This window comes from Sulfitobacter sp. W002, assembly GCF_025142135.1.
Classification (GTDB): Bacteria; Pseudomonadota; Alphaproteobacteria; order Rhodobacterales; family Rhodobacteraceae; genus Sulfitobacter; species Sulfitobacter profundi.
Window position 1 is genome coordinate 2,106,467 of the sequence record NZ_CP081126.1, and the last position, 454,683, is coordinate 2,561,149.

General features: G+C 62.2%; 435 protein-coding genes, 6 tRNA genes, 2 pseudogenes and 1 riboswitch (2 of these 444 only partly in view). Of the genes and pseudogenes, 202 read left to right on the top strand and 241 right to left on the bottom strand.

The genetic code is table 11. The features are described from left to right. The 6 genes in view from K3758_RS10365 to K3758_RS10390 are tightly spaced (at most 56 nt apart) and all read left to right on the top strand, a layout consistent with a single transcriptional unit that may run on beyond the window. On the top strand, positions 1–471 hold the 3' portion of the coding sequence (locus tag K3758_RS10365; protein WP_259944512.1) for a DMT family transporter. The gene continues 462 nt to the left of window position 1, outside the view; only the last 471 of its 933 coding nucleotides appear in the window; the start codon falls outside the window, past its left edge; it ends in the stop codon at positions 469–471. 12 nt (positions 472–483) lie between these two features. Further along, complete coding sequence (locus tag K3758_RS10370) at positions 484–1,344, top strand: ATPase (protein WP_259944513.1); 861 nt, start codon at positions 484–486, stop codon at positions 1,342–1,344. A 56-nt stretch (positions 1,345–1,400) separates the two neighbouring features. Beyond that, positions 1,401–2,318 (top strand): homoserine O-succinyltransferase, encoded by a 918-nt coding sequence (metA, locus tag K3758_RS10375; protein ID WP_259944514.1) that lies wholly within the window; start codon positions 1,401–1,403, stop codon positions 2,316–2,318. Next, positions 2,302–3,282 carry an alpha/beta fold hydrolase gene (locus K3758_RS10380; RefSeq protein WP_259944515.1) on the top strand — a complete coding sequence of 327 codons (981 nt, stop codon included), beginning with the start codon at positions 2,302–2,304 and terminating at the stop codon, positions 3,280–3,282. The genes metA and K3758_RS10380 overlap by 17 nt, the downstream gene beginning before the upstream one ends. A 49-nt stretch (positions 3,283–3,331) precedes the next feature. After that, complete coding sequence (gene ppk2 / locus K3758_RS10385) at positions 3,332–4,201, top strand: polyphosphate kinase 2 (RefSeq protein WP_259944518.1); 870 nt, start codon at positions 3,332–3,334, stop codon at positions 4,199–4,201. Next, complete coding sequence (locus tag K3758_RS10390; RefSeq protein WP_067629863.1) at positions 4,194–4,811, top strand: TetR/AcrR family transcriptional regulator; 618 nt, start codon at positions 4,194–4,196, stop codon at positions 4,809–4,811. The genes ppk2 and K3758_RS10390 overlap by 8 nt, the downstream gene beginning before the upstream one ends. 13 nt (positions 4,812–4,824) lie before the next feature. Here the strand turns inward: K3758_RS10390 and K3758_RS10395 are convergent, their stop codons facing one another. Further along, positions 4,825–5,820: an LLM class flavin-dependent oxidoreductase gene (locus K3758_RS10395; protein ID WP_259944525.1), complete on the bottom strand. Its 996-nt coding sequence runs from the start codon at positions 5,818–5,820 to the stop codon at positions 4,825–4,827. A 238-nt stretch (positions 5,821–6,058) separates the two neighbouring features. Here K3758_RS10395 and K3758_RS10400 point away from each other — a divergent pair, with 238 nt between their 5' ends. Further along, positions 6,059–6,748, top strand: coding sequence for a hypothetical protein (locus K3758_RS10400; RefSeq protein ID WP_259944527.1), 690 nt, complete (start codon positions 6,059–6,061; stop codon positions 6,746–6,748). A gap of 148 nt (positions 6,749–6,896) precedes the next feature. Here K3758_RS10400 and rpsI read toward each other — a convergent pair whose 3' ends face one another. The 3 genes from rpsI to K3758_RS10415 form a co-directional block, all read right to left on the bottom strand. Further along, complete coding sequence (gene rpsI / locus K3758_RS10405; protein ID WP_067629875.1) at positions 6,897–7,397, bottom strand: 30S ribosomal protein S9; 501 nt, start codon at positions 7,395–7,397, stop codon at positions 6,897–6,899. 2 nt (positions 7,398–7,399) lie between these two features. After that, the gene (rplM, locus tag K3758_RS10410; RefSeq protein WP_067629878.1) at positions 7,400–7,861 is read right to left on the bottom strand and encodes a 50S ribosomal protein L13; all 462 of its coding nucleotides are present in this window, start codon (positions 7,859–7,861) and stop codon (positions 7,400–7,402) included. 160 nt (positions 7,862–8,021) lie between these two features. Then, entirely contained in the window at positions 8,022–9,437 is a 1,416-nt protein-coding gene (locus tag K3758_RS10415; RefSeq protein ID WP_259944529.1) for a PLP-dependent aminotransferase family protein, read from the bottom strand. Between the two features lie 110 nt (positions 9,438–9,547). On the opposite strand from K3758_RS10415, the gene K3758_RS10420 reads away from it, so the two are divergent. Continuing rightward, positions 9,548–9,778 carry a DUF1127 domain-containing protein gene (locus tag K3758_RS10420; protein ID WP_259944532.1) on the top strand — a complete coding sequence of 77 codons (231 nt, stop codon included), beginning with the start codon at positions 9,548–9,550 and terminating at the stop codon, positions 9,776–9,778. A gap of 240 nt (positions 9,779–10,018) precedes the next feature. On the opposite strand, the gene K3758_RS10425 is transcribed toward K3758_RS10420, so the two are convergent. Beyond that, positions 10,019–10,444 (bottom strand): PaaI family thioesterase, encoded by a 426-nt coding sequence (locus tag K3758_RS10425; RefSeq protein ID WP_259944534.1) that lies wholly within the window; start codon positions 10,442–10,444, stop codon positions 10,019–10,021. A 58-nt stretch (positions 10,445–10,502) separates the two neighbouring features. On the opposite strand from K3758_RS10425, the gene K3758_RS10430 reads away from it, so the two are divergent. From K3758_RS10430 to gluQRS, 4 genes are all read left to right on the top strand, one after another. Continuing rightward, complete coding sequence (locus K3758_RS10430; protein WP_259944537.1) at positions 10,503–11,288, top strand: enoyl-CoA hydratase; 786 nt, start codon at positions 10,503–10,505, stop codon at positions 11,286–11,288. A 277-nt stretch (positions 11,289–11,565) separates the two neighbouring features. Then, on the top strand, positions 11,566–12,906 hold the full coding sequence (gene trmFO / locus K3758_RS10435; RefSeq protein WP_259944539.1) for a methylenetetrahydrofolate--tRNA-(uracil(54)-C(5))-methyltransferase (FADH(2)-oxidizing) TrmFO: 1,341 nt from the start codon (positions 11,566–11,568) through the stop codon (positions 12,904–12,906). A gap of 53 nt (positions 12,907–12,959) precedes the next feature. Continuing rightward, on the top strand, positions 12,960–13,574 hold the full coding sequence (locus K3758_RS10440) for a class I SAM-dependent methyltransferase (protein ID WP_259944542.1): 615 nt from the start codon (positions 12,960–12,962) through the stop codon (positions 13,572–13,574). Continuing rightward, the gene (gene gluQRS / locus K3758_RS10445) at positions 13,571–14,428 is read left to right on the top strand and encodes a tRNA glutamyl-Q(34) synthetase GluQRS (RefSeq protein WP_259944543.1); all 858 of its coding nucleotides are present in this window, start codon (positions 13,571–13,573) and stop codon (positions 14,426–14,428) included. Before K3758_RS10440 ends, gluQRS begins: the two co-directional genes overlap by 4 nt. 9 nt (positions 14,429–14,437) lie before the next feature. Here the strand turns inward: gluQRS and hisI are convergent, their stop codons facing one another. Continuing rightward, complete coding sequence (gene hisI / locus K3758_RS10450) at positions 14,438–14,797, bottom strand: phosphoribosyl-AMP cyclohydrolase (RefSeq protein WP_259944544.1); 360 nt, start codon at positions 14,795–14,797, stop codon at positions 14,438–14,440. Between the two features lie 75 nt (positions 14,798–14,872). Here hisI and K3758_RS10455 point away from each other — a divergent pair, with 75 nt between their 5' ends. Further along, a complete protein-coding gene (locus K3758_RS10455; protein ID WP_132443293.1) occupies positions 14,873–15,334 on the top strand; it encodes an iron-sulfur cluster assembly scaffold protein in 462 nt (153 codons plus the stop codon). A gap of 192 nt (positions 15,335–15,526) precedes the next feature. Here the strand turns inward: K3758_RS10455 and K3758_RS10460 are convergent, their stop codons facing one another. The 5 genes from K3758_RS10460 to K3758_RS10480 all read right to left on the bottom strand — a co-directional run bounded on the left by K3758_RS10460 (position 15,527) and on the right by K3758_RS10480 (position 21,128). Continuing rightward, positions 15,527–15,655, bottom strand: coding sequence for a hypothetical protein (locus tag K3758_RS10460; RefSeq protein WP_259944545.1), 129 nt, complete (start codon positions 15,653–15,655; stop codon positions 15,527–15,529). Positions 15,656–15,754: 99 nt separating this feature from the next. Then, positions 15,755–17,845 carry an ATP-dependent DNA helicase RecG gene (gene recG, locus K3758_RS10465; RefSeq protein WP_259944546.1) on the bottom strand — a complete coding sequence of 697 codons (2,091 nt, stop codon included), beginning with the start codon at positions 17,843–17,845 and terminating at the stop codon, positions 15,755–15,757. Beyond that, positions 17,842–19,962 (bottom strand): NAD-dependent DNA ligase LigA, encoded by a 2,121-nt coding sequence (ligA, locus tag K3758_RS10470; RefSeq protein WP_259944547.1) that lies wholly within the window; start codon positions 19,960–19,962, stop codon positions 17,842–17,844. The genes recG and ligA overlap by 4 nt, the downstream gene beginning before the upstream one ends. 86 nt (positions 19,963–20,048) lie before the next feature. Further along, a complete protein-coding gene (gene ctrA / locus K3758_RS10475; RefSeq protein WP_259944548.1) occupies positions 20,049–20,756 on the bottom strand; it encodes a response regulator transcription factor CtrA in 708 nt (235 codons plus the stop codon). A 93-nt stretch (positions 20,757–20,849) separates the two neighbouring features. Beyond that, on the bottom strand, positions 20,850–21,128 hold the full coding sequence (locus K3758_RS10480; RefSeq protein ID WP_067939991.1) for a DUF1153 domain-containing protein: 279 nt from the start codon (positions 21,126–21,128) through the stop codon (positions 20,850–20,852). 120 nt (positions 21,129–21,248) lie between these two features. On the opposite strand from K3758_RS10480, the gene mnmA reads away from it, so the two are divergent. Beyond that, positions 21,249–22,391, top strand: coding sequence for a tRNA 2-thiouridine(34) synthase MnmA (gene mnmA, locus K3758_RS10485; RefSeq protein ID WP_259944553.1), 1,143 nt, complete (start codon positions 21,249–21,251; stop codon positions 22,389–22,391). Positions 22,392–22,397: 6 nt separating this feature from the next. Here the strand turns inward: mnmA and lpxB are convergent, their stop codons facing one another. The 13 genes from lpxB to pyrH form a co-directional block, all read right to left on the bottom strand. Beyond that, positions 22,398–23,549, bottom strand: coding sequence for a lipid-A-disaccharide synthase (gene lpxB, locus K3758_RS10490; protein WP_259944555.1), 1,152 nt, complete (start codon positions 23,547–23,549; stop codon positions 22,398–22,400). Further along, positions 23,546–24,346, bottom strand: a complete 801-nt coding sequence (locus tag K3758_RS10495) for an LpxI family protein (RefSeq protein ID WP_259944557.1) — start codon at positions 24,344–24,346, stop codon at positions 23,546–23,548. The genes lpxB and K3758_RS10495 overlap by 4 nt, the downstream gene beginning before the upstream one ends. Continuing rightward, a complete protein-coding gene (gene lpxA / locus K3758_RS10500) occupies positions 24,343–25,125 on the bottom strand; it encodes an acyl-ACP--UDP-N-acetylglucosamine O-acyltransferase (protein WP_259944559.1) in 783 nt (260 codons plus the stop codon). Before lpxA ends, K3758_RS10495 begins: the two co-directional genes overlap by 4 nt. Next, entirely contained in the window at positions 25,122–25,592 is a 471-nt protein-coding gene (fabZ, locus tag K3758_RS10505) for a 3-hydroxyacyl-ACP dehydratase FabZ (RefSeq protein WP_067628883.1), read from the bottom strand. The genes lpxA and fabZ overlap by 4 nt, the downstream gene beginning before the upstream one ends. An 82-nt stretch (positions 25,593–25,674) precedes the next feature. After that, entirely contained in the window at positions 25,675–26,259 is a 585-nt protein-coding gene (locus K3758_RS10510; RefSeq protein WP_259944562.1) for an OmpH family outer membrane protein, read from the bottom strand. 4 nt (positions 26,260–26,263) lie between these two features. After that, entirely contained in the window at positions 26,264–28,597 is a 2,334-nt protein-coding gene (bamA, locus tag K3758_RS10515; protein WP_259944563.1) for an outer membrane protein assembly factor BamA, read from the bottom strand. Between the two features lie 206 nt (positions 28,598–28,803). Further along, complete coding sequence (locus K3758_RS10520) at positions 28,804–28,932, bottom strand: hypothetical protein (protein ID WP_259950145.1); 129 nt, start codon at positions 28,930–28,932, stop codon at positions 28,804–28,806. 140 nt (positions 28,933–29,072) lie between these two features. Continuing rightward, entirely contained in the window at positions 29,073–30,416 is a 1,344-nt protein-coding gene (rseP, locus tag K3758_RS10525) for an RIP metalloprotease RseP (RefSeq protein WP_409202629.1), read from the bottom strand. Between the two features lie 13 nt (positions 30,417–30,429). Beyond that, a complete protein-coding gene (gene dxr / locus K3758_RS10530; protein ID WP_259944565.1) occupies positions 30,430–31,611 on the bottom strand; it encodes a 1-deoxy-D-xylulose-5-phosphate reductoisomerase in 1,182 nt (393 codons plus the stop codon). Between the two features lie 6 nt (positions 31,612–31,617). Beyond that, entirely contained in the window at positions 31,618–32,409 is a 792-nt protein-coding gene (locus K3758_RS10535; RefSeq protein WP_120351213.1) for a phosphatidate cytidylyltransferase, read from the bottom strand. Positions 32,410–32,420: 11 nt separating this feature from the next. Further along, positions 32,421–33,158, bottom strand: coding sequence for a polyprenyl diphosphate synthase (uppS, locus tag K3758_RS10540; RefSeq protein WP_259944567.1), 738 nt, complete (start codon positions 33,156–33,158; stop codon positions 32,421–32,423). Positions 33,159–33,205: 47 nt separating this feature from the next. After that, positions 33,206–33,772 carry a ribosome recycling factor gene (gene frr / locus K3758_RS10545; protein WP_007120421.1) on the bottom strand — a complete coding sequence of 189 codons (567 nt, stop codon included), beginning with the start codon at positions 33,770–33,772 and terminating at the stop codon, positions 33,206–33,208. Between the two features lie 173 nt (positions 33,773–33,945). Next, the gene (gene pyrH / locus K3758_RS10550; RefSeq protein WP_067628872.1) at positions 33,946–34,671 is read right to left on the bottom strand and encodes a UMP kinase; all 726 of its coding nucleotides are present in this window, start codon (positions 34,669–34,671) and stop codon (positions 33,946–33,948) included. Between the two features lie 130 nt (positions 34,672–34,801). Between pyrH and miaA the strand changes: the two genes are divergently transcribed. From miaA to K3758_RS10575, 5 genes are all read left to right on the top strand, one after another. Beyond that, positions 34,802–35,692: a tRNA (adenosine(37)-N6)-dimethylallyltransferase MiaA gene (miaA, locus tag K3758_RS10555; protein ID WP_259944570.1), complete on the top strand. Its 891-nt coding sequence runs from the start codon at positions 34,802–34,804 to the stop codon at positions 35,690–35,692. A 100-nt stretch (positions 35,693–35,792) separates the two neighbouring features. Next, positions 35,793–36,569 (top strand): AraC family transcriptional regulator, encoded by a 777-nt coding sequence (locus K3758_RS10560; protein ID WP_259944572.1) that lies wholly within the window; start codon positions 35,793–35,795, stop codon positions 36,567–36,569. Between the two features lie 310 nt (positions 36,570–36,879). Next, positions 36,880–37,968 (top strand): ABC transporter permease, encoded by a 1,089-nt coding sequence (locus K3758_RS10565; RefSeq protein WP_067628867.1) that lies wholly within the window; start codon positions 36,880–36,882, stop codon positions 37,966–37,968. 12 nt (positions 37,969–37,980) lie between these two features. Continuing rightward, a complete protein-coding gene (locus tag K3758_RS10570; protein WP_259944576.1) occupies positions 37,981–39,447 on the top strand; it encodes an ABC transporter permease in 1,467 nt (488 codons plus the stop codon). 63 nt (positions 39,448–39,510) lie between these two features. Continuing rightward, positions 39,511–41,601, top strand: coding sequence for an ABC transporter ATP-binding protein (locus K3758_RS10575; protein WP_259944579.1), 2,091 nt, complete (start codon positions 39,511–39,513; stop codon positions 41,599–41,601). A 107-nt stretch (positions 41,602–41,708) separates the two neighbouring features. Here K3758_RS10575 and K3758_RS10580 read toward each other — a convergent pair whose 3' ends face one another. Beyond that, positions 41,709–42,236 (bottom strand): hypothetical protein, encoded by a 528-nt coding sequence (locus K3758_RS10580; protein ID WP_259944581.1) that lies wholly within the window; start codon positions 42,234–42,236, stop codon positions 41,709–41,711. Between the two features lie 179 nt (positions 42,237–42,415). Continuing rightward, positions 42,416–42,961: a lytic transglycosylase domain-containing protein gene (locus tag K3758_RS10585; protein WP_120352218.1), complete on the bottom strand. Its 546-nt coding sequence runs from the start codon at positions 42,959–42,961 to the stop codon at positions 42,416–42,418. Between the two features lie 280 nt (positions 42,962–43,241). Here K3758_RS10585 and K3758_RS10590 point away from each other — a divergent pair, with 280 nt between their 5' ends. Beyond that, on the top strand, positions 43,242–43,769 hold the full coding sequence (locus K3758_RS10590; protein WP_259944585.1) for a single-stranded DNA-binding protein: 528 nt from the start codon (positions 43,242–43,244) through the stop codon (positions 43,767–43,769). Between the two features lie 295 nt (positions 43,770–44,064). Here the strand turns inward: K3758_RS10590 and aroB are convergent, their stop codons facing one another. After that, positions 44,065–45,180 (bottom strand): 3-dehydroquinate synthase, encoded by a 1,116-nt coding sequence (gene aroB / locus K3758_RS10595; protein WP_259944586.1) that lies wholly within the window; start codon positions 45,178–45,180, stop codon positions 44,065–44,067. Beyond that, complete coding sequence (locus tag K3758_RS10600; RefSeq protein ID WP_259944588.1) at positions 45,173–45,730, bottom strand: shikimate kinase; 558 nt, start codon at positions 45,728–45,730, stop codon at positions 45,173–45,175. The genes aroB and K3758_RS10600 overlap by 8 nt, the downstream gene beginning before the upstream one ends. A gap of 119 nt (positions 45,731–45,849) precedes the next feature. Between K3758_RS10600 and K3758_RS10605 the strand changes: the two genes are divergently transcribed. From K3758_RS10605 to K3758_RS10615, 3 genes are read left to right on the top strand one after another with little or no spacing between them, the layout of a single operon-like run. Then, complete coding sequence (locus K3758_RS10605) at positions 45,850–45,999, top strand: hypothetical protein (protein ID WP_007120408.1); 150 nt, start codon at positions 45,850–45,852, stop codon at positions 45,997–45,999. Positions 46,000–46,004: 5 nt separating this feature from the next. Next, positions 46,005–47,657, top strand: a complete 1,653-nt coding sequence (locus K3758_RS10610; RefSeq protein WP_311201511.1) for a hypothetical protein — start codon at positions 46,005–46,007, stop codon at positions 47,655–47,657. Then, entirely contained in the window at positions 47,654–48,637 is a 984-nt protein-coding gene (locus K3758_RS10615) for a site-specific tyrosine recombinase XerD (RefSeq protein ID WP_120351225.1), read from the top strand. The genes K3758_RS10610 and K3758_RS10615 overlap by 4 nt, the downstream gene beginning before the upstream one ends. Here the strand turns inward: K3758_RS10615 and K3758_RS10620 are convergent. After that, positions 48,574–49,404, bottom strand: a complete 831-nt coding sequence (locus K3758_RS10620) for a metallophosphoesterase (protein ID WP_259944595.1) — start codon at positions 49,402–49,404, stop codon at positions 48,574–48,576. The two genes, K3758_RS10615 and K3758_RS10620, sit on opposite strands and share 64 nt — an antisense overlap. A gap of 88 nt (positions 49,405–49,492) precedes the next feature. On the opposite strand from K3758_RS10620, the gene K3758_RS10625 reads away from it, so the two are divergent. Further along, positions 49,493–50,800 (top strand): HlyC/CorC family transporter, encoded by a 1,308-nt coding sequence (locus K3758_RS10625; RefSeq protein WP_259944599.1) that lies wholly within the window; start codon positions 49,493–49,495, stop codon positions 50,798–50,800. A gap of 7 nt (positions 50,801–50,807) precedes the next feature. Here the strand turns inward: K3758_RS10625 and K3758_RS10630 are convergent, their stop codons facing one another. Further along, on the bottom strand, positions 50,808–52,103 hold the full coding sequence (locus tag K3758_RS10630) for a DUF2254 domain-containing protein (protein WP_311201512.1): 1,296 nt from the start codon (positions 52,101–52,103) through the stop codon (positions 50,808–50,810). 156 nt (positions 52,104–52,259) lie between these two features. On the opposite strand from K3758_RS10630, the gene K3758_RS10635 reads away from it, so the two are divergent. Continuing rightward, a complete protein-coding gene (locus tag K3758_RS10635; RefSeq protein WP_259944601.1) occupies positions 52,260–52,862 on the top strand; it encodes an NTP transferase domain-containing protein in 603 nt (200 codons plus the stop codon). A 69-nt stretch (positions 52,863–52,931) separates the two neighbouring features. Here K3758_RS10635 and K3758_RS10640 read toward each other — a convergent pair whose 3' ends face one another. Then, complete coding sequence (locus K3758_RS10640) at positions 52,932–55,844, bottom strand: Hint domain-containing protein (RefSeq protein WP_259944604.1); 2,913 nt, start codon at positions 55,842–55,844, stop codon at positions 52,932–52,934. Positions 55,845–57,232: 1,388 nt separating this feature from the next. On the opposite strand from K3758_RS10640, the gene K3758_RS10645 reads away from it, so the two are divergent. The 10 genes from K3758_RS10645 to K3758_RS10690 all read left to right on the top strand — a co-directional run bounded on the left by K3758_RS10645 (position 57,233) and on the right by K3758_RS10690 (position 66,806). Beyond that, positions 57,233–57,505, top strand: coding sequence for a DUF1127 domain-containing protein (locus K3758_RS10645; protein ID WP_067627410.1), 273 nt, complete (start codon positions 57,233–57,235; stop codon positions 57,503–57,505). A gap of 299 nt (positions 57,506–57,804) precedes the next feature. Further along, positions 57,805–58,773: an ABC transporter substrate-binding protein gene (locus K3758_RS10650; protein WP_067627408.1), complete on the top strand. Its 969-nt coding sequence runs from the start codon at positions 57,805–57,807 to the stop codon at positions 58,771–58,773. Between the two features lie 251 nt (positions 58,774–59,024). Beyond that, a complete protein-coding gene (locus K3758_RS10655) occupies positions 59,025–60,050 on the top strand; it encodes a proline/glycine betaine ABC transporter permease (RefSeq protein WP_259944609.1) in 1,026 nt (341 codons plus the stop codon). A gap of 8 nt (positions 60,051–60,058) precedes the next feature. Beyond that, positions 60,059–61,102, top strand: a complete 1,044-nt coding sequence (locus K3758_RS10660; protein ID WP_259944610.1) for a glycine betaine/L-proline ABC transporter ATP-binding protein — start codon at positions 60,059–60,061, stop codon at positions 61,100–61,102. A gap of 304 nt (positions 61,103–61,406) precedes the next feature. Then, the gene (locus tag K3758_RS10665; RefSeq protein WP_259944611.1) at positions 61,407–62,282 is read left to right on the top strand and encodes an STAS domain-containing protein; all 876 of its coding nucleotides are present in this window, start codon (positions 61,407–61,409) and stop codon (positions 62,280–62,282) included. 1 nt (position 62,283) lies between these two features. Next, positions 62,284–62,637: an STAS domain-containing protein gene (locus tag K3758_RS10670; RefSeq protein ID WP_067627401.1), complete on the top strand. Its 354-nt coding sequence runs from the start codon at positions 62,284–62,286 to the stop codon at positions 62,635–62,637. Next, positions 62,609–63,049, top strand: a complete 441-nt coding sequence (locus tag K3758_RS10675; RefSeq protein WP_259944614.1) for an ATP-binding protein — start codon at positions 62,609–62,611, stop codon at positions 63,047–63,049. The genes K3758_RS10670 and K3758_RS10675 overlap by 29 nt, the downstream gene beginning before the upstream one ends. Next, positions 63,046–64,056 carry an ATP-binding protein gene (locus K3758_RS10680; protein WP_259944615.1) on the top strand — a complete coding sequence of 337 codons (1,011 nt, stop codon included), beginning with the start codon at positions 63,046–63,048 and terminating at the stop codon, positions 64,054–64,056. Before K3758_RS10675 ends, K3758_RS10680 begins: the two co-directional genes overlap by 4 nt. After that, entirely contained in the window at positions 64,056–65,192 is a 1,137-nt protein-coding gene (locus K3758_RS10685) for a sensor histidine kinase (RefSeq protein WP_259944617.1), read from the top strand. The genes K3758_RS10680 and K3758_RS10685 overlap by 1 nt, the downstream gene beginning before the upstream one ends. A gap of 174 nt (positions 65,193–65,366) precedes the next feature. After that, complete coding sequence (locus K3758_RS10690) at positions 65,367–66,806, top strand: aldehyde dehydrogenase family protein (RefSeq protein WP_259944618.1); 1,440 nt, start codon at positions 65,367–65,369, stop codon at positions 66,804–66,806. A 65-nt stretch (positions 66,807–66,871) separates the two neighbouring features. On the opposite strand, the gene arsH is transcribed toward K3758_RS10690, so the two are convergent. Genes arsH through K3758_RS10705 form a run of 3 tightly spaced genes read right to left on the bottom strand, consistent with a single transcriptional unit; the run spans position 66,872 to position 69,039 of the window. Further along, positions 66,872–67,582, bottom strand: coding sequence for an arsenical resistance protein ArsH (gene arsH / locus K3758_RS10695; RefSeq protein WP_259944619.1), 711 nt, complete (start codon positions 67,580–67,582; stop codon positions 66,872–66,874). A 39-nt stretch (positions 67,583–67,621) separates the two neighbouring features. Next, positions 67,622–68,680 carry an ACR3 family arsenite efflux transporter gene (gene arsB / locus K3758_RS10700; RefSeq protein WP_259944620.1) on the bottom strand — a complete coding sequence of 353 codons (1,059 nt, stop codon included), beginning with the start codon at positions 68,678–68,680 and terminating at the stop codon, positions 67,622–67,624. A gap of 29 nt (positions 68,681–68,709) precedes the next feature. Further along, positions 68,710–69,039 carry a helix-turn-helix transcriptional regulator gene (locus K3758_RS10705; protein WP_259944621.1) on the bottom strand — a complete coding sequence of 110 codons (330 nt, stop codon included), beginning with the start codon at positions 69,037–69,039 and terminating at the stop codon, positions 68,710–68,712. A 119-nt stretch (positions 69,040–69,158) separates the two neighbouring features. On the opposite strand from K3758_RS10705, the gene K3758_RS10710 reads away from it, so the two are divergent. Further along, positions 69,159–69,773: a hypothetical protein gene (locus K3758_RS10710; RefSeq protein ID WP_259944623.1), complete on the top strand. Its 615-nt coding sequence runs from the start codon at positions 69,159–69,161 to the stop codon at positions 69,771–69,773. A gap of 12 nt (positions 69,774–69,785) precedes the next feature. Here K3758_RS10710 and K3758_RS10715 read toward each other — a convergent pair whose 3' ends face one another. After that, positions 69,786–70,358: a TetR/AcrR family transcriptional regulator gene (locus tag K3758_RS10715; RefSeq protein ID WP_259944624.1), complete on the bottom strand. Its 573-nt coding sequence runs from the start codon at positions 70,356–70,358 to the stop codon at positions 69,786–69,788. A gap of 99 nt (positions 70,359–70,457) precedes the next feature. Between K3758_RS10715 and K3758_RS10720 the strand changes: the two genes are divergently transcribed. Both K3758_RS10720 and K3758_RS10725 read left to right on the top strand, forming a co-directional pair. After that, entirely contained in the window at positions 70,458–71,024 is a 567-nt protein-coding gene (locus tag K3758_RS10720; protein WP_120351239.1) for a carboxymuconolactone decarboxylase family protein, read from the top strand. A 153-nt stretch (positions 71,025–71,177) separates the two neighbouring features. Next, on the top strand, positions 71,178–71,624 hold the full coding sequence (locus K3758_RS10725) for a hypothetical protein (RefSeq protein ID WP_259944628.1): 447 nt from the start codon (positions 71,178–71,180) through the stop codon (positions 71,622–71,624). 38 nt (positions 71,625–71,662) lie between these two features. Here K3758_RS10725 and K3758_RS10730 read toward each other — a convergent pair whose 3' ends face one another. Beyond that, entirely contained in the window at positions 71,663–72,208 is a 546-nt protein-coding gene (locus tag K3758_RS10730) for a YaeQ family protein (RefSeq protein ID WP_120351240.1), read from the bottom strand. A gap of 272 nt (positions 72,209–72,480) precedes the next feature. Here K3758_RS10730 and K3758_RS10735 point away from each other — a divergent pair, with 272 nt between their 5' ends. Further along, a complete protein-coding gene (locus tag K3758_RS10735) occupies positions 72,481–73,485 on the top strand; it encodes a glycoside hydrolase family 113 (RefSeq protein WP_409202603.1) in 1,005 nt (334 codons plus the stop codon). 52 nt (positions 73,486–73,537) lie between these two features. Here K3758_RS10735 and K3758_RS10740 read toward each other — a convergent pair whose 3' ends face one another. The 8 genes from K3758_RS10740 to K3758_RS10775 form a co-directional block, all read right to left on the bottom strand. Further along, complete coding sequence (locus tag K3758_RS10740) at positions 73,538–74,524, bottom strand: YeiH family protein (protein WP_259944634.1); 987 nt, start codon at positions 74,522–74,524, stop codon at positions 73,538–73,540. Between the two features lie 20 nt (positions 74,525–74,544). Continuing rightward, positions 74,545–75,822 (bottom strand): histidinol dehydrogenase, encoded by a 1,278-nt coding sequence (gene hisD, locus K3758_RS10745; protein ID WP_259944635.1) that lies wholly within the window; start codon positions 75,820–75,822, stop codon positions 74,545–74,547. 4 nt (positions 75,823–75,826) lie between these two features. Continuing rightward, positions 75,827–76,528: an aspartate/glutamate racemase family protein gene (locus tag K3758_RS10750; RefSeq protein ID WP_259944636.1), complete on the bottom strand. Its 702-nt coding sequence runs from the start codon at positions 76,526–76,528 to the stop codon at positions 75,827–75,829. Next, entirely contained in the window at positions 76,525–77,718 is a 1,194-nt protein-coding gene (locus K3758_RS10755) for a DegT/DnrJ/EryC1/StrS aminotransferase family protein (protein ID WP_259944637.1), read from the bottom strand. Before K3758_RS10755 ends, K3758_RS10750 begins: the two co-directional genes overlap by 4 nt. 15 nt (positions 77,719–77,733) lie before the next feature. Further along, the gene (locus K3758_RS10760) at positions 77,734–78,747 is read right to left on the bottom strand and encodes a D-cysteine desulfhydrase (RefSeq protein WP_259944638.1); all 1,014 of its coding nucleotides are present in this window, start codon (positions 78,745–78,747) and stop codon (positions 77,734–77,736) included. Positions 78,748–78,863: 116 nt separating this feature from the next. Continuing rightward, positions 78,864–81,302: an FAD-dependent oxidoreductase gene (locus K3758_RS10765; protein ID WP_259944639.1), complete on the bottom strand. Its 2,439-nt coding sequence runs from the start codon at positions 81,300–81,302 to the stop codon at positions 78,864–78,866. A 138-nt stretch (positions 81,303–81,440) separates the two neighbouring features. Continuing rightward, on the bottom strand, positions 81,441–82,415 hold the full coding sequence (locus tag K3758_RS10770; protein ID WP_259944640.1) for a LysR family transcriptional regulator: 975 nt from the start codon (positions 82,413–82,415) through the stop codon (positions 81,441–81,443). A gap of 261 nt (positions 82,416–82,676) precedes the next feature. Beyond that, positions 82,677–82,760, bottom strand: a tRNA-Leu gene (locus tag K3758_RS10775). Between the two features lie 127 nt (positions 82,761–82,887). On the opposite strand from K3758_RS10775, the gene K3758_RS10780 reads away from it, so the two are divergent. From K3758_RS10780 to K3758_RS10795, 4 genes are all read left to right on the top strand, one after another. After that, complete coding sequence (locus tag K3758_RS10780; protein WP_067941874.1) at positions 82,888–83,466, top strand: YqaA family protein; 579 nt, start codon at positions 82,888–82,890, stop codon at positions 83,464–83,466. Further along, positions 83,463–83,930, top strand: coding sequence for a disulfide bond formation protein B (locus tag K3758_RS10785; RefSeq protein ID WP_259944642.1), 468 nt, complete (start codon positions 83,463–83,465; stop codon positions 83,928–83,930). Before K3758_RS10780 ends, K3758_RS10785 begins: the two co-directional genes overlap by 4 nt. Before the next feature lie 131 nt (positions 83,931–84,061). Further along, entirely contained in the window at positions 84,062–84,985 is a 924-nt protein-coding gene (gene rocF, locus K3758_RS10790) for an arginase (protein WP_132444560.1), read from the top strand. 15 nt (positions 84,986–85,000) lie between these two features. Then, positions 85,001–86,050, top strand: a complete 1,050-nt coding sequence (locus tag K3758_RS10795; RefSeq protein WP_259944645.1) for an ornithine cyclodeaminase — start codon at positions 85,001–85,003, stop codon at positions 86,048–86,050. 32 nt (positions 86,051–86,082) lie between these two features. Here the strand turns inward: K3758_RS10795 and K3758_RS10800 are convergent, their stop codons facing one another. Further along, positions 86,083–87,249 (bottom strand): FAD-dependent monooxygenase, encoded by a 1,167-nt coding sequence (locus tag K3758_RS10800; RefSeq protein WP_259944647.1) that lies wholly within the window; start codon positions 87,247–87,249, stop codon positions 86,083–86,085. Between the two features lie 136 nt (positions 87,250–87,385). Continuing rightward, positions 87,386–87,808, bottom strand: coding sequence for an RNA polymerase-binding protein DksA (gene dksA, locus K3758_RS10805; protein ID WP_259944649.1), 423 nt, complete (start codon positions 87,806–87,808; stop codon positions 87,386–87,388). Positions 87,809–87,976: 168 nt separating this feature from the next. On the opposite strand from dksA, the gene K3758_RS10810 reads away from it, so the two are divergent. From K3758_RS10810 to K3758_RS10835, 6 genes are all read left to right on the top strand, one after another. After that, positions 87,977–88,816 (top strand): MoxR family ATPase, encoded by an 840-nt coding sequence (locus K3758_RS10810; protein WP_067630343.1) that lies wholly within the window; start codon positions 87,977–87,979, stop codon positions 88,814–88,816. Positions 88,817–89,024: 208 nt separating this feature from the next. Next, the gene (locus K3758_RS10815; protein WP_259944653.1) at positions 89,025–90,395 is read left to right on the top strand and encodes a DUF2927 domain-containing protein; all 1,371 of its coding nucleotides are present in this window, start codon (positions 89,025–89,027) and stop codon (positions 90,393–90,395) included. A gap of 27 nt (positions 90,396–90,422) precedes the next feature. After that, the gene (locus K3758_RS10820) at positions 90,423–90,593 is read left to right on the top strand and encodes an apolipoprotein acyltransferase (RefSeq protein WP_067630337.1); all 171 of its coding nucleotides are present in this window, start codon (positions 90,423–90,425) and stop codon (positions 90,591–90,593) included. Further along, complete coding sequence (locus K3758_RS10825) at positions 90,593–91,783, top strand: VWA domain-containing protein (protein ID WP_259944658.1); 1,191 nt, start codon at positions 90,593–90,595, stop codon at positions 91,781–91,783. Before K3758_RS10820 ends, K3758_RS10825 begins: the two co-directional genes overlap by 1 nt. A gap of 74 nt (positions 91,784–91,857) precedes the next feature. After that, positions 91,858–92,289 carry an OsmC family protein gene (locus K3758_RS10830; RefSeq protein WP_067630331.1) on the top strand — a complete coding sequence of 144 codons (432 nt, stop codon included), beginning with the start codon at positions 91,858–91,860 and terminating at the stop codon, positions 92,287–92,289. A gap of 73 nt (positions 92,290–92,362) precedes the next feature. Next, on the top strand, positions 92,363–93,046 hold the full coding sequence (locus K3758_RS10835; RefSeq protein WP_259944662.1) for a M48 family metalloprotease: 684 nt from the start codon (positions 92,363–92,365) through the stop codon (positions 93,044–93,046). On the opposite strand, the gene K3758_RS10840 is transcribed toward K3758_RS10835, so the two are convergent. The 4 genes from K3758_RS10840 to K3758_RS10855 form a co-directional block, all read right to left on the bottom strand. Next, positions 93,043–93,594, bottom strand: a complete 552-nt coding sequence (locus tag K3758_RS10840) for an RSP_2648 family PIN domain-containing protein (RefSeq protein WP_209218093.1) — start codon at positions 93,592–93,594, stop codon at positions 93,043–93,045. The genes K3758_RS10835 and K3758_RS10840 overlap by 4 nt on opposite strands. Next, entirely contained in the window at positions 93,594–94,820 is a 1,227-nt protein-coding gene (locus K3758_RS10845) for an RSP_2647 family RNA methyltransferase (RefSeq protein ID WP_259944668.1), read from the bottom strand. Before K3758_RS10845 ends, K3758_RS10840 begins: the two co-directional genes overlap by 1 nt. Before the next feature lie 62 nt (positions 94,821–94,882). Continuing rightward, complete coding sequence (locus K3758_RS10850) at positions 94,883–95,149, bottom strand: hypothetical protein (RefSeq protein WP_259944669.1); 267 nt, start codon at positions 95,147–95,149, stop codon at positions 94,883–94,885. Continuing rightward, positions 95,146–97,947: a glutamine-synthetase adenylyltransferase gene (locus K3758_RS10855; protein WP_259944671.1), complete on the bottom strand. Its 2,802-nt coding sequence runs from the start codon at positions 97,945–97,947 to the stop codon at positions 95,146–95,148. Before K3758_RS10855 ends, K3758_RS10850 begins: the two co-directional genes overlap by 4 nt. A gap of 115 nt (positions 97,948–98,062) precedes the next feature. Between K3758_RS10855 and K3758_RS10860 the strand changes: the two genes are divergently transcribed. The 6 genes from K3758_RS10860 to ilvN all read left to right on the top strand — a co-directional run bounded on the left by K3758_RS10860 (position 98,063) and on the right by ilvN (position 103,252). Beyond that, the gene (locus K3758_RS10860; RefSeq protein ID WP_259944673.1) at positions 98,063–98,536 is read left to right on the top strand and encodes a YbaK/EbsC family protein; all 474 of its coding nucleotides are present in this window, start codon (positions 98,063–98,065) and stop codon (positions 98,534–98,536) included. A gap of 133 nt (positions 98,537–98,669) precedes the next feature. After that, entirely contained in the window at positions 98,670–99,077 is a 408-nt protein-coding gene (locus K3758_RS10865) for a DUF2852 domain-containing protein (protein WP_259944675.1), read from the top strand. Positions 99,078–99,136: 59 nt separating this feature from the next. After that, positions 99,137–99,574, top strand: coding sequence for an RDD family protein (locus tag K3758_RS10870; protein ID WP_259944678.1), 438 nt, complete (start codon positions 99,137–99,139; stop codon positions 99,572–99,574). A gap of 72 nt (positions 99,575–99,646) precedes the next feature. Next, positions 99,647–100,465, top strand: a complete 819-nt coding sequence (locus K3758_RS10875) for an arginyltransferase (protein ID WP_259944680.1) — start codon at positions 99,647–99,649, stop codon at positions 100,463–100,465. Positions 100,466–100,865: 400 nt separating this feature from the next. Then, positions 100,866–102,620 (top strand): acetolactate synthase 3 large subunit, encoded by a 1,755-nt coding sequence (locus tag K3758_RS10880; protein ID WP_259944683.1) that lies wholly within the window; start codon positions 100,866–100,868, stop codon positions 102,618–102,620. A 71-nt stretch (positions 102,621–102,691) separates the two neighbouring features. Then, complete coding sequence (gene ilvN / locus K3758_RS10885) at positions 102,692–103,252, top strand: acetolactate synthase small subunit (RefSeq protein WP_067626213.1); 561 nt, start codon at positions 102,692–102,694, stop codon at positions 103,250–103,252. Positions 103,253–103,264: 12 nt separating this feature from the next. Here ilvN and K3758_RS10890 read toward each other — a convergent pair whose 3' ends face one another. Next, positions 103,265–103,621, bottom strand: coding sequence for a hypothetical protein (locus tag K3758_RS10890; RefSeq protein ID WP_259944689.1), 357 nt, complete (start codon positions 103,619–103,621; stop codon positions 103,265–103,267). A gap of 216 nt (positions 103,622–103,837) precedes the next feature. On the opposite strand from K3758_RS10890, the gene K3758_RS10895 reads away from it, so the two are divergent. Then, the gene (locus K3758_RS10895; RefSeq protein ID WP_259944691.1) at positions 103,838–104,635 is read left to right on the top strand and encodes a helix-turn-helix domain-containing protein; all 798 of its coding nucleotides are present in this window, start codon (positions 103,838–103,840) and stop codon (positions 104,633–104,635) included. Between the two features lie 6 nt (positions 104,636–104,641). Here the strand turns inward: K3758_RS10895 and K3758_RS10900 are convergent, their stop codons facing one another. The 5 genes from K3758_RS10900 to K3758_RS10920 form a co-directional block, all read right to left on the bottom strand. Then, positions 104,642–106,051 (bottom strand): amidase, encoded by a 1,410-nt coding sequence (locus K3758_RS10900; RefSeq protein WP_259950061.1) that lies wholly within the window; start codon positions 106,049–106,051, stop codon positions 104,642–104,644. A 49-nt stretch (positions 106,052–106,100) separates the two neighbouring features. Next, on the bottom strand, positions 106,101–107,225 hold the full coding sequence (gene prfB, locus K3758_RS10905; protein WP_120351278.1) for a peptide chain release factor 2: 1,125 nt from the start codon (positions 107,223–107,225) through the stop codon (positions 106,101–106,103). 120 nt (positions 107,226–107,345) lie between these two features. Next, complete coding sequence (locus K3758_RS10910) at positions 107,346–109,910, bottom strand: penicillin-binding protein 1A (protein WP_259944694.1); 2,565 nt, start codon at positions 109,908–109,910, stop codon at positions 107,346–107,348. A gap of 128 nt (positions 109,911–110,038) precedes the next feature. Further along, complete coding sequence (locus K3758_RS10915) at positions 110,039–111,259, bottom strand: N-acetylmuramoyl-L-alanine amidase (RefSeq protein ID WP_259944697.1); 1,221 nt, start codon at positions 111,257–111,259, stop codon at positions 110,039–110,041. Between the two features lie 59 nt (positions 111,260–111,318). Beyond that, positions 111,319–112,461, bottom strand: a complete 1,143-nt coding sequence (locus tag K3758_RS10920) for a pyridoxal phosphate-dependent aminotransferase (protein ID WP_259944701.1) — start codon at positions 112,459–112,461, stop codon at positions 111,319–111,321. A gap of 96 nt (positions 112,462–112,557) precedes the next feature. Here K3758_RS10920 and K3758_RS10925 point away from each other — a divergent pair, with 96 nt between their 5' ends. Next, positions 112,558–113,307 carry a DsbA family protein gene (locus tag K3758_RS10925; protein WP_067626227.1) on the top strand — a complete coding sequence of 250 codons (750 nt, stop codon included), beginning with the start codon at positions 112,558–112,560 and terminating at the stop codon, positions 113,305–113,307. 20 nt (positions 113,308–113,327) lie between these two features. After that, a complete protein-coding gene (locus K3758_RS10930; RefSeq protein ID WP_259944704.1) occupies positions 113,328–113,804 on the top strand; it encodes a disulfide bond formation protein DsbA in 477 nt (158 codons plus the stop codon). A gap of 154 nt (positions 113,805–113,958) precedes the next feature. Here the strand turns inward: K3758_RS10930 and ispG are convergent, their stop codons facing one another. The 3 genes from ispG to hemA form a co-directional block, all read right to left on the bottom strand. After that, positions 113,959–115,083 (bottom strand): flavodoxin-dependent (E)-4-hydroxy-3-methylbut-2-enyl-diphosphate synthase, encoded by a 1,125-nt coding sequence (gene ispG, locus K3758_RS10935; protein ID WP_259944706.1) that lies wholly within the window; start codon positions 115,081–115,083, stop codon positions 113,959–113,961. 87 nt (positions 115,084–115,170) lie between these two features. Beyond that, a complete protein-coding gene (locus tag K3758_RS10940; protein WP_259944708.1) occupies positions 115,171–116,460 on the bottom strand; it encodes a RodZ domain-containing protein in 1,290 nt (429 codons plus the stop codon). Between the two features lie 120 nt (positions 116,461–116,580). After that, on the bottom strand, positions 116,581–117,804 hold the full coding sequence (gene hemA / locus K3758_RS10945) for a 5-aminolevulinate synthase (protein WP_120351283.1): 1,224 nt from the start codon (positions 117,802–117,804) through the stop codon (positions 116,581–116,583). Between the two features lie 222 nt (positions 117,805–118,026). On the opposite strand from hemA, the gene K3758_RS10950 reads away from it, so the two are divergent. Then, positions 118,027–119,103, top strand: a complete 1,077-nt coding sequence (locus K3758_RS10950; RefSeq protein ID WP_259944710.1) for a sensor histidine kinase — start codon at positions 118,027–118,029, stop codon at positions 119,101–119,103. 81 nt (positions 119,104–119,184) lie between these two features. Next, complete coding sequence (locus tag K3758_RS10955) at positions 119,185–120,555, top strand: M20/M25/M40 family metallo-hydrolase (protein WP_259944712.1); 1,371 nt, start codon at positions 119,185–119,187, stop codon at positions 120,553–120,555. A gap of 164 nt (positions 120,556–120,719) precedes the next feature. On the opposite strand, the gene K3758_RS10960 is transcribed toward K3758_RS10955, so the two are convergent. The 9 genes from K3758_RS10960 to tgt all read right to left on the bottom strand — a co-directional run bounded on the left by K3758_RS10960 (position 120,720) and on the right by tgt (position 128,120). Next, positions 120,720–120,796: transfer RNA gene (locus tag K3758_RS10960), tRNA-Asp, on the bottom strand. A 150-nt stretch (positions 120,797–120,946) separates the two neighbouring features. Continuing rightward, a tRNA-Asp gene (locus tag K3758_RS10965) sits at positions 120,947–121,023 on the bottom strand. A 458-nt stretch (positions 121,024–121,481) separates the two neighbouring features. Then, positions 121,482–121,557, bottom strand: a tRNA-Val gene (locus K3758_RS10970). Between the two features lie 41 nt (positions 121,558–121,598). Further along, positions 121,599–122,168: a histidine phosphatase family protein gene (locus tag K3758_RS10975; protein ID WP_259944713.1), complete on the bottom strand. Its 570-nt coding sequence runs from the start codon at positions 122,166–122,168 to the stop codon at positions 121,599–121,601. Continuing rightward, the gene (locus K3758_RS10980) at positions 122,165–122,746 is read right to left on the bottom strand and encodes a histidine phosphatase family protein (protein ID WP_259944716.1); all 582 of its coding nucleotides are present in this window, start codon (positions 122,744–122,746) and stop codon (positions 122,165–122,167) included. The genes K3758_RS10975 and K3758_RS10980 overlap by 4 nt, the downstream gene beginning before the upstream one ends. A gap of 159 nt (positions 122,747–122,905) precedes the next feature. After that, positions 122,906–122,980: transfer RNA gene (locus K3758_RS10985), tRNA-Val, on the bottom strand. Between the two features lie 152 nt (positions 122,981–123,132). Beyond that, the gene (gene lon / locus K3758_RS10990; protein WP_259944719.1) at positions 123,133–125,544 is read right to left on the bottom strand and encodes an endopeptidase La; all 2,412 of its coding nucleotides are present in this window, start codon (positions 125,542–125,544) and stop codon (positions 123,133–123,135) included. Positions 125,545–125,788: 244 nt separating this feature from the next. Next, positions 125,789–126,883, bottom strand: coding sequence for an alkene reductase (locus tag K3758_RS10995; RefSeq protein ID WP_259944722.1), 1,095 nt, complete (start codon positions 126,881–126,883; stop codon positions 125,789–125,791). A gap of 109 nt (positions 126,884–126,992) precedes the next feature. Further along, positions 126,993–128,120 carry a tRNA guanosine(34) transglycosylase Tgt gene (gene tgt / locus K3758_RS11000; protein WP_259944725.1) on the bottom strand — a complete coding sequence of 376 codons (1,128 nt, stop codon included), beginning with the start codon at positions 128,118–128,120 and terminating at the stop codon, positions 126,993–126,995. A gap of 128 nt (positions 128,121–128,248) precedes the next feature. Between tgt and K3758_RS11005 the strand changes: the two are divergent. The 10 genes and pseudogenes from K3758_RS11005 (at position 128,249) to tpiA (ending at position 137,300) form a co-directional block, all read left to right on the top strand. Further along, positions 128,249–129,128, top strand: a pseudogene (locus K3758_RS11005) (SPFH domain-containing protein). Beyond that, positions 129,128–129,403, top strand: coding sequence for an NfeD family protein (locus K3758_RS11010; protein ID WP_259944727.1), 276 nt, complete (start codon positions 129,128–129,130; stop codon positions 129,401–129,403). Before K3758_RS11005 ends, K3758_RS11010 begins: the two are co-directional and overlap by 1 nt. 138 nt (positions 129,404–129,541) lie before the next feature. Beyond that, a complete protein-coding gene (locus tag K3758_RS11015) occupies positions 129,542–131,167 on the top strand; it encodes a mechanosensitive ion channel family protein (RefSeq protein ID WP_259944729.1) in 1,626 nt (541 codons plus the stop codon). Positions 131,168–131,235: 68 nt separating this feature from the next. Beyond that, a complete protein-coding gene (rimK, locus tag K3758_RS11020) occupies positions 131,236–132,618 on the top strand; it encodes a 30S ribosomal protein S6--L-glutamate ligase (protein WP_067626183.1) in 1,383 nt (460 codons plus the stop codon). Between the two features lie 93 nt (positions 132,619–132,711). Continuing rightward, the gene (locus tag K3758_RS11025) at positions 132,712–133,074 is read left to right on the top strand and encodes an SUF system Fe-S cluster assembly protein (protein WP_067626181.1); all 363 of its coding nucleotides are present in this window, start codon (positions 132,712–132,714) and stop codon (positions 133,072–133,074) included. A gap of 187 nt (positions 133,075–133,261) precedes the next feature. Next, complete coding sequence (locus K3758_RS11030) at positions 133,262–134,473, top strand: glycerophosphodiester phosphodiesterase family protein (protein ID WP_259944736.1); 1,212 nt, start codon at positions 133,262–133,264, stop codon at positions 134,471–134,473. Positions 134,474–134,590: 117 nt separating this feature from the next. Beyond that, positions 134,591–135,205 (top strand): hypothetical protein, encoded by a 615-nt coding sequence (locus K3758_RS11035; protein WP_259944738.1) that lies wholly within the window; start codon positions 134,591–134,593, stop codon positions 135,203–135,205. Positions 135,206–135,322: 117 nt separating this feature from the next. Then, on the top strand, positions 135,323–136,036 hold the full coding sequence (locus K3758_RS11040; RefSeq protein ID WP_259944740.1) for a DUF3307 domain-containing protein: 714 nt from the start codon (positions 135,323–135,325) through the stop codon (positions 136,034–136,036). A gap of 54 nt (positions 136,037–136,090) precedes the next feature. Further along, a complete protein-coding gene (locus tag K3758_RS11045) occupies positions 136,091–136,465 on the top strand; it encodes an iron-sulfur cluster assembly accessory protein (RefSeq protein ID WP_259944742.1) in 375 nt (124 codons plus the stop codon). A gap of 85 nt (positions 136,466–136,550) precedes the next feature. Then, entirely contained in the window at positions 136,551–137,300 is a 750-nt protein-coding gene (gene tpiA / locus K3758_RS11050) for a triose-phosphate isomerase (protein ID WP_259944744.1), read from the top strand. A 39-nt stretch (positions 137,301–137,339) separates the two neighbouring features. Here the strand turns inward: tpiA and K3758_RS11055 are convergent, their stop codons facing one another. Further along, positions 137,340–137,801, bottom strand: coding sequence for an Lrp/AsnC family transcriptional regulator (locus K3758_RS11055; protein WP_067265010.1), 462 nt, complete (start codon positions 137,799–137,801; stop codon positions 137,340–137,342). Positions 137,802–137,945: 144 nt separating this feature from the next. Between K3758_RS11055 and cysG the strand changes: the two genes are divergently transcribed. From cysG to K3758_RS11110, 11 genes are all read left to right on the top strand, one after another. Beyond that, entirely contained in the window at positions 137,946–139,340 is a 1,395-nt protein-coding gene (cysG, locus tag K3758_RS11060) for a siroheme synthase CysG (protein ID WP_259944755.1), read from the top strand. Between the two features lies 1 nt (position 139,341). After that, the gene (locus K3758_RS11065) at positions 139,342–139,638 is read left to right on the top strand and encodes a DUF2849 domain-containing protein (RefSeq protein ID WP_120351300.1); all 297 of its coding nucleotides are present in this window, start codon (positions 139,342–139,344) and stop codon (positions 139,636–139,638) included. Continuing rightward, a complete protein-coding gene (locus K3758_RS11070) occupies positions 139,638–141,314 on the top strand; it encodes a nitrite/sulfite reductase (RefSeq protein WP_259944758.1) in 1,677 nt (558 codons plus the stop codon). Before K3758_RS11065 ends, K3758_RS11070 begins: the two co-directional genes overlap by 1 nt. After that, a complete protein-coding gene (locus tag K3758_RS11075) occupies positions 141,304–142,095 on the top strand; it encodes a phosphoadenylyl-sulfate reductase (protein ID WP_067942012.1) in 792 nt (263 codons plus the stop codon). The genes K3758_RS11070 and K3758_RS11075 overlap by 11 nt, the downstream gene beginning before the upstream one ends. Next, a complete protein-coding gene (locus K3758_RS11080) occupies positions 142,092–142,520 on the top strand; it encodes a DUF934 domain-containing protein (protein WP_120351302.1) in 429 nt (142 codons plus the stop codon). Before K3758_RS11075 ends, K3758_RS11080 begins: the two co-directional genes overlap by 4 nt. A gap of 68 nt (positions 142,521–142,588) precedes the next feature. Further along, a complete protein-coding gene (locus K3758_RS11085; protein ID WP_259944764.1) occupies positions 142,589–143,437 on the top strand; it encodes a ferredoxin--NADP reductase in 849 nt (282 codons plus the stop codon). Between the two features lie 189 nt (positions 143,438–143,626). Then, positions 143,627–143,887 (top strand): pilus assembly protein PilZ, encoded by a 261-nt coding sequence (locus K3758_RS11090; RefSeq protein WP_067626161.1) that lies wholly within the window; start codon positions 143,627–143,629, stop codon positions 143,885–143,887. Between the two features lie 65 nt (positions 143,888–143,952). Further along, on the top strand, positions 143,953–144,606 hold the full coding sequence (locus tag K3758_RS11095) for an SDR family oxidoreductase (protein WP_259950070.1): 654 nt from the start codon (positions 143,953–143,955) through the stop codon (positions 144,604–144,606). Between the two features lie 72 nt (positions 144,607–144,678). Beyond that, positions 144,679–145,464 carry a 5'/3'-nucleotidase SurE gene (gene surE / locus K3758_RS11100; protein WP_259944767.1) on the top strand — a complete coding sequence of 262 codons (786 nt, stop codon included), beginning with the start codon at positions 144,679–144,681 and terminating at the stop codon, positions 145,462–145,464. Next, entirely contained in the window at positions 145,461–146,117 is a 657-nt protein-coding gene (locus tag K3758_RS11105) for a protein-L-isoaspartate(D-aspartate) O-methyltransferase (protein WP_007120302.1), read from the top strand. Before surE ends, K3758_RS11105 begins: the two co-directional genes overlap by 4 nt. A 60-nt stretch (positions 146,118–146,177) precedes the next feature. Further along, positions 146,178–147,437, top strand: a complete 1,260-nt coding sequence (locus tag K3758_RS11110; protein ID WP_259944772.1) for a peptidoglycan DD-metalloendopeptidase family protein — start codon at positions 146,178–146,180, stop codon at positions 147,435–147,437. A 62-nt stretch (positions 147,438–147,499) separates the two neighbouring features. On the opposite strand, the gene K3758_RS11115 is transcribed toward K3758_RS11110, so the two are convergent. Genes K3758_RS11115 through K3758_RS11130 form a run of 4 tightly spaced genes read right to left on the bottom strand, consistent with a single transcriptional unit; the run spans position 147,500 to position 150,150 of the window. Further along, positions 147,500–148,348 (bottom strand): ATP-binding protein, encoded by an 849-nt coding sequence (locus K3758_RS11115; protein ID WP_259944774.1) that lies wholly within the window; start codon positions 148,346–148,348, stop codon positions 147,500–147,502. Continuing rightward, positions 148,345–149,202: a twin-arginine translocase subunit TatC gene (gene tatC, locus K3758_RS11120; RefSeq protein WP_067626153.1), complete on the bottom strand. Its 858-nt coding sequence runs from the start codon at positions 149,200–149,202 to the stop codon at positions 148,345–148,347. The genes K3758_RS11115 and tatC overlap by 4 nt, the downstream gene beginning before the upstream one ends. A 5-nt stretch (positions 149,203–149,207) precedes the next feature. Next, the gene (gene tatB, locus K3758_RS11125) at positions 149,208–149,876 is read right to left on the bottom strand and encodes a Sec-independent protein translocase protein TatB (RefSeq protein ID WP_259944777.1); all 669 of its coding nucleotides are present in this window, start codon (positions 149,874–149,876) and stop codon (positions 149,208–149,210) included. Between the two features lie 4 nt (positions 149,877–149,880). Beyond that, on the bottom strand, positions 149,881–150,150 hold the full coding sequence (locus K3758_RS11130; protein WP_259944779.1) for a twin-arginine translocase TatA/TatE family subunit: 270 nt from the start codon (positions 150,148–150,150) through the stop codon (positions 149,881–149,883). 183 nt (positions 150,151–150,333) lie between these two features. Here K3758_RS11130 and K3758_RS11135 point away from each other — a divergent pair, with 183 nt between their 5' ends. Then, positions 150,334–150,996: a YafY family protein gene (locus K3758_RS11135; RefSeq protein WP_259944781.1), complete on the top strand. Its 663-nt coding sequence runs from the start codon at positions 150,334–150,336 to the stop codon at positions 150,994–150,996. A gap of 64 nt (positions 150,997–151,060) precedes the next feature. Here the strand turns inward: K3758_RS11135 and K3758_RS11140 are convergent, their stop codons facing one another. The 5 genes from K3758_RS11140 to K3758_RS11160 form a co-directional block, all read right to left on the bottom strand. Then, entirely contained in the window at positions 151,061–151,417 is a 357-nt protein-coding gene (locus tag K3758_RS11140) for a Lin0512 family protein (protein WP_259944783.1), read from the bottom strand. After that, positions 151,410–151,760 carry a Lin0512 family protein gene (locus K3758_RS11145; RefSeq protein ID WP_259944785.1) on the bottom strand — a complete coding sequence of 117 codons (351 nt, stop codon included), beginning with the start codon at positions 151,758–151,760 and terminating at the stop codon, positions 151,410–151,412. Before K3758_RS11145 ends, K3758_RS11140 begins: the two co-directional genes overlap by 8 nt. Then, the gene (locus K3758_RS11150) at positions 151,757–152,845 is read right to left on the bottom strand and encodes an ABC transporter ATP-binding protein (protein ID WP_259944787.1); all 1,089 of its coding nucleotides are present in this window, start codon (positions 152,843–152,845) and stop codon (positions 151,757–151,759) included. Before K3758_RS11150 ends, K3758_RS11145 begins: the two co-directional genes overlap by 4 nt. Positions 152,846–152,887: 42 nt before the next feature. Then, the gene (locus K3758_RS11155; RefSeq protein WP_259944789.1) at positions 152,888–154,246 is read right to left on the bottom strand and encodes a sodium:proline symporter; all 1,359 of its coding nucleotides are present in this window, start codon (positions 154,244–154,246) and stop codon (positions 152,888–152,890) included. A 142-nt stretch (positions 154,247–154,388) separates the two neighbouring features. Next, entirely contained in the window at positions 154,389–155,168 is a 780-nt protein-coding gene (locus tag K3758_RS11160; protein WP_259944791.1) for an SDR family oxidoreductase, read from the bottom strand. Positions 155,169–155,306: 138 nt separating this feature from the next. Here K3758_RS11160 and K3758_RS11165 point away from each other — a divergent pair, with 138 nt between their 5' ends. Further along, entirely contained in the window at positions 155,307–156,320 is a 1,014-nt protein-coding gene (locus K3758_RS11165; RefSeq protein WP_259944793.1) for a Hint domain-containing protein, read from the top strand. Here the strand turns inward: K3758_RS11165 and K3758_RS11170 are convergent. Next, positions 156,317–156,700: a nuclear transport factor 2 family protein gene (locus K3758_RS11170; RefSeq protein WP_259944795.1), complete on the bottom strand. Its 384-nt coding sequence runs from the start codon at positions 156,698–156,700 to the stop codon at positions 156,317–156,319. The two genes, K3758_RS11165 and K3758_RS11170, sit on opposite strands and share 4 nt — an antisense overlap. A 104-nt stretch (positions 156,701–156,804) precedes the next feature. Here K3758_RS11170 and K3758_RS11175 point away from each other — a divergent pair, with 104 nt between their 5' ends. From K3758_RS11175 to K3758_RS11190, 4 genes are all read left to right on the top strand, one after another. After that, a complete protein-coding gene (locus tag K3758_RS11175; protein ID WP_259950072.1) occupies positions 156,805–158,424 on the top strand; it encodes a peptide chain release factor 3 in 1,620 nt (539 codons plus the stop codon). 78 nt (positions 158,425–158,502) lie between these two features. Further along, complete coding sequence (locus tag K3758_RS11180; protein WP_259944797.1) at positions 158,503–159,438, top strand: glycosyltransferase family 2 protein; 936 nt, start codon at positions 158,503–158,505, stop codon at positions 159,436–159,438. Between the two features lie 149 nt (positions 159,439–159,587). After that, positions 159,588–161,186 carry a DEAD/DEAH box helicase gene (locus K3758_RS11185; RefSeq protein WP_259944799.1) on the top strand — a complete coding sequence of 533 codons (1,599 nt, stop codon included), beginning with the start codon at positions 159,588–159,590 and terminating at the stop codon, positions 161,184–161,186. Between the two features lie 101 nt (positions 161,187–161,287). After that, the gene (locus K3758_RS11190; protein WP_259944801.1) at positions 161,288–161,950 is read left to right on the top strand and encodes a hypothetical protein; all 663 of its coding nucleotides are present in this window, start codon (positions 161,288–161,290) and stop codon (positions 161,948–161,950) included. On the opposite strand, the gene K3758_RS11195 is transcribed toward K3758_RS11190, so the two are convergent. The 34 genes from K3758_RS11195 to K3758_RS11360 form a co-directional block, all read right to left on the bottom strand. Continuing rightward, on the bottom strand, positions 161,934–163,601 hold the full coding sequence (locus K3758_RS11195) for a ribonuclease J (protein ID WP_259944803.1): 1,668 nt from the start codon (positions 163,599–163,601) through the stop codon (positions 161,934–161,936). The genes K3758_RS11190 and K3758_RS11195 overlap by 17 nt on opposite strands. Before the next feature lies 1 nt (position 163,602). Next, on the bottom strand, positions 163,603–164,379 hold the full coding sequence (locus tag K3758_RS11200; RefSeq protein ID WP_259944806.1) for a type III pantothenate kinase: 777 nt from the start codon (positions 164,377–164,379) through the stop codon (positions 163,603–163,605). Between the two features lie 22 nt (positions 164,380–164,401). After that, positions 164,402–165,133 carry a biotin--[acetyl-CoA-carboxylase] ligase gene (locus tag K3758_RS11205; protein ID WP_259944809.1) on the bottom strand — a complete coding sequence of 244 codons (732 nt, stop codon included), beginning with the start codon at positions 165,131–165,133 and terminating at the stop codon, positions 164,402–164,404. Positions 165,134–165,165: 32 nt separating this feature from the next. Then, positions 165,166–166,611 carry an NADH-quinone oxidoreductase subunit NuoN gene (gene nuoN, locus K3758_RS11210; RefSeq protein ID WP_259944811.1) on the bottom strand — a complete coding sequence of 482 codons (1,446 nt, stop codon included), beginning with the start codon at positions 166,609–166,611 and terminating at the stop codon, positions 165,166–165,168. Positions 166,612–166,625: 14 nt separating this feature from the next. Beyond that, complete coding sequence (locus tag K3758_RS11215) at positions 166,626–168,188, bottom strand: NADH-quinone oxidoreductase subunit M (RefSeq protein ID WP_259944814.1); 1,563 nt, start codon at positions 168,186–168,188, stop codon at positions 166,626–166,628. Further along, on the bottom strand, positions 168,188–170,320 hold the full coding sequence (gene nuoL / locus K3758_RS11220; protein WP_259944816.1) for an NADH-quinone oxidoreductase subunit L: 2,133 nt from the start codon (positions 170,318–170,320) through the stop codon (positions 168,188–168,190). Before nuoL ends, K3758_RS11215 begins: the two co-directional genes overlap by 1 nt. 4 nt (positions 170,321–170,324) lie before the next feature. Next, positions 170,325–170,630 carry an NADH-quinone oxidoreductase subunit NuoK gene (gene nuoK, locus K3758_RS11225; protein ID WP_007119508.1) on the bottom strand — a complete coding sequence of 102 codons (306 nt, stop codon included), beginning with the start codon at positions 170,628–170,630 and terminating at the stop codon, positions 170,325–170,327. Between the two features lie 260 nt (positions 170,631–170,890). Next, positions 170,891–171,493 (bottom strand): NADH-quinone oxidoreductase subunit J, encoded by a 603-nt coding sequence (locus K3758_RS11230; RefSeq protein ID WP_067268146.1) that lies wholly within the window; start codon positions 171,491–171,493, stop codon positions 170,891–170,893. Further along, positions 171,490–171,906 carry a carboxymuconolactone decarboxylase family protein gene (locus tag K3758_RS11235; protein ID WP_067630637.1) on the bottom strand — a complete coding sequence of 139 codons (417 nt, stop codon included), beginning with the start codon at positions 171,904–171,906 and terminating at the stop codon, positions 171,490–171,492. Before K3758_RS11235 ends, K3758_RS11230 begins: the two co-directional genes overlap by 4 nt. Continuing rightward, the gene (gene nuoI / locus K3758_RS11240; RefSeq protein ID WP_067630640.1) at positions 171,903–172,397 is read right to left on the bottom strand and encodes an NADH-quinone oxidoreductase subunit NuoI; all 495 of its coding nucleotides are present in this window, start codon (positions 172,395–172,397) and stop codon (positions 171,903–171,905) included. Before nuoI ends, K3758_RS11235 begins: the two co-directional genes overlap by 4 nt. A gap of 1 nt (position 172,398) precedes the next feature. Then, a complete protein-coding gene (nuoH, locus tag K3758_RS11245; protein ID WP_259944838.1) occupies positions 172,399–173,439 on the bottom strand; it encodes an NADH-quinone oxidoreductase subunit NuoH in 1,041 nt (346 codons plus the stop codon). Between the two features lie 6 nt (positions 173,440–173,445). After that, a complete protein-coding gene (locus K3758_RS11250; RefSeq protein ID WP_409202604.1) occupies positions 173,446–173,820 on the bottom strand; it encodes a hypothetical protein in 375 nt (124 codons plus the stop codon). 5 nt (positions 173,821–173,825) lie between these two features. Continuing rightward, positions 173,826–175,841 (bottom strand): NADH-quinone oxidoreductase subunit NuoG, encoded by a 2,016-nt coding sequence (gene nuoG / locus K3758_RS11255; protein WP_259944840.1) that lies wholly within the window; start codon positions 175,839–175,841, stop codon positions 173,826–173,828. A 4-nt stretch (positions 175,842–175,845) separates the two neighbouring features. Continuing rightward, positions 175,846–176,256 (bottom strand): DUF5333 domain-containing protein, encoded by a 411-nt coding sequence (locus K3758_RS11260; RefSeq protein ID WP_067630648.1) that lies wholly within the window; start codon positions 176,254–176,256, stop codon positions 175,846–175,848. A gap of 120 nt (positions 176,257–176,376) precedes the next feature. Next, positions 176,377–176,703: a hypothetical protein gene (locus tag K3758_RS11265; RefSeq protein ID WP_259944843.1), complete on the bottom strand. Its 327-nt coding sequence runs from the start codon at positions 176,701–176,703 to the stop codon at positions 176,377–176,379. Between the two features lie 140 nt (positions 176,704–176,843). Then, positions 176,844–178,139 (bottom strand): NADH-quinone oxidoreductase subunit NuoF, encoded by a 1,296-nt coding sequence (gene nuoF, locus K3758_RS11270; protein WP_209218008.1) that lies wholly within the window; start codon positions 178,137–178,139, stop codon positions 176,844–176,846. 5 nt (positions 178,140–178,144) lie between these two features. Further along, complete coding sequence (locus tag K3758_RS11275; protein WP_067263425.1) at positions 178,145–178,378, bottom strand: DUF5337 domain-containing protein; 234 nt, start codon at positions 178,376–178,378, stop codon at positions 178,145–178,147. A 17-nt stretch (positions 178,379–178,395) separates the two neighbouring features. Beyond that, positions 178,396–179,340 (bottom strand): hypothetical protein, encoded by a 945-nt coding sequence (locus K3758_RS11280; protein ID WP_259944849.1) that lies wholly within the window; start codon positions 179,338–179,340, stop codon positions 178,396–178,398. A 94-nt stretch (positions 179,341–179,434) separates the two neighbouring features. Next, positions 179,435–180,586: an NADH-quinone oxidoreductase subunit E gene (locus K3758_RS11285; RefSeq protein WP_259944852.1), complete on the bottom strand. Its 1,152-nt coding sequence runs from the start codon at positions 180,584–180,586 to the stop codon at positions 179,435–179,437. A 79-nt stretch (positions 180,587–180,665) separates the two neighbouring features. Further along, the gene (locus K3758_RS11290; protein ID WP_067939883.1) at positions 180,666–181,910 is read right to left on the bottom strand and encodes an NADH-quinone oxidoreductase subunit D; all 1,245 of its coding nucleotides are present in this window, start codon (positions 181,908–181,910) and stop codon (positions 180,666–180,668) included. Continuing rightward, positions 181,910–182,083, bottom strand: coding sequence for a hypothetical protein (locus K3758_RS11295; RefSeq protein WP_162931847.1), 174 nt, complete (start codon positions 182,081–182,083; stop codon positions 181,910–181,912). The genes K3758_RS11290 and K3758_RS11295 overlap by 1 nt, the downstream gene beginning before the upstream one ends. Further along, on the bottom strand, positions 182,083–182,712 hold the full coding sequence (locus K3758_RS11300) for an NADH-quinone oxidoreductase subunit C (protein WP_243267143.1): 630 nt from the start codon (positions 182,710–182,712) through the stop codon (positions 182,083–182,085). Before K3758_RS11300 ends, K3758_RS11295 begins: the two co-directional genes overlap by 1 nt. A 100-nt stretch (positions 182,713–182,812) precedes the next feature. Continuing rightward, positions 182,813–183,427: an NADH-quinone oxidoreductase subunit B family protein gene (locus K3758_RS11305; protein ID WP_236627345.1), complete on the bottom strand. Its 615-nt coding sequence runs from the start codon at positions 183,425–183,427 to the stop codon at positions 182,813–182,815. Continuing rightward, a complete protein-coding gene (locus K3758_RS11310) occupies positions 183,418–183,783 on the bottom strand; it encodes an NADH-quinone oxidoreductase subunit A (RefSeq protein WP_067263411.1) in 366 nt (121 codons plus the stop codon). Before K3758_RS11310 ends, K3758_RS11305 begins: the two co-directional genes overlap by 10 nt. Before the next feature lie 162 nt (positions 183,784–183,945). Further along, on the bottom strand, positions 183,946–184,728 hold the full coding sequence (locus tag K3758_RS11315) for a crotonase/enoyl-CoA hydratase family protein (RefSeq protein WP_259944865.1): 783 nt from the start codon (positions 184,726–184,728) through the stop codon (positions 183,946–183,948). 1 nt (position 184,729) lies between these two features. Then, positions 184,730–185,584: a hydroxymethylglutaryl-CoA lyase gene (locus K3758_RS11320; RefSeq protein ID WP_259944868.1), complete on the bottom strand. Its 855-nt coding sequence runs from the start codon at positions 185,582–185,584 to the stop codon at positions 184,730–184,732. A gap of 31 nt (positions 185,585–185,615) precedes the next feature. Further along, positions 185,616–186,284, bottom strand: coding sequence for a glutathione S-transferase family protein (locus K3758_RS11325; RefSeq protein ID WP_259944871.1), 669 nt, complete (start codon positions 186,282–186,284; stop codon positions 185,616–185,618). Further along, the gene (locus K3758_RS11330; protein ID WP_259944874.1) at positions 186,281–188,221 is read right to left on the bottom strand and encodes an acetyl/propionyl/methylcrotonyl-CoA carboxylase subunit alpha; all 1,941 of its coding nucleotides are present in this window, start codon (positions 188,219–188,221) and stop codon (positions 186,281–186,283) included. The genes K3758_RS11325 and K3758_RS11330 overlap by 4 nt, the downstream gene beginning before the upstream one ends. A gap of 78 nt (positions 188,222–188,299) precedes the next feature. Continuing rightward, complete coding sequence (locus K3758_RS11335) at positions 188,300–189,904, bottom strand: carboxyl transferase domain-containing protein (RefSeq protein ID WP_067625712.1); 1,605 nt, start codon at positions 189,902–189,904, stop codon at positions 188,300–188,302. Then, positions 189,901–191,403, bottom strand: coding sequence for an AMP-binding protein (locus K3758_RS11340; protein WP_259944881.1), 1,503 nt, complete (start codon positions 191,401–191,403; stop codon positions 189,901–189,903). Before K3758_RS11340 ends, K3758_RS11335 begins: the two co-directional genes overlap by 4 nt. 1 nt (position 191,404) lies before the next feature. Next, on the bottom strand, positions 191,405–192,121 hold the full coding sequence (locus K3758_RS11345; protein WP_259944884.1) for a flavodoxin family protein: 717 nt from the start codon (positions 192,119–192,121) through the stop codon (positions 191,405–191,407). Next, positions 192,114–192,515, bottom strand: coding sequence for a DUF1622 domain-containing protein (locus K3758_RS11350; protein WP_132444506.1), 402 nt, complete (start codon positions 192,513–192,515; stop codon positions 192,114–192,116). Before K3758_RS11350 ends, K3758_RS11345 begins: the two co-directional genes overlap by 8 nt. 42 nt (positions 192,516–192,557) lie before the next feature. Next, a complete protein-coding gene (locus K3758_RS11355) occupies positions 192,558–193,043 on the bottom strand; it encodes a lysozyme inhibitor LprI family protein (protein ID WP_067625694.1) in 486 nt (161 codons plus the stop codon). Further along, positions 193,043–194,203 (bottom strand): isovaleryl-CoA dehydrogenase, encoded by a 1,161-nt coding sequence (locus K3758_RS11360; protein WP_259944892.1) that lies wholly within the window; start codon positions 194,201–194,203, stop codon positions 193,043–193,045. Before K3758_RS11360 ends, K3758_RS11355 begins: the two co-directional genes overlap by 1 nt. A gap of 144 nt (positions 194,204–194,347) precedes the next feature. Here K3758_RS11360 and K3758_RS11365 point away from each other — a divergent pair, with 144 nt between their 5' ends. Further along, the gene (locus K3758_RS11365) at positions 194,348–194,824 is read left to right on the top strand and encodes a pyridoxamine 5'-phosphate oxidase family protein (protein ID WP_067625736.1); all 477 of its coding nucleotides are present in this window, start codon (positions 194,348–194,350) and stop codon (positions 194,822–194,824) included. Positions 194,825–194,829: 5 nt separating this feature from the next. Here K3758_RS11365 and K3758_RS11370 read toward each other — a convergent pair. Further along, a pseudogene (locus tag K3758_RS11370) lies at positions 194,830–195,020 on the bottom strand (aminotransferase); the annotation flags it as partial. Then, complete coding sequence (locus tag K3758_RS11375) at positions 195,017–195,691, bottom strand: HAD-IIIA family hydrolase (RefSeq protein ID WP_259944896.1); 675 nt, start codon at positions 195,689–195,691, stop codon at positions 195,017–195,019. The gene K3758_RS11375 and the pseudogene K3758_RS11370, both read right to left, overlap by 4 nt. Positions 195,692–195,829: 138 nt before the next feature. On the opposite strand from K3758_RS11375, the gene glmU reads away from it, so the two are divergent. Genes glmU through K3758_RS11390 form a run of 3 tightly spaced genes read left to right on the top strand, consistent with a single transcriptional unit; the run spans position 195,830 to position 199,700 of the window. Continuing rightward, a complete protein-coding gene (gene glmU / locus K3758_RS11380; RefSeq protein ID WP_259944899.1) occupies positions 195,830–197,182 on the top strand; it encodes a bifunctional UDP-N-acetylglucosamine diphosphorylase/glucosamine-1-phosphate N-acetyltransferase GlmU in 1,353 nt (450 codons plus the stop codon). A 2-nt stretch (positions 197,183–197,184) separates the two neighbouring features. Beyond that, positions 197,185–199,005: a glutamine--fructose-6-phosphate transaminase (isomerizing) gene (gene glmS, locus K3758_RS11385; protein ID WP_259944902.1), complete on the top strand. Its 1,821-nt coding sequence runs from the start codon at positions 197,185–197,187 to the stop codon at positions 199,003–199,005. Continuing rightward, a complete protein-coding gene (locus tag K3758_RS11390) occupies positions 199,002–199,700 on the top strand; it encodes a DNA alkylation repair protein (protein WP_259944905.1) in 699 nt (232 codons plus the stop codon). The genes glmS and K3758_RS11390 overlap by 4 nt, the downstream gene beginning before the upstream one ends. A gap of 9 nt (positions 199,701–199,709) precedes the next feature. Here the strand turns inward: K3758_RS11390 and K3758_RS11395 are convergent, their stop codons facing one another. Then, complete coding sequence (locus K3758_RS11395) at positions 199,710–200,249, bottom strand: hypothetical protein (RefSeq protein WP_259944907.1); 540 nt, start codon at positions 200,247–200,249, stop codon at positions 199,710–199,712. An 85-nt stretch (positions 200,250–200,334) separates the two neighbouring features. On the opposite strand from K3758_RS11395, the gene moaA reads away from it, so the two are divergent. The 3 genes from moaA to K3758_RS11410 are packed head-to-tail and all read left to right on the top strand — an operon-like array spanning position 200,335 to position 203,679. After that, entirely contained in the window at positions 200,335–201,342 is a 1,008-nt protein-coding gene (gene moaA / locus K3758_RS11400) for a GTP 3',8-cyclase MoaA (protein ID WP_259944909.1), read from the top strand. A gap of 5 nt (positions 201,343–201,347) precedes the next feature. After that, entirely contained in the window at positions 201,348–202,643 is a 1,296-nt protein-coding gene (locus K3758_RS11405) for a 3-deoxy-D-manno-octulosonic acid transferase (RefSeq protein ID WP_259944910.1), read from the top strand. Beyond that, positions 202,636–203,679 (top strand): glycosyltransferase family 4 protein, encoded by a 1,044-nt coding sequence (locus tag K3758_RS11410; RefSeq protein WP_259944912.1) that lies wholly within the window; start codon positions 202,636–202,638, stop codon positions 203,677–203,679. Before K3758_RS11405 ends, K3758_RS11410 begins: the two co-directional genes overlap by 8 nt. A 61-nt stretch (positions 203,680–203,740) precedes the next feature. Here K3758_RS11410 and K3758_RS11415 read toward each other — a convergent pair whose 3' ends face one another. From K3758_RS11415 to K3758_RS11435, 5 genes are all read right to left on the bottom strand, one after another. Next, a complete protein-coding gene (locus tag K3758_RS11415) occupies positions 203,741–204,904 on the bottom strand; it encodes a M20 aminoacylase family protein (RefSeq protein WP_259944914.1) in 1,164 nt (387 codons plus the stop codon). Between the two features lie 67 nt (positions 204,905–204,971). Beyond that, on the bottom strand, positions 204,972–206,138 hold the full coding sequence (locus K3758_RS11420) for a M20 aminoacylase family protein (protein ID WP_259944916.1): 1,167 nt from the start codon (positions 206,136–206,138) through the stop codon (positions 204,972–204,974). Between the two features lie 26 nt (positions 206,139–206,164). Continuing rightward, positions 206,165–207,511, bottom strand: a complete 1,347-nt coding sequence (locus K3758_RS11425) for an FAD-binding oxidoreductase (protein ID WP_259944918.1) — start codon at positions 207,509–207,511, stop codon at positions 206,165–206,167. A 96-nt stretch (positions 207,512–207,607) separates the two neighbouring features. Continuing rightward, positions 207,608–208,771 carry an acetylornithine deacetylase gene (gene argE / locus K3758_RS11430; RefSeq protein WP_259944920.1) on the bottom strand — a complete coding sequence of 388 codons (1,164 nt, stop codon included), beginning with the start codon at positions 208,769–208,771 and terminating at the stop codon, positions 207,608–207,610. A 10-nt stretch (positions 208,772–208,781) separates the two neighbouring features. Further along, positions 208,782–210,614 carry an ABC transporter ATP-binding protein gene (locus tag K3758_RS11435; protein WP_259944922.1) on the bottom strand — a complete coding sequence of 611 codons (1,833 nt, stop codon included), beginning with the start codon at positions 210,612–210,614 and terminating at the stop codon, positions 208,782–208,784. Positions 210,615–210,927: 313 nt separating this feature from the next. On the opposite strand from K3758_RS11435, the gene K3758_RS11440 reads away from it, so the two are divergent. The 4 genes from K3758_RS11440 (at position 210,928) to K3758_RS11455 (ending at position 216,079) form a co-directional block, all read left to right on the top strand. Next, complete coding sequence (locus K3758_RS11440; protein WP_259944924.1) at positions 210,928–212,649, top strand: peptide ABC transporter substrate-binding protein; 1,722 nt, start codon at positions 210,928–210,930, stop codon at positions 212,647–212,649. A 120-nt stretch (positions 212,650–212,769) separates the two neighbouring features. Next, positions 212,770–213,807, top strand: a complete 1,038-nt coding sequence (locus K3758_RS11445; RefSeq protein ID WP_259944926.1) for an ABC transporter permease — start codon at positions 212,770–212,772, stop codon at positions 213,805–213,807. Further along, positions 213,800–214,798, top strand: a complete 999-nt coding sequence (locus K3758_RS11450; RefSeq protein WP_067936889.1) for an ABC transporter permease — start codon at positions 213,800–213,802, stop codon at positions 214,796–214,798. The genes K3758_RS11445 and K3758_RS11450 overlap by 8 nt, the downstream gene beginning before the upstream one ends. A 207-nt stretch (positions 214,799–215,005) precedes the next feature. After that, positions 215,006–216,079, top strand: a complete 1,074-nt coding sequence (locus K3758_RS11455) for a YeeE/YedE family protein (protein WP_259944954.1) — start codon at positions 215,006–215,008, stop codon at positions 216,077–216,079. Here the strand turns inward: K3758_RS11455 and K3758_RS11460 are convergent. From K3758_RS11460 to K3758_RS11475, 4 genes are all read right to left on the bottom strand, one after another. After that, complete coding sequence (locus K3758_RS11460) at positions 216,015–217,283, bottom strand: DUF3422 family protein (RefSeq protein WP_259944956.1); 1,269 nt, start codon at positions 217,281–217,283, stop codon at positions 216,015–216,017. The two genes, K3758_RS11455 and K3758_RS11460, sit on opposite strands and share 65 nt — an antisense overlap. Before the next feature lie 216 nt (positions 217,284–217,499). Then, positions 217,500–218,933, bottom strand: coding sequence for an NAD(P)(+) transhydrogenase (Re/Si-specific) subunit beta (locus tag K3758_RS11465; protein WP_259944958.1), 1,434 nt, complete (start codon positions 218,931–218,933; stop codon positions 217,500–217,502). A 13-nt stretch (positions 218,934–218,946) separates the two neighbouring features. Next, a complete protein-coding gene (locus tag K3758_RS11470; RefSeq protein ID WP_067630280.1) occupies positions 218,947–220,521 on the bottom strand; it encodes a Re/Si-specific NAD(P)(+) transhydrogenase subunit alpha in 1,575 nt (524 codons plus the stop codon). 241 nt (positions 220,522–220,762) lie between these two features. Further along, positions 220,763–221,479: a porin gene (locus K3758_RS11475; RefSeq protein ID WP_259944962.1), complete on the bottom strand. Its 717-nt coding sequence runs from the start codon at positions 221,477–221,479 to the stop codon at positions 220,763–220,765. 233 nt (positions 221,480–221,712) lie between these two features. On the opposite strand from K3758_RS11475, the gene K3758_RS11480 reads away from it, so the two are divergent. Then, complete coding sequence (locus tag K3758_RS11480; protein ID WP_259944964.1) at positions 221,713–222,465, top strand: SDR family NAD(P)-dependent oxidoreductase; 753 nt, start codon at positions 221,713–221,715, stop codon at positions 222,463–222,465. 44 nt (positions 222,466–222,509) lie between these two features. Next, entirely contained in the window at positions 222,510–223,097 is a 588-nt protein-coding gene (locus K3758_RS11485) for an REP-associated tyrosine transposase (RefSeq protein WP_259944966.1), read from the top strand. Between the two features lie 148 nt (positions 223,098–223,245). Here the strand turns inward: K3758_RS11485 and K3758_RS11490 are convergent, their stop codons facing one another. The 3 genes from K3758_RS11490 to K3758_RS11500 all read right to left on the bottom strand — a co-directional run bounded on the left by K3758_RS11490 (position 223,246) and on the right by K3758_RS11500 (position 226,562). Further along, a complete protein-coding gene (locus K3758_RS11490) occupies positions 223,246–224,028 on the bottom strand; it encodes a gamma-glutamyl-gamma-aminobutyrate hydrolase family protein (RefSeq protein ID WP_259944968.1) in 783 nt (260 codons plus the stop codon). A 58-nt stretch (positions 224,029–224,086) separates the two neighbouring features. Then, positions 224,087–226,246: a malate synthase G gene (locus K3758_RS11495; RefSeq protein WP_259944971.1), complete on the bottom strand. Its 2,160-nt coding sequence runs from the start codon at positions 226,244–226,246 to the stop codon at positions 224,087–224,089. A gap of 91 nt (positions 226,247–226,337) precedes the next feature. Further along, entirely contained in the window at positions 226,338–226,562 is a 225-nt protein-coding gene (locus K3758_RS11500; RefSeq protein WP_259944974.1) for a hypothetical protein, read from the bottom strand. A gap of 103 nt (positions 226,563–226,665) precedes the next feature. Here K3758_RS11500 and pepN point away from each other — a divergent pair, with 103 nt between their 5' ends. Next, positions 226,666–229,224 carry an aminopeptidase N gene (gene pepN / locus K3758_RS11505; RefSeq protein WP_259944977.1) on the top strand — a complete coding sequence of 853 codons (2,559 nt, stop codon included), beginning with the start codon at positions 226,666–226,668 and terminating at the stop codon, positions 229,222–229,224. A gap of 22 nt (positions 229,225–229,246) precedes the next feature. Continuing rightward, positions 229,247–229,678 carry a hypothetical protein gene (locus K3758_RS11510; RefSeq protein WP_259944979.1) on the top strand — a complete coding sequence of 144 codons (432 nt, stop codon included), beginning with the start codon at positions 229,247–229,249 and terminating at the stop codon, positions 229,676–229,678. Position 229,679: 1 nt separating this feature from the next. Here K3758_RS11510 and K3758_RS11515 read toward each other — a convergent pair whose 3' ends face one another. Continuing rightward, on the bottom strand, positions 229,680–230,420 hold the full coding sequence (locus tag K3758_RS11515; RefSeq protein WP_259944981.1) for a lytic transglycosylase: 741 nt from the start codon (positions 230,418–230,420) through the stop codon (positions 229,680–229,682). 253 nt (positions 230,421–230,673) lie between these two features. On the opposite strand from K3758_RS11515, the gene K3758_RS11520 reads away from it, so the two are divergent. From K3758_RS11520 to K3758_RS11535, 4 genes are all read left to right on the top strand, one after another. After that, on the top strand, positions 230,674–231,948 hold the full coding sequence (locus tag K3758_RS11520; protein ID WP_259944984.1) for a hypothetical protein: 1,275 nt from the start codon (positions 230,674–230,676) through the stop codon (positions 231,946–231,948). A 70-nt stretch (positions 231,949–232,018) separates the two neighbouring features. Continuing rightward, positions 232,019–233,533, top strand: coding sequence for an Asp-tRNA(Asn)/Glu-tRNA(Gln) amidotransferase subunit GatB (gatB, locus tag K3758_RS11525; protein WP_120351361.1), 1,515 nt, complete (start codon positions 232,019–232,021; stop codon positions 233,531–233,533). Then, on the top strand, positions 233,530–234,015 hold the full coding sequence (locus K3758_RS11530) for a thioesterase family protein (protein WP_120351362.1): 486 nt from the start codon (positions 233,530–233,532) through the stop codon (positions 234,013–234,015). Before gatB ends, K3758_RS11530 begins: the two co-directional genes overlap by 4 nt. Before the next feature lie 45 nt (positions 234,016–234,060). Further along, positions 234,061–234,585, top strand: a complete 525-nt coding sequence (locus K3758_RS11535) for a DUF4177 domain-containing protein (RefSeq protein ID WP_259944991.1) — start codon at positions 234,061–234,063, stop codon at positions 234,583–234,585. Between the two features lie 9 nt (positions 234,586–234,594). On the opposite strand, the gene K3758_RS11540 is transcribed toward K3758_RS11535, so the two are convergent. Then, positions 234,595–234,852, bottom strand: coding sequence for a BolA family transcriptional regulator (locus K3758_RS11540; RefSeq protein WP_067625489.1), 258 nt, complete (start codon positions 234,850–234,852; stop codon positions 234,595–234,597). Between the two features lie 77 nt (positions 234,853–234,929). Here K3758_RS11540 and K3758_RS11545 point away from each other — a divergent pair, with 77 nt between their 5' ends. Both K3758_RS11545 and cobS read left to right on the top strand, forming a co-directional pair. After that, a complete protein-coding gene (locus K3758_RS11545; protein ID WP_093739503.1) occupies positions 234,930–235,556 on the top strand; it encodes a J domain-containing protein in 627 nt (208 codons plus the stop codon). A 131-nt stretch (positions 235,557–235,687) separates the two neighbouring features. Next, positions 235,688–236,674 (top strand): cobaltochelatase subunit CobS, encoded by a 987-nt coding sequence (gene cobS / locus K3758_RS11550; RefSeq protein WP_067625494.1) that lies wholly within the window; start codon positions 235,688–235,690, stop codon positions 236,672–236,674. Positions 236,675–236,751: 77 nt separating this feature from the next. Here the strand turns inward: cobS and K3758_RS11555 are convergent, their stop codons facing one another. Next, positions 236,752–237,555: a PRC-barrel domain-containing protein gene (locus tag K3758_RS11555; protein ID WP_259945005.1), complete on the bottom strand. Its 804-nt coding sequence runs from the start codon at positions 237,553–237,555 to the stop codon at positions 236,752–236,754. A gap of 215 nt (positions 237,556–237,770) precedes the next feature. Between K3758_RS11555 and cobT the strand changes: the two genes are divergently transcribed. Genes cobT through K3758_RS11570 form a run of 3 tightly spaced genes read left to right on the top strand, consistent with a single transcriptional unit; the run spans position 237,771 to position 241,856 of the window. Continuing rightward, the gene (gene cobT, locus K3758_RS11560) at positions 237,771–239,645 is read left to right on the top strand and encodes a cobaltochelatase subunit CobT (RefSeq protein WP_067626754.1); all 1,875 of its coding nucleotides are present in this window, start codon (positions 237,771–237,773) and stop codon (positions 239,643–239,645) included. Positions 239,646–239,687: 42 nt separating this feature from the next. After that, positions 239,688–241,478 (top strand): aminopeptidase P family protein, encoded by a 1,791-nt coding sequence (locus K3758_RS11565; RefSeq protein ID WP_259945010.1) that lies wholly within the window; start codon positions 239,688–239,690, stop codon positions 241,476–241,478. Between the two features lie 33 nt (positions 241,479–241,511). Beyond that, entirely contained in the window at positions 241,512–241,856 is a 345-nt protein-coding gene (locus K3758_RS11570) for a DUF427 domain-containing protein (RefSeq protein ID WP_259945013.1), read from the top strand. Between the two features lie 7 nt (positions 241,857–241,863). Here K3758_RS11570 and K3758_RS11575 read toward each other — a convergent pair whose 3' ends face one another. From K3758_RS11575 to K3758_RS11650, 16 genes are all read right to left on the bottom strand, one after another. Then, positions 241,864–243,549: a chloride channel protein gene (locus K3758_RS11575; protein ID WP_259945015.1), complete on the bottom strand. Its 1,686-nt coding sequence runs from the start codon at positions 243,547–243,549 to the stop codon at positions 241,864–241,866. A gap of 62 nt (positions 243,550–243,611) precedes the next feature. After that, positions 243,612–245,282, bottom strand: coding sequence for a DNA repair protein RecN (gene recN / locus K3758_RS11580; protein WP_259945017.1), 1,671 nt, complete (start codon positions 245,280–245,282; stop codon positions 243,612–243,614). A gap of 32 nt (positions 245,283–245,314) precedes the next feature. Further along, entirely contained in the window at positions 245,315–246,181 is an 867-nt protein-coding gene (locus K3758_RS11585; RefSeq protein ID WP_259945020.1) for an outer membrane protein assembly factor BamD, read from the bottom strand. A 241-nt stretch (positions 246,182–246,422) separates the two neighbouring features. Next, positions 246,423–247,346 (bottom strand): UDP-3-O-acyl-N-acetylglucosamine deacetylase, encoded by a 924-nt coding sequence (gene lpxC / locus K3758_RS11590; protein ID WP_067626763.1) that lies wholly within the window; start codon positions 247,344–247,346, stop codon positions 246,423–246,425. Between the two features lie 207 nt (positions 247,347–247,553). Next, a complete protein-coding gene (ftsZ, locus tag K3758_RS11595) occupies positions 247,554–249,155 on the bottom strand; it encodes a cell division protein FtsZ (protein ID WP_120351371.1) in 1,602 nt (533 codons plus the stop codon). Positions 249,156–249,328: 173 nt separating this feature from the next. Next, positions 249,329–250,663, bottom strand: a complete 1,335-nt coding sequence (gene ftsA, locus K3758_RS11600) for a cell division protein FtsA (RefSeq protein ID WP_067626767.1) — start codon at positions 250,661–250,663, stop codon at positions 249,329–249,331. Positions 250,664–250,693: 30 nt separating this feature from the next. Beyond that, positions 250,694–251,575, bottom strand: coding sequence for a cell division protein FtsQ/DivIB (locus K3758_RS11605; protein ID WP_259945025.1), 882 nt, complete (start codon positions 251,573–251,575; stop codon positions 250,694–250,696). After that, complete coding sequence (locus K3758_RS11610; RefSeq protein ID WP_259945028.1) at positions 251,563–252,486, bottom strand: D-alanine--D-alanine ligase; 924 nt, start codon at positions 252,484–252,486, stop codon at positions 251,563–251,565. The genes K3758_RS11605 and K3758_RS11610 overlap by 13 nt, the downstream gene beginning before the upstream one ends. A gap of 84 nt (positions 252,487–252,570) precedes the next feature. Then, positions 252,571–253,518 (bottom strand): UDP-N-acetylmuramate dehydrogenase, encoded by a 948-nt coding sequence (gene murB / locus K3758_RS11615; protein WP_409202605.1) that lies wholly within the window; start codon positions 253,516–253,518, stop codon positions 252,571–252,573. A gap of 39 nt (positions 253,519–253,557) precedes the next feature. Next, positions 253,558–253,857 (bottom strand): hypothetical protein, encoded by a 300-nt coding sequence (locus K3758_RS11620; RefSeq protein ID WP_259945032.1) that lies wholly within the window; start codon positions 253,855–253,857, stop codon positions 253,558–253,560. Beyond that, complete coding sequence (locus K3758_RS11625) at positions 253,854–254,120, bottom strand: DUF2484 family protein (protein ID WP_120351374.1); 267 nt, start codon at positions 254,118–254,120, stop codon at positions 253,854–253,856. Before K3758_RS11625 ends, K3758_RS11620 begins: the two co-directional genes overlap by 4 nt. Then, complete coding sequence (locus tag K3758_RS11630) at positions 254,117–254,368, bottom strand: DUF2484 family protein (protein WP_120351375.1); 252 nt, start codon at positions 254,366–254,368, stop codon at positions 254,117–254,119. Before K3758_RS11630 ends, K3758_RS11625 begins: the two co-directional genes overlap by 4 nt. After that, complete coding sequence (gene murC / locus K3758_RS11635; protein ID WP_259945036.1) at positions 254,365–255,783, bottom strand: UDP-N-acetylmuramate--L-alanine ligase; 1,419 nt, start codon at positions 255,781–255,783, stop codon at positions 254,365–254,367. Before murC ends, K3758_RS11630 begins: the two co-directional genes overlap by 4 nt. Next, on the bottom strand, positions 255,780–256,904 hold the full coding sequence (locus K3758_RS11640) for a UDP-N-acetylglucosamine--N-acetylmuramyl-(pentapeptide) pyrophosphoryl-undecaprenol N-acetylglucosamine transferase (protein ID WP_259945038.1): 1,125 nt from the start codon (positions 256,902–256,904) through the stop codon (positions 255,780–255,782). Before K3758_RS11640 ends, murC begins: the two co-directional genes overlap by 4 nt. Then, on the bottom strand, positions 256,904–258,070 hold the full coding sequence (gene ftsW / locus K3758_RS11645; protein ID WP_067626783.1) for a putative lipid II flippase FtsW: 1,167 nt from the start codon (positions 258,068–258,070) through the stop codon (positions 256,904–256,906). Before ftsW ends, K3758_RS11640 begins: the two co-directional genes overlap by 1 nt. A gap of 185 nt (positions 258,071–258,255) precedes the next feature. Next, on the bottom strand, positions 258,256–258,783 hold the full coding sequence (locus tag K3758_RS11650) for a peroxiredoxin-like family protein (RefSeq protein ID WP_259945044.1): 528 nt from the start codon (positions 258,781–258,783) through the stop codon (positions 258,256–258,258). A gap of 111 nt (positions 258,784–258,894) precedes the next feature. Between K3758_RS11650 and K3758_RS11655 the strand changes: the two genes are divergently transcribed. Continuing rightward, positions 258,895–260,070: an NAD(P)/FAD-dependent oxidoreductase gene (locus K3758_RS11655; protein ID WP_259945046.1), complete on the top strand. Its 1,176-nt coding sequence runs from the start codon at positions 258,895–258,897 to the stop codon at positions 260,068–260,070. Between the two features lie 9 nt (positions 260,071–260,079). Here the strand turns inward: K3758_RS11655 and murD are convergent, their stop codons facing one another. Continuing rightward, positions 260,080–261,480, bottom strand: a complete 1,401-nt coding sequence (murD, locus tag K3758_RS11660) for a UDP-N-acetylmuramoyl-L-alanine--D-glutamate ligase (RefSeq protein WP_259945048.1) — start codon at positions 261,478–261,480, stop codon at positions 260,080–260,082. 74 nt (positions 261,481–261,554) lie between these two features. Between murD and K3758_RS11665 the strand changes: the two genes are divergently transcribed. Then, positions 261,555–262,481 (top strand): glutaminase, encoded by a 927-nt coding sequence (locus K3758_RS11665; RefSeq protein WP_259945050.1) that lies wholly within the window; start codon positions 261,555–261,557, stop codon positions 262,479–262,481. A gap of 4 nt (positions 262,482–262,485) precedes the next feature. On the opposite strand, the gene mraY is transcribed toward K3758_RS11665, so the two are convergent. From mraY to mraZ, 7 genes are read right to left on the bottom strand one after another with little or no spacing between them, the layout of a single operon-like run. Continuing rightward, positions 262,486–263,568, bottom strand: a complete 1,083-nt coding sequence (gene mraY, locus K3758_RS11670; protein WP_259945052.1) for a phospho-N-acetylmuramoyl-pentapeptide-transferase — start codon at positions 263,566–263,568, stop codon at positions 262,486–262,488. A gap of 39 nt (positions 263,569–263,607) precedes the next feature. After that, positions 263,608–265,041 carry a UDP-N-acetylmuramoyl-tripeptide--D-alanyl-D-alanine ligase gene (gene murF / locus K3758_RS11675; protein ID WP_259945054.1) on the bottom strand — a complete coding sequence of 478 codons (1,434 nt, stop codon included), beginning with the start codon at positions 265,039–265,041 and terminating at the stop codon, positions 263,608–263,610. After that, on the bottom strand, positions 265,038–266,519 hold the full coding sequence (locus tag K3758_RS11680) for a UDP-N-acetylmuramoyl-L-alanyl-D-glutamate--2,6-diaminopimelate ligase (RefSeq protein ID WP_259945056.1): 1,482 nt from the start codon (positions 266,517–266,519) through the stop codon (positions 265,038–265,040). Before K3758_RS11680 ends, murF begins: the two co-directional genes overlap by 4 nt. A gap of 12 nt (positions 266,520–266,531) precedes the next feature. After that, positions 266,532–268,319 (bottom strand): penicillin-binding protein 2, encoded by a 1,788-nt coding sequence (locus K3758_RS11685; protein ID WP_259945058.1) that lies wholly within the window; start codon positions 268,317–268,319, stop codon positions 266,532–266,534. Next, complete coding sequence (locus tag K3758_RS11690; RefSeq protein ID WP_259945061.1) at positions 268,316–268,702, bottom strand: cell division protein FtsL; 387 nt, start codon at positions 268,700–268,702, stop codon at positions 268,316–268,318. Before K3758_RS11690 ends, K3758_RS11685 begins: the two co-directional genes overlap by 4 nt. A 3-nt stretch (positions 268,703–268,705) precedes the next feature. Next, a complete protein-coding gene (rsmH, locus tag K3758_RS11695) occupies positions 268,706–269,689 on the bottom strand; it encodes a 16S rRNA (cytosine(1402)-N(4))-methyltransferase RsmH (protein WP_259945063.1) in 984 nt (327 codons plus the stop codon). Between the two features lie 4 nt (positions 269,690–269,693). Then, the gene (gene mraZ / locus K3758_RS11700; RefSeq protein WP_259945066.1) at positions 269,694–270,185 is read right to left on the bottom strand and encodes a division/cell wall cluster transcriptional repressor MraZ; all 492 of its coding nucleotides are present in this window, start codon (positions 270,183–270,185) and stop codon (positions 269,694–269,696) included. Positions 270,186–270,961: 776 nt separating this feature from the next. Between mraZ and K3758_RS11705 the strand changes: the two genes are divergently transcribed. Next, a complete protein-coding gene (locus K3758_RS11705) occupies positions 270,962–271,729 on the top strand; it encodes a hypothetical protein (RefSeq protein ID WP_259945068.1) in 768 nt (255 codons plus the stop codon). 18 nt (positions 271,730–271,747) lie between these two features. Here K3758_RS11705 and K3758_RS11710 read toward each other — a convergent pair whose 3' ends face one another. After that, positions 271,748–272,812, bottom strand: coding sequence for an Mrp/NBP35 family ATP-binding protein (locus K3758_RS11710; RefSeq protein WP_259945070.1), 1,065 nt, complete (start codon positions 272,810–272,812; stop codon positions 271,748–271,750). Positions 272,813–273,414: 602 nt separating this feature from the next. On the opposite strand from K3758_RS11710, the gene K3758_RS11715 reads away from it, so the two are divergent. Further along, positions 273,415–273,627: a DUF1127 domain-containing protein gene (locus K3758_RS11715; protein WP_067262642.1), complete on the top strand. Its 213-nt coding sequence runs from the start codon at positions 273,415–273,417 to the stop codon at positions 273,625–273,627. Positions 273,628–273,872: 245 nt separating this feature from the next. Here K3758_RS11715 and K3758_RS11720 read toward each other — a convergent pair whose 3' ends face one another. Next, positions 273,873–276,290, bottom strand: a complete 2,418-nt coding sequence (locus K3758_RS11720; protein WP_259945077.1) for an ATP-dependent helicase — start codon at positions 276,288–276,290, stop codon at positions 273,873–273,875. Between the two features lie 188 nt (positions 276,291–276,478). Between K3758_RS11720 and K3758_RS11725 the strand changes: the two genes are divergently transcribed. The 5 genes from K3758_RS11725 (at position 276,479) to K3758_RS11745 (ending at position 283,053) form a co-directional block, all read left to right on the top strand. Then, positions 276,479–277,252 (top strand): hypothetical protein, encoded by a 774-nt coding sequence (locus K3758_RS11725; RefSeq protein ID WP_259945080.1) that lies wholly within the window; start codon positions 276,479–276,481, stop codon positions 277,250–277,252. A 122-nt stretch (positions 277,253–277,374) separates the two neighbouring features. Further along, on the top strand, positions 277,375–278,523 hold the full coding sequence (locus K3758_RS11730) for an alpha-hydroxy acid oxidase (protein ID WP_259945083.1): 1,149 nt from the start codon (positions 277,375–277,377) through the stop codon (positions 278,521–278,523). A 101-nt stretch (positions 278,524–278,624) separates the two neighbouring features. Next, on the top strand, positions 278,625–282,065 hold the full coding sequence (locus tag K3758_RS11735; protein WP_259945086.1) for a pyruvate carboxylase: 3,441 nt from the start codon (positions 278,625–278,627) through the stop codon (positions 282,063–282,065). 50 nt (positions 282,066–282,115) lie between these two features. Further along, entirely contained in the window at positions 282,116–282,490 is a 375-nt protein-coding gene (locus K3758_RS11740; RefSeq protein ID WP_259945089.1) for a VOC family protein, read from the top strand. Between the two features lie 80 nt (positions 282,491–282,570). Then, positions 282,571–283,053, top strand: a complete 483-nt coding sequence (locus K3758_RS11745) for a DUF2244 domain-containing protein (protein ID WP_259950077.1) — start codon at positions 282,571–282,573, stop codon at positions 283,051–283,053. A 51-nt stretch (positions 283,054–283,104) separates the two neighbouring features. Here the strand turns inward: K3758_RS11745 and K3758_RS11750 are convergent, their stop codons facing one another. Next, a complete protein-coding gene (locus K3758_RS11750; protein WP_067622724.1) occupies positions 283,105–283,563 on the bottom strand; it encodes a GatB/YqeY domain-containing protein in 459 nt (152 codons plus the stop codon). Positions 283,564–283,757: 194 nt separating this feature from the next. Here K3758_RS11750 and carA point away from each other — a divergent pair, with 194 nt between their 5' ends. Both carA and K3758_RS11760 read left to right on the top strand, forming a co-directional pair. Beyond that, positions 283,758–284,918 (top strand): glutamine-hydrolyzing carbamoyl-phosphate synthase small subunit, encoded by a 1,161-nt coding sequence (gene carA / locus K3758_RS11755; RefSeq protein WP_067622721.1) that lies wholly within the window; start codon positions 283,758–283,760, stop codon positions 284,916–284,918. A gap of 93 nt (positions 284,919–285,011) precedes the next feature. Further along, positions 285,012–286,958 carry a glycosyltransferase family 2 protein gene (locus K3758_RS11760; protein ID WP_259945096.1) on the top strand — a complete coding sequence of 649 codons (1,947 nt, stop codon included), beginning with the start codon at positions 285,012–285,014 and terminating at the stop codon, positions 286,956–286,958. On the opposite strand, the gene K3758_RS11765 is transcribed toward K3758_RS11760, so the two are convergent. Next, positions 286,909–287,562, bottom strand: a complete 654-nt coding sequence (locus K3758_RS11765; RefSeq protein WP_067622715.1) for a GntR family transcriptional regulator — start codon at positions 287,560–287,562, stop codon at positions 286,909–286,911. The two genes, K3758_RS11760 and K3758_RS11765, sit on opposite strands and share 50 nt — an antisense overlap. Before the next feature lie 101 nt (positions 287,563–287,663). Here K3758_RS11765 and K3758_RS11770 point away from each other — a divergent pair, with 101 nt between their 5' ends. Both K3758_RS11770 and K3758_RS11775 read left to right on the top strand, forming a co-directional pair. Further along, the gene (locus tag K3758_RS11770) at positions 287,664–288,311 is read left to right on the top strand and encodes a pyrimidine 5'-nucleotidase (RefSeq protein ID WP_259950078.1); all 648 of its coding nucleotides are present in this window, start codon (positions 287,664–287,666) and stop codon (positions 288,309–288,311) included. Further along, positions 288,311–289,510, top strand: coding sequence for a UbiH/UbiF family hydroxylase (locus tag K3758_RS11775; RefSeq protein ID WP_259945100.1), 1,200 nt, complete (start codon positions 288,311–288,313; stop codon positions 289,508–289,510). Before K3758_RS11770 ends, K3758_RS11775 begins: the two co-directional genes overlap by 1 nt. 18 nt (positions 289,511–289,528) lie before the next feature. Here the strand turns inward: K3758_RS11775 and K3758_RS11780 are convergent, their stop codons facing one another. The 3 genes from K3758_RS11780 to K3758_RS11790 all read right to left on the bottom strand — a co-directional run bounded on the left by K3758_RS11780 (position 289,529) and on the right by K3758_RS11790 (position 291,623). After that, positions 289,529–290,653 carry an aminotransferase class V-fold PLP-dependent enzyme gene (locus tag K3758_RS11780; RefSeq protein WP_259945102.1) on the bottom strand — a complete coding sequence of 375 codons (1,125 nt, stop codon included), beginning with the start codon at positions 290,651–290,653 and terminating at the stop codon, positions 289,529–289,531. Positions 290,654–290,715: 62 nt separating this feature from the next. Next, on the bottom strand, positions 290,716–291,171 hold the full coding sequence (locus K3758_RS11785) for an Lrp/AsnC family transcriptional regulator (protein WP_259945104.1): 456 nt from the start codon (positions 291,169–291,171) through the stop codon (positions 290,716–290,718). Further along, the gene (locus K3758_RS11790) at positions 291,168–291,623 is read right to left on the bottom strand and encodes an Lrp/AsnC family transcriptional regulator (RefSeq protein ID WP_259945107.1); all 456 of its coding nucleotides are present in this window, start codon (positions 291,621–291,623) and stop codon (positions 291,168–291,170) included. Before K3758_RS11790 ends, K3758_RS11785 begins: the two co-directional genes overlap by 4 nt. A gap of 134 nt (positions 291,624–291,757) precedes the next feature. Between K3758_RS11790 and ilvC the strand changes: the two genes are divergently transcribed. Beyond that, the gene (ilvC, locus tag K3758_RS11795; protein WP_067622701.1) at positions 291,758–292,780 is read left to right on the top strand and encodes a ketol-acid reductoisomerase; all 1,023 of its coding nucleotides are present in this window, start codon (positions 291,758–291,760) and stop codon (positions 292,778–292,780) included. A 76-nt stretch (positions 292,781–292,856) separates the two neighbouring features. Further along, positions 292,857–293,777, top strand: coding sequence for a DMT family transporter (locus K3758_RS11800; RefSeq protein ID WP_259945112.1), 921 nt, complete (start codon positions 292,857–292,859; stop codon positions 293,775–293,777). Between the two features lie 6 nt (positions 293,778–293,783). On the opposite strand, the gene glmM is transcribed toward K3758_RS11800, so the two are convergent. The 9 genes from glmM to K3758_RS11845 form a co-directional block, all read right to left on the bottom strand. Beyond that, positions 293,784–295,130 carry a phosphoglucosamine mutase gene (glmM, locus tag K3758_RS11805; protein ID WP_259945115.1) on the bottom strand — a complete coding sequence of 449 codons (1,347 nt, stop codon included), beginning with the start codon at positions 295,128–295,130 and terminating at the stop codon, positions 293,784–293,786. After that, entirely contained in the window at positions 295,127–296,140 is a 1,014-nt protein-coding gene (folP, locus tag K3758_RS11810) for a dihydropteroate synthase (protein ID WP_259945118.1), read from the bottom strand. The genes glmM and folP overlap by 4 nt, the downstream gene beginning before the upstream one ends. Next, entirely contained in the window at positions 296,140–297,066 is a 927-nt protein-coding gene (locus tag K3758_RS11815; RefSeq protein WP_259945121.1) for a dihydroneopterin aldolase, read from the bottom strand. The genes folP and K3758_RS11815 overlap by 1 nt, the downstream gene beginning before the upstream one ends. Before the next feature lie 106 nt (positions 297,067–297,172). Beyond that, the gene (locus K3758_RS11820; RefSeq protein ID WP_209217890.1) at positions 297,173–297,814 is read right to left on the bottom strand and encodes a cell wall hydrolase; all 642 of its coding nucleotides are present in this window, start codon (positions 297,812–297,814) and stop codon (positions 297,173–297,175) included. 129 nt (positions 297,815–297,943) lie between these two features. Then, positions 297,944–300,481 carry a pyruvate, phosphate dikinase gene (locus K3758_RS11825; protein WP_259945125.1) on the bottom strand — a complete coding sequence of 846 codons (2,538 nt, stop codon included), beginning with the start codon at positions 300,479–300,481 and terminating at the stop codon, positions 297,944–297,946. Positions 300,482–300,555: 74 nt separating this feature from the next. Beyond that, positions 300,556–302,982, bottom strand: a complete 2,427-nt coding sequence (gene glyS, locus K3758_RS11830) for a glycine--tRNA ligase subunit beta (RefSeq protein WP_259945127.1) — start codon at positions 302,980–302,982, stop codon at positions 300,556–300,558. A gap of 92 nt (positions 302,983–303,074) precedes the next feature. Beyond that, on the bottom strand, positions 303,075–303,890 hold the full coding sequence (locus tag K3758_RS11835; protein ID WP_259945129.1) for a DUF1206 domain-containing protein: 816 nt from the start codon (positions 303,888–303,890) through the stop codon (positions 303,075–303,077). 81 nt (positions 303,891–303,971) lie between these two features. Beyond that, positions 303,972–304,487 (bottom strand): DUF6446 family protein, encoded by a 516-nt coding sequence (locus tag K3758_RS11840; protein ID WP_067627003.1) that lies wholly within the window; start codon positions 304,485–304,487, stop codon positions 303,972–303,974. Continuing rightward, positions 304,484–305,431 carry a glycine--tRNA ligase subunit alpha gene (locus K3758_RS11845; protein WP_259945132.1) on the bottom strand — a complete coding sequence of 316 codons (948 nt, stop codon included), beginning with the start codon at positions 305,429–305,431 and terminating at the stop codon, positions 304,484–304,486. Before K3758_RS11845 ends, K3758_RS11840 begins: the two co-directional genes overlap by 4 nt. 155 nt (positions 305,432–305,586) lie before the next feature. Here K3758_RS11845 and K3758_RS11850 point away from each other — a divergent pair, with 155 nt between their 5' ends. Then, the gene (locus K3758_RS11850; RefSeq protein ID WP_259945134.1) at positions 305,587–307,461 is read left to right on the top strand and encodes a serine protease; all 1,875 of its coding nucleotides are present in this window, start codon (positions 305,587–305,589) and stop codon (positions 307,459–307,461) included. A gap of 65 nt (positions 307,462–307,526) precedes the next feature. On the opposite strand, the gene K3758_RS11855 is transcribed toward K3758_RS11850, so the two are convergent. From K3758_RS11855 to K3758_RS11880, 6 genes are all read right to left on the bottom strand, one after another. After that, the gene (locus K3758_RS11855) at positions 307,527–308,975 is read right to left on the bottom strand and encodes a TrkH family potassium uptake protein (protein WP_259945137.1); all 1,449 of its coding nucleotides are present in this window, start codon (positions 308,973–308,975) and stop codon (positions 307,527–307,529) included. An 81-nt stretch (positions 308,976–309,056) separates the two neighbouring features. Next, positions 309,057–309,305 (bottom strand): hypothetical protein, encoded by a 249-nt coding sequence (locus K3758_RS11860; protein WP_067626996.1) that lies wholly within the window; start codon positions 309,303–309,305, stop codon positions 309,057–309,059. A gap of 213 nt (positions 309,306–309,518) precedes the next feature. Then, the gene (gene folE2, locus K3758_RS11865; protein ID WP_259945140.1) at positions 309,519–310,610 is read right to left on the bottom strand and encodes a GTP cyclohydrolase FolE2; all 1,092 of its coding nucleotides are present in this window, start codon (positions 310,608–310,610) and stop codon (positions 309,519–309,521) included. Positions 310,611–310,687: 77 nt separating this feature from the next. Continuing rightward, the gene (gene metZ / locus K3758_RS11870; protein WP_259945143.1) at positions 310,688–311,878 is read right to left on the bottom strand and encodes an O-succinylhomoserine sulfhydrylase; all 1,191 of its coding nucleotides are present in this window, start codon (positions 311,876–311,878) and stop codon (positions 310,688–310,690) included. A gap of 65 nt (positions 311,879–311,943) precedes the next feature. After that, positions 311,944–312,020: riboswitch (SAM riboswitch) on the bottom strand. Between the two features lie 57 nt (positions 312,021–312,077). Then, positions 312,078–312,683 carry an inner membrane-spanning protein YciB gene (locus K3758_RS11875; RefSeq protein ID WP_120351411.1) on the bottom strand — a complete coding sequence of 202 codons (606 nt, stop codon included), beginning with the start codon at positions 312,681–312,683 and terminating at the stop codon, positions 312,078–312,080. A 10-nt stretch (positions 312,684–312,693) separates the two neighbouring features. Further along, positions 312,694–313,596 carry a DMT family transporter gene (locus K3758_RS11880; RefSeq protein ID WP_259945150.1) on the bottom strand — a complete coding sequence of 301 codons (903 nt, stop codon included), beginning with the start codon at positions 313,594–313,596 and terminating at the stop codon, positions 312,694–312,696. Between the two features lie 63 nt (positions 313,597–313,659). Here K3758_RS11880 and K3758_RS11885 point away from each other — a divergent pair, with 63 nt between their 5' ends. After that, positions 313,660–314,145: an MgtC/SapB family protein gene (locus K3758_RS11885; RefSeq protein ID WP_259945151.1), complete on the top strand. Its 486-nt coding sequence runs from the start codon at positions 313,660–313,662 to the stop codon at positions 314,143–314,145. A 33-nt stretch (positions 314,146–314,178) separates the two neighbouring features. On the opposite strand, the gene ftsY is transcribed toward K3758_RS11885, so the two are convergent. Together ftsY and K3758_RS11895 are read right to left on the bottom strand one after the other, a co-directional pair. Further along, entirely contained in the window at positions 314,179–315,555 is a 1,377-nt protein-coding gene (gene ftsY, locus K3758_RS11890; RefSeq protein ID WP_259945154.1) for a signal recognition particle-docking protein FtsY, read from the bottom strand. 96 nt (positions 315,556–315,651) lie between these two features. After that, complete coding sequence (locus K3758_RS11895) at positions 315,652–317,364, bottom strand: NAD(P)H-dependent oxidoreductase subunit E (protein ID WP_259945157.1); 1,713 nt, start codon at positions 317,362–317,364, stop codon at positions 315,652–315,654. Positions 317,365–317,524: 160 nt separating this feature from the next. Here K3758_RS11895 and K3758_RS11900 point away from each other — a divergent pair, with 160 nt between their 5' ends. Continuing rightward, positions 317,525–318,526, top strand: a complete 1,002-nt coding sequence (locus K3758_RS11900) for an alkane 1-monooxygenase (RefSeq protein WP_259950080.1) — start codon at positions 317,525–317,527, stop codon at positions 318,524–318,526. Between the two features lie 41 nt (positions 318,527–318,567). After that, positions 318,568–318,957 carry a hypothetical protein gene (locus K3758_RS11905; protein ID WP_259945161.1) on the top strand — a complete coding sequence of 130 codons (390 nt, stop codon included), beginning with the start codon at positions 318,568–318,570 and terminating at the stop codon, positions 318,955–318,957. Positions 318,958–318,963: 6 nt separating this feature from the next. Here the strand turns inward: K3758_RS11905 and xseA are convergent, their stop codons facing one another. Beyond that, positions 318,964–320,526 (bottom strand): exodeoxyribonuclease VII large subunit, encoded by a 1,563-nt coding sequence (xseA, locus tag K3758_RS11910; RefSeq protein WP_259945164.1) that lies wholly within the window; start codon positions 320,524–320,526, stop codon positions 318,964–318,966. Positions 320,527–320,596: 70 nt separating this feature from the next. On the opposite strand from xseA, the gene purD reads away from it, so the two are divergent. Then, positions 320,597–321,862 (top strand): phosphoribosylamine--glycine ligase, encoded by a 1,266-nt coding sequence (purD, locus tag K3758_RS11915; protein WP_259945167.1) that lies wholly within the window; start codon positions 320,597–320,599, stop codon positions 321,860–321,862. Positions 321,863–321,892: 30 nt separating this feature from the next. Here the strand turns inward: purD and K3758_RS11920 are convergent, their stop codons facing one another. Together K3758_RS11920 and K3758_RS11925 are read right to left on the bottom strand one after the other, a co-directional pair. Next, positions 321,893–322,588 carry a VCBS repeat-containing protein gene (locus K3758_RS11920; protein WP_259945169.1) on the bottom strand — a complete coding sequence of 232 codons (696 nt, stop codon included), beginning with the start codon at positions 322,586–322,588 and terminating at the stop codon, positions 321,893–321,895. Next, entirely contained in the window at positions 322,588–322,911 is a 324-nt protein-coding gene (locus K3758_RS11925) for a 2Fe-2S iron-sulfur cluster-binding protein (RefSeq protein WP_067625538.1), read from the bottom strand. The genes K3758_RS11920 and K3758_RS11925 overlap by 1 nt, the downstream gene beginning before the upstream one ends. 221 nt (positions 322,912–323,132) lie before the next feature. On the opposite strand from K3758_RS11925, the gene K3758_RS11930 reads away from it, so the two are divergent. Further along, positions 323,133–323,639 (top strand): peptidoglycan-binding domain-containing protein, encoded by a 507-nt coding sequence (locus K3758_RS11930; protein ID WP_311201513.1) that lies wholly within the window; start codon positions 323,133–323,135, stop codon positions 323,637–323,639. Positions 323,640–323,693: 54 nt separating this feature from the next. On the opposite strand, the gene K3758_RS11935 is transcribed toward K3758_RS11930, so the two are convergent. The 6 genes from K3758_RS11935 to rpiA form a co-directional block, all read right to left on the bottom strand. After that, entirely contained in the window at positions 323,694–325,121 is a 1,428-nt protein-coding gene (locus K3758_RS11935; RefSeq protein ID WP_409202630.1) for a DegQ family serine endoprotease, read from the bottom strand. Between the two features lie 254 nt (positions 325,122–325,375). Continuing rightward, the gene (locus tag K3758_RS11940; RefSeq protein ID WP_120351421.1) at positions 325,376–325,570 is read right to left on the bottom strand and encodes a DUF2065 domain-containing protein; all 195 of its coding nucleotides are present in this window, start codon (positions 325,568–325,570) and stop codon (positions 325,376–325,378) included. Continuing rightward, positions 325,567–326,682 carry a protease modulator HflC gene (locus K3758_RS11945; RefSeq protein ID WP_259945182.1) on the bottom strand — a complete coding sequence of 372 codons (1,116 nt, stop codon included), beginning with the start codon at positions 326,680–326,682 and terminating at the stop codon, positions 325,567–325,569. Before K3758_RS11945 ends, K3758_RS11940 begins: the two co-directional genes overlap by 4 nt. After that, positions 326,682–327,914, bottom strand: coding sequence for an FtsH protease activity modulator HflK (gene hflK, locus K3758_RS11950; protein WP_206054295.1), 1,233 nt, complete (start codon positions 327,912–327,914; stop codon positions 326,682–326,684). The genes K3758_RS11945 and hflK overlap by 1 nt, the downstream gene beginning before the upstream one ends. A gap of 68 nt (positions 327,915–327,982) precedes the next feature. Further along, a complete protein-coding gene (gene gorA, locus K3758_RS11955; protein WP_259945191.1) occupies positions 327,983–329,362 on the bottom strand; it encodes a glutathione-disulfide reductase in 1,380 nt (459 codons plus the stop codon). Between the two features lie 89 nt (positions 329,363–329,451). Then, entirely contained in the window at positions 329,452–330,240 is a 789-nt protein-coding gene (rpiA, locus tag K3758_RS11960) for a ribose-5-phosphate isomerase RpiA (RefSeq protein WP_259945194.1), read from the bottom strand. Positions 330,241–330,493: 253 nt separating this feature from the next. On the opposite strand from rpiA, the gene K3758_RS11965 reads away from it, so the two are divergent. Then, the gene (locus K3758_RS11965; RefSeq protein ID WP_259945196.1) at positions 330,494–331,867 is read left to right on the top strand and encodes an L-serine ammonia-lyase; all 1,374 of its coding nucleotides are present in this window, start codon (positions 330,494–330,496) and stop codon (positions 331,865–331,867) included. A gap of 94 nt (positions 331,868–331,961) precedes the next feature. Then, positions 331,962–332,873 carry a pirin family protein gene (locus K3758_RS11970; protein WP_259945200.1) on the top strand — a complete coding sequence of 304 codons (912 nt, stop codon included), beginning with the start codon at positions 331,962–331,964 and terminating at the stop codon, positions 332,871–332,873. 19 nt (positions 332,874–332,892) lie between these two features. On the opposite strand, the gene K3758_RS11975 is transcribed toward K3758_RS11970, so the two are convergent. After that, positions 332,893–333,477, bottom strand: coding sequence for a TetR/AcrR family transcriptional regulator (locus tag K3758_RS11975; RefSeq protein WP_259945202.1), 585 nt, complete (start codon positions 333,475–333,477; stop codon positions 332,893–332,895). A 75-nt stretch (positions 333,478–333,552) separates the two neighbouring features. Here K3758_RS11975 and K3758_RS11980 point away from each other — a divergent pair, with 75 nt between their 5' ends. From K3758_RS11980 to K3758_RS12000, 5 genes are all read left to right on the top strand, one after another. Next, a complete protein-coding gene (locus K3758_RS11980; protein ID WP_259945204.1) occupies positions 333,553–333,921 on the top strand; it encodes a hypothetical protein in 369 nt (122 codons plus the stop codon). A gap of 116 nt (positions 333,922–334,037) precedes the next feature. After that, positions 334,038–335,324, top strand: coding sequence for a homoserine dehydrogenase (locus K3758_RS11985; RefSeq protein ID WP_259945207.1), 1,287 nt, complete (start codon positions 334,038–334,040; stop codon positions 335,322–335,324). 290 nt (positions 335,325–335,614) lie between these two features. Further along, positions 335,615–336,577, top strand: a complete 963-nt coding sequence (gene glpX, locus K3758_RS11990; protein WP_067624535.1) for a class II fructose-bisphosphatase — start codon at positions 335,615–335,617, stop codon at positions 336,575–336,577. A 52-nt stretch (positions 336,578–336,629) separates the two neighbouring features. Continuing rightward, positions 336,630–338,369 (top strand): single-stranded-DNA-specific exonuclease RecJ, encoded by a 1,740-nt coding sequence (gene recJ, locus K3758_RS11995; RefSeq protein ID WP_259945211.1) that lies wholly within the window; start codon positions 336,630–336,632, stop codon positions 338,367–338,369. Between the two features lie 117 nt (positions 338,370–338,486). Next, a tRNA-Glu gene (locus K3758_RS12000) sits at positions 338,487–338,561 on the top strand. Positions 338,562–339,082: 521 nt separating this feature from the next. Here the strand turns inward: K3758_RS12000 and gspD are convergent. Genes gspD through gspG form a run of 5 tightly spaced genes read right to left on the bottom strand, consistent with a single transcriptional unit; the run spans position 339,083 to position 343,260 of the window. Next, positions 339,083–341,032 carry a type II secretion system secretin GspD gene (gspD, locus tag K3758_RS12005; protein ID WP_259945213.1) on the bottom strand — a complete coding sequence of 650 codons (1,950 nt, stop codon included), beginning with the start codon at positions 341,030–341,032 and terminating at the stop codon, positions 339,083–339,085. Beyond that, positions 341,029–341,904 (bottom strand): type II secretion system protein N, encoded by an 876-nt coding sequence (locus tag K3758_RS12010; RefSeq protein ID WP_259945216.1) that lies wholly within the window; start codon positions 341,902–341,904, stop codon positions 341,029–341,031. Before K3758_RS12010 ends, gspD begins: the two co-directional genes overlap by 4 nt. Beyond that, positions 341,901–342,263: a type II secretion system minor pseudopilin GspI gene (gene gspI, locus K3758_RS12015; RefSeq protein ID WP_259945218.1), complete on the bottom strand. Its 363-nt coding sequence runs from the start codon at positions 342,261–342,263 to the stop codon at positions 341,901–341,903. The genes K3758_RS12010 and gspI overlap by 4 nt, the downstream gene beginning before the upstream one ends. Beyond that, positions 342,260–342,766 carry a prepilin-type N-terminal cleavage/methylation domain-containing protein gene (locus K3758_RS12020; RefSeq protein WP_259945220.1) on the bottom strand — a complete coding sequence of 169 codons (507 nt, stop codon included), beginning with the start codon at positions 342,764–342,766 and terminating at the stop codon, positions 342,260–342,262. Before K3758_RS12020 ends, gspI begins: the two co-directional genes overlap by 4 nt. Beyond that, on the bottom strand, positions 342,763–343,260 hold the full coding sequence (gene gspG / locus K3758_RS12025; protein ID WP_259945222.1) for a type II secretion system major pseudopilin GspG: 498 nt from the start codon (positions 343,258–343,260) through the stop codon (positions 342,763–342,765). The genes K3758_RS12020 and gspG overlap by 4 nt, the downstream gene beginning before the upstream one ends. Positions 343,261–343,336: 76 nt before the next feature. Between gspG and gspL the strand changes: the two genes are divergently transcribed. The 4 genes from gspL to gspF are packed head-to-tail and all read left to right on the top strand — an operon-like array spanning position 343,337 to position 347,680. Next, a complete protein-coding gene (gene gspL, locus K3758_RS12030) occupies positions 343,337–344,494 on the top strand; it encodes a type II secretion system protein GspL (RefSeq protein ID WP_259945225.1) in 1,158 nt (385 codons plus the stop codon). After that, positions 344,491–344,943 (top strand): type II secretion system protein M, encoded by a 453-nt coding sequence (locus K3758_RS12035; RefSeq protein ID WP_259945227.1) that lies wholly within the window; start codon positions 344,491–344,493, stop codon positions 344,941–344,943. Before gspL ends, K3758_RS12035 begins: the two co-directional genes overlap by 4 nt. Then, positions 344,943–346,469, top strand: coding sequence for a GspE/PulE family protein (locus K3758_RS12040; protein WP_259945229.1), 1,527 nt, complete (start codon positions 344,943–344,945; stop codon positions 346,467–346,469). The genes K3758_RS12035 and K3758_RS12040 overlap by 1 nt, the downstream gene beginning before the upstream one ends. Next, entirely contained in the window at positions 346,469–347,680 is a 1,212-nt protein-coding gene (gene gspF / locus K3758_RS12045; protein WP_259945231.1) for a type II secretion system inner membrane protein GspF, read from the top strand. The genes K3758_RS12040 and gspF overlap by 1 nt, the downstream gene beginning before the upstream one ends. Here gspF and K3758_RS12050 read toward each other — a convergent pair. Then, positions 347,677–348,294 (bottom strand): type II secretion system protein N, encoded by a 618-nt coding sequence (locus K3758_RS12050; RefSeq protein ID WP_259945233.1) that lies wholly within the window; start codon positions 348,292–348,294, stop codon positions 347,677–347,679. The genes gspF and K3758_RS12050 overlap by 4 nt on opposite strands. 35 nt (positions 348,295–348,329) lie before the next feature. Here K3758_RS12050 and K3758_RS12055 point away from each other — a divergent pair, with 35 nt between their 5' ends. The 3 genes from K3758_RS12055 to K3758_RS12065 are packed head-to-tail and all read left to right on the top strand — an operon-like array spanning position 348,330 to position 350,856. Then, positions 348,330–349,466 carry a hypothetical protein gene (locus K3758_RS12055; protein WP_259945235.1) on the top strand — a complete coding sequence of 379 codons (1,137 nt, stop codon included), beginning with the start codon at positions 348,330–348,332 and terminating at the stop codon, positions 349,464–349,466. Continuing rightward, positions 349,463–349,990 carry a type II secretion system protein GspJ gene (locus K3758_RS12060; protein WP_259945237.1) on the top strand — a complete coding sequence of 176 codons (528 nt, stop codon included), beginning with the start codon at positions 349,463–349,465 and terminating at the stop codon, positions 349,988–349,990. Before K3758_RS12055 ends, K3758_RS12060 begins: the two co-directional genes overlap by 4 nt. Next, a complete protein-coding gene (locus tag K3758_RS12065) occupies positions 349,987–350,856 on the top strand; it encodes a general secretion pathway protein GspK (RefSeq protein ID WP_259945238.1) in 870 nt (289 codons plus the stop codon). Before K3758_RS12060 ends, K3758_RS12065 begins: the two co-directional genes overlap by 4 nt. Before the next feature lie 88 nt (positions 350,857–350,944). Here the strand turns inward: K3758_RS12065 and K3758_RS12070 are convergent, their stop codons facing one another. Together K3758_RS12070 and K3758_RS12075 are read right to left on the bottom strand one after the other, a co-directional pair. Further along, positions 350,945–351,142: a hypothetical protein gene (locus K3758_RS12070; protein WP_259945241.1), complete on the bottom strand. Its 198-nt coding sequence runs from the start codon at positions 351,140–351,142 to the stop codon at positions 350,945–350,947. 24 nt (positions 351,143–351,166) lie between these two features. Further along, positions 351,167–352,792: a DUF4331 domain-containing protein gene (locus K3758_RS12075; RefSeq protein WP_259945244.1), complete on the bottom strand. Its 1,626-nt coding sequence runs from the start codon at positions 352,790–352,792 to the stop codon at positions 351,167–351,169. 182 nt (positions 352,793–352,974) lie between these two features. Here K3758_RS12075 and K3758_RS12080 point away from each other — a divergent pair, with 182 nt between their 5' ends. After that, a complete protein-coding gene (locus tag K3758_RS12080) occupies positions 352,975–353,451 on the top strand; it encodes an A24 family peptidase (protein WP_259945247.1) in 477 nt (158 codons plus the stop codon). A gap of 99 nt (positions 353,452–353,550) precedes the next feature. Here K3758_RS12080 and K3758_RS12085 read toward each other — a convergent pair whose 3' ends face one another. After that, positions 353,551–353,775, bottom strand: a complete 225-nt coding sequence (locus tag K3758_RS12085) for a hypothetical protein (protein WP_259945250.1) — start codon at positions 353,773–353,775, stop codon at positions 353,551–353,553. A gap of 102 nt (positions 353,776–353,877) precedes the next feature. On the opposite strand from K3758_RS12085, the gene K3758_RS12090 reads away from it, so the two are divergent. The 11 genes from K3758_RS12090 (at position 353,878) to K3758_RS12140 (ending at position 363,991) form a co-directional block, all read left to right on the top strand. Beyond that, positions 353,878–354,978, top strand: a complete 1,101-nt coding sequence (locus K3758_RS12090; RefSeq protein ID WP_259945253.1) for an ATP-binding protein — start codon at positions 353,878–353,880, stop codon at positions 354,976–354,978. A gap of 2 nt (positions 354,979–354,980) precedes the next feature. Further along, positions 354,981–355,655 (top strand): response regulator, encoded by a 675-nt coding sequence (locus K3758_RS12095; protein WP_259945256.1) that lies wholly within the window; start codon positions 354,981–354,983, stop codon positions 355,653–355,655. A gap of 174 nt (positions 355,656–355,829) precedes the next feature. Further along, positions 355,830–356,228 carry a hypothetical protein gene (locus K3758_RS12100; protein ID WP_259945259.1) on the top strand — a complete coding sequence of 133 codons (399 nt, stop codon included), beginning with the start codon at positions 355,830–355,832 and terminating at the stop codon, positions 356,226–356,228. Between the two features lie 156 nt (positions 356,229–356,384). Next, positions 356,385–357,740: a patatin-like phospholipase family protein gene (locus K3758_RS12105; RefSeq protein ID WP_259945262.1), complete on the top strand. Its 1,356-nt coding sequence runs from the start codon at positions 356,385–356,387 to the stop codon at positions 357,738–357,740. 380 nt (positions 357,741–358,120) lie between these two features. Beyond that, positions 358,121–358,591, top strand: coding sequence for a hypothetical protein (locus K3758_RS12110; RefSeq protein WP_259945265.1), 471 nt, complete (start codon positions 358,121–358,123; stop codon positions 358,589–358,591). Further along, entirely contained in the window at positions 358,588–359,412 is an 825-nt protein-coding gene (locus tag K3758_RS12115; protein ID WP_259945268.1) for an HTTM domain-containing protein, read from the top strand. The genes K3758_RS12110 and K3758_RS12115 overlap by 4 nt, the downstream gene beginning before the upstream one ends. Next, positions 359,409–359,741 (top strand): DUF393 domain-containing protein, encoded by a 333-nt coding sequence (locus K3758_RS12120; RefSeq protein ID WP_259945270.1) that lies wholly within the window; start codon positions 359,409–359,411, stop codon positions 359,739–359,741. Before K3758_RS12115 ends, K3758_RS12120 begins: the two co-directional genes overlap by 4 nt. Positions 359,742–359,862: 121 nt before the next feature. Next, positions 359,863–360,108 (top strand): hypothetical protein, encoded by a 246-nt coding sequence (locus K3758_RS12125; RefSeq protein ID WP_259945272.1) that lies wholly within the window; start codon positions 359,863–359,865, stop codon positions 360,106–360,108. Between the two features lie 779 nt (positions 360,109–360,887). Continuing rightward, positions 360,888–361,604 carry a sugar transferase gene (locus K3758_RS12130; RefSeq protein ID WP_409202631.1) on the top strand — a complete coding sequence of 239 codons (717 nt, stop codon included), beginning with the start codon at positions 360,888–360,890 and terminating at the stop codon, positions 361,602–361,604. A gap of 71 nt (positions 361,605–361,675) precedes the next feature. Further along, positions 361,676–362,575, top strand: a complete 900-nt coding sequence (locus K3758_RS12135; RefSeq protein ID WP_259945277.1) for a CpsD/CapB family tyrosine-protein kinase — start codon at positions 361,676–361,678, stop codon at positions 362,573–362,575. A 114-nt stretch (positions 362,576–362,689) separates the two neighbouring features. Continuing rightward, positions 362,690–363,991: a Wzz/FepE/Etk N-terminal domain-containing protein gene (locus tag K3758_RS12140; RefSeq protein ID WP_259945279.1), complete on the top strand. Its 1,302-nt coding sequence runs from the start codon at positions 362,690–362,692 to the stop codon at positions 363,989–363,991. 5 nt (positions 363,992–363,996) lie between these two features. Here the strand turns inward: K3758_RS12140 and K3758_RS12145 are convergent, their stop codons facing one another. Next, positions 363,997–365,307, bottom strand: coding sequence for an oligosaccharide flippase family protein (locus K3758_RS12145; RefSeq protein ID WP_259950082.1), 1,311 nt, complete (start codon positions 365,305–365,307; stop codon positions 363,997–363,999). A 159-nt stretch (positions 365,308–365,466) separates the two neighbouring features. Between K3758_RS12145 and K3758_RS12150 the strand changes: the two genes are divergently transcribed. Continuing rightward, on the top strand, positions 365,467–366,672 hold the full coding sequence (locus K3758_RS12150) for a glycosyltransferase (protein ID WP_259945281.1): 1,206 nt from the start codon (positions 365,467–365,469) through the stop codon (positions 366,670–366,672). Here K3758_RS12150 and K3758_RS12155 read toward each other — a convergent pair. The 8 genes from K3758_RS12155 to K3758_RS12190 all read right to left on the bottom strand — a co-directional run bounded on the left by K3758_RS12155 (position 366,669) and on the right by K3758_RS12190 (position 385,474). Further along, a complete protein-coding gene (locus tag K3758_RS12155; protein ID WP_259945283.1) occupies positions 366,669–367,523 on the bottom strand; it encodes a glycosyltransferase family 2 protein in 855 nt (284 codons plus the stop codon). The genes K3758_RS12150 and K3758_RS12155 overlap by 4 nt on opposite strands. Continuing rightward, on the bottom strand, positions 367,514–370,135 hold the full coding sequence (locus K3758_RS12160) for a hypothetical protein (RefSeq protein WP_259945285.1): 2,622 nt from the start codon (positions 370,133–370,135) through the stop codon (positions 367,514–367,516). The genes K3758_RS12155 and K3758_RS12160 overlap by 10 nt, the downstream gene beginning before the upstream one ends. Then, positions 370,132–371,076, bottom strand: a complete 945-nt coding sequence (locus K3758_RS12165) for a hypothetical protein (protein WP_259945287.1) — start codon at positions 371,074–371,076, stop codon at positions 370,132–370,134. Before K3758_RS12165 ends, K3758_RS12160 begins: the two co-directional genes overlap by 4 nt. Before the next feature lie 4 nt (positions 371,077–371,080). Then, entirely contained in the window at positions 371,081–371,791 is a 711-nt protein-coding gene (locus tag K3758_RS12170) for a 4'-phosphopantetheinyl transferase (RefSeq protein WP_259945289.1), read from the bottom strand. Then, complete coding sequence (locus K3758_RS12175) at positions 371,763–376,346, bottom strand: MupA/Atu3671 family FMN-dependent luciferase-like monooxygenase (RefSeq protein WP_259945290.1); 4,584 nt, start codon at positions 376,344–376,346, stop codon at positions 371,763–371,765. The genes K3758_RS12170 and K3758_RS12175 overlap by 29 nt, the downstream gene beginning before the upstream one ends. Then, positions 376,346–377,356, bottom strand: a complete 1,011-nt coding sequence (locus tag K3758_RS12180) for a glycosyltransferase family 2 protein (RefSeq protein WP_311201514.1) — start codon at positions 377,354–377,356, stop codon at positions 376,346–376,348. The genes K3758_RS12175 and K3758_RS12180 overlap by 1 nt, the downstream gene beginning before the upstream one ends. Further along, the gene (locus K3758_RS12185; protein WP_259945292.1) at positions 377,353–383,802 is read right to left on the bottom strand and encodes a type I polyketide synthase; all 6,450 of its coding nucleotides are present in this window, start codon (positions 383,800–383,802) and stop codon (positions 377,353–377,355) included. Before K3758_RS12185 ends, K3758_RS12180 begins: the two co-directional genes overlap by 4 nt. A 169-nt stretch (positions 383,803–383,971) precedes the next feature. After that, positions 383,972–385,474 carry a hypothetical protein gene (locus tag K3758_RS12190; RefSeq protein WP_259945294.1) on the bottom strand — a complete coding sequence of 501 codons (1,503 nt, stop codon included), beginning with the start codon at positions 385,472–385,474 and terminating at the stop codon, positions 383,972–383,974. Positions 385,475–385,624: 150 nt separating this feature from the next. Between K3758_RS12190 and K3758_RS12195 the strand changes: the two genes are divergently transcribed. After that, positions 385,625–386,371 carry a WecB/TagA/CpsF family glycosyltransferase gene (locus tag K3758_RS12195; protein ID WP_259945297.1) on the top strand — a complete coding sequence of 249 codons (747 nt, stop codon included), beginning with the start codon at positions 385,625–385,627 and terminating at the stop codon, positions 386,369–386,371. 3 nt (positions 386,372–386,374) lie between these two features. Here K3758_RS12195 and K3758_RS12200 read toward each other — a convergent pair whose 3' ends face one another. The 4 genes from K3758_RS12200 to K3758_RS12215 are packed head-to-tail and all read right to left on the bottom strand — an operon-like array spanning position 386,375 to position 390,045. Continuing rightward, on the bottom strand, positions 386,375–387,307 hold the full coding sequence (locus K3758_RS12200; RefSeq protein ID WP_259945298.1) for a glycosyltransferase family 2 protein: 933 nt from the start codon (positions 387,305–387,307) through the stop codon (positions 386,375–386,377). Next, positions 387,304–388,395, bottom strand: coding sequence for a glycosyltransferase family 2 protein (locus tag K3758_RS12205; RefSeq protein ID WP_259945300.1), 1,092 nt, complete (start codon positions 388,393–388,395; stop codon positions 387,304–387,306). The genes K3758_RS12200 and K3758_RS12205 overlap by 4 nt, the downstream gene beginning before the upstream one ends. Before the next feature lie 43 nt (positions 388,396–388,438). Beyond that, the gene (locus K3758_RS12210; RefSeq protein WP_259945302.1) at positions 388,439–389,464 is read right to left on the bottom strand and encodes a GGDEF domain-containing protein; all 1,026 of its coding nucleotides are present in this window, start codon (positions 389,462–389,464) and stop codon (positions 388,439–388,441) included. Then, complete coding sequence (locus K3758_RS12215) at positions 389,461–390,045, bottom strand: heme NO-binding domain-containing protein (RefSeq protein WP_259945304.1); 585 nt, start codon at positions 390,043–390,045, stop codon at positions 389,461–389,463. The genes K3758_RS12210 and K3758_RS12215 overlap by 4 nt, the downstream gene beginning before the upstream one ends. Before the next feature lie 206 nt (positions 390,046–390,251). On the opposite strand from K3758_RS12215, the gene K3758_RS12220 reads away from it, so the two are divergent. Genes K3758_RS12220 through K3758_RS12230 form a run of 3 tightly spaced genes read left to right on the top strand, consistent with a single transcriptional unit; the run spans position 390,252 to position 391,620 of the window. After that, entirely contained in the window at positions 390,252–390,398 is a 147-nt protein-coding gene (locus K3758_RS12220) for a hypothetical protein (protein WP_259945307.1), read from the top strand. Between the two features lie 53 nt (positions 390,399–390,451). Beyond that, positions 390,452–391,099, top strand: a complete 648-nt coding sequence (locus K3758_RS12225; protein WP_409202606.1) for a DUF998 domain-containing protein — start codon at positions 390,452–390,454, stop codon at positions 391,097–391,099. Further along, positions 391,099–391,620 carry a DUF421 domain-containing protein gene (locus K3758_RS12230; protein WP_259945309.1) on the top strand — a complete coding sequence of 174 codons (522 nt, stop codon included), beginning with the start codon at positions 391,099–391,101 and terminating at the stop codon, positions 391,618–391,620. The genes K3758_RS12225 and K3758_RS12230 overlap by 1 nt, the downstream gene beginning before the upstream one ends. A 7-nt stretch (positions 391,621–391,627) precedes the next feature. On the opposite strand, the gene K3758_RS12235 is transcribed toward K3758_RS12230, so the two are convergent. Together K3758_RS12235 and K3758_RS12240 are read right to left on the bottom strand one after the other, a co-directional pair. Then, positions 391,628–392,323: an HAD family hydrolase gene (locus tag K3758_RS12235; protein WP_259945311.1), complete on the bottom strand. Its 696-nt coding sequence runs from the start codon at positions 392,321–392,323 to the stop codon at positions 391,628–391,630. Next, a complete protein-coding gene (locus K3758_RS12240; RefSeq protein WP_120351495.1) occupies positions 392,314–392,598 on the bottom strand; it encodes a DUF3572 domain-containing protein in 285 nt (94 codons plus the stop codon). The genes K3758_RS12235 and K3758_RS12240 overlap by 10 nt, the downstream gene beginning before the upstream one ends. Positions 392,599–392,695: 97 nt before the next feature. On the opposite strand from K3758_RS12240, the gene K3758_RS12245 reads away from it, so the two are divergent. After that, positions 392,696–394,102, top strand: a complete 1,407-nt coding sequence (locus K3758_RS12245; protein WP_259945317.1) for a diguanylate cyclase — start codon at positions 392,696–392,698, stop codon at positions 394,100–394,102. A gap of 206 nt (positions 394,103–394,308) precedes the next feature. On the opposite strand, the gene K3758_RS12250 is transcribed toward K3758_RS12245, so the two are convergent. Beyond that, positions 394,309–394,494 (bottom strand): hypothetical protein, encoded by a 186-nt coding sequence (locus K3758_RS12250; RefSeq protein ID WP_259945321.1) that lies wholly within the window; start codon positions 394,492–394,494, stop codon positions 394,309–394,311. A gap of 57 nt (positions 394,495–394,551) precedes the next feature. Here K3758_RS12250 and K3758_RS12255 point away from each other — a divergent pair, with 57 nt between their 5' ends. After that, complete coding sequence (locus K3758_RS12255) at positions 394,552–395,478, top strand: DMT family transporter (RefSeq protein ID WP_259945324.1); 927 nt, start codon at positions 394,552–394,554, stop codon at positions 395,476–395,478. Here the strand turns inward: K3758_RS12255 and K3758_RS12260 are convergent. Then, positions 395,414–396,109 (bottom strand): thiamine diphosphokinase, encoded by a 696-nt coding sequence (locus K3758_RS12260; protein WP_259945327.1) that lies wholly within the window; start codon positions 396,107–396,109, stop codon positions 395,414–395,416. The genes K3758_RS12255 and K3758_RS12260 overlap by 65 nt on opposite strands. Before the next feature lie 53 nt (positions 396,110–396,162). Here K3758_RS12260 and K3758_RS12265 point away from each other — a divergent pair, with 53 nt between their 5' ends. Beyond that, positions 396,163–398,379 carry a hypothetical protein gene (locus K3758_RS12265; RefSeq protein WP_259945329.1) on the top strand — a complete coding sequence of 739 codons (2,217 nt, stop codon included), beginning with the start codon at positions 396,163–396,165 and terminating at the stop codon, positions 398,377–398,379. Between the two features lie 59 nt (positions 398,380–398,438). Here K3758_RS12265 and K3758_RS12270 read toward each other — a convergent pair whose 3' ends face one another. The 5 genes from K3758_RS12270 to nthA form a co-directional block, all read right to left on the bottom strand. Beyond that, positions 398,439–398,666 carry a DUF2842 domain-containing protein gene (locus K3758_RS12270; protein WP_067626583.1) on the bottom strand — a complete coding sequence of 76 codons (228 nt, stop codon included), beginning with the start codon at positions 398,664–398,666 and terminating at the stop codon, positions 398,439–398,441. A gap of 4 nt (positions 398,667–398,670) precedes the next feature. Continuing rightward, positions 398,671–399,966 carry an adenylosuccinate synthase gene (locus K3758_RS12275; protein WP_067938637.1) on the bottom strand — a complete coding sequence of 432 codons (1,296 nt, stop codon included), beginning with the start codon at positions 399,964–399,966 and terminating at the stop codon, positions 398,671–398,673. Between the two features lie 90 nt (positions 399,967–400,056). After that, positions 400,057–400,383 carry a nitrile hydratase accessory protein gene (locus tag K3758_RS12280; RefSeq protein ID WP_259945335.1) on the bottom strand — a complete coding sequence of 109 codons (327 nt, stop codon included), beginning with the start codon at positions 400,381–400,383 and terminating at the stop codon, positions 400,057–400,059. Continuing rightward, a complete protein-coding gene (gene nthB / locus K3758_RS12285; protein ID WP_259945337.1) occupies positions 400,380–401,054 on the bottom strand; it encodes a nitrile hydratase subunit beta in 675 nt (224 codons plus the stop codon). Before nthB ends, K3758_RS12280 begins: the two co-directional genes overlap by 4 nt. Next, on the bottom strand, positions 401,051–401,668 hold the full coding sequence (nthA, locus tag K3758_RS12290; RefSeq protein ID WP_259945340.1) for a nitrile hydratase subunit alpha: 618 nt from the start codon (positions 401,666–401,668) through the stop codon (positions 401,051–401,053). The genes nthB and nthA overlap by 4 nt, the downstream gene beginning before the upstream one ends. A 353-nt stretch (positions 401,669–402,021) precedes the next feature. Between nthA and secG the strand changes: the two genes are divergently transcribed. From secG to K3758_RS12365, 15 genes are all read left to right on the top strand, one after another. Then, positions 402,022–402,387, top strand: coding sequence for a preprotein translocase subunit SecG (gene secG / locus K3758_RS12295; protein WP_067627076.1), 366 nt, complete (start codon positions 402,022–402,024; stop codon positions 402,385–402,387). 179 nt (positions 402,388–402,566) lie between these two features. Next, positions 402,567–404,210: a CTP synthase gene (locus K3758_RS12300; RefSeq protein ID WP_067627074.1), complete on the top strand. Its 1,644-nt coding sequence runs from the start codon at positions 402,567–402,569 to the stop codon at positions 404,208–404,210. Between the two features lie 218 nt (positions 404,211–404,428). After that, complete coding sequence (locus tag K3758_RS12305) at positions 404,429–405,220, top strand: 23S rRNA (adenine(2030)-N(6))-methyltransferase RlmJ (RefSeq protein ID WP_259945344.1); 792 nt, start codon at positions 404,429–404,431, stop codon at positions 405,218–405,220. A gap of 3 nt (positions 405,221–405,223) precedes the next feature. Then, complete coding sequence (locus K3758_RS12310) at positions 405,224–405,517, top strand: DUF1330 domain-containing protein (RefSeq protein ID WP_067627071.1); 294 nt, start codon at positions 405,224–405,226, stop codon at positions 405,515–405,517. A gap of 85 nt (positions 405,518–405,602) precedes the next feature. Beyond that, positions 405,603–406,040, top strand: coding sequence for a TerB family tellurite resistance protein (locus K3758_RS12315; protein ID WP_067627069.1), 438 nt, complete (start codon positions 405,603–405,605; stop codon positions 406,038–406,040). Between the two features lie 64 nt (positions 406,041–406,104). After that, positions 406,105–406,545: a TerB family tellurite resistance protein gene (locus K3758_RS12320; RefSeq protein ID WP_067938626.1), complete on the top strand. Its 441-nt coding sequence runs from the start codon at positions 406,105–406,107 to the stop codon at positions 406,543–406,545. 111 nt (positions 406,546–406,656) lie between these two features. After that, complete coding sequence (locus K3758_RS12325; protein WP_259945350.1) at positions 406,657–407,433, top strand: ABC transporter ATP-binding protein; 777 nt, start codon at positions 406,657–406,659, stop codon at positions 407,431–407,433. Between the two features lie 24 nt (positions 407,434–407,457). Then, entirely contained in the window at positions 407,458–408,195 is a 738-nt protein-coding gene (locus tag K3758_RS12330) for a transporter substrate-binding domain-containing protein (protein WP_259945352.1), read from the top strand. A 109-nt stretch (positions 408,196–408,304) separates the two neighbouring features. Then, a complete protein-coding gene (locus tag K3758_RS12335; RefSeq protein WP_067627062.1) occupies positions 408,305–409,189 on the top strand; it encodes an ABC transporter permease in 885 nt (294 codons plus the stop codon). Continuing rightward, the gene (locus K3758_RS12340; protein WP_259945356.1) at positions 409,186–409,992 is read left to right on the top strand and encodes an ABC transporter permease; all 807 of its coding nucleotides are present in this window, start codon (positions 409,186–409,188) and stop codon (positions 409,990–409,992) included. Before K3758_RS12335 ends, K3758_RS12340 begins: the two co-directional genes overlap by 4 nt. A 100-nt stretch (positions 409,993–410,092) precedes the next feature. Beyond that, positions 410,093–411,427 (top strand): glutamine synthetase family protein, encoded by a 1,335-nt coding sequence (locus tag K3758_RS12345; protein WP_259945358.1) that lies wholly within the window; start codon positions 410,093–410,095, stop codon positions 411,425–411,427. A 10-nt stretch (positions 411,428–411,437) separates the two neighbouring features. Next, positions 411,438–412,127: a type 1 glutamine amidotransferase gene (locus K3758_RS12350; RefSeq protein WP_259945360.1), complete on the top strand. Its 690-nt coding sequence runs from the start codon at positions 411,438–411,440 to the stop codon at positions 412,125–412,127. Then, the gene (locus K3758_RS12355; RefSeq protein ID WP_259945361.1) at positions 412,127–413,488 is read left to right on the top strand and encodes a glutamine synthetase family protein; all 1,362 of its coding nucleotides are present in this window, start codon (positions 412,127–412,129) and stop codon (positions 413,486–413,488) included. The genes K3758_RS12350 and K3758_RS12355 overlap by 1 nt, the downstream gene beginning before the upstream one ends. A gap of 14 nt (positions 413,489–413,502) precedes the next feature. Further along, positions 413,503–414,807, top strand: coding sequence for an FAD-binding oxidoreductase (locus tag K3758_RS12360; protein WP_259945363.1), 1,305 nt, complete (start codon positions 413,503–413,505; stop codon positions 414,805–414,807). A 215-nt stretch (positions 414,808–415,022) separates the two neighbouring features. After that, positions 415,023–416,201, top strand: a complete 1,179-nt coding sequence (locus tag K3758_RS12365) for a DegT/DnrJ/EryC1/StrS aminotransferase family protein (protein WP_259945366.1) — start codon at positions 415,023–415,025, stop codon at positions 416,199–416,201. 46 nt (positions 416,202–416,247) lie between these two features. Here K3758_RS12365 and phaR read toward each other — a convergent pair whose 3' ends face one another. From phaR to K3758_RS12380, 3 genes are all read right to left on the bottom strand, one after another. Then, entirely contained in the window at positions 416,248–416,796 is a 549-nt protein-coding gene (gene phaR, locus K3758_RS12370) for a polyhydroxyalkanoate synthesis repressor PhaR (RefSeq protein WP_259945368.1), read from the bottom strand. Positions 416,797–416,939: 143 nt separating this feature from the next. Beyond that, positions 416,940–417,383: a phasin family protein gene (locus tag K3758_RS12375; RefSeq protein ID WP_067622858.1), complete on the bottom strand. Its 444-nt coding sequence runs from the start codon at positions 417,381–417,383 to the stop codon at positions 416,940–416,942. A gap of 152 nt (positions 417,384–417,535) precedes the next feature. Continuing rightward, entirely contained in the window at positions 417,536–419,341 is a 1,806-nt protein-coding gene (locus tag K3758_RS12380; protein WP_259945376.1) for an alpha/beta hydrolase, read from the bottom strand. Between the two features lie 50 nt (positions 419,342–419,391). On the opposite strand from K3758_RS12380, the gene phaZ reads away from it, so the two are divergent. Continuing rightward, positions 419,392–420,693, top strand: coding sequence for a polyhydroxyalkanoate depolymerase (gene phaZ / locus K3758_RS12385; protein ID WP_259945379.1), 1,302 nt, complete (start codon positions 419,392–419,394; stop codon positions 420,691–420,693). 9 nt (positions 420,694–420,702) lie between these two features. On the opposite strand, the gene K3758_RS12390 is transcribed toward phaZ, so the two are convergent. From K3758_RS12390 to K3758_RS12400, 3 genes are all read right to left on the bottom strand, one after another. Beyond that, positions 420,703–421,413, bottom strand: a complete 711-nt coding sequence (locus K3758_RS12390) for an alpha/beta fold hydrolase (RefSeq protein ID WP_259945381.1) — start codon at positions 421,411–421,413, stop codon at positions 420,703–420,705. A gap of 142 nt (positions 421,414–421,555) precedes the next feature. Then, positions 421,556–422,308 (bottom strand): carboxylesterase, encoded by a 753-nt coding sequence (locus K3758_RS12395; RefSeq protein WP_259945383.1) that lies wholly within the window; start codon positions 422,306–422,308, stop codon positions 421,556–421,558. Positions 422,309–422,359: 51 nt separating this feature from the next. Next, positions 422,360–423,646, bottom strand: coding sequence for an MFS transporter (locus tag K3758_RS12400; RefSeq protein WP_259945386.1), 1,287 nt, complete (start codon positions 423,644–423,646; stop codon positions 422,360–422,362). A gap of 172 nt (positions 423,647–423,818) precedes the next feature. On the opposite strand from K3758_RS12400, the gene thrS reads away from it, so the two are divergent. From thrS to K3758_RS12425, 5 genes are all read left to right on the top strand, one after another. Beyond that, on the top strand, positions 423,819–425,765 hold the full coding sequence (gene thrS / locus K3758_RS12405) for a threonine--tRNA ligase (protein ID WP_259945388.1): 1,947 nt from the start codon (positions 423,819–423,821) through the stop codon (positions 425,763–425,765). Positions 425,766–425,990: 225 nt separating this feature from the next. Continuing rightward, positions 425,991–426,293 (top strand): DUF2282 domain-containing protein, encoded by a 303-nt coding sequence (locus K3758_RS12410; protein WP_259945390.1) that lies wholly within the window; start codon positions 425,991–425,993, stop codon positions 426,291–426,293. A gap of 63 nt (positions 426,294–426,356) precedes the next feature. Beyond that, complete coding sequence (locus tag K3758_RS12415) at positions 426,357–427,202, top strand: DUF692 domain-containing protein (protein WP_259945392.1); 846 nt, start codon at positions 426,357–426,359, stop codon at positions 427,200–427,202. Next, positions 427,199–427,957, top strand: coding sequence for a DNA-binding domain-containing protein (locus K3758_RS12420; RefSeq protein WP_259945395.1), 759 nt, complete (start codon positions 427,199–427,201; stop codon positions 427,955–427,957). The genes K3758_RS12415 and K3758_RS12420 overlap by 4 nt, the downstream gene beginning before the upstream one ends. Then, entirely contained in the window at positions 427,954–428,487 is a 534-nt protein-coding gene (locus K3758_RS12425) for a DoxX family protein (RefSeq protein ID WP_259945396.1), read from the top strand. Before K3758_RS12420 ends, K3758_RS12425 begins: the two co-directional genes overlap by 4 nt. Here K3758_RS12425 and K3758_RS12430 read toward each other — a convergent pair. After that, entirely contained in the window at positions 428,484–428,804 is a 321-nt protein-coding gene (locus K3758_RS12430) for an arsenate reductase family protein (RefSeq protein WP_259950086.1), read from the bottom strand. The genes K3758_RS12425 and K3758_RS12430 overlap by 4 nt on opposite strands. A 168-nt stretch (positions 428,805–428,972) precedes the next feature. Between K3758_RS12430 and K3758_RS12435 the strand changes: the two genes are divergently transcribed. After that, positions 428,973–429,179 (top strand): cold-shock protein, encoded by a 207-nt coding sequence (locus K3758_RS12435; RefSeq protein ID WP_067262111.1) that lies wholly within the window; start codon positions 428,973–428,975, stop codon positions 429,177–429,179. 54 nt (positions 429,180–429,233) lie between these two features. Here K3758_RS12435 and K3758_RS12440 read toward each other — a convergent pair whose 3' ends face one another. The 4 genes from K3758_RS12440 to K3758_RS12455 form a co-directional block, all read right to left on the bottom strand. Next, positions 429,234–429,545: a hypothetical protein gene (locus K3758_RS12440; protein ID WP_259945402.1), complete on the bottom strand. Its 312-nt coding sequence runs from the start codon at positions 429,543–429,545 to the stop codon at positions 429,234–429,236. 83 nt (positions 429,546–429,628) lie between these two features. Continuing rightward, positions 429,629–430,813, bottom strand: coding sequence for a cytochrome P450 (locus K3758_RS12445; protein WP_259945405.1), 1,185 nt, complete (start codon positions 430,811–430,813; stop codon positions 429,629–429,631). A gap of 42 nt (positions 430,814–430,855) precedes the next feature. Next, positions 430,856–431,335 carry a dihydrofolate reductase gene (locus K3758_RS12450; RefSeq protein ID WP_259945407.1) on the bottom strand — a complete coding sequence of 160 codons (480 nt, stop codon included), beginning with the start codon at positions 431,333–431,335 and terminating at the stop codon, positions 430,856–430,858. Then, positions 431,335–432,168, bottom strand: a complete 834-nt coding sequence (locus K3758_RS12455) for a thymidylate synthase (protein WP_259945410.1) — start codon at positions 432,166–432,168, stop codon at positions 431,335–431,337. The genes K3758_RS12450 and K3758_RS12455 overlap by 1 nt, the downstream gene beginning before the upstream one ends. A gap of 258 nt (positions 432,169–432,426) precedes the next feature. Between K3758_RS12455 and K3758_RS12460 the strand changes: the two genes are divergently transcribed. Next, complete coding sequence (locus tag K3758_RS12460; RefSeq protein ID WP_067942520.1) at positions 432,427–432,861, top strand: VOC family protein; 435 nt, start codon at positions 432,427–432,429, stop codon at positions 432,859–432,861. 151 nt (positions 432,862–433,012) lie between these two features. Further along, the gene (locus K3758_RS12465) at positions 433,013–433,759 is read left to right on the top strand and encodes a DUF1194 domain-containing protein (protein ID WP_259945419.1); all 747 of its coding nucleotides are present in this window, start codon (positions 433,013–433,015) and stop codon (positions 433,757–433,759) included. On the opposite strand, the gene K3758_RS12470 is transcribed toward K3758_RS12465, so the two are convergent. The 3 genes from K3758_RS12470 to K3758_RS12480 form a co-directional block, all read right to left on the bottom strand. Continuing rightward, positions 433,753–434,253, bottom strand: coding sequence for a MarR family winged helix-turn-helix transcriptional regulator (locus tag K3758_RS12470; protein ID WP_067942516.1), 501 nt, complete (start codon positions 434,251–434,253; stop codon positions 433,753–433,755). The two genes, K3758_RS12465 and K3758_RS12470, sit on opposite strands and share 7 nt — an antisense overlap. 84 nt (positions 434,254–434,337) lie before the next feature. Next, a complete protein-coding gene (locus tag K3758_RS12475) occupies positions 434,338–434,604 on the bottom strand; it encodes a succinate dehydrogenase assembly factor 2 (protein ID WP_120351522.1) in 267 nt (88 codons plus the stop codon). Beyond that, a complete protein-coding gene (locus tag K3758_RS12480; RefSeq protein ID WP_120351523.1) occupies positions 434,597–434,998 on the bottom strand; it encodes a helix-turn-helix domain-containing protein in 402 nt (133 codons plus the stop codon). Before K3758_RS12480 ends, K3758_RS12475 begins: the two co-directional genes overlap by 8 nt. Positions 434,999–435,083: 85 nt before the next feature. Between K3758_RS12480 and K3758_RS12485 the strand changes: the two genes are divergently transcribed. Then, a complete protein-coding gene (locus K3758_RS12485; protein WP_259945430.1) occupies positions 435,084–436,286 on the top strand; it encodes a pyridoxal phosphate-dependent aminotransferase in 1,203 nt (400 codons plus the stop codon). Between the two features lie 9 nt (positions 436,287–436,295). Beyond that, positions 436,296–436,697, top strand: coding sequence for a hypothetical protein (locus K3758_RS12490; RefSeq protein WP_259945432.1), 402 nt, complete (start codon positions 436,296–436,298; stop codon positions 436,695–436,697). 3 nt (positions 436,698–436,700) lie between these two features. Here the strand turns inward: K3758_RS12490 and K3758_RS12495 are convergent, their stop codons facing one another. Next, positions 436,701–438,056: an MATE family efflux transporter gene (locus tag K3758_RS12495; RefSeq protein WP_259945435.1), complete on the bottom strand. Its 1,356-nt coding sequence runs from the start codon at positions 438,054–438,056 to the stop codon at positions 436,701–436,703. A 148-nt stretch (positions 438,057–438,204) separates the two neighbouring features. Between K3758_RS12495 and K3758_RS12500 the strand changes: the two genes are divergently transcribed. From K3758_RS12500 to K3758_RS12525, 6 genes are all read left to right on the top strand, one after another. Further along, positions 438,205–439,092 (top strand): alpha/beta fold hydrolase, encoded by an 888-nt coding sequence (locus K3758_RS12500; RefSeq protein WP_259945437.1) that lies wholly within the window; start codon positions 438,205–438,207, stop codon positions 439,090–439,092. 47 nt (positions 439,093–439,139) lie between these two features. Further along, complete coding sequence (locus K3758_RS12505; protein WP_259945439.1) at positions 439,140–439,388, top strand: hypothetical protein; 249 nt, start codon at positions 439,140–439,142, stop codon at positions 439,386–439,388. Next, positions 439,385–439,762 (top strand): type II toxin-antitoxin system death-on-curing family toxin, encoded by a 378-nt coding sequence (locus K3758_RS12510; protein WP_259945441.1) that lies wholly within the window; start codon positions 439,385–439,387, stop codon positions 439,760–439,762. Before K3758_RS12505 ends, K3758_RS12510 begins: the two co-directional genes overlap by 4 nt. Positions 439,763–439,858: 96 nt before the next feature. Then, positions 439,859–441,814 (top strand): DNA topoisomerase IV subunit B, encoded by a 1,956-nt coding sequence (gene parE / locus K3758_RS12515; RefSeq protein ID WP_259945443.1) that lies wholly within the window; start codon positions 439,859–439,861, stop codon positions 441,812–441,814. Beyond that, entirely contained in the window at positions 441,811–442,845 is a 1,035-nt protein-coding gene (locus K3758_RS12520) for a hypothetical protein (protein ID WP_259945445.1), read from the top strand. Before parE ends, K3758_RS12520 begins: the two co-directional genes overlap by 4 nt. Before the next feature lie 209 nt (positions 442,846–443,054). Then, the gene (locus K3758_RS12525; RefSeq protein WP_259945448.1) at positions 443,055–443,732 is read left to right on the top strand and encodes a hypothetical protein; all 678 of its coding nucleotides are present in this window, start codon (positions 443,055–443,057) and stop codon (positions 443,730–443,732) included. Between the two features lie 12 nt (positions 443,733–443,744). Here K3758_RS12525 and K3758_RS12530 read toward each other — a convergent pair whose 3' ends face one another. Genes K3758_RS12530 through proS form a run of 4 tightly spaced genes read right to left on the bottom strand, consistent with a single transcriptional unit; the run spans position 443,745 to position 447,626 of the window. Then, positions 443,745–444,428, bottom strand: coding sequence for an ABC transporter ATP-binding protein (locus K3758_RS12530; protein ID WP_067625338.1), 684 nt, complete (start codon positions 444,426–444,428; stop codon positions 443,745–443,747). After that, complete coding sequence (locus K3758_RS12535) at positions 444,421–445,716, bottom strand: lipoprotein-releasing ABC transporter permease subunit (protein ID WP_259945453.1); 1,296 nt, start codon at positions 445,714–445,716, stop codon at positions 444,421–444,423. The genes K3758_RS12530 and K3758_RS12535 overlap by 8 nt, the downstream gene beginning before the upstream one ends. Positions 445,717–445,770: 54 nt before the next feature. After that, positions 445,771–446,277 (bottom strand): DUF2937 family protein, encoded by a 507-nt coding sequence (locus K3758_RS12540; RefSeq protein ID WP_259945455.1) that lies wholly within the window; start codon positions 446,275–446,277, stop codon positions 445,771–445,773. Between the two features lie 8 nt (positions 446,278–446,285). Then, the gene (gene proS / locus K3758_RS12545) at positions 446,286–447,626 is read right to left on the bottom strand and encodes a proline--tRNA ligase (protein ID WP_067625347.1); all 1,341 of its coding nucleotides are present in this window, start codon (positions 447,624–447,626) and stop codon (positions 446,286–446,288) included. A 244-nt stretch (positions 447,627–447,870) separates the two neighbouring features. Between proS and K3758_RS12550 the strand changes: the two genes are divergently transcribed. The 4 genes from K3758_RS12550 (at position 447,871) to K3758_RS12565 (ending at position 453,539) form a co-directional block, all read left to right on the top strand. Continuing rightward, the gene (locus K3758_RS12550) at positions 447,871–448,953 is read left to right on the top strand and encodes an AI-2E family transporter (RefSeq protein WP_067937490.1); all 1,083 of its coding nucleotides are present in this window, start codon (positions 447,871–447,873) and stop codon (positions 448,951–448,953) included. Between the two features lies 1 nt (position 448,954). Continuing rightward, complete coding sequence (locus K3758_RS12555; protein ID WP_120351536.1) at positions 448,955–449,635, top strand: HdaA/DnaA family protein; 681 nt, start codon at positions 448,955–448,957, stop codon at positions 449,633–449,635. 61 nt (positions 449,636–449,696) lie between these two features. Then, positions 449,697–451,871 (top strand): RNA degradosome polyphosphate kinase, encoded by a 2,175-nt coding sequence (locus K3758_RS12560; RefSeq protein WP_259945464.1) that lies wholly within the window; start codon positions 449,697–449,699, stop codon positions 451,869–451,871. A gap of 84 nt (positions 451,872–451,955) precedes the next feature. Next, positions 451,956–453,539, top strand: a complete 1,584-nt coding sequence (locus K3758_RS12565; protein WP_259945466.1) for a Ppx/GppA family phosphatase — start codon at positions 451,956–451,958, stop codon at positions 453,537–453,539. A gap of 6 nt (positions 453,540–453,545) precedes the next feature. On the opposite strand, the gene K3758_RS12570 is transcribed toward K3758_RS12565, so the two are convergent. Both K3758_RS12570 and K3758_RS12575 read right to left on the bottom strand, forming a co-directional pair. Continuing rightward, on the bottom strand, positions 453,546–453,911 hold the full coding sequence (locus tag K3758_RS12570; RefSeq protein WP_259945468.1) for a hypothetical protein: 366 nt from the start codon (positions 453,909–453,911) through the stop codon (positions 453,546–453,548). A gap of 77 nt (positions 453,912–453,988) precedes the next feature. Beyond that, positions 453,989–454,683, bottom strand: partial view of an endonuclease/exonuclease/phosphatase family protein gene (locus K3758_RS12575; protein WP_259945470.1) — the 3' portion only. 307 nt of this gene lie beyond the right edge of the window; 695 of the gene's 1,002 nt are visible here — the last part of the coding sequence; its start codon lies off the right edge, out of view — the gene reads right to left on this strand; it ends in the stop codon at positions 453,989–453,991.

A 454,683-nucleotide genomic window follows, 5' to 3' on the forward strand; every position in this document is an offset into this window, starting at 1 on the left:
GGCAGCCTTGCGCAGCTTGCCGTGCTGGGCGGGGCGATGTCCTATGCCATGGCGGGTGTCTGCGCGCGCAAACTGCTGCCGGGCCAACCGCCGCAACTGGCCGCCGCCGGGATGCTGACAGGGGCCACGCTAATCATGCTGCCACTGGCATGGGCCGTCGAAGGGCCGCTGACGCTCGACCTTGCCCCGGCCACGCTCATGGCAATTGCCTATTACGCGCTGGCTGCCACGGCGCTGGCCTATCTGCTCTACTACCGCGTGCTGGCCATGGCGGGCAGCAGCAACCTTATGCTGGTGACGCTGCTGGTCGCTCCCGTGGCGATCCTGCTGGGCGCATGGCTGCGCGATGAAACTCTGCGCCCTGCCGCCTACAGCGGCTTTGCCCTGCTGGCGCTTGGGCTTTTGGTGCTCGATGGCCGCATCTGGCGTCTTGTTAAACACTGGGGTAGTCAGGGGAAACGAAGCACTTAACCTTGGTGATACATGCTCTACCCCACGGCTGACGACTGGCGCGCGGCGCCGCGCCGCAAAGTTCTGATCTTCGGCATGTCGGGTCTGGGCAAAACCCATCTGTCCAGCCTGCTGCGCGCCAGCGGGGATTGGTTTCACTACTCCATCGACTACCGCATCGGCACCCGCTATCTGGGCGAACTGATCGCCGATAACGCCAAGGCCGAGGCGATGAAGGTGCCGTTCCTGCGTGATCTGCTGCTCAGCGACAGCATCTACATCGGGTCCAACATCACCTTCGACAATCTATCGCCCGTGGCCACGTGGCTCGGCAAACCCGGCGATCCCGCGCGCGGCGGCCTGCCGATGGCGGAATACGCCAAACGCCAAGAAGCCTTCCGCCGGGCCGAGATCAACGCGCTGGAAGACACCGCCTATTTCGCCATCCGCGCCGAGCAGCTCTATGGCTATCCCCATTTCATCTGCGACACCGGCGGGTCGATCTGCGAATGGGTCAACCCCGAAGACTCGAACGACCCGCTTCTGCGCCAATTGGCCGACGAATGCCTGCTGGTCTGGATCAAAGGCGACGAGGCCCATACCGAAGAACTCATCCGCCGCTTCGACAAAGCCCCAAAGCCGATGGCCTACCAGCCCGAATTCCTCGCCCGCGCTTGGGCCGACTATCTCGCCGAAAAGAACATCACCGAGGACGCCGTGAACCCCGATGATTTCATCCGCTGGACCTATGCCGCCGCCCTGTCACACCGCCAACCGCGCTATGAGGCGATGTCGAAATGGGGCGTCACGATCACCCCTGCCGACATCGACACACTAAAAGCTCCCGAAGACTTTACCGATCTTATCGCCCGCCACCTACCCTCGGGCGGTTGAACCCACCACGCCCAAGATTACCTGACTGCTCTGGCTACCCCTGAAAGACCTGTCTCATGCCCATCAAGATCCCCTCCCGCCTGCCCGCCTTTGACGTTCTGCGCAACGAAGGGGTCATGGTGCTGGATGAGGAACTGGCATCGCGACAGGACATTCGCCCGCTGCGCATCGCCCTGCTGAACCTGATGCCCAAGAAAATCCAGACAGAGAACCAGTTTGCCCGCCTGATCGGCGCGACGCCTCTGCAGATTGAACTCAGCCTCATCCGCATGTCCGACCACCAAGCCCGCAACACGGCAGCGGAACATATGGAAAGCTTCTACCGCCCCTTCGAGGAAATGAAGGCCGAAAAATTCGACGGGCTGATCATCACTGGCGCCCCGATTGAGCATCTTGAGTTTAACGAAGTGACCTATTGGGACGAGTTGGGCGAGGTGATGGAATGGACCCAGACCAACATCCACTCCACCTTTGGCGTCTGCTGGGGCGGCATGGCGATGATCAACCATTTCCACGGGGTTAAGAAACACATCCTGCCCGAGAAAGCCTTCGGCTGTTTCCGCCATCGCAACCTTGCGCCCGCCTCGCCCTATCTGCGCGGGTTTTCCGATGATTGCACCGTGCCCGTCTCTCGCTGGACCGAGATGCGCCAAGACGAAGTGAACAGGCACGCGGGCCTCACCACGCTACTGGGTAGCGATGAAGTCGGCCCCTGCCTGATCGAAGACCCCGCGCACCGGGCGCTCTATGTCTTTAACCATTTCGAATACGACCGCGACACGCTGAAACAAGAGTATGACCGCGACGTAGAGAATGGCGTGCCGATCAACGTGCCTTGCAACTACTACCCCGAGGATGACCCATCGCGCACCCCGGTGAACCGCTGGCGCAGCCACGCGCATCTGCTTTATGGCAATTGGATCAACGAGATATACCAGACCACCCCCTTCGATATGAATGAGATTGGCCATTAAACTGCTGCTCGCCCTTCTGCTCGGGCTGGCGCTGCTGGTGGCGCTTGTCCAATGGCGCGCCGCGCGGCACGAGGCGCGGGCCGAGGCCAGCCACCCGCCCGAGGGCGAGATCATCACGGTGGATGGCCTGCCGGTCCATGCCAAGATTATCGGCAGCGGGCCTGATCTGGTGCTGATCCATGGGGCCAGCGGCAACCTGCGTGATTTTACCATGGGGTTCGCGGAACGGCTCAGCGACCGCTACCGCGTCATCATGTTCGATCGCCCCGGCATGGGCTATACCGCCCGCCTGCCCGGCGCCCGCGGCGCGTGGAACCCGCTGGGGGAATCGCCCCAAGAACAGGCCGCGCTGCTGCAAAAGGCCGCCGACCAGCTTGGCGTCGAAAACCCCATCGTTCTGGGCCACTCCTTTGGCGGCGCTGTGGCGCTGGCGTGGGGGCTTCAGCGCCCCAAAGACACCGCCGCGCTGGTGCTTGTCTCTGCGGTGTCAGAGCCTTGGCCCGGTGGGCTGGGCTGGATTTACAACGTCAGCGCCTCGCGGCTTGGCGGTGCGCTTTTTATCCCCGCCGTCACCGCCTTTGTCCCCGAAAGCGTGGTGCAAAGCAGTATTGAGGCGATCTTTGCCCCGCAGCCCGCGCCCGAGGGCTATGCCGAACATATCGGCACCGGGTTGACCCTACGCCGCAGCGCCAGCCGTGCCAATGCCCAGCAGGTGCACCAGCTTCGCCCCCATGTGGTTGAAATGGCAGCGCAATATGACCGACTGACCATGCCGGTTGAGATCATTCATGGCGATGCCGATACCATTGTGCCAATGCATATCCACGCCGAGGAATTGATCAAAGATATCCCCAACGGCGCGCTCACCCGACTGCCCGGCATGGGCCATATGCCCCAACACACCGCCCCGCAAGCCGTGGTCGACACAATCGACCGCGCCGCCACCCGTGCGGGTTTGCGTTAAGCGCCTTAACATCCCATATTGAAACAAGAACAACCCGCAAGGAGCGCCCATGGACCTGCCCTTTGACGGCGCAATCAGCGCCTTTTACGAGAATGACGCCCCCGAGGACATCCGCCAAGCGATCCGCCGCTCCGACAAGGACGATATCCTTTCGCCCAGCTATCCGCATGACGAGCGTCTGTCGCGCAAAACCTATGAGCGCGACTATGAGCGGTTGCAGATCGAAATGGTCAAATTGCAATCTTGGGTGCGCGAAACGGGCCAGCGCGTCGTCATGGTGTTTGAGGGCCGCGACGCCGCCGGAAAAGGCGGCACGATCCGCCGTATGCGCGAGAACCTAAGCCCCCGTTCCGCCCGTGTCGTCGCCCTGTCGAAACCCACTGAGACGGAACAGGGCGAATGGTATTTCCAACGCTACATCAAACACTTGCCCACGGCGGGTGAGATGGTGTTTTATGATCGCTCTTGGTACAATCGCGGGGTGGTGGAAAAGGTTTTCGACTTTTGTACGCCTGAGCAGCGCGCGCATTTCTTTGAACAAGTCACCCCGTTTGAGCAGATGCTCGTCGAAGACGGCATTCACCTGATCAAGTTCTGGCTCAACGTTGGCCGGGCCGAGCAGTTGCGCCGCATGTTGTCGCGCGAATCCGATCCTTTGAAGCAATGGAAACTCAGCCCGATCGACGTCAAAGGTCTTGCCAAATGGGAGGAATATTCAAGCGCCATCGCCGAGACCCTGCTGCGCAGCCATACGGATGAGACGCCTTGGACAGTGATCCGATCCGACGACAAGCGCCGCGCCCGACTGGCCGCGATGCGCCACCTGCTGAACCGCTTCGACTACCCCCAGAAAGACGCCAAAGCGATTGGCAAGATCGACGATGAGATTTGCGGCGGGCCGGACATCTGGGATGCCTAAGCGCGGCTATCATCACGGCAACCTGCGCCAAGCCTTGATCGACGCAGCACTTGAGTTGATCGAGCAGCGCGGCCCCACGGGCTTTACCCTCTCCGAGGCCGCCAAACGCGCGGGCGTCACCCCGGCTGCGGTCTATCGCCACTTCGAAGGCCGCGAAGACCTGATCGCCGAGGCCGCCCATCAAGGCTATGATATCTTTGCCGAATTGATGGAATTTGCTTACGAATCCGGCCAGCCCTCAGCCCTCAAAGCCTTCGAGGCTACGGGCCGCGCCTATCTGGCCTTCGCGCGCAAATACCCCGGCCATTACATCGCCATGTTCGAATCCGGTATCTCGGTCAACCGCACCCCGGAGCTCGCCCATGCCGCCAACCGCGCCAATGGCGTGCTGGAACGCGCGGCATCCGACCTCAGCCAGCATATCCCGGCAGATAAACGCCCGCCGGCTTCGATGTTCTCGGCCCATATCTGGGCGATGAGCCACGGCGTGGTCGAACTTTTCGCCCGCAACTCCCCCGGTCGCGCGTCGCCCTTCCCAGCAGATGACCTGCTGGAAACCGGGATCGGGATTTATCTGCGCGGGCTGGGATTGGTCAGCCCCGACGAGTAAGGTTTAGCGGCCCTTAGGCCGCCACCCTCATGTCTTGCAAGACATCCGCCGCAATCTCAAACGAGCGCAACCGCGCCGCTTGATCGTGGATCTGCCCGGTCAGGATCAACTCATCCGGGCGGTGCTGTGCGATCAGCGCCTCTAGCTGGCGTTTCACGGTCTCGGGGCTGCCCACGGCAGACACCCGCAGCGCATGATCCACCCCCTGCCGCATCCCCGCACCAATCTCGGCATCGATGTCACGCACCGGGCGCGGCAGCTTGCCGGGGCGGCCTGTGCGCAAACGGGCAAAGGCTTGCTGCATGGTGGTGCGCAGATAGGCACCCTCTTCATCGGTATCGGCCGCGAAGACATTCACCGCCAGCATGAACCGCGGCGCGGGACAGGCTTCGGACGGTTTGAAATCACGACGGTAGATCGCCGTGGCCTCCTCCAACGCATCGGGCGCGAAGTGAGAGGCAAAGGCATAAGGCAGCCCAAAATGCGCCGCCAGTTGCGCGCCGTATAGCGAAGAGCCGAGGATCCAGATCGGTACATGCGTCCCCTCACCCGGATGCGCACGGACGGGCGAGCGCGGATCGGCGTCGCCCAGATAGGCCATCAACTCGGCCACATCATCGGGGAAGTGATCGCCGCCACCCATGCCGCGCCGCATGGCACGCATCACCGCCTGATCGCCACCCGGCGCACGGCCCAGCCCCAAATCGATCCGGTCGCCATGGATCGCAGCCAGCGTGCCGAACTGTTCGGCAATCGCCAAAGGCGCGTGATTGGGCAGCATGACCCCGCCTGCACCGATGCGAATATTCTGCGTATGATCCGCCACATGCCCCAGCAAAACCGATGTCGCCGCCGAGGCGATGCCCGGCATGTTGTGATGCTCAGCCATCCAGAAGCGGTGATAACCCTTGGCTTCGGCCAATTGAGCCAATGCAACGGAATTGGCGATGGCGGTGGCGGTGTCTGACCCTTCGGGCACCGGGGCAAGGTCGAGAACTGAATACTGCATGACTGTCTCCTGTGTTGCGCTTGATATAGGCAGGCGCCGCCCCGCCCGGAACCACGGGGGCTGAGAAAAACCAACGACTTGGGCGAAATTTCCGTCGTTCACAATGTTATGTTCTAACGCATGCCAGATATGCGCAAACGGGCCTTGCCGCCCCCCAATGGCGGGCCTATCCGAAGGGCCTTCACAACCTGACCTCGCCAGTCGCAGACAAGCCATGGTCCAACACTAGGCAAATGCCATGAATATCAAACATCTTATCGGGTTCGGCCTTACCGCCGGGCTGCTCTCTTCCGCCGCCTATGCGCAGGACAACATCACCACCGGTTTCGACCCGGTGATCGAAGACCGCGCCATGACCTCCATGATTGGCTGGACCGCAGGCGTCTCTGCCGCCACGCGTTTCAACACGTCGGATGATTTCGATCACCTCGAAAACGAAGTCGAAGGCTTTGTCGAGCTGACCTACGGCGGCTTCCACACCGGCCTCAGCGCAACATCGCTCTACCAAGACCCCACAGATGACGTCGAGTTCGAAGCAAACCTCGGCTATGGCGCGGACTTCGGTCAGGGTCTCAGCTGGGATCTGACCTATGGCTATATCTGGCTGAACGATTCCGAAGACCACAGCGAAGAAATCACCGCGACACTGGGCTTCCCCATCGGTCGTGACGCCTCCGGCGCATTCGCCGTGATCATCGACCCCGACAATGGCGAAAGCGATCAGGAAGTCGCGTTCGAAGCGCCCCTGTCCGAGCGTTGGACCGCCGTTGGCCTCATCGGCAACAGCGACCGCGACGACAACATCTATGCCGAAGCCGGTGCCGTCTATGACTTCGGCGATGGCGTCAGCTTTGAAGCGCTCTACGAAGACACCAACGATGGTGACGGCGTATTGGGCTTCACCGTGAGCTACGAAATCGGCGGCTAAGCCGTCTCAGGATCACGCGATCCTGGATCAGAGGCCGTTGCGGGAAACCGCAGCGGCCTTTTTCATGACCAGCAGCCACACATGCCAGCCCTCAAACGAAAAAGGGCCACCCCTGAGGGCAGCCCTTTCGCAAAGTTGATCGGTAAGCTCAACGCTTGGAGAACTGGAAGCTCCGGCGCGCTTTGGCCTTACCGTATTTCTTCCGCTCGACGACGCGGCTGTCGCGGGTCAGGAAGCCTGCCGCTTTCAGCGCACCGCGCAGGGAGGGATCATAAAGCTGCAGCGCCTTGGAGATGCCGTGCTTGACCGCGCCCGCTTGACCGGACAGACCGCCGCCTTTGACAGTTGCGAATACGTCGAACTGGCCTTCGGTGTTGGTGATGCCGAAAGGCTGCGCGAGGATCAGCTGCTGCACGGGGCGCGCAAAGTATTCGTTCTGCGGCTTGCCGTTGACGATGACCTTGCCGGAGCCGGGCTTGATCCAAACGCGGGCGACCGCGTCTTTACGTTTGCCGGTGGCATAGGCGCGGCCCAGTTCGTCACGAACCGGCTCACGCGGGGTCATTTCGGTTTCGGTGCCCTGCACGCCGCCGATGTTCTCGGTCACGGCTGCTTCGAGACCGTCGAGGGATTTGATTTCGTCAGCCATGCTCATGCACTCCGCGTGTTTTTCTTGTTCAAGGATTTAACATCCAGAACTTCGGGGCTCTGCGCCTCATGGGGGTGATCGCTACCTGCATAGACGCGCAGGTTGGTCATGATCTGGCGGCTCAGGCGGTTGCCGGGCAGCATGCGCTTGACCGCTTGGGTCACAACACGCTCAGGATGCGCGCCCTCAAGGATCTGTGCCTTGGTGCGCGACTTGATGCCACCGGGGTGGCCGGTGTGCCAGTAGAAGTGCTCTTCGCGCTTCTTGCCGGTCATCTGCACCTTGTCGGCGTTGATGACGATCACGTTGTCGCCGCAATCCATATGCGGTGTGAAGGACGGCTTGTGCTTGCCGCGCAGGCGCGTGGCGATGATCGAGGCGAGACGGCCCAGCACGACGCCTTCGGCGTCGATGATGATCCATTTCTTGTCGATATCTGCCGGTGTCGCAGAAAAGGTTTTCATGGATGAATTCCCGTTTAAGGTTGGTCGGAACGAGGAATCCCCGCCCGGTGTCTGATGGAGGGGTTATAACCACCTGCATCGCCGGGTCAAGCGCAGTAATCACGGATTACGTAAGCAAAATCAGATACTTATGATTTAGGTATAATAATACCCCATATTTCTACACGCTGATCTGCTCTGGCGGATTGTCCAAAAGACAGCGCAGCCGCTGCATCGCCGCCTCAAAAGAGCGCAGAGAGACATGGGCGTTCACCGCGATACGCACCGCATGGGGCGCGCGGCCATCGCGCAGGGCGAATTCATCGGCAGAGCGGATCTGCACGCCCTGCGCCTCTGCCGCGCGGCAAAACCCCGCTGCGCGCCAACCCGGCGGCAAGTGCAGCCATAAGAAAGGCACGTCACGCGACCATTGCAATTCATGCCCGCCCAGATGGTTGACCGCGACCTCTACATATTCCGCCAGCCTCTCGCGGATATCTGTGCAAATGCCCTTTAGCCGCGGATCGGTGAGCAGAATCCGCGTCGCCTCGGCCAAGGGGCGGGCAAGGCCGAAGTACCCGTATTCCGCCACCCGCCGCAGGTCCGCCGAGCGTCCCGCCGGAGCCAGCGCAAAGCCGACACGCAGCGCGGGCGTCAACTCTTTCGAGATCGAAGAGACATGCCAGACATGTTCCGGCCAGAGCGAGCGATAGCTCGGCGCGCGGGCAGAGCCCATGCGGTAGCAATCATCCTCCAAAATCTCCAACCCGTGCCGCTTGGCGACCTCCAACAGCGCGCGCCGCCGTTCGAGGCTTGTGTGGCTGCCGGTTGGATTGTGCACTTCAGGTGTGGTGCAAAACACCTGCGCTCCGCTGTCGCGCGCGGCTTTATCCAACGCCTCGGGCAACACGCCGTCTTTGTCCATCGCCACGCCGACCACTTCGGCGCGCAGCACCTCCGCTGCCCGGCGAAACCCGGCGTAGGAGAGGTCTTCGACCAGCATCACCGGCTTTGGCCCCGACAAGATGGCCTGAAGTACCAATACAATCGCACTTTGCCCGCCGTGTGACAGCACAACGTCGCGCTCGCTCAGCGGACCGAGGGACAGATGCGACAGCCAGTCGACCACCGCTTGGCGCACCGGGGCATAGGCATCGCGGGTGGGATAGTTCATCAGGTCTTCGCCCGGCACATCCGCCACCTGCCGCAGGGCGCTACGGATCATTGCCACCTGCCCCATGTCTGGCAAGCGCGGGCTAAAAAGGCTGACCGCATCGGTATCGGAGATCTCTAACTCTTTGATCCAGCTATCTTGTTCGCGATTCCAGACATCTTCGCGAATGGCGGCTTGCGGCGGGGCGACAAAAGTGCCCCGGCCGACCTCGGCCTCCAGCAAACCTTCGTCCGTAAGAATGGTATAGGCCCGCGCCACGGTGCCGGGCGTGATCCCCAACTGCCACGCCAGTTCGCGCACGGGCGGCAGCTTAGCTCCCACGGCCAGCGCACCGGATGTGACCCCCTCGCGGATCGTCAGGGCGACGAGTTTGTACTTCGGTCCCTGCCCTTCGGCGAGGGTTGGCTGCCAAATTGTACCCATTACAATATTCCTGTGGTCAAATTGTATCGCACTTTGTACCCTTGTACCTGTAGACATTCTACACTTTGTGTCAATACAATTTCGCCAATACAAATTCAAGGAGTTCTCCCATGACACAGGCTCGCCCTATCAGCGCCGATGCAATGACATTGATGACATACCGCGCCCTGCCGGTCCCTGCGATGATCGCGCTGCGCTTTGCGGCGGTCGTGACCACATGGGCGGCCCGCCGACGCACCCGCCTCGCGCTTGCAGCGCTAGAGCCGTGGGAGCTTGAAGATGCGGGACTTACACCGGAACAAGCCTCAGCCGAGGCTTCCCGCGTGTTCTGGCAAGCGTGACTTCCCTGTGGCGCTAGCCAGACCTCTTCCTTGGGCCGGGTTTTCCCGGCCCTTTTTTGTAGATAGCCACCAGGTCCGGAATCAAGCCGCAGGCGCCGGGCCATCGCCTGCCCATCCCGGCGGGCTGGCGATTTGGTGAGGCTGGGCGGAAGTCTTAGAAGTCGCATAAGCGCCGCACCATAAAGTGGGACGGATCACCGGTGTGATCGCCACCCCACGGGCAGCCGATGGCCCTTAGCCCTACGCCTTCACCGGCGGAATCGCATAGGTCAGACTCGCCCGCGCCACCGGCTTATCCGACCCTTCCGAATAGATAAGCACATCCGTCACCGACAACTGCCGCCCCAGCTTGAGCAGCTTGGCATGGGCGACCAGCGGCACATCCGCCAGCGGCTTGCGCATGAAATCGATCGAGCAATTCGTCGTCACCGCCAGCGCCTTGGGCCCGATCATCGCAAGCGTCGCAAGATAGGCCGCCACATCCGCCAGCGCGAACATCGACGGGCCCGACACCGTCCCTCCGGGCCGCAGATGGCGGCGGCTGGTCAACAGACGCATGGTGATCTCATTCTCGGCCACGTGATCCACGGCGAAATCATCCGCCACCTGATCAAACACCTCCCGCATGAAGGCTTCCAACGCCTCTGCATCCATCACCACGGCCATACTTGTTCTCCCTGCTTTCCTTGGCGTAACGTTGGCGTGACCAGCTTGGGAGGGCAAGGTGACAATTCTTGACGTTACGGCACAAGGGCCGATCACCCATCTGCGCATGAACGCGCCCGAGCGGCTGAACGCCCTGTCGGACGAAATGCTGGCCACCCTGCACAGCAAACTCGACGCATTGGCCGAAGACCGGCAAACCCGTGTCATTATCCTATCGGGCGCGGGCAAAGCCTTCTGCGCGGGCCACGACCTGCGCCAAATGACCGCCATGCGCCAGGCCGAAGATGGCGGAGCCGCCGCCTTCAAAGACCTCTTCGACCGCTGCGCCGCCCTCATGGCTCGCATCCAAAGCCTGCCCCAGCCCGTCATCGCCCAAGTCCACGGGATCGCCACCGCCGCTGGCTGCCAGCTTGTCGCCACCTGCGACATGGCCATCGCCGCCGAGGACACCCGTTTTGGCGTCAACGGCGTGAACATCGGCCTCTTCTGTTCAACCCCCATGGTCGCCCTGACCCGCAGCATCCCGCGCAAACAGGCGTTTGAGATGCTTACCACCGGGGAATTCATCTCAGCCCCCCGCGCTGCAGAACTGGGCCTGATCAACCGCGCCGTGCCGGGCGACCAACTGGCTGCTGAGACCAACGCCCTCGCCGAAAAGATCGCCGCCAAACTCGGCACCGCCGTCGCCCACGGCAAAGGCGCCTTCTACCAACAGATGCACCTGCCCACCGACCAAGCATACGCCTTCACCGGCGACATCATGGTGCGCAATATGCTTGAGGCAGACACCCGCGAAGGCATCGACGCCTTCTTGGAAAAACGCGCGCCCGACTGGCAGCAGTGATTGTTTCCAAATCCGCGCAACAGTGTTGCCGCGCAGGGGCTGGCAAATCTGGCAAAATCGGGGCACTGTTATATTAGGGTACAGAAACCCTAATGATTTTGGGTCGCCGACGGCGGAAGGTCCCTCCGGGTCAGCCTCTCACTGACCGACCATTCCCGCAGCGGCGACCCCAAAACCATGCCCGGCCAAGCGCGCGTACCGCGATATTTCAGCGCGCATCGGCCCGCCCCCGCTCTTGCCTGTTGCGCGCGAACCCGCCCTGCCCTACATCGCCCCCATGACAGATACATTGCACATCATCGGCGGCGGCATGGCCGGATCAGAGGCTGCTTGGCAAGCGGCGAACGCGGGCGTGGAAGTCGTGATCCACGAGATGCGCCCCAAGGTCGAAACCTTCGCCCACCAAACCGGGCTCTTGGGCGAGATGGTCTGCTCCAACTCCTTCCGCTCGGACGATGACGAGCAAAACGCCGTGGGCCTGCTGCATTGGGAAATGCGCGCCGCCGACGGCCTGATCATGGCCTGCGCCGACAAAAACCGCCTGCCCGCTGGCGGCGCACTGGCAGTAGACCGCGACCCCTTCGCGCAGACCGTCACCGACACGCTGCTCGCACACCCCAACATCTCCGTCGAATACGGCGAGATTTCTGAGCTGCCAAAAGACGGCAAATGGATCATCGCCACGGGCCCGCTGACTTCGGGCGCGCTGGCCGAAGCCATCGCCGCCGAAACAGGTGCCGAAGCGCTCGCCTTTTTCGACGCCATTGCGCCTATCGTCTATTTCGACAGTATCGACATGTCGAAAGCCTGGATGCAGTCGCGCTATGACAAGGGCGAAACCGAAGAAGAGCGCACCGCCTACCTCAACTGTCCAATGGACAAGCAGCAATACGACGATTTCATAGACGCGCTGCTCGAGGCCGACAAAACCGAATTCCGCGAAGGCGAAACGGCGGGCTATTTCGATGGCTGCTTGCCCATTGAAGTCATGGCCGAACGGGGCCGCGAGACCCTGCGTCACGGCCCGATGAAACCGGTTGGCCTGACCAATCCGCACCAGCCCGATATCAAGGCCCATGCCGTTGTGCAGCTGCGCCGGGACAACAAGCTAGGCACGCTTTACAATATCGTCGGCTTCCAGACTAAGATGAAGTACGGCGCGCAAACGAATGTTTTTAAACGCATTCCGGGGCTTGAGAACGCGCGTTTTGCGCGTCTCGGCGGCATACACCGCAACTCGTTCATCAACTCGCCCACGTTGCTTGACGACCAAATGCGCCTGCGCAGCCGCGACAATATCCGCTTTGCCGGGCAGATCACTGGCGTCGAAGGCTATGTCGAAAGCGCCGCGATGGGCCTGCTCGCGGGTCGCATGGCCGCGGCTGAGATCAAGGGCGGCAGCCTGCCAACCCCGCCCGACAGCACCGCCATGGGCGCGCTGATCACCCACATCACCGGCGGGGCGGATGCAAAAACCTTTCAGCCGATGAACGTGAACTTCGGCCTGTTTCCGCCTGTCGAAGGGCTTAAATCGGGCCGTCGCGGCCGCAAGGACCGCTACAAAGCCTATACCGACCGCGCCAAGGCAGATTGGAAGACATGGCTTGATCAAGGTTAACCTGCCCCGGGTTAACACTGGATCCTCCTGCCCATCCCCCATATCCTAGGGGAATGACAAAACATTATTTCGACAAAGCCTACGCGGCGCGGGACACGCAGGTGATCCGCAGCCTCTATGACGAATGGGCGGGCAGCTACGACGAGGATATCAAAGCGCAGGGCTATGCCACGCCCGACCGCGCCGCTGCCACGCTCGCTGAATTTCTGGACAACAAAAACGCCCCGATCTTCGATATCGGCTGCGGCACAGGGCTGTCTGGCGCGGCCCTGAAACAAGCGGGTTTCACCACCATCGACGGCGGCGATGTTTCCGCCGCCATGCTGGCAGAGGCTCGAAATAAAGATATATACCGCAATCTGTTAGAGCTCGAAGTTGACGCCCCTCTCCCCTTCGCGCCCGGCAGCTATGAGGCGATCAGCGCCATCGGCGTGATCGGCCCCGGAGCCGCGCCGATCACATTGTTTGACACGTTGATGCATGGATTAGAAAAGGGCGGTAAGATTCTGTTTTCGCTCAACGAAAAAGCGCTCGAAGATCGCGGCGCCTTGGGCATGATCCATGAGTGGACCGACTGCGGCGCGGCGATCCTGCTCTTTGCAGAGGAAGGCCCGCACCTGCCCGGCATCGACTTGAAGTCTACCGTCTATCTGATTGAAAAGAATTGACACTTACCACCAGATTTGCCCCATCCCCGACCGGTCCGCTGCACCTTGGCCACGCCTATTCGGCACTCTTGGCCCATGATCTGGCCAAGGCAGCGGGGGGAAAGTTTCTGCTGCGGATCGAAGATATCGACCAATCCCGCGCACGACCCAAGTGGGAGGCGCAGATCTACGAAGATCTCGCATGGCTTGGTATTGACTGGCCGCAGCCTGTGATGCGCCAATCCGACAGAATGGCGACCTATCGCGGCGCCCTTGATGACCTCCGGGCGCGCGGCTTGCTCTATGCTTGCACCTGCAACCGCCGCGACATCGCCGCCGCCACCAGCGCCCCGCAGGAGGGCGCAGAGCCCGTCTATGGCCCCGACGGCCTGATTTACCCCGGCACCTGCCGTGACGCTGGCCATCCAAAAGCCTCCGGCGCGCTGCGGCTTGATATGCGTAAAGCCATGGCTTCACTGGGAAATCGCACACTAAGCTTCACCGAAAACGGTCATGGCCCGAAGGCAGAAACCGGCCCGATCACCTTCTCCCCGGATGAGCTTATCGCCACGGTCGGTGATGTGGTCTTGGCCCGGCGCGACATGGGCACGTCCTACCACCTTTCCGTGGTGCTTGACGATGCCGCACAGGGAATCACGCTTGTCCCGCGCGGGGCCGACCTTTTTGCGGCGACCTATATCCATGTTGTGCTGCAGGCTTTGCTCGACCTGCCAACGCCGCATTATCACCATCACCGACTGATCCGGGATGAGGGCGGCAAACGGCTCGCCAAACGCGATGACGCCCGCGCCATCGCGCTCTACCGTGAGAATGGAATGACGCCCGAAGATATTCGTTCTATGGTCGGGCTTTAGCGCGCGGCCTTAATCCACCGGCTTCATAAGTTCGACTTCTTCACCATCCTGAATCCCGGTGTAAAAGCAACTGCGCCGCCCAGTGTGACAGGCGGGACCGGTCTGGTCCACAAGCACCAACAGGCAATCGCGGTCGCAATCGATCCGCATCTCAACCAGTTTTTGCACATGGCCACTGGTTTCGCCCTTTACCCAGAACGCCTGCCGCGAGCGGCTCCAATAGGTGACCTTGCCCGTCTCAAGGCTGCGCGCGATGCTCTCTGCGCTCATCCACGCCAGCATCAGCACCTCATGTGTCTCCGCGTCCTGCGCGATGGCGGGGATCAGGCCCGCTTCGTTGAACTGAAGGCTTGCAGGATCGAAAGTCATCGGGCACCTCGTGGAAATATTTGCATCTGTCTCTGCGGCGCTTATGTAGGGTTTCAGCACGAAAAGGAACAGCCCATGTCGGATGAGACGGACCTCATCAAGCTCTACTCCGCGCGCATCTTGGCGCTTACCGCAGAGATCCCGCATCTGGGCCGGATGGAGGCCCCGCAGGCCAGCGTGAAGCGCCGCTCGCCGCTGTGCGGGTCGACCGTGACGGTTGATGTGCGCGTTGAGGAAGGCCGTCTGGCCGAGATGAAACAGGACGTGAAAGCCTGCGCCTTGGGGCAAGCGGCTGCGGCCGTTGTGGGCGGTGCCGCGCCCGGTGCCTCGCTCACGCAGATCACCACTGCCCGCGATCAACTGCGCGCCATGCTTAAGGGCGAAGGGCCAGTGCCGGACGCTCCCTTTGACGGTTTCGAAGTGCTAACCCCTGCCTCGGCCTATAAAAACCGCCATGCTTCCATCATGCTGAGCATCGAGGCGCTGACAGAGGCGATGCAACAGGCCGAAGCCCCAGCGGAAGCTGGCGAGCGTTAAGCGCAGCCTGCCGCAGCCCACCTCCCCCAATATTTAACAAAAAAAACGCCGCACATCCTGCAAAGGATGGCGGCGTAAGTCGGCGTACCTCATGTGGGACCCGCTTTGCCGAAACCCGACGCGAACAGGCATGTCGGAGCATCAAATTGGGACGGATGCAGCGGCAAAACGGCATGAGAGCCTTGGCAGAACTCAGATAAAGGCGGGTAGATGCAGACCGACCACCAGCATCACGATCAAAGCGGCGGCCCCTGCTGCATCTTGCAGCAACGTGGCCTGTGATCTGAGGGCGATAGATTTCAGGGCAGTGTAAGTCATCATCAGTACCTCCTTATCTTTGTTGCTCCTTTGTTCTCATTTCTACCCGCCGGTGTAAAGAACTTTCTGAGAACATTCGCGAACATAAAGAGGTTGGCGGCACTAACCCACTGTTATCAAACGGATCGCCTCGTCCTGCCGCATGAGCCATAGCAGCAGCCTTACCGCCCTGCCGCGCGGCCCTTCGAGGGTGGGATCATCAACCAAAAGCTTTCGGGCGTCCGATTGCGCCACCGCCATCAGGCCCGCCTGACGCTCCAGATCGGCCACGCGAAAGCGCGGCACGCCCGATTGCGCGGTGCCGATAAGATCGCCCGTGCCGCGCATTTTCAGATCGGTTTCGGCAATGACGAAACCGTCTTCGGATTCGCGCAGCACTTCAAGCCGTTGCCGGCCCGTATCGCTGAGGGGGGCTTGATACATCAAAAGACAGGTCGACGCCCCGGTGCCCCGCCCAACACGGCCGCGCAACTGGTGCAACTGCGCAAGGCCGAAAATCTCGGCCCGTTCCACCACCATGATCGTCGCATTGGGCACGTCCACGCCGACTTCGATCACCGTGGTGGCCACCAGCACCTTGGTTTCTCCCGCTTGGAAGGCACGCATCGCCGCGTCTTTTTCGGCGGGCGGCATCTGCCCATGGACCAAGCCCACAACCCCTTCGCCCAACGCCGCGCGGAGCCGTTTGAACCGGTCTTCCGCCGCCGTCAGATCGCTGACTTCGCTTTCTTCCACCAGCGGGCAAACCCAGTAGCATTGCCGCCCTTCGCTGATGGCGTGACGCATCCGGTCGATGACCTCATCCATCCGTGAGGTCGAGACCAGCGCCGTGCGAATGGGCTGTCGACCGGGCGGCTTTTCGTCGAGGATGGAGGCATCCATATCGCCGTATTGCGCCAGCGCCAGACTGCGCGGGATCGGTGTGGCGGTCATCACCAGCACATCGGCCAGCCGCCCCTTGCGGCCCAATTCCAACCGCTGCCGCACGCCAAAACGGTGCTGTTCGTCGACCACCGCAAGGCGCAAATCGGCAAAGCTCACATCCGCCTGAAACACTGCATGGGTGCCGACGAGGATCTGGATGTCGCCACGTTCCAGCGCCGCGAGTTTGGCCCGCCGCTCGCCTCCCTTGTCGCGCCCGGTGAGGAGTTCCAGCACCACGCCCGCCTGTTCCGCCAGCGGTTGCAGCCCCATAAGGTGCTGACGCGCAAGGATTTCCGTCGGCGCCATCAGCACCGCTTGCCCGCCCGCCTCAACGGCGCGCAAAAGCGCCATGAAGGCGACCAGCGTCTTGCCTGCCCCCACATCGCCCTGCAACAGCCGGTTCATGCGGGTCTCGCGGCCCATGTCGGCGGTGATCTCTTCGACGGCGCGCTGCTGTGCGCCGGTGGGCCGATAGGGCAAGGAAGACAACACCCGTTCTTGCAACCGCCCGTCGCCGCGGTTCGCCCGCCCCATCTTGCGCCGCTCATTCTGCCGCGCCAAGGCGAGGGTCACTTGATGGGCAAAAAGCTCATCATAGGCCAGCCGCTCCCGCGCCGAGGCCGTGGCGGTGAGGTCTTGCGCGTTCTGCGGGTCATGCGCCGCCTCTGCGGCGGCGGCGAAATTGGGCCAAGCGGCCTGCGCCACCTGCCCCGGATCGGCCCATTCCGCCACCTTCGGCAGCCGTTTCAACGCGCCTCGGGTGGCCTTGTACATCACCTTTTGGGTCAGCCCGGAGGTGAGCGGATAGACCGGCTCAAAGTCAGGAATATCGCCCGATTGGTCTTCCGGCACGGCGAAGTCCGGGTGGACCATCTGCGCCATCCCGTCAAAAAACTCCACCCGGCCCGAAACGATGCGGCGGCTGCCTTCGGGCAGTTGCCGCTGCCAATAGTCGCCGCGCGCGTGGAAATAGACCAGTTGGAAACTGGTCTGCGCGTCCTCGACCGTGATGCGGTAAGCGCCGCCTTTGCTGCGTGCCGGACGGTGTGCGCCGATGGTAACGGCCACGGTGAGTGTCGCAGGCAGATGCGCGTCTTTCACACTGTCGCGCAGACGGCGGTCGATACCGGAGTGCGGCAGGGTAAAGATCAGATCGCGCGGCGCTTGGATGCCCATTTGGCCCAGCAATTGCGCTGTCTTTGGCCCCACCCCTTCGAGCGTTTCGAGCCCCGCAAAAAGCGGGAAAAGCTGTTCCGGTCTGCCGCTCATTTGCCTTCGATCAAGGCGAGCCAGCCATCTTCATCCATCGTCTCGACCCCCAGATCGGCGGCCTTCTTGGCCTTGGACCCCGCCCCCGGCCCGGCGACCAAGATATCGGTTTTGCCGCTGACCGAGCCCGAGACCTTGGCCCCCAAACGCTCCGCCCGGGCCTTGGCCTCGGCCCGGCTCATCTTCTCCAAAGTGCCGGTAAAGACGACGGTCTTGCCTGCGACGGGGCTGCCTTCGGTGTCGGGGCGTTCCGCCGGGATCACGGTCAGATGCGCCACCAACCGGTCGATTGAGGCGCGCTCTGCCTCTTGCGCAAAGGCCGAAACCAGCGAACCCGCCATGACGCTGCCGACGCCATCGACGCCAATCAGATCATCCCAAGCGGGGCCGTCGAGCCCGCGCGCCTCGGCCATGGCGGCCTCAAAACTGTCCCAATCGCCGTAGTGCAGCGCGATCAGGCTCGACGCCGCCTCGCCAACATGGCGAATACCTAGGGCAAAAATCAGACGCGCCATCGGTATTTCACGGCGATCTTCGATGGCCTGAAACAGGTTGTCCGCCGATTTCGGCCCCCAGCCTTCGCGGTTTTTCAACTGCTGCACGCCGCTGCCGAAACGCTCTTTCAAGGTGAAAATATCCGCAGGCTCCGCGATCCAACCGTCATGGTAAAACTGTTCGACCTGTTTGGCCCCCAGACCGTCGATATCAAATGCCTTGCGGCTGACGAAATGGATAAGCTTTTCAACGGCCTGCGCCGGGCAGATCAGCCCGCCGGTGCAGCGCCGCACCGCATCGCCCGGCTCCCGGATCGCATCCGAACCGCATTCCGGGCAGGTGGTGGGATAGACAAAGGCTTCGGCATCTGTGGGACGTTTCGACAAATCCACGTCGGCCACTTTGGGGATCACATCGCCCGCGCGGTAAATCTGCACCCAATCGCCCACGCGCACGTCCTTGCCGCCGCGGATTTCGGCGCCCTTGCTGTCGAGGCCTTTGATGTAATCTTCGTTGTGCAGCGTCGCGTTGGAGACGACGACCCCGCCCACAGTAACCGGCTGCAACCGCGCCACGGGCGACAAGGCACCGGTGCGTCCAACTTGAATGTCGATCCCCTCAAGCCGGGTCCACGCCAATTCGGCGGCGAATTTATGGGCCACGGCCCACCGCGGCGTGGTGGAGCGAAAGCCAAGCCGTTCCTGAAGCGCGAGGTCGTCGACCTTGTAGACCACGCCATCGATGTCATAGCCCAGCGTGGCGCGCTGCGCTTCGATCTGTTCGTAATGGGCGACCATATCGCTTGGCCCGTCACAAAGTGCGGTCAGAGGGTTGGTCGAAAACCCCAGTTCCGCCAATCGGTCAATCACGCCCTGCTGCGTTTCGGCCAAGGGTTCCGAGAGCGCACCCCAAGCATAGGCGAAAAACTGCAATGGCCGGGCGCGGGTAATCTCTGCGTCGAGCTGCCGCAGAGAGCCGGCGGCGGCATTGCGCGGGTTGGCAAAGGTCTTGCCGCCCCTTTCGGCCTGTCGCGCGTTCAGTGCCGCGAAATCGGCGTGGCTCATATAGACTTCGCCGCGCACCTCCAGCAGGTCCGGCGCGTTCTTTAACTCTTGCGGGATGTTTTCAATGGTGCGGGCGTTGGCGGTGACATTTTCGCCCACCGCGCCATCGCCCCGCGTGGCGGCCTGCACCAGCACACCCTTTTCATAGCGCAGGGACAGCGACAGCCCGTCAATCTTGGGCTCGGCCGTATAGGCCAGCGGCGCATCCGACCCCAGCCCAAGGTATTTGCGAATCCGGACGTCGAACTCAGTGACTTCCTCGTCGTCAAAGGCATTGGCGAGCGAGAGCATCGGCACCGCATGTCGCACTTTGCCGAACCCTTCGGCGACCGGCGCGCCGACTTGCTCTGACGGGCTGTCAGCGCGCTTGAGGTCGGGGAAGCGCGCTTCGATCGCGGCATTGCGCCGCTTCAGCGCGTCATATTCCGCGTCGGAAATTTCTGGTGCATCTTCCGTATGATAGGCGGTGTTCGCCGCGTTCAGCACCTCGGCCAGCCGGGCCAGTTCCGTCTCTGCCTGCGCTTTGGTCAGCGCTTCAACCTCGATCTGGGATGTCACGATCTGCCCCCGATATTGTCACCTGTGGCTTAGATAGGTGGCGATCAGGGGCAGGTCTAGCGATTTCAGGTCCGGTTGATGGCAGATCAGGCGCTGGCGGCCAGATCCATCTGCGCCGGTTCGGGATCGCGCAGCACATAGCCCCGGCCCCAGACGGTTTCGATATAGCTCTCTCCGCCCGTGGCTTGGCTGAGCTTTTTGCGCAGCTTGCAGATAAAGACATCGATGATCTTCAGTTCAGGCTCATCCATGCCGCCATAGAGGTGGTTGAGAAACATCTCTTTGGTCAGGGTCGTGCCCTTGCGCAGGCTCAGCAGTTCCAGCATCTGATATTCCTTACCGGTCAAATGCACGGGGCTGTCGTTGACACTGACGGTCTTGGCATCAAGGTTCACGGCGACTTGCCCCGTCTCAATTACGGACTGGGAATGGCCCTTGGAACGGCGGATGATGGCGTGGATCCGGGCCACCAATTCTTCGCGGTGGAACGGTTTGGTCAAATAATCGTCGGCACCGAATCCAAATCCCCTGAGTTTGTTTTCCGTGTCATCGGAGCCCGACAGGATCAAGATCGGCGTGTCAATCCGCGCAAGCCGCAGTTGGCGCAGCACATCATGGCCGTTCATATCCGGCAGATCGAGGTCGAGCAGGATCAAATCATAGTCATAGAGCTTGGCCAGATCGATTCCCTCTTCGCCTAGGTCGGTGGCATAGACGTTAAGATTCGCATGGGTCAGCATGAGTTCAATACTGCGAGAGGTCGTCGGGTCATCTTCAACTAACAATACACGCATTCGGTTTCTCCGGCTCATCTAGGACGATTGGCTAATCTTGAGCAAAAAAGGTTAACTACCCGTTACCGATACTAGATAGGCTAGCTTAACAACTTAAAGTTGTCTATACTTTTTCAAGGCAGTGGCCTTCAGCGCGGCCTCCCCATGCTCTGTAACCGCATGTAACCATTCCATAAATTCATCATCACTAATGCCATAACGCTCCAGCGCTTCGGATTGGGTGATCAGCCCATAGACCACCCCCCGCACCACCGCTGCCTTGCGCGAAGCGACCCACCTTCGCGTATCTGCCCCAGGCAAATCTGCGCGTGACATCACGCTCCCGTCAGCGAGGGTAACAGACCGTGGCCCATCGACTTTTTTCAGGTACATCGCATCATCCGCCATTGTTCTGGCGGCCAATAACCCCCATCTGCCTTAACGCGGCGTGAAGCCTGCCCTTGTGACTAGGTAGGATTTTCCTATATTCGCGCACAAACTCCGGAGAGACCCATGGCCCTTGATCAGACACCGCCGCTTAATTCGCTTGGCTTTGCCAAGGCGCCAGCCGATACGCGCGTCGTCGTGGCGATGTCGGGTGGTGTGGACAGTTCCGTCGTGGCGGCCATGCTCAAGGACGAAGGCTATGACGTCGTCGGCGTCACCCTGCAGCTTTACGACCACGGCGCGGCGCTGGCCAAGAAAGGTGCCTGCTGCGCGGGTGTCGACATTCAGGATGCCCGCCGCGTGGCCGAGGAAATGGGCTTTCCACATTACGTGTTGGACTATGAAAACGTCTTCAAGGACGCCGTAATCGACGAGTTCGCCGACAGCTACCTTGGCGGTGCCACGCCCGTGCCCTGCATCCGCTGCAACGAGCGGGTCAAGTTCAAAGACTTGCTGGAAACCGCCAAGGACTTGGAGGCCGACTGCATGGCCACCGGTCACTATATCCAGCGCAAGATGGGCGAAAACGGGCCAGAGCTTCACGCCGCCGCCGATGGCAACCGCGACCAGAGCTATTTCCTGTTCTCCACCACCGAAGAGCAGCTTTCCTATCTGCGCTTCCCGCTGGGCCATCTGCCCAGCAAGGACGACACCCGCAAGCTGGCGGCGAAATACGGGCTGGAAGTCGCGGACAAACCTGACAGTCAGGATATCTGTTTCGTCCCCAATGGCGACTATGCCGCGGTGATCCGCAAACTACGCCCCGAGGCTGCCGATCCGGGCAATATCGTCGATACCGAAGGCAATGTGCTGGCGAAACATGAGGGTGTGATCCACTACACCATCGGTCAGCGTCGCGGCTTGGGCATCGGCGGTCTAGCCGACCCGCTTTATGTGGTGAGGTTGGATGCCGAGCGCAAAGAGGTCGTCGTTGGCCCTAAATCCATGCTCGCCACCCGCAAGATCCCGGTGCGAGAGATCAACTGGTTGGGCGATGAGCCCCTGACCTCGCGCCCGGAGTGGCACGTCGCCGTGCGCGTGCGCTCCACCCGTCCGCCGCGCGATGCGATCCTGCGCCCGATCAGTGCGACCGAGGCCGAGGTTGAACTGCTGACTGCCGAGGAAGGTGTGTCGCCGGGTCAGGCTTGTGTGTTCTATGACCCTGAAAGCACGCGCATCTTTGGCGGCGGCTGGATCCACCGAGGCTAAGCCTCCCTACAGCCGCGCCAAAACCGCGCGCGCGGCCCGTAGGCCCGGCGCCTCGCCACCCTGCCCTAAGCGTTGCATCGTCAACGCCATCGCGTCCTTTTGCGCGCCGGGTGCCCGCAACACCTGCAAAACGCCTTCGGCAATGGGTCCGGGGCGGCAATTTGCGCCGATGAATTCCGGCACCACGCGGGTTTCCGAGACGAGATTAACCAGCGTCACCGTATCCACCCGCAGCATCCGCCCGATAATCTGACGGCTGATCCAATTCATGTCATAGGCGATGACCGTTGGCGTGTTCACCGCGGCCAGTTCCAGAGACACGGTGCCCGAGGCCGCCAGCGCCACATCCGCCGCGCGGAAGGCGGCGCGTTTGGTGGCGGTGAACTCTTCTGACGCCGTATCCCGCGGGTCCAGCACCAGCGGGTTGCCCGCCCAATTGCGCGTCACCTGTTTGACCAATGCCGCCACCGGACTGGCCGCTGGCACCACGACGCGCAAGGCCGGCTCCGCCTCGACCAGCCGCGCGACGACCTGCTGGAACACTGGCGCCAGCCGCGTGACCTCGCCCCGGCGCGAGCCGGGCAACGCCAGCAACAGCGGTGCATCGGCAAGACGGTGCTCGGCGCGGAAGGCCGCAGCGGCGGCGTCATCGGCCACAGGCTCGGCCACCACCGGGTGCCCCACGAAATCACAGGCCATGCCCGCCGCTTCCATATAGGGCGGCTCGAAGGGGAACAGCGCCAACACATGATCGACAGATCGGGCCATCTTCTCTGCCCGGCCGGGGCGCCATGCCCAGACGGTCGGGGCGACGTAATGCACTGTTCGGATGTTAGATTTCTCTTTCACCTTCCGCGCCACGCGCAGGGAAAAATCGGGGCTGTCGATGGTGATGAGCACATCTGGCTTGGTCTCAACCACCGCCTGTGCCGTCTCATTGATCCGGGCCATCAGCGCGCGGTATTTTGGCAGGATTTCGGCCAAGCCCATGACGCTCAGCTCGTCCATGTCGAACCGGCTTTTCAGCCCCTCCGCCATCATCATTGGCCCGCCGATGCCGTCAAAGGTCACTTCAGGACAAAGCTCTTTCAGCCCCGCCATCAGCGCGCCGCCCAACCGGTCGCCCGAAGGTTCGCCTGCCAGAATGAACACTCTCATGTCGCGTCTTCCTCTCGGACCCAAAGCACCAGACCGAGCTCATCGGCCAGCGCCCCGCAGACGTCACGCTCTAGCAAGATCACGCCGCCAGCCTTGACCACCACGCCCACCAGCCCCGCCCCATGCGCGGCGCGCAACGTATCGGGGCCGATGGTGGGCAAATCAATCTCGCGGATTTGGCCAGTTTTCGGACCTTTGCAGAGCACCGCTCGCGCCCCGCGCACCGCTTCCGGCAAAGTCGCGAGCAAATGATCCGTGCCGCCGATTGTTTCGACCCCATACACCTGCTCACGCCCAATCACGCAGGCCTGTCCGATGTCGAGTGTCGCCAAGCCATCCAGCACGGCAGCACCACGCGCGGCATCCCGGCGCATCTGTTCATCGGGCAACTCCCGCGACAGCACTCCGCTGTCGGCCAGCAAGTCGGGCACCAGTTCATCGGCCCCGACCACCCGTAGGCCATGATCTTCGAAAATCGTCTTAATCACCTCAAGCGCGCCATTGTCGCCCGCGGCCAGCGCCTCTTTGAACTGCGGCACCAAAGGTGCTGTGCGGATATCCAGCTTTGCAGGGTCCAGCGTGGGCCTGTCTATTGCCCCGCATAGACACACGTCCCGAATACCCACGCCCAAAAGATGCGCCAGAAGGCTGCCCAAGGTCTCCAAACGAAAGGTCAGATCGGGCTTCAACCCATCAGGCGCGCAGCCCTCATAGGCGCAGACCAAAGGCGGCTCGGCCTGCGCCGCCGCCACCCGTGCGGGCAAGCCGCCGCGTCCGGCGATCAGCGCAAGGCTCATTTCGGCGTCAGGAAATGGCGGCCCGTGTCGGCCATGACAAAATCGACGATCTGGCGGACGTAATCGCTTTGGGTTTCGTCCCCCAAACGCCGCGCCCGGTCCGAGAATGTCCCCTCGCCTTGGGCCAACATCTGAAACGCTGCCCGCAGCGCCGTGATGTCGCTCCGCGCCACGCCCGCGCGTTTCAGCCCGACAAGGTTCAACCCGTCCAGATCACCGCGCGGCGCTTGCACAAGCCCGTAGGGGATCACGTCATTGGTTACCATGGTCACCGCGCCAATGATCGCGCCTTGGCCGATGCGGACCCATTGATGGATGCCCGAAAGCCCGCCAATGATCACGTCATCTTCGAGCACGCAATGCCCCGCGACGGCGGCGTTGTTCACCACAATCACACGGTTGCCGACGATGGCGTCATGGGCGATGTGACAGCCCGCCATGAACAGTCCGTCGTCACCCACGCGCGTCACACCACCACCGCCTTCGGTGCCGCAGTTCATCGTGACATGTTCGCGGATGCGGTTGCGTTCGCCTATGACCAGACGGCTGGCTTCGCCCTTGAACTTCAAATCCTGCGGAATCTCACCGATCACCGCGAAAGGAAAGATCACCGTGCCCGCGCCGACCTCGGTCTGGCCGGTAATGACGACATGGGATTTCAACTCCACATCCGCCTTCAACACGACCTCAGGCCCGACGACGCAAAAGGGGCCGACGCGCGCCGAAGGGTCGATCTGCGCCCCCTCTTCGATCACGGCACTGGGGTGGATATTGCTCATGCTGCGTCCTGTGGCAGGTCCAGCATCGCCATGAACTCGGCCTCGGCGGCCATTTCGCCCTCGACCGTGGCAACACCGCCGAATTTCCAGATTTTCGCACCCGGCTTGCCGCGCAGGGTTGTGAGATCCATCCGCAGCACATCGCCGGGGCCAACCTTGCGGCGGAACTTACATTTGTCGATCGACATGAAATAGATCAGCATGTCGCGGTCCTGCATGCCAAGGGCGGTGCCCACCATCACGCCTGCTGTCTGCGCCATCGCTTCGACAATGGTGACGCCCGGCATGATCGGGGTGCCGGGGAAATGGCCTTGAAAATGCGGCTCGTTCATGGTGACGTTTTTGTAGCCGACAGCACTCTCGGTGCCCTTGATCTCTTCGACCTTGTCGACCAGCAAAAAGGGATAGCGGTGCGGCAGGATGCGCTGGATCAACTGGATATCGGCGCGCAGCAGCTCTTCGGTCATGGACTGTCCTTTGTCTCAGAAGGTTGCTGAATGGCTACCAATTCAGGCGGCTGGGGGCAAGCATCCCCGCGGAGCGCGCGGATCAATCGGCGTCGGTCAGCCCGGTTCCGATCGCCTCATCCAGCAGGGCAATCGCCTCATCCGTGACCTCAATCACCGAGGAAGAAACAAAGACCCGCCGCCGCTCAAGAATGACCGCCGCATCGGAATTGCGCATCAACTGCTCAAGCACCGGGGCCGCGGCAGACAGGAACCGCTCCCGCTCAAGATCCAACGCCTCGCTTAGCGCCCGGTTTTTCGCCGCCTGCTCTGCCCTAGTGCGCTGGACCTTCTCGTCAAAGGCATCGGCCAGCAGCCGGAACTGAGCGGGCTTCATCTGCGACCGTTTTTCGGTGAGTTCGCGTTCTTCCGCCTCTAGCGCCGCCTCAATCTCGCGGTTTTCGGTGGCCAGCTGCTCACTCTCGGCTTCGATCTCGCGGGTGACGCGCTGGCCAAAGGCACTGTCGCGGAACAGACGCTCGGAATCGATGGTCAGCACGGGGCTGATCACACCGCCCCGCGCGGGGGCTGGCGTGTTTGTTTGCGGCTCTGCCACAGGGGCCTGCTGCGCGAGGCCGGGGGTGACCCCGGCCAGCATCATCACCAAGGGGATGAGAGCGCGGCGCATGGGCTTAGAACGTGGTCCGCAGCGTGACCTCAAAGCTTTGCTCTTTGTCAAAGCTCTCTTTCTTCAGCGCGTCGGAGACGTTGAACTGAAGCGGGCCAAGTGGCGTGTCCCAGAAGACCGAGACGCCGATCACGTGACGGAAAGAGCCGCCTTCGCCGACGATGGTGCCGCCCGTGGTGTCAACATCGCTCAGATCCCACAGGTTGCCCACGTCATAGAAGACACCACCGGAGATGCCATATTCCTCGGGCAGCCCCAGCGGGAACTCCGCCTCGAAACGGGCCACGGCAAAGAGGTTGCCGCCAAGCGCGTCATCCACACCGTTGCTTTGATCGCGCGGACCGATGCCGCCCGGCTCAAAGCCGCGCATGATCGACGGGCCAAGGATGAAGCGGTCAACCGCACGGTTGGTGCCGCCGTTCCATGCCAGCGCACCGCCCTCAAGCGTGGCGCGAAGGGTCACTTCCTCGTTAAAGATGCGCTTTTCGCCCGCGATCTTGGCAGTCGTCTTGATAAACTCGTTATCCCCACCAAGCCCGGCAAAGTCCTGACCGAACTCGAACAGAATGCCCTGTGTCGGGTCCAGCCCGGTGCGGCGGGTGTCATAGGTGTAGGTGTAGCCGAGGGAGGAAGAGAACAACGCGCCTTCCGCGATTTCATTCGCGATGGTGGCGCTGTTATCCTCATCATCACGCTCCAGCATCTCGATCCCTTCGAGTGTATAGCGCGTCGACAGGCGGCCATTCTCGCTGACCGGGAAGGTCAGGCTGGGCTGGAACACCAGACGTTCGGTGTCATAGCTGGTGTAAGACGAATTGGTTTCCGCATAATCAAGCTTGAGACCAAGCGCCACGTCACGCCCCAAAAAGCGCGGCTCGACAAAGGTCACGCCATAGCGCGTGGCATCTTCGGCGGTGGAGATCGACAGGTTCAGCCGCTGGCCGCGCCCGAGGAAGTTTTCCTCCTGAAAGCTGACCGCCACCCCAAAACCATCGTTGTTCGAAAAGGAGCCGCCGAAGTTCAGCGAGCCTGTGGGCTTCTCTTCAACGTCCACATCGATCACGACCTGCTCGGGGCTGGAGCCTTGGCGGGCGTTGACCTCTGCCGTTTCGAAATACTGCAGCGCGCGGATACGTTCTGCCGCTTGGCGAATTTCGCGCGGGTTGAACGGGTCACCCTCGACGCTGTCAAACTCGCGGCGGATCACCCGGTCAAGCGTCGTGGTGTTGCCTTCGATGTCAATCCGCTCAACAAAGATACGCTCGCCACGGGACAGCTTGTAGGTCACGTTGAGCGACAGATCACGGTCGTTGCGGTCAATCACCGGCTCGACCCGCAGGAAATCGACGCCATCGCGGATCGCTTGGCGCTCGATCCGGGCGATGTCATTCTCGATCAAAGTGGGCGAGTAGATCACGCCGGGGCGGATTTTGAGCAGGTCACGGTACACGGCGGCGTTCAGCCCCGGCACTTCGGACTCGACCGACACGTTGCCGAAACGGAACTGCTGCCCCTCGGTGATGTTATAGGCCACGAAGACGCCATCGCGCTCTTCGGTCAGCTCGGCGTTGACGGCCTCGGTGCGCATGTCGACATAGCCGCGCGAGAGGTAGAAATCCCGCAGCATCTGCTTGTCGGCCTCAACCCGGCCTTCGACATAGGTGTCCCGTTTGACCAAACGGCGGAACAGACCCGCCTGTTTGGTGTCCAGCACGCGGCGCAGACGCCGGTCGGAATAGACCCGGTTGCCGACAAAGCTCAGACGCTCGATCTCGACGTTGTCGCCTTCGAAAATCTCGAACACCAGATCGACGCGGTTCTGGTCGCGGCGGATGATGCGCGGCTGCACGCGGGCCGACAGACGGCCTTCGTTGCTATAAGCCTCGGCGATGGCGGCGGCGTCTTGCTCGGCTTGGCTGGGGTTGAACACCCGCCGCTCGGTCGAGCCGATGAGTTCGGCCAGCATCTCATCCTTGATGCGGCGGTTGCCTTCAAAGCTGACGCGGTTCAGCGTCGGCAGTTCCACCACCGTGATGACCAGCGTGTTGCCCTGCGGCTCAAGCGAGACGGATTCGAACAGGCCCGAGTTTTGCAGGTTCTGATAGGCGTCGTTCAACTGACCGCCCGACACCGCCTGCCCGCGCCCGATACCGGCCCGGCGCAGAATCGCGCTGTCGCCGATCCGCTCATTGCCGTCGATGACGACTGTGTTGAACTGATATTGCTGCGCCTGCGCTTGGCTGCCCGGCACGAGCCAGGCCACGGACAACATGACACAAAGCGATGCCCCCCGAAGGGTCTTGCCGACATTGCTGCGCTGTGCCCACTCGACGGGCATTCTGCCCTCGTTCCTCAGTCCCATTACACCGACCCGTTTTTTTACGACATTGTTGTCAACCTGACTACGCAGGTTAACGGGGTTTGTCAAAAGCAACGGCTGAGAAAATATACCATATCATGCGGCAAGTTGGGCCAGAATGACATCATGAGCCAAGATCGTGCAGAAGCACCCGATAAGGCACTCTATCACGCACTGGCAGGCATTCAGAGAGAGGCGACAAAGGCCCCGGCAGAAAGCGCCGTGGCAATGGCCGCGGCAAAGAACGCACGGTCCCAATTAAGGTCCAAAAGCAGGCTGAGGCCGCGGTATGATCCTTGTAACACGTGCATCATGGGTTCCTTCTTGCTGAAAGATGACCATAGCCAAGGATTGCGGCACGATTTTGTTCAATTAAGGCCATTTCAAGGCATTACGCCCTGCCCGTAAGGGCAAGGCGCAGGTTGTCTTTCACTCTCAGCGGCGCCGCCCGGCCCTATGGGCAGAACAAGTCGTTCCCAAGCGCAAAGAGCATCAAGGTCAGCACCAAGGCGATGCCCATGGTCATCAAAATTCGCAGCGCGCCATCGCTGGGCGGCTTACCGGTCACGGCCTCATAGGCGTAAAATACCAGATGCCCGCCGTCCAAGGCCGGGATCGGAAAGAGGTTCAGCAGACCGACCGCCGTGCTCAGCACCGCGATGAAATAGATGAAGGACTGCGCCCCTTGGCTCGCCATCGCGCCCGAGGTCTGGGCGATGCCCACCGGGCCGCTCAGGTTGCAGGTGCTGATATTGCCGACGATCATCTCGCGCAGGCCCGAGATCGACCCCGTGATGATGCGCCAAGTGTTGTCTAGGCCCGAGGTAAGCGCCTCCCCCACGCCGGGCGTATCGGTTGCGGGCACAAAGGCCATGCCGCCGACGATGCCGATGCGCAGGTTTTGCTTGAAACTACCATCGGGCTGCGGCTCATCCGTGGCCTTGGGAACGAGGGTGAAAGGCAGGGTCTCGCCGTCGCGCCAGACGGTCAATTCCTGCGGCGCCCCTTCGGAAGCTTCGACCACCTCTTTCAACTCACCAAAGGCCACGATCTCTTGCCCGTTGACGGCTGTAATCACATCCCCGCTGCGCAAACCGGCCTCTTGCGCTGCCGATTGCGGCGCGACGTTGCTGACCAGTGGCGGCATCAGATAGGGGCCAGGCACGGTCAGGTCTGCCCCATCGCGGGTGATGTCATAGCTCAAGACCGCTTCTTGCGGCAGGTTCGTCAAGAAATCGCCATAGCCCCCACCGGCTGCGAGCGAGGGCACCGGCGCGCCTTCGACCGCGCGCAGAATGTCGCCCGGCTCCAACTCATAGGCCGCATTGGGAAGCGCCCGCAGTTCCCCTACGGTGAGCGGATCGCGGGCGGTGCCTGCGGTCATCGCCACGGCGAAAAAGATGAGGATCGACAGGGCAAAGTTGAACACCGGCCCCGCCGCCACGGTCAGCGCGCGGGCATAAAGCGGCGCGCCGTGCATCGTGTGGCGCAGCGCTTCGGGGTCTTCGGCCAGCGCCTCCATCGCGGTTTCGTCCTTGCCGGACGCCGCATTGGAATCGCCCGCGAATTTCACATAGCCGCCAAAGGGCAACAGCGCGAACTGCCAGCGCGTGCCGCGCTTGTCGATGCGCGAAAACAGCACCGGGCCGAAGCCCAGACTGAATACATCCGCTTTAATCCCGGTCCAACGGCCAACGATGTAGTGGCCGTATTCGTGGATCGCCACGATCACCGACAGCGCCACGACAAAGGCCAATATCGTCCAAATCAGCCCGCCGAACTCCGGCAAAAATCCCATGATGTCCAACGTGCTATCCTGCTCTTTTGTGAATTGCGGCTGTCGCGGCCTTACGGGCGAGATGATCGACCTCGGCCACCAGATCAAGTGTCATTTCGTCGCTGCCCCGGCCCAGCGATGCGTCAGCGGCGCGCGCCTCCAACACCTCTTCGACAATCTCGGCCATTTCGGTAAAGCGCAACTGCCCGGCGATGAAGCCATCGAGTGCCACCTCCTTGGCCGCGTTAAAGACTGCGCCCATCAGGCCCCCCGCCGCCATCACCTCCCGCGCGAGGCGCAGCGCGGGCCAGCGGGCGTCGTCAGGGGCGGTGAAATCGAACCGACCGATTTTGGTCAGGTCCAACCGTTCTACCGGCAGGGGCGCGCGTTGCGGATGGTGCAGCGCATAGCCGATCGCGTGGCGCATGTCAGGCGGGCCGACATGGGCCATCAGCCCACCATCGCAGAACCCCACCAGCGCATGGATCATCGACTGCGGATGCACCAGCACCTCGATAGCCTCCGGCAAGACTCCGAAAAACTCACGCGTTTCAATGACTTCCATCGCTTTGTTGAACATCGAGGCCGAGTCGATGGTGATCCGCTGCCCCATGTCCCAATTGGGATGGTTTGAGGCTTGATCGAGCGTCGCATTGGCGAGGTCTTTTAGCGGCCAATCGCGAAACGCGCCGCCGCTGGCAGTGATGATGACGCGCTCAACGGCGGTCATATCCTCGCCCACGAGCGCTTGGAAAACGGCGGAATGTTCGCTGTCGACCGGCAGGATCGTGGCGCCATTGCGCTCGGCTTCGCCCATGATCAGCGCCCCGGCGCAGACCAGCGATTCCTTGTTGGCCAGTGCCAGTGTGCCGCCTTGGCGCAGCGCGGCCAAACCGGGCGCAAGCCCCGCGGCACCGATGATTGCAGACATCGTCCAATCCGCCGGACGCGATGCTGCCTCGGTAATCGCGTCAGACCCTGCCGCCGCCTCAATCCCGCTGCCGCTAAGCGCGTCGCGTAGATCATCCAACAGGTCTTCGCGCGCGGTGACGGCCACCTCGGCGTTCAGCGCTTTCGCATCCGCCGCCAGTTGCGCGATATTGCCCGCCCCGGTCAGCGCCACGACATCATAGGCCTCAGGCGCGCGGCGGATCAGGTCAATCGTGTTTTGACCGATGGACCCGGTCGCCCCCAGTATCGAAATCTTGCGCGGCATAGCGGATCAGTTCACGCCCGGCGGGAAGCCGATCAGCGGCCCGACGATCAGCAAGAACACCGCAGCGCCCAGCATCCCATCAAAGCGGTCCAGCAGACCGCCGTGGCCGGGGATCAGCGCCGAGCTGTCTTTGACGCCCATCTTACGTTTCATTCCCGATTCCGCCATATCGCCCATCTGCGAAGCCATCGACAGCGCGACCGAGATGCCGACGAGTTGCAGCCCAAAGCCGGTGTTGAACGAAAAGATCAGCCCGACAACAGCCGCCCCAACCCAGCCCGACGCGGTGCCGGACCATGTTTTCTTGGGGCTGACCTTGGGCCAGAACTTCGGCCCGCCGATGGCACGACCGGCGAAATAGCCCACCACATCGGTCACCACGACCACCAGCACCAGCCACATCAGCCAGCCAAAGCCCATGTCATCGCGCAACTGGATCAGACCAAAGCCCGCCAGCAGGATCAGCGCGGTAAAACTCATGTATAACGTGCGGTTAGCACTCAACAGCGCGAAGCCCAAAAGCGCGGGCGCCAGCAACAGTGGCAGGCCGAAGCCAACCGGCAAATAGACCGAGGCCAATACCGCCACCCCCGTCACCAGCCCAAGCTGCCAAGATTCCGCCTTCCCCGGCCCGCGCAGCATGCCGACCAGTTCCCAGACCATCATGCCGCAAATCAATGCCACCAGCAGATGAAACACCACACCGCCCAGCCAAATGCCCAGCAATCCAATCAGGATCATGGCGCTGGCAGACAGCATCCGCGCGCGGAGGTCGGACCATTGTTCAGGTGATTTCATCGCAGCTCTCCTCAGGTCTTGACCGCACCGAACCGCCTGTCACGCCCGCCATAGGCGGCGCAGAGCCGGGCGAATTCCTCGCGGGTGAAATCCGGCCACAGCGTGTCGATGAACTCATATTCCGCATAGGCCGACTGCCACAGCAGAAAGTTCGAAATCCGCGCCTCGCCGCTGGTGCGGATCACCAGATCGGGGTCGGGCAGCACATGGGTATCGAGGTAGCGCGGCAGGGTCTCTTCGTCCACGCTGTCGGGGTCAAGTTTGCCGCTGGCGACATCTTGGGCCAAACGATGCGTGGCACGGGCCACCTCATCGCGGCCGCCGTAATTGAGCGCGATCGTCAGATTGATACGGGTGTTATGCGCGGTATGGGCCTCAAGCTCGCCCATCAGTTTGATCAGCTTGTCATCCAGCTTGTCGCGATCCCCGATGAACCGCACCCGCGCGCCATATTCGCTGAGGCTGCGCATTTCCTTGGAAATATAGCGCCGAAACAGCGACATAAGCCCCGCCACTTCAACCTGTGTGCGTTTCCAATTCTCCGTCGAGAAGGCAAAGATCGTCAGGTATTCCACCCCGACATCGGGGCAGGCCTCAACGATTTCGCGCACCCGTTTGGCACCGGCGTGGTGACCAAACAGCCGGGGCCGCCCGCGTTGGGTGGCCCAGCGGCCATTGCCGTCCATGATGATCGCCACATGTCGCGGCCCACCGGGAGCAATCTTAGGTTGAATTTCGGCGGTGCTCATGTGTCGGCCTTTTCTTTCAAGTGCTGTGTCCCTGCCGTTGGGCCGGGTCAGACTTGCATGATTTCGGCCTGTTTCGTCTCAAGCTGGTCATCAATGAGGGTAATGAAGCGGTTGGTCAGGTCTTGCACTTCGCCTTCCCAGATTTTCTGGTCATCCTCGGACATCGCGCCGTCGTTCTTGGCCTTCTTAATCTGGTCCATCCCGTCGCGGCGGATGTTGCGGATCGAAACGCGCGCGTGTTCTGCATACTGCCCGGCAACCTTGGTTAACTGGGTGCGGCGCTCTTCGTTGAGCTCAGGGATCGGCAGCATGATAATGGTGCCATTGAGCTGCGGGTTGATGCCCAGACCGCTTTCGCGGATGGCCTTTTCAACCTTGCCGACCAGACCTTTGTCCCACACGTTGATCGTCACCATGCGCGGCTCTGGCACGTTGACGGTGCCGACTTGGTTCACCGGGGTCATTTGGCCATAAGCCTCAACCATCACCGGCTCCAGCATAGAGGCCGAGCCACGCCCTGTGCGCAGCGATGCGAACTCGGTCCGAAGCGACGCAATTGCGCCGTTCATCCGCCGTTCAAGATCATCGGTATCGAGCATAAATTCGTCTGACATGGCGAGCCTGCTTGTTGTTTCCTTGTGTTACGGCTTTCTAACGGTGGCGCGGCGCTTTCACAACTGCCCATTATTCCGCCACCCTGTGCCAGCTGCGCCCCCTTTGCGAGAGACGCGGCGGCCTCAGGCCAATCGCCTTGCCGTCGGACGATCCCCTGCAATCTGACGCTGGTCTAACCGACGCGCGTATAGGTGCCCTGCCCGGCCAGAATGCCCTGAAACCCGCCCGGCTCATCCAGCGAGAAGACGATGATCGGCAGGTTGTTATCCCGCGCCAAAGCGATGGCAGAGGCATCCATCACGCCAAGCCGCTTTTGCAGCACGTCGTCATAGCTAACCATGTCATAGCGTTTGGCATCGTCGAACTTGGCCGGGTCTTTGTCATAGACGCCATCGACCTTGGTACCCTTAAAGATCGCCTCGCAAGACATCTCATTGGCGCGCAGGGTCGCGGCAGTGTCGGTGGTGAAATAGGGGTTGCCGGTGCCCGCGGCAAAGATGCAGACCCGCTTCTTCTCAAGGTGGCGCACGGCGCGGCGGCGGATGTAAGGCTCGGCCACTTCGTTCATCGTGATGGCGCTGATCACCCGCGTGTGAATGCCCAGACCTTCGAGCGCCGATTGCATCGCCAGCGCGTTCATGACCGTGGCGAGCATGCCCATGTAGTCCGCCGTGGTCCGCTCCATCCCCTGCGCCGAGCCTTGCAGCCCGCGGAAGATATTGCCGCCGCCGATGACCATGCAGATCTCGACGCCAAGGCTGTGCACCGATTGCACCTCACGGGCGATGCGTTCGACGGTTGGCGGGTGCAGGCCATAGCCGAGGTCACCCATCAGCGCCTCCCCGGAAATCTTCAGCATCACGCGGTTAAAGGAGACTTGGGGGGTGTCTTGGGACATCGGGCACACCTTATTATTTCACCAACCGGGGGAGATTTGAGCCATACGGCGGTGAAGGGTTTTCATTTCGCGCCAAAATGTCGCAAATACGTCCAAGGTTCAATGCGGGACGTAAGGAAGACGCAAAGAAATGCCGGATATTCCCAAGGCCCAGTTTGATGCTCTGTTGCAGGGGCTGCCGCCCGAGCGGCCTGTGCTCATCGCCGGGCCGACCGCCAGTGGCAAATCGGCGCTCGCACTTGCGATTGCCGAGGCGCAGGGCGGCGTGATCGTGAACGCCGATGCCAGTCAGGTCTATGCGCCCCTGCGCATCATCAGCGCCCGGCCCTCAGCCGAAGAAGAGGCCCGCGCGCCGCATCTGCTCTATGGTCATCTGGCCGAAGATGCGTCCTATTCCACCGGCCATTGGCTGCGCGAGGTAGCTCCGCTGCTGGGCGGCCATCAGCGGGTGATCATCACCGGCGGCACCGGGCTTTATTTCGCGGCTCTGACGCAGGGGTTGGCTGAGATACCGGAAACCCCGCCAGAGGTCCGCGCCCAAGGCGATGACATGGCGCTCGAAGACCTGCTGGCGCAACTGGATGCCGAGACCGCCGCGGGCATCGACCAGCGCAACCGCGCGCGGGTGCAGCGCGCATGGGAAGTGTGGCAGGCCACCGGGCGCGGCCTGTCGGACTGGCAAGGTGATACCGGCGCGCCGCTTTTGCCGCTCGCGGACTGTATGCCGATCGTTTTCGATGTTGAGCGGGATTGGCTCAACGCCCGGATCGCGCAACGCTTTGACCTGATGCTAGAGCAAGGCGCCTTGGAAGAGGTCGCCGCCCTGCACCCGCGATATGACCCCACGCTGCCCGCCCATCGCGCCATCGGCGTGCCGGAACTGATCCGCCACATTGACGGCGATTGGCCCCTGCACCGCGCCCGCGAAGCCGCCGTGGTCGCCACCCGCCGTTTCGCCAAGCGGCAGCGCACTTGGATGCGTAGCAAAATGGCAGATTGGCATCGGGTGACGCCGCAATAACCGCAGGACGCACACAGTTTCTTGCGTTATTCCAACCATCCGATAGCCTGACGTTGTAGATTGTCCCGACAGGGTTGCCATTTCTCGACGAAAGCGCCGCGTGCCCCAAACGCAGATACAAACCCAGACCTTGGCCCAGCTTTCGGCGGGGCAAGACTGGCGGCTGACCCTCGCCCATGAGCGCGACCACCATCTGCTGATTTGGATCACCCGGGGCCAGGGTCGGTTGCTGCTGGATGGGCAACGCCGGGGCATCAGCCCCCACAACGCGCTCTGGATACCGGCGCGGTCGCTCTTTGCGCTGGAGCTGGGCTATCAATGTCTGGGCCACGCGGTGCTGATCCCCGAAAACAGCGATGTGCATTTGCCCGAAATGCCGCGCCAGTTGCGCATCCGCGACGGTGTGGCCCAATCCGAAATCGCGGCCCTGATCGAACAGACCCAGCGGGAGGTTCAGCAAGGCCGCCCCCTGCAACAAGACGCGCTGAAGGCTCAGGTTGCGCTGATATCGGTATGGCTCCGCCGTCAGATGATGTCGGACGAACATGCCGCCCCCCGGCCCAAGGCCGGCGACAGGCTCAGCGCGCGGTTCTGCGCCCTGATCGCCCAGCGCGCGCCCAAGGGTGGCAGCATGGCCGATCACGCAGCGGAACTGGGCGTCACGCCGACCCATCTGACCCGCGCCGTCAAAGCGGCCACCGGCAAATCCGCCGCCGATCTTTTGACCGAACGCAGTTGCCACGCCGCCCGGCGTTTGTTGGCCGAAACCGATCAAACCGCCGCCGAAATCGCAGCCTCTCTGGGCTTCGGCTCCGCTGCCTATTTCACCCGTTTCATGCAGCAGCACAGCGGTCTTCCCCCCAGCAAGCTGCGCTGATCCGCGCCCGAAATGTCGCTTTCAGACCCTCAAAATGTCGCAAAAACTCCCTCAAACGGCTCAGCCGAATGTTGACGCGCGACCAATTTCTGTGCCTGATGGCTGAACTGCTCTGAAAACAGTCAGATCAACGACCAAGCGCGTGACGCTGGGAAAGACCACCAATGGGTCTTGGGCATCACAGTGCGCACAGGCAGCAACGTCTGCCGCGAACAGAACCGGCGCTGTCATGGCGCCGCACAAATCAAAAAGGCCACAAAGGCCGCATCGTCGGGCCAAGTCACCGCCCGACCCTGCCACAGGGGACCACATGGGACTATTCATTTTGCGCCGGCTGGGTGTGATGTTGCTGACGGCGCTCTGCCTGACGTTCATCGTATTCTGGCTGACCAATCTCTATCCGAACCTCGAAAAGCTCGCCAAAACCCAAGGCAACTTCCGCATGTCCGACGAGGCCGTGGCCAGCTACCTTGAAAGCCGCGGCTATCTGCAACCCACCGTCGACAAATTCGGCGAATGGCTGGGCGTGTTGCCCGGATGGGTCACAGAAGGCGACACGCCCGAAGAGACCTTTGGCCGCTGTTTCGCCCCCGGCACCCCGGTAGAGGCGCGCCCCACCCGCTGCGGCATCCTGCAAGGCGATTGGGGGTTTTCGACCGTCTTCAAAGAACCCGTCGGTGAAACCGTCCTGACGCGGCTGGCACTGACCGGCAAGCTGATGTTCTGGGTGCTGATGCTGATGGTCCCCTCGGCGCTGATCGTCGGTGTGCTGGCGGGCATGCGCGAAGGCTCCAAGCTTGACCGCTCGCTCTCGACCTTCTCCATCGCCACCACGGCCACGCCTGAATATGTCTCGGGCGTGATCTTCATCGCGGTGCTGGCCTCCTCGCGCTTTGGTCTGTCGCCGCTTCTGGCGGAATGGGGCTGGATCGACAGTAAAACCCTGTTTCTCGGCTCCGCGACGTCTGCCATGAAAGACGCCAATTTTTGGAACTTCTTCCTGCCGGTGTTGACCATCTCACTCTACGGCATGGGCTATATCGCCCGGATGACGCGGGCGTCGATGACCGAGGTGATGACCGCGCAGTATATCCGCACCGCGCGGCTCAAGGGGGTGAAATTCTCTGAGATCGTGCTGAAACACGCCCTACGCAACGCGCTGATCGCGCCCTTCACGGTGATCATGCTGCAAATCCCATGGCTGCTGAACGGCGTGGTGATTGTCGAGACCCTGTTCAACTACAAGGGCTTCGGCTGGCTGCTCGTCCAAGCGGCGGCGAACAACGACATCGAACTGCTGCTCGCGGTTTCGGTCGTGTCGGTGATCGTTGTCCTCGTGACGCAGCTGATCTCAGATATCGGCTACGTCTTCCTCAACCCGCGCATTCGCATTTCATAAGGGAGCATGGACATGGAACAACTGACATGGACCGGGTCTCTTGCGGGGCTCAACATCATCTTCCTCGGCCTTTGCGTGATGCTGGCTTTGGCTGTCGCGGCACAGATTGTCGTTTCCTTGCTGCCTGCCAGTGAGGCGCAAGAAATCAACCCCGACGGCACCGTCGCACGTCGTGGCGGTGTGGCGGGCGGGCTGAACCGCGCGGTGATCCTGCTGTTTGCGCTGCTGATCCTTGTGGTGCTGATCTATATCGTCGCCGGTGCCTTCATGGGGCCGCAGGCGGGCATCTTCGGCGGCATGTCGCAGCAGATGCTGCCGGTCTGGATCGCGCTGATCCTGACCTTCGCCGTCTCTATCCATTTCAAACGCCGCCTTGGCCTTTACGGCAAGCTATTCGACAGCACCGTGGGCATGATCGGCTTTGCCATCGTCATGTTCTGGGTCTTCACCGGAGTCTTTGGCGGGTTGTTCGACCTACTGGTGACGCACGACAGCCTCAGCCAAACTTCGGGTATGAAGAACAAGCTGCCCGGCACCCCGCTGCGCAGCCCGGATGAGGGAGAATACCCGTGGTTCCTGTTGGGCGGGGATAATCTTGCCCGCGATGTCTTCTCTCGGCTGATCAAAGGCTCTTGGGTTGTGGTGCAGATCGCACCCTTGGCGACGCTCTTTGCCTTTATGGTAGGGATCACGCTGGGCCTGCCGGCGGGCTACTACGGCGGGCGGCTGGATACGATCCTCAGCTTTCTGGCGAACCTGATCCTCGCGTTTCCGGTGATCTTGCTGTTCTACCTGCTGGTGACACCCGAAATCGTACTCACCGGTATCCCGAACTATATGGCCGTGTTCCTGTTCATCTTCCCGCTGATCTTCCTCGCGGTGCTGCTGAACTCGCGCTACTATACGCAGCCTTCGTTCCGCACGCCGCTGTTGATCGTGGTGCTCGGTATTGTCGGCTGGCTGTACCTGTCGCTGGTGTCTACCGACGGTGCGATCGTGGCCACAGACACCTACCGCATCCCCGGCTTGCCGAGCATGATTGACCTCTTCGATATCGACGCCGGCGTGCTGGTGGTCTTTGTCTCGGTCGTCTTCGTGAATTCGCCCACCGTGTTCCGCATCGTGCGCGGCCTCGCGCTGGACATCAAAACGCGCGACTATGTCGCCGCCGCCCAGACCCGTGGCGAAGGCCCGTGGTACATCATGCTGTGGGAGATCCTGCCCAATGCGCGTGGCCCGCTGATCGTCGATTTCTGCCTGCGCATCGGTTATACCACGATCCTTCTCGGCACTTTGGGGTTCTTCGGCCTCGGGCTGGAAAGTGAAAGCCCGGATTGGGGCAGCACGATCAACGCAGGCCGCCGCCTGCTGTCGCTCTATCCGCACGCGGCCATCGCGCCCGCGCTTGCACTTCTGAGCCTCGTTCTGGGCCTAAACCTGCTGGCCGACGGCCTGCGCGAAGAATCCTTGCGCGACTAAGAAACATCCTCCGGGGGGCGCCCCCTCCCGGACCCTTTTGATCCCCCCGACTGGGAGAGACAAATGCCAAAGACTGATTACGACGGCCCCATTCTTGAGATCAACAACCTGTCGATCTCGTTCTTCACCCGCCTGCGCGAGATCCCCGCCGTGATGGATTTCTCTGTCAGCGTCCAACCGGGCGAAGCTGTGGGGCTGGTGGGCGAAAGCGGCTGCGGCAAATCCACCGTGGCGCTGGGCGTGATGCAGGATCTGGGCCGCAATGGCCGGATTGTCGGCGGCTCCATCAAATTCAAGGGCCGCGACCTGAGCGAGATGAGCCCCGAAGAACTGCGCGACATTCGTGGCAGCGAAATCGCGATGATCTATCAAGAGCCGATGGCAAGCCTGAACCCCGCCATGCGCATCGGCAAACAGTTGATGGAAGTGCCGATGATCCACGCGGGCATGTCCGAGAAAGAAGCCTATGCGCGGGCGCTTCAGGTGGTCACGGATGTGAAACTCCCCGACCCAGAGCGTATCTTGAAAGCCTACCCGCACCAACTCTCGGGCGGGCAGCAGCAGCGCATCGTCATCGCCATGGCGCTGATGTCCGAACCCTCGCTCCTGATCCTCGACGAGCCGACGACCGCGCTTGATGTGACCGTCGAAGCGGCGGTTGTGGAGCTGGTGAAGGACTTGGGCAAGAAATACGGCACCTCGATGCTGTTCATCTCCCACAATCTTGGCTTGGTGCTGGAAACCTGCGACCGCATCTGCGTGATGTATTCCGGCGAAGCGGTCGAGAAAGGCTCCATCCACGATGTCTTCGACGAGATGCAGCACCCCTATACGCAGGCGCTGTTCCGTTCGATCCCCCTGCCCGGCGCCGACAAAAACGCGCGCCCGCTCGTTGCCATCCCCGGCAACTTCCCCCTGCCCCATGAACGCCCGCCCGGTTGCAATTTCGGCCCCCGCTGCGATTATTTCATGCCCGGCCGCTGCGATGCCGCGCCGATCCCGATGGAAAGCGTGCCCGGCAACGACCGGCACGAAACCCGCTGTATTCGCTTCCAAGAGATCGACTGGCAGGCACCGCTGGAACTGGCCGAGGTCAAGGAAAAGGGCGAGGTTGGCGAGGTCGTCCTCAAGATGGACAAGCTCAAGAAATACTATCAAGTCGCGGCCAATGCCATGTTCGGGGGCGGCAATACCAAGGTGGTCAAAGCCAACGAGTCGTTGAGTTTCGAGGCCCATGAGAGCGAAACCCTCGCCATTGTCGGGGAATCGGGCTGCGGCAAATCCACCTTCGCCAAGGTCCTCATGGGGCTTGAGACGGCGACCGAGGGGCACATCTACCTTGACGGCAAAGATATCGGCGGGGTGCCGATCGACGACCGCACGACCAAGAACGTCGCCGATGTTCAGATGGTCTTTCAAAACCCCTTCGACACGCTAAACCCTTCCATGACCGTCGGGCGGCAGATCATCCGCGCGCTGGAAATTTTCCGCATCGGCAAGAATGAGAAAGAGCGCAAGCAGCGGATGCTGGAACTGCTCGATCTGGTCAAACTGCCGCGTGAATTCGCAACCCGCATGCCGCGCCAACTTTCCGGCGGGCAAAAACAGCGGGTCGGCATCGCCCGCGCCTTTGCGGGTGACGCGCGGATCGTGGTGGCGGATGAACCTGTCTCGGCGCTGGATGTGAGCGTACAGGCGGCGGTGACCGACCTGCTGATGGAGATTCAGCGCGAGCAGAAGACGACGCTCTTGTTCATCAGCCATGACCTCTCCATCGTGCGCTATCTCAGCGACCGGGTGATGGTGATGTATCTGGGCCATGTGGTCGAATTGGGCGACACCGATCAAGTCTTCTCGCCGCCCTATCACCCCTATACCGAGGCGCTGCTGAGTGCCGTGCCGATTGCCGACACCAAGGTGAAGAAGAAACACATCGTCCTCGAAGGCGACGTGCCCTCGGCCATGAACCCGCCGCCGGGCTGCCCTTTCCAAACGCGCTGCCGCTGGAAATCACAAGTGCCGGGGGACCTTTGCGAACGCGAGGTCCCGCCGATGGTCACCATGGCGGACGGGCATCAGATCAAATGCCACCTCTCAGCCCAGCAATTCGCCGAGATGGAGCCGGTGATCGAAGTGGGCACGGCAGCGGAATGAAAAAGGCGCGGCTCCGAAGAGCCGCGCCTGCTCCCTCAGGCGGTTTAAGGGGGAAACGGCCTGAGGTAATCGTGAACCGGTTTTAGGGGCCGGATTTAGGGCCGGATTTAGGGGTCGACGGCCGAACCGGCTGTGTTCACGTTGGCCAGACCTTCGGCCACAACATCGGCAAAGGTCGACACGAGCGCCACGTAGAATTCAGTCTCTGACGGCGGCACATTGACATAGCCTTCGGGTGCGATGTCTTCGCCGCTATAGGCCGAAATCTTCACCGGGAAGCTCAGACCAGCGTTGTCACCGGTGGGGCTTGTGATATCAACAACGCCTTCCAACTCGTTGAATTCTTTACTGTCGGGCAACATGGTTGCGCCGTTGAGAGAGATCTTGCGGATATCGATCTTGATCTGCGGATCGGCACCATCGCTGCTCATCGGCACACGCTCTGCCACTTCGGCGCGCAGATCTTCTTCCAGATCAGGATAGAAGTCCATGGCGTTGCTCTCTGCAGCCGCGCTGACAGAGGATTCAACGTCGATTTTCGAGACCATGATCTTATCTTGGGCAAAAGCAGGGCCGCTCAGCGCAATAACGCTTACACCGGCGGCAAGGGCGATATTTTTCATATTCGTCAGCATGTCGTTCTCCTTTGATCTTTTATCTCTGAGGCGAGAATTTCCCGCTGCAAAGTTTCTGATCAAAGAACCCCACGATCGCCCCAGCGGTTCCCTAGGGCGCCGGGCCAAGGGGGCATAGGCACGTGAAAATAGGCGGACAAACGCCCACCGCGCCATACGGACCGATAGATATCAATGACTTAGCTGCCAGTGATCACTTTAACGTAATTCCGCGTTTCTTTATAGGGCGGGACGCCCCCGTATTTCTTAACCGCCCCCGGCCCCGCGTTATAAGCCGCCAGCGCCAGCTCCCAACTGCCGAAAGCGCGGTACTGTATTTTGAGGTAGCGCGCGCCGCCTTCAAGATTCTGCACCGGATCGGTCGGGTCGACGCGCAGCGCCTGCGCGGTCTGGGGCATCAGTTGTGCCAATCCCATCGCCCCCTTGTGCGACAGCGCCTTGGGGTTCCAGCCGCTTTCCTGCTGAACCAGCCGCAGAAACAGATCAACCGGGATACCATGCCGGGTCGCCGCCGCGCGGGCATGGGTCAGAAAGGCCCCTTTGTAGGAACCGTTGTATTTCGGCGCATCCCATTTCGTCGGGGTGACAACCTTGGGCGGTTGCAGCCGAACGGAGGCGGAATATTGCTTGGACGCGCGGTTATCGAGGATGCTTTTCTGAGAAGAAAACAAACCCGCGCGGTTTTTGCTGGCAAACATATCGGCAGCCGCCGGCGCTGCCCCCATCGCGATCATCCCGGCTGCCGTCAAACTCACCGCGGCCAGACCGGCCAAAAGTCCCGTCTTTCGCATATCTGCCCCCTGCCGTTGCATTGCGCGCAGTATACTTAAATGCGCCCCTTCTACCAGCCCCCGAAATCCCGGCCATTTCGCGGGCCGCGGCGATGGGCTGCGGGATGGAAAGCCGGTGTCATCCGGCGAACAAGCACGATATAAACAGCCGAATTGGGCGCGCTCGGATTCGCGCCCGACGCAATGACACAGTAATGATAAACGAGGGGGCAAGATGGCCGGCTCAGTGAACAAAGTGATCCTTATCGGCAACCTCGGGCGCGACCCCGAGGTGAGGTCGTTCCAGAACGGCGGCAAAGTGTGCAACCTGCGCATTGCCACCTCGGAGACATGGAAAGACCGCAACACCGGCGAGCGCCGCGAGAAGACCGAATGGCATTCGGTGGCGATCTTTCAAGAAGGGCTCGTCCGCGTGGCCGAGCAATACCTCAAGAAGGGCTCCAAAGTGTATATCGAGGGCCAGTTGCAGACCCGCAAATGGCAGGACCAATCCGGCGCAGACCGCTATAGCACCGAAGTCGTGCTGCAAGGCTTTGGGGGCACGCTGACCATGCTCGACGGTCCCGGCGGTGGCTCCGGCGGCGGTGGTGGCGGCGGCTACGGTGGTGGCGGCGGTGGCGGCTACGGCGGTGGCGGAAATGACTACGGCGGCGGCTATGACAGCGGCCCGTCCTCTTCGGGCGGCGGCGGCGGTGGCGGCGGTGGCGGCAGCCGCGATCTCGATGACGAGATCCCGTTCTAAACCCTATGCGATTTCGGGCGGGGCGCCGTTGCGCCCTGCCCAAACTCTGCGACCGCGGCCGTGACAGGTCTTTAACCGCGCCGCATTAGACCTCTCCCCATCGCGATACCCGCCGGGCATTCATCAGTTTGGCAACAGGATCAGAGGCGCTCCACGCGGGCGCCATGTCAAGACGTTCAGACATGCAGGGTGACGCCTGTCTCAAAACATCCGACTTGGCGGCGCCGCCCTTTTTATTCGGCAGCACAACACCTTAAAGAACAGAGTTAAACCGCCAGGCCCCGCCCCCCGCGGGTCACTGCCGTGCGCTTAGCGCGTCGCGCAGCAGGGCCAGCACATCGGCATTGTCGACCTCGGCCCCGGCAAAGGCTTGGCCGATGCCGCGTGCCAGAACGAAACGCAACCGGCCATCGACAACCTTTTTGTCCTGCCCCATCAGGCGCAGCAACTCTTCGGCCTCTGGCAGATCGCCGGGGATGTCGCGCAGGTCGGTCTTCATGCCCATCTGCGCCAGATGGGCGCGCAGGCGGCTGGGATCTTCCTGCGGGCATAGGCCCTGCCGCGCGGAAAGCTCAAAGGCCAGCGCACAGCCAATCGCCACCCCTTCGCCATGCAGCAGACGGTCGGAATAGTCGGTCGCCGCCTCAAGCGCATGGCCGAAAGTATGGCCGAGGTTGAGCAACGCGCGGTCGCCCTGCTCGGTCTCGTCGCGTTCCACGATATCGGCCTTCATCTGGACCGAACGGCGCACCGCCTCGATCCGAGCTTCCATATCGCCCGCTGCAAGGGCTGGCCCCTGCGCCTCTAGCCAATCAAAGAAACCCGCATCGCCCAACAGCCCGTATTTCACGACCTCGCCATAACCGGCGAGGAAATCGCGCGGAGGCATGGTCCCCAGCACTTCGGTATCGGCGAGCACGAGGCTGGGTTGATGGAATGCCCCGATCAGGTTCTTGCCTTGGCGCGCGTTGATCCCGGTCTTGCCGCCGACCGAACTGTCGACCTGCGCCAAAAGAGAGGTGGGGATCTGCACGAAACGCACCCCGCGCCGCAATACGGCAGCGGCAAAGCCCACCAGATCACCGATCACCCCGCCGCCAAAGGCCACGACGATATCGCCGCGCTCCACCTGTTCGTCGAGCAGCCAGTCGACCGAGCGCTGAAGATTGGCCCAGTCCTTGGTCCCCTCTCCGGGCGCGAGTTCCAGCGCCGACATCGCGATGCCCTCGGCGGCCAACCCGTCCCGCAGCGCTTGCAAATGCAACGCCGCCACGCGGCTTTCGGTGATGACGGCGACGCGCTTGCGGCGCAGCAGCGGCGCGATCAGCGCGCCCGCATCGGCCAGCAACCCCGGCCCAATGATTACATCATATTCCCGCCCCGGCAGGGCCACGGATACCGTCTCACGCATCCAATTTCTCCAAAACATCCGGCCTTGTCAGCAGCTTATCGATCACCCGATTGGCCATGGCGTCAATCGACAGGCGCGGATCACAGCGCACCGACAGATCCGCCAGTCGGTAAAGCGGCACCCGGTCGCGGTAGAGCGCGGTCAGCGTGGCCTTGGGATCAGCCGTGCGCAGCAGCGGACGGCTGTCCTTATAGCGCACCCGGTTCCACAGCAGATCAAGATCCGCATCCAGCCAGAGCGCCACACCATAAGCCGCGATATTGTCGCGATTCACCTCGGCCAGAAACGCCCCGCCGCCGGTGGACAGGATGCAACGTTCCTCAGCCAGCAGCCGGGCGATGACCTCTGTCTCGCGTTTGCGAAAGAACGGCTCTCCGTCGCGGGTAAAGATCTCGGGCACGCTCAGATTGGCCGCCGCCTCAATCTCGGCATCGCTGTCCAGAAAGGGCGCGCCCAGCTTGGCCGAGACCGCACGCCCCACCGCCGTCTTCCCCGCCCCCATCATGCCAACCAGCGCCACCGTCTTGTTCAGACGGTAACGGGGCGGCATTTCTTCGCCATCGGTTATGCTGTGCTTAATTCCGCTCATTTTTCTCTGAATGACGTGATCTTGCCGGAAAGGCCATATATAGTTTGGCAAAATAGCAGAATTCCGGGCAGGCATTAATCATGGGTAAACTTTTTAAGCTTTTGATATTTCTATTGATTGTCGGCTTCATCGGGCTGGTGGGCTATGCCTACGTCGGGCCCTTCTTTGGCGTGGACTTTTCGCCCGAACAGATTGAGACACGCCAGCCCGTCACGCTGACAGCGGATTGAGCGGGGTGGCAAACGCGCTGTCAAAACGCGGTTTGGCCCTTTGCGCTGCGTTGATCTGCTCGGTCAGCGCCAGTGCCCTGCTGGCCGAATCCGACGAAGACCGCAATCTCGGCCGCGATTCGCGCAAAACCTCAGAGGCCGGGGAACATGAAAAGCCCCCCGCCGCCACTGACCAACCGCTTTCCGTGATCGACTGGCTCGGGGCGCAATCGCCGCCTGAAAACCGCCCCAAACGCCCGCCCAATCCGGGCCGGGTGGCGGAACCGCCTGTCGCCAACAACGCTTTGCCCCCCGAGGTGCAGGTCACCCCACTGGGCGATGGCGCGCCGCGCCGCATCGGGCTGGTGCCCGGTTCGGTCACCGGGCTGCGTGGGGACATCTGGATGGGCAGCGATACCACCGCCCTGATCGAGCGTATTCGCAACCTGCCCGACCTGCATCTGCCCGCCGCGCAGGCCTTGCTCTATACCGTGCTTCTGGCTGAGGCGCAGGCCCCGCAGGGCGAGGCGCGCAATGGCGATCTATTGGCACTGGCGCGGGGCGAAAAACTGATGGAGCTTGGCGCGCTCGATCCGGCGCTGTCGCTGATCGAACAGGCCGGGGTGACCACCTCGACCGCGCATTTCGACCTGTGGATGCAGCTTTCCCTGCTCACCGGCACCGAACACCGCGTCTGCGAGCGGCTGATGAAATCCCCGCATCTGACCCATGACTATGGCACTCGGATCTTCTGCAACGCCCGGGCGGGCAATTGGGAAAACGCGGCCCTGACCTTTGGCTCGGCGCAGGCGCTTGGCCTGTTGCCAGAGGCACAGCTTGAACTCTTTGATCGTTTCCTCAACCCGGATTTCTACGAAGGGGCCGAACCGCTGCGCGTGCCGCGCCAGATGGACCCGATGACCTTCCGCCTGTTCGAAACCATTGGTGAGCCGCTGCCCTCCAACATCCTGCCGCGCCCCTATGCGGTGGCCGATCTGCGCGACATCGCCGGATGGAAAGCCCAGCTTGAGGCCGCCGAACGGCTGACCCGCGCGGGCGCCCTGCCCGACAACCTGCTGCTGGGGCTGTACACAGACCGCCAGCCCGCCGCATCGGGGGGCGTCTGGGACCGTGTCGCGGCGCTGCAACGCTTTGAGACAGCCCTGCGCACCAGCAGCGCAGAGGCGGTGGCCAAGACCCTGCCGCCTGCATGGGAAGCGATGCGGGAGGCCTCTCTCGAAGTGGCCTTTGCCACGCTCTTTGCCGAACCCCTCTCGACCATGCCGCTTGCGGGCCATGCCGCGCGTCTGGCGCGGGATGTGGCGCTGCTGTCGCCCAATTACGAGGCTGCCGCGGCGCGGGTGATCGGCAAGTCTCCCGAAGATGAATTGCTGCGCGCCGTAGCGGTTGGCGATGCCCCCGAAGGCCCCGCCCCGGATGCGCCCTTGGCCGCTGCTGTTCACGATGCTTTCGCCAATCCCACCCCGCGCGCCGACCTGATGGCGCTGGCGCGGGACAAGGAACTGGGCATGGCGATTTTGCGCCTATTGTCGCTCTTGCATGACGGGGCGAGTGGTGACACATCGGCGCTCCGCGACGCCCTAGCCACCCTGCGCGCCCTCGGGTTGGAAGACACCGCCCGACGTGCCGCCTTGCAGATTGTATTGCTCCAGCAATGATGATGTCCCAGACCCCGACCTTTCATTGGATCTCCAGCTTTCTGGAGGCCGCCGCCGCCGAACAGGGTGCCGCCACCAATACGCAGCTGGCCTATGGCCGCGACCTCAAGGATTTCGATTCCTTTCTGGCGCAGCGCAATCACGATTTCCTCACCGCCAGCCGCGGCGAGGTTGAGGATTACCTTGTCTATTGTGATGCGCAGGGGCTGGCCAAATCCACCCGCGCGCGGCGGCTTTCGGCGATCAAACAGCTCTACCGCTTTGCCTTTGAGGAAGGGCTGCGCGAAGACAATCCAGCGGTGCAAATCGCCGGACCGGGGCAAGACAAACGTCTGCCCAAGATTCTCTCTGAGGAAGAGGTCGACCGGCTTTTGGATGCCGCGCGCAACTCAGGCCGGGCGCTGGCGGACCAGCTGCGCAACACCTGCCTGATGGAACTGCTCTATGCCACTGGCATGCGGGTCAGCGAATTGGTCAGCCTGCCGGTCAGCGCCGCGCGCGGCGATCCGCGCCTGCTGCTGATTTCGGGCAAGGGGGGCCGCGAGCGGCTGGTGCCCCTGTCGGAACCTGCGCGCGATGCGCTGGCGGCATGGCTGGTGGTGCGTGACAAGGCGGATGAGGCGGCCCAAGCCAAAGGCAAACCGCCCGCACGGCATCTCTTCCCGTCGCGCGGGGCAACGGGCCATCTGACGCGGCATCGGTTCTATCTGTTGATCAAGGAGTTCGCCGTGACCGGGGGCGTGCCCCCTGAAAAGGTCACGCCGCACACCCTGCGCCATGCCTTCGCAACGCATCTGCTGGCCAACGGCGCAGACCTGCGCGCGATCCAGACCATGCTGGGCCATGCCGATGTCGCCACGACCGAGATCTATACCCATGTGCTAGAAGAGCGCCTGTCGGACCTCGTGCTAGAGCGTCACCCTCTGGCCAAGGACGGCACGCGCAACCCCGGTGGCAGCACGTCTTCCGACGGCCAGTAACCGCTTTGCAGCGCGTCGGCATAGGCGCGCGGCAGACCGGCCTTCGCCATGTCGGCCACGGCCCCTGCCACATCATAGCTAAGCCGGTGAAACCGCACTTCGCCCCCGTCCAACACGGCCACCCGCGTTTGCTGGCCGCCGTCGTGGGGCGGCATGCCGATCACCCCTGCATTGATCCAGCGCCCGCGCGCCGTCTTGCGGATAAAGGGCAGACCGGAATGCCCGGCGATGATGTGATCGACGGGGCCTGTGACCTCCTCCAAGGCGCGCCACTCTTCCTCGAACACCGCCCCTGCACTCTCTGACCAGATGAACCGCGCCACATCGCGCACCCCGCCGTGAAGCACCCCGTAGCGCTGCCCTTGATGCAGAAACACGGCCACATCCGGCAGTGATCCCATCCACGTCTTCGCCTCCGCGTCCAGCGCCTGCGCGGCATGGGCGTACCACGCGCCCGAAAGCATGTCGCAACTGCTGCCCGGCGCGAAACCGCAGCCGCAATCCTCGGCCCCGCTGGCCAGTTGCAACTCGCAATTCCCGGCCACCACAGCACAGCCAAGCGCCCGGATCGCCGCCACGCTTTCGCTTGGTGCCCCGCAGTAGGCGACGATATCCCCGGTGCAGATCATCTGATCCCCGCCGATGCCGCGCGCGGCGGCAAAATCCGCCAGCGCTGCTACCGCCTGAAGGTTGGAATAGGGCCCGCCGAACAACAGCAGCGGCCCGTCCAGAACCCCGAGCTCTGCACAGTTGATTTTCGCCTGCATCACACCACCCTCACCCGTTGCGACCCTTGAATGACGCAGCCCCTGCGCCCATAACATTCGCAACACATAATGGATGGATTTAGACCTCATGGAAACGGGCCCCGCCCTTTTTGACACCGCATTCTGGATCAGTACCGGAATTATCCTGTTTCTCCTCGTCCTGTCGGGCTTCTTTTCGGGGTCCGAAACGGCGCTGACCGCCGCCTCGCGCGGGAAGCTGCGCGCGCAGGCCGACAAAGGGGCAAGCGGGGCGATCCGGGCGCTCAAAATCACCGAGGATAACGAGCGGCTGATCGGCTCGGTCCTGCTGGGCAACAACTTGGTCAACATCCTTGCCGCCTCCATGGCGACGGCGCTGTTCACCCGGCTTTTCGGCGAAAGCGGCGTGGCGCTGGCGACGCTGGTGATGACGCTTCTGGTGCTTGTCTTCTCAGAAGTGCTGCCAAAGACCTATGCCATCACCAATGCCGAAACGGCGGCGGCGCTGGTCTCGCGCCCGATCAGCATCGTGGTGCTTGTCTTCTCGCCCGTGGTGACGGCGGTGCGCTATTTCGTGCGCGGGGTGCTGCGGCTTTTCGGCGTTCAGATTGACCCGGACAGCAACATTCTGGCCGTCCGCGAAGAGATCGCCGGCGCCTTGCAGCTGGGCCATTCCGAAGGCGTGGTCGAAAAGGAAGACCGTGACCGTATCTTGGGCGCGCTCGACCTGCGCGAACGCGCGGTCGAAGAGGTCATGCTGCATCGTTCGGGGATCGAGATGATCGATGCGGATAGCGATCCGACCGACATCATGGAAAAATGCCTGCAATCCAACCACACCCGCCTGCCCGTCTTCCGCGATGATCCGGAAAACATCATCGGCGTGATCCACGCCAAGGACCTGCTGCGCGCCATGTACAAGCTGATCGGAGGTCCCAACGGCAATGCGGCGGCGCTCAAGGGGTTCAACGTGGCCGATGTGGTGATGAAACCCTATTTCGTTCCCGAAACCTCCACCCTCGATGAACAGATGCGCCAGTTTTTGCGCCGCCGCACGCATTTTGCGCTGGTGGTGGATGAATATGGCTCCCTGCAAGGGCTGATCACGCTCGAAGACATCCTCGAAGAGATCGTGGGCGAGATTACAGACGAATTCGACCCCGACGCAGATCACCCGCTCAAACAGTCCGAAGACGGGCATCTGATGGTCGAAGGGGCCATGACGATCCGCGATCTTAACCGCGCCACCGACTGGTCCCTCCCCGATGATGAGGCCAATACCGTGGCCGGGCTGGTGATCCACGAAGCGCAGATGATCCCCACCGTGGGGCAGGTGTTCTCTTTCCACAACTTCCGGTTCGAAGTGATGGAACGGGACGGAAACCGCATCACGCAGTTAAAAATTCGCCCCCTCTGAGCTCCGCTTAGTCCGGTGTCTCAACCGCCGCGCGCACCTCTTTGCATGCGGCGGCCCAGATCCGCGCCCGGTCGGGGCCAAAGGGCACCTCTTCGAAAGCGCGGCGCAGGTGGTTCTCTGCCGCGTCCCGGGCCGAGGCGGCAAGGCCGGGGTCAGGGTGGTGCATCAGCCCGGCAAGCACCTCTTGCAAGGCCATCTGCACCTCAACGACCGAGGCCCCATCCCGGGCCAGCGCGCCAAAGCCGTCTTCGATCAGGGCATCCGACGAGATCGGCGCGATATACAGGTTGGGCAGATTGACCTTGCCGCCCGGCTTCGCCTCGTCCGAATAATAAGACAGGATGCGCCCGATGCGGGTGATGACATCAATCGCCGTGCCACCGTCATTAATCCCCGGCGACAGCGCTTTGGAGGCGACCTCTCCCAGCACCCGCAGGCCAAAGCGCGGGTCTTGGTCAAAGGTGCGCAGATCGCCCAGTTGCACGGTGTCGAAAACCTTTTGCTCAAGGCTGTCCCAGTCATGCTCCGCGTCCTGCGGGTTGCCCTGCTGGGTGACCATAACCAAAGGCTCTCCGACAAAGACGAAATCGCCGATGCGCCGGGTAAGATAGATCGCCACCCCATGGTCGCGCGCCTGCTGGTCCAGCGCCTCGGGGTAAATATGTTTGATATAGCCGCTCTCGGGGGCAAAGATCGGGCGGGCGTTTTCGGGCGGGGGGCCGGTCAGAGGGTGGCCGCCCATGCAGGGGGTCTTTAGCCGCTCCTTGAACAGCGATGTGGTTACGGCTTCGATCTGGCGCGTGGTGTCGATCAGGCTGCCGAAACTTTGCAGATGAAGCACCCAACGGATCAGAAAGATCACGATGATTGCCAGCACCATCACCGTGGTCAGGAACAGCACGAAAGAGCGTTCGTCGACATAGATGCCCAACTCGCGCATGATGATCGCAACCAGCGCATAGACATAGGCCCCGATGAAAACGGCAAGGGTGTTCTGGGTGGTCCGGTCCTGAATGATCAGCCGATGCGCCCGCGGCGTGAATTGGGCCGAGGTAGAGCGGTAGACCGTGACCATGATGGTGATCGAAAAGATCGTAACCGCAAGCATCGCATCCGCGATGATCTGCAAAAGCCGATCCGCCGCCTCGCCCGTCAAACGTGTGGCGACCTCCTTGGGCACCAAGGGTTCAAACAGCTGCGTCATCCCAAGGGCGACAAAGGCCAACAGCCCCATGACGACCACCCGCACCCAAAGTTTACGAGAATATTCGCGGGCTTTGCGAAACAGTGTGTGCGGGATCAAGTCTTTGATGTTCATGAGCCAAGGGTAGCACGAAAAAGCGCCCTGCCAACGGTGGTTTAGCAGGAATTTACATCCCTTGACGGCGTTGAGGTCCGCCCCCTTAGAAGGTGCAAGAAAGCCCTTATCCCCGCGCGCCACGCCCGGTAGTCTGACGTCATGACAAAAGCCTCTCTGCCTGTGATCCTCCTCGCTGCCGGAGCCTCTTCCCGGATGCGGGGGCGCGACAAATTGATGGAAGACGTGGACGGCCAGCCGCTGCTGCGCCGTCAGACGCGGTTGGCGCTAAGCGTCGGCCCCGTGACCGTCGCCCTGCCGCCCGCGCCGCATCCGCGCTACACGGCCTTGACCGGGCTGGATATCACGCCGCTTCCCATTCCCGACGCGGCCGAGGGCATGGGCGCCAGCCTGCGCCGCGCCTTTGCGGACCTGCCCCCGGACACGGCGGCGGCCATGGTGATGTTGGCCGACATGCCAGAGCTTGAGCCCCGCGATCTGGCCCGCCTTACGGCTTCGGTCGATCTTAGCAGTGAGACATTGGTCTGGCGCGCCGCGACAGAGGATGGCAGGCCGGGGCATCCGATCATCTTTGCCGCCGCGCTGTTTGACCAACTCAAACGGCTGAGTGGCGATGATGGGGGCCGCGCGGTGGTGCGCGGCGCAGGGGCGCGGGTGCAGATGGTGCCCCTGCCCGGTCAACGCGCGCGGCTCGACCTCGACACGCCCGAAGATTGGGCCGCGTGGCGAAAGCCGCAGGAATAACCCCACAAAAGAAAACGGGGCGGTCACCCGCCCCGTTTCCAAGTTGCATCGCGTCCCGACCTTACGGGATTATTTCACCAGCAAGCTGGCCTCGTGCTTTTTCAGCGACCGGCGGGCGGCGGTGTAGCCTTCGATGCCGTCCTTTGTCGCAAGCTCGGGGAAGAGTTCGAGAATCTCGTTGCGTTGCTCTTCGCCAATACCGGCCAGCGACATGTCACCAGGCTGGAAGCTCTCGGTCCATGTGCCATCCGACAAGATCACCTCATGGCGGTCAAACATCACGTGGATGTAGGTGGTGCCAGAGACCTCGACCACGTCGATGCCCTCCATGCCGGTCAGGTGTTTCGCCGCAACCAGCACTTCACGCTCTTCGAAGTAGAGCGCCGTTTTCTCGTTGGCGACCAAGACGCGGTGGTTGGGGCTGACCATCATGTCACGCTCGGGCAGATCGTTGCCAAGCGCGCCCTTGCGGATCAGCACCGGCTTGAGATGGGCGGCCATTTCGAACTCGGCGCCGGTCATCTCACGTGCGCCGACCCAACGAATTGTCTGGATGCCGTTGTCGCGGGTGATGACCCGGTCACCGACCTCAAGCGCCTCGACACGGACCTCGCCTTTTGGCGTGGCGATCTTGGTGCCCGGTGTGAAACAGGGGATCACATTCTCGATCTCGACAAAGTTCAGACGCCCGGCATCGCTGCCATCCTCGTTGAAGTAGTCGACGAAACCGTCTTCGCGGTCGTCCGATGTATAGGTGATCTCGAAGCTACCACCCTCAGGGGCCGAGCCGCGCAGGTCGAGCGTGTCAAAGTCCACGCCAGCGCTGCCACCGTCGACATCATCGCCAGCATTCACGTTGACGAAGCTGTCCTGATCGGCACCGCCGGTCATCACGTCGACACCCGCACCACCGTCGAGCAGATCGTCGCCCTGACCGCCTTGCAGCGTGTCGTCGCCTTCGCCGCCCATCAGCGTGTCATTCTCGCCGCCGCCGTCGAGCAGGTCATTGCCTTCGCCGCCGACCAGCAGGTCATCGTCACGGTTGCCGCGCAGCGTGTCATCGCCGGTGCCGCCGTCAAGCTCATCATTGCCCTGACCGCCCGAGATGCTGTCGTCGCCCTGACCGCCAAGCAGCGTGTCGTTGCCGGTGTTGCCTTCAATGATGTCATCGTCGATCTGACCGTCGATATAGTCATCGCCCGAGCCGCCGCGCAGCATGTCGGCGTCATCGGCGCCATAGATCACGTCATTGCCCGAGCCACCGTCGACCGTATCCATCCCGTTGTCCGTGACACGGTCGGGGGTGAAGGGGTTGGACGCATCCTCTTCGTCGGGGATGTCGAGCACATCAAGGCCGAGGTCGGGATCATTGCCGGCAAAGATCGTGTCATTGCCAGCGCCGCCAAGGATGCTGTCGTTGCCCTCGCCGCCGACGATACGGTCGTCGCCATCGCCGCCATCAACCATATCGTTGTCGATGCCCGCGTCGATCACATCATCGCCGGTGCCGCCGGTGATGGTATCACGGTCGTCGCCGGTCGAGATGGTGTCATTGCCCGCGCCGCCATCGACGGAGTCGCGGTCGTTCTCGGGATCGGCATCGGGGTCAAAGCTCAAGCTGTCGCTGTCGCTTTCCGGGTAGCCCAGATCAGGCGCGATATCATCGTTGCCGGTGGTGATCATGTCGTCACCCTCACCGCCCTCAACCACGTCAGAGCCGGCACCGGCCTCGACAATGTCATCGCCGTCGCCCGCCAAAATGGTGTCGTCACCGTCGCCAGCGCGGACATAGTCGTCATCGCCTTCGGCACCGGGCAGGATTGCATCGTCGTTGTCGATCATGTCGCCATCGGGGTCGCCGGTATAGGCGGTGTCGATCATGTCATCGCCTGCGGTGCCGTCGACATAGCCGTCGCGGGTCGGATCGCCGTCACCCACGGTGACAGTCACCGAGCCTTCGTCGGTCAGACCATCGGGGTCGGACACGGTGTAGGTGATCGTCGCGTCGCCGGTGAAACCGTCATTGGCGACAAAGGTGATGGTGCCATCGTCGTTTATGGTCACGGTGCCATCGTCGCTGGAGGCATCTGCAACGCTCAAAGTGTCGCCATCCACATCGGTGTCGTTGTCCAGAACCGGGATCACGACCGCTTCGGTGCCGGTGGTGCTGGCCGTGTCGTCATTGGCCTCGGGCGCATCGTTTACCGGGTTCACGGTGACATTCACGGTGCCAGTGTCGGTGCCGCCATTGCCGTCATCCACGGTGTAGGTGATGGTCGTGTCGCCGTTGAAATCCGCGTCCGGCGTGAAGGTCAGCGTGCCATCGTCGTTGATCACAACAGGCCCGGCCGGGCAGGTTGCCATCGTGACGGTCAGCGTGTCGCCATCGCTGTCGCTGTCATTGCCCAGCACGTCGACGGTGCCTGAGGTGTCTTCGTCGATCTCAAGCACATCGTCTTCGGCCACGGGCGCGTCATTGCCGCCGCCCTCTGGCTTGTCGTCGTCGAAGATCACGTTGTCGATCGCGCCGGAGCCTTCGAAGCGCACTTCAAAGCGCGACACGCCGTCGATGTTGAACTGAACGAAACGCTCGCCGCCATCGCCGGTGGGCTGAACGTAGTGGTTCTGGATCACGTCGCCATTGTCATCGTAAAAGATGACACGGGTGCCCTCGCCGCCGGTCTCTTCGATGTCTTTGAAGGTCACGCCCTTCATGCGCACCATGTCATCGAAATCAAAGAACAGGCTGCCGCCGCCGGCGTTGTCGTCCGGGTCGCTCTGGTCGCCGTCTTCAGAGACGATCAGCAGACCTTCAAGCGTGTCGGAGGCCAGATCGCTGTCGCCACCCGTGGGGTTGGCGCTGTCAAAGATCATCGCATCGCCAGAGCCGCCGCTGGCCGAAACCGTAACGCCCAGGTCCGCATATTCGTCGTCAATGATGGTGCCTGCGCTGAACGCGTTGAAATCAAGTGTTCTAATCATTGTGAATTCTCCTGAGCGGTGTTGCACGCGGCGCGCAACGCGGCCGTCTTGGAAGTGGATGCTGTTTCAATCTGATGAATGGAGCGCCGAACGGCAGAGCGGTCGAACCGGGCATTTCTTGCCCCGCAGAAGGCCAGTGGCAGGGCCTGTCGCTTATGTATCATATCGTCTCTCCCTCCGTTCACACGCGCCCCGCTGGCTGAAATCCAGATCGGGCGACACGCATCCTTGCGCCAACGAAGGGGAAGAGCCCGAACAAGGCCCACACCCGAGAAGAACCCCTCCCCGGTATATTGTGTTTACGGTCGCAAATTTTGCGGCGTACCCACATTTCCCGCATCCTTGATGCGCTTAATGCGGCCGCCCCCGTGACCTACAGACTTCTGTGCCCCCCAGTTGGGCATCTATAGGAATAGCCCTCCTATACGAATGGACAAAGGAAAAAATGTTCGAAAATTGCCGGAACCAAATGAAGTTTTGCCGCAATTCAGGTGGTTTAGCCGATCTCACGGGGGCGATTGTTTCCCCGCCATCCTTCGGCGAAATCTCAATTTGCCATAGGATTAAGGAAAATTAACACCAAAATGCGACCGCGCCCTTTGAACCTTACTCACGACTGTTTCGCGCAGAGAGACAATAGTGCCGCAAACGCGCCGCATCTGTGCCGCCTTGTTTTCGTCATTCTTTTCGATTGCTTGTTCACAAGCTGGAACCAATGGCCCAAAAACCTGCGGAACTGGTGACAAAGCCACAGGTAGAGCGCCTTATTCCCGCCGAATCAATCGCGCTTCGGCGCGGGGCTTTGAGGGCTCATACAGCGCGTTTCGCCGAAAACACATCGAAACCGCGCCCGCGCGGCAGCGCGGGCCTGAAAGAAGCGGCCTGTCGCCGGTTTGCGACAGCATCAATTGCGCAAAAGCGACCGAAGGTCTCAAACGTATATCTCACCATCCCATCACATCCCGCCGAACAGCCGCGCCAAAATGCGCCAAACCCGCCCCTCAAAACGACATTCTAAAGCCCACAAACGACACCGCGCCGATGGCGCGCAAACCCCAGCCATAGTGCACTCTGCGCCCCGCGCCTGCGGCAGGGTGTCGCACCTCCATTTCACCCTATTGCAATGGCCGCTCGGGTAGACCAAATGCGCCGCATGTTGATGTATGCCGTTCATAAGAGGCGCCCGCGCAAACCGGGCACGCTGCTGAACCGCCGATAACCCCGGTCGGACAGGCCGATCCGCCTGTTCGGACCATCGGGGTTCCAACTGACTTTCCGGATCACACTCGGGATGAGACCCACACAACCGACCCGGCCCGGCCTTTTGGCACTGACCGTCGTCTTTGGCGGATCCTTCCTTTTACGACCTTTCTGATATGGAGCATGCCATGCATTTCCGCCTGCTGAAGAACACCAACCAGATCGCCGGGATGCCCGGAACCGCCTTTAACGGCACCATCGGTCAAGTCGCCAACGCCGAGGGTCTGGCCCTTGTCGCCATGCTGCGGCGTGCCCTGCGCGACACCGCGCGCCGTTGGGAGCGCAACCGCACGCTGTCGACGCTGAACGCGATGGATGACCGTCTGCTGCAGGATATTGGCCTGAACCGCAAAGACATCCCCCAGCATATCCGCGACATGGAAAGTTTTTCCCGCCGCTGAACAGCCCCACCCGCGCCCCGCTTGAAGGGTCGCGGCGGGCCTTAATTATATGGCGTCCTGCAGGGGGGCGCCGGTCATAATCGCACCGCGCCACACCCGGCGCGGTGCCCGAACTTGCGTCATCCTCTCGGCAATCGTGTTGCACAGGGGCGCGCGATTTGTTTTCTTATCTCCAGCAAACCCGGCCATCGAAAGCTGCCGCGCCCTATCGCGCGACCGGCTTCTTCTTGATGCAACGGGACAAAGATCAGCGGTGCGCGGCTGCGTGTCACTGCGGATACAATAGAGGAGATATCACTATGAAACGCTATTTGCTTGGCACGGCCTTTGCCGTTGCAACCCCGATGGCCGCCGCCGCTCAGGACTGCGGCGAAGTCTCGATCGCGGAAATGAACTGGGCGTCGGCACAGATCGTCACCGCCGTGACCGAATTCCTGCTGGTCCAAGGCTATTCCTGCGATGTGACCGTGGTACCGTCGGACACCACGCCCGCCGTGACATCGCTGTCGGAAAACAACGAGCCGGATATCGTGCCGGAAATGTGGCCCAACTCTGCCGGTGATGCTTACAAAAAGCTCAAAGAGAACGGCAAGATTGTTGAGCTGACTTCCGTGCTTGATCCCGGTGGTGTCGAAGGCTGGTGGGTGCCGACCTATCTTGTGGATGAGCATCCCGAGCTTGCCACCATCGAAGGCATTTTGGAAAACCCCGAACTGGTCGGCGGCATGTTCAACAACTGTCCCGATGGCTGGGGCTGCCGCATCGTGAGCGACAACCTCGCCCGCGCCTATGACCTCGAAGGCAATGGCATCGAAGTCTTTGACCACGGCTCGGGTGAGACGATGGTGACCTCGATGGCGTCGGCCTATGAAAGCAAAGAGCCATGGTTCGGCTACTATTGGGCCCCAACCACGCCGCTGGGCAAATACGACATGACCAGCGTCGATCTGGGCGAATTTGACGAGGCCGCGCACAGCGCCAACCAGAACGCCGACAACCCAGAGCCCAAGCCTTCGGCTTTCCCGACGGCACCGGTTCTGACCGTGATGACCAAGGATTTCCACGACAACAATCCTGAAATCGCGGAATTCATCGGCAACGTATCTTTCAAGACCGAAGAGATGAGCAAGCTGCTGGCATGGCAGGGCGAAAGCAACGCTTCGAATGAAGAAGCAGCTGTTTACTACCTGCAGAACAACAAGGACGTCTGGGCCGAATGGCTGAGCGACGACGCCCGTGGCAACCTGTCGAAGCTGCTTGACCAGTAAGACAGACTGACAAAACGGCGGGCGGGGAACTCATCTGGGTTTCCCGCCCGTTTGTTTCAGGATCGGCGGCAAGACTTACGTCTTTTCACACCGACTGCGCCTTGGCCCCCGGCCTATCGCGCAGTTTCTTTGCAAGGACATAGGTTTGATTTGCCGCCTCTGCATGGGGCAGCCGACGCCGCGCAGACCGCGCGGCGCACCGGCCCCCTCCCCAAAAGTAAACGGTCTGATGCAGACCGGGAAAGCGACAGATGGCGACTTACGATAATTTCTTTGACTCGCTCGGCCTGCGCGGCTGGTGCGGCGATGACCAAGGCGGTGGGCTTAGCTCCATGGCCGATCTCATGGGGCAAGCGGGCGGTGATACCGACACGACGCTCTGGGACACGCCCTTCCCTTCGCTGGATGCGCTGCACGACAGCTGCGATGCCATCCCGCAGTCGCGTGACCTGACCCAAGGGCTGGAGCAAGGCTTCCTCGCCATCAAGGACAATCTTAAAGTTGTTGTCGACCCGCTGACCCAACCGCTAAGCTGGGCGCTGGAGAACGCGCTGTGGATCATGCAGGCAGTGCCGTGGTTCGTGATGATCCCGCTTTTGATGGCGATCACCTATGCCGTGGGCCGCTCGCTGAAACTGGTGGGTCTGGTGGCGCTGGTCTTTGGCTTCCTCGCCTTTATCGACTTTTACGAACACACCATGCAGACGCTGGCGATCATCTTTGTCTGCGCCTTTATATGTGTGCTTTTGGGCGTGCCGATTGGCATCGCCATGTCACGCAGTGACCGGGTGCAGCGCACGATGATCCCGGTGCTGGACATGCTGCAAACCCTGCCGCCCTTCGTCTACCTGATCCCGCTGATCTTCCTCTTTTCGGTGACCGAGCCCAAGCTCTACGGCATCGCGATCATCCTTTACGCCATCGTGCCGGTGGTGCGTCTGACCGACCTTGGCATCCGTCTGGTCGACAAAGACGTGATTGAGGCCGCCGACGCCTTTGGCATGACCAACCGTCAAAAGCTTTACAAGGTGCAGATCCCGCTGGCCCTGCCCAACATCATGGCCGGTGTGAACCAGACCATTATGATGAGCCTTGCCATGGTCGTTATCGCCTCGCTGGTTTCGGCCCCCGGTCTGGGCGTGCTGGTGCTGCGCGGCATTCGGAGCCTTGAATTGGGCGTGGGCCTCCTGTCGGGTCTGGGGATCGTGCTGCTTGCGATCATCCTCGACCGGGTCACCAAAGCCGCGCTTGCGCGGATCAACGCGGCGCAGAAGTGAGGCCAGACATGACAGACGATATCAAGATTTCCGTCCGCAACCTCTATAAGATCTTCGGCGATGACCCACAGGGCGCGCTGGAGAAGGTGCGCGGCGGCATGAGCAAGGCCGACCTTCAGGCCGAGACCGGCCATGTGCTGGGTCTTAACAACATCAACGTGGACATGCCTGCGGGCAAGACCACGGTGATCATGGGGCTGTCGGGTTCGGGCAAATCAACGCTGATCCGGCACCTCAACCGCCTCATTGACCCCACCTCAGGCGAGGTGATCATGAACGGCGAGAACATCCTCGACTACAACGAGCGTCGCCTGCGCGAGATGCGCAAGCACAAGATGTCGATGGTGTTCCAAAAGTTCGCCCTGCTGCCGCATCGCACGGTGTTGGAAAACACCGGGCTCAGCTGGGAGATCGAAGGCAAAAACCGCAGCAAATACGCGGCTGAGGCCACCAAATGGCTGAACCGCGTCGGGCTAGAGGGTCAAGGAGAGCAGTATCCCGCGCAGCTATCAGGCGGGATGCAGCAGCGTGTTGGCATCGCCCGCGCGCTCACGTCGAACTCTGACGTGATGCTGATGGACGAGGCGTTCTCGGCGCTCGACCCGCTGATCCGCACCGACATGCAAGATCTGCTGATCGAATTGCAAGAAGAACTGCATAAGACCGTGATCTTCATCACCCACGATCTGGATGAGGCGCTGAAACTGGCGGACCATCTGGTGATCCTCAAAGACGGGTTCATCGTCCAACAGGGCGAGCCGCAACACATTCTGCTGAACCCCAATGATCCCTACATCGAAGCCTTCGTCAGCGACATCAACCGCGCGCGGGTGCTGCGGGTACGGTCGGTCATGGAGAAGACCGAGGTGCCGCCTGCGGATGTGGCCGGTGAGGTCGATTTCGACGACACGCTGGAAAGCATCATCGCGGTCTCCGGTGGGGATACGACCAACAACTACCGCGTCATGCGCGAGGGCAAACAGGTCGGCGTGTTGCATATGCGTGATCTGGTTCGGGCGCTGGTCCCACGGCATCCCGGCGAGGCGGCATAGGCCGCCACCCGCGATTAAGAGACGGTCATCGCCTGCCTGCGGGTGGGCGATGCGACGGGGGCTAACCCTTTATGGTGGAGACGTGGGCCCCTAGCGCTCCAATCACCTCCACCTCCAAACTCGTAAGCGAAGACCCAACGTCGATGGCCTGCCCCACCCCCGCCGCGGCACGCGAAAAGCGGTCATAGTCAATCACATGGCGCGCGCCCGATGGCGCTTTGCCGCCGATCAAAATCCCTGCGTCCTATTGACACTTGGCCCCACGATTGGCCTATGGGGGGTGAAATAAACACTGGGGTTCAAGATGCCGCAATCTGCTACGGCCAATATTCTGACTGTTCTCGACACCGATTTCAAAGGTATCATCGAGGAGTGGCTGGGAACGCAGGTCAAAGAGGGCGTGAAACGTTCTGACCTGTTCTCCGATGCGGAGAGCCGGAACCAGAACCGCGAATTGCTCAAAGCCTTTTCCAAAGGTGTGCGCGATGGCATCTCGGGCGAAGATTTCGATTTCGATGACACCCAATGGGATGATCTGCGCGCCGTTCTGACCGATGTTAGCCGCGAGCGGGTCAACCGCGGCGTGACCCCGACCGAGATGGCGACCTTTGTGCTGGCGTTGAAAGCGCCGCTGTTCAAACGGCTCGAAGCGATGCAAGACGGCGAACACGGCGTATTGATCCGCGACGTGATGCTGGTCACCCGTCTGGTCGATGCCTTTGCCATCTACACCAACGAGATTTTCATTCTTGAGCGTGAGCAGATCATCGATCGTCAACGCCAAGAGATGCTGGAACTGTCGACCCCCGTGGTAGAGCTTTGGGACCGTGTTTTGACCCTGCCGCTGATCGGCACGCTGGATTCCGCCCGCGCCCAAGAGGTGATGGAGAACCTGCTGCAAACCATTCTGGAACGGCAGGCCGAAGTGGTCATCATGGACATCACCGGCGTCGGCACCGTCGACACACAGGTGGCGCAACACCTGCTGCGCGCTGCCGCTGCCGTGCGTCTGATGGGTGCTGAGTGCATCATCAGCGGCATCAGCCCGATGATCGCTCAGACCATGGTGCAGCTTGGCATTGATGTCGGCACCGTTTCCACCCGGTCGAGCATCCGCACCGCCCTGTCGGACGCGCTGCTGACCGTGGGCTATGTGATCAAGAAGACCGAGGGCCAATAAGGTGGCCGGTGTCACGTCGATTAATCTGGTCGAACATGCGCTCCTCGTTTCGATACAGGATGACATCACGGACACCGAGATCTTGGAGCTTCAAGACCGGTTGTCGAACAAAATATCCGAGAACCGCATCGACGGGGTGATCCTTGATATCTCAGCGCTTGAGATTGTCGACACCTTCGTGGGCCGTGTGATCGCGCAGTTGGCGGGGATATCCCGTCTGCTGGCGGCGGATACCTATGTTGTCGGCATGCGCCCCACGGTGGCGGTCACGTTGGTCGAGCTGGGCATGTACCTGCCGGAAATTCGCACCGCGTTAAGCCTGACCCATGCCCTTGCCCAGCTACGCCGCGTTTGACGAAAAGGACCTAGGGGCGCAGGTTCTTCTCTCTCAGTTCAAACTAAAGACCAGCGGCGACGCGGTGACGGTGCGCCAAGCCGTGGCGCGCTACATGAAAGAACACGGCGCCTCGGCGCTGAATGTCACACGTTTCGCCACCGCCGTCAGCGAAATCGCCCGCAATGCGATCGTTCACGCTGGCGGAGGTGAATTTTCCATCTATGTCGACCCGAAGGCCAAGCAGCTTAGCGTGGTTTGTTGGGACAAGGGACCGGGGATCGAGGACGTGGCACTGGCCCTGACGGACGGCTATACTTCGGGCGGCGGACTTGGCCGTGGTTTGGGCGGCGCACAGCGGCTGGCCAAGAAATTTGAAATCCGCACCGCCGTCGGCGGGGGCACCAGCGTGATGATGAGTGTGAACCTATGAAACAATGGGTCGAAGTTCAGGACCAGAGCGCCATCGCTGTGGTCCGCCGCGCCGCACGGCGTCTGGCCGCCCAGCACGATTGGCCGAAACATCGGACCGACGAATTGGCCATCGTCGCCACCGAAGCCACCACCAACATCCTGCGCTACGCCGAGAAAGGCCGCGCCTTGATCAACGCGCCGGCCGAGGGCAAAGGCGACAAAATCGTGATGATCTTTACCGACCGCGGCCCCGGCATCAGCGATATGGATCACATGTTCCAAGACGGCATGAGCAGTGGCGATTCCGCCGGGCTGGGCCTTGGCGCGATCCGCCGTCTGTCGGATGAATTCGACATCTTCAGCGGGTCCGAGGTGGGCACCACCATCGTTTGCAGCTTTGCCAAAGACAGCCCCCCCTGCGCGACCCATGGGGTTGAGGCCGTGGGCCTGCGGGTCTGTCACCCGAACGAAGAGGAATGCGGCGACGATTATCTGCTGCGGCAAACGCCGAAAGCCACTGATATCCTGCTGTGCGATGGCTTGGGCCATGGCCCCGAGGCCGCAGCCGCATCGCTGGAGGTGACAGAGGCCGTCACCGCCACCCGCAGCTTCAACAGCGAGCCGGGCGCCGTAATGCGTGAGGTGACCGAGAAATTGATCGGCAAGCGCGGCGCGGTGGCGGCCCTTGTGCATATCGCGCAGCCGCAGATGGTGTTGCGCTATGCTGCTTTGGGCAATATCGCCACGCTGCGGGTTCGCAATGGCGAGGTCAAACGCCTGCCTGTCCGCGACGGGCGGATCGGCGCACGTGCGACGCGGGGCTATGAAGAGACCTTTGACCTTGAACCGGGGGACCTGATCATCCTGCACAGCGACGGCTTGAAAACCCTGCGCGACAGCTATCTTCCACAGGGTCTATTGTGGAAATCCCCGCTCTTGATCGCTGGCTTCCTGCTCGACCGGGCATTTCGCGGGCGGGATGACGCCTCCATCGTGGTCATACGCATTGCACGGGACGCGGACTGATGAAAGCTACGAACCTCACGTCGGTGAACCTTGAAAAAGGCGGCGATATCGCGGCTCTGCGCCAGATTGCCCTGACCCTGACCGAAGCGATGCGCTTTACCTCTTTCGAGCGGACGCGCACCGTCACCGCCGCTGTGGAACTGGGCCGCAACGCCATTGAGCATGGGCAAAAGGGTCGCGCGCGGTTTTCGCTGACGGATGTCAACGGCAAGCCCGCCCTTGGCCTGACAGTGATCGATCAGGGCCGCGGCATCGAGGAAGACAAACTTGACCCCACGCGCGACATCGTGTCGGAGACCGGCCTGGGGCTGGGCCTGCGCGGCGTGCAACGTATCGCGGCCCGCTTTGATGTGGACACCGGCCAAGAGGGCACGCGGGTCCATGCGGAGTTTCTGCTGCCCGAACCGCAATGCGCTGTTGAGCAGATCAAGGCCGACGCCCTCGCGGCGCTGGAGGCCTATAACGCCAAAGACCCGACCGCCGCGCTGACCGAACAGAACCGCGAGTTGAGCGAAGGCATCGCCGACCGTGACCTCTTGATGCAGGAATTGCACCACCGCACGGGCAACAACCTTGCCCTGATCGTGGCACTCATCCGGATGAGCAAGAGCCAAGCCAAAGAGGACGAGACCCGCCAAGTACTGCGCGAGTTGGAAACCCGCGTCGGCTCGCTCTCCAAGGCGCATGAGTTGATGCAACGCTCAACCGACAGCACCGACCTTGATCTGTCTGATATGTTGGATGAGGTCACCAAGAACGCCGAACGCGCCTTTACCGGGGATCGCCAGAGCATTGCCATCAAGCTGATTTGCCCCAGCCTTAAGATGGACAACAAACTGGCCGTCGATATCGGGCTGATTGTGGGCGAGTTGATCACCAACGCCTATAAACACGCTTTCAAAGGGCGCGACAAAGGGGTGATCACCATTGAGGTCACGCAAGAGAGCGATGAAGGTCTGACCCTGAAAGTCTATGACGATGGTGTCGGCCTGCCCGAAGATGCCAAACGGCCCGAGCGGTCGGATTCGCTGGGCTGGCGGATGATCCGCACGCTCACTTTCCAGCATGAGGCGACGCTGAAGGTCGAGGGCCAAGACGGGCTTTGCGTCGAGATCCGCTTCCCAGCACAGGACTAAGCGCCCCCCGCGGGCCCGCCGATTTCGGGCCGCCGCGTCCGTATTTTTGATCAAAAATCACCTCTGAACTTTTCCGCCCCGTAAAATTGTCCTAGGCATATCGGGAGCCGGCGATTCCCGGACACTTCTAAGCGGCAATAAAGACGCCCGCTTGGCCAATAACGGAGACAGAGCATGATCGAAAAACGTGATTTCTATATCGACGGCAAATGGGTCGCCCCGCTTGAGGGTAGCGAACATAAGGTCATCAACCCGTCGACCGAAGAGCCCTGCACCGTGATCTCGCTCGGCGGGGCCAAGGATGTGGACGCCGCCGTGGGAGCGGCCAAGGCCGCCCTGCCCGGTTGGATGGCCACCGCCCCCGAAGAGCGTATCGCGCTGATGGAGAAACTGGCCGAGGTCTATAAATCCCGGACCGAGGATATGGCCCAAGCGATCAGCACCGAGATGGGCGCCCCCATTGAGATGGCGCGCAGCTCCCAATGGGGGGCGGGTTACAGCCACCTGAAGAACTTCATCAAAGCGGCAAAAGATTTCAAATTCGTAAAGCCCTTGGGGGATCACGCGCCGAACGACCGTATCATTCACGAAGCGGTTGGCGTCGTGGCGATGATCACGCCGTGGAACTGGCCGATGAACCAAGTGATGCTGAAAGTCGGCGCGGCTGTCGCCGCGGGCTGCACCATGGTGCTGAAGCCGTCTGAGGAAAGCCCGCTGAGCGCGGTGATCTTTGCCGAGATGATGGATGAGGCAGGCTTCCCCGCCGGTGTCTTCAACCTTGTGAACGGCGACGGCGCGACCGTGGGCACCGCCCTGACCGGCCATGAGGATGTGGATATGGTGAGCTTCACCGGCTCCACCCGCGCCGGCATCGCGATCTCCAAGAACGCGGCGGATACGCTGAAGAAGGTCCATCTGGAGCTTGGCGGCAAGGGCGCGAACCTTGTCTTCGCCGATGCCGATGACAAGGCCGTCAAACGCGGTGTGCTCCATATGATGAACAACACCGGCCAAAGCTGTAACGCCCCCAGCCGGATGATCGTCGAAGCCAGCGCCTATGACCAAGCGGTCGAGACCGCCGCCGAAGTCGCCAATAAGGTCGAAGTCGGCCCCGCCAGCGAAGAGGGTCGCCACATCGGCCCAGTCGTGAACGAAGCGCAATGGGGCAAGATCCAAGACCTGATCCAGAAAGGCATCGACGAAGGCGCACGGCTTGTCGCCGGTGGCACCGGTCGGCCTGAGCATCTGAACCGCGGTTTCTATGTCAAACCCACGGTTTTTGCCGATGTCACGCCCGACATGACCATCGCCCGCGAGGAAATCTTTGGCCCCGTCTTGGCCATCATGAAGTTCGAGGACGAAGATCAGGCGATCGAGATGGCCAATGACACGGTCTACGGCCTCACCAACTACGTCCAGTCCAGCGATGGCGCGCGGCGCAACCGTCTGGCGGCCAAGCTGCGGTCGGGCATGGTTGAGATGAATGGCGAAAGCCGTGGTGCCGGCGCGCCCTTTGGCGGCATGAAACGTTCGGGCAATGGGCGCGAAGGTGGCGTCTGGGGGATCGAGGACTTCTGCGAAGTCAAAGCCGTTTCGGGCTGGTCCAACGACTGATCGCTTTTTAGCGTAGCATGATGCGGCAGGGCCAAGATTTGGCCCTGCTGTTTGCGTTTTAGCAGTCAGATCGCCTTTTGGTTTACCCGTTTGGAAAGCTCCGCCGCGCTTTCTTTGCGCTCGCTATAGCGGTCGAGCAAGTAGTCCTTGTTGTCGCGGGTCAGCAGGGTGAACTTTACCAGTTCCTCCATCACGTCGACCACCCGATCATAGAAGGGCGAGGGTTTCATCCGGTCGTCCTCGTCAAACTCCAAAAAGGCTTTGGGGGTTGAGGATTGGTTGGGGATGGTCAGCAGCCGCATCCAACGGCCCAAGATGCGCAGTTGGTTTACGGCGTTAAAACTCTGCGAGCCGCCGCTGACCTGCATCACGGCCAGCGTCTTGCCTTGGGTCGGGCGCACGCCGCCCAGCGACAGGGGGATCCAGTCAACTTGGGTTTTCATGACGCCCGTCATCGCCCCGTGACGTTCGGGCGAACACCAGACCATGCCCTCGGACCATTGCACCAGATCGCGCAGTTCCTGCACTTTGGGATGTTCGGGTGCGGCATCGTCGGGCAGCGGCAGCCCCGAGGGGTTAAATGTCCGCGTCTCGGCTCCGAGGCGGGTGAGAATACGGGCGGCTTCTTCGGTCATCAGGCGGCTGAAGGAGCGCAGGCGGAGCGAGCCGTAGAGCAGCAGAATGCGCGGGCCGTGGGTGGCGCGTTCGGGCGGTAGCAGGCGGGCATCGTCGATCGGGTTGAAGTGGTCTTCTTCGAGGTTCGGCGTGTCGGTCACGAGAATTTCCTTAAGCGGTAGGGGGTTATCGGGCGCGGATCATTTGGAGGCGGGGAACCAATGCTGCGTGCGGTTGGCAAATGCGACGAGAGACAGCATGACCGGCACTTCGACCAGCACCCCTACGACGGTGGCCAAGGCCGCGCCCGACCCCAGACCGAAAAGACTGATCGCCACGGCAACGGCCAGTTCAAAGAAATTCGAGGTGCCGATCAACGCGCAGGGGGCGGCCACGTTAAAAGGAATGCCCCAAGCCCGCGCAGCGCCATAGGCGATAAAGAAGATGCCGTAGGATTGCAGCAGCAGCGGCACGGCGATCAGCGCAATGACGAGCGGACGGTCAAGGATCACCTCGCCCTGAAAGCCAAAGAGCAGCACGACGGTCAGCAAAAGCCCCATGATCGCAAAGGGTTGCACACGGCCCTTGAAGGCGTCGACCGCCGCCTCGCCGCCCTTGGCCACCAGCCGCTCACGTGTGAGATACCCCGCCAGCAGCGGCAGCATGACGTAAAGCCCGACCGAGATCAGCAGCGTGTCCCAAGGCACGGTGATGTCAGTCACACCCAATAGGAAGGCCACGATCGGCGCGAAGGCGAAGACCATGATCACATCATTCACGCTGACCTGCACCAGCGTATAGGTGGCATCACCACGGGTGAGGTTGGACCATACAAAGACCATCGCGGTGCAGGGCGCGGCCCCCAACAGGATCACCCCGGCCAGATAGGCCTGCGCATCATCCGGCGGGATCAGACCGGCGAAGAGATAATTGAAAAACAGCACCCCAAGCGCGGCCATGGTGAAGGGTTTGATCAGCCAGTTGACCACCAGCGTCACCACCAGCCCTTTGGGTCTGTCCCCCACCTGCCGCAGCGCGCCGAAATCAACGCCGACCATCATCGGATAGACCATGGCCCAGATCAGCACCGCCACGGGCAGGTTGACCGAAGCGACCTCAAATGCGGCCAGCCCGCCGAAAATGCCGGGAAAGAGGTTGCCCAGCAAAAGCCCCGCCCCGATGGCCAGCGCCACCCAGAGCGAGAGCCAGCGTTCAAAAGCCCCAAGGCCAGCGGGTGCGGGATGTGCGGTATCGGTCATGGCGGTCTTTCGTGCGTGATTTTTGGGGGTTAGCAGCAGGTCAACTCATCCAGCAGGGGTTGGCAAAGCTCTGGCTGCCCGCCGCAGCAGTCCTCTAAAAGGAACCCCAGCAGCGCGCGCAGCCCGTTCATATCGGCGAAATAGCGGATGCTGCGGCCTTCGCGGTTGCTGCGGATCAGGCCCGCACGGGCAAGCACCGAAAGATTGGCAGACATCGTGTTTTGCCGCACATCAAGCGCGACGCCGATCTCGCCCGCTGACATGCCTTTACCGCCCGCTTTGATTAGCAGGCGAAAGACATCCAGCCGGGTCGGCTGACCTAAGGCGGCGAAGGCTTGGAGGGCGTTGCCATTATCCATATATCATGAATTATTGATATAAAAGCGGCAGGTCAAGCGCCGCGTCGATCCCTGTGCAACGAAGCGCCGCCCCGCGCGTTGGTCCGGCGACCCGGCAGAACGCGCAAGGAAGACAAAGGATGCTCGATTGGATCGCAGAGAATTCCGGCACGTTGCAGGTGGCGGTCAGCCTTTTAACGGCGGTGGTCTGGCTGGCTTACCTGCATATCCTATGGCTCAATTTCCGGCGGCAACGGCAGCCGGTGATCCTGATCAACCGTTCGATCGCGCGGGATGAGAATGCCCATTGTTTCGTAACCAATATGGGGGCCGAGCCGATTTACTTGCTTGAAGTCATGGCGCGGGTGGTGACGGAGGAAAAGACCTATCACGTCAAGGTCACCGAACGCGAAGAAGTGGCGCTGAACGATGTGGAAAACCCCCTGACCCGCACCAATCAAGGGCCGATCAAAAGCGGTGAATTCATCGATATCGGCAGTTTTCTCGATCTGTTGCGCCGCGCCGAGGCGCGCATCGGGACCGAGGGCCTGTTCGATAAAGTCCGCCAGATGGACCTCACCGTCGCGGCTGCGGATGGCCATACCACCAGATTGATCGCCGCGCGGCATGCGTTTCGGGCGGAATGGAAAGACGGCAAGCCCTATTTCGTGCCGGAACGGATCATGGCGCATCAAATCCGCAATATTTTTCAACGGCGCAAGATCACTGCCATGTTGGAAGAACAGATCGAATAGCGTCGTCTGAAATTACAACCGGTCCAGACCTTCCGCGATTTCGCGGGCGATGGCATGGGCGTCGATCCCCTCCCGCTCGGCCGAGACACGCAGGCCGAGCAGATCGCTTTGATAGCGCCGGGCCAGTGACTTTGGATCATGTTCCGGCGCGATCTCTCCGTCCCGCTGCATTTGGGCAAAAAGCGCCGCGAACTGCTCTTCCATCCCCATGAGATGCGCGCTGGCCCGTTGGGCAAGTGGATGCCCATGGGCCTGTAATTCCAACAGGGTTTTCGACAGCATGCAGGCCTTGGCCGGAGCCTCCTCCCGGCAAATCGCCAGTTCGGGATAGCGTTTCAGGGCTGCCATCGGGCCATGGGCTTCGACCAATTCGGCCAGGCGCCCGGCCCCATCCTCGGCGTATTTGTCCAAGGCGAGCTCGAACAGCGCCTCTTTCGACCCGAAGGCCGCGTAGAAACTGCCGGGCTTCATTTTCAACACCGCTTCGAGGTCTTTCAGCGATGTGCCCGCCCAGCCCTGACGCCAAAACAGATCGCGGGCGCGGTGGATCAGCTCGGCTCGGTCGTGGTTTGGTTTGCGGGGCATGATATCACCATATGTTGAACGATCACTCAAATATATACTTGAGTGATCGCTCAAAAAACCCTAAATAGCAAATATCGACGATTAACAAAGGTAGAGATCATGACATTCCCGTCCCACGACCAAGACTCCGCACCCGAAGCCTCCAAGCCGCTGCTGGCGGAATCGCAAAAGGCCTTTGGCCGCCTGCCGGGTCTGCACAAGGTGCTGGCCGAAAGCCCGCAGGCCTATGAAGGCTATCAGGTGCTGCACAAGCTTTTCACCGAGACGGATTTCGACGCCGAAGAGCTGACCGTGGTTTGGCAGTCGATCAACGTCGAGAACGAGTGCCACTACTGCGTGCCCGCCCACACCGGCATCGCCAAGATGATGAAGGTCTCGGACGAGATCAGCGACGCACTGCGCAATGAAACCGCCCTGCCGACACCCAAACTCGAAGCGCTGCGGACGTTCACCGTTCAGATGGTGCGCAACCGGGGCTTTGTCTCCGACGCGCAGATGCAGGCGTTTTTTGACGCAGGTTACAGCCACCGTGCGGTGCTGGACGTGATCCTTGGCATGGCGCAGAAGACCATTTCGAACTACGTCAATCACGTGGCCGAAACCCCGGTCGACGAAGTTTTCCAGCCGCTGGCATGGAAGCGCGGCGACAACAAGCTCGACGTTTAAATCGAAAGGCGCGCCCATGGTGGCGCGCCTTTTTCTATCCGCTCGGGCCCCTCGGTCCGGCGCTTTCCCCAACCTCCACTGACACAGCATAGCGCCCGCGCCATCCGGCTGCGGCTGCGCCGATGTGCTGTCCTTTTGCAAGAGACTTTGCTTATGCCCCTCAAACAAACCGTTCCCACGCTCCTGCTGGCCGGGCTCGCGGGCGAGATCGCCTTCGAGCTTTATGCTTGGTTGGTCTCCCCCCTCCTCTTTGGCGTCGCACTCGCCCCGGCGAACCTTGTGGTTGCGCTTGGCAAGATCGCCCTTGGGATCACCCTGCCCTATTGGCTTGGCTTCGCGCTGCATATCGCGCTTGGGATCGTCGGTTTCTCGGTCTTTGTTTGGCTGGTGCACCGCCTGACGCGGCTTGGGCTGGTCCTGTCGGGGGCGCTGTCGGGGCTTGTGCTGTGGTTCGTCGCCCAAGGGCTGCTGGCCCCGGTGGTGGGGCGCAGCTTTATGATGGATTTCGGAGCCTACACGCAGTCGTCTTTTGTGGGGCACGTCGGCATGGCCATGGTGATCGGCTATGCCATTGCCCTGCTGCAACGCCGCGCAGCCTGAAGAAGCGGCGGCAGCTGGGTTTGCCCCGCTGCCGCCTTTTAACCGGCGGTTTTCCATCGGTCGAGTGTGAGCGTCACCAGCGCCTCGTCGAGGTTCACTGTCACCTCACCGTCTTGGATCATCACCTGAAGCTTCATCGCGCGGCTGGCCATCTCCGCCAGCGCCTTGGTGTCACTCTCGGCCAAGTTCACCACCTCGAGGGTGTCAAAGCGGGTGGTGCCGTTCTTGACCTTGTCCCACCAGATCTCAGCCGATTTGCCGCCATAGGGATAGACCACAACCTTGGCGGCCTTGTTGCAGGACTGGCGCAGGACTTTCTCACTGGGCAGACCCAGCGTGATCCACACGTCCAACTCTCCGCTCAGGCTTTTTTGCCAGATGTCCGGCTCATCATCCGTCGATAGACCCTTGGTCATTTCCAGATGCTCATGCGCGTTGAGGGCAAAGGCGACGAGCCGCACCATCAACCGCTCGTCGGTTTCCGAAGGGTGTTTGGCGATGGTCAGCTTGTGGGTCTCATAATAGTGACGGTCCATGTCCGAGACCGAAAGCTCGACTTTGTAGATGGTGGCATTCTGCGCCATGATATGTCTCGTTTTCCAAGGTAGGGGCTGCCTACGCGGTTGGGCCGACCGGGGAAAGGGAATAGTCCTTGGACGCTGCGCGCGTTGGTATGCGCGACTGCGATCGTTCAGCGGTTTCGCGAGATTGCTTTTGGTCGGCACCTGCCACCATCCGAATTACAGCCCGAATTGCAGGTCCCCAAATAAAGCGCCCGAAATACAGCCCCCGAAAGGCCCCGCCTGTCACCTAAGATGCCGTTGTGCGGCGGGGGAAGTCATCCTACCTTGCCGCTATGATTAAACGTCGCACGTTTCTTTGGGCCCTCGGCTCTACCGCGCTCACCGCGACAGGAGCGTTTCCCCAAAGCAGCAGTGGCGAGGTTCTGCGCGGGTTCAACCTTATCGAGACAACGCGTGCGCCCTTCGGAAGCCAAGCCGCTGCGCTGAGCATCGCTCAACTGCGAAAGACGGGCGCGACGGCAGCAACGGTGATCCCTTTTCTATGGCAGCCCGCGCCCACCTCCAGCGCCATCGTCATGGGGGACGCGCTGCCCCATGACAGGATCGCCGCCGGGATCGCGCAGTTGCACGCAGCCGGGCTGGCCGCCATCGTCAAACCGCATGTCTGGGTGCCCGAAAGCTGGGCGGGCGCCATCGCCCCCGCGGCGGGCACCGAAGACGATTGGCACGCGGCCTATGAAAGGGCCCTGCGCGCCATTGTGGTCACCGCAGAGCAAAGCCGCGCCGAGGTGCTGGTCCTCGGCACCGAATTGCGCGGCGTATCGGGGGCGAAGGCATGGGAGGGCACCATCGCCGGGCTACGCGAAGCGTTCAGCGGTAAAATCACCTATGTCGCCCATGGTGCTGACGAGGCTGAGAAAGTTGCGTTCTGGCCGCTATTGGATGCCGTTGCGGTGTCGCTCTACCCCGTCTTGGGCGCAGCCGGGGCGACCGCCGACTGGGATCGCGCCATCGCCAAAGAATTGGACCGGATCGAGGCCGTCGCGCGGAAACATGCAAAGCCCATTTGGATCGCCGAAATTGGCATCCGATCTGCCGAAGGGGCGACCGAACGCCCGTGGGAAAGCGCCGAAGAACGCGCAGCCCCCGCCGACATGGCACTTCAGGCCGACGTCTTGCGCCGCTGGCTTCGCGCTCTTGAGGCACGGGGCATCCCGGACCTATGGGTCTGGCGCTGGTTCACCGACCCTGAGAGCGGTGGCGCGGAAGACACTGATTTCACCGTGCAAAACAAGCTGGCGGAGGAGGTTATCGCGGATTTTTGGGGCAAGGGGTGAGCCAAAAGTCCCGGCGATACTCTCAGGCTTCACCGAGCAGGCTCGGCCCCGCCTAAATCCCGAACAAAAGCACAAACGCAAGAGCCGCGCCGAGCAGGAACACCGTTTCGACCACCAGAATGATGCTGTAGCTGGGTTTGACCTTCACGACCTTCGCCAGACTGGTTTTCACCCCCAAGGCCGCGATGGCGATGACCAGACACCACCGGGATAGCTCGTTGAGGAACGCGAGCACTGCGCTCGGCAGCACTTCCAGATTTGCCAAAACTGCGCAGCCTGCAAACATCACCAGAAACCACGGCACGCCGACAGATTGCTGCTGCGCGCCTCTGAAGCTGAACATCACGAACAGCATCACGACGGGCAAAAGTGCGACGCGCAGTATCTTGACGTAGGTGGCAAAGACCCCGGCCTCGTCGCTGATGGAGTATCCGGCCCCCACCACCTGCGCGACATCGTGGATCGTGGCGCCAACCAGAAAACCACTTTCAATATCGCTCAGCCCCAGCGACTGGAAAAGAATGGGATAGGCGATCATCGCGATGGTCGACAGCGCCGTGACACCGATCACAACGAAAAGCGTGTCCTGCTCGCGGTCTTTATGTGGCGGCAGGACGGAGGTGATCGCCAAAGCCGCTGATGCCCCGCAGATGGCGACGGCCCCGCCCGCCAGCATACCAAAAGCGGTGCGGCGGCCAAAGATACGGGCCATCACCACGCCGCATCCAAAGGTCGCCAAAACCAAACCGACGATGGCGATGACAGGGGTAAAGCCAAGGCTCATAACCTCGGCTAGCCCCAACCGCAGCCCCAGCAGGCCAACCCCAAAGCGCAGCAGCGCCTTGGCGGCGAAATCGACCCCAATGGCGCAAGCGCTGTCTTCCGACAGGAAGTGAAACGCCATCCCGAGCAGCAGCGCAAAGAGCATCACCGGCGCGCCGTAGTGATCCGACAAGAACGTGGCGGCCACCGCGATGACAGTCGCAAGCAGCAGCCCTCCAGCATAGGGGGAGACGCGGGATTTGACGGTCAGTAGCATAGATATTCCTCGGCGCGGCGTCAGGCCGGTTGCTGTTTCAGCCGAAGCTCGGCAGAACGGGCGTGGCCTTCCATCCCCTCCATCCGGCTGATCCGCGCGGTGCGCAAGGCCAACTCATGCGAGGCATCGGCATCGCAGCGTTGCCATGTCACGGTCTTGGTAAACTTGTGCACGGAGAGCCCCCCGGTATAGCGCGCAGCCCCACTGGTGGGCAGCACATGGTTCGGCCCCGAGGTTTTGTCGCCGAAAGCGACCGTGGTCTCCTCTCCCAAAAACAGCGAGCCATAGGCAGAAAGGCGGTTGAGCCACCAGTCAAGGTCTTCGGCCTGCACCTGAAGATGTTCCGGCGCGTAGCGGTCAGCCACTTGGGCCGCTTCTTCGCGGGTATCGCACAAGACCACCTCGGCCCGTTCGGCCCAAGCCACGCGCGCGGCGCTGGCATTCGGCTCCGGCAGGCTGTCGATCATTTCGGGCGCCCGCTGCAACACGGTTTCCGCCAGTTTGCGGTCGGTTGTGACCAGCCAAACCGGGCTGTCGGCCCCGTGTTCCGCCTGACTGACCAGATCCCATGCCACCGTTTCAGGGTCCGCGCTGTGATCGGCGACGACCAGTGAATCGGTCGGACCGGCGAACATGTCGATCCCCACCGCACCAAACAGCATGCGCTTGGCCTCTGCCACATAGCTGTTGCCGGGACCGACGAGGATATCGGCAGGCACACCGCCAAACAGCCCCATCGACATGGCAGCGACCCCCTGCACCCCCCCGAGGTTTAGGATCAGGTCTGCCCCGCAAAGGTCCATCGCAAAGATGATTGGGTCGGGAATACCGATGCCGGGGCGCGTGGGCGAGCAAGCGGTGATATGCGGCACGCCCGCGACCTTGGCGGTGGTGATCGTCATCAAAGCGCTGGCGATATGACTGTAACGCCCGCCGGGCACATAGCAGCCCGCACTAGAGACGGGGATTTGCTTTTGGCCCGCAATCAGCCCCGGCATGATCTCGATTTCGCAATCACCCATCGTCGCCTTTTGCGCTTCGGCAAAGCGGCGGATGTTGGCATGGGCAAAGCGGATATCGTCCTTGAGCTCTTGCGGCACCCGCGCAGAGGCAGCGGCCCGTTCCGCGGCAGTGACCACGATATCCCCGGCCCAGCCGTCAAGGTCGCGCGCATAGTCCCGCACGGCAGCCTCACCGCTCTCTTCGATCTTGGCGAGCATCTGTGCAACCACACCGCGGATGTCTTTGCCCTCAACCGCCGGGCGGGTCTCGACTTTCTTTAGATAGGTGATCGCCATGGTCTTACCTCGGTTGGATTTGGGAATGTTGATGTATCGCCTCGGCCAGTACGTCGATCGTGTCGAGGATCGGAACGGGGGCGGTCAAAGCCGGGGCGAGCAGCGAAAACTCTGAGCAGGCAATGAGCAGAAGCTCGGCCCCCTGCGCGGTCAATTCAGCCGCCGCTTCCGCAAGCGTCTGCTGCGCCTGCGGGGTGATCCCCTGCGCCTTGATCAGCCGGATCGCGGCCAGCATGCGATCGGCATCTGCGGGCCAAAGGGCGTTCAGCCCGGCGCGGTCAAGGGCTGCGTCAAACACCCCGGCCATGCGCACGGCAGGAGAGGCAAGAATCCCAACGGAGGCGCCTGATGAGAGTTGCCCCGCCGCGCGGTCGACCGACAGGGACACCATGTTCAGGAAGGGGATAGAAACCGCCGCCTCAATCGCCGGGGCGTAGTGATGGGCGGTGTTGCAGGGCATGGCGAGGGCCGTGGCCCCTGCCCGTTCCAGCCGCCGCGCCATTGCAGCAAGTGCCGGAGCGGGATCTTCCCCTGTGCCCTCAATCAGATGGGCAATGCGGGAGGGCACTTGGGGGTTCATGTCGATCAAAAGCGGCAGATGATCGGCGTCGTCTTGGGCATCGACAGTGCCAAGCACACGCTGCTGCAGCAGGATCGTCGCTTCCGGCCCCATGCCCCCCAATACGCCGACGACCGGGCGGCTCATGATGTCACCTCGTCCACCGCTTCGCAGATCAATTCGGCGATCAGCGCGCAGTCGTCTTGGGAAAAACTCAGCGGCAAGCGCATGTCGAAAAGCGTCGCCATGATGCGGTCTGTCGCGGGCATGTCTTGGGCTGGAAAATAGCGCCAGGATGGATGCGCCGAGGTGAAGCCTGCAGGCTCTTTCGCGCCGAACCATTTAAGCTCCACGCCCCGTGCGGCAGCAGCATCCAGCATGGCACGGCACTGTGCGGCGGTGAAATCTGGCAGGCGGAACTGGATGGAGGACCCGACATGCGCTTCGGCGGTTGGCAAGTTGATCGTCGCCACACCGTCCTGTGCTTTCAGCCTCTCCTCAACCTGCGTGTAGCGGGCGTTCCAGCGGGCGATGTTGCTGTCGAGGTCGGCAAGCTGCGGACGCAGGATCGCCGCGCGCAGCGCATCCATCCGTGCCGAGCAATTGGGCATGTCATAGCGCGCATCGGCGTATGCCTCAGGCTGCGGCCCGGCCCCGTGGCGTTCATAAAGCATGTAGCTGCCCGACAAGATCGTCGCGCGGGCGGCGATTGCGGCGGCGTCTGTGGTCAGAAACCCGCCCTCGCCGGAGTTCATGTGTTTGTAAGTCTGGGTCGAGAAACAGGCCACTTTGCCGAAATTGCCCGACCGCGTGCCGTTCCAGCGCGCCCCCATCGTATGGGCGCAATCCTCAATAACGGTCACCTGCGCCGCATCGCAGATCGCCATCAGCCGGTCCATGTCACACAGATGCCCGCGCATGTGCGACAGCAACAGCACCCGCGCGCCGGAACTGGCGATTTTGGCGCCTAGGTCATCAAGGTCGAGCCTCAGGTTCTCGTCGATCTCGACCAGCACCGCATCAGCGCCCACCGCCCGGATCGCGCCGGGCACCGGGGCCAGCGTATAGGCATTGGTCAGCACCTTGTCGCCCGGTGCCACGTCGCAGGCGCGCAGGGCGATTTGCAACGCCTGCCCGCCCGAGGTGACGGCAAGGCAGAATTTGCTGCCCTGCCAATCACGGTATTCAGCCTCAAGCTGGGCCACTTCACCGGCCTCACCCGGGGCGAGGTTATACCGGTGCAAGCGGCCCGACTGTAACACCGCAACCGCCGCCGCGATGGCGCTTTCGGAAAGTCCCTCTTGCTGGGTGAAACTGCCGGTAAACTTGCGCGCCACGGAAGCCGTCCTCTCTTACAGATTGACCCAACGGTTGGACATGTCGAAGGCGAAGTCATAGCCGCCCAGAGCCGCCGCGCCGCCGGTGTGGAGGAAGACCACACGCTCGTCCTTAAACGTGCCTTTGCGGGCGAGATCAATGAGACCAGCGGCCCCTTTGGCAGAGTAGCATGGATCAAGCAGGATACCTTCGAGCTCGGCAAACATCTGGATCGCCTCGATGCCGCTGTCGGTCGGGATGCCGTAGCCTTCGCCGACGTAATCGGTGTTGGCCATCACATCCTCGCGCTTGACCACGCCCGCGCAGCCCAGCTTTTCGGCGGTTTTGCAGGCGAGGTCATAGACCATCTGCTCTTGCTTGGGCTGCGGCGCGCGGGTGCCGATGCCGAGAATGGGGATCTGGGCGTTCATCGCGCACATGCCGGTGACAAGCCCGGCTTGCGTGCCGGAAGAGCCCGTGCCGTGAACCAGCCGGTCGATCTTCATGCCGGAGGTGTTCACTTGGTTCAGCAGCTCAAACGCGCAGTTCACATAGCCCAAAGCGCCCGTGGGGTTCGAGCCACCGCCGGGGATGATATAGACCTTATGGCCCTCGGCGCGCTTCTTTTCAGCCGCCTTTTCCATCTCGCCGGGCATATCGTGGCCGCCGGGGAATTTCTCGGTTGTGGCGCCGTGCAGATGGTCCAGCAGCACGTTGCCATTGGTGTTGTAGTTGGCATCGTCATAGCCGGTGCGGTCTTCCAGCAGGATGTGGCAGGCAAGGCCCAGCTTCGCCGCCGCAGCGGCGGTCTGGCGGCCGTGGTTGGTCTGGGTTGCGCCTTGGGTCATCACCATGTCCGCGCCCTGCTCGATGGCCTCGGCCATCAGGAATTCCAGCTTGCGGGTCTTGTTGCCGCCCGTGGAAAGGCCGGTGCAATCGTCACGTTTGATCCAGATCTCGGTGCCGAGCTCTTTTGACAGGCGTTTCATATGCTCAAGCGGTGTTGGCAAGTGGGCAAGGTGGACGCGGGGGAAACGGGAAAGGTGCATGGATGATCCTCAATCTTAGCTTCGATGTGGGCGGCAGCCGCAAAGGGGGCGGACTGCCGCTGAATGTTCTGTTTGCCAGACCGGGGCCGGACTCGCTTCGGCCCCTGCCAGTCGTGTTATCCGCGCATCAACGCATAGGACGGATCATAAGGCGAGGGCTCGATGACCTCGGTGCCTACCATTTCCCCATAGAGATCAAGCGGGATTTGCGTGCCGGGCGTGGCCAGCGCCGGATCGACAAAGGCATAGGCAAGGTTCATGCCCACCCGGTGTCCCCAGTCGCCGGAGGTCACAGTGCCGACGACCTTCCCGTCCTGCATCAGTGAGGCGCCGCCATGCGCGGGAGCGTGGGTCGCATCGACCTTGAGCGTTACCAGCTTTTTGCGCGGGCCTTCTTCCATGCGTTTGTGCAGCGCGGCCTTGCCAATGAAATCGGCGGGCTTTTCGGGTTTTACGAAACGGTCCAGCGCGGTTTCGAAAGGGTCAAATTCGGTCAGCAGATCAGCTTTCCAGTGCATGAAACCTTTTTCCAGTCGCATCGCGTCAACCGCCCGGGCACCGAACAGCTTCAGACCATGTGCCTCCCCAGCCTCTCGCAGGGCCAGATAGGCCGCATAGAGCGCATTGTTGGGCACGTGAATTTCATAGGCCAATTCGCCCGAGAAGCTGACACCGAGCACGGTGGCAGGCACAAAACCGATGAAGCATTCCTTCACGCTTAGCCATGGGAACGCCTCTTTCGACCAGTCGCCGCGAGAACAGGCGCTGAGCACATCGCGCGCCTTTGGGCCCGCGAGCACGAGGATCGTCTGGTCGTTGGTCAGGCTGCGGATCTGCACCTCTTCATCATCACGCAGATGCATCTGCAGCCAGTCCATGTCGTGATATTCGCTGGCGGCTGCCGAGCCGTACCAGACACGCTGCGGACCGCGATCTGAAGCGGGCAGATTGGCCACCGTGGCCTCGCCCTTGACCATCCCGTGGTGGTTCAGCAGGTAGCCCAGGCCCACCCGTCCGTCGCGCTTGGTCACGGCACCGCAGAACATCCGGTCAAGAAAGCTGTGCCGGTCGCTGCCGGTGATCTCGAACCGATTGAAGCCGTTGACTTCGCAAAGGCCAACATTCTCCTGCACGTTCTTCACTTCAGCCGCGACCACGTCAAAGGCTTCGTCGAAGTTGAAGCTCAGGGTTGGATGGAAATCCGGCGACGGCTTGATGTAGTCGACCCGTTCCCAGCCGTTGACGACGGTGAATTCGGCCCCTTCAGCAGCCATCACCGGGGTCAACGGTGTGGTTTTGGCAGGCCGCGCCGCGGGGCGATGCTCATGCGGGAAGTGGAAGCGGAATTCGTTCTGGTAATCTTCGATGGCCTTGAGCGCGGTGAGTTCGACATTGGCGTGCCCGGTGAAACGGCGCGGGTCGATGACCCAGGTGTCATACTGCGCCTCGCCATGGACGATCTGCTGGGCCAGCAGCCACCCGTGGCCGCCGCCCTCGCCCAGTCCTGCACGCAGGCCGATGATGCAAAAGGCGTTGCGCTTGCCGGGGATTGGGCCGACCAGCGGCGCGCCGTCGATGGTATAGGTGATCGGGCCGTTGACGATCGACCGGATGCCGGTCTCGGCCAGCGCGGGCATACGCTCAAAGGCGCCTTCGAGCACGTCCATGACCCGCTCAAGATCATCCGGGCACAGGGCGTTGATGAAATTGGGGTCGATCCCGTCCATTCCCCACGTCTTGCAGTCCTGCTCATAAAAACCGACCAGCAGGCCGTTCTTTTCTTGGCGGCTGTAATAGTCCGAGATCGGACAGCGCAGCAGCGGCATCCGGTGACCGGCCTCGACGATAGCTGGGATGTCTTCGGTCAGAAAATACTGGTGTTCCATCGAGGCGACGGGATGATGCACCCCCATCATGCTGCCAACCTCATTCACCCGGTAGCCGCAGGCGTTGACGACGATATCGCAGTCGATATCGCCATGTTTGGTATGGACCGTCCAGGTGTCGTCTTTGTGCTGCGTCAGCGCGGTGACTGGCGTGTTGCGATAGACCTCGGCCCCGGCCTTGCGGGCGTGAAAAGCCAAAGCCTGACAGAGCTGAGCCGGGTCGATGTCACCGTCGAGCGGATCCCAAAGCCCGCCCAGCAGGTTCTCGGTTGAGATCAGCGGGTGGCGTCGGGCGCATTCTTCGGCGTCGATGACTTCCAAATCCACATCCATGCCGCGCGCCATCGATGAGAAGTGGCGATAGCCCTGCATCTGCGCTTCGGTATTGGCCAGTCGGATGCCGCCGTCGGCGTGGTGGTAGTTGATCGGATACTCCGGGTCTTCGGATAAGCGCTTGTAAAGTTTGATGGAATGGGTTTTCAGCCCGACCATCGTCTGATTGGCCCCAAAATTCGTGACCTGCGCCGCCGAATGCCAAGTTGTGCCTGACGTAAGCTCATCACGCTCGACCAAGACGACATCTGTCCAACCTTCTTGAGTGAGATGATAAAGCGTCGAGCAGCCAGCGATCCCGCCGCCGATGACTACCACTTTGGTCCGAGATTTCATGGGGTGCGCCTCCGATAGATACTGAGATCAGAGGGCCAGAGAGAGGGTTAAACACAAACACTAATGCGGGTGTTGGAAAAAATCGCAAGATAGTTTCGATAGCTTGATTAGACCCCGAAGCGGCAATAGCCCTGCCCCCTACTCTATCAGCTGGAAACTCTCTGCCAACCAAGGCGTGCTGGCGTGCAGCGGCTCGATCACATGTTGACGAATGAAGTCGCGCATCTCGGCATCGACCAATTCGACGACAGAGCGCGAACAATCCGGCGTGCTCATCAAGGCCAATGTCCGGGCAAAAGCCTTGCCCGGAAAGCGGTGCATGCGCAGATCGCCATGAAACCGCGCGGCGCGGGAAAACAACAGCGGGGTTGTGATCGTCCAGCCCGCGCTTGCTGCCACCATCGCCATCAGGGTTTGGTTATTGCTGCATTCGAACCGATGCGGGGATGTTACCCCCAAGCGCCGCAGGTGGGTGTCGATCTGCCGGGCGATCATCAGGTTGCCGGAGAACCGCAGGAAAGGCAGCTTTGCCGTGCCCTCCATGATCTGCGTGAGGGACTCCGACGCAAGACGCGGCAGAACGATGATGAAAGGGTCACGCAGAAGCGGGCGCTCTTGCAGGTCGTTGATCGTTTCCCCCGGCGCGGTGCATATACCGAGATCGAGCTGGCGGTTGCGCAGCATACCAATCAGGTCGTGGCTGACCCCGGTATGATAGCTGAAATCGCAGCTGGGCATTGTCTTGGTCAGGGAGACTGCCAAATACGGCACGATATCGCTTTCCAAATCTTCGATCGCACCGATTCTAAGGAAGCTCGCGTCGGCGACGCTGCCGGCGGAGACCTCGGCCTTGGCCTTGCGGATCGTGCGCAGCGCCTCGTCGATTTTGCGCGAAAAGACCTGCCCTTTGGGCGTCAGGACCATCGGACGCCGGGCATGGTTGAAGAGTTCAACACCCAAGTGGTCTTCCAAACTGCGCAGGTGATGCGACACGGTGCTCACCGTCAATCCCGCATCCCGCGCGGCGGCTTGCAGCGACCCTTCCTTGGCGCAGACCTGAAACAGTTCGAGCGACTTCAGGCTGATATCTCTGGCGGCTTTGGTCCGAGCCATGGCGGCGTCCTATTCCTGCTGACCCTGCGCTAACGTGTAGCATTGTTTGAGATGATAAATATCAAAACTTCACAGCACGCAGATGGTCTTCTGAAGTTGCCCAAGCTGTAGAAGCCTCAGGCTCTCGGAAAACTACGAACCAACGCGGCCCAGAAATGACCGATATCTAGAACAAGAACGTGGAAGCAGATAGCGTGACCAACGCGGAAAACGGCGATTTGATAGAGCTACGATTTTCACGGAAACCTTGCTGAAACAAGGTGGTACCCAAGGCCGGACTCGAACCGGCACGCCTCGCGGCGGGGGATTTTGAATCCCCTGCGTCTACCATTCCGCCACTTGGGCACGTGGGGCGATGTAGCCTGCAAAAGCGCGTGGGGCAAGTGGATTTTCACCCTGTTTCTGCACAGCGTTGCGCTTGACCTTGGTCGCGCGACATGGTGAGGCATATAAAACAGCCGGAGCCCCCTAAATGATCCGCCGCCTTTATGACTGGACCCTGGGCTTGGCCCAACATCGCCATGCCCTCTGGGCGCTTGCCGTTGTCGCTTTTGTCGAAAGCTCTTTCTTTCCAATCCCCCCTGATATCCTGATGATTCCGATGATCATCGCGCGGCCCAACCGCGCGTGGCTGATCGCGGGGGTAGCGCTGCTGGCCTCCGTTCTGGGCGGGCTTTTGGGCTATGCCATTGGCGGGCTGGCCTTTGAGAGCCTTGGACAGCCGATCCTCGCGAGCCTGGGCAAGTCCGACGCGATGGCAGAATTTTCCACCCGCTTCAACGACATGGGCTTTTGGGCGGTGCTGGTCGCCGGGGTCACCCCCTTCCCTTACAAAGTCATCACGATCATGTCGGGCTGGACCGGAATGCCGCTGGGCACCTTTATCATGACCTCGATCCTTGCCCGTGGGCTGCGGTTCTTCGTGGTGGCGGGGCTGCTGTGGCGCTTTGGCGCACCGATCCGAGATTTCATTGAACGGCGCTTGGGTTTGATGTTCACATTGGCTGTCGCCCTGCTGATTGGCGGCTTCATGGTGGTAAAGGTTCTATGACGGGTAAGACTTTGACTTCGCTGGCAACACTCGGCTCAGCCGCGCTGTTGCTGGGTGCCTTTGGTTTCCAGCATTTGGGCGGCTACGCGCCTTGCCAGATGTGCCTTTGGCAGCGGTGGCCCCATGCGGCGGCAGTGTTGATTGGGGCGATCGTGCTCTTTGGCGGGCCGCGCGTTCTGGCGTGGCTGGGGGCCTTGGCGGCGGCAGTGACGGCGCTGATCGGCGTTTATCACGCAGGCGTCGAATGGGGCTGGTGGCCGGGGCCGAGTTCCTGCACCGGCGGAGGCATGGACTTGGGCAGCCTTGACGGCGGGTCGCTGCTCTCCACCGAAGGCCCGAGCGGTCTGGTCATGTGCGATGAGATCGTCTGGCAATTTCTGGGCCTGTCGATGGCAGGCTGGAACGCCATGTTCTCTTTCGTCTTGGTCGGTCTTTGGGTCGCTGCGGCACGCAAAGCGGCCTAGCCAGCAAAAACTGACAAACTGGAAGCTCTTTCTTTCAGTTTGTTAAAAACGCCCCCGAAACGGTCAGTTTGACGGCTTGTCGTTAGACAGATGCGCGGATTATCTGAGTTCAAACAGCTCAGGAGTCCCCCATGTCGAACCCACAAAACTGTATCTTGCTGGGCGTCCCGCTGGACAGCGGCAAGCGCCGTCGCGGCTGCCTGATGGGGCCGGATGCCTATCGCACTGCGGGGCTCGAACGTGCCCTGCGCGATCTCGGCCACAGCGTCACCGATCGCGGCAATGTCGCCCCCGCGCCCTTTCAAGCGAAAGAGCACGAAAAACTGCACGCGCTGGAAGAGACCATCGCATGGACAGAGAGCCTCGCCGCTGCCGCCGATGCGGCGATGGACGATGGCTTGCCGATCTTTATGGGCGGCGACCACGCGCTGGCGCTTGGCACCGTCTTGGGCGCAATGCGCCATGCCGAAAAGGCAGGCCGCCCGCTTTTCGTGCTCTGGCTCGACGCGCATACGGATTTCCACACGCCGCAGACCAGCGACAGCGGCAACCTGCACGGCACGCCCTTGGGCTATGTCACCGGGCGCGAGGGGTTCGACGGCTTTCCAAAGATCGACACGCCCCTGCCCCATGACAATATCGCCATGATCGGGCTGCGCTCTGTCGACGCCCTCGAACGCGCGGCCTTGCAGGAGACCACCGTCACTTACGTCGACATGCGCGAGATCGACGAGAGCGGCATCGCCAAACCCTTGCAACGCTTCCTTGATAAGGTCGAAGCGGCGGGCGGCATGCTGCATGTCTCGTTGGATGTGGATTTCCTCGACCCCTCCGTGGCCCCTGCCGTGGGCACCACCGTGCCGGGCGGCGCCACGGTCCGCGAGGGCCATCTGGTGATGGAGATGCTTTCCGACAGCGGGTTGATGACCTCGCTCGATCTGGTTGAGCTGAACCCTTTCCTTGATGAACGGGGCCGCACCGCGCAACTGATGGTGGACCTCACCGCATCGGCCTTTGGCCGCCGCGTGTTCGACCGCCCCACCCGTGCCTATTGATAGAAAGACCTGAATATGACCAATCTGAACCCCTCCGACAAGGCGCTGGTGCCCTTCGTTTCTGTCGATCAGATGATGAAACTGATCCACCATATCGGCGTCGAAGACATGCTGCGCGGGCTGGCCGACTATATCGAAGCCGACTTCAAACGCTGGGAGCTTTTCGACAAGACCCCCCGCGTGGCCAGCCATTCTGAGAAAGGCGTGATCGAACTGATGCCCACCTCGGACGGCGATGTTTACGGCTTCAAATACGTCAACGGCCACCCCGACAACACCAAAGACGGCTTTCAGACCGTGACCGCCTTTGGCCTGCTGGCCAATGTGGCCAACGGCTACCCGGTGTTGCTGACCGAGATGACGATCCTGACTGCCCTGCGCACGGCGGCGACTTCTGCCGTGGTGGCCCGGTTGCTGGCGCCCAAGGGCAGCCATGTCATGGCGATGATCGGCAATGGCGCGCAGTCCGAGTTTCAGAGCCTTGCGATGAAGGCGATCTGCGGCGTGGATGAGGTGCGGCTCTACGATATCGACCGCGCGGCGACCGCCAAATGCGCACGCAATCTGGCGGGCCATGGCATCAAGGTGGTGGAATGCGACACCGCCGAAGAGGCGATTATGGGCGCGCAGATCATCACCACCTGCACCGCGGACAAGCAATATGCCACGATCCTGACCGACAATATGGTCGGCTCTGGCGTGCACATCAATGCGATCGGCGGCGACTGTCCCGGTAAGACGGAACTCGCGCCCGCGATCCTGCACCGTTCGGGCATCTTCGTGGAATTCCCCGAGCAGACCCGCATCGAGGGTGAGATCCAGCAGCTTGAGGCCGACCACCCGGTGACCGAGATCTGGCAGGTGCTGGCCGGGCAGGCCGAAGGCCGCCGCGATGCGCAGCAGATCACGCTGTTTGACTCCGTGGGCTTCGCGATCGAGGATTTCTCGGCCCTGCGCTATGTCCGCGATCAAATCGCTGAGACAGGGCTGTTCCAACCGCTTGATCTGCTGGCCGACCCGGACGACCCGCGAGACCTTTTCGGGATGCTGCAACGGGCGGGCTGATCAATTGGGCCACCGGCTAAGCTCGGTGGCCTTTACGCTTTGGTAACGTCATGGGCGTAGAGCCAATCAAACGCGCCCAGCATCGCGCCGGGCGCGAGTTTTGAGGCTATGCGCAGCCCGGTATGGGCCGCAAACCGGACCGGGCCGGACCGCAGGTGATAGCGTGCTGCGTTGCCTTCCGAGGTTTTGACAATGCGCCGCGCGCGGTCGATGCGGGCGGCTTGATAGGCGCTAAGCGCGGCGTCGCGGGGCTGGCGGGTCAGGCAGTCGGCCAAGACCCAAGCATCCTCTAGCGCCATATTTGCCCCCTGCGCCAGAAAGGGCAGCGTTGGATGGGCCGCATCGCCCAACAGCGCCACGCCTTCTGCCTGCCAATTGGCGGCGACGGGATGGTAATGCAGCCCCCAGAGGGTCACATCCTGCACCGCGCCCAGCATCTGCGCCGCCTCTCCGCCGAAACCTGCGAAGGCTTGGCGCAGATTGGAGGGATCGTCACGGTGATGCCAGCCTTCGGCGGCCCAATCGGCGCGCTCTTCCACGGCGACGAGGTTGACCAATCGCCCCTCGCGCAGCGGATAGCTGACCAGATGCCGCCCCGGCCCCATGGTAACCCGCGCCTCTGGGCCGTGATCTATGGTGTTGGGGATCAGCCCACGCCATGCCACCTGCCCCGAGAACCGCGCCTTATCCGCCCCGTTCAACTGCACCCGCCCGACCGAGTGGATGCCATCGGCGGCCACGACCAACTCCGCCCGCCGCCGTCCACCACGGGCCATCTGCACCTGCGGCAAGGCACCGGGATGGATCGAGGCGACCTGCGCGTCGGTCTCGAAACTCACGTTGGCGCGCTGCGCGGCTTCACGCAGTAGATCAATCAGGTCGGCACGGTGGAGGAAATAATAACGCTGATCATTGGCCAAGCGAGTCAGATCAAGCCGGGCCACCTGCGCGCCCTTCGCGTAGTCGCAAAGGCGCACCGCCTGCCCCCGCACGGCACCGCGGGCTTTCAACCCATGCTCCAACCCAAGCGCGCGCAGCACGGCAAGGCCGTTGGGGCTGATCTGTAGCCCCGCGCCGATCTCGGAAAACCGCGCGGCCTGTTCAAGCAGGGTTACGGCGACGCCCTTGCGCGCCAGTGCCGTGGCCAAGGCCAGCCCGCCGATCCCGCCGCCCACGACAATCGCATTGGAAGGTTTCATTCACGCCCCAGATCATAGGCCCCAGATCGCTGCCAAGCTGGTAGACCCCGGCTCACAAGCTTCGGATCGTGCTGGCCCCGCGCCCAAATCACAAACGCCGAAGCATAAGCCTCGGCGTGTGATGTTTCAGGTGATGTCAGTCGTCGCGGTGGACTTTCTCGCGCCGCTCGTGACGCTCTTGCGCCTCCAGCGTCATCGTGGCGATGGGCCGTGCGTCCAGCCGTTTGAGCGAGATCGGATCGCCGGTGACCATGCAGTAACCGAACTCTCCCTCGTCGATCCGCCGCAGAGCCGCGTCGATCTTGCCGACCAATTTGCGGGCCCGGTCACGGGTCCGCAGTTCCAGCGCGCGGTCGGTCTCTTCCGAGGCGCGGTCGTTCACATCCGGAATGTTCCGGGTGCCGTCTTGCAGTGCTTCGATGGTGTCACGGCTGCCTGCCAACAGTTCCGATTTCCAGTGGATCAGCTTGCGACGAAAGTACTCAAGCTGACGGTCATTCATGAATGGCTCGTCCTCGGCCGGACTGTAATCGTCCGGCAGGAAAACTTCCTGCTTCATTTGTTTTTCCCCGGCGGTTTTCAACTCAGACATTAAAAAGGCCTGTCTCCCGACATCTTCCCTGCCGCAGCGTCTATCTGAGCGGGTTACAATTGTCACTACACAATCCCTTTGATTTTTGGTTAAAGGCCAAGGATCAAGCGCCCGTCACACGAGGTTGAAAACAAGATGAAATTTCAAGGCACCAAAGACTACGTCGCCACCGATGACCTGAAAATTGCCGTCAATGCAGCGGTTACCTTGGAGCGTCCGCTTCTGGTGAAAGGCGAGCCGGGCACCGGCAAAACCGAATTGGCGCGGCAGGTCAGCGACGCCTTGGGTCTGCGCATGATCGAATGGAACATCAAATCGACCACACGCGCGCAACAGGGGCTTTACGAATACGACGCCGTGAACCGCCTGCGCGACAGCCAATTGGGCGATGAGCGCGTGCATGACGTCAAGAACTACATCCGCAAGGGCAAGCTTTGGCAGGCCTTTGATGCCGATGAAAAGGTCGTGCTGCTGATCGACGAGATCGACAAAGCCGACATCGAATTCCCCAACGATCTGTTGCAGGAACTCGATAAGATGGAGTTCTTTGTCTATGAGACGGGCGAGACGATCCGGGCGCGCCAACGCCCCATCGTCATCATCACCTCCAACAATGAAAAAGAACTGCCCGACGCCTTCCTGCGCCGCTGTTTCTTTCACTACATCCGTTTTCCCGAGATGGAGACGCTCAAGCAGATCGTCGAAGTGCACCATCCGGGCATCAAACAGCAGCTGCTGACCACCGCGCTGACGCAATTCTACGAGATCCGCGAGCAACAGGGGCTAAAGAAAAAACCCTCGACCTCCGAGGTGCTGGACTGGCTGAAACTGCTGCTGGCCGAGGATATGGACGCCGAGGATCTGGCCAAGGATGGCCCCAACGCCCTGCCGAAACTGCATGGCGCGCTGCTGAAAAACGAGCAGGATGTGCATCTGTTCGAGCGGCTGGCCTTTATGGCGCGCCGCCAGCGGTAGAGCGGCAACACCCATGCGACTTTACGTCAAAAGCGGGTATTTTCCTCGCTTTTGATTTTTCGCCTGCCTAGGCTGAGGTCAATCACGGGCACCAAGACCCGGGTTTAAACGACCGATGGGGCAGGCAAATGCAAGGACAGACAGCGGCAGCGCCATGCGCAGTTTGCGATAGATCACAGCGGAATAGGCCGCGCAAAGGCCCAAGCGCATGAGGCGCGGGGTGAAGGCGCGGCTGATCCTGCCGCTGATGATGTTGCTGAACGCCTGCGTGCCGGCCTCCCATTCCGAGGTGGCGACCCGCGCGGTGATCGCCGACAGCACCCTGCCCCCGATGAAGCAGTTCGCCCAAGCCCGCCCCACGACGCCGCATGTGTCGAATGCTGCCTTGGCCGAAGATTTCCTTGATCTGTCCTTTCGGATGGAAAGTGGCCGCGCCCTGCCCGTTCTGACCCGCTTTGAGGGGCCGATCACCCTGCGCGTTCTGGGGCAACCGCCCGCGACCTTGGGGCCGGACCTTGCGCGGCTGCTGGCACGTCTGCGTCGGGAAGCCGGGATGGAACTGCGTGAGGTGACGGGCGGAGAGGCGAGCATCACCATTCAAGCGGTGAACCGCAGCCAGATCCGGCGGCTCTTGCCGCAGGCGGCCTGTTTCGTGGTGCCGAATGTCAGCACACTGGAAGAATACCGCCGCACGAGGCGTTCCGCCGCCACCGATTGGACCCGCCTGACCGAGCGGCGCAAGCTGGCGATTTTCCTGCCCAATGACGTAAGCCCACAAGAAAGCCGCGATTGTTTGCATGAGGAACTGGCCCAAGCGCTTGGGCCGCTGAACGATCTCTACCGCCTGCCGGACTCGGTGTTTAACGACGACAATGTGCATACGGTGCTGACCGGTTTCGACATGCTGGTGCTGCGCATCTACAATGACCCGGCGCTGCGCTCTGGCATGACCCGCGACGAGGTCGCCGCGCGCCTGCCGGGCATTTTGGCGCGGCTGAACCCCGGCGGCGGCACCGTTGCCCCCCGCCCCGCGCGCGCCACGCCGCAGGTCTGGAGCCGCGCCATCCAGACGGCCCTTGGCCGCGACGTGGGCCGCAACGCCCGGATGTCTGCAGCCCAAGACGCACTGCGCATCGCCCAAACGCAGGGTTGGCAGGACAACCGCCACGCATTCTCGCATTACGCCATGGGCCGCGTCACGCAGATGACCGACCCGGCCGCCGCGCAGACACATTACCAGATGGCAGACACCCTCTATGCCCGCACCCCCGGCACCACGCTGCACCGCGCCTATGTCGCCACGCAGCGGGCGGGCTATGCGGTAACCATCGGCGACGGCGCAGGCGCACTTGCCCTGATCGAGCCGCATCTGCCCATCGCCGAGGCCAGCGAAAACGCCGCCTTGCTGGCCACGCTCATGCTGCTCAAGGCCGAAGCTCTAGAGATCGAAGGCCGCGGCATTGAGGCGCGCCGCGTCAGGCTGGACAGCATCGGCTGGGCGCGATACGGCTTTGGCCCTGACTGGGCCGTGCGGGCCAAGCTGCGCGAAATCGCGTCCCTGAACCCGCGCAATGGATAGGCCCGCAAAATAGACGGGCAATAGGTTATGATAGCACTCGGATTGGCATTGATCGGCGCGGTAATCGGCGGGCTGACGGCCCGCAAACGTGGCGGCAACCGCAAAGACATCGCGCAATATGCAACGGGCTACGGCTTTGCCTTCCTGATCGTCGGCATGATCGCCACGGTTCTTTTGGACCGCGCGCTGAGCCTCTGATGTTTCTGCCGTTCTTCGATCAGCTCCGCCGCCACGGTGTTCCGGTCTCGCTGCGCGAGTTTCTGGCCTTTCTTGAGGGCATGAAGGCGGGGCTGGCCACCTATGACGTTGAGGCGTTTTACTACCTCGCCCGTGTGTCGATGGTCAAAGACGAGCGCAACATCGACAAGTTCGACCGCGCCTTTGCAGCGGCCTTTAAGGGGCTGGAGAACATCAGCCTTGATGACGTGCTCGACGCCGTGGACCTGCCCGAAGACTGGCTGCGCAAGATGGCCGAAAAGCACCTCACGCCCGAGGAAAAGGCCGAGATCGAAGCCGCGGGCGGCTTTGACAAGCTGATGGAGACGTTGAAAAAGCGGCTAGAGGAACAAAAAGGCCGGCATCAGGGCGGATCGAAATGGGTCGGCACGGCGGGCACCTCGCCTTTTGGCGCATACGGCTACAACCCCGAAGGTGTGCGGATCGGCCAAAAGGAAAGCCGCCACCAACGCGCGGTCAAGGTTTGGGACAAGCGCGAGTTCCGCAACCTCGATGACAACGTCGAGATCGGCACCCGCAACATCAAACTGGCGCTAAAGCGTCTGCGTCGCTGGGCACGCGACGGGGCAGCAGAGGAGTTCGACCTGAACGGCACCATCCGCGCCACGGCAGAGCATGGCTATCTGGATGTGAAAACCCGGCCAGAGCGGCGCAATGCCGTGAAAGTGCTTCTGTTTCTCGACATCGGCGGCTCCATGGATCCGCATGTGAAGGTCGTCGAAGAGTTGTTCAGCGCGGCGCGTGGCGAGTTCAAACATCTTGAGCATTTCTATTTCCACAACTGCCTCTACGAAGGCGTCTGGCGCGACAACCGCCGCCGCTGGGACGCGCAGATCCCCACCCATGAGGTACTGCACAGCTATGGCTCTGATTACAAATGCATTTTTGTCGGTGACGCGTCGATGTCGCCCTATGAGATCGCCTATCCCGGCGGCGCGAATGAGCATTGGAACGCGGAGTCGGGTGCCACATGGCTCGCCCGCGTGCGAGATCACTGGCCAAACCATCTGTGGATCAACCCGGTGCCGGAACGGCAGTGGGGCTACACCCAGTCGATCGCGATGATCCAAGAGATTTTCGGCCCCGAGGCCATGGTGCCGATGACCCTCGAAGGGCTAAGCCGGGGCATTAAGACCATGACGCGATATTGAACGCTCGGCCTTGAAACCTTTCCGCCCTGCGCCAGTTGAGGGGACGAACGCAAGCTCAGTGAAAGGATATTCCAATGGCTTCGATCGTGAAAACCGGCAGCGCAAAATGGGAAGGCTCGCTCAAAGAGGGCAAGGGCCATGTCTCAACCCAAAGCGGTGTGCTGTCTGACCAGCCCTATGGCTTCAACACCCGTTTCGAAGGCAAGGAAGGCACCAACCCAGAAGAGCTGATCGGTGCGGCCCATGCGTCTTGTTTCTCCATGGCGCTGTCGATGATCCTGGGGCAAAGCGACCTGACGCCCGACAGCATCGAGACCAAGGCAGAAGTGCATCTGGAAGAGAAAGACGGCGGCTTTCACGTGCCCAAAGTGCATCTGACGGTCGAGGCCAGCATCCCCGGCGCGAGCCAAGAGGACTTCGACAAAGCCGCGAAGACCGCCAAAGAGAACTGCCCGATCTCCAAGCTGCTGACCGCCGAGATCACGATGGACGCAAAACTCGTCTGATCGCATGACATGAAACCGGGGGCGCGGCCTTGTGCCGCTTGCCCCCGGCCCTCGGCCTGCCCATATTGCGGGCATGATCCGCTTTCTCCCCATTCTGCTGGCCATCCTTTACGCGCTGGCCATGTATCGTTTCTCCGCTTGGCGCACGGCGCGCGAGTTGGACGCGAAATCGACCCCCTTGGTGGACCCCAAACTCAACGACATGAGCGCCAAGATGGCCAAGGCGTTGGACCTGCCGCGCATCAAGGTGCATCTTTATGAGATCGAACCGGTCAACGGGCTGGCAGCCCCCGATGGACGCATTTTCATCACCCGCGGGTTTTACAACAAGTTTCGCCAAGGTGCTGTAACAGCAGAGGAATTGGCGAGCGTCATCGCGCATGAGTTGGGCCATGTGGCGCTTGGCCATTCGCGGCGGCGGATGATTGATTTCTCGGGCCAGAACGCCCTGCGCACGGCGCTGGCGATGGTGCTGGGGCGGATCATTCCCGGGATCGGTGTGCTGATCGCAAACGGGCTGACCAGCCTGCTGGCTGCCCGCCTCTCACGCGGGGATGAGTATGAGGCAGACGCCTATGCCGCCGCCCTGCTGACAAAAGCGGGCATCGGCATCGGCCCACAGATTTCCTTGTTTGAGAAGTTGGACGCGCTGAGCCAAAATAGCGCGGGACGCCCGCCCGCTTGGCTGCTGAGCCACCCCAAGACCGAGGAACGTGTCGCCGCGTTGCGCAAGCTGCAACTGCGGTGGGAGGGCTAGGCCAGAGCCTTTGCCAGCCGCGGCAGCCGTGCCTTTTTCAGCAGGGCGCGCATCTCCCATTGCTCGCCTGACAGCCGCCGCGCCTCTTGCAAGACGGCGTCGGCCACGGGGGCGACCAATTCCGGTGTCGCTTGCCAAATCCCATGCAGGTAGCTGTCGGGATCGGCCCGGCTCAACCCCTCTTCGGCGAGGATTTGGCGGGGGAAATCCTTGGCGTTCAGCGTCAGGATCATGTCGGCGCTGCTGGCCACGGCGACGGCCAGAACATGAATGTCATTCGCATCCGGCAACCAAAGCCGCGCCTGTAGGCTGGGAGAGGCCGCGCGTTCGGCCCCCGGCCAGTTGCCGCGCAGCAGTGCGATCTCGGCCCGCGCTTGTGCTTCGCCCGTGGGCCCAAGCTTGATCGCCGCACGGGCCCATTCTTCTAAGATACGCGCCGACCAGACCGGCTCGAACGCGCCCCTTGCTGCCACACCCAACACCATTTCGCGCATCACCGTGGGGTAGAGCACGCAGGTGTCGATCAGCACGCGGGGGCGCGTTTTCATCACAGGCGGAAGAACAGCGACTTGAGGTAGCCGCTTTCCGCAAGCTGCGGCAGTTGCGGGTGGTCCGCCCCGGCAAAGCCGGTGTGCAGCAGCATGGCGCGGCGTCCGGCCCGACCGATGCCGCGCACGGATGCGGTGCGGAACTGGTTCAGATCAGCGGCGTGGGAACAGGAACAAAGACCCAGAATACCATTCTCTGCCACCAGCTGCGCCGAGAGCCGTGCGACACGTTCATAGGCGCGCAGCCCCGCGTCGACCGCTTGGCGCGAGGGGGCAAAGGCGGGCGGGTCGCAGATCACCACGTCAAAGGTCTCGCCCTCATCGCGCAGCGCGGTAAGCACGTCGAAGGCATCGCCTTGGCGGGTGGCAAAGCGATCTTGCATGTTCATCGCGGCGGCACCGGCTTCGGCCAGTTCCAACGCAGGGGCGGAGCCGTCGACGGCCAGTGCTGATGACGCGCCGTTTGCGAGGGCGGCGAGGGAGAAGCCGCCGACATGGGCAAAGACATCGAGCACCCGTGCCCCATTGCGCGCGAGATTGGCGGCAAAGGCGTGGTTGGGGCGTTGGTCGTAGAACAGGCCGGTTTTCTGCCCGCCGGTAAGGTCGGCCATATAGGTCGCGCCGTTCATCGGCACCGGCAGCGGGCCTTCGGGGGTCTCCCCCACCAGCGTGGACGAAGCATCGTCAAGCCCTTCAAGCTTGCGCGTCCGGCCAGAGGCGTTTTTCAACACGTTGGTCACGCCGGTCACCGATTGCAAAGCGGCCACCAGCGGTGTCAGCAGCGCATCGGCCCAAGCGGCGTTGGGCTGGATCACGCAGGTATCGCCAAAACGGTCGATGATGACGCCCGGCAGGCCATCGGCCTCGGCGTGGATCAGGCGGTAATAGGGTTGATCGTAAAGCTGGCTGCGCAGGGCATGAGCGCGGCTAACGCGCGCCTCGAACCATGCTTGATCCACCTGCGCCTCTGCGTCTTGGTCGATCATCCGGGCGATAATTTTGGAGGTCGGATTGACCGCGACCAGCCCCATGGGCTTGCGGTCAGCATCTTCCAGCAGCGCCAGCGTGCCGGGGGCAAGCCCCCGCGTGCGGCGGTCGGTGACCAGTTCATTGGCATAGACCCAAGGAAAGCCGTGGCGGATGGCGCGGGCGTTGGCCTTGGGCAATAGGCGCACCACGGGACGTGTGGCAGGCTGCGGGGCGGAGGGGGTTTGGGGCGTTGTCATAGCGCCCCTCGTACTGCGTTCGCGCGGCTGGGGAAAGAGGTTTCGCAGGCCCAGATCGGCGGTCAGTTGCGCGCCCTGCCCCGCCAACCGCCCCGGCGGCGCGGGGTGGTGAGCGTGGTCTGCCCCTCGCGCAGCACTTGGGTCATCGGGTGGCACGCGGCGGCCGCACCGTAGCGTTCCAACAAATGGGTGATGGCGGCTGCGTTGTCGTGGCCTTCCGGCAGGCTCAAGGCCCAGTCGAGAAAGATGCTGCGGCATTCGGCGGGGCCAATCCCCTCCATCCGGTAGGATTCGCGGATCAAGCCCTTTGGGTCATCTGGATCGCTCATGCCCCCTCCTGCCCCGGCTCGGGCAGCGCCGCGTCGATGGTTTGAGCCGCGGTGTCGTAATCGCCCTGCATCTTGGCCTCCAATGCCGCTAGGTCGTCACAAGCGAGCACACGACAGAGAAAGCTCGCCCCCGCCTGCCCCATCGTCCGCGCATCAATCGGATTGGCTGACAGCAGACGCGCGGCGCAATTCAGGGTCCATGCGTTGGTATAGGCCGAGGAAAGCGCGGCTTCCGCCTGCGCATCAATCACGTTTTCGCCGCGCGCGGCGGCAAGGCCCGCGTCGATCTCACGCGCGCCGGTGCCGCCGATAAGCGCGCCTGCCTGCGCGAACAGTTCGATATCCTGCAAGCGGCCCGCGCCCGTCTTGGCGTCGAGCGGCCCTGCAGGGCTGCGGGCGGCGGCAATGCGCTGGCGCATCTTCGCGACCTCGCCCAGAACCTTGTCGCGCGAGGCGGCGCGGCTGAGGATTTCAGCCCGAAGCGCTTCGACGTCGCGGCCCAGATCCTCTGCCCCCGCGATCACCCGCGCGCGGGTCAGCGCCAGATGCTCCCAGACCCAAGCCTGCTCTTTCTGGTAGCTCTCAAAGCTGGCGAGGCTGGTGGCCACCGGCCCCTGATTGCCCGAGGGCCGCAGGCGCATGTCGATGTCGTAAAGCTTGCCTTGGGCCATCGGCGCGGTCATCGCGGTGATCATTGCTTGGGTCAGCCGGGCATAATAACTGCGGGTGGCGAGGGGTTTGGGGCCGTCGGAACTGTCCACCCCATCGGCATCATAAATCACCAGCATATCGAGGTCGGAGGTCGGCGTTAGACGCCCAGCCCCAAGCGAGCCCATGCCAAGGATCACCGCCCCGCGCCCCGGCGGCGGGCCATGCCGGGTGGCGAATTGATCGACGACCACGGGCCAGAGCGCCTGCAAGACCGCTTGGGCCAACTCGGCATATTGGCGCCCGGCGGTGGCCGCGTCGATCAGCCCGCGCAGCAGATGCACGCCGATCCGAAAATGCCATTCGCGCGCCCAACGGCGGGTGCCATCAAGGCGCAACTCGTAATCGGCCTCTGCCGCGAGATGCTGTTGCAACATCTCGGTCAGCTTGGTCTGCCCCGGCCAGTCCGAAAAGAAATCCCCCCCGATCACCGCATCGAAGACCCCCGAATTCCGCGACAGATGCGCCGCCAGCGCAGGCGATGTGGCGACGATATCCACCAACAGATCGCCCAGTTGCGGATTGGCCCGCAGGAGCGAGAAGAGCTGCACCCCGGCGGGCAGGCCAGCGAGGAAACCGTCAAAGGCCAAGAGCCCCTCATCCGGTTTGGCAGATTGCGCCAAACGGTCCAAGAGCAGTGGCTGTAGCCGCCCGAAAATATCCGCCCCCCGTTCTGAGCGCAGCGCGGGATAGCTGGGCCAACGGTCAAGCACCGAGGTGTCGAATTGATGCGCCGGGCGGGCGGCTTCGGGCTCCTCCCGCGTGGCGGCGAAAAAGCTTTCGATCAGGTCGTGCACGGCTTGCAGACGCTCATGAAGATCGGCCTGCAAGTCATTGACATCCATGTCCATCATGGCGGCCAGACGTTCAAAATCGGCATCATTGCGGGGCAGCGTGTGGGTCTGCGCGTCCTGCACCATTTGCAAGCGGTGCTCTACCGTGCGGTGTGCGCGGTAGTGATCGCCGAGCGTTTCGGCGACCTCTTTGGGCACCCAGTTCTTCTCGGCCAGCACCTGCAACCCTGCCAGCGTCCCACGGGGCCGCAACTCCGCATCGCGCCCCCCGGCGATGAGCTGTCGGGTCTGGGTGAAAAACTCGATCTCACGGATGCCGCCCCGGCCCAATTTCATATCATGCCCCGGCAGAGTGATCGGCCCGCCCAAGCCCTTGTGCTCGCGAATGGCGAGCCTCATGTCGTGAGCGTCTTGGATGGCAGCGAAATCCAAATGGCGGCGCCAGACAAAGGGGCGCAAGGATTGCAAGAACGCTTCCCCTGCGGCGATGTCACCGACCGCCGGACGGGCCTTGATATAGGCCGCGCGCTCCCATGTGCGGCCAAGGCTTTCGTAGTAGCGCTCGGCGGCCTCCATCGCGATGCAGACGGGGGTGACCGCCGGGTCGGGGCGCAGGCGCAGATCGGTGCGAAAAACGTAGCCCTGCGCGGTAATGTCGTTCAATGTGCCCGACATCGCCCGCGTCGCCTTGACGAAGGCGCTGCGGGCGGCGTGGAAATCATCAGGCGCGAAGCGGCTTTCGTCAAAGACGCAAATGAGGTCGATGTCTGAAGAATAATTCAGTTCCCCCGCGCCCATTTTGCCCATGGCAAAGACAACCATGCCCGCGCAGTCGGCCAGATCGTCCATCGTCATCCCCGGCAGTTTGCCGCGTTTGATCTGTGCCGCCAGCCCCGCACGCAGGGCCGCCCCGCAAGCGGCATCGGCGTAATCGGTCAGCGCGCCGGTCACGTCTTCCAGCGACCATGCCCCGCCCAGATCGGCCAGCGCGGTCAGAAGCGCCATGCGCCGTTTGCCCTGCCGCAGCCCATCGGCCAGCCGGTCGGGCGCAAATTCCGCCGCCGCGGCGCAATTGGCGGCCAGAGCGGCCTCGGGGTTTTCCACGGCCTCGCCAAGCCAAGCCGCTTCCTTTTCCAACAGCGCCATTAGATAGGGTGCGGTAGACGCGGCGGCCGAGATCATCTCGCGCAGGTCCGGCGCAAGATCGGGCAAGAGCGCCGCCGCATCCTGCGCGCGTTCGCGGTGATAGATGCGGGGAGAGCGGGTGATCCGGGCGGCAAGCGATGGGTCTGTCATGGGGCCAGCTTTGCGGGCTGATCCAAGCGGCGTCAATGGGGGTTGCGGCACGGCGCGGCCTTGCTACGACTTTGGCGCGCGCCCCAAGGTGGCGCCATGTAGCAAGGGGCAAAGAATGAGCAAGAGTTTGAAACGGGTCCGCGCCACGCTTGAGGCCGCAGGGGTGACGCCAGAGATACGCGAGACGGCCCTGGCACGCACGGCGGTCGATGCGGCCACCGCACTTGGCTGTGCGGTCGATCAGATTGCCAAATCCATCGTCCTTCGCGGCGAAAACAGCGGTGCGGCGCTGCTTTTCATCACCGCGGGCGCGCAGCAAGTCGATCTGGACCGCGCCGCAGCACTGGCCGGGGAACCAATGGGCAAGGCCAATGCCACGCTGATCCGGGCGCAGACTGGCTTTGCCATCGGCGGCGTGGCACCGCTGGGCCATATCACGCCGCCGCGCGCTTGGTTTGACCGAAATCTGCTGCAATTCCCGCTGGTCTGGGCCGCTGCGGGCACGCCGCACCACGTTTTCTGCCTTGAGCCGCAGAAAATGGCGCAGCTTTCCGGCGCGCAGGTTACTGATTTTACTGTCGCTTTCTGAACAATGTAAAAAACATTCACATAGCCCCTTGCGAAAGAGCCCCGGCGTGCCGATCTATTCAATGTGAAAGACATTCACATCATCCGAAACGCCCGGGCCGGCGACAGGCCCGTCACGACCGAAAGGCTCAACAATGACGACAGTGACCACCGACCCGACCTATGCCCCCCGCCCGAGCTGGCTGGCGCGGGCCGAAAGCTGGATGGACGCACGCGGCAAAGGCGCTTGGATCGCCGCCATGGTGCTCGGCTTCATCTTCTTCTGGCCCCTTGGCCTCGCCCTTCTTGCCTATATGACTTGGAGCAAACGCATGTTCTCTTCGAAATCCTGCAGCCGCAAATCCAGCCGTGCGATGATGTCGCACAACACCGGAAACAGCGCCTTTGACGCCTATAAGGCAGACACGCTGCGCCGTTTGGAAGAGGAGCAGGGCAATTTCGAGGCTTTCCTTGAGCGTCTGCGCGAAGCCAAGGACAAGGCCGAGTTCGACCAGTTTATGGACGAGCGCGCCAAACGCGACGAGACGCCCACAAGCGCCTGATCCCACCCTGACCCCCACCTCCCGGCCTGTGCGCCGGGGGGCCTTTCGCAGGAAGCGACATGACCCAGACCCCCGACCCCGATCTACACCCGCAATTCTATGACGGCATCGCTGGCAAGCGGCTGTTGGCTTGGATCGTCGATGTGACGCTTGTCATCGTCTTTTGCCTGCTGATCCTGCCCTTCACCGCCTTTACCGGGCTGTTCTTTTTCCCCTTTCTGACGCTGGTGGTGGGTTTTGCCTACCGGGTGGCCACGCTGACCAGCGGGTCGGCCACATGGGGGATGCGCCTGATGGCGATGGAGATGCGCGACCACCGCGACCGGCCCTTTGATTTCATGACCGCGCTTTTGCACACCATCGGCTATTCGCTGTCGATGACGGTCACGATCATTCAGGTCGTCTCGGCCGTGTTGATCTGCACCACGGCCCGCCGTCAAAGCCTCACGGATATGGCGCTTGGCACCGTGCCGGTGAATCGCCGCCTCAGCCGCTAGGGCATCACGCAAATTTGCCCTTGGCGCAGCGGGGGGGGGTTGATAGCATCCCCCGATAAATGCTGGAAACCCATGCGACATACACTGCCTTTGACACCGCAATTCTATGTCACAGCGCCGCAGCCCTGCCCCTATCTGGAGGGCCGGATGGAGCGCAAGCTGTTCACCGCCCTTCAGGGCGACAATGCCGCACGCCTGAATGACAGCCTATCAAGCCAAGGGTTCCGCCGCTCTCAGAACGTTCTTTACCGCCCGTCTTGCGCCGATTGCGCCGCCTGCCTGTCGGCACGGATCGATGTGGCGGCCTTTCGGCCCAGCAAAAGCCAGCGCCGCATTCTGAACCGCAACGCGGGGCTTGAGCGGCGCGCAACCTCTCCTTGGGCCACGGAAGAGCAATATGACCTCTTCCGCAGCTACCTCGACAGTCGCCATGCGGATGGCGGCATGGCCGATATGGATGTCTTTGAATTCGCCGCAATGATCGAGGAAACCCCGATCCGCAGTCGGGTCATCGAATATACCGACTCCGAGGCCGATAACGCGCTGGTCGGCGTCTGCCTGACGGATGTCTTGGGCGACGGGGTGAGCATGGTCTATTCCTTCTACACGCCCGACCGGCCCCGCAACGGGTTGGGCAATTACATCATCCTCGACCACATCGAAATCGCTCGCGCGGCGGGTCTGCCCTATGTCTACCTTGGCTACTGGGTGCCGGGCAGTCAAAAGATGGGGTACAAGGCCAAGTTCTCGGGTCTTGAAGTTTATATGGGCGGGCAGTGGCAAAAGATGCGCGACCCTGAGGGTTTCGTGCCCGACCAGCATCCGCTCAGCAATGATCCCATTGCCGAGCAGGTGGCCAATATTACCCTGCCGGATGTCAGCCCGCGCTAAGGCGCTGAGCCAGCCTATAGATTTTGCGCGCAACCGGAGCGGGCCGTTGGGCTGCCCCATTGAATCACGTGCATCAACACACCCCCACAATTCAATAAAATTCGCCAGAGGGCCGATTTCTTTTCAAAAAGAACCCAAAATGACACCTCGGCGAAATAAAACAGCAATTAATCCCCACCCAAGCACAAGATTTTCGCCATTTCGCTGTTGACGCCCCCCTTTCCCCCTCATAATCTCACGCCACGCTAAGAGGACCCCTGAGATGATCGACCTAGTCATTATTGTAGGACACACGCGCATGGGCCGGTAACGGTTAACCATAATCCTTCCCATGCGCCCCCGTCAGACCGGGGGTTTTTTTATGCCAAACGCCAATAACCTGCCTTACGGAGCACCCAAGATGAAACGCCAGATGACCGGAGCGAAAATGATCGTCCAAGCCCTGATTGACCAGGGTGTGGACACCGTCTTTGGATATCCCGGTGGCGCGGTGCTACCGATTTACGACGAGGTCTTTCAGCAGAACTCGATCAAACACGTTCTGGTGCGCCACGAGCAGGGCGCGGTGCATGCCGCCGAAGGCTACGCCCGCTCGACCGGCAAACCCGGCGTTGTGCTGGTGACTTCCGGCCCCGGTGCGACCAACGCGGTGACCGGCCTGACAGATGCGCTGCTGGATTCCATTCCGCTGGTGGTGCTGACCGGCCAGGTGCCGACCTTTATGATCGGCTCTGATGCCTTCCAAGAGGCCGACACCGTGGGCATCACCCGTCCCTGCACCAAGCACAATTGGCTGGTGAAAGAGACCGACAACCTTGGTGCGACCCTGCACGAAGCCTTTCATGTCGCGACCCACGGCCGCCCCGGCCCGGTGCTGATCGACATTCCTAAAGACGTGCAATTTGCCACGGGCCATTACGAGTCTCCCAAACCCTCCACCTCGCGCTATCAACCGCAGGTCAAGGGCGACATGGCCGAGATCACCGAACTGGTGGCGGCGATGGAGACGGCCAAGCGCCCGATCTTCTACACTGGCGGCGGCGTCATCAACTCCGGCCCGGCGGCGAGCCAACTGCTGCGCGAATTGGTCGATGCCACGGGTTTCCCGATAACATCGACGTTGATGGGTCTCGGCGCCTACCCTGCCTCGGGTGACAAATGGCTGGGCATGTTGGGGATGCACGGGCTGTATGAAGCCAACATGGCGATGCATGACTGCGATTTGATGATCAACATCGGCGCGCGGTTCGACGACCGGATCACCGGCGTCATCGATAGTTTCAGCCCCAAGTCAACCAAAGCGCATATCGACATTGACCCGTCATCGATCAACAAGGTGATCCGCATCGACATCCCAATCGTCGGTGACGTGGGTCATGTGCTCGAAGACTTGCTCAAGGTCTGGAAATCCCGCGGCCGCAAGACCAATAGCGAAGGGCTCGCCAAATGGTGGTCCAAGATTGAGGAATGGCGCGCAAAGGATTGTCTGAAGTTCACCCAAACCGGCAAGGTCATCAAACCCCAGCACGCGCTGTCGCGGCTCGAAGCGCTGACCAAGGGTCATGATCGTTATATCACCACCGAAGTGGGCCAGCACCAGATGTGGGCCGCGCAATACCTCGGTTTTGAAGAGCCGAACCGCTGGATGACGTCCGGTGGCCTCGGGACCATGGGCTATGGTTTCCCGGCCTCCATCGGGGTGCAGATGGCGCATCCCGACGCCCTCGTGATCAATGTGGCGGGCGAAGCCTCGTGGCTGATGAACATGCAAGAGATGGGCACGGCGATGCAATTCGGCCTGCCGGTCAAACAGTTCATCCTCAACAACGAACGCCTTGGCATGGTCCGCCAGTGGCAGGAACTGCTGCACGGCGAGCGTTATTCGCAAAGCTGGTCCGAAGCCCTGCCCGATTTCGTCAAACTGGCCGAAGCTTTTGGCGCCAAGGGGATCATCTGCCACGACCCCGACGATCTGGATGACGCGATCATGGAGATGATCAACTACGACGGGCCTGTGATCTTTGACTGTCTGGTTGAGAAGCATGAAAACTGCTTCCCGATGATCCCAAGCGGCAAGGCGCATAACGAAATGCTGCTGCCGGGGGATCATGAGACCCAAGGTGTGATCGACGCAAAAGGCTCGGTGCTGGTGTGACCCGTTTTCTTTCAAAGAAAACGACCGGGAATTTTTAAAAAATTCCCGCAGCTAGATAAAAGGACGAAGACATGGCAGCCCTAAAAATCAAAAAAGGCGCAACCTCGCATTCCGCCTATAACCTACGGCCCAATTTCTCGGATGTGGTCGAAAAACACACGCTGGCTGTGCTGGTCGAGAACGAGCCTGGCGCGCTGGCGCGGGTGATCGGCCTGTTCTCGGGGCGTGGCTATAACATCGACAGCCTGACCGTGGCCGAGGTGGACCACACCGGGCATCTGTCGCGCATCACCATCGTCACCAGCGGCACGCCACAGGTGATCGAGCAGATCAAGGCGCAGGTGGGACGGATCGTGCCCGTGCATGAGGTGCATGACCTCACCGTCGAAGGCCCGAGCGTTGAGCGTGAATTGGCGATCTTCAAGGTTGTCGGCAAGGGCGACCACCGGGTCGAAGCGCTGCGGCTTGCGGATATCTTCCGCGCCAATGTGGTCGACAGCACGCTGGAGAGCTTTGTTTTCGAAATCACCGGCGCGCCGGACAAAATTGACGCTTTTGCCGAATTGATGCGCCCGCTGGGGCTGGCCGATGTTGCCCGCACGGGCGTTGCCGCCCTCGCCCGCGGGGTCTGATCGGGTTGTGCTTCAGGCTTTGAGCTGGGCCGCGTCGCATCGGCGCGGTCCGGGCTTGGCCGTAAAGGGAATGATCTGAGCGCCCCCGCGCGGTTTTGCCGCCTGCGGCTCTTGCACCGCGGGACTATCATGGCGCAGGGCGTCGGGCAGATATGACGCCGCGTCCTCCAGAACCACCCTTGGGTTATCCGCGATGCGTAGTTTGCGATGCACTGTGATGCCGAACTGTACCATGTCGCCCGGGTCGAACCCCGAACCGTGCCCCATACAGATCGCAGGCTCTTCGTAATAGGCAAGATCGCCCTGATCCTCGCACCAAAACACTGCTTTGCCAGCGGTATTATCGCTCCACAGAACTACACCAATCATAGTACCCCCCGCTTCTGATAATTGACCTTCATTCTGCGACAATCGAAAAAGGTGTAACATAGGTTAAAATGCAACGTCCGCTTGCATTTTGTGTCGGTTCCAGTAGGGTCAACCTCAAATTAGCGTCACCTGTGACGCGCCTTCGCGTCAGTCGGTTAATCCTCTGGCCAAACAGCCCGTATCCTATGGCTGCGTCGCAAATCAGAACGAGGCTGCATGTCCGCTTCCAACCGCTCCCCCTCTGAACTTCGCAGCATGTTTGGTGCCAATCTGCGCCAGTTGGCGGCGGATTATACGTCGATCTCCGATCTTGCCCGGCAACTTGGGATCAACCGTACGCAGTTCAACCGCTACCTGTCGGGCGAAAGCTTCCCCCGGCCTGACGTGCTGGCCCGGATCTGCCGCTTCTTTGAAATCGATGCGCGGGTGTTGCTGGAGCCAGTCACCGAGATTTCGCTCAACCAAGATCCGATCAACAACAGTTTCCTGCGGGATTTCCTTGGGACCGGGGTTCAGAACGTGCCCGAGGCGGATTTTCCCAGCGGCTTTTACCGCTTCGCACGGCGGTCGTTTCTGGATCAAGACAGGTTTGTGACCGGGGTCGTCTACATCAAGCGCGACGGCAGCAGCACCTTCCTGCGGGGCTACGAGAGCGCGCATTCCCTGCGCCAGCAAGGGCTGCCCACCAGCCCCACGGCGCGCGAATATCGCGGCATCGTCTCGCAGCAGGAGAACGGCGTTTCCATCGTCGTATCGCGCCGTCGCACGCTGACCGGGTCATTCAACTACCTCAACCGTGTCGCCTCTTTCGAGAATAACTTTTGGGTGGGGTATGTCACCCGCACCGCGCCCGAAAGTGCCGCGGGTTCGCGGGTGACGCGGCTGACCTACGAATACATTGGCAAAGATCCCAAAACGGTGCTGCCCGCGGCACGGCAGGCGGGATTTATCGACATCGACGCCCTGATGCCCTATCACCGCCGCCTGCTTCAGCCCGACGCGCCGTTCAACTGAGGCCCGCTACAGCCGGGGTGGCTGCGCCTGCGGATAGCCTGTCGCCTGATGCCAGCCCTGCGCCAGTCGCAACAAGCGCGCATCGCTGCCGCGTTTGCCAATCAGTTGCAGCCCCAAAGGCAGGCCGCGGCTGTCGAAGCCTGCAGGAACATTCACCACCGGCAGACCGATCAGGCTTGCAGGCACCACCACCTGCATCCAACGGTGATAGCTATCCATCGGCTGGCCATTGATTTCGGTCGGGTGCACCATCTCGACATCAAAAGGCCAGACCTGCGCGGAGGGCAGCACCAGAACGTCGACCTCTTCGAACAGAGCATGTGCCGCGCGGAACCAATCGGAGCGGATGCCGCTGGCGTGCTGGATATCAGAGGCAGAGAACCCCTGCCCGCGCGCGACCTCCCATTGCGCGGCGGGTTTCAACCCGTCCCGCCGCGCCGGGTCGTCGTAGATCGCCCCCAATGAGGCGGCCACGGCAAAGGATCGCAACGTTATCCAGCTTTCCCACATCGCATCTGCATCAAAAGGCGCGGCGATAGGTGTGACCTCATGCCCCAGCCCGGCCAAACGGTTCAATGCGGCTTCGCTCAAGTCAATGATCCCCGGCTCGCAGGGGAAGGCACCGCCCCAATCGCCCAGCCAGCCCAACCGCTGCGCCGGCAGGCCCGCGTCGATATCCGGGGCCGTATCCGGGCCGGAGCGGGTCAGAGGTTGGCGCGGATCGGCGCCGCTCATCACATCAAGAAGGGCGGCGAGATCACGGGGGCTGCGCGCCATCGGCCCCAAAGTTGCAAGCTGGTGCAGAAACAGATCGCCGCCATCATCCGACGGCACCCTGCCCCATGTCGGCCGCATCCCGTAGACGTTGTTCCAGCCCGCCGGATTGCGCAGGGATCCCATCATGTCGGACCCATCGGCAACGGCGACCATCCGCGCCGCCAGCGCCGCCGCCGCCCCGCCTGAGGATCCGCCTGCCGAGCGGCTCAGGTCATAAGGATTGCGGGTCGCGCCATGGACCGGGTTGAAGGTATGGCTGCCAAGGCCAAACTCGGGAGTATTGGTTTTGCCAATGAAAATTGCCCCGGCCGCGCGAAGCCGCGCTACGGCGGGATGATCTCGCGTGGCTGGTTCTAAGCCAAAAAGGGGCGACCCTTGAGAGGTTAGTAGCCCTTCAGCATCCGCCAGATCCTTGATCGCCATGGGAATACCATGCAGCCAGCCTTTACGGGGGCTCGCATCCGCCACCTGCGCCTCGGCCAAGAGCGTGTCACGGTCGCGCAGCGACACAATGGCGTTCACCTTGCCATTCACCGCCTCGATCCGAGCCAGCGTCACCTGCATCAGCTCAACCGCAGAAATCCTGCGCGCGGCCAGCGCCTCGGACAGGTCCGAAGCGTCCCAATCTAGCAAATCCATCATGTCCCCCTATTGCTACATATTATTTCATGAAGGGGGACGTGCGGGCTCAGTCGCCCTGCGCCTCGGCCCGGCTTTTGCCCGAGACCGCCAGCGCCAGCGTTGCCCCCATCAGCCCATCTAGATCACCGTCGAGCACGCCCTTGGTGTCCGATGTCTCGTAATTGGTGCGAAGGTCTTTTACCATTTGATAAGGCTGCAAGACATAGGATCGGATCTGGTTGCCCCAGCCCGCGTCGCCCGCGTTCTCATGCGCTTCGTTCACGAGGGCTGAACGCTTGTCCAACTCCATCTGATAAAGCCGCGATTTCAGCGCTTTCATGGCGATGTCGCGGTTCTGGTGCTGCGACTTTTCCGAAGAGGTCACGACGATGCCCGTGGGATGGTGGGTGATCCGCACCGCCGAGTCGGTGGTGTTGACGTGCTGGCCGCCCGCGCCGGACGACCGGTAGGTGTCGATGCGGATGTCCGAAGGGTTCACTTCGATCTCGATGTTGTCGTCGACCACGGGGTAGACTTTTACGGAGGTGAAAGAGGTGTGCCGCTTGGCCGCCGAGTCGAAGGGCGAGATGCGCACCAGACGGTGCACGCCGCTTTCGGACTTCAGCCAGCCGTAGGCGTTGTGCCCTTCAATCTTATAGGTCGCGGATTTGATGCCAGCCTCGTCGCCCGCGCTTTCGGCCTGAAGATCGACCTTATAGCCTTTCTTCTCGGCCCAACGGACATACATCCGCGCCAGCATGCTGGCCCAGTCGCAGCTTTCCGTGCCGCCTGCGCCTGCGTTGATCTCTAGGAAGGTGTCGTTGCTGTCGGCCTCACCATTCAGCAGCGCTTCGAGTTCCTTTTGGGCGGCCTTTTCCGCCAGCGCCTTTAGTGCTGCCTCGGCGTCGGAGATGACCTCCTCGTCCTCTTCCATCTCGCCCAACTCGATAAGTTCGACGTTGTCGGCCAGTTCCTGTTTGATGCCCTCATAGGTGTCGATGGCATCCACCAGTGACTGGCGCTCACGCATCAGCTTTTGCGCGGCATCGGGGTTGTCCCAAAGGTTCGGATCTTCGACGCGGGCGTTGAATTCTTCCAGCCGGTAGGGCGCGGTCTCCACATCCAGTCGCTGGGCCAGCAATTCCAGCGATTTGCTGATCTGGTCCGCGGTATTCTGTGCCTCTGCGCGCATGTGTGCCTGCCTTTGATAAGTAATGCGGCCCCGAAAACCGGAGCCGCACGAGAGATAGACCAGCCCGCCAGCGGCGGCAAGTGGGGGGAGGCAAAGCGCGCCTTCGCCCCGCCGACCTGATTAGTAAAGGCCGCCCGAGCTCAGCGTGCCAAAGCTTGCCTTAGGGCCGACAGTGGCCTTTTTGCCCGTCGATGTGGTGACCTGACGCGAAGACGATGCAGCCGAGCCGCCCAGTTCCTCGACCAATGGCAGGTCCGTCCCCATGGCAAAGCCGCCATCGAAGGAGATGCCAAACAGCGGCTCTTCGCCATCGCGGAAACATTCCGACACCACGTTACCACCCGAGGCGTTATCGCTCAGCCGCGCGCCGCTGAAACGGTCGATCTTGATAAAGCGGCACTGTTCGGGGACCGCAAAGTCACCGCCGCCGTATTTCTTGATCGCCTCAGACATGAAGCGCTGGAAGACCGGCGCGCAAAGCCGCCCGCCGCCCGCGCCCCGGCCCATCGGGCGCGGCGTGTCGAAACCGATGTAGCAGCCTGCCACCACGTTGGACGAAAAGCCGACGAACCATGCGTCTTTCTCATCGTTGGTGGTGCCGGTCTTGCCCGCGATCGGCACCGGCAAGTTGACCGCATTGCGGGCCGTGCCGCGTTCGACCACGCCGCGCATCATCGATGTCAGCTGATAGGCCGTCACCGGGTCCATCACCCGCTCGCGGTTGGAAATGATCCGCGGCGCTGCGCCGGGCGCGAGGTTGATCTGCTCACAGTCGTAGCACTTGCGTTCGTCATGTTTGTAGACGGTGCGGCCATAGCGGTCTTGCACCCGGTCAACCAACGTGGGCTGCACCCGCTCGCCGCCGTTGGCGAACATCGCATAGGCCGACACCATTTGATAAAGCGTGGTTTCCTGACTGCCGAGTGCATTCGACAGCAGCGGCGCCAGATCGTCATAAACGCCGAAACGCTCGGCATAGCTGCCGACCACATCCATCCCGACTTCTTGCGCCAGACGGATGGTCATCAGGTTGCGCGACTGTTCGATCCCGGTGCGCAGGGGCGTGGGGCCATAGAATTTATGCGAGGCGTTCTGGGGCCGCCAGACGCCCTGCGGCGTGTTGATCTCAATGGGCGCGTCGACCACGATGGTCGCCGGGCTATAGCCACTGTCGAGCGCGGAGGCATAGACGAAAGGCTTAAAGCTCGACCCCGGCTGCCGTTTGGCTTGGGTCGCGCGGTTGAACACGCTCGCCTGATAAGAGAAGCCGCCCTGCATCGCAATCACCCGGCCCGTGTGCACGTCCATGGCGACAAAACCGCCCTGCACCTCGGGCACCTGCCGCAGCGTCCAGCGGATGAAGGATCCGTCGCTATCGGAGGTCATGCGGCGCACCAACACCACTTCGCCAACCTCAAGCAGATCGCCCGCCACCTGAGCCTTGGAGGCCAGTTTGCCATCGTCCAAGCGCTTGCGCGCCCATTGCACATCATCGGCAGGGATCCAGTGACCGTCTTGATCTTCGTCGACCCCTTCGATGCCGATCCGCGCATCGCTATTGCCGACCTCCAGCACCACGGCAGGATACCACTGGTTCTCTAGATCGATGTCACGCGGCACCCGCAGGTCCGCGAGGGCGGCGCGCCATTTCTCTTCGCTGGTCAACTGATCGGCGGGGATTTCGAACCGCGTGCCGCGCCAGATGCCCTGCCCGCGGTCATATTGCTCCAACTGACGGCGCAGCGCATTGGCGGCAATGGGCTGCATTTCGTTGTCGATGGTCGCGCGCACGGTCAAACCGCCGGTAAAGAACTCACCCTCGCCGAAGTTCTCGCTGAGCTGACGGCGGATTTCATCGGTGAAGTAATCACGCGGCGGCAGCTCGGCCTTGAAGCTTTCGAAATCACCGTTCTGGACCGAGCGCAGCGGCAGCGCCACTTCCGTCTCATAAGCCGCTTCCGAAATATAGCCGTTCTCCTTCATCTCGCGCAGCACGAAGTTCCGACGGGCCAGCAAGCGGTCCTTGCGGCGCACCGGGTGGTAATCCGACGGCGCCTTGGGCAGCGACGCGAGGAAGGCCGCCTCATGCGGGGCCAACTCGCTCAGCGTTTTGTTGAAATAGGTCTGGCTGGCCGCGGCCACGCCATAGGAGTTCTGCCCGAGGAAAATCTCATTGAGGTAAAGCTCAAGGATCTTCTCTTTGCTCAGTGTCTCTTCGATGCGGGTGGCGAGGATGATCTCTTTGATCTTGCGCTCGGCCCGGCGGTCACCTGACAGCAGGAAGTTCTTCATCACCTGCTGGGTGATGGTCGAGGCACCGCGCACATCGCGGCCACGGGATTTGACCGCATCCACTGCCGCCGCACCGATGCCGCGCAGGTCATAGCCCTCGTGGGTGTAAAAGTTCTTGTCTTCCGCCGAGATGAACGCCTGTTTCACCAGATCCGGGATGGTGTTGGCGGGCGCAAAAAGGCGGCGCTCTTTGGCAAATTCATCGATCAAACGGCCTTGGCCCGAGTAAATCCGGCTGATCGTCGGCGGCGTATATTGCGCCAGCGACTCATGGCTGGGCAAATCCCGGCCATACATCCAAAACACCGCCCCGATGGTCAAAGCCACCATGCCGACGCTCAGGGTCAGGGTGGTAAAAATCCCCCCGAAAAAGGACAGAACAAATCGAAACACGCGCGCGGACCACCATTGGCTAGGGACAGTTCCGAGCCTATACAGGATGCACTGGCTCGGGTCAAAACACATGGCCGCCAGCAAGGGCGAATGTTCGCCCATCGACAAACCGGCCATATCATTATAATTTACTTTCTGATCAAGGGCTTGAGCGCCGCATCCTGATCACGCCAGGCAACGATCGCATCCGCCATGGCGCTCACCATCGACGCGCGCCACACCGGATCGCGCAGATTGGTCAGATCCCGCTTCGAACTGAGGAACCCCACTTCGACCAGAACCGATGGAATATCCGCGGACTTCAAGACCGAAAACCCGGCCCGTCGTAGCGGTCGGCCGTTCATCGGCCCACCCGCCGCACGCATGCCTTCGACCAAAGTCGCAGCCAAAGCATCGGAGCGCGGCTCGGTCTCTTGGCGTGCAAGATCAAGCAAGATACCCGCCACCTGATCATCCGAGCCGGTCAAATCCGCACCCGCGATGATGTCGGACCGGTCATGCCGCGCGGCAAGATGTTCGGTCGCCACGTCGCTTGCACCATCCGAAAGCGTATAGACCGTGGCCCCGCTCGCTCCGCCCTGCGACAGGCTGTCGGCGTGGAGGGAGATGAAAAGGTCCGCCTCGGCTTGATGGGCGATGGCCACCCGGTGCTCCAGCGCCACGAAGATATCATCGTCACGAGTCAGCAACACATCCACGCCCTTGCGCCGCAGCGCATCGCGCAGATCGCGGGCGAAATTCAGCATCAGGTCTTTTTCATCCAGCCCCTCGCGCTGCGCGCCGGGGTCGATGCCGCCGTGGCCGGGGTCCAACACGATGGTAAAGCTGTCCTTATCCACCGCCGCGGGCTTTGGCGGGGCGGTGAGCGCGGTGGTCCAATCGGGATCCACGGGCACGCCCGCGGCCTTGGCAAAGACCTCCGCCGCGACGGTTTCCAACGTAATTTCAAGCCGCGCCTTACCGCTGCCTGCATCCACAGGCATGCCGATTTTTGCGGGGATCATCGGTTCAGCCAGATCCGCCACCAACCGCGACCATCCCGGCTGAAACGCGCCAAAGCGCAGGGCAGAGATGCGGCCCGGTTTCTTCAGCAGGTCGCCGCGCGCCACCTCTGACCAATCGGCCTCACGGAAATCGACGATCAGACGGGCAGGATAATCCAACAGGAAAACCCGAAAAGGCACCCCTTGGCTAAGCCCCACGGTCAGCTCGGTTTTACCAAACCAGCCGTCTTTCACCGCGCTCTCCACCGGATCGACCCGCGCCAGCGCGGTCAACTCCTGCGCGCCCCCGGCCACCGGCACCGCACAGACCAGCGCCACTGCCAGTCCCTTAAGAATTGCCCGCATGTTTGACCACCCTGCCCGTTTTCGCCCTTCTACCACCTGCCGCGCGTGCAAACCAGCGCTCAGCGTGCGGCCATAAAGGCTTTAAGCCGGGCAATCCCCTCTTCCATGTCTGCCGTGCTGCGCGCATAGGAAAAGCGCAGCGTCCTATGCCCCCGCGCCGGGTCGAAATCGAGACCGGGGGTCACGGCGACGCCTGCCTTTTCCAGAATCTCAGCGGCGAAAGCGCGGCTGTCATCGGTAAAGCGAGAGACATCTGCATAGACATAAAACGCCCCATCGGGCGGCGCGATGTCGGTGAACCCAGCCTCTTTCAAGCCGGTGATCATCAGGTCGCGGTTGCGGCGATAGACCGCCAGATTGGCCTGCAATTCATCATCGCAGTCCATCGCCGCCAGCGCCGCGATCTGGCTGGCATGGGGGGCGCAGATGAACATGTTCTGCGCGATCCGCTCAACCACGCGCACCTGATCGTCGGGCACCACCATCCAACCCACGCGCCAGCCGGTCATCGAGAAATACTTTGAGAAGGAGTTGATCACATAGCAGTCGTCGGTGACCTCCAGCGCGGTCACGGCCTTCTTGTCGTATTCGATGCCATGGTAAATCTCATCCGAAATGAAGGACATGTCATTAGCCACACAGGCATCCGTCAGCGCCGAAAGCGCAGGCCGGTCCAGCATCGTGCCCGAAGGATTGGCCGGGGAGGCCACGAGCAAGCCGCGCAGGTCTTGCCCCGCGAAATCCGCCGCGACGGGCTGATATCTGTTCTCGGGCGCGGCGGGCAGATCGACGGGCTGCATCCCCAAGGCGCGCAGAATCTGGCGGTAGCTAGGATAGCCCGGCGCCCCGATGCCCACCCGATCCCCGGAATCGAAAAGCGCGGTAAAGGCCAGCAGAAACCCGCCCGAGGATCCGGGCGTGATCACCACCCGCGCCGGGTCCAGATCCACGTTGTACCATTCGCCATACATCTGCGCGATCCGTGTGCGCAGCGCGGGCAATCCAAGCGCCACGGTATAGCCAAGCGCGCCTTCTCCCATGGCTTTTGTCAACGCCTCGGCCGCCCCTTTGGGCGCGCCTGTGCCGGGCTGACCGACCTCCATATGAATGATGTGACGGCCCGCCTCTTCGGCGGCGCTGGCGGCCTGCATCACGTCCATCACGATAAAGGGATCGACGGCGGACCTGGTTGAATTGCGCATGGGCTTGCTCCTACTCTCGGCATATGCTTTCACCGCGCCTGATGCCGGGCGTCAACCCTTGGCCCCTATTTCGCAGACCTACCGAAAGGACCGCCCATGTTCGCCCGCCTCATCGCCCCTGCCTTTGCCAGCGCACTGGCCCTTGCCGCTCCCGCCGGGGCCATGGACCTGACAGAGTTGACCGACGCCGAGCGCGCGCAGTTCCGCGCCGAAGTCCGCGCCTATCTGATGGAAAACCCCGAGGTGATCCTGCAGGCCGTTGAGCAGATGCAAAACCGTCAGGCCGAAGCGCAGATGCAGGCCGATTTTGATCTGGTCACCGCCAACGCAGATGAAATTTTCGACGACGGTTATTCCTGGGTCGGTGGCAACCCGGATGGCGACATCACGCTGGTCGAGTTCCTCGACTACCGCTGCGGCTATTGCAAACGCGCCCATGGCGAAGTGGCCAAGCTGCTAGAAACGGACGGCAATATCAAATTGATCGTCAAAGAATTCCCAATCCTTGGCGATCAATCCATGCTGGCGTCGCGCTTTGCCGTGGCGACCAAACAGGTCGCGGGCGGCGATGCCTACAAGCAGTTGAACGATGCCCTGATGGCCTTCAACGGTGAGGTCTCCCTGCCCGCGCTGCGCCGTTTAGGCGAAAGCTTTGATCTGGATGTCCCGGCGATCGAAGCCAAGATGGACAGCGATGAAGTCATACAGGAAATTACCCAGACCCGCGCGCTGGCGCAAAAGCTTCAGATCACCGGCACCCCTACCTTCGTCATGCAGGATGAGATGCTGCGTGGCTACCTGCCCTACGATCAGATGATGGCACTGGTGGACGAAAAACGCGGCTGAAAATGCACGCCCGGGCAGCCATGGCAGTTCTCGCGCTGGCCCTGCCTGCCGGGGCCGGTGATCTTCGAACGCTTGCTCCCACCGCGCGTGCCGCCTTTGACGCTGAATTGCGCGCGGCGATCTTGGCGAATGGCGATGTCATCGCCAAAGCCTTGGCAGCGCCACAGCCCGCGCAATCCGAAATGCGGCAATACATCCAAGACGACCTAACCCTGCTCGAACGCCTCACCCCCGAGCTTCTGGCAGGCCACGCCGTGGCGCTCTTCACCGCGCAAGACTGCGATACCTGCAATACCGCCGTCAAAGAACTAACTGAAATTACAAAGCGCTACGGGCTGACATTCATCCAACACGAACTGCCCACGCCCCAAGCCGCCCGCTGGGCCGCCGCCCTAGGGCTCGACGCCGCCCCCTTCTACGTACTGCCTGAGATGGTCCTCAACGGCCACATGCCGCCCGTGGTCCTAGAGAAATACCTCACCCCCAAACCAAATTAACCTTCACCACCAACCCGCTGATTAAACACAGATTCCAAACAGCCAAAAAGGACGCGCCCCTCCCGGTTGACGCGCCCCCCATCATCTTCATCCTTTTAAAAATACCGCAGCGCACCCTGTCCGCCGCCACCCGGCCAGCGGCCCAGCCACCACCCTATTCCGCCGCTTTCACCGCCTCAGCCTCAATCTGCGCCGCGCGTTCTTCGACCTGCTCGACAATATGCTCGATCATGCCCTCATTGCCAAGCTTATGGCTCTGTTTCCCCGCGAGATAGACCATGCCAGACCCGGCCCCACCGCCGGTGAAACCCACATCGGTCATCAGCGCCTCACCGGGGCCGTTCACCACACAGCCAATGATGCTAAGGCTCATGGGCGTCTTGATATGCTCCAGCCGTTTTTCCAAGGCCTCGACAGTCTTGATCACGTCAAACCCTTGCCGCGCGCAGGAGGGGCAAGAGATGATGTTCACACCGCGATGGCGCAGGCCGAGGGATTTAAGGATCTCATAGCCAACCTTCACCTCTTCGACCGGATCGGCCGACAGAGAAACACGGATCGTGTCGCCAATCCCGCTCCACAGCAGATTGCCCAAACCGATGGCCGACTTAATCGTGCCCGACATTAGCCCGCCTGCCTCGGTGATGCCAAGATGGATGGGCGCATCGGTGGCGTCAGCCAGTTGCTGGTAGGCGGCGGCGGCCATGAAGACGTCGGACGCTTTGCAGGAAATCTTGAACTCGTGGAAATCGTTATCCTGCAGGATATTGATGTGATCCAGACCGCTTTCGACCATCGCATCGGGGCAAGGTTCGCCGTATTTCTCCAGCAAATGCCGCTCCAGCGAGCCTGCGTTCACGCCGATCCGAATGGAGCAATTATGGTCCCGCGCGGCCTTGATGACTTCGCGCACGCGCTTTTCGTCACCGATGTTGCCGGGGTTAATGCGCAGGCAAGCGGCACCGGCCTCGGCGGCCTCGATCCCGCGTTTGTAATGGAAATGAATATCCGCCACGATGGGCACAGACACCTCGCGCACGATTTCACGCAGCGCTTTGGAAGACGCCTCATCCGGGACCGAAACCCGCACGATATCCGCTCCCGCATCGGCGGCGGCCTGCACCTGTTGGATGGTAGCGGCTACATCAGTGGTCAGCGTATTCGTCATGGTCTGCACGGTGATCGGCGCATCACCGCCCACTGGCACATTGCCCACCATGATCTGCCGGGACTTGCGACGCGGAATATCGCGCCAAGGGCGAATGGAATGAAGCGACATGAAGACACCTTTCGCGGGATCAGGGGCTATGGCCCCTACCTATTCAGCCGGGGCATCATGTGCAATGGGAAGCGAAGGCCCGCGCGCTTAGCTGCCCTGACAGGGCATCGCCGCCAGCGCGGAAGGGTCAAGCGAGCCTTCCAGATCGGCGAACATCCGGCTCAGCGATTGCTCTGCCTTTGGGTCAACTGGCTGATAAAGTTCGGCCAGCGCCTGCGCGTGGAGCGGCACATTCGAAGTGACAGCACCACGCGGCCCGACAGGGCCGAAACATCCGTCTGCCATCGCGAAATAAAGCGCACCGGATTCGCCCGTCCGCAGGGAGGGCGGCTCTTCGGTGACGGGGACATCCCATGTGTCGCCCTTGTTCATCACGCCTTCGAAAATCACCGTGCCATCGGCGGCGCGTACCCGCACCCATGAGGGATAGGCCGCGACCATGCGCACCTTGTCGCCCAAAGGCTCAACCACCTGCGGTTTGGGCAGATCGGTCTCGGCGTTGGCGAGCATCAGGGCTTCGTCGATGGCAGCGTCGATCGTGCCATTCTCGGCCACGGCGGTGCTTGGCTCTGCCGTATCGGGGCGGTCGGGGGTCGGGAAATTGCTGACGGAACGCGGATCAATGGAAGCAATGGGCGCATCACGCGCCACCAATACCGGCACATCCAAAGCCTGCGGACGGTAAAGCCGGTCGAGCGCATCGGCGCGCGGGCTTTCCACGCTTTGGGGCGCAGCGGAATCGTCTTCCGCGTCAGGCGCGCGGGCCAGCGCCCCGTCCAGCGGATCAAGGTCAGACAGCACAATCGGGGTCTGATCCACCGGCGCCACCTGCACACGCTGCACCTCTTTCAAGACGGTCCAGCCGCCAAAGCCGATGGCAGAGATCAGCGCGATCAGCACCATCGAAGAGCCGACAGCACCGGGCTCAATCCGGCTGAGCAACCCGTCGCCCGTGGGCACGAAAGGCGTATTGGGGCGGGCGAAAAGATCGTCTTCTTTCGGGGTCTTGCGGCGTTCTTCGAAACTGGGTTTCTTGACCACCGAGGCTTCGGCGGACATGCCATGGGCCACGGCGAAACCGGATTCCTTGCAGAATGCGGCAAAGGCCTGATCTGGGTCCATGTTGAGGTAGCGTGCGTAGGAGCGCACGTAGCCCGCGATGAAACCGGGCGTGTCGAATGCACCCGGATCGCAATTCTCAATCGCCGCGATATAGGAGGCTTTGATGCGCAATTCGCGCTGCACGTCGAGCAGGGATTTACCGAGCGTGGCGCGTTCACCGCGCATGACATCCCCCAACCGCAATTCGAATGCATCGAACCCTTTGGGTTCGACTGTTTCGTCCTCAGCGGTTCTGGAGGCCCATCGCCCGATCATCAATATGCCCTGTCCCTGTTAGCCTGTAGCTTTGATCCAAACACGCCCCAACGATTCGGATGTAGCCTTTTCTTGACAAAAGGCTACCACAAGACAACGCAAAACACGAATAGCGCTGCGTTAGCCCGCAGCTTCGGCACGATTCAGCGCACAATGAGACCAGAGCGTGTCCATCCCGCGAACAAGCGCGTCCATTTCCTTGGGCCCATGCACCGGCGACGGCGTGAAGCGCAGCCGTTCTGTGCCGCGTGGCACCGTGGGGAAGTTGATGGGCTGGACATAGATGCCGTGATCTTCGAGCAGCATGTCCGACAGCAGCTTGGTATGGACCGGGTTGCCCACCATAACGGGCACGATATGGCTGCCGTGGTCGATGATCGGCAATCCCAGCCCCTTGAGCCGCAGTTTCAGCGCCTTGGCCTGCTGCTGGTGCTTTTCGCGCAGTTCCGGCGCGCGTTTGAGATAGGCAACCGAAGCCGCCGCCCCCGCCGCCACGGCGGGCGGCAGCGAAGTGGTAAAGATGAAGCCCGGCGCATAGGAGCGGATCGCGTCGCACATCTTGGCAGAGGCCGCGATATAGCCGCCCATGACGCCGTAAGCCTTGGCCAGCGTGCCGTTGATGATGTCGAGCCGGTGCATCAGGCGGTCACGCTCTGCCACCCCTGCCCCGCGCGGGCCGTACATGCCCACGGCGTGCACTTCGTCGATATAGGTCAGCGCGCCGAATTCATCAGCCAGATCGCAAATCTCTTCGATGGGGCCGAAATCACCGTCCATGGAATAGATCGATTCAAATGCAATAAGCTTGGGCGCGGCGGGGTCATCGGCCTCCATCAACTCGCGCAGATGGTCCAGATCGTTATGGCGGAAGATACGCTTGGCGCCGCCATTGCGGCGCACCCCTTCGATCATGGAGGCATGGTTCAGCGCGTCGGAATAGATGATCAGCCCCGGAAACAGCTTGGGCAGCGTGGAAAGCGTGGCGTCATTGGCGATATAGGCCGAGGTGAACAGCAGCGCCGCTTCCTTGCCATGCAGATCGGCCAGTTCGGCCTCAAGCTGTTTGTGGTAAACCGTTGTGCCAGAGATATTGCGCGTGCCGCCAGAGCCTGCCCCGGTCGCGCGCAGGGCCTCTTCCATGGCTTCGATCACAACGGGGTTTTGCCCCATGCCAAGGTAATCGTTGCCGCACCAAACGGTGATATCTTGCTGCGATCCGTCGGGCTTGGTCCAGACCGCATGGGGGAACTGGCCGTTGCGACGCTCGATGTCGATAAAGGTCCGGTAGCGTCCTTCGTCATGCAGGCGCGCAATCGCCGCGTCGAGCTTCTCGTTATAATCCATTGCGCGTCTCCATCTTTTGGCGCGAACAGGAAGGGCCCCTTCCATATTCAGCTTTTAGAATGATTACAGATCCAAGGCCAAAGCTTCAATCTCTTATCCAGAACCCGCTGCGGGACGAACTGTCGCAGGTAAGAGCGCGGATTTAGGCATAGTTTGGATTGTTTGCTTGTGTTTTCGGGCGCTTTCCTGTCTTCAACAGGAAACCCAGAAAGGGGCTTTGATTTGCGCGCCGATCCTCACCCCCAGCAGGACCAACGCCTGCGGACGCTCTATAATTACGATATCCTCGACACTCCGCGCGAGGAAGAGTTCGACGAAATCGTCGAACTGGCAGCCGAGATCTGTGACGCGCCCATTTCGGTGATCAACCTGATCGACAAGGACCGCCAGTGGTTCAAAGCCGAGGTTGGGCTGAACGCGCGCGAGACGCCGCTTGAAACATCATTGTGCTCTCATGCGATTCTGGAAGACCCTTTTGTTGAGATTCCCGACACGCTTAAAGACCCGCGGATGGCGGACAACCCGCTGTGCACCGCGGGCGACGGGCTGCGCTTTTACGCGGGCGCCCTGCTGGTGGCGTCGGACGGGATGCCGCTTGGCACGCTGTGCATCCTTGATAACAAACCACGACAGCTGACCGCGCTGCAACGCAAGGCCATGTCCGTGCTGTCCCGTCAGGTGATGAAGCAGCTTGATCTTCGCATTGCCCTGCGCCAGCGAGAAGTGCTGATGAGCGAGGCCGACCACCGGGTGAAAAACTCGCTCCAGACGCTATCGGCCATGGTCCGGCTGCATAGCCGCCAACTGGATGACCAGACCACGGTCGATGTGCTTGACGGCATCCAGCGCCGCGTCAACGCCATGGCAACGCTGCACAGTGAACTGCAATCCGTGCGCGGCCGCGATGAGGTCGATGCACATAAATACCTCGACAAGGTCGTGGGGCTTTTGCGCGAAACCGCGCCGGGTCATGTAAAAATCGACTACAGATCTGACCCCGTCACCCTGCGGGCGACCGCGGCCTCTTCCATGGCGCTGATCATAAGCGAGTTCGCGGCCAATTCGATCAAACACGCCTTCCCCGACGCCACGCCCGGCCAGATTGGGATTGACCTGAGCCTGCGCGAAGGACGTTTCATCCTGTCTTGCAAAGATGACGGCATCGGCTCGAAGAACGAAGGCAAACAACGGGCCGACAGCATCGGGCAAACCTTGATGGCGGCGGCGGCCTCGCAGTTGAATGCGCAGGTGGACCACCGTCTCACGCCCGAGGGCAGCCGCCTCTCGCTCACGTTCTGAACACCGCCCCCGCGGCCACTGGACACGCCCTGCCCGCCTGATACCTTCGCGCCAAACTCACAAGCGCAAGGAATTTAAGCCATGTCCCTCGACGATGTTCTCGCCCGGATCGACGACGATCTGCCCGCCGCCACCGACCGTCTGCTAGAACTGCTGCGCATCCCGTCGATCTCAACCGATCCGGCCTATAAGGCCGATTGCGACCGCGCCGCCGATTGGCTGGTCGCGGACCTTCAATCTATGGGGGTAGAGGCCGAAAAACGCGCCACGCCGGGGCATCCGATGGTTGTGGGGCATGTGGGCGAAGGCAAGCCGCATCTGCTGTTCTACGGCCACTATGATGTGCAGCCGGTCGACCCGCTGAACCTTTGGGACCGCGACCCCTTCGATCCGGCGGTTGAGGACACCGACAAGGGCCGCGTGATCCGGGGCCGTGGGGCTGCCGATGACAAGGGCCAGCTGATGACCATCATCGAGGCCCTGCGCGCATGGAAAGAGGTGAAAGGCGATTGGCCGTGTCGCATCACCTTCTTCCTCGAAGGCGAAGAGGAATCTGGCTCACCGTCGCTTGTCCCCTTCATGGAGGAAAACGCCGAGGAGCTGAAAGCCGATGTGGCGATGATCTGCGACACCGGGCTGTTCGAGAGCAAGACCCCCGCCATCGTCACGATGCTGCGCGGGTTGCTGGGCGAAGAACTGACCGTTACCGCGCCGTCGAAAGACCTACATTCGGGCATGTACGGCGGCATTTCGATGAACCCAATCCGCGCGCTGAGCAAGGTGATCGCGTCGCTGCATGACGACGAAGGCCGCATCACCATCCCCGGCTTCTATGACGGCGTGCCGGACCTGCCCGAGGATCTGGAAGCGCAGTGGCAGGGGCTGGCATTTGACCATGCCGCCTTCCTCGGCGACGTGGGCCTCAGCAAACCCGCAGGCGAGCAGGACCGCACTCCGCTTGAGATGATCTGGTCGCGTCCGACCTGTGAGGTCAATGGCATCTGGGGCGGCTATACCGGTGACGGTTTCAAAACGGTGCTGCCGTCCGAGGCGCATGCCAAAATCAGCTTCCGACTTGTCGGCACCCAAGACCCGCTCGCCATTCGCGAGAACTTTCGCAAGATGGTGGCCGAGATGCTGCCCGAGGATTGCACGGTGGCATTCTCAGGCCATGGCGCGAGCCAGGCCTCGGGCGTGGAAATCGGCCATCCGATGTTCGAACCCGCCCGCCAAGCGCTCAGTGACGAGTGGCAGGTGCCTGCGGCCTATATCGGCTGTGGCGGCTCGATCCCGATCGCGGGGCATTTTCAGAAGATTTTGGGCACTGAGCCGATGTTGATCGGTTTTGGCAAGGACGACGACCAGATCCACTCCCCGAACGAGAAATACGACATGGAGAGCTTTCACAAAGGCATCCGGTCTTGGGCCCGCATCCTTGATGCGCTGACCTGATCCCACCGGCGATCGGGTCTGCCCGGTCGCCAATTGCACCCCACTTGCGATCGGGCCTGCCCGGTCGCCATTATGCCTCCTTGGGCGATGCAAACCTACGGCGCGCGCCACCCGTGCGACCGCTTTGGTCGCAGTGTATGTCTACTATAAAGAGGGGGAGAAAGTGGCGCGGTTGACGGGGCTCGAACCCGCGACCCCCGGCGTGACAGGCCGGTACTCTAACCAACTGAGCTACAACCGCGCGATGTGGGCGGAATAGGCCAAGGGGCGCGGGCCGTCAAGCGCATTCGCCCGAGAAAATGCGCTTTGGGAAAAGAAGTTTCGCGCGGTATTTTGTGGGGGCTGGAAACGAAAAAAGGGACCTCGAAGAGGTCCCCTTTTCAGGCAGCGGTGGCGCGGTTGACGGGGCTCGAACCCGCGACCCCCGGCGTGACAGGCCGGTACTCTAACCAACTGAGCTACAACCGCCCGCTGCACTCTCCAGGTCGCCCCGGAGCGTTTGGGTGTTCTATGGTGAGGGCGCTCTGCCGTCAAGCGCGGTTTGTGCGAAAATATGAAATTTTCGCTAGGTTGTTTTTGGGGCGTTTGGGGGGCCGGATTTACAGCCGCAAATCCGGCGATGTTCCTCGGGGGTTGGGTCTGCTTTGCTCGGATTGACCGGAGGTGTTCAGCAGGTCGGGCGACGGAATGGCATAGCCTTCTTGGCCAGCCATCTCAGGCCTACAAGAATGGGCATGCGGGCCGCACCAAGATACGCTGCGCGAACTGCGCAGGCAGTTCTTCCCAGTAGCCGAAGGGATATCGCTTAACGGGAGGGGGGCGTGTCGACCAGTAAAAGCCTCGAACTCCCGACCCAGACTGGCCGCGTAGCGGACGGGCCCAACATTGCGGCAATCCATCACAAGAAACGAATAGGTGGGGAATAATGGTGGGTCGTGAGAGGCTCGAACTCCCGACATCTTCGGTGTAAACGAAGCGCTCTACCAACTGAGCTAACGACCCGACTTGGACCTCATAGCGCAAGGTGGGGGCGGGCTTCAAGCCTATAATGTCAGCCTTTTTTGCCGACCGTTCTTAAGTCGGAACACCACCCCCTGCCCGCCTTGCATATCCCGCAGCGCGCTCGGCGCGCGACCCAGTAAAATAAGGCGGAGCATGCGCGAAGTGATGCCATGTGTCACCAGCACATGAGGCCCGGTCAGACCGTCAAGAAAGCCGCGACAGCGCTCATAAAGCGCCGCGAATCCTTCGCCGTCGGGGGCATGTTCGTAAAGATCATAGGAATCACGTGCGGCCGGAGTTTGGCGCAGCAATGTATCGCGCGACTTGCCTGCCCATGCGCCGATGCCGATCTCCCCCAGTCGCGGGTCCGTCGCGAGCGGCATGCCCAGCCCCCCCAACGCGAGCTCGGCGGTGACCACCGCCCGCCCCTGCGGACTGCTGAGGGCAGAAAATCCCGCCAGATCGCAGCGCTTCAGAATCGTATTCTGTGCAGCGGCCTGCGCACGGCCTGTGTCGGTCAGCGGGGAATCGAGGTGCCCCTGCAGCCGGTTGGCAAGGTTCCATTCCGTCTCGCCATGGCGCAAGATATAGAGCGTCGGGTAGCGGCTCATGCGGGGGATTCCAGAACGCTTTCCGTCCCGTTCTCCAGCAGATAGACGCAGCCCTGCCTGTTGCTCAGCCCTCCCGCTGCCGCCAGTTCAAGGCCGCGCACCTCCGCCCGGAGCACCTGCCCCCAGAGCCCATGGGCAACCAGGACTGTGGGCGCGGTCAGGCTATCAAGCAGCGCGCGGATCCGCCCGCGAAACGCGGGCAGCCCCTCCCCGCCCGGCGCGGCGGCGTAGATGTCCAGCGGCGCTGGATGGCGCGCGGCGAGATCGGGGTTGGCGGCAAGAATCTCATCGCGGGTGAGCCCCTGCCACGCGCCTGCATGGATCTCCACCAGACGCGCATCCGTTTGAAAAGACGCCCCATCCAGTGCAATCCGCGCAGTCTGCTGCGCACGGCCAAGCGGAGAGACGAGAATATCGGGCTTTTGCGCAAGGACCGCCGGCATCACCTGCGCCTGCTGCGCGGCCTCGGCGATGCCCTGATCGGTCAGCGGTGAATCGAGATGGCCCTGCAATCGGAACGCGCGGTTCCACTCGGTCTGCCCGTGTCGCAGGAACCAGATTTTGGGATGTGCCGACATGCTCTCTCCGCCGTGTTGTCCGTGGTATGGCCATTGATTGGATAAGGACCACCGCAGGACGGGGAAGGCAAGCCTGCCCGGTGGCTGGGATCATGCGCAGATGAGCCAGAGTGCCGTCACGCAGGACTGCCGATTGAATTTATTCAAAATGTAGGAAAATGGTGGGTGATAAGAGATTTGAACTCCTGACATCTTCGATGTGAACGAAGCGCTCTACCACTGAGCTAATCACCCTTGCGGGGCGAAGTAGCCAATTGCGGCGATGCTTGCAAGAGGGTTTGGCGCAAAAACTGTAGCGGAATGCGGCGCGGCCTATCCCCTGCTAAAATGAAAAACGCGCGCCTCGAAAGGCGCGCGTTTGGGAGCTTTTTGATAGGCCGTCCGGCTTAATGCGTGGTGGTCGCGTCCACGCCAGCGGCACGGGCTTTGATCGCGGCAGCCTCGGCGGCCTCTTGGGCGGCTTCGTCCCAGTCGATCGCCTTTGGCTTGCTGACCAGCGCATGTTCCAACACTTCGGAAACATGGTTCACCGGGATGATGGTCAGCCCTTCTTTGACGTTATCCGGGATGTCCGGCAGGTCTTTCTCATTCTCCTGCGGGATCAGCACCGTGGTGATACCGCCGCGCAGGGCCGCGAGAAGTTTCTCTTTCAAACCGCCGATCGGCATGGCGTTACCGCGCAGCGAAACCTCGCCCGTCATGGCGATGTCGCGCCGCACGGGGATCTGCGTCAGCACCGAGACGATCGAAGTCACCATCGCCAGACCGGCCGAGGGGCCGTCTTTGGGCGTGGCACCGTCGGGAACGTGCACGTGAATGTCCAGCGTGTCGAACTTCGGCGGTTTGATCCCGATCTGCGGAGAGATCGAACGGACGTAAGAGCTTGCCGCGTCGATACTTTCCTTCATCACATCGCCAAGCTTGCCGGTGGTCTTCATCCGGCCCTTGCCCGGCAATCGCAGAGCTTCGATCTGCAACAACTCACCGCCCACGGAGGTATAGGCCAGCCCGGTCACGACGCCGATCTGGTCTTTCTCTTCGGCCAGACCGAAGCGATGCTTGCGCACGCCAAGGAAGTCTTCGAGGTTGTCGCCAGTCACGGTGACGTTCTCAGCTTCCTTTTTCACGATCTTGGTCAGTGACTTACGTGCCACCTTGGCGATCTCGCGCTCAAGGTTCCGCACGCCAGCCTCGCGGGTGTAGTAGCGGATCATGCCGGTCAGAGCGGAGTCTTCGATCTCGAACTCCTTCTTCTTCAGACCGTGGTTCTTGACCTGTTTGGCCACCAGATGCTGCTTGGCGATCTCGCGCTTTTCGTCCTCGGTGTAGCCCGAGAGCGGGATGATCTCCATCCGGTCCAGAAGCGGCCCGGGCATGTTGTAGCTGTTCGATGTGGTCAGGAACATAACATTCGACAGATCGTATTCCACCTCCAAGTAGTGATCGACGAAGGTGCCGTTCTGTTCCGGATCAAGCACTTCGAGCATTGCCGACGCCGGATCGCCACGGAAGTCCTGCCCCATCTTGTCGATCTCATCGAGCAGGATGAGCGGGTTCGTGGTTTTCGCTTTTTTCAGCGCCTGAATGATCTTGCCGGGCATGGAGCCGATGTAGGTCCGGCGATGACCGCGGATCTCGGACTCGTCGCGCACGCCACCCAGCGAGATGCGAATGAACTCGCGCCCCGTGGCCTTGGCGACCGATTTGCCCAAGGAGGTCTTGCCGACGCCCGGAGGGCCGACGAGGCACATGATCGGGCCTTTCATCTTGGTCGAGCGCTGCTGCACGGCGAGGTACTCAACGATCCGCTCTTTGACCTTCTCAAGGCCATAGTGATCGTCATCCAGCACCTTTTGCGCCTTGCCCAGATCTTTCTTAACGCGCGATTTTACGCCCCATGGAATCGACAGCATCCAATCAAGGTAGTTGCGCACAACGGTGGCTTCGGCAGACATCGGGCTCATGTTCTTGAGCTTTTTGATCTCCGCATCAGCCTTTTCGCGGGCTTCCTTGCTCAGCTTGGTCTCAGCCACGCGGGCTTCCAGCTCGGCCACTTCGTTCTTGCCGTCTTCGCCGTCGCCCAACTCGTGCTGAATGGCCTTCATCTGCTCATTCAGATAGTATTCGCGCTGCGTGCGCTCCATCTGGGATTTGACGCGGGTTTTGATCTTTTTCTCGACCTGCAAGACGGACATTTCGCCCTGCATCAACCCGTAAACCTTCTCAAGCCGCTCAGAGATGCTCAGCGTTTCCAGCAGATCCTGCTTTTGCTCGACTTCGATGCCGAGGTGACCTGCAACCAGATCGGCCAGACGTGCAGGTTCGGCGCTTTCGCCAACGGCGGCGAGCGCTTCTTCAGGCACGTTCTTCTTGACCTTGGCGTAACGCTCAAACTCATCGGCCACGGTGCGCAGCAGCGCCTGTGTGGTGGCCGCATCGCCCGGCATCTCGGTCAGATACTCGGCGCGGGCCTCGAAGAAATTGTCGTTCTCAAGGTATTCGGTGATGCGCACGCGCGCCTGACCTTCGACCAGCACTTTGACTGTGCCATCGGGCAGTTTCAGCAGTTGCAGCACATTGGCCAACACACCGGCCTTGTAGATGCCAGCGGTGTCGGGATCATCCTCGGCGGGGTCGATCTGGCTCGACAGCAGGATTTGTTTGTCGTCTGCCATCACCTCTTCAAGGGCGCGGACGGATTTTTCGCGGCCAACGAAAAGCGGCACGATCATGTGGGGAAACACGACGATGTCGCGCAGCGGAAGCACCGGGTAGGATGCGTTCAGTGGCTCTAACATGCTCAATTCCTTATCTTAGCAAGACATCCGGGCCCCTGTCATAGGCGGCCTCTGACATCCCCTTTTCTGGACAGGACATGTGTGCATCCCATCCGCCTGTTTCAATCCCTTGCGGGGTATTAGGCCGCCATCATCGCGCTTCGGCGGGGTGGAGGCAAGCGCGCGTTGGGTTGATTTCGCCGCAATTCCGCGCGCCCTGGCACGGGGCGCCGCATGGGCGCCCCGAAATTGATCTCGTAATTGATCAGGCGTCGGCCTGTTCCAGTGTCGGGTAATCGGTAAAGCCTTCGCGCCCGCCCCCGTAATAGGTATCGGTATCGCCCTCGTTCAGCGGCCCGTTCATCTGCCAACGGCGCGGCAGATCGGGATTGGCGATGAAGGGGCGGCCCACCGCGATCAGATCGGCCTTGTCATTGCCCACGGCCTCGATCGCCATCTCACGGTCATAGCCGTTATTGGCCATATAGGGCCCCTCAAAGAGGGTGCGCAGGGCGGCGATGCTTTCGCCCTCGTCCAACTCACGCGAGCCGCCCGTCGCACCTTCGACGAGGTGCAGATAGGAGAGGTTGTAGCGGTTCAGCCCTTTGACGACATACTCAAACGTCTCCTGCGGATTGGCGTCTTCGATCCCATTGGCGGGCGAGAAGGGCGAGAGCCGCAGGCCGACACGTTCACCGCCCCAGACCTTTGTCACAGCATCCAGCACTTCGAACAGCAACCGCGCCCGGTTTTCCACACTGCCGCCATAGGCGTCATCGCGTTTGTTGCTGCCGGTTTTCAGAAATTGATCCAGCAGATAGCCATTGGCCCCATGCACCTCGACCCCGTCGAAACCGGCTTTTTTGGCCATTTCGGCGGCATGGGCGTAGTCCGCGACCAAACGCGGCATCTCATCCAAATCCAGCGCGCGCGGCTCTGAAGTATCCTCAAACCCATTGGCGGTAAAGGTTTTCACCCCAGCAGCGATGGCGGAAGGCGCGACAGGCTTGGCGCCCTCGGGCTGCAGGGAGGTATGGCTGATCCGGCCCACGTGCCACAGTTGGATCACGATGCGCCCGCCTTCGGAATGCACCGCATCGGTCACTTTACGCCATGCGGCGACTTGGCCTTCGGTATGGATGCCGGGGGTTTGGAAGTACCCTTTGCCCTCGGGGCTGATCTGGGTGGCTTCGGTGATGATGATGCCCGCCCCCGCGCGCTGGCGGTAATACTCGACATGCATGTCCGAGACTTCGCCAGTCTCGTTATCTGCACGGTTGCGGGTCAGCGGGGCCATCACCAGACGGTTGTCGGCCACAATCTCACCGGCGGTGAAGGGGGTAAATAGCTTCTCGGTCATATTCGGGCCTTTCCTTGCAATAGACTGTGCAAGGGCACCTAAGACCCTGCCGCAATGCAGCAAGGACCGTCAGCACAATTTCGCGTGAGAATACGCCGCCCCCCTGCCCTTAAAGCGGATCGATATCGCCCTGCGCGCGCCCTGCGTGGAAGTCGGCCTGCCACTGGGTAAACCGCCCGGCCGCGATGGCCTCGCGCATGCCCGCCATGATGTCTTGGTAGTATTGCAGGTTGTGCCATGTCAGCAGCATCGACGAGATGATCTCTTGGCTGCGGAAAACATGGTGCAGATAGGCGCGTGAGTAGTTTTGGCAGGCCGGGCAGCTGCAATTTTCATCGAGAGGGCGCGGATCGTCCATGTGCCGCGCGTTCTTGATGTTGAGCACCCCCATGCGGGTAAACACCTGCCCCGTGCGGCCAGAGCGTGAGGGCAAAACGCAGTCCATCATATCAATGCCCCGCGCCACGGCGCCCACGATATCGTCAGGCTTGCCCACGCCCATCAGGTAACGCGGTTTGTCTTCGGGCAGCATGTCGGTGGCGAAATCAAGAGTAGAGAACATCGCCTGCTGCCCCTCGCCCACGGCCAGACCGCCGACGGCATAGCCGTCAAAACCGATCTCGCGCAGCGCCTCGGCGCTCTCTTGGCGAAAGTCTTGCTCAAGCCCGCCCTGCTGGATGCCGAAAAGCATATGCCCCGGACGGTCACCGAAAGCCTCCCGGCTGCGCTTGGCCCAACGCATCGACAGGCGCATGCTGCTGGCAATACGGTCGCGGTCGGCGGGCAGCGCGGGGCATTCGTCGAAACACATGACGATGTCGGAGCCGAGCAGTTCCTGAATCTCCATCGAACGTTCCGGCGTGATTTCATGTTTAGAGCCGTCGATATGGCTTTTGAAGGTCACGCCACGCTCGGTCAGCTTGCGCAGCCCGGCAAGGCTCATCACTTGAAAGCCGCCACTGTCCGTCAGGATCGGCCTGTCCCAGTTCATGAACTTATGCAGCCCGCCCAAGGCGGCCACCCGTTCCGCCGTGGGGCGCAGCATCAGATGGTAGGTGTTGCCCAGCAGGATATCAGCGCCCGTCGAGGCCACGCTTTCGGGCATCATCGCCTTGACCGTCGCCGCCGTGCCCACGGGCATGAAGGCGGGCGTGCGGATGTCGCCGCGCGGGGTCTGGATCACGCCGCTGCGTGCCTTGCCGTCCTGCGCGTGTTTTGTGAATCCGGTGCTGGTCATACTCTGGCCCTCTCTGGCTGCGACTGGCGCGATAAACCAGTGGCGAGAAACATGCAATAAAGGTAAAATAGCGAGGATTGCGTAAAAATGATATCATTCAAAGGATTACGGCCTTGCCCCTCGAAGACATGCTGATCGGCCTTTTGGAGAACAACCTCGCTTGGCTTTTGCTGGCCTTGCTGGTCGTGATCCTGATCCTGAAATCGGTCAAGATCGTCCCGCAATCCGAACAGCATGTGATTGAACGCTTTGGCCGTTTGCGCGCGGTCTTGGGGCCGGGGATTAATATGATCGTGCCGTTTATCGATCATGTGGCGCATAAAATCTCGATCTTAGAACGGCAGTTGCCCACCGCCAGCCAAGACGCCATCACCCGCGACAACGTGCTGGTGCAGGTCGATACCTCGGTGTTTTACCGCATCACCGATGCCGGAAAAGACCGTTTACCGCATCCGCAACGTGGACAGCGCAATCTCAACCACCGTGGCGGGCATCGTGCGGGCCGAGATCGGCAAAATGGACTTGGACGAGGTGCAGGCCAACCGCAGCCAATTGATCACCACAATTAAGGCCAGCGTCGAAGACGCGGTGGACAGTTGGGGCATCGAAGTGACCCGAGCCGAAATTCTGGACGTGAACCTAGATGCCGCCACCCGTGCCGCCATGATGCAACAGCTCAACGCCGAACGCGCCCGCCGCGCACAGGTGACAGAGGCCGAGGGCAAGAAACGCGCCGTGGAACTGGCCGCCGAGGCCGAGCTTTACGCGTCAGAGCAGACCGCCAAGGCGCGGCGCATTCTGGCCGATGCCGAAGCCTATGCCACCCAAGTTGTCGCCACGGCGATCAACGAAAACGGGCTCGACGCCGCGCATTACCAGATCGCGCTGAAACAGGTCGATGCGCTGAATGCCATGGGCAAGGGTGCAGGCAGTCAGACCATCCTTGTCCCCGCGCAGGCGTTAGAGGCCTTTGGCGATGCGTTCAAACTGCTCAGAGGGAAAGGCTAATGGCGGCTTGGCTGGCACTCTGGTGGGTCTGGGTCTGCGCGGCCTTGGCCCTTGGCGTGGTTGAGCTTTTGCTGCCCGGTTCGATCTTCCTTGGCTTCGCGCTCGGCGCGCTTGGCATGGCGGTGGTGGTTGCGTTTTGGGCACCGGCCAATGTGGCCTTGATGCTGGCGATCTTCGCGGTTTTGTCACTGTTCGCTTGGCTGGTCCTGCGGGCGGTTTTCAAACGGCAGTCCAGCGGCGCGCGGATCGTCACCCGTGACATCAACGAAAACTAAACGCCCGCAAATGGCATGAACAAGCGTGGCGCAGCCTTGAATTGCCCGAACCCCCGCTACATTGCCCTATCCATGCAGCGGCTTGCCCTACTCTCACGCGCTTTCGCGTCTGTGATTCCTCGTTTTCTGGGGGCCTTTGTGCTGGCGCTGGCAATGCTCGCTGCCGCCGCCACCGGACAGGCGCAAGAGGCATGGTTTGAAACGACCGAGCTGAACCCCGGCCTGCCGCCCCCGCCCGAGACACTGGACCGGGGCACGCCGATGGCCGCGCTGGAAAGCTTCATTTACCTGACGGACAATGGCCACTACTCCGACGCGGCGCATATCCTTGACTTGTCGGACCTGCCCCAAGCCGATCAGGCCGTCATCGGGACTGAACGCGCCTTTCAGCTTTCGGTCCTGATGGAGCGCAAGGTCGTCGTGCCATGGCGCAAACTGGCGGACCGGCCCGACGGTTGGCTCTCTGGCTCGGCCGAGGATAACGACACCGGGCGCGTGCGCCGCTCGTTGCTGATCGACCGGTTGGAGCTGGGCGGCCATGATGTGCCTTTGCGGCTCAACCGGATCAAACCCGGAGAGGACGCCGAGCCCGTCTGGGTCTTCTCGCGCCAGAGCATCGACAACATTCCCCATCTTCACGCGCAATACGGGCCGACGGAGCTTGAGACGATGTTGCCCGACTGGCTGCGCATCCGCGCCTTTTGGGGCATGTATCTTTGGGAAGTGCTGTTTTTGCCCCTGCTGGTGGTGGGGGCGCTGATGGCTGGCTGGTTCGCCTTTGGCATCATGCGCCGTCTGGGCGAAGTGGCCAAACGGCGCTGGATGCGCTTTATGTTGCGGTCTTTCCGCTGGCCCGCCGCCATCGTGCTTTGCGCCGCGATCATTGGCACGGCCACCAGCCGCGTGCTGGTGGTATCCGGCTTCATCGACGCGGTGCTCAGTCCGATATTGCTGATCGCCTATGTGACCGCAGGCACCCTCGCCATCGTCTTTACCTTTGACGAGATTTTCGATCGGATCAGCCCCAACAACGCCTATGAACTGGCCGATCCGATGAACGCGCACATGCGATCCATCGCCACTACGATCGCCGCCGCCCGCAAAGGGGTGATCGTGATTGCGGTGCTGGTGGCCTCGGGCGTGATCTTGGTCTCAAGCAATGCGGACAACACACTTGGACTGTCTCTGCTGGCCTCTGCCGGTGCAGTGACCATCGTACTGGGTTTCGCCGCGCGTGAGGTTCTGGGCAATATTCTTGCTTCCATCCAGATCGCGCTGAACCGTTCCGCCCGGATTGGCGACCAGCTGATCTTTGAGGGGCATTTTTGCACGGTAGAGCGGATCCACTTTACCTACGTGCAACTTTTGAACTGGAACGGTACCCGTCTGATCGTTCCGGTCAGCTATTTCGTCTCTGATGCGTTTGAGAATTGGTCGATCGAGGACCACGCCATGGTACGCCCCATCATCCTGACCCTGTCGCAGAATGCCGATGTGGCGGCGCTGCGCCGGGTGTTCTTTAATCTTTTGGCCCAAGAAGACCCCAATGACGTCAAACCGATGGACAAGGCCAAGGTCCATGTGCTTGAGCAAGACGCATTCGGCATCAAAGTTCGCTTTGAACTGCCCACCGACAATGCGGCGACCTTTTGGGACATCGAATGCCGGGTGCGCGAAGAACTCCTCGCCGCTGCGGCGCGGATGGAGAAAGAAGACGACCTCCGCATGTTGCCCCCCGCCCCCGCGGATATGGGCAAACCGTAACACAGCATCGCTTGAAGCGATCCCTGCCGCAGGTTAGGCAGGCAGACCAATCACCCAAGGAGCAGGCAATGGATAAACTGACATTCGGCTGGGAAGAATGGGTGGCCCTGCCCGATCTTGGCCTTCCCGCGATCAAGGCCAAGGTTGACACCGGCGCGCGCACCTCGGCGCTGCATGCCCACGATATTGAGGTCTTCGGCCCCGCCTCCAAGCCCAAGGTCCGTTTTAACGTGCATCCGATCTCGGGGCGCGATGATATTTCCATCACCTGCTCGGCGCCGCTCATCGACCGGCGCGAGGTCACCTCATCCAACGGCGAATCCGAGCATCGTTTCGTGATCGCGACCACGATTGAAGTGAACGGCCAAAGCTGGCCCATCGACGTGACCCTGACCAACCGGGCAAGCATGACCAGCCGCATGTTGCTGGGCCGTCAGGCGCTGACCGAGCACATCAACATCTCGGCGACAGAGCGGCGTTTGCAGCCGGACCTGAACTATGACGTCTACCATACCGCGAGCCTGCGCCACACAGCACCACAGCGTGCCCTGCGCATTGCGGTGCTCAGCCGCGAAGACAATTACTCAACCCGCCGTCTGGTCGAGGTCGGCGAAGCCCGCGGCCATGTGGTTGAGGTCATCGACACCACGCGCTGCTATATGGCGATCAACCAACTGGCCCCCGAGGTGCATTACGACGGCAAGCGCCTGCCCCGCTATGACGCCGTGATCCCGCGCATCGGCGCGTCGATCACCCCCTACGGCACCGCCGTGATCCGCCAGTTCGAGACGATTGGCACCTATTGTGTCAACGGCTCTGCCGGGATCACCGCCAGCCGCGACAAACTGCACGCGCATCAGGTTTTGGCGGCGAAAAAGATCGGCATGCCGACCACCGCTTTTGCTGCATCGCCCAAGGACACTTCAAACCTGATGGCTTTGGTGGGCACCGCACCGCTGATCGTGAAACTACTGGAATCGACCCAAGGCAAAGGCGTCGTGCTGGCGGAAACCAAGAAAGCCGCCGAGAGTGTGATCGACGCCTTCCGCGGCCTGCGCGCCAACTTTCTCGTGCAGGATTTCGTCAAGGAAGCCGCCGGTGAAGATATCCGCTGCCTCGTGGTGGCGGGCAAGGTTGTCGCCTCCATGAAACGCACCGGGGCGGAGGGCGACTTCCGCTCGAACCTGCACCGGGGCGGTTCGGCCAAGGTGGTACGGATCTCGAAAGAGGAACGCGACACCGCCGTGCGCGCCGCGCGGGCCTTTGGCCTTGGCATCGCCGGGGTCGATCTGCTGCGTTCGGAAAGCGGCCCAAAGGTGCTTGAGGTCAACTCCTCCCCCGGGTTCGAAGGGATCGAGAACGCCACCAAGAAAGACATCGTCGGTAAGGTCTATGATGAGATCGAAGCCCGCGTGAAGCCTCAACCTGCGCGGCGCCGCAAGGGGGGCTGACCGGGGCGGCCCCGCGCCCTCAGGGCGTCGGGCCACTTTACGCCGCGCCCCGCAATCCCTATATAAAACGTCGAGAATGATGCGAGGCAAGAGATGACCGAACAGACCCAACCGCTCGAAGGGACACCGCTGATTGCGCCCTCTTCCACCGACCACCCGCTTTACGAGCAGGTCGTTGAGGCGTGTCGCACGGTCTATGACCCTGAGATCCCTGTGAATATCTATGAACTCGGGCTGATCTACACGATCGACATCAACGCCGAGAACGAAGTCGACATCAAGATGTCGCTGACCGCGCCCGGTTGTCCCGTCGCGGGTGAAATGCCCGGATGGGTCGCCGATGCGGTCGAACCGATTGCGGGGGTCAAGCAGGTCGATGTGGCGTTGGTTTGGGAACCGCCTTGGGGCATGGACATGATGTCTGATGAAGCCCGGCTTGAACTGGGCTTCATGTAACCCCAGTTTCGCAGAGCGAACAATAAACGCCGTCGATGCAGGCCATCGGCGGCGTTTTTCTTTGGCCGCGTCGTGCCGAGCGGGGGCGCGCCGGATTGTTCATTTGCCTGACATGATCCGGTCGTGAAACCGTTACACAGCCCCCTCATAGAAGCGCCCAGAACTTCATTCACGAACGGATAACATTATGCGAACCCCTGTTTCTCTCGCCGCTCTGGCCCTCGCGCCCGGCATGGCGTTGGCCGATGCTCATTCTGCAGCGACACCGGTCGAATACGGCCCCCGCCCCGCCTATCTGGTGGATAAGCTGCCCGAGGGCGACCTGAAGGACAAGCTGGCCTCTTGCATGGGTCAAGACGCCGCCAAGTCCGATTTCTCCATCGGGCACCGGGGCGCGCCGCTGATGTTTCCCGAACACACCGTGCAATCCAATGTCGCCGCCGCGCGGATGGGTGCAGGCATTCTGGAATGCGACGTAACCTTTACCGCCGATCATGAATTGGTCTGCCGCCACGCGCAGAACGATCTGCACACCACCACGAACATTCTCGTCTCTGATCTGGCCGAGAAATGCACCACCGGCTTCACCGCCGCGTCGGGCGACACGCCAGCCAGCGCCGAATGCCGTACCTCCGACATCACGCTGGCAGAGTTCCGCACCCTGACGCCCAAGATGGACAGTGCCGACAAGACCGCCACCACCGCCGAAGACTATCAGGGCGGCGTCGCGAATTGGCGCACCGAGCTTTACAGCGACAAAGCCGATCTGATGACCCATGCGGAATCGATCAACCTGTTCAAATCCTTGGGCGCCAAATTCACGCCCGAGCTGAAATCTCCCTCTGTCGAGATGCCCCATGACGGTTTCTCTCAGGAAGACTACGCGCAGAAACTGGTTGATGAATATGTCGCTGCGGGCATCCCGGCCTCTGACGTTTGGCCGCAGTCCTTCAACCTTGACGATGTACTCTACTGGGTTGAGAACACACCCGAATTCGGCAAGCAGGCCGTTTATCTGGTACAATGGTCCGACGGTTTCGATGAGCAGAACCCCGAGACATGGGCCGAGGATTTCGCCGATCTGAAAGCCAAGGGCGTCAACTACCTCGCCCCATCGCTCAACATGATGCTGACCAACAAAGAGGGCGAAATTGCCGCGTCCGATTACGCCATGGCCGCGAAAGAAGCGGGACTGACCCTGATCGCTTGGACGCTGGAGCGTTCCGGCCCGCTGGCCACCGGTGGCGGTTGGTATTTTCAGTCGGTCAACGATGTTGTGAAAGACGACAGCGACTATCTGGTGGCGCTGGATGTGCTGGCCCAAGACGTGGGCGTGGCCGGTGTCTTCTCCGATTGGCCCGCGACCGTGACCTATTACGCGAACTGCATGGGCCTCTGATCCGCGCCGCGCATTGGATCACCCTCAGGGCCGCCCCATCTCGGGCGGCCCTTTTCGTTGGCCGGGCTTGCATGGATTTCGCCTTCCTGCGACATTGCGGGAAACAAAGGGCAAGCCATGGAAACTTGGGCAATTTTTACCGGTGATATCGTGAAATCCTCCGCGATGAGCCGGGCGGAGTTGGATGCTGTTTTCGCGCGTCTCGAAGAGGCCGCCGAGGCTATAACGACTTGGCAAAGCCAGCCCGCCCGCATGACCCGTTTTCGCGGGGATGGCTGGCAAATGGCCGTGGCGCCTGAGCTCACCTTCCGCGCGGCCCTCGTCCTACGTGCCGCCGTGCGCCGCTGCGGCAAAACCGCAGACACCCGTTTTGGCATCGGAATAGGCGAGGCGCATTTCGCAGGCGACGACCTCTCTCGTGCCGATGGCGCGGCGCTGGTTCGTTCCGGTCACGCACTCGACGCCATGCCCCGCGCGCGGCGCATGCATGCCCCGGATGCCACCCTCGCGTTGCGTGCAGCCCTCCCCCTCGCCGACCGGATCGCAACCGGTTGGACCAAGCGCCAAGCCGATGTCGCCTACTACATGCTGGCCCCTGAGCCACCCGTGCAAGCGGAGCTCGCGCAGCGGTTTGAGCTGACGCAGCAGAGTGTTCAGGGCCATGTGGACGCGGCGGGGATAGATGAGTTGCGAGAGGTTTGCGACGTGCTAGAGGAACAAAAAACAACCTAATAAAGCTGTTATCATTCATTACAGCCAAATATGCCTGTATTTCCTCCTGAGAAAGACCCTTGCCACAGCCCGCTGCAGCTTTTCAAATAACAACCACCCCCAACAGCCGGACCCCTTATGACCGAACAGGCCATCGCCACCGCCCTCGCTTGCCTGCTCGCCCATTTGTTGGCGGATTTCGTATTTCAGACCAACGCGATGGTCGCCGCCAAACGCAAACCCCAGATACTTCTGCTGCACGGTGTCATCGTCTTTGCCGCGACTGCGCTGGCCCTCGGGGGCAGCCTCCTCCCAGTTGGCCTTCTCGCCCTCGCCCATGTCGGGGTTGACGCGGTCAAAACCTACGCCGTTCCAGAGCAGCACCGCGAGCGGCTCTGGCCCTACCTCACCGATCAAGCGGCCCATCTTGCGACCATCGCGGTCTTCACCCTTTATGCTCCCGAGGCTTTTGCTAGTGGCCTCTGGGCTGCTCAGAGCACAACGCTTATTCCGCCTGCCCTCTTCCTTGCGGGGCTGATCACCGCCACCCTTGCAGGCGGGCCTGCCGTGGGCGGCTTGATGTTGCCCCACAAAGCACAGGCTCAGCCCGACGGCTTGGAGAACGCAGGCAGGGTCATTGGTCTGCTGGAACGCGCGCTTATCTTTCTGATGGTCATGATCGGCGAGCCTACAGGCATCGGATTTCTCATCGCGGCAAAGTCGATCCTGCGCTTTGACACGGTGAAAAAGAACCAAAAAATAAGCGAATACGTCATTATCGGGACGCTGGCCTCTTTCGGTTGGGCGCTCATCGTGGCCTTTGCCACGCTGGCAGCAATGAATTCCCTTTGACGGCTTGAGATCACCGCCCCGCATCCCTATCTTGGCCGCATAGGAGAAATTGACATGTTTGGCATTCCCGGCAAGCAAGCCGTCACCATGACCCCCAAAGCCGCTGGCCAGATTGCAAAGCTGATGCAATCGGCGGGCCACGCAGGGCTGCGCATTGGCGTCAAGAAAGGCGGCTGCGCGGGCATGGAATACACCATGGAATACGTCGAAACGACCAACCCCAACGATGAGGTCGTCGAACAAGACGGCGCGCGGGTGATGATCGCACCGATGGCGCAGATGTTCCTCTTTGGCACAGAAATCGACTATGAGACAACGCTGCTCGAGTCTGGCTTCAAGTTCCGCAATCCTAATGTGACCGAAGCCTGCGGCTGCGGCGAATCCATCAAGTTCGACGAAAGCCTCGACGAGAGCTTGGGCGCGAAGTAGGCGCGCCCGTCAGGCTCACGGCCTTGACGAAAGGCTGCGGGCCTGCGAACTGATCTAGCAATATCAACAGATCAGGACGGATCCGATGCGCACCAAAATCGCCGCCGGCAACTGGAAGATGAACGGCACCGCCGCCTCTTTGGCAGAGCTTCACAGCCTTGCCACCGGCCTGCCCGAAAACCCACCACAGGTCGTGATCTGTCCGCCCAGCACACTGCTGTTCCGCGCCACCGATGCGACCCACGGCAGCCCGATCCAAATCGGCGCGCAGGATTGCCATACCGAAGGCGCAGGCGCCTACACGGGTGACATCTCCGCCACGATGGTCGCAGACAGCGGCGCCACCCATGTGATCCTCGGCCATTCTGAGCGCCGCGACGCCCACTGTGAAACCGACGCCGATGTGCAGGCCAAGACCTGTGCCGCCTGGGCCGCTGGTCTCACCGCCATCGTCTGCATTGGCGAAAGCGAAGCCGAGCGGGACGCTGATCAAACGCTCGACGTCATCGGCGGGCAGCTCGACGGCTCCCTCCCCGATGCGGTTGATGCGGAAAATACCGTGATCGCCTATGAGCCCATCTGGGCCATTGGCACCGGTAAAGTGCCCAGCATCGCACAGATCAAAGAAGTACATGACTTCATCCGCACGCGCTTGATCGATCGTTTCGGTGCAGAGATCGGCAATGCGCTTCCCCTGCTCTACGGCGGCTCGGTCAAGGCCGCGAATGCTGTCGAGATTTTCGCGGTGGAAAACGTCGACGGCGCGCTTGTGGGTGGGGCCAGCCTCAAGGCCGAAGACTTCGCGCCCATCGTGGCAGCGCTCGCGCAGTCCTGAAGACAACCGGGGCGGGCAGTGATGCCCCGCCCCGCGTTCTTAAAGCGGCAGCATCGTCGTCGATTTGATCTCTTCCATCGACAAAAGCGCCGTAACGTTGTGCACCTTCACCTCTGAGATCAGCGCCTGATAGAACACGTCGTAGGCCCGCGCGTTCTTGACCCGCACCTTCAAAATATAGTCGATATCCCCTGCCAAACGGTGCGCTTCCTGCACCTCGGGCCGGTCTTTCAACGCCTGCAAAAACGCCGCCTGCCAGGCCGCTTCATGCTCTGACGTGCGGATCAGAACGAAAAAGCACGCCTCGAACCCTAGCGCCTCTGAATCAAGCACAACCGTCTGCTGGCCAATCACCCCCGCCTCGCGCAGCTTGCGAATGCGATTCCACACAGGCGTCTTTGAAGAGCCTACTTCGCGGGCGATATCGTCCAGCGATTGGCTCGCATCCCGTTGCAGCTGCGCCAAAATCTTCCGGTCGGTCTCATCAATTCGGACAGTCATTCTTTTCTCTCTCGTCCCGGCAGGACGTTCATACTCAACCTACAGCCAAAGCGAACACATGTTCTTATCTGCGCCAGCAACTAGCCAATTATCGGGAATATTTCCTATATAAGAGGTCACGTCAAACAGAATACAGGGCGCATCATGGATCACTTTCCCATCTTCCTCGCCACCAGCGAGCAAAAGATCCTCCTTTCCGGCGGCGGCGAAGCAGCGCTGGCCAAGCTGCGCCTGCTGATGAAGACCAAAGCCGCGCTGCATATCTTTGCGCCCGACCCCGCGCCAGAGCTTGTCGAATGGCAGGCGGCGGGCAAGCTGACCCTGCACCGCCGCGCCTTCACTGCCGCCGACCTGCCCGGTGCCCTGCTGTTCTATGCGGCGGATGAGGATGATGCGCTCGATGCCGAAAACGCAGCCCTTGCCCGCGCGGCCGGCGTGCTGGTCAACATCGTCGACAACCTGCACGACAGCCAGTTCATCACCCCCGCCATCGTCGACCGTGACCCGGTGACCGTGGCCATCGGCACCGAAGGCGCAGCCCCGGTGCTGGCCCGCGCCATCAAAGCCGATTTGGAAGAGCGTCTGCCCGTCACCCTCGGCCCGCTCGCTCGGATCGGCAAAGGCTTTCGCAAATTGGCCGACGCCCTGCCCATGGGCCGCGCGCGCCGCGATTTCTGGCGGGAGTATTACTTCGCCACTGGCCCCCGCGCCATGGCCGAAGGCAAGGACACCGTGCGTCCGGCGTTGAAAGACCTGTTGCAGACCCACCTCGCCCGCGAAGCCCGCGACGGCCATGTGGCTTTCGTTGGCGGCGGCCCCGGCGATCCGGAACTGCTGACCCTCAAAGCCCGCCGCGCGCTGGATGAAGCCGATGTGGTGATCTACGACCGCCTGATCAGCCCCGAAATCCTCGAACTTGCCCGCCGCGAAGCGCTGATGATCGACGTGGGCAAAGAGGGTTTTGGCCCCTCCACTGCCCAAGATCACATCAACGCCCTACTGGTCGAGCACGCTCAAAGCGGCGCACAGGTCGTGCGGCTGAAATCCGGCGATGCCACCGTCTTTGGCCGCCTCGACGAAGAGATTGATGCGGTCGACGCCCATGACATCGGCTGGCACATCGTGCCCGGCATCACCGCCGCCTCCGCCGCCGTGGCGGGCATCGGTCAAAGCCTGACCAAACGGGGCCGCAATGCCTCGGTCCGCTTCCTGACCGGGCATGACATGAAAGGTTTCGCCGATCACGACTGGGCCGCCCTTGCGCGCCCGAATGAAGTCGCCGCGATCTACATGGGCAAGAAATCCGCCCGCTTTGTCCAAGGCCGCCTGCTGATGCACGGCGCCGACCGCGCCACGCCCGTCACCGTGATCGAAAACGCCTCGCGCGCCGATCAGCGGGTGCTGTCCACCACGCTCAACGATCTGCCGCGCGATCTGGCCGATGCCGAAATGACCGGCCCCGCGCTTACCTTCTACGGCCTCGCCCCGCGCGCCGCCGTCCAAGTTGCCAATGAAACCCCGCTAGAGGAGCTGGCCTGATATGCCCAAGCCTTTCACCCCCAAGGTCATCACCGCCAATGCGCTGCTCGAAGGCGACGTTGTCTACCAAACCGCCACCGGCTGGACCCGCAGCCTTTCCGAGGCCGAAGTGCTGACCGATGAGGCCGACGCCGATCTGCGCCTGATCGACGCGCTGAGCCAGCAAGACCTGGTTGTCGGCGTCTACCTCGCCGATGTGGCCCCCGAGGCCAGCGGCCCCAAGCCCACACACTTCCGCGAAGAGTTCCGCGCCAAAGGCCCGTCGAACTACGCCCACGGCAAACAGGAGACCCTGTGATGTATAGCTATACCGAATTCGACGATAAATTCCTCGCCGAGCGCAACGCTCAGTTCCGCGCCCAAGTCGAGCGCCGCATCGACGGCTCGCTCACTGAGGATGAGTTCAAACCCCTGCGCCTGATGAACGGGCTCTACCTGCAACTGCACGCCTATATGCTGCGGGTGGCGATCCCCTATGGCACGCTGAGCAGTGCGCAAATGGACAAGCTCGCCTTCATCGCCGAGAAATGGGACAAGGGCTACGGCCACTTTACCACGCGCCAGAACATCCAGTACAACTGGCCCGAGTTGCGCGACGTGCCCGACATGCTCGACGCGCTGGCCGAGGTGAACCTGCACGCGATCCAAACCTCCGGCAACACCATTCGCAACGTGACCGCCGACCATTTCGCCGGTGCCGCCGCCGATGAGGTCGCCGACCCGCGCCCCGTGGCCGAATTGATCCGCCAATGGTCCACCGACCACCCGGAATTCCAGTTCCTGCCGCGCAAGTTCAAGGTCGCCGTCACCGGTGCCGCCGCCGACCGTGCCGTGATCAAAGCCCATGACATCGGGCTGCGCATCGTCGAACGCGATGGCGAACAGGGCTTCGAAGTCATCGTCGGTGGCGGCCTTGGCCGCACCCCGATGATCGGCAAGGTGCTCTATGATTTCGTCAGTGCCGACGACTTGCTGCCGACGCTCGAAGCCATCGTCAGCGTCTACAACGTGCTGGGCCGCCGCGATAACAAATACAAAGCGCGGATCAAGATCACCGTGCATGAGAACGGCATCGAAGACATCCGCGCCCGCGTTGACGGGCAATATGCGCTGATCCGCAGACAATTCACCGGCGTGGATCAACAAGTGCTGTCGCGCATCGAATCTGATTTTGCAGCACCCAAGTTCAAAACCGCCTCCCTCGCGGCCTACGAGTCCGCCTATACCAACGATCCCGTGTTCCGCGCTTGGGCCGACACCAACCTCGCCGAGCACCGCGCGCCGGGCTATGCTATCGTGTCGATCAGCCTCAAGGCCCATGGCGCCACACCGGGTGATGCCACAGCCGATCAGATGCGCGTGATGGCCGACCTCGCCCGCCGCTTTGGCCATGACGAGCTGCGCATCAGCCACGAGCAGAACGTGATCCTGCCCCATGTGCACCACAGCGACCTGCCCGAACTGCATGCCGCGCTGAAAAATGCCAAGCTGGCTACTGCCAACATCGGCCTGATCTCGGACATCATCGCTTGCCCCGGCATGGACTATTGCGCGCTGGCCACCGCCCGCTCGATCCCCATCGCCCAAGAAATCGCCACCCGTTTCGATGAGCTGAAACTGGAGCATGACGTGGGCCCGCTCAAGATCAAGATCTCGGGCTGCATCAACGCCTGCGGCCACCACCACGTGGGCCATATCGGGATCCTCGGGCTCGACCGCGCGGGCGTGGAGAACTACCAGATCACCCTCGGCGGCGATGGCACCGAGGATGCGAGTCTTGGCACCCGCACCGGCCCCGGCTTCTCAGCCGAGGAGATCATTCCGGCCATCGAACGCCTTGTTCTGGGCTACCTCGACCTGCGCAACGATCCCGGCGAGACCTTCTTGCAAGCCTACCGCCGCCTCGGCCTCGCGCCTTTCAAAGCGGTGCTCTACCCCGAGACGGCCAATAAGGACCGGGCCAATGCCGCTTGACACCCCTGAACTTCATCCTTTCTCAAATACCGATGCGCCGCCCCCCGAAGGGCTGCGCGCGGTCGAGGAAAAAGTCGCACGGCTCAACGCGGACCTGCGCCACCACGGGGCGACGGATGTCATCCGCCGCGCCTATGCCGAGATCGAGAACCTCACCCTCGTCTCCAGCTTTGGCGCGGAATCGGTGGCGCTCTTGCACCTTGCCTCAATGGTGTCGCGGGATATCCCGGTGCTCTTTATCGATACCGAGATGCTCTTTGCCGAAACGCTCGTCTACCAGCAGGAGCTGAGCGAGCGGCTGGGCCTGCGCAAGGTCACCACCCTGCGCAGCGAAGAGATCGCAGCACAAGATCCCGATGGCACGCTGCACCAGTATGACACCGACGCCTGCTGCGCATTGCGCAAAACGCGGCCCCTGCAGAACGCGCTGGCGGGCTATGACGGCTGGATCACCGGACGCAAACGCTTTCAATCCGGCAGCCGCGCGGCCTTGGAGTTCTTTGAAGTCGAGATCCCCGACGATGGCGCTGCCCCGCGCATCAAGGTGAACCCGCTGGCCTATTGGGCAACCTCGGATGTGGCCGATTACATCACCGAGAACCGCCTGCCCCGGCATCCGCTGGTGGCCAAGGGCTACCCCTCGATCGGCTGCGCGCCCTGCACCTCGCCCGTGGCACCCGGCGAAGACCCGCGCGCCGGGCGCTGGCGCGATCAGAACAAAGAAGAATGCGGCATCCACTTTGTGAACGGCAAAGTGGTCCGAACCGGAGACAAATCATGAGCGTACTCGTAACCGACACAGGTTTCACCGCCGACGACTGGACCCATGGCTATTGCGAGGATGGGGCGGCGAATGATTGCCGCGCCGTCGATCTGGCCTCTGACGCCGATGCCCATGCCCTCTCCCTCGCCCCGGCGCTGGAGATGATCCGCGTCGATTTCCCCTCTTTCGCGGATGGGCGCGGCTTTACCATCGCACGTGTCCTGCGCCTGCGGGGCTACACGGGCCGTTTGCGCGCCCGCGGGCACGTGCTGGCCGACCAATACGCCATGGCCCGCCGCGCGGGTTTTGATGAGGTTGAGATCGACGATGATCTGGCCGCACGTCAACCTGAGGACCAGTGGCTGGCCCGCGCCGATTGGCAGGCCCATGACTATCAGTCCCGCCTTCGCGGAGCCTCCCCACAGGCAGCGGCGGCCAAATAGGCCGCTTCATTGCCCTCCCCCCTTCCTTGCCATAAGTAGAGGCCGCAAACCGATTTGCGGAAACCATGATGACCGAGCAGAGCACAGTGAACCAAACCGCCGCCAAGCCCGTCCCGACGTTGCCCGACGCCCAGACCGTGACCTCTGTCACCCATTGGACGGATCAGCTGTTCTCGTTCCGGGTATCGCGGCCCACGTCCTTGCGCTTCCGCTCGGGCGAGTTTGTCATGATCGGCCTGATGGGCGATCCGCATCCCGAGACGGGCAAGCAAAAACCGCTGTTGCGCGCCTATTCCATCGCCTCGCCTGCGTGGGACGATGAGTTGGAGTTCTACTCAATTAAGGTGCAGGACGGCCCGCTGACCTCGAAACTGCAGCACATCCAGCCCGGCGACCAGATCATCCTGCGGCCCAAACCCGTGGGCACGCTGGTGCATGACGCGCTGCTGCCGGGCGACCGGTTGTGGATGTTCGCCACGGGCACGGGCTTTGCCCCCTTTGCCAGCCTGCTGCGCGAGCCTGAGACCTATGAGAAATTCGATGAGGTCATCGTCACCCACACCTGCCGCGATGTAGCGGAACTGGAATATGGCCGTCAGTTGATCGAAGGGCTGAAGGCCGACGAACTGATGCAAGAGCTGATCGGCCCCGAAAACCTCGCCAAGATTCGCTATTACCCGACCACCACCCGCGAAGAGAGCCCCAAGATGGGCCGGATCACGAACCTTTTGCAGGATGGCACGGTGTTCAAAGATCTGGGCGTGCCCCAGATCAATGCCGCCCATGACCGTGCCATGGTCTGCGGCAGCCTTGGCTTCAACAAGGATATTATGGAGATTCTCGAAGGCTTTGGCCTGACCGAGGGCGCCAATTCCGACCCCCAGCATTTCGTCGTGGAAAAGGCCTTTGTTGGCTAACGCAGGTTAAGCCTTACGAAAGGTCGCAGCGTTACAAGTGAGTCGTCGGCGCTGCTTTGCCGACGCTCTGGCAGAACCCTGCGCATCCCCAAAACGCCCCCTTCCGCTGCACTGCGGCAGGGGTTAGCTGACGCCTTGCGAGCGCGGGGGACTGCCGCGCAAAACGCAACCACAGGCGAAAGGCACATCATGACGAGCACTGGGACCCCGACCCCAAAGAAAGTCTCCGATCTGGCAACTGAAAAGGCCGATCTGTCCAGCACAGCGCTGATTGGTATTTTCGGCAGCGACGCCACGCCCGGCGCGCTGATCCGCGAAGGCGGTGGCAAAATCTCCCGCGTTGAAGTTGGCGACCAAGTCGCTGGCGGCGTTGTTGCGGCCATTGGGCAAGGCACATTGGTGCTCTCCAGCCGCCGCGGCAACAAAGTGCTGCGCCTGCCGCAGGGCTGAGCGGCTCCATGAGGCGCGACACCGCGCCTCTTGACCTGCCGCCCGGGGCAGTGCACATCGCGGGCATGAGCAAGACAGCATTGATCACCGGCGCGTCGCGCGGCCTTGGGGCCGCTCTGGCAGAGGCTTTGGCCCCCACCCATCACATCATCGCCGTTGGTCGCACGACCGGCGCCTTAGAAGAGTTGGATGACCGCATCCAAGCTAAGGGTGGCAGCGCCACACTGGCCCCGATGGACATCACCAACGCCGATGCGATGGCGGTGCTTTGCCGGGGCATCCATGACCGCTGGGGCGGGCTTGACCTCTGGCTGCACAGCGCCGTGCACGCAGCTCCACTAACGCCCACCGATCACATCGACGCCAAGGATATGGAGAAATCCATCGCGGGCAATGTCACTGCCACAGCGCGGCTGATCACCTTTGTCTCCCCGCTTTTGGGGGCAGAGGGCACGGCGGTCTTCTTTGACGATCCACGCGCTGGCACGAAATTCTTCGGCAGCTACGGGGCCACCAAGGCCGCGCAGATCGCGCTGGCGACCTCTTGGCAGGTCGAGACCGCGCAGATCGGCCCGCGCGTCCATATCCTCACCCCCGACCCGATGCCCACCGCCACCCGCGCGCGTTTCTTCCCCGGTGAAGACCGCGCGGCGCTCAGCGACACGGCCACGCAGGCCGCTGCGGTATTGGCGCAACTTTCGGAAAACTCCGCCTTGTGAACCGCGCGGCACCGGCGCGCTGCGCTTGCCGCCGGTCCGCCCCTCGCCTATCAAGGCTAAAAGGGGCCTTTCATGCGTATTTTGATTACAAACGATGACGGCATCAACGCGCCCGGTCTGGCCGTGCTGCGCGCCATTGCCGAGGAATTGGCCGGGCCCAAGGGCGAGGTCTGGACCGTCGCACCCGCGTTTGAGCAATCCGGTGTCGGCCATTGCATCAGCTACACCAAGCCGATGATGATCTCGCAACTCGACGACCGCGTCTTTGCCACCGAAGGCTCCCCCGCTGACTGCGTCCTTGCCGCGATCCACGACACGATGACCGCCGCCCCCCCCGATCTGGTGCTTTCGGGCGTGAACCGGGGCAACAACGCGGCTGAGAACGCGCTTTACTCTGGTACTCTTGGCGGAGCGATTGAGGCCGCGTTGCAAGGTTTGCCCGCCATCGCTCTGTCGCAATACTATGGCCCCGCTAACCGCGATCTGGCCGATCCGTTCGAGGCCGCCGCCCAGCATGGCGTCGAGACCTGCCGCCGCATTCTGGACCATAGCCCCAGCGAAGATGCCGCCTACGGCCTGTTTTATAACGTAAACTTCCCCCCCGTCGCGGGCGCCGATGTGCGCGGCATCCGGCTGGCCCCTCAGGGCCGTCGCCCCGGCACCGGGTTTTCCACCGAAGCGCATCTGTCGCCCTCGGGCCGCCGCTTTTTGTGGATCAAAGGCGGCGACCAGCGCGTGCAAACAGCGCCCGGCAGTGACGCCTGCGTAAACCTTGATGGCTATGTCTCGGTCACCCCAATGCGCTGTGACCTGACGGACCACGCAGCGCTTGAAACACTCACAGGCATCAACGGATGAACGAAGAGCCGATCTCTGAGGCGGAACGCAAGATGCAGTTCCTCTACGCGCTGCGCTCCAAGGGCGTGACCGATGCGCGTGTGCTGACAGCGATGGAAGCGATTGACCGCGGCCCCTTTATCCGCGGCCTCTTTGCCAGCCGCGCCTATGAGGACATGCCCCTGCCCATCGCCTGCGGTCAGACCATCAGCCAGCCCTCTGTCGTGGGATTGATGAGCCAGGCCTTGCAGGTGTCGTCGCGCGATAAGGTGCTCGAAATCGGCACCGGCTCGGGCTATCAGGCCGCGATCCTCAGCAAGCTCGCGCGGCGGGTCTATACGATCGACCGGCACCGGCGTTTGGTGCAAGAGGCGCGCGGCGTGTTCGAGGCGATGGATCTTAACAACATCACCGCGATCACCGCCGATGGCAGCTTTGGCCTTGCCGAACAAGCACCCTTTGACCGGATCATCGTGACAGCCGCCGCCGAAGACCCGCCCGGCCCCCTGCTGGCCCAGCTTAAGGAAGGCGGCATCATGGTGCTGCCCGTCGGCCAATCCGACACCGTCCAACACCTCATCCGCGTGCGAAAGACCGCTGATGGGCTGGAATACGACGAATTGCGCGCCGTGCGCTTTGTCCCCCTGCTGGAAGGCTTGGGCAAGGACGGCTAATAGGTTAGAGAGACACGGACAACGCCCCTTACCATCTGGGGCGAAGATGAGGACTTGCAGATGCGCCAAACACGCTTGCGCCGCCCCATGCGGCTGACCCTAATGGCCGGGACCAGTGCGATACTGCTGGCAGGTTGCGAAAATCAGCCACTGGATTACGACATGCGCAGCACCTTTGGCGATGGGTTTTCCACCGCCGAAGCGGCACGCGGCCCCTTGGCGGACCGCCCCAAGCCCGACGCCCGGGGCGTGATCGCCTACCCCAATTATCAAGTCGCCGTGGCCCGCCGTGGCGATACGCTAAAAGACGTCGCCGCGCGTGTGGGGGCCGACAGCGGCGAACTCGCACGCTACAACGGCATTGATCCGGGCGTCCCGCTTCGCCAAGGAGAGATCATCGCCCTGCCCCGGCGGGTGGCCGAACCTGCCCCCGGCACCAATGGCGCCGTCGATATCACCACTCTTGCGGGCAGCGCCATCGACCGCGCCCCGGCGACGCCGAGCGTGCAAACGCAAAGCCTGCCCCCTGCAAGCACCGGCACCACCGCGCCGCAGCCCACAGCGCCTCAGCCTACCGCGCCGCAATCGGCGAAAGAGCCGGTGCGCCACCGGGTCGAGCGTGGAGAGACCGCCTATACCGTTGCGCGCCTCTATAACGTGCCGGTCAAGGCGCTGGCGGAGTGGAACGGCCTTGGCCCCGATTTCGCGATCCGCGAGGGGCAATTCCTGCTGATTCCGGTAGAGAAACAAGCGCCCCCGCGTCAGGCGACCAACACCGCATCCAGTGCCGCCGCCGCCCCGCGCCCCGTGCAACCTGTCACCAGCGCACCCGGCGCGGGCAGCCCCACGCCGACGCCCCCTTCGGCTGCCAAACCGCTGCCGCAGGATGAGACGGCGAAACCATTGCCTCCCAAAGTCGAACCGAAAGAGCCTGTGGCTGATGTTGGCGAGCCCACCGCCCCTGTAAAAACGACGAAGATGACGCCGCCGGTCCAAGGCTCCATCATCCGCGCCTATTCCAAGGGCAAGAACGAGGGCATCAACATCAAGGGCAACCCCGGCGGGCCGGTGAAGGCCGCCGAAGGGGGCACCGTGGCCGCGATCACCAAAAGCGCCGAGGGCATCCCGATTGTCGTGGTGCGCCACCCGGACAACCTGCTCACGGTCTATGCCAATGTGGACGGCGTGAATGTCGCCAAGGGCGATACCGTCAGCCGGGGCCAACAGATTGCCAAACTGCGCGGCGGGTCGGAATCGCATGTGCATTTCGAGGTGCGCAAAGGCTTCGAGAGCGTCGATCCGACGCCCTACATCCAGTAATCAAACAAAAAAAAGCCCGCAGAACTTGCGGGCCTTTTTGCTGAAACACCAGACAGGCGCGGTCACCCTCCCGAAACGGGAACGCCCTTTCGGCCAGCCAAATCCACGAAATACTGCCATGCCACCCGGCCCGACCGCGCCCCGCGTGTGGCCTGCCATTCGACAGCCTCTGCGCGCAGGGTGTCGTCGTCGATCTCTACGCCGAAGGCATCGCAATAGCCGCGGATCATCGCCAGATACTGGTCCTGATCGCAGGGATGAAACCCCAGCCAAAGCCCGAACCGGTCAGAGAGAGAGACCTTCTCCTCGACCGCCTCCGAAGGGTTGATCGCACTGCCCCGCTCATTTTCGATCATGTCGCGCGGCATCAGATGACGGCGGTTCGAGGTGGCGTAGAGCACCACATTCTCGGGCCGCCCTTCGATGCCACCATCCAGCACCGCCTTCAGCGACTTGTAATGCGCGTCGTCATGGCCAAAACTGAGGTCATCGCAAAACAGGATAAACCGCTGCGGTGCCCCGCGCAGCAGAGTCAGAAGCCGCCCGACCGAGGGTAGGTCTTCGCGCTGCAATTCGACGATGCGCAGCACTTCATGTGATGCTTGAACATCTGCGTGTATCGCTTTGACCAGACTGGATTTCCCCATGCCCCGCGCACCCCAGAGCAGCGCGTTGTTCGCAGGTAAACCTGCCGCGAATTGCCGGGTGTTGGCCAGAAGGGTATCCCGCGCCTGATCGACGCCAATCAACAGCCGCAGGTCGATCCGTGCGACCTGCGGCACCGGCACCAGACGGTCGGGGTCGGTGTGCCAGACGAATGCCGTCGCGGCGTCAAAGTCCGGGGCGGACAGCGGCGCCGGAGACATACGCTCCAGCGCCGCAGCGATACGGTCCATCGGATCGTCGATCACAGCAGGTCTTCCTCGTCTTCGTCGTCAAAGTAACCCTCTTCGCGCAGCTTCTCGTCGCGCTTTTTCTCGACCCGGCGCACGAGGAAGATCGAGATTTCGTAAAGGCCGTAGACCACAACAAACAAGATCACCTGCGTGATCACGTCCGGCGGGGTGACCAGCGCGGCCAACACGAGGATCGCCACCACGGCATATTTACGGACGTTGCCCAGACCTTCGGAACTGACCAGCCCGGCCTTGCCCATCAGGGTCAGCAGCACGGGAAGCTGGAAGCATAGGCCAAAGGCCACGATGAACTTGATCGTAAGCGAGAGGTATTCCTGCGCCGAGCCTTGGAATGCGATGGCCGCGATGCCGTTCTCACCCTCTGGCCCCTCACCGACGAGCGTGCCCGCCTGCTGGAACCCAAGGAAGAAGTCGAAGGCCAGCGGCGTGACGACGTAAAAGGCAAAGGCCGCACCAAGGAAAAACATCACCGGCGAGGAGATCAAAAAGGGCAGAAAAGCGCCCTTCTCGTTCTTGTAGAGCCCCGGTGCCACGAAGCGCCAAAGCTGGTAGCTGATGAAGGGAAAGCCCAGCACCAGACCGCCCAAAAGCGAGATCGAAATCGCAACGAAGAAACCTTCTTGCAGTTTGATCAGGATCAGCCCGCAATCCTCTTGGCCCCGTTCCGCCATGGCCGAACACAGCGGTTCGGTCAGGAAGTTGAAGATCGGATTCCAGACGGTAAAGCAGATCACCATACCGATGATGAAGGCGATGACCGAATGGATGAGCCGCGTGCGCAGTTCGGCCAGATGTTCGATCAACGGGGCCGAGCTGTCGTCGATCTCATAGTCGTCGGAGGCGCTCATTTAACTTACTCTTTTTTCGCAGCGGGTTTGGCTGCCGCTGGCTTTTTGGCGGCAGGCTTTTTGGCAGCGGGTTTCTTGGCAGCAGACTTTTTCGGCGCTGCTTTGGCCGCTGTTTTGACCGGCGCCGCTTTGGTTGAGGCCGCTTTAGCAGGCGCCGCCTTGGCTGGTGCCGCGTCTTTCTCGATCACGGGCCGCGCCGGTGCAGCTTTCGCAGCCTCGTCCCGGGCCGGGGCCGTGTCAGAAAGCTTCGCCTCTGCCGCCTCGGCCTGAGACATGGCTTCAGCCGCTTCGCGCTGCTTGCGCTCGGCTGCGGCGCGGGCGGTGCTGGCTTGGATCTTCTTCACATCCTCGGCCTTTTGCGCCGCCAATTTGCCGGTCTCGCTCTCGGGGTCGAAGTTGGTCAGCGAGCGGGTCGCGTCCTTCACCTCATCCATGGCGCTGCCGAGCGGGTTGGTCGCGGTTTTCAGCGACTTGTTCAGCGACGACGACATCTCGCGCATGCCGCTCTCGTCGGCGGCGTCATTCATGGCCTGACTGAATTCACGCGCCATGCCCTTGGCCTTGCCCACGAATTGCCCAACGCGCCGAAACAGCACGGGCAGGTCCTTGGGGCCGACCACGATCAGGGCCACCACGCCGATGACTAAAAGTTCCGTCCAACCCAGATCGAACATCGGGTTACACCCGGTCCTTGTCGGCCTTCAGGTCGTTCTTGGGATGCGTGCCCTGATCGGTATGCTCGGGCAGGTCGGCATGGTGCACTTCGTCGACATGTTTGATGTCGTCGGTGCGCTTGGTCTCTTCTTCACCTTCGCTGATGCCTTTTTTGAAGCTGGTGATGCCTTTGCCGACTTCACCCATGAGCGAGGAAATCTTGCCGCGGCCGAAAAGCACCAGCACGACAACCGCGATCAGCAGCAGGCCCGGCAGTCCGATATTGTTCAACATGTCTGTTCTCCCATCATGTTTGGCGCAAGTCATGCAGCGCCGTCCTGCCTGTGATAGCGGGCGGCGGCAGGACCATGAAGGGGCAAAGCGGCGGATGGGCGGTGCTGCGGGCAAAGGACTGCCGATTTTCGGGCGTGCAATTCCCCTTATGACATGTTTTTGTCAGGAGCGTCAGGAGGCGTCATGGTGTCAACGAAAACCGAAGATCGGCTCGTGCGGTTGATCGACAGGCTGCGGGATGGGCGGCTGCACCGGGCCGAGGATTTGGCCCGGCTGTTTGGCGTTTCCCCTCGCACGATCTACCGCGATATGGGCAAGCTCAGCGCGGCGGGCCTGTCCATCGCCGGGACGCGGGGCGAAGGCTATCGGATCACCCCTGCGATCACCCTGCCCCCGCTGACCTTAACTCCGTCCGAGTTGGAGGCGCTGAACCTCGGCCTTGCTGTCGCGGCAGAGGTTGGCGACCCCGCCTTACAGGGCGCAGCAGAGACATTGGCCGCCAAGTTCGACGCGGTCTTGCCGACCGAGACCATCGCCGAGGGGGCCGCTTGGTCGCAGGCGCTGACGGCGCAGGGCAAGGCCACGCGGGTTTTTGCCCATTTGCCGGTGCTGCGCGCCGCGGTGCTGGCGCGTCAGAAGCTGCGGATCGGGGTCGCGGGGGAAGAGACCCGCGTGCTGCGGCCACTGAAGGTTGAGAATTGGGGGCAGTTTTGGATGCTGACCGCCTGGTGCGAAGATGAAATGGGATTTGCTACCTACGCGATCGATCAGATCGAGAGCGCCGAGGCCTTGCCGGAGCTGTTCGTCGACGAGCCGGGCAAAACGCTGGCTGACTACCACCCCTAGCCCTGAATCACGGGCGCAGGTCCGCTTGGCTGGCCCAGACCGCCCGGACGGTCTGCCCCCCGGCTCAGCCCTTCAGTTGCCAACCGGTCTGCGGTGGCAAGAACGCCTCGACACTCGCCTGCGCGATCACAATGGTATCCTGCCCTGTCGGCACGTTCAGCCCACCCTTCACGGCACGTACCTCGGCCCGGCCACGCGGCAGATTGGCCACCAGCGCATCGACATCTACCTTTTCAGGCTCTTGCACCGCCACGGTGACCTGCACACGCATTTGGTCCGGGGTCACGTCAAGCGCGCCGAAAAGCGGCAGAGAGGAATGGCGCAGGGCATCCTCGATCGCGCGGGCGGCGGCTTTGGTATAGTCCATCCCGTGCAGATCGTTGCCCATGCCCATTTCGATGATGATCCGCTGCTCAGCCATCGGCACGCTCCATGTCGAAGCCCACGGAAAGGGCCACATTGGCCATGACGGTTGGGTTCCCTTCCCCTTCGGGGCGCGGCACGTCGAGCCCGCCGTGATGCAGGTTCACCGTCACCTCGCCATAGGGAAAGACCGCGCGCAGCGCTTCGGCGTCGACCAGATCGGGGCGCTGCACGCCCACGTCGAGGGTGATGCGCATGGCCGATTTATCGAAACCGAAAAGCTCGGCCAGATTGATCGAATTATGCCACAGCGCATCCTGCACCGCGCGTTTCGCGGCCTGCGTATAATCACCGCGCCGCAGCGAGGAGCCCATGCCGAATTCCACCAACAGCGGCTTCATGAGGTCACCGGAAAGACAAAGCAACGATCGCGGCGCACGGTCAGCCACATGACGGCGCCGGGTTGCGGCAAAAAGACATTTGGCACCGTGGCCTTGAGCCGCGATCCGTCCTCTTCCAACACAAATTCAACAAGGCTTTCGTTCCCCATAAAGCGCGCACGTTCCACCACGGCGCGGGCCGGTGTGCCATCGGTCGCCGTGGGCCGTGGGCCTTTGCCCGCCCGGTCAAAGTCGATGCGCAGGTGTTGGGGGCGAAAGACAATATTTACCGGCGTGCCATCTGGCACCCCGGGGGCCAGGAATTGGCCAAAGACGGTATCGGCCAGCGCCCCGGTCACCGTGGCCTCAAGCACATTGGCATCGCTGAAAAATGCGACAGAGGCGCGATCGACGGGCCGCGTATAGACGTTATAGGGCGCGCCCTGCTGGACGATCTTGCCGTCGCGCATCAGCGCAATCTCATCGGCCATGCGCATCGCCTCATCCGGCTCATGGGTGACCAGCAGAACGGCAGTGTCTTCTTCTTTCAGGATGCTCAGGGTCTCATCGCGGATGCCGTCGCGCAGACGGTTGTCGAGGCCGGAAAAGGGCTCATCCATCAGCATGATGCGCGGCTGCGGCGCCAGCGCACGGGCCAGCGCCACGCGCTGCTGCTCCCCGCCCGAAAGCTGGTGCGGATAGCCGTCGATGTAGCGCAGAAGGTCCACCCGTTCGAGCAATTCCTCAATCCGCGCACGCTTCTCGGCCTTGGTGCCTTTCTTGAGGCCAAAGCCCACGTTGTCGGCCACGCTCAGATGCGGAAACAGGGCGAAATCCTGAAACATCAGCCCAATCTCGCGCCGCTCTGGCGGGACGCGGAACATGGTGTCGCAGATTAGCTTGCCATCGACGTGGATCGTGCCGCTGTCTTGCATCTCAACACCCGCGATCATGCGCAGCGTCGTGGATTTGCCGCAGCCCGAGGGGCCAAGCAGACAGGTCACCTGCCCCGGCATGATCTGCAAAGACACGTCATCGACAACCTGCCGCCCGCCATAGGCGCGCCGCAAATTGCGGATTTCCAGTCGGGGGGTGGGGTCACTCATGGAAACTGCGGTATCCGATCAAATCACTCGGAAACCCAGCTATCAGCCTCGCCGCGCCCCCGCAAGCACCGCTGCGAACCCGGCCAGTAGCACGATCACGCAAATCACCAGCAATTGCTCGTATTTATGCCCCTCAGGCAAAATGGAGGCCACCGGCGCCCAGCCCCGTGCGAAATAGGCCGCAGCCCCCAGCATCGCGGCGGCAAAGGCGGCGAGGTAACTCCAGACCGCGATGCGGCGCCCGGCCACCAGCCCTACCAGCAGCACCGGGGTAAGGAACATCGACGCGGTCCCGCTGACCGCCACGGCATCGAAAAGCGTGGCATTGCCCCAAAGCGTCAGCAGCGCACCAAGCGCCATGAACCCCGCCATCACCAGCCGCCCGCCCCTCAGGCTGCGCGGCGCGATGCGCCATTCTTCGACCATCAGTCGCGCGGCCGAAGCCAATGCGGAATCGAGCGTCGACAGTGCCGAGACCAGCAGCGACAGCATCAGCGCCACGAAGATCCAGCCCGGAAACATCTGCCCCCATGTGCCGATCAATTCGCCTTCATAGGCCGCACCGGTCAGGCTGGCTTGGATGCCGAAAAAGCCAAAGCCGATGATGCAAAGCGTCGAAATCCAAAAAGCGTGCAAGAAAGAGGCCCGCGTGGTTGTTTCATCGGCCAGAAAGCCGCGGTCCATCATCACCGGGTCATGGGCGGGGTAGGAGAAGACCTGCAACAGGGCGACCGCCAAAAGCACCCAACCGTTATAGGGCCCCGAGACGCCCGGCGCACTCAGCACCGCGCCAAGTTCGAACCCCGGGCTCAGCAGCAGCGCGCCAAGCGCGAGGCCGAAAACGACAAGAAAGACCAGCATCTGCACCACATCCGTGCGCAGCGCGGCGGAAAGCCCGCCCCATGCCGAATAGCCAAAGCCCAAAGCCGCGACGATCAGCACCGCCAGCGTGCCGGACCCCGGCCAGACGGCCTCGAAAATCAGCGCAACGACCAGCAGATTGGCAAAGACCTCGGACAGCAGCCGCAGCCCGATCACGAGGTTATAGGCCGCCGTGCCCGAACGCCCGAAATGCCCACCCAGCCAGTCTTGCACCGACCGCGCGCCGCCCCGGCGCAACTGCCCCACGATAAAGCCGCCCGTCAGGAATGAGCCATAATAGGCCGCATAGGCCAGCGTGCCCGCGATGCCGTAGAAATAGCCCAAGATCGCGGCGTTCATTAGGCTGCGGGCAAAAATCCATGTGGTGACTTGGCTTAGCACCAGCACCCAAAGCCCCGGCGCACGGCCCGCCGCATTGGCGCCACCAAAGAACCCTTCGACCGTTGCGCGACGCGGGGCCACCAGCAGGCTGGCAAGGATTATGGCCGCGAAAAGAAGGACAAGAACGGTGGTTTGCATGCGGACGGACCTTTTTCGAAAAGCTGACCCTCAAGGGTTAGCCGCCGCCCTCAATCCCCGCCAGCGCTGAAACCACTGCTGTCAGGAATGTGATCCGATGCGAAGTGCAATGGCCGGGACGCGCGCCCCGGCCAAACTCAGCTTACATGGTGAGATTGGTGCCGCCGCCATCCAGCAGCAGGTTCTGGCCCACGATGAAGCCCGCGTGCTGCGAACAAAGGAACGCACAGGTCGCGCCGAATTCATCACGGGTGCCATAGCGGCCTGCGGGAATGCCCGCCTGCCGCTCGGCGCGGGCCTCGTCCAGCGTGATGCCCTTCTGCTTGACCACCCCCGCATCAAGCGAATCCGCGCGGTCGGTGGCATGGATGCCCGGCAGCAGGTTGTTAATCGTGACCCCCTTGCCCGCGACCTGACGCGCGGTGCCCGCGACATAGCCCGTAAGCCCGGTCCGTGCCGAGTTGCTCAGACCCAAAACAGCAATCGGCGCGCGCACCGACTGGCTGGTGATGTTCACGACCCGGCCCCAGCCACGGTCCATCATGCCGGGCACCAGCGCTTTGATCAGCGCGATGGGGGCCAGCATATTGGCATCGAGCGCCTTGATGAAATCTTCGCGGTCCCAGTCATGCCACATCCCCGGAGGCGGGCCGCCCGCGTTGTTGACGAGGATGTCACAGCCCTCAGCGGCCTTGATGACCAGCGCCTGCCCCTCCTCGGTGGCCACATCCGCCGCCACGGTAACGACCTCAACGCCGTAATCCTGACGGATACGTTCCGCCGATGCCTCAAGCGCCTCTGCGCCGCGCGCGTTCATCACAAGGTTCACCCCTGCCGCCGCCAGCGCCTCGGCGCAGCCAAGGCCAAGCCCTTTGGACGAGGCACAGACCAGCGCCTTCTTCCCCTTGATTCCCAAATCCATTTTGCGATTCCTCCTATGCATTTGCATATGCCTACCACGCCCTGCGGCCAATGCCAGCAAATCACCCGGGCCTTGACCCATCCGGGCCACAATTCTACCTTATCCCGCTGGCGAAAGCCCCAAAGCCAAAGGCCCGTCATGTCCCGCACCCGCACCGCCCCCGCACAGAACATCGCCGTCTACCGCGCCGGGCAATTTTGCGCGAGCGACGGGGCGAATATGGGCGATACGCTGAGTTTTGCCGCCGAATTGGTGTTGGATGATGTCTATGAGTTGGACCGCGCAGCCGAGCCACAGCGCCTGTCGTTGCTGACCCTGCCGGGCGATCAATTGCGTCTTGCCGAGGATACCGGCGTGGGCACCCCCGGCGCGGACCTGCACCTTGATAGCCTGCTGACGCTGATGTCGCCCGACGGGCAGACCCAAGAGGCGCTGCTGCTGGTCGAGGTTGATGGCAACGGCCACGCGGCTGAGGTGTACCTTTTGCCGCTTGGCCCGCTGACCCCGCAGACGGGCTACCGTATTGTGGGCATCGACACCCAGACCGCACGTCAGAAATTCGGCCAACTCGCCTGCGTGTCCTTCACACGCGGCACCCATATCTCGCTCAGCACCGGAGAGTTGCGCCCCATCGAAGACCTTCGCGTCGGTGACCGTATCCTAACCCGCGACGACGGCGTTCAAACCCTACGCTGGATCGGTCAAAGCACCCTGCGCGCGGTGGGCGAATTCGCCCCGATCCGCATTCAGGCAGGCACGCTGAACAACGAACATGACCTGATCGTCAGCCCCGACCACCGGCTTTTTATCTATCAACGCAGTGATGAGATGGGCGCGGGCCGATCCGAATTGCTGGTGAAGGCGCGGCATCTGGTCAATGGTGACAGCGTGACGGTGCAGGACGGCGGCTTTGTCGATTACTTCCAACTGCTCTTTGACAGCCATCAGATCATCTATGCCGAAGGGATCGCCGCCGAATCCATGCTGGTCGACAGCCGCACCCGCTCTGTCCTGCCGCCCGAAATGGCGGCGGCCTTGGGCGAGGTGATCCCCGGCCATTCCGACCTGCCCCATGCCGGGCTCGATCTGGCGGAGGCGTTGCTCAACCGCCCCGATGCGGCGGCGCTGCTGCGCAAAGCCTCGACCCGTTAGGGGGCCTCAACGGCATAGTGAAACTCTTCCCGGACGATCTTGCCGTCTTTCACGTGATAAACGCCGATCTCTTCCATCTGAAAGCGGTCGCCGCTTTGCTTGTCCGTGGCGTCGACCTTGAAGACCGCGCTGAACTGCTCATCGCCGAAATAAAACGGGCCAGAGATTTCGGTCGCGTGCTCTTCCATCGCGTTTTCCCACCAGTCGTGTTTGCCGTGGATGGCCTTGATCCCATGCGTCTCACGCCCCTGCCCGCCCATATCGGCGGCCTCTACCGAAACGGCATCCTCGGCATATAACTTATCAAGGTTCTCACGCACTTTGGCGGCACCGGCCCGGCAACCGTTTACCAACTCTTGAGCAATCTCTTTCAGTTCCATCGCAAAACCCTCCATGTACCACTTATGTTCTCATCCTATGCTGAGAGCCGATTCGCAGCAATGGCCAGATTGCGCCCGGTCGCGGCGCAGCCTATATGGGGCGGATGTTGGACACGCCGCAAAACCGCCCCGCCCTGCCCGCCGAGATCGCGCGCCGTCGCACCTTTGCGATCATCAGCCACCCTGACGCGGGCAAGACCACGCTGACTGAAAAGTTCCTGCTGTTCGGCGGGGCCATTCAGATGGCTGGCCAAGTGCGCGCCAAGGGCGAAGCACGGCGCACGCGGTCGGACTTTATGGCGATGGAAAAGGACCGGGGCATTTCGGTCTCGGCCTCTGCCATGTCGTTTGATTTCCACAGTGGTGACACCAATTATCGGTTCAACCTCGTTGATACGCCCGGCCACTCGGATTTTTCGGAAGACACCTACCGCACGCTGACGGCGGTAGATGCCGCCGTGATGGTGATCGATGGCGCCAAGGGTGTGGAAAGCCAGACGCAGAAGCTGTTTGAAGTCTGCCGGATGCGCGACCTGCCGATCCTGACCTTCTGTAACAAGATGGACCGCGAGAGCCGCGACACCTTTGAGATCATTGACGAAATTCAAGAAAACCTTGCCATCGACGTGACGCCCGCAAGCTGGCCCATCGGTGTGGGCCGCGATTTCGTGGGCTGCTATGACATGCTGCGCGACCGCCTGGAACTGATGGACCGCGCCGACCGGAACCGCGTGGCGGACAGCATCAAGATCGAAGGCTTGGATGACCCCAAGCTGGCCGAACACGTCCCCGCCGCCCTGCTGGAAAAGCTGCGCGAAGACCTTGAGATGGCGCGCGAATTGCTGCCGCCCTTGGACCTCAAAGCGATGCACGAAGGCACGCTGACGCCGATCTGGTTCGGCTCTGCGATCAACTCTTTCGGGGTGCGTGAACTGATGGACGGCATCGCCAAATACGGGCCGGAGCCGCAGATCCAAGCCGCCACGCCGCGTCAGATTCTGCCCGAAGAAACCAAGGTCGCGGGCTTTGTCTTTAAGGTGCAGGCCAATATGGACCCCAAACACCGCGACCGGGTCGCCTTTGTGCGCCTTGCCTCGGGGCATTTCGAGCGCGGCATGAAAATGACCCATGTCCGCACCAAGAAACCGATGACGATTTCCAACCCGGTGATGTTCTTGGCCTCCGACCGCGAATTGGCCGAAGAGGCTTGGGCCGGTGACATCATCGGCATCCCCAACCACGGGCAGCTGCGCATCGGTGACACGCTGACCCAAGGCGAAGCGCTGCGCGTCAGCGGCATCCCCTCCTTCGCGCCCGAACTGCTGCAATCGGTCCGCGCGGGCGATCCGCTGAAAGCGAAACATCTTGAGAAAGCGCTGATGCAATTTGCCGAAGAAGGTGCCGCGAAAGTGTTCAAGCCCTCCATCGGCTCGGGTTTTGTTGTGGGCGTTGTTGGCCAGTTGCAATTCGAAGTGCTCGCCAGCCGGATTGAGTTGGAATACGGGCTGCCGGTGCGGTTCGAGCCGTCGCAATTCACCTCGGCTCGCTGGGTGAACGGCATGAAACAAGCCGTTGATAAGTTTACCGAAAGCAACAAACAGCACATCGCTCATGACCACGACGGCGACATCGTTTACCTGACCCGTCTGCAATGGGACATCGACCGGGTTGAGCGCGATTACCCGGATGTGAAACTTACCGCGACCAAGGAAATGATGGTCTGAATTAGCCTCTCCGGTATGGGTCGTAAGCCTTGATTTCGTGCGCAATCATGGCATTCTGGACCCAACTGGGGAGACGCGATGACGACGACGACGAAATGGGGGCTGGTTGCCACAATTTTGGCCCCCGCTGACGAGATACGACGCTTTGCCGCCTACCATCTTGAGGCAGGTGCGCATCGGCTCTATCTATTTCTCGACGCTGAGAACCCAGAGGCTTTCGACAGTTTGAAAGCCCAACCCAAGATCCGCGTCGTCACCTGCGATGATGCCTATTGGCAAAAGCTCTGTGGCAAACGCCCCCAAAAGCATCAGGTCCGCCAAAGCCAGAACGCCACCCGCGCCTATAACCGCGCGGATGATGTGGATTGGCTGATCCATATGGATGTGGATGAATTCCTCGTTGCCGAGCGCCCTGTGGGACAGGTGCTCGCCGCCCTGCCCGCAGCGCAAAAGATCGCCCGCATCCGCCCGATGGAGGCTTTGGCAGGCGATGCGACAGCCTTCAAATCCTTCATTCCAAACGGCCCGCAGCGGGCGCAGATCGTGTCGGAGCTTTATCCAACCTATGGCGAATACGTCAAAGGGGGATTCTTGAGCCATTTGGCCGGAAAGGTCTTTGTCCGCACCGGGATGGCCGACGTTCGTCTTCAAATACACAACGCTTTTCAGAATGACGCGATGATTGAGGGGCCAGAGCAGCAGCCCGGCATTGATCTGGCGCATCTGCACGCGAAAAGCTGGCCCGACTGGCTGGCCGCCTATCGCTACCGGCTGGAAAAAGGCTCTTACCGTTCCGATCTCGCCCCCAACCGGCCCCGTGATCGCGGTGGGCTGTCGATGCATGAGCTTTTTTCCATGATCGAAGCCGAAGGGGGCGAGGCGGGATTGCGCGCCTTTTTCAATGAGGTCTGCGCCGACACCCCCGAGTTGCGCGCAACCCTAAAGGCGAAGGGATTGCTGCGCCTTGCCGATCTCGACCTTGATGCAAAGGTGTCGCGCCATTTCGCAAGTTAAGCGCCTGAGAGGTCAAGTGTTTGACGGCTGGGCCGCAACTTGCTATGCGCTTTCGCAACATGCCGCGGCATATGCCGCCCCTAGGGCCATTCGGGCCGGCTTGTATTGCTGCCGCGGGCCAAGTCAGTGTCCGCTCAACCCGGACGCACATGACAAAATTTACCGATCTAAACCTGAATGCCAAGGTCCTCAAAGCTGTTGTAGAGGCTGGCTACGAATCGCCCACACCTATTCAGGCGGGCGCCATTCCCCCCGCTCTCGAAGGCCGCGACGTCTTGGGCATCGCCCAGACCGGCACCGGCAAGACCGCCAGCTTCACGCTGCCGATGCTGTCGCTGCTCGCCCGGGGCCGCGCTCGTGCGCGGATGCCGCGCAGCCTCGTGCTTTGCCCCACGCGGGAATTGGCCGCACAGGTGGCCGAGAACTTTGACACCTATTCCAAGCACCTCAAGCTCACCAAAGCGCTGCTGATCGGCGGCGTGAGCTTTAAAGAGCAAGACAAGCTGATCGACAAAGGCGTCGACGTGCTGATCGCCACACCGGGCCGCCTGCTCGATCATTTCGAGCGGGGCAAGCTGATCCTCTCGGACGTGAAAGTCATGGTCGTGGACGAAGCCGACCGGATGCTCGACATGGGGTTCATCCCCGATATCGAACGGATCTTCGGCCTCACGCCCTTCACCCGTCAGACGCTGTTCTTCTCGGCCACCATGGCGCCAGAGATTGAGCGGATCACCAACACTTTCCTCAGCAATCCTGAGCGGATCGAAGTGGCGCGTCAGGCCACCACGAGCGAGACGATCGAACAGGGCGTTGTCATGTTCAAAGCCTCGCGCAAGGACCGTGAAGCCACCGAGAAGCGCAAGTTGCTGCGTCTGCTGATCGACGCCGAAGGCGAGAAATGCACCAACGCGATCATCTTCTGCAACCGCAAGATGGACGTGGATACCGTTGCTAAGTCTTTGAAGAAATACGGCTATGACGCCGCCCCGATCCACGGTGATCTGGACCAAAGCCAGCGGACCAAGACGCTCGAAGGCTTCCGCAATGGCGAGCTGCGTTTCCTCGTGGCCTCAGACGTTGCCGCGCGCGGGCTTGATGTGCCGAGCGTGAGCCATGTCTTCAACTTCGACGTGCCCAGCCACGCCGAGGACTACGTTCACCGTATTGGCCGCACCGGCCGTGCGGGCCGCGACGGCAAGGCGATCATGATCTGCCAGCCCCGCGACGACAAGAACTTTGAAGACGTCGAGCGTCTGGTGCAAAAAGAAATTCCGCGCATCGAGAATCCGCTTGGCAACGCCAAACCAGCAGAAGAAGCGTCTGACGCCCCGGCCAAGACCGATGACAAGCCCAAGCGCACCCGGTCGCGCAGCCGCAAGTCGGACAAACCACAGGCCGATAAGCCACAGGCTGAGCAACCGCAGGCCGACGAGCGCCAAACGGATAGGCGCCAAACGGATAAGCCCCAGACGGATAAGCCTCAGACGGACAAGCCCGTTGAGGCCTCCAATGAAGCCAAGCAGCCGCAGGCCGAGGCACCGAAAGATGCCAAAGCCGATGTGACCCCAGAGCGCGACGCCGAAAGCGCGCAGGGCGGGCGCAAATCACAGCGCAGCGGCAACAATGACAAGCCTTCGCGTGGTCGGGGCCGGAATGACAAACGCGGTGGCAACGACAACCGCGTCGTCGGGCTGGGCGATCACACGCCTGACTTTATCGGCCTAAGCTTCCGCGAGCGCATCTGAAACCAGCCCCACGCGGGCATGAATTCGCCGCTGATCCCTGCCGGGATTGGCGGCTTTTTCGTCTGTGCTATGGGAGGAGAAACCTCTCAGATAGGACCATCATGCTGCGCTCTGCTCTCTTCGCCCTCACCCTTGCCCTGACCGCCCTTATCTCTGCCCCTGCCAGCGCCGAGCGCTGCCGGGCCGAGGTCAACGGCGCCGAAGTTGTCGTAGAGGCCGAGAATTTCGCCAATTTCGCCGAGGAAGTCGGCGCCCGCGAACGGCTGATGAATTGGCCCGCGCGGAAATGGAGCAGCCTCTGGGGCGCGCCACCCGCCTGTGACAGCGGGGTGCTGTTTGACTACCTTGCCACCACTGTGCCGCTCGACCAGATCGACGGCTATTGCCTGACCGCCACACCCGAGGATGGGCATTTCCTGATCCCCGGCGCGCGGAACTATCGCGGCTATTGCAAAAAGACCTTTTGCGAACGGGTGAACACCACCAAGGAAGAGACCGTCGAGATCAGCAAGAACATCGCACGATCCGCGGTCGACACCATCAGTCAGCCGGACAACCTACGCGCCGTGGCGCATAAATCCGGGGCCTTCATTTTGACGGGAGGGGCATCTGCACTGAGCGCCAATCTGGCGACTACAGGCACGACGCTGGCCACCGCGCTATCGACCCCCGCCGCCCTTGCGGCCACGGGGGTGAGCGTGGTCGCAGTGGGCGGCGCGGTCTATATGTGCAGCGGTGGGGAGGAGGTCAGCTCAGACGGCTGACCACCACGGTGACTTCGGGTTTCTTGCCGATTTCGTCATAAGACGACTGACGTGCGACCTTTTTCAGACCGTCGTTCAGCTTGTCGTCATCCCGCAGGGTGGCGGCTTTCTGACGGTTCAACCACTGGCTGAGGTCTTGCTCCAGCACATCCACAAGCGGTGCATTGGACCGACCTGTCTCCGGCAAACCCATCAGATCAACCCAAGGCTCGCCCAAGGGCTCATCATCCGCATCCAAAATCATGGTCACGGTGGCATGGCCGTTCAGCGCCATGCGGATACGGTCGCGGATCACACCATCCAGCGCGCCGACTTGAACCGACCCGTCCAGATACATGCGGCCCGTGTCGACATGTTCGACCACCTTGGGCTTGTTGCCCGACAGGTCGATCATCATACCGTTCACGGCCAACACGCCGGTGATGCCCTTGGCATTGGCAATCTTCACATGCTCGCGCAGGTGACGGTGCTCGCCGTGCATGGGGATCAGAACCTGCGGTTTGACGATCGCATGCAGCGTCTCAAGGTCCGGTCGGTTCGCGTGGCCTGACACGTGATAGAGCCCCGAGGAATCATCCACCACATCCACACCCTTTTCAGAGAACTGGTTGATGATGCCGATCACGCCGCGCTCATTGCCCGGGATGGTCTTCGACGAAAAGAGGAACAGATCGCCCTCTTTCAACTCGATGCCCTGATACTTCCCCCGTGCCAGCTGCGCAGAGGCCGCGCGGCGTTCACCTTGGCTACCGGTGACCAGCAGCATCAGGTTCTCGCGCGGGATAGCGCGGGCATTTTCGGGAGAGATGACAGGCGGGAAGTCTGTCATCACACCGGTCTGGATCGAGGCTTCGACCATGCGGTTCATCGCACGGCCCAGCAGAACGATCGACCGCCCTGCCCGTGCGCCCGCCTCTGCCAGCGTTTTGACCCGCGCCACGTTGGAGGCAAAGGTGGTGGCGACGACCATGCCCTCGGCACTGCTGACCAGCTTTTCGATCTCTGGCCCAACGGTCGCTTCTGAGCGGCCGGGATGAGCGGAGAAGACATTGGTACTGTCGCAGATCAGCGCATTGACGCCATCCTTGCAGACCTCGGCCCAAAGTGCGTCGTCAAAGGCTTCGCCGACGCCGGGCGTGCGGTCGATCTTGAAGTCGCCGGAGTGGATCGTGCGCCCCTCGGGCGTGTCGATGACCATGGCCGAGGATTCAGGGATCGAATGCGAGATCGGCAGGAAGCCCACCTTGAACGGGCCTGCAGTGATCTGCTCTGGCCATGCACTTACCGAGGTGACCGCATCTTCGGGGTGGCCGTGTTCAGACATCTTCCGACGGGCGATATTGGCGGTAAAGGCGCGCGCATAGATCGGCGCTTTCAGCACCTCGTAGGAGTGCGCGATGGCGCCGATGTGGTCTTCGTGGGCGTGGGTGATAAAGATCGCTTCGATCTGATCGCGACGCTTCTTCAGCCAAGAGATGTCGGGTAGGATCAGGTCCACGCCCGGCGTACTGTCCATGTCCGGAAAGGCCACACCGATGTCGACGACGATCAGCCGTTCTTTACCGGGTTTGCCGTAACCGTAGACATAGGCGTTCATGCCAATTTCACCCGCCCCACCGAGGGGCAGATAGATAAATCGTTCGCTGCTCATATTATTCAGCTTTGTCCTTATTATAATCGTGGATCACGGTCAGACCGTGCATCGTGAGTTCATCTTGATAATCATCGAACAGGTCGACTGCCTGCTGAAACAGCGGTGCCAGACCCCCCGTGGCAATAACGCGCATGGGTCTCGCACGTTCCGCCCTTATGCGCTCACATATCTCACGAACCAGTCCGACATAACCCCAAAAGACACCGGACTGCATACAGGCCACTGTATTGGTGCCAATCACATGCGGCGGTTTGGAAATATCGACATGCGGCAAGGCGGCGGCGGCGCTATGCAGCGCCTCTAGGCTGAGGTTCACCCCCGGCGCGATCACGCCCCCGATATAGGCCCCATCGTCGGCCACCACGTCAAAGGTCGTGGCAGTGCCGAAGTCCACCACAATCAGGTCACCGCCATAAAGGTCATAGCCTGCCACTGTGTTCACCAAACGGTCGGGCCCGACCTGCGTGCCCGCATCCACGCGCACGTCGATGGGCAACTCGCAGCCCGGTTTGCCCACCACAAGAGGGCGCGTGTGAAAGTAGCGATCCGCCAGAACGCGCAGGTTGAACACCACCCGTGGCACGGTTGAGCTGATGATCATATCGGTGATGTCAGCGTCGATATTTTGCAGCCGCATCAGCGTGTTAAGCCAGACGTAATATTGATCCGCCGTGCGTTTCCATTCGGTCGAGGTGCGCCAAGTGGCGATAAACTCTTCCCCGTCCCAGATAGAGAACACGGTATTGGTATTGCCGCAGTCGATTGCCAGAAGCATGGTGCCTCCCCTCCCCCAGATTTTAGAAAAACACATCCGCTGCGGTGATGGGCACCGCGCCGTCGCGGGTGCGCAGGATCAGATTGCCTGCGCCGTCTACATCTTCGAAAACGCCGGTGATCTCATCGCGCATGGTGCGGGCGGTGATGACCTCTCCGAGCCGCGCGGCATGGGCGAGCCATGCGCTGCGGATTGTGCTGAAACCATAGGTCGTGAACTGCTCTTCGAGACCGGCATATTCCCGCGCAAGCACATCGAGGAAATCCTCGGCGCTCACATTCGCCCCCGCTTCGCGGAGGGTCACCGCAGGCAGGGCGCGGGCTTCCAGCGTGCTCGCCTCCGGTCCATGGGCAAGGTTCACGCCGATGCCGATCGCCAGATGATCGCCCACACTTTCCAGCAGGATACCCGCCACCTTGCCGCCCCGCAAAAGCACATCGTTCGGCCATTTTAGGGCAAAGGCATCCTCGCGCCCGGTCACCGCAACAAAGGCGCGGTAGAGCGCCAGTGATGTCACGAAGGAGCGCAGCGCGGCGACGCCGGGCGGCTCTTTGCGCGGCATCATCAGTGTGGCCGCGAAATTGCCGCGCGGCGTGGTCCAACTGCGGCCCCGGCGGCCCCGCGCGGCAGTCTGCTCCAGTGCGAGAATCCAAGTCGGTGCGGTCAGCTCTTGCTGTAACCGCGCCGCCTCTGAAAGGGTGGAATCGAGCGTGTCATAGACGCGCCGGCCATAGCCTTCCGGCCAGTGGCTCATGCGCTGGTCCGGCCAATCTTGCGCCGCACCGCTCAGTTCACCAGCGACGCCGCAGCCGAGGCGGCCATGCCTTCGACACCGAACATGTTTGCGATCCCGACGATCATGATCACCGCCGACGCCATCAACACCACAGTCAGCACGCCACCGTTCTGATGGTCCAGCGTGTCAGAGCGTTCTTCGCCAAAGTACATGTAGAAAACAATCCGCAGGTAGTAATAAGCGCCGATGACACTGGCGATCACACCCGCCACCGCGAGCCATGCCATATTGGCATCATAAGCCGCGCGCAGCACATAGAACTTGCCAAAGAAACCCAGCATCGGCGGCACGCCCGCGAGGCTGAACAGCAGCACCAGCATGGCAAGGGCACGGCCCGGATTGGTCTTGGCATACATGTTAAGCAGGGTGATATCGGTCACCGGCGCGCCGTCTTTCTGCATCAGCAGGATAAAGGCGAAAGTCCCGAGGTTCATCGTCACATAGATCGCCATATAGACCAGCATCGCCTGCACGCCAAAGGCGGTGCCCGCAGCCAAGCCCATCAGCGCATAGCCCATGTGGGCAATCGACGAAAAGGCCATCAGACGTTTGATATTGGTCTGGCCTATCGCGGCGACAGAACCGAAGAACATCGACAGCACCGACAGCAGCGCCACGATCTGGCTCCAATCGCTGACGATCTGGCCAAAGGCGTCATGCATGACCCGCGCGAAAAGGCCCATGGCGGCGACTTTTGGTGCCGTGGCAAAGAAGGCCGCGATCGGGGTGGGCGCACCTTCGTATACGTCCGGTGTCCACATGTGGAACGGCACGGCGGAAACTTTGAAGGCAAGGCCCGAAATCAGGAAGACCAGACCAAAGAGCAGACCAAGCGAGGTGCCTCCGGTTTGCGCCGTGGTGATGATGCCCGCGAAAAGCGTGGTCCCGGCATAGCCATAGACGAGCGACGCACCATAGAGCAGCAGCCCCGAGCTAAGCGCGCCGAGCACGAAATACTTGAGGCCCGCCTCAGTGGATTTTACCGAGTCGCGGCGCAGCGAGGCCACGACATAGAGCGCCAGCGATTGCAGTTCCAACCCCATGTAGAGCGCCATCAGGTCGCCTGCGCTGACCATCATCATCATGCCGACAACAGCCAAGGCCACCAGCATCGGATATTCAAACCGCAGCAAACCGCGCAGTTTCATATAGCTTTCGGACATGACCAAGACAGCCGCCGCCGAGAGCAGGATCGCCACTTTGGCAAAGCGCGCAAAGCTGTCGTCGATGAACATGCCATGGAAGGCGATGTTGGTGGTGCCGTCGCCGGACATGGCCACCCAAGCAGCCAGCAGCACCATCACCACCGCGGTCACCCAGACGAGCACCCCGGCGGCCTTGTCTTTCGACGTATAGACCGCGCCAAGAAGGCCAAGCAGGGCAAACCCCGCGAGCACAATCTCGGGCAGAATGATGTTCAGATCAGCGGAAATCATGCGCCAAGTCCTTCTTAATGCGAGGCATCGGCGGTCTGCACAGCGGTGTCAGCCGCCTCCAGCGCCATGTCGTAATTGTCAACGAGAGCAGCCACCGACGGCCCGATCATATCCAGCACCAGTGCCGGGTAGACGCCCAGGATCAGGGTCATCGCCACCAATGGGGCAATGATCCATTTCTCACGCGCGGTCATATCGGTGATCGCCTTGAGGCTTTCCTTGATCAGGTCGCCCATCACCACGCGGCGATAGAGCCAGAGTGCATAGGCCGCCGAGAAGATCACCCCTGTGGTCGCCACAGCCGCCACCCAAGTGTTCACTTGGAAGGTCGCCATCAGCGTCAGGAATTCACCCACGAACCCAGATGTGCCCGGCAGGCCCACGTTCGCCATAGTGAAGAACATGAAGACCAGTGCATAGGCCGGCATCCGGTTCACCAGACCGCCATAGGCGTCGATCTCACGGGTGTGCATACGGTCATAGATCACGCCAACGCTAAGGAAGAGCGCGCCAGAGATGAAGCCGTGGCTAATCATCTGGAAGATCGCACCATCGATGCCTTGCTGGTTGGCAGCAAAGATACCCATGGTCACGAAACCCATATGCGCGACCGAGGAATAGGCGATCAGCTTTTTCATGTCCTGCTGCACCAGCGCCACCAGCGAGGTATAGACGATGGCGATGGCCGACATCCACAAGATCAGCGGCGTCATTACCTCTGCGCCCACGGGGAACATCGGCAGGCTGAACCGCAGGAAGCCGTAGCCGCCCATTTTCAGCAAGATCGCCGCAAGCACGACGGAACCGGCTGTAGGCGCCTGAACGTGGGCGTCGGGCAGCCATGTGTGGACCGGCCACATCGGCATCTTAACTGCAAAGCTGGCAAAGAAGGCGAGGAACATCAGTGTTTGCATGCCGCCGACGACTTGGATGCCCAGAAGCTCAAAGCTTTCGGAACCGAAGTTATGAGTGAGCAGGCTGATCTCGCAGCCGCCGATGCAGGTGGTGCCCGCCTCAGTAAACATTGCCACCATCGCCACCAGCATCAGCACCGAGCCGAGGAAGGTGTAAAGGAAGAACTTGAAGCTCGCGTAGATACGCTCTTTCCCGCCCCAGATGCCGATGATCAGGAACATCGGGATCAGACCCGCTTCGAAGAAGAGGTAGAAGAGCACCAGATCCAGCGCCATGAATACGCCGAGCATCAGCGTCTCCAAGAGCAAGAAGGCGATCATGTATTCCTTGACGCGGTGCTCGACGTTCCAGCTTGCCGCGATGACCAGCGGCATCATGAAGGTCGTGAGCATCACGAAAAGGATCGAGATACCGTCAACGCCAAGACGATACTTGAGCCCCAGCAGCCAGTCGGCCTCATCCACAAACTGGAAGTCGGTGTTGGATGGGTCGAACTCGAACAGCACAAAAAGCGAGATCAGGAAGGTAACCGTCGTGGTGATGAAGGCCAGCCATTTCGCATTGCGCCCGGCGGCGGCATCGTCGCCTCGCAAGAAGACCGCGAGGATCAGTGCTGCGAATGCCGGAATGAATGTGATGATTGAAAGCAGATGCGTATCCATCAGTTCGCTCCTCCGCTCATCGTCATCCATGTCACCAGAACGGCGATGCCTATCACCATGGCGAAGGCATAGGTGAAGATATAGCCCGTCTGTGCCTTACCCGCGAGGCGGGTGAAGAAGGGGATGATCCCCATGGCGACGCCATTGAGCGTGCCGTCGATCACAGTGCCATCGCCGCGTTTCCACAGGAACCGGCCGATCGTTTTGGCGGGACGCACGAAAATCACGTCGTAAACCTCATCAAAGTACCATTTGTTTTTCAGGAACAGGTAAAGCGGGCGTTGGTTTGCCGCCAAACGTCCCGGGACGGTCGGGCTCCAGATATAGAACCACAGGGCCATGACCAGACCGGCCAGCATCGCGATAAACGGCGAGACCTTAACCCAAGTCGGGGCGGCGTGCGCGTCATCCAGCACGTGGTTGTCGGGCGCAAAGTAAAGCGCCCCCTCACCCGGTGCACCGCCAAAGGCTTCGTGATGCGCGCCCGCGTCCTGCTGGCCTTCGACCAAAGCGTCGGCTCCATGATCACCGTCGACCGGGCCAGTGGCACCGTGGTCATCCTCGGCCCCCTCGACATGAGCGTCGCCGCCTTCGGCCATTTCAGCCATCGGGATGCCGTAGAATTTGCCAACCTGATCGGCATGGCCAAAGAAGCTGCCGTACCAAACCATCCCAGCAAAGACCGAGCCGAGCGCCAGAACGCCAAGCGGGATCAGCATGACCATCGGGCTTTCATGCGCATGCTCATGAGTATGCTTGTTGCCCCGCGGCTTGCCAAAGAAGGTCAGGAAGATCAGGCGCCAGCTGTAGAAGCTCGTCATCGCCGCGGCGATCACAAGAAGCCAGAAGCCATACATCGACCCGCCGCCCCAAGCGCTCTCAATAATCGCGTCTTTCGACAGGAAGCCCGCGAAACCGATATGCGTCAGCGGGATGCCAACACCGGTGATCGCCAACGTGCCGATCATCATCGCCCAGAAAGTATAGGGAATTTTCTTACGCAGACCGCCGTAGTTGGTCATGTCTTGCTCGTGGTGCATCGCGTGAATGACCGAGCCCGCGCCCAAGAACAGCATCGCCTTAAAGAAAGCGTGTGTGAACAGGTGGAACATCGCCGCCGAATACATGCCGACGCCAGCCGCCACGAACATATAGCCAAGCTGCGACATGGTCGAATAGGCGATCACACGTTTGATGTCGGTTTGAACAAGGCCGATGGTCGCCGCGACAAAGGCGGTGGTGGCACCGATCACGGTGACGAATGCCATCGCTTCGGGCGCAAATTCCATCACCGGCGACATGCGGCAGACGAGGAAGACCCCCGCGGTCACCATGGTCGCCGCGTGGATCAGCGCCGACACCGGGGTCGGGCCTTCCATCGCGTCGGGGAGCCAAGTGTGCAGGAACAGCTGCGCGGATTTACCCATCGCGCCGAGGAACAGTAGGAAGGCGATCAGGTTCGCTGCGTTCCAATCGTTCCACAGGAAAGTCACCGTTTGCTCAGCCAAATCGGGTGCTGCGGCAAAGATATCGTTAAAGCGGATCGAGTCCGTCAGCATATAGAGGCCGAAGATACCCAGCAGGAAAGCAAAGTCCCCCACCCGGTTGACGACAAAGGCTTTCATCGCCGCAGCATTGGCCGACGGCTTGCGGAAGTAGAAACCGATCAGCAGGTAGGAGGCAACACCGACGCCCTCCCAACCGAAGAACATCTGCACAAGGTTGTCGGCTGTCACCAGCATCAACATCGCGAAGGTAAAGAAGGACAGGTAGGCGAAGAACCTCGGGCGATAGCTTTCGTTATCGCGGAAGTTCTCATCGTGCGCCATGTAGCCGAAGGAATAGAGGTGCACGAGGCTCGAAACTGTGGTGATCACGATCAACATGATCGCAGTCAGACGGTCCATACGGATCGCCCAATCGGTGCTCAGTGTGCCGCTTTCGATAAAGCGCAGGATCTGGATTTGCTCGGTCGGGCCGTCCAGCGTCAGGAAGACCACCCAAGACAGGAAGGCGGCAAGGAACAGCAGCCCGGTGGCGACCCACTGGGCGGCCTTCTCACCAATGATCTTCCAGCCGAAACCGCAGAGGATGGCACCCACCAGCGGGGCGAATAGGATCGTGGTTTCCATTGCCTCAGCCCTTCATCACGTTGACATCTTCCACCGCGATCGAGCCACGGTTGCGGAAGAAACAGACCAAAATGGCGAGGCCGATGGCGGCCTCGGCGGCAGCGACGGTGAGCACGAAAAGCGTGAAGACCTGCCCCGTCAGATCACCAAGGAAGCTGGAAAAGGCGACGAGGTTGATGTTCACCGCGAGTAGCATCAATTCAATGCTCATCAGCAGAATGATCACGTTCTTGCGGTTCAGGAATAGCCCGAAGATGCCGATGACAAACAGCGTCGCCGCCACTGTCAGGTAATGCTCAAGTCCGATCATGTCGTCCCTTACGTTCCCGCCCTTTGATGGGCTTTGGTCGCGCCCCATTTGATGGGGCTTTTAGTATCACTTTGCCCCGGCTGCCACCGGGATTGCTGAGGCTTTAGCCGATAAAGCTGCGGCCACCGAAAAACACGACGATCAACACCACGACCAGTACCACGATTGTTGTTCTCGACATTTCGACGTCCCTTTTCTCTTTGGTTCAGTCGTTTTCATTCAAAGAAAACGACTACGGAATTTTCAAAAAATTCCGGTGTTTACAGGCCCTGCCCAGACTTCACGTCGCGCAGTTCCATCGCCTTGGCCGGGTCGCGCATCATCTGCGCCACCACGTCTTGGCGTTTCACGTCCTTGCGGTGCCGCAGTGTCAGCACGATCGCCCCGATCATCGCCACCAGCAGGATCAGGCCCGCCAGTTGGAACAGCAGGAAGTAACGGTCATAGAGCAGCAGGCCGAGGGCTTCGGTGTTGAACCGCGCGGGATCAATTGCATTGGCCCGCAGGCTCTCTGCCGCCGCGCTCTGCTCCCATGCGCCGAAGGCCATGACGAATTGCATCAAAATCACCAGCCCGATCAGCAGCGCCAGCGGCATGTAGCGCGCCATCTCGGCCTTGAGCTCGGCGAAGTCCACGTCGAGCATCATGACAACGAAGAGGAACAGCACCGCCACCGCGCCGACGTAGACGATGACCAGCAGCATCGCCACGAACTCCGCCCCCAGCAGCACGAAAAGCCCCGCCGCCGAGAGGAAGGACAGGATCAGCCAGAGCACCGAATGCACCGGGTTGCGGCTGATCACCGTGAACAGTCCGCCGGTGATGACGCTGATCGCGAAGAGGTAAAATGAAAAGACCGTCATGCGCCGTCTTCCTTCTTGGTATCTTTTTCTTCGTCAAGAACCGACTGCGCCAGTTCCAGCGCCCGGGTCATCGCCGGCAGCCCGGCAAAGACCGACATCTGGCTAATCGTCTCGACGATATGTTGTTTGGTGGCGCCCGCCTCCCGTGCGTGGCGCACGGTTTGGCGGAGGGCCATATCATTCTGCGCGCCCTGCATGGTTAGCCCCGCGAGCGTAAGCAGCAGCCGCGTCCGCGCGTCCAGCCCGCCCTTGTTCACCGTGTCACCGAACCAAAAGTCCATCATGTCCTTCGGCATCGTGCCCATCATCGCCTCGAACCCTTTGGGCGAAAAAGCATCCATCGCTGGAAAGGCTTTCGCCATTTCCTGCGCCTGCTTCATCATCGCATCAAAAGGGTTCTTGGGATCACTCATCGGTAAGGTGCGTCCATCTCAAGGTTGCGGGCAATCTCGGCTTCCCAGCGTTCGCCGTTATCCAAAAGCTTGGCCTTGTCGTAATACAGCTCTTCGCGGGTCTCGGTCGAGAATTCGAAGTTCGGCCCTTCGACAATCGCGTCCACCGGGCAGGCTTCTTGGCAGAAACCGCAGTAGATGCATTTGGTCATGTCGATGTCATAGCGCGTGGTGCGGCGGCTGCCGTCCTCGCGTGCTTCGGCGTCGATGGTGATCGCCTGCGCGGGGCAGATCGCCTCGCAGAGTTTGCACGCGATGCAACGCTCTTCGCCATTGGGATAACGGCGCAGCGCGTGTTCGCCGCGGAAACGGGGCGACAGAGGCCCCTTTTCATGCGGGTAGTTCAGCGTCGTTTTCGGCGCAAAGAAATAGCGCATCCCCAGCATGAACGCCTTGGCGTAGTCTGCCAGCAGGAAATATTTCGCGGCGCGGGTGTAGTCAGTCGTCGCCATATCAGCCCCCTACGGTCCAGCGGGCGTAGATGCCCCAGAACCAATCGAATTTTGCAGCGAATGCCACGAAGACCACCCAGAACAGCGAGAACGGCAGGAAGACTTTCCAACCCAGCCGCATCAGCTGGTCATAGCGGTAGCGCGGCGTGATTGCCTTCACCATGGCGAACATGAAGAAGACCATCAGCATCTTGATGAACATCCAGAAGAAGCCATCGGGCAGGAACGGCACCGGAGACAACCAGCCGCCGAAGAACATCAGCGACACCAGCGCGCACATCAGCACCACGGCCACCAATTCGCCGATCATAAAGAGCAGGAAGGGCGTGGAGGAATATTCCACCTGATAGCCCGCCACCAGTTCCGATTCCGCTTCTGGCAGGTCGAAGGGCGGGCGGTTGGTTTCCGCCAGCGCCGAGATGAAGAACAAGATCAACATCGGGAAGTGCGGCAGGAAGTACCAGTTGAACAGACCCCAGTCGCCATCCTGCGCTGCTACGATGGACGTGAAGTTCATCGAACCGGTCGAGAGGATCACGCCGATGATGATCAGGCCGATCGACACTTCGTAAGAAATCATCTGTGCGGCAGAACGCAGCGAACCAAGGAAGGGGTATTTCGAGTTCGACGCCCAACCGCCCATGATCACGCCGTAAACCTCAAGCGAGGAGACGGCGAAGACATAGAGGATCGCCACGTTGATGTCCGACAGGATCCAGCCTTCGTTGAAAGGGATCACCGCCCAAGCAATCATCGCCATGACAAAAGAAATCATCGGCGCGAGGAAGAAGACCCCCTTGTCAGCGCCCGCAGGGACCACCACTTCTTTAACGATATATTTAAGAAAGTCGGCAAAACTCTGCAGCAGGCCGAAGACGCCCACAACGTTCGGGCCGCGGCGCATCATCACGGCGGCCCAGATCTTGCGGTCGGCATACATGAGGAAGGCCAGCGCTAGCAAAAGCGGCACAACCAGCAGCAAAACCTGCCCAACCGTCAGCAGGGCAATGCCAAGCCCGGTCGTGTAAAAGAAATCAGCCATAAGTCCTCACACCGTCGGAATGCCGCGTTCCGCGCATTGAAACGCGGTCACTTCGGCATCAATTGTCTTCAAGCCTTTCGGCAGGCTCGGCGAGATTGTGTAAACAGCATCTGCCCGCCATATGCCACCCTCTTCGGTGACATTTGTCCGCACATGTCGCGCAAAACCGTAGCCCCGGATCAGCGTATACTGCGCTGCAGCACATTCGGCGTAATCCGACACGTCTTGGTTCGATAACGCCTTGGTCATCGCCACGTTGAACTGCACCAAATCGCCATCCAAAAGCTGGGTCTCCACCCCCCTGTAGTCGGGGATGAAATCCTCGGCTACCGGCACCTGCGGTTCGCAGGCGGCCAGCAGCATCAAGGGGGCCAGCAGCATGGCTCTCACTCCGCCGCCATCGGCTCGGCCCGGCGCGCGGCGGCCAGAGCCGAAAGTTCGGCCATCAACTGGCTGGCCCGTGCGATCGGATTGGAGAGATAGAAGTCGCGTACCGTCGGCGCGAAAGAGGCATCGCCCAGCTTACCGGCAGGCAGCGCGGTCCATTCGTTTTCCGGCACCTCATCCACATTCGCCAAATGCGGTACGGCCTCGGTCAGCTTGCGGCGCAACTGCGCGATGGAATCATAGCCCAACTGCGCGCCCAGCTCAGCCGAAAGCGCCCGGAGAATCGCCCAGTTTTCTTTGGCCTGACCCGGCGCAAATCCGGCACGCTGCGCCAATTGCGGACGGCCTTCGGTGTTGACGAACAGACCCGGCTCTTCGGTATAGGCGGCACCCGGCAGAATGATGTCGGCACGGTGCGCGCCGCGGTCGCCATGGCTGCCTTGGTAGATCACGAAGGGCCCAGCACCGATTTCAACTTCATCCGCGCCGAGGTTATAGATCACCTCTGCCGCGTTCACGTCGTCCATGCCGTTTTCGGCTGTGGCACCAATATCCATCGCACCCACACGCGCGGCGGCGGTGTGCAGGATCATCAGCTTGCTCTTGGTCTTTTCGGCCAGTTCCATCGCCTTCGCCAGCACGGCTTCGCCATCGGCTTCGCGCAGCGCGCCTTGGCCGACAACGATCACCGAAGGCTGCTCTAGCACTTCGTCGAAATCACTGCCCATCAGCTTGTCGAGGGTCGCGCGGTCGTTGCCCAGATGGTGATGCGGGTAGGTCAGATCAGCGGCTTCGCCGATCAAGCCAACTTCTGCCCCATTGCTCCACGCTTTGCGGATGCGCGCGTTCAGCACTGGCGCTTCAACCGCTGGGTTACAGCCGATCAGTTGGATCATCTTGGCGCCGTCCAGATCTTCGATCCGCGCGTTGCCGACATAGCCGAAACGGTTGCCCGCAGGCAGCTTCGCACCATCGGTACGGCATTCGACGACACCGCCCTGCCCTTCGATCAATTGCTTCAGCGCAAAGGCGGCTTCGACCGAAGACAAATCACCGACGAGACCGGCAAGCTTCTTGCCCTTCATCGCAGCGGCTGCGGCATTCAGCGCCTCAGGCCAGCTGGCTTTGCGCAGCTTGCCATTCTCGCGGATATAAGGCGTGTCCAGACGCTGGCGGCGCAGACCGTCCCAAACAAAGCGCGTCTTGTCGGAAATCCACTCTTCGTTAACACCGTCATGGTTGCGCGGCAGGAACCGCATCACTTCGCGGCCTTTGGTATCCACACGAATGTTGGAGCCAAGCGCATCCATCACGTCGATGCTCTCGGTCTTGCTCAACTCCCACGGACGCGCGGTGAAGGCGTAGGGCTTGGAAACCAACGCACCGACCGGGCAGAGATCAATGATATTGCCCGAAAGATTGCTGTCGATCAGCGAGCCGAGATAGGTCGTGATCTCGGCATCCTCGCCACGGCCGGTCTGGCCCATCACATGCTGCCCCGCGACCTCAGTCGTGAAGCGCACGCAGCGGGTGCAGGAAATGCAGCGAGTCATGTGAGTCTCAACGAGCGGACCGAGATCGAGATCCTCGGTAGCCCGCTTCGGCTCGCGGTAGCGCGAGAAATCGACGCCGTAGGCCATTGCCTGATCTTGAAGATCGCACTCACCGCCCTGATCGCAGATCGGGCAATCCAGCGGGTGGTTGATGAGCAGGAACTCCATCACCCCTTCGCGGGCCTTCTTGACCATGGGCGAGTTGGTTTTCACGACCGGCGGCTGGCCTTCCGGCCCGGGGCGCAGGTCGCGCACCTGCATGGCGCAGGAGGCGGCGGGCTTGGGCGGCCCGCCGACGACTTCCACAAGACACATCCGGCAGTTACCGGCGATCGACAGACGCTCGTGGTAACAGAAGCGCGGCACCTCGATGCCAACCTGCTCGCAGGCCTGAATGAGCGTCATCGCCCCTTCGACTTCGACTTCCTTACCGTCGATGATGATCTTGCGGATATCGCTCATAAGCTCACTTTGCCTTCAGTAACGAACCGATCCGGCTCGATTTTTGAATCTCTTCGCGTCCAAGCGCACAATAGCTTTGCGGGTCCGAAGTATCGACCCCCTTGGCCTTGAAAAACGCGGCGCCCCGCGCTCTCATGCGCGCTTTTTCAGCGTCACTATCAATATAGGCGTCGATCTCGGCGTCGGAGTAGCCCAGATCGCCTGCCTTGCCCTTCAAGTCCCATGCCATCTTGACCGCGCGCAGCATCCGCGCGCTGATGTCGGGGCAGTTTTTCCGGATGATGTCGGCAACGCCCATATCCAAAAGCGCGTCGTCGATCGCGGCCACTTCGCGCAGCGGCGGTTTGGCGGCTGCCGGTGTCACGGTGGCGGCGGTCAGGCTCAGGCCCATCACGGCGATCATCAGGGTGCGCATATCAATTCTCCTTCATGCAGCGGGCCGGAACGGCCCGTCTGACAGATGGAGATTGGGGGCCATGATATTCAATATCACCGCTCCTTTGGGCCGCAGCCCCGCGATATGTCGCCGATGCGATCACTGGGGGCAGCGCCCCTGAAACGTCAGCGCGCCGCCATCCATCCGCAGCGTGCCCGTCGGCGCATCGGGGCCAAAGGTCCAGTCGATGTCTGAACTGCCGTAGTTGCCGACGCAGTATTTCACCGCCTCATAGCGCGCCGCTGCGCGGGCGCCGTCGATGGATTTCCCAGCATCCTTGACCGTCACCTGAAATACGTCGCGCTGGCCATCCACCTTGCTCAGTTTGGTGCTGAAATACTGCCCGTCAAAGGCAACACGCTCACCATCATTGGCACAGCCTGCCAGCAGGGCGCTGACCGTCAAAACCGTCAAAGCATATTTCATAGACCTACTCCGCTGCGCCATGGGCCCGGCTCTGCCGACCGCCCCCGCGCCTATTGTGGACGGACGCGCCTGACACGCGCCCGCTATCGCCGCTCCTGCGTCACGCGTCAAGCCGCTGAGGCCCGCCGCCGCGCAGGGTTTCACTCCGCCGCGACCGCGCTGACGCGGCCCGTGCGCTTGTGTTTGATCCGATCTTCGATCTCATCGCGGAAGTGGCGAATCAGACCTTGGATCGGCCAAGCCGCCGCATCGCCAAGCGCGCAGATCGTGTGGCCTTCGACCTGTTTGGTCACGTCGAGCAGCATGTCGATCTCTTCCGGCTCGGCATCGCCCGAGACCAGACGGTCCATCACTCGCATCATCCAACCGGTGCCTTCGCGGCAGGGCGTGCACTGGCCGCAGCTTTCGTGCTTGTAGAACTTCGACAGCCGCCAGATCGCTTTGATCACGTCGGTGGAGTTGTCCATCACGATTACCGCCGCGGTGCCGAGGCCCGAGCGCTGCTCGCGCAGGTAGTCGAAATCCATGATCGCGTCGCGCATGTCTTTGCCGGGGATCAGCGGCACCGAGGAGCCGCCGGGGATCACCGCCTTGAGGTTGTCCCAGCCGCCGCGAATGCCGCCGCAATGGGTCTCGATCAGCTCCTCAAAGGAGATCGACATCGCCTCTTCGACGACGCAGGGGTTGTTGACGTGACCGGAGATCGCAAAGAGCTTGGTGCCCGCGTTATTGGCGCGGCCAAAGCCCGCGAACCACTCTGGCCCACGGCGCAGGATCGTCGGCACCACGGCGATGGATTCGACGTTGTTCACCGTGGTCGGGCAGCCATAAAGGCCCGCGCCCGCCGGGAACGGCGGTTTCATCCGCGGCATGCCCTTCTTGCCTTCGAGGCTTTCCAGCAGTGCGGTTTCTTCGCCGCAGATATAGGCCCCTGCCCCGTGGTGCAGGTAAATGTCGAAATCCCAGCCCGATTTGCTGGCGTTCTTGCCCACCAGACCGGCCTCATAGGCTTCATCAATCGCGGCCTGCAGGGCTTCGCGCTCGCGGATATACTCGCCGCGCAGGTAGATATAGCAGGTATGCGCGTTCATCGCGAAAGAGGCGATCAGGCAGCCTTCGATCAGCGTATGCGGATCGTGGCGCATGATCTCGCGGTCTTTGCAGGTGCCCGGCTCGGATTCGTCGGCGTTGACCACAAGATAGGCCGGGCGGCCATCGCTTTCCTTCGGCATGAAGGACCACTTGAGCCCCGTGGGGAAGCCCGCCCCACCCCGGCCCCGCAGGCCAGAGGCTTTCATCTGGTCGACGATCCAATCGCGGCCCTTTTGAATGATCCCGGCGGTGCCATCCCAATGGCCGCGCGCCTGCGCGCCTTTCAGGGTGCGGTCATGCATGCCGTAGATGTTTGTAAAAATGCGGTCTTTGTCCTGAAGCATGATGCCTACCTTTGGTTCTCACGGCTGGCCCGGCGGGCCTGCCACATTTGATATATCACGACCATCGCCCAGAAAAGCGCGGCCAGTGCAGCAAAATCGAAGAGCAGCGCATAGCGCCCCGGCAGGCCAAGCGCCGGGCCAGCCCATTGCATGGCCAGCCACAAACACATGGTCACGGCAATGACCAGCCCTGCGGTGCGGCCCTTACGGGCAAGCGCTCTGTCTTCGGCTTCGCTCATGTCTCTCTCTTACCCCGTCAACCTTTCGCCTTGCCGTCATTGGCAAAGGCTTTGGCTTGACCGATCCAATCATCGCGCCGGATGCGGCCCTTGAACCGCAGGCGGGAATCGACCCAGTCGATCTCATCCCCCTGAAGGGCTGCGATCTGATCGAAATGGAAGATGCCCAGCTCATTCAGGGTCTGTTCCAACTTCGGCCCGATGCCGCCAATCCGCTTAAGGTCATCTGCCCCGCCCGCACGCGGCGCGTCGAGCAGCGCGGGTTTGCCATCGGTAGAATGGCTATCGGTCGCGGGCACTGGTGCAGGCTCGGCCTTAGGAGGTTCGGCGGGCGCTTCGACGACCTCTTGCGGGGTCTTCACAACAGCGGGCGCTTCTTCGGCCTCGATGACCTGTTCTGGTGCGGCTTCAACGGCAGCGGTATCGGCCACGGGCACTGTCGGCTCCTGAGGCGGTGTTTCCTTGGAAGGCGCGGAAGGGGTTTCGACGGCCTCCTTCGGGGGCGTCACTACAGCAGCCGCTTCTTCCGCCTTGGCGACCTGTTCCGGTGCCGCCTCAACGGCAGCAGTATCGGCCAAGGGCGCTGTCGGCTCCTGTGGCGGTGTTTCTTCAGCGGGTTCAACCGGCGCGCTTGCCTTGCGCGCCGCTCCGATCCCGGCGTCCCCTGCGGGGATTGAACCCACCGCGGAAGAAACGCTTCCCGATGCCGTCGAAGCCCCTGCGACCGATGCAGCCGCCGCACTGCGCGTGCTGTCTTGGGGGGCAGCGGCGGGTACGTCTTTGCACAGCAGGGTCAGCGCCAGATAGCCCACGATCAGCGCCACCAGCACACCGGCCACGATCGACATCAACAGCCCCCAAATGCCAAAGGCCAGCAATAGGAATGCCACCAGCAAACCGGCACCGGCACCCAGCCACCAACAGCGCTTGGTGCAGGCCTCTCGTTCCGAAATATCCGTCATGACTGTCCTTCTCTCCCTTAATGCGGGCGATGCGGCTTATGGCTTTGCGGGGTGGTAATGGTGCCGTCCTTGGCCCGTTGTGAAATCTCCGTCTTTAGTCTTTGGCGAGGCGCGCGGCCTGCTCTACCCAATTGTCGCGGCTGACGCGGCCTTTGAACCCTTCGAGGTTCTGATCGACCCAAGCGACCTCTTCTGGGCCCCACTGGGCGATCTGGTCAAAGTGGTAAAAGCCCATGCCGTTCAGCATCTGCTCCAGCTTCGGGCCGACGCCTTTGATCTTTTTCAGGTCGTCCGCACCACCCTCGCGGGGGGCGTCCAACTGAGCGGGCTTTTGGCCGGGCGTCGCGGGGGCGCTGGTTTCGGCCTTGGCCGCATCGGCGCTCTCACCCTTGGGGTCACGTTTGGAGCGCGGCTTGCTCTTTGACGTGGCTTCGGCTTCTTGTTCGGTCACGCCGGTTTTGTCGGTGGCTTCGCCCTCGGCAGGACGCGGCTCTTCGGCTTCGACCTCTTCGACCGTCTCAGGCTGCGGCGCCTCGGGCTGGTTTTGCCACGGGGTCAGCAGCGGCACTTCGGTGCCGTCGATGCGTTTGACGGTATCACCGATGTCCACCGCAGCCTGCGCGCTGGCATTGTATTGCGTGCGCCCGCTTTCGTGGTCCGTGAGGCTGGTCAACCCGCCCAAAGGCTCAGAGGCATAGCGCCCGTTCTGCGGGCCGGGTACCGGCACGCGCCCATCACTCAACTCATCAAGGATTTCATTGAGCCGCGCGGTGGTCAGGTCTTCGTAATAGTCTTTTCCGATCTGGGCCATCGGCGCGTTGGAGCACGCGCCAAGGCATTCGACTTCTTCCCACGAAAAACGCCCATCCGCCGACAACTCATGCGGTTTGGCGGCGATACGTTCTTTGCAGACGGCGACCAAATCCTCGGCGCCGCAGATCATGCAGGATGTCGTGCCGCAAACTTGGATATGTGCCACGGAACCAACAGGTTGCAGCTGAAACATGAAGTAGAATGTCGCCACTTCCAGCCCGCGGATATAGGCCATGCCCAGCATTTCCGAGACATGTTCAATCGCCGCACGGGTCAGCCAACCCTCTTGCTCCTGCGCGCGCCACAGCAGTGGAATGATCGCGCTGGCCTGACGGCCCTCGGGGTATTTGGTGATCTGCGCTTCGGCCCATTCTTGGTTGGCGGGCGTGAAGGCAAAACTGTCGGGCTGGTCAGGGTGTAGACGGCGGAGCATTAGTTCGAACCTATGGTCAGGCGGAGGCCAAAAGCGCCTCCGGCGTAAATTTCTTCAAAATGGAGCGATGCGGCCTGCATCACCGGTCGATCTCTCCAAAGACGACGTCCATGGTGCCGATGATCGCGGCCACATCGGCCAGCTGGTGGCCGCTGGCCACATGGTCCATCGCCTGCAGGTGCAAGAAGCCCGGCGCGCGGATCTTAGAGCGGTAGGGTTTGTTGGAGCCATCGGCCACAAGGTAAACGCCAAACTCGCCCTTCGGCGCTTCGACCGCGCAATACACTTCGCCCTCGGGCACGTGGAAACCTTCGGTGTAAAGCTTGAAGTGATGGATCAGGCTTTCCATGTCGGTCTTCATCGCGGTGCGCGATGGCGGGGTGATCTTGCCACGGGCGAGGATATCGCCCTGCCCTTCGGGAGCGCGCAGCTTTTCGATCGCCTGCTGGATAATGTAGGTCGACTGGCGCATCTCTTCCATGCGGCAAAGGTAGCGGTCGAAACAGTCGCCGTTCTTGCCCACGGGGATTTGAAAGTCGAATTCGTCATAGCATTCATAGGGTTGCGAACGCCGCAGATCCCACGCCAGCCCCGAGCCGCGCACCATGACGCCGCTAAAGCCGTAATCGAGAATTTCCTGCTCGGAGACGATGCCTATGTCGACGTTCCGCTGTTTAAAGATCCGGTTCTCGGTCAGCAGCTCGTCGATATCGACCATGAATTTGGTCAGGAATTGCGCGCACCATGTTTCGATATCGTCCAGCAGCGCTGGCGGCAGGTCTTGGTGGACACCACCGGGACGGAAGTAGGCCGCGTGCAAACGCGCGCCACAGGCCCGCTCGTAAAAGATCATCAGGCTTTCGCGCTCTTCAAAACCCCAGAGCGGCGGGGTCAGCGCGCCCACGTCAAGCGCCTGCGTGGTGATGTTGAGAAGGTGGTTCAGGATGCGGCCAATTTCGCAGAACAGCACCCGGATCAGTGAAGCACGGCGCGGCACCACGGTGCCGGTCAGCTTTTCAATCGCCAGACACCACGCATGCTCTTGGTTCATCGGGGCCACGTAATCAAGCCGGTCGAAATACGGCAGGTTCTGCAGGTAAGTACGGCTTTCCATCAGCTTTTCGGTGCCACGGTGCAGCAGGCCGATATGCGGGTCGCACCGTTCTACAACCTCGCCGTCAAGCTCAAGCACCAGACGCAAAACACCGTGTGCGGCAGGGTGTTGCGGGCCGAAGTTGATGTTGAAGTTGCGGATCTTCTGCTCGCCGGACTCAAAGTCGGTCGACCCGTCGTCAAAGGCTTTTGTGCGAATGTCGCCGTCCATTACCGTTTCTCCAGTTCTTGCAGCTTCATGCCCATCCACCACAGCAGGGCGATCGTGCCCAGCGGGATCAGACAGGCCGCGGCCCAGTATTTATTGATGCCAAAGAACGGCAGCAGCTTGACCATCGGAATGGCCGTCAGCGCCGAGAGGATCAGCCAGCCCAGCCCGCCCATTACTTCGCGTCCTTGCTCACATGGCCATCAGGCGCAGATTTGTCGTCACCGGGCAGGATGTAATCGGCCCCTTCCCAAGGCGACATGAAATCGAACTGGCGGTATTCCTGCACAAGGCTCACCGGTTCATAGACCACGCGCTTGGCGGCTTCGTCATAGCGCACTTCGGTATAGCCCGTCGTCGGGAAGTCCTTGCGCAGCGGATGGCCGCGGAAACCATAGTCGGTCAGGATGCGGCGCAGGTCCGGGTGGCCGGAAAACAGGATGCCGAACATGTCGAAAACTTCACGCTCGAACCAATCGGCACTGGGGTGCACACCGGTGATCGACGGCACCATATCCTTTTCACGCGCGGTGGCACGCAGGCGGATGCGGTGGTTTTGGTACATCGACAGGAAGTGGTACACCACGTCGAACCGTTTCGCACGGCCGGGATAGTCCACCGCCGTGATATCGACCAAGGTCGAGAAACGGCAGGTCGGGTCGCCCTTGAGGAACTCAACAAGGCCCGCGATATTCGCCAGCGCCACGGACATGTTCAACTCACCCTTGGTGACATCCCATCCGAGCACGCAATCGGGCCGCTTGGCTTCGATATAGGCCCCAAGTTCCTGCAGTTGTTCGCTCATCGCAAATCTTCCTTCCACGCGCCGATCAACGCCATCTCACTGTCCTGCGCCTGTGGCGCATCGTCCTTTTGCCTGCCCCGATCCGGCGCAAACCCTTGTCTTAGCGCACAATCGTCCCGGTGCGGCGGATTTTACGCTGCAACTGGAGGATACCATACAGCAGCGCCTCCGCCGTCGGCGGGCAGCCGGGCACATAGACGTCAACCGGCACGATCCGGTCACAGCCGCGCACGACCGAGTAACTGTAGTGGTAGTACCCGCCGCCATTGGCACAGGACCCCATTGAGATCACATAGCGCGGCTCTGGCATCTGGTCGTAGACCTTGCGCAGCGCCGGGGCCATTTTGTTGGTCAGCGTCCCCGCGACGATCATCAGGTCCGATTGGCGCGGAGAGGCGCGCGGCGCTGTGCCGAAACGCTCAAGGTCGTAGCGCGGCATGGAGCTGTGCATCATCTCAACCGCGCAGCAGGCCAGACCAAAGGTCATCCAGTGCAAGCTGCCGGTGCGCGCCCAATTGATGATGTCTTCGGTCGAGGTCAGCAGGAAACCCTTGTCCTGCAACTCGGCATTCAGGCTCTGGGTCGCAAATTCCGGGTCAGGCCCCGCACCGTATTGACCGTAGGCCGCTGGCGCAGAAGCACCGGATTTCACCCGCGGGCTTTGGTGGCCATCGCCCATCACCGGGGTGACCAGCGCGTCATCATTTACTGCCATTCCAGCGCTCCCTTCTTCCATTCATAGGCGAAGCCAGCCGTCAGCACGCCCAAGAACACCATCATCGACCAAAAGCCCACCATGCTCACCTCTTTAAAGGCCACGGCCCAAGGGAAGAGGAAGGCGATTTCGAGATCGAAGATGATGAAGAGGATCGACACCAGATAGAAACGCACGTCAAACTTCATCCGCGCGTCGTCAAAAGCGTTGAACCCGCATTCATAGGCCGAGACCTTTTCCGGGTCAGGATTGCGCACGGCCACGACCACAGCGGCGAGGATCAGCACGAGGCCAAGGCCAATCGCCACGGCCAGAAAAACGAGGATGGGCAGGTATTCCCGCAGCATGTCGTCCAAGGGGATGCTCCTTTCGCGGTGCGCGGCATGAGGCAAAGGCCAAAAGCCCGCGCAGACAAACTTGGAACGGGTTTAACTCTGCCCGTGGGTAGGGTCAACGGGCCAAGCCCGGTTAATGCCGCCCACGGACCCCCAATAGAGCCATTTCGCCAAAGCCTTGAGCTAGACCACCCAAGCGGCTTTGCGCTTGTCGAAGAACGCACTGATTCCTTCAGCGGCTTCTTCTGTTTCCCAACGCGCCGCGAGCGCGTCGATGGACATTTTCACCGCCTCGGGCGTGGCGATTCCGCCCAAGTCTTGCGCCAGCTTCTTGGCCGCGGCCACCGCCCCCGGCGCGCAGAAGAGATAGGGCACGACTTCGGCCTCGACCGCCGCGTCGAGTTCGTCGGCCGGAACGGCACGGGCCAGCAGCCCCAGATCGACAGCTTCCGCCGCGCCAAAAAGCCGCGCCGACATGAAGACGCGGCGCGCGCGCCCCTCGCCCATCCGCGCCAGAACGTATGGCCCGATGGTCGCCGGGATGATGCCCAGCCGGGCCTCGGTGAACCCCATCTTGAGCGTATCGACCCCCACGGCCACGTCACAAACCGAAGCCATGCCGACCCCGCCGCCAAAGGCATTGCCCTGCACCTTGCCGATCACCGGCTTCGGCAGCGCATTCAGCGCGCCCAGCATCGTCGCCAGTTTGCCCGCCTCGGCTGAGCGTGTCTCGGCATCCATATCCGCCTGATCGCGCATCCAGCCCAGATCGCCACCCGCGCAAAAGGATTTGCCCGCCCCGGTCAGCACCACCACACGCACCGCATCGTCGGCGGCCAGTTTGCCCGCCGCATCCGTCAGGTCCGCCAACATCTGCGCGGACATCGCGTTGTGTTTTTCAGGACGGTTCAGGGTCAGCGTCGCCACCCCGCGCGCGTCGGTTTCGATCGTCAAAGTCTCGTACATGTCAGCCTCGCATTGCCCGCGCCATTTCGGCGGCTTCCAGCACCACCGCCTGATCGACGCCAGTGTCATAGCCAAGCGCCGTCAGATGTTCGTTCACTGCCTCGGTGGCGACATTGCCCGCCGCGCCGGGCGCATAGGGGCAACCGCCCAAACCGCCCACCGCCGCGTCAAAGACCCGCAGCCCCATCGACAGCGAGGCGTCGATATTGGCCATCGCCCGCCCGTGCGTGTCATGGTAGTGCCCCGCCAGCCGCCCTGCCGGCACCACGTCGCGCACCGAAAGCAGCATCCGCGCGATACTGTCGGGCGTGCCCGCGCCGATGGTGTCGCCCAAGGAAATCTCATAACAGCCCATCGCAAAGAGCCTGTCGGCCACCCGCGCCACCGCGCCGGGGTCGACCTTGCCGTCATAGGGGCATTCCACCACGCAGGAGACATAGCCCCGCACAGGCATGTCCACATGCCGCGCCTCTTCAAGGATCGGGGCAAACCGCTCAAACGCTTCGTCGATGCTGGCGTTAATGTTCTTCTGGCTGAAACCTTCCGAGGCCGAGGCGAAGATGGCGATCTCATCCGCCTTTGCGGCCAGCGCATCCTCATAGCCGCGCATGTTCGGCGTCAGCGCGGCATAGCGCACGCCCTCGGCCCGTGTGATCCCCGCCAGCACCTCGCCCGACCCGGCCATCTGCGGCACCCATTTCGGGCTGACGAAACTGGCGCATTCGATGCGGGCAAAGCCTGCGGCGCCCAGCTTGTCCACCAGCGCGACCTTTTCGGCCACGGGAATCTCGCGTTTTTCGTTCTGCAGACCGTCCCGCGGGCCGACCTCGAAAATCTCACATGGTCCAAGGCTCATTGGCCGCTCTCCTTCCCTGAATGGGCCACGGTCACTCAATCGGCCATGGCGCGTAGAAATCCTCCTCGTAAAGCTTTGCCCCATCGGGCAAGGCCTGTGAGAAGCTGTCACGTTCCGTGATCCGTTCATACCACGCCGCGACCGAGGGGTGGTCATCCAATTTCACGAAATGCCGCGCCATATAGACTGCTTGGCCCACCGAGATATCGGCGGCCGAAAAGCCAGAGGTCAACAAGTAGTCGCGGTTCTCCAGCGGTGTCGAGAGCCGCGCCTCCAGCGCATCATAGCATTTCCCGATCCGCGCGGCTTCGAGCTTCATCACGATGGGGCTGCGCATGGAATCGTCGCGCAGGGCGATGTGCTGCTGGGTTAGCGCCGCGGTGTGCTGGCTGACGGTTTCCGCAAAATGCACCCAGACCAGCCAAGCCATCCGGTCAGGGCTGCCGACAGAACGGCCCATGCGGTCGGGGCTGTAGCGTTCGCAGAGGTACTGCGTGATCGCGCCGGTCTCGAACATGCGCTCGCCATCGATCTCCAGCGCCGGAACCCGCCCCGCGGGCGAGAGGATCAGATATTCCGGGTCGCGCAAACTGCGGTCGAAGGCATGAACCTTGACCTGAAACTCCACGTCGTCGAGTTCGTGCAGCAGCCAGAGTGTGCGCATCGAGCGGGTCTGGGGGCAGTGGTGCAGCGTAATCATGCGTCTTCCTCGGCTTCCAGCCGCACCAGCGCGGCACCGGCTTCGACCTGATCACCGGACTGTGCCAGCACCTCGGCCACCACGCCGTCGCGGGCGGCGAGCAACGAATGCTCCATCTTCATCGCCTCCAGCACCGCCAGACGGTCGCCTTTGGCAACGCTTTGGCCAACCTCGGCGTCGATGGCGCGGACCAGACCGGGCATCGGGGCCTCAACGATGTTGCCATCGCCATGGGCTGCGGCGGCCCGCGCCAGCGGATCGATCACATCAAAAGCGATACCATAGGCGTCAAAGACCGTGACCACGTCGCCAGCAACCGAGACCGCCGGCGCGACATGGCCGTCGATCTTCCAGCGTCCGCCAATCCGCTCGGCGCGCAGCTCGTGATCGGCCACGGTCCAAAGCTGCATGTCCTCGGATAGCACCCGCACCTTCAGCAAATGCTCTTCGCCATCATGGCCCAGCATCACCTGCCGCCGCAGAGGTCGCCAGAGGTTGAACCCGGCCTCCGGTTGCGGCTGATCCAACCCAAGCGCCGCCATCCCCGCCAGCGCGAAATGCCGCCCCGGCACCTCTGGCTGCGCGGTCAGCGCGTCGATATCCCGCGCGATCAGCCCGGTATCGACATCGCCCTTGGCAAAGCCTTCATGCCCCGCCAGTGCGCCGAGGAAAGCAAGGTTGGTGACCGTGCCGCCCACCTCGCAGCCCTTGAGCGCCGCGCGCAGGCGCGACAGTGCCACGTCGCGTGTAGGCCCATGCACGATGACCTTGGCGACCATCGGATCGTAGAAGGGGCTGATCGTGTCGCCCGCCCGCACGCCGCTGTCAGCGCGGGTCTGGGGCGTGAAGGACAGATGCGTCAGCGTGCCGGTGGCGGGCAGAAACCCCTTCGGCACATCCTCGGCGTAGAGCCGCGCCTCGAAGGCATGGCCGTTGATGTTGAGGTCTTCCTGCGCCTTCGGCAGCGCCTCTCCGGCCGCCACGCGCAGCTGCCATTCAACCAGATCGACCCCGGTCACCAGTTCGGTAACAGGATGTTCCACCTGCAGGCGGGTGTTCATCTCCATAAAGAAGAACCCGTCGGTCGACAGCCCGCCCGAGCCGTCGACGATGAATTCCACCGTCCCCGCCCCGGCATAGCCGATCGCTTCGGCTGCGCGCACCGCCGCTTGGCCCATGGCCGCGCGCATATCTTCTGTCATGCCCGGCGCGGGGGCCTCCTCGATCACCTTTTGGTGGCGGCGCTGCAGCGAACAGTCTCGTTCGAACAGATGCACCGCATGGGTGCCGTCGCCAAAGACCTGCACCTCGATATGGCGCGGCTTTGTCACGAACTTCTCGACCAATACATCCGGGTTGCCAAAGGCGGTCTTGGCCTCCGAGCGTGCCGAGTCGAGCGCCGCCTGAAAGCCCTTGGGCTCCTCGACCAGTCGCATGCCTTTGCCACCGCCGCCCGCGACGGCCTTGATCAACACCGGATAGCCGATCTTGTCGGCTTCCTCGGCCAGCAGCGCATCGTCTTGATCCGCCCCGTGGTAGCCCGGCACGACGGGCACGCCCGCCTCGACCATCAGCGCCTTGGCGGCGTCCTTGAGGCCCATGGCGCGGATGGCCTTGGCCGAAGGCCCAATGAAGGTGAGCCCCGCGGCCGCGACCGCCTCCACGAAATCGGGGTTCTCGCTCAGGAACCCGTAGCCCGGATGGATCGCCTGCGCGCCGGTATCCAGCGCAGCTTGAATGATCACATCGCCCTTCAGATAACTCTCAGCCGGGGCCGAGCCGCCGATATGCACGGCGGCATCCGCCATCGCCACGTGTTTCGCGCCCGCATCGGCGTCCGAGTACACCGCCACGCAGCGCACCCCCATGGCTTGTGCGGTTTCCATCACCCGGCAAGCAATCTCACCCCGGTTCGCAATCAGGATCGTGTCAAACATGCCCTACCCTTTTCATCTCTTTCTGGCTCCGAATATGTTGTGGGATCGCGGAGGGGTGCCCCCCGCTTCGCGCCACAATCACATCCGGAACAAACCAAATTTCGTCGGCTCGATCGGCGCGTTTAGGCTGGCCGAAAGGCTCAGATAAAGCACATCGCGGCTCTTGCGCGGATCGATGATCCCGTCGTCCCACAGCCTTGCAGAGGCATAGAGCGGATGGCTCTGTTTCTCGAACATATCGATCGTCGGCTGTTTGAAGGCGGTCTCTTCCTCCTCGGTCCATGTGTCCCCGGCCCGCTCGATCGCGTCGCGTTTGACGGTGGCCAACACCCCCGCCGCCTGCGCGCCCCCCATGACCGAGATCCGGCTGTTGGGCCATGACCACAAGAACCGCGGACGGTACGCCCGGCCCGACATGCCGTAGTTGCCCGCCCCAAAAGAGCCGCCGACCAGCATGGTGATCTTTGGCACATTGGTGGTGGCCACCGCCGTCACCATCTTGGCGCCGTGCCGCGCGATGCCCTCGTTCTCATATTTGCGACCGACCATGAAGCCGGTAATGTTCTGCAGGAAGACCAGTGGGATGTTACGCTGGCTACAAAGCTCCACGAAATGCGCGCCTTTCTGGGCGGCTTCGGAAAATAGCACGCCGTTGTTGGCGATGATGCCGATCGGGCAGCCCTTCACGTGAGCAAAGCCGCAGACCAGCGTCTCGCCAAAGCGGGACTTGAACTCGTCAAAGCGGCTGCCGTCGACCAGCCGCATGATCACCTCGCGGATGTCATAGGGCGTGCGCAGGTCGGCTGGCACGACGCCCAGCATCTCGGCGGGGTCATAGGCGGGCTCTTCGGGGCTGGCCCAGTCGACAGTGGTCGGCTTGGTCTTGTTGAGCTGCCCGACTGCGCGGCGCGCCAGTGCCAGCGCATGAGCGTCGTCCTCGGCAAGGTAATCCGCCACGCCCGACAGACGGGTGTGCACGTCGCCGCCGCCGAGGTCTTCGGCGCTGACCACCTCGCCCGTCGCCGCCTTCACCAGCGGCGGACCAGCGAGGAAGATCGTACCCTGTTCCTTGACGATGATGGTCACATCCGACATCGCGGGCACGTAGGCGCCGCCAGCGGTGCAAGAGCCCATCACCACGGCGATCTGGGCGATCCCCTTGGCGCTCATCCGCGCCTGATTGTAGAAAATCGCACCAAAATGGTCACGGTCGGGAAAGACTTCATCCTGGTTCGGCAGGTTGGCGCCGCCAGAGTCCACCAGATAGATGCAGGGCAGATGGTTCGCCTCGGCAATCTCCTGCGCGCGGAGGTGTTTTTTCACCGTCATCGGGTAATAGGTGCCGCCCTTCACGGTGGCATCGTTGCAGACCACCATGACCTCATGGCCCTGCACCCGACCGATGCCCGCGATCACACCCGCGGCTGGGGCCGCGCCATCGTAAAGCCCATGTGCTGCCGTGGCACCGATTTCCAAAAACGGGCTGCCGGGGTCGAGCAGGTTCGCCACCCGCTCTCTGGGGAGCATCTTGCCCCGGCTCTCGTGCCGTGCACGGGATTTCTCGCCACCGCCGAGGGCTGCAGCCTCCGCCGCGTCGCGCACTTCGCTCAGCGCCTTGAGATGCGCCATCTCATTGGCCTTATAGGCATCCGAGGATGGCAGGGCTTGGGATGTCAGTTTCATGTTACGTCCTCATTCTCTCGCGCCGCCAGACGCTTTAGTTCCTTGCGGATTACCTTGCCGGTGACGGTCATCGGCAGGTCCTCCACGAATGCGATCTCGCGCGGGTAGGAATAGCTTGCGAGCCGGTTCTTGACCCAGTCTTGCAACTCTTTCGCGCCCACCTCAGCGCCGGGTTTCAGCACCACATAGGCCTTGACGATCTCGGTCCTGAGCGCGTCGGGCTTGCCGACCACGCCGCAGGTCGCGACAGCGCTATGGGTCAGCAGGCAATCCTCGATCTCCGCCGGGCCGATGCGGTAACCGGCGGAGGTGATCACGTCATCCTCGCGGCCCACGAAGCGCAGGTATTCGCCCTCCCAGATGCCCCGGTCGCCGGTCAGCAGCCAATCGCCGTGGAATTTGGCCGCCGTCTCCTCGGGCCGGTTCCAGTAGCGCAGCATCATCGAGGGGGCGCCGCGGCGCACGGCCACGTCGCCCTCGGCACCGGTGGGGTGGCCGCCCTCGTCCAACACGGCGATCTCGAAGCCCGGCACCGGCTTGCCGATGCAACCGGGCTGCGCCGGAAAGTCACCCCCGCAGCTTGAGGCCACCATGTTGCATTCAGTCTGGCCGTAGAATTCGTTGATCTCGAGCCCGAAGGCCTTGCGGCCCCATGCCAGCATCTCGGCCCCCAGAGGCTCGCCGCCACTGGCAACCGAACGCAGGCCGGGCAAGGATACATCCGCGGCTTTCAGCATGCGAAGCGCCGTGGGCGGGAAGAAGACGTTGCGCACCTCACCGCGTGAAATCACATCGGCGCAGCCTTCGACGGTGAACTTGGGCATCCGTGCGGCCACGACCGGCACGCCAAGTGCCAGCGCAGGCATCGCCACATCGAAGAGCCCGCCGATCCACGCCCAATCCGCGGGCGTCCAAAGGCAATCGCCCTCCTGCCCCAGATGATCATGGCTGACCGAAACGCCAGGCAAATGGCCCGAGAGCACCCGATGCCCGTGCAGCGCGCCCTTGGGCGTGCCGGTGGTGCCGGAGGTGTAGATCAGCACGGCGGGGTCTTCGGGGCCGACATCGGCAAAGTCGACCGGATCGCCTGCCGCGCCCACATCAGCCGCCAACCACGGGGTGGCCAGATCGCCCAGCAGGTCGGCCCCCTCGGCATCGGTCAAGACAATCGCACAGCCCGCATCGCCGATCCGGCTGGCCAGCGCGTCACGTTTAAAAAGCTTGAACAGCGGCACAGAGATCGCGCCGATCTTCCAGATCGCCAGATGCGCCGCCGCGCACCATGGCGATTGACTAAGCAAGACACCCACTCGGTCACCGGGGGCCACTTCGGCCTTCAGCGCACGGGCCAGCCCATCGACCATCTCATGCAGCGCGCCATAGCTCACGTCGCGGCGGGCCGCGCCGGTCAGATCAATGATCGCCAAGGCGTCATCGGGCCGCGCCAAACATTGCGCGGCCATATTGCCCTGCCAGATCGGCCAATCGTCCTGTGTCATATCAGCTTCGATACTCCGGGTTTTCGAAATCAAACCGCGCGCCCGCGTCCCAAGCGTTGCGGTCATTGCCTTTTTGGGGATAGCCGCCTGCTGCTTTCAGCATGCGCGCCAAATGCATTGTGTTCCAAGTCATGATCGTGGTGTTGCGCTGCGTGAATTCGTTGTCGAACCCTGCGCGCTTGCCATCCACATCATCGCCATAAGACGGCCCCGGCCCCGCTTCGCCAATCCAGCCGCAATCGGCCTGTGGCGGAATGCTATAGCCAAGGTGGTTCATCGCGAAACCGGTGGTCATGGCGACGTGTTTGATGCCGTCTTCGTTGCCCGTGACCACCGTGCCGCCGACCTTACCGTAGAAGACCGACTGGCCCTTGTCGTTCAACTTGCCGCTCATGGCGTAGAGCCGTTCGATCAGCACCCGGCAGGTGCTGCTTTCCTCACCCAGCCACAGCGGCGTGCCGATGATCAGGATGTCGGCGGCCAGCACCTTCTCCCAGATTGCGGGCCAATCATCCCGGTCCCAGCCGTGCTCGGTCATGTCCGGGTAGACGCCCGGCGGCACTTGGTGATCGAGAAGATAGAGGTGTTCAACGGCGACGCCCTGCGCCTCCATAATGCCCGCGCTGGCGTTCATCAGAAGTTGGGTGTGGCTGTCGCCCGGTGTCTTCTTGAGGGAGCAGTTCACATAGAGCGCTTTGAGGTCGGAAAAGTCAGTCATCGCCAAGTTCCTTTTTCAATTGCTCCAACTCCCGGTCGAGGAAGAAAGAGGTGATGGAGCGGATGATGACCAGCATCAACAGGAAGAGCAGGTCCGCAAACCGCAGGCTGATCGCGGTGTGGATCACGTCCGACACGATAAAAAGCTCCAACCCCGCAAGGATGTAGCGCCCCAGTTCGATGCGCTCGCGGTTGGTGCGGCGCACCCGCTCCGCGCCCTTTTTGGCGATCTCGGCAATCGTCACCCCGGTCAGGAAACGCGCCGCGCCGATCAGCAGCAGAATGATGGCCGCGATGTCGATGACCGCCGCGAGGATCTCGAACCCCTCAATCAGCCACGGCAGAAAATGGTGCATCACACCGCCTTCTGTCTCCAGTTTTATCAGGTTCTCCATCCTGATCCCTCCGTCCTGTCAGGCCGACACTTCGTGACGCGGTTAATAGGCCGCCCCCAGACGCAGAGCCTGTTCGGCCGTCATCTGCATCAGGCAGGCCAAGGTTGCAGGCCCGCCGCCCGTGCCACCGCCCCATTGGCTGCGTTCATAATCGCAGGCGGCATCGCGAAAGGTAATCCACGCGCGCTGCATGTCACGCAGGGCCTCGGCCTGAGAGGGCAATTCCGGCTGGTAGAGCGCGGCATCCTCATCGGCAGATTTGGACTGCACCATCCGCGCGCGGTAGTTCTCGTTCAGCAAGCCGTCCCAGAAGGTCAGCTCCGCGTCCAGACAGCCGCCCATGCCATAGGTCGAATAACCGCCCGGCGCTTCCATGCAGAGGTTTGATGACAGCCCGATACAGGCGCGCTGGTCGGTGAACTCTTGCGCCCCGGCCAGACATTCTGCGGTGGCGGCGTCGGAATAGGTGATCTCTTGCGCGGCCACTGGCCCCGCAAGAAGCGCACAGGCCAGCAGCGCGGCGCGCATCACATGGCCCCCATCATCTCACGGCCCACCAACATGCGGCGGATTTCCGAGGTGCCCGCGCCAATCTCCATCAGCTTGGCATCGCGGAAGATGCGGCCCACGGGATTGTCACTGAGATAGCCCGCGCCGCCCATCGCCTGCACCGCCTGATGCGCCTGCACCATCGCCTGCTCCGAGGCATAGAGGCAGCAAGCCGCCGCGTCCTGACGGGTCACGTCGCCGCGGTCACAGGCCTGCGCGACACTATAGACATAGGCCCGGGCCGAGTTCATCGCGGTATACATATCCGCCATCTTGCCCTGCATCAGTTGGAAATCCCCGATCCGCTGACCGAATTGCTTGCGCTCGGCCATATAGGGCATGATCTCATCCAGACAGGCGGCCATGATGCCAAGGCCGATGCCCGCCAGCACCACGCGCTCATAGTCGAGGCCCGACATCAGCACTCGCACGCCCTTGCCCTCTTCGCCGAGGATATTTTCGAACGGCACTTCGCACTCTTCGAAGATCAACTCGGCGGTGTTCGAGCCGCGCATGCCGAGCTTGTCGAAATGGTTCGAGGTGGTGAAGCCCTTCATCGACTTTTCGATCAGGAAGGCGGTGATGCCCTTTGAGCCTGCCTCGGGGTCGGTCTTGGCATAGACGACCAGCGTCTCGGCATCCGGCCCGTTGGTGATCCAATATTTGTTGCCGTTCAGGCGGAAGTGATCGTTCCGCTTTTCGGCATTCAGCTTCATGCTGACCACGTCACTGCCCGCGCCCACTTCTGACATGGCCAACGCACCAACATGCTCGCCCGAGCAGAGTTTCGGCAAGAACTGCGCCTTTTGCTCCGGCGTGCCGTTCAGCTTGATCTGGTTCACGCAGAGGTTGGAATGCGCCCCGTAGGAAAGCGAGACCGAGGCCGAGGCGCGGGCGATCTCTTCGACCGCGACGGTGTGGGCGACGTAGCCAAGACCGGAGCCGCCGAACTCTTCTTCGACGGTCATGCCCAAGAGGCCCAGCTCGCCCATCTCGGTCCAAAGTTCGGGCGGGAATTCGTTCTTCGTGTCGATCTCGGCCGCCATCGGCTTCACGCGCTCTTGCGCCCAGCGGTGCACCATCTCACGCATGGCCGCGACGTCTTCTCCCAGATCAAACTGCATACTTGCGTTGAACACGGCTTCTCCCCCCGATTTATTGAACGCTTGTTCATTACCTACCGCCCCGCCCGCTTTGCGTCAAGCGGCGCGATGTGGAACCGCGCTGCGCCGCGGCGGGTTGGCCCTGCGACCAAGCGAACACTACAACAAAGCGAGATGCAAATGAGCGATGATCTGAAAAAAGAGTTCTGGGACCGTCTGGATGACACCCGCGCCGGGATGCTGGCAACCAAGACCGCCCGTGCGATCCCGATGACCCACTACATCGACGAAGACGACCGTTCCGCCGTGCTCTGGTTTATCACCGCCAAAGGCACCGATTTGGCGAAATCTGCCGAGGGGCGCGCCGCGGCTGAGTATCTAATCGCCAGCAAGGACGAATCCCTTTGGGCACGGATCGACGGCCATGTCTCTGCCGTGACCAACCCGACTGAGTTGGACAAAATCTGGAACGCCATCGCGGGCGCGTGGTTCGAGGACGGCAAGCAAGACCCCGATGTGCAACTGATCCGCTTCGACCTGACCGAGGCCGAGGTCTGGGCCACCGATGGCGGGTTCAAATTTCTCTATGAGATCGGCAAAGCCCAACTGACCGGCGAGAAACCCGATATGGGCAAACACGGCACGATCCGCTTCTGAGCCTAGCCGCCCGAGGCCACGGTGAGGCAGGAATTCGCCCCCATTGAGGTGGCGAATTCCTGTTCCAGTAAGGAGACCTCGGCGGGGTCGTCCTGTACGGGTGCAACCGCCCGTGCCGGATCACCGCCATCGCCTCAATCGCCCCGTCAGGGATCGACTCCCGCTGCGTGAAGCTGCCGAAACGCTCTGCCGTCAGGCGGCTTTACCGATCAAACGCTCAATGACCTCCGGCAGGTCGGCAAAATCGTCCAACAGGGCTTCGGGCTCCAGCGCTGCCATGTCTTCGCCCGAGGGGCCAAAAGTTACCAGCACACAGGGCACCCCGGCGGCTTTGGCGGTTTTGCGGTCAGTGTCGCTGTCACCGATCAACACGCATTGCGCCGGATCGCCGCCGGCACGCCGCGCGGTTTCGAACAGATGCTCGGGGTCGGGTTTGCGCACGTCCAGACTATCGGCCCCCAGCATCGCGCCGAATGCATCCCGCACGCCAAGGCGGGTCAGCAGCAACTCTGCCAAAGCCTCGGGCTTGTTGGTGCAGATCGCCACGCGGTAGCCTGCGGCCTTGAGCGCGGCCACCGCCTCCATCGCGCCGGGGTACATGATGGTATGGGTGTCGATGTCGCGGCCATAGGCTTCGAGCAGCATGGGATAGTAGTGGTCGATCATCGCTGCGTCATTGGCACGGCCCAGCTTTTGCATTCCCAGCGTCAGCATGGCCCGCCCGCCGCGCAGCGCGGTGCCCGCATCCTCGGCATGAACCAGCACATCGCCCTCCCCCATGTCACGGAAACAGGCGTTGGCGGCCGCGATCAAATCGCCCGAAGTATCGGCCAAAGTGCCGTCGAGATCAAAAACCACTGTCTTCACTGGGTACTCCTTGGGCGGAACCCCGCCTTGTAAAATGGCATCGTGTTGCAGACCGCAATCTAGTTTGATGGGCCACAACCTTGCGCCTTTGTGCGAAGCGCGTAAAGAGAATGCAAGCTGAAGGACAAAGAGATTTACATGGAAACTGCACTGATCATCCTTGCCGCGGGCAAGGGGACACGGATGAACTCGGACCTGCCAAAGGTGCTGCACCGCGTCGCCTCCGCCCCCATGCTGGAACACGCCATGGCCGCAGGTGCCATGCTTGCGCCGCGCCATACAGTGGTGGTGGCAGGGCATGGGGCAGATCAGGTCCGCGCCGCCGCGACCCTCTTTGACGAGGATGCCCAGGTGGTCGAACAGACCGAACAGCTGGGCACGGCCCATGCGGTGGCACAGGCCCGCCCGGCGCTGGAAGGTTTCGACGGTATGGCGCTGGTGCTCTACGGCGACACGCCCTTCGTGCAGCCCGAGACACTGGAAAAGATGCAAGAAGCATTGACCACCCATGATGTGGTGGTGCTGGGGTTCGAAGCCGCCGACCCCGCCCGTTATGGCCGTCTGGTGATGCAGGGCGACACGTTGGAGCGCATTGTTGAGTTCAAGGACGCCTCGCCCGAGGAACGCGCCATTACCCTGTGCAATTCCGGCGTGGTGGCCTGCAAATCCGAGCTTTTGTTCGATCTGATCGACAAAGTGGGCAATGACAACGCCTCGGAAGAATACTACCTCACCGACATCATCGGCCTTGCCCGCGCCGAAGGGCGCAGCGCCACCGTGGTCACCTGCACCGAGGCCGAGACGATGGGCGTGAATTCCCGCGGCGACCTCGCCCTGGCCGAGGCTGCGTTCCAATCCCGCGCCCGCGCGCTGTTGATGGAAGACGGCGTGACCTTGGTCGCCCCCGAAACGGTCTTTCTATCCCGCGACACCTATATTGGCCGCGACACGGTGGTGGAACCCAACGTCGTCTTCGGCCCGAATGTGACCGTGGAATCCGGCAGCACCATCCGCGCCTTCTCGCATCTTGAAGGGTGCCATGTCTCACGCGGCGGCGTGGTCGGCCCCTATGCCCGCCTGCGCCCCGGCGCGGAATTGGCCGAAGATGTGCGCATCGGCAATTTCGTCGAAGTGAAGAACGCGCAGATCGCCGAAGGGGCCAAGGTCAACCACCTGAGCTATATCGGCGATGCCACCGTGGGCGCGCGCAGCAACATCGGGGCGGGCACGATCACCTGCAATTATGACGGCGTGATGAAACATCACACCACCATCGGCGCAGGCGCTTTCATCGGGTCGAACACCATGCTGGTGGCCCCGGTGACAATCGGCGAGGGCGCGATGACCGGCTCGGGCTCGGTCATCACATCAGACGTTGAGCCAGAGGCGCTGGCCCTGTCGCGCGCGCCGCAGATCGAAAAACCGGGCATGGCCCGCAAAATGTTCGAAATTTTAAAGGCCAAGAAGGCGAAAATGCAGAGGGGCAGCTAAACATGTGTGGAATTGTAGGGGTGCTTGGCACCCATGAAGTCGCTCCCATTCTTGTAGAGTCGTTAAAACGGCTGGAATATCGCGGCTATGATAGTGCTGGCATTGCCACGCTGAACAACGGCAAACTCGACCGTCGTCGCGCCTTGGGCAAACTGGTCAACCTCTCGGACGCGCTGGTGCATGAGCCGCTGGCGGGCAAGTCCGGCATCGGCCACACCCGCTGGGCCACCCATGGCGCGCCGAGCGTGACCAACGCCCACCCGCATCAGGCCGGGCCAGTGGCCGTGGTGCACAACGGGATCATCGAAAACTTCCGCGAACTGCGGGCTGAGCTGGCCGAACATGGCGCGCATTTCGTCACCGAGACCGATACCGAAACCGTCGCCCTGCTGACCCAGCATCATATGGCGCAGGGCGCAAGCCCGGTGGAGGCCGCCAAACAGACCCTCGCCCGCCTCGAAGGCGCCTTTGCCCTGGCATTCCTGTTCGACGGGCACGAAGACCTGATGATCGCGGCGCGCAAGGGGTCGCCCTTGGCCATCGGCTATGGTGAGGGTGAAATGTATGTGGGCAGCGATGCCATCGCGCTGGCCCCGCTGACCAACCAGATCGCCTATCTCGAAGAGGGGGATTGCGCCGTCCTCACCCGCACGTCGGTGGAGATTACCGACCGCAATGGGGCGCTGGCCAACCGCGCGATCAAATCCGTGCAGATCGACAGCACCCGCATCGACAAGGCCGGGCACAAACACTTCATGGCCAAAGAGATCGCCGAGCAACCCGGCGTGATCGGCGCGGCCATCGGCCACTACCTGACCCCCGAAGGCGAGATCAACATCAGCGCGCAGGATATTGATTTCACGCAGTTTGATCGGATCGTCATGGTGGCCTGCGGCACTGCTTCCTATGCCTGTTTCACCGCGAAATACTGGTTTGAACAGATCGCGCGCCTGCCGGTCGAAGTCGATGTCGCCTCGGAATTCCGCTATCGTGAGCCGCCGATCCCGCCGCGTACGCTGGCGGTTTTCGTCAGCCAATCAGGGGAAACCGCAGATACGCTGGCCGCCCTGCGCTATTGCGAGGGCAAGGCCGCGCGCATCCTTTCGGTCGTCAACGTGCCCGAAAGCTCCATCGCCCGCGAAAGCGATCTGGCCTTGCCGATCCATGCCGGTGTCGAGGTTGGCGTCGCCTCAACCAAAGCCTTTACCTGCCAATTGGTCGTGCTCTTTGCACTGGTTCTCAAGGCCGCCCGGGACCGCGACGCGATCAGCGCCGAGACATTCGCCGATCACATCTCAAGCCTGCGGGGGCTGCCCGCGATCATCAGCACGGCGCTTGAACGAAACGACACAATGCAGGAAGCCGCGCTCAAGCTCTCCCATGCCCGTGACGTGCTGTTCCTTGGCCGAGGTCAGATGTATCCCCTCGCTCTCGAAGGCGCCTTGAAACTCAAGGAAATCAGCTACATCCACGCCGAAGCTTATGCATCAGGTGAATTGAAGCACGGCCCCATCGCACTGGTGGATGAGCATGTGCCGGTGGTCGTTATGGCCCCGCGCGACGCGCTGTTCGACAAGACCGTCAGCAACATGCAAGAGGTCATGGCGCGCAAGGGCAAGGTGATCCTGATCTCCGACTCCAAAGGTCAGGCCGAAGCCAATGAAGGCGTCTGGTTCAGCATCGAAATGCCTCCCGTCCCGGATGCACTGGCCCCGATCCTCTATGCGGTTCCGGCGCAGTTGCTGGCCTATCACACCGCCGTGGCGAAAGGCACGGATGTGGACCAACCGCGCAATCTGGCAAAATCGGTGACGGTAGAATGAATATGGAAACCGCTCTGGAGGAGCTTGAAGCGCAGGCCAACCCGGCCCGCGCCGAAGAGATGCGCGCCTATCACAAAGCCGACCGGCGCTACCTTGGCCTCACCAACCCGCAGATCGCGGATCTTGCCCAGACTTGGCGCGATGCGCTCGATGTTGAGGGCCGTGTCGCCCTTGCCGACGGCCTATGGCAGTCGGATATTTTCGAGGCGCGCGTCGCGGCAGCCAAGCTGCTGACCCAAGCGCGACTGCGCCCCGACGATCAAACCGCATGGGCGCTGATCGCAAGCTGGACCGCGGATTTCGACAGTTGGGCGATTGCCGATCATGCCAGCATGGCAGCGCAAAAACGTCTGGTGGCCGATCCGACGCGCTTGGACGAAGTGGAGAACTGGGTCGCCTCTGATCACCTCTGGACGCGGCGGGCCGCGCTGGTCTCGACCCTGCCGTGGACCAAACAGAACAACCCCAAACCAGAAGAGCTTGCCGCGCGCGATCGCATCCTAGGCTGGGCCGCGACGATGGTGCCGGATCACCGTTGGTTCATCCAAAAGGCGATCGGTTGGTGGCTGCGCGACCTGTCGAAACACGATCCCGAGCGCACCCGCGCCTTTGTCGGCACCCATGGGGAGGCGATGAAACCTTTCGCGGTGAAAGAAGCGCTGCGCCTGCTGAAAAAGTCAGACGGCGCAGGCTGACCCCGCGCCCTAGCCTTCGGTCGAGACTTCGACCGTGGTGAGGTCTGTCAGGGAGGCGCCGATCAAACGCAAAGCGGGCAGCGACATGCGGCTGCCTGCGGTTGCAGGCCCTTCCAGCGGGATCAGGGTCACGGTGGCCGATTTGCCCGTTGCGGGGTTGGTCACCCGGCCCGTCTGTTCAGCATCAACCAGAGGTGTTTTCAACCACAGGCCCGGCTCTGTCGCGCTGCCCAGACTGACCACTGTCGTCCCCAAGGCGGCACCGGTGCTGGCGGGCGGGCGGCTGGCTGCTTCGCGCTCGGCGGCGGTGGTTGTATCAAGCGCCTCGGCACTGCTGCCCCCGGTCGCGATCGGAGAGGCGGCAGGCGGCGTCGCAGCGGCCGGCGCGGTCGCGGTTGCGGCCTCTGCCGGGGCTTCGGTCGGGGTTTCTGTCGGGGCGGATGCGGCCGCAGGCTCGGACTGGGAGGCATCCATGCCGAGACGGTCCGACAGGGCGCTGCAACCTGCCGTGGCGGCGACGATGAAAAGCGGTAAGATAATACGTGTCATCCGCGCAGCCTATCCGCGCCCTGCCCCCTTATCAATCGTCCAAATGCCGCTTGCCCCGCAGTGGGCGGGGCATTACCTATGAGGCATGACAGCACCCCTTATCGACCCCTTCATGCGCGCAATCACCTACCTGCGCGTCTCCGTCACTGACCGCTGCGATTTTCGCTGCGTCTATTGCATGTCGGAAAACATGACCTTCCTGCCCAAGAAGGAATTGCTGACACTGGAGGAGCTGGACCGCCTGTGCAGCAACTTCGTCAACCTCGGCGTCGAAAAGCTGCGCATTACCGGTGGCGAGCCACTGGTCCGGCGCGGCATCATGACATTCTTCGACGGCATGAAGCGGCACCTCGACAGTGGCAAGCTGAAGGAGCTGACGCTGACCACCAATGGCAGCCAGCTTGAACGCTTTGCCGATGATCTCTATGCCGCGGGCGTGCGGCGGGTGAACGTCTCTCTCGACACGCTGGACGAGCAGAAATTCGCGGACATCACCCGCTGGGGCCGCCTGCCGCAGGTGCTACGCGGGATCGACGCGGCGCAGCGCGCGGGCCTGAAGATCAAGATCAACGCCGTGGCGCTCAAAGGTTTTAACGAACCCGAACTGCCGCGCATCACCGAATGGTGCGCCGAGCGTGGGATCGACCTGACATGGATCGAAGTCATGCCGATGGGCGATTTGGGCAACGAAGACCGCTTTGGTCAGTTCTGGTCCCTGAAGGACGTGCGCGCGCGCTATGCCGAACATTATACCGTTACCGATCTGGCCGAGCGGACCGGCGGCCCCGCCCGCTATGTGCGGCTCGAAGAGACGGGTCAGAAGATCGGCTTCATCACCCCGCTGAGCCATAATTTCTGCGAAAGCTGCAACCGCGTGCGGGTCACCTGCACCGGTGAGATTTTCATGTGTCTGGGCCAAGAAGACGTGGCCGATCTGCGCGCCCCACTGCGCGATCACCCCGATACGGATGTCCCGCTGCAAGAGGCGATCCGCGCGGCGATCGACCGCAAGCCCAAGGGGCATGATTTCGACTATTCACGCCAGCGTGTCGACGGGCAGATGCCGCGCCACATGAGCCACACGGGCGGCTGAGCCCGATGGCCACGCCGTTCCTCTACCGGGCATGGGTCGCGGCAAGCACTGTGATGCTGCCCATCTCCGGACGGCAGTCCATGGCCAAGCTGCGCCGGGCCGAGGTTGAGCCGAAACGCGCGCGTGAAAAGCTTGGCCATGCCAGCCAGCCGCGCCCCGAGGGGCCGCTGATCTGGTTTCACGCCGCCTCTGTCGGGGAAAGCCTGTCGGTTCTGGCGCTGATTGACCGGATGGGCCGCGCGCTGCCGCAGGCGCATTTCCTCATCACCTCCGGCACCGCGACCTCGGCCCGGCTGGTGGACCGACGCCTGCCGCCGCGCAGCCGGCATCAATTCGCCCCGCTCGACGCCCCCGGCCCGCTAAAGCGGTTTCTCAACCATTGGCGGCCCGACGCGGCGCTTTTCGTCGAGAGCGAGCTTTGGCCGCAGATGCTGCGGCGGACCCATGCGCGTGGCACGCCAATGGCGCTGATCAATGCGCGCCTCTCGCAACGCTCTATCGAACGCTGGCAGAAACAGCCCGCGCTGGCGGGGTTTCTCTTTGGTGTGTTTGACCTGATCCTGACGCAGAATGACGCGATGGCGCGGGCCATGACCACCATCAACGCCCCCGCCGACCGGGTCGCTCCGGGGATCAACCTCAAGTCTATGGCAGGCCCCCTGCCGCAGGATGAGGGGACCATCGCCGAGGCGCGCGCAGCCTTGGGCGGTCGCCCCGTCTGGATCGCCTCCTCGACCCATCCGGGCGAGGAGAAAGCGGTATTAGAGGCGCATCGGCAACTGCTTGAACGGGTCCCTGACCTGTGTCTGATCCTTGTTCCCCGCCACCCGGAACGCGGGGACGAGGTGGCCGGCCTCATCGCCAGCGTCGGACTGACCCATGGCCGCCGGACGCGGGGCGACATGCCGCGTGAGCAGGTCTATCTGGCCGACACATTGGGCGAGCTGGGCACCTGGTACGCGCTGTCCGACATCGTCTTTCTGGGCGGATCGTTGCACCCCATCGGGGGGCATAACCCCTATGAGGTTGCGCAGGCCGGGGCGATGGTGCTTTCGGGCACCCATGTCGCCAATTTCGCCGAGACCTTTGCCGAGATGGAGGCCGCGGGCGCTGCGCGTCTGGTGGCGGGCACGCAGGATTTGGCGGACCGTGTGGCGGATCTTTTGCGCAACGATATCGCCCGCGCCAGCGGTGTGGCCGCGTCGAAAACCTATGCCGCAGCGCAGACCGACAAACTCGACAGTATTGCCGAGCGGCTGATCACGGCCCTGCGCCTGCGAAAGGACAGCGCCGATGCCTGAGCTTTTCGTCACCAACTACAACCGCAATTTCACCGGGGTCTCGGCCACGGCGGCCAATGTGGTGCGCCAACAGGTCATTCGGCACGAGTTGGCGTTGGTGGGCCAACCCCTGCCCGGCTGCCCGGTGCCGCTGACCCGTGCCGCCGCAGGGCGGATCACCCGAAAACATCCCCCCCAAGACCGCCCCTTCGCCATCTGGCACGTCCGCCGCAACCCCGAGATGCGCAGCGCGCTTTGGCTGCGCGATGTGCGCGGGGCGAATATCCGGATTGTCTTCACCTCTGCTGCGCAGCGCCTGCATTCAGCCTATCCACGCTGGCTGATCCGGCAAATGGATGCGGTCATCGCCACGACCGAACGCGCGGCAGAGTTCGTGCCCCATGTCCGCGCCGTGGTGCCGCATGGGGTGGACACCGATGTCTTCGCTCCGGCCACCAACCGCGGCGCCGCTTGGGAGCAATTGGGCTTTGGTGGCACCCATGGCATCGCCACCGTGGGGCGCATCCGGCCCGAGAAAGGCACCGACCTTTTCGTGGAGGCGATGCTGCGCTTGCTGCCCGAACGCCCCGGCGCGGTGGCGTTGGTGATTGGCCGGGCGGGCGGCAAACATGAGGCGTTTCTGACCAAGCTCAAGGCGCAGGTCGAGGCGGCGGGCCTCGCGGAGCGGCTGCTTTTCGTGGGCGAATACCCTGCCGCCGACCTGCCCAAACTGATGCGCGCGCTGTCGCTGGTGGTGCAACTGCCGCGCTACGAGGGCTATGGCATGGTCCCGCTCGAAGCGCTGGCCTCGGGCGTGCCCTTCGTGGGCAGCGATGCGGGATATTACGGCGCTTTTTCGAACGGTGGTCGTGTGGGCAAGGTGGTCCCCCTTGGCGCGGCGGAGGCTGCGGCCCAAGCCGCGATCTCCCTGCTTGAGCGAGAGGACCAAGCCGCTCTGTCAGAGGCCGCGCGCCACTGGGCCGAACACCGCTTTAGCGCGCGGGCCGAGGCCGATGGGATCGAAGCCGTCTATAACGCGCTTTGGGAACGCGGCTAGGCCCGCCAAAGAAAAACGCGCCCCCGAAGGAGGCGCGCTAGGATCGTTTCTGATTGCGGGATCAGGCCGCTGGCATCCGCTGCTCGACGATACCCGCCCACCAGCTACAGCCTGCCGGGATCGCCTCATCGTTGAAGTTATACTCCGGATGGTGCACCGCCGCCGTGTCGCCGTTGCCGACCAGAATATAGGCACCGGGGCGTTCTTCGAGCATGAAGGCGAAATCTTCCCCCCCCATGACCAGCGGCGCCTCGACGCAATCGCCCGAGATTGAGCGTGCCACATCGGCAGCGAACTCGGTCTGCTCTTCGTGGTTCACCATGACCGGATAGCCGCGGTGGTAGGTCACATCCGCTGTGCCGCCAAAGGTGCCCGCGATGCCGTTGCAAATCTCGTTGATCCGCTTTTCGGCAAGGCTGCGCATATCCGCCGACATCGTGCGCACGGTGCCTTTCATCTGCACCCGCTGCGGGATCACGTTGAAGGCTTTGGAAGATGTCTCAAAGGCGGTGACCGAGACGACGATCTGCTCCACCGGGTCGGCATTGCGCGCGGTGATGGTTTGCAGCGCCAGCACGGCTTGCGCGGCCATCACGGTTGTGTCGACGGTCTCATGCGGCTTTGCGGCATGGCCGCCGCGGCCCTCAAAGGTGATGTCGAACTGATCCGTGGCAGCAAAGAAAGACCCCGGGCGGATGCCGAAAGAGCCCGTGGGCATGCCCGGCCAGTTGTGCATCCCATAGACTTCTTGGATGCCAAAACGGTCCATCATACCGTCCTCGCACATCTCACGGCCACCGCCGCCGCCCTCTTCGGCGGGCTGGAAGATCACCACGACGGTGCCGTCGAAATTGCGGGTCTCGGCCAGATATTGCGCCGCCCCCAGCAGCATGGCGGTGTGGCCGTCATGGCCGCAGGCATGCATCGCGCCATCGGTCTTAGAGGCGTACTCTAGCCCGGTCTGTTCGTGGATCGGCAGCGCGTCCATGTCGGCGCGCAACCCGATGACCTTGCCCGAGCCGGTCTCCTTGCCCTTGATCACGCCGACCACGCCGGTGCGGCCGATGCCCTCGACGACCTCGTCGCAGCCGAAGCTGCGCAGCTTCTCGGCCACGGTGGCCGAGGTGCGGTGGGTCTCGAACAGGATCTCGGGGTTTTCATGCAGGTCGCGGCGCCACGCGGTGATGTCGTCATGCAGCTCGGCAAATCGGTTCTTAACGGCCATTTGGGAAGTATCCTCCGGAGTTGGGTTGGCGCTGATTTTCATGCAGTCGCATTTATCTGCCACATGCTTACGCCCTTGCCAGCCGGTCCTCAACCACCTGTGCGAACCATGAGCAACCCGCCGGGATTGCGGCGTCGTCAAAGTCATATGCCGGGTGGTGTACCGTCGCCCCGTCGCCGTTGCCGATCATAATATAGGCACCCGGTCGCGCGTTGAGCATATAGGAAAAATCTTCGCCTGCCATGATGGGCGGGGTGTCGCGGTCGGTGCCGGGGGTGATCTTGTCGGCAGCCTCCGCGGCATAGCGGGTGTGGTCGCTGTGGTTGCGCGTGACAGGATAGCCGCGCTGATAGTCGATCTCTGCCTTGCACTGATGCGCCTCCGCCGTGAGGCGGGTGAGGTCGTGCAGGCGCTGCTCGGCCAAATCCTGCACCGCGGGGTCGAGTGTGCGCACCGTGCCGCGCAGAAGCACCTGATGCGGCAGGACGTTGTGGCTGTCGGTATCGCTGCGCAGGGTGCAGACCGAGACGACGACCTGTTTCAGCGGGTCGGTGTTGCGGCTGGCGATGGATTGCAGCGCGATCAACACATGGGCAGCAGCGAGGTTGGTGTCGATGGCCTCATGCGGGGCCGCGGCATGGCCGCCCTGCCCGGTCAGCGTGATGTTGAACTCATCCGCCGCAGCCAGCAGCGCGCCCTCGCGGATTGCGAAATGCCCGGTGGGGTGGCCGGGCATATTGTGCATGCCGTAAACCTCATCGATATCCCAACGGTCCATCAGCCCCTCTTGCACCATGACATTGCCACCGCCGCCGCCCTCCTCGGCGGGTTGGAAGATCAGCACGACGCGGCCGTCGAAATTGCGCGTCTCCGCAAGGTATTGCGCGGCACCCAGCAACATCGCCGTATGACCGTCATGGCCGCAGGCATGCATTTTGCCGGGGAACTTAGAGGCATGGGGCAGCCCCGTCGCCTCCATGATCGGCAGCGCATCCATATCGGCGCGCAGCCCGATGGTGCGGTTTGAGCGATTGCTCTGCCCCTCGATCATCGCGACCACGCCGGTCTGCGCGATGCCGATGGTGATGTCGGTGATGCCAAAGCTGCGCAGCTTGTCTTCGACGAATTTCGAGGTTTCGGGCAGGTCGAACATCAGTTCAGGGTGCTGATGCAGGTGGCGGCGCCATGCGGTGATCTCGGCGTGGGTCTCGGCGAAACGGTTCTTGATCGGCATGGGCTATGTCCTTTGAAACAATGAGGTTAAAGCGCCGGACCGGGGCGGATGGGCGTGCCATCACTGAACCGGTCGGCGCGAAATCTGCTCAGATCATGCCCCGGTGCATCGCCCATGACCAGTGCGGCCAGCACCCGCCCTATGCCCGGCCCGATGCCAAAACCGTGGCCCGACATGCCGGTGCCAATGACGAGGCCCGGAATTTGGGCGCAACTGTCCACCACGGGTACGATATCAGGCATTGTGTCGATCATGCTCGCCCATGAATTGCGCGCCGTGATCGGTGGTAGACCGGGATAAAGCGCAGCGAACTGCTTGATCGTGCGGCGCAACCGGCGGTGATCGGGGGCGGGATCAAGGATGCGCATCGCCTCGAAGGGGCTGACGCTGTCCGCGGCCCATTGGCGCGGGGTGCGCCATGCGTCAGGAAAGCCCTTAGGTGCAGACATCCGCAGCCGCTGGCCAAAGGGGGTGGCGCGCAGCTGTGGCAGGTAGTGACGCAGGGCGCGGAAGGCATCTGGCCCGACATAGAGGTCGGGCGCCGCCCCCGGAGCCAGCGTATAGCCCCCATCGGCGCGGCGGCGAAAGGCCAGCCCGGCTTCGGCCACGGCCCCGGCGTGCACCTCGGGCAGCACGTTGGTCGCCACCACGCTTTCGCGTACGGATAGCTGCGGCAGGGTGACGCCATGCGCGCGCAGGAAAAGCGCCGACCATGCCCCGCCCGCCAGCACCACCGATGTCGTGCGGATCGCCCCCGCTTCGGTGCTCACCCCCGCCACGCGGCCCGCGGCGAGGTCGAGCTTGCGCACCGCGCAGTTCTCGATGATGCGCACGCCCTCTTTGACGGCCAAGGCGGCCAGCGCTGGCACCGCGACCCAAGGTTCGGCCCGCATGTCGGAGGGGGTGATCAACGCCCCGGTGTAGCCTTTGCTCAGCCCCGGAAAAGCCGCCGCCACCTCGCCTGCGTCCATCAACCGGCTGTCGATCCCATTGGCTTTGGCGTGGGGCAGCCAGTCTACATAGCTTTGCATCTTGGCGTCCGAGCTTGCCAGATAGGTCACGCCGGTCTGTTTCAGCCCGATGTCGCGGTCGAGCTCTGGGGCCAGTTCGCGCCAAAGCCGCGCGGCTTCGACCATGATCGGTAACTCATCTGGGTCGCGCCCTTGTTGGCGGATCCAGCCCCAGTTGCGGCTGGATTGTTCAGCGGCAATGCGGCCCTTTTCGAGCAGCGTCACCTGTTTGCCCGCCCGCGCCAGAGACAGGGCAGTGCAGACGCCGATCACGCCACCGCCGATCACCACCACCTCGCTGTCGCGCGGCGGGGTGCGGGGGTAGCTGGCAGGGGTGGCAAGGGTGATAGGAAAAACGGACATGCGAACCCCGGAGGCTGGGGCCGCGCGGCTGCACCGGGCGGCCGTGGAAAGGACAGGCCCCCGCGGTGGGCCTGCCTTAGGTCTGTCAGGGATGGCTCAGCCCTGCAAGCGGGTCAGCAGCCGGCGCATGAAGTCGTGACCGGCCCCGAACTGCGCCACGTCGATGAATTCGTTGGGCTGATGCGCCTGCGCGATGTCGCCCGGCCCGCAGATCACGGCGGAATAGCCCGCCTCTTGGAACTGCCCGGCTTCGGTGCCGTAGCTCACTTTGTGGCTGGCGTTATCGCCAGTGATCTGGCGCACGATCTGCTCGGCCTCGCCGTCCTTTTCGGGCTGCAGCGCGGGCACGTCGAAACGGGTCGAGGTCTCGATATAGGTTTCGGGCACCACGTCCTGCATCTGCTTTTCGACCTCACGGACCTTCTTGAGGTAGGCGGTGCCCCATTTGTCTTTGTCTTCACCCGGCACCACGCGGAAATCCATGGCGAATTTGCAGTCCTTGGCGGTGATGTTGTGGGCCGTGCCGCCTTCGATCACGCCGACATGGGCGGTGGTGAAGGGCGGGTCGAACATCGCCGCCGTCTCGGTCGGTTTGGCGGCCATGTTGTCGCTGTTCACGTCATTGGCCCATTCGATGAGCTTGGCACCCGCCATGATCGCGTTGACCCCGGTATGCAAGAGCGAGGAATGCACCTCGAAGCCCACAAGGTGCGTGTTAAAGCCAATGCCGCCCTTGTGGCCGGTCACCGCCTGCATGGTCGAAGGCTCACCCACGATCACCGCCGAGCCCTTGGGCACCACGCCCTGCATCGCCTCGATCATCGGCGGGGCGCCGGTGCAGCCGATCTCCTCATCGAAGCTGAGCGCGATCTGCAGCGGGCGCTTTACTTCCGCATAATGCGCCTCGACCAAAGCCCAGAGCGCCAGCGCGTCAAAGCCCTTCATGTCGCAGGTGCCGCGTCCGTAATAGCGGCCGTCTTTCTCGGTCACGGTGAAAGGGTCGGTGTCCCATGCCTGCCCGTCGACCGGCACAACATCGGTATGGCCCGAAAGCACCACGGCCCCCTCCTCCCACGGGCCCGCATGGGCGAAAAGCGCATGTTTGGGCTGATCAGGATCGACGTAGCGGTGGCTCTCGATCCCGTGGGAGGCGAGGTACTCGGCCACCCAGTCGATCAGCGGGATGTTGGTGTCCCGCGACACGGTGGGAAAGCTGATGAGTTTGGTCATCAACTCAAGCGGGGTCAGGCGTTCGGTCATGGGTGTTCTTTCAATAGCCGCTGTCGGTGATCAGCACATGGTGCCCCGGCTCCACCTCGCGGTAGACCGAAGGCTCGGCCCGATAGCTGACAGGGTGGATCGGCGAGGGAATCGGTTTGAAGTTCAGGTCCTTCTCGGACTTGCGCCGGCGCGGATCGGCGATCGGAACGGCCTTCATCAGCGCTTGGGTATAAGGGTGCTGCGGGTTCTCAAACACCCGCTGGCGCGAACCCATCTCGACGATGCGGCCCAGATACATGACGCCGACGTAGTGGCTGACGCGTTCGACCACGGCCATGTCGTGGCTGATGAACAAAAAAGACAGTTCCATCTCGGCCTGAAGCTCCATCATCAGGTTCAGCACCTGCGCCTGCACAGACACATCAAGGGCCGAAACCGCTTCATCCGCGATGATCAGCTTGGGGTTCAGCGCAAGCGCGCGGGCGATGGCGACCCGTTGGCGTTGGCCGCCCGACAGCTCATGCGGGAAGCGGCGCATGAAACTCCGCGGCAGTTCCACCCGGTCGAAGAGCATTTCGATCCGTTTGGTAATCTCGGCCCCCTTAAGGGTCGCGAAATTGTGGATCGGTTCCGCCACCTGATCGGCCAGCTGCATCTGCGGGTTGAGCGAGGCGAAGGGATCTTGAAAGATCATCTGCATGTCGAGCCGCGCGGTGCGCAGGGCCGATTGGTCCAGCGACATGATGTCGACACCGTCAAGGTTCACCTCCCCCGACATCGGCTCCACCAGCCGCAGAATCGACCGTCCGGCGGTGGATTTGCCACATCCCGATTCGCCGACGAGGCTCAGCGTCTGACCTTTGTTGAGCGTGAAGGACAGATCCTCGACCGCATGCACATTTGCCACGGTGCGGCGCAGGAAGCCGCCCTGCACCGGAAAGCGCGTGGTGAGGTTTTTGACCGACAAGAGCACCTCTTCGCGGCCCTTGATCGGAACGATTTCCTTGTCCTCACTGCCCAAAAGCTTCATCGGCTCGGGGTATGGCTTGCCCGTCATCTCGCCCAATTTCGGCACGGCGGCCAGAAGCGCCTTGGTATAGGGATGCTGCGGGTTCTCGAAGATCTCCTCGACGGTGCCTTCTTCGACCTTCTTGCCACGGAACATGACGACCACGCGGTCGGCCATCTGCGCCACCACGGCCATGTCGTGGGTAATGAACATCACCGCCGTCCCGGTCTCGCGCTTCAGCCGGTCCATCAGGGCGAGGATCTCGGCCTGAATGGTTACGTCGAGCGCGGTGGTGGGCTCATCGGCGATCAAGAGGCGCGGCTCGCAGGCCAGCGCCATGGCGATTACCACGCGCTGGCGCATGCCGCCCGAAAGTTCGTGGGGGTACTGCTTGAGACGCCGCTCCGGCTCGGGGATGCGGACCTGTTTCATCAGTTCCAGCGCCCGGGCCTCGGCCTCTTTGCGGGTCATGTTCAGATGCAGGCGCAGACCTTCGGTCATCTGCTTGCCGATGGTGAACACGGGATTCAGCGCGGTCATCGGCTCTTGGAAGATCATGCCGATCTCATTGCCGCGAATCTTGCGCATCAGATTGCCGCCGCTGGCCGCGAGATCGACTTGGCCTTCTTCACCGCGCTCAAAAAGCAGGCGACCGCCTGCAATTTCACCGCCGCCATACTCAACCAGTCGCATCAGCGACAGGGAGGACACCGATTTGCCCGATCCTGATTCTCCGACCACGCAAACCGTCTCACCGGGATTGATGTCGAAACTGACATCCTCAACACCGACCACGGGGCCATCTTTGGTTTGAAATTCGACGCGCAGGCCCTGAATTTGGGCGATTGGCGCCCCATTGGTGTGATCCAGCATCTGTTTCCCTGTTGTTTTTATCGGCGCAGATTTTGCCCGACGCTACGGCGAATGTCACGAGACTGTCAAACCTGACGCGCAGAGTTCGAGCTTTGTCATAATTGCTCCACGTCCGCCCTTGCAATTTCCGGCAAACCTGTTTCGATATAGCCCATGCGGTTTGGAAAGAGCGCTTCGATCACAGGTTGAATATTGCTTGTTTTGTTATGTTTAGCTGGCGAAGCTCATGTTCTTTCCGGGGCGACAACAACAAGGCGGGGAACATCCCGTCGACAATAAGCGGCACGCCCACGTGTCCAACATGGAGTAAGATATGAAATTGAAGACCCTATTGATGGGGGCTGTCGCATCGACGGCGCTTGCCCCTATGGCCTTTGCCGAAGCCCATGAGGGCGAGCGGGGCCGCGACGGCGAAGTCAAAATCATCTATTGGCAGGCGCCTTCGATCCTGAACCCCTATCTGTCGAGCGGCACGAAGGACGTCGAAGCCTCCTCGCTGATCCTCGAACCCCTTGGCCGCTATGACGAAACCGGCGCGCTGGTCCCCTATCTGGCGAACGAAATTCCGACGCTTGAAAACGGCGGCGTGAGCGAAGACCTCAAGACCATCACATGGAAGCTGAAAGATGGGCTGATGTGGTCCGACGGCACCCCCGTCACCGCCAATGACGTCAAATTCACCGCCGATTACTGCATGAACCCCGAAGGCGGCTGCGCACAGCTGGCCAAATTCGAAGGTGTCTCCTCGGTCGATGTGGTCGACGACCAGACGGTCAAGGTTACCTTCTCCGAGCCGATGCCGAACCCCTACGGCCCCTTCATGGGCGGCCAGTCCCCGATCATTCAGGCGGCGCAGTTTGCCGATTGCACCGGCGCCAAGGCGCCCGAGTGTACCGAAGCGAACTTTAACCCCATCGGCACCGGTCCCTTCACCGTCACTGAGTTCCGCCCGAACGACGTGATCACCATGGCCGCGAACGAAAATTACCGCGACCCGAGCAAGCCCGCCTTTGCCTCTCTGACCTTCAAGGGTGGCGGCGACGCGACAGCTGCGGGGCGTGCCGTGATGGAAACCGGCGAGTTCGACTACGCCTGGAACCTGCAACTGGCCCCCGATGTCATCGCCAAGATGGCCGAAGGCGGCAAAGGCAAGCCAATGTCGGCTTTCGGCACGCTGGTTGAGCGTCTGGAACTGAACATGACAGACCCCTCCCCGGACCTGCCGGAAGGTGAACGCGCCACAGCCAAGCACCCGCATCCCTTCCTCACCGATGAGAGCGTCCGCCGGGCACTGTCGATGGCGATTGACCGCGAACTGCTGGTCGAAGTCGGTTACGGCCAAGCGGGCCGCGCCACCTGTAACATGGTGCCCGCGCCAGAGCTTTACGCCTCCGACAACACCGACTGCCTGACCCAAGACATCGAAGGCGCCAAGGCGCTTTTGGACGAAGCGGGCTGGGTTGACAGCGATGGCGACGGCATCCGCGAAAAAGACGGCGTGAAACTGGAAATCCTTTACCAGACCTCGACCAACGCCGTGCGTCAGGACTTCCAAGCGCTGATCAAGGATTGGTGGAGCCAGATCGGTGTCGAAACCGAATTGCGCAACATCGACTCTTCGGTCTTCTTTGGGGGTGATCCCGGTTCGACCGACACGTTCCAGCGTTTCTATGCAGACGTTGAAATGTACGCCAACAACTTCGACGGCACCGACCCGCAAAGCTACCTCGCTCAGCGGACCTGCGCCAAATTCCCAAGCCCGGAATCGCAGTGGCAGGGTGAGAACATCAACCGTTTCTGCGAAGAAGAGTATGATGCCATGGTGGCCGAACTGGGCCGTACCGGCGAAATGGAAAAGCGTGGCGAACTGGCCAAAAAGCTGAACGACATGCTGACCAAAGACAGCTACTCGATCCTGCCGCTGGTTGACCGTGGTCGCGTCTCTGCTGCCTCCAACACCCTTGGTGGCGTTGTTCTGAACACTTGGGACTCCGAACTGTGGAATGCCGCCGACTGGTACCGCATGGAAGAGTGATCTAGGACGGAGGCGCGGCATGCTGCGCCTCCCTTCACCGACCTTTGGGGGGTGTGCGTCATCCGCACGCCCCCCTCTCGCCCCCACCCCCTCACAGACTGACCTACAAAGGCGACGCCCATGTTGACCTTCACCATCCGACGACTTCTTTTGTCGATCCCGACGCTTTTGTTTATCAGCCTGGTGATTTTCCTGCTGCTGCAACTCGCCCCCGGCGACCCGATGGCCCAAGTGCCGCTGACGGTCCCGCCCGAGGTGAAAGAAAAAATGCGCGAGGCACTTGGCCTCGGCCAGCCGATCTATATCCAATATTGGAAGTGGCTCGTGCAGGTCTTTTGGATCGAGCCGCAGGTTTTAATCGACTATCTCACCAACCGTTCTGCCCTGTTTAGCTGGCTGCCCGACACCAACCTTTCGGACGGCAAGCTGCGCGTGATCTCTTGGCAGACCCGTTCGCCTGTGATGGACATCGTGATCCAGCGCATGCCGCAGACCCTCTGGGTTGTCGGGCTGGCCTATATCGTGGGCATCGTCATTGCCATTCCGATCGGCATCTATTCGGCCTACCGTCACTATTCGGTCTTCGATCAGGCCGGGACGTTCATCACCATGATCGGCTTCTCGATCCCGCCCTTCTTTACCGGGCCTCTGCTGATCGTGATCTTCTCGGTCTCGCTGGGGTGGCTGCCGTCGATCTATGACACGACCCATGTCGTGAACGACTGGGAAAGCTTCAAGGTGCAGTTCTTTCAGATGATCATGCCGGTGATGGTGCTGGCGCTGCAAACCACGGCGCAGATCAGCCGCTACATGCGCGGTGCCATGCTCGACAACCTGAACCAAGACTACGTGCGCACCGCCCGCGCCAAGGGGCTGAAGGAAAGCGTCGTCGTCATGGTCCATGTGCTGCGCAACTCGATGATCCCGGTGGTCACCATCATCGCGCTTGGCATGCCCGCCATCTTTGGCGGCGCCATCATCACCGAGAACGTATTTAAGGTGAATGGCATCGGCCAGCTTCTGTTGACCGCGCTGCGCGCCAACGATTTGCCCATGGTGATGACCCTGACCTTTATCTTTGCGGTGTTGATCGTGCTGTTCAACCTGATCGCAGATATCCTCTACGGCCTGCTTGACCCAAGGATCCGTTATGACTGAGCAACCCATTCCCGCCAGCCCGGTCGAAGCCGACCTCGAATTCATGAAAGCCCTGCAAGACAAGGGCCCGCAGAAACCGCCGCGCAGCCAATGGCGCGATGTCTGGGACCAGTTCCGCAAGCACAAGGGCGCGCTTTTCGGCGGCGGTTTCCTGATCTTCATCACGCTCGCGGTGATCTTTGGCCCCTATCTGTGGGACATCGACGCCAAGAAGCTCGACATTCGCAACAAGAATTGGCGGCCGATCTATACGCTGCTGTGGGACGGCGATGCCAAGGCGGGGTGGAGCCATCCCTTCGGCACCGATCAGCTGGGCCGCGACATCCTTGCGCAGATGCTTTTTGGCGGGCGCGTCTCGATGGCCGTGGGCTGGATGGCCATGGCACTGGCGCTGATCATCGGCACGGCCGTCGGCGTGCTTTCGGGCTTTTTCAAGCGGATGGACTTCTGGCTCATGCGTTTCACCGATCTGATCCTCAGCCTGCCGATCCTGCCGCTGGTGCTTTTGGCGGTAACACTCTTCGGGCAACCGCTGCGCTCGCAGTTTGGGCCTGAGGGGGGCATGTTCATCCTCATCGTCTCGGTCATCAGCCTGACCTCTTGGATGCAGACGGCGCGGATCGTGCGGGGCGATATTCTGGCGCTGAAGGAACGTGAGTTCATCCTTGCCGCCCGCTCTATCGGCACCACACCGGGCAAGATCATCCGCCGTCACCTGCTGCCCAACGTGATCTCGCCCATCATGGTCTCGGCCACCCTTGGCCTTGCCACGGCGATCATCACCGAAAGCGCGCTGAGCTTTCTGGGCGTCGGCTTTCCGTCGGACTTCCCCACATGGGGCAAGCAACTCGCCGACGCAGTGGACCGCATGCAGGAGTTTCCCGAGCGCGTGATGCTGCCCGGCATCGCCATCTCGCTGACCGTGCTGGCGGTGAACTACCTTGGCGATGGTCTGCGCGACGCGCTTGATCCGCGCATTCGCGGGCGCTGAGCCAAATAAGGACCGACCGGCCCCCGCCTATCGCGAGGGGGGCCGGTTGTTTCGTATCTCCTGACGCAGGGTGAACAGCGTCGCCCAATTTTCCATCAAAACAGAAATATTTTCGCCGACGTCGAAGGGCCCCGCGTCAGCTTTCACTTGATTGTGACCCCCGCCCACTCCAAATGGGAAATAATTCCGTTTTCGAGGGTTTTTGCGATGTTTGAGTCTTTCGGCTTTGAAGAGACGACAGCAAAAGAGGCGTCCGTTCTGTTGGCCGCGCTCATCGGGCTGGCGTTTGGCGTCTTGGCACAGCGCACGCGCTTTTGCTTTCGCCGCAGCCTCGTGGGCGAAGACCGGCGTCAAGCGCTCGGGGTCTGGCTTACCGCGCTGGCGCTGGCGGTGATTGGCACGCAGGCCGCCGTGGCCGCGGGTTGGATCAGTTTCGACGCGCATCGTTTCATGGCCTCTGAAGTGCCGTTTCTGGCGATTGGCATCGGCGGGCTGCTGTTCGGCGCGGGCATGGTGCTTACGCGCGGCTGCATCTCACGCCTCACGGTGCTGACAGGCGGCGGCAACCTGCGCGGGGCGCTGGTGGTGCTGGTCTTTGCCGTGGTGGCCCATGCCACCCTCAAAGGGGTTCTGGCCCCGCTGCGCGTGGCGCTTGGGTCCGTGACCGTCGACATGGGCGACAGCGTGAGCCTTGCTGCCCTGCCCGGCGGTGCGCTGGTTTGGGGCGGTCTGCTCACCGTGGCGGCGTTGGCCTATGCGCTGCGCTCGGGCAACCGTCCAGGGCAACTGGTGATGGCCGGTTTGATCGGGCTTTTGGTGCCTGCCGCATGGGTTGGCACCGGGTTTATCCTGCTGGATGAATTCGACCCGATCGCGATGGAGAGCCTTAGCTTCACCTCCCCCTCTGCCGATACTCTGTTCTGGACCATCGCCAGCAGTTCGATCCCCGCGGGCTTTGGCACCGGGCTGTTGGGCGGCGTGTTTGTCGGCGCGCTGGTCGCCAGCCTGATTGCGCGAGAGTTTCAGTGGCAGAGCTTTGACGCCCCGCGCCAAACCGGACGCTACCTGACCGGGGCAGCTATGATGGGCGTGGGCGGTGTGCTGGCCGGAGGCTGCACCTTGGGCGCGGGCCTTTCGGGTGTCCCCACGCTTTCCGTCGCGGCCATCGAGGCCATCGTGATGATCGCACTGGGCGGGCTGGCCATGCAGGCGTTGCTCAGCCGATCTTCCGCCGCAGATGGCGCAGCGTCCACCACACGCCAAGCACAACCGGCACGGTGACCACGGCGGTCAGCAGCCCCTTGCTGACCGCCAGCGGCTCTGCCAGCGGGTAGAGCAGATAGCTGACCAGTGAAACCGCGTAGTAGCTGATCGCCACCACAGACAGCCCCTCGACCGTATGCTGTAGCCTCAATTGCAAGTCGGCGCGGCGGTCCATGCTGGCAAGGATCGCTTGGTTCTGGGCCGAGCGTTCCACATCCACCCGCGTGCGCAAAAGATCCGCGGCCCTCAGCGCGCGGGCTGCGATGGTCTGCAGCCGCGTCTCGGTAGATTTGACCGTGCGCATGGCGGGCGCATAGCGGCGCATCATGAATTCCCCAAACCCCTGCCGCCCCATGAAACGCGCCTCGCGCAGGGCCGAGATACGTTCATAGACGATGGCCTCATAAGCGCCCGTGGCGGCGAAGCGATAGGCGGTCTCCGCCGTCAGCGCCTCTAACGCGACCGAGACATCAAGCAGCGCGTGCAGCGTCTCTTCTGCCGCCGTGCCCGCCCCGCTGCGCATCGCCCCCATGAGGGTCGACAACTGACCATCCAGATCATTCAAGGCCGCCGCCATGTCGCGCGCCTGCATGAAGCCCAGCATCGACATCGCCTTATAGGTCTCAATCTCGCACAGCCGCTGCACGATCCGCCCAATCCGCCGCTGCCCGGTCGCCGCGTCGGTAAAGAGCGCCAGCCGCAGATGGCCGGCGGGATCAATCCGAAAATCGCTGGCGACCACCGCTGCCCCGTCGAGCACCTCTGCCACGGCGAGGCTCTCGGGCACGAACCAGTCTTGCAGGTGACCCGCGATCTCTTTGTCCTCCTCCGGCTTCGGCAGGACCGCAAGCAGGGCCGAGGTGATCCGCTCCCCTTCTATGTCGGCCAGCCAATCCTCGGGAAAGGCGGCGAAATCCGCAGCGGCAAAAGGCAGGCTTCGGCCAGTGGGGGCGATCACCGTATAGGTAACGAATTCGGTATGCTGCTCCCATTTCAGCGTGAAGCGGCCCATTTCCCCATAGTAATGCGTGGCCGAAGCATCGGCGCGCGGCGCGCCGTAATGGGCCAGCAGTGCGTTCAACTCGGCCTGCGGTGCGGCATCCGGTGACGGCTTCACCGCAAGAAAGGCGACCCGCGAGGGCGCGGCGAGCTGCGGAAACGGGCGTGCGTGCATTTCGCCGGTCAGGGCAAGGCGCTGCGGGTGGTCTTTGATCGGGGCCATGAGGGGTTCCGCTGCTGGAGAGAGTATCTCCCCCAAGAATAGCGCCATCGCCGCCGATGAACAGAAGAAAAATACGCCTTTTCAAATACTTACTGCATACCGACGTATACCGCCCCTAGAAACGGCAAACGCCCCACCGTTTCCGGCGGGGCGTTTAAGATGTATAGGTCGGGAATTTTTAAAAAATTCCCGGTCGTTTTCTTTTAAAGAAGACGATCAGTCGATCAGCGGCAGCAACTTGTCGAGACTGGCCTTGGCGTCACCGTAGAACATGCGCGTGTTCTCTTTGAAGAACAGCGGGTTCTCGATGCCCGAATACCCGGTGCCCTGACCGCGCTTGGAGACGAAGACGGTTTTCGCCTTCCAGCATTCCAGCACCGGCATGCCAGCGATGGGGCTGTTGGGGTCGTCTTGCGCCGCGGGGTTTACGATGTCGTTGGAGCCGATGACGATCGCGACGTCGGTCTCGGGGAAATCATCGTTGATCTCGTCCATCTCCATCACGATGTCATAGGGCACTTTGGCCTCGGCCAAGAGCACGTTCATGTGACCGGGCAGACGGCCCGCCACCGGGTGGATGGCAAAGCGGACGTTCTTGCCACGGGCGCGCAGTTTCTTGACCAGATCGCTGACCGCGCCTTGAGCTTGAGCCACCGCCATGCCGTAGCCGGGGATGATGATGACGCTGTCGGCCTCGTTCAGCGCCTGTGCAACGCCGTCGGCCTCGATCGCCACCTGCTCGCCTTCGACCTCCATCGCCGGGCCGGATGTGCCGCCGAAACCGCCCAAGATCACGCTGACGAAGGAACGGTTCATCGCCTTACACATGATGTAGCTTAGGATCGCACCCGAAGAACCGACCAAGGCGCCGACCACGATCAACAGATCGTTGCCAAGCGAGAAGCCGATCGCCGCCGCGGCCCAGCCGGAGTAGCTGTTCAGCATCGACACAACCACCGGCATGTCAGCACCACCGATGCCCATGATCAGGTGATACCCGATAAAGAGCGCCGCCAGTGTCATGATAAACAGCGGCAAGAAGCCCCCGGTGTTGAAGTACCAGATCAGGCAGATCAGCGAGAGCGCTGCCGCACCGGCGTTAAGCATGTGACCACCCGGCAATTTCGTCGCTGCCGAGCTGACGCGGCCCGCCAGTTTGCCATAGGCGATGACAGAGCCGGTAAAGGTCACAGCACCGATGAAGATACCGAGCACCAGTTCGACCCGCAGGATCGCGATCTCGACGCTGTCTTTCTTGGCCAGCAGTGCTGCGAAACCTTCGGTAGACGCACGCGCCACCTCGTCCATCGCCAGCACGTTGCCCAGTTCGATATGGGCGTTGTAGCCGACGAAGACCGCCGCCAGACCAACAAGGCTGTGCATCGCCGCAACCAATTCGGGCATCTGCGTCATCTGCACGCGGGTGGCCAATTGGTAGCCGATCGCGCCACCGGCGGCGATCAGGATCAGCGAGAGGAGCCAGAACCCCGCCCCCGGCCCGATCAGCGTGGCGACAACCGCCAGCGCCATGCCGGCAATGCCGTACCATACCGCGCGTTTTGCGCTTTCCTGCCCCGACAGACCGCCGAGCGACAGGATGAAGAGAACCGCTGCGACCACATAGGCCGCTGTCGTAAATCCGTATTCCATGATGCTCGCTCCTTCAGGATTTCTGGAACATGGCGAGCATGCGCCGTGTCACGAGGAAGCCGCCGAAAATATTGATCCCACACATGAAGACCGACAGGGCAGCAAGAAGGATCACCAGCCACGAGCCAGAGCCGATCTGCATCAGCGCGCCCAGAATGATGATCGAGGAGATCGCATTGGTCACCGCCATCAGCGGGGTGTGCAGGCTGTGCGCCACGCCCCAGATGACTTGGAAACCAACAAAGACCGCCAGAACGAAGACGATGAAGTGCTGCATGAAGCTGGCAGGGGCGACGAGGCCGACACCGAGCAGCAACGCCGCGCCGACGGCCAAGAGCGTGACTTGGTTCTTGGTCTGCGCTTTGAAAGCAGCCAATTCGTCAGCACGCTTCTCTTCCGGGGTCTTTTCTTTAACCTTTTCCTTCTTCGGCGCGGCCGCGATGGCTGCGACCTTGGGCGGTGGCGGCGGGAAGGTCACTTCTTTTTCGTGGGTGATGGTCGCGCCCCGGATCACGTCATCTTCCATATCGTGGTTGATGACACCGTCTTTCTCGGGCGTCAGATCCGTCATCAGGTGGCGGATGTTAGTGGCATAGAGTGTCGAAGCCTGCGTCGCCATGCGCGAGGGGAAATCGGTGTAACCGATGATCGTGACACCGTTGTCGGTGACGATCTTCTCGTCCATTTTGGTGAGCTTGCAGTTGCCGCCCTTCTCTGCCGCGAGATCGACGATCACGGAACCGGGCTTCATCGCCTGCACCATGTCCTCGGTCCAAAGCTCGGGGGCTTCGCGGTTGGGGATCAGCGCCGTGGTGATGACGATGTCCACATCAGGCGCCAATTCGCGGAACTTGGCCAATTGCGCTTCGCGGAATTCGGGGCTGGAAACAGAGGCATAACCGCCCGAAGCCGACCCATCGGCCTGTTCTTCTTCAAAGTCGAGATAGACAAACTCAGCGCCCATCGATTCGACCTGTTCGGCCACTTCGGGGCGCACGTCGAACGCGAGCGTGATGGCACCCAGCGAGGTCGATGTGCCGATGGCGGCAAGACCCGCCACACCCGCGCCGACGACCAGCACCTTGGCCGGGGGCACCTTGCCCGCCGCCGTGATCTGCCCGGTGAAGAAACGGCCAAAGTTGTTGCCCGCCTCAATGACCGCACGGTAGCCCGCGATATTGGCCATGGAGGACAGCGCGTCCATCTTCTGGGCGCGGCTGATGCGCGGCACCATGTCCATCGCCATGACGGTCGCGCCTTTGGCGGCGGCGGCCTCCATCAGCTCTTTGTTGCCCGCAGGGTTGAACATGGAAATGAGCGTCTGGCCCGCGCGCAGGCGCTTGACCTCGGCGTCAGACGGCGGGCGCACCTTGGCAACCACATCGGCGGCCTTGTAGAGAGCAGCGGCGGTGTTCACCACCTCGACGCCTGCGCCCTCGTATGCGGCATCGTCAAAGCCCGCAGCCGCACCGGCGCCGGTTTCGATAACGCATGTATGCCCAAGCTTTTGCAGTTGCAGCGCGCTGTCCGGCGTCATTGCGACCCGGTTCTCGCCCTCAAATATTTCCTTTGGTGTCCCGATCTTCAAACCAAGAGTCCCCCTTTGCTGGCCCGTCACGCCGCTTTGGCGCAACTTTGTTAGTCAGAGCGATAGCGCGCGCGCAGCAATAGTACAAGCAGACCGCTACGTGAAACGGAGCAAAATTGCTGCGCTGCGACACCGAGAGAACGGTTTGCTGTTTTCGGAGCGCAGATAGAACAGCCGTTCTACACCGCGCCAATGGCATGGCCCGAAGGCCATACCAAATCGCCGACCCAATGCGTGGGTATCAGAGACCGGGGATCAGCCGGGCCAACCCGCGCTGGTCAAAGGTGGTCCCGCGATCGGCACCAAAGGCGATCTCGCCGCCCAAACCGACGAAGGGTTCAGAGACGTTCACGCCACCCGCTTCGGCCTTGGCCGAGCCGACCTCAAGGAACAGGTTGGTGTTAACCGATACGTCGCGGTCAAGACGGATTGCGAACCGGGACAGATCGCCGGTGTCATCGTCGGCCATGTCATAGGAGCCTGTCAGGCCAAAGCCCTCCTGCATCTCATAGCGGGCTTTGATCCCGCCAAGCGTGGCGTCGCCCAGATCGGTGTCGACATTGGCGATATAGCCCTCGAACTCCCATTCGCGGACTTCATAGCCAGCCTCGATCCCAAAGATATCGGCCTCATCGCCTTCGACGTCTTCAAAGGTGTAGAAAGCGCCGAAAGAGGTCGCGTCGTTCAGGTGATAGATGCCGTGCAGACCCAGCAGCGTGCTGTCGATATCGGTAAAGCCGAAATCATGATAGGCGGCATCGATTTGCAGGCTGAAATCGCGGTTGAACCCCAGTTCCATCGCGCCTTCGAGGCCCCAGTGGTTAAAATCGGTGTCCTCGGCAAAGGCCGAATAAGACAGCCCGACCGACCCACCGGTGACTTCGACAGCGCCTGCCGTTGTCGCGCCCAATGCGAAGGAGGCGGCCAGCGCCAGTGAGGAAATTTGCGAAAAATTCATGATACTGCTCCAATACAAAACAAGGCCCTGTGATCAGGTTACCTGCTGCAACCTGTGAGGGAATGTTCGCGCGGCTGCAAGGGTGGCTGTGCCCGCCCCAGATAATTGTGTCTGCGCCGCCACTACCCTGCGCCCCTCGCCTGTGCTGCCCTTCAAATAACGCCCCGTCATCCGAAGCTGCCTCTTGTCCTGCCGCCGCCAGCGCGCCACCCTGCCCGCAAAGGGGAGACATCATGACATTGCAAGACAAACACGCATTCATCACCGGCGGTGGCACCGGCATCGGGCTCGCCATCGCGCAGGATCTGGCGGCCAAGGGGGCGCGGGTCACCATCACCGGGCGGCGGCAGGAGGTGCTTGACGCGGTGTCGGGCAATGGCATCACCGGCATGGCGATGGACGTCCGCGACGAGGCGCAGGTCATCGACACGATCGCCCGCGCGGTAGAGGCCAACGGGCCGGTGCAAATCTGCGTGGCAAACGCAGGCGTGGCCGAGGGGCGATCGCTGCATAAGACCGACCTCGATTTCTGGCGCGACATGATGGCGACCAATCTCGATGGCGCCTTTCTCACAATCCGCGAGAGCCTGAAATACATGCGCCAGACCGATTGGGGCCGGGTGATCGCAGTGTCCTCCATGGCGGGGCTGCGCGGGCTGCCGGGGGCGGCCTGCTACTCGGCCTCAAAACACGGGATGATCGGGCTGATCCGTTCGCTCAGTGAGGATTACATGGGCCAGCCCTTTACCTTCAACGCCCTCTGCCCCGGCTATGTCGATACCGAGATCATCGCGCGCAATACTCAAGCGATCTCCAACCGCGCCGGGCTGTCCGAGGAAAAGGCCCGTGATGTCATGGTCAACGCCAACCGCCACAAACGCCTGATCGCCCCGTCTGAAGTGGCGGCGGCAGCGGCTTGGCTGGTTGGCGAAGGCTCGGAAAGCGTCAATGGCCAGTCGATCGAGATTGCAGGCGGGCAGATGTAGCGGCGTTAAGGAGAGTTTAACCAAGCTGCGCCAAATATGGGGCCATGAGAGACCGCATTTCATCCCATGGCCCGAATTGCTATTTCTTCACCCTGCGCCTTGCGCGGGGCGATGATGATGCGCTGCTGCGGCATATCACGGCCCTGCGCCAAGCGATGCGTGAGACTTTGGCGCGCAAACCCTTCCGGATCGATGCCATCGCCATCTTGCCGGATGTGCTCCATATGGTCTGGACCCTGCCGCCGAACGATACCGATTACGGCAACCGGATCGGCATGTGGAAGGGGCGGTTTTCCCGCCATCTGCCCCCGGCCCCGCATCGCAGTCTGCGGCAGATCAAACGGGGTGAGAAAGGGATTTGGCAGCGGCGATTCTGGGAGCATCGGATCCGCGACCACGCGGATTTCGAACGGCATTGCGGCTTGGTGCACCTCAGCCCCGTGCATGCAGGCTATTGTGACCGCCCTGAGGCTTGGCCTTACAGTTCCTATAGCCGCAACTGTTCAGGTCCGCCAGCGCCTCAGGGCGCGGAGGCGGGGCCGCTCGAGAAAGACGCGGTCTTGGATGATGATGTGACGCCGCTGAACCACGCGGCCCAAGCTGTTGCGCCATTCAACGGGCTGCACAGTTGAGAGGCGTTGAGGCTATGCATCCGTTGACGGCGCGATCGGGGGCGCGGGGGATCGACAGAACGACAGCGTCGCGATGCAGGCTGCCGCGCCCCCGAGAAGCGCGGCGCGCGTTTATCGAGAGTGTAACGCGCGCGCCCTGCGCCCCGCCCTACTGCGCGGCAGTCATCACCGGCAGGGCCGAGCCATCCGCGGCCCAAGCCCGCACCGCGGCGCCGAAATGTTCGAACAGCGGGCGCGAGACCGGATCACTGGCCGCGTTCCACTCAGGATGCCATTGCACCGCGAGGGTAAAGCCCGGCGCGTCTTTGATGTAGATCGCCTCGGGCGTGCCGTCATCCGCGTGGCCGTCGATCACCACGCGCGGGCCGGGTTCCTTGATCCCCTGCCCGTGCAGCGTGTTGGTCAGCACCTTCGCTGCCCCCATCACGTGATGGAAAACACCGCCTTCGGTAAAGCTCACATCATGGCGCAGCTCGAATTTCTCTTCCATGGTGCCATCGGGGGGCATCCGGTGGTTCATCCGCCCGGGCAGCTCGCGAATCTCGGGGTAGAGCGATCCGCCCATCGCCACGTTCACTTCCTGAAAGCCACGGCATAGACCGAGGAACGGCTGACCGCGCGCCACACAGGCGCGCACCAGCGCCAGCGCCACGGCGTCGCGGGCGCGGTCAAAAGCACCATGGGCCTCTGTCTCGGGCTCACCATATTCTTCGGGATGCACATTGGGGCGCCCGCCGGTCAGCAAAAAGCCATCGCAGACCTCCAGCAATTCCTCGACCGAGACAAAGCGCGGATCGCTCGGCACAATCAGCGGCAGACAGCCCGAGACCTCGGCAATCGCTTCGGTGTTCATCTGCCCGCCCGCGTGGACGGGGTATTGATCGTTCAGCAGGTAGGAATTGCCAATGATACCAACGACGGGTCGGGCCATGAGTTACCTCTTATTCACCATGGCCCGAACATAGGCGCTTCGCGCCGTGGCCTCAACCTCAGCTCTGCGCCTTCAACTCCAAACGCCGCGCGTGCAGCACAGGTTCGGTATAGCCCGAGGGCTGTTCGCGCCCCTTCAGCACCAGATCGCAAGCGGCCTGAAAGGCCACCCCGTCAAAGCCCGGTGCCATGGGGCGGTAGCTAGGATCGCCCTCGTTTTGACGGTCCACCACCGCTGCCATTTTTTTAAGCGCAGCCTCGGCTTCTTCGCGGCTGATGACACCGTGATGCAGCCAATTCGCCAGCGCTTGGGCCGAGATGCGGCAGGTGGCGCGGTCTTCCATCAGGCCCACGTCGTTGATGTCGGGCACTTTGGAGCAGCCGACCCCCTGATCGATCCAGCGCACGACATAGCCCAGAATACCCTGCGCGTTGTTCTCGATCTCGCGGGTGATTTCTTCGGTGCTGAGGTTGCGGCCTTCGAACACCGGGATGGTCAACAGCGCATCGAGCGTGGCGCGTGCGCCGCCCTCTTTGATCTCTTCTTGCCGCGCCAACACGTCAATCTTGTGGTAATGCGTGGCATGTAGCGTGGCCGCCGTGGGCGATGGCACCCATGCGCAATTTGCACCGGATTGGGGGTGGCCGATCTTGGCCTCCAGCATCTCGGCCATACGGTCGGGCATGGCCCACATGCCTTTGCCGATCTGCGCCCGCCCCTGCAATCCGCAGGCCAGGCCGATGTCGACATTGCGGTCTTCATAGGCGGCGATCCAAGCGCTGTTCTTCATCTCGCCCTTGGGCACCATCGGCCCGGCTTCCATGCTGGTGTGGATTTCGTCCCCTGTGCGGTCAAGAAAACCGGTGTTGATAAAGGCCACGCGATGTTTCGCGGCCCGGATACATTCGGCGAGGTTCGCGCTGGTGCGGCGCTCTTCGTCCATGATGCCCAGCTTCACAGTATATTGCGGCAGGCCAAGCGTCTTTTCCACATGGGTGAAAATCTCATCGGCAAAGGCCACTTCCTCGGGCCCGTGCATCTTGGGTTTCACCACATAGACACTGCCGGTGACCGAATTGCCGCCTTCGCGCTTAAGGTCGTGGATCGCGATCAATGTGGTGATCATGGCATCCATCAGCCCTTCGCCGATCTCATGGCCCGCGCGGTCGAGCACGGCGGGATTGGTCATCAGATGGCCGACATTGCGAACCAGCATCAAAGAGCGGCCCTTCAGCGTCACTTCACCGCCATCCGGCGCGCTATAGCTCCGATCATCGGCCATGCGGCGGGTGACGGTCTGTCCACCCTTTTCAAAGGTTTCTGCAAGATCGCCCTTCATCAGCCCCAGCCAGTTGCCATAGGCCAGCACCTTGTCCTCGGCGTCGACTGCCGCGACGCTGTCTTCGCAGTCCATGATGGTCGACAGCGCAGATTCGATGACCACATCGGCGACGCTGGCGGGATCGTCTTTGCCAATCGCATGGTCCGGGTCGATCTTGATCTCAATATGCAGCCCGTTGTTGCGCAAGAGGATCGCATCTGGCGCTTCTGCCGCGCCCCGGTAGCCCGCAAACTGCGCCGGATCGGCCAAACCGCAGGGGGCCGCATCCTGAGACATCACACCTTCGAGATGCCCGTCCACAACGCGGTAGCCCGCCAAATCTGCGTGGCTGCCCGCAGAGAGTGGCACCGCGTCATCCAAGAAGGCTTTTGCCCGCGCCACCACCCGCGCTCCACGGTCGGCGTCATAGCCCTTGCCCATCGGCAGGTCCCCCAGCGCATCTGTACCGTAGAACGCATCATAAAGGCTCCCCCAGCGCGCATTGGCGGCGTTAAGCGCGAAACGAGCATTGGTAATCGGCACCACAAGCTGCGGCCCGGGCACCTGTGCGATCTCGGGGTCGACGTTCTGCGTTTCAATCTGAAAATCCGGCCCTTCGGGCAAGAGGTAACCAATCTCGCGTAGGAATGCGGTATAGTTTTCCGCGTCGTGCGGCTGACCCGCCCGGGTGCGGTGCCAGTCGTCGATCTTGGCCTGAAGCTCGGCACGCTTCTCAAGCAGCGCGCGGTTCTTAGGCCCAAGATCATGCACGAGGTCCGACAGGCCCGCCCAGAAAACATCCGCCTCGACATCGGTGCCCGGCAGGGCCGATTCCTCAATGAACTCAACCAGTTCGGGGTCTACCTGCAAACCGTTTTTGTCAATTCTACCCGTCATTCTCTGCCCTCTCCCGCGCTGAATACCTTTGCGAAATGTCTAGCAGAAAGGCTAAGCGGCGCAAGCGCGTGAAGGACGGCGAAGCGTGGCGTTATTTTACCGTTGGTTCCGGGGTAGCGATCACAGGCTCGGCGTCCGCCGGGCCATCCACGGGCTGTACCTCTCCTTCTGGCGAAGGGTCGGTGGCCTGCAACACCGCGTAAACGATGCCAGCGATCATCAATAGCGCGCCGGCGATGATAGCGGTTTTGATACCGATCAAAGCGGGGCGATGACGTTTCTTCTGCGTTTCGGTATCGGTGTCGGGGGCGGACATGGATACACCTCATTGCTCGAAGTTGGGGCGGCTCGGCTTGCAGGCCGCCTTCTAGAGACATAACCTTTCCCAGACCAATTACGTTCCCCCGACTGGAGGCCCAATGCGCGACGCCACTCCCCAAACGATCTATCTCAGCGACTATCAGCCGTTCGGCTTCCTTGTGGATGAGGTGGCACTGACCTTTGAGCTTGATCCCCACAAGACGCGGGTCAAAAGCCGCATCGCTTTTCGCCCAAATCCGGCGGCGCAGACGGCGGAATTCTTCCTTCACGGAGAAGAACTCTCGCTGATTTCCGCGCAGATTGACGGCAAGCCCGTCTCCCCCAAGGTGACGGAGCGGGGTTTGACCTGCGATGTGCCAGACGGCCCCTTTATCTGGGAAGCCGAGGTTGAGATCGATCCCAAGGGCAACACCGCCCTTGAAGGGCTTTATATGTCGGGTGGCATGTATTGCACCCAATGCGAGGCCGAAGGCTTTCGCAAGATCACCTATTATCCCGACCGCCCCGATGTGATGAGTGTCTTTACCGTCACCATCAACGGGCCGCATCCTGTCTTGCTGTCCAACGGCAACCCGGTGGCACAGGGGCAGAACCACGCCGAATGGCACGACCCATGGCCCAAACCTGCGTATCTTTTCGCGCTGGTGGCGGGCGATTTGGTCGCCCATTCCGATCGCTTCACCACCATGTCGGGCCGCGAAGTCGATCTGAACCTCTATGTCCGTCCTGGTGATGAGGGCAAATGCGCCTTTGGGATGGAGGCGCTAAAGGCGTCGATGAAATGGGACGAGGAGGTCTATGGCCGCGAATATGACCTCGACATCTTCAACATCGTTGCGGTGGATGATTTCAACATGGGCGCGATGGAGAACAAGGGGCTGAACATCTTCAACTCCGCCGCCGTTCTCGCTTCGCCCGAAACCTCGACGGATGATAATTTCGAGCGGATCGAAGCGATCATCGCCCATGAGTATTTCCACAATTGGACCGGCAACCGCATCACCTGCCGCGATTGGTTCCAGCTTTGTCTGAAGGAAGGGCTGACCGTCTACCGTGACAGCCAGTTCACCTCAGACATGCGGTCCCCAGCGGTGAAACGCATCAGCGATGTGATCGACCTGCGCGGGCGCCAGTTCGCCGAAGATCAAGGCCCGCTGGCCCATCCGGTGCGGCCAGAAAGCTTTCAGGAGATTAACAACTTCTACACCGCCACCGTCTACGAGAAAGGCGCCGAGGTGATCGGCATGCTCAAGACTTTGGTGGGCGACGACGCCTATGCCAAGGCGCTGGACCTCTATTTCGAGCGTCACGACGGCGATGCGGCAACGATCGAAGATTGGCTGAAGGTCTTCGAAGACACCACGGGCCGGGACCTTACCCAGTTCAAACGCTGGTATGCGCAGGCGGGCACGCCGCGTCTGTCGGTGACAGAGGCATGGGACGCGGGAAAAGGCATCTTCACGCTGACCTTCACCCAACACACCCCGCCCAGCGCCGCCACGCCTGAGCCCAAGCCGCAGGTTCTGCCCATCACCGTGGGTTTGATCGGTGCGGACGGGGCCGAAGTGGCCCCCTCTCGCGTGCTGGAAATGACCGAAGCGGAGCAAAGCTTTGCCTTCGACGGGCTGGATGCGCGCCCGGTGGCCTCGGTGCTGCGGGGCTTCTCCGCTCCGGTGGTGCTGGATCAAGATCTCTCGAAAGAAGAGCGCCTGCTGCTGCTCGCCCATGACAGCGATCCCTTCAACCGCTGGGAGGCCGGGCGCACCTTGGCGCGGCAATCCTTGCTGGCCACGATCACCGAAGACAGCGCGCCGGATGACGAATGGCTCGCAGCATTGCGGGCGGTGCTGGAGGATGAGGCGCTGGAGCCTGCCTACCGCGCGCTGATGCTGGGCCTGCCCAGCCATGCCGATTTGGCCAGCACCCTTCATGACGCGAGCAAGACCCCGGATCCGGCGGCGATCCATCAAGCGGTGGAAGCCACGCGCGATGCCATGGCCGAGCGTTTTGCCCCGCTGCTGAGCGAGCTTTACGATCGGCATAAGGTGGGCGCCCCCTATCAACCCAATGCCGCGCAATCGGGCAAACGCGCACTGACCAATGCCGCCCTTGCCTTGCTGACCCGCGTGCAGGGGCCAGAGCGCGCGCAGGCGCAGTACGATCAGGCCGACAACATGACCCAGCAACTCAGCGCGCTGGCCGCATTGCTGCGCGCAGGCCATGGCGACAGGGCGTTGGAGGATTTCGAAGCCCAGTGGCGCGATGACCGTTTGGTGATGGACAAATGGTTCGGGCTGCAAGTCAGCCAAGCCGCGCCGGAAGAGGCCGCCGAGGTGGCGCGCAAACTCACCCAGCACGCGGATTTCAACTGGAAGAACCCCAACCGCTTCCGCGCGGTCTTTGGCAGCCTTGCGATGCATCATGCCGGGTTCCACCACGAAAGCGGCAAAGGCTACGCGCTGCTGGCCGACTGGCTGATCAAACTCGACCCGGTGAACCCGCAGACCACGGCGCGGATGTGTTCGGCCTTTCAGACATGGCGGCGCTACGACGCGACGCGGCAAGGGATGATCAAGACGCAACTGGACCGCATCCTCGCGAGCCCCGACCTTAGCCGGGACACGTCAGAGATGCTTAGCCGCATTCGCGGTGCCTGACGCGGCACCCCAGACAGAAACCATGGCGGCCTATACCTACCGCCGCCATGCCCGCAGCCGGACGGCCGTGCTGGTGTTGCCCGCGATCTGGGCGGCCCTCGGCGCGGGGTGGTTCTGGCTTGATGCTTCGGGCTGGCTTGCGGGGCTGCTGGGGCTCTTCACTCTGCCTGCGCTTTGGGAGCTTTTTACCAATCCGAACAGCGGCTTGACGCTCAACCACGACAATCTGTCATGGGTCACCGGCAAGCGTGACGCGAAAATTGCGCTGACGCAGATCGATCACGTTCGGCTTGATACGCGGCTTGATATGTCGGTCCGCGCCACAGTCATTCTAAAGACGGGCCGCAAGATCAAACTGCCCTTTGAGGCCACCCCACCGCACCGCGCGTTGGAAACTGCGCTACATGCGCGCGGCATCACCACAGAGCGGCACCACTTCACGCTGATCCAATGATTTACGGACGGCTGCGGGGCCGTGTCGCGTTCAACGGTTTGCAATAGGACTGCTGCCGAAGCCAGCGAGACATATCCGCCCGTTTGGACGCACTGCGCATCGGCCCCCAATCGGCCCCGACACCGCGCTTGCCGTTTCCGGCAATCACCCCGTCCCGCGGCACCGTCGTCGCCATGATCCGCACGGCACAGCTGAGATTCGCAGACCCGTTCTTGAGCGCATCACCACTGCCGACGTTACACTTATAGCCGCGCGCCGTGCCAGGCAGGATTTGCAACAGCCCATACCACCGACCGCCCCCACCCACGGCCCAAGACCGATAGGTGCTTTCATGTTTCGCCAGCGTCGACATAAAGCCGACCCAAAAGGCGCGCCGCTGGCTCTCGGATGCGTTCGGATAGGCCGGGCACCAGCTTTCGATATCGGCAGGCACCATATCGACCAAGGGCTTGCCATGCGACTTGAGCGCCGAAATAGCGGCCCGCGTCCAAAGCGAATGCCCCCGCATATGCTGCCAGCGCGTGCGCGGCAGATTGCCCGGGCGCGCGGGCGGGCGCAGCGTTGTGGTGAACGGCGCGGTTTCAAGCGCGGGCGGTTCCTCATCAGCCTCCACCGCGTCGGGGAAAGACAAAGAGGTCGCGGCGGTCTGCACCACGTTATCCACCTCCACCACAGGAGCGGGCTGTTTGGGAAGCTCGGCCCAAAGCAATGTGGGGCTCGTGCAGAGCAGCAGGGCAATCATGACAGGTCTCATGGCGCGCATAAGACCGCCCCAAAGCGCAGTTGGCAAGCATGACGGCCCCGCAGGATCGGCAGATTTCCTCTGATCGGGAAACAGCGCGCTGCCCAGATGCCAGATTGTGGCCTGTGGCAGCGCTCTCCTGCCCGCCCCCGCTGCAGAATTTTCCCGAAAGCTCCGCACCCCGGACACGGTTCCGCCCCATTGCCCGGTCAAACCTAAATCATCGACAAACAGCAGGCAGGACCGGCCCCAGATGAAGAAACTCTCGCATATGATCCCGTCCGCCTTGCAGGGGTTCTTTGGCAAACCCGCGCCCCAAGCGCCCGAGCTTGAACCGCTGGAAATGCCGCTGCTGCGCCGCCGTGCGCCGCGCGACGCCTTGCTGCGCATTTCCTGCCCCGACCCCACCGCCGAAGAGATGCAGCGCGACCGCCACCAATACCGCGCGCAATGGCTGGTGCGCCAAGAACGCTGGGAAGAGATGGCAACCCTGCTGCATGACGCCGATATGCGCCGCGAAATGACACCGGGCGCCATGCCGGTGGCCGAACTGATGGCCTTTGGCGCCCGCGCGGATGTGATTCTTGCTGCCGAACATGCGCTCTATGACGGCAAACCGGCCATCGATGCGCCACTGATGGCCGGGATCGAAGCCTTGGAACATGTGCTTGCCGACCATGCCGAAAGCCCCGTGATTGCGGCCATCGTGGCCCAAGCGCATATGGACATCGGCTGGGCCTGGCGCGGCACGGGTTGGGACAGCGACGTGCCCGCTCGCAACCACGCGGCCTTTGCGGCGCATTTTGAACGCGCGGAGCAAATCCTCGCGCCATTCGACAAGGACACAGCCGCCTCGCCCCTGCTCGCGGCGACGCACTGTGCCCTACTGGGGGGAACAGGCGGTGACGCCCGCGCCGTGGCCGACCGTTACGCGCAGCTCATCGACCTTAACCCCGATAACCCGCGCCCCATGCGGGCCATGGGCAACCACCTTCTGCCGCGGTGGCATGGCTCATACGCCCAACTAGAACTCGAGGCCCGTCGCACTGCCGCGCGGACCGAAGAGACATGGGGCGCGGGCGGCTATACTTGGGTGCAATTCGACGCGATCAGCTGCGATGCGCGGGCCTGTGCCAATCTTGATGTGCCGTTTTTCATCGAAGGGCTGCGCGATATCCTCGCGCGTCGCCCCGATCCGCATACCGCCAACCTGTTGGCCGCCTATTGTGCCAGCGCCATCGGTCAAGCCACCCCGTCCGAGGATGCCGCAGGGGCCGTGCGCGCCGAGATCGCCGATTGCGCCCGCTGGATCGTCCGGGATCACATGACGGAACTGCACCCGATGCTCTGGGCCCATGCCGCACGCGGCTTCGACAACAACCTGCGCGTCCGCTCCGCCCGGCGCTTTGCCGCCTCGGGCCGGGATGAGGCGATGCGCATCATCACCGGCCTGTTCCAACGCGAGATCGAAGCGGGCAAACGGGTCATTTTCACCGAAGGTCGCCGCCAGATTGCCATGCCGGGCTAGCCTGCCTCTTGAAGCGCGTGGTGCGCTCCAGTATGACCGGCCAAGTTCCAATTGACCGAAGGCGGCCGCGATGCTTGATCTGAGTTACGACACCCCGAAACCGCGCGTGATTGCCGGTGCCAAACATGACTGGGAACTGGTCATCGGGATGGAGGTGCACGCGCAGGTCGCGTCGAACGCGAAACTCTTCTCCGGCGCCTCGACCAAATTCGGCGCGGAGCCCAACAGCAACGTGGCCTTCGTCGATGCCGCGATGCCCGGCATGCTGCCGGTGATCAACGAATATTGCGTCGAACAGGCCGTGCGCACCGGGCTGGGCCTCAAGGCCGAGATCAACCTGAAGTCCGCCTTCGACCGCAAGAACTACTTCTACCCCGACTTGCCGCAGGGATATCAGATCAGCCAGCTTTATGAACCCATCGTTGGCGAAGGCGAAGTGCTGGTCGAGATTGGCGACGGCACCGCGAGGCTCGTGCGGATCGAGCGCATCCATATGGAACAGGACGCGGGCAAATCGATCCACGACATGGACCCGAATATGTCTTTCGTCGACCTGAACCGTACCGGCGTCTGTCTGATGGAAATCGTCTCGCGCCCCGACATTCGCGGCCCCGAAGAGGCCGCCGCCTACCTTGGCAAACTGCGCCAAATCCTGCGCTATCTGGGTACCTGCAACGGCGACATGCAGTCGGGCGCGATGCGTGCTGACGTGAACGTGTCGATCTGCCGCGTGGGTCAGTACGAAAAGTACCAAGAGACACAGGATTTCAGCCATCTGGGCACCCGCTGCGAGATCAAGAACATGAACTCCATGCGCTTTATCCAGCAGGCCATCGAAGTCGAAGCCAAACGCCAGATCGCGATTGTCGAGGCGGGTGGCGAGGTGGTGCAGGAAACGCGCCTTTTCGACCCAGACAAGCAAGAAACCCGCTCCATGCGTTCCAAAGAAGAAGCGCATGACTACCGCTATTTCCCCGACCCCGATCTGCTGCCGCTTGAGATCGAACAGGCATGGGTGGACGAGATTGCCGCAAACCTGCCGGAACTGCCGGACCAGAAGAAAGCGCGTTTCATCGGTGACTTTGGCCTGAGCGACTATGACGCCTCCGTGCTGACCGCCGATCTCGACAGCGCGGGCTACTTTGAGGCCGTGGCGCAGGGGCGCGATGGCAAGATGGCGGCGAACTGGGTGATCAACGAACTCTTCGGGCGTCTCAAGAAAGACGACAAGGGCATCACCGAAAGCCCGGTCACCCCGGCGCAGCTTGGCAGCATCGTCGATCTGATCGCGTCAGATGCGATTTCCGGCAAGATCGCCAAGGAAGTCTTTGAAATCACCTACACAACTGGCCGCGACCCGGCAGAGATCGTGGAGACTGAGGGCCTCAAGCAGGTCACAGACACCGGGGCGATTGAAACCGCTGTAGATGAAATCATCGCCGCCAACCCCGATCAAGTCGCCAAGGCGCAGCAGAACCCGAAACTTGCGGGTTGGTTCGTCGGTCAGGTGATGAAAGCCACGGGCGGCAAGGCCAACCCCAAGGCCGTCAACGAAATCGTGTCGCGCAAGCTCGCCCAGCAATGAGCGAGACCCCGGCCCCCTTCCGTTCGAGCGAGATGAAGGTTCTCCCCGAATGGATTGATTTCAATGGTCATTTGAACATGGCCTATTACAACGTCCTGTTCGATCAGGGCGTTGACCAAGCCTATGGCGACATTGGGCTGGGGCCGGAGTATCAACGCACGGGCTGCACCACCTATGTGGCCGAATTCCACGTCTGCTACCTGCGCGAATTGCATGAGGGTGACCGCGTCTACACCACCTTCCAATTGCTCGACCATGATGAGAAGCGGTTTCACAGTTTTCAAGAGCTGTGGCACGTCGACGGTTGGCTCGCCGCAACCGCCGAAGGATTAACGCTGCATGTGGACCAATCCGGCCCGCGTGTCGCCCCGATGCCGCAGCATATCCTGACACGTCTTGACGCGATGCGCCGCAGCCATGCCAAATTGCCCACACCGGCGCGGGCCGGTCGCCGCATCGGCATCCGCCGCAAATCCGCCTGAAACTCACCTGACGCGGCTCATGTCGCCAACCCAGCCGAGGCCCCTATGCGCTACGAATACAAGATCCTTCCCGCCCCCACCAAAGGGCAGAAAGCCAAAGGTCTGAAAGCCCCCGAAGCGCGCTTTGCCAATACGTTGGAAGAGTGCCTGAACGAACAGGCCGCCGAGGGCTGGGAGTACCAGCGGGCCGAAACGTTGCCCTCGCAAGAACGGTCTGGCCTGACCTCGACCACCACCGAGTGGCGCAATGTGCTAGTGTTCCGCCGCTTGGCCAGCGCGAGCAGCCAGCCAGAGGACGGCGATCTGCTGCCCCCCGCAGCTGCAACACCCGCATTGTCCGCCACGATTGAGGGCGACGAGACGGCGCTTCGGGCCGATGCGCCCGCCTCTATCACGCCCGACGATGACGCGCCCGCGAAAGTGGAGCCCGAGAAAGTGGAACCCGCCAAAGAGGAACCCGCCAAGCGGGCAACGCCACCTGCGTTCCTCTCCGGCACCGCGACAGAGCAAACGCCGGACGTTTCTTCGCCGGATAAATCCGACGAAGACGACGATAAAACAAAGCCCTAAACGCGGGCCTTATTCGTCCAGATCAAGCGCCAGCGCATGAATGCGCCCCATCAGATCCGGCCCCAAGGCGCTGTGCACCGCACGGTGCCGCGCCAGCCGGTTCTGACCCTTGAAACGCTCTGAGCGGATGCGCACGTTGAAGTGGCTTTCGCCCCCTTCTTGAAACCCGGCGTGACCGCGATGGCTTTCGCTGTCATCTACCACATCCAATTCTCGCGGCGCAAAAGCGGCTTCCAGCCGGTCTGAAATCTCTTGTGTTGTCGACATGTTTTTTACCTCGGCCCCCTTCAATCCTGCGACGCAGGGTATATGGTGACCGGCCTGAGTCGGAAAGGTCTATCCACATGCCAAAAGCTGATCCCTTCGGATTCGACATGTCCGTGTCGTCCTCCAAAAAGAAAAACCCCCGCGGCCGCCGTGGGATGTCGGGGGCATCGGAAACCTCGACCCGCGTCTGTGACCATGAGGGCTGCGAGGAAGCGGGCAAGTTCCGCGCGCCGAAAGCCCCTGATGTGCTGGACGACTACTTCTGGTTCTGCCAGCAGCACGTGCGCGAATATAACTCCAAGTGGAGCTTCTTTGACGGCACCACAGAGGCCGAGTTGAACGCACAGATGTCCAAGGACAAAGTCTGGGAGCGCAGCACCAAGCCGCTGGGCGATCCTGAGCAGCGTGCATGGGCACGTCTGGGCATCGAAGACCCGCATCAGGTGCTGGGCAAGAACGCCACCCAGAACCCCGGCAAGGGCCAGCAAGCGGGCCGCCGCCTGCCGCCCACCGAACGCCGCGCGATCGAGATTCTCGAAGCCAAGGACACTTGGACAAAACCCGAGGTCCGCAAAGCCTACAAAGCGCTGATCAAGGTGCTGCACCCGGATATGAACGGCGGTGACCGCAGTCAGGAAGAGCAGTTGCAACTGGTCGTTTGGGCATGGGACCAGATCAAGGGCAGCCGCAACTTCAAGGACTGATCCCGCGACCGGACCAGCGGTCGGTTGCGGATAATGCCAGTTGCCCCCTTCCCCTTGCGGATATGCACGATATGTTGCACCAGATACGCGCGCGGCCCCGACCGCGCGCCTAACGAAAAGGATGACGAGCGATGGCCGACGGTGCACTGGAACATGACATGAAACCCACCGAAGAACTCTCGGTGCGCGATGTCTTTGGCATCGACACCGATATGGTCGTCAAGGGTTTCCCGCAGCGCACCAGCCGCGTGCCGGACATCGACAGCACCTATAAGTTCGACCCTGACACCACGCTGGCGATCCTCGCGGGTTTCACCCACAACCGCCGCGTCATGATCCAAGGCTACCACGGCACCGGCAAATCGACCCATATCGAACAGGTCGCCGCGCTGCTGAACTGGCCCACCGTGCGCGTCAACCTCGACAGCCACATCAGCCGGATCGACCTGATCGGCAAGGACGCGATCAAACTGCGCGACGGCAAGCAGGTCACCGAATTCCACGAGGGCATCCTGCCTTGGGCGCTGCGCAACCCGACCGCCATCGTCTTTGATGAATACGATGCGGGCCGCGCCGATGTGATGTTCGTGATCCAGCGTGTGCTTGAACATGACGGCAAGCTGACGCTGATGGACCAGAACGAAATCATCACCCCGCACCCCTATTTCCGCCTCTTCGCCACGGCCAACACCGTGGGCTTGGGCGACACCACCGGCCTTTACCACGGCACCCAGCAGATCAACCAAGCGCAGATGGACCGTTGGAGCCTCGTTGCCACGCTGAACTACCTCAGCATCGACGCCGAGACCGCCATCGTTCTGGCCAAAAACCCGCATTACAACACTGAGAAGGGCCGCAAGACGCTCAAGCAGATGGTGACTGTGGCAGACCTCACGCGGACCGCCTTCATGAACGGCGAACTGTCCACCGTGATGTCGCCCCGTACCGTGATCGCATGGGCCCAGAACGCTGAAATTTTCCGCAATGTCGGCTATGCTTTCCGCCTGTCCTTCCTCAACAAATGTGATGAGTTGGAGCGCCAGACCGTGGCCGAGTTCTACCAGCGTCTGTTTGACGAGGAACTGCCCGAAAGCGCGGCCAGCCTGAGCTTGGGCTAAGCCGCTTGCACCACCAACCAAAGATAAAGGGGCGCTGATATCAGCGCCCCTTTGTCGTTCAGGCTGTGGCCCCGTACTTAGTTGACAGGTGCGGGCTCAGTGGTGACCGCGTTGGGGTCTTGCGGGGCAGCGTTTTCAAGCGCTTGCTGCTCGGCTTCCATATCCTGCGCGGTTTTAAAGGCCTCTGCGGCTTCAAGGTCGGTCTTGGTGGCCGAGGATACCAGACGCAGCGTGCCGCTTTCGTCAGTCATGGTCGACAGGCTGTCCATTTTCACGGCAACCCATTTTTCACCCATGCCGAGGAAACCACCGACACCGATCACGACACCTTCGACGGTGCCATCAAGATTGACGATCAGGTCATCTACATCGCCGATCTTTTCACCTGCGTCGGAATAGACGTTGCTGCCAATCAGATCGTCGGCGAGGATCGTGTTCTCGCTTTGCATGGTGATCTGACCTTCAACCGGCTTTGCAGGCTCTTCTGCCGGCGCCTCGGCAGTTGTTTCAGCGGGGGCGACGGTATCGCCCAACGGCTCCGTTGCCGGGGCCTCTGCCGTGTCTTCGGTCATCGGCTCAGTCGTGGCCGGTGCTTCGGCATTGTCAGTCGCGGCGTCCGTGTCAGGTGCCGTGGCGGTGTCGGCTTCCAATTCAGCTTCGCCTTCGGGCGCTTCGGCAGTGTCGGTTTCGGTTTCGGACCTTACCGCATCATCGCTGGCCGTGGCCTCGCTGCTCTGTGTCGCCTCATCGGTCTGGGGCGCTTCGGCAGTGGCTTCGTCTGATGCGGGTTTTGTCGCATCCTGTGCGGTGGCGGCCAAAGGCGCGGCCCCCAAAACTGCGATCATAGCCAGACGGCTCGCATGTTGCATGAAATTGGTCATTTCCTTACTCCTACTTGCTGAGACGCGTTGCTGCCAGGGTTCAGAGAGGCACCGGTGCGTCGACTGCCGAGGAAATGCCGATCTGCGGGTGGGGGTTCCCGCTCAGCGGGTGCTATGGGCGGAAACTGGCGTATCGATCTGCGCGCTCCTGCCCCTTTGACCCTTCCGCGAAAACCTGCCAAACCTCATGTCGAAGCTGACAGAGGCATGGGCTCATGAAGAAATCCGACAACCCCGCTGACGCATTCAAAAAGGCCCTCGCAGAGGCTACTAAAGTGATGGCTGATGACGCCGAGTTGAACGTCAGCTACTCCGTTGATCCGTCAGGGCTTTCTGGTGACGCGATGCGCCTGCCTCAGGTCAGCCGCCGGATGACCCGAGAGGAGGTTCTGCTGGCCCGTGGCACCGCCGATGCGCTGGCGTTGAACCGCCGCTACCATGATGCCGCCACCCACGCTCGCTATGCCCCGCAGGGCGACATGGCGCGCGAACTCTATGAGGCGATGGAGACCGCCCGTTGCGAGGCCATGGGCGCGCGCGACATGCCCGGCACCGCGGGCAATATCGACGTCAAGATCAAGCACGAGGCCCTGCGCCGCGGCTACGATCAGGCGAAACAGGCCAGCGACGTGCCGCTTTCGGTCGCGGCGGGCTATATGGTGCGTCATATGGCGACGGGGCGCCCCCTGCCCGCAGGGGCCGAGAACGCCATGGAACTCTGGCGTGGCTTTATCGAAGATCAGGCGGGCGGCACCCTAGAGGGGATCGACGGCAGCCTTGCCGATCAGGCCGATTTCGCGCGGCTGGCGCGCAAGATGATCTCGGACCTTGGCTATGGTGACCAATTGGGTGACGACCCCGACAGCCAAGACGACGAGCAAGAGGATCAGGCCGAAGAGGGCTCCGAAGAGGAGCAAGACCCCGACAGCACCGGCCAAGACGATCAGGACGAGGAAGAGGCCGAAGGCACGCCCGAGAACTCTCAAGAGCAGCAGCAGGACGAAAGTCAGGCGCAGGTCTCGATGGATGACGAGGCGGATCAAGAGTTGGGCGATGAGGCGGATATGCCCGAAGGCGACGCGCCGATGGACCCGCCGCCCCCGCCCCCCGTCTCGGATGCCGATCCTGAGTACCGCGTCTATCTCGGCGAGCATGACGAGGTGATTGGGGCCGAGGAATTGGCCGAACCGATCGAACTGGAACGTCTGCGCGCCTATCTTGATCAGCAGCTTGAGCCGCTAAAAGGCGCTGTGGGCCGTTTGGCCAACAAGTTACAACGCCGTCTGCAAGCGCAGCAGAACCGTTCGTGGGAGTTCGACCTAGAAGAAGGCACGCTGGACGCGGGCCGTCTGGCGCGGGTCGTGGCCAACCCCACCACGCCGCTCAGCTTCAAGGTTGAGAAGGACACCGAGTTCCGCGACACGGTGGTGACGCTGCTGCTGGACAACTCCGGCTCTATGCGCGGACGGCCCATCTCCATCGCCGCGATCTGCGCCGATGTTCTGGCCCGCACGCTGGAGCGCTGCAACGTCAAGGTCGAGATCCTCGGCTTTACCACCCGCGCATGGAAGGGCGGTCAGGCGCGCGAAGCATGGCTGAATGACGGGCGCCCTGCCCAGCCGGGACGCTTAAATGACCTGCGCCACATCATCTATAAATCCGCTGATGCCCCATGGCGGCGGACCCGCGACCACTTGGGTTTGATGATGAAAGAGGGTCTGCTGAAAGAGAACATCGACGGGGAAGCGCTGGAATGGGCGCACCGGCGGATGCTGGCCCGGCATGAGGCGCGCAAGATCCTTATGGTGATTTCCGATGGGGCACCGGTGGATGACAGCACGCTTTCGGTGAACCCGGCCAATTACCTTGAGAAACATCTGCGCGACGTGATTGCGATGGTCGAAAAACGCCGCGCGGTTGAGTTGTTGGCGATCGGCATCGGCCATGATGTGACGCGCTATTACGACCGCGCCGTGACGATTACGGATGTGGATCAGTTGGCCGGGGCGATGACCGAACAGCTTGCCGCGCTCTTTGATAGCGACCCGCGGAAACGGGCGCGTGTCATGGGCATGCGTCGCGTGGGCTGAAGCTCCAGGATCGGTATTTGAAAAAGGATGAAGGAGGGGCGTGTGTTCCAGAGTTTCGAGGTCACCGCGCGTCCTGAGCAGGGGCCGCCACGGCTGGAAGCGCTGCGCAGGGAGTTGGCGCGGGCAGGCTTGGATGGGTTCTTGGTGCCGCGCGCCGATGCGCATCAGGGGGAATATGTCGCCCCGCGCGATGATCGTTTGGCGTGGCTGACGGGATTTACCGGATCGGCAGGCTTTTGTGCGGCACTGCGGGATGTGGCGGGGGTCTTTATCGACGGGCGTTACCGCACGCAGGTCAAGGCGCAGGTGGCGGAGGTTTTTACGCCTGTGCCTTGGCCCGAGCTGTCTTTGGCCGATTGGTTGAAGGACCAATTGCCTGAGGGCGGTGTGGTTGGTTTTGACCCGATGTTGCATACGCCGGGACAGATGGACCTTTTGGTGGAAGCGCTGGCGGGCTCTGGCATTGAGCTGCGACGCAGCGAGAATATGGTGGACCGGGTTTGGGAGAACCAACCTGCGGCACCGATGGGCAAAGTGGCGGCCCACCCTGAGCGCTTTGCCGGGGAAAGGCATGCCGCCAAACGGCAACGTTTGGCGGCGGACCTGCGCGCGGCGGGGCAGAAGGCGGCGTTGATCACCCTTCCCGACAGCCACAACTGGTTGTTGAACATTCGTGGGCAGGACATTCCGCGCAATCCCGTGGCCCATGGTTTTGCCGTCTTGCATGACGACGCGCGGGTTGATCTGTTTATGGCGGCTGAGAAACTGGCGGACGTGGCGGACCATTTGGGGCCGGAGGTGGTGCAGCATGACCCCGCTGGCCTGCCTGATACCCTGCGCGCGTTGGAAGGGCCGGTGCGGCTTGATCGGCAGTCGGCGCCAGTGTTGTTCGCGGACCTGCTGGGGGACCGCGCACAGGCGGGGGAAGACCCCTGCGCCCTGCCCAAGGCCTGCAAGAATGACGCCGAGATTGCCGGCGCAGCGGAGGCGCACCTGCGCGATGGCGCGGCAATGGCGGAGCTGCTCGCCTGGCTGGATGCGCAGCCTCCCGGCACGATCACAGAAACACAGGTGGTGCGGCAGTTGGAAGGTCTGCGGCGCCGGGATCCGTCCTTGCGCGACATCAGTTTCGAGACGATCTCGGGCAGCGGGCCGAATGGGGCGATCATTCATTACCGGGTGAATGAGGAAACCGACAGCCTACTGCAGGACGGACATCTTTTGGTGCTCGACAGTGGCGGTCAGTACCTTGACGGGACCACGGATATCACCCGCACCATTGCCATCGGCAGTCCCGATCAGGATGCCCGCAGCGCCTTTACGCGGGTGTTGTCGGGCATGATCGCCATGAGCCGTCTGCGGTGGCCGCGCGGGCTGGCCGGGCGGGATATCGAAATGCTCGGTCGTCTGCCGCTTTGGATGGCGGGACAGGATTTCGATCATGGTCTGGGGCATGGCGTTGGGGCTTACCTGTCGGTGCATGAGGGGCCACAGCGGCTGAGCCGGATGAGCCATGTGCCGCTGCTACCGGGTATGATTCTCAGCAATGAGCCGGGCTATTACCGCGAGGGGGCGTTCGGCATTCGGATCGAGAACCTTTTGGTGGTGCAGGAGGCCCCCGCCTTGCCCGGCGGTGACGCGCATCGCAAGATGCTCGATTGGCGCACCCTGACGCTCGTGCCGATTGACCGGCGGTTGATTGATGTGGAGGCGCTTGGCCCCGAGGCGCGCGATTGGCTGAACGCCTATCACCGCGACGTTGCGGAAAAGATCGGGCCGCGGGTATCACCTGTTACAAAACTGTGGTTGGATGCGGCAACGGCGCCCCTATGAGCGTCCGATTTCAGTAAACTAGGGGGGTACGGCATGTCCGACCATATTACGATTACTCCGGCCCAAGGCACATGGGTCGTTCGCGCTGGCGGGGCCGTGCTGGGCGAGACCACAGGCGCACTGGAACTGCGCGAAGGGGACCACGCGCCGGTCATCTATTTCCCGCGCGGCGACATCGCGATGGCCTTCCTTGATGGCTCAGACAAGACCAGCCATTGCCCCTACAAGGGCGACGCCAGCTATTTTTCGGTCGTGACCAAGAGCCGTACCTTGCAAGATGCCGTCTGGTCTTATGAAGACCCGAAAGCGGATGTAGCCGAGATCAAAGGGTATCTGGCCTTTACGCCGATGGATGAAATCGCCATCGAGCGTATCTGAGTGCGGCTCAGGAATGCTCCTCTGCCGCGGTCGCGGCGAGGGCGCGATTATAAGCCTTCAGCGCATCGACGTGGAACAGCGCGCCCAGCAGTTCGGGCGGCGCATCGGCGCTGAGGGTCACCACCGGGATGAAGTTGGAATGGGTCTGGTCGAACAACGGCAAGGCGGCCTCTAGCGTGGCGCTGCCGTCGATATAGGTGCCCTTGTCGATCAAATCCCAACAGGTCTCTTCCGAGGCCGCGTCTTCGTCATCGGGGCGGCGCATGATCCGGCCCACCATGAACATCGATAGCAGATAGGCCTGTGGGCCTGCAGCGAGATGAATGCCGCGCCGCTCCATCTGGGTGAGGAAGAACGACCGGTCGACCAAACGGGAGGCCAGCGCCGTCGACATGCTGACGGCAACCATCACCGCCAAACCGGTTTGCCAGTCGCCCGTCATCTCGAAAACGATCAATGTGGTCGAGATCGGCGCGCCCAGCACGGCGGCGGCCACAGCGCCCATCCCCGCCAGTGCATAGAGCGAGGAAGAGCCGGAGATCTCAGGGAACACGCCGGTGGCGATCAAGCCAAAGGCCAGCCCCGTGAGCGCGCCCACCATCAGCGAGGGCGAAAAGACACCGCCGCCCATCCGCCCCCCCAGGGTGATCGCCACGGCGGCGACTTTGAGAACCGCGAAGATGATCACCTCATGCAGTACCAGCTCGCCCACCAGCGCGCGGGAGGTCGTCTCATAGCCGACACCGATGATATGCGGAAACCAGAGAGCGATGATGCCAAGGATCGCGCCCGCCACCGCCGGGCGCAGCCAACGCGCCAGCCCGGTCCGGGCTTGCAGGTAGTTGCCGAAATCCTCGGCCCAAAAGATTGACCGCATCAGCACGACAGAGACCAGACCGCAGGTAAGCCCCAGCAACAGGAAGGCGGGCAGTTCGACGTAGAATTGCACATCCCCAAGGCTCGGCAAGACGAACTCGGTCAAGCCGCCGAACTCCAGCCGGTTGATCACCGTGCCCGCAGCCGAAGCGATGACGATGGGGGCGAAGGCATGGACCGCGAAATGCCGCAGCACGACTTCGAGCGCGAAAAGCGCGCCCGCGATGGGGGCGTTGAAGCTCGCGGAAACCGCCGCCGCCACCGCGCAGCCCAGAAGGTCACGCCCGGTGATCCCATCGGCCTTGATAAAGCGGCTGACCTTGGTCGAGATCACGGCGGCCAGATGCACCACCGGTCCTTCGCGGCCTGATGAGCCGCCCGTCGAGAGAGTGATAAGCGAGGCCAGTGCCGAGGCCACCCCGGCGCGTGTTTCGACCCGACCGTCGTGCAAGGCAGCGCCAAGGATCACATCGCCGACGCTGCGGGCACGCCCGTCGCGGGTAAAGCGGTGCAGGATCAGCCCAACAAGCAGCCCGCCCAACGTCGGGATCAGCACCACCCAATACCACGGCAACCCGGCGAGAAAGCTATGCAGGAATTGCACGTCGTCCGTGCCGTAAAGCGTGGCCTGTAACCAGTTGATCCCTTTGCGAAAGAACAAGGCGGCAAAGCCCGCCGCGATGCCCACCAAAAGGGCGATGAACCAAAAGGTGATCTTGCCCGGCCCCCGGGTGCGCAGCACCGTCCAGCCCTGTTTGCAGCCGCCGAGCGCCTGATGCAGTTGTTGGGAAAAGAATGCGTTATCTTGCGGAGGCATGGGACTTGGACCAGTTGGACCCTTTCTGTCTAGGGCAAGCTGACCTTGGGTAAAACCGCCATTTAAGAAGTCGTCGCGCCCTGTTGCCCGTTAAGCAATGCCTCGGCTGCCGCGCGGGCGGCATCGGTGATGGTATCGCCCGCGAGCATCCGCGCGACTTCGTCCACCCGTTCTTCGGGGGCGAGCGCCGTGACCGTTGAGGTCGTCATGCCCTTGGCAACCGATTTGGCCACGCGCCAGTGATGCGCGCCCAATGCCGCGACCTGCGGCGAGTGGGTGACGACCAGCACTTGCCCTTCAGCCGCCAGCGCCTTCAGGCGGCGGCCGACGGCGTCTGCGGTGGCACCCCCTACCCCGCGGTCGATCTCATCGAAGATCAGGGTCAGGCCCGATTGGCTTTGTGTCAGGCAGACTTTCAGCGCCAAGAGGAACCGGCTGAGTTCCCCGCCCGAGGCGATCTTGCCCAAAGGCCCGGCAGGCGCGCCGGGGTTGGTCGCCACGGTGAAGGACACCGCATCGCGCCCCTCGGGGCCTGCGGGTTCGTCGGTCAATTGGGTCTGGAACACCGCGCGCTCCATCTTCAGCGGGGCAAGCTCCGCCGCCACCGCCTTGTCGAGTTTGACCGCCGCCTTGCGGCGTTTCGTGGTCAGGGCTTCGGCGCGTTCGTCGTAAAGCGCCTGTGCGTCGCGCACGGCTTTCTCCAACCCCTCCTGCGCGGCTTCACCCGCATCAAGCGCATCTAGTTTGGCGCGCAGCGTATCGGCGAAACCGGCCAATTCATCAGGCTGCACGTCATGTTTGCGCGCCAAGCCGCGGATCGCAAAGAGCCGCTCTTCGCAGGCTTCCAACTCATAGGGGTCGAACGACATGCCGTCGATCGCATCGGCCACGCCGGACATTGCTTCGTCCAGTTCCACCATGGCGCGGTTCAAGGCGGCAAGCGGACCTTCCAACGCGCCTTCGGCCTTGTCGGCGACGCCATCAAGCCAGCGCAGCGCGTCGCCCATGGCCGTCTCTGCCCCGCCTTGACCCAGAAGCTCATAGGCGTTGACCACATCGCGGCGGATTTTTTCGGCGCCCTGCATCTGGCGGCGGCGGGTGTCGAGGGTGGCTTCCTCGCCCGCTTCGGGGGCGAGTTTGTCCAGTTCCGCCACCGCATGGCGCAAGAACTCTTCTTCGGCGGCGATGGCCTCGCGTTCGGCGGCGGCGGCGGCGGCGGCTTTGCGCGCCGCACCGAGGGCCGTCCAAGCCTCCCGCACCGCTGCAATCGCGCGGTCATTCCCGGCGTAATCGTCAAGGATGGCGCGGTGGCCGCGCGGGTTCAGCAATCCGCGATCGTCGTGCTGGCCGTGCAATTCCACCAATGTTTCAGACAGGCGCCGCAGCACCTCGCCCGAGCAACGGCGGTCATTGACCCAAGCGGTCTTGCGCCCTTCGGAGGTGTTGATGCGGCGCAGGATCAATTCGTCCCCGGCAGGCAGACCCGCGTCTTCGAGCACCGCATGGGCCGGGTGGCCGGGCGGCAGATCGAACCAAGCGGTCACTTCCCCCTGCGCTGCCCCTTGGCGCACCAGATCGGCGCGACCGCGCCAGCCCAGAACAAACCCAAGTGAATCCAACAAGATGGACTTGCCCGCGCCAGTTTCACCGGTGAGCACGTTCAGACCCGGCTGGAAGCCAAGCTCCAGCCGGTCGATGATCAGCATGTCCGAAATATCAAGTCCGCGCAGCATCTAGAACCGTCGGATGGGCAACCCCACCCCCCTTAAAGCCACTCGCCCTTGATGGTCTGGCGATAGGCTGCACCCAGCCAATTGTCCTTGTAGAAGGCGGGCTCTAGGCCACGCCCGGTCAGCAATTTGTAGCTGTCCTCATACCACTCAGAGCCACGGTAGTTGTGGCCAAGGATGGCCCCCGCCGTCTGCGCCTCATGGTTCAGACCCAGCGATAGATAGGCTTCGACCAAACGGTGCAGGGCTTCGGCGGTATGGGTCGTGGTTTGGAAATCCTCGACCACCACGCGGAAGCGATTGATCGCGGCGGTATAGTGATCGCGGCGCAGATAATAGCGGCCAATCTCCATTTCCTTGCCCGCCAGATGGTCAAAGGCGAGGTCGAATTTCAGGATCGCAGAGCGGGCATATTCGCTGTCGGGGTAGCCTTCGATCACGGCGCGCAGGGATTGCAGCGCTTGGAAGGTCAGCCCCTGATCGCGGCCCACTTCGTCGATCTGGTCATAATAGCTCAGCGCCAAGAGATACTGCGCATAGGCGGCATCATCTTCGGCCGGATAGAAATCAATGAACCGCTGCGCGGCGGACCGGCTGTTGGGGTAGTCCTGATCTTTGTGATAGGCGAAAGCCTGCATGATCAGCGCGCGTTTGGCCCATTCGGAATAGGGATAAAGGCGCTCGATCTCGGCGAAATAAAACGCCGCCTCACCGGGGTTGTTGTTGGTCAACTCATATTCGCCGCGCTCAAAAATCTGCTCGGCTGAATAGGTCTCAAGCGGGATTTCCTGCGGGTTGAAAAAGCTGCCGTCCGATCGTCCGTCACCACCGCCGCAGGCTGCCAATGTCGCGACCAGAAGCACCGCACTGATCGTCCGCTTGCGCGATCCTGCTACCGTCATGCCCGCACCCCTTGCATCGTCCAACCCATGGTCTTTGACCCTCTTGCGCATGTGACTAGCACAATAATCTGCGTTGCAAAACGCCCATTCCACCCCCGCCCGCAGCCGGGTACGCGGTGGCGCATCGCTGGGTCAGGCATGTCACTTCGGCTTAGTGAATACAAGGCATTGGCAGGGCGTTCAATGGCACTTCGCCGCCTAAGCGCCCTGCGGTTTACGGTGTTTCTGACCTGCTGCCAGATCAAGCAACCTGCGGGATTTCGCCCCAGATCAGCCCGGAGCCCGGCAACCGTGCGGTTTGCGCCGCGTCACAGGCCACCAGACGCACGGCATCCGGTGTGGCAAAGAGCGCGCGCAGCAGCGTGTTGGTCAGCGAATGGCCCGCGCGTTTGCCTTCGTAATGGCCCAACAGCGGTGCACCCGCCAGCGCCAGATCACCAAGCGCGTCAAGCATCTTGTGGCGCACAGGCTCATCCGCGTGGCGCAGACCACCGGGGCTAACGACCGCATCGCCGTCGAAAACCACTGCGTTCTCGCCCGCTTCACCGCCGAGCGCCAGGCCATTGGCCTGCATCGCTTCGACATCGGCCTGACGGCAGAAGGTGCGGCTGTCGCAAAGTTCGCGTGCAAAAGAGCCGTTGTTCATGATCAGCGACTTGTGCTGTTGACCGATGGCCGCATCGGCAAAATCGATCTCAAAGTCGATCTGCAGCGTATCCGCCGGAGAGATCGTGGCCGTCGCATCACCGTCTTGCACGCTCACGGTTTTGAGCACTTCAAACGCCATCACAGGGGCCGCAAGCTGACGCAAGCCGCGCTGCATGATGCCGCGCACGAAAGGCAGGGAGGAGCCATCGAGGATCGGCACTTCGGGGCCGTCGATCTCAATCAAAAGGTTATGGATGCCACAGCCAGCAATGGCCGCCATCAGATGCTCAACGGTAGAGATCGACAGGCCAGTGGGATTTTCCAGCTTGGTGCAGAGCGGCGACCGGTTCACTGCGTCCCAGCGGGCGGGGACCAGTCGGTCGCCCACGGCCACATCGCTGCGCGAGAACCAGATGCCATGGTGAGCGGAGGCCGGGCGCAGAGTCACTGTCGCAGGCTGACCGGAGTGCAGGCCTGTGCCAGAAAAACTTACTGCTGATTTGATCGTTGTTTGCACCGGGTCATCCTCAAGCTTCGAACATCTTATTGTGTGTTGAACTCTGGATTAAGGCGCTGGTTCGTTTTGCTCAACTCAATCTTTGCAACGGTCTGAAACATGCCCGTAACATTTGGGCGCTAGCGTGCCGACCTTATTGCAAAACCTTGTTATAAAACGAAAAAGGGCCGCCCTAAGGCGACCCTTTCGTCATCTATCGTGATCAGATCAGTTGGCCTGACGGCGCAGGAACGCGGGGATTTCGATGCGCTCTTGATCGGGATCGTTGTTTTCTTGCGGCTGCGGGGCAGCTGCAGAAGCGCGAGTCTGAACCGGAGGTTGCTGGCGCGCAGGGCGGGCCTGTGCTTCGCCTTCGGCGTGGCCGGTCATCCGGTTGATCAGAGAGTTGATGCCAAAGCGACCTTTGTCGCCCTGCTCACCCTGCTGCTGCTGGGCCTGACGGTGCTGTTCGGGCGCTGCTTTTTGGGCGGCAGCGCGCAGGCGGGCCAGTGCTTCGGGCGACGGCGTCCCGGGTGTCGGGGCGCGCGGTGCAACGAAGGCTTCGGGCTCGGCCTCAATGGCTTCTTCCTGACGCGGCTCGAATGCGGCCACCTCGGGCTGATAGGCCGGAGCGGGCAGACCGTCGTCATCTTCGACAACGTTCTCTTCTTCATACTGGTCCTGGACCGGCTGAAGGTCTTGGAACAGGGCGGCTTGCTCAACTTCCTGCTTCATTTCGGCAGCAACCGGCGCGGCGGCAGGCGCCTGCGCGGCAGAGACCGGCGCGACATCGTCAACCGACACGTTCTGGCGCAGCGGCTGGCTCATGGAGCGGCGCGGGACCGGCATTTCGGTGTTCACATCGGTGGCGTCGATCCCTGTAGCGACAACGCTGACGCGCATCAGGCCACCAAGGCTTTCGTCCAGCGTGGAGCCGACGATGATGTTCGCTTCGGGGTCGACTTCTTCGCGGATGCGGTTCGCCGCTTCGTCGAGTTCGAACAGCGTGAGGTCGTGACCGCCGGTGATGTTGATGAGAACGCCCTTGGCACCACGCAAGCTGATTTCGTCCAGCAGCGGGTTGGCGATGGCTTTCTCGGCGGCTTGGATGGCGCGATCTTCGCCCTCGGCCTCGCCTGTGCCCATCATCGCTTTGCCCATCTCGTCCATCACGGCGCGCACGTCGGCAAAGTCGAGGTTGATCAGGCCCGGACGGACCATCAGGTCAGTCACGCCCTTCACACCTTGGTACAGCACGTCATCGGCAAGCGAGAAGGCTTCGGTGAAGGTGGTCTTTTCGTTGGCCAGACGGAACAGGTTCTGGTTGGGAATGATGATCAGCGTGTCGACGACCTTTTGCAGCGTCTCAACGCCGTCTTCGGCCTGACGCATCCGCTTGGCGCCCTCAAACTGGAAGGGCTTGGTCACGACGCCAACGGTCAGCACGCCCAGCTCACGCGCGGCCTGCGCGATGATCGGTGCCGCACCCGTACCGGTGCCGCCGCCCATGCCTGCGGTGATAAAGCACATATGTGCGCCGGCAAGGTGGTCGACGATCTGCTCAATGCTTTCTTCGGCAGCGGCGGCGCCAACGCTGGCACGGGCACCCGCGCCCAGACCTTCGGTAACCTTGATGCCCAGCTGGACGCGGTTTTCGGCCTGTGCCTGCTGCAGCGCCTGAGCGTCGGTGTTGGCCACGACGAAATCAACACCGTCCAACTGCTTCTCGATCATGTTGTTGACCGCGTTGCCGCCTGCCCCACCAACACCAAAGACGGTGATACGGGGTTTCAGATCATCTTGTCCTGGCATTGAAAGGTTGAGTGTCATGTGCTGTCCGCCTGTCCAGTTATCCGCGTTCTGCGGGAGTTTTTCGACCAAATTTACCCGACCCTACCGGGCTAGGGCCGGATCGTCACCTAAAAAACATCGTTTTGACGCTAAATATGGGCAGAAACTTGCCAGTTTCCGCCTTATCTCGGGTGTCTCACCCGATATTGCGGTCACCAGTTGTCTCTAAACCATTTGACGGCGCGTTTGAGAGAGCGGGACGGATAGCGGTCGGCGGGGATGTCGAAATCCCACCATTCGTCCTGTGGGTGCGCCGCAAAGAGCGCGAGGCCCACCGAGCTGGCAAAGCCCGGCCCTGTTGCGGCCTGTGGCAGCCCATGCACGCGCAGCGGACGGCCCAGACGGACCTGCTGGCCAAGGATCTTGCTGGCAAGCCCATCAAGCCCCGGTATCTGGCTGCCTGCGCCAGTAAGTACAATCTGTTGGCTTGGCAGGTGGTCAAAACCGGCAGCATCCAGCCGAACGCGGACCTCTTCGAGGATCTCTTCGACGCGCGGACGCATGATGCCGATCAATTCGGCCCGGCTGGCGGTGCGGCGGTCGTGCTCATAATCCCCTGTTTCGCCGCCGATTTCGATCATGTCACGGTCGTCCATGCCGGTCGCATGTACCCCGCCGTAGAAGGTCTTGATCCGTTCGGCATTGGCCATCGGCACTTGCAGGCCCATGGAAATGTCTGAGGTGACGTGATCGCCGCCCATACGCACGGTATCGGCATAGATCATGTGTTTCTTGATGAAGATCGACACGCCAGTGGTGCCACCGCCAAAGTCGATACAGGCCGCGCCGAGTTCCTGTTCGTCCTCAACCAGCGCCGAGATGCCCGAGGCATAGGAGGATGACGCGATCCCGGCCAGTTCCAGATCACAGCGTTTGATACAATGCGCCAGATGCTGCACCGTATCGGCATCGACGGTGAGCATGTGCATGTCCACCGACAGGCTGTTGCCCAACTGGCCACGCGGATCGGCCAGACCGCTGCGGTGATCCAGCGCAAAGTTCACCGGCTGTGCGTGCAGCACCTCGCGCCCCTCGCCGTATTCCGGCACATCGCAGCCCGCCAGCACGCGCGCCACGTCTTGCTCCGAGACCGACTGCCCCTCCAGTTCCACCGAAGCGTCGAGCCCATAGCTGCGCGGCTCCCCGCCCGAGAAACAGGCGATAACGTGGTCAACCCGGATGCCCGCCATCTTCTGCGCGGCCTGAAGTGCGGTGCGGATCGCGCGCTCGGTCTCGCCCATGGCGCAAATCTCACCAAAGCGCACACCGCGCGAGCGGGTGGTCGCGGCCCCGATAACGCGGAACCCCGACTGCCCGGCCAAAGAGCCAATGTCGCCATTCTCTCCGTCATGGGTAATGCCGTCAAAACGCAGCACCAGACAGGCAATCTTGGAACTGCCAACGTCCAAAATGGCGACCACCCCGCGTTGGATCGCCAATTTGCGCATGTGCCGCATCGAACGCTGACTGTCGTATAGGTCCATCATTTCGTTACTGTCCCGATTCCAATGGCCATCTTACTGGCCGGAAAGCTGCCTGATGTGCCACCATTCGCGGGTGGCATCTTCGTTCATTCTGAGGGTTGGTCTTGCCGCCAACCGCATGTCCACACGCGCCACATCCCGCGTGAGGACTTCTTGTGCGCCTTCCAGCGCGATCACCCGTTCCAGCGCTTGCAGCGCATTTTCTTCGGGCAACATGATCGTCTGATTGCGGTCCAACACCACGTCCCAGCGGCGCCCACCCACACGGACCAAGCCGCGCAAACGATCGCCCAGCACATTGGCGGCCCCGATCAGCTTGAGCGCTTCCGGCACCGCTTTATCGGCCCCTGCCCCGGCGATCAGCGGCAGGCTGGCGTGGTCGCGCCGCGCTTCGATCCGTGCCACATGCGCGCCGGTGTTGTCCACCAGCGCCAGCCCGGTCTCACTGCGCCAGACAGCCACGGGCACGCGCGGGGTCACGTCGATTTGCAGCACGCCACCGGGGCGGATGCGGACATTGGCCTGTCTGACCCCATCGATATCGGTGATCTTTTCGCGGATCTGCGGCAGGTCGAGGTCGAAAGAGGACAGCGGGAATTCCAGCGGCAGCGCGGTGCGAATTTCAGACGACAGCAGGTCGCTTGCGCCGTCGATGGCCATGAGCTTGACCATGAACTCCGGCCGCTCTTCGATGCTGGCGCGCACATCGGCGATGGCCTGCACCACGGTGCCGCGACGCTCTTCGTCGGCCATATAGATCGTACCCGCCAGCAGACTCAGCGTGAAGGGCAACCCGACGCGCAGGGCAAAGCGAAAGCCCGGCGTCAACATCAGCCGCTGCATGCGCCAAGACCACCGCGAGGGGGCGGGATCGGCTTTGCCAGCCTCCGGGCGGCGGCGGATCAGCGATCGCATGAGGCATCCTCCACCATCCAAGTGCAGAGCTCAGGGAACGAGATGCCGCAGGCCGCGGCCTGTTCGGGCGTCAGCGAGGTGGCGGTCATGCCAGGCTGGGTGTTGGTCTCAAGCAGGATCAACCCCGCAGGTCCCCGCGCCTCGTCCCAGCGGAAATCGGTGCGGCTGATGCCTTTGCAGCCAAGCGCCACATGGGCGCGGCGGGCATAGTCGAAACACAGATCGGTGATCTCTTGCGGCAGATCGGCGGGCACCACATGGCGCGAGCCGCCGGGCTTGTATTTCGCGTCGTAATCATACCAGCCAGTGGTGATGATATCTGTCACGGCCAGCGCCCGGTCGCCCATCACGGTGGTGGTCAGCTCACGCCCCGGCGCAAAGGTCTCGACCATCACCTCGGCGGGCATGTCGTCGGACAGCTGCGGCGGGCCGTTGTTTTCCTCAGCCACGAGGTAAACCCCGACCGAAGAACCTTCGTTGTTGGGTTTGACCACATAGGGCGGCGCCATCACATGGGCTGCCATCACATCGGCCTTGGGGGCGATAACGCTTTCGACGACCGCCAGCCCCGCATGGCGGAACACATCCTTGGAGCGCTGCTTGTCCATCGCGAGGGCCGAGGCGAGCACGCCGGAATGCGTGTAAGGCAGTTTGAGCCACTCAAGCAGACCCTGCACACAGCCATCTTCGCCCCAACGGCCATGCAGGCAATTCAATACGGCATAGGGCTGAAGTTCAGTCAGGACAGCTGCAAGATCGCGGTCGGCTTCGACCTCGATCACGTTATATCCGCCATGTTCCCGCAAGGCAGCGGCGCATGCACGCCCACTGGACAGGGACACCTCACGCTCGGCCGAGGGGCCACCCATCAATACCGCCACTGTCGGGGTTTGTCCGCTCGACTTACCCACCAAAGTGCCTCTTCGCCTCGGACCGTTTGCGGCCCCTATCATTGTTTTCTTTGCTTTGCCGTGACTTAGCTGATGCCCGACGGCTTAGCTTTGCGACACCGGATCACCCAATTTTTCACCGACGCGCTTAATTTCCCATTCTAGCCTTATACCGCTTGAAGCGTAAACCTTTTTTCGCACCTCTTCGCCCAATGACTCTAGATCATGGGCCGTGGCACTGCCGGTGTTGATGAGGAAATTGGAGTGTTTCGGGCTCATCTGTGCACCCCCCACGGTAGCCCCACGCATCCCGGCGTCGTCGATCACCTTCCACGCCTTCAGGTCGTGCACATCGTCCGCCTTCCCGGTTGAGGAAAACCCCGCCGGATTGCGAAAGGTCGACCCGGCGCTGCGGTCCTTGGTGGGCTGGCTCTCGTCGCGTTTGGCGAGCTGCTGTTCCATCCGGGCATGAAGCTCCTCCGCCACGCCTTTGGGCGGCGCAAAGGTTGCCCCGATCAGCACCGCACCGGGCGACAGATCGCTCTGCCTGTAGCGGAAGTTAAGATCATCGGCGGTCAGTGTCACTACCTCACCCGCGCGGGTCACGGCCTTGGCCGAGACGAAATGATCCGCCGTGTAGCTGCCATAACAGCCCGCGTTCATGCGCAAAGCCCCGCCGATGCTGCCGGGGATGGTCCGCAGGAAGGTCAGATCAAGCCCCGCATCCGCCGCCTTGCGCGCCACATGGGCATCCAGCGCCGCCGCCCCCGCAGTCACCTGATCCCCGTCGATCTCAATCCCGTTGAAACCACGACCCAGCCGGATCACCACGGCCCGCAGGCCCCCGTCGCGCACGATTAGGTTGCTGCCGACGCCCATGGGGAAAACCGTGACGCCTTGCGGCAAGCGGCGCATGAAAAGGCACAGGTCCTCCACATCGGCGGGTTGGAACAGATAATCCGCAGGGCCGCCAACGCGGAGCCATGTCAGGTCGCTTAGGGCGCGATTTGGGGTCAACCTGCCGCGCAGGTCGGGGATATTCAACGTCATCATGGCGCCGGACTTAGCGCATTTAACAGGCGGGGCAAACCATCAAGAAGACGGCGGTTCGACGCGGCTCTCACGCCAGCGTTTCGCCACCCGCCCGGCCAGCCAGCCCAGACCGAAACCGCCCACCGCATAGAACAGCACCGAAAGCTGCGCCAATAGCGCATGAGGCTCAAACACCCGCGCATCCAGCCCGAAGACCATCCACGATGCGTTAAGCCCAAGGCCAACCGCCAGCACGATAAAGAACCACAACACACGGCCGCGATAACCGGTCCAGAGACAGGCGATCATCCAGATTGCAAAGACGGTCAGCAGCGCGGCAAGGGTCGGCGTCAGGGTCATTCCGCCGGGCCTTTGATCCGCCCTGCCCCTCGGCGCAGCCAGCGGACGAAATAGACCACCGGCCAGCGCAGCACCGAACAGCCCCCCGCCAACACCAGCATGCCCAGCCACGGGCCGTGCTGCGCGGTGACGAAACCGACGATGGGGATGCCCACGGCGATCAGCAGATAGGCGCTGCGCCAGTGGAAATCCTTGCTGGGGGTCATGGCCAGAATATTGGCGATCACAAACCAGAAACAGGCGAGGATGAGAGACAGGCTCATTTCGGCAGCTCCGGTTTTTGGCCGCGCAGCCGCGCCCAGAGATAACGCAGCGGATTGCGGAACATCGACAGGAAAGCCAGCAGGGCCAAGAGCGCAAAGGCCCATGAATGCGTCACACCGATGGCGACGATCAGCACCGGTGCGGCGATCAGCAAGATCACCCCCGGCAGGTATTGAGAGCGCAGCGGCAGCATGGCCACTGTCACGGCGGCGAAGACCCAAAGGATCGACAGCCACACGAGGGTCACGCAGCGGCCTCCTTGGCCGCGCGCAGCGCCTCGGGCAGGTCATTGGCCCAGCCGCTGATCGTACCCGCCCCAAGGCAGACCACCATATCGCCCGGTCGCGCCTCGCGACGGACCAATTGCGTCAGCGCCTCAGCATCCTCGACCGCATAGGCGTGGCGATGCCCGTGCTGGATCAGCCCGGCGACCAGCCCGTCGCGGTCGGCACCGGGGATTGGCTCCTCGCCCGCGGCATAGACATCGGCGATGCCCACTACATCGGCATCGTTGAAACAGGCGCAGAATTCGTCGAAGTGATGGCTCAGGCGCGAGTAGCGGTGCGGCTGGTGCACGGCAATTACCCGCCCCTTGCTGGCCTGCCGCGCGGCTTTGAGGACGGCGCTAATCTCAACCGGGTGGTGGCCATAGTCGTCGATGATGGTGACCCCGTCCACTTCGCCCACCCGGGTAAAGCGGCGATTCACCCCGCCAAAACTGCCCAAAGCCGCGCGGATCTCTTCCAGCTTCATCCCAAGGTGCCGCGCCACGGTCACCGCCGCCAGCGCGTTCGAGACGTTGTGATCGCCCGGCATTGGCAGGGCGCAGTCTTCGATGACCATGCCTTCGGATTGTAGATGCACCTCGAAATGCGCCACGCCGTCTTTGTAATGCAGCCCCACCGCCCGCACATCGGCCTGCGCGTTGAACCCATAGGTCATGACGCGGCGGTCGGTCAGCTTGCCCACCAGTGACTGCACTTCAGGGTGATCGGTGCAGCAGACCGCCAGCCCATAGAAGGGGATGTTGGAGACGAAGTTCAAAAACCCCTGCCGCAGCGTGTCGAAGTCGCCCCAATGCTCCATATGCTCGGGGTCGATGTTGGTGACGATGGCGATGGTTGCGGGCAGCCGGTTGAAGGTGCCGTCGCTCTCATCGGCCTCAACCACCATCCATTCGCCCTGCCCCATCCGCGCGTTGGAGCCATAGGCGTGGATGATGCCGCCGTTTACCACAGTGGGGTCAATGCCCCCCGCAACCAGCAGTTCGGCCACCAGCGTTGTGGTGGTGGTTTTGCCATGCGTTCCCGCCACGGCGATGTTGGACTTAAGCCGCATAAGCTCGGCCAGCATCTCGGCCCGGCGCACGACGGGCAGGCCACGGCGACGGGCCTCGTCCAATTCTGCGTTGCCCGGCTTGATCGCCGAAGAGATCACGATCACCGCCGCCCCTTCGATATTCTCAGCCGCTTGGCCTTCAAAGATGCGCCCGCCCAACTCAGCCAGCCGCACGGTGATTTTGGTGGTTTTCAGGTCAGACCCCTGCACCTTGTAGCCGTGGTTCAACAACACCTCGGCGATGCCAGACATGCCGATGCCGCCGATGCCGACGAAATGGATCGGGCCGACATCGGTCGGCAGTTTGGTGGCGGCGGCGTTCATTGGGGGTTTTCCTCTTCTGCGGGGGCCAGCGTGCCTTGGGCGGCAAGCTGTTCGACCATATCTGCCAGTGTCTCGGCCGCGTCGGGTTTGCCGACCGACAGCGCGGCCCGCGCCATCTGCAACGCCCCATCGGGCATCTCGAGCACCGCGAGGATTTGGTCGGTCATGATTTCGGGGTTTGCCTTGCGTTCGGGCACCATGATCGCGGCCCCGGCATCAACCAGACCGCGGGCATTGGCGCTTTGGTGATCACCTGCCGCAGCGGCAAAGGGGATCAGGATCGACGGCCGCCCGATCACCGACAAATCCGCCACGCTGGAGGCACCCGAGCGGCTGATCACCAGTTGCGCTTCGGACATGCGGCGGGGCACATCGTCAAAGAAGGGGCGCACATCGGCGCTGATGCCAGACTCGGCATAGTAGTCTGCCACCCGCTGGCCGTCTTCGTCGCGGGCCTGATGGCTGACGCGGATGTTGCGGATCATGTTCATCGGCAAAGCGGCCAGCGCGGGCGGCACTACGTCAGACAGGATGCGCGCGCCTTGGCTGCCGCCCATCACCAAGACTTCCATCGGATAATCCCCCGGCGGGATATAGGCGGCCCCGGCACGGTCCAACACGGCGGCGCGCACAGGGTTGCCCACATGCCAGCCCTGCACGCCCTCGGGCAGTTTCGTGGGCCAGATGCCGCAGGCGACGGCGTGCACCCGCTTGGCAAAAATCTCGTTCACCCGGCCCAGAATGCCGTTTTGCTCATGGATCATTCGCGGCATCCGCAGCGCCCATGCAGCGCCAAGCGCGGGGATCGACGGATAGCCACCAAAGCCCACCACGGCCGAAGGCCGGTCGCGCAGCATATTCAACCCCGAGCGGACCACACCAGCCGCGATGCGGAACGGCACCAGCGCCTTGGCCACCACGCCGCCCCGGGCGAAAGTGGCGCTGCTGATCTGGCTGATCTCAACCGCTTCGGGAAAGCCGCTGGTATAGCGCGCGCCGCGGGCGTCGGTGCTAAGCTTCACCCGCCAGCCGCGTTTCAGCATCACCTCGGCTAAAGCCTGCGCGGGAAACATATGCCCACCGGTCCCCCCGGCGGCGATGATCAGCAGTGGGGCGGCCATCAGCGGCGACCCCGGCCCAGAATGTCACTGATCTCACCCTGCGGGCGCGAGCGGGTAAAAGCGAGGAGCATGCCCACGGCAATGCCGCTGGCGATCACCGAAGAGCCACCATAGCTCACGAAGGGCAAGGTCATGCCTTTGGCGGGCAAAAGCCGCACTGCCACACCCATGTTGATCATCGCCTGTACTCCGAATGTGCAGGCCAGCCCGGTTCCGGCCAGCCGGATGAAGGGGTCACGCTCGCGCACCAAACGCAGCAGCGAACGGACGACCACAACAGTATATAGGGCGATAATGCAGACGACCATGATAAGGCCGTATTCCTCGGCGGCGACGGCGATGATAAAATCGGTATGCGCGTCGGGCAGCGACCATTTCACCTCGCCCTCGCCCACCCCCACACCAAACAGCCCGCCCTCACGGATGGCATTGGTGGCATAGCCAAGCTGGGTTGTCGGATCGACATCAACACTGAGAAAGCCGTCGATACGCCGCGCGAAGTGTTCGGAGTTGGAGTAGGCAAAGGTGCCCGCCAGAACGACGAGCCCTGCCATGCCGACCAGCAACACCATCGGCGCGCCGGCCACGAAATACATCACGCCCCAGCCAAAGAGCACAAGACAGGCCTGCCCAAAGTCGGGCTGCATCGCCAGCATCAGCACGATGGAGATACACAGCGCAAAAGACCAAGACTTACCCGGAGGGCCGTTGATCTCGGTCGCGGCGGCCATCATCCATGCGGCGGCCACCATGAAACCGGGTTTCAGAAATTCAGACGGCTGGAACGAGGCGAACCCCAGCGAATACCAGCGTGTCGCCCCTTTGCCAAAGTCGGTGCCGAAAAAGGGCAGCAGCGCCAGCGCCACGAATGAAAGAACAAACCCCAGCACCGCCAAGCGCCGCACCAGCGTCGGCGACATCATCGAGGTCAGCAGCATCGCCACCAGCGCCAATCCGCCAAAGAACGCCTGCCGCTGCACATAGTGAAAGGCATCAAAGCCGTTTTTCGCCGCCAAGGGCGGTGAGGCAGCGAGCCCCAAAAGCATGCCGACAGCAAACAGGATCAACACGCAGGACAAAGCCCAGCGGTCGACCGTACGCCACCATTTTGGAAGGATCGGTTCACCATCCCGTACCGGGACCGCGCCATAGACCATCTCTGTCATGGGTATCTGCCTTAACTGCCTCAACGGCCCCTTTGCGGGGTCTCATCCGGGCAGAATAGCCCGAATTGTTATATGAAGCTAGTGCATTTCACCCCGCAAAGGCAGGCAGGGCAAGCGGGGCCGTGCAAGGCCCCGCCGACGGGCAGTGTGGCCGCCCTTTCAGGTCGTCGCCTGTGGTCGCCCTATCAGGCGGCCTTGTGGGTGCCGCGTACCGGGTAGCCTTTGTCGCGAACGAACTTGAGGCCGTTCAACAGCCCCTCCAACTCGGGCCGCGCGAAGGGCGCGTTAGAGATGTCCACGATCTGCAGCTTGCCTTCGTCGTTGATGACAAAGGTGGCTGGTTCGGCGAAGGGCCGGTCAGTCTCCTGCGGGCTGCGCGGGTCAGAGATGTAAAGGCCAAGTTCGGCCATCTGTTCGAGGCTCAGATCATAGCCGATGGGCAGGGTCAGGCTGTCTTCTTCGGCCATGGATTTGGCCTTTTCCTCGGGGTCGCCCGAAACGGCGATCACATCCACACCGATCTCATGAAACTGGCTTTGCAGCTTTTCCAACTGGGCGAGGTACTTTTTGCAGATCGGGCAGTGCAGCCCGCGGTAGACCACCACCAGCTGCCAGTCGCGCCCCTCTTGCGGTTGGCCCAAGGTCAGCGTGCCGCCGCCGAGTTTGGCCACATCCATCTTCGGGAAATCCTGTTCTGCGGTCAATTTGGTCATTCTCTGCTCCTGTTCAAATTGCGTCTTGCCTCCAGCTATGCCGTCAGCGTGAACGGACAACCACTCTCACGTCTTCTTGACCGGGCCTTCGCATTCGGGCAGAGCGCGCCCATGCAAGTCGATACAGCCATCATTGGAGCCGGAGCCGCTGGCATGATGTGCGCGGCCCACACGGGCGGGCGCGTGCAGGTGGTGGACCATGCCAAAGCGCCGGGCGAGAAAATTCGCATCTCGGGCGGCGGGCGGTGCAATTTCACCAATATGTATTGCGAGCCGCAGGCGTTTCTCAGCCAGAACCCGCATTTCGCCAAATCCGCACTGGCGCGCTATACCCAGTGGGATTTCATCGAACTGGTCGATCGCCACGGCATCGCGTGGCATGAGAAAACGCTGGGCCAACTCTTCTGCGACACCAGCGCGAAAGAGATCATCGCCATGCTGCGTGGGTTGATGCAAAAGGCCGGGGTGGATCTGCAATTGCAAAGCAGCGCCAGCAATTTTGAGAAGGTCGATGGGCACTTTACCTTCGACCTGCAAACGCCTGATAAGACAGTGAAAGTCACCGCGCACAATCTTGTGATCGCAACGGGCGGCAAGTCGATCCCCAAGATGGGCGCGACCGGCATCGCCTATGACATCGCGCGTCAGTTCGGCCTGAAGGTGACCGATACGCGCGCCGGTCTGGTGCCTTTCACCTTTGCCGAAGGCCGCTTTGCGCCGCTGGCCGGTGTGGCGACCCCTGCGCGCATCACTGCCGGGACCACTGGCTTTGACGAGGCCCTGCTCTTCACCCACCGTGGCCTGTCTGGGCCCGCGGTTTTGCAGGCGTCGTCTTACTGGCAAGAGGGCGCGCCGATCATGGTGAACCTCGCCCCCGAAGGCACTCTGTTGGACGCTCTGCGCGATCAAAGGCAGCTTGCGGGGCGGCGGAACTTTACCACGATCCTCGCGCAGCACCTGCCCTCGCGCTTGGTGGACTATTTAGGCCAAGAGTTTGACCTCTCGGGCAACTTGGCGGATTGGTCCGACGCGCGGCTGACCACCTTCGTCGAAGCGTTGCAGAACTGGCAATTGCACCCCGGCGGCACCGAAGGCTATCGCACGGCTGAGGTCACTTTAGGCGGTGTGGATACCGATGCGCTCTCGTCTAAAACCATGGCGGCGAAGGACGTACCCGGTCTCTATTTCATCGGCGAAGCGGTGGACGTGACCGGCTGGCTGGGCGGGTATAACTTCCAGTGGGCATGGTCCTCGGGCATGGCCGCAGCGCGGGCGATTGGCGGCTAGGCGCGCGGGTTACTCCGAGAGTACCTTTTGCACCTGCGCCACGAAATCCTCACCGCGCCGTTCGAAATTGTCATATTGATCGAAACTCGCCGCAGCCGGGGCGAGCAGGACGACATCGCCCTCCTCCGCCTCTGCCGCAGCCCGCGCCACGGCTTTTTCCATCGTGCCGCAGACTTCGGCTTCGGTCGTCAATTGCATGGCGAAATGCGCGGCCTCGCGGCCGATGACATAGGCTTTGCGCACCGCGCCTTGGGCCTCTGCCAACCCTTTTAGCCCGCCCTCTTTCTCCAACCCGCCGCAGATCCAGCGGATGTTGCGGAAAGCGGCCAGCGCTTTGGCCGCGCTGTCGACATTGGTGGCTTTGCTGTCGTTGACATAGCGCACGCCATTCGCCTCGGCCACGGTCTGTGAACGGTGCGGCAGGCCGCCGAAACTGTGGAACGCCGCCTCGATCACGCGCGGGGCGAGGCCAAGCGCGCGGCAGGCCGCATAGGCGGCACAGGCGTTTTGATGGTTATGCGCACCCGGCAGCCCCTGAATGCTGCGCAGATCGATCGAGCCGACCTGTTTGCCACGGCGGTATTCGCTCAAGAACCCTTTTTTGGCAAAGACCTGCCAACCGGGGCCAGAGAGTTTGGTCTCCGCACTGATGCGGATCACCCGGTCATCGCTTGGTCCCTCGCTCATTTGCCCGGCGAGGAAACGGCCCTCGGCCTCGTCCACTCCGATCACCGCGCGGTCTGGCCCGCCTTCTGAGAACAGCCGACGTTTCGCCGCGTAGTAGCCGCCCATGCCCGCGTGGCGGTCCAGATGATCGGGGCTGAGATTGGTAAAGACCGCCACATCCGGCGTTAGCGCGCGGGCAAGTTCGGTTTGATAGCTGCTGAGTTCCAGCACCACGACCTCGCCGTCCACGGCAGGGTCGAGGTCCAAGACCCCGCGCCCGATGTTGCCCGCCAGTTGGCAGGGGCGCCCAACATGCTCCAGAATATGATGGATCAACGCGGAGGTGGTGGATTTGCCGTTCGACCCGGTCACGGCCACGACGCGGGGCGCCACGTCATAGTGATCCCACGCCAACGTGGCGAAGCTTTGGAAAAACAGGCCGATGTCATTGTCCACCGGCACGCCTGCGTCGAGGGCAGCGGCAACCACCGGGTTCGGCGCGGGGTAGAGATGCGGAATGCCGGGGCTGACGATCAGCCGGGTGATCTTGTCGAGCGCGCCGGGGGTGTTAAGGTCAACACAGGCAAACCCCTCCCGCTCGGCCCGTGCGCGTGCTGCCGGGTCATCGTCCCAACAGCTGACCTTGGCCCCGCCCGCCTGCAACGCGCGTGCCGCACTCAGGCCCGAGCGGCCCAATCCCAGCACCGCCACGCGTGCGCCTTCCAAGCCCTGTACTGGAATCATCTGCAATCCCCTGATACCCGTTGACCCCAGAATGGGGGCATGATGCGCTCATCACAAGCCAGAGGTCGCCAAAGATGTCCAGCCCCGCGAAACCCGACCTAAGCGATGTGTTGCCGCGCCTCAATGACATGATGCGCGAAGACGACCATTGGGGGGATGTGGCGGCCTATATTCCGCAACTGGCTACGGTGGACCCAGCACAATTCGGCATCGCGGTGGTGACGGCGGATGGCCAAAGCCATGTGGCGGGCGATACGCAGGTGCCCTTTTCGGTGCAGTCGATCACCAAGGTGTTCACGCTCGCCATCGCCCTTGGCCGGTCGGGCGACCAGCTTTGGCACCGCGTGGGGCGCGAGCCTTCGGGGCGGGCGTTCAACTCCATCGTGCAGTTGGAGCAAGAACAGGGCCGCCCGCGCAATCCGTTCATCAACGCTGGCGCGATTGTTACCACTGACGAGGTTCTGGGCAACCGCGAGCCGCGCGAAGCACTGGCCGAGATCATGCGCTTCGTGCGGGAAGCTGCGGGCACAGATGACATCCACATCAACGACACCGTCGCCGCATCAGAGACCGATTTCGGCCACCGCAATTTCGCGCTGGCGCATTTTCTAAAATCCTACGGCAACCTCATCAACGCGCCGGAGCGGACGCTTGGCACCTATTTCCACCACTGCGCAATGGAGATGACGGTACAGCAGCTTGCCATGGCGGGGCGCTTCCTGATCGAAGCGCCGGAGGTGCCGCGCTTGGTCGCGCCGAGCCGCATTCGGCGGCTCAACGCGCTGATGCTGACCTGTGGACATTACGATGGGTCGGGCGATTTTGCCTACCGCGTGGGTCTGCCGGGCAAATCCGGCGTGGGCGGCGGCATTCTGGCCATCGTCCCGGGGCGGGCCAGCATCGCGGTCTGGTCACCGGGGCTGAACCGTTATGGCAACAGCCAAAAGGGCACCGAAGCACTGGCCCTTTTGGCGCGTCACATGGATTGGTCGATCTTCTAGGCGCTTAGCGCACCTTGAGCGTCGCCAGCCCCAGCAGGGCGAGGATCAGCGAGATGATCCAGAAGCGGATCACGATCTGCGGCTCGGCCCAGCCCTTTTTCTCATAGTGGTGGTGAATCGGCGCCATCAGGAAGACCCGTTTGCCTGTGCGTTTGAAGTAGAGCACCTGCACGATGACCGACAGAGCCTCGACCACGAAAAGCCCGCCGACGACCGCCAGCACCAGCTCGTGTTTCGTGGCCACGGCAATCGCACCCAAAGCGCCGCCAAGCGCCAGCGAGCCGGTGTCGCCCATAAAAACGGCGGCGGGCGGCGCGTTGTACCACAGGAACCCGAGGCCGCCGCCGAAGAGACCGGCGGTGAAGATCAGGATTTCCCCCGTGCCCGGCACGTAATGCACATCAAGGTAATCGGTGAAGTCGACCCGGCCCACGGCATAGGCAATGACGCCAAGCGCGCCAGCGGCGATCATTACCGGCATGATGGCCAAACCATCCAGCCCGTCGGTAAGGTTCACCGCATTGGCCGAGCCGACGATGACGATGATCGCGAAGGGCACAAACAGCACGCCGAGGTTGATCAGCGTGTCTTTGAAGACCGGCAGGGCAAGTTGGTACTGCAACTCTGTCGGATGGTATTGCGCGGCCCAGTAGCCGGCGATGCCCGCGATAAGAAAGCCTAGCAAAAGCCGCACCTTACCCGGCACGCCATCGGTGTTTTGCTTGCTGACCTTGGCGTGGTCGTCGGCATAGCCGATGGCGGCAAAGCTCATCGTGACGAAAAGCACCAGCCAGACGAAAGGATTGTCGAGCCGCGCCCAAAGCAGGGTCGAGGTCAACAAGGCCCCCACGATCAGCAGCCCGCCCATGGTGGGGGTGCCCGCCTTGGCGAAGTGCCCCTCGGGGCCGTCATCGCGGATCGGCTGGCCCTTGCCCTGCCGCTTGCGCAGCACTTCGATCAGCGGTTTGCCGAAGATAAAGCCAAATACCAATGCCGTCAGAAACGCCCCGCCCGCGCGGAAGGTGATATAGCGAAACAGGTTAAAGAAATCGCCGCCGTCCGACAGCAGCGTCAACCAATAGAGCATATATCGCGTCCTAACTCATCATGTGGGGTGAATCGCCGATCAGGCGGTCGGGACCGGATGGCCCATTTTGCGGATGGCGTCAACAATACCGCCCAGCTTCATCGAAAGCGACCCTTTGATCAGCACGACATCGCCGGAATCGAGCCGACTGCGGAGACCTTGCAACATCTCTTCGGCGGTTTCCGTCCAATCGCCACGTTGGTGTTCGGGCAGGTTGTCGTAAAAGGCTTTCATCAGCGGGCCGACGCAATGCACCACGTCGAGCGCGCGGGTAGCCTCCAGATCGGCCAGGCCTGCGTGCAGCGCCACCGCCTCGGGGCCGAGTTCTTTCATATCACCGACAAAAGCGATCCGCCGCCCCTTGCTGACGCGCCCGATGTCATGGGTCACTTCCGAGGCCGCCAGCACCTCTAGCGCCGCCGCCATGGAGGTCGGGTTGGCGTTATAGCTGTCGTCGATCAACTCCAACGCCAGATAGATATCCACGGGGTCCAGCTGAATGCGCTCGCGCACCCCGCGTCCGGCATAGGGCGACCAGCGGCCCAGCGATTGCACCGCCAGCGCGCGATCCGCGCCAAGCGCCTCGGCCAGTGCCAGTGCGCCGAGCGCGTTCATGGCAAAGTGCCGTCCCGGCGTGGCGATTTTATATAGCAGCGGCGCGCCTTCGACCTCGGCTTGGGCCACGGTGGCATCGCCCTGCACCTTGACCTCGCCCAGCGTGTAATAATGCCCCTTCTGGCCGAAGGTCGTCTCTCGCAGGCCCCGATCCACGGCTTTGGACAATACGATATCGCTGTGCGCGTGGTCGGCGTTGATCACCGCCACGCCGCCCGGTTCCATGCCGTCAAAGATGCTGGCCTTTTCCACCGCGATGGCAGCGACATCCTTAAAGGCTTCGAGGTGCACGGCGGCAACATTGGTCACCATCGCCCCGTCGGGCCGCGCCTGTTTGGCGAGCGGTGCAATCTCTCCGGGGTGGTTCATGCCGATCTCGATCACCGCGTAATCGGTATCGCGCGGCATCCGCGCTAAGGTCAGCGGCACGCCCCAGTGGTTGTTGTAGCTGTCGACGCTGGCATGGGCCCGGCCCTGATCGCCAAAGATCGCCAGCAGCATTTCCTTTGTCGAGGTCTTGCCGACGCTGCCGGTCACCGCCGCCACCTTGGCCTGCGGGCCAAGCCGTGCACGCCCTGCCCGGCCAAGTGCTTCAAGCGCTGTTTGCACATCATCGACGATCAAAAGCGGCGCATCTGTCGCCACGCCTTCGGGAATATGGGTCACGAGCGCCGCTGCCGCGCCATTTTCAAGCGCTTGTGCCACGAATTCATGTCCGTCCCGCGCGGCCTTGAGGGCCACGAAGAGATCGCCGGGCTGCAAGGTCCGCGTGTCAATTGACACACCGTTGCAGGCCCAATCGCCCTGCGCGCGGCCCCCCGTGGCTTCCGCTGCTTCTGTCGCTGTCCAAACGCTCATGCCAGTCTCCCGTCCAGTGCCGCCACGGCCACGCTGGCCTGTTCCACGTCGTCAAAGGGCAGCACGTCGTCACCCACAGTCTGCCCGGTTTCATGGCCTTTGCCCGCGATCAGCAGCGCGTCGCCCGGCTCCAGCGCGTCAACGCCGCGCAGGATTGCTTCGGCGCGGTCGCCGACCTCCATCGCATCGGGCGCGCCTTCAAGTACCGCGGCACGGATGCTGGCCGGGTCTTCGCTGCGCGGGTTGTCGTCGGTCACGATCACCATGTCTGCATTCTCTGCCGCTGCCTGCCCCATCAAGGGGCGCTTGGCCCGGTCTCGGTCCCCGCCCGCGCCCACGATGGCAACGAGCCGTCCCATGACATGCGGGCGCATGGCAGCGAGGGCCGTGGCCACGGCATCGGGCGTATGGGCGTAATCGACAAACACCGCCGCGCCGTTGTCGCGGGTGGCGGCAAGCTGCATCCGGCCTCGGACAGTGGTGAGATGCGGCAGCGTGTCGAAAACCTCTTGCGCATCAGCACCGCAGGCGATCACCAACCCGGCGGCCAGCAACACGTTATCCCCTTGAAAGCCGCCGATCAGGTTGAGCCGTTTTTGGTAGGTCTTGCCGCGCCATGTGAAGCGCAGGTCTTGTCCGGTTGCGTCGAAACGCTGACCTTGCAAATGCAGATCGCCCCCGTCCCGGCCCACGGTGATGACTTCACAGCCCCGCGCGCGGGCGATGGCAGCGATGTCGACGCCTTTTTCGTCGTCAATATTGACCACTGCGGTGCCATCTTCGGGCAAGACGCGGGCGAAAAGCGCGGCCTTTGCGGCGAAATAGGCCTCGAATGTTTCGTGATAATCAAGGTGGTCTTGGGTGAAGTTGGTGAACCCCGCCGCCTTGAGCGTCACCCCGTCCAAACGGCGCTGGTCAAGCCCGTGGCTCGATGCCTCCATTGCCGCGTGGGTGATGCCGTTCTGTGCGGCCTCGGCCAGCGTGCGGTGCAGGGTGATCGGCTCGGGCGTGGTATGCGCCAGCGGGGCGGCCCATGCGCCCTCGACCCCGGTGGTGCCAAGATTCACGGCAGGCAATCCCATCTCAACCCAAATCTGGCGCACAAAGGTCGAGACCGAGGTTTTGCCGTTGGTGCCGGTCACGGCGATCATCGTGGCGGGCTGGCCGCCGAACCACAGGGCTGCCGTGCGTGCCAGCGCCTCACGCGGGGAGTCGGAGACCACCAGTGCGGCGTCAGAGCCCGCCAATTCCTCGGCGGCGAGTTTGGCCCCTGCCGCGTCGGTCAGCACCGCCGCCGCGCCCATCCGCAGGGCATATTGAATGAACTCTGCCCCATGCACGCGGCTGCCCGGCATGGCGGCGAAAAGCGTGCCTTCGCGGACCTCGCGGCTGTCGACCGCGATCCCGGTGATCATAGGATTGGTCCCCGCCCGCGCGGTCAGCCCGAGGGAGGAAAGGGGTACGGCCCGGTCGGTCATAGAGATGTCTTTTCAGTTGCTGCTGGTCAGCGTTAGCACAGCGTTGTTCACCGGTTCAACAGCCGGGCGCAGGCCCAGCAATGGTGCGATGCGGCGGACCATCTCGGCGGCCACGGGCACGGCTGTCCAACCCGCCGTGCGGCGCGGTTTCGGGCCAGAGGTTTCCACCGGTTCGTCCAAGGTGACGATCAGCACATATTTGGGATTATCAATCGGGAAGATGCTGGCGAATGTGTTGATCACCTTGTCCTCATAATAGCCACCAGTTGGCTTGGGCTTGTCCGCCGTGCCAGTCTTGCCCGCGATCTGATAGCCGGGCACTTCGGCAAAGCTCGCCGTGCCATCGGTGACGACCTTGCGCAGCATATTGCGGGCCTGTGCTGCGGTCTCTTCTGACATGACGCGGGGGCCGAGTTGGGGGGCGGATTGTTTCAGCAGCGTGGGCTTCACCACGCGCCCGCCGTTGGCGATGGCTGCATAGCCCGCGGCAAGGTGCATCGGCGTGCTCGACAGGCCGTGACCATAGGAGATCGTGACGCTCGACAATTCGGTCCAGCGGCTTGGGAGCAGAGGCTTCCCGCCAGAAGCTTCAACGATCTCGAAGGGGGTTGGTTCAAAGAAACCGAGGCTTTTGAGGAACTCTTGCTGCCGCTCGATCCCGATTTCCAGCGCCATGCGGCCTGTGCCCCGGTTCGAGGAATGCACGATGATATCGGCGACGCTTAGCTTGCCGTAGTTCTTGTTGCGGAATTCACCGATGCGGAAGCCGCCAACCTTCATCGGGCCGGAGGTGTCGATGATTGTGTCGGCGTTGAACAGGCCCAACTCCACCGCCTGAGCCGCCGCAAAGATTTTGAAGGTCGAGCCGAGCTCGTAAACCCCCTGCACCGATCGGTTGAACAGCGGGCTGTCAGACGCATCCCCTTGGGTCAGGGGACGTGGGCGGTTGTTGGGATCGAAATCAGGCAGCGAGGCGACCGAGATCACTTCGCCGGTATGCACATCCATCAGAATGCTGGTGGCACCCTTGGCGTTCATCAATTTCATGCCGCCGTAGAGCACCCGTTCCGATGCCGCCTGCACGGTAAGGTCAAGCGACAGCTCCAGCGGTTTCGCGCCATTGGCCGGATCGCGCAGATAGTCATCGAAATACTTCTCGGCCCCCGCGACGCCGATCACCTCAGCGGCGTGGACGCCTTCCTTGCCATAGCTCGCCCCGCCGAGCACATGCGCCGCCAGCGAGCCGTTGGGATAAAGGCGCATGTCGCGCGGCGCAAAAAGTAGGCCCGGATCGCCGATGTCATGCACGGCCTGCATTTGCTCTGGACTGATTTTCTTTTTAATCCACAGGAACTTACGCTTGCCTGTGAAGTCCTTGATCAGACGCTCTTCTTTCAGGTCGGGAAAGATCTTGACCAGCTTTTTCGCGGCCACTTCGGGGTCGATCAGATGGCGTGGCTGCGCATAGAGCGCGTGGGTCTCAAAGTTCGTCGCTAGCAGGTTGCCGTTGCGGTCGGTGATATCCGCGCGCGAGGCCGAGATCACGGCCCCCGGCGCATGGCCGCGCGGCTCGGAAGGCTCGGACATCGCCAGCAGACCCATGCGCCCGCCGATGACGGTGAAAGCACAAAGGAAACAGACGCCCAGCACCAAAAGCCGCCCCTCGGCACGCATCCGGGCCTTATCGCGCATTTGCTCATGGCGGATGCGCTTGTTCTCACGCTCAATCGCATCGGGGTTTTCACCCTTTTCGCGGGCGTCGAGGATACGGGCAAGTGGTCGAAGCGGGGTGCGGATCATTCAACGTCCTCCTCGGACTCATCCGCGCCGGTAAGCGCGTCGTAATTCATGGTCGAGACATCCACAGGATCGGTGATCGGCAGCAGTTCGGACGGCGGCTGCGGATAGGCCACCTGATCGACCTGACCGAATTGGCCGGGATGCAGTGGCAACAGGCCGAGGCGGTCAAAGTTTAGATCGGCCAGATCGCGCAGCCGGTCAGGGCGGTTTTGGAACGCCCATTCGGCGCGCAGCACCGCCAAACGAGCATGGGCGGCGCGGATATTGGCATGTAGCCTGTCGGCATCGCTCAGCGCCTGCTGGGTCGCGTAATTCTCGCGGTATGCCCAGAAGGCCAGTCCAACCACGGCAATGGTGGTGAGGATATACATCACCGTGCGCATCTCTCAGATCCCCCTGACCATCGGCATGCCGATGGATTTCGCGTCAATCTCGCCACTGGGCGCATCGGTGCGTGTGGCCACCCGCAGTTTGGCCGAACGGCTGCGCGGGTTTACGTCCAATTCCTGCGCGTCAGGCCCGATTGCCTTGCGGGATTTCAGTGTAAACTGCGGCGGCGCCTGTTCAAGCGCCGGGGCAAAACGGTTGGCATTGCCCCCGGCCCCTGCCCGCGCGGTGAGGAAGCGCTTGACCATGCGGTCCTCGACCGAATGAAAGGTCACCACCGCCAGTTTCCCGCCCGGCTTTAGCGCGCGCTCTGCGGCCATAAGCCCCTGAAACAGCTCGCCATATTCATTGTTCACCGCGATGCGCAACGCTTGGAAACTGCGCGTGGCGGGATGGCTCTGACCGGGCTTGGAACGTGGCAGGCAGCCTTCGACCAGTTTGGCCAATTCCAATGTGGTGGTGATCGGCGCGTCTTCTCGGGCGCGGACAATCGCCTTGGCGATCCGGCGGGAGGCGCGTTCTTCACCATATTGAAACAGGATGTTGGCGATGATCTCTTCTTCAGCCTCATTGACCAGATCAGCCGCCGAGGGGCCGTCTTGGCTCATCCGCATGTCGAGCGGGCCATCCTTCATAAAGGAGAACCCACGCTCGGCCTGATCAAGCTGCATCGAAGAAACGCCGAGGTCCAGCACCACCCCATCAAGGTCTTGGGCATATTCATCCATGCGCGAGAAGACGCCCTGCTGCATGGTGATGCGGTCGCCGTAGTCGCCCGCCCATTCTGCCGCCATCTCAAAGGCCAGCGGGTCACGGTCGACTGCGATCACACGCGCGGCCCCGGCTTCCAGAAAGCCACGGGTGTAGCCGCCCGCACCAAAGGTACCGTCAAGCCAGACCCCTTCCACGGGCGCCACGGCGTTTAGAATAGGACGCAGCAGAACGGGTGTGTGAGGGGCGGAAGGGTCAGAGGCAGCAACCATTCCGTCAGACCTCCATGTCACCATCAAGGAACGAGAGCGGGTCGACATCGTCGGGCAGTTCTTGCTGCCAAGATTCTTCCTCGGTCTCGTAGGTTTCGGGCTTCCAAATCTGGAAGGTGTCACCGGCGGCGATAAAGAACGCCTCGCCGTTGAGTTCGATCTTGTTGCGCAGCTTGGCGGGCAGCACCAAGCGGCCTGTCTCATCTACCGTGGTCGGGAAAGACTGGCCGTGGAACAGACGCTGAAGCGCCTTACGCTGCATGGAGCCACGCGGCATGCGGTCGATCTTGGCGTCAACCTCTTCGATGGCTTCCATGGTGTAGCATTCAAGGTAGTTGCGGCGGTGGTCGCCATAGACGATGACCAGTTCGGGATTGTCGCCGTTCTTCCAGTTCGGGTCGCCAGCCTCCAACACACGCCGAAAAGAGGCTGGGATAGACACCCGCCCCTTCGTATCGACCTTGTGGTGGCTTTCGCCTCTGAACCTGCGGCTCACTTGTTGTCCCTGCCTCTTGCGCCTTTGCGCTTAAACTCGTTATTCGCCTCAATCCCCTGCCCCGGAAATGGAAACGGCGGGTTGATCTGCTGCCACTGATCAACCCGCCGCCCACGTCCCGCAGCTTGGCGGGGGAAGTCCGACTGCGCGCGCCACCTGGGGGGATGTCTGCTCGCTCGCGCGCCGGATCTCTTTGGTCTGATGAAAGCGAGGTGCCTGTATGAAACCTGCTAGGTTTTGATTTATTTTGGGGTCGTTTGCTGCCCCGTGTCCCGTTCTCATCCGATGCATTAGGGATGCCATGGGAATTGATGGGCGTCTACATTTTTTTTGGAATTCCGCCCAATATTTTGTTTTGCACAGGCTGTGAGAACAACATCTGGTATAACTTTTCCCTCGTACCATGGCTTAATTTGGGATCATTTAAGCCTCAAACACAATATCTTGTTAACGAATTGACGGCTGCACAATATCCCACAGTTTCCCACTAAAATTTGCACACATAGTTATCCACAGGACGTGTTCGTTGCCTGTTCCGCAGAAACTGTATGAGGGCTTCGGAATGCAGGTCAATTCCCCTGCCCGCGAATCGGCAGAACCCGCCAATAGCGCAAGGCGCGCCCATAATTTCCCAGACTTCCCATGCATTCCCGCGACTTTCCCCATGACGTCCCAGCCGCCCATGCTTTCCCAGCCCTACGCCTCCCTTAACCGACTGCATCTTGCCCTTTCGGCCCACCCACGCCATGTAATGCCGCAAAATGAGGGAGTGCATCATGATCCAAGCCACGGCTCTATTCACCCACGCGCTGAACATGCTATTTCACGCGCCCTCCACCACGCTCCGGGTGATCCTGCCCGCGGTGCTTTGGGTGATGGGCGCTGCCGCCGTGGCGGGTGTGCTGGCCGGAGATGCGCTTGGGGCGATGGATCAGGTGATCGACAACGCCGCGCCGCCGCCCACGGATCAACTTTTGATCCTGATCGCCTGCGGTGTGGCCGGCATCCTTGGCTATGCGCTGATGGCCATTCTCTGGCACCGCTATGTATTGCTTGGCCATGGCGGGGCCGACCTGCGCCCCGGCGCGCGTCTGTTCGGGGCCTATGTCTGGCGCGCCATCGTTCTGGGCTTCGTCCAGTTTCTTGCGGCACTTCCCATTGGCCTCGCCATGCTGCTTTTGGGCGGGCTGACCGGGTCGAACCCTGCGGCGCTGCTCTTGATCGGCCTTGCGGCAGGCGTGGCCTTCCTATGGTTGGCGCTGCGGCTCAGCCTGGTATTGCCCGCCGCAGCCTTGGGGCACGTTATGTCAGTGCGTGAAAGCTGGCGCGCGACGGAGCCGCTGGCAGGCACGCTCTGGGCGCTGGCCGTATTGCTGGCGGTGGTGAATACGTTGCTGGGCGTGATCGCAAGCATGCTGCCGCCCGCCGACCTCGGCCTGCGGCTGATGCTGGATTCAGCGATCTACCTTATAGAGGGGCTGGTTTTCGTCTCGATGTTGACGACGCTCTATGGTCATCTGGTCGAAGGGCGCGAGCTGGGGTAACCGCCCGCGCCCCTCGTTTCAGGCCATACCGCCGTTGATCAGACCCCGCGCAAGACGCGCATAGGCGTCGGCCATCGGCCCTTCGCCTGCGGCGATCGGCGTGCCGTTATCCCCCGCCAGACGGGTATCCAGATCAATCGGCAGGCTGCCCAGCAGCGGCACTCCCATTTTGTCGGCCTCTGCCGCGACGCCGCCATGGCCAAAGATCTCATGCTGAGAACCGCAATCGGGGCAGACGAATGTCGACATATTCTCGATCAGCCCCAGCACGGGGGTTTTCAGCGTCGCGAACATGTCCAGCGCCTTGCGCGCGTCGATCAGGGCCACATCCTGCGGTGTGCTGACCACGATCGCACCCGACAACTCGGACTTGGTGCAGAGCGTCAGCTGCACGTCACCCGTACCGGGCGGCAGATCGACAAGCAGCACGTCAAGCTCGCCCCATTCCACCTGCCCCAGCATCTGCTGCAACGCGCCCATCAGCATCGGCCCGCGCCAGACCACGGCCTTGCCCTCTTCCAACATGAAACCAATCGACATCATGGTCACGCCATGGGCCTGCAGCGGAATGATCGTTTTGCCGTCGGGGCTGGCAGGGCGTTTATTCACCCCCATCATGCGCGGCTGGCTGGGACCGTATATATCTGCGTCAAGCAGACCCACCTTGCGACCCGCCCTCGCCAGCGCCACCGCGAGGTTGGAACTGACGGTTGATTTCCCGACCCCACCCTTGCCCGAGCCGATGGCAAGGATGCGCTTCACGCCACTGGGCTTCATCGGCCCCTCTTGCGGCTTGGGGTGCCCACCAACCTTGAGACTGGGCGCTTTCGGGGCGGGGCCATGGGCGGTCAGGGCGACCGATACATCACCTACCCCGGGCAAATCACGCACCACCTGCTCTGCGGCGTCACGCAGGGGGGCCATCTGACGCGCGACATCAGCGTTGGGCGCTTCGATGACGAATCGCACCTTATCGCCTTCGATCACAAGCGCGCGGACCAGATCATGGGACAACAGGCTTTTCCCGTCGGGCAGTTGCACCCGCGCCAGCGCCGCTTCGACTTCTGCTTTGGTCACAGACATGCGCAAATTCTCCTCTATTACGGCTTCTGAAATGGCAGGTTCTGCGCCAAGCGCAAGGGGACGGCCATTTTTGCATAGGGATGAGGCGGAATGCCCAAGGATTACGCAGGGGTACCATGTTTTCGCCGCATAGCAGCATTGCAAAAAGAAATATTGTGCACTCGCAGCAATTAGCGCTAACTTAGGTTCATAGGCAGGGCCAAGCGCCCCGCTTTCGGAAAGACCAGACACATTCATCCTCCTCCCGAATGTGTCTGATTTGACCAAGACTTGGATGCATCCCTCCTCCTCCCGGATGCAGCTGAGTTTGGAAAGACCAGACGCCTCCATCCTCCTCCCGGATGTGTCTGTAATTGGCGGCGACATCTACCTCCTCCCAGATGTCGTCGCCCCCTTTCCCCACTCCACCCCCATATGACAGTTTTATGACGTTGCGCCGTTTCGCCGCAGGATCAAAACCGTTTTGAATCAATAAGTTGCGCCGCTCCAAACCTATGCGATTTCTGCATAGCGGCATTGACTTTATGCCCGTTGTGCAAATGCAGAAAGAGCGTAAATAGCACGCAACGAGATGATTAACCGATGAAAAAAGAGGCGCCGAAATGGCTTACATGAACACAACAACCGCAAACACAACTTCCGTCTTCGCTCGTATCGGCGGCGCATTCGAAGCACTGGCAACCCGCTACAAACAGCACCGTCTGTACCGTGAAACTTTCGACGGTCTGAGCGCGTTGAGCAACCGCGAACTGGCCGACCTTGGTCTGAGCCGTTCCGAACTGCGCCGTGTCGCATGGGAATCTTCCCGCGGCTAAGCAGAGGTAGAGATCGGACGTCAGAACCCCTCCCTGTTCTGCCGTCTGAAAGCCGGGGTGCGCGTCACCTTCCTCCTCCCTGAATGAGGCGGACCCCGCAAGGAGACCCGAAGCCGACCCTCCCTCGACGCTTCGGGCCGACATAGAAACGGCGGCACCTTCCTCCCAAGGTGTCGTCGTTTTTGTTTTTAAGGCCTTGTTTAGGCGGGCTTTTGACAGCCCCGCCTTCGCGGTACGACGGCGCGTCAGAACGGCACGTCGTTACCACCGGTCAGGAAACGCGACACGACCTTCTTGGTCCCGGCCTTTTCAAAAGCGACTTCCATCTTGTCGCCCTCCATACCGACCACCACGCCATAGCCGAATTTATCGTGGAAAACGCGCTCGCCCATTTCAAAGGCGGCGACCGCCTGCATGTCGATCGTGACATTTCGGCTTTCGCGCGGCTGGCTGGTGCCCCGCGCCCCACTGCGCGATTGCAGGCGTTTCCACCCCGGAGAATTATAGACATTCGCGCTTGCCGCGCGGTCATGCAGGTCGGATTGCGGCATCGCGGCGCCGAAACCACCGCCGTAAAGCCCCGGCGGGGTCAGCACATCCACATGCTCTTCGGGCAGCTCATCAATAAAACGGGACGGCATCGCGTTTTGCCACTGACCAAAGACCCGGCGATTGGCAGCGAAAGAGATCGTACAAATCTGCTCGGCGCGGGTGATGCCAACATAGGCCAGCCGACGCTCTTCTTCGAGCCCCTTTAACCCGCTTTCGTCCATCGAGCGCTGCGAGGGGAACAATCCATCCTCCCAACCTGGCAGGAAAACCATAGGGAATTCCAGCCCCTTGGCCGCATGAAGCGTCATGATCGAGACCTTCTCTCCGTCGCCTTCCTGTTCATTGTCCATGATCAGACTGACATGTTCGAGGAAGCCTTGCAGGTTTTCGAAACCTTCCAGCGCTTTCACAAGCTCTTTGAGGTTCTCCAGCCGCCCCGGCGCTTCGGGCGTTTTGTCATTCTGCCACATGCCGGTATAGCCGCTTTCGTCGAGAATCATTTCGGCCAGTTCGACATGAGAGACCTCGGGCGGGCCGTAATCCACCCTCAACGGCGCCGCGCCATCGTCAAGCACCGAGTCGTCTTCGCTGATCTCGATCCGCGGGCCTTGCAGCATCGACGACCAACGGTCGATTCCGTCGATCAACAGCCGCAGTTGCGCCGCCCCTTTGCCGCCGATCCCCCAATGCGCCAAAAGGATTCGCGCCCCCTCGACAAGGTTCACCCCATGTTCGCGCGCGGTGCGCTGGATTTTCTGCTGGGCTTTTTCACCCAGACCGCGTTTTGGCGTGTTCACGATCCGCTCAAAGGCCAGATCATCGTCGGGGCTGGTGACCACGCGGAAATAGGCCATAGCATCACGGATTTCCAACCGCTCATAGAATCGGGGGCCACCGATCACCTTGTAAGGCAGGCCGATGGTCAGAAATCGGTCTTCAAAGGCACGCATCTGGTGGCTTGCCCGAACCAGAATCGCCATGTCATCCAGCGAGAATGGGTCGAGCCCTCGTGTGCCAAGCTGCGCGGATTCGATCTCATCCCCGATCCAGCGCGCCTCTTCCTCACCATCCCAATGGCCGATCAGGCGTACTTTCTCGCCCTCGGTCTCCTCGGTCCACAGGGTCTTGCCCAACCGCCCCTCATTACCCGCGATCACGCCAGACGCGGCGGCCAAAATATGCGGGGTCGAGCGGTAATTCTGCTCGAGCTTCACCACATGGGCGCCGGGGAAATCCGTCTCGAACCGCAGGATGTTGCCCACCTCGGCCCCGCGCCAGCCATAGATCGACTGGTCGTCGTCACCGACGCAACAAATATTCTTGTGCCCCTGCGCCAGCAGCCGCAGCCAAAGATATTGGGCCACGTTGGTATCCTGATATTCGTCGACGAGAATGTATTTGAACCAGCGCTGATACTGAGCCAGCACATCCGGGTGTGCCTGAAAGATCGTCACCATATGTAACAGCAGATCGCCGAAGTCGGTGGCGTTCAGCTCAACCAGACGTCGTTGATATTGCGCGTAAATCTCCGGCCCACGGTGGTTATAGGCCCCGGCGTCCGCGCTTGGAATCTTATCGGGGGTCAGGGCGCGGTTCTTCCAGCCGTCGATGATCCCCGCCAGCATCCGCGCGGGCCAGCGTTTGTCGTCGATCCCCTCTGCGGCGACCAACTGCTTGAGCAAACGCAGCTGGTCATCCGTATCAAGGATCGTGAAATTGCTTTTCAGCCCCACCAATTCCGCATGGCGCCGCAGCAGCTTGACGCAGATCGCGTGGAACGTGCCAAGCCACGGCATCCCCTCCACCTGCTGGCCCAGCATCTGACCCACGCGGTTCTTCATCTCTCGCGCGGCCTTGTTGGTGAAGGTGACCGCCAAAACCTCATGCGGTCGCGCGCGCCCGGTGTTGAGCAGATGCACGATTCGCGCCGTCAGCGCCCGCGTTTTACCGGTGCCCGCCCCGGCAAGCATCAACACAGGGCCATCCAATGTCTCCACCGCAGCACGCTGGGCGGGGTTCAACCCCTCCAGATAAGGCTGCGGGCGCGCAGCCATGGCGCGGGCGGACAGGGAAGCGCCCTCAAAGGCGTCCATTTCGTCAAAATCACTCATGCCCACAATCTAGCGCGTCCGCGATACGAGATAAAGAGACGTTCCACAAATGTTCTTTCGAAAGACTATTAGGCGCCATGGTGCGGGGGCGCAATGACAAGGAATTTCAAATGCAGGGCAAATCTTTACCCGTTGATAATGCTTTGGCGGCAATGTGATGGCACAACGACAAACGAGAGGAACCGCTCATGTTCAGAAACGATGATACTTCGGTACTGCGCCGAGAGATTGACCGGTTCAAGCTGCCGATGTTCATTGCGGAATTGAACGCCGACAGCGGGCACTTCGAACTTCTTGCCCTCAACACCGCCCATGAGGCGCACAGCGGCATGGTGATGGATGAGGTGATAAACCGCCCCCTGCACAGTTTAATGCCCTATGAAGAGGCTGAGGCGGTGAATGAACGCTATGCGCGCTGCGTCTCAAACGCCGGTCAAATCCGCTACCGTGAGATGCTGCATATGCCGCGTGGGCCGCTGATCTGGGACACCACGCTGCATCATGTCCAGTCTTACCGCGGTCTTGATCGGGTTGTGGGCAGCGCCATTGTCGTTGAACGGGTGCAACGGGATAACCGCGACACCCTCGCTTTTGAGGATGTGCGCTATTTCGCGGCGACCTCTTCGTTCAAACTCGAACAAATTTCCACGGTGCTAGATGCCGCTGAAAAAGGGCTGATCGACCCGGCGAAACTCACCGGATCGGCGGGGATGCTGGCCGGGCTTTGCCGCGCCATCGACAGCACAATGCAAGAGCTCCGCTCGATCGCGCAGGAACGTCTGGATGCCGAGGCGACCCCGACCGTGCATTTGATCGATATGGATGGTGACACCAACAGCGACAGCGACGAAATCGAAGCGGCCATCGCAGCACTTGTGGATATGGCCGACAACCTACCCACCGCGCCGAACCGTCAGATCAGCGAAGCAGCACCGCTTGCCCGGTCAACTTTCCGCCAGTAACCCGGCGGGCGGAAAACAGCGCTGCACGCGCAGCGCCCTTACGCCGACGGCAGGGCGCCGGCTCGATCTCCGCGCTTCTTCTCTATCTGGACAATCCGTAACCCTTTGGCGCAAATGCCGCCATGGACCTACATGCAACCTATCCCGCCCTTTCGGACCTTCGCAGTCGCGCGCAATCGCGCCTGCCTAAATTCGTTTGGGAATACCTTGATTCCGCAACCGGGACGGAGGCCACCAAACACCGCAACCGCGCGGCCTTGGACCGTGTCGGGCTTATGCCATCGGTGTTGCACGGTGAATTCACACCTGATCTCAGCGTTGAGCTGATGGGCCAAAAGCTGCCCCTGCCCTTCGGCATGTCCCCCTTGGGCATGTCCGGCCTGATCTGGCCCGATGCCGAAGCCCACCTTGCCCGCGCGGCGGATCGGGCGGGCATTCCCTTTGGCCTTTCCACCGTTGCCGCCACAAGCCCCGAAGATATTGCACCCCATCTGGGCGCGCATGGTTGGTTCCAACTCTACCCCCCGCGGGACCCCGAGATTCGCACCGACATGCTGGCCCGCGCCAAGGCCGCGGGTTTTACCACACTCGTCCTTACCGTCGATGTTCCGGTTGCCTCGCGCCGTGAGCGGCAGACCCGATCTGGCTTGACCAGCCCGCCCAAGCTTACCCCCCGCCTGATGGCACAGGTGGCGATGCGGCCCGCCTGGGCCATGGGCATGGCGCGGCGTGGTCTGCCCCATATGAAGATGCTCGACAAATATACCGAAGGCACGGCCAGCGCGAACCTGCCGCCAACCGCCCATGTCGGCTATCTGCTGCGCACCGCGCCCGATTGGGACTATCTGCACTGGCTGCGCGCCCATTGGGATGGCCCGCTGGTGATCAAAGGTGTCTTGCGCCCAGAAGATGCGACCGCCCTAGAGAAAGCCGGCGCGGATGCGATCTGGGTCTCGAACCACGCGGGCCGTCAGTTCGACGCCGCCCCCGCCAGCGCCGAGGCGCTGCCCGCCATTCGCGCGGCCACGAAATTGCCGGTGATCTTTGACAGCGGCGTGGAATCGGGGCTCGACATTCTGCGCGCCTTCGCGCTCGGCGCGGATTTCGTCATGCTTGGCCGGGCTTTCCACTTTGCCCTCGCGGCGCTTGGACCGCGCGGGGTTGATCACCTGATCGATCTGCTCGCGCGCGATCTTACTGCCAATATGGGGCAGTTGGGCGCAGGCACCCTGCGCGACCTGCCCGCCCCCTTCGATCTCTCGCCGCTCTGATCGGAAAGCTTGCAGAAATGTGACAAAGACTGCCACAGCCCTCTTGCGCTGCACCGCAGCATCCCTAAGCTGCCTTCAAAACCAGCAGGGGAGACCAGCCAGTGACCGATTTCAAAAAGATCCTGATCGCCAACCGCGGTGAAATCGCAATCCGCATCATGCGCGCCGCCAATGAGATGGGCAAGAAAACGGTCGCGGTCTACGCCGAAGAAGACAAACTTGGGCTGCATCGGTTCAAAGCGGATGAGGCCTACCGCATTGGCGAGGGCCTCGGCCCCGTCGCCGCCTACCTCAGCATCGACGAGATGATCCGCGTGGCCAAGGCCGCCGGCGCTGACGCGATTCACCCCGGCTACGGTCTGCTTTCAGAGAACCCCGAGTTCGTCGATGCCTGCGAGCAGAACGGCATCACCTTCATCGGCCCCCGCGCCGAAACCATGCGCGCTTTGGGCGACAAAGCCTCCGCCCGCCGCGTCGCCATGGAAGCCGGCGTGCCGGTCATTCCTGCGACCGAAGTGCTGGGTGACGACATGGAGGCAATCCGCGCCGAGGCAAAGGAAGTCGGCTATCCGCTGATGCTCAAAGCCTCATGGGGCGGCGGCGGTCGTGGCATGCGCCCGATCATGTCGGAAAAGGAACTCGAAGAAAAAGTCCGCGAAGGCCGCCGCGAGGCCGAAGCCGCCTTTGGCAATGGCGAGGGCTACCTCGAGAAAATGATCCTGCGCGCGCGCCATGTCGAAGTGCAGATTCTTGGCGACAAACAGGGGGATATCTACCACCTCTATGAGCGCGACTGCTCTGTCCAGCGTCGCAACCAAAAGGTGGTCGAGCGCGCCCCGGCGCCATACCTTTCCGAAGACCAACGCGCCGAGATCTGCGAGCTTGGCCGCAAAATCTGTGCCCATGTGAACTATGAATGCGCCGGCACCGTCGAATTCCTGATGGATATGGACGACGGCAAATTCTATTTCATCGAAGTGAACCCCCGCGTGCAGGTCGAACATACCGTCACCGAAGAGGTCACAGGCATCGACATTGTCCGCGCGCAAATCCTTATCGCCGAGGGCAAACCACTGGCCGAAGCCACCGGCAAGGCGCGTCAGGAAGACATCTCTCTCACCGGTCACGCGCTGCAGACCCGCGTCACGACTGAGGACCCGCAGAACAACTTCATCCCCGACTATGGCCGCATCACCGCCTACCGTTCGGCCACCGGCATGGGCATCCGTCTGGATGGCGGCACCGCCTATGCGGGCGGGGTGATCACGCGCTACTACGACAGTCTGCTGACCAAGGTCACGGCCAAGGCGCCCACGCCCGAGATGGCGATTGCGCGGATGGACCGCGCCTTGCGCGAATTCCGCGTGCGCGGCGTGTCGACCAACATCGCCTTCGTCGAAAACCTGCTGAAGCACCCGACGTTTTTGAACAACGAATACACCACCAAGTTCATCGACGAGACGCCGGAGCTTTTCAACTTTAAGCAGCGCCGCGACCGCGCCACCAAGGTGCTGACCTATATCGCCGACATCACCGTCAACGGTCATCCCGAGACCAAGGGCCACGCCCTGCCTGCGGCCCATGTTCGCGATCCCAAACCGCCCGTGCTGCGTGGCGAGCCGCAGATGGGCACACGCAACCTGTTGGAGCAAAAAGGCCCGCAGGCCGTGGCCGATTGGATGGGGCAACAACGTCAGTTGCTGATCACCGACACCACCATGCGCGATGCGCATCAGTCGCTGCTGGCCACGCGGATGCGCAGCATTGATATGATCAAGGTGGCCCCGGCTTATGCCGCCAATCTGCCGCAACTTTTCTCTGTCGAATGCTGGGGCGGCGCGACCTTTGATGTGGCCTACCGCTTTTTGCAGGAATGCCCGTGGCAGCGCCTGCGCGATCTGCGCGCGGCCCTGCCCAATGTGATGACCCAGATGCTGCTGCGCGCCTCCAACGGCGTGGGCTATACCAACTACCCCGACAACGTTGTGCAGAAATTCGTGGCCACGGCGGCGAACACCGGCGTCGATGTCTTCCGTGTTTTCGACAGCCTGAACTGGGTTGAGAACATGCGCGTGGCGATGGATGCAGTGGTCTCCTCCGGCAAGGTCTGCGAAGGCACGATCTGCTACACCGGCGACATTTTCGATCCGGACCGCGCGAAATACGACCTTCAGTATTACGTCAACATGGGCAAGGATTTGAAAGCCGCCGGCGCGCATGTGCTGGGGCTGAAAGACATGGCCGGATTGCTGAAACCCGCCCAAGCCCGCGCATTGGTCAAAGCACTGAAATCCGAGGTTGGTCTGCCGATCCACTTCCACACCCATGACACCGCAGGCAGCGCCACCGCCACGATCCTCGCGGCCTCTGAGGCGGGGGTAGACGCTGTCGATTGCGCGATGGATGCGCTTTCAGGCAATACCTCGCAGGCCACGCTCGGCACTGTGGTCTCGGCTCTGCAACACACAGACCGCGACACCGGGATCGACATGAAGGCCGTGCGCGAAATCTCTGATTACTGGGAAGAAGTCCGCGGTCACTACGCGGCATTCGAAACCGGCATGCAGGCGCCCTCCTCCGAGGTCTATTTGCATGAGATGCCCGGCGGTCAGTTCACCAACCTCAAGGCGCAGGCCGCCTCCATGGGGTTGGAGGACCGCTGGCCCGAGGTGGCGCGGACCTATGCGGATGTGAACCAGATGTTCGGCGATATCGTCAAAGTCACGCCCTCGTCCAAGGTCGTGGGCGACATGGCGTTGATGATGGTTTCCCAAGGGTTGACCCGCGCGCAGGTCGAAGACCCGAACGTCGATGTGTCCTTCCCCGACAGCGTGATCGACATGATGCGCGGCAATCTGGGCCAGCCGCCCAACGGTTTTCCAGCAGGCATCGTCAAGAAAGTGCTGAAAGGTGAGACACCGAACACCGAACGCCCCGGCAAACATCTGGAGCCCGTCGATCTTGAGGCCCTGCGCAAGGAACTGTCCGAGCAATTGGACGGCATGCAGCTCGATGATGAAGACCTCTGCGGCTACCTTATGTATCCCAAGGTGTTCCTCGACTACATGGGCCGCCACCGCGTCTATGGTCCGGTCCGCACCCTGCCCACGCATACGTTCTTCTATGGCATGGAGCCGGGGGCGGAGATCTCGGCCGAGATCGACCCCGGTAAGACGTTGGAGATACGCCTGCAGGCCGAATCCGAGGCCGGTGAGGATGGCGAAGTGAAGGTCTTCTTTGAGTTGAACGGCCAGCCGCGGGTGATCCGTGTGGCGAACCGTCTGGTCAAGGACGCCACCGTGCAGCGGCCCAAGGCCGAGGCCGGCAACGCCAATCACATCGGTGCGCCGATGCCGGGGGTCGTGGCCTCGGTCGGGGTCAAGGAGGGGCAGCAGGTCAAGGCGGGCGACCTGATTTTGACCATCGAGGCGATGAAGATGGAGACCGGCCTGCATGCAGAGCGTGATGCGGTGGTAAAGGCCGTGCATGTTCAGGCAGGCGGCCAGATCGACGCCAAGGACCTGCTTGTCGAACTAGAGTAAACCACCTGCGGGCGCGGCCCTCCACCGCGCCCGCCACTTGGAGCGAAACGATGCATCTCTCTGCGATAACCTTGATCGTTCCTGACTATGACGCGGGAATCGATTTTTACTGTGGCGTGATGGGGTTCGACCTGACCGAAGACGTTGATCAGGGCCGCAAACGCTGGGTGCGCGTCACCCCGCCCGGCGCGCAGACGGGGTTCATTCTGGCCCGAGCCGATGACGACCAGCAAAAGGCCGCGATTGGCAAACAGGGCGCGGGGCGCGTTTGGCTGTTCTTGAAAGCAGATGATTTCACGGCGGAATTCGACCGTCTGACCGCCGCTGGCGTCACCTTCGAAGAAGAACCACGGCATGAGACCTATGGCAAAGTTGCCGTCTTCCGCGATCCTTTCGGCAACCGCTGGGATCTGCTGGGCGACTGACCGCCATCCGCGTCCCCGCGCCGCATTGCCATCGCCCGCCGCGCCGCTATCTTGGCGGTCGAGTGAGCCTGAGCGATCCCATGCCCTACGAATGGACAACCCCGCCCCGCGCCAATCCGCAGCAGATGCGCCTTTGGCCGCATCAATCCCTGCCCGCGCGCGGCTTTGCGGCTTTCATGCTGGCGACTTTCACGCTGGCGATGATCCCGCTTTTCGCCATGCTCGGCACCGCCCTGCTCTGGGGCCTGCTGCCCTTCGTGCTCTTGGCCCTGGGCGCGGTTTACTGGGCCTTGCAGCACAATCATCGCGCCCGGCAAATCGAAGAGGTACTGACCCTCGACGACACCACGGCGCGTCTGGTGCATACCACCGCCAAGGGCGAGGTGAAGGATTGGAACTGCAACCGCTATTGGACGCAAGTGAAGAAATACGACGATGACGGCCCGGTGCCGCATTACGTCACCCTGCGCGGCGAGGGCCGCGAGGTAGAGATCGGGGCCTTCCTCAGCGAAGAGGAGCGCATCGCGCTTTACGATGATCTGTCACGTCACCTGCACACCTAAAAAGGGCCGGACCCAACGGCCCAGCCCTTCATCTCAAACCCTGATCGCGGCTCAGCTCAGGCGGTCTTTGATGACCGGCCCCACCGCGCCGAAATCCATCTGGCCAGTATAGCGCTCTTTCAGCAGCCCCATGACCTTGCCCATGTCGCGGATCGAGGTCGCGCCGACGTCGGCCACGGCCTTATCCACGGCGGCAGAGGTTTCGGTGACGCTCAACTGCCGTGGCAGGAACTCTTCGATCACCTCGACTTCTTCACGCTCACGCTCCGCAAGGTCCAGACGCCCGCCCTCTTCATAGGCGCGCGCCGATTCCTGACGCTGCTTGGCCATCTTGCTGAGAATGCCCAGCACTTCTGCATCCGACACGCCCTCATCCGTGCCGTTGGCCCGGGCGGCGATGTCCTTATCCTTGATCGCGGCATTGATAAGCCGCAGCGTCGAAAGCCGGTCCGCCGCCTTGTCTTTCATGGCCTGTTTCAAAGCATCCGAGATGCGCATCCGCAATGACATGGTGGTTTCCTGTGTTTCGCTAAATCCAAGTGTCGCAGCTTACCTGCTCTCTCCGCGCGGAGCAATGGGGGGCGACGGAAGGTAACCCACTGTTATAAAACGATATCTCATTTCTCTCCGGCTATTGACCCCGCGCCCGCGCGGGATTAGGTTGCCACCCGTTTACCCGCCCATTTCTGCCCGGAGACTGCCCCATGTCCGCGCCCGCTCGCCCACGCCCAACCGCCTGCCTTGCCCTTGCGGATGGATCGATTTTCTACGGCATGGGGTTTGGCGCCACCGGCCAGACCGTGGCGGAGTTGTGCTTCAACACCGCGATGACCGGCTACCAAGAGATCATGACCGACCCTTCCTATGCGGGCCAGATCGTGACATTCACCTTCCCGCATATCGGCAATGTCGGCACCAACCCCGAAGATGACGAGACCGGCGATCCGGTCGCCGCCGGGATGGTCGTCAAATGGATGCCCACTACGCCCAGCAGCTGGCGCAACATCCAGCCGCTGTCGGATTGGCTCGCTGCACGTGGCCGCATCGCCATCGGTGGTATTGACACCCGCCGCCTAACCCGCGCGATCCGCCAGCAGGGCGCGCCGCACGCCGCCCTCGCCCATGACCCGGACGGCAACTTTGACATCGAAGCGCTGGTCGCCGCCGCCCGCAGTTTTGCCGGTCTCGAAGGCATGGATCTGGCCAAGGATGTCACCTGCGCCCAGACTTACCGTTGGAACGAGATGCGGTGGGCATGGCCCGACGGCTACGCGCCCCAGACCGAGGCCAAACACAAGGTCGTGGCCGTGGACTACGGCGCAAAACGCAACATCCTGCGCTGCCTCGCCTCTGCGGGCTGCGACGTGACCGTGTTGCCCGCCACCGCGACCTATGACGATATCATGGCGCATAAGCCGGACGGCGTGTTCCTCTCCAACGGTCCGGGCGATCCGGCAGCGACCGGCGCCTATGCCGTGCCGATGATCCGCGACGTGCTGGATAAAACCGATCTGCCGGTCTTTGGCATCTGCCTTGGTCACCAGATGCTGGCGTTGGCGCTTGGTGCGACCACGGTCAAGATGAGCCACGGCCACCACGGGGCGAACCACCCGGTCAAAGACTATGACACCGGCAAGGTCGAGATTACCTCGATGAACCACGGTTTCGCAGTCGATGGCCAATCCCTGCCCGAAGGCGTGCGCGAGACGCATGTGTCGCTCTTTGACGGGTCGAACTGCGGTATCCGCGTCGATGGCCGCCCGGTTTGGTCAGTGCAGCACCACCCGGAAGCCAGCCCCGGCCCGCAGGACAGCTACTACCTGTTTGAGCGTTTCAGCGAAGCCATGGCCGCGCGAAACGCCTAAAATTTTCCACATGCATTGATTGCATTGGCGGCTGTTAATTCTCAATTAACGGTCGCCTGCCAGTCTCATTCCGGAACCTCGACGGGGCACGGAATGAGCAACCTTCGCCTTAAACTCTCAGCGCCGCGTATGGCCGCCGCGCCCGCCCGCCGGATGCGGTTGGGTCAGCATCTGATTGCAGCGGGGGTCATCGGGCCAAACGATCTGCTCCACGGGCTCGAGCTACAGCGCCGGATCGACGCCCCCTTGGGCGAGGTCCTTGCGACCGAAAGGCTGGTCGCGCCTGATGACATCGTCAGGGCGCTCGCCCGGCAGTACGGTGCACAGCCAGTCGATCTTACGCGCAGCCCCTCCGATCCGCGCCTCTCTGCTCGGATACCCGCGCGCCTCTGTCTGAAATTTGGCGCGGTGCCTTGGCTGGAACTGGGGGACCGGCTTTTCGTGGCCAGCAGTCGTCCCGCCGAATTTTCACAGCTTTGCAGTGCCTTGGGTGAAAGGGGGGAGTCCTTGGTGCTGGTCATCGCCGACCCCCAGCAGGTGCAGACCCAGATCGGCCGTCTTTACGCGACAGAGCTCGCGCATCATGCCGTCACCCGTGTGGCGGACGCCGAAAGCTGTCGAAACTGGGGGGTGCGCAGCCAAAAACGGCGGTTTGCGTTGCAAGGCATTCTGCTGTCCCTTGTCGCCCTGCTGGTATTCTTTCCCTCGGCAGTCCTCGCCGTGGCGCTTCTCTGGGGGGCCGTTACGCTGCTTTTGACCAGTGGCCTCAAGGCGGCGGCCCTATGGGCGTCTCTCATCCGGCCCGCCCCACCGCGGGCACCGCCAGAAGCCAGTGATATGAAGGGGTTCCGCCTGCCCCGCGTCTCTGTTCTCGTGCCGTTGCTGCATGAGGAAGAGATCGCGCAGGCGCTTATCGCGCGGCTGTCTTGGCTGACCTACCCCAAGTCATTGCTGGAGGTAGTCTTGGTCCTCGAAGCAAGCGACAGTCTCACCCGAAAGACCATCGCCCGCACGCCTTTACCGCCGTGGATCAGCGTGATCGAAGTGCCCGACGCCGGGGCGCTCAAAACCAAGCCCCGCGCGCTGAACTACGCGCTCGACTTCTGCCGGGGCAGTATCATCGGCGTGTGGGACGCCGAGGATGCGCCAGAGCCGGACCAGATCGAACAGATCGTAACCCGTTTTCAAAACGCGCCCGAGAATGTCGCTTGTTTGCAGGGGGTTCTGGATTTTTACAACAGCCGCAGCAATTGGATGGCCCGCTGTTTCGCCATCGAATATGCGACTTGGTGGCGGGTGATCCTACCCGGTGTGGCCCGACTGGGGCTGGTTGTCCCTTTGGGTGGAACAACCCTGTTTTTTCGGCGCGATATCCTTGAACGGCTCGGCGCTTGGGACGCTCATAACGTGACAGAGGATGCCGATCTGGGTCTTCGACTGGCGCGGCGCGGTTATGTGACCGAACTAATACCCACCACCACTTTCGAGGAGGCCAACTGCCGACCTTGGCCTTGGGTGCGGCAACGATCGCGGTGGCTGAAGGGCTATCTTATCACATGGGCCGTCCATATGCAGAGGCCGCGCGCCCTGCTGCAAGACCTCGGGCTGCGGCGGTTCATCGGCGTACAGGCGATCTTTATTGCGACGGTCTCGCAATTCGCCCTCGCCCCGCTGCTCTGGTCGCTCTGGCTAAGCTTCTTTGGGCTGTACCACCCGGTCACTGATTGGCTTGCCCCACCGCTCATGACGGCGATTTTTGCGCTGTTCATCCTGTCCGAACTGCTGAACCTCTGCGCCTCTGTAATCGCGGTCTCAAACCGCGGGCAGCGCCACCTGCTGCCTTGGGTTATCACCTTCCCGCTCTATTTTACCTTGGGGGCCGTAGCCGCTGCCAAGGCACTTTATGAGCTCTATCGCAGCCCCCACTTTTGGGACAAAACCGCCCATGGGCATACATTGCCCCACTACGTAAGGCCGCAGAAGAAGACGCCTAAAAATCTTCCTCGCGCCGGGCCGCTTCCTGCTTCAATCGGGTCATGAAGGCGACAGAAATATGCGTGCGCAGCGCCTCATCCGCGCCATCCTCATCGCGCGCTTCGATCATTTCCACGATGCGGTTATGTTCGGCCTGCGCGATCTCCCCACGCCCCTCCACCGCAAGCGAAGAGGTCGCCATCAAGGCCATGGAGCGGTGCACAAGGTCAAGCTGTTGCACCAGATAGCGGTTGTGCGACGCCAGATGGATCTGCTTGTGAAACCGCTTATTCGCCCGCGCCAGCGCATTGGGATTGCCCGCCAGCGCGTTGTCGGCATCCACCATCTCGCGAAGCACGCGCACTTCCTCAGCCGTGGCATGGCGCGCGGCCAGACGCGCGGCCAGCCCTTCCAACTCCCCCCGCACGACGTAAAGCTCGGCCATCTGGTTGTGATCCAGCGAAGCCACTATCAGGCTGCGCCCATCGCGCATCAGCAGCGATTGGGTCTCAAGCCGTTGTAAAGCCTCACGGATCGGGGTGCGAGACACGCCGAAACGCTCGGCCAGTTCGCTTTCTACCAGCCGGTCACCGGGGCGATAGGTGCCGATGTCGATGGCCTCTAGAATCATCGAATAGGCGTCGGTCGGGCCAGTTTTGGCGTCGGGCATGAGCTATCAGTCCTTGAAAGTTGCGCCACCTTACTCACCGCGACCATATTCGCAACCCGGGAGGGCTTGCGCGGCTGCCCGTCTCGGCCTACCTCTGCGCCATGCCGCGCGATGCTTTCTCTCATGTCACCACTTGGGTCTTTGACCTTGATCAGACGCTCTACCCGCCCGAGGCGCGGCTTTTCGATCTGATCGAAGCGCGTATGGTCGATTGGGTGATGCGCGCCATCAAGGTCGACCGGGCCGAGGCCAACCACCTGCGCCAGCACTATTGGCAGACCTATGGCACCACGCTGGCGGGGCTGATGCGCGAACATGGCGTCGATCCCGGCCCCTACCTCACGGATGTGCATGACATCCCGATGGACCGGCTGACCCCCGACCCATTGCTGGCCCAAGCGATCCGCGTTCTGCCGGGACGGCGCATCGTCTATACCAACGGCTGCGCTCCCTACGCCGAGCGGGTGCTTGAGGCACGCGGCCTCTCAGGGCTATTCGATGCGGTCTACGGCGTCGAACACGCTGATTTCCTGCCAAAACCCGAAGCCGCAGCCTATGATAAGGTCTTTGCCATCGACGGTTTCCAAATCGCAGCCGCCGCGATGTTCGAGGATGATCCACGCAACCTTGCGGCCCCGCACGCCTTGGGGATGCGTACGGTGCATGTGGCGCCCACACGTGGCGAAGGCGATCACATCCACTACCATACGCAAGACCTCTGCGATTTTCTGACACGCGTGGCGGGCTGATGACCTTTGATTGCGATATTCTGATTTCCGGTGGCGGGATCGCCGGGTTGACTGCCGCGGCCGCTTTTGGCGCGGCGGGTTTCCATGTGATCTGCGTCGACCCCACACCGCCCGTCACCGACGGCGCGGCCGAGGGCGCCGACATGCGCTCCACCGCGCTGCTGCAACCGGCGCGCTTGCTGCTGGAAGACGCCGGCCTCTGGGACCGCCTCGCCCCCCATGCCGCCCCTTTGCAGATCATGCGGATCGTCGATGCGGGCGGCGAAGACTCGAGCCCCCGCGTTACCCGCGAGTTCGATGCCGCCGATATCTCAGACGCGCCCTTCGGCTGGAACTTCCCCAACTGGCTGCTGCGCCGCGAGATTCTGGCCCGCCTGAACGCGCTGCCCAACGTCGATTTTCGCCCCGGCACCGGCACCACCACGCTCTTCACCCGCAGCTCCGAGGCCCGCGTCGGTCTCAGCGACGGCAGCCGCATCAAAACGCGACTGGTGATCGCCGCCGATGGGCGCAACAGCCCGATGCGCGACGCCGCCGGGATCGAGGTCACCACCCGCCGCTATGGCCAAAAGGCGCTGGCCTTTTGCGTGACACACCCCATCCCGCATGAGAATGTTTCGACCGAAGTGCACCGCTCCGGCGGCCCCTTCACCCTCGTCCCCCTGCCCGACCGCGACGGCATGCCCTGTTCCGCCGTGGTTTGGATGGACGATGGCCCCGCGACCCAAGCCCGCGCCACATTAGATACCGCCGCCTTTGAGGCCGAGGCGACGGCGCGCTCGGCCAACCTCTTCGGGCCACTCACCCTCGCCAGCCCCCGCGCGCTTTGGCCGATCATCAGCCAAGAAGCCAAGCGCCTCTCCGCCGAACGGGTGGCATTGGTGGCTGAGGCGGCACATGTGCTGCCCCCCATCGGCGCGCAGGGGCTGAACATGTCGCTAACCGATCTGGCGACGTTGTTGGATCTGGCCCGCAAATCGCCTGAAAAGCTCGGCGATGCGGATATGCTAGAGGCCTACCACAAGGCCCGCCACGCAGACATCAGCCTGCGCGTCCGGGGCATTGACCTGCTGAACCGGGCTAGCCAAGCCAGCAGCCCACTGGCCCGCGATGCACGGGCGGCAGCGCTTAATGCGCTCTACGCCCTGCCCCAAGTGCGCAAGATGCTGATGCAAATGGGGCTGGGCCTGCGCCGCTAACTCACGGCGCAGCCTGTCTTACAAAACCTCGTCGAGCACAGCCGTCAACCGCGCCACGGTCGCGTCAACGTCATAAAGCTTATCCAACCCGAACAGCCCCAGACGGAAGGTGCGGAAATCATCCGGCTCTCCCACCTGCAACGGCACCCCGGCAGCAATCTGCATGCCATGAGCGGCAAAAGCCTTGCCGTTCTGCACATCGGGCTCGGCGGTGTAGCCAACCACCACGCCCGGCGCGGCAAACCCGTCAGCCGCTACCGAAGTCACCCCCCGTGCGGCCAGCACCTGCCGCACCGCTTCCCCCAAACGCCACTGCGCTTCTTTCAACCGGTCAAACCCATAATCACGGGTCTCGTTCACCGTATCACGGAACAGCCGCAGCGCATCCGTCGGCATGGTCGCGTGATAGGCATGCCCCCCCGCCTCATAGGCTTTCATGATGTCGCGCCACTTGCGCAGGTCGATGGCGAAACTGTCCGATGTGGTCTCACTCAACCGCGCTTCTGCCCGCGCGGACATCATCACCAGCCCAGCGGAAGGCGACGCGCTCCACCCTTTCTGCGGGGCCGAGATCAACACATCGACCCCAAGCGCCTTCATATCCACCCAGACACAGCCCGAGGCGATGCAATCAAGCACCATCAGCGCACCCACTTCATGCGCCGCCGCAGCCATTTCTTTGATGTAGTCATCCGGCAGGATCATGCCCGAGCTAGTCTCCACATGCGGTGCAAACACGACCTGCGGTTTCCCGTCGCGAATAGCTGCGGTGACCTCTTCAATCGGCGCGGGCGCAAAGGGCGCGGGGCTGGCGTTGCCCTGCATCCGCGCCTTCATCACCTCGGCACTCTTGGTAAGATCGGCGCTCTCAATGATCTGGCTCCAACGGTAGGAAAACCACCCGTTGCGTACCACCAACACGTCTTGGCCGCGCGCGAATTGTCGGGCCACGGCCTCCATCGCATAGGTACCGCCGCCGGGCACCAGCGCCACAGCGTCGGCGTTGTACACTTCGCCCAGCCAGCCCGAGAGGTCGCGCATGACCTGCTGAAATTCCGCTGACATGTGGTTGAGCGAACGGTCGGTAAAGACCACGCTGAATTCATCAAGCCCCGTGGGGTCTACCGTGTCGAGCAATGCCATCGTTCTTCCTCCATCTTTCGATCAAAGGCATATGTCCCGCCGCCACAAAAGGCAATTCACGGCTAAAGCGGCCCCGGCAGACGCTCCTCGCTCAAAAGCACATTGGCCTCCACCTCCCCCGCGCCGGGCAGCGTCATGATCCGCCGCCTCAGCACACGCTCGAAATCAGGCAGGTCCCGCGCCACGACCCTTAACCGATAGTCGAACAGCCCCAATACATGCTCCACCGTCTGCACCTCGGGAATCGCACTCACCGCCCGCTCAAAATCCTCCAAACTCACCCGGCCCCGCGTGGCCAGCTTGATGCCCAGAAAAACGGTCACACCAAATCCCAAAGCCTCGGCATTCAACCGCAACCGTCTCCCCGAAATCGCGCCGCCCTCTTCCAAACGCCTGATGCGCCGCCATGTCGCAGGCTGCGACAGACCCAACCGCCGCCCCAATGCACTAGCACTCTGCGTGGCATCCCGTGCCAATGCGCGCAGCAGCGACCGGTCAATCTCATCAAGCTCAATCACAACGGCAGCCCCTCTTGCGTCTTAATCCGCGCCACGTGCATCAGCGCCTCAATCTCGGCGATATGCGGCAGGGTCAGGATACGGCTACGGTAGATTTGCTGATAATGTGCCATGTCCCGCGCAATAATCGACAGCCGCAGATCGACCCGCCCCAAAAACGTCTGAAGCTCGATCACCTCAGGCACCTGCCGCGCCTCTGCCATAAAGATGTCGAAGGCATTGGCCTGCGTCTTGTCCAGCGTCACCCGCAAAGACACCTCCAACGCATATCCAAGGGCTGCCCAATCAATCACCACACCACTGCCCTGCACGATCCCTTGATCCTGCAACCGCGCAATCCGCCGCGCCGCCTTGCCAGAGGTGATACTACACCGCTCCGCCAACTCGCCGGGGCTGAGGCTCGGCTCCGCCTGCCAATAGCGCAAAATACGGCGATCCAGATCATCAAGCATAAATTTTCCGTTTTTCAGCGGTACGACGAATAACTATCTTCATTCTTTCACAAATACCTTTCCGATGACAATGGCCACGAGACGCAACATCGCTATGGTGAACCCCAGATAGAGATCAACCAAAGGATAAGATCATGCGCGTTTACTACGACCGCGATTGCGACGTGAACCTCATCAAGGACAAGAAAGTAGCGATCCTCGGCTACGGTTCCCAAGGCCACGCCCACGCGCTGAACCTGCGCGATTCGGGTGCCAAGAACCTCGTCGTCGCCCTGCGCGAAGGCTCTGCCTCCGCCGCCAAGGCCGAAGGCGAAGGCCTCAAGGTCATGGGCATCGCCGAAGCAGCCGCTTGGGCCGACCTGATCATGTTCACCATGCCCGATGAGCTTCAGGCCGAGACCTACAAGAAATACGTGCATGACAACATCCGTGAGGGTGCCGCCATTGCATTCGCTCACGGCCTGAACGTCCACTTCGGCCTGATCGAGCCCAAAGAAGGCGTCGACGTCATCATGATGGCGCCCAAGGGCCCCGGCCACACCGTACGCGGCGAATACACCAAAGGCGGCGGCGTTCCCTGCCTCGTGGCTGTCGACAAAGATGCATCCGGCAAGGCGCTGGAAATCGGTCTGTCCTATTGCTCCGCCATCGGTGGCGGCCGTTCGGGCATCATTGAGACCAACTTCCGTGAAGAATGCGAAACCGACCTCTTCGGCGAGCAGGCCGTGCTCTGCGGTGGCTTGGTCGAACTGATCCGCATGGGCTTTGAGACACTGGTCGAGGCGGGCTACGCCCCTGAGATGGCCTATTTCGAGTGCCTGCACGAAGTGAAGCTGATCGTCGACCTGATCTATGAAGGCGGCATCGCCAACATGAACTACTCGATCTCGAACACGGCGGAATACGGCGAATATGTCTCAGGCCCGCGCATCCTGCCCTATGACGAGACCAAGAAGCGCATGAAAGACGTGCTGACGGACATCCAGAACGGCAAGTTCGTGCGTGACTTCATGCAGGAAAACGCAGTCGGCCAGCCTTCGTTCAAAGCCACACGTCGCATCAACGACGAGCACCGCATCGAACAGGTCGGCGCGAAACTGCGTGAGATGATGCCGTGGATTTCCGCAGGCAAGATGGTGGACAAGGCCAAGAACTGAGCCATCTCCCCCTCAAGATAAGACGACATCGACCCCGGCCTTGCGCCGGGGTCTTTGCCTTTACGCCGGAGCCCCGATGAACACCACGCCTCAGATTACCCGCACCAGCTGGCTGCTGATCGCCATTCTGGGCTTTGTCTGGGGCGGCACCTTTCTGGCCATCGAAATTGCGCTGACGGGCATTACGCCCTTTTGGCTCGCCGCCTCTCGGATCGGGTTTGCGTCGGTGGTGATGCTGGCGCTATGGGCCGGGCGCGGTTTCGCGCTATTCGCCGACCGCCCGACGCGGGGCGTGATCGCGACACTGACCACCATCGGCATTATCAGCTCAGCCGTGCCGTTTTCGCTGCTGGCGTGGGGGCAGCAATATGTGACCTCTGGCTTTGCCGGCGTGACCATGGCCTCGGTCGCGCTGATCGTCCTGCCCTTGGCGCATTTCCTACTGCCGGGAGAGCGTATGACCCCGCGCAAGGTTGGCGGTTTTGTCATTGGCTTTATCGGCGTGGTGGTTCTAATCGGCGGGCAGGCATTTGAAAGCACCGGTGCCGCGATGGAGACTGCAGGGCGTATCGCCTGCGTCGGCGCGGCATCGTGCTATGCCATCAGCTCGATCCTCATGCGCCGCTTGCCGTCGGTAGACCCGATCGGGCTGGCCACGATCCTTATGCTGATCGGTGCAGGCATCATGTTGCCTGCCGCTTTTATCAGCGAAGGCCCGCCGCCCCTGCCCGGCCCCAAGATCGTGGCCGTCTTGGCCTTTCTCGGGCTGATTCCCACCGCAGGCGCGGCCTTTTTGCGGGTTTATGTGGTGCGCACCGCCGGGCCGGTCTTTATGTCCTTGGTCAATTACCAAGTGCCGGTCTGGTCGGTCCTCTTGGGGGCGCTGGTTCTGTCAGAGCCGCTGCCGATGTCGCTGCTCTATGCGATGGCGCTGATCCTTGCGGGGGTCGGGCTCAGCCAATACGGCGCGCTGAAACGGCTGTTCCAGCGCGGATAGGACAGCCTAGCCGACCACCGCCGCATTCACCGCGTCAACCACGCTGTCCACGGCACGTTCCATCAGTGCCGCGTCTTCATGTTCGGCCATCACACGGACCAGCGGCTCGGTGCCCGATTTGCGGATCAACAACCGCCCGCCTTGCGCCAGATCGGCCTCGGCCTGCGCGATGGCGGCTTTGACCTGCGCCTCTTCCAACGGGGTTTGCCCGGCAGAGAACCGGACGTTTTTCAGCAGTTGCGGCACCGGGTCGAATTGGTACAGCAGCTCCGAGGCAGGTTTGCCCGAGCGGACCATCTCAGCCAGAAACTGCATCCCGGCCATAAGTCCGTCGCCCGTGGTCGCGTGGTCGGTCATCACGATATGACCCGACTGCTCCCCGCCGAGGTTGAACCCCCCTTCGCGCATCCGTTCCACCACATAGCGGTCGCCCACGCTCGTGCGTTCCAACCGCAGACCGCGGTCGTCGAGGAAACGCTCCAGCCCAAGGTTGCTCATCACCGTGGCCACAAGCGCCTTCCCCGCAAGCCGCTCTTCTTCGGCCCAACGGGCGGCCATCAGCGCCATGAACTGGTCGCCGTCCCCGATACGGCCATTCTGATCGATCAAGATCACCCGGTCTGCATCGCCATCAAGGCAGATGCCCACATCGGCGCCATTCGCCACCACGGCCTCTGCCGCGGATTGCGGCTGGGTCGAACCACAGCCATCGTTGATGTTGAACCCATTGGGGGCCACGCCCACGGGGATCACCGTCGCACCCAATTCCCACAGCGCCATGGGCGCCACGTGGTAGGCCGCGCCATGGGCGCAATCGATCACCACTTTCAGCCCATCAAGACGCATCTGCCGCGGGAAAGAGGATTTGACCCGTTCGATATAGCGATAGCGGCTGTCGTCGATCCGCTTGGCCCGGCCGATCTGATCCGGCTCCGAAGGCGCGACCCCTTCCGCGACCAGCGCTTCGATTTCCTGTTCGACCTGATCGGAGAGTTTGAAGCCATCCGGGCCAAAGAATTTGATACCATTGTCGCTGGCCGGATTGTGACTGGCCGAGATCATGACCCCCAGATCGGCGCGCATCGACCGTGTCAGAAGCCCGACCGCAGGCGTTGGCACCGGCCCGAGCAACAGGACGTTCATTCCCGTGCTGGTGAGGCCCGCCGTCAGCGCGTTTTCGAACATATAGCCCGACAGCCGCGTGTCCTTGCCGATGACCACGCGGTGCACGGTGTCTTTCTCACGCCGGAAATAGCGCCCCACGGCGGCACCGATGCGCAGCGCCATTTCGGCGGTCATGGGGTGAATATTGGCGGTGCCGCGCACGCCATCAGTACCAAAGAGTTTTGTCATAGCTGTTTTCCTGTCAGTGCCGCGCGGTAAAGTGAAATGGATTGGATGGTTTGCGCCACATCGTGGACCCGCAAGACTTGGACACCGTGGCTCAGCGCCGCCAGGGCGACCGCGATGGACCCCGGTGCGCGATCTCCCCCAGCTGCGCCGCCGCCTATGGTGCCGATGAACCGCTTGCGCGATGCGCCCAACAAGATCGGCACGCCGAGGCTGTGGAACAGGCTGAGATTTGCAAGCAGCGTGAGGTTGTGCTCAAGCGTCTTGCCAAAGCCGATGCCGGGATCGGCGATGATGTTGTGCCGCGCGATGCCCTCGGCCTCCAACGCGGTGATCCGCCCGGCCAGATAGTCATAGACGTCGAGCAGGACGTTTTCATACTGCGGGTCACGTTGCATCGTGGCCGGGTCGCCTTGGGCATGCATCACGCAGACCGGCAGGTTCCGCGCCGCGCAAAAGGGCGCGAGCGCCGGGTCAAAGGTGAGCCCGGCCACGTCATTGACCAAATCTGCCCCCGCCGCGACCGCGGCTTCGGCCACGGCGGCCTTGCGGGTGTCGATGCTGATCGCTCCGGGTCCAGCAGCGCGCAGCCCTTCGATTACGGGACGAACGCGCGCGATCTCTTCGTCCTCAGGCACCGTTTCGGCCCCCGGACGGGTCGATTCGCCGCCGATATCCAGCATGTCGACCCCCGCCGCCCGCATTGCCGCCCCCGCAGCGACCGCGATCTGCGGATCGGCATGGCGACCGCCATCTGAGAAACTGTCGGGCGTGGCATTGAGAATCCCCATCACGCGGGGGCGGTCGAAAGTCAGCCCTGCGATGGCCGGGCGCGGCGCGGTCAACGCCGCCCGCGCCGCGGGGGGGAGCGCGTCTGCCGTGATCACATGCGGCGCCTGCCCCCGCGCCAATACCTCAACATGGGTAAACCAGCCCCAGCCGCCCGCAAGGGTCAGCGCGCCTTCGGGCCGCGCGGGACCAATCTGAACCAAGGGGCGGTGATAATCTGTCATCAGGCAATCTCCGCACTGTCGACATCGAGCACCCGCACCGGCAGCGCCGCGCCCTCGGGCCGGTCTGCGCCGATCAGCACCAACTCGCTGGCGGCAGAGGTCTCTGCGAACCACGCAGCCAAGGCCGGTGCCGCGCTTGGCGGGGCGGCAGGGCCGTCCACCGCATCGAGCACGATACGCGCAGGGGCCCAGATGCTGATCTGGCCGTTTTTCATGGCCCAGTCCAACTCTGTCCGGCTGCCAACCACCGCGCCGCGCGGATCGCGGGCCGAGAGCATCCAAGCGTTCTGTTCGATCGCCAAGAGGTCAATGTGGCGCTGCGCTTTCTCATCCTCGGCCTGCGGCACGGCAATGTCCGAGGGGCCAACGCAGAGGATCACCGGCTCCGACGCCGCTTCCAATTGATCCAGCCATCCCGGCAAACGCGTCGAGGCAATCGCCGCATTAGAGAGATAGACCACCCGCGGCTGCGGGGCCTCTTGGGCCGCATCCTGCGCTGCCGCCTCCTCCCGCGCCCGCACGATCTCAACCCCAAGCGCACCGGGGCCACGGTCAAGCTTTTCGATCCGCACGAAAACCCGCATCGCCTGTGGTTCGATCAAGATACGGTCCGCCACCCGTTCGGCCAGCGTTTCCAAAAGGTTGAGCCGTTCAGCGGCGAGCTCGGCCGCGATGGCCTCGGTCACGCGGTCATAGGACAGGATGCGGTCCACGTCGTCATCGACCACGCCCGTCAGGGGGGCCACCTCGACCACCACGTTGAAACAGACCCGTTGCGTCACGTCACGCTCGGCCTGAAAGGCGCCGATCTCTACGTCAACGATATGATCGCGCAGGGAAATGCGGTCGCGCGGCTCAGGGCCGGCCATCGTCTTTGCCCGCTCGGAAGGGTGGGCAAAGGCAAGTCGAATTTCGTCGTCGGACATCGGCAGCGCCTATCGGATCAGGGTAATGGCCCCACCGGGGGCGCTTCGATGCACATTTAGCAGGCCCACCGGCGGCAGGCCAGCACCCGAAGGCACATCCCGCCCCTCAGTTCGAGGCGGTCTTCCATGTGTGGCGATAGAAGAGGTGCTGCCCGATCCGCGCGGTCTTGGTATAGACCCGCGCCCAATTGGGGTTCACGGCAGTGGTGTGATAGTGGGTCGCCCCATTGGTCAGCTTCGGCGCGCTGCCGTCGATGATCGCACGCGCGACTTTCGAGACACGGGCAAAGGCACGCGGCTCGTTGATGACCTCTTTGTGGCCGTCGCAGGTGTAGGTGAACTGGCACTGATACTTGCGCCCCGTCCCTTGATTGATCACGCCACAGAGCGTGCCGGGGAAGCGGGCGGATTTCACGCGGTTCATGATCACTTCGGCGACGGCGAACTGGCCTTTGACCGTCTCACCGCGCGCCTCGAAGTAGAGCGCTTCGGCAAGACACTGCAATTCGGCGTTGCCTTCGGCCTTGGGCTGGCTGTCGATCCAGGCCGTGGAGAATTTCACATCTGTCGCGCTGGCCGACACGGGCTGTGCGACCATCTCCTGAAGCCGCGCCGCACCGGCGGACTTCAGACCTTGAATTTCAATCTGCGCAAGATCGCTCGCACTTTCAGAGCTGGCCTGAACCGCCAGCGGGCTGCTGCACAGCGCCATGGAAAGAGCAAAAGAGATCGACCGGATAAAACGCATTATGCGCCTCGCATCATTGTTAGGGCTGCGGGGCGGATAGCCAAAAGGTTCCCGGCGGTAAACCCAACCAGACGTTATGTGCAGAAACTCGCCGAATTATGGTATAAGTTGGGCTGGAGCCCGCCGCCCCTACCCGATCTTGTGGGCAATGGCGAGTTGGGCGGCGGCCAGACGTGCAACTGGCACGCGAAATGGCGAACAGGAAACATAATCGAACCCCGATTCGCGGCAAAAGGCGATGGATTCGGGGTTGCCGCCATGCTCCCCGCAGATGGAAAGCGTGATTCCGGGCTGCGCCTTGCGCCCTCTTTCCGCCCCGAGTTGCAGCAATTCGCCGACCCCATCGGTGTCGAGCACATGGAAGGGATCCTCTGGATAGACCCCCTGCTGGACGTAGTTCGACATGAAGCGGCCCGCGTCGTCGCGCGAGAGGCCGTAGGTCATCTGCGTCAGGTCGTTGGTCCCGAAGCTGAGGAAGGCGCAGTGCGGCGCGATATCATCGGCGCGCAGACAGGCGCGCGGGGTCTCCACCATGACGCCAAGGCGGTAGGTAAAGCTCGCGTCGCGTTCACTGCGCACAGCGGCGGCCACGGCATCGACGCTGGCTTTCACCAGTTCCACCTCGCGCCGGGCGCTGACCAGCGGGATCATGATCTCGGGCACCACCGGCTCGCCATCGCGGCTGGCCTCAATAGTAGCCTCGAAAATAGCGCGGGCCTGCATCTCATAGATCTCGGGCACCGTGACCCCGAGCCGCACGCCGCGCAGGCCCAGCATCGGGTTATACTCTGTCATCGCCGCCACGCGGCGGGTCACATCGGACATCTGAAGGCCAAGCGCCTCGGCCAATTCGCGCTGCCCGGCTTTGTCGGAGGGCAGGAATTCATGCAACGGCGGGTCGAACAGGCGGATGCAGACCGGCTGGCCCTGCATGATACGGAAAAGCTGGGTAAAATCCTCGCGCTGCATGGGCAGCAGGCGTTCCAGCACCGCGCGGCGGTCCTCCCCGCTTTCGGCAAAGATCATCTCGCGCATCACGGTCAGGCGACCGGGCTCGAAAAACATATGCTCGGTCCGGCACAGCCCGATGCCATGGGCATTGAAGTTGCGCGCGGTCTGGGCATCGGTCGGCGTGTCGGCATTGGCGCGGATGCCGATGTCGGCCACATCCTCGGCCCAGCCCATCAGCCGGTTAAAGGTATCGTCGAGCGCGGCCTCCTGCATCTTGGCCACCCCCGCCAGCACCTGCCCGGTGGAGCCATCGACGGTAACTTGATCGCCTTCGACAAAGACCCGCCCGTCGGGGGCGATGATCTGCCGTTGGGTCACCACAAAGCGCATGTTCGAGGCACCGACCACGCAAGGCAGCCCCATGCCGCGCCCGATCACCGCCGCATGGCTGGTGATGCCGCCGCGTTCGGTCAGCACGGCGGCGGCGGCATGCATGCCGCGAATATCCTCGGGCGACGTCTCACGCCGGACGAGGATGCAAGGCTCCCCCCGTGCAGCACTTGCCTGCGCGTCGCTGGCGGAAAAGACGATCCGCCCCGTGGCCGCGCCGGGGCTGGCTGCGATGCCGCGCCCGATCACGTCACGCTTAGCGCTTGGGTCGACTTGGCGGTGCAGCAGTTCCGACAGCGTGCGCGGCTGCACCCGCATGAGCGCTTCCTCGCGGCTGATGATCCCCTCATCGGCCAGCGCCACGGCGATGCGCACGGCAGCCCGAGAGGAACGCGCAACTTTCACACCGTCCAAGATATGCAGCTTGCCCTGATCGATCACAAACTCGACCTGCATCTCGGCCCGCAGCCTCTTGCGCATCAGTGCCGCGTGATCCTTCAACTCGGCAAAGGCTTCGGGCACCAATTCTTCAAGCGATGGCCCGCGCGGATCCCGGGTGAGATACATCGCCGCCGCATCGCCTTCGAGCGCGTCGCGCCCTTGGCTCTGGCTCAGATACCGCCCGGTGATCTGCGGCAGGCCGGTGTCACTGTCGACCAGTTGCAACACGCCCGAGCCGCATTGCCCCTGCCCCACGCCAAAGGCCATCTCTTGCACCACCAGCCCAAGCCCCGCATCCGCAGGCGCGCCCTTGGCCTGCCGCAGCAGCCGCGCCGAGGTGCCGTTCCACGCCCGCGCCATGGAGCGCAGCACGGCCGCCAGTTGCGTTGCCGGGTCTTGGGGAAAACGCTCTTCGGTCTCGGCCTCATAGGCGCGCAGGGATTCCATCAGCGCCGCGCGGCCATCGCCGTTCACATCGTCGAACATATCCGGGTCGAGACGGGCCACATTGACCGCGTAGGACTGCACGAAACGCGAATAAAGCGCCGCCGCTGGCCCTTCGCCAATGGTGCCCGCGTAGCTTTCGAAGAGCGCATCGTTGATCCCGATGTTAAGCACCGCCCCCGGCCCGCCCCAATCGGGGTCTTGGCTGGAGGGCCGTACGCAAAGCAGCGCACCCTTCGGGAACTGATCGACCACCGCCTGCACGTCGGGCATCTGCCCCCGCGCGATCTGCTGCACCGCGTCAAAGGACAGCGCAATGGTCCGCGGCACCGGCAAGTCGAGGCGCACGAGACGTTGCAGGCATTTGGCCCGCCCGCCGTGGGTGGTATTGGCAATCGGCGCGGTGGGGGTCACCAGCGTGGTATGGGGGTCGTTCTGCACTGCGGCACCTTAATCGTTCCGATGCAGCATAGGGGTTGAGGCAGAAGGGGCAAGGGATCTCGCCCCCTCTGGGGTCAGCCGTCCAGTTTGGTCAAGTCCGCCACGGCGCTACAGATCGTGCGGATGCGGCTCAGCAGATTAAGCCGGTTGCGCCGCACCGTGGGGTTCTCGGCGTTGACCTGCACCGCCTCAAAGAAGGCGTCGATCGGCCCGCGCAATTCGGCCATGGCCGCCATCGCAGTCGAGAAATCCTGCGCCGCCATCGCCGGGGTGATCTTGGCCTCGGCCTTGTCGAGCGCGGCGAAAAGGTCTTTCTCGGCCTCCGTCTCGGCAAACTTCGGATCGGCGCCAAAGGAGTATTCCACGCCATCGGCCTCTTCGGCTTGGCTGAGGATGTTGTTGGCGCGTTTGAAGCCCTGGATCAGGTTCTCGCCATCGTCGGTTATTAGCGTCTCTGACAGGGCGCGGGCGCGTTTGACCAGCAGGGTGAGATCGTCGCTGCCGTCCATGGCGATGCAGGCGTCGATGACGTCGTGGCGGATGCCTTGGTCGCGCAGGTAGACTTTGAGGCGGTCGTGGATGAAGGAGAGGAGGTCAGCAGCCAGCGAACTTAACTGCTCCTTTAAGACACCGAATACCTGTAGTGATTTCTCACCAAAAAGGCTGTCTGCCCCCATTTTAGATGCATCAAACCTTCGGAACCATTCGATTAACGTCTCGTCGTCCTCGCCATTTTCCCAGATCAAGAACCGCACGCATTCCATAAGCGCTGCTACGGGCGCGATCATGCTCTCATCGTCAAAATATTCTGAGCATTGATCAATTGTCATTCGCACAGCGATCAAACTGTCAGCAACCTCCTCAGCCAACTCTGCACGCTCAAGTTTATCTTGTTCGTCAATGGCTTCGTCGGCGAGTTGATAGCCGATCGCATTGTGCACATCGTATCTATCAAGCCTAGATGCAGTCACTTGTACGAGACACGTTTCCAGAACGTCATAGAGAGCTATGCGGGCGTCGTTTTCGAGCAAAATCCGAATAACCCCCAAAGCCGCACGGCGCAGCGCGAAGGGATCCTTGCTCCCTGTAGGCTTCTCATCAATCGCCCAGAAGCCAGTCAGCTTGTCGACCTTCTCCGCCAACGCCACGGCAATCGAAACTGGCTCAGTCGGCACGTCATCGGACGGCCCCAGCGGCGCATAGTGATCCTTGGCCGCATCGGCCACGGCATCCGACAGCCCAGCCTTGCGCGCGTAGTAGCTGCCCATCAGGCCCTGCAATTCGGGGAATTCGTAGACCATCTCGGAACTCAGATCGGCCTTGGCCACCCGCGCGGCCTGCTCGGCCTCATCGGCGTCGGCGCCGACCAGCGGGGCAAGCTCACGCGAAAGGGTCGCCATCCGGTTGATCAACTCGGCCTGAGTGCCGAGCTTGTTATGGAAGGTCACGTTTTCCAGCGCCTTGACCCAAGTCTCCATGCCCGCGCCCGAGGTCACGGTGCGCAGGTCGTTGTCCCAGAAGAACTTGGCATCCGACAGCCGCGCGCCGAGCACTTTTTCGTTGCCTGCAAGGATTGTGGCGCCCTCGTCGGCAGTGGTGCGGTTGGCAACGGTAACGAAACGCTCGATCTGACCCGACTTCGGATTGCGGACCGAGAAGAACTTTTGATGCTCTTTCATCGAGGTTTGCAGCACTTCGGGCGGCAGGCCGAGAAAATCCTCGCCAATGCGGCCCATCAGCACGACGGGGTATTCAACCAGCCCGGCGACTTCGGCCAGAAGCCCTGGGTCTTCAACCACTTCCAACCCGGCGGCGAAGGCCATGTTGGTCGCGTCATGCCAGATCGTATCGGCCCGCGCGGCGGGGTCGAGCACGACGAAGGCGCGCGAGAGTTTGTCTTGATAATCCTCGAACCCCGAGACTTCGATCTCAGCCGGTGCAAGGAAACGGTGCCCGCGCGTGGTATTGCCAGCGGCGATGCCGTCGATGGTCAGCGGCACAACCTCGGCCCCGGCTTCATCGCTGATGACGCAAAGGATCGAATGCAGTGGGCGGACCCATTTGAGGCTCCCCGTGCCCCACCGCATCGCCTTCGGCCATGGGAAGTTGCGGATGGTCTGTTCCAGCACCTCGGCCACGATCTCAGCCGCAGGGCGGCCCGGCTTTTCGATCTTGGCAAAGAACACTTTGCCTTTGGGCGTGTCGCGTTCTTCCAGTTGATCACGGGTCAGACCGGCACCGCGTAAAAAACCTTCGATGGCTTTCTCGGGCGCGTCGGCTTTCGGGCCTTTGCGCTCTTCGACCTGTCGCGGGCTGGCGGCAAGCATATCGCCAAGCGCCAGCGTCAGACGGCGCGGTGTGGTGAAAACGGCGGCGGAACCATAGGTGAGGCCCGCTTCGACCAGACCGTTGGTCACCAGCTTTTGCAGGTCTTCACCAGCACGTTTCTGCATCCGCGCAGGGATTTCTTCGGAGAAAAGTTCAATCAGCAGATCTGGCACGGGCGGCCCCCAATTCTTGCCGCGATGGCGGCGTCTCATCGGGGGCTTGGATAACGAGTGCTAGGCGGAGGGTCTAGCCCCCCGCCCTGCGTTTAATCCAACAAGGTGCGGATATCGGGGTCGGAGAATTTCGGCACCACCCGGTAGCCCGCTTCGACGAAGTTATAGACCGCAAAGCCAATCAGCCCCAGCCCGGCACCGCCCAAAAGGAAACGCCCAAAGGCCATGCCGCGCAGGCTTTGCAGCGCCTCGCCCAGACCGCCGGCCTGTGCGGGGTTCGCGGTCAGCGCCGCATAGCCCAGTGAAAAGGCAACCAGCCCCAGAATGCCGCCATAGATAATCAGGCCAACCTTCACGATAGGGTCGATGCTTTCGGTGAACTGGGTGCGCGCCAGATGGCCCTTATATTTCCCGCTCCAACCTTTGTAGGCATAGTAGATGCCTGCACCCAACAAGATCAGCGCGCCAGCGGCCACGATATAGCGCCCGGCGGGCATCGACATCAGCTTTTGCGTCCAGTCCTGCGCGGAACTGCCGCCGGAATTCTTGCCGCTCATCGCCAAGGCCAGAACGGAAACGCCGATACCGCCGTGGATCAGCCCGGTTGTGATCTGGCCAAGCCGCGCGATCATCCCCTTGGCGTCGGTCCCGTGATCCTCGACATCTTTCACGCCCGCAGCCACGCGCCAGACCAGATAGGCAAGCAACCCGATGCCGATCGCGATGAGTGCCGGAATACCGTATGGCTCATCCCGCAGCGCCGCGAGGGCGTCTTTCGTGCCCGAGGCTTGGGTGCTTTTGACGGCGGCCAATAGGGCCAGCCCCCCGATGATCGTATAGATCACCCCGCGCGCGCCGTAGCCCGCGCGCATCACCCATTTCAGCCCCTCATGTGTTTTTTCCGACATGTTCGCCCCCGTTCTATGTGGGGACAAGCGTTCGGCAGCGCCAAAAGGTTCCGCGCAAACAGGCCGCGCCTGCGTTTAAGATCAGTCGGCGGGACGCTCTGGGCAAGCCTCTCCTACCACGGTGCCGTCATAGGACTTCTCGCCGCAGTCGTTCAGCTCATGCCAGATGTAGCCACGCCCGTCATCGGTCAGCGCCACGATCCGGTCGACGCCGTAGTGCACGTTCTTGCCGCCAAGGAAGGTCAGCGCGGTGCCGGCCTCAATCTCGGCCCCGATGGCGGGGGCGTCGAAACAATCGAACCAGCCCGGCGCGTTGCGCGGATCGGTGGGGTCGGTCATCTCATAGGTCTCGGTCGCCATGGCGAGGCTGATGTCATGCTCAAAGCAGGCACGGAACCGGATCGGAGAACTGTCGGCGTCGATGGCCTGAAGGTTCTCTGCCGCGATCTCTTCCGGCTCTTGCGAGGTCAGCGATACCAGTTCGACCTTGGCCTCAGGCACTTCGTGATAAAAACCATAGATCTGCAAATAATAGAGTGCAGCCCCGGCGATCAATGCAGAGACAAGGATCACGATACCGACAATCTTGCCGCTCATGCCGCGCTTTCCGCCTCGGGCGTCCAGCCGCCCGCGCGGGTCTGCACGAAGGCATCGGCACATTGTTTCGCCAAGGCCCGCACCCGCCCGATATAGGCCTGCCGCTCGGTGACTGAAATCACGCCGCGCGCGTCGAGCAGGTTGAAAATGTGGCTCGCCTTGATGCACTGGTCATAGGCCGGATGCGCCATGACGATGCGTTTGCCGGTCTTGGGGTCCTCGGCGGGCTGCTCAAGAATGAACTGGCAATGCGCTTCGGCCTCGTTGAACTGATCCAGCAGCACCTCGGTATTGGCGGTGTCAAAGTTCCAGCGCGCGAATTCTTCTTCGGTTTGTTTGAACACATCGCCATAGGTCAGCGGGATCGGCGCGTCGGGGCTGTTGAAGGGCATGTCCATCACGTGATCGACGCCCAGCACATACATCGCCAAACGCTCCAACCCATAGGTCAGCTCTCCCGAGACGGGGTGGCAGTCATGGCCGCCGACCTGTTGGAAATAGGTGAACTGGCTGACTTCCATCCCGTCACACCAGACTTCCCAGCCCAGACCCCAAGCGCCCAGCGTCGGGCTTTCCCAGTCGTCTTCGACAAACCGAATGTCATGCAGCGCCATATCGATGCCGATGGCTTCGAGCGAACCAAGGTACAGATCTTGCAGATTGGGCGGGCTGGGTTTGATCAGCACTTGGTATTGGTAATAATGCTGCAAGCGGTTCGGGTTCTCACCATAGCGCCCATCGGTGGGGCGGCGCGAGGGCTGAACGTAAGCTGCGGCCCATGGCTGCGTGCCGAGGCTGCGCAGCGTGGTGGCCGGGTGAAAGGTGCCCGCGCCCACTTCCATGTCATAGGGTTGCAAGATCGCGCAGCCCTGCCGCGCCCAATAGCTCTGCAATGCAAGGATGATCTCTTGAAAAGAGCGTGGTTTCTGCGCCGCGTCAGACATGGTGATTGCCCCTTTATGATGCGCGCCTTTCCTACGTCTGCAATCCATGGGGGTCAATCGCAGCTTTGTGAGAAATTCGCCGCCTTTGCCATGGCATTTGCGCTGCTTTCCGGCGTAATCTGGCTCGGATTTGGTTTTGCGAGAGTTGAGTGACGATGAAGCGATTTCTACGTGCCCCGGTGGCGATCTTCTTGGCCCTGAGCCTGTCTTGGGCCAGCCTTGCGCGGGCGCAATCGGCGGAGGATATCGTTTGGGTCCAGATCGAGGCGCAGCCCTCCTTGGCCGAAGCCACCGACCGCGCGCGCGCCTATGAGACCCTGTTGGATGACGTGAATGGCTTTTCCCTTGGCGGCGGTTGGTACGGCATCGCCGTAGGTCCCTACCGGCGCGAGGATGCGGAACTGGTGCTGCGCAGCTATGTGCGCGACGGTCTGGTGCCGCGCGACAGCTTCATCCAGCAATCCAGCCGGTTCCAGCAGCAGTTCTGGCCCGTGGGCGACAACGTTCTGGAAACCGGCGTGATCGATGCCCCCGTGGGTGTGGATGGCGGTGAGCCAGAGGAAGCCGCAGCGGGCAGCACCACCCCCGATGTCACCACAACCCCGCTCGACGCGACAACGACCGAAGGCGAGATTGAAGGCGAGACTGAGGGCGAGATTGAAGTCGCTGAGGCCGAAACCGCTCCGGCCCCCACCCCGCCAGAGCCGGATGAAACCCCGGCAGAGGCGCGCCGTTCGGAACGCGCCCTCTCGGCGCAAGAGCGCAAAGACCTGCAAATCGCGCTGCAATGGGCCGGTTTTTACGACGCCGCGATTGATGGTGCCTTTGGCCGGGGCACCCGCGCCTCTATGGGGGCGTGGCAGGCGGCGAACGGATATGACCAGACTGGCGTGCTGACCACCCGACAGCGTGCCGCGCTGATCGCACAGTATAATGCCGTCCTTGATGGTTTGGGCCTGCAAATGGTGCGCGATGAGAAAGCCGGGATCGAGGTTATGATGCCCACGGCCGAGGTCGAATTCGCCCGCTACGAGCCGCCCTTCGCCCATTACGACATCAGCGGCAACATCGGCGCACGGGTGCTGTTGATCAGCCAGCCCGGCAACCAAGATACGCTCTACGGTCTCTATGACATCATGCAAACGCTTGAGATCGTCCCCTTGGATGGCCCCCGCGAACGCAAGCGCAACTCCTTTGAGTTGATCGGGGAGAACGGCAGCATCATCAGCCAGACGCAGGTCTCGCTGGAAAACGGTCAGATCAAAGGGTTCACCCTGATCTGGCCCGCCGGGGACGAAGACCGCCGCCGCCGCGTCGTGGCTGAGATGTCCAAAAGCCTGACCCGCCTGCCCGGCGTGTTGGACGCCGCCGCAGGCAACAGCGACGCGCAGGCGATTGATCTGGTCGCGGGTCTGCAAATCCGCCAGCCCAAGATCGCCCGCAGCGGCTTTTTCATCGACGGCAACGGCGCGGTTGTCACCACAAGCGAGGTTGTCGCCTCCTGCTCCCGGGTAACGCTGGACGCGGATACCGATGCCACTGTGATCGCCACCGATGAGGCACGCGGGCTTGCGCTGCTCAAACCCGAAAGCCGTCTCGCCCCGCTGGCCGTGGCCGAATTCAGCAACGGCGCACCGCGTCTGCAATCGGAAATCTCTGTCGCAGGCTACTCCTACGAAGGGGTGCTGAGTGCCGCGACCCTGACCTTCGGCGCGCTGTCGGACCTCAAAGGGCTGAACGGGGATGAAAACCTCAAGCGCCTGTCGGTCAACGCCCAGCCCGGCGATGCCGGGGGGCCGGTCTTTGACGAGAATGGCCATGTGGTGGGCATGTTGCTCCCCCAGACCGAGGCGGACCGCAAACTGCCCGAAGACGTGAGCTTTGCTCTTGATGGTGGTGTGATCCTCAAGGCGGCGCAGGACGCAGGGCTGGGCAGCAAGCTGGCGCAGGGGGCCACGGGCCCGATCGCGCCGCGCGATCTGACGCTGCGTGCGCAGGGCATGACGGTCTTGGTCAGCTGCTGGGAATAACGCGGGGGCTCAGCCCCAAGCGACAAAGACAAAGGGCGGTGCCATCGGCGCCGCCCTTTCGCGTTTCAGGCGCGCCAGAATTTCGCGGTGAACATGACGTAGACCGCCAGCAATTCCAGCCGCCCGATCCACATGGCGATGATCAAAATCCATTTCGCCGTGTCGTTGAGGCTGCTGAAGTTCCCCGCCGGGCCGATGATCTCTCCCAACCCCGGGCCGATGTTTGCCAGCGCCGCCGCTGCGCCCGAGACGGAGGTGACGAAATCCAACCCCGTCAGGCTGAGCGCGACCGAGATCAGCCCGAGCGACACCACGAAGAACATGAAGAACGACATCACCGAGCTCAGCACGTCCGCGCCCACCGGGCGGCCATCATAGCGCGGGGTAAAGACGCCATGGGGCGAGCGGATCCGCCGCAACTGCGCGCGGATCGAGGCAAAAAGCAATTGATAGCGGAAGATCTTGATCGAACAGGTGGTCGAGCCCGCGCAGCCGCCGATCAAGCCGATGAAAAAGAACAGCGCCACGGCAAAGCTGCCCCATTGCATATAATCTGCCGAGGCATAGCCGGTGCCGGAGATGATTGAAGTGATGTTAAAGACCGCCTCGCGCAAGATCCGCTCGGACTCGTAGGTCGTGCCGCTGCGCAGGACGAAAAAGACAATCACCACCAGAAAGGTCAACGTCATGAAAAAGCCGCGCACCTGCGGGTCGCGGTGCAGGGCCACGGGGTTGCCGTTGATAAGCTGCACATAGCGCACGAAAGGCAGGGCCGCGAGGATCATAAAGATCGCCGCGACATATTCGGCCGGGCCAGAGAAGGTGCTAAACGAGGCATCGTAGTTAGAGAACCCCCCGGTCGACACAGTGGTCAGCGCATGAACCGTCGCGTCGAAGGTGCTCATCCCGAGGGCAAGATAGCTCAGCATACAAGCCAGCGTCAGCCAGAGGTAAATCACCGAAATCTGGGTGGCGATCTGCCCCGCGCGGGGCAGGATTTTCCCAAAGGTGTCAAAGGATTCGGATTTGAAAATCTGCATACCACCGACCCGCAACTCGGGCAGGAACACCATGGCGACCACAACGATACCGATGCCGCCCAGCCATTGCAGAATACCGCGCCAGATCAGCAGGCCCTTGGGCAAGTCTTCCAACCCGGTCAGCACCGTGGCCCCGGTGGTCGTCAGCCCCGACATCGCCTCAAACATCGCGTCGGTGACGCTGGCATCGGTCGCGCCCAGCACGAAGGGCAAGGCTCCGAACAGCGGCAGCATCAGCCAGACGCCGGTGGTGAGCATGAATGTCTGTTGGATGGTGAGCCCTTCCCGGACCCCATTGGCGCTGGCAAGGGCGATCATACCGCCGCCCAACGTGGTGATCAGCGCGCTTTCGACGAAGACCCACCATTGGCCCCGGCCCTCGGCCAGATCGACCAAGATCGGGATGATCATGGCAAGGCCAAGCACGGCCACCAAAAGGCCCACGACATATCCGACAGGTCGTATATCCAACATGCGCGCAGCGTTGGCTTGGCCGCTCGTCGCTGTCAAGCCGAGACGGGACCGGGGCGCGATTTGGCCCCGGTCCGTGTCGTCTTAGATGTAGTAGAGGTCTTTGAAAACGTGGTGAACGATGTCGTCACGCTTGATGCCCATGGCGGCCAGTTCTTCGTCGCTTTTCGCTTGCAGGCCTTGGACCTGCTCAAAACGGCGGTGGGCGGTGGAGCCCATCATGATGCCATGGCCGATCCCCGCGAAAAAGCGGCGCAGACCGGCGCCGGCGCGCCGCAGCCCTTCAAAGGGAGAGACGGAGTGGGCGGGATGAGCAGTGCTCTGGTAGGTCATCTGATTGCCTTTGCAATTTCCAGTATTTCGATGACCGTTAGATAGGCAATGCTGCGCCGCAGCAGAACCGACGTTTTCGCATAGCCGCTGGTCGGGACTTGCAGGGCTGACGGGGCGACATTCGCTATTTCTGCGCTTAGACATGCGGATTGCCCCACAAAGGGGTGCCGCGCGTGGTGCGGACAACCACTGCGCGATTGCCGCTGCGCCGGGTCAGCCCACGTGAAAGAGCGTGTTGAAAAGCTTTGGATCAATGCTCTGCGCCGCAAAAGTACCGCCTTGGGTCAGCACACTGATCGCATCATGGCTGTGCAGGCTTTCTTGATGGCTGGCGACGATGCGGAAATCCCCCACCCGTCCATCGGCCAAAAGCTGTTCACAAAACAGCCGCGCGGCATCCTCGACAAAAATCGGATTCGCGGCGTTGAGTTCGGCGAACGCCTGTTCATCCTCGCGCTTGACCATGACCTGCGTCTCGGTCGGCACGGCGCGGCGGCAAATCTCGATGAGGTCTTCGAACCACAGGCAATCGCCCTCGTCCTGCGTCTCCACCGAAATGCGCGCCACGGAGCGCTGCGAATGCGGCGTGGCCAATTGCCCCCGCGTTTCCCGCGCATGTTCGCTGAGTTCCAGCGAGCAGGGGCAAGTGCTGGAATAGACGTAATCGAGATGCACGATCTTTTTGCGCTCTCCGTCCTGCTCAACCAGCTCCAGCGCGATGTCGTAATACTGATAGCCCGTCAGCCCCGAGCGCAGGCTGGCGATCTTCATCGGGAAAGAGAAGCGCATCTGGATCCGCGCGTCCAAGCTTTCGAGGTCGGTCTTATAATCATCCAGCGCCGCTTCGATCACCTCAAAGCTAAAGGTCGCCTCTGCATGACGGTAAAAGCTGCGCATGATGCGGGACATGTTGATGCCCTTCTTTTCCGCATCAAGCGACACCGAACCGGTCACAGAGGTTTCCAGCCGCATATCCCCGCCCTCACGGCTGCGATAGCGGATCGGCAGGCGAAAGTTCGAGATGCCGACATGCTGGATCAACTGCTGCGCGCCCCGGATCAGGCTGGAGGGACCGTTTTGCAAATCCGGCAGGCTGGCGCGGTAATTGTCGCCTGCCGTGAAATCTTCGGGGTAGGCACGGCTCAGCGCCGGGTAGTCGGCGGGCGCAAGCATCCGCGCCATCGCCGGGTCAAGGGCTGCAATCTCTGCCGGGGTGGCCGTTTCGGCCCAAGCGCGCAGGGTGGCGAGCGCAGCCTCCGCCGCGCTTCGATCCGGTGTTTCGGACATCTCAGTCACGATGTTCATTGCGCGGCCCTCCGGTCTGTCATCCTCAATGTATGATGCGCGGGGCCAAAATGCCACCGCGCCTGCGACACATCAGGTCAGGCTTGCGCCGCCGCGTCCAAGGCTTGCAACAGATCGGCCTTGAGATCACCGGTATATTCCAGCCCTACGCTGACCCGCACGAGGCCCGGCGTAATGCCCAAAAGGTCTTTGGTTTCCTGCGGCAAACGCTGGTGCGTCGTGGTGGCCGGGTGGGTCACGATGGTCTTTGCATCGCCGAGGTTGTTGGAGATCACCCCCACCTGCAACGCATTCAGGAAAGCGAAAGCCGCCGCCTTGCCGCCCTTGAGGTCAATCGAGAGCACGGTGCCCCCTGCCCCCATCTGCTGCATCGCGAGCGCGTTTTGCGGATGGGCGGAAAGGCCGGGGTAAAGCACCCGCGCCAGTTCGGCGTGGCCCTCCAGCGCTTCTGCCAATTCCTGTGCGCTGGCCGCCTGTGCCCGCACCCGCAGGTCGATGGTTTCCAACCCCTTGAGCATGATCCACGCGGTGAACGGGCTCATCGAGCCGCCGGTGTGTTTCATATAGGGCTCAAGCGTACCGCGGATGAAATCGCGGCTGCCCAGCACCACACCGCCAAGCGCGCGGCCCTGCCCGTCGATATGTTTGGTCGCCGAGTAGACAACGACATCCGCGCCTTGCGAGATCGCGCGCGAAAAGACCGGCGTGGCGAAGACATTGTCGACCACCACCAGCGCGCCCTTGGCATGGGCCAGTTTGGCGACGGCTTCGATGTCGATCACTTCAAGCGTGGGGTTGGCGACGGATTCAAAGAACACCGCGCGGGTGTCCTCGCGGATCGCGGCCTCCCATGCGCCCAGATCGCTGCCGTCAACGAAGGTGACCTCAACGCCATAGCGGCCAAGGATTTCTTCGAGCACATAGATACAGGAGCCGAAAAGCGCCCGGGCCGACACCACATGATCGCCCGATTTCAGCATGGAGATCAGCGCGCCCGAAACTGCCGCCATGCCGCTGGCGGTAGCGAATGCGTCTTCGGCCCCTTCCAGCGTGGCGATACGGTCTTCGAACATCGCGACCGTCGGGTTGCCATAGCGGGCATAGATGAACTCATCCGGGCCAGTTTCCTCGAACCGGGCCTCGGCCTGTTCGGCACTGTCATAGACGAACCCTTGGGTGAGGTAGATCGCCTCGCTCACCTCGCCGTATTGGCTGCGGCGGGTGCCTGCGTGGATCGCTTGGGTGCGCGCGTGACGGTCGTTGCTCATGTATCTCATCCTTCCGGCCCGAGCTTGCGGGCATAAAAAAACCCCAGACGCGGCCAAGCGAAAGGGGGTCTTTCATCCTGACCTTTTAGCGGCATGTTTAACGTGGCCCACAATCCGGTAACAAATCGCCACGCGGGGTGGATTACGCCGCGCGACGCTGCAGGTCAACAGTTTCGCGCGGGCATGGTTTAAATTCGGGTCAGCTTTGATCTTTCTTCTCGCCGTAGGCTTCGAACAGCTTGCCCTGCGCCATGAAGAAAACGAAAATCGCCGCCGTCAGGCCGAAGGTTTTGAAGTAGACCCATGTGTCCGTCGAGAAGAACCGCCAGATCAGCTCATTCGCCAACGCGAGGCCAAAGAAGAAAAACATCAGCCGCTTGGTCAGCAGCATCCAGCCCTCATCACGCAGCGGCATCATCTCTTCCATGACGTATTTTAGGTAGGACTGCCCGCGCAGCAGGCCGACCGCCAAAAGGCCGCCGAAAAGCACATAAATCAACGTCGGTTTCATCTTGAAAAAGCGGTCGTCGTTCAGCCAGACCGACAGCCCGCCAAAGATCACCACCAGCACCACGGTGGCGACCTGCATCCGGCTCAGCTTGCCCGTCAGCGCCCAAAGCGCCCCGGTCGACAGCACCAGCAAAGGCACGAACATCGCGGTGACGACGATGAAGCCGTCGTACTCCGTGCCGCCAAAGGTATAGGTGTTATCCTTGAGCCACAGATAAGCGACGAGGAAGGCCAACACCGGCCCGTATTCCAAGCCTGCACGCAGCATTGGGTTGATCTCTCTTGGTTCTGACATGCCTATTCCTTTAGCCGCCCATTTCAACAATCACCGCCCCAGCCGCGATCAGCGCCATCAGCGCAATGCGGCGCGGGCCGACGGTTTCTTTCAGCACCAGCACCCCGATCAGCGCGGCAAAGACGGTCGATGTCTCGCGCAGCACTGCCGCCTCGCCCACTTTATCTAGCCGCGTGGCCAGCATGACCGACCCAAAGCTCGCAAATGCGATGAACCCGCCGATCACGCCGCGCAGCATCAGCGGAGCAACGTCGGGCGGGTTCTCCATTCTATGCCAGCGCCGCCAAGCGATCACCGGCATCACAAGCCCGTCGATCATGAAAAACCACGCAAGAAAGGTGAACGGATCAGCCGTGGCGCGAATGCCGTAAGCGTCATATGTGGTGTAAAGCGCCACGAACAAGCCCGTCAGCACCGCAAGCCCCAAGGCTGCGTGCAACGTATCGCGCGCCGCAACCAGATTGCGCAGGTTATAGACCGCCAGCCCGAAGATACCGCTCAGCAGCACAGCCACGCCGAGCCACTGCACCGCGTTGAACCGCTCGCCAAAGATCAGATAGGCCCCCACCACGGCAAAAAGCGGCCCCGTGCCGCGCACCACTGGATAAACGACTGTGTAAGCGCCCTTGGTATAGGCCCAAGCCTGCAACAGCTTGTAGATCACATGGATCACGAAGGCGCCGAGAAAGATCAGCCACATATGCGGCTCGGGCCAAGGTACGACGAACAGCGCAAAGGGCGTGGCCATCACGCCATAGGAGACATCAATCGCCCCGCGCGTCAGCCACGGATCATGCCGCCCCTTTTGCAACGCGCCAAAGACGGCATGCAAAAAGGCCGCTGAAAGCGCCAACCAAAGCGCTGCAGTATGGCCCGCCGGCGTACCTTCGATCGACAGGATCCATTCGGTCATCGCGGAACCACCACAGCGGCGAGAGGTTTATTCCTCAAAGCCTTTATCACCAACGGAAATTCCATGTTTGAAAGCCTGCTCGCCGATCTGACCAACAGTTTTTCCAAAGTGCCTGTCACTGTCGCGGCGGCGCGGCTGCTGATGGCCGCGTTTCTGGCAGGCGTTGTGGGGTTTGAGCGCGAGCGAAGGGACAAGCCCGCGGGGCTGCGCACCCATATCATGGTGGCCATCGCCGCCTGCCTGTTCATCATCATCGGGCAAGAGCTGGGCAGTCTGGAGTTCGGAGAGGGCGACCAGATGCGCTTTGATCCGCTGCGTTTGATCGAAGCGGTCACGGCGGGCGTCGCCTTCCTTGCCGCGGGGATCATTTTCACCTCCAACGGCGAGGTGCGCAACATCACCACCGGCGCGTCGATGTGGTTGGCCGGTGCAATTGGCCTTGCTTGCGGCGCGGGGCAGATTTTGCTCGCCTGTCTTACGGCAGGGATTGTGGTCAGCGTGCTGACAATTCTGCGCTGGATCGAGCGAAAGCTCGGCACCCACGAGTGAACAGAGCCGCCGCGCAGGGCGACCAAGGCGTCGTTAGGCATCCGTACCAACCAATGCGGCGGCAAATTCATCGGGATCAAACGGGGACAGATCATCGATCTGCTCGCCCACACCCACCGCATGGATCGGCAGACCGAAACGATCCGCCAGCGCCACCAGAACGCCCCCCTTTGCGGTGCCGTCGAGTTTGGTCATAACCAGACCGCTGACGTCGGAAATCTCTTGAAAAACCTTCACTTGGTTCAGTGCGTTCTGCCCGGTCGTCGCGTCCAGCACCAATAGGGTGTTATGCGGCGCGGTCTCGTCTTTCTTGCGGATGACGCGGACGATCTTGGCCAATTCCTCCATCAGGTCGCCCCGGTTTTGCAAACGGCCTGCGGTGTCAATCAGCAGCAAATCGGCGTCTTCCTCCTGCGCGCGGCCCATGGCGTCGAAGGCAAGGCTGGCGGGGTCGCTGCCCTGCGCTGCGGTCAGCACAGGCACCCCTGCGCGTTCGCCCCAGACCTGCAATTGCTCCACCGCGGCGGCGCGGAAAGTGTCACCGGCGGCGATCACGACCTTCTTGCCCGCCGCACGGAATTGCGAGGCCAGCTTGCCGATGGTCGTCGTCTTGCCCGAGCCGTTCACGCCGACTACAAGCACCACCTGCGGGGTCTTGGCATAGAGCGGCAGGGGCCGCGCCACAGGCTCCATGATGCGGCTGACTTCGCTGGCGAGCAGTTGTTTGATCTCTGCCACCGACAGTTTCTTGCCAAAGCGCCCTTCGGCCATATTCGCGGTGACCCGCAGGGCCGTATCGACGCCCATATCGGCGCTGATCAACAACTCTTCGAGCTGTTCGAGCATCTCATCATCCAGCGCGCGGCGCACAACGGGCTGCGCTGCGCTGCGGCCCATCAGACGACCCAGAAGGCCCGGCTTCGCAGGGGCGGCCTCTGCTTCGTCGAGCGCAGGCGCGACCGGGGTCATGGCTTGGCGCAGGTCCACGGCGGGCGGCACTTCGTCGGGGGCCGGAGCGGGGTCGGGATCGACCGCTGGCGGCACCTGCTCGGGTTCGGGCGTGGGCTCCGGGTCTGCGGGCTCAGATGGCACCGCTGGCGCGGGCTGAGGGGTGCGCTCGGGAATGGTGACGGGCTCGGGCGTCGGCTCGGGCATCGGCGCGGGCGTAGGTTCTGGCATTGGAGCGGGTTCGAGGGTTTTCTCCTCCTGCTCAGCCGCCAACATCGGGCCGCTGTCGTCCTGCCCATCAGGCATCACATCCGACGCCGCGCCGGGCTGGTCCATCACCGCATCCACGGGGGCCGCTTCGGCCTCCGTTTCGCCGCCATCGCTGACAATCGCCTCTAGCCCCTCGTCGATCTTGGACGAGGATTTGAACAAGCGGTCCTTGAGCTTCGTGAAGAAGGCCATTGGCGTCTCCCATGCAGTTTCGTCTTGATCTATAGGCTTGCCTGCGCAGATGGAAGGGCGCCTAGGGCAGATCAAGGCAACCGAGAGGGGCCGCGGTTAGATTTCGTCCGAAAAATGCTTCATCACCAGCCGGATCGGGTTCGGTGCCGCCTGCCCCAACCCACAGATCGAGGCATCGACCATCGCGGTCGACAACTCCTCCAGCAGCCCCTGATCCCAGCGGTCTTCCTGCATCAGCTTGACCGCCTTTTCGCAGCCCACCCGGCAGGGCGTGCATTGGCCACAGCTTTCATCCTCAAAGAACCGCAGCATGTTGAGCGCGGCCGCGCGGGCGCTGTCATGTTCCGAGAGGACAACAACCGCCGCCGAGCCAATAAACGACCCATGCGGTTGCAGCGTGTCGAAATCGAGCGGCACGTCATTCATCGAAGCCGGCAACAGGCCAGAGGACGGCCCGCCCGGCTGGTACGCCTTCAGCACATGCCCCTCGGCCATGCCGCCCGCCGCCGCGATGATATCGGTGATGGTCGACCCCGCAGGCAGCACATACATCCCCGGCTGCGCCACCCGACCCGAGACCGAGTAGCTGCGCAGCCCCTTGCGACCATTCTTTTCGGTCGCGTTCAACACCTGCGGCCCTTCGCGGCAAATGCGGGCAATCCAATGCAGGGTTTCCACGTTATGCACCAATGTCGGACGGCCAAAGACCCCCACCTGCGCCACGTAAGGCGGGCGGTGGCGCGGCAGGCCGCGCTTACCTTCGATGCTTTCGATCATCGCGCTTTCTTCGCCGCAGATATAGGCGCCCGCCCCGCGGCGCAGATCGACATAACCGGGAGTGATGACGCCCGCATTCTCCAGCGCCGCAATCTCGCGCCGCAGGATGTCCAGCACTGCCGGGTATTCGTCGCGCATGTAGAGGAAGACTTTTTCAGCCTCGACCGCCCATGCGGCGATCAACATGCCCTCAAGGAAAAGATGTGGTCTGCGCTCAAGATACCAGCGGTCCTTAAAAGTGCCCGGCTCGCCTTCATCGCCGTTCACCGCCAGATAGCGTGGGCCGGGATTGGCCCGAACAAAGCCCCACTTCTTGCCCGAGGGGAAGCCCGCCCCGCCGAGCCCGCGCAGCCCGGCCTCTAGCAGTTGCTCTTGCACCGCCTCCCAATCGCCACCAGCACGCAGGTTCAACAGTGCCTCGTAACCACCTGAATTCGCGTAAGCTTGATAAGCTTCATACTCCGGCAGCCGGGCGTGCGTTTCCTGCGCCTTGATCGCCGATTGCACCTTTTCCGGCGTTGCGTGGTCGATATGATTGTGGCCCAGTTCCAGCACCGGCGCGGTGTCGCAGCGCCCCATGCAGGGCGCGCGCAGCACGCGGACCTGCGCAGGGGCCAGCCCCTCTTCCAGCGCCGATTTCAACGCCTGCGCCCCGGCCAGCTCGCAAGACAGCGAATCGCAGACACGGATGGTCAACGCGGGCGGTGGGGTTTTGCCCTCTTTCACCACGTCGAAATGCGCGTAGAAACTGGCGACCTCATAGACTTCGGCCATCGACAGGCGCATCTCTTCGGCCAAGGCCCGCAGATGCGCGGCAGAGAGATGTCCATAGCGGTCTTGGATCAGATGCAAGAACTCGATCAGCAGATCGCGGCGGCGCGGGCGGTCTCCCAAAAGCGCGCGAACGTCCTCCCATGCCGCGTCCTGCACCTGCCGCCCCTTGGGGTGATGCCGCCCCTTGCCTTTGCCGGATTTCCAGACGCCCTTTTGCGGTTCCTGCCCCGCCGCTTTGCCGTGATCATCCAGCGCCATGTCGCTTCCCCCGCCTTGCTTTCCGCAGTCGTAGCAAATCAAGGCGCAGCCCGGCGATCAAAAAGCGACAATCGCGCGGGTGTTTGCGTTGTGCGCGGGCCGTGCGGCGGGCAGAATGGGCGGATGCGCCGCAAGGCGGGTCATGAGTAAGGGAAAACACGTGCTGTGGTATGTGATCGCCAGTTTGACGCCAGCGGTGCTGATTGCCGCCGCCGCCCTCTGGGGCGGGGTCTGGCCTGTGCTGGCGCTTTTGTCGATCACGGTCCATGTCTCCTTTATGGACCGATTGGGCCGTGCGCTGACCCTTTCCGACAGGTCCGGTCGGGCGCTGACGCTGGCATTGGCTGCTGTGCATTTCATGCTGCTGCCGTTCGGGGTCTGGGCGATTGGCGGCGCGCCGCATCTTGAGGGGCTGGACCGCGCGCTGATTTTTGCCGCCCTTGGACTGTTTCTGGGTCAGATCAGCAATTCCAACGCGCATGAGTTGATCCACGCATCCCGCCGCCTGCCCCGACGGATCGGCACGGCGGTCTATATCTCTTTGCTGCACGGGCATCACGTCTCGGCCCATCTGCGGGTGCATCATCCCGCCGCCGCCACCCCCGCCGATCCCAATTCCGCGCCCAAGGGCATGGGGTTCTGGCGGTTTCTTCTCAGCGCAAGCTGGAGGGAGTTTCGCGCCGGGTGGCAGGCCGACAACGCGCAGCGGGCGCGCAAGACGGGGGCGAAGGGTCTGCACCCCTATGCGATCTACCTCGGCGGTGCCGCAGTGGCCCTGCTCACCGCGCTGCTTTTGGGCGGCATTACCGGGCTGTTGGCCTATCTTGGCCTTGCCGCCTATGCACAGATGCAACTGCTGCTGTCGGACTATGTGCAGCATTATGGCTTGCGGCGGCAGCAACGCCCCGATGGCCGGTTCGAGCCGATCGGCCCGCAACACAGCTGGAACGCCCCGAAATGGTATTCCGCGGCCATGATGCTGAACGCGCCGCGCCATTCGGACCACCACATGCGCCCCGCACGCGCCTTTCCGGCGCTGGAAGTGACCGAAGAGATGCCGAAACTGCCCTATTCCCTGCCCATCATGGCGGTGATCGCCCTTGTGCCACCGCTCTGGCGTCGGGTGATGGACCGCCGCGTGGCGCGGTGGCGCCGCGGCTGATCGCACTGGCGCGGGGCGTGGGCTTCTGGCAGGCTGTTGGGATGAGACATGCCCTCGCCCTGATCTGCGCCCTCCTGCCCCTGCCCGCCTTGGCCGAGATGTCAGCGGCGGAGTTCGAGGCCTATACGCAGGGCAAAACGCTCTACTACGGCCAGTCCGGCGCGCCCTATGGGGCCGAGGTCTATCACGAGGATCGCCGCGTGCAGTGGTCCTTTCTTGATGGCCGTTGCAAAGAGGGGCGTTGGTATGAGGCCGAGGGGCTGATCTGTTTCGTCTACGAAGACGACCCCACCCCGCAATGCTGGAGCTTTACCGAAAGCCCATCCGGGCTGGTCGCCCGGTTCGAGAATGACCCAACCCAGACCGAGCTTTACGAGGCGCAGGAGCAGAACGACCCTCTGCTCTGTCTCGGGCCCGAAGTCGGGGTCTGAGCGGCCTTAGCTTTCGCCTTTGACAGCCAGCCGACCATCCGCAAATTCGATCTCCAACCGGGCGGCGTTCTTTGCGGCCTCGGCGCTGGTCACCACATCGCCATCGCCACGCACCACGGCGAAACCGCGGGCGAGCGTTTCGCGGTAGCCAAGCGTGCCAAGGGTGCGGCCCAAAGCGTCGATCTGGCGGCGGCGGCGGTCTTGACCCGCGCGGCCTGCGCGCGCCAGCCGGGCGAGCACTTCCTTCAATCGCTGGTCTTGGCGGGACAAGTCGCGCAGCAGAACCTCTGGGCGGAAAGTCTGCGTCCGGTCGAGCAGCCGTTCACGACGACGCAGGATCTGGCGCTGCAACACCTCGGGGTGAAACCGGTCGATCCTTGTCCCGAGCCGTTCGCGTTGCCCCGCGAAGTTCCGCTGCCATGCGGGGTCGAGCCTTGCCCAAAGCTGGGCCAGCCGCTGACGATCAGCCTCCAACTGGCGGCGCAGGGTGCCGGGGCGCAAGGCGCCGGACATATCGGCCAGTTTCACGCGGCGGCCTTGGACGCCTGCGATCAGCGCGGGGGCCAGTTTCTCTCCACCCCGGTCGAGCCTTTGGCGCGGCCCTTCCAGCAAGGTATCGGCACGCGGCAAGGCCCGCGCCAGATCCCGCATCCGCTGGCCGCGCCGGGTCAGCCCTTGGCTGAGCGCCTGACGCATCCTTGCGCCTTGCCCCTCCAGCCATGCCGCCAGTTCATGCCGCACGGGCACCGCCAATTCCGCCGCTGCGGTCGGCGTCGGCGCGCGTTTGTCAGAAACGAAGTCGATCAGCGTCGTGTCGGTCTCATGCCCCACGGCAGAGATCAGCGGGATGTCCGAGGCTGCCGCCGCGCGCGCGACGCTTTCCTCGTTAAAGCCCCAAAGGTCTTCGACCGAGCCACCACCCCGTGCGACAATCAGCAGCTCAGGCCGGGGCAATGCGCCACCGGGGGTCAGCCGGTTGAACCCTTCAATGGCGCGCACGACTTCGGGCGCGCATTTCGCGCCCTGTACGGCAACCGGCCAGATCAGCACCTTGCGCGGGAACCGGTCGCGCAGCCGGTGCAGAATGTCGCGGATCACGGCCCCCGAGGGCGAGGTCACGACGCCGATGATCTCAGGCAGGTAGGGCAGCGGGCGTTTGCGTTCGGGGGCAAAGAGCCCCTCCGCCGCCAGCGCCGCCTTGCGTTTCTCCAAGAGCGCCATCAGCGCGCCCATGCCCGCCGGTTTGATGTCTTCAATAACGATCTGGTATTTCGATTGCCCGCCAAAGGTGGTGATGCGCCCGGTGGCGACGACCTCCATCCCCTCTTCGGGCTGGGTTTCAAGCCGCGCGGTGACGCCCTTCCAGATCACGCCCGAGATGACCGAGCGGTCGTCCTTCAGATCAAGATAAACATGCCCCGAACGCGGACGGCTGACGCGGCCCACTTCACCGCGAATCCGGACATGGGCAAACTCACCCTCAATCACCCGTTTGATCGCGCCGGAAAGCTCGGTCACCGTGAATTCTGGGCTATTGCCCGCGGCTGCGGGGTCGTCGAACAGATCCATCTGGGCACCTTGTGTCTGTGGGCACCCCAGCTTAGAACGCGGAGCAACGAAGTCCAAGGGAGTGCGCGGCATGAATATCCTGATCCTCGGCAGCGGTGGCCGCGAACATTCACTCGCTTGGGCGGTGATGCAGAACCCCAAATGCGACAAGCTGATCGTGGCGCCGGGCAATGCGGGCATCGCGGCCATCGCACAATGCGCCAAGCTGGACATCATGGATGGCGCGGCAGTGGTGGCCTTTTGCGAGGGCAACAACATCGACTTCGTCATCATCGGCGCCGAAGCGCCCTTGGCAGCGGGCGTGGGCGATGACCTGCGCACAGCGGGTTTTGATGTGTTCGGCCCCTCCAAAGCAGCGGCGGCGCTGGAAGCCTCCAAAGCCTTTACCAAGGAAATCTGCGACGCCTGCAATGCCCCAACGGCGGCCTATGGCCATTTCACCGACGCCGCCAGCGCCCGCGCCTATGTTGAAAAACAAGGCGCGCCCATCGTCATCAAGGCCGACGGTCTGGCGGCGGGCAAAGGTGTCATCATCGCCATGACCGACGCCGAAGCCTTGGCCGCCGTGGATGAGATGTTCGACGGTGCCTTTGGCGACGCGGGCACGGAAGTCGTGATCGAAGAGTTCATGGAGGGCGAAGAGGCGTCCTTCTTCGTGCTTTGCGACGGGGAGACTGTGCTGCCCATCGGCACGGCCCAAGACCATAAGCGCGTCGGCGACGGCGACAGCGGGCCCAACACCGGCGGCATGGGGGCCTATTCCCCCGCCCCGGTGCTGAGCGATGCGATTGCCGAACGCGCGCTGGAAGAGATCATCCGCCCCTGCATGGCCGAAATGGCGAAACGCGGGATGCCCTATCAAGGCGTGCTCTATGCCGGGTTGATGATCAAAGACGGCGCGCCGCGTCTGGTGGAATACAACGTGCGCTTTGGCGATCCTGAATGCCAAGTGCTGATGATGCGCCTTGGTGCGCAGGCTTTTGATTTGATGCAGGCCACCGCCAAAGGCACGCTGGCCGATATGCAGGTCAACTGGGCCGAAGACCACGCGCTGACCGTGGTGATGGCGGCGAATGGCTATCCCGGCGCCTATGAAAAGGGCAGCGAGATCAATGGGCTGAAAGACCTACCCGAAGACAGCGCCAATATGGTGTTCCACGCGGGCACCGTGGCGCAAGACGGGGCGATCTTGGCCAATGGCGGGCGCGTGCTGAATGTCACCGCGCGGGGCGCTACGCTGGCCGAGGCGCAAGAGCGTGCCTATGCAATGGTTGACGGGATCGATTGGCCCGAAGGTTTCTGCCGCCGTGACATTGGCTGGCGCGCGCTGTGCTAACAGGCGGCGGCCTAGGCCGCGCCCGCACCCTCACTCACAGGCAAGCGCTGCGGCAAAGCTGTCGGCCCCCGCAAAGGGGCCGATGTCGCGCTGTGCAAGTTGCCCGTCCTTCAGGGTAACCCCCACCACGCGCCGCCAATCGGCATCTGCCAGCACCATCTCTGGCCCAGCACCGCAATCGCGCAGACCGCCCGAGATGTAGGGTTCACCGATTCGATGATTGGTCAGCCCCGACATCTGAGCCACTTCGCTCAGCTCCCCATCCGCAAAACGCCAGACCCGCAGCACCCGCGCCAGATGCGGGCGGTCGACATAGGCGATCTCAACCGCGCCGTCACCGTCGAGATCAGCGGCACCTATGGGGGCAAGCCATCGGTTGCTCTGGCCGATATGCGGGGTCTCAGCAATCTTGCCTTTGGAGCCGTAGATTGCCAGCGCCGCGCCGCGGTTCATGTCGGTCTCAATCACTAGCACTTCGGGCGCGCCATCGCCGGTTACATCGACCAGCCGGGGGGCGATATCTTCGAAAACATGGTCACGGGGCAGAACGAAACGCCGCGCGCTTCCGTTCGACAAAGAGACCTGTAGCCCGCCCCATTCCTGCGCGTCGCCCAGAATGCCATGGGCGTAGCGCCCGGTGGGCGAGATATAGCGCGCGGCGGTGATCGTCTCCGCCGCGGCGCTGGTTGCGATCAGCGCAAGCAATGCCGCGCCGACCACCCGCATCAGATTTGCTTTTCCGGCATCTGCACCCGCAGACCGTCCAGCGCATCGGTAACCTTGATCTGGCAGGTCAGACGCGACCGCGCGGGATCAGGCTCGAAGGCGAAGTCGAGCATGTCTTCTTCCATGTCGTCCATCGGGGTCAGCTTCTCTGTCCAGGCCGGATCGACATAGACGTGGCAGGTGGAACAGGCGCAGGCCCCGCCACAGTCGGCTTCGATGCCGGGAATGTTATTGTCCCGCGCGCCTTCCATGACCGTGAGACCATTGGCCACCTCGACCACATGTTCGGTGCCGGAATGTTCGACATAGGTGATTTTGGCCATGATGATGCCCTTTCGTCCTAAAAGTTCGGCCTTGTTTAGCGGGCTATGGCAGCCGGTTCCAGCCCCCTTTTCATGAGTTCGCCCACGCATACCCCCGCCGATGACATTGCGGTGGGCAAGGTCCGCGCATCCCGCTAGTCTGCGCGGAAACAACAGGCGAGCCCCGCGATTCCGGCATGACACAGCCCCCTCCCCTCCGATCCACATTACAGCGCGCGGCCTTGCTGCTGCTCGTCGCCGGTATCGCGGGCTGCGAGACGGCGGCGCCGACCACCCCGCGCCCTGAGCCGGGGGTGCTGGAAGCCACCCGCAACGGCCCCGCAGGCGCCCCGGAGGGAAGTTGCTGGGGCCGCACAGTCAGCCCGGCGGTGATAGAGACGGTGACCGAACAGGTCGAAGTCACTCCGGCTAAGATGAACCCCGATGGCAGCATCGCCAAACCACCCGTCTACAAGACAGAGACCCGCCAAGAGATCGTGCGCGCACGGATAGACAACTGGTTCGAGACCCCCTGCCCGGATGTGCTGACGCCAGAGTTCAACAGCACCCTGCAACGGGCGCTGCAGGCACGCGGGCTGTATGCTGGGCCGATCACCGGTGAGATGGACAGGGCGACACGGCTCGCCGTGCGGCGCTATCAGGCCAAACAGGGCCCGAACAGCGAGGTGCTGTCGCTTACCACCGCCCGTGCGCTTGGGCTTGTCGCGGTGCCCCGGCAGGGCGGCTGATCCCCCAACGAAAAAGGGCGCCCGGAGGCGCCCTTTCCAAACCACGGTAGCGGATCACTCTGCCAGCGACAGCGCGACAAATCGCGGGTCGCCGCCACGGCGCACCAGCAGCAGCAGAGACTTGCGGCCAGCCTCTTTCGCTGCGGCAATCCGCGCTTCCAGTTCAGCGATGCTCGTCACCTGTTCCTGCCCCGCTTCGGTGATGATGTCACCCATGCGCAGACCCTTCTCAAAGGCCTCCGACGTTTGATCCACATCCGTCACGGCAAGACCGTTCATATCGTCATCGGCCCCTAGTTCGGCGCGCAGATCATCCGTAAGCGGCATCAGGGTCAGGCCCATCAGCATGGTCGACTGCGGCTCTGCCTCGGTGCCGTCATCGGTGTTTTCGTCCATATCCGCAGGCACAGCGCCATCGGCCTCTTCGCGGCGGCCCAGCACAACTTTGATGGTCTGGGTTTTGCCATCGCGCAGCACGGTCACGCGAACCGTCGCGCCCACGGGGCTGTTGCCCACCTGACGCACCAGACCGCGGGTATCGACGACTTCGACGCCATCGAAGGATTTGATCACGTCACCGGTCTTGAGCCCTGCTTCCCGCGCCGGGCCTTCCGGCACGTCTGTGATCAAGGCCCCAACGGCTTTCTTGAGGCCCATGGCGTCGGCCACATCATCGGTCACGTCCTGAATGCGCACACCCAGCCAGCCGCGGCGGGTCTCACCGTATTCCTGCAACTGGTCGATCACGCGGGTGACCACGTTCGAGGCCATCGAAAAGCCGATCCCGATGGAGCCGCCATTGGGCGACAGGATCGCGGTGTTCACGCCGATCACCTCGCCATCCATGTTGAACAGCGGCCCGCCCGAGTTGCCCCGGTTGATCGCAGCATCAGTCTGAATGTAGTCGTCATAGGTGCCCGAGAGCGCCCGGTTGCGGGCCGAGACGATACCCGCAGAGACCGAAAAGCCCTGCCCCAGCGGGTTGCCCATGGCGATCACCCAGTCCCCCACACGCGCGGCGTTGCTGTCGCCGAAAGAAACGAAGGGCAACGGCTGGCTGGCTTCGACCTTCAGCAGCGCAATGTCGGTCTTGGGGTCGGTGCCGATCACCTTGGCGACCAGTTCCTCGCCCGAGAAAAATTCGATCGTGATCTCATCGGCGCTTTCGATCACGTGGTTGTTGGTCACCACATAGCCATCTTCGGAAATCACAAAGCCCGAGCCAAGCGCCGAGGAACGGCGCGGGCGGTTGCCCTCGCCGTCGTTGTTGCGGTCCTGAAACTCGCGGAAGAAGTCTTCGAAAGGGGAACCTTCGGGAACGATGCCCTGCGGCCCGGTGCGGCCCTCAACCGTGGTAGACGTGGTGATATTCACCACCGAGGGGCTGATCTTTTCCGCAAGCGGGGCGAGGCTTTCAGGTTTGGCCAGCGCCATGCTGGCTTGCAGGATCAAGAGGGTCAGCGCCATCACCCCCATTGCCATCGCTCGCATCCATTGGGTGTGTTGTGCTGTTTTGGACAGGGAAACCGCCTTGGCCTGCATTCATCGTCTCCTGATTGTTCCTGTTGTTGCCAACGTGGGCAGAGTGCATTCCCAAAGGACGCGCTGCAACAGCAAAGATGGGGCCGATCACGGGCATTTCAACGGGCACGCGACTGATGATTTACGGCTCGGGCCCCTGTGCCTTGGCAGAACGCGCGGCGAAACCGAACGTCCTTCCACCCCTGATCCGGCCTTTAGACGCCCAATTGAAACGCCAGCCAGACAAGTATCAATCCGGCGACCACCACCAGTGCGCCGAGTTGGCGCAGCGCCGCCTCAGGGATGCGGCGGAGCATTTCCAGCATCTGCTCCAAAAACGAAGGGGCCAGTGCGTACACCAGCCCCTCGAATATCAGAACCGACCCTAAAGCCAGTAGAACTAGGCTCATTCGTCGACCGCGGCTGGCTGGTCGGCCTCCGCGTCCGGCGCGACAGGTGCAGGCGTGCCAGGCTCAGGCGTGGTGGGGGCCGCAGGGGCGGCCTCCTCCTGCGTGTCGTCGGCAGCAGCGCTATCGTCCGCTGGCGCAGGTTCCGCCGCCGGCGCGTCGGTTTGTGGTGCCTCGGCTGGCGTCTGGACCTGTGCCTCTGCCGCTGTCTGCGGCGTTGCGTTCGCATCGACAGTGGTCGAAGGATTGCGGTCGGAGCGCAGGTAGTTGAAGAACTCGCTGTCCGGCGACATCACCATGGTCGAGTTTTCGCCCCGCAGGGCCTGCTCATAGGCGGTCAACGACCGGTAGAATTCAAAGAACTCCTGATCCTGACCGTAAGACTGCGCGAAGATGTTGTTTCGCTGAGCGTCCGCCTCACCTTCGATGATCCGTGCGTCCCGACGCGCCTCCGACAGGATCTCTTCATAGGTCCGGTCAGCAAGGGCGATCACACGCTGCGCCGCCTCGCGGCCACGGGCGCGTTCATCGGTGGCTTCACGCTCACGTTCGGCGATCATCCGTTGCAGGGTCGCGTCAAAGTTCTGCTCGGGCAGGTTGGTCTGACGCAGACGCACATCGACGACCTTGAGGCCAAGCGCCTGTGCACGGGCATCGGCGCGGACACGAATTTGCTCCATCAGGTCCGACCGCTCGGGCGACAGGATCGTATTGGAGGTCACGCCCTGCGAACCGAGCACGGCACGGATTTGGCTTTCCATGATGCCGCCCATTTCGCTTTCGGCCTGACGTTCACCGCCCGCACCCAAAGCTTGGCGGTACTGGACCATGTCGTCGATCCGGTAGAGCACGAAGGCATCGATTTCCAGACGACGGTCATCGGCGGGGGTGACTTCGATTACCGGAGTTTCCAGCGACAGAATGCGGTCTTCGTAGCGCACGACCTCATCCAAGAAGGGCACTTTGAAGCCGATGCCCGGCTCATTGCGAACCTGTTTGATCTGACCAAAACGCAGCACCAGCGCTTTTTCGCGCTCGTCCACAACGAAGACAGCCGAGAGAACACCCACGATGGCGATCACCAAGATGGGAATGATAAGACTTGTTTTCCGCATCAGTTCGACCCTCCGCCGCGCCGCAATTCATTGAGTGGCAGATAGGGAACGACGCCCTGCCCGCCTTGGCCGCTGCCGTTTTCGAGGATGATTTTATCCACGTCGCCCAGCACCTTTTCCATGGTCTCAAGGTACAGACGCTTGCGCGTCACGTCGGGCGCGTTGCGGTATTCTTCCAAGACGGCCTCAAAACGGCTGGCTTCACCCACAGCATCGTTCACCACACGGGCGCGATACCCTTCGGAAGCTTCCAAAAGCTGCGCGGATTCACCGCGGGCTTCGGCGGTGCGGCGGTTGGCATAGGCATCGGCCTGACGCTCTACCCGGTCACGCTCCTGCTCCGCCGCTTGCACGTCGCGGAAGGCATCGACGACCGACTGTGTGGTCGTGTTGCCATTGGCATCGGTGACCTGCACGGTCTGGCTGGGCGGGTCGACCTTGTTCACGTTGACACGCAGCACGTTGATGCCGGTTTTGCGGTTATCAAGCGTGGTTTGGATCAACTCTTTCACCCGGTCTGCAACGGCACCACGGTCCCGGTTGAGGATCGGTGCGAGTTCGGACTGGGCGATGACTTCGCGCATTGCGGATTCGGAAATCGCACGCACGGAGGCTTCGGGATCGCGCAGCGAGAATTTGAAATCGCGCGCGTTCTTGATGTTCCAGACCACCTGAAAGTCGATGTCGACGATGTTTTCATCGGTGGTCAGCATCAGGCCTTCGTTGCCGCCCGTGCCGCGCCGCACGCCAAGTTCTTCGGTGCGGTTGGTGGTGACGTCAAAAACCTCTGCCGTGACCAGCGGCCATGGAGCAAAGTTCAGACCCTCGGTGCCAATGCCGGAAAATTCGCCCAAGAACAGTTCAATCGACTGCTGTTCGGGCCGCACGGTATAAAAGCTGGCAAAACCCCAAAGCGCCACGCCGGCCAAAAGGGCAATACCAATGGTCGAACGGGTCACCCCCGGCCCGCCTGAGCCGCGGCCGCCGCCGCCGGTGCCATTGCCCCGGTCACCACCACGGCCGCCCATCAGGACGCGCAGCTGCTCTTGGCCCTTGCGCACCAGATCGTCGATCTCGGGCATCTGGGGGCGGTCACCGCCCTGCCCGCGTGGACCCTGTGGCCCGTCGTTGCGTCCCCCGTTGCCGCGGTCACCATTGGTGCCCCGGTCTCCGCCGTTGCCCCGGTTGCCGCCTCCGCCGCCCCCCCAGGGGCCTTGCGAATTTCCTGCCATTGATATGTTCCCCTCTCGGCCGCCCATGCGGCCTATCGTTCCAAAAATTGTACGCTTTCGCGCGATATTCAAGCCGTGCGGGTCGGATTACGCATCGTCACCAGCTCTTCGGACATGGTTGGGTGTACCGCGAAGGTGGCGTCAAACTGCTCTTTCGTGGCCCCCATCTTGAGCGCGATGCCGACCATCTGGATCAACTCGCCCGCATTTGGTGCGACGATATGACAGCCCAGCACGACCCGCGTCTCGGCGCAGACGATGAGCTTCATCAGCACCCGGTCGGCCTTGCCCGCGAAAGCGCCCTGCATCGGTTTGAAGGAGGTCGCATAGACCTCGATCGGCCCCGCCTCCCGCGCGGCCTCCTCGCTCAGCCCTACGGTGCCCATCTCGGGCTGGGTGAAGATCGCCGAAGGCACCAGATCATGATCCACCGGCGTCGGGTTGCCGCCAAAGACGGTCTCGACAAAGGCCATGCCCTCGCGGATCGCCACGGGCGTAAGGTTAATCCGGTTGGTCACGTCGCCGATGGCATAGACAGAGGGCACGGCGGTCTGGCTGTACTCATCCACTTCGATCGCACCGCTGCGGCCCAGTTTCACCCCCAGTTCTTCCAGCCCCATGTCGTCGCTGTTGGGGCGGCGGCCAGTGGCAAAGAGCACTTGGTCGAACATCTTTTCGGTGCCGTTGGTTGGCTTGACCTTCATTGGGCCGCTGCCGTCTTCGTGGCTGGGCGACATTTCCAGAATGTTGGTGCCAAGATGCAGGTCGATCCCCTTTTCCTGCATCATCTCGGCCACCATGCCGCGGGCTTCGTCGTCAAAGCCGCGCAGAATCTGCGCACCGCGGTAGTATTGCGTCACCTCGACACCCAAGCCGTTGAGGATACAGGCGAATTCACAGGCGATATAGCCGCCGCCGATGATCAGGATCGACTTCGGCAGCTTCTCAAGGTGGAACAGATCGTCAGAAACCAGCCCCAGTTCGGCATTCTCGATCTCGGGGCGCACGGGGCGACCACCACTGGCGATGAGGATGTGTTTCGCGGTCTTCTCGGTGCCGTCGGAAAGCGCGACGGTATGGGGGTCTTTGATCCGCGCGCGGGCGTCGAATGTGTCAACGCCGGAGTTCTTCAGAAGCTTGCGATAGACGCCTTCGAGGCGGTCCAACTCGGTGTTCAGACGGCCTTTGAAGTCATGCCAATCGAAGGGCCCAGCTTTCAGATCCCAGCCAAAGCATTTCGCCTCATCCACCACATCGGCGTAGCCCGAGGCAAAGACCATCAGCTTTTTGGGCACACAGCCCCGGATCACACAGGTGCCGCCATAGCGGTCTTCTTCGGCCAGTCCGACCTTGGCGTCATGCTCGCCCGCCGCGACGCGCGCCGCGCGCACACCGCCCGAGCCGCCACCGATGACAAACAGGTCGTAGTCGAATTCATTCTTGGCCATTTGGCGCCTCTCTTAGTCGTTTTTGGTATTGCGCGGGATCGCGCATATTTTGGTCTTGCGCGGGATCGCGCGTGGATCGCTCTTGGGCGTTAATCGCTGAGGTCGGAAAACAGGTTGTCGGTCTCGACGAATTCCAGCCGGTCGGTCGCCACAGTGCCTTCATTTATGTCTCGCACCTCGACCCTGCCATCCCCGTAGCCGATCACAACCGCGTCACAGATATCTATGAACAGGCCGTTTTCCACCACGCCGGGCATCTGGTTCAACACCAGCGCTAGTTGCCGCGCATTGCCGATGCGCCCCAGCCGCAGGTCTAGAATATAGTTCCCCTCGTCGGTGATGAAAGGCACCTCGCCGTTCATCCGCAGGGTCGAGCTTTGGCCCAGCACATCCATAGAGATCAGCGTCTCTTCGACCAGCGCCTGCGTGGTCTGCCAGCCAAAGGGAATCACCTCGATCGGCAGGGGGAATGCCCCCAGATGATGCACCTCTTTGCCGATATCGGCGATCACCACCATCTGGTCGCTGGCGGTCGCCACGATCTTTTCTTGCAGCAACGCGCCGCCGCCGCCTTTGATGAGGTTCAGCTCTGCGTCGAACTCATCCGCGCCGTCAATCGTCAGGTCGAGCCATTTCGCCTCATCGAGCGAGATCACCTCGATCCCCACCTCCCGCGCCAGTTGCGCCGTGCGCGAGGAGGTCGGCACGCCTTTGATCCGCAGCCCATCGTCGCGCACCAACTCGCCCAGACAGCGCACAAGCCACGCCGCCGTAGATCCGGTGCCAAGGCCCACGCGCATCCCATCTTCCACGAACTCACAGGCCCGTTTCGCGGCCACGAATTTGGCCTTGTCGATCGGTGATAGGTCTCCGGACATCGGGTGCTCCCTCTCAGGCGTTTGCCGCGTTATAGGGCGAATTGGCATAGGGTGCGAGAGGCAAGTCGGCGGTTTTTGGACGCACGGCAATGCGACAGGACGGCCAGAGCGCGCGCCCTGTCGCTTTCAGCGCGCCAAGCGGCGGCAGGAAATGGTTGGATCGGCCCACACCGCTTGCAATGCGCCAAAGGTCTGGGCGATACCCGTTCCACCGCGCCCCGACACCCGCAACCATAAAAGGGTCCGCCACCTGATGTTTCTTTCCGTCTTCGACATGTTCAAAGTGGGCATCGGCCCTTCGTCTTCGCATACCATGGGGCCGATGGTGGCGGCGGGGCGTTTCCTTGACCTGATGCGCGCCTCGCCTTTCCAATTTGCCGGGCTGCGCGCCTCGTTGCACGGCAGTCTGGCCTTTACCGGGGTGGGCCATGCCACCGATCGCGCCACGATCCTCGGCCTCGCCGGGTTCACGCCCGAGGACTATGACGCCGAAGCCGCCGAGAAGGTGTTGGAAGAGATCAAACAGACCCGGCGTATCAGCGTCGACGGCCTGCCCGAACTGCGCTTCGATCCTGAGCGCGACATGATCTTCGACTACGACACCAAGCTTGCGGGCCATGCCAACGGCATGATGCTGATGGCCACCGATGCCCAAGGCGACGTCACCTTGCGCGAGACCTATTATTCCATCGGCGGCGGCTTCGTGATGACCGAAAAGGAACTGGCCGCGGGCAAGGACACGGATGAGGGCGCGCCGGTGCCCTTCCCTTTCAAGTCCGCCGCAGAGATGCTTGAAATGTCAGCGAAATCCGGCAAGAGCATCGCAGGTATGAAACGCGCCAACGAAGAGGCGCGTGGCGGGGCCGAGAACCTGCGCGAAGGCAGCAAACGGCTCTGGCAGGTGATGCGCGATTGTATCGACCGCGGGCTGACGACCGATGGCACCCTGCCCGGCGGGTTGCAGGTGAAACGCCGCGCCAAGGGCATCTACGATGCGTTGATGGCGGAGCGCGGACAGAACCAATCCGCCCCGCATACGATCAACGATTGGATGAGCGTCTATGCCATGGCGGTGAACGAGGAAAACGCCGCAGGCGGGCAGGTCGTGACCGCGCCGACCAACGGGGCCGCAGGCGTGATGCCCGCCACCCTGCGCTATTACCTCGACCATGTCCCCGGCGCGTCTGAGGCGCATATCGAAGACTTCCTGCTCACCGCCGCCGCGATTGGCGGGCTGGTCAAATACAACGCCTCAATCTCAGGCGCCGAGGCAGGCTGTCAGGCCGAAGTCGGCAGTGCCGCCGCCATGTCCGCCGCCGGGCTTTGCGCCGTGATGGGCGGCACCCCGCAGCAGATTGAAAACGCCGCCGAAATCGCGCTGGAGCATCACCTCGGCATGACCTGCGACCCGGTCAAAGGGCTGGTGCAGGTGCCTTGTATTGAACGTAACGGGCTGGGCGCGATCAAGGCGGTTTCGGCGGCCTCATTGGCGCTGCGCGGCGACGGCACGCATCTGGTGCCGCTGGACGCCTGTATCGAGACCATGCGCCAAACCGGCGCGGATATGAGCGAGAAGTACAAGGAAACCTCGCTCGGCGGGCTGGCAGTGAATGTGCCAAATTGTTGAAGCTGCGCAAATTTGCACAGCCTCCGTTCGCCGGGGCCAATTGTTGAGGACACCGCCACCGCCTATCTTCTAAGCAACCGCAAAGGAGAGCATCATGTCCCTCAGACCCACATTGGAAACCCGCCGCGCCACGCCCACGATGGAAGGCGCAGGCGTCAAATTGCACCGCGCCTTCGGCTTCCACGACCCGTCAGAGCTGGACCCCTTTCTGCTGTTCGACGACTTCCGCAACGACCGGCCTGAAGACTTTGAAAAGGGCTTCCCTTGGCACCCGCACCGCGGGATCGAGACGATCACCTATGTGCTCGAAGGCACCGTGGAACACGCGGATTCGCTAGGCAACACCGGCGATTTGAACGCGGGCGATGTGCAATGGATGACGGCCGGATCGGGCATCCTGCACCAAGAAATGCCGCGCGGGAATGCCGCCGGGCAGATGCATGGTTTCCAGCTTTGGGGGAACCTGCCATCGGCGCAAAAGATGACCGCGCCGCGCTATCAGGATATGAAATCCAGCGATATCCCGGTGGTGACCGACGACGACGGCACGCGGGTAAAAGTCATCACCGGCGAGTTCTGGGGCAAACGCGGCCCCGTCGATGGCATCGCGGCTGACCCGCAGTATCTGGATGTTTTCGTGCCCGCAGGCGTCAAGAAAACCTTCAAGATCGACACCTACCGCCGGGCCTTTGCCTATGTCTTTCAAGGCGCGGGCGCTTTCGCCGATGCCTCTGCCCCCTCGGGCGTGTTGCTTGAGAAAGAGGTCGGCGGCGAAGAGGTCAACATCCGCGACATGTCGGGTGACCGGACGCTGATCCGCTTTGGCACCGGGGATGAGGTGACGGTTCAGGCTGGCGAGGAAGGCGTGCGCTTCCTCCTGATCTCAGGCGCGCCGATCGAAGAGCCGGTGGCGTGGCATGGGCCGATCGTGATGAACACCCGCGCCGAATTGCAGCAGGCAATGCGCGATCTCAACAACGGGACTTTCATCCGCCCCGCGCATTGAACCGAAGGGCCGTGGCCGCTTAGGCGGTCACGGCCTTGCGCACCATATCCCAATATTGCGCGACGACCTCATCCAGCGACAGCCGCCCGCCCGCGCGGTACCATGTGTTCACACCCGTCAGCATCGCGATGATCGCCAGCGTCACGATCTTGGTATCGGCAACGGCGAAATCGCCGTTGGCGACCCCAGAACGAAGGATCGCTTCCAACCGGTCCTCATAGTCGCGGCGCAGGCGCTCGATCACGGCGAAATTCTCCTCCGTCAGATTGCGCAATTCCATATAGGCGATGAAAACCTCATCAGGCCGATCCGCGTGAAAGCGGATGTGGAAGGCGACGAAGTCCTGCAACTGCTGCAGTGCGGAGCGGCTCGCATCGCTGGGCGTTTCGGCCAACAGGTCAGTCATATGCGCCTGCATCAGGTCAAACAGCAGGCTTTGTTTATCGGGCGTGTAATTATAAAGCGCCCCGGCTTGAACGCCAACCTCAGCAGCAATCGCGCGCATTGACACGGCGGCATAGCCGCCCCGTGCAAAAAGCCGCAGCGCAGCCGCGCGCACACGCGGGCCGGTGATATCTGAATGGGAGCCTGTGGTTCTTGCCATGGCGGCAATTTAATGAACAAGCGTTCAAAAGCAAACCCCGCTTGCGCGAAGATTGCCACTGGGGCAGAACGAGGCATGACCCTCATGCGTACGCCCCGCCCCCTTTCGATCACCGCCCTGTTTTTGGGTGTCTCGCTGATTGCGGGCTGCACGCAGTTTCCCGAACTCGACCGCACGATTACCCCAGAGCTTGAGGCAGCGCCCTACCCCGATTTGGTGCCGATTGACCCGCTTTTGGCCAAGGCCACCGCCGGGCGCATCGACCCCGTTCGGACCGAAGCCGAACTTTCGGGGCGAGCCGCACAGCTTGAAGCCCGCGCCGGACGGATCGGGACGACAAGCACCAATGCCACGACCGCGACACGGGTGGCGCGTCTGCGGGCAAAGGCCGCTGAGTTGCGGCGCGCACGTCAGGCCGCCGAAACCAGTGCAGAAGCTGAATAAACAGGCATGTCTGAGATGCGTATGCGCGTTGCACGCAGACGCCGAACCCGCTACATCGCGGCTATGCCCGGCCCCATTTGCCGGGCCTTTCGGATCAGACCAGAAGGACCACCGCCATGTCTAAGCCGCTTCGCCTCGGGATTGCCGGATTGGGAACCGTGGGCGTGGGTGTGCTGCGCATTCTGCGCCAGCAGGCCGCCCTGTTAGAGGCCCGCACAGGCTGCGCGATGACGGTTTCTGCAGTCTCTGCCCGCACCCGCAACAAGGATCGCGGGCTGTCGCTCTCTTCCTACGATTGGGAAGATGACCCCGTCAAACTGGCGACCCGCGATGACGTGGATGTTTTCGTCGAACTGATGGGCGGCGCGGACGGCCCCGCCAAGGCCGCGACCGAAGCCGCACTGGCGGCGGGCAAACATGTGGTCACCGCGAACAAGGCGATGCTGGCGATGCACGGCCAAGCGCTGGCCGAACAGGCCGAAGGCGCAGGCGTGGCCCTGCGCTATGAGGCCGCCGTGGCGGGCGGCATCCCGGTCATCAAGACGCTGATGGAAGGGCTTGCTGGCAATGAGATCACCCGCATCATGGGGGTGATGAACGGCTCGTGCAATTACATCCTCACCCGGATGGAAGACTCGGGCAAAACCTATCAAGAGATTTTCGCCGAGGCTGATGGGCTGGGCTATCTCGAAGCCGATCCGCAATTGGATGTGGGCGGCATCGATGCAGCGCATAAGCTGGCGATCCTGTCCTCCATCGCATTCGGCACCAAGATCGACTTCGACGGCATCCAGCTAGAGGGGATCGAGCGGGTTGCCATCGAAGACATCCGCGCCGCCGCCGACATGGGCTACAAGATCAAACTGCTGGGCGTCACCCAGAAAACCGGACGCGGACTGGAGCAGCGGATGATGCCCTGCCTCGTGCCGCAGACCTCGCCCCTGGGACAACTCGACGGCGGCACCAATATGGTGGTGATCGAAGGCGACGCCGTGGGGCAGATCGTGCTGCGCGGTGCCGGCGCGGGCGAAGGTCCAACGGCCAGCGCGGTGATGGCCGATGTCTGCGATATTGCGCGCGGGTTGCGCGGGCCGGTCTTTGGCCAGCCTGCCGAGACACTAGAGCAAACCACCCCCGCCAGCAGCCAGCGCCCTGCCCCCTATTATCTGCGCATGGCGCTGGTCGACAAACCGGGCGCACTGGCGAAAATCGCCACCGTGCTGGGCGAAGCGGGCGTGAGCATCTACCGGATGCGCCAGTATGAACATTCCGACACTTCTGCCCCGGTTCTGATCGTGACGCATAAGACCAGCCGCGATGCGCTGGTTGAGGCGCTGGCGAATATGGATAAAACGGGCGTGCTGGCGGGTGAGCCGGTCGCGTTGCGGATCGAAGAGGTCTGAAGGTTTGCGTTGAGGGCCATCGCCTGCCCGCGGGTCGGCGATCTGACAGCGAATATTGCCACTTTATGGTGCAGCCATGATGTACCTTCGCAACGTAGCACCCAGCCTCACTAAATCGCCCACCCGGTCGCGTCCAAGGTGCGCCCTTATAATACGGCGCGCCTTTGGCGTGACGGCCCGGCGCCTGCGGCTGTTTCCGGGCCAAGTGCTACCTGCGCCCAACCCAAAACTTGCCCCGAGGCCCGCGCGAGGGTACAGGACAGAAAACACATTGCACCCAAGGACACCTCATGACCGCTTCTGCCGAATTCCAAGACCGCATGCTCTCACTGGGCCTCGCCCGTGTTTCCGAAGCCGCCGCATTGGCCTCGGCCAAGCTGATCGGCAAGGGTGACGAGAAAGCCGCCGACCAAGCTGCCGTGAACGCCATGCGCGAACAGCTCAACATGCTCGACATCGCGGGCGTCGTGGTCATCGGCGAAGGCGAGCGTGACGAAGCCCCCATGCTTTATATCGGCGAAGAGGTCGGCACCGGCAATGGCCCCGGCGTGGACATCGCGCTTGACCCGCTTGAAGGCACCACGCTGACCGCCAAGGACATGCCCAACGCGCTCACCGTGATCGCCATGGGGCCGCGCGGCTCCATGTTGCACGCGCCTGACACCTATATGGACAAACTCGCCATCGGTCCGGGCTTTGAGACCGATGTCGTCACCCTCGACATGACCCCCGGTGAGCGCGTCGAAGCGCTGGCCCGCGCCAAAGGCTGTGCGGCGTCCGACATCACCGTTTGCATCCTCGAGCGTCCCCGCCATGCGGATATGATCGCCGAGGTTCGCGCCACCGGCGCCGCCATCCGCCTGATCACCGACGGCGATGTGGCAGGTGTGATGCACTGCGCTGACCCCGAGACCGGCATCGACATGTATATGGGCCAAGGTGGCGCGCCCGAAGGCGTGCTGGCCGCTGCCGCACTGAAATGCATGGGCGGGCAGATGTATGGCCGCCTGTTGTTCCGCAACGACGACGAAAAGGGCCGCGCCGCCAAGGCCGGGATCACCGAATTTGACCGCATCTATTCGCGCGACGAGATGGTCACCCAAGACGTGATCTTTGCCGCCACGGGCGTCACCGGCGGCAACATCCTACCGGGCGTGAAACGCGAGCCGGGCTGGCTGACCACCGAGACGCTGATCATGCGCTCGCGCACCGGGTCGGTCCGACGCATCAACTACCGCACCCCGGCAGAGTGAGGGCCAGATCGGCCCTTACCACCCCCTTCCATAACGGCCAAATGAGGTCCGCATGAGCTTTCTCGGTGTCGAAACATCTTTGAGCGGGCGGCGCTGGATCGGCCCTGACGTGGAACTGACCCGCGCGGCGGAACTGCTGGTGCAGCGCGCGGGCCTGCCCGACCCGGTGTGCCAAGTGCTGGCCCGGCGCGGCGTGGTCGACACCGAGGCGGCGGGTTTTCTGGCCCCCGCCCTGCGCGACCTGCTGCCCGACCCACGCAGCTTGCGCGATATGGAGGCAGCGGCGACGCGGTTTCTCTCGGCCCTCCAAAAGCGTGAACGCATCGCGATTTTCGCTGACTATGACGTGGATGGCGGCTCTTCCGCTGCGCTGTTGCTCGTCTGGCTGCGCGACATGGGCCACCGCGCGACGCTTTATATCCCTGACCGTATCGACGAAGGCTATGGCCCCAATGACGAGGCCATGTCGGCACTGGCCGCCGACCATGACCTGATCATCTGCGTCGACTGCGGCACGCTGTCTCATGGGCCGATCGCGGCAGCCAAGGGCGCGGATGTCATCGTGCTCGATCACCACTTGGGCGGAGAGACGCTGCCGGATGCGCTGGCCGTAGTGAACCCCAACAGACAGGACGAAGACGGCACGCTGGCCCATCTCTGCGCCGCTGCGGTGGTGTTCCTGATGCTCGTCGAAGCAGGCCGCCAGCTGCGTGAAGCGGGCCAGAAGGGGCCGGACCTCATGGGGATGCTAGACCTCGTGGGGCTGGCCACCGTGGCCGATGTGGCCCCGCTGATCGGCGTCAACCGCGCCTTTGTGCGGCAGGGTCTGAAAGTCATGGCCCGCCGCGCGCGCCCCGGTCTGGCCGCCCTTGCCGATGTGGCGCGGATGGACACGGCCCCCACGGCCTATCACCTCGGTTTTCTGCTTGGCCCCCGCATCAACGCGGGCGGGCGCATCGGGCAGGCCGACCTTGGCGCGCGGCTTTTGGCCACCGCCGACCCGCATGAGGCCGCAGCCTTGGCCGAGCGGCTGGACCAGCTCAACACCGACCGCCGCGAGGTCGAGGCCGCCGTGCGCGCCAGCGCCATGGCACAGGCCGAAGAGCGCGGCTTTGACGGGCCGCTGGCATGGGCCGCTGGCCCCGGCTGGCACCCCGGCGTGGTGGGCATCGTCGCCTCGCGCCTGAAAGAAGCCGCCAACCGCCCCTCCATCGTCATCGGCGTCGAAGACGGCATCGGCAAAGGCTCAGGCCGCTCGATCAGTGGCATCGACCTTGGCGCGCCGATCCAGCGCCTTGCTGCCGAAGGGCTGCTGATCAAGGGCGGCGGCCACAAGATGGCAGCGGGTCTGACGGTGGCCGAAGACAAGATCGACGCGGCAATGGAACGGCTTGGCGAATTGCTCACCAAACAGGGCGCGCATCTGGCTGGCCCCGCTGATCTAAACCTCTGCGGCATGATGATGCCCGGCGCGGCCACCGTGGAGCTGGCCGAGATGGTTGACCAAGCCGGCCCCTTCGGCGCCGGTGCCCCTGCCCCGCGCTATGCCTTCGCCGACATGCAAATCCGCTTTGCCAAACGGGTGGGCGAGAACCACCTCAAAGTCAGCTTTGGCGACGGTCTGGGCGCGAACCTCGAGGCGATTTCTTTCGGTGCCTACGACGGCCCCCTCGGCCCCGCGCTTGAAAACCACGGCGGCGCGCGTTTCCACCTCGCCGGGCGTCTCGACATCAATAATTTCCGCGGTCGGCGGACCGTTCAACTGCGTCTGGAGGACGCCGCGCGGGCCTGAAAACTTTTTCTAGAAAAAGTTCATTTTTCTGCTTGCAGCCCCCCGCAGTATTACTTAAACGTCCGCTCACAGACAGAGCAGCAACACACGAAACGCTGCACTGACCTGACAAAGAGTGGCCCGTTCGTCTATCGGTTAGGACGCCAGGTTTTCAACCTGGAAAGAGGGGTTCGATTCCCCTACGGGCTGCCACTTTTATCAACGAATTAATGCTTCAACGACCGCTCCGGGCACTGGTGTCCCATGAGGTTCTGGTTGCGGGTCACTCTGCGATAAACGGGCCTTCTCAAGCCAGTCGAAGCCTGACTCGGCAATCCCCTCACGACCAAGCTCCTGAACATATTGAGCAGACGCCTTATAGTCGGAGTGGATCAAGCGGGCACTAATCTCGCACAGGTTGGCACCAGATCGAGCCAAGTCTTGGGGGGCGCTTTGCGAACGCCATGCTGCAACAGAGAGCGCAGTTCGATTTGCGCTTCCCGGCTTTCCCCAATAACTTTCACAGCACATGTCAAACCGCCCTGTACGCCCCATAGATGGGCTACAGAGCTTACTGACGGCAATAGTAGCATCATGCTAACCCCCCACGCCAGTTCTTCGGGGAGAGGCGGCTATGCAGCAGTGATCCGCTCTAAGCACCAATCCTACGGATCAATCAACGCAACGTCATCGTTCCATAATCCGACCGTGGACGTGACCCGTGTGACCCTACCTCAATACAGCCCCTGAATTTCCAGTGGCAGCTGCTTCACCTGCTGCTGTTTCAGCACGGTCTTTGGCTGGGGCGTCGAGTCTGCTGATCGCAGCTTGTTGTAGCGGTTGGCCGAGGCGGCCGAGATATCTTCGCGGCTGCGCAGGATGGTGGGGCGCAGGAAGACGAAAAGCGTGCGTTGGGTGTTGCGGCCGTTGCGGGTCTTGAACAGTTCGCCGACCACCGGCAGATCGCCTAAGCCCGGCACCTTGCTGCTGCCGTTGATCCGGTCGTCGGTGATCAGCCCGCCCAGCACCACGGTGCCGCGATTGTCGGCCATGACGGTGGTGTTGATAACCCGCCGGTTGGTCACGAGGTCAGCCGCGCCTTCAACGTTGGCATTGGTGAGGCTCGAAATCTCCTGTTCGATCACCAGTTGCACCACCCCGCCCGCGGTGATCCGCGGCACCACGTTCATGGTGATGCCAACGTCACGCCGCTCGATCGTGGTGAAAGGCGTGGCGGTATTGCCATCGGTGGCAAAGCTGCCGGTGCGGAACGGCACGTTCTGGCCAACGACGATGGTCGCAGGCTCGTTGTCGAGCGTGGTGACCGAAGGCGTGGACAAGAGCCGCGCGCTGGTCGATTGCGACAACGCCTGCACGAGGATGCCAAAATCGTTGCCCCCTGCGCCCAGTGTCAGCCCAGTCGAGAGCGCGGACCCCGCAGGCACGCCGACAGCCGACAGAACGGAGCCAAGCGAGACCCCGCCGCCATTGGAAAAATTGGTCGCGGCGATGGCACCGGTGGGAATGTTCGGCCCCAGACCAAGCTGCGCGCCAAGCCGTTCGGCAACCTCGCCCGAGACCTCGACGATGGCCGCTTCGATCATCACCTGCGGGCGGCGCACGTCGAGCGCATGAACCAGTTGGCCGATCTCTTGAACCTGCGCGGCGGTGCCACGCACGATGATGGAATTGGTTGCGACTGAGGCCGTGATATTGACGGCATCTGGGGCCACAACGCGGCTCAGGGGGACAAAGGCGCCCTCCGCGCCCTCCTCGGCCTCAGCCGCAGCACCGACATCGGCGGCCACGACATTGGTGATGTCGGTGGCTTCGCCCACGGTGCCCTTGATGATGTCGGCAATCACCTGAGCATCGCCGTACTGCAGGTTGAAGACCGTGGTGGCCACGGCCTCGCGCGGATCACGGCGTGGGGCCACGTCCATCGCGATGGCAAGGTTGCGGATCTCGGTGATGTCTTCGGGCGTGCCCCGCACGAGCAAAAGGTTCGATCCGGGATCGACAGAGAGCCGTGCGCCGGTGCCTGCCGGGCCCAGCACCTCAAGAATGGCATTGCCCACGGTCGCCGCATCAGCACTGCGAAAGCGCAGCACTTCGGAGCGCACCAGCGCGTCACCGTCAAAGCTGCGGGCGATTGCCATGATCCGGTCCACATTGGCGCGGGTATCGGTGATGACCACGCCGTTGGGGTCTTCGACCGCTTCGATATAGCCCGATTCTGCCACCAGCGGGCGCAGCACTCGGACGGCCTCTGCCGAGGGCAAGCGATTGAGACGCAGCATCTCGGTCACGAAGTCCTGACTGCCTGCGTCGTCGGCCTCGCCCAGATTCGGGCCGCTCGCGGTGCGGGCCTCGGCCTCAGGCACCACCTGCCAGATTGATCCAGCCTGAACGGCGACGAAGCCGCGCACTCGCAGAATAGACTGGAACAGCGACCAGACGCCTTCGGCATCCAGCGCCTCGGCAGAGACGACAGTCACCTCACCCACAAGGCCCGGGTCCAGCACCAAGGTCCGGCCGGTAATCTCAGAGATTTGCTCGACCAAGAGCGAGATATCCGCATCGCGCAGATTGATGACAAAGGTCTCTTGTGCCCGCGACGGGGCAGGCAAGAGGGTCAGCAGCCCCAGCATCAGGGCGGCAAGGAGAGTGAGCGGACGGGTCACTGCAGCGGGAATGACATCACGATCGTGCGGCCATCCCTTTCCACTTCGATGCGGGCAAGGCCGGATTCGGCGATCACGTCATAAAGCGCGCGATCCTTATCCACGTTGCCGACACTCTGCCCGTTCACACTTGTCACGATGTCTCCTGCCCTCAAACCAGCGCGGTTTACACCCACGTCGTGCTTTTCTGCGATGGTATAGCCTTTTTCCCCCGGCACCAAACCAATCGTGTCGAGCACCTGAGCCGGATTGGCGATGATGCGCTTACGCCACATGTCGATATAGTCCTGCGTGGTGACAGGCTCTGCCCGGGACGCGGCATCGACCTGTTCGCTGATCGACCCGCCCTTCCCCGAAGTGATCAGCGCCATCAGCCGCTCTGCGCCGGTCGGCACGGCCTCGGCGTCCGGAGTGGCCTCGGCACCTGCAAAATAGAGCACAATTTCAGCGCCATCCTTGCTGAGGGTCACGCGGTCCTGCGCGATGGCGGTGAGCGTGGTGCCCGGTGCCACCTCCTCGTCAATGCGGTAGTTGCCCTCCGATTGGTCCGAGCGCAGCAGGGCCAGCGAACGGCTGGGATCATCGCGCACGATCACGCCCAGAAGGACCAGATTGAGCGGCGCCTCGACGGCTTCGACCTCGGCCACCGCCACCTCGGCGGCGCCAAAAGGCGCCAGCGCCAAGGCGGGGCCGAGATCGGTGGGGGCGGTTTGCGCTTCGACAGGCGCGCGCAGCACGGCGACGGGCGGCATCACCCGGTCATGGCCCATCACCCGCCATGTCACATCCGCCCCGGCCACCGCCACGCTGCCCAAGGCGCCAAGGATCACGGCAAGCCGCAGCCATCTGCCAAGGGGTGCTATCGGGATCATGACGGCGCTCCAATATCGAGATACCCATCCAACACGTAAAGCGGCTGGTCGCTGCCCGCGATCGCGCTGCGCAGGGTCACGGCCTCGACCGCCGGGTCTTCGGTGGGACGGCGGGTCACTGTGATGTCAAAGTCGACGCCATAGATTTCCAATGCTGAGGTCGCCGCTGGCAGCCCGGCGCGCAGTTCCGACAGGCGGTATTCTGCGGCCCAGCGGGCGGCGACGCGGTCCGACAGATCGGTGATGCGGCGGGTATGACCCTCGCTGGCCGAGAGCAAAGACACCGCCCCAAGCGCCAGCACCGCCATTGCCACCAAAGCTTCGATCAGGGTAAAGCCTGCATCCGCCTGCCGCCTCATTGCGCCCCCTCCAACCGGGCGGCGTTGAGACCGTCAAAACGGATCACTTCCGAAGCGCCTGCGCCCGACAACAGTTCCAGCGTCAATGGCCCGGACACACCGGGGTCCATGTCGCGCGACAGCACCAAGCTGCCCGCCGCATCGGCGATCCGGGTGCCGCCGTCAAATAGATGCGGCGCGGCGAGGATCGGCAGATCATGCGCCTGCCATCTGTCGCCATCATATAAATCAAAACGATAGCCTTCGGCCGCCCAGACAAACCCCAGGGGCACCCCGGTCAAGATCACCTCATCCGCCGCTCGGTTCAGCCGCGCCACCAGCAAGTCCGCCTCCTGCCCTGCCACATCGCCGCGCGGACCGGAGCCAAAACTCAGCCCCACCACTCCGGCCAGAATGCCGATCAGAGCGAGAACGACAAGCACCTCCACCAGTGTCACGCCAGCATCGGGCAGCCGGTGTCGGCCCGACGATGTGGATGTGGATGTGGCGGAGATTTGGGTCACCTGTTGGCCTGCAACTGCCCATGTGCGATGTCTGCATTGGCGCCCTCGCCCCCCGGTGCGCCATCCGCGCCCAACGACATCAGGTCAAAGCCGCCAGTCTGCCCCGGCGAGGCATAGAGGTAATCATTGCCCCAAGGGTCAATCGGCACGGCGGTCAGATAGCCCCCCGCCACCCAGTTGCGCGGCTCGGGCGGGGAGGTCGGGCGCACAGCCAGCGCCTCCAACCCCTGTGTGGTCGTGGGATAGGTGCGGTTATCTAGGCGGTAAAGTTCCAGCGCCGAACTGACCGCGCGAATGTCCGATTGCGCCACCGTGGCCCGCGCCTCATCGGGGCGGCCAATGACGTTGGGCACGATGATCGCGGCCACCAGCGCGATGATCACCAGCACCACCATCATCTCGATCAGGGTCACCCCGGCCTCGGGGTTACGCGCGCCTTTGCGCGCTGGATGAGTGCGCGGGCACGCTTGACGCAAGTTTTTCCGATGGCCCATGAAACTGTTCCCCTATCTGTCGCGTGGCTTTGGCTATACTATGGTAAAAACAGGATGATTGAAAAGGCAATTTTACGTGAGTAATCAAGGTATTACGTCAGAATTGGACGCCTCTGAGCGCCCCATAGGCCTGCGCGATGAAAATACTTTGAAACCTTTGCTGTCTCCTGCCACCGCCGGGCTACTGGCCCGCGCCGATGCCTATTGCCCTAAAGAAAATGGCCTATCCGCAAGGCTTGTGGCCGCCGAACAGGTCGGCAGCTTTCTGGTCGATGTGCCCCGCGCCACTGCCCGCCAACGGCGCGCTTTGCTGACCTTTGCCGTCGAAGACCGTATCGCCGCCCCGATCCAGTCGGTGCAGGTGATCCAAGGCCCGCTTGAGAACGCCGATCCGGGTCAATTGCTGGCCTTTGTCCTGTCGCAAGAGATCATGGCTGAGATCGCCGCCGCCGATGCGTCCTATCTGCCGGAGTTTCTGATGATTCCGCGCCCCGATGCCGGGGACGGCCCGGCGTGGTCTGTCTGGCGCGAGGGCGACCGGGCGGTGGTACGTTGCTCGGACGGCACCGGATTTGCCCTGCGGACCGAGATGCTACCGCTATTCTGGAGCCGCTCGGGACACCCCAAGCTCTACGCGCTCGCCGAACCGCTGGGTGACGCTTTGCCAGCCGAAGACCTCTCTGCCGCACCGCCGCCACCGGACCCGCGCGACCTTGCTTTCAGCTTTGCACGCCAGCGCACGACAGGGGCCGAAGGGGTTGCGGCATGGCGATGGGCCGCGGTGGCTGCCGGTGCCGCGCTGTTGATCCATCTTGGCCTGACGGCCTTTGACACCGCCGCCCTCAAACGCATCGCGCAGCAGGAACGCCTCGCAGCCGAAGCCGCCATTGCAAACATACTGCCCGGCGTCCCGCTGACCGGGGATGTCGGGCCGATCCTCGCACGGCTCACCCCGGCCCCCAGTGACGAGGGGCGCGGCCCCTTCTTGCCGCTGCTGAACGAGGTCGCGGGCACATTGGCCTCAGACCCTGCCAGCGTGGGGTTCCGCCGCCTGTCTTGGGGGCGGCGCGACAATACACTGGTGGTGCTGATGCAAAGCCCCGGGCTGGAAGACCTGCAACGCATTGAGCAGGAACTTGAAACCGCAGGCTTTGCCGTGCGCAGCGGGGCGGCCACCGCTGGAAATGGCGGCGCGGAAGTTGAGATGCGCATCACCAAAGGGGCGGGCGGATGACAGGTTTTGATCGGCTCAGCAGGCGCGAAAAACTGCTCATCGCCCTAGTGATCCCGCTGGCCCTTTTGGTGGCGCTTTACCGTTTTGCATGGATGCCGCTGCAAGCGGGTGAAGCGCAGGCGCGGGCCGATATCGCGGCGTACCGCCTTGTGCAGGACACCGCAGCACTGGCCGCCCAGACCAAGATCGCGCCGACTGCGCCGATCAATGACACCCCGCTTGCCACCCGGATCACCAGTTCAGCCAGCGCGGCGCAGCTGACCCTGCGCCGGATTGAGCCCGAAAACGACGGCATCCGCGTAACCTTGGACGACACGCCCTTTGCCACCCTGCTGCTTTGGCTTGCCGATCTCGAAGAACAGCATGACGTGACCCTTGAGGCGCTCGAAATCGACCGCCGCCCGGCGCCCGGTGTGATTTCGGCCCGTCTGCTGCTGGGAGCCCTGTGATGCCTGAACCAAGCCTCCTGACCCGCCTCGCCTACGGCTTTGCCCAAAGCCATGGCGTCATCGTGACCCCCGGCGCCGAGGGTCCGCTGTGCCAGTATCGCAGCGATGCGCCGCTGGAGGCGCTGATCGAAGCGCAGCGGGTCTGCGGCACGACATTGACCTTCGAAGAAGTCGGCACCACGGAATTCGAGGCCGCGCTTGGCACGCTGTATCGCGATTCCGCGTCCGAGGCCGCGCAGGTGGCCGCCGATGCCGATGACGATCTGGTCACGCTTGCAGATACCGCAGCCTCGATTGACGACCTTCTGGCGCAGAACGACGATGCCCCAGTGGTGCGGCTGATCAACGCGCTGCTGCTCGAAGCAGTCAAGGAAGGCGCGTCGGATGTGCATATCGAGACCGAAGAGCGCCGTCTGCTGGTGCGTTTCCGCGTCGACGGCATTCTGCGCGAAGTGATCAGCCCCAAACGCGCACTGGCGCCCTTGCTGGTGAGCCGGATCAAGGTCATGGGCAAGCTCGACATCGCCGAAAAGCGCCTGCCGCAGGACGGACGGGTGTCGCTGCGGGTTGGCGGCTATGACCTCGACGTGCGGATCTCGACCATTCCGTCGCAGTTCGGCGAACGGGTGGTGCTGCGTCTCTTGGACCGTGGCCAGACGCTGCGCGGCATCGACCATCTGGGCCTGTCGCCGCGCGATAACACTGTGCTGAAACGTATCCTTGCCCTGCCTGATGGCATGGTGCTGGTGACCGGCCCCACCGGTTCGGGCAAGACCACAACGCTCTATGCCGGGCTCGACATGCTCAACGACCGGCAGCGTAATATCATGACGGTCGAGGACCCGATTGAATACACGATGGATGGCGTGGGCCAGATGCAGGTCAATGCCAAGACCGACCTCAGCTTTGCTCGCGGGCTGCGCGCGATCCTGCGGCAAGACCCCGATGTCATCATGGTGGGCGAAATCCGCGACCGCGAAACCGCCCAGATTGCGGTGGAATCGGCGATGACCGGGCATTTGGTGATTTCGACCCTACACACTAATACGGCCATCGGCGCGGTCTCGCGGTTGGTGGAGATGGGGGTAGAGCGGTTCCTGCTGGCACCAATGCTGCGCGGGCTGATCGCCCAGCGTCTGGTGCGGCGCAATTGTCCGGATTGTTTAGCGGATCACACCGTCACCCAGACCGAAAGCGATCTTCTGGCGGGCAAGGTCAAACCCGGAGAAATCGTTCAGAAAGGCATGGGCTGCGACAATTGCCAAAACAGCGGGCATCGCGGGCGCCTGCCACTGTACGAGATCATCGAGGTCGATGGCGATCTTGAGCGGATGATGCACGAAGGCCAATCCGAAGCCAGCCTGATCGCCGCGGCGCGGGCGCGGGGTCCGGGCATTCTGGAAGACGGCATCGCCAAGATGCGCGCAGGCATGACCACGGCGCAAGAGGTCGCTCGCGCAATCCATGAGGGCGCGGTTCTCCCCCCGCCAGCGCCCGATGCCACGCCCGCACCGGAGGCTGACTGATGCCCGCCTTTGCCTATGAAGCCCTGACCCCTGCGGGCAAATCGACCAAGGGCATCATCGAGGCCGCCAGCGCCGCCGCCGCCCGCAGCAATCTGCGCCAGCGCAACCTCGCGCCGCTCTCTGTCGAGCCGACAAAACAGAGCAAGACCGCCAAGCAATCGGGTTTTGGCAAGCCTCGCATCCCGCGCCGGGCGCTGACGCTGCTGACACGGCAATTGGCCACGCTTGTCGGGTCGGGCATTGGGGTCGAACAGGCGCTGAAAACCGTGGCGGATCAAAGCGGAAAACCGGCGGTGACCTCGCTGCTGCTCAACCTGCGCGCCTCGGTCCTAGAGGGTCGCAGCTTTGCTCAGGCGCTTGGCGATTACCCGAATGTCTTTGGCGATTTCTACCGCGCCTCGGTGGCGGCGGGAGAGACCTCGGGCCAATTGGGTCAGGTGATGGAGCATCTTTCGGGCTTTGTGGAAACCCGTGCCAAGAACCGCCAGACGGTGCAACTGGCGCTGCTGTATCCGGCGATCCTTGCCGTGGTGTCGCTGGCGGTGATCGTGGCGCTGCTGACATTCGTTGTGCCCGACATCGTGCGCGTCTTTACCTCACGCGGGGCGGAACTGCCGTTTCTGACCCGGGCGCTGATCTCGGTGAGCGACTTTATCAACGCTTGGGGGCTCGTGGTCCTTGGGGGGTTGGCCGCCACGGGACTGGCGGCAGTAAGCCTGCTGCGGCAGCCCGCGGTCCGGCTGCGCTGGCACCGTTTCCTGTCGCGCTCGGTGCTGACGCGGGGGTTCTCGCTCAAGACCAATGCGGTGCAGTTCGCGGGCACCCTCGCGACCCTGACGGTCAGCCGCGTGCCTTTGGTCGATGCGTTGGCTGCGGCGGCGCAGACGGTGCCGAACCTGCATATCCGCGCGAAGGTCACTCAGGCCACGGCGCGGGTGCGCGAAGGGGTGGCCCTGTCGCAGGCGCTAGAGGAGGCCAAGGTGTTTCCGCCGATGCTGATCGCCATGGTGGCCAGCGGTGAAGCAGGCGGCGTGCTGGGCGCGACCCTGACCCGCGCCGCCGATGATCAAGAACGCGACCTGAATGCGCTGGTTGCAGCACTGGTGGCGCTGGTCGAGCCGGCCGTGCTGCTGATTATGGGCGGGATCGTGATGCTTTTGGTGCTGTCGATCCTGTTGCCGATCGTCAACCTGAACAATCTGGTGACTTAGAAAGGGTATTCGATGATGATCGGGCCGCCGGTCGGCATGCCGGGCACCAAGACTGCCCCTTCGGGTTCGACCCGCGCAATCACGCGGCGGTCGCCGGTCACGGTGAGTTCCGCCAGCACGCTGTCGCGGTCGCGCAGCAGGCCGCGGGCATCATTGCCCTGCGTGGTCAGATCAAGCGTCATCTGCGGTACCGATGCGGCGCGGCCCAGCAAATCCTCGCAGTTGCCTGCCTCGACCGAAACCATCCCCGCCGCCGCGGCACGGCCCTCGCGCCAGCTCAGGCTCTGCAGATCGACCACCGCGCGTGAGGTGCAGTTTTTCAGCGCCAGCCCGGGGATAAGTGCCATAAGCCCCGGCCCGGCGCGGCCCACGACCGTTCGGGCTTCAAGCGCCCAAGGCGTGGCACGGGCGACCCCGGTCAGCTGGGTGTCGCGGCCCTGCAGCGTCCAATCGACCACGACGCGCGCCAGCAGCAAGGGCTGGCCCCGAACCTCCCAATCCAGCGAATATCCACCGCTAAGCACCGCGCGGCCTTTCCACAGGCTGCCATACAGGTCAGTAATCTGTGCAGGGACAACCGCCACACGGTGCAGCGCGGTGGCCGGGAGGGTCACGATCAATGCAGCCAGGTAAAAAAGGAGCGCGAAAGATGCCAAAAGCACGAGCGAAACAAACCCCCGAAGCCGCGATTTGCGGGGCTGGGGCGGCGCTGACACGGCGGCGTCTGTTGCTGGGTCTTGGTGGGTCATCGGCGCTCTTTGGTCTGTCGGGCTGCGGCGGGCTGTCTCTGACGGGGGGCGACAAGCTACCGCCAGCGAATGCGGTGGGTCAGGCGGTTCTGCTGGCCCCTCTCAGCGGGCCGCGAGCGTCATTAGGTCAGATCATGCTGGCCGCTGCAAGCCTTGGCGGCAATTCCACAGCACCGGGCGCAGAGGTGGCGGTGGTCGACGCGGGCGACAGCGACGCCTCGGCGGTTGCGGCGGCCAAGACGGCGCTGGCAGGCGGTGCGCGGATGTTCCTTGGGCCGTTGTTCTCGGGGCAAAGCCGCGCCGTGGCGGCGGCGGTGGATGTGCCGGTGGTGTCGCTGTCCAACGACAGCTCAATCGCAGGGGGGAACCTGTTTGTCTTTGGCATCACCCCGCAGCAATCGGCCAAATCGATCCTTGGGTTTGCGGCCTCACGTGGTAAGCGCAGCGTGGCCACCGTTGTCCCGCCCGGTACCTTCGGGGCCCTGTCGGCAACAGCCGCGCAGGCGGTGGCGGCCAGCGTCGGAATTAAGATGCCCGCCCCGGTGGTCGCGGCCTCGGCTGGAGGGCTGGTAGACAAAATCCGCGCGGCCAACGGCGGCGCGCTGCCCGATGCGGTCTATCTGCCCGTGGTCGGCGGACCCTTCGAGGAACAGGCCGCCGCCCTCAAATCCAGCGGGGTGCAACTGCTGGGCTCCGAGCAATGGGCCTCGATCACCCCTTACCGGATCGCGGCGCTGCAAGACGGGTGGTTTGCCGCCCCCGACCCGGTGGGTTTCGAAGCCTTCGCCACCGCCTTTGCCGAGGTCAGCGAGGCCGACCCCGGCGTGCTGGCAGGGCTGGCATTCGACGCCGTGGAAATGGCCCGCATCCTTGGCCGGATTGCCCAGCAAGACCGCAAGGGACTGCTGCGTGAGGCGGGCTTTGACGGTGTTGTCGGCCCCTACCGGTTTCAGAAAGACGGGCAATGCAGCCGCGGCCTGGCGATCCTTAGTGTGACCAATGGCGCCAACAACCTGATCGGCTCGACCGGCGCATGACCCCTCGGCGCGACGGCATGGCCGGGGTGACATTGGTCGAAATGCTGGTGGCGCTGAGCCTTTTTGCCATGGTCGGTCTTGCCGCCTTTACCACCTTGGACACGATCCTGCGGGTGCGCGCGCAGACCGATGGGCGGCTGGAGCATCTGGCCCGGCTTGACCGCGCGCTCATGATCTTTGGCCGCGACCTGATCGAAGCCGATCCGCAGGCGGTCACGTTGGAGGCGGGCGTACTCTCGGCCCCGCTGCAAGACGGGCGCACCCTGCGCCGCTACCTGCGTGCCGAGGGGGAATTGCACCGTCAGTCGGGCCCGCAAAACGCTGACCCCGATTTGACCCAGACCCTTGTGCCAGAGGTCGAGAGCCTGACCTTTCGGGTGCTCGACGGCGGGGGCATTTGGCATGACACCTGGCCTGACCCCGCCAGCGACACTCCGGCGTCTGCCGTGGACCTGCGCCTTGAGATCACCGGAGCAGGCACGCTGCGGCGGCTGGTGCCATTAAGCCAAGTGGTGCCGAAATGAGGGCGCGTGAGGCTGGGGTGATCCTGATCAACGTGCTGGTGGCACTGGCGCTTGGCGCGGCCATTGTCGTGTTGATGTTCACCTCACAGGAAAACCTGATGGACCGCACCCGCCGGGCTGCGGCGGCCACGCAGGCCGAAGCGCTAGCGCTTGGCGCGGAGGCATCACTGGTCGCCGCCCTGCGCCGCGACATGGAAGTGGCCCCCGAGACCGACCATATGGCCGAGCCTTGGGCGCTGGCTGCGCAAGAGGAGGTTCAACTGGAAACCGGCAGCTTCTCAATCACCGTGAATGACGCGCAGGCGCGGTTTGACCTCAACGCCTTGGCGGCGGGGCGGCTTGCGCAGCAGCAGACATTGGCGCAACTGATCACCGCGCTGGAACTGCCGGACCGTGTGGCGCTCGATATCAATGACCACCTGATCCGGCGCGGCCCAGTGCGGGACTTGGCGGAAATCCAAGCGTTGGACGCCCAGACCCGCGCCGCGCTGGCACCCCATGTCAGCCTGCTGCCGCAGTCCGGGAATGTGAATTTGAACACGGCCAATGAGACGGTGATGGCCGTGATGCTGGGCTCGCCCAGTGCGGCGCGACAGCTTGTCAAACGGCGCGCGGCGACGGGCTTTCTTACCAAGGGCGACCTCACCGACGCGGGGATTGTGACGCTGAACGGGGTTGGCTTCACCTCAGCGGTCTTTGATGTCGAAAGCCGGGCCGAGGTCGACGGTCTCACGGTCACGCTGAGTTCGCGGTTGCTGCGCCGCACGGTGCTGGGCCAAAAGGAAGTGCGCGTCATCGCGCGCAGTTTCTCGCCCCAAGGGGCAGATGCAGCCCCCCTGCCCGACCCGCCGCCCTTTCGCCCCTAAAAAACACAGACGCCAAGAAAAACGCGGCCTCCCGGGGGGGAAGGCCGCGTTTCAGGTCACTCGCGCCAATCAGGCGCTTGCCGTCCCCTTACGGGTTAAACGGCTCCCGTGTCGGGAACTGGGGCAACGACACCCCGGCGAGGGGAATCGGATCATCGTTGCGATCCTGCGCGAAGGCACGGGCAAAGTCCGACCCCAGCGAGGCGATCCCATTCAGCCCGCTCCCGCCGCCGCAGGCGACCAAAACACCGCCCAGAAGCACAAGAATCGAGATATTCTTTAACATTGGAATTCTCCTATTCCTTTGGGTTTAGTTGTTCGGCGAACCGGCGATCGGCGTATTCAGATAGGGGAAGGACGCCCGCAGTTCGGTGGCCCGCAACGGCGCACCATCGGTGAAGGGAACTTCGCCCGCGGGTGCTGTGTCATCAGGGTCACCATCGCCACAAAGGCCAAGGTTGATGCTGTCTTCGGCACTTGGATCACCGCTGACTTCCTGACCCAGCGGCACGTCGTGGCACAGACGGCCCATCATCACACGCAGGGCAAGGTCGACCGTGTCATCGCCGGGGCGACGGCCGTTCGGGAAACCACCCAGATCTTCGGCCAGCAGGCCAAAGGTGTGCTGATCATCACGTGGTGTCGCCGGGAAAGTGGTGTTCAGACGCAGCATTTCCGACAGGTCGGTCTTCTTGTCAAAGCCAGCTGGCTGGTTCACACCCGGAAAGCCCGACAAGAACGCCGTCACAAGGTCATTGCGCGGGAAGTTCGACGGTGCGATGTCGCCCGAGGCACCAAGTGCATCGCGGAACAGGATGTCCAGCAAGGCCGGCAGGGTCGGGTTGGTGACATAGACCGCGAGGGCTTCGTCAATGGTCGGCTCGGCAGCGTTGAAGAGGTCCTTGTCGGCCAGACCGATGACGACTTCGTTCACCAGCGGGTTCGACAGACGCGACTGTTGGACCCAAGCACCGCCAAAGAGCGAAGTCTGCTCATAGGTCGGCGACGGATCTTCAAGCTCACCCTGCGGCAGGCTTGCGGTGGTCCAAGCGCCGATCACAGCTTCATCGCCTTGGGTCAGGCAGTCAATCGGGACTTCAAGTGCCAGCGTGGTGACATTGGCCTTGCCGATCAGATCGTCATTAGCGCGGTCCTGCACGATGCCGTTCGCATTGAAATCCGGGTCATTGTACTGCGGCCACATCGGGTTATCGGGGCCTTGCACGGGCACAAGATTCACCAAGTCGAAGATCTCGCCGAGGTTCACGGCAAAGGCTTCTTCGCGCTGACCGGCAAAGACACGGCCGGTGCCACAGCCCGGAATCTCGACATTGTCGTAGATATAGGCGTCGGCATAGGCCTCGTAGTCGGGCAGTGTCTTGTTGCCGACGTTGTCGAGGGGCTTGGTGAAGGTTGCACCGCCCGAGTGGGTCAGTTCGGCGCGATCGCCGCTACGGCGGTCGCCGGTGATCATGGTGACACCGTAGCTTTCGGTCTCGCCCAAGGCGGCTGTGGGGTTGCTGGCGGTGATCTGGCCAGCCGCGCGCAGCGGGATGCCCACGGTCTCACCGCCGATATCAAGCTGGATACCGGTGCCGCCCGTCAGGTTGTTGTCGAATTTGAACTGGAAGGTGATCTCTTCCTCGGCGTCGGCATCGTTGCTGACGTGGATCTCATAGATCGCATCGGGATCCATGGTGAAATAGTTCGGACCGCCATAAGGGGCCTGCAAAGGCTGGTAGTTGGCGATCAGGGTCACATAGTCGCCGCGCCCTGCCTCATAGCTTTTGAACATGTAGAAATCGGTGGCGTCGATCTTTGGCTGCTCGGTGATACCGGGCGCTTCGCGGTGTGACGACGCTGATGCAAGGGTCGTCGTCAGGCACAATGCGCTGGCGCAGCTCCCTCGTAGCAGGGTACGAACAGAAATAGTCATTTGTCTCTCCCAAGTTGGCATTTTTCTGATGTAATCGTTGGTTCAACTCTCCCTGCGAACGCTGAAAAAAATGCAACTCAGTACCCGCATTAACGCAGTCACGTAGTTCGTTAAGAAAAGGTTTCATCCTTTTTGAAAAAAGTTTTGTTGCCGAAGGACGGGATGATTTGTAGGCCAACGGAATGCCTTTGAACGCGGATATGTCGCCTGCCCTATTCCTTGCGAGCACGGCCATTCTGGCCGTGTTTCTGGGTCTGCTGGTACGGATCGACCTGCGCGAGAAGCGCCTGCCGGACCGGTATACCTTGCCGCTCATCGTTCTGGGGCTTTCGCTAAATGCTTATGCTAGGGGCACATTACCGGTGGGCGAGATTTGGGGGGCGATTGTCGGCTATGTGACCTTCTGGGGGCTCGGCAGTTTGTTTTTCAGACTGCGAGGGCAAGAAGGGCTTGGGCTCGGCGATGCGAAGCTTCTGGCCGCCGCTGGCGCGTGGCTGGGGATTAGCGCCATGCCGATGGTCGTGCTGTTGGCGGCGCTTGGGGCATTGGGCTTTGCAGCTATCACCCAGCGTGGACGCACGGACCAACTGGCCTTTGGCCCTTGGCTTGCGGCGGCGTTCTTTGCCTTGTGGGTATTGAGGATTGATACTGTCTGGTAGTGATCGGCAGGCCACTGTTGGAGCGTTGAACCATTGGTGTCCCTGCAAACTAACTGCACATTTTGGTGATAGACCTAACATATGAACCCAATCCGGAAGTCATTGTTCGCCAAGATTTTCACAGCCGTCGCAGCGATTTCCATTCTTATCGTATTGGTGATGGCGCTGATGGTCGCCCTGTGGATGCGCGAAGGTTTCGCGCGCTACCTGCTCAGGGGGGAACTGGCACGGTTCGACGAGCTCGCAACGTCCTTGGCTGAGCGTGGGCAGGACGGCTGGGCCGAGTTTGAAGAAGACCCGCAACTGTGGGCTGCTTTTGTACATGCGCATGCCCCTCTCCCAAGCCGGTCCCCGAGATTTCCACCTGAAGCCCCACCCCCACCAAGGCCAGACAACCCACCGCCGTTTATATTAGGCGATGACAATATGAGGCTGGAGAAACGTATCGTGCTGCTTGACCGCGATGGCATTCAGATCGCGGGCCATATTGAACGCTCGGCGCTATTTGAGCGGCGCCCCGTATGCGCGAACAACACCTGCGCGGGCGCGAACCTTCTTGGCTATATCGGATTGAACGCGCCGATGGAGCAACGAGATGCGAGCGACACATTCTTTCTGCGCGGGCAGTATGCGTCTCTTGCTCTTGCTGCGCTGATCGCCATCGCCCTTTCGGCTGCGGCTGCGTTTATCATCGCGCGCCAGTTGCTTGAGCCCATTCGGCGGCTGGAAGCCGGAGCGAAAACGATGGCGGCGGGCAATTACACGGCCCGGATCAAACAAGACAGAAGTGACGAATTGGGGCAGTTGATCGGCCACTACAACACTTTGGCGGCGACACTTGAACAAACCGCCAAGGCCGAGCGTGAATGGATTTCCAACACCAGCCACGAATTGCAAACGCCGCTTGCGGTGCTACGCGCCCAGATTGAGGCGCTACAGGACGGGATCCGCCAGCCCGACGACAAAACGCTGACCGAAATGCATGCAGCGCTCATGCGACTGTCGCGTCTCGTACAGGACCTCAAAACACTGTCCTATGGCCGCGAAGCCGAGCTGACATCGTCACTTGAACAAGAAGACCTCCCGTCCCTTGTGAAGCAGGCGGCTGAAACGATGCGTTCAAAGCTCAGCGCTAAAGGGATAGAGTTGGAGCTTAATCTGCCGACGCAGATGTGGGTTCCCTGTGACCGAGGGCAGATTGGCCAAGTCATGGATAACCTGCTTGAGAACGCCTTTCGATATACCGATGGGCCCGGCCAGTTACGCGTTAATCTGCAAGACACCGATGGTTTCGCGCAGTTGACTGTAGAGGACACGCCGCCAGCCGCGCCCGAAGACGATGGGGACAAGCTGTTTGACCGTTTCTACCGCGTGGAGGCATCGCGGTCTCGCGCGCATGGGGGGTCTGGGCTGGGGCTCTCCGTCTGTAGGGCCATCGTAGAGGCGCATGGCGGCACCATCTCTGCTGGCCGATCCGAGTTGGGCGGGGTACAAATTGTCATACGATTGCCGAAACAAGCAGTGTGACCATGGCGCGCATCCTGATCGTAGAAGACGAAATAGCACTGGCAGAAGTCGTGCGGGATTACCTGCTTGCTGACGGTATGAGCGTAGAAATGTTGGGTACGGGCGCGGGTGCCATCGCGCTTGCCCAGACAAATCAGCATGATCTGGTCATTCTGGATCTGATGCTGCCCGAGGTAGATGGCCTGACGATTTGTCGAGAATTGCGCAAAACATCCGATGTACCGATCATCATGACCACCGCGAAAGTAGAAGAAATCGACCGTCTTCTGGGTCTTGAACTGGGGGCAGATGATTACCTGTGCAAACCCTTCTCCCCGCGTGAGCTTGTCGCGCGGGTCAGGGCGGTTTTACGCAGACGCCCTATGGGTCAGCCCGCACAAAGCCCTGCCACGAACGACCGCCTCATCATCGACGGCGACCGGTGGCAGGCAACACTAGATGGCAGCCCCCTTGACCTCACACGCCGGGAATTCTCGGTGCTGCAGGCGCTTGCTTCCCGGCCAGGCCGCGTTTTTTCGCGCGACCAACTGCTTGCACTGGCCTTTCCCGGCGACACAGAAGTTTTTGACCGAACCGTCGATAGCCACATTCGAAACATCCGGCGCAAGATCGCATCGGTCAGCACTTGGGACCCGATCCGCTCTGTCTATGGGGTGGGATACGCCTACGATGGCTAAAGGGGCCGCCCCTACCCCAACCTTTCGAGAATTGAGCCAGAAAAGCTACAGAGTGCATTTTTTTACGATCTGCATTCTCGCTGCATAATTGCTGCAAACTCACTGCTCAAAGAACATGGAAAAAGGCCCTGTGAATGGCGACTTAACGCCACAACAGGAGAACCTACGATGTTCATGGATAAACTTAGAGCACAACGCGAACAGGCTGCGGCCCGACGGAAGATACCATTTTACCGGCCAACAGTACCCCGCGTCAAAGGCAACCAAAGCATCATCCTCGCGATCACCTTCGCCGCTGTGGTTCTGGGCGCGCTTAACATTTCCGCCGTGCGCGCTGAAAGTGCTTCGGCAACGGATCAAGGTACCGTTTATGCGCAATCTGCGCCTTCCGGTCAGGGCGAACGCGCAGGCCGCCCGCCGCGCGAGGCTATTGAAGCTTGCGAGAATGTCGAGCCACAGTCTGTCTGCGAGTTCTCGGGCCGCGATGGCGGCACCGTTCGGGGCACCTGTATGTCCCCCAAAGCAGATGTGCCACTGGCGTGCGCCCCGGCCAATATGCCGAAGAAGGGTTAGGTCGCGCTTCGCCACGAGATTGCGATGCGGCAACCCTCAGGGGGTGCCGTATTCTCCGTGTCTTGCCGAGAAACGGATAGGCTGAATTGAAACCCGCCCCACCTTTGCCCGGGCTTGCTTATGCGCGCCTCGCATAGTCTCGCTCGGGCGGTTTTGGTGCATTCCGACATAGACAAACCGATCGCGACGGCGGGCGCTGAGCGTCCCTTGACCGTAGATTTTACACTTGAGGATGGCACTGCATCCGCCCGCTACCAGATCACGGCGCCCGACCACGAGAACCATCGGACTGAAATACAGCTTACCGAGCAAGGCCAATCGCTCGGTGCCCCTGAGGGAATTAAGATGATTTGCACGAAACCAAACAGGGGCATTGTGGGTCGCCGTTCGTTTCTCATGGGCCTTGGGGCCACTGCTCTTTCAGCCTGCACAAGCCCCGTTCAGACGCCTTTGGCGACGCGCCTCGAAACGGACAATGACCCGCTGTCGCGGTTTCGTCTCTTTGCGGATGATGGGCCGGATGAATGGCGCAAACACCTTCATCCCCCGTCATCCTTACCGGACCCCTCTGCCGGGCCGAACGTGCTGGCCCTATCCGGCGGCGGTGAGGACGGTGCTTTTGGGGCGGGCGCGCTCGTGGGCTGGTCCAAGCGGGGCGACAGGCCCAATTTCGACTTGGTGACCGGCATTTCGACCGGCGCCCTCATCGCTCCGTTTGCGTTTATGGGACAGGATTACGATAATGTTCTAACCCGCGTTTTCACCGAAAGTGACGCAGGTGACATCATGCGGATGCGGCCATTTCAGGCGGTCTTCAGCGACGCGCTATATGACACCGCGCCGCTGGCTGCGTTGATCACCAAGCACACCCCACCCTCGTTTCTTCGTGCCATCGCGCAAAAGCACAGAACGGGAAAAAGCCTACTCATTGTCACCTCGGAACTTGATAGTGCGCGGGCCTCGGTCTGGGATATGGGCGCCATCGCAGCCGCTGGGCAATACGAGCTGTTTCGCAGCATCTTGCGCGCCTCTGCCGCCCTGCCGGGGCTCTTTCCGCCGGTAAATCTGCGATACACCGCGGGGGGTAAAACCTATGCGGAAACGCATGTCGACGGGGGCGTACATATGCAGTTTCTGGCGGTCCCCAGCTTCGCGTTCACGACACCTGACCACAGGCTGCAAGGCGGGCATATTTACGTCCTGATCAACAACACGCTTAATCCGGCCCCTGAAACAGTAGGACGATCCGCGCTAAGCATTTCGCAACAGGCACTCACCACCACAGGCCGAGCCAACGCATTGCTGCAGGTCAACGCGACGCAGCTTTACGCACGCGAACGGGGGCTACGCTTTTCGGTAACATCAATCGATCCGAAATCTGGGATCGTCTATGATCCGTCGGATCGGTTTTCATCAACCTATATGAACGCTCTTTATCAACACGGGGCGGAGCGGGCCCAGAGCGGTACACTTTGGACGAACGCAAAGGAGGAGTGGCCGCCACAACAGTAGCACCGAGAAAATCGAATACGTCCCGAAAGCGACGGGTTAAACATGCAGGCCCAATCAGAAAGGTGCTTGCACCCTCCTCGGTTCGTCAATTTCTGCGTTCACTAATGGGTGTTTTTATTCAAATTGGGCAGATTTCAGTTGTTCCCTGCAGGTGCCGAAGATCAGGTCAGATAGGAGCGAAGGAAGTAAAATCACCCCTGCCGTTGGGCAATGTGAACTGCGGGGTTTCAGTCACTTATCAAGCACCCAACTGCCCAAAACCGATGCAATTTCTATGTTTCCCAACCATGGCTCACATTTTGCCCAATTTTCGTCCCGATTTCTTAACATGGTTGTGTGAAACCTAGATACTGGCGCAACCTGTGAAAGAGACCGCAGCAATGACCCATGCACCCACACCAGAAGCCGTGTCACGCCCGGAGAGCGGAAATTTTTCGATGTTAGCGCGCCACATTGCTTTCGGCTTGTTTGCGGTATTGATCTATCTGGGCCCGGCTCCTGGACAGATTTTCGGCTCCCATTCGCCATGGCTGCGCGAGTGGGTCATGTTCTCCGGGGTGGGGGTGGGCATTCCCAATGGCCGCTTTGTCGTGCGACATGAGGATGGTGTCGAAACAACGCACACCCCATTGGAAGCGGCAGATATCGAGCAATACCCGTTGATTTTGCACTACCTTTTCGAGAATCGCATTTTCGCGACAGAGCATTTCGCTCATTTTGCCGCGCCCCTATGCGCAACGGTACCGGAAACAAGCTCGGTTCGTTTCGAAGGGGCGGTTGGAACCCGGCAGGGCTGGCAAGCCTTGAAGATCGAAAATATCTGCGCCTCCAGCGAAGGAGAGAAACCATGAACGCTGGGGTGATGTTGCGCGACTTCGTCGCTTGGGGCCCAGACGCCACTGGTCCAACGCGGGCAGTTGCGCTTTTGCGAATTGGGCTGGCAACCATGGCAATTGTCCGCTTCGGTGCCGAAGTCGCACCCTTCGCGGCGGAGACATTCAGCGAACTTCTGCTGGGATTGGTCTTCTTTATCTTTGCAATCGCAGCCCTGCTGGGCGTCCGCGCTAGACTGTCAATCGGTCTGCTTGGGCTAACAATATTTCTTCTATATGGGATGAGACAAGCGGGCCTTGGTACCGCGGGTTGGAATCATCACCATGTCTATCTTCTTGGCATCTCTTGTATTTTCCTCATGTTTACGGATTGCGGCCGGTCTTATTCCTTTGACCGTTGGACGGCCATCCAGAGCGGAAATCGGGTTCTACCTGAACACGGCATCTTGTGGGGGCAGCGCCTGATCGCCCTGCAAATGTCGGCACTCTATTTCTGGACCGCGGTGGACAAGTCAGACCAAGCCTTCATTTCAGGACAAAGGCTCGAACAGATTTTCGTTTGGAGCTATTCGGGTCGCACGCTTGAAATCCTTCTCGCCTCTCCCATGCTCCTTTCGTTGATGTCCTGCGCCGTCTTGGTCGTCGAATATTTCCTTGCCTACGCGATCCTTACCCGTCGCCATCGCGCAACGGCCATTTTCATCGGGCTAAGCATGCATTCGACGTTCTACCTGTTGCTCCCCGTTAGCACCTATTCAGCAACCATGATGCTGCTATACCTTGCGTTGTTGGACCCGCAATCCGTCCAAAAGTTCACCAAGAGGATGCAAGAGCCATGACGCCGCTGCGGATCGTCTACGATGGTGAATGTCCTTTTTGCGCAAACTATGTCGTGCTGCTTCGACTTCGGGAAGGCCATGCCGTTGAACTGATCAATGCGCGCACCGATCGAACCAGGGCCAATAGTTATGGTCTGGATCTCAACGATGGGATGATCGTCGATCTTGACGGTGAGGTTTTCCATGGCGCGAAGGCTGTCGCCCTCCTCTCGCGTCTGTCACGGCGGCGAGGGGTGTTAAGTTCCGACCGCGTTGCAAAGGCGGTCTATCCGGCGATGCGGTTTGGTCGGGCGGTAACACTTAAGGTTTTGGGCCGAAAACCTCTCTGACTCGCGCCGGGCGAGAACGGTGACACTGCTTTGCCCGTAGGCGACGCCGTTAAATGCCCACGCGCGCCCCTATGCCAAAAACTGACGCGGACAGCGCAGGTCACCGGTTCGGTTGCTCTCATTGACTGGTCAACGCAGCGGCAAAGGTCGCGGAGGCTACTGGGACATCGACCAGCACAGTATCCATCTGATCGGCCAGCCTATGGCGAAGCCCCGACATACCGGCGCGGCACAAAAATTTCGACGCGCTCGGGTGAATGGGCGGGACGGCTATACAGTCATCTTCGGCGACTTCGACCGGCCGACGCCTTCGGACAAGGACCTGCTGCGTTCCGACGGAAAACGCGTCGTGAACGGCGATAGCTGAAGCAGTGAATAGACTTCCGTTGGGCTGTGTGGCGCGGCCACCGACCTATCGTCGGTGGGAATAAGAGGCTGCCGTTCAGCTGCGTGGCGGGGCAAACTCATCTTTACCCAAGGTGTCCCTGTCTCTCGTTTGAACCCAGTAGTTCTTGGGTCTTCAGTATTTGCCTTGGTCCGCACCAACCCAAGCCAAGCAACCGAAGAATCCTCCGAAACTTTTGCTGCCAATTTGGATGAGTTCGCGCCCAGACATCCACTTCCTGCGCCCAACTGTCGCCCATTTATCGCCCTAACATTTTTGTGAGGGTTCTGCGGCAGGTGACCGCAGGCGTGCCGATATGTCATCCCTCCACAAGTGCCTTAGTGTAGGAGATGCAAGTAGCCAGTACACGGAGCGCATCGCGGCACAGCCCTAAAATAAGAGACATTTCTCAGCAATATCAATCTCTTGATGTGTCCCTCCCACCCATCAACACCCCTCTCTTCGCAGCATGCCAGCAGGTTCCACGCCCGAGCCCCCCCTGCCTAACCCCTACAGTTCTCTCGCTAATTTCTGCCAAGCCCCTCTCCTGCGAAACAGTCTGTTTCTGAGAAAATGGATCGAATAAGGCGAAAAGGTGGTAACAAATGATACATATCCTACCTGAACGTATAGGCCGCCTAGGCCGTTGAGACAAAGCGGGGCGAAGGCGCCGTGGGCCGGACAGGTCCGATTGAATGCGAATGAACCCTGGGGGGTTTGGAATGAAGTACTTTGACGCCCACAGCCATGCCTATCGCTCGATGGAAGCCCTCGCCGGCCCGATGCTGGGCCGCACGCAGCCTGCTGCTGCGGGTGCCGCCGCGCTGCCCGCGCCGCGCGCTGTGGCGGCCTTTCGTCTGCGTCCTACCGGCCTTTATGGGCGCTATGCGAAACCGATTATCGACCGGCTGCTGATCCTTGCCTCCCTGCCCATCGCGCTGCCGATCATCGCCCTTTGCGCGCTGGCGCTCTGGATTGAAAGCGGGCAGCCCTTCTATACCCAGCAGCGTCTTGGGCGGGGGGGCAAACGCTTTTCTATCCTGAAACTGCGCACTATGGTCCGTGATGCCGATTCCGTGTTGGAAAGCTACCTTGCCGCGAACCCGGCGATGCGGGCCGAATGGGACGAGATGCAAAAGCTGAAGGACGATCCGCGCATCACACGGGTTGGCGCCTTCCTGCGGGCAACCTCGTTGGATGAGCTGCCGCAGCTTTGGAACGTCTTGAAAGGCGACATGAGCCTGATCGGCCCGCGTCCGATGATGCCCGACCAGCTTGAGATGTACGGCGATGCAAAAGCCTATTTCGCCCTGCGCCCCGGCATCACCGGGTTGTGGCAGGTCTCGGCGCGCAACAACAGCCGCTTTACCTACCGCAATGAGGTCGACGCCGCCTATCGCCGCAATCTGTCGCTGCCGATGGACCTGACCATTCTGTTCAAAACCGTCGGCGTCGTCTTGCGCCGGACCGGGTGCTGAGCGATGCTTGCCGCGCCCGGCAACAACGAGAAAATTAGCGCCTCATGTTCAGAAAATCGAAAGGGAAGACGATGAAAGATCTCTACGCATCCGACGCTCTTGGCGCGGACAATAGCGATGTGTCGGCGCAGTTTGGCGGCCCGGGGATGCGGCACAGCATCCGCCCGCGCCGCACCGTGATCGACCATGAGGAGGAGTTCGACGGCGATCTTGCGTCTGAAGAGACGCTGCCCACCGCCGCTCCGGCCGTGTCGCGCTATATCGGCGACGACCGCGCGCCGCGTTGGCAAGACCTGCCCATCGCCACCCCCGGCCCCGGGGGGGACATGCCGCTGGTCGACGATCACCGCAACAGCGCCGCCGCGCGGGCCTTTGACCTGCTGCGCACGCGCCTGCGTCAAACCACGTTAGAGCATCGCTGGGTCAATATTGCCGTCACCGCCCCCACCTCGGGCTGCGGCAACAGCTTTTCGGCGACCAATCTGGCGCTGAGCCTGTCGCGTGTGCCGGGATCGCGCACCGTGTTGATGGACATGAACATGCGCAGCCCCGGTCTGGCCCGCGCTTTTGACATGCAAGCCCCCGGCGCAATGAGCGACCTGCTCAGCGGGCGGGCCGATCTTGGCAAAGGGATGCTGCGGGTCAGTGACACGCTGGCCCTCGGCCTGAATGACCAGCCCGAGGTGAACGCCGCGGAAATCCTCCAAGACAGCGCCACCGCCGAAACACTGCTGCGCCTGCGCGCCTCGCTGCAGCCAGAAATCATTCTTTACGACATGCCGCCTATGTTGGAGCATGACGATCTGTCGGCATTCCTGCCGCAACTTGATGGTGTGTTGCTGATCTCAGACGGCACGCAAACCATGGCGCGTCATCTGCGCGAATGCGAACGCATGCTCGAAGGCCAGGTGCCGCTCTTGGGCATCGTGCTGAACCGGGCGCGCGCGTCCAGCCTGCCGAAATATGCCTGACACCCCCTGTCGCTGCCCCCTCTAGCGCCCTATTATCGCCCAAGTCTTCTGGTCTAGGCAGGGAAACTCCGCCGGGCAACGGTCGGGGGCTTTAGGCAGGTTGGAAAGAGGCACATGGGACCGATCTATACATTCGATGACATCATCGACATGCTCCGCCGTCGGGCGGGCGTGATCATTTTGATCACGCTACTGGGCTGCATCGCCTCGGTCTACTGGGCGTTGTCGACGCCGCATGTTTACCAATCTTCCGAAGTCATTCAGATCGAGCAGCCCAAGATCGCCAATGATCTGGCCCCCTCTACTGTAGAGGGGTCATCGGCGCGTCGTCTGCAGTTGATCGAACAGCAGTTGATGGCCCGCGGCACCCTTGTAGACATCATCCAACGCTTTGATCTTTATGACGATCTTACCGCGCTGCGGATCTCGGAAAAGGTCGATTTACTGCGCCGTTCGGTTACCATCACCGGGGTCGCTGCCCCGCGCGAGGGCTTTGCCGATGACGGCACCATCTCCGTCATGACCTTCACCGCCGAGATGGACAACCCCGCCGATGCGCAGGCCGTGGCGCGCGAATTTGCCGACCGCACCCGCCAGATGTCGGCGGCCCAACGCCAAAGCCAGACCCAAGAGACCTTGGAGTTCTTCCAGCGCCAAGAGCAGAACCTGATCCGCGACATCTCTGAACTTGAGGCGGAACTGGCCGATTACCGGGCCGAGAATGATCTGTCTCTCGAAGGCAGTCTTGAGTTTCGCCGCGGCGAAATTAGCAGCCTGAACGACGCCCTCCTTGAGCTTGACCGCGAGATCATCACCACCCGGCTGGCCCGCGACCGGGTCAACCCCGACGCCCGCGCCGCCACCATCGCCCGCGAACAGGCCGAACTGGACGCCACGTTGGAAAGCCTCACCACGCAGCGCGATTTGCTGCAAGAGCAGCGCGAAACGCTGACCGCCAGCCTGCAAACCTCACCTGAGGTTGAGCGTGAACTGGCCCGGTTTGATCGTCGCCTGACCCAGCTGCAGGACCAGTTGGAGGTGATCACAGCCCGCCGCAACGAGGCGGAGGTGGGGTTCTCACTCGAATCCGATCAACGGGGTGAGAAACTGATCACGCTGGAGCAGGCCGAACTGCCGGATTACCCCGTCTCTCTCAGCCGCAAAAAGCGGGCGGCGATAGGTGGCATGGGCAGCTTCGCGCTTGCCCTGATCGTGGCCTTTTTGCTGGAACTGCGCCGCCCTGTGATCCGCTCTTCCCGGCAAATGACGCGCGAGACGGGGCTCATCCCCGTCGTGTCGATCCCCGACCTCAGCCCCCGCGAAAAGCGCCGCACATTGGGCAAAGTATGGCAAGAACGCTTAAAGGCAGGTAAAGAGGGCCGCGCCGCGCGAATGGCACGCAAGCAAAAGAGCTGATCCGCTCAGACCGTGGCGCTGAGCCCCAGCACCCGGTCCCAATGCAGCCAAAGCGCCAGTGCGCCAAGCACGATCCCCAGCAGGGCAAAGATCAAATCATGACGCGCGTCCCAGACGCCATGCGCCCGCGCGAGCCAGATCAGCACCAGATGCGACAGGGCCATCGCAGCACCTAAGCCAATCAGCGCACCGGGCAGCCCGGCGGCGATCACCCCCGCCAACAGCAACCCAATCTGCAAGCTGGCCCGCGAGGCCGAGGAGATGAAAAAACGCCGCGAATCCCCCGCCGCAAGCGCCGCTTGGTCATAGGTCATCCCGATCACCTGCGGCATCAACGCCAGCGCCAGCATCACCAGAATCGCGCCGCTTTGCAGATAGCGCGGGTCATAGAGTACCGAGACCAGCCACGGCCCTGCCAGCGCCATCACGGCCAAAAGCATCAGCAGCCCGCCGCTCAGCCCATAGCGCATCCGCCGCAGCTTGGGATGATCGCCGCCCCCGGCCTCGCGGTAGATCGGGATCATCACCCGCCCGGTGACGTTCTGCCCCAAAAGCAGCGGAAAACTGGCGAGGAAATAACCGATATTGTAGATCCCCAAACCTTCGAGTGAGAGGAACTTGCCCAAGATCGCCTTGTCCCCTTGGCTGGCAAAGAACCAAAACATGGTCGACAGGAAAATCCATTTCCCGAAATGCACCAACTCCTGCACCGCAGGCCGTTCCCAGCGAAAGCGGTTGCCCGACCCCGGCAGGAACGCATGGGTCAGCGCCAGTTTTGCCAGCGCCCCCACCACGCCACCGACCACCAGCGCCGCCACGGATTGATAGAGAACCGCGCCCACGATCATCACCACGATGCCAATCACCTGTGACCCCAGATCCAGCAGTGTCAGCCGCCCCATTTGCAGATGCCGGTGCGCCGTCTCGATCCGCGTGGGATTGAACCCGGCGACCACAAGGCTCAGCGCTGCGATGGGCAGATAGGTCAGCAGCGAAGGCTCATCGTAAAACGCTGCCACTGGCCACGTCAGCGCACAGGCCGCCAGCCAGAGGCACAGCCCCCGGATCGCTTGAATCGTCCACGCGGTGTCCAGAAAGTCGCGATCATCGCCGCGTTTGCTCTGTGCGATGGAGGGGGCGATCCCAACGTCCGAAAACAGCGTCAACCCGACGATCACCACCTGTATCAGTGCCATCAGGCCAAAGGCTTCGGGGAAAAGCAGCCGCGTCAGGATCAGGTTCGAAGCCAGCCGGATCGCCTGCGACCCGCCATAGCCCAAGACGATCCATGAGGTTGAGCGCAGCGCCCGTGCCATCAGGCGATTGCCCGTCACCGCTTGGGAAACCTGTGAAAACACCCGTTGCTGCGCCTTTGCCAATTCTTTGCGAGAGACTAAAGGCTTGCCCGCCCTTGTGCCAGTGGCAAGCGGGCGGGTAACAAGGTTTATCAGCCATAAGCCAAGGCCGCGCCCGCCGTGAAGATCGCCTATATCCTCAACACCTACCCGCAGCCCTCGCATTCCTTTATCCGGCGCGAGATCGCGGCGTTGGAGGCGGCGGGCCATGAAGTTCTGCGCTTTGCCATGCGCGGCCCCGATGTGCCGCTGGTCGATGGGCAGGACAAGGCCGAAGAGGCGCGCAGCCACTATGTTCTGGCCGCTGGCGGGGCCGCCCTTGCCCATGCCAGCCTGCGCAGTGTCCTGCGTTCGCCCCGCCGGTTCGGCAAAGCGCTGCGCGAAGTCTGGCACGCCGCACGTCGGGCCGAGACGGGGATGGCCCGCCATCTGATCTATCTGGCCGAGGCATGCTATCTGCAGGCGCAGCTGGACGGCAGCGGCACAGAGCACCTGCACGCTCATTTCGGCACCAACGCCACGATGGTCGCGATGCTTTGCCACCTGCTTGGCGGGCCGCGCTATAGTTTCACCACCCATGGGCCCGAGGAATTCGACAGCCCCCACGCGCTGTCACTCGGCGCGAAAATCCATCATTCGGCATTTGCCGTGGCGATCAGCCAGTTCGGGCGCAGTCAACTGTGCCGATGGGCCGACCCAGCCGATTGGCCGCGCATCAAAGTTGTACATTGCGGCATCGAGCCCGCTAAATTCCCTGCCCCCGCCGCCCTGCCGGATGGCCCGCGGCGCCTCGTCTCCATCGGGCGTTTTGTGGAGCAGAAGGGCCAGCTTGCCCTGATCGACGCCATGGCCCGGCTGCGCGACAGCCACCCCGATCTGCATCTGACGCTGATTGGCGACGGCCCTTTGCGCCGCGCGATTGAAGCGGAAATCGCCCGGCATAACTTGCAAAATCGCATCACCCTGACCGGCTGGGTCGACGAGGCGCGCGTCACCTCCGAACTCAGCGCTGCCCATGCGCTCGTCATGCCCAGTTTTGCCGAAGGTCTGCCCATGGTGGTGATGGAGGCCATGGCCGCCGCCCGCCCGGTAATCGCCACCTATATCGCAGGCACGCCGGAACTGGTGCAGCCCGGCCAGACCGGCTGGCTGGTGCCCGCAGGCGATGTGGCGGCCTTGGCCGAGGCGATGACCGCCCTGCATGACGCGCCGCTCTCGACGCTGGAAGAGATGGGCACGAACGCCCGCGCGCGGGTCTTCGCGCGCCATGATGTGTCCCGCGAGGCGGCCAAGCTCGCGGACCACATGCAAGACGCCGCCCGCTAACGCCCCCGCACCCAGCGATTTGTGCTGCGAAAGACCGGTGCGTGGATCGTCAGCCGCACGGCGACAAAGACCAGTGCCCCCAAAGGGTCCGCCAGCGCGCGCCGCCAAAAGGGGCGCATCTGGTCATGCGCGTCATCATTGCGCATCAGGTCGGGGAAAAGCTGCTCGACCTCGGCCACGCCAATGTCTTGCCGCCGCCGCACCCGCACCAGCGGCGCAAAGCCTTCGATCATGGGCCAAGCATAGGGGGCAGGCACCGCGATGCGTTCCTCGGGGCGGAAATTCAGCCGCGCGAAAGTGTCGTCCGAGATGATGTCCGGCCAATCCCCCCAACGCGCCCGCCCGGTGCGGTTCATGGCAAAGACACCAAACCCCGGCACGCCATGGGTCATGAAACCGGTGGTCTGCCAAAACCGCGTGTAATGGCGCGTCACCCAATCGCCTGAGGTCGTGACCTGCGGCATCCCGCTGGCATAGCGCGGCGCGTCCTCGGCCAGTGCCCCGGCCAGTTGCGCCAGCAGGGGCGGTGAGATCAGCACATCGGCGTCGAGATAGACCAAGACCGCACCCCGCGCCGCAGCCTCGCCCGCATTCAACGCAGCGAGTTTGCTGCCTTGAGCCAGTTCCAGCACCCGCAGCGCCCAGCCTCGCGCCTCGAACGCGGGGGCCTTTCTGCGGGCCAGTTCTGCGGTGTCGTCCGTGCAGCCATTGGCCACGACGATCACCTCCACCGGCCCCGCCACAGGGTCAGCGGCGCAGAGCGCGTCGAGGCAGGCGGGCAGCCAGTCGGCCTCATTATGGGCGGGGATCAACACGCTCACCCCTTGGAACGCGCCTGTTGCTACTTCCATGCGTTCAAAGCGTCCCAACGTGGATTTTCATCCGCCAGATAGCGCAGCGCGCCCCAAGACCCCCATTTCGTCGGGGCATAGACATCCGAATAGTGGGTGAACAATTGCCCGCCGACAGCCAGCCACCCTGCCATCAGATCGGTATAGAGCGCACCCATTTGAGGCGCGTAATTAAGATGGTGAAAGAAGGCGGTCAGACTTTCGTCATTCACTTGCGCCCCAAGGCCAACCACATGGCTGCCGCCTTCGTACATCACCAGATCAAGGTCATGCGCCCGCGCCACGGCGGCATGATAGGGCCAGACACGGCCAATAAGGTCGGCAAGCGTGTCGTTTTCAAGCCCGCTGATGCCACCGTTGCGCAGGTCTTTCGCCGCACGGGCGGTGGCCGCGTCAAAGCGGTGGGTCTTGATATATTCGTCCAGAGCGCTGCCGCCTAACCCTTCCGTTTCCCCCTCGGCGCGGGCCAATTCGAGGCTTTCCGACAGCCAGTCCTTGACCAATTCCGCATTGTCTTCCAGCCCCAGCACCCCACCAAAATAGCCGGTGATCGCATAGGCATCAAAGGCGGTGGCGGGCGCGCCGTTTCCTGCTTTTTCAGCCTGGTAAAGCGGGGCTTCCAAAGCCTCACGCTCAAGTCCCAGCCAACCGGTCTGGCTCGCGATCACATTGCACAACCGCGCCTCAGCCTCACCGCCGAAGACATCCGTCCAGATGCCCGCCACTTCGGCGGCGCGCAGGCCATAGAACTGCATCCCCTTCTCGGCCTCATTCCAGCGGGCCTGCGCCATCTCATCCGCCCAATGGGTCTGGGCGAATTGCCAATTCCACACCTCGTTGGAGAATTCCACATAGGCTTTGCGGTCCTCGCTCAACGTCTCCTCGACGTAGGTCGCGAACGCGGTCACATAGCCATCATCCGCCAGATGCGGCATGTTAAACCACGGGTCGATCCCCAGTTCATTGGCCAATGCGACTATCACCTCCACCGGGACGCCGCGCAGGGCATAGGTCACATCCTCGGGGCGCGGACGGTCCTCCCAAGTGGCGATGGGGCTGTCGTTGGTGGCCATCCAATCCATGAAGCGCAGCACCTTCATCCCCGTCAGATGCCGCGTCCAATCGGGGTTGAAACGCGCACCGGCGTCGTAATCGGCGACGCGGTCTTCGCGGACCACGGTGATCTCGCGCGGCGGGTCGCTGCGGTGCATGCGTTGAATGCGAATGTCGACACTGCCCGGCCCCGGCGCATAGTCGAACCGCACCTCGTTCTTGCCATAGCGCACATTCTCGGCCCGGCCCGTGACCTCGATCACGCCCTGCCCCTCAAAGCGAAGCAGATAGCGGCCTTTGAGCGTGGTCGCCTGCGGCGGCATGTCGGTCAGGATCAATGTGCCGATGCTGCCCAAGGCGCGGGGCATCTTCACCGGCCAGCCTTCGGCATCGAGGTAGCCACCCTCGACCAGTTGCGCATATTCCATCCCGCCAAAGCGCCCGGCCAGATGGCCAAGCCACGGGCGCGCGGTTTTCATCAGGTCGAGGAAAGGAGCCTGCACGCTCCAATCGGCGATGGCGGCAAGGCCGATGCCCATGTCGCGGGTGCCTGCGACGGCGTCCTGCGGCGGTGTGATCTTGAACGGGGTGTTCGCAACCGGCGTGACAGGTACTTCGGGTTCATCTGGGGCGGGCGCTGGCTCATCGCGGGCAGGCGTAGGCTCAGGCACCGTGGGCGGGCCGGTGGGCGAAATCGGGGCGGTCTGTGCATTGTTTGCGGCGGCAGGGCGCGTGGCAGGCGGCACCGGCACCACAGCACTGCCCTGATACTCTCGCACCGCATCCCAGGCCACACGCTGAAGCTCCCGCGCGAGGTCGGGGGTGGGGGTGTCAAACGCTTTGCCCCAACGGTCATTGAAAACCGTCGGCAGGCCCAAGGGGTCTTTGCCCGTTAGTGTGGCATATTGCACCATGGCGACAAAGTAGTGGCCCAGATCGTTCAGGTGGATGTCATCGGCAAAAAGCGCGTCGATCTCATTCAGCCCCGGCACACGTTCGGCGGCGATTTCATCGTAGAGCCGCGCCATCGCTTGCCCGGCGGGGATCACCTCAATCGTCGCAGTGTCAGAGCTGCGCCCATCGCTCACCGCCGCCGCGATCCCCTCCCAAGCGGGCAGATCATTCTGCAACCGTTCGCGCCAAGGGATATGGGCGTGGTCGTCATAGGCCACTGCCTCTCCGCTGCCGCTTTTCAGCGAATGCCATGTCTCTTGCAGATAGACCTTCACCTTCGGATTGGCCGCCGCAGCAAGGCCAAAGAAAGCCTGCGCATAGACTTCGGTATCCGACCAGCGTGTGTGATTTGCCAGCGGGATCGCCTCGGTCAGGATCAGATGGGTGGTCTGCCCTTCGGGCAAGACCGTGCGGGCATCGACACCCTCGGCCCGGTCAGATTCGTCCCAATTATACCGCAGAGGCGCGCCGTTGATGATCTGCGCGCGCACCTGGCCCTGCCCCACCCCGGCGCGCAGCGCCTCTTGCAACATGTCCGGCCCGTCCGCCCCAAAAAGGCTGTGGCCCACCATCAAGACCGAGAACAGCCCGCCCAGACCGCTCATGCCGCGACACCGCTGTCGGGATAGGTACGGACCACGTCCCAGACCACGCGTTGCATCAGCGCCGCGGCCTCTGCACTTGGTGTGTCAGCCGGGGTGCCATCCGCGCGGGTCAACTGATGCGGCAGCCCCGCCGGGTCGCGGTGATAGAGCGTTGCGTAATGGGTCAGCGCCACAAGATAGGCCCCCTGATCGTTGAAGTGAATCGTATCGCGGCGGCCCTGCTCATCGCGCGAAAAGAGGTCCTGCAGGCTGATGATGCCGCCCACCCCTCCGGCCGCATCGACCGCGCGTGTGAATGCCGCCATGACCTGCCCGGCGGGGATCAGATGAATGGGCCGGTCCGATTGCTGCAAGGCAGGGTAGATCACCTGTTGCCGCCAGTATTGATCAAGGTCACGGTCGATGCGGTTCAGCCAGCCCTTGCCATCGTCGGTGTGATGCCATGTCTCATAAAGATAGACGCGGGTGTCGGGCCGGGCCGCCTGCGCCAGATCGGCCCAGCGGGCAAGGTAGTCGGGGCTGTCGTGGTAACGGATGGCGTCGGCAATCTCGACCATCTCGGTCAATACCACAGCGTCGTAATCGCCCGAACCGATCGCCGCCCGGGCGGGCCGGTGCTGCGCATGGTCATTAGAGCGCTCAAACCCGTTCACCGGTACATCTGGCTCCCAATGCTCGCGCAGCGAACTGCCCCAGCCCGTTTGACTGTGATAGCTGTGCCCCGCCCCCGCCATCTGCGCCAGCATCGCGGGCATGTCTCGGCCCACCAGTGAATGCCCCAGATGGTAGACCTGCATCGGTCCCGTCGGCGGGGTCAGCGGCGTGGCATAGAGTTGTTCCGCGCGGTCCTGCACCTGCGCCCGGCGAAAGACCCAAGTCCCGCCGCCGAGGCTGGCAAGAGCGGCGCCCCCCAGAAAGGCACGGCGAGAGAGTGCGACCATGAGATCAAGCTCCTTTGCGATCAATCTGCCCAATCGCCACCCCGCTGACAAGGTGGCCCGCCACCGAAACGATCCGCCCCGGCAGCTTCTCGCCGCGCTTAAAGCGTTCAGTGTCTTGGGTAAATTGCGCGTCAAAAGCGGGGTTTTCGGCGGATAGGGTGACGTCCAGCCGATCAAAGCCAAAGAGCGTTTTGGTGAGCGGATATTGCGCCTTATAGGCCGCCTCCTTGGCGCAGAAGATGCGTTTGGCGGCGGCGAGATCAGCCCCCCCGAGGCGGGTAATCTCGGACGGAAGACAGATTTCTGCAATCAGGTCGTCGGGCAGCGGGCTGTCTTTTTCGATGTCGATGCCCAGTGCCATCACATCAGAGCACCGCGCCAGCACGGCGATGCACCACACATCGGAATGGCTGATCGAACCGGTCAGGCCCTGCGGCCAAACCGGCGCGCGGTCGGGCCTGGCCAGCACCGGCGCTGGCGGGTGGCCAAGGACCTGCATCGCCTCGCGTGCGGCGTGGCGTCCGGCGGTGAATTCGGCGACGCGCTTGGGCCGTGCACGTGCTATGATGGCGGCTTCGTCCCCCAGCAATGGCGGATGGGACCTGTCGATCTGTGTTACAGCAACGGCGACTGGCAGATCGAACAGACTGCGAACTGCGGTCTTGATCTCGGCCTCTGCCGTCACCTCAACCCCGCCCGCGGGCGCGCTCGGCACGCATGAGGCGACGTTTCGACATGGTTTCGGACCGGGCAGGCGTTTCGGCGGCTGGGGGCGCCTTGGGCGGTTCGGCTTTCTGGCCGTCCAATCCATCAATATGCGCCGCCAATCCCGCAAGGGTCGGGAAACGGAAGATATCGGTGATCGACAGCGCGCTGGCGCCCAAGGCTACCTTGATATCGCGATGCGCCTGCACCGCCAGCAGTGAATGACCCCCAAGAGCAAAGAAGTTATCGCTGCCGCGAATGTCCCCGATGCCCAAAAGCGCGCCCCAGACCTGCGCGATGGCGGCTTGGCTGCTGCCGTCTTGCGTGGCCGTCTGTGGCGCGGCGGCAGGTGCAGCACTGCGCTTGACCGGGGCGGGCAAGGCCTTGCGGTCAATTTTCTTGTTGGGCGTCAAAGGCATGGCGGGCAACGTTACGATGGCCTGTGGCACCATGATATCGGGCAGATGGGCGGCCAGTTGCCGCCGCGCCGCGTCGCTGTCGACCGTCGCATCGGCGACCACATAGCCGATCAGTTGCGCACCACCCGGCCCCGCATCATCGCGCAGCAGGGCCACGGCCTGACGCACCCCCGGCAGATCGGCCAGCCGTGCTTCGACCTCCCCAAGCTCAATCCGGTGGCCGCGTATCTTGACCTGCGCATCGGCGCGGCCTTCGAAATGCAGCACGCCGTCGGTGTCCATGCGCACCAAATCGCCCGTGCCATAGAGACGACCGTGGCCCGCGAAAGGGTCGTCGATGAAACGCGCGGCGGTCATCTCGGCCCGTTGCCAATAGCCCTGTGTCACGCCAGCGCCCCCGATCCAAAGTTCACCCGCCGCACCGATCGGCAGCACCTGCCGCGCGGCGTCAAGGACATGAACCTGCGTGTTGGCAATCGGTGTGCCGATGGGGGCCGTGGTGCTGTGGGTGTCTTGCAGCACATGGGTGGTTGACCAGATAGTGGTCTCGGTCGGACCATACATGTTCTGGATCTGTGCCGGCGTCGCCGCACGCAAGGCGCGCGCCAGCGTGCCGGGCAACGCCTCCCCCCCGACCATCAGCGCCTTTACCCTTGCCAAAGCGCCGCGCGCCTCATCGTTCATCACCATCATCTGCGCCATCGAGGGCGTGCATTGCAGATGGGTTACGCCGTGGCGCACGATCTGCGCGGCGATGGAGTGGTCGTCCTCTGCCGGTTGCCCACCCGCATTGGCGCCGCGCAGCACGTCGGCCAGCGGCTTCAGCCCCGCCATCACCTTGTCGGTGGGAATGCCATAGTCGATCAGGCAGGCGATCTCATCCACACCGATCCGCTTGAGTTGCTCGGCCCGCGCCAGCCCATCTGCCACGGTGCCAAACATGCCACTGTCGTTGAAATAGCGTTGAAAGGCGAACTCTAGGATCGCATCCATTTCCTCGGCTGAGACCCCTTCGAGGTCGATCTCAAACGGGTTCGTCGTGCCGGCCGGTTTCTTGAAGGCCGGAAAGGCCCAAGCGTATTGTTTGATCAGCCCCGCCGCCGAGCGCAGGTAGTCCTTCATGGGCGCGCGGGCGATTTCCTCGGCCTCGGCGCGGGTCTCGGCGAGATAGCTGTGCAACATGACGGTGACCCTGTGATCCGCCGGGTCATGGCCTGCACCGCGCAGGGCGTCGTGGTAGATCTTGATCTTGTCCACCACCTCTTCCACCGATTGGCCGAGCAGGTGGGTCAGCACATTGGCCCCGATTTCCCCGGCTTCTTTCCATGTCTGTGGATTGCCCGCCGTGGTGACCCAGATCGGCAGCCTGTTCGAGACCGGGCGCGGCTGCGTTACCACCGCGTGGGGCGTGCCATCGGCACGGAGGAATTCCACCGGCTCCCCGGCCCAGAGTTTGCGCAACTGGTCGATGGCGTCATACATCGCGGGCTTGTTCTGCGGCGGCGTGTTCTCAGGGCGCAGCACGAAGTCATCGGGCTGCCACCCGCTGGCGATGGCCAGTCCCACGCGCCCGTTTGTCAGGTTGTCGATCACCGCCCATTCCTCGGCGATCCGCGCGGGGTGATGCAGCGGGGCGACGCAAGACCCGGCCCGCACGTCAAGGTTCTGCGTCACCGCAGCCACGGCAGCGCCTGTGACAGAGGGGTTCGGATAGGGGCCGCCGAAGGCATGGAAATGCCGCTCGGGCGTCCAGACCGCGTTGAAACCGTTGGCATCGGCGAATCGCGCACCTTCCAGCAGCAGCTCGTATTTCTTGGGGCCGACACCGTCGTCATTGCCCCAATAAAACAGGTTAAAGTCGATCTTGCGGTCGCTTGTGGCGATCGGCCCGTTCGACATCAGCGCCCGGCTATCGTCGCCGGCCAACACCAGTTTGAACCCCCGCGCGAGGGTCCAGAACAGTTCCAGCACCGAGATATCGAAACTGAGGCTGGTGACAGCGAGCCAGACAGCGCCCGCCTCATGATCGATCCGGTCGTCCATCCCGGCAAAGAAATTTGCCACATTGCCGTGGCTGACCATCACGCCCTTGGGGGTCCCGGTCGAGCCGGAGGTATAGATCAGATAGGCAAGGTCATCCGGCCCCGCGCTGGCGGCAGGGTTCACGTCCGAAGCCGTGGCGAGGCGCGGGTCGCGGTCCAGCTCCAACACCTGCGCGCCTTGCGCGGGCAGGCTGGCGGAAAGGGCCGATTGCGTGACCACGACCGCAGCGTCACTGTCTGAAAGGTAATGCGCCAGACGGTCCGCCGGATAGGCCGGATCAAGGGGCACATAGGCGGCGCCAGCTTTCAGGATGCCAAGCGTGCCCACCAGCAGGTCCACCCCCCGTGCAACGCAAAGCGCCACCGGCATCCCCGGCCCGGCCCCCATGTCGCGCAGCACATGCGCCAATTGGTTGGCACGGGCGTTCAGCGCGGCATAGCTAAGCGTCTCTCCCTCGAACACCAGTGCGGGGGCCTCGGGTGTGCGTGCCACCTGCGCCTCAAAAGCGGCATGGATGGTGAGCGGTTCATAGTCACGCGTCGTCGCGTTGACGCGGGTCAGAAGCTGCGTCTCGGTCTCTGGAAGGGCCCAGACGGTGCCGCAATCCGCAGCCTCGGAGATGTTGGCGAAAGCCGCCTCAAACCGCGCGGCGAGGAGGTCGATCGCGGCATCGGTCAGTCGCGTGCTGTCGGCAAAGAGCCGCGCGCCCCGCGCCGTGAGGCAGAGGGTCAGCGCCGCGCCCGCGAGCGGTTCACTGTCAAAGGACAACGCAAAATCCGGGGTGCCAAGCGCTTCAATCGCCGGGTCGCGCAGCGGCAGATCACGCGCGAAACCTCCCGCGTCCTTCGCGCGGGCAAGTTGTGGTTCCACCTGTGCGATCAGTTCCGCCACGAGCAAGCCTGCCTCTGCCGCGATGGTGATCGGCAGCCAATCGGCGATCAGCGGCGCGGGTTCCCCTTTGCGGCTGAGGGCGATGCCGCCTTCTGTTGCCCCGGCGCTGCGCAGCGCGACAAGGGCTGCGGCTGCGGCCTGCTGCGAAAGGTCACTCCCCTGCGGCAGCGCGATCTCTCGCTCTGCCCATGTTGCTGCCGTTTCAGATGCGGTGGCCAAGAGGACCGGCAGCGCGTCAAACCCGGTCAAAGCGCGCCGCCAATGTGCCTCCTCAGCCGAGGCCGGAGCCCTGCCCGCCGTGTGGGGCACTTTATCACCGGGGGCAAAAAACTGGGCCGGAGCAATACTCTCACCCGCCATATCGCGCAGATCATAGAGGGCGACATGGGCATCGCGCGCCGCCACGACCACCCGCGTGCTGTCGACATCGACAACCTCGCCGGGGGTGCCGCCTTGGCCCGGCAGCACCTCCACGCGGGAAACGGCCAGCACCGTGCCTGCTGCGCCTGCGAGTTTTGCCGTGGTCAAGGGGTTCCAATAGGCCCCGAAATCCAAGCCACGGACCAGCGCGCTGATCTCTCCTGCGGTCTTGGTAAAGTCGATCAGCCCGCCGTTCTCGGGCCGCTTGTCCTTCGCGAAATAGCTGCGCTGGCTCAGGTCTTGGGCGATGCCTTGCAGCTTGCCGCTTTCCAACTGGGCCAGCACTGCGCCAAAGCTTTCCATCCCGGCGGCGTAGCATTTGGAGTTGAGGCTAAAGGCCGTCTCATCGGGCGCGATCTCTACCTCTCGCTGCGCCAACAGGTCGCCGGTATCAACGCCCGCCTCGATCAGATGCCAACTGACCCCATGCTGCGCCTCACCGTTGATGATTGCCCAAGCGGGTGTGTTCAGTCCAGCATAGCGCGGCAGGGGCCCATCGTGGAAATTGACCGCGCCACGTGTGGGCAGGGCCAGAACCGTCTGAGGGATCAGCCGCAGGTTGGCGATGCTCAAAAGCCAGTCGGCGGCCAGACCCATGGGCAACAGTTCTTCCGCATCGCGGCAGAGGACCAGCCCCTGCCCTTCGGCCCAAGCGCGTACCGTGTCATCTCGGGTGATTACGGCGGCGATCCGATGGCCGCCCGCCAACAGCATGTCACCGCAGGCGATGGTCAGAGATTCGTCGCCCATCAAGAGCGCGGAAAACGGGTCTGTCTTGAAGCTGGCGGTCATCAGCGGTCCTCCGTGGCGGGGCTACGGCTTGGGTCTTGGACGGCGGGGGCCGCGCGCCTCGCCGTGAGCGCATGGGCCGCGAGGTCACGGTAAAAACCGGGGGCGTCTTCTGGCTGGCGTCCGGTCAGCAGGCAGCGCAGGCGGTGCAGTCCGCCCCCGGCAAGCCGTGCACAGGTGGCCAAGGCGGCATAGGCGCGGCCATGATTCTTGGCGAAATAGCGGTGGCGACTGTCGAACCAATAGCGCGGCATCCGGCGCCATTCCTTCATCCCGGTCGAGACCGAGCCAACGTGAACGCAGCGCGCCTGCGGCACATACCAGCACTCCCACCCGGCCCGCGCGGCACGCAGGCAAAGGTCGGTTTCCTCATAATAAAGGAAATACGCTTCGTCGAAGAGACCGATCTCAGCCAGCATATCCCACCGCATCATGACACTGGCACCGGCCACCCAATCGACCTCTGCGGCCTCTTCCGGCAAGGGGGGGGCCACGACCGAGGCGGCCAGCAGGCGCGTCAGCGGGCCAAAGCGCGCGGCAGCTTCCAACTCGCCCGCGGCAGAGGGGAACCGGAAGGCCGTGGCATGGGGCAGATCATCCTCGCCGCGCACATGGCTTCCGGCCATCCCGGCGCGGGGATGGTTCTGTAGATGGCCCAACAGCGTCTGGATACAGCCCCGATCAAGGAAGGCATCCGAGTTCACCACATGCACGAAATCCGGCGCTGCCCCGTCGGACATCCCCGCCCGCATGGCAAGGTTGTTGCCCGCCCCGAAGCCACCGTTGCGGGGCGATGTAATTAGCCGCACCCGATTGCCCGCACCCCAGCCCCGCGCGGCAATTTCCTGCGCCAAGAGCGCGGCAGAACCGTCGCCGCTGTCGTTGTCAACGATCACCAATTCGGCATGGGCCTGGGGCATATCGGCCAAAGCGGCCTCAGCCGCACGCAGGGTCATCTCTGCGGTGCGGTAGTTGAGAATAATGACCAAAAGGCGGGGTGATTGTTGCATCATTCCGCCGCCGTGGCCTGAGGCTGATCAGCGGGCTGGTCGTGGCCTGCGCCTTTGGGCAGGGCCGCCGCGATCACCTCGGCGAGTTCCTGCGCCAAGACGGTCACATTCGGCGCCAGAACCATGCTCACATGGTCGCCCGGCACTTCGATCACCTGCAAGCGCGGCGCATATTGCCGCCACTGGTTGTCCTCATAGACATATTCTTTTTCCGCGGTGACATACTGCTCGGCAGATACAGCCCAATGCCGATCGAGCGGTGGTCGGAAAAGTGTCATCGGCCCGTCCCACTGGGGCGTTTCATAGCGCTCCATCGCGCGCAGGAAGGCCGCCTGAATGCGCAGACTGTTAAAGGAAGCCCCCCCCTCGCCATCGCCGCCCGCCTCCTGAGGCCCCCGGCGGCGCGCGCGCTCCCACGCCCAGCGGTTGCGCGCCCATTCAAGCAGATAGGCCGGGCCCTTCCGCCGCAGCTCTGCCAATTTGATATGCGCCTTGTCGATCTTGCTGAGCGTCGGGCGGACGGGCAGCGGCGTGTCGAGCATCGCCAGAACGGCCACCTCTTGCCCTGCCGCCTGCAACTGCTGCGCCATCTCATAGGCCGTGATCCCGCCGCCAGAGTATCCGGCCAGCAGATAGGGCCCTTGGGGCTGCAGCGCACGGATCTCGGCGATGTAGTCGGCCGCGGCGGCCTGCACCTCTTCGTGGGGGGCAGCGTCACCGATTAACCCACGGGCCTGCACACCATATACCGCGCGTTCGCCGCTGAATGGCAAGGCAAGGTGGCGCAGGTTCAGCACATTGCCGAACATCCCCGCCACCACGAAAAGCGGCGTTGCATCCTGCGGCGATTGATTGAGCGGTACGAGGTGGTCAAAGCGCTGCTGCGGGGCCGCCGCTGCCGTATCAGCCGCCTCCGTCTGCGCCAAATCCCCGCGCTCCGCCGCGATGAGCGCTGCGCATTTGGCGATCGTGGGAGCCTCGAACAGAACGGAGATCGGGAATTCCACCTTGAACTCGCGCTTGACCGCCGCAAACAGGCGGACAGCGATCAGGGAATGGCCGCCGAGGTCAAAGAAACTATCCTCAACCCCCACCGGGCTAACGCCCAAAAGGTTCGACCAAATCTCGGCCAGTTTCTCTTCGATCCCATTGCGGGGGGCGACGAAAGAACCGTCGAGATCGGGCCGCTCAAAGCTTTGCCCTTGGGCGGAGGCATCGGTCAGCGGCGCGTCGGCTTGGGCAATCAACGTCTGCAAGGGCAGCGAGGACACCATGACCTGTGGCGCATCCAGCGCCAGCGCACGGCGCAGGGCCTCTGGCCCTTCCTGCGCGCGGATACCTTGGCGCACCAGACGGGCCAAACGCTCTTCGGCGGGGCTGAAGCTGTCGGTGCTTTGGGCATCCTCAAAGACCACTTCGCGGGCCTCGGGCGGCGGCACCTCGGCAAAGGCCCCTTCGAGCCGTTTCATCGCGAAATCGCGCACATCGACAAGGACCGTTCCCTGCGCATCGGTGATCGTCACATTGAACCGGGCCAAGCCCTCCGCCGCCGATCCTTCGGCAAGCCGGACGTGCGAGCGGACCTCGGCAGGCAGCGGCGCGTGAAGCGTGATCTCACCATAAGACAGCGGCACCCAGAGGTGGCGCGCGGCATAGCCGGGGATCAGCGCCATGGCCCAACCGGTGGCGATGTCCATCAGACCGGGGTGCATCACATAGCCATCTGTTAGATCGCCCTGCGCGGCTTCGGGCAGCCGTAGCGCGGCGAGCCCCTCACCCTGTCCCAGAGCGGTGCGTTGCAGCACATGCCAACGCGGGCCGAATTTCAGATGCGCCTCTTGAACGGCGGGCAGACGGCCCCCGGGCGCGGCTTCGGCCACGTCCTCGCAACGGGCCGCGAGGGCAGCAAGATCGAGAGGGGGGGCCGTGCGCCTCGTGGGGGTCAATCGCGCTTGGACATGCAACTGCCACGCGGGCCTGCCATTGACCACACAGGCGCTGCACAACTCGGAGGCGAAACCTGCGCCCTCGGGGGTCAGGGTGATCTTGATCTTGCGCCGCGCCCCATCGGCCAGCGGCAGGGGACGCAGAAAATAGAGGTCTTGCAGCGTGAACCCCTGCAGCCCTTGAGCCTGCGCGGCTTCGGCCAAAAGCTCAATATAGCCTGTCCCCGGCATGATCGCGCGGCCATCCAAGGTGCGGTGCTGGTCGAGCAGCCAATGTGAGGTGGCGATCTCGGTGGTGAATTCCGGTACGCCGCTGTCGCCTGACCCTGCGGTTTCAAGCAGCGCCGCATTGATCGCGCGGGCAGGCAGCGCCACGGCACCGCCCCCCGCAAGCGTGTCAGCGGCCATGCCCACATCGGCCCAAACGCCCCAGTTCACCGCGACCACGCGGGTCTTCGCGCCGCGCCGCGATTGCGCAAAGGCATTGAGCCAGGCGTTCGCCGCCACATAGTCCACCTGCCCCGCCGCGCGACTGGCGGTAGAGGTCGAGGAAAAGAGCACCATCAGGTCAAGCGCGCCATCGGGCAACAGTTGGTCCAAGACCCGCAGCCCCTGCACCTTGGGGGCCAGCACCGCGTCAATGCCCGCGTCGGATTTGGCCAAGAGCGGCGCATCGTCCAGCACCCCGGCGGCATGGATCACCCCTGTCAGCCCCCCATGGCGGGCGGTCAGATCGTCGATCACCCGGCGCATCTGCGCAAGGTTGGTGACATCCGCGCGGGCCACTTCGACCGCCCCGCCCGACTGCGCCGCCTGCGCCTCAAGTCGCAGAACGGCACGCAGGCGGCGGGCCGTGGCATCGGCGGGGCCGTGACTGGCAAGGTAGCTGTCCCATTCGTGGCGCATCGGAAGCGCAGCGCGGCTCAGCAGGATGACACGGGTGCCCGGCGTCTCAAGAATGTCTGCCGCAAGGGTCAGCCCGATGCCCCCGAAACCGCCGGTGATGAGGTAATGTCCCTCCGGCTTCCACCCCGGCAAATCGCTTGGCGGTAGGCTGGCTGCGCGGTAGCCCAATTCATAGCGGCGGCCAGCACGATGGGCGACCTGAAGGTTGGCCGGGCTGGCCAAAAGCTCTTCGATCAGGTCACCGGGATCAATCACCGGCGCAGGGTCAGCTGGCTTCGCGAACCATCTTGCCGGCGCCACGGATAATGCGACGGGCAGGTCAATCTGGCTCGCCGTTAGCCCCGGCACCTCTCGTGCCATGACGCCAACGGGGCCAGAGATCAGCGCCTTTTCGGGATATGCCAGCCCCTCTTCCGCGATCTGCGCCCCACCGGTGGTGAAGACGTTAAGGTGCAAAGGCGCGTCAATCTCGGCCTCGGCCAAGGACTGCGCGAGCCACGTCAGGCTCCAGAACCCCTGTTCGATATTGCGGTCAAACCTGCTGGAGCCGGGGCGCGGGGCGACCTGATCATCGGTCAGCCAGAAATGCGCGATCCGGTCGGGCATTTGCCCTTCGGCCTGAAGCGCCGCGATCAACTGGTCATAACCCGACCGTCCCTGTTCGGGGGCCAGCGTGAAGTGATCCATGGTGACGCGGGCAAAGGCATCCCCCGCCGCGACCTGCACCACGCGATGCCCCTTGGCCCGCAACTGCGCGGCGGCCTCGGCCCCCGGCCCCGCCGTATCGGCGAAGACAAGCCAGTTCACCGGGCCGGAGAGCGCCATATCCCCTTCGGCGTAGCGCGGTTGCCAATGCGGCAGCGCGCCCCAATCGCTGATGTCATCCAGCCGTTGCAGCGGTTGCTCTGCGGGGCGGGTCGCGGCCTCTCCCGGTTCGATGAAATAACGCGCACGTTGGAATTGATAGGTCGGCAGCACCACGCGGTTGCGCCGTGCCTCGCCCCAGATCTGCGCCCAGTCAGCTTCGACCCCCGAGGCCCAAAGCCGCCCGATCACGCTGAGGAAATAGGCATCATCCGCGATTTCTTGCTCGGGGTGGCGCAACGAAGAAATCACCTGCCCCGGCGCCACATCCGCGTTCATCTGCGCCAAGGCGGAAAGCGCCTTGCCCGGTCCGACCTCTAGGAAGACCCGCCGCGCGTCAGCGCTCAACGTGCTGATACAATCGGCGAAATTCACCGTGTTGCGCAGCTGTTCGACCCAATAGTCGGGGTCCGCCGCCATCTGCGCCGTGATCCTCTTGCCTGTACGGTTCGACAGGAAGGGCATTTGCGGCGCGCGCAGGTCAAGCGTGGCAAGGAAAGCGCGGTATCGGTCGAGGATCGGGTCCAGCATCCGCGAGTGGGCTGCGATGTCGATGGCGATGCGCTGATGGTCGAGACCGGCAGCATCCAACCGTGCTTGCAGCGCCTTTAGCGCGTCGTCCGGGCCGGAGACCGCGATCAGTTCCGGGCCGTTGACGCTGGCGATATCAAGCCCCTCGCCCAGAAGTGGCGTGATCTGATCCAGCGGAGCGGAGATGCTGATCATCCCGCCTGCGGGCACCTCATCAAAGAGCCGTCCGCGCAGCAGGACAAGGTCGATGCATTCCTCAAAGCGCATCACCCCGGCAAGGCAGGCGGCGACATTTTCGCCCATGGAATGCCCCACCATCGCCGCGGGTTTCACCCCCCAAGAGAGCCAAAGCTGCGCCAGCGCGTATTCGACGATCATGATCAGCGGCAATTGCACCGAAGGACGTTTCAGCTTGGCCTCTGCCGCTGCGCGGTCTTTGGGCTCAGGCAGCCAGATCGCGCGGATGTCATACTCAAGCTGCGGCGCGAGATGGTCGAGCCCCCGGTCCATCCATTCGGCAAAGACCGGCTCGGTTTCATAAAGGTCGCGGGCCATATCGGCATATTGCGCGCCGCCGCCGGGGAACATGAAAACGACCTCAGCCTCGGGGCCAAGGTGGTCATGGGTAAAGACACGGCGGCTGTCGCCGCCTTCCAAAAGGGCCGCGGCTTCTTCATGGGTTTCGGCGACCAAGATGCGGCGTTGGTCGAAACCCCGACGGCCCTCTTTCAGGGTGAAGGACACATCGGCCAAGGGCTGTTCGGGATGCGCGCGCAGATGCGCCGCGAGGGCGGCGCTGTTGGCGTCCAACGCCGCTTTGTTCCGGCCCGAAAGGCAGAGCACATGGAAAGGGAAATCGCTTTCCTCGGACAGCGCACGGGCGGGGGCCTCTTCAAGGATCATATGCGCATTGGTCCCGCCGACACCAAGCGCGTTGACCGCCGCACGGCGCGGTGTGGCCGCCGCAGGCCAGTCATAGAGCCGGTCGTTCACGCGGAAAGGCGAGCCTTCGAAGGGAATCGCCGGGTTCGGCGCTTCATAGCCCAGCGAGGGGGGGATTTGCTGGTGGTGCAACGCCAGCGCCGCCTTGGCCAGCCCCGCCACGCCCGCTGCGGTGTCGAGGTGGCCGATGTTGGTTTTGACCGACCCGATGCGGCAGAAATCTTCGGCCTGCGTCTCGGCCCGGTAGGCTTGGGTCAGGGCGGCGACCTCAATCGGATCGCCTAGATAGGTGCCGGTGCCGTGGCATTCGATCATGCCGATGCTCTGCGCCGCCACGCCTGCATTGTCGAGCGCGCGGGCAATGGCCGCCGTCTGCCCATCAACCGAAGGGGCCAGATAGCCCGCCTTGGCCGCGCCGTCGTTGTTGACCGCCGAGCCTTTGATGACCGCCCAAATAGGATCCCCATCCGCAATGGCATCTTCCAACCGCCGCAGCGCCACTGCCCCTGCGCCAGAGCCAAAGACGGTGCCCTGCGCGCGGTGGTCGAAGGCGTGACATTCACCATCGGGGGAGAGAATTTCGTTCTCTTTGAACTCATAGCCCCTGCCCTGCGGCAGTTCGATCGTCACCCCGCCCGCCAGCGCCATGTCGATTTCACCCGCCCGCAGCGCCTGCGCGGCATAGTGAATTGCCACCAGCGAAGTCGAACAGGCGGTTTGCAGGTTGATCGAAGGGCCTTTGAGGTCAAGCACATGGCTGACCCGGGTCGAGAGGAAATCTTTGTCGTTGCCGGTATGCCGGAGCAGGAACATGCCGACATCATCGACCAGATCGGGGTTCGAGCAGATGTTGAAATAGAAATAGCTGCCCATGCCACAGCCCGCATAGACGCCGACGGGGCCAGAGAGGCTTTCGGGCATATGCCCCGCCTGCTCCATCGCCTCCCAAGCGACCTCAAGAAATTTGCGGTGCTGCGGGTCGAGGATGGCGGCGTCTTTTGGGGAGAATCCAAAGAACTCGGCGTCGAACATGTCGTAGCCGGGCATCTCGGCGGTGACGGGCACGTAGTTTGGCCGGGCCATACGTTCGGCGCTCTCTCCGGCGGCGCGCAGCTCGGCCGCGTCGCGCCGTTTGAGCGCACTCACGCCATCGCGGAGGTTCGCCCAATAGGCGTCGACTCCTTCGGCCCCCGGCACGTTCACCGACATGCCGACAATCGCGATATCATCGCGTGCAAAAGTTTTGTCTGTGCTATTCATTGCGACACATGTCCCATCGCCCGTTCGACTACAGTGATGAGCCTTCAAGGTTCAATTTAAGCTTCGGGTGCAGCATACAACAGGAAAATTTGTCAGAAATGAGCCCAGAAAGTGCACTTGGGTCTATTCTGGACAAAATCACTTCACGGAACAGTGAGCAGATGCCAGTTCAGAAAACCGTCCGCTTTGCCTGCAACGCGGGATTTGCGTTGGCATCAAGTGCGGTCTGCCCCCTGCGCGCCGCCGCCAGCCCCTCGGCATGACCGAGGATCGCCCCGGCCGTAAGCCAAGTAAGCGGCGTCAGCGTGGCATTAAGCAACATGTCCATCATGGTAATGCCAAGGATCAAAAGCAGCGGCGCGATCCAAGGGGATAGGCCCGCATCCCCCTGTCGGTAAAGGTGTAGCCCCATCAGAAAGATCGGCAGCGCCAAAAGACCCATTTCGCCAAGGTACCCGACCCAGCCGAAAGTGCCGAAAACAATGATCCAGCGGCCGTCCGGGATCGATAGGATATTGCCGTTGGTCGCATCCCGGATCAGGTTGCGCCCCCATCCACCCCAGCCGAACCACGGCTTTTCAGCGGCCCGCGCCAGCAGCCGTTCTTCGTTCATGAACCGGTAACCAAGCGACTGCGCCCGGTCCGCGCTGATCGCCTCGGCCTGCGCGAGGATAGCATCGAGCGGCACCAGCCCGGCATTGCGCAGCATCGGATAGATCACCGCCACCGCCGCAAAAACCACCGCCAGACGGATCTGCCAGCGCGCCGGGACCAGCAGCACCATCGGCACCAAAAGCAGCGCATAGGCGATGGAGGCAAGGCTTTTGCACAGCAGCAGAACAACGCCCAAATAAGCCGCCAACAGCAGCATTTTCCAACGGTCGATCACCGGGGTCTGCCGCGCCAGCGCCACCGCCGACAACAGCGCGATACACATGAAAATCGCCAGCCACAGCGCATGCGGTAAAAACACGATAGGCCGGAAACCACCATTGCGCATCATCTGCTCAAAGGAGTGCTGAAAGAACCCGTAAATCCAGGTGTTTAGCTGCGGAGAGAAACGAATTTCAAAGAGCGAGGGCACGGAATAGATAAGCCCGCCGATCATAAAGGCCAGCAACAGCTCGCGCAGGCCCTCTTCGTCCGCAAGGAACTGCCGCGCCAGCAAGAAGGGCACCAGCATCAGCATCTGGCCGATCAGGACCGACCCGATGTCGCGGATCGACAGACCCGGCAGGGCATCCACCGGAAAGAGGATCGGCTCAAACCCGCGGATTGCCTGAAACAGGATTGGATCGCCATTGGTCAGCACCGTGGGCACAGCGGAAAAGACCAGCCCCACCACCAAGAACCCCGCCAAACGAGAGGCGGGCCAAAGCTGCAGTTTCTCCTGCGTGCCCAGCCAGATGATCAACAAAACGCTCAGGTTCGGGATCGACACTTTGTCGAGGCCCGGCACCAGCGGCAGGTTGAATTCGGCCAGCGGCGGCAGGAAAAGATAGCCCCCCAAGATCGACCAGATCAACGCCCGCTGCAGCGGCAGGTTGCGAAATAGCCCCAGACAGACGAAGGGCCAGATCAGCAGCATCAGATAGGCGACGGGATTTGGCATGATGTCCTTCGCAAAAGCCGAGCGAATGCGCGGCAGGATGGGGCGGGGCGAAAATACCATCTGGCCCCGGCCCTGTCATCCCGCTAGTTTTGCGGCAGGTTCGATCTGGCACGGGCGTGGTTGATAGATGGCATGTGAAATCAATTACATAAAGCGTTCCCCCTCCTCCCTTGCGCCTGTCGGTGGCAGCCTAAAGGCGGGGCGCGCGGTATGAAGTATGGCAAGGGCGATGCCGCGGTAGTGGTTAATGTGGCAACAAGGGCCGCATTGTTTCAAGCCCTGCGCGCGCGCTTTGCCAAGGGCCAAGGATTCGCGCTTGCCACGCTCAACCTCGACCATCTGACCAAACTGCCCCGCGATGCGGGCTTCGCCGCCGCTTATCACGCGCAGGATCTGATCGTGGCCGATGGCCGCCCCGTTGTCTGGCTGTCGCAATTGGCCAAGCAGCCGGTTGCCTTGATGCCCGGCTCTGATCTGATCATCCCGCTTTGCGAAATGGCCGCCGAGCAATCGCTGCCCATCGCGGTCTTCGGCAGTGATGAGGAAGCCCTTCACGGAGCCGCAGCGGCCCTGCGGGCCCGTGTGCCGGGGCTGGAGATTTGCCACATCGCCGCCCCGCCGATGGGCTTCGACCCCGAAAGCGCCGAGGCGGATACCGCCCTGCACAACATCGCCAACAGCGGGGCGCGGCTGTGTTTTCTGGCGCTAGGTGCGCCCAAACAAGAGATCCTCGCCGGGCGCGGGCGTGAGGTTGCGCCGGGGGTGGGGTTCGCCTCTGTCGGGGCGGGATTGGATTTTTTGGCCGGGCGGCAGCGCCGTGCGCCGAAATGGATGCGGATGCTGGCTTTGGAGTGGTTTTGGCGTGCCCTGCAGAGCCCGGCGCGGATGGTGCCGCGCTATGCGCGCTGTTTCGCGATCCTCCCGCGCCTGACGCTTGAGGCTTGGCGGACGCGCTAGGCGTCAGCGGTATTCGATGATCCGCCCATCGCGGCGCATGTGATACTTGAGCACGCCCAAGGCTTCGGGGAACTTGCCCAGCAGGGTGAAAAAGCCCCAAGCCGCCCCGCCGCGCCAGATCAACCGCAAGAGTTGCAGTGGGTAGAGCAGCATCAGCCCGACTGCGGCCCACGGCAGCAACAGCGCCAGCAGCAAAATCACCGCAGGCAAAAGCGCGCCCCAAAGTACGGCGCGCCGCGTCTCGGCCACCCAATGGCGATCGGGACCAGCGCCATGCAGCGCCGCCCCTTCGGCAAAGGCGTGACCAGCACGCAGGCTGCGCCGCCACCACTGGCTGAACCGGGTGATCTGCGCGTCATGCCATGTCATCTCGGCGTCGAGCCGCCATATCTGCCAACCCGCCCGGCGCAGCCGCTGGCACAGTTCTGGTTCTTCTCCGGCGATCATCTCTGCCCGGTAGCCACCCACGGCGCGCAGCGCCTCAAGCCGTATCAGCGCATCGCCACCACAGGCGCGCGCCTCGCCCGGCGGCGTGTCCCATTCTGCGTCGATCAGACTGTTGTAAATCGAGGTTTGGGGATGTTCCTCGCGCCGTCTGCCGCAGACCACGGCGAGTTGAGGATGCGCGCTCAGTTGGGCCTCAGCCGCCGCCAGCCAGCCGTCCCGCAGGATGCAATCGCCATCGAGGAATTGCACCAGCGTGATCCCCTCGGTCAATGCCGCCACGCCCGCATTGCGGGCTCGCGCGGCGGTGAAGGGCTGCTGCATGTCCAGTTCGACCACTTCCGCGCCCAGCCCCCGCGCCGCAGCGACGGACCCATCGGTTGAGCCGCTGTCGACATAGACAATCTGTGCCACCTGCCCCGCCAAAGCCTGCAAGGATCGCTCCAACCGGGCGCCTTCGTTGCGTCCGATGACAACGGCGCCGATGCTCATGCGGCATGCTCATCACGCCAAGCGGCGACATGGGCGCTGTAAGCGTCGGAGGGCACCAGAAAGCCCGCGCGGTACAGAAGTTCGACCCGGTTCCAGCGCCGCGCGTCCAGCGAGAAGAGCGAGACATCGGGGTTTTGCCCGATCACCGCCATGCGGCGTGCGTCTTCTCCATGCGCCAGATTGCCTGCGCCCAGCGTCTCGGCATCCCGGGCGGCGGCGTCATTGGCGAACTTGTAGTGTTTGATCACTGCCGTCATATCCGCCACGCGCAGCCCGCAGGACAGATGCGGATGCCGCGCCGGTGTGACCTCTGGCCCGTTGAAGATCAGCGGGTGTTTCGTCAGGCAACAGTTCTCGCCAAAGACCTTGCCGCGCACCCCGCCAAAGGCGAACTTCACCGCATCGTTGGAAAGATCATTGTCGGCCAGCAGCGCGGAGAACGGAATCTCGGGGCTGTGGTAGTCGGTTTTGCGCACCGCGCTGATGTCGTAATAAAGAAAGGATTGCAGCGCTTGTTTATAGGGCACCCCCGCCGCGGCAGCGAGGCTGGTTTTGGGAAACATCTCAAGCATCTGCGCCACCAAGGCGGTATAGCCCTGCCGGTCGAGATAGGCGGTCAGCCCCTTGATGCCAATCTGGCTGCGCCCTTCGAAATCGAAAATCTCGTCCATATCGACATAGAGACACCAGCGATTTCTACCGTAGGTCTGCGCGGGATACTGGCGGATCAGGTCTTCGTACCCGGCCAGCGGCAGGGTGCAGCGGTCGATCACCGTGCCTTTCTGCGCTTTGATCCGGGCGATGGTGTCATCGCGCGAGCCGTTGTCGATGAAAACGAAATGTTGCACGCCCATGGCGCGGTAATGGCGAAAGAAGGCGTCGAGGTAATAGCTGCCATCGCGCACCAAGGCGATCAGCACCACCTCACCCGGGGCCACGTCCAGTTTGCTCGGCCCATGCAGATGTTGCAAGGAGGCCGCAAAGCGCGCACGGCGGCGGGCGTCATGCAGGCGTTGGCGCAGGCGGCGGAGCAGATGCAGGGGCGATTTCATGCCGTTGTGATACGACAGGCAATCTGCGCGGTCCACTGCCGCCATGCCTTTCTGATCCGCGCGACAACGCCCCGAGCGATTAGCTGCCACCGTTTTGACCGGGCGCGACGGCGGGCCCGGCCACCGCACGCAGGGCGGGGTCAAAGAACGTGTGGCGCGCGCGGCCAGCGTGTTTCGAGGCATAGAGCGCGGCATCTGCATTGGCCAGAACCACCTCGCGCGGTTGCCGGTCGCCGCGCTGGATCCAGACCGTGCCGATGCTGGCGGAAACCTTGCAGACCTCGCCCTTGTAGCGGATTGGCTCTTCAAGCCGGTCGATGATCCGCTGGCCGATCCGCCGCAATATGCCCTCGCCCCGGACATCGGGCAGAACCACGGTGAACTCATCCCCGCCCAACCGCACCACCATGTCAGAGCTTCGGGTTTCTTGTTGCATAATCCGGGCGACGACTTGCAGCACATGATCGCCCGCGGCATGGCCCAGACTGTCATTCACCGCCTTGAAGTAATCGAGATCGACATGCATCACCGCGAACCCCTCTCCGGCAGTGATCAACCGCTCCAGCACCGCGTTCAGCGCGCGGCGGTTTTTTAGCCCGGTCAGCGTATCGGTAAAGGCCTGTTCTTCTGCCGTGATCCGCGCCTCTTGCAGGCGCAGGTTCAGGCGACGGGAGGCCTCCATCGCGGCGGATTTCGCCTCCATCAGATAGAGCATCTCGATCGCCAGATCGGTGGCGGCGAAATCCGCATTGGTCAATGCATAGTCCTGCACCCCGTCGAAAATCGAAATCCCGAAAGAGAGGTTCACGATCAGCCGCCGATCCCCCAAGGGAACCAGCAGCCCCTTCAGCTCGGTCCGGGGGGAATCGCGAAAGGCGAGGTGCAGCTTTACCCCCGTGGCCCGGTGCAGGTCTTTCATCCCGTCAATCCCGCGGGGCCGCTTAACGGTGACGGTTTCCAGAAAATGCCGCCCCGCCAGCGGGGACTGCGGGCGCAGCTTTTGGATCGTCGGCCCGGCGTGGCGGATCTCGCCATTGGCGGACAACAGCAGATGCATCGGACATAGCTTGTCCAGAACCGCCGGATCATGGCACCCTACGCTCATGCCCGCGCCCCAAGCTCAAACCGGCGCCCTTCCGAGAATTCGGCTTCGACCAGAATGATCTTCAGCACCTCGATGCCATCCGATCGCCCGCAGTGCTCCAGCAGCACCAGCGCGCCATAGTCATCGGCCATGGCCCGCAAGACCCCCATCATAAGGGAGCCATAGCCAACGAGCGGGGCTTCGCAGATCAAGGAATACTGGCCATCGGGGTCTTCGCGCAGTTCGACCCAAGGCAGATGCAGTTCGGATAGGGCAAGGCGCGTCCGGTCCGGCAAATCGTCGAGCGATTGCAAAAAGTCACTGAAGCTCACCCCGCCAAAGCGCAGCAAACGCCGCACGGCCTCATAGCCCGGTTGCGCCACAAGGAAGGTGCCGACGTCTTCCATCACCTCGGCCCGGGGCCGGTCCAGCACGCCGCAGACCGCCTCAAGGACAGCCGGAGTGATGTGATCCGAATAGGTCAGCATCGCCTCGAATTCGGTAAAGTCCAACCCGGCCCGAGAGGCCACCTCGGCCCAAAGTCTCTGCCCGTAGTTGGCACAAAAGTAGTTCTGAATGCTGCGGTTGATAAGCCCGTGCATGACTGCCTCATTCCCATTTTTCCCGAGAGCAGATTGCCGTTGCAGTGGTTAAGATTGGCCTGATGAATACAGTTGTCAGGAAATTGCGTTGCCCACCGGCCGCCCAAAGACCGGAACCGCACCCGGAACCGCCGCCACATTCCGCGCGTTCGGTATTGGAGAGAGGAGGCGCCCCGCCTCTCCCCCATCCAGTGAGGAGCGTATCCATGAGCGATGATCCCAAACACCCGAAGGACGATGACAAGACACCGCCCAAGAAGCCTCAAAAAGACCTGCACCGCCCTGAGGCCACATTGGACGAAGCCCCCGCAGGAAGCCCCAACGCCGAAGAACGCTCGCGGCTATCGGACTGAGGGTCTGGGTCTGACCTTGGTGTCAGACCTCAAGTAAAAAAGGGTGTCGCAATATGAGCAATCACGTCACAGCCCCCCGGCAGCATAGCGCGCCGGGGTTTATGGTTTGTCTGGGCTGGGTCGCCATCCTTGGCTGTGTGATATTCGCCGTCTCGATCCTGATCGCGGATTTTGTGGTGCCGAATCATGACTGGATCGCCGACACGATCAGCGATCTGGGTGCGGGGCGGTATGAATTCATCGTCGACATCGGCATCTATGCCTTCTCCACCGCGCTGATTGCCTGTGCCTTGCTTTGTGCCCATGTGCATTTCGGCGATCGGTGGTGGAGCATCGCCACCATTGGCCTCGCCCTTCTGGGGCTCATTGTCTTTCTGGTCGGCGCAAGAAACGAATACGGGGACCGCGATTCCGATGGCGTGGTGATCCATGTCTATCTGGTCTACGCGCTTGGGCTGATTATGCTCGCCGTGCCTTGGCTGCTGTCGAAAGGTTTCGCTGATATCTCTGCGTTCCTTGCCAAGGCGCTCAAGGTCATCTCGCTTCTGTGGCTGGTCTCCGCCCCGCCGTTCTTCTTCCTGCCCACCGGGATCGACGGCATCTATGAGCGCTATCTGGGGCTGATTGCCATGGCGATGGTGGTGCTTTTGGGGCGGTTCTTTATCCAGCGGGGCAAGGCATTGAACGGGGGGCACGGGTGATGTTTTTCGACCACATTCCGCTTGATATCCTCGCCCGGGCGCTCTTTCTTTCTGCCATTGCGCTGACTTGGGTGATCTTTGTGGTCCGCGTGATCGGGCTGCGCACTTTTTCAAAGATGACCGCCTTTGACTTCGTCGCCACGGTCGCCACAGGCTCGCTGCTTGCCGGGGCCTGTCAAGCCACCACTTGGCCAGAGTTTGCGCAGCCGACCTTAGCCATTTCCGCCCTGCTTGGTGCGCAATTCGTCATCGCACGGATACGGCAAGCCTCTGACCAATTCGAAAAAGTCGTGCAGAACGAGCCTGTGATCCTGATGCGGGACGGTGAAATTTTCGACGCCGCCCTAAGCGAAACCCGCGTCGCGCGCGCCGACCTGATTGCCAAGCTGCGGGAGGCCAATGCGCTGCGCTTTTCGGAGGTGCGTGCCGTTGTGTTGGAGACGACGGGCGATATCTCGGTCCTGCATGGGGATACCCTCGAAGAGGGAATTCTTGAAGGCGCGCGGGTGATCAAGGATTAAGCCAGCCTTAGATCAACCGCCCCGGCAAATGGCCGATATCCGGCAGGACCAGATCGGCGTGCGGGGCGAGATCTTCTGCTGTGGCCGGTCCGGTCAACACCGCGATCCGCCCCATGCCCGCCACGCGCGCGGCTTCTAGATCATGAATGCTGTCGCCGACCATCGCGATGGAGGAGGCCGGCAGGCCCACATGCGTCGCAAAGGCGTGCAACTGCCCCGGTGATGGCTTGCCCCCATGCCCACTGTCGAACCCTGCGATAAAGTCGAACATATCAACCACCCCCGCCGCCAGCAGGTGCGCCCGCGCGGGGTGTTCCGCATCATTGGTCGCCACGCCGAGGCGCAGCCCCCGATCGCGGAGCCCTTGCAAAAACGGTCTGAGCGGCACCGCCTCGCGCTGCGGCGCGCGGGCCGCCTCGGCATTGATTAATTCTAGAAGGTCCGAAGGCGGCCGTTCAGGGAAATGCGGGGCCAAGGCATCGACCACCTGCTGCGGCGTGCCAGCGATGGCGATACTGTCTGGGGCAAAGCGGCGGGTGGCAAGGTCAAATCCAATGTCTGCCCCGACCCGCGCGGCCAATTCACGCCCCCCATCACAGACCCGCAGCAAGAAGGCTTCGGCCCAAGGTTCCCAAGTCGCGGCAAAGTCAAAAAGGGTGCCGTCCTTGTCAAAGAGCAGACCCTTAACGTTTCTTAAGTCCAATGCACCTGCTCCCCACCGGGCAGCGCCGCGCGGGCTTGCATGATCCGTTCATAGGGTATCGCCAGATGGTCGCAAAACCCGATGACCCAGGCGTCGTCCATCATCAGAAAATCCAGCACAGCGCCTAGGAAAATAGGGTCGCTGGCCTGTTTTGTGAGGTCCGCCTCGGACGCGCCCGTGCTGCCCAGAAACACCGGCAACAGATCATCATTCGCCGCGAGCCAGCCCAGCGCCTGAAGCGCCAAAGTTTCGGCGGAGTCTTGGGTATAGGACATTGAAAACCGTCTTTTGCTAAAGGTTGGAAACCCTTTGTTAACCATTAAGGGGCAAAGACAGTCTCATCAAACTGATTTGTACGGTGAAGGAGCTGTCGTGCAAGGGACCATCCTTATTGCAGATGCGATTGCAACCAATCGGATCGCCCTCAAGGTCAAGCTCTGTGCGGCATACTATCACGTCGTGCAGGCAGAGAATATGGAAGAGGCTTTGACCTGCGTGCGGGACAACCCGCCGGATCTGGTGATCTGTGCCCTGACCCTTCCGGGTGGCGGGGCGGCGGACCTATGCCGCGCGCTCAAAGCCTCTGGCGATAGCGCGCAGCTTCCGGTGCTGGCCATCGGCAACGGCGATCAAGCGGTGGATAGATTTGCCGCGCTCGAAGCGGGGGCGAACGACGTGTTGCTCAAACCGCTTGATTGCACGCTGTTGCTGGGCCGGGCGCGCAGCCTCATTCGCGCCCGTAATGCGGCAGACGAATGGGAAATGCGCGATGATACGTCACGCGCGCTCGGGTTGGCGGAACCCGCGGCTGAATTTACGGCGGAATTCACAGCCCGCAGCCACTGTGTGATCATCCATTCCGACAGCGCGATGAGCGTGAATTGGGCCAAACACCTCCGCCCCCAACTGCGCGCGCGCCTCACCCTCGCCAACCCGGAGGAGGCCATTCGCGCCGCCGCCGCAAATGGGCCGCCAGACGCCTTTGTACTGGTCCTGCCTCAAGCTCCCGTGCCTGCCACGGCGGCTCTGCGCCTGATCTCGACCCTGCGCGCCAACGCGCAGACCCGCCACACCGGGCTGCTGGTGGTGCAACTGGCCCCCGATGCAGCACTTGCCGCCACTGCCCTTGATCTGGGGGCGGACGATCTGATGACCGAAGGCTTCAACCCCGCGGAAATGGCCCTGCGTCTTCATGCGATCTTGCGGCGCAAACGGATGACGGACCAACTTCGCGATACGGTACGCACAGGGCTGAAGGCTGCCGTTTTCGACCCTCTGACGGGGCTGCACAATCGCCGCTATGCCCTGCCCCATCTGGATCACATCGCGGAACATGCCCTTGAAACCGCCCGCCCTTTTTCGGTGATGGTCGCCGATCTGGATCATTTCAAAGGCATCAATGACCGCTATGGCCATGCCGCGGGGGATTCGGTGCTGGTGCAAACGGCGGAACGTCTGCGCAACAATCTGCGCGGCATGGACCTTGTCGCGCGGATTGGCGGGGAGGAATTCCTTATCGTCATGCCGGGGACCAACCTTGCGGATGCCGAAAAAACGGCGGCGGCGATCTGTGCCGATATCGGCAATCGCGGCTTCGTCGTTCCCGGCACTCCCCTACCGATACATGTGACCATCAGCATCGGTCTCTCCGTCGGCCCGATGGAGGAAGAGGGCCGCCCGCTATCCTCGGAAGCGTTGATGGCTCAGGCAGATCAGGCCCTCTACGCGGCGAAAACCCACGGTCGAAACCGGGTGAACCTGAGCCGCCCCGCGGCTTGAACCTGAGGCCCAGAACGAAACCGGGACCAAAGGCGCCGGACGCCCTTCTGTCGGGCAAGTGTCAGTCGCATTCGCGGCGCCGGTTGCGTTTAGGACAAGACGAAAGTCCTTTTGGGGGTGTTAGGTTCGCATAGACCACTGTCCACCGCCGGGTCTTCGTAAGCAGGCAATCGCAATCAACGTCCCCTGCGACGACGGTCATTTTGTCAGCCTTTCCACCCGCATCCTGCCTCTGCCTCTGCCTCTGCCTCTGCCTCTGCCTCTGCCTCTGCCTCTGCCTCTGCCTCTGCCTCTGCCTCTGCCTCTGCCTCTGCCTCTGCCTCTGCCTCTGCCTCTGCCTCTGCCTCTGCCTCTGCCTCTGCCTCTGCCTCTGCGAAAAGGACGCGATACAAATCAGCCAGCCTCAACCAAAGATTGCATTAAACACAAACCTTCCTTAGCGTAACGCAATGCAACAGGATCGGCCCCTTATCGGAATAGCCCTGATGATGGGCTTCTGCATCGTAGCGCCCGTGGGCGATGCGGTGGCCAAGCTACTGGGCGCTTCGGTCCCGTTGGGCCAGGTGGTGCTGCTCCGCTTCGCCCTTCAAGCTCTGATCCTCATCCCCATCGTGTGGTACTCTGGCCGCGTCTGGCGCATGCGCGGGCGGGTGTTTCGGCTGACCCTTCTGCGCACCCTGCTGCATATGGCGGGCATTGCCGCCATGTTCACCGCGTTGAAATACCTGCCCCTCGCCGATGCCGTTGCCATTGCTTTCGTCATGCCATTTTTCATGTTGCTGCTCGGCAAACTCATCTTAAAGGAAGAGGTCGGCCCAAGACGTTTGGGCGCGAGCGTCGTTGGGTTTCTCGGCACGCTTCTCATCGTGCAGCCGAGTTTCGTGAACGTCGGCTGGCCCGCACTGCTGCCGATCGTCGTGGCGGTCGTCTTTTCATTCTTTATGCTGGTCACCCGCCAGATCGCCAAGGAGACGGACCCGATCAGCCTGCAAGCCGTGAGCGGGGTGATGGCTGTCGTGATGATCCTGCCGTTGCTGGCGCTCGGCGCCATCACGGAATTCGCGCCTTTACAGATCATACAACCCGATGTCTTCGACTGGACCCTGCTGCTCGGCATCGGGGTTCTTGGCACGATCGCGCATCTGCTGATGACATGGTCCTTGCGCTTTGCCCCATCGGCCACATTGGCGCCGATGCAATATCTTGAAATCCCCTTCGCCACGCTGCTTGGTTTGCTCATCTTCTCCGACCTGCCCAATCCACTCGCAGGTTTGGGCATCCTGATCAGCGTTAGCGCGGGTCTCTACGTGATCATGCGCGAGCGGGCCACTGCGCGTGATCTGGCCGCAGCAGTTGCGCCGCCAGTGGCGCCATAAGGCGACGCGGTAGGATCAGCAACATATCGGGGCCGTCCATCTCAAGCGCGACGGGCCCCAAAGCGCGGTTCGACGTGCCAACCCGGCCACCGGGCGCAAACTGAAGCCCGTCAATCGGCCATTCCAATCCACGGCTGCGCCCCGTCACCGGTGCCAATGGCATGAGAGAGACCACATCCCCCGCCTTCGTCGGTAGGGTGATGCGCGGCGGCGCGAGCAGCACGATCTCATGCGCGCCCAACAAGATACAGGGCCGATCCGGATAGGCGGCGAGCGTATTGAAAGCCGCAAGCTGATGGTCCAGCCGCGCCCCGGTAAAACCAACCCCCAGCACCAGCGGCGCGTCGATCCGGGTCAGCGCCTTGTCGAAATCCGTGCTCTCTTGCTCGGCGATCCGGTGACACCGCTCTGATGGGATCCGCGCCAACACCTCTGCCGGGGCGGAATCGAAATCGCCAATGACCGCCGCCAGGTCCACCCCCGCCGCCAGAGCCAGCGCGGCGCCACTGTCGGCCGCAACGCAGGTGGGTGCCAGCGCCAGTGCCGCGCCGATGTCTCCTTCAAAGACCTCTCCGCCGCCGAGCAGCGTGACTGGTTTGTGGTCCCGCACGATATGGTCTGAAGTGGTCAATTAGTGCCCCTTTTGGAAATCTGCCTTAATCTTGCCTTGAAATCATACGTTGAATGGCACAGATTCGAGCCGCTTTGGTCTTGGACATCGTGGTAAACGATACCTGCAACACCGCAGAGGACGAGCATCCGATGATGAACAGCAACAAAATCTTGACGGTCTCCTATGGCACTTTTTCGTGCACGCTGGAAGGCTTCGACGATTCCTTCGGCACCATGAAGGCCATTGCCGAGTATTTCCGCGATCTGGCCTCGGATGACCGTTACTTCGGTGCCGAGCCACCACAACCGGATGCTGAGATGCTCACCCGGATCGCGCAGCGCGAAGTCTCCCGCCGGGTGCAAGCCCGTGAGCAGGAAGGCAAGATCGTGCTGAGTGCGCTGGAGAACCAAAGCGCCGAGGCTCCGGCCCAAGCGCCCCCGGCACAGACAACACCTGCCGCAGCCGCTCCGGCTCAGGCCGAAGCCGCAGCGCCGCAAGCGCCCGCCGCGGCAGAGCCTGCGCCCGTCCAAGAAGAAGCGCCAGCCCCCCTTAAGGCTGAGATCGCCGACACCGCCGCCGTGGAAGCCCCAGCAGCAGCCGAACCTCAGATCGCTGAAGCCGTCGAAAAGGCGGAGCCCGCCCCTGCCGCCGAGCCTGCACCGGCAGCCGAAGCAGAGGAAGAAGACACCAGCGACGCCGAGGCGTTCTTTGCCGCCAGCCCGCAGCCGCAGTCCCACTACGAGGATGAAGCGCAGGCCGCCAGCGTCGAAGAGACCCCCGCCGCAAGCGCCGCCCCCGCCGACAGCATCGCCGCCAAATTGCAGCGCATCCGCGCCGTGGTCGCCCAGCAGGACGAGGATGAGGCCGCAAGCTACGACGAGGAAGAAGCAGCCGCGCCCCAAGTGGCCCGTGCCACCGCCGAAACGCAGGTCGAATCCGAAGAGAGCCAAGCCGCCATCGACGCCGCACGTCGCGACATCGAAGATGCGCTGGACGCCGATGAAGCCACAGAGATGGCGCAAGACGAAGCGGAAGAGGACGACGACGATCTCGCTGACATCCTCAACCGTCTTGAGGCCGAAGAAGAAGACGAAGCTGACGTCGCCGAGACGGACGAAAGCCTGTTCGACGAAGAGGACGAAGAGGAACCTAAAGCCGCACCGAAATCGGAAGCCGCACCGGAGATCGACGCCGCCGACCTGCCCCGCAAAGGGCGCGTGATTAAGGTCAAACGCGCGGATCTCGAAGCCGCCGTGGACCGGGGTGATCTGGAAGAAGTCTCCGACCCGGCACCGCAAGAGGCACCCGCGGCAAAAGCCGAGGAACCGCGCAGCTCTTCGCTGTCGCCCGAAGACGAAGACGAACTGGCCCGCGAACTGGCCGCGTTGGAGGCCGAACTTGGCGCGTCCACCCCGGCGGAGGCCGAGGAAACGCCCGCCCCCGCGGTCGAGATGACCGAGCCGGAAGCCGCGCCTGTTGAAGACGAACCCGCAGGCGAAGAGCCCGAAGAGGTTAAAGCCGCAGAGCAGGAACCAGCAGAGGTTGAAGCCGCAGCGGAACCGATCGAAGAGCACGCCGAGCCTGCGCAAGCGGCCCGTCACAGCCTGCCCACCATCGATGATGAGACCGGCCCCGACATGTCGCGTCTGATGGCGGAAACCGACAGCAAGATGGACGAGGCCGAAAGCACCACGCGCCGCGATGCCTTTGCCCATCTGCGCGCCGCCGTCGCCGCAAAGAAAGCCGATGAGGCGATGGGTGGCCGCGCCACCACCGCGACCTCGGATGACGCCTACCGCGAAGACTTGGCCGATGTGGTCCGTCCGCGCCGCCCCGTGAGCCGTTCAGCCCGGACCGAGCGGCCCAAGGCCGACGCCCGCTCCGCGCCGCTGAAACTGGTGGCCGAGCAGCGCATCGATGTCGACAAGCTGCGCAGCGCTGGTCCTGTGCGTCCGCGCCGGGTGGCGGCCGTGGTCGAGCCGGTCAAAACCAACCCCGATGCCGAAAGCTTTGCCGATTTCGCCGCTGACATGGGCGCCACCAAACTGCCCGAACTTCTTGAAGCGGCAGCGTCTTACATGTCCTTTGTCGAGGGGCGCGACCAATTCTCCCGCCCGCAGCTAATGGGCAAGGTCCGCTCAATCGGCCTGCCGGACTTCACCCGCGAAGACGGGCTGCGCTCCTTCGGTCAACTGCTGCGCGCAGGCAAGATCGAGAAGATCAAAGGCGGGCGGTTCACCGTCTCCGATGAGATTGGCTACCGCCCCGATCACCGCGCCGTGGGTTAAACCCCCGACGACAATGCGGATACGAAAAAGCGCCCCGCGGGGCGCTTTTTTGTTGCGTGTTACTGGTCGTCGTCCGCGTCCGGGTCCGCCTGTCCGATGCCTTTAAAGACAAATTTGAACGGCAGCGCCCAGACGATGCCAAGGGCAACATAGATGCCAAGCTCAAGCAGCACTGGCGGGCGGTCGAATTGGGCCACTGTCCAGACCGCCACCGCGATATAGCTCGGCAGCCCGATCAGCAGGATCACCAGCGCCCAGCGGCGACGCGCTTTGTAGCTCAGCGCCATCAGATCAGTCCGCGAAAGGGTCGGTCACCAGAATGGTGTCCTCCCGCTCTGGCGAGGTGGAGACGAGTGCGACGGGGCATTGGATCAACTCTTCGACCCGGCGCACATATTTGATCGCATTGGCGGGCAGGTCGGCCCAGCTGCGCGCGCCTTCGGTCGATTCGGACCAACCGGGCAGTTCTTCGTAGACGGGTACGCAACGCGCCTGCTGTTCGGCGGCGGTCGGCAGATAGTCGAGCCGCTCACCATCCAGATCATAGCCGACGCAGACCTTCAGCGTCTCGAACCCATCAAGCACGTCAAGCTTGGTCAGGCAGATGCCGGTGATGCCCGAGGTGGCGCAGGTCTGGCGCAGCAGGGCCGCGTCGAACCAGCCGCAGCGCCGCTTGCGCCCGGTGGTGGTCCCGAACTCATGGCCCCGCTCACCCAAACGCTGGCCGTCGGCGTCTTCCAACTCGGTCGGGAACGGGCCTTCGCCGACGCGGGTGGTATAGGCTTTGACGATGCCCAGCACATAGTCGATGGCGGTGGGGCCAAGGCCAACGCCAGTTGCCGCCTGCCCCGCGATCACGTTCGACGAGGTGACAAAGGGATAGGTGCCAAAGTCGATGTCTAGAAGCGCGCCCTGTGCGCCCTCAAAAAGGATGCGTTTGCCCGCTTTGCGTTTCTCGGCCAGCACTTTCCAAACAGGTGCGGCGAAAGGCAGAATTTTCGGAGCGATTTCTTGCAGTTGTGCAATCAGCGCATCACGGTCGATGGCTTCAACGCCCAAGCCCTTGCGCAGCGGATCGTGGTGCTGCAGCGCCCGGTCAACCCGGGCTTCCAATGTCGCGGGGTCCGCCAGATCGGCCACGCGGATGGCGCGGCGGCCCACTTTGTCCTCGTAGCACGGCCCGATGCCGCGGCCAGTGGTGCCAATCTTGGTGCCCTTGCTGGCCGCTTCTTCGCGGGCGCGGTCAAGTTCGCCGTGGAACGGCAGGATCAGCGGCGTGTTTTCCGCGATCATCAGGTTCTCGGGGTTGATCTCAACACCCTGCCCTTCGATCGTTTCGATCTCTTTCAGCAGGTGCCACGGGTCCAGCACCACGCCGTTGCCGATGACAGACAGCTTGCCACCGCGCACCACGCCCGAAGGCAGCGCGTGCAGCTTGTAGACCTTGCCGTCAATGACCAGAGTGTGGCCCGCGTTATGCCCGCCTTGAAAGCGCGCGATCACATCGGCGCGTTCGCTGAGCCAGTCAACGATCTTGCCTTTTCCCTCGTCACCCCATTGGGCGCCGACAACGACGACATTGGCCATGATATATTCCTTTGCGATGTCCCGCGCCCGTATAGCGACAGTGGCAGGCGTGTGAAACTCGAAAAACGCGCTGAGCGCCAGCGAGGGGGTTTAGACGTTTCCTGCCGCGCTCAAATGCACCGGATCGCCATGCGGGGTGCTGAGATAGGCGGCCTCCCACCCGTCGCGCAGGCTGCGCAGATCACCAGGGCGGGCATGGCCTGCGTCGATCAGCAGGGTTTCGAGGGTTTCCAGCCAAGCGTTGAAGTAGTCCTCTCCGCCGTTCAACTCTCGCCTCAGCCCATGCCGTGCCAAAGTCGCGCCAAAGCGGTCGGCCCAAAAGGGCCAATCAAAAAGACCACTCTCGTTCAGATGCACCGTCAGCGCGAAGAGCTGCGCGTGCCATGGCGCCTCAAAGACGGGTTCCGGGGCGCTCATGGGGCCTCCAGATAGCTTTGCCACAGGTCGAGCACGACCTCATCGCGGGGGTGTTCGGGATGCGCCCATAGCTCAGAGGCCGGAAAAGCTACGGCATAAAGCGGCTCAGGGGCTTCGCCCAGATCATGGGCGTTGCTGTCGGGCAAGACATGCGTGCCATGCAGCCGCAGCACCCGGCCCTTCGCGCCCGCGGCATAGGCGGGCAGCCGGGTGTGGCCGCCCGGAAGAATTGTGTTTTCAGGCTGCTTGCGGGTGACGACCGCATCGCCGGGCGCAAAGATCGCCGCGATGTCCGAAGGGCGCTCCGCCGGGCCGCCACGGGCCAGCACCCCGGCCACCTGCGGCGCTTTCATCGCCTTTTCCGCCAGCGGGCTGGGCGCAGGATCGGCCTTGCCCGCCAGTTCCTCACGGCTGACCACCCCGCGGGCGACCAACATATCGGCTACCCCGGCGAGCCACTTTTCATAATAGCTGAACCGCATGTAATCGGTGGGGGCGAGACATTCACGGGCATGGCGCGACACGTCGATGTTCCATTTACCCAAGGTGCCGGTGGCCAAGGTCAGCGCCAGCGCGCGGCGGTGCCACTCGGCATGAAAGATCACGTCTTCGGCCTCGGGCGTCACCGGGCCATCGCCGAAGCGCCCGCCCATATCATGCACGCGGGTCATGGCGCTTTGGCCAATCCGGTGCCGATCATACTGTCGCGGGTGACAAGGTCGGCCAGCGCCGCGACATCCATGCCCTCGCTTCCCGCAGGGCGCTGCGGGATCACCAGATAGCGCACCTCGGCTGTTGAGTCCCAGACCCGAACGGCGGTGTCTGCGGGCAGGTCTACCCCGAATTCCGCCAACACCTTGCGCGGTTCGCGCACCACGCGGGCGCGGTAGGCGTCGGATTTATACCAACCCGGCGGAATGCCCAGAAGCGGCCAAGGGTAGCAAGAGCACAGCGTGCAGACGACGATGTTATGCACCTCATCCGTATTCTCGACCGCGACCATATGCTCGCCCTGCCGCCCGAAGAAACCCATCTCGGCCACCACGGCGGTTGCATCCTTGAGCAGCGCCGCGCGAAAATCAGGATCGCTCCACGCGCGGGCGACGACCTCGGCCCCGTTGCGCGGGCCGATGCGGTTTTCATAGGTGTCGATGATCTCATCCAATGCGGCGGGGTCAATCAGCCCCTTGGCCGTCAACAGCGTTTCCAGCGCCTTGACCCTGAGCGCAGGCTCGGGCGGCAGCAGGGCATGGGGGTGGTCGTGGTCTGGATGATCATGAGGCATGGCGGCAGACTGCCCCAGAGGGGATCGGCTGTCCATCGCCGATCAAGGCCAATTCCTTCATTTCTCTGCAAAGAAAATGGGCGAATTTGCCCGCATTTCATGCTATAGTATTCCTACGAAGCGAGTCTGCACCACCTTAATTCCAGGATAACCCTCTTACATATTGTGGTTGAGTACTGCTTCAAAAGACCGTCGCCCCCATGCGGCGGTCTTTGCTCGTGCCTTTCATCCGTCTGGTGCCCCCTCCCCGCTTTTCACCCCGGTCCGATCGCTGCTCGGCGGCAATCCACCCTTGCCCCCATGGGCAAAGACGAATAGATACCCGCCAACCAAAACCGAAAGCTGTCGTACCCATGGAAAATGTCGTTCTGATCATTCACCTGATTCTGGCCCTCGGCCTGATCGCCGTGGTACTGCTGCAACGGTCTGAGGGCGGTGGCCTTGGCATGGGTGGTGGCGGCGGCGGTGCCGTTTCGGGCCGCTCTGCCGCGACGGCACTGGGCAAGGTGACATGGATCCTTGCCGCTGGTTTCATCGCCACCTCGATCACGCTGACCATCATCGCGGCGGAAAAATCCGCAGGCTCGTCGGTCATCGACCGGCTGAGCGCGACACCGCCCGCCCAGAACCAAGATGGCAGCCCTGCCCTGCCTGCGGGCGACGATCTGCTGCCGCCTTCCGCGGATGGCAACTCACCGCTGGTCCCTGCGGCCGATTAAGCTAACGAACACAAAACCTTGAGGCACGGCCTTGTTCCGCAACTGCATGTTGCGGCAGGCCTTGCCTCACACGCACGAATCCTGTAAGGCTTAAATCCCGTGGTGCTGCGGTTTTCCGCAGCGCGTTTGGCTGGTTTTTGCCTGCAACAAACTTTGATTTCACGGGGGTCTCCGATCACATGGCACGCTATATCTTCATCACAGGCGGTGTGGTCTCGTCGCTGGGCAAGGGTCTGGCCTCGGCGGCCTTGGGCGCCTTGCTTCAGGCACGCGGTTTTTCGGTTCGTCTGCGCAAGCTGGACCCCTACCTGAACGTCGATCCCGGCACGATGTCGCCATTTGAGCATGGCGAAGTCTTCGTCACCGATGATGGCGCGGAAACCGATCTTGATCTTGGGCACTACGAGCGCTTCACCGGCGTGGCCGCGCGCAAGACCGACAGCATCAGTTCGGGCCGGGTCTATTCCACCGTGCTTGAGAAAGAACGCCGCGGCGACTATCTGGGAAAGACCATTCAGGTTATCCCCCACGTCACCAATGAAATCAAAGACTTCATCGATATCGGCGATGATGAGGTCGATTTCATGCTCTGCGAAATCGGCGGCACCGTGGGCGATATCGAAGGACTGCCCTTTTTCGAGGCGATCCGTCAGTTCAGCCAAGACAAGCCGCGCGGGCAGTGTATTTTCATGCACCTCACGCTGCTGCCCTACGTCAAAGCCAGCGGCGAATTGAAGACCAAGCCGACGCAGCACTCGGTCAAAGAGCTGCGCTCCATCGGCATCGCGCCCGACATTCTGGTTTGCCGGTCCGAGGGCCCGATCCCCGCCAAGGAACGCGAGAAGCTGGCGCTCTTCTGCAACGTGCGCCCGGATTCGGTGATCGCCGCGCAGGACCTCAAATCAATCTACGAAGCGCCCTTGGCCTATCACCGCGAGGGGCTGGATCAGGCGGTTCTGGATGCCTTCCAGATCACCCCTGCCCCCAAGCCGAACCTGCGCCGTTGGGAAGACGTGGCCGACCGTATTTACAACCCCGAAGGCGAAGTCAAAGTCGCCATCGTCGGCAAATACACCCAGCTTGAAGACGCCTATAAATCCATCGCCGAGGCACTGACCCATGGCGGCATGGCCAACCGGGTCAAGGTTAACGTGGAATGGGTCGACGCAGAGATTTTCGACAGCGAAGATCCCGCGCCGCATCTTGAAGGTTTCCACGCGATCCTCGTCCCCGGCGGCTTTGGCGAGCGTGGCACCGAAGGCAAGATCAAGGCCGCGCAATATGCCCGCGAGCATAAGGTGCCCTACCTCGGTATTTGCCTTGGCATGCAGATGGCGGTGATCGAAGCCGCGCGAAACGTGGCCGGGCTGAAATCTGCGGGGTCGGAAGAGTTTGACCATGAGGCAGGCAAAAAGCGTTTCGAGCCGGTGGTTTACCACCTGAAAGAATGGGTGCAGGGCAACCACAAGGTGGCGCGGAAGGTCGATGATGACAAAGGCGGCACCATGCGTCTGGGTGCCTATGACGCGACGCTGGCCGAAGGCTCGCGCGTGGCCGAAGCCTATGGCACCACCACGATCGACGAACGCCACCGTCACCGTTATGAGGTCGACATCGCCTATAAGGAACAGCTTGAGAAGGCTGGGCTGAAATTCTCGGGCATGTCGCCGGATGGCAAGCTGCCAGAGATCGTGGAATGGTCGGATCACCCGTGGTTCATCGGCGTGCAGTTCCACCCTGAGCTGAAGTCAAAGCCGTTTGATCCGCATCCCCTTTTCAAGGATTTCGTGCGCGCCGCGAAGGATGTGTCGCGGTTGGTATAAGATCGAAGGCCCGAGCGTTAAACGCCGGGCCTTTTTTCTGTCTGGCAGCCATCAAAGGGCCCGAAAACAAGCCGCAGGTGCTGGGCCATCGCCTGCCCGCCCGCCGCGCCGTAGGCGTGCCATCGTTCGTTCGTCGCACCTGCGGTGCGACGGGCCAGGCGATGGCCCTCTCCGCTCTTTCGCGTTGCACCCGCCAACCACTCCGCTACAGCTAGGCCATGCTGAGCTATCAACACATCTACCACGCCGGAAACCTTGCAGACGTGCAGAAACACGCGCTTTTGGCGTGGATGCTGTCGTATCTCACCCGCAAGGACAAACCGCTCACCTATCTGGAAACCCACGCAGGCCGGGCGCTCTATGACCTGTCGGACGCGGCGGCAGAAAAGACCGGCGAGGCGCGGCAGGGCATCGACAAGGTGGCCGATTGGTTCGCCCCCGATCACCCCTATTCCCAAGTCTTGCAAGACCTGCGCGAGACCCACGGCCCCCGCGCCTACCCCGGCTCTCCTCTGCTGGCTGCGAAACTGCTGCGCCCCGATGACCGCATACATCTGGCCGAGTTGCACCCCCAAGAGCACAGCGCCCTTGATCTGGCGATGTCGCCCTACCCGGTGAAATGCCACCTCAGCGACGGGTTCGAGATGGCCTTTGCCCTCACCCCACCGACGCCGCGCCGGGGGATGATGCTGATTGATCCTAGCTATGAGATCAAGACGGATTACGAGACCATCCCGCGCCAGATCGCCAAGCTGCATCGCGCATGGAATGTTGGGATCATCGCCCTGTGGTATCCGATCCTGACCAACCGCGCGCATATACCCATGCTCGACACGCTCACCGCCAACCACCCCGATGCGCTGCGCCACGAAGTGCGCTTCCCGCCTGCGCGCCCCGGTCATGGCATGGTCGGCTCGGGCATGTTCGTGATCAATCCCCCCTACGGGCTGGCAACTGAGGCGCAGAACCTCACCGCCCGTTTCGCCACTTTGACCCAACAGGAGAGATAACAGATGCCAAAAGGCTATTGGATCGCCACAATGGATATCCACGACACCGCGATTTATGATAAATACCGCGCCGCCAATGCCAAACCTTTTGCGGATTATGGCGCGCGTTTCCTCGTGCGCGGCGGCACCCAGCAGGTCCGCGAAGGCCAGATGCGCGCGCGCACTGTCGTCTTGGAATTCGACAGCTATGCCGACGCGGTCGCCTGCTACGAAAGCCCCGGCTACCAACGTGCCAAAGACATCCGCCTGAACGTGGCCGATGGGTCTTTGGTGATCGTCGAAGGCTATGACAGCTAAATCCATGCGGACCATTGCAGGAACCAGCGCGCCCCACGCGCAGTTTCCTCTATGGCGACCCTGTTTCCTGCGATAAGTGAGCCCCATGCTGAACCGACTGTTCCCCCGCCGTAAGGCACAGCCGAAACCTTTGCCGCAGCCCAATGCCCAACTGGCACTGGGCGCGCTTTTGGTGCGTGTGGCCTTTGCGGATCGTAACTACCGCGCCTCTGAAATCGGCCAGATCGACCAGATTCTAGCGCGGACCTTTGGGTTGAAACCGATTGAGGCCGCCAAGCTGCGCGCCACGTGCGAGGCGCTGGAGCGTGACGCCCCCGGCACGCCTGAGTTCACCCGCATCCTGCGCGAAGAGGTCGACTATGCCGACCGCAAAGCACTGGGTGAGGCGATGTGGCAGGTGGCCCTGTCGGATGGCGCGCGCAATGATGATGAGGAAATCCAGCTTGTCGCCATCGAAACCGCGCTTGGCCTATCGGATGAGGATATGGCCGCAGCCCGTGCCAACGCCTTGAATACGCTCTGACATTCCCTTTCACACCGGGGAGAGGCTTGCCGGCTCCTTCTCGCAGCAGGATGATAACGCACTTATGTTTGGTGACTTTCTCAAACGGCTGACCCAGCCCGAACCCGACCCATTGGCCGACAATGATGCCCGCCTCGCGCTGACCGCGCTTTTGGTCCGCATCGCCCGGTCCGACAATGACTACGCGATGAGCGAACGACGCTTGATCGACCGGATCGCGGCTGAACGCTACGGCCTGAATGAGGCCGACGCCACCGCCCTGCGCGAGGAAGCCGAGGCGCTTGAAGCCCAAGCCCCCGACACTGTGCGCTTTACCCGCGCGATCAAAGACGCGGTGCCCTACGAGCGTCGGCTAGAGGTGATCGAAGCGCTTTGGCAGGTGGTTTTGGCCGATGGCAGCCGCTCTGACGAAGAAGACGCGCTGCTGCGGTTGGTGTCGAACCTATTGGGCGTCACCGATACTGACAGCGCCATGGCGCGCCAGCGTGTCGCCAAGGAAAGCTGACCTAGCGTCAGCACCGGTGCTGCGGTGCAACGCGGGCCAAACTCTGCGTTGCAATTTCCGTCGATTCGTCGCTTTATAGCGCACTGAAATGACAGATTGGCGACAGTTTCCGTGACCACAGACACCCCGGTTATCCAGATCAAGAACCTCCACAAGGCCTATGGCTCACTGGAGGTTCTCAAAGGGGTCGATCTGACCGCCCCGCGTGGCCATGTGATCTCGCTCATCGGGTCTTCGGGCTCGGGCAAATCGACCCTGCTGCGCTGCTGCAACCTGTTGGAAGACAGCCAACAGGGCGAGGTGATCTTTAAGGGCGAACCGGTGCGGTGGAAAGGCAACGGCCACCACCGCTGCCCGGCGGACGCCAAACAGGTGCTGCGCATTCGCACCAACCTGTCGATGGTGTTCCAGCAGTTTAACCTTTGGGCACATATGTCGATCTTGCAAAACGTCATGGAAGCCCCGCTGACCGTGCTGGGCCGCGACCGGGCAGAGGTGGAGCGCGCCGCGCGCGGCTATCTCGAAAAGGTCGGCATCGGCGACAAATGCGATGTTTACCCCGCGCAACTGTCCGGCGGCCAGCAACAGCGCGCCGCCATCGCCCGTGCACTCTGCATGGAGCCCGAGGCGCTGCTGTTTGATGAGCCGACCAGCGCGCTCGACCCCGAGCTGGAGCAGGAAGTCGTCAAAGTTATCAAGGATCTGGCCGCAGAGGGGCGTACGATGGTGATCGTGACCCATGATATGAAACTGGCGGCTGACGTCAGCGATCATGTCGTCTTCCTGCACAAAGGTCTGATCGAAGAACAAGGGACGCCCGAAGAAGTCTTCGGCGCGCCCAAATCGGAACGTCTGCGTGGGTTCCTTTCGGCAACCCAGCCTGCGTAAACAAAAACCAAAGGGAGTTACCAAATGAAAAAGATCCTACTGGCAAGCGCCGCGCTCAGCATGACTGCTGGTTTCGCGATGGCCGAAGCCCATGGCAAAACCATCCGCATGGGCACCGAGGGCGCCTACCCCCCCTATAACTTCATCAACGATGCGGGCGAAGTCGACGGTTTCGAGCGTGAACTGGGCGACGAGCTGTGCAAACGCGCCGAGCTGACCTGCGAATGGGTCAAAAACGACTGGGACAGCATCATCCCCAACCTCGTGTCGGGCAACTACGACAACATCATGGCCGGCATGAGCATCACCGATGAGCGCCGCGAAGTCGTGGCCTTTACGCAGGACTACTATCCGCCCACCGCGTCCGCCTATGTCGCGGCTTCTGAAGGTGCGGATATCGAAGGCGGGGTTGTTGCCGGTCAGACAGCCACCATCCAGGCCGCGCATGTTGCCGAAAGCGGCGCCACGCTGATCGAATTCGCAACCCCCGAAGAAACCGTCGCGGCCGTGCGCAACGGCGAAGCCGACGCGGTTTTCGCTGACAAAGATTACCTCGTGCCGATCGTCGAGGAATCCGGCGGTGAGCTGATGTTCGTGGGCGATGACGTGCCGCTCGGCGAAGGCATCGGCATGGCGCTGCGCCAATCCGACGGCGAACTTCTGGAAACCTTCGACGCGGTCATCACCGAGATGAAGGAAGACGGCTCGCTGAACGAAATGCTCAAAAAGTGGTTCGGCGACGACACCAACACCTACGAGTGATCCAACCTCAGGCGCGCCCCTCGCGGCGCGCCTGACCTTCCCTGCGCGGCACCCTCGCGCGGATCAGCCCTCGCGCAGCACCCTCGCGCGGACCAGCCCATGGGGGCCCATGTTTTCTTTCTGCTCTGACCCATCGATCCTGAACGACTGGTTCTGGACCGCCTGTTACCTGACAACCGGCGTACATATGTCGTTCTACATGTCCTTCCTCAAGGTCTTGATGCTGCTTGCCGTGACCGCGCCTGTGGCGCTGGCCTTCGGCTTTGGCGGGGCCATGATGGCGCGTGCGCGTTTCGCGCCGCTGAGTTGGGTCGGCAAAGGCTATATCGCGCTGGTGCGCGGTGTGCCGGATATCGCCTTCTTTCTGTTTTTCGTCATCGCCTTGGATCAGGGCATCGAATACCTGCGTCACAAGGCGCTCTGTTCCGATTGGGACATGCCGGTCCGCCAAGGCAGTGATTTCGTGGTCTGTCAGGCCGCCAAAATGCCTTTGGGCAATGCCGCGCAATGGGTGCATGAGACCTATGGTTTCGGGCTTGCCGTCTTCACCTTTGCCATCGTCTTCGGCGCTTTCGCGGCCAACGTCCTGTTCGGTGCCATGCGCGCCGTGCCCCGGGCGCAGCTTGAAACCGCCGAGGCCTACGGCATGAACCACCGCCAGACCTTCTGGCGGGTGCTGGTGCCGCAGATGTGGGTCTATGCCCTGCCCGGTCTCAGCAACCTTTGGATGGTGTTGATCAAAGCCACGCCGCTGCTGTTTCTGCTGGGCGTCGAGGATATCGTCTATTGGGCGCGGGAGTTGGGCGGCACCAAGACGCCGCGCTTTACCGACTATCCGCACCCCGACTGGCGCATGTGGTACTTCCTCGGACTGCTGGTGTTCTACCTGCTCTTTACCCGAATTTCCGAGATTTCGTTGGACCGCCTGATGAAACGACTGACACGCGGCCAAGCCACCACCGGCGGCGAAGCCCAGCGGAGGGCCGGCGCATGAGCTGTCTGCAAACGATTCAGGACTACGGTCTGCGCTCTCTTGGCTATGGTGAACGCCTGCTGCCGCGCGAGGGTTTCACGCTCTGCGAACAGTTCACGCTGATCGGCTCAGGGATGCTGTGGAACATCTACTTCGGCGTCATCGCCCTGCTGACCGGGTTCTTCTTTGCCACGGCGCTTGGCGTTGGGAAGGCCAGTGCGAACCCTTGGTTTCGCAAACCGGCGGAATGGTTCATCTTCATCTTCCGTGGCTCGCCGCTCTTCATCCAATTCTTCTTTGGCTACTTCCTGTTTCTGTCGCTGAAGTCCGAATACGCCTTTTTCGCCCCCTTCACCGCGGCATGGTTGGGGGCGCTGATCGTGCTCTTTCTCAACACTGCCGCTTATTCGGGCGAAATTTTTTACGGCGCGCTGCAGTCCATCCCCAAGGGCGATGTCGAGGCCGCAGATGCCTATGGTCTGTCGGGCTGGTCGCGCTTTCGCCGGGTGATCTGGCCCACCTCGCTGCGCCTTGCCTGGCCCGCCTATACGAACGAGGCGATTTTTCTGTTTCACGCCACGACACTGGTGTTTTTCAGCGGTTTCCCGGCCTGGCAACAGCGCGGAGATGCGCTCTATTACGCCAGCTATTTTGCCGACAAAACCTTCAATCCCTTCATCCCCTATCCCATTCTTGCCGGTTATTTCATCTTGCTCACGCTCTGCATCATTGGCGTCTTCGGTTTGATCAATTCCCGCCTGAACCGGCACCTCCCACAGGCCCAGCGCCGTAAAATTCGCTTGCGTCCTAATTTGATCCGGTAGTATCCATTATTTGATCAAATTACGCGGCGCGTGGGCGCCAACTGCTTTTGCCCCCGGGTGAACCGCTCTGTGACATGCCCACCGCCTTTGCAGGTGACGTATGAACAACTGGCTTCGCAAAAACCCTCAGGTCCGCACCATTCGTGTGGCCGCCGCCGACCTCAATGGCCAAGCCCGCGGCAAGCGCATTCCGTCGCGTTTTGCCGATAAGGTGACAACCGAAGGCACCCGCTTTCCGGTCTCGGTGCTGAACCTCGACATCTGGGGCGAAGACATCGACGACAGCCCGCTGGTGTTTGAGACCGGCGATGCGGATGGTGTGCTGAAACCGACCGAGCGGGGCTTCATGCCGATGCCATGGCTCGACGCGCCCTCGGCCCTGCTGCCCATTTGGATGTTCCGCGAAGATGGCCGCCCCTACCCCGGCGATCCGCGCCATGCGCTGCGTGCCGTGCTTGACCGCTACAAAGCGCGTGGCCTCACGCCCGTCTGCGCGGTGGAGTTGGAATTCTTCCTGATCGACGATTCGGGCCGCAACCTTCAGGTGCCGATCTCGCCCCGCTCGGGCAAACGACGCAAGGCGGCCGAGACCATGTCGATCCGCGCGCTCGACCAGTTCGATCTGTTCTTCACCGATCTCTATGACGCCTGCGAAGAGATGGACATCCCCGCCGACACCGCCATTTCCGAGGCGGGTCTGGGCCAGTTCGAAATCAACCTGATGCATTGCGACGATGCGCTGCGCGCCGCCGACGACGCATGGCTGTTCAAGATGCTGGTCAAAGGGCTGGCGCGGCGGCACGGCTTTGCCGCAAGCTTTATGGCGAAACCTTACGAGGATTACTCCGGCTCTGGACTGCACACGCATTTCTCGGTGCTGGATGGAAATGGCGACAACATCTTTGACGATGGCGGGCCCAAGGGGACCGACACGCTGCGCCACGCCGTGGCGGGCTGCATGAACGCGATGCGGGGCTCGGCGCTGGTGTTCTGTCCGCATGCCAACAGCTTTGACCGGATGGTGCCGGAATCCCATGCGCCCACCGGGGTATGCTGGGCCTATGAAAACCGCACCGCCGCGATCCGCATCCCTTCGGGCAGCCACAAGGCGCGGCGGATCGAACACCGCGTGTCGGGGGGCGATGTGAACCCCTATCTGATGCTGGCGGCCGTCTTGGGCGCGGCGCTCAACGGGATCGAAGATGGAGCAGAGCCGCCTGCCCCGATCACCGGCAACGCCTATGCCGCCGATCTGCCGCGCATGCCCAGCGATTGGAAAACCGCGATCGACTTGTTTGAAAGCTGCCCCCATGTCGCACGGATCTTTGCCCCCGAGATGGTCCGCAACTTCGTGCTGACGAAACGCCAAGAATTGCATTACATGCAAGAATTGACCCCAGAGGAACAGGTCGAGATCTATCTCGACACTGTGTAACAGGTGACACATGAAAATCGGCATTCTTCAAACCGGCCATTCTCCCGACGACTTCCGCGAACAGCTGGGCGACTATGGCGAAATGTTCACCAAGCTGCTGGACGGTCATGAGTTTGACTTTCAAATCTGGTCGGTCGTCGATGGGGTCTTGCCCGAAGGGGTGGATGAGGCCGATGGCTGGCTCATCACCGGGTCCAAACACGGCGCTTACGAGGATCACGACTGGATCCCGCCGCTTGAAGACTTCATCCGCGAAACCTATGCCGATGGCCGCCCGATGATTGGCGTCTGTTTTGGCCATCAGGTCATCGCCCAAGCGCTTGGCGGCAAGGTCGAAAAGTTCACCGGCGGCTGGTCCATTGGCCGCACCGAATACGACATGGACGGAGACAAGCTGGCGCTCAACGCATGGCATCAGGATCAGGTTGTCGAACTGCCCGAAGGTGCCAAGGTCGTCGCCTCATCTGATTTCTGCCCCTATGCGGCGCTGGCCTATGACAACCGCATCTGGACGGTTCAGCCTCACCCCGAGTTCGGCCATGATTTCATCGACGGCTTGATCAAAACCCGTGGCAAGGGCGTGGTGCCGGACCACCAGCTTGAACAGGCCACCGCCGCGCTTGGTGGCCCCATTGATAACCAAAAAATCGCGGACCAAATGGCCGCATTCTTCAAAGACAACAGGAAAGAGAGGGCCTGATGGCCGAGGATTGGACAGAAGCACTACCCGAAGCGGCGCGTGCCTATCTTGAGGGCCGGCGTCTGGACGAAGTGGAATGTATCATCCCCGACCTGCCCGGCATTGCCCGCGGCAAGGCTGTCCCGGCGTCGAAATTCGCGCGGCAGGATTACTTTCACCTGCCCGACAGCATCTTTTACCAGACCATCACCGGTGAATGGGGCGAAGCGGCGGGCGACGATGGGTTCATCGAAAAAGACATGATCCTGCGCCCGGATATGGACACGGCTACCGCCGCCCCATGGACCGGGGACTGGACGCTTCAGGTCATCCACGACGCCTATGACCGCAACAATGAGCCGGTGGCCTATTCACCGCGCAACGTGCTTAAACGGGTGGTGCAGCTTTATCGCGACAAAGGGTGGGAGCCTGTGGTGGCCCCTGAAATGGAATTTTTCCTTGTCGCCCGCAACATCGACCCGGCCAAGGAAATTCAGCCGATGATGGGCCGCTCGGGCCGCCCCGCAGCGGCGCGGCAGGCCTATTCGATGACCGCCGTGGATGAGTTCGGCCCCGTCATCGACGACATCTATGACTTTGCCGAGGCACAGGGTTTTGAAATCGACGGCATCACCCAAGAAGGCGGCGCTGGCCAGCTTGAGATCAATCTGCAGCACGGCGACCCGGTGCGTTTGGCAGACGAAGTGTTTTACTTCAAACGGCTGATCCGCGAAGCGGCGATGCGGCACGAGTGCTATGCCACCTTCATGGCCAAACCCATCGCCGATGAGCCGGGCAGCGCGATGCACATCCACCACTCGGTGCTGGACGTGAAAACCGGCGAAAACATCTTTGTCGATGCGGATGGGGAAGAGACTGCGCCCTTCAAGCACTTCATCGCCGGGCTGCAAAACCACATGCCCTCGGCGCTGGCCGTGATCGCGCCCTACGTCAACTCCTACCGCCGCTACGTCAAGGATCACGCCGCGCCGATCAACCTTGAGTGGGGCCGCGACAACCGGACCACAGGCATCCGCGTGCCGCTCTCGGGGCCAAAATCGCGCCGGGTTGAGAACCGCCTTGCGGGGATGGATTGCAACCCCTACCTCGGCATCGCCGCCAGCCTCGCCTGCGGCTATCTGGGATTAATCCAGCAAAAAGACCCGCTACCCGAATTCAAGGGCGACGCCTATGTCGGCGAAGGGGACATCCCCCAAGTTCTGGGCCAAGCGCTTGATCTGTTTGAAGAAGCCACGGAGCTGCATGAGGCTTTGGGGCCCGATTTCGCCCGCGTTTACTCCATCGTCAAGCGGGCCGAATACGAAGAGTTCCTCCAGGTCATCTCGCCTTGGGAACGTGAACATCTGCTGATGAACGTTTAACGCCCGGAGGCCCGATGAACCTGCTTTACGCCAACGACACGCCCGGCCAGTATCCCACCAGCTGGTACGCCGCCACCGCCACGAAGCACCGGGCCCACCCGCCGCTTCAGGGCGACACCAAAGCCGATGTCTGTGTCGTTGGCGGGGGCTATACCGGCCTTTCGGCTGCGCTGCATCTGGCCGAGGCGGGTTATGACGTGGTGCTTTTGGACGCGCAGCGCGTGGGCTTTGGCGCGTCGGGCCGCAACGGCGGGCAGTTGGGGTCGGGCCAGCGGGTTGAGCAAGACGGTCTGGAGAAAATGCTGGGCCAAGCGCATGCCACCAAGCTCTGGGAGATGGGGCAAGAGGCCAAGGCGCTGGTCAAATCGCTGATCGAAAAGCATGAGATCGACTGCCACCTGAAACCCGGTGTGGCATGGACCGGGTCAACCGCCTCTGACGTGCGGCATCTGCACGACTATGCAGAGCATCTGCAAAAGCACTACGGCTATGATGAGATCGAGGTGCTGGATCACGCCGCGCTGCAAGAGGTCTGCCCCTCGCCCGACTACAAGGGCGGTGTGCTGGATATGGGCGCGGCGCATCTGCATCCGCTGAACTATGCGCTTGGCCTTGCCCGCGCCGCCGCCGCCGCGGGGGTGCGCATTCATGAGACAAGCCCCGCCGAGAATATCGTCGAAGGCAGCAAGGCGATTGTGCAGACCGCCACCGGCAGCGTCACCGCCGACCATGTGGTGCTGGCCTGCAACGGCTATCTGGGCAAGTTGAACGGCGACGTGGCCGCGCGGGTCATGCCAATCAACAACTTCATTGCCGCCACCGAACCCTTGGGCGACCGCGTAAATGACGTGCTGCCGCGCGACGTGGCCGTGGCTGACAGCCGGTTCGTGGTGAATTACTTTCGGCTGTCGCACGACGGGCGGCTGCTTTTCGGGGGCGGCGAAAGCTATGGCTACCGGTTCCCGCAGGACATCGCCGCCAAGGTGCGCAAACCGATGTCGCAGGTCTTTCCGCAGTTGAGGGATGTGAAGATCGACTATGCTTGGGGCGGCACCCTGGGCATCACGATGAAGCGCCTGCCCTATGTCGCGCGGCTGGCGCCGAACATCTTATCGGCTTCCGGCTATTCTGGCCACGGGGTCGGCACCGCGACCCATGCGGGCTATCTGATGGCCAAGGCGATCGAGGGCGATGCTGCTGGTTTCGACACGATGGCCGCGATCCCGACGCAGGCATTTCCAGGTGGCGCCTCTCTGCGCAGCCCGCTTCTGGTGCTGGCCATGCTTTGGTATGCGACGCGGGATCGGCTGGGTCTTTGACTTCTCCAGCGTGAGCGGCAATGGCGGGGGGCTCGTTTTGGGCGGGCCTTTGAAAAGCGGGGGCGCTGCCCCCATCGCGCCGGGGGCGCGATTCCCCCGCGGGTATTTGAGAAAGAATGAAGGAAGAACTGGGGTGCGGGTTGCGCTGGTCTTCTCTTGGCCTGCGCGGCGCGTTGTTTTACAATTCTGGAAATCATTATTCAGGATTTTGAAATATGGCTTTGCCCGACATGCACCGCGCCGAACCTATTCCCGCTGAAGCCGAGGCCGCCATTGCGGCGCTTTTGCAAAGCGGTGATCTTTTTCGCTACACCGCAGCAAAGGACGCGCCTGTTTCCTTGCTGGAGGTCGAATTCGCGCAGATGATGGGCAGCGAATATGCGCTGGCCGTTTCTTCATGCTCTGCCGCGCTGTTTCTGTCGTTGCTCGCCTTGGACCTTCCGAAAGAGGCGTCGGTGCTGATCCCCGGGTTCACTTTCGCCGCCGTGCCCTCTGCGGTGATCCACGCAGGCTACAAGCCGGTGCTTTGCGAGGTGGGCGAGAATTACCGCGTCGATCTTGCGGATTTCGCCGCCAAATTGCCCGGTGTTCAGGCCGTGATTATCAGCCATATGCGCGGGCACACTTCGGATATGGATGCGATCATGGCGCTTTGTGAGGCCGCCGATGTGGCGGTGATCGAAGACGCCGCCCATTCACTGGGAACGCTTTGGCAGGGGCGAAAGATTGGCACGATTGGCAAAATCGGCTGTTTCTCTTTTCAGTCCTACAAGATGATCAACGCCGGCGAAGGGGGCATCCTGATCACCGATGATGCCGATCTGGTGGCGCGCGCCATCATCATGTCGGGCGCCTATGAGCATAATTGGAAGAAACACGCAGCCCTGCAAGACAGCTTTGCCAAATGGCAGAACCGGCTGCCGCTTTACAATCTGCGCATGTCGAACCTATCGGCGGCGATCATCCGTCCGCAATTGTCGCATCTGCCGCGCCGGGTGGCGGATGGGCTGCGCAATCATGATCACATGGCCGCGCGGCTGGCGACCTCACCGTTGATCGAGGTGCCAAGCCCCCTGCCCGGAGAGACCCGCGCGCCGGATTCGATCCAGTTCAATCTGGTCGGTCTGCCCGATGCCACGATCCGCGCCTTCGCCGCGGCGGCTGAAGCGACGGGTGTGAAGGTGCAGGTCTTTGGCCAGAGCACCGATAACGCCCGGGCTTTTTGGAACTGGCAATTCATCGAAGACCTGCCTGACCTGCCGCGTACCCGCGCCATGTTGATGCGGGCCTGTGACGTGCGCCTGCCGGTTCAGTTGACGCTGGATGAGATCGACGCTGTGGCGGATGTGATCTTGGCGGCGCTGGCCGATGTGGCGGATGCGCAGGCTGCATAGGGTGCACCGAAAGGAGGGAGCGCAGGGCTCCCTCTCCGGGGGTGGGTCAGTTCAGCTTTGACAGTTTGTCTTGCAATTCGGCCAACTGCTTTTTGATCGCATCCAGATCGTCGCCCTGTTCGGCCTGCGGCTTGGGTGGTTCCGGTGCGGTCGATTTGGCCCAGCCCCCTGTCATCGCTTTCATGAAGGCTTCTTGCTGCGCCTGCATCGCTTCCATGCCGGGCATTTTGGCCATCGGGTTCATCGCGCTCATGTTTTCGACCACTTTGCTCTGCCCATCGCGGAGCATGTCGAAAGAGGCCTGCAAGAACTGCGGCACCACCGAAACATTGCCCGACATATAGCTGCGGACCAAATCGGTGAGCACATCGACCGGCAAGACGGCTTCGCCCCGACTTTCGTGTTCGGCGATGATTTGCAACAGATATTGCCGTGTCAGGTCATCGCCAGACTTCAGGTCGACGATCTGAACCTCACGGCCATCGCGGATGAAACCGGCGATATCCTCCAAGGTGACGTAATCGCTTGTTTCGGTATTGTAGAGCCTGCGGCTGGCATAGCGTTTTATCAGCAAGGGCTTCGGTTTGTCCGCCATGATGTTACTCCCGACCAGTGGTGCTGCATCGCAGCTTAGGACAGGGATCGGCAAATAGAAAGAGCGCATGACAAAAGGGCAGGCCCGATTGGACCTGCCCTTTTTCTAGGCATCATGCCGAGAAGATAAAACCGACGGGCGGTTTATTTCACGGTGGATTTCTTGGCAGCAGCCTGAGCGTTCTCGGCTGTCTTGGTCGCTGCGGCAGTCGCGTCGCTCTGGAACTCTTTGCCAGCCGACATCATCAGCTCGACAGTGTCCATCTGCACCTTTTTCGCAATCTCGGCGAAGGCGGCCATATGCTCGGCCGCGGATTCAGCGGAGGCGGAAGCGAAATCGGTCATCGCTTTGGCGTAGTCTGTGGGCTCGGCTTTGACTTTGGTCATCTCGGTCAGGCGGGACAGAGTTTCTTTGGTCCAGGCGGTGGAGATATCAGCCGATTTTTCAGCCGCGTCAAAAGCAACGCCCGAGAGTTTCTCGTTCAGGGAGGCGGTGTTTTTGAATGCGTCTTGCATGGCGGCGTTATCCACGGGGAAAGCGCCCATAATGTCTTTGAACATCGCGGTCATGTCAGGTGTCTTGGTCATGTCTCAATCCTTTTACTGCTGCTGTGGCAAGGGAGCGGGAAGACCCGTCCGTTTCGCGTCTGACCACAATATAGATGCCGCAGTGCAGCATTTCAAGGTTTTTTCTGCATTGCAGCATAAGCTACCTAGCGCGCCAAGATTACGTAAGGTAATCAGTCATTTGCCTTGCGAGCCACATAGGCGCCCGGCGCGTCGCCAAGTACCTCGCGGCCATCATCGCCGGGAAAGCGCGCGGGAATCATAGTGCCTGCACGTTTGACCAGCCACTTGCCCCACCGCGGCCACCATGATCCTTCGTGATAAGCTGCGGCCTCGCGCCAAGCTGCGTAATCTTGACTAAGATCACCGTTCACATAGTGGCCGTATTTATTGCGGCTGGGCGGGTTCACGATACCCGCGATATGGCCTGATTGCGCCATGATAAAGGTCTTGTCCTTCGAGCCCATCTGCTGCACGCCGCGGTAGCAGTCTTTCCACGGCGCGATATGGTCGGTCTCGCAGGCCACAGCGCAGAGCGGCACTTCGATATCGTCGAGAGTCAGCCGCTCGCCCAGCAGTTTATACCCGCCCTCGGCTAATTCATTCCGCTGGCACAGGCCGCGCAGATATTGCATCGCCATTTGCCCCGGCAGATTGGCCCCGTCCCCGTTCCAATAGAGCAGATCAAAGGCCGGTGGGGTCTCGCCCATCATATAGCTGCGCACGGCGGGGCCATAGACCAGATCGTTGGAGCGCAGAAAAGAGAATGTCCGCGCCATGACCACGGAGGGCAGGATGCCCTTGTCCGCCGTCTCGGCCTCGATCCCGTCGATGAAGTCATTGGTGAGGAAGGGCTGGAATTCGCCCTGATCCGAGAAATCGGTGAGCGCGGTGAAGAAGGTCGCGGATTTGATCGATGTGTCGCTGCGTTTTTTCAACAGCGAGAGCGTCAGCGCCAGCGTGGTGCCCGCAATACAATAGCCGACGACATTCACGCGCTTTTCATCCGTGATCGCCTTCACCTCTTCAATCGCGGCGAGGTAGCCTTCTTCGACGTAATCCTCCATGCCGATCTGGGCATAGCTGACATCGGGGTTCACCCATGAGACGACGAACAGCGTGTGCCCCTGATCGACAAGCCATTTGACAAGGCTGTTCTGCGCCGTGAGGTCGAGGATGTAGAACTTGTTGATCCATGGCGGGAAGATCAGCAGCGGGGTCTTGTGCACCTCTTCGGTGCTGGGCGTGTATTGGATCAGCTCGAACATGCGGTTGCGAAACACCACCTTGCCGGGCGTGGTGGCGATGTTACGGCCCAACTCGAAGGCGCTGTCATCCGCCAGTTTAACGACCAACTCGCCGTTGTTGGCCTCCAAATCAGCGATCAGGTTTTCCAGCCCCTTTACAAGGCTCTCGCCTTCGGTCTCTACCGCGCGCTCCAAAACATCGGGGTTGGTGGCAAGGAAATTGGTCGGCGACATCATCGCGATGATCTGCTGGCTGAAATAGACCAGCCGCTTCTTCTCGGCCGGGTCCATGTCTTGGGCGTCTTCGACCGCTTGGCGCAGCGCTTCGGCGTTGATCAGATACTGCTGTTTGATGAAGTTGAAATAGGGATGGGTTTGCCACAGCGGATTGGCAAAACGTTTGTCGGTGGGCGCCTCCCCCTCGACCGGGGCCAGCCCGCCCTTGGCCAGCGCCTGCTGCGCCTCGACGAAATGGGCGACCGATTTGGTCCAATAGCCCATCTGATGCTCCATCAAACGGGCCGGATTTGTCATCGCCTCGGCCCAGTAAGACTGTGCTGCTTTCGCGAAAAGCTGTTGGTTCGGCCCGTCCAACGCGGGCTGATGGCCCTCGCGCTGCGACATCACGCGGGTCAGGCGCTTACTTAATTCTTCAACCTTTTTCAGGTTTTGCGCCATACGAGACAGGGCTTGAGGCTCAGTGAGCTCGGGATTTTCGGATTCTGTTGTCATCTTAACCCTTACCTCCTATCTTTGCAGGTGCAGCATAAAGGAGCCCCCACATGCGCTATATGGCCACCTACGACATGATGGAGTCCATCCGGAATACCAATCAATGGCTCGGCGCTTCGGCGCTTGCTATGGCATCCTACCCGGCTTTCTCTCTGTTTCCAAACCCTGCGATGGAATGGCTCGCCGCATGGGGCGAAGTGACGGAGCGTAGTTTCGCCCGCATGGTCGTGAAGCCCGATTGGGACATCCCCCCGGTGGTCGGTCCCACAGGCCAAGATTGTCTGGTCAGCATCGAGCCGGTGATGGAACGCCCCTTTGGCGATCTGCTGAAATTCTCGGTCCAAGGCCGCAAAGAGACGGGCCGCAAGGTTCTGCTGGTTGCGCCAATGTCCGGTCATTATGCCACGCTCCTTCGGTCCACCGTGATCTCCCTGCTGCCTGATTGCGACGTCTATGTGACAGACTGGCACAATGCGCGTGATATTCCAGTTAGCGCAGGCAAATTCGACATCGAGGATTATACGCTCTACCTCGTTGATTTCATGCACCACCTTGGCCCCGACACCCATGTGATCGCGGTCTGTCAGCCCGCCCCGCTGACCTTGGCCGCCACCGCCTATCTGGCCGAAGAAGCGCCCGAAGCGCAGCCGCGCACACTGACGCTGATCGGCGGGCCGATCGATCCTGATGCCACGCCGACGGATGTGACCGACTTTGGCCATAGCGTGACCATGGGCCAGCTTGAGCAGATGATGATCCAGCGGGTCGGCTTTAAATACGCGGGCGTGGGCCGCAAGGTCTATCCCGGTCTATTGCAACTGGCGTCGTTCATTTCGATGAACAACGACACCCACCGCGATGCCTTTACCAATCAGATCACCCGCGTGGCGCAAAAAGCGGCGCATGAGCATGACAAACACAACAAATTCTACGACGAATACCTCGCCGTGATGGACATGCCGGCGGAGTTCTACCTCTCGACCGTGCAGCGCGTGTTCAAGGAACGCGAGATCGCGCGGAACGTCTTTACCGTGGCGGGCCGTCAGGTCGATATCGGCAAGATTACCACGGTGGCGGTCAAAACGGTTGAGGGCAGCAAGGACGACATTTCGGCCCCCGGCCAGTGCATTGCCGCTCTTGATCTGCTGACCGGTCTGCCGGATTCCAAAAAGGCCAGCCATCTCGAAGATGGGGCGGGCCACTACGGGATCTTCGCGGGCAAAAGCTGGCGCAACAATATCCGGCCCTTGGTGCTGGACTTTATCGATGCCAACAATGGCCAGGCCGAGCCGAAAACGCCCGAGTCTCAGAAATCCGCGCCCAAGAAGACCGACAAACCGGCAGCGGCCTGAGCCGCCGCCCTATTGCAGCACCAGAGGTTGATGCCGCCAGTTGCGCAGCGCGGCGGTTGTGGCCTCTGGTGCCTCTAGGCTGGGCCAATGGCCTGCATCCTCCAGCACCGTCAGCTTGGCGTAGGGGATCATCTCGGCCATGAAGGCGTGGCGTTTGACGGGGCAGAGCATGTCATGCTCCCCACAAAGCACCAGTGCCGGCACCTTGCATTTGCGCAGCACCGCTTGCTGGTCCCGCCGCCGTTGCAGAGCACGAGACTGGCGCACAAAGGTATCGCCGCCCAGTGTCTCGGCCATCTCCATCGCCCGGGTCAGCACCTCGCCCCGCCCCTTGCCGGGGGCGAGAAAGCCCGAGGCCATCCGCGCCTGCATCGCCTCCCCCAGCTTGCCGGATTGCGCCATGATGATCTGCGGCTCCCGGTCCGCGGCGATGGCGGGCAGTTCGGCCAGCACCTGCGTCGCCAGCAAGGCAATGCGGCTGATCCGGTCGGGGGCGCGACGCAAAAGCTCCAGCGCCACCACACCGCCCATGCCCTGCCCCACCAACGCGAAACGCGGTGGCAGTTGATCCAAAAGGCCCGAGGCGATCTCTTCGATCCGTTCCCCTTGGGTGATCGGAGCCAGCACCACCGTGCTGCGTGGGGAGAGCGCTCGGACCTGTGGCGTAAAGACACGGGCATCGCACATCATGCCGGGCAGCAGAACAAGCGGCTCAGCCATTGCGCAGGCTCCGCTGCGGTATGCGGTTGAAATGACGTGGTTTCATGCCGTCCCCCTTGGGTTTGGCGGTCTCTTAGCATGGGTGGTTTGGGGGGGCATCGGGGGCGCGACCTTATCGGCGGTTCCATGCCCGCGCCTCGGGTCAGCCCTCTTTGCCGGAAACCTCGTTAATCGCCGCGACGATCATCGCCAGACAGCGCGCGTCTGAGAAGCGGTGATCGGCGTCCTTGACCAGCGTCAGTTGCATATCGGGGCTCTGCGCGTGCTCCAGCAGCCGCACCGCCGTGGCCGTGCTGACGGCCGTATCGGCCGTGCCCTGCAGCAGCCGCACGGGGAACGGCAAGTCGAGCGCATCCCGCAGCACCAGCCGCTTGCGCCCATCCTCGATCATGCGGCGGGTGATGACATAGGGCTCCATATAGTCCGACGGCAGTTCGACCTGCCCGACCTCTGCCAACGTCTGTTTCTGCGCCTCGGTGAAGTTCGCCCAATAACCGTCTTCGGTAAAATCAGGTGCGGCGGCGATGCCGACCAGCCCGGCAATGCGCTCTGGCAGGTGCCGGGCCAAAAGCAGCGCCTGCCAGCCACCCATAGACGACCCCACGACGATCAGCGGTCCCTCGGTCAGCGCTGCGACTGCGGCCAGCGTATCTTCGTGCCAATCGCCGATGCAGCCTTCGGTGAAGCTGCCCGAGGATTCCCCGTGGCCGGAGTAGTCGAACCGCAGAAACGCCCGGCCCTCGGCCCGCGCCCAGTCTTCGAGATAGACCGCCTTAGTCCCCATCATGTCGGACTTCAGCCCGCCCAGAAACACCACGCAGGGCCCCGCCCCTTCGGTCTTGTGATAGGCGATGCGCCGCCCCTCTGGGGTGTCGATGAATTTGCTGTCTGACATGCTGCCTCCGTCTTTGGCCCAATCATGGGCATCGCCGCGGATGAGGGCAAGTCAGTCCTCGGAAAGATGCTCAACCTCCGGCAGCCAATGGGCCAGAACCGCGGCGGCGACCGCCATCACGGCAAAGAGCATCAGCGTCGCCTGCGCGCCGATCAGCGCAGCACCACCGCCCAGCACCCCGGCCAGCACCAAAAGCAGCCCGATCACCGTATTGCTCACGGCGGCATAGGCGGCGCGCTGGTCTTTCGGGGCCATGTCGACCAGGTAGGTCGAGCGCCCCTGCCGTACGCCGTGATAGGCGATCATCAGGATAAACAGCACGCCGGGCATCGCCCAGACGGCTTGCGCCAAGCCAAGAAACCACAGCCCCACCGCAAGCGCCATCGCCAGTGCGCCGACGATGCCTGTCAGCATCAGCACCCGGCGGCTCGACATATCTGACAGCCGCCCCCAGACATAGGAGCTGACCAAGGACGCCAATGCCGAGGCCAGCACCAAAGCGCCCAACTGCCCCAACTGCCCGCTCTCCGACGATCCGGCCAGCACCACCAGATAGGGCGGCGCAAGGGCGGTCGACACCAAAAGCCCGCGCACCAGAATGAACAGCCACAGGTCGCGATTGCCGCGCAGCAGTTGGAAATCCACGCCATTGTTTTTTTCGGTCTCGCTCGGCGTCTCTTTGATCGTCGAGAAGAGCAGCGCCGCCGCGACCCAAAGCCCTGCCGCCAGCGCAATCGCCACCACCACGACACCGCGGCTTTGAAACAGGCCCGACATCAAAAGCCCGGCAAAGATCACCACCCCGACCGAGGATACGGACCCCGCCAGGCCGGTCACCGATCCACGCCGGGTTTTGCCCACGGTCTTGCCCAGAATTTCCTTGAACGACACCGAACAGGCGGCGCGGCAAACGGCCAGCAGCGCGAGGGCGGCGCAGATGGCATAGCCCGCCGTGGCCCCTTCAAGGCTCAGCGCGGCAAGGGCGATCAGCGCCGCCGCCACGCCCTGCCCGACCGAGCCCCAGACCCAAGCCCATTTGCGCCGCGCCATGCGCTGCACCACGCCCGCCAGCGCGATCTGCGGCAAAAGCGATCCGGCCTCACGGATCGGCACCAAGGCCCCCGCAAAGACCGCAGGCGCGCCGAGGGCACTCAGCAGCCACGCCAACACCAGCTTGGGATCAATCAGCCCATCGGCCACTTTGGTCATCGACAACGACAGGATATGGCGCAGCCCATTGCGCGCCTCGGCCCGCTGCGCCTTGTCGTCCAACCCCGGTGCCGGGTCATCCGCCCCCGAAATCGTCTCGAAAGCGCGCTGCGCCGTGTCGTCTTGCATGTGACCCATCCTTGTTGTTGCCCGCCTGACATAGCGCGCCACCGCGGGGTCGCAACTTCCCCGCACAAGCTCTGCTTGCATTGACAAGACGCCCCCGCCCCGCCACATAGGCGCAACACATAACCCGCAACCGGGCGTCTCGTAGGCGCCAAACCGACGAGGAGCGCCCAAGATGGCCCAAATCTCCCTCACCCTTCCCGATGGCAATAGCCGCCAATATGACGCCGGTATCACCGCTGGCGAAGTGGCCGCCGACATCTCAAAATCCTTGGGCAAAAAGGCCATCAGCGCCACTGTCAACGGCGCACATTTCGATCTGGCGTGGCCGATCGAAGCGGACGCCGACATTGCGATCCACACCATGGCCGACGAAGAACAGGCCAATGAACTGGTGCGCCACGATCTCGCGCATATCATGGCCCGCGCCGTGCAGGAAATCTGGCCCGACACCAAAGTGACCATCGGCCCGGTGATCAAAGACGGCTGGTACTACGACTTTGACCGCAAAGAGCCCTTCACCCCAGAAGACCTCGGTGCGATCGAAAAGAAGATGAAAGAGATCATCAACAAACGCGACGCCGTCCGGACCGAGGTTTGGGACCGCGCCCGCGCGATCAAGCACTACGAAGACTTGAACGAGCCCTATAAGGTCGAGTTGATCAACGCGATCCCCGGCGACGAGCCGCTGCGCATGTATTGGCACGGCGATTGGCAAGACCTCTGCCGTGGCCCACACCTGCAGCACACCGGCCAAGTGCCGGGCGATGCGTTCAAGCTGATGTCCATCGCCGGTGCCTATTGGCGCGGCGACAGTGACCGCGCGATGCTGCAGCGCATCTACGGCGTGGCCTTCACCGGCAAGGAAAAGCTGCGCGCGCATCTCAACATGCTCGAAGAAGCCGCCAAGCGTGACCACCGCAAGCTGGGCAAAGAGATGGGCCTGTTCCACATGCAGGAAGAGGCGCCCGGCCAAGTCTTCTGGCACCCCAACGGCTGGCGCATCTACACCACCCTGCAGGACTACATGCGCCGGATGCAAGACCGCGACGGCTATGTCGAGGTGAACACTCCGCAGGTCGTGGACCGCAAGCTTTGGGAAAAATCCGGCCACTGGGACAAGTACCAGGAGAACATGTTCATCGTTGAGGTCGATGAGGAGCATGCCCGCGAAAAGGCGGTGAACGCGCTCAAGCCGATGAACTGCCCCTGCCACGTGCAGGTGTTCAACCAGGGCCTGAAATCCTACCGCGACCTGCCGCTGCGCATGGCCGAATTCGGATCCTGCGCGCGCTATGAGCCTTCGGGGGCGCTGCACGGCATCATGCGGGTGCGCGGCTTTACCCAAGACGATGGGCATATCTTCTGCGCCGAGGATCAGATCACCTCAGAAACCGCCAAGTTCATCGCCTTTCTGTCGAAGGTCTATGCCGACCTCGGGTTTGAGAACTGGACCATCAAGCTCTCCACCCGCCCCGAAAAGCGGATCGGTTCCGATGAGACATGGGACAACATGGAGCAGGCGCTTGGCGATGCCTGCAAGGCCGCGGGCTATGACTTTGAGGTTCTGGAGGGCGAAGGCGCTTTCTACGGGCCGAAGCTGGAGTTCACTCTGACCGACGCCATCGGGCGCAACTGGCAATGCGGCACCCTACAGGTCGATGCCAACCTGCCCGAGCGGCTGGAGGCAAGCTTCATCGGGCAGGACGGCAACAAGCACCGCCCTGTGATGCTGCACCGCGCCACCTTGGGCAGCTTCGAGCGTTTCATCGGCATTCTGATCGAGGAACACGCTGGCAAACTGCCCTTCTGGCTCGCTCCGCGGCAAGTCGTCGTCGCCTCCATCACCTCCGAAGCGGATGACTATGTCGCCGAGGTCGTCGAGACCCTTAAGGCCGCTGGCGTCCGCGCCGAGGCGGATATGCGCAACGAGAAGATCAACTACAAGGTCCGCGAGCATTCGCTGGGCAAGGTGCCGGTGATCCTCGCCGTGGGCGCGCGCGAAGTTGAAGAGCGTACCGTTTCAGTGCGCCGTCTGGGGCAAAAGCAAACGTCGGTTCAGCCGCTCGATGCGCTCACCGCCGAACTGGCGCAGGATGCGACCCCACCTGACCTGCGCTAACAGCGTGTAACAAAACTGCGCTCCGGCGGCCTCAGGGGCAATTCGCCCCCCTGCCCGCCGGAGCGCTTTTGTAACAATCATTCCCTTCCTGCGCGGGAAGGTTACAATTTTCGCTAGTTTTCCGCGTGATTTCTGACGGGACCGTGACACACTCCCTCGTGACTGGCTTGTGAGGAAGCAGGCTGCTCTAGTAAACTTGTTCAAACCATCAGGAAGGAAACGACAATGTCCACCACACTCAAAACCGCCGCCATCGCAGGGGCCGTCGCCGCCGCGCTGAGCAGCCACGCCACCACCGCTACCGCCGCTTCGCAAGAGAAATGCTTTGGCGTTTCGCTGGCCGGTGAGAACGACTGCGCAGCGGGCCCCGGCACCACCTGCGCGGGCACCTCTGTGACCGATTACCAAGGCAACGCATGGACCCTTGTCGACGCAGGCACCTGCGCCGAGATCGACCTGCCCGACATGGCAGACGGGACCGAGCGGACCGGCTCTTTGGAAGCGCTCGACCGCGACCTGCCCGCTTAATCTATAGCGTTCCGGGCGGCATCCCCGCCCGGAACCCCGCCCCGCAACATGCCGGAGGCCGATATGCGCGACGATACCCCCCCTGTTACAACGCTGCCCAATGCCCCCGGCGTCGGATTTAAATCTCGACATTTCGATGGCTTGATGGCCGATCCTGGCCCGGTCCGCTGGATCGAGGTGCATGCCGAAAACTACATGGGCGACGGTGGCCGCCCCCATGCGCAGCTGCGCGCCTTGCAAGACCGTTTCGCCCTGTCGGTCCATGGTGTCGGCCTGTCGATCGGCGGCGAAGGGCCGCTGGACACGGCCCATCTGGCACGGCTCAAAACCCTCTGTGACCGGACGCAGCCCGCGTCTTTCTCCGAACATCTGGCGTGGTCGACCCATGGGATGGAGTATCTCAACGATCTCCTCCCGCTGCCCTACACCGAGGAAACGCTGACCCGCGTGGCGTCACATATTAACCAAGTCCAAGACGTCTTGGGTCGGCAAATGCTGCTGGAAAACCCCTCCAGCTACCTCGCGTTCGCGGAATCTGACTTGTCTGAAACGGACTTTTTGGCCGAGATTATAGCGCGTACCTCCTGCGGTCTCTTGCTGGATGTCAATAATGTCTTCATTTCGGCCACCAATCTCGGGCTGTCAGCACAGGGCTACATCGACGCCTTCCCAACTGACCATGTGGGCGAGATTCATGTGGGCGGTCATGATAATGACACCGACGATCACGGCGCGCCGCTTTTGATCGACAGCCATGGCAAACCGGTCGTCGATCCTGTTTGGGAATTGCTAAGCTACACGCTGGCCCAAACTGGGCCAAAGCCGGTGCTGGTCGAGTGGGACAATGACGTGCCCGACTGGCCCGTCCTACGGGCCGAAGCCACCCGCGCCGCTGAGGTGCTGGTGTGACCGACCAACACAGCTTTCGCGCGGCCCTACTTGATCCGTCACGGTCTGCACCCGATGGGCTGCGCGATGGCCGGGGGCAACCGGCGGGTGCGCGCTATGGCGTTTATCGCAACAACGTCACGCATTCCCTGATCGCCGCGCTCGAAGTGGCCTTTCCCCTTGTGCGCAAGCTGATCGGCGCCCGCAACTTTGCCGAATTGGCCCCGCTCTACGTCCGCGCGCATCCGCCGACATCCCCGATGATGATGCACTACGGCACGGATTTTCCCGTCTTTATCGCGGCTTTCGCCCCTTTGGCCAAGATTGGCTACCTCGCCGATGCGGCACGGCTCGACCTCGCGCTGCGTGCCTCCTATCACGCAGCCGACGCGGCTCCGCTTGATCCGAAGGTCTTCGAAACGCTTGGTCCCGACGCATTGATGGGGGCAAGGCTCACCATCGCGCCCGCGACCCGCGTCTTGCGGTCAGACTGGCCGCTTTTTGACATCTGGCGCTATAACTTCACCGAGGACGCGCCCAAGCCCCGCAGCGCAGCGCAGGATGTGATAATCACCCGCCCCGCCTATGATCCCGCGCCGCATCTGCTGCCGCCCGGAGCGGCACTATGGCTATCCCACCTTGCCGACGGCTTGCCCTTCGGGGCGGCCCATGACGCCACGGTGGGCGCCCAGCCCGCGTTTGACCTCGCAGCCGCACTAGCCCTCGCCCTGAGCCACGGTGTCTTCAGCGCAATTTCCGTGGAGGGCAGTAAATGACCCGGCTTCTTACCCTATACCGCAACGCCGCCGACCGTCTGGAGCGGGCCGACTGGCTGCTTCCGACCCTCGCCCGATTCCTCTTTGCCGCGGTATTGCTGGTCTATTTCCTGAATGCCGGGTTGACCAAACTCGGGCCCGGCCCCTTAGGCATTTTTACCCCATCCACCGGAGCCTATGCGCAAATCTTCCCCCGCGTGTTTGAGGCGGTGGGCTATGACAGTGACGCGCTTGGAGTGTTCCATTGGCTCGTCGTCGTCGCCGGAACGGTGGCGGAATTTATCTTGCCGCTGCTCATCGTCTTTGGCCTGCTGACCCGACTGGCGGCACTGGCGATGGTCGGCTTTGTCGTGGTGCAATCCCTCACCGATCTTTACGGCCATGGCAGCGCGCTTGGCACGTGGTTCGACCGCTTTCCCGATGCCCATATCCTTGACCAGCGGGCGCTCTGGGTGTTCTTGCTTTTGGTACTCGTCGTCAAAGGTGCCGGCCCGTTGTCACTGGACCGACTGATTACAGGCCGAGGTTAAAGCATCGCATGAACGTCGGCCTCTATCTCTTTGTTCCAACCGAGAAATAGCTTGTCACCCACCGAGATCAGAGGCCGTTTCATCAGCGCTGGATGAGCTTCTATCAGGGCGAGCGGGGCCTGCTTGCGCGCCTCTTCATCCAGCTCCCGCCAAGTGGTGGAGCGGGTGTTGAGCAAGGCCGCGCCAAATTGCTCATGGGCCTGCGCCAAAACCGCCCCCGGCACGCCCGCCTCCCGAACATCGACTAACTCCGCCTCTGGCAGCGCCTTTTTCGCCTTGCGACAGCTGTCACAGTTTTTCAGCCCATAAATTAGCACATCCGTCTCCCTCAGCCACGCGATCGCGCCCCCAATTGCGGGTTTCGCACCTGATCGCTTGATTTTTTCCAAGTCCGCGCGATCTTTCTCTTATGGCGGGTCGCAATTCAATCGCTTTCGCCATTCTGCTCGACGCAGAGACGCAAAGACAAAGGAGGCGCGGAGATTATGCCAACGGGCACCGTGAAATGGTTTAACACCACCAAAGGCTACGGGTTCATCGCCCCCGAGAGCGGCGGTAACGATGTATTTGTTCATATTTCGGCGGTCGAACGCTCTGGCCTGACCGGCTTGGCGGACGATCAAAAGGTCAGCTACGAGCTGACCGAAGGACGCGACGGTCGGCAGATGGCCACCGATCTCGCCCTGCTCTAGCCATAAAATCGCAAAAGAACACCCGGCGTCCCGCGCCGGGCGTTGCTTGAGAGCTCACTGATACGAACAGCCCTTTGCCCCGACCGGGCAAGGCACACGGGCTGAACGGCGCAGTGTCACCGTGCGGTGCGAGTGGCGATGGCGGTGACGGTGGACCACCGGATGCGCTTTGACCTCTGCATAGGTCATGGGCTGGTTCGGTGTCCCGCAGCCAATAGCGCCGCCAAGCGTCACCGGCTGTAGCCCAGCTGGGCAATAATTCGCGCTGCTAGGATAGGCATAGACCTTTGGCTCGGCCGAGACCTGACCGGCCAAGCCCGCAGAAAGCAGCCCTATCGCCGCTGCAATAGCTGTCGTTAGACGCATGATAATCCTCGCAATTATATACAATATGAACGAAGATTGCCGGGGCGCATACATCAAGTCCAGTCTTTTATGGCAGTGCGTCTTTAACTTAACCGCGCCGGAAGCGTCGCATAGCCATGAAAACGGATGCGCTCGCCACCCTGACGCGCCGCGCTGATTTCATAGTCCGGGTAACGGTTCAGAAAGCGTTGGAGGGCGATTTTTCCTTCCATCCGTGCCAAGGTCAGCCCCACGCAGACATGCGGACCACCGGCAAAGGCCAGATGCCGATTGGGTTTGCGCCCGATATCAAATTTCGTCGGATTCTCAAATACTTCCGGGTCGCGGTTGGCCGCTCCGATGCAAAGATGCAGGTTGGTCCCCGCGGCAATCTCCACCCCGCCGATCGTGACGAAGGCCGTGGTTTCGCGGTTGCCGAACTGGTTGGGCGAGCGAAAGCGCAGCACCTCTTCGATACAGGGACCGATCAGCGCGGGTTCCGCCAGCAATCGCGCCTTTTGATCCGGGTGGTCATGCAGCAGCGCGAGGGCGCTGCCGATCAGGTTGGTTGTCGTCTCATGGCCCGCGTTGAGAATAAAAATGCAGTTTTGAATCAACTCGATCTCGGTCAACTGCCCGCCGTCATCTCCGGCAATGAGCCGCGTCAGCACGTCGGTTTCAGGATCCCCCGGCTCAGCCCGGCGCCGGGCGATGAGGTCTTGCAGATAGGCTTTGAACGCGCGCACAGCAGTATTGCCCGCCTCCAACTCCGCGTCGCTCAAGGTAGGCTCTAGCGCGCCGAGGATCGCCAGTGACCAGTCCCGAAGGGGGCCGCGTTCTTCCATCGGCACATCCAGCAGGTTGCCGATAATCTGCACCGGAATGCAACTGGCATAGTCCTCGATTAGGTCCGGCGTGGGGCCCAGCCTTTCCAGCAGACGGTCTACCGTGTCGATCAGCCCCGGCTCCATCCGTGCCAGCGCCTTGGGCGTCAGGGCCGATGTCATAATCCGCCGCACGCGGGTGTGCAACGGTGGGTCATTGAACACGAGGCTTGTGGTGTGGTGCTCAAACAGAGGGCTGCCGGGGCCGAATTTCGGCGCGAAGGCCTGCTTTTTGTCCGAGATATAAAGCCTGGTGTCGCGGTAAATCGCGTTCAGGTCCGCGTGGCGGCAGATCAACACAGAGCCATCGGGCTGGCGCAGCACCGGGGTCTCGCGCAGCAGGCGGTCGTAATGGGGGAATGGGTTTTCGACAAACCCCTCAGGTGGTGCGGACAGATCAAACATAGGCCGCAGTGATGCGCGGCGCGCGGCCTATGTCAATGGCTGTCAGCGGCGGCGCAACCACTCCCGCGCGATGGCGCGCGGGCCCGTCGCGCGCAGGCAAAGATTGCCAAGCTCGATCCATTCTTCGGGGTCAAACTCGGGGAAAAATGCGTCTGCCGCGTCGATTTCCACGTCGACTTCGGTCACCAAGAGCCGATCCGCCAAGGGTAGAAGCGCGCGATAGATGCCTTCGCCGCCGATGCCGTAGACCCGGCGACACCCCTCAGCCGCGCAATGACCCAAGGCCGCCTGCGGGTCGCGCGCCACATGGGCGCCCTCAATATCGGTGCTGGAGACCACGCAATTCAAACGGTTTTTCAAGGGCTTGAACGGCAGGCTTTCCCATGTGCGGCGCCCCATGATGATGGCACCGCCGGTGGTTTCGCGCTGAAAGAATTTCAGGTCTTCGGGCAGCGACCAAGGGATATCCCCGTCTTTGCCAATGGCGCCATTGCGGGCGCGGGCGACGATCAGGCTCAGCATCAGACGGCCACCGGCGCTTTGATAGCTGGGTCGGGGTCATAGCCTTCGAAGGTGAAATCCTCGTAGCGGAAATCAAAGATCGAGCTCACCTCGCGGTTGATCCGCAGCTTTGGCAGCGGCTTGGGGGTGCGCGCAAGTTGGGTCTGCACCTGTTCCAGATGGTTGGAATAGATATGCGCGTCGCCCATCGAATGCACGAAATCGCCCGGCGCGTAGCCGGTGACATGGGCCAACATCTCCAGCAGCAGCGCGTAGGAGGCGATGTTGAACGGCACGCCAAGGAACATATCCGCCGAGCGTTGGTAAAGCTGCAAATGCAGCTTGCCGCCCGCGATGCGTACCTGCCACAGCGTATGGCAGGGCGGCAGCGCCATCTGATCTACCTCGCCGGGGTTCCACGCCGAAACGATCAGCCGGCGGCTGTCGGGGGTCTTGCGGATCGCCTCGACCAGCTTGGCGATTTGGTCGACTTGACCGGCCTGATGCAGCACCGTCCCATCGGGCTGCGGCATCGGCTCACCCACCATCGGAAAACGCCGCCATTGATGGCCATAGACCGGGCCGAGGTCACCGTTCTCATCGGCCCATTCGTCCCAGATGCGGACGCCATTTTCCTTGAGGTAGCCGATATTCGTGTCGCCAGAGAGGAACCACAAAAGCTCATGCACGATGGATTTCAGATGCAGCTTCTTCGTCGTCACCAGCGGGAAGCCATCGGCCATCCGGTAGCGCTGTTGCATCCCGAAATGAGAGATCGTCCCCGTTCCCGTGCGGTCGGTCGAGGTCACCCCCTGCTCCAGCACTTCGCGCAGCGCATCATGGTACTGTTTCACGCAGGCCCCCGTTATCCGTGACATTTGTCTTTGCATACCCTTCCGCGCCGCGCGCCTCAAGGCGGGCTTTGCGGGGGCAATCGCCTGACAATGCCGTTGCCGCCTTTGACACCGGTGGTTTCGCGCCTAAACTCTCTATCAAAGCGCGGCGGGCATATTTTGCCGCCTCCCGTTTTGTGACGACTTTTTGACGACGAATTTTCGGCCCGAACAGGGTGTTCTAACCTTGTCCCAAGCGGCCCAACTGAAGGAAAACCGATGCCCATCAAATACTTGCACACAATGGTGCGCGTGAAGGATCTGGACGCCTCTATCGCATTTTACAAACTTCTGGGCCTTGTGGAACGGCGCCGGATCGACAACGATGGGGGCCGTTTCACGCTGGTTTTCCTCTGCCCGCCGGGCATGGACGATGGCCATGCGGATGTGGAGCTGACCTATAACTGGGACGGCGATGACGCGCTGCCCAGTGACAGCCGCCATTTCGGCCACCTCGCCTATACGGTTGAGAATATCTATGAGACCTGCCAGCACCTGCAAGACAACGGCGTGACTATCAACCGCCCGCCGCGCGACGGGCGCATGGCCTTTGTCCGCTCGCCCGACAATATCTCGGTCGAACTGCTGCAAGAGGGTGACGCCCTGCCCGCGCAGGAACCTTGGGCCAGCATGGAAAACACCGGTCATTGGTAAGGCTCTGCATCACTGCCCTGCTGGCGCTGATGCTCGCGCCCATGGGCGCAGCGCGGGCGGCCCTTTTTCGGCTCGCGCGGCGTCCGGTGCGTGATGTGCCCTCTTCGGTCGCCCCCAAGGGGGTGCCGCCGAGGCTAAGTGGATCGCTGGGATGATCCGCGCGGCCCTCGCCCTCTTTCTCACGATCACTGCCATCCCATCGGCCGAGGCCGCTTGTCGGCAGGCGCTCGCCTTGGGGCTGGATGTCTCTGGTTCGGTCGATGCGCGAGAGTATCGGTTGCAAATCGGCGGTTTGGCCGACGCGCTGAACGATCCGCGTGTGCGGGACGCCCTGCTGGCGCTGCCGGAGCATGGCGTCGACCTGATGATCTATGAATGGAGCGGGTCCAGTGATCAGACGGTGATCTTGCCTTGGACCACGTTGAGCAACGCGGCGGCGCTTGAGGGGGCCATCGCACTTTTGCGCAGCACCGAGCGGCGCGAGGCGTCTCCCGGCACGGCATTGGGGGATGCGATGCAGTTTGGCGCGCGCCAGTTGGCGACGCGCGCCGCCTGCCAGAAACACACGCTGGATATCTCGGGCGATGGCATCTCGAACTTCGGGCCGCGGCCCCGGGATATACGCGACAGGTTGCACGCGCAGCCCCTTGGGCCGCAGGAGCTGACCATCAACGGTTTGGTGATCGGCGCGGAAGACCCAGCCCTTGGTGACAGTCGGCAGGCCGAGATCGGCGCGCTGGCGTCATACTACCGGGCCGAAGTCATGCTCGGCCCCGGCGCATTCGTTGAGGCCGCTGAGGGGTTTGAGGACTACGCCCGCGCCATGACCCAAAAGCTCTTGCGGGAAGTGGAGGGGAGGGTCTACTCCCACCTCATCCCCCCTGGCCGCGATCAGTAGATATAGCGGATCTGATCCGTCCAATACCGCTCCATCCGTTTGAGAGAGCGGGTGATATCTTCGATCCCTGCATCGCCCAGCACACCCTTGTTTTCCATTCCATCGGCATGGCGCGAGAAAAGCTCGGCCACCACATCGCGGATATAGCGCCCCTTTTCGGTCAGCCGAACGCGGACGGACCGGCGGTCAATCTCGCAGCGCTGGTGGTGCATATAGCCCATTTCGACCAGCTTCTTGAGGTTATAGCTGACGTTGCTGCCCTGATAGTAGCCGCGGCTTTTCAGCTCGCCCGCGGTCACCTCGTTATCGCCGATGTTGAACAAAAGCAGCGCCTGCACGGCGTTGATCTCTAACACGCCGACACGTTCGAATTCGTCCTTGATCACGTCCAGCAGCAAGCGGTGCAACCGCTCGACCAAGGACAGGGACTCAAGATAGCCTGCCATAAAACCCTTTATGGCCATCGGCTGCGCAGCGGGGTCTTGAATGCTCATGCGAAATCTCCGGTTCACCTCGTTCGAACCGGAAACTCGCTGAAAAATCAGAATAATTCGTTAAACCCTTTCGGGTTTTTTGAATCAGCCCCGCGCCTCGGCCAATTGCCCGCGGATATCTGTGACCAATGCCGCATATTCGGCGGGGGCGTCGGCCTGTCCGCTGACCCAAAGATAGAGGTCGTGGTCATTCTCATTGAGCATCTGATCATAGAGCGTGAGCCCCGCGTCATCCATCTGCGGCAGCCGCGCCTCGGCATAGGCCGATAGGATCAGGTCCATCTCTTTGATGCCCCGGCGCATGGAGCGCATTTGCAGGCGTTTCAACCGGTGTTCATGGACCTCAGGCATCCGCGGGCTCCGTCATAAGGCGCCGAATGCGCTTTTCCATTTTGCCGACAGTCTCGGCCTTTTTCAGCAGGTCGGTGCGCAGGGCGCGCATGTCGGCCAGCACTTCTTCCAGATCGACGCGCCGCGCGGTTTCGCCCGCTTCGGGGGCATCGACCCCCTCGCCTTCGCCATTGATCAACCACATCATCGAGACATTCAAAAGCCCCGCCAGCATCGAAAGCCGGTTGGCGCGCGGCTCAGACAGATCGTCCTCCCAGCCGCGCAGGGTGGACAGACGCACGCCCAGCCGTTTGGCCAGCATCGCCTGTGTCATGCCGGTCTGTTCGCGGGCCGCCGCGACCCGGTCACCAAAGGTGGCGGCCTCGGGGCCGTACCAGTCAATCTCGTCGGTCATGCTTTATCTCCTGCCAGACACCCTTGCCGGGTGCGGGGCCGCCCCCTATGAACGTGGGGATATTCATAAGCAATCCGAGGCTGAAATGGAACTGCTGTCCGCGACCCTTGATCGGGTCAAACCGTCGCCCACCATCGCCGTCTCCACCAAGGCCGCAGAACTCAAGGCCGCGGGGCGCGACATTATCGCACTTGGCGCGGGCGAGCCGGACTTTGACACGCCGCAGAACATCAAGGACGCTGCAGTCGCCGCGATCAACGCAGGCAAGACGAAATACACCCCCGTGGATGGCATCCCCGAGCTGAAACAGGCGATCTGCGCCAAGTTCAAACGCGACAACGGGCTGGATTACACCCCCGCGCAGGTCAGCGTCGGGACGGGCGGCAAGCAGATCCTCTATAACGCGCTGATGGCCACGATGAACCCCGGCGAAGAGGTCGTGATCCCCGCGCCCTATTGGGTTAGTTATCCCGATATGGTGCTGCTCGCAGGCGGCACCCCGGTGATTGCCCCCGCCACGCTCGAGAATAACTTCAAACTGACCCCCGAGGCGCTGGAAGAGGCGATCACGCCGAAGACCAAATGGTTCATCTTCAACTCGCCCTCGAACCCCACCGGGGCGGGCTATAGCCGCGACGAGTTGAAGGCCCTGACCGATGTGCTGATGCGCCACCCGCATGTCTGGGTGATGAGCGACGATATGTACGAGCACCTCGCCTATGACGGCTTCGCGTTCTGCACCCCGGCTGAGGTGGAACCCGCGCTTTACGACCGCACGTTGACGGTCAACGGCGTCTCGAAAGCCTACGCTATGACCGGCTGGCGCATCGGCTATGCCGCGGGGCCAGAAAAGCTGATCGGCGCGATGCGCAAGATCCAGTCGCAAAGCACGTCGAACCCCTGTTCGGTCAGCCAGTGGGCCGCGGTTGAGGCGCTGAATGGCACGCAGGATTACATCGCTGAGAACAACGAGATGTTCGTGCGCCGCCGCAATCTGGTGGTGGAGATGCTTTCGGCCATTGACGGCATCACCTGCCCCACGCCCGAGGGGGCCTTCTACGTCTATCCCTCCATTTCAGGGCTGATCGGCAAGACCTCAGCGGCAGGCACCAAGATCACAGATGATGAAACCTTCGCCACCGCCCTGCTTGAGGAAACCGGCGTTGCGGTCGTCTTTGGCGCGGCCTTCGGTCTTTCGCCGAATTTCCGCGTCAGCTACGCTACGTCTGACGAGGCGTTGAAAGAGGCATGCACCCGCATCCAAACCTTCTGTGCCGGGCTGACGTAAGGGCGAACCATGGCAGGCGATCTTCCCGACTATTACTTCAGGGTCCGCGAGAATGGCGCGGCGGTGTTTCGGCTGGATGCTGAAAACCGCCAACGCCGGATTGAGATGGAGCAGATCGCCGTCGTCAACATCCGCAACGGTGAGGTAAAGCCCCATGGGCAGCACCATCTGACCGAAGCCGATAAGTCCGAGATCGCCCGCTGGACAAAGGCGCGCCGCGAAACCCTTGCCGCACGGGAGATTGACGACATCCGCCGCGCGGTGGATCACCTGAACCTCACCACGCAATGGGCACAATCGCGCGCCACGGATGCCGAGTTGGATGCGGTGACGGATGACTTGTTGTTAGCAATGCACGACCTGCGCAGCACGCTGGTGCGTAAAAAGGCGGATCGGATGGATCGGGGCTGAGAGTTACCCGGCCAGTGACTTGACCGTGACGCCCCAGAACCGCGCGTTGAGCAGCAGCCCCGCAACGCCCAGCCCCGCCACCAGACCGGCCCAAATGCCCATCGCTCCGAACCCCAGCGTGAAGCCAAGGAAATAGGAGCAGGGCATGCCGACCACCCAATAGCTAATCGCGGCCATCACCATCGGGATCTTGGTATCCTGCACCCCGCGCAACAGACCGAGCGCCACAACCTGCGCCCCGTCGACCAGTTGAAACAGTGCGGCCATCACCAACAGCCCAGTGCCAATGGCAAGGATTTCAACCCGCGCAGGCTCGTCCTCTTGCATGAAAACCGAGATCAACGGCTCAGGCCAGCCCACAAAACCGACCATGGTGATCAGGGCAAAGACCAGCGACAGGACCGTGACAATCACCGCGCCGCGCTTCATATGCGGCACGTCGCGGCGGCCATAGGCATTGCCCGCGCGGATCGTGGCGACATTGCTCAGCCCCAGATGCACCATGAAGGTCAGAGAGGCGAGCTGGATCGCAATCCCATGCGCCGCCAGCGGGATCGTCCCGAGCCAGCCCATCATCAACGACGAGGCCGCAAACAGACCGACTTCGCTCAGCGTCGTCAAACCAATCGGCAGGCCCAGCGTAAAGACCCGCACCAGCATCTGCGTATCGACCCGCCACAGCCGCACGAACAGGCTGTGCTGCGGCAGGGCGATCAGCACGTAGATCACCACCCCGATGAGAGAGACGAACTGTGTCGTGACCGAAGCCACCGCCGCGCCCATCACGCCAAGCTCAGGTGCGCCCCAGTTGCCAAAGATCAGCGCGTAGTTCGCCATCGCATTGATCACGGCAGCCAGCAGGGTGATCCACAGCACGACCTGCGTCCGCTCCAAGGCGGCAAGGTAGGATTTCAGCACCATCACCAGCAGCGCGGGCACAATCCCCCAGCCCGCGACTTTGAGGTAATCGCCCGCCGTATCGGCAAGGTTGGGCCCCTGCCCCAACAGGTCCAGCACTGCAGGCGACCAGATCATCGCGGGCAGCGCGATCATCGCAAAACCCACCGACAGCCACAGCCCCATGCGGGTGGCGCGGCGCAGGCCAATCTCATCATCCTCGGCGTCATAGGCGGCCACCAGCGGCATCACCGCCATGGCAAAGCCCGAACCGAAGATGAATAGCACGAAGAAATAGGTACTGCCCAGCACCACCGCCGCCAGCGCCTCGACCGAATACCAGCCCAGCATGACCGTATCGGTCACCCCGATGGCCATCTGTGCCAGATGTCCGCCGATCAGCGGCAAGCCAAGCGTCAGGATCGCCCGGACGTGATTGCGGTTGGTCATTACTTTGGTCATGGGCAAGCCTTACGCCGAGGCTGGGCAAAGGGAAAGTCCGGTTTTTACGCTCTGTCATAGGGTTGCGGGGCTTTGTTGCCCTGATTTTGCCATGAATTCCTTGCGTCTGCGGCCCTGAGCGGCAAAGCTGATGGCAGGAGGGCTCGCGATGGAACCAACACGGACCGAAACCCGCCGCGTGAACGGTCAGGAGATTTTCATACGCCATTGGGGCGATGAAAGCCTTCCGCCGCTGCTCATGCTCCATGGCTTTCCCGAATATGGGGGCGCATGGCGCGATCTGGCCCCGCTGCTTTGCCAGCACTTTCACTGCATCGCCCCCGACCAGCGCGGCTATGGCCAAAGCAGTGCGCCCGAAGGGATCGAACCCTACGCGATGGCGCATCTTATGGCCGATATGGCCGCGTTGATCGGCGACAGGCCGGTGACAGTTTTGGCGCATGACTGGGGCGCTTCGGTGGGCTACGCATTGGCGATGTTCCGGCCCGAGTTGGTGGCCCGGCTGATCATTCTCAACGGCGTGCATCCCGTGCCTTTTCAGCGTGCCATGGCCGCAGGCGGTGCACAGTCGCGCGCCTCGCAATATATCAACGCGCTGCGCGCCGAAGGCAGCGCGGTGAGGCTGGCCAAAGACGACTTCGCCGGGCTGCTAAAGCTCTTTTCGGCGCATATGGACCTGAGTTGGCTGACGGCAGAGCGGCTTGAGGATTACCGCGCGGAATGGGGGCGTCCGGGGCGGCTGAGGGCAATGATCAACTGGTATCGCGCCTCCCCCCTGCAGGTTGCGGCCCCCGGCAAACCCCTGCGCGACCTGCCAGAATTCCCGGTTGAACGTTTGCGCGTGAACTGCCCGCATCTGCTGATCTGGGGCGCCGAGGATACCGCCCTTTTGCCCGAAGCCACCGCGGGGCTGGAAACCTTCGCGCCAGACCTTACCCGGATTGAGATAGAAGGCGCGGACCACTGGTTGCACCACCAAAAACCGTCGTTTGTGGCAAAGGCGATCCTTGATTGGTGCGGGACGCGGCCCTTGTAAAATGCACAACCAAATGTATATTGAGATGTGCATTCAGGAGCCACGCCATGACCCGCATCCATACCAACCACATCGCCACCATGACCGAAATGCGCGAACCCCATAAGGTATTGGAACGCTCCGGTGGCAAACCCGTGGCGGTGATGAAGAACTCACGCTGTGTGGGGTATTTCGTACCGGCTGAGGCGACCCTGCAGGAGGAGCCGCGCGTGGCCACGCTGGATGAGGTGATGGAGAGCATTGCCCGCAGAAAGCACATCAACCAGCCGATTCTGGACTATCTCAAAGATAAATGACCTATGTGCTGCTTTCACCTGACCTCGTCGTCAGGATCCACGATTCCGCGTTAAACCCCGGCGAGCTAGCCGGCATGGCCTTGGACAAATCACTCGAAGGAGCGCTGGCACGGGTCGACAACCGACTGGTCTACGGCATGATCGAAGATGTCTTTGACCTCGCTGCGGCTTATTGCGTGGCGGTTGCCACTGGGCATGTCTTTAACGACGCGAACAAGCGAACCGCGCATCTCGTTCTCGATATCTGTCTTGATCTCAATGGGGTGCAACTTGACCACGACACCGTCGAGGCAGGCGACCTGATCCGCGAAGTGGCCCAAGGCCGCATCGACGAAGAGACCCTTGCTGATTGGCTGCGCGCCAAAGCCAGCTGACCGGGTTAAATCCGCCCGACAAGACAAACCCGCGATTGCCCCCGGCGCGCGGGGCTGTCAAAATGACCCCCACCCACAAACAAAGAGCAGGCCCGCATGACCGATCTTCTTTCCGGCCAGGAACCCACCGAATACGATGCCTCCTCCATCGAAGTGCTGGAGGGGCTGGAGCCTGTCCGCAAGCGCCCTGGCATGTATATCGGCGGCACAGATGAACGCGCCCTGCACCACCTCGTGGCCGAAGTGCTCGACAACTCGATGGACGAAGCGGTGGCGGGCCATGCCAACCGGATCGAGGTGGAGCTGAACGCCGATTATTCGGTCACCATCCGCGACAACGGCCGCGGCATCCCGATTGACCCGCACCCGAAGTTTCCCGACAAATCCGCGCTTGAAGTGATCCTCTGCACGCTGCACGCGGGCGGCAAGTTCTCGGGCAAAGCCTATCAGACCTCGGGCGGTCTGCACGGGGTTGGTGCATCCGTGGTTAACGCGCTGTCGGATTCGATGGTGGTGCAGGTCGCGCGCAACCGCGAACTGTTCGAACAACGCTTCTCCCGCGGGATCCCGCAAGGCCCGGTGGAGAAGATCGGCGCGGCGCCCAACCGGCGCGGCACCACGGTGACTTTCCACGCGGATGAGCAGATTTTCGGCGCCCACCGTTTCAAACCCGCCCGCTTGCTCAAGATGGTCCGGTCCAAAGCCTATCTGTTCTCCGGCGTCGAAATCCGCTGGAAATCTGAGATTGAAGACGGCGACACGCCGATGGAGGCGACTTTTCACTTCCCCGGCGGTCTGGCTGATTACCTGCGCGAAACACTTGGAAAATCAACCACCTATGCCGAAAACCCCTTTGCCGGAACGGTCGAGTTCCAAGAGCGCTTTGGCGTGCCGGGCAAGGTCGAATGGGCGATCAACTGGACGCCCGCGCGCGACGGCTTCATCCAGTCCTACTGTAACACCGTCCCCACGCCCGAGGGCGGCACCCATGAGGGCGGCTTTTGGGCTGCGATCCTCAAGGGCATCCGCGCTTACGGCGAGCTTGCGAACAACCGCAAGGCCAAGGACATCACCCGCGACGACCTGATCACCGGGGGCTGCGCGCTGGTATCCTGCTTTATCCGCGAGCCAGAATTCGTCGGCCAGACCAAGGACCGTCTGGCCACAACCGAGGCCGCGCGTCTGGTTGAGAACGCCGTGCGCGACCACTTTGATAACTGGCTGGCGGCGGATACCAAATCCGCTGGCGCGATCCTCGATTTCCTCGTCCTGCGCGCCGAGGAACGGATGCGCCGCAAGCAGGAGAAGGAAACCGCCCGTAAATCCGCCACCAAGAAGCTGCGTCTGCCCGGCAAGCTGACCGACTGCACCAGCAAGACCCGCGAAGGCACCGAGTTGTTCATCGTCGAGGGCGACTCGGCGGGCGGCTCTGGCAAGGGCGCGCGCAACCGTAATACGCAGGCGCTGCTGCCGCTGAAGGGTAAAATCCTGAACGTGCTGGGCGCGGCCTCGAGCAAGCTCACGACCAACGCCGAGATCAACGACCTTTGCGAAGCGCTTGGCGTTGGCATGGGCACGAAATTCAACCTCGACGATCTGCGCTATGACAAGATCATCATCATGACCGACGCCGACGTCGACGGCGCGCATATCGCGTCCTTGTTGATGACGTTTTTCTTCACCCAAATGCGCCCGCTGATCGACGCGGGGCATCTGTATCTCGCCTGCCCGCCGCTGTTCCGCCTGACGCAGGGGGCGAAACGGGTCTATTGCCTTGATGAGGCAGAGAAAAACATGTGGTTGGAGAAGGGTCTCGGCGGCAAAGGCAAGATCGACGTGAGCCGTTTTAAGGGTCTGGGCGAGATGGACGCGAAGGACCTTAAAGAGACCACGATGGACCCTGCAACCCGCAAGCTGATCCGCGTGACCGTGGACGAGGATGTGCCGGGCGAGACCGGGGATCTGGTGGAGCGGCTGATGGGCAAGAAGCCGGAGATGCGGTTTGCGTATATTCAGCAGAACGCGCAGTTTGTGGAGGAGTTGGATGTTTGAGTAGCGTTAATAAGCGCAATAAGCTAGGTCAAATCGTAGATACTATCTTTGATGATGTTCGCAACAATGCTGTCGGTTCTGCCGTTATCTCATGTGTGCGTTTGGCTCGCCTTACTAGTGACTACCACAGCTTGGCTTTCTTCGTTTTTCTGCAGGAAAGCACGCACGAAGAGGCTCATAGAACTATCCAAAACGAGATAGGTCATTTAGCAAAGGACTTTATTAAGTATGTGACTGAAACCGCGCATGATCGTTCGCTCAGTATTTTCAAAATTCTTGATAGTGAAGCCGACGAGAACTTTACCCGTGGTAACCTTCTGTATGTGCGGGCAAATCATATCGACAACGAAATTCAGTCCATCGATATGACAATTGACTCTCTCACCGTCCCTAATGGGATTGGCGAGTTTGACACCGCAATGTTCTATAAGGAGAATGCGGGGCCACGCTTTATTTTCATACGAAAGCGGGGCATCTTATTGAGAATTCGGTCCAATATACTGACAGCCTGCCACAACTATGCTTCGCAAATTGAACGTTCTCTACAGGCGGATACAACTGCGATAGAAATGCTTGGCAGTACTGTGCAACGTGTAACAACGTTCCTCTTAGAACATGCGCCCACTGCTTCCCCGATGTACCTAGCAGCATTTTCTTACCTAGAGGCCAATACCTCTGAAGGAAATGCAGCGTCAGTTTTGCAGATCCGAAGGCTTTTGAAAGAGACAGCTGATGCTATTTCTCCTCCTAACTCAATGAACGGACTTTCAGAAGACAAGTATCTTAACCGACTTGCTTACTTTGTCGAAAAGAAGCTTAGCGGCCCAGTAAAAACGTTTTCGCTTGAAGCAAAAACTATTGAAGAACTTCTCAGGCATACCAATTCGAATGCTTCAAAAGGAGTGCATTCGAATATGAGTATCGCAGAAGCCAAGCGCGTCCTATTCTTAGCGACATTCCTACTAGATTTCATAGTCGAGGTGCATGAGACTGATTGTACGACAGGAAGAACTTTCACTAATACCTCATAACACCAGCCACATCTGTTCCGTATCCCATGCGCCTTTGGCGCATAGCCCCTTCATGTGCTGCGCACGTTCGCGGCAGAGCCGCTATCCCCAGGGGGAAGGGGTTTCCACAGAACGACAGGTCGGGACCGCACCAGCAGTTACCCGCAGCGTCAGCACCCAGCCCCAACTTCCCCCTTGATCCGCCGCCCACACCAGTCCTAACTCCCCCCATGATCCGCGCGCTCCTCCTTCTCCTCCTCCTCACCGCCTGCGGTCGTCCGCTGACCGACAACGAGCGCGCCTATCTCTCCACCATCCACGGCACCTCTGTCGACTACGACCGCGTCCGCCTGCACGACGGTGCCCCGACCCGCGCCGTGACCTTCACCCGCAAACCGCGCCCGCGCACCACCTGCCGGGAGTTAATCCTACCGCCGCAGGAGGGCGACACCGTCACCTCCAAACCCGCCGCCGTGGCGCTGTGGAACAATCTGCTTTTCGACAAGGATTGGTACCTCGAAGACTACCTCCCCGATCATCCCGACCGCATCGGCCTGATCGCCGCGATGCTGCTCGCGCATGAGATCACCCATGTCTGGCAATGGCAGAACCGCAAGCTCACCGGTTACTCACCACTGCGCGCGGCCTCAGAGCAGTTCACCAGCCCCGATCCCTATCTTTTCGAGGTCGACACGCAGCCGCGCTTCCTTGATTTCGGCTATGAGCAGCAGGGATCAATCGTTGAGGAATTCGTCTGCTGTCGCGCGCTCGACCCGCAGGCGCCGCGCACCAAGCGGTTGCACACGATGCTGTCCGAGGTCATGCCCGTCGCCCCCCTGCCCCAGAGCCGCCCCTATGACGTGGGCCTGCCTTGGGACGGGGTCGAGCTTGAGAATATCTGCAGGTAAAATCGTCCCGGCTCAGACTGGCACCAGCTGCCCGGCCTCAAGCCGGATCTGCCGGTCCATGCGGGCGGCCAGTTCGAGGTTATGCGTGGCAATCACCGCCGAAAGCCCCGTGCCGCGCACCAGCGCCATCAGCGCCGCAAACACCTGATCCGAGGTCGAGGGGTCGAGGTTGCCCGTGGGCTCGTCCGCCAGCAGCAGACGCGGCGCATTGGCCAGCGCGCGGCAAAAGGCCACCCGCTGCTGCTCACCGCCCGACATGGCAGCGGGGCGGTGGTCGGCCCGCTCGGCGATGCCGACCTGCGCCAAGAGATCACGCGCCCGCGCCTCGGCCACCTTGCGGGCCACGCCATTGGCAAGCTGCGGCAGCACGATGTTTTCCAGCGCGGTGAATTCGGGCAGCAGGTGGTGGAATTGATAGATAAATCCCACATCCGCCCGGCGCACCCCGGTGCGCTTGCGGTCGCTCTGGCCGGTCAGGTCATCGCCCGCGATCTCCACCGTGCCGCTGTCAGCCGTGTCCAGCAGCCCCGCAATGTGCAGCAGCGTCGACTTGCCCGCACCCGAAGGGGCGACCAGTGCCACGACTTCACCGGGGGCGACCGTCAGGTCAATGCCGCGCAGCACCTGCACCTCGTTGGGCGCGCCGGGGTTATAGGCTTTGGAGATGCCGGTCAGGCGCAGGACGGGATCATTCATAGCGCAGGGCCTCCACAGGGTTCATCCGCGCCGCGCGGCGGGCGGGGAAAATCGTCACGACAAAGCTCAGCCCGAGCGACAGCCCCACGGCAGAGAGCACATCGCCCAGTTGCAGTTTCGCGGGTAGGAAGTAGATGCCGCGGATCGAGGCATCCCAAGCATTGCCGCCGCTGAGGTAGTTCACGAAGGCGAAAATCTGGTCGACGTAGATCGCAAAGAGCACGCCCAGCACCACGCCCGCGGCGGTGCCGATGATCCCCGTGAACGCGCCGCAGATAAAGAACACCCGCAGCACCGAGCCCTCAGACAGCCCCATGGTGCGCAGGATGCCGATGTCGCGGCCCTTGTTCTTGACCAGCATGATCAGCCCCGAAACGATGTTCATCGCGGCGATCAACACCAGCACCGAAAGGATCACGAACATCACCCGGTCCTCGATATCCAGCGCCGACAGGAACGAGCCGGACGCATCGCGCCATGTCCAGACCTGCGCCCGGTCGCCCGCCGCCTGCATCAGCGCCGACGCCATGGCGTCAACGCTCTCGGGGTCTTCGACCATAACCTCCAACTCATCCGCGACGCCCTCGCGGTTGAAAAAGCTCTGCGCCTCGGCGATCGGCAGGTAAACACGTGTCTTATCAATATCATAGCGCCCGGCAGAGAAGATATAGACGACCTCATAGCCGTTCACCCGCGGGCTGGTGCCAAAGGCGGTTTTCACCCCATTGGGCGAGATTAGCTTGATCGTGTCACCGACCTGCACGCCCAAGCTCTGCGCCACGCCGCTGCCGATGGCGATGCCTTCCTCAAACCGGCCAATGTCGCCGAAAGAGCGTTCGGAAGGCTGGATGCCGGGGATGGTCATCAGATCATCAGACGCGATGCCAAAGACCTCAACGCCTGCGTTGGATTGCCGCCGGTTCGCCATGACCTGCTGGCGCACCAAGGGGGCCACGCGGGTCACGCCGGGCACTTTTGCGACCTCGGCAGCCATCTCGGTGTAGTTGGCGATAGTGCGGTCGATCTGGCCGGTCTCTTGCACCTCGCCCATCGTGTAGACCGTGACATGCGCGTTGGCGCCAAGGATCGTGTCGACGAATTCTGCCCGAAAACCCGAGCGGACCGACAGCGTGGCAATCAGCGCGAAGACCGCGAGCGTGATGCCGATCAGGCTGATCCATGTCATCACGCTCACCCCGCCCTCGGCGCGGCGGGCGCGCAGGTAGCGCCAAGCGATCATCCATTCAAAGGCCGCGAATGGGGCGGTGCGTGTGGGTTTGCTGGCCATGCGGGAGGGCTCCGGTCTGAGGTGCGCGCAACCTGAGGCTTTGCCCCAGAAGGGTCAAGAACGCAATGCCCGGCGGCGGCGGAAGCGCGCGGGCCATGTGGGCAGCCAGAGAAGCAGTCGCGCGAAGGCTGTCCCGACGATGAAGCCTACGGTGGCGAAGATCAGTTCGGCACGGCTGCGCGGCGCGGTGGGCGAAAACATCTGCGCGGTTGCGCGCAACGCTCCTGTATCAGGCGCGCGCAGCAGGTAATAACTGCGCAAGAACGGACCCGCGGTTTGCAGTCGCGGCAATTGCGCCTCAAGCGCCGCGTGACGTTCGATGTTTTCGATCAGTTCAATACGGCGACGTTCTAGCAGAGCCGACCCACGCAGCCGGACAAGTGCGGCCTCTCGGTCAATCCCGGCGGCGCGGGCGGCAGCGTCGAAATGCGCCACAACGCCGGAGAGCGTCCGCTCTGCGGCCTCTAGCTCAAACACATAGGCCCGGGAAAACCCCGGGCCTTGCGCGGCAATCCCTGCCCCTATGATCCCACCGGCCAATATCAGCGCCCGCAGGATCATCGGCGACCTCAGGCAATACCGGCGTAGATTTTCGCCAGCTTTTCGACCGCCTGTTCGGGCGGCAGCTCTTCGCTTTCACCCGTACGGCGGCTGGTGAGTTCGACCACGCCGTTTTTCAACCCGCGCGGACCGACGGTAATGCGCCACGGCAGGCCGATCAGGTCCATCGTCGCAAATTTCATACCCGCCCCGCCTTTGCGGTCGTCATAAAGCGGATCGAGGCCCAGCGCCTTGAGGCTCTTATAAAGCGCATCACAGGCAGCATCGGCTTCATCGTCGCCTTGTTTGAGGTTCACGATCCCGGCGTGGAAGGGCGTCACGCCCTCAGGCCAGATGATGCCCTTGTCGTCATGGCTCGCCTCAATGATCGCGCCCAGCAGACGGCTGACGCCGATGCCGTGGCTGCCCATATGCACCGGCACCTGCTTGCCGTCGGGGCCTTGCACTTTGGCATTCATCGCGTCGGAATATTTCGTGCCGAAGTAGAAGATTTGCCCCACTTCGATGCCGCGCGCGGTGCGCTGGCGGTCTTCGGGCACTTTGGCGAAAAGCTCGGGGTCGTGGGTTTCGTCCGTGCGGGCATAGCGCGAGGTGAATTCATCCAACACGGCGCGGCAAGCGTCGTGATCGCTGGGATCAATTTCGCGGTCGCCAAAGGTCAGATCGGTGATCTCGCTGTCATAGAAAACCTCCGACTCGCCCGTCTCGGCCAGCACGAGGAATTCATGTGTGTCATCGCCGCCGATGGGGCCAGAGTCGGCGCGCATCGGGATCGCCTGCAAGCCCATCCGCTCATAGGTGCGCAGATAGCTGACCAGATGGCGGTTGTAAGCGTGCAGCGCGTCTTCTTTCGTGAGGTCGAAGTTATAGCCATCTTTCATCAGGAACTCGCGGCCCCGCATCACGCCGAAACGCGGACGGATCTCGTCGCGGAACTTCCATTGGATGTGATAGAGCGTCAGCGGCAGGTCTTTGTAAGAGCCGACATGGCTGCGGAAGATGTCGGTGATCATCTCTTCGTTGGTAGGACCGTAGAGCATGTCGCGATCCTGCCTGTCGCGGATGCGCAGCATTTCGGGGCCGTAGGCGTCATAACGGCCCGATTCCTTCCACAGATCCGCCGATTGCAGCGTCGGCATCAGCATCGGAATATGGCCCACGCGCTGCTGCTCTTGGTGCACGATCTCTTCGACCTTGCGCAGCACCTTGTAGCCCAACGGCAGCCAAGAATAGATCCCCGCGCTGGATTGCTTGATCATCCCCGCCCGCAGCATCAACCGGTGGCTGACGATCTGCGCCTCGGCAGGGTTTTCCTTCAGCACGGGCAGAAAATATTGGGACAGACGCATGGTGTTTCCTCATTGAGCGAATTGCCCCCTGACTAGTGCATGTCAGGAGGCGAGACAATCACATCGCACGGCAGCGCGAGAGCTTAGCCGCCCGCGGCGCACCGCGCCCATCTCTCAAGCGGCCTGTGCAGAACGAACAGCGTGCTGCTGCGATGGCCACCCGATCTCCCCCAAGTCAAGCAGCCAAGACTTGAAACGAAACGCCACATGGGCGATGTGAGACCATTCCCTGCCGGAGAGCATCATGGCCCTGCCAATCCGAGACCAATTGAAATACTGGGGCATCGCTGCGGCGGTGTTCATGGTGGCATTGTGGTTCATGGGCGACGTGCTGCTGCCCTTCCTGCTCGGCGGGGCGATTGCCTATTTCCTTGATCCGGTGGCCGACCGGCTGGAGCGTCTGGGGCTGAGCCGTGTGATGGCCACCGCGCTGATCACCGTGGCGGCTCTTTTGATCTTCGTGCTGATGGCGCTTTTGGTCATCCCGACGCTGGTGAACCAAACCGTCAACCTGATCGAGACCGCGCCCAAGGTCACTCGCAATTTCACCGATTTCATCACCGACCGTTTCCCCTCGCTGTTGGACGACGATTCGACGCTGCGCACCTCGCTGACCACCTTGGGCACGACGATCCAAGAACGCGGTGGTGAACTGTTCCAAACCGCACTGGCCTCCTTTGCCTCGCTGATCAACATCCTGCTCTTGTTCGTCATCGTGCCCGTGGTCGCCGTCTACCTGCTGCTCGACTGGGACCGCATGGTTGCCGCCATTGACCGGCTGCTGCCGCGCGACCATGCGCCGACGATCCGGCAATTGGCGCGGGAGATCGACGCGACGCTCGCCTCTTTCGTGCGTGGCATGGGCACGGTCTGCCTGATCCTTGGCACCTATTACGCCGTGGCGCTGATGCTGGTAGGGCTACAGTTCGGCCTCGTCGTCGGTTTCGTGGCCGGTTTGGTCACTTTCATCCCTTACCTTGGCGCATTGATCGGTGGGGCGCTGGCGATCGGGCTGGCGCTGTTCCAATTCTGGGGCGATTGGGTGTCGATCGGGCTGGTGGCGGGCATCTTTGTGCTGGGCCAGATCGTCGAGGGCAATCTGCTGACACCAAAACTCGTCGGCAACTCAGTCGGGCTGCACCCTGTCTGGCTGCTGCTGGCGCTGTCGGTCTTCGGCACGCTTTTCGGCTTCGTCGGCCTGCTGGTCGCGGTGCCCGTGGCCGCCGCCATCGGGGTGATCGCGCGTTTCGCCACGGCGCGCTACCGTGAAAGCGTGCTCTACAAAGGCCGCGAGCCTGAAACGACCGTCGACGAGGACATTCGCTGACATGGCCCACCAACTCGGGTTGAACCTGCCCAGCCGGACGGCTCTGGGCCGCGACGCTTTTTTTGTCGCCCCCTCCAACGCCATGGCGATGGCGATGATCGACGGCTGGCGCGGTTGGGCGGGCGGCAAGCTGGCGCTGACCGGGCCGCAAGGCTCGGGCAAGACGCATCTGACGCATGTTTGGGCGGACTTGTCGGGCGCCCGCATCATCAGTGCTGCCGACCTGCTGGAGGCCGACATTCCCGCCCTCGCCCGCGGCCCCCTCGCCGTCGAAGATGTCCATCTGATCGCCGGGAACGCCGAAGCGCAAACGGCTCTGTTTCACCTGCACAACCTCGTGCTGGCCGAGGGTCAGGCGCTCTTGCTCACCGGCACCGGGCCGGTGGCCCATTGGGGGCTGACGCTGCCCGATCTGGTCAGCCGGATGCGTGGCGCCACGATGGTCGAAATGGAAGCACCCGATGACGCACTGCTTTCCGCACTGCTGGTCAAGCTTCTGGCCGACCGGCAGTTGACGCCGAAACCGGAGTTGATCAACTACCTGATGACCCGGATGGATCGTTCCTTTGCCGCCGCCATCGCGCTGGTCGACCGGCTGGATGCTGCCAGCCTCGCGCAGAAGCGCCCGTTGACCCGCGCACTGGCCGCGCAGGTGCTGGACATCGCCCCGCCCCGCGCGTGATACTGGAATAATTAACGCAAGCCTTCGCAAACCCGTTACATTCCAATGTCATGAGGCCCGCATGACCCAAGCTGATTTCCTGCAAGCGCCCTTTCCGCCCGCCACCGATCTGCCCGAGCTTGATACCGCCGGGCCGGGTCGTTTCTTTAATCGTGAGCTAAGCTGGCTCGACTTTAACTGGCGGGTGCTGGAAGAGGCCGAGAACCCGCGCGTGCCGCTGCTGGAACGGCTGCGCTTCCTATCGATCTCGGCCACCAATCTGGATGAGTTCTATACCGTGCGCGTGGCGGGGCTGCGCGAACTGGCCCAAGCGGGCAACACCACCGCCGCCGCCGATGGGCTGAGCCCCGGTGAGCAACTGGTGCTGATCAACGAAGACGCGCGCAACCTGATGATGTCCCAGCAGCGCGTGCTGGTTGACCTCATGGCCGAGATGGACGCGCAGAACATCATGCTGGAGCGCGCCGCCGACCTGACCGAGGCGGACCACAAGCATCTCGAAGGGGTCTTTCTCAACCAAGTCTTCGCCGTGCTGTCGCCGCTGGCGATCGACCCGGCACACCCCTTCCCCTTCATCCCCAACACCGGCTATGCGCTGGCGCTGCAACTGGAACGCAGCCGCGACAAACGCCCCCTGCAAGCGCTGCTGCCGATCCCCGGCCAGATCGACCGCTTCGTGCCCCTGCCCGCGCCCGACGGCTGCCTGCGCTACCTGCCGCTCGAAGACCTGCTGATCATCAACATCCCCAACCTCTTCCCCGGCTACAAACTCAAGGCGCATTTCGAATTCCGCGTGCTGCGCGACAGCGATCTTGAGGTCGAAGACGAGGCCGAAGACCTCGTGCGCGAGTTCGAAGTGGCCCTGAAACGCCGCCGCCGCGGTGAAGTCGTGCGTCTGACCCATTCCGCAGGGGCCCCGGAAAAGCTGAAATCCGTCGTCATGCGCGAGCTTTGCGTGCGGCCCCAAGACGTGATCGAAATCGAAGGCATGTTGGGCATCGCCGATCTGTCGAAACTGGTAACCGACGCCCGGCCCGACCTTCTGTGGCCGCAGTTCACACCGCGCGTGCCCGAGCGCGTCAGCGACCACGATGGCGATATGTTCGCCGCGATCCGGCAAAAAGACATGCTGCTGCACCACCCGTATGAGACCTTTGACATGGTGGTGCGCTTCCTTGCCCAAGCGGCGCGCGACCCGGATGTGGTGGCAATCAAACAGACGCTTTACCGCACCTCGCGCGACAGCCCGATTGTCAGCGCGCTCTGCGAGGCTGCCGAGGATGGTAAATCCGTCACCGCCTTGGTTGAACTGAAAGCCCGCTTTGATGAGGCCGCCAATATCCGCCAGTCACGCCGCTTGGAACGCGCGGGCGCGCATGTGGTCTATGGCTTTCTCGACCTCAAGACCCACGCCAAGATCTCGACCGTGGTACGCCGCGAAGGCGATCAACTGGTAACCTATACCCACTACGGCACCGGCAACTACCACCCGATCACCGCGCGGATCTATACGGATCTGTCGCTTTTCACCTGCGACTCGAGCCTTGGGCGCGATGCCACGAAAGTCTTCAACTTCCTGTCGGGCTATGCCCCGCCTGAGCAGTTGGAAAACCTCGCCATTTCCCCCACCACGCTCAAGCCGCGCCTGCTTGAGATGATCGCCACCGAGGCTGACCATGCCCGCGCCGGGCGGCCTGCCGTGATTTGGGCCAAGATGAACGCCCTGATCGACGCCGAGGTGATCGACGCGCTTTATGATGCCAGCCAAGCGGGGGTGGAAATCAGCCTTGTCATTCGCGGCATCTGCGGGCTGCGGCCCGGCGTTAAGGGGCTGTCGGACAACATTCGCGTCAAATCCATCATTGGCCGTTTTCTGGAACACAGCCGCATTGTCTGCGTCGGCAACGGCCACGGGCTGCCGCATAAAAAAGCGCGGGTTTTCATGTCTTCCGCCGACTGGATGGGCCGCAACCTCAACCGCCGGGTCGAGACTTTGGTCGAGATCGAGAACCCGACCGTCAAGGCACAGATCACCAGCCAGATCATGGCCGCCAATCTGGCTGACGTGGCGCAAAGCTGGGTCATGGGGCCGGATGGCAAATTCACCCGGCCCGCCGTGCCGGAGGGGACGTTCGCGTTTAACTGCCACCGCTTCTTTATGGAAAACCCCTCGCTCTCGGGGCGCGGCAGCGCGGGGGCGTCGGATGTGCCCAAGCTGACCCATACCGAGGATTGACCTATGGAGAGGTCCGTTAGCAATTGACCTCACCGCGCCCCTGCGCCAATTATCCCTTCAAACGGATGGCCCGCAGGAGCATTGATGGCAGACCAGACCGACCCTTCCCGAGCCGCACCCGTCCCTGAGACTGGCGTGGCGGAACTGGGCCTTTTCGCCAAACCCTTGTTTCAGGATCCGGGCGCGCGCGCGCTGGCGCGGGTGGGCGTGGTGGATGTGGGCTCGAACTCTGTTCGCCTTGTGGTGTTCGACGGCGCGGCACGCTCTCCGGCCTATTTCTATAACGAAAAGATCATGTGCGCCTTGGGCGCTGGCATGTCTGAGACGGGCCATTTGTCCCCCGAAGGCCGCGCCCGTGCCCTCTCGGCGCTGCGCCGGTTCAGCAAACTGGCCGATGGCATGGGCCTGTCGGAACTCACCGTCGTCGCCACCGCAGCGGTGCGCGATGCCAGCGATGGGCGCGAGTTCTGCGCCGATGTGCTGCGCGAAACCGGCCTGCGCATCTGGGTGATCGACGGCGAGGAAGAGGCCCGGCTTTCGGCCCAAGGGGTGCTGCTGGGCTGGCCCGGCGCTTACGGCCTTGTCTGCGACATCGGCGGCTCGTCGATGGAACTGGCGGAAATCTCTGGTGGGCGCGTCGGGCGGCGGGTGACCTCGCAACTCGGGCCGCTGAAGCTGCGCGATCTCAAGGGCGGGGCCAAGGGGCGGCACGCCCATATCAAAGAGGTTATTACCGCGCTTCAGGAAAAAATGGGCAGCCAGCGTGACCGGCTGTTTCTTGTGGGCGGCTCATGGCGGGCGATTGCGCGGATCGACATGTACCGCCGCGGCTATCCGCTGCATGTGCTGCATGAATACCGCATGACCGTCACCTCGGTCCGCGAGACGGTGAAATTCATCCAAGCTTCTGATCTTGAAGAACTGCGCAACGCCTGCAACGTCTCCTCCAGCCGGATGTCGCTGGTGCCCTACGCCGCTGAGGTGCTGAGCCGTCTGGTCAAAACCTTCCGTCCCAAAGACATCGCCATTTCCAGCTACGGCATCCGCGAAGGCATGCTCTATGAGCAGATGCCGCAGCGCCTGCGCGACCGTGATCCGCTGATCGAAGCCTGTTATTTCGCCGAAGCCAAAGACGCGCGGATGCCCGGCTTTGGTAAGGTGCTCTATAACTTCATCCTGCCGCTCTACCGCTCTGCCCCGCATGCGCGCAGGCGGTTGGTCAAAGCGGCCTGCCTCCTGCATGACGTCAGCTGGCGCGCGCATCCCGACTACCGGGCCGAGACCTGTTTTGACAACGCCACCCGCGCCAACCTTGGCGGGCTCAAACACGCTGAGCGGATTTATCTGGGGCTGGCACTGCTGCACCGATACTCCAACAAACGGGAAAACACCCGGTTCGAAGACCTCTATGAGATGGTCGACGAGAAGACCCGGTTGGAAGCGGAGATACTCGGCAAGGCCATGCGCTTTGGTGCGATGCTGTGGATGGACAAGGGCGAACAGCGCGGCGAATTGCGCTGGTTCCCCAAGAAAAAGCAGTTGGAACTGTGGCTCACCCCCGACATGGTGCCGCTTTTCGGTGAGGTCGCAGAGGCGCGGCTGAACTCGCTCGCCAAATCGCTTGACGCCGAAGTCCATGTGCGCACCGGCAAACGCCCGCCGAAATAGGCCGCGTTACAGGTCGATCTGGGGGGCAGGCTCGGTCGGCGTGTCTGGTGGCATCATCGGATGATCCGGCTTGCGGCGAATGATGATATCGCCGTTGGGCTGCATCTCGGGCGCTTGGTATGCGCTCCAGTCCTCGACCTCATCCAGCAGTTCCGTCAGCTTCGGCCCCATCTCGCGCGCAAAATCGCGCAGGGCGGGGCGCATGGCTTCGCTAAAGCCTTCGAAACCCTCCATGACCGGGCCCATTTCATCCATGATCCCGTCCATGAACATCTGCGCGCCGCGCTCCATCAAGCCGAGGCCGCGTTCTTCGGTGTCCTCCTGCGCGTGGGCCGCAAGCGGTAGCATCGTGCAAAGGGCGATAAGGGGCATGAAACGTGTCATGCAATTGATGTAGGCGGCGCGTTCGGGATTTCTAGTCTTCTGCCGATGCACGGGCACAAGCCCGCCTAAAGGTCGACATCCAGCGTGACCGGGAAGTGATCCGACGCCGCAAGAAGCGCATCGCGCAGGGCCACATTTTGCCAGCAAGCGGGGTCATCCATCGGGTGCCAAATCCGCCAGCGGGCATCGCGGGCACAGATTTGCGGGCTGACCATGATGTAATCCAACAGCGCCTGAAGGTAACGTTCCTCTGGTGCGATCCAAAACCGCGCGCTGGTAGGCGCGGCCCCCAACCGTCGGCTAAGCGCCTGTTTTGCATGCGGGTCAAAGAGCGCTGCCGCCCCCTCCCCCAGCACAATCTCAACCGACGACCGGCCAAACAGGCTTTCGAATTCATCCAGCCCCGGCCCGTCGTTCAAATCACCCATCACCATCACGGGCCGATCTGCCGCCAGATGCGTATCGATCCGCCGCCTGAGCCAGATCGCTTGCGCCAATTGCTTGCGCCGGTTGGCGATGGCGATGCGCAGCACATCGGCCTCCGACTTGGCCCCATGGGGCGCTTTGGATTTCAGGTGCGCGCCGATCATCTGAAAGTCAAAGCCGGACTTCGTGGTCACCTCCAACTCAAGCGGCGGTTTGGAGAAGACCACGGCGTCTTCGGTCGCGTCTACGTCAAGATCAATCCGCAACGTCTGGTCAAAGCGCGGGGCACCTGCTGCCGACTGCGGCACATGGCGGGCGGTGAGCGTATCGGGGT

Excerpts from the sequence above, each read along its gene's own strand:
- gspG (WP_259945222.1), bottom strand. The coding sequence starts at position 343,260 with ATGGGCCATCGGAAAAACTTGCGTCAAGCGTGCCCGCGCACTCATCCA.
- proS (WP_067625347.1), bottom strand. The coding sequence starts at position 447,626 with ATGCGTCTGTCCCAATATTTTCTGCCCGTGCTGAAGGAAAACCCTGCC.
- ispG (WP_259944706.1), bottom strand. The coding sequence starts at position 115,083 with ATGTCGCTTCATTCCATTCGCCCTTGGCGCGATATTCCGCGTCGCAAG.
- K3758_RS11475 (WP_259944962.1), bottom strand. The coding sequence starts at position 221,479 with ATGAATTTTTCGCAAATTTCCTCACTGGCGCTGGCCGCCTCCTTCGCA.
- K3758_RS11485 (WP_259944966.1), top strand. The coding sequence starts at position 222,510 with ATGAGAGACCGCATTTCATCCCATGGCCCGAATTGCTATTTCTTCACC.
- K3758_RS11555 (WP_259945005.1), bottom strand. The coding sequence starts at position 237,555 with ATGACCAATTTCATGCAACATGCGAGCCGTCTGGCTATGATCGCAGTT.
- K3758_RS10650 (WP_067627408.1), top strand. The coding sequence starts at position 57,805 with ATGAAACGCTATTTGCTTGGCACGGCCTTTGCCGTTGCAACCCCGATG.
- metZ (WP_259945143.1), bottom strand. The coding sequence starts at position 311,878 with ATGAGCAACGACCGTCACGCGCGCACCCAAGCGATCCACGCAGGCACC.
- nuoF (WP_209218008.1), bottom strand. The coding sequence starts at position 178,139 with ATGCTTCAGGACAAAGACCGCATTTTTACAAACATCTACGGCATGCAT.
- K3758_RS12490 (WP_259945432.1), top strand. The coding sequence starts at position 436,296 with ATGGCAGGCGATCTTCCCGACTATTACTTCAGGGTCCGCGAGAATGGC.
- K3758_RS11350 (WP_132444506.1), bottom strand. The coding sequence starts at position 192,515 with ATGGAGAACCTGATAAAACTGGAGACAGAAGGCGGTGTGATGCACCAT.
- K3758_RS11905 (WP_259945161.1), top strand. The coding sequence starts at position 318,568 with ATGAGACATGCCCTCGCCCTGATCTGCGCCCTCCTGCCCCTGCCCGCC.
- K3758_RS11165 (WP_259944793.1), top strand. The coding sequence starts at position 155,307 with ATGTCCCGCACCCGCACCGCCCCCGCACAGAACATCGCCGTCTACCGC.
- lon (WP_259944719.1), bottom strand. The coding sequence starts at position 125,544 with ATGTTAGAGCCACTGAACGCATCCTACCCGGTGCTTCCGCTGCGCGAC.
- K3758_RS11070 (WP_259944758.1), top strand. The coding sequence starts at position 139,638 with ATGTATAGCTATACCGAATTCGACGATAAATTCCTCGCCGAGCGCAAC.
- K3758_RS12280 (WP_259945335.1), bottom strand. The coding sequence starts at position 400,383 with ATGAGCGCCCCGGAACCCGTCTTTGAGGCGCCATGGCACGCGCAGCTC.
- K3758_RS12375 (WP_067622858.1), bottom strand. The coding sequence starts at position 417,383 with ATGACCAAGACACCTGACATGACCGCGATGTTCAAAGACATTATGGGC.
- K3758_RS10720 (WP_120351239.1), top strand. The coding sequence starts at position 70,458 with ATGACATTCCCGTCCCACGACCAAGACTCCGCACCCGAAGCCTCCAAG.
- K3758_RS10800 (WP_259944647.1), bottom strand. The coding sequence starts at position 87,249 with ATGAAACCTTCCAATGCGATTGTCGTGGGCGGCGGGATCGGCGGGCTG.
- mraY (WP_259945052.1), bottom strand. The coding sequence starts at position 263,568 with ATGCTCTATTGGTTGACGCTGCTGTCGGACGGCGGCGATTTCTTTAAC.
- K3758_RS10635 (WP_259944601.1), top strand. The coding sequence starts at position 52,260 with ATGACAAAAGCCTCTCTGCCTGTGATCCTCCTCGCTGCCGGAGCCTCT.
- K3758_RS10680 (WP_259944615.1), top strand. The coding sequence starts at position 63,046 with ATGAAACAATGGGTCGAAGTTCAGGACCAGAGCGCCATCGCTGTGGTC.
- K3758_RS11895 (WP_259945157.1), bottom strand. The coding sequence starts at position 317,364 with ATGGCGCTGGATGATCACGGCAAAGCGGCGGGGCAGGAACCGCAAAAG.
- K3758_RS12215 (WP_259945304.1), bottom strand. The coding sequence starts at position 390,045 with ATGCACGGGCTTATCAACCGCAGCATTCAGAACTACTTTTGTGCCAAC.
- K3758_RS12565 (WP_259945466.1), top strand. The coding sequence starts at position 451,956 with ATGGCAGACCAGACCGACCCTTCCCGAGCCGCACCCGTCCCTGAGACT.
- K3758_RS12175 (WP_259945290.1), bottom strand. The coding sequence starts at position 376,346 with ATGACCGCCAGCTTCAAGACAGACCCGTTTTCCGCGCTCTTGATGGGC.
- K3758_RS11155 (WP_259944789.1), bottom strand. The coding sequence starts at position 154,246 with ATGCAAACCACCGTTCTTGTCCTTCTTTTCGCGGCCATAATCCTTGCC.
- K3758_RS12355 (WP_259945361.1), top strand. The coding sequence starts at position 412,127 with ATGGCCGAGGATTGGACAGAAGCACTACCCGAAGCGGCGCGTGCCTAT.
- K3758_RS11465 (WP_259944958.1), bottom strand. The coding sequence starts at position 218,933 with ATGGAATACGGATTTACGACAGCGGCCTATGTGGTCGCAGCGGTTCTC.
- K3758_RS12410 (WP_259945390.1), top strand. The coding sequence starts at position 425,991 with ATGTCCACCACACTCAAAACCGCCGCCATCGCAGGGGCCGTCGCCGCC.
- K3758_RS11855 (WP_259945137.1), bottom strand. The coding sequence starts at position 308,975 with ATGTTGGATATACGACCTGTCGGATATGTCGTGGGCCTTTTGGTGGCC.
- K3758_RS12035 (WP_259945227.1), top strand. The coding sequence starts at position 344,491 with ATGACAGGTTTTGATCGGCTCAGCAGGCGCGAAAAACTGCTCATCGCC.
- K3758_RS11065 (WP_120351300.1), top strand. The coding sequence starts at position 139,342 with ATGCCCAAGCCTTTCACCCCCAAGGTCATCACCGCCAATGCGCTGCTC.
- K3758_RS12425 (WP_259945396.1), top strand. The coding sequence starts at position 427,954 with ATGACCCGGCTTCTTACCCTATACCGCAACGCCGCCGACCGTCTGGAG.
- K3758_RS10750 (WP_259944636.1), bottom strand. The coding sequence starts at position 76,528 with ATGAGCCGCCCGGTCGTCGGCGTATTGGGGGGCATGGGGCCGGAAGCG.
- xseA (WP_259945164.1), bottom strand. The coding sequence starts at position 320,526 with ATGGATCTGTTCGACGACCCCGCAGCCGCGGGCAATAGCCCAGAATTC.
- K3758_RS12335 (WP_067627062.1), top strand. The coding sequence starts at position 408,305 with ATGTTTTCTTTCTGCTCTGACCCATCGATCCTGAACGACTGGTTCTGG.
- K3758_RS12155 (WP_259945283.1), bottom strand. The coding sequence starts at position 367,523 with ATGGAAGTAGCAACAGGCGCGTTCCAAGGGGTGAGCGTGTTGATCCCC.
- nuoK (WP_007119508.1), bottom strand. The coding sequence starts at position 170,630 with ATGATCGGACTTGAGCATTACCTGACAGTGGCGGCGACGCTGTTTGTC.
- nuoH (WP_259944838.1), bottom strand. The coding sequence starts at position 173,439 with ATGGCTGATTTCTTTTACACGACCGGGCTTGGCATTGCCCTGCTGACG.
- K3758_RS11835 (WP_259945129.1), bottom strand. The coding sequence starts at position 303,890 with ATGTCGGAAAAAACACATGAGGGGCTGAAATGGGTGATGCGCGCGGGC.
- nuoG (WP_259944840.1), bottom strand. The coding sequence starts at position 175,841 with ATGAGCGATATCCGCAAGATCATCATCGACGGTAAGGAAGTCGAAGTC.
- K3758_RS11790 (WP_259945107.1), bottom strand. The coding sequence starts at position 291,623 with ATGCTTGATGATCTGGATCGCCGTATTTTGCGCTATTGGCAGGCGGAG.
- K3758_RS10660 (WP_259944610.1), top strand. The coding sequence starts at position 60,059 with ATGACAGACGATATCAAGATTTCCGTCCGCAACCTCTATAAGATCTTC.
- K3758_RS12210 (WP_259945302.1), bottom strand. The coding sequence starts at position 389,464 with ATGAGCGTAGGGTGCCATGATCCGGCGGTTCTGGACAAGCTATGTCCG.
- K3758_RS12305 (WP_259945344.1), top strand. The coding sequence starts at position 404,429 with ATGCTGAGCTATCAACACATCTACCACGCCGGAAACCTTGCAGACGTG.
- K3758_RS11200 (WP_259944806.1), bottom strand. The coding sequence starts at position 164,379 with ATGCTTCTGGCAATCGACTGCGGCAATACCAATACCGTGTTCTCTATC.
- K3758_RS11730 (WP_259945083.1), top strand. The coding sequence starts at position 277,375 with ATGGACCTACATGCAACCTATCCCGCCCTTTCGGACCTTCGCAGTCGC.
- nthA (WP_259945340.1), bottom strand. The coding sequence starts at position 401,668 with ATGCCTCATGATCATCCAGACCACGACCACCCCCATGCCCTGCTGCCG.
- dxr (WP_259944565.1), bottom strand. The coding sequence starts at position 31,611 with ATGCCGCGCAAGATTTCGATACTGGGGGCGACCGGGTCCATCGGTCAA.
- K3758_RS10825 (WP_259944658.1), top strand. The coding sequence starts at position 90,593 with ATGTTTCTGCCGTTCTTCGATCAGCTCCGCCGCCACGGTGTTCCGGTC.
- lpxA (WP_259944559.1), bottom strand. The coding sequence starts at position 25,125 with ATGAGCAATATCCACCCCAGTGCCGTGATCGAAGAGGGGGCGCAGATC.
- K3758_RS10495 (WP_259944557.1), bottom strand. The coding sequence starts at position 24,346 with ATGAGCCTTGCGCTGATCGCCGGACGCGGCGGCTTGCCCGCACGGGTG.
- K3758_RS11650 (WP_259945044.1), bottom strand. The coding sequence starts at position 258,783 with ATGACCAAATTGACCGCAGAACAGGATTTCCCGAAGATGGATGTGGCC.
- K3758_RS10690 (WP_259944618.1), top strand. The coding sequence starts at position 65,367 with ATGATCGAAAAACGTGATTTCTATATCGACGGCAAATGGGTCGCCCCG.
- K3758_RS11875 (WP_120351411.1), bottom strand. The coding sequence starts at position 312,683 with ATGTCAGAACCAAGAGAGATCAACCCAATGCTGCGTGCAGGCTTGGAA.
- K3758_RS12010 (WP_259945216.1), bottom strand. The coding sequence starts at position 341,904 with ATGATCCCGATAGCACCCCTTGGCAGATGGCTGCGGCTTGCCGTGATC.
- K3758_RS11820 (WP_209217890.1), bottom strand. The coding sequence starts at position 297,814 with ATGCGTTTTATCCGGTCGATCTCTTTTGCTCTTTCCATGGCGCTGTGC.
- ctrA (WP_259944548.1), bottom strand. The coding sequence starts at position 20,756 with ATGCGTGTATTGTTAGTTGAAGATGACCCGACGACCTCTCGCAGTATT.
- K3758_RS11010 (WP_259944727.1), top strand. The coding sequence starts at position 129,128 with ATGGCGGCTTGGCTGGCACTCTGGTGGGTCTGGGTCTGCGCGGCCTTG.
- K3758_RS11405 (WP_259944910.1), top strand. The coding sequence starts at position 201,348 with ATGGCCACGCCGTTCCTCTACCGGGCATGGGTCGCGGCAAGCACTGTG.
- K3758_RS11945 (WP_259945182.1), bottom strand. The coding sequence starts at position 326,682 with ATGCGGAAAACAAGTCTTATCATTCCCATCTTGGTGATCGCCATCGTG.
- K3758_RS12315 (WP_067627069.1), top strand. The coding sequence starts at position 405,603 with ATGCTGAACCGACTGTTCCCCCGCCGTAAGGCACAGCCGAAACCTTTG.
- K3758_RS12220 (WP_259945307.1), top strand. The coding sequence starts at position 390,252 with ATGAGCGATGATCCCAAACACCCGAAGGACGATGACAAGACACCGCCC.
- K3758_RS11985 (WP_259945207.1), top strand. The coding sequence starts at position 334,038 with ATGTCTAAGCCGCTTCGCCTCGGGATTGCCGGATTGGGAACCGTGGGC.
- K3758_RS12195 (WP_259945297.1), top strand. The coding sequence starts at position 385,625 with ATGAAGTATGGCAAGGGCGATGCCGCGGTAGTGGTTAATGTGGCAACA.
- K3758_RS12570 (WP_259945468.1), bottom strand. The coding sequence starts at position 453,911 with ATGCCCCTTATCGCCCTTTGCACGATGCTACCGCTTGCGGCCCACGCG.
- K3758_RS12440 (WP_259945402.1), bottom strand. The coding sequence starts at position 429,545 with ATGCGTCTAACGACAGCTATTGCAGCGGCGATAGGGCTGCTTTCTGCG.
- K3758_RS11265 (WP_259944843.1), bottom strand. The coding sequence starts at position 176,703 with ATGAAATATGCTTTGACGGTTTTGACGGTCAGCGCCCTGCTGGCAGGC.
- K3758_RS10920 (WP_259944701.1), bottom strand. The coding sequence starts at position 112,461 with ATGCGCAATTCAACCAGGTCCGCCGTCGATCCCTTTATCGTGATGGAC.
- K3758_RS11260 (WP_067630648.1), bottom strand. The coding sequence starts at position 176,256 with ATGCGCACCCTGATGATCGCCGTGATGGGCCTGAGCCTGACCGCCGCC.
- K3758_RS11195 (WP_259944803.1), bottom strand. The coding sequence starts at position 163,601 with ATGAGCAGCGAACGATTTATCTATCTGCCCCTCGGTGGGGCGGGTGAA.
- K3758_RS12480 (WP_120351523.1), bottom strand. The coding sequence starts at position 434,998 with ATGACCGACGAGATTGACTGGTACGGCCCCGAGGCCGCCACCTTTGGT.
- mnmA (WP_259944553.1), top strand. The coding sequence starts at position 21,249 with ATGGCCCTTGATCAGACACCGCCGCTTAATTCGCTTGGCTTTGCCAAG.
- recG (WP_259944546.1), bottom strand. The coding sequence starts at position 17,845 with ATGAGCGGCAGACCGGAACAGCTTTTCCCGCTTTTTGCGGGGCTCGAA.
- arsB (WP_259944620.1), bottom strand. The coding sequence starts at position 68,680 with ATGACCGATACCGCACATCCCGCACCCGCTGGCCTTGGGGCTTTTGAA.
- K3758_RS10480 (WP_067939991.1), bottom strand. The coding sequence starts at position 21,128 with ATGTACCTGAAAAAAGTCGATGGGCCACGGTCTGTTACCCTCGCTGAC.
- K3758_RS11395 (WP_259944907.1), bottom strand. The coding sequence starts at position 200,249 with ATGACACGTATTATCTTACCGCTTTTCATCGTCGCCGCCACGGCAGGT.
- K3758_RS11425 (WP_259944918.1), bottom strand. The coding sequence starts at position 207,511 with ATGTCCGTTTTTCCTATCACCCTTGCCACCCCTGCCAGCTACCCCCGC.
- K3758_RS12115 (WP_259945268.1), top strand. The coding sequence starts at position 358,588 with ATGAACGCTGGGGTGATGTTGCGCGACTTCGTCGCTTGGGGCCCAGAC.
- prfB (WP_120351278.1), bottom strand. The coding sequence starts at position 107,225 with ATGCGCGCAGAGGCACAGAATACCGCGGACCAGATCAGCAAATCGCTG.
- purD (WP_259945167.1), top strand. The coding sequence starts at position 320,597 with ATGAATATCCTGATCCTCGGCAGCGGTGGCCGCGAACATTCACTCGCT.
- ftsY (WP_259945154.1), bottom strand. The coding sequence starts at position 315,555 with ATGGCCTTCTTCACGAAGCTCAAGGACCGCTTGTTCAAATCCTCGTCC.
- K3758_RS10675 (WP_259944614.1), top strand. The coding sequence starts at position 62,609 with ATGCCCTTGCCCAGCTACGCCGCGTTTGACGAAAAGGACCTAGGGGCG.
- murF (WP_259945054.1), bottom strand. The coding sequence starts at position 265,041 with ATGAGCGTTTGGACAGCGACAGAAGCAGCGGAAGCCACGGGGGGCCGC.
- parE (WP_259945443.1), top strand. The coding sequence starts at position 439,859 with ATGACCGATCTTCTTTCCGGCCAGGAACCCACCGAATACGATGCCTCC.
- K3758_RS11815 (WP_259945121.1), bottom strand. The coding sequence starts at position 297,066 with ATGTCCGACGACGAAATTCGACTTGCCTTTGCCCACCCTTCCGAGCGG.
- K3758_RS11575 (WP_259945015.1), bottom strand. The coding sequence starts at position 243,549 with ATGCCTCCGCAAGATAACGCATTCTTTTCCCAACAACTGCATCAGGCG.
- K3758_RS10580 (WP_259944581.1), bottom strand. The coding sequence starts at position 42,236 with ATGCTGACGAATATGAAAAATATCGCCCTTGCCGCCGGTGTAAGCGTT.
- K3758_RS11710 (WP_259945070.1), bottom strand. The coding sequence starts at position 272,812 with ATGTCTGTGACCAAAGCAGAAGTCGAAGCGGCGCTGGCGCGGGTGCAA.
- tatC (WP_067626153.1), bottom strand. The coding sequence starts at position 149,202 with ATGAGCGCCTCCGACGACTATGAGATCGACGACAGCTCGGCCCCGTTG.
- K3758_RS11355 (WP_067625694.1), bottom strand. The coding sequence starts at position 193,043 with ATGCGCGCCGCGCTGCTGGCCTGTGCGCTTCTTGCGGGGCCAGTGGCC.
- K3758_RS11725 (WP_259945080.1), top strand. The coding sequence starts at position 276,479 with ATGTTCAGAAACGATGATACTTCGGTACTGCGCCGAGAGATTGACCGG.
- K3758_RS11315 (WP_259944865.1), bottom strand. The coding sequence starts at position 184,728 with ATGTACGAGACTTTGACGATCGAAACCGACGCGCGCGGGGTGGCGACG.
- K3758_RS12075 (WP_259945244.1), bottom strand. The coding sequence starts at position 352,792 with ATGACTATTTCTGTTCGTACCCTGCTACGAGGGAGCTGCGCCAGCGCA.
- K3758_RS11500 (WP_259944974.1), bottom strand. The coding sequence starts at position 226,562 with ATGTCCGCCCCCGACACCGATACCGAAACGCAGAAGAAACGTCATCGC.
- K3758_RS11420 (WP_259944916.1), bottom strand. The coding sequence starts at position 206,138 with ATGCCGATCAAGAACCGTTTCGCCGAGACCCACGCCGAGATCACCGCA.
- K3758_RS11290 (WP_067939883.1), bottom strand. The coding sequence starts at position 181,910 with ATGGACGGCGACATTCGCACAAAAGCCTTTGACGACGGGTCGACCGAC.
- K3758_RS10625 (WP_259944599.1), top strand. The coding sequence starts at position 49,493 with ATGGAAACGGGCCCCGCCCTTTTTGACACCGCATTCTGGATCAGTACC.
- K3758_RS11680 (WP_259945056.1), bottom strand. The coding sequence starts at position 266,519 with ATGACCGACCGGGCCGTACCCCTTTCCTCCCTCGGGCTGACCGCGCGG.
- K3758_RS10565 (WP_067628867.1), top strand. The coding sequence starts at position 36,880 with ATGGGACTATTCATTTTGCGCCGGCTGGGTGTGATGTTGCTGACGGCG.
- K3758_RS11750 (WP_067622724.1), bottom strand. The coding sequence starts at position 283,563 with ATGTCATTGCGGATGCGCATCTCGGATGCTTTGAAACAGGCCATGAAA.
- K3758_RS12540 (WP_259945455.1), bottom strand. The coding sequence starts at position 446,277 with ATGATCCTGCGGGCGCTGATATTGGCCGGTGGGATCATAGGGGCAGGG.
- K3758_RS10875 (WP_259944680.1), top strand. The coding sequence starts at position 99,647 with ATGCGACATACACTGCCTTTGACACCGCAATTCTATGTCACAGCGCCG.
- K3758_RS11940 (WP_120351421.1), bottom strand. The coding sequence starts at position 325,570 with ATGAGCCTAGTTCTACTGGCTTTAGGGTCGGTTCTGATATTCGAGGGG.
- rpsI (WP_067629875.1), bottom strand. The coding sequence starts at position 7,397 with ATGGCTGACGAAATCAAATCCCTCGACGGTCTCGAAGCAGCCGTGACC.
- K3758_RS11030 (WP_259944736.1), top strand. The coding sequence starts at position 133,262 with ATGCGAACCCCTGTTTCTCTCGCCGCTCTGGCCCTCGCGCCCGGCATG.
- K3758_RS11140 (WP_259944783.1), bottom strand. The coding sequence starts at position 151,417 with ATGGCTGAGCAGCGGATCATCATCGAAATGGGCATGGGCAACGATCTG.
- K3758_RS11625 (WP_120351374.1), bottom strand. The coding sequence starts at position 254,120 with ATGAGCCTGTCTCTCATCCTCGCCTGTTTCTGGTTTGTGATCGCCAAT.
- K3758_RS10420 (WP_259944532.1), top strand. The coding sequence starts at position 9,548 with ATGACACAGGCTCGCCCTATCAGCGCCGATGCAATGACATTGATGACA.
- K3758_RS11540 (WP_067625489.1), bottom strand. The coding sequence starts at position 234,852 with ATGTCGACAACACAAGAGATTTCAGACCGGCTGGAAGCCGCTTTTGCG.
- rplM (WP_067629878.1), bottom strand. The coding sequence starts at position 7,861 with ATGAAAACCTTTTCTGCGACACCGGCAGATATCGACAAGAAATGGATC.
- K3758_RS11215 (WP_259944814.1), bottom strand. The coding sequence starts at position 168,188 with ATGGATACGCATCTGCTTTCAATCATCACATTCATTCCGGCATTCGCA.
- K3758_RS11045 (WP_259944742.1), top strand. The coding sequence starts at position 136,091 with ATGTTTGGCATTCCCGGCAAGCAAGCCGTCACCATGACCCCCAAAGCC.
- lpxB (WP_259944555.1), bottom strand. The coding sequence starts at position 23,549 with ATGAGAGTGTTCATTCTGGCAGGCGAACCTTCGGGCGACCGGTTGGGC.
- K3758_RS11970 (WP_259945200.1), top strand. The coding sequence starts at position 331,962 with ATGTCCCTCAGACCCACATTGGAAACCCGCCGCGCCACGCCCACGATG.
- murD (WP_259945048.1), bottom strand. The coding sequence starts at position 261,480 with ATGATTCCAGTACAGGGCTTGGAAGGCGCACGCGTGGCGGTGCTGGGA.
- folE2 (WP_259945140.1), bottom strand. The coding sequence starts at position 310,610 with ATGAACATCGTGACTGAGATGTCCGAAACACCGGATCGAAGCGCGGCG.
- K3758_RS10705 (WP_259944621.1), bottom strand. The coding sequence starts at position 69,039 with ATGGATAATGGCAACGCCCTCCAAGCCTTCGCCGCCTTAGGTCAGCCG.
- K3758_RS11520 (WP_259944984.1), top strand. The coding sequence starts at position 230,674 with ATGAAGAAACTCTCGCATATGATCCCGTCCGCCTTGCAGGGGTTCTTT.
- K3758_RS11840 (WP_067627003.1), bottom strand. The coding sequence starts at position 304,487 with ATGAGCGGCAAGATTGTCGGTATCGTGATCCTTGTCTCTGCATTGATC.
- K3758_RS11745 (WP_259950077.1), top strand. The coding sequence starts at position 282,571 with ATGCCCTACGAATGGACAACCCCGCCCCGCGCCAATCCGCAGCAGATG.
- K3758_RS12255 (WP_259945324.1), top strand. The coding sequence starts at position 394,552 with ATGCAACAGGATCGGCCCCTTATCGGAATAGCCCTGATGATGGGCTTC.
- bamA (WP_259944563.1), bottom strand. The coding sequence starts at position 28,597 with ATGCCCGTCGAGTGGGCACAGCGCAGCAATGTCGGCAAGACCCTTCGG.
- K3758_RS11040 (WP_259944740.1), top strand. The coding sequence starts at position 135,323 with ATGACCGAACAGGCCATCGCCACCGCCCTCGCTTGCCTGCTCGCCCAT.
- K3758_RS12365 (WP_259945366.1), top strand. The coding sequence starts at position 415,023 with ATGGCTTTGCCCGACATGCACCGCGCCGAACCTATTCCCGCTGAAGCC.
- K3758_RS12190 (WP_259945294.1), bottom strand. The coding sequence starts at position 385,474 with ATGGTATTTTCGCCCCGCCCCATCCTGCCGCGCATTCGCTCGGCTTTT.
- K3758_RS11055 (WP_067265010.1), bottom strand. The coding sequence starts at position 137,801 with ATGACTGTCCGAATTGATGAGACCGACCGGAAGATTTTGGCGCAGCTG.
- K3758_RS11975 (WP_259945202.1), bottom strand. The coding sequence starts at position 333,477 with ATGGCAAGAACCACAGGCTCCCATTCAGATATCACCGGCCCGCGTGTG.
- K3758_RS11715 (WP_067262642.1), top strand. The coding sequence starts at position 273,415 with ATGGCTTACATGAACACAACAACCGCAAACACAACTTCCGTCTTCGCT.
- K3758_RS12265 (WP_259945329.1), top strand. The coding sequence starts at position 396,163 with ATGGCACAGATTCGAGCCGCTTTGGTCTTGGACATCGTGGTAAACGAT.
- K3758_RS11515 (WP_259944981.1), bottom strand. The coding sequence starts at position 230,420 with ATGATTGCCCTGCTGCTCTGCACGAGCCCCACATTGCTTTGGGCCGAG.
- K3758_RS11130 (WP_259944779.1), bottom strand. The coding sequence starts at position 150,150 with ATGTTGAACAATATCGGACTGCCGGGCCTGCTGCTGATCGCGGTTGTC.
- K3758_RS10715 (WP_259944624.1), bottom strand. The coding sequence starts at position 70,358 with ATGCCCCGCAAACCAAACCACGACCGAGCCGAGCTGATCCACCGCGCC.
- miaA (WP_259944570.1), top strand. The coding sequence starts at position 34,802 with ATGCCGGATATTCCCAAGGCCCAGTTTGATGCTCTGTTGCAGGGGCTG.
- K3758_RS10735 (WP_409202603.1), top strand. The coding sequence starts at position 72,481 with ATGATTAAACGTCGCACGTTTCTTTGGGCCCTCGGCTCTACCGCGCTC.
- K3758_RS12500 (WP_259945437.1), top strand. The coding sequence starts at position 438,205 with ATGGAACCAACACGGACCGAAACCCGCCGCGTGAACGGTCAGGAGATT.
- K3758_RS11775 (WP_259945100.1), top strand. The coding sequence starts at position 288,311 with ATGACCTTTGATTGCGATATTCTGATTTCCGGTGGCGGGATCGCCGGG.
- K3758_RS10460 (WP_259944545.1), bottom strand. The coding sequence starts at position 15,655 with ATGATGACTTACACTGCCCTGAAATCTATCGCCCTCAGATCACAGGCC.
- K3758_RS12095 (WP_259945256.1), top strand. The coding sequence starts at position 354,981 with ATGGCGCGCATCCTGATCGTAGAAGACGAAATAGCACTGGCAGAAGTC.
- K3758_RS10980 (WP_259944716.1), bottom strand. The coding sequence starts at position 122,746 with ATGTCGGCACATCCCAAAATCTGGTTCCTGCGACACGGGCAGACCGAG.
- ftsA (WP_067626767.1), bottom strand. The coding sequence starts at position 250,663 with ATGATGGACCTATACGACAGTCAGCGTTCGATGCGGCACATGCGCAAA.
- K3758_RS10615 (WP_120351225.1), top strand. The coding sequence starts at position 47,654 with ATGATGATGTCCCAGACCCCGACCTTTCATTGGATCTCCAGCTTTCTG.
- K3758_RS11285 (WP_259944852.1), bottom strand. The coding sequence starts at position 180,586 with ATGCTCCGCCGTCTACACCCTGACCAGCCCGACAGTTTTGCCTTCACG.
- K3758_RS11770 (WP_259950078.1), top strand. The coding sequence starts at position 287,664 with ATGCCGCGCGATGCTTTCTCTCATGTCACCACTTGGGTCTTTGACCTT.
- gspF (WP_259945231.1), top strand. The coding sequence starts at position 346,469 with ATGCCCGCCTTTGCCTATGAAGCCCTGACCCCTGCGGGCAAATCGACC.
- K3758_RS11490 (WP_259944968.1), bottom strand. The coding sequence starts at position 224,028 with ATGGCCCGACCCGTCGTTGGTATCATTGGCAATTCCTACCTGCTGAAC.
- K3758_RS11845 (WP_259945132.1), bottom strand. The coding sequence starts at position 305,431 with ATGTCTGACGCGGCGCAGAAACCACGCTCTTTTCAAGAGATCATCCTT.
- K3758_RS10415 (WP_259944529.1), bottom strand. The coding sequence starts at position 9,437 with ATGGGTACAATTTGGCAGCCAACCCTCGCCGAAGGGCAGGGACCGAAG.
- K3758_RS10795 (WP_259944645.1), top strand. The coding sequence starts at position 85,001 with ATGACCAATCTGAACCCCTCCGACAAGGCGCTGGTGCCCTTCGTTTCT.
- cobS (WP_067625494.1), top strand. The coding sequence starts at position 235,688 with ATGGCCGACGGTGCACTGGAACATGACATGAAACCCACCGAAGAACTC.
- K3758_RS10850 (WP_259944669.1), bottom strand. The coding sequence starts at position 95,149 with ATGAGCGATCCAGATGACCCAAAGGGCTTGATCCGCGAATCCTACCGG.
- K3758_RS10390 (WP_067629863.1), top strand. The coding sequence starts at position 4,194 with ATGCCTAAGCGCGGCTATCATCACGGCAACCTGCGCCAAGCCTTGATC.
- metA (WP_259944514.1), top strand. The coding sequence starts at position 1,401 with ATGCCCATCAAGATCCCCTCCCGCCTGCCCGCCTTTGACGTTCTGCGC.
- K3758_RS12390 (WP_259945381.1), bottom strand. The coding sequence starts at position 421,413 with ATGGCTGAGCCGCTTGTTCTGCTGCCCGGCATGATGTGCGATGCCCGT.
- K3758_RS11365 (WP_067625736.1), top strand. The coding sequence starts at position 194,348 with ATGAGCGATGATCTGAAAAAAGAGTTCTGGGACCGTCTGGATGACACC.
- glmM (WP_259945115.1), bottom strand. The coding sequence starts at position 295,130 with ATGACAAAACTCTTTGGTACTGATGGCGTGCGCGGCACCGCCAATATT.
- nuoN (WP_259944811.1), bottom strand. The coding sequence starts at position 166,611 with ATGATTTCCGCTGATCTGAACATCATTCTGCCCGAGATTGTGCTCGCG.
- K3758_RS12400 (WP_259945386.1), bottom strand. The coding sequence starts at position 423,646 with ATGCAAGACGACACGGCGCAGCGCGCTTTCGAGACGATTTCGGGGGCG.
- K3758_RS12070 (WP_259945241.1), bottom strand. The coding sequence starts at position 351,142 with ATGTTAAAGAATATCTCGATTCTTGTGCTTCTGGGCGGTGTTTTGGTC.
- K3758_RS12240 (WP_120351495.1), bottom strand. The coding sequence starts at position 392,598 with ATGTCCTATACCCAAGACTCCGCCGAAACTTTGGCGCTTCAGGCGCTG.
- K3758_RS12485 (WP_259945430.1), top strand. The coding sequence starts at position 435,084 with ATGGAACTGCTGTCCGCGACCCTTGATCGGGTCAAACCGTCGCCCACC.
- K3758_RS10840 (WP_209218093.1), bottom strand. The coding sequence starts at position 93,594 with ATGAAAACGCGCCCCCGCGTGCTGATCGACACCTGCGTGCTCTACCCC.
- K3758_RS11300 (WP_243267143.1), bottom strand. The coding sequence starts at position 182,712 with ATGAGCGAACAACTGCAGGAACTTGGGGCCTATATCGAAGCCAAGCGG.
- K3758_RS12100 (WP_259945259.1), top strand. The coding sequence starts at position 355,830 with ATGGATAAACTTAGAGCACAACGCGAACAGGCTGCGGCCCGACGGAAG.
- K3758_RS11780 (WP_259945102.1), bottom strand. The coding sequence starts at position 290,653 with ATGGCATTGCTCGACACGGTAGACCCCACGGGGCTTGATGAATTCAGC.
- K3758_RS10535 (WP_120351213.1), bottom strand. The coding sequence starts at position 32,409 with ATGAAATCACCTGAACAATGGTCCGACCTCCGCGCGCGGATGCTGTCT.
- K3758_RS12495 (WP_259945435.1), bottom strand. The coding sequence starts at position 438,056 with ATGACCAAAGTAATGACCAACCGCAATCACGTCCGGGCGATCCTGACG.
- K3758_RS11235 (WP_067630637.1), bottom strand. The coding sequence starts at position 171,906 with ATGAGTGATCCCAAGAACCCTTTTGATGCGATGATGAAGCAGGCGCAG.
- K3758_RS11035 (WP_259944738.1), top strand. The coding sequence starts at position 134,591 with ATGGAAACTTGGGCAATTTTTACCGGTGATATCGTGAAATCCTCCGCG.
- K3758_RS12345 (WP_259945358.1), top strand. The coding sequence starts at position 410,093 with ATGAACAACTGGCTTCGCAAAAACCCTCAGGTCCGCACCATTCGTGTG.
- K3758_RS11190 (WP_259944801.1), top strand. The coding sequence starts at position 161,288 with ATGCTGCGCTCTGCTCTCTTCGCCCTCACCCTTGCCCTGACCGCCCTT.
- K3758_RS10780 (WP_067941874.1), top strand. The coding sequence starts at position 82,888 with ATGATCCGCCGCCTTTATGACTGGACCCTGGGCTTGGCCCAACATCGC.
- K3758_RS10685 (WP_259944617.1), top strand. The coding sequence starts at position 64,056 with ATGAAAGCTACGAACCTCACGTCGGTGAACCTTGAAAAAGGCGGCGAT.
- K3758_RS11450 (WP_067936889.1), top strand. The coding sequence starts at position 213,800 with ATGACTGAGCAACCCATTCCCGCCAGCCCGGTCGAAGCCGACCTCGAA.
- K3758_RS11800 (WP_259945112.1), top strand. The coding sequence starts at position 292,857 with ATGAACACCACGCCTCAGATTACCCGCACCAGCTGGCTGCTGATCGCC.
- K3758_RS12415 (WP_259945392.1), top strand. The coding sequence starts at position 426,357 with ATGCGCGACGATACCCCCCCTGTTACAACGCTGCCCAATGCCCCCGGC.
- murB (WP_409202605.1), bottom strand. The coding sequence starts at position 253,518 with ATGATGACGTTGAATATCCCCGACCTGCGCGGCAGGTTGACCCCAAAT.
- cysG (WP_259944755.1), top strand. The coding sequence starts at position 137,946 with ATGGATCACTTTCCCATCTTCCTCGCCACCAGCGAGCAAAAGATCCTC.
- K3758_RS11085 (WP_259944764.1), top strand. The coding sequence starts at position 142,589 with ATGACCGAGCAGAGCACAGTGAACCAAACCGCCGCCAAGCCCGTCCCG.
- K3758_RS11860 (WP_067626996.1), bottom strand. The coding sequence starts at position 309,305 with ATGACCTACCAGAGCACTGCTCATCCCGCCCACTCCGTCTCTCCCTTT.
- K3758_RS11205 (WP_259944809.1), bottom strand. The coding sequence starts at position 165,133 with ATGAGCCACTGGCCGGAAGGCTATGGCCGGCGCGTCTATGACACGCTC.
- K3758_RS12085 (WP_259945250.1), bottom strand. The coding sequence starts at position 353,775 with ATGTACAAAAGCAGCCCACAGTTGCGGGTCTTCTTCAAACTCGGCCCA.
- K3758_RS10765 (WP_259944639.1), bottom strand. The coding sequence starts at position 81,302 with ATGAAATCTCGGACCAAAGTGGTAGTCATCGGCGGCGGGATCGCTGGC.
- K3758_RS12320 (WP_067938626.1), top strand. The coding sequence starts at position 406,105 with ATGTTTGGTGACTTTCTCAAACGGCTGACCCAGCCCGAACCCGACCCA.
- glpX (WP_067624535.1), top strand. The coding sequence starts at position 335,615 with ATGACCGCTTCTGCCGAATTCCAAGACCGCATGCTCTCACTGGGCCTC.
- K3758_RS11495 (WP_259944971.1), bottom strand. The coding sequence starts at position 226,246 with ATGACGGGTAGAATTGACAAAAACGGTTTGCAGGTAGACCCCGAACTG.
- K3758_RS11760 (WP_259945096.1), top strand. The coding sequence starts at position 285,012 with ATGAGCAACCTTCGCCTTAAACTCTCAGCGCCGCGTATGGCCGCCGCG.
- K3758_RS10770 (WP_259944640.1), bottom strand. The coding sequence starts at position 82,415 with ATGGCTCGGACCAAAGCCGCCAGAGATATCAGCCTGAAGTCGCTCGAA.
- K3758_RS12180 (WP_311201514.1), bottom strand. The coding sequence starts at position 377,356 with ATGATGCAACAATCACCCCGCCTTTTGGTCATTATTCTCAACTACCGC.
- K3758_RS10815 (WP_259944653.1), top strand. The coding sequence starts at position 89,025 with ATGAGGCGCGGGGTGAAGGCGCGGCTGATCCTGCCGCTGATGATGTTG.
- K3758_RS10865 (WP_259944675.1), top strand. The coding sequence starts at position 98,670 with ATGACGACAGTGACCACCGACCCGACCTATGCCCCCCGCCCGAGCTGG.
- K3758_RS10605 (WP_007120408.1), top strand. The coding sequence starts at position 45,850 with ATGGGTAAACTTTTTAAGCTTTTGATATTTCTATTGATTGTCGGCTTC.
- hisD (WP_259944635.1), bottom strand. The coding sequence starts at position 75,822 with ATGGCGATCACCTATCTAAAGAAAGTCGAGACCCGCCCGGCGGTTGAG.
- K3758_RS11690 (WP_259945061.1), bottom strand. The coding sequence starts at position 268,702 with ATGCGCACGGTGATGTATATCCTCACCACCATTGCCGTGGTTGGACTG.
- K3758_RS11295 (WP_162931847.1), bottom strand. The coding sequence starts at position 182,083 with ATGGGCGGGCTGGGCTGGCTGATCCTCTCGGCGCTGACGGCCATTCCG.
- folP (WP_259945118.1), bottom strand. The coding sequence starts at position 296,140 with ATGACAGATTATCACCGCCCCTTGGTTCAGATTGGTCCCGCGCGGCCC.
- K3758_RS12310 (WP_067627071.1), top strand. The coding sequence starts at position 405,224 with ATGCCAAAAGGCTATTGGATCGCCACAATGGATATCCACGACACCGCG.
- K3758_RS11640 (WP_259945038.1), bottom strand. The coding sequence starts at position 256,904 with ATGGCCGCCCCACTGCTGATCATCGCCGCCGGGGGGACCGGTGGGCAT.
- K3758_RS11180 (WP_259944797.1), top strand. The coding sequence starts at position 158,503 with ATGACGACGACGACGAAATGGGGGCTGGTTGCCACAATTTTGGCCCCC.
- K3758_RS12160 (WP_259945285.1), bottom strand. The coding sequence starts at position 370,135 with ATGAGCGGTCTGGGCGGGCTGTTCTCGGTCTTGATGGTGGGCCACAGC.
- K3758_RS12040 (WP_259945229.1), top strand. The coding sequence starts at position 344,943 with ATGCCTGAACCAAGCCTCCTGACCCGCCTCGCCTACGGCTTTGCCCAA.
- K3758_RS10930 (WP_259944704.1), top strand. The coding sequence starts at position 113,328 with ATGGCAGTTCTCGCGCTGGCCCTGCCTGCCGGGGCCGGTGATCTTCGA.
- K3758_RS12185 (WP_259945292.1), bottom strand. The coding sequence starts at position 383,802 with ATGAATAGCACAGACAAAACTTTTGCACGCGATGATATCGCGATTGTC.
- K3758_RS10640 (WP_259944604.1), bottom strand. The coding sequence starts at position 55,844 with ATGATTAGAACACTTGATTTCAACGCGTTCAGCGCAGGCACCATCATT.
- K3758_RS11665 (WP_259945050.1), top strand. The coding sequence starts at position 261,555 with ATGTCCAGCCCCGCGAAACCCGACCTAAGCGATGTGTTGCCGCGCCTC.
- gorA (WP_259945191.1), bottom strand. The coding sequence starts at position 329,362 with ATGGCCAAGAATGAATTCGACTACGACCTGTTTGTCATCGGTGGCGGC.
- moaA (WP_259944909.1), top strand. The coding sequence starts at position 200,335 with ATGACAGCACCCCTTATCGACCCCTTCATGCGCGCAATCACCTACCTG.
- K3758_RS11455 (WP_259944954.1), top strand. The coding sequence starts at position 215,006 with ATGTTTGAGTCTTTCGGCTTTGAAGAGACGACAGCAAAAGAGGCGTCC.
- ftsW (WP_067626783.1), bottom strand. The coding sequence starts at position 258,070 with ATGACAGAGATGGTCTATGGCGCGGTCCCGGTACGGGATGGTGAACCG.
- K3758_RS10655 (WP_259944609.1), top strand. The coding sequence starts at position 59,025 with ATGGCGACTTACGATAATTTCTTTGACTCGCTCGGCCTGCGCGGCTGG.
- K3758_RS11705 (WP_259945068.1), top strand. The coding sequence starts at position 270,962 with ATGATCCAAGCCACGGCTCTATTCACCCACGCGCTGAACATGCTATTT.
- K3758_RS11440 (WP_259944924.1), top strand. The coding sequence starts at position 210,928 with ATGAAATTGAAGACCCTATTGATGGGGGCTGTCGCATCGACGGCGCTT.
- K3758_RS11275 (WP_067263425.1), bottom strand. The coding sequence starts at position 178,378 with ATGAGCGAAGCCGAAGACAGAGCGCTTGCCCGTAAGGGCCGCACCGCA.
- trmFO (WP_259944539.1), top strand. The coding sequence starts at position 11,566 with ATGACAGATACATTGCACATCATCGGCGGCGGCATGGCCGGATCAGAG.
- K3758_RS11320 (WP_259944868.1), bottom strand. The coding sequence starts at position 185,584 with ATGAGCCTTGGACCATGTGAGATTTTCGAGGTCGGCCCGCGGGACGGT.
- K3758_RS10870 (WP_259944678.1), top strand. The coding sequence starts at position 99,137 with ATGACCCAGACCCCCGACCCCGATCTACACCCGCAATTCTATGACGGC.
- K3758_RS10995 (WP_259944722.1), bottom strand. The coding sequence starts at position 126,883 with ATGACCGAGAAGCTATTTACCCCCTTCACCGCCGGTGAGATTGTGGCC.
- K3758_RS10820 (WP_067630337.1), top strand. The coding sequence starts at position 90,423 with ATGATAGCACTCGGATTGGCATTGATCGGCGCGGTAATCGGCGGGCTG.
- K3758_RS11965 (WP_259945196.1), top strand. The coding sequence starts at position 330,494 with ATGTTTCTTTCCGTCTTCGACATGTTCAAAGTGGGCATCGGCCCTTCG.
- K3758_RS12360 (WP_259945363.1), top strand. The coding sequence starts at position 413,503 with ATGAACCTGCTTTACGCCAACGACACGCCCGGCCAGTATCCCACCAGC.
- uppS (WP_259944567.1), bottom strand. The coding sequence starts at position 33,158 with ATGAGCACCGCCGAAATTCAACCTAAGATTGCTCCCGGTGGGCCGCGA.
- thrS (WP_259945388.1), top strand. The coding sequence starts at position 423,819 with ATGGCCCAAATCTCCCTCACCCTTCCCGATGGCAATAGCCGCCAATAT.
- K3758_RS10425 (WP_259944534.1), bottom strand. The coding sequence starts at position 10,444 with ATGGCCGTGGTGATGGATGCAGAGGCGTTGGAAGCCTTCATGCGGGAG.
- K3758_RS11460 (WP_259944956.1), bottom strand. The coding sequence starts at position 217,283 with ATGGCCCCGATCAAAGACCACCCGCAGCGCCTTGCCCTGACCGGCGAA.
- K3758_RS12130 (WP_409202631.1), top strand. The coding sequence starts at position 360,888 with ATGGAAGCCCTCGCCGGCCCGATGCTGGGCCGCACGCAGCCTGCTGCT.
- K3758_RS10740 (WP_259944634.1), bottom strand. The coding sequence starts at position 74,524 with ATGCTACTGACCGTCAAATCCCGCGTCTCCCCCTATGCTGGAGGGCTG.
- K3758_RS10835 (WP_259944662.1), top strand. The coding sequence starts at position 92,363 with ATGATCCGCTTTCTCCCCATTCTGCTGGCCATCCTTTACGCGCTGGCC.
- K3758_RS11535 (WP_259944991.1), top strand. The coding sequence starts at position 234,061 with ATGCGCTACGAATACAAGATCCTTCCCGCCCCCACCAAAGGGCAGAAA.
- K3758_RS12135 (WP_259945277.1), top strand. The coding sequence starts at position 361,676 with ATGAAAGATCTCTACGCATCCGACGCTCTTGGCGCGGACAATAGCGAT.
- K3758_RS10860 (WP_259944673.1), top strand. The coding sequence starts at position 98,063 with ATGAGCAAGAGTTTGAAACGGGTCCGCGCCACGCTTGAGGCCGCAGGG.
- K3758_RS12300 (WP_067627074.1), top strand. The coding sequence starts at position 402,567 with ATGGCACGCTATATCTTCATCACAGGCGGTGTGGTCTCGTCGCTGGGC.
- cobT (WP_067626754.1), top strand. The coding sequence starts at position 237,771 with ATGAAGAAATCCGACAACCCCGCTGACGCATTCAAAAAGGCCCTCGCA.
- K3758_RS11685 (WP_259945058.1), bottom strand. The coding sequence starts at position 268,319 with ATGATCCGCACCCCGCTTCGACCACTTGCCCGTATCCTCGACGCCCGC.
- K3758_RS12225 (WP_409202606.1), top strand. The coding sequence starts at position 390,452 with ATGAGCAATCACGTCACAGCCCCCCGGCAGCATAGCGCGCCGGGGTTT.
- K3758_RS12525 (WP_259945448.1), top strand. The coding sequence starts at position 443,055 with ATGATCCGCGCGCTCCTCCTTCTCCTCCTCCTCACCGCCTGCGGTCGT.
- K3758_RS12055 (WP_259945235.1), top strand. The coding sequence starts at position 348,330 with ATGCCAAAAGCACGAGCGAAACAAACCCCCGAAGCCGCGATTTGCGGG.
- surE (WP_259944767.1), top strand. The coding sequence starts at position 144,679 with ATGCGTATTTTGATTACAAACGATGACGGCATCAACGCGCCCGGTCTG.
- K3758_RS11170 (WP_259944795.1), bottom strand. The coding sequence starts at position 156,700 with ATGGAACTGAAAGAGATTGCTCAAGAGTTGGTAAACGGTTGCCGGGCC.
- K3758_RS12530 (WP_067625338.1), bottom strand. The coding sequence starts at position 444,428 with ATGAATGATCCCGTCCTGCGCCTGACCGGCATCTCCAAAGCCTATAAC.
- K3758_RS11980 (WP_259945204.1), top strand. The coding sequence starts at position 333,553 with ATGACCCTCATGCGTACGCCCCGCCCCCTTTCGATCACCGCCCTGTTT.
- K3758_RS10925 (WP_067626227.1), top strand. The coding sequence starts at position 112,558 with ATGTTCGCCCGCCTCATCGCCCCTGCCTTTGCCAGCGCACTGGCCCTT.
- K3758_RS10665 (WP_259944611.1), top strand. The coding sequence starts at position 61,407 with ATGCCGCAATCTGCTACGGCCAATATTCTGACTGTTCTCGACACCGAT.
- ftsZ (WP_120351371.1), bottom strand. The coding sequence starts at position 249,155 with ATGACACTCAACCTTTCAATGCCAGGACAAGATGATCTGAAACCCCGT.
- K3758_RS10585 (WP_120352218.1), bottom strand. The coding sequence starts at position 42,961 with ATGGGGGCAGCGCCGGCGGCTGCCGATATGTTTGCCAGCAAAAACCGC.
- K3758_RS10890 (WP_259944689.1), bottom strand. The coding sequence starts at position 103,621 with ATGATTGGTGTAGTTCTGTGGAGCGATAATACCGCTGGCAAAGCAGTG.
- tatB (WP_259944777.1), bottom strand. The coding sequence starts at position 149,876 with ATGTTCGATCTGGGTTGGACGGAACTTTTAGTCATCGGCGTGGTGGCC.
- K3758_RS12505 (WP_259945439.1), top strand. The coding sequence starts at position 439,140 with ATGACCCGCATCCATACCAACCACATCGCCACCATGACCGAAATGCGC.
- pepN (WP_259944977.1), top strand. The coding sequence starts at position 226,666 with ATGCGCGACGCCACTCCCCAAACGATCTATCTCAGCGACTATCAGCCG.
- gatB (WP_120351361.1), top strand. The coding sequence starts at position 232,019 with ATGCTTGATCTGAGTTACGACACCCCGAAACCGCGCGTGATTGCCGGT.
- K3758_RS11510 (WP_259944979.1), top strand. The coding sequence starts at position 229,247 with ATGGCGGCCTATACCTACCGCCGCCATGCCCGCAGCCGGACGGCCGTG.
- K3758_RS10590 (WP_259944585.1), top strand. The coding sequence starts at position 43,242 with ATGGCCGGCTCAGTGAACAAAGTGATCCTTATCGGCAACCTCGGGCGC.
- ilvC (WP_067622701.1), top strand. The coding sequence starts at position 291,758 with ATGCGCGTTTACTACGACCGCGATTGCGACGTGAACCTCATCAAGGAC.
- rseP (WP_409202629.1), bottom strand. The coding sequence starts at position 30,416 with ATGGGATTTTTGCCGGAGTTCGGCGGGCTGATTTGGACGATATTGGCC.
- K3758_RS10570 (WP_259944576.1), top strand. The coding sequence starts at position 37,981 with ATGGAACAACTGACATGGACCGGGTCTCTTGCGGGGCTCAACATCATC.
- K3758_RS12555 (WP_120351536.1), top strand. The coding sequence starts at position 448,955 with ATGGCCCACCAACTCGGGTTGAACCTGCCCAGCCGGACGGCTCTGGGC.
- K3758_RS10915 (WP_259944697.1), bottom strand. The coding sequence starts at position 111,259 with ATGCGGGCAATTCTTAAGGGACTGGCAGTGGCGCTGGTCTGTGCGGTG.
- K3758_RS12090 (WP_259945253.1), top strand. The coding sequence starts at position 353,878 with ATGAGGCTGGAGAAACGTATCGTGCTGCTTGACCGCGATGGCATTCAG.
- rimK (WP_067626183.1), top strand. The coding sequence starts at position 131,236 with ATGGATAAACTGACATTCGGCTGGGAAGAATGGGTGGCCCTGCCCGAT.
- ilvN (WP_067626213.1), top strand. The coding sequence starts at position 102,692 with ATGGCAGCCCTAAAAATCAAAAAAGGCGCAACCTCGCATTCCGCCTAT.
- K3758_RS11095 (WP_259950070.1), top strand. The coding sequence starts at position 143,953 with ATGAGCAAGACAGCATTGATCACCGGCGCGTCGCGCGGCCTTGGGGCC.
- K3758_RS11090 (WP_067626161.1), top strand. The coding sequence starts at position 143,627 with ATGACGAGCACTGGGACCCCGACCCCAAAGAAAGTCTCCGATCTGGCA.
- K3758_RS12470 (WP_067942516.1), bottom strand. The coding sequence starts at position 434,253 with ATGAGCATTCAAGACCCCGCTGCGCAGCCGATGGCCATAAAGGGTTTT.
- K3758_RS11390 (WP_259944905.1), top strand. The coding sequence starts at position 199,002 with ATGAATATGGAAACCGCTCTGGAGGAGCTTGAAGCGCAGGCCAACCCG.
- dksA (WP_259944649.1), bottom strand. The coding sequence starts at position 87,808 with ATGAAGCAGGAAGTTTTCCTGCCGGACGATTACAGTCCGGCCGAGGAC.
- K3758_RS11185 (WP_259944799.1), top strand. The coding sequence starts at position 159,588 with ATGACAAAATTTACCGATCTAAACCTGAATGCCAAGGTCCTCAAAGCT.
- K3758_RS12435 (WP_067262111.1), top strand. The coding sequence starts at position 428,973 with ATGCCAACGGGCACCGTGAAATGGTTTAACACCACCAAAGGCTACGGG.
- K3758_RS11585 (WP_259945020.1), bottom strand. The coding sequence starts at position 246,181 with ATGACGGTAGCAGGATCGCGCAAGCGGACGATCAGTGCGGTGCTTCTG.
- K3758_RS11530 (WP_120351362.1), top strand. The coding sequence starts at position 233,530 with ATGAGCGAGACCCCGGCCCCCTTCCGTTCGAGCGAGATGAAGGTTCTC.
- K3758_RS10400 (WP_259944527.1), top strand. The coding sequence starts at position 6,059 with ATGAATATCAAACATCTTATCGGGTTCGGCCTTACCGCCGGGCTGCTC.
- K3758_RS11345 (WP_259944884.1), bottom strand. The coding sequence starts at position 192,121 with ATGACTGACTTTTCCGACCTCAAAGCGCTCTATGTGAACTGCTCCCTC.
- K3758_RS10395 (WP_259944525.1), bottom strand. The coding sequence starts at position 5,820 with ATGCAGTATTCAGTTCTCGACCTTGCCCCGGTGCCCGAAGGGTCAGAC.
- K3758_RS10895 (WP_259944691.1), top strand. The coding sequence starts at position 103,838 with ATGTCCGCTTCCAACCGCTCCCCCTCTGAACTTCGCAGCATGTTTGGT.
- K3758_RS12550 (WP_067937490.1), top strand. The coding sequence starts at position 447,871 with ATGGCCCTGCCAATCCGAGACCAATTGAAATACTGGGGCATCGCTGCG.
- gspI (WP_259945218.1), bottom strand. The coding sequence starts at position 342,263 with ATGAGGCGGCAGGCGGATGCAGGCTTTACCCTGATCGAAGCTTTGGTG.
- K3758_RS11410 (WP_259944912.1), top strand. The coding sequence starts at position 202,636 with ATGCCTGAGCTTTTCGTCACCAACTACAACCGCAATTTCACCGGGGTC.
- pyrH (WP_067628872.1), bottom strand. The coding sequence starts at position 34,671 with ATGTCCCAAGACACCCCCCAAGTCTCCTTTAACCGCGTGATGCTGAAG.
- K3758_RS10600 (WP_259944588.1), bottom strand. The coding sequence starts at position 45,730 with ATGCCGCCCCGTTACCGTCTGAACAAGACGGTGGCGCTGGTTGGCATG.
- aroB (WP_259944586.1), bottom strand. The coding sequence starts at position 45,180 with ATGCGTGAGACGGTATCCGTGGCCCTGCCGGGGCGGGAATATGATGTA.
- K3758_RS11340 (WP_259944881.1), bottom strand. The coding sequence starts at position 191,403 with ATGACACAGGACGATTGGCCGATCTGGCAGGGCAATATGGCCGCGCAA.
- K3758_RS10510 (WP_259944562.1), bottom strand. The coding sequence starts at position 26,259 with ATGCGCCGCGCTCTCATCCCCTTGGTGATGATGCTGGCCGGGGTCACC.
- K3758_RS11545 (WP_093739503.1), top strand. The coding sequence starts at position 234,930 with ATGCCAAAAGCTGATCCCTTCGGATTCGACATGTCCGTGTCGTCCTCC.
- K3758_RS11175 (WP_259950072.1), top strand. The coding sequence starts at position 156,805 with ATGTTGGACACGCCGCAAAACCGCCCCGCCCTGCCCGCCGAGATCGCG.
- K3758_RS12350 (WP_259945360.1), top strand. The coding sequence starts at position 411,438 with ATGAAAATCGGCATTCTTCAAACCGGCCATTCTCCCGACGACTTCCGC.
- K3758_RS10810 (WP_067630343.1), top strand. The coding sequence starts at position 87,977 with ATGAAATTTCAAGGCACCAAAGACTACGTCGCCACCGATGACCTGAAA.
- K3758_RS10900 (WP_259950061.1), bottom strand. The coding sequence starts at position 106,051 with ATGGATTTGCTAGATTGGGACGCTTCGGACCTGTCCGAGGCGCTGGCC.
- K3758_RS10855 (WP_259944671.1), bottom strand. The coding sequence starts at position 97,947 with ATGACAGACCCATCGCTTGCCGCCCGGATCACCCGCTCTCCCCGCATC.
- K3758_RS11765 (WP_067622715.1), bottom strand. The coding sequence starts at position 287,562 with ATGCCCGACGCCAAAACTGGCCCGACCGACGCCTATTCGATGATTCTA.
- K3758_RS10645 (WP_067627410.1), top strand. The coding sequence starts at position 57,233 with ATGCATTTCCGCCTGCTGAAGAACACCAACCAGATCGCCGGGATGCCC.
- K3758_RS12535 (WP_259945453.1), bottom strand. The coding sequence starts at position 445,716 with ATGGCCAGCAAACCCACACGCACCGCCCCATTCGCGGCCTTTGAATGG.
- K3758_RS10710 (WP_259944623.1), top strand. The coding sequence starts at position 69,159 with ATGCTCGATTGGATCGCAGAGAATTCCGGCACGTTGCAGGTGGCGGTC.
- K3758_RS11150 (WP_259944787.1), bottom strand. The coding sequence starts at position 152,845 with ATGAGTGACCCCACCCCCCGACTGGAAATCCGCAATTTGCGGCGCGCC.
- K3758_RS11160 (WP_259944791.1), bottom strand. The coding sequence starts at position 155,168 with ATGGATTTGGGAATCAAGGGGAAGAAGGCGCTGGTCTGTGCCTCGTCC.
- glmS (WP_259944902.1), top strand. The coding sequence starts at position 197,185 with ATGTGTGGAATTGTAGGGGTGCTTGGCACCCATGAAGTCGCTCCCATT.
- K3758_RS10940 (WP_259944708.1), bottom strand. The coding sequence starts at position 116,460 with ATGATCGGGCGATGGGCCTCCAGAACCGCTGAGGACGAAACAGTCGAA.
- K3758_RS12510 (WP_259945441.1), top strand. The coding sequence starts at position 439,385 with ATGACCTATGTGCTGCTTTCACCTGACCTCGTCGTCAGGATCCACGAT.
- rocF (WP_132444560.1), top strand. The coding sequence starts at position 84,062 with ATGTCGAACCCACAAAACTGTATCTTGCTGGGCGTCCCGCTGGACAGC.
- nuoI (WP_067630640.1), bottom strand. The coding sequence starts at position 172,397 with ATGGCGACGACTGACTACACCCGCGCCGCGAAATATTTCCTGCTGGCA.
- K3758_RS10370 (WP_259944513.1), top strand. The coding sequence starts at position 484 with ATGCTCTACCCCACGGCTGACGACTGGCGCGCGGCGCCGCGCCGCAAA.
- secG (WP_067627076.1), top strand. The coding sequence starts at position 402,022 with ATGGAAAATGTCGTTCTGATCATTCACCTGATTCTGGCCCTCGGCCTG.
- hemA (WP_120351283.1), bottom strand. The coding sequence starts at position 117,804 with ATGGATTATAACGAGAAGCTCGACGCGGCGATTGCGCGCCTGCATGAC.
- argE (WP_259944920.1), bottom strand. The coding sequence starts at position 208,771 with ATGACCGAACGCCTGACCCCGCTTGAGTTGATGACCAAACTCATCAGC.
- K3758_RS10440 (WP_259944542.1), top strand. The coding sequence starts at position 12,960 with ATGACAAAACATTATTTCGACAAAGCCTACGCGGCGCGGGACACGCAG.
- K3758_RS10845 (WP_259944668.1), bottom strand. The coding sequence starts at position 94,820 with ATGACAACGCCCCAAACCCCCTCCGCCCCGCAGCCTGCCACACGTCCC.
- K3758_RS11230 (WP_067268146.1), bottom strand. The coding sequence starts at position 171,493 with ATGACGGTCTTTTCATTTTACCTCTTCGCGATCAGCGTCATCACCGGC.
- K3758_RS11280 (WP_259944849.1), bottom strand. The coding sequence starts at position 179,340 with ATGACGGATATTTCGGAACGAGAGGCCTGCACCAAGCGCTGTTGGTGG.
- K3758_RS11480 (WP_259944964.1), top strand. The coding sequence starts at position 221,713 with ATGACATTGCAAGACAAACACGCATTCATCACCGGCGGTGGCACCGGC.
- K3758_RS11330 (WP_259944874.1), bottom strand. The coding sequence starts at position 188,221 with ATGTTTGACACGATCCTGATTGCGAACCGGGGTGAGATTGCTTGCCGG.
- K3758_RS11935 (WP_409202630.1), bottom strand. The coding sequence starts at position 325,121 with ATGGCAATGGGGGTGATGGCGCTGACCCTCTTGATCCTGCAAGCCAGC.
- K3758_RS11445 (WP_259944926.1), top strand. The coding sequence starts at position 212,770 with ATGTTGACCTTCACCATCCGACGACTTCTTTTGTCGATCCCGACGCTT.
- K3758_RS10520 (WP_259950145.1), bottom strand. The coding sequence starts at position 28,932 with ATGATGCACGTGTTACAAGGATCATACCGCGGCCTCAGCCTGCTTTTG.
- K3758_RS12270 (WP_067626583.1), bottom strand. The coding sequence starts at position 398,666 with ATGGCGCTGAGCTACAAAGCGCGTCGCCGCTGGGCGCTGGTGATCCTG.
- K3758_RS12380 (WP_259945376.1), bottom strand. The coding sequence starts at position 419,341 with ATGACAACAGAATCCGAAAATCCCGAGCTCACTGAGCCTCAAGCCCTG.
- K3758_RS12560 (WP_259945464.1), top strand. The coding sequence starts at position 449,697 with ATGACCCAAGCTGATTTCCTGCAAGCGCCCTTTCCGCCCGCCACCGAT.
- ppk2 (WP_259944518.1), top strand. The coding sequence starts at position 3,332 with ATGGACCTGCCCTTTGACGGCGCAATCAGCGCCTTTTACGAGAATGAC.
- K3758_RS11105 (WP_007120302.1), top strand. The coding sequence starts at position 145,461 with ATGAACGAAGAGCCGATCTCTGAGGCGGAACGCAAGATGCAGTTCCTC.
- K3758_RS12475 (WP_120351522.1), bottom strand. The coding sequence starts at position 434,604 with ATGCCTGAGGTCCATGAACACCGGTTGAAACGCCTGCAAATGCGCTCC.
- K3758_RS12145 (WP_259950082.1), bottom strand. The coding sequence starts at position 365,307 with ATGGCACGGGCGCTGCGCTCAACCTCATGGATCGTCTTGGGCTATGGC.
- K3758_RS11880 (WP_259945150.1), bottom strand. The coding sequence starts at position 313,596 with ATGACCGAATGGATCCTGTCGATCGAAGGTACGCCGGCGGGCCATACT.
- K3758_RS11025 (WP_067626181.1), top strand. The coding sequence starts at position 132,712 with ATGACCGAACAGACCCAACCGCTCGAAGGGACACCGCTGATTGCGCCC.
- K3758_RS12140 (WP_259945279.1), top strand. The coding sequence starts at position 362,690 with ATGGGACCGATCTATACATTCGATGACATCATCGACATGCTCCGCCGT.
- K3758_RS11435 (WP_259944922.1), bottom strand. The coding sequence starts at position 210,614 with ATGCTGGATCACACCAATGGGGCGCCAATCGCCCAAATTCAGGGCCTG.
- hflK (WP_206054295.1), bottom strand. The coding sequence starts at position 327,914 with ATGGCAGGAAATTCGCAAGGCCCCTGGGGGGGCGGCGGAGGCGGCAAC.
- K3758_RS11850 (WP_259945134.1), top strand. The coding sequence starts at position 305,587 with ATGAAGCGATTTCTACGTGCCCCGGTGGCGATCTTCTTGGCCCTGAGC.
- K3758_RS11920 (WP_259945169.1), bottom strand. The coding sequence starts at position 322,588 with ATGCGGGTGGTCGGCGCGGCATTGCTTGCGCTGATCGCAACCAGCGCC.
- K3758_RS12200 (WP_259945298.1), bottom strand. The coding sequence starts at position 387,307 with ATGAGCATCGGCGCCGTTGTCATCGGACGCAACGAAGGCGCCCGGTTG.
- recN (WP_259945017.1), bottom strand. The coding sequence starts at position 245,282 with ATGCTGCGCGGACTTGATATTTCGGACATGCTGATCATCGACCGGCTG.
- K3758_RS10880 (WP_259944683.1), top strand. The coding sequence starts at position 100,866 with ATGAAACGCCAGATGACCGGAGCGAAAATGATCGTCCAAGCCCTGATT.
- K3758_RS10455 (WP_132443293.1), top strand. The coding sequence starts at position 14,873 with ATGTCGGATGAGACGGACCTCATCAAGCTCTACTCCGCGCGCATCTTG.
- hisI (WP_259944544.1), bottom strand. The coding sequence starts at position 14,797 with ATGACTTTCGATCCTGCAAGCCTTCAGTTCAACGAAGCGGGCCTGATC.
- K3758_RS12450 (WP_259945407.1), bottom strand. The coding sequence starts at position 431,335 with ATGCTGAGCCTGATCGTCGCCCGCGCCCGCAATGGCGCCATTGGCAAA.
- K3758_RS10620 (WP_259944595.1), bottom strand. The coding sequence starts at position 49,404 with ATGCAGGCGAAAATCAACTGTGCAGAGCTCGGGGTTCTGGACGGGCCG.
- K3758_RS12460 (WP_067942520.1), top strand. The coding sequence starts at position 432,427 with ATGCCCATCAAATACTTGCACACAATGGTGCGCGTGAAGGATCTGGAC.
- glmU (WP_259944899.1), top strand. The coding sequence starts at position 195,830 with ATGGAAACTGCACTGATCATCCTTGCCGCGGGCAAGGGGACACGGATG.
- tgt (WP_259944725.1), bottom strand. The coding sequence starts at position 128,120 with ATGACCAGCACCGGATTCACAAAACACGCGCAGGACGGCAAGGCACGC.
- recJ (WP_259945211.1), top strand. The coding sequence starts at position 336,630 with ATGAGCTTTCTCGGTGTCGAAACATCTTTGAGCGGGCGGCGCTGGATC.
- K3758_RS12080 (WP_259945247.1), top strand. The coding sequence starts at position 352,975 with ATGCCTTTGAACGCGGATATGTCGCCTGCCCTATTCCTTGCGAGCACG.
- phaZ (WP_259945379.1), top strand. The coding sequence starts at position 419,392 with ATGCGCTATATGGCCACCTACGACATGATGGAGTCCATCCGGAATACC.
- K3758_RS12445 (WP_259945405.1), bottom strand. The coding sequence starts at position 430,813 with ATGTTTGATCTGTCCGCACCACCTGAGGGGTTTGTCGAAAACCCATTC.
- K3758_RS10380 (WP_259944515.1), top strand. The coding sequence starts at position 2,302 with ATGAGATTGGCCATTAAACTGCTGCTCGCCCTTCTGCTCGGGCTGGCG.
- K3758_RS11925 (WP_067625538.1), bottom strand. The coding sequence starts at position 322,911 with ATGGCCAAAATCACCTATGTCGAACATTCCGGCACCGAACATGTGGTC.
- K3758_RS11885 (WP_259945151.1), top strand. The coding sequence starts at position 313,660 with ATGTTTGAAAGCCTGCTCGCCGATCTGACCAACAGTTTTTCCAAAGTG.
- K3758_RS11145 (WP_259944785.1), bottom strand. The coding sequence starts at position 151,760 with ATGAAGCCGCTGTTGGTGGAATTCGGCATGGGCTCCTCGCTGCGGCGC.
- K3758_RS11605 (WP_259945025.1), bottom strand. The coding sequence starts at position 251,575 with ATGCGATCGCTGATCCGCCGCCGCCCGGAGGCTGGCAAAGCCGATCCC.
- frr (WP_007120421.1), bottom strand. The coding sequence starts at position 33,772 with ATGTCAGACGAATTTATGCTCGATACCGATGATCTTGAACGGCGGATG.
- K3758_RS12230 (WP_259945309.1), top strand. The coding sequence starts at position 391,099 with ATGTTTTTCGACCACATTCCGCTTGATATCCTCGCCCGGGCGCTCTTT.
- K3758_RS10830 (WP_067630331.1), top strand. The coding sequence starts at position 91,858 with ATGGCTTCGATCGTGAAAACCGGCAGCGCAAAATGGGAAGGCTCGCTC.
- K3758_RS11415 (WP_259944914.1), bottom strand. The coding sequence starts at position 204,904 with ATGGCCGTTAAGAACCGATTTGCCGAGCTGCATGACGACATCACCGCG.
- K3758_RS11325 (WP_259944871.1), bottom strand. The coding sequence starts at position 186,284 with ATGATTACGCTGCACCACTGCCCCCAGACCCGCTCGATGCGCACACTC.
- nuoL (WP_259944816.1), bottom strand. The coding sequence starts at position 170,320 with ATGGAAACCACGATCCTATTCGCCCCGCTGGTGGGTGCCATCCTCTGC.
- tpiA (WP_259944744.1), top strand. The coding sequence starts at position 136,551 with ATGCGCACCAAAATCGCCGCCGGCAACTGGAAGATGAACGGCACCGCC.
- murC (WP_259945036.1), bottom strand. The coding sequence starts at position 255,783 with ATGAACGCCGCCGCCACCAAACTGCCGACCGATGTCGGCCCGATCCAT.
- K3758_RS11110 (WP_259944772.1), top strand. The coding sequence starts at position 146,178 with ATGCGCCAAACACGCTTGCGCCGCCCCATGCGGCTGACCCTAATGGCC.
- K3758_RS11135 (WP_259944781.1), top strand. The coding sequence starts at position 150,334 with ATGGTGTCAACGAAAACCGAAGATCGGCTCGTGCGGTTGATCGACAGG.
- K3758_RS12110 (WP_259945265.1), top strand. The coding sequence starts at position 358,121 with ATGACCCATGCACCCACACCAGAAGCCGTGTCACGCCCGGAGAGCGGA.
- rsmH (WP_259945063.1), bottom strand. The coding sequence starts at position 269,689 with ATGGTTGCTGCCTCTGACCCTTCCGCCCCTCACACACCCGTTCTGCTG.
- K3758_RS10760 (WP_259944638.1), bottom strand. The coding sequence starts at position 78,747 with ATGCACCTTTCCCGTTTCCCCCGCGTCCACCTTGCCCACTTGCCAACA.
- K3758_RS12165 (WP_259945287.1), bottom strand. The coding sequence starts at position 371,076 with ATGGTCGCACTCTCTCGCCGTGCCTTTCTGGGGGGCGCCGCTCTTGCC.
- fabZ (WP_067628883.1), bottom strand. The coding sequence starts at position 25,592 with ATGACCGAAGAGCTGCTGCGCGCCGATATCCAGTTGATCCAGCGCATC.
- K3758_RS11720 (WP_259945077.1), bottom strand. The coding sequence starts at position 276,290 with ATGAGTGATTTTGACGAAATGGACGCCTTTGAGGGCGCTTCCCTGTCC.
- K3758_RS11075 (WP_067942012.1), top strand. The coding sequence starts at position 141,304 with ATGCCGCTTGACACCCCTGAACTTCATCCTTTCTCAAATACCGATGCG.
- nthB (WP_259945337.1), bottom strand. The coding sequence starts at position 401,054 with ATGACCCGCGTGCATGATATGGGCGGGCGCTTCGGCGATGGCCCGGTG.
- phaR (WP_259945368.1), bottom strand. The coding sequence starts at position 416,796 with ATGGCGGACAAACCGAAGCCCTTGCTGATAAAACGCTATGCCAGCCGC.
- K3758_RS12120 (WP_259945270.1), top strand. The coding sequence starts at position 359,409 with ATGACGCCGCTGCGGATCGTCTACGATGGTGAATGTCCTTTTTGCGCA.
- carA (WP_067622721.1), top strand. The coding sequence starts at position 283,758 with ATGTCCGCGCCCGCTCGCCCACGCCCAACCGCCTGCCTTGCCCTTGCG.
- K3758_RS12340 (WP_259945356.1), top strand. The coding sequence starts at position 409,186 with ATGAGCTGTCTGCAAACGATTCAGGACTACGGTCTGCGCTCTCTTGGC.
- K3758_RS10975 (WP_259944713.1), bottom strand. The coding sequence starts at position 122,168 with ATGAGCCGCTACCCGACGCTCTATATCTTGCGCCATGGCGAGACGGAA.
- K3758_RS11740 (WP_259945089.1), top strand. The coding sequence starts at position 282,116 with ATGCATCTCTCTGCGATAACCTTGATCGTTCCTGACTATGACGCGGGA.
- K3758_RS11305 (WP_236627345.1), bottom strand. The coding sequence starts at position 183,427 with ATGGCAGTAAATGATGACGCGCTGGTCACCCCGGTGATGGGCGATGGC.
- K3758_RS12395 (WP_259945383.1), bottom strand. The coding sequence starts at position 422,308 with ATGTCAGACAGCAAATTCATCGACACCCCAGAGGGGCGGCGCATCGCC.
- K3758_RS10785 (WP_259944642.1), top strand. The coding sequence starts at position 83,463 with ATGACGGGTAAGACTTTGACTTCGCTGGCAACACTCGGCTCAGCCGCG.
- K3758_RS12275 (WP_067938637.1), bottom strand. The coding sequence starts at position 399,966 with ATGGCCAATGTCGTCGTTGTCGGCGCCCAATGGGGTGACGAGGGAAAA.
- K3758_RS12330 (WP_259945352.1), top strand. The coding sequence starts at position 407,458 with ATGAAAAAGATCCTACTGGCAAGCGCCGCGCTCAGCATGACTGCTGGT.
- rpiA (WP_259945194.1), bottom strand. The coding sequence starts at position 330,240 with ATGTCCGGAGACCTATCACCGATCGACAAGGCCAAATTCGTGGCCGCG.
- K3758_RS11620 (WP_259945032.1), bottom strand. The coding sequence starts at position 253,857 with ATGACCCTGACGCCGACCCTTGCCGCGCTGCTGACCGTCTTTGCAATC.
- K3758_RS11655 (WP_259945046.1), top strand. The coding sequence starts at position 258,895 with ATGCAAGTCGATACAGCCATCATTGGAGCCGGAGCCGCTGGCATGATG.
- K3758_RS10575 (WP_259944579.1), top strand. The coding sequence starts at position 39,511 with ATGCCAAAGACTGATTACGACGGCCCCATTCTTGAGATCAACAACCTG.
- K3758_RS10730 (WP_120351240.1), bottom strand. The coding sequence starts at position 72,208 with ATGGCGCAGAATGCCACCATCTACAAAGTCGAGCTTTCGGTCTCGGAC.
- K3758_RS12060 (WP_259945237.1), top strand. The coding sequence starts at position 349,463 with ATGACCCCTCGGCGCGACGGCATGGCCGGGGTGACATTGGTCGAAATG.
- K3758_RS11335 (WP_067625712.1), bottom strand. The coding sequence starts at position 189,904 with ATGAAACTGACATCCCAAGCCCTGCCATCCTCGGATGCCTATAAGGCC.
- K3758_RS12065 (WP_259945238.1), top strand. The coding sequence starts at position 349,987 with ATGAGGGCGCGTGAGGCTGGGGTGATCCTGATCAACGTGCTGGTGGCA.
- K3758_RS12465 (WP_259945419.1), top strand. The coding sequence starts at position 433,013 with ATGATCCGCGCGGCCCTCGCCCTCTTTCTCACGATCACTGCCATCCCA.
- K3758_RS10725 (WP_259944628.1), top strand. The coding sequence starts at position 71,178 with ATGCCCCTCAAACAAACCGTTCCCACGCTCCTGCTGGCCGGGCTCGCG.
- K3758_RS11570 (WP_259945013.1), top strand. The coding sequence starts at position 241,512 with ATGTCCGACCATATTACGATTACTCCGGCCCAAGGCACATGGGTCGTT.
- K3758_RS11080 (WP_120351302.1), top strand. The coding sequence starts at position 142,092 with ATGAGCGTACTCGTAACCGACACAGGTTTCACCGCCGACGACTGGACC.
- K3758_RS11250 (WP_409202604.1), bottom strand. The coding sequence starts at position 173,820 with ATGCTGCTGGCCCCCTTGATGCTGCTGGCCGCCTGCGAACCGCAGGTG.
- K3758_RS10955 (WP_259944712.1), top strand. The coding sequence starts at position 119,185 with ATGTCCCTCGACGATGTTCTCGCCCGGATCGACGACGATCTGCCCGCC.